The sequence below is a fragment of the Mesorhizobium sp. Cs1299R1N1 genome (assembly GCF_037179655.1).
Lineage (GTDB): Bacteria > Pseudomonadota > Alphaproteobacteria > Rhizobiales > Rhizobiaceae > Mesorhizobium > Mesorhizobium salmacidum.
In genome coordinates, this window is the sequence record NZ_JAPYKR010000006.1 from 55,410 (window position 1) to 419,355 (window position 363,946).

Sequence of the window (363,946 nt, forward strand, 5' to 3'; positions counted from 1 at the left end):
GCGACGGAAAGACTGAAAGCAGCCGGCGCCAACAGCGTGCACATGCATCTCGATCTCGACGTGCATGATCCCAAGGCGCTGCAGGCCAACCGCTACGTCACCCCTGGCGGGCCAAACCCGGAGCAGATGCGCGACGCGGCCTGCGCCGTGGCGCTTGCGGTGCCGGTCGTCGGCATCACCGTTTCCGCTTACGATCCGGCCTTCGATGCCCAGGCCGATGTGCCGCCGCTGGTCGGCCAACTGCTCAACGATCTGCTTGCCACGATAGAGGGCCGCTGATGCTGAAAGCCCGCGTCATCCCTTGCCTCGACGTCAAGGACGGCCGTGTCGTCAAGGGCGTCAATTTCGTCGATCTCATCGACGCCGGCGACCCGGTGGAGGCAGCCAAGGCCTATGATGCCGCCGGCGCCGACGAACTCTGCTTTCTCGACATCACCGCTTCGTCGGATAATCGCGAGACCATCTTCGACGTCATCGCCCGCACCGCCGAACAATGCTTCATGCCGCTGACCGTCGGCGGCGGCGTGCGCCAGGTCTCCGACATCAGGAAATTGCTGCTGGCCGGCGCCGACAAGGTGTCGATCAACACGGCCGCGGTGAAGAACCCGGATTTCGTCGCCGAAGCCGCCGACAAATTCGGCAACCAATGCATCGTCGTCGCCATCGATGCCAAGAGAGTGTCCGGCCCCGGTGAGGCCGAGCGCTGGGAGATCTTCACCCATGGCGGGCGCGAGAAGACCGGCATCGACGCCGTCGAATTCGCGCGCCAAATGGTCGATCGCGGCGCCGGCGAGATCCTGTTGACCTCGATGGACCGCGACGGCACCAAGGCCGGCTACGACATCGCGCTGACCCGCGCGGTATCGGACGCGGTGCGCGCGCCAGTCATCGCATCGGGGGGCGTCGGCACGCTCGACCACTTGGTCGAAGGCATTCGTGACGGCCATGCAAGTGCCGTGCTGGCGGCCTCCATCTTCCATTTCGGCACCTACACCATCGCGCAAGCCAAGGCGCATATGGCCGAGGCCGGCCTGCCGATGCGGCTGGACTGGCTCGGTAACAGGTCCTAGAGCATGTTCCCGAAGCCGGCTTCTAGGAAAAATCCGGCTTAAACAAGAAGATAGACTGATATGGCCGAGTTTTCGTTCTTCGACCTGGAAAAAATCGTCAGCGACCGCGCCCATTCCGGCGATCCGGACTCGTGGACGGCCAAACTGTTCGCGCGCGGCATGGACAAGGCGGCGCAGAAGCTCGGCGAGGAGGCGGTCGAGACGGTCATCGCCGCCGTCAAGGGCGACAAACAGGGCCTCGTTTCGGAAAGCGCCGATCTCATATATCATTGGCTCGTCGTCCTCAGCATAGCGGGCGTTCCGCTGGATGACGTGCTCAAGGAGCTCGAAGGCCGCACCGGGCGTTCGGGCATCGCCGAGAAGGCGTCACGGCCCAAGGGCTGACCGGGAGGGAGGGCAGGTATCTCGATGGATCAGCTCGCGCCAACCGAGAAATATTCCCCGTTTCGCTTCTTCTCGGCCGAGCAATGGTCGCGGTTCCGCGCCGATACGCCGCTGACGCTGAGCGAGGACGAGTTCCGCCGCCTGCGTTCGCTCAACGACCCGGTCGACCTCGAAGAGGTCAAGCGCATCTATCTGTCGCTGTCGCGGCTTTTGTCGGCGCATGTCGAGGCGAGCCAGCTTCTGTTCAGGCAGCGCCAGGCCTTCTTCAACGCCGTCGACGTGGCCAAGACGCCGTTCATCATCGGCATCGCCGGTTCGGTCGCGGTCGGTAAATCGACCACGGCGCGCGTGCTCAAGGAACTTCTGGCGCGCTGGCCGTCGAGCCCCAAGGTCGATCTCATCACCACGGATGGCTTCCTGCTGCCCAACGAGGTGCTGCGCCGCGAAAACCTGATGGAGCGCAAGGGTTTCCCCGACAGCTACGATGTCGGCGCGCTGCTGCGTTTCCTGTCGGGCATCAAGTCGGCATTGCCCGACGTCCGCGCGCCAGTCTATTCGCACCTGACCTATGACGTCATCCCCGGCGAGTTCGTAACCATCGACCGGCCCGACATCCTGATCTTCGAAGGCATCAACGTGCTGCAGCCGGGCAAGCTGCCGCAGGACGGCAAGATCGTCCCTTTCCTGTCGGACTTCTTCGACTTCGCCATCTATATCGATGCCGACGAGAAGCTGATCCACAATTGGTATATTTCCCGCTTCATGCGGCTGCGCGAGACCGCCTTCCGCAATCCGGACTCCTTCTTCCACCGCTATTCGCAGCTGTCGGAGGATGCGGCCAAGGCGATCGCCGAAGGCCTGTGGACCAACATCAACCTGAAGAACCTGCGCGAAAACATCCTGCCGACGCGCGCCCGCGCCGACTTGATCCTGCGCAAGGGCGCCGACCACCTGGTCCAGGAAGTGGCGCTGCGCAAATTATAGCCGGTAGAACCCGGCGTGGCGGGCTCGTCGACAAGCCCGCCACGCCGGTGTTACGTGTCAGCCATTGGCGAACGGCACGGCGACATAAATCTGCGTGTCGCCACGCTCCACCAGAAGCAGCACCGACTTGCGTCCGGATTTGCCGGCTTGGGAAATCGCTTGGGTCACCTGCTTCGCGCTCTTCACCGGGGCCTGGTTGACGGCGACGATGACATCGCCCGGCTGGATGCCGGCAGTCGCTGCCGGCTTGTCGGGATTGACGCTGGCAACCACCGCGCCGTGTTCGGTCTCGGGGAGGTTCATCTGCTGGCGGATGTCGGACGTGATGTCCATCAGGCCGAGGCCGATGGCCGGCGCGCGGGACCCCTGCTCGGTGCCCGGCGCGCTGGAGTTGCCAGTCGATGCCGTCTTCACATCGTCGCTGTTGCGTCCGACATCGACGGAAATCTGTGCGGCCTTGCCCTTGCGCCAGACATCCAGTGTCTCCCTGGCACCTGGCGCGACGTCGGCGACAGCCCGCGAAAGATCCTTGGGATCCTTGACATCCTGCCCGGCGAAGCCGGTGATGACATCGCCGCTTTCGATGCCGGCCTTGGCCGCGGGCGACCCGTCATTGACCTGCGAGACCAGGGCGCCGCCGGGATGATCGAGCCCGATGGCGTTGGCCACGTCCGGGGTGACGGGCTGGATCTCGACGCCGAGATAGCCGTATTCGATGTCGCCACCCTTCATCAGCTTGGCGACCACCTTCTCAGCCTGGTCCGACGGAATGGCGAAGCCGACCCCGACGCTGCCGCCGTTCGGCGAATAGATCGCGGTGTTGATGCCGACGACATTTCCGCTGACATCCACCAGCGGGCCACCGGAATTGCCGTGATTGATCGGCGCGTCGATCTGGATGAAATCGTCGAACGGCCCGCTATGCAGGTCGCGGCCACGCGCCGAGACGATACCGGCCGTTACCGTGGTGCCAATGCCGAACGGATTGCCGATCGCCAGCACCTGGTCGCCTGTCATGAGCTTGTCGGAGTCGCCCCACTTGATGGTCGGCAAGGCCTTGTTGGCCTTGATTTTCAGCACGGCGAGATCGTTCTTGGCATCGTGACCGACCAGCTTGGCCGGAAGCTCCGTGCCGTCGTCGAGCGTCACCTTGATCGAGGTCGCGCCGTCGACGACGTGGTTGTTGGTGACGATGGTGCCGTCGGCACTGACGATGAAGCCCGAGCCGAGCGCCTCGGCGCGCGGCGACTGCTGTTGCGGAGGCGTCTTGGGAGCAGGCATGCCCTGATCACCGAAGAACTGGTGGAAATAATCATCGAAAGGCGAGTTGCCGCCAAAGGGCGAACCGTCAGGCGAACCTTCGCTCATAACTTCCGGCTGCGCTTTCATGACTGTCGTGACGGTGACGACAGCGGGCTTGGTCGCGGCCACGGTTGGCGCGAACGATCCGTTCGGAGCCGTTATTCCGGCGACAGGCGTCTGGGTCGTCGCGACGACATTGCTCAAGCCGCCATTGCCGGCATTTTGAGCGAGGGAGACGACGGCGGGGGAGATGATCAGCGCGGCGCCCAGCAGGGCGGCGACGCGATGCCTACGAAGAATACCTAGGGGTGACATGGTCGTTCTGTCCGGGCGAGAGTTGATCCGGCGCCGCGGGCGGCTCGTGGGAGAAAGCACCCGTCAGCGTGTCGACGACCGGGTGGCCTGTCTCGCCGTACATGGCGGCCGGCCGGATCGACAACCAGGTATTTAGGGTCCGGAATGGCCCAATTTAGGTTTTTGCCCGACCTTACGAAGATTTAATTCAGAGCGCGCTTACGGACCGCAGATAGGCCGACGCGATTTCGCGCATGCGCTTGCCGTCGAAACTCGGGCCGTGGCCGCCATGGCCGACGCGGATCTGCAGGTCGAGCAGGCGCCGCATCGTGTTGCGATAGGCTTCCCGGTCGGAATCCGGCAAATCGTCGATCAACCTGTCGTCATAGATGGCGTCGCCGCTGAAGAACAGGCCGTCGGCCTCGTCGAACAGCGCGATCGAATCCGGCGAATGCCCGGGCAGATGCAGCACCCGAAACCGGCGATCGCCGAGATCGACCACGTCGCCTTCGTCGAGCGTGCGCGTCAACGGCGCCGGCGGTATCGCATAGTCGGCCGATTTCCAGCCTGGCACCGGCAGTTTCGAGACCGCGCCCTCGAGATCATGGAACATGTAGGCGTAGGTCGCGGCCTCATCCATGCTCTCGAATTGCGCCGCGCTCATCCTTGGCCCGGCCCGCAGCGGGAATTCGTGCAGCGAGCCGACATGGTCGAGGTGGATATGGGTGGCGACGACCAGAAGCGGCTTGCCTTCGGGCGTCCTTATTTGCGGCGCCAGCGGACAGATGCCCATGCCGGTATCAACCAGAAGGTCGGCATCGCGACCGGTCAGATGCCAGATGTTGGCGCGCACATAGTCGTGCACGAACGGCTCGGTCAGCATCGTCGTCCTGTCGTCGACGATGCGCCTGGAGAACCAGCCTGAGTTCACGTGAGAATCCGGATAATGTGCAGGCCGGGCATCAGGTATGAGCCAGGGCATCAGGTATGAGCCGGGGCATCAGGTATGAGCCGGGGCATCAGGTATGAGCCGGGGCATCAGACGAACGGCTTTCCGACCTTGTATTTTTCCGGCACCAGCCGCTTGAGATAGGCCATGCCGGTCTCGGAAAGCTGGTTGGCGTCGGGTTTCATGAAACCGTCGGGCATGTGGCGGGTCTTGCCGGCGACGTTTTTCAGCGGCACCTTCTTCAGCACTATCTTGCTGCCATCATATTGCAGCGCCACCGAGCCGCCGCCCTGTTCGGCGACGCCGACGGCGAAGGCGCCGGCATCGAAGGCCTCCTGCGCGTCGACCGCGCTGATGGCGCCGACATAGCCGCGTGGCATGTAGCCGAGCGCGTCGACGCGTGCCCGCTTGCCCGGCAGCCCCTCGGCCAATGCCCGTTCGAGCGCCGCCGGCAGGTCGCTGCCCGATAGTTTGACGTTGCCGTGCTGGTCGCGCTCGAGCTTATCCGCCGGCACCAGGCTTTCGACCAGCGCCTTGCCGTCGGCGGTGCTGACGCCTTCCGACACGGCGACGATGCAGCGCTTGTGGCGGTCGAGCGTGGCGCGCACGTCGTCGATGAAGCCGGCGGCGGAGAACGGCCGCTCCGGCACATAGACGAGATGCGGGCCGCTGTCGGGATCGAGTTGCCAGGCAGCCGCCGCCGCGGTCAGGAAACCGGCATGCCGGCCCATGACGATGCCGACATAGATGCCGGGCAGCGCGCGGAAATCGAGGTCGACGGACAGGAAGGCGCCGGCGACGAATTCGGCCGCCGAAATGAAGCCCGGCGTATGGTCGTTTTCCTCGAGATCGTTGTCGATGGTCTTCGGCGCATGGACGAAGGCGATCTTGCCGCCGGCGGCATCGGTCAGGATTTGCTGCGTGCCCGAGGTGTCGTTGCCGCCGATATAGATGAAGGCGTCGGCGCCAGCCTTCTGCAGGCCCTTCAGGATGACCTCGCAATAGGCGGCATCCGGCTTGTCGCGCGTCGAGCCGAGCGCGGCGCTCGGCGTTCCGGCGATCAGCCGCAGCCGGTCCTCCGGGATGGCGGAAAGGTCGACATAGTTGCCGTCACGGATGCCGCGCACGCCGTGGATGGAGCCCAGCACCTTGGCGCCGGGATGGCGCTTGCGTATCTCCAGCGTGGCGCCCACAACCGTCTGGTTGATGACGGCGGTCGGGCCGCCGCCCTGCGCGATGACGAAGGTTCCGGCCATGCTTGATTTCTCCCCGGGCGATGGTTTTCAGGTCACCTTCGCCTGTCTTGCGGCATCGTGCAACGGGGAGTGTCCGACGGATGGACGATCAGACGACGACGACCGGGTTTTTCTTCGACACCCGGCTGTAGAGGTCGATGATGTCCTGGTTGATCAGGCGCACGCAGCCCGACGACATCGCCTGGCCGATGCTCCACCATTCGGGCGAGCCATGGATGCGGTAGCCGGTGTCCTTGCCGTCCTGGTAGATATAGAGCGCGCGGGCGCCGAGCGGATTGGTGAGGCCGCCGGGCTGGCCGCCCTGCCACTTCACCAGTTCGGGCTTGCGCTGGATCATTTCGGGCGGCGGCGTCCAGGTCGGCCATTCCCGGCCGTACTGGATGTTGGCGCGACCGGACCAACGGAAGCCGTCCTTGCCGATGCCGACCCCGTAGCGGATGGCGTCGCCGCCCGGCTGGACGAGATAGAGCATGCGTTCCTTGAGATGCACGACGATGGTGCCGGGCGCCTCGCCGGTGGTGTCGACGACGATCTGGCGGCGGAATTCCGGCTTGACCTTGAGATAGGGCACCTCGGGCACGTTGAAGCCGTTGTCAGTCAAGGAGGCGTACATGACGTCGGGACCGGTGATGTTCTTGTCGACGCTGATCGAGGGCCGGATCGGCACCGAACCCGTGACCGTATCGTCGAGCTGGAGCGCCGGCAGGTCGCCACCACCCGAGGTCGAGCAGCCGGCGACACCGAGCAGCGCCAAAGCGCCCGCCCCGGACAGGACGGCGCGGCGGGAGAGAAGAAGATCGGTTTCGATTGCGTCGCCGTTTCGTGGCGGCGTCGGACCTTGCGGCAACTCACGCATATACCCAAACCCTACGCTTTCGGCGGGAAGCACGGTCCGGCCGGATAGCGGGCATTTTCATCATTCATGGTTGATAAAGCGTGAATGCCTTGTGCTGCTTGCGTTTGCTGAGCGGCGCGAACTGACACCGAGTTGCCGCTGGCGCAATTGTGCCGGTTGCCGGCCGGAATGCGCGAAAACAAAGATTCGGCCCTTTACATTCTTCGGGACCCAAGGATTTATCCTCTTCTTTAAGCTCAAGGGAGACGAGCATGTCCTTCGAAAACTGGGCCGCCTTCGCTGCCGCGTCGAGCATCCTTCTCATCATCCCGGGCCCGACCATCCTTCTGGTCGTGTCCTATGCGCTGGGCCAGGGCTGGCGCACCGCCTTGCCGATGGCCGTCGGCGTGGCGCTCGGCGACTTCACCGCCATGACCCTGTCGATGCTGGGCATCGGCGCGCTGCTTGCGGCTTCCGCCACTGTCTTCACCATCCTGAAGCTGATCGGCGCCGGCTATCTGATCTATCTCGGCGTGAAACTGTTCCGCGCCGGCGGTACGCTGAAGGCCGAACCGCGCACCGACACGGTGTCGTCGGCCAAGATGATGGCGCATGCCTGGCTGGTCACCGCGCTCAACCCGAAGAGCATCACCTTCTTCGTCGCCTTTCTGCCGCAGTTTCTCGACCGGCATGCCAATTTCTGGACGCAGATGCTGATTTTCGAGACGACTTTCCTGGCGCTCGCCTTCGCCAACGCCTTCGGTTACGCGCTGATCGCGGCACGCGCCCGCAACGTGGTGCGCAATCCCAAGGCGATCCGCATCTTCAACCGCACCGGCGGCACGCTGCTGGTCGGCGCCGGCATCGCCACGGTGGCGATGCGGTCCAGCAATTAACGCATCCAAGGGTTGAGATTCAGGTCAGGCCATTTGCAGGCAGGCTGAACCTCGTCACAGCTGCTTGCTTCACCATTTGACGCTGAAGCCCAGATTGCCCTCGAGGATGCGGCGTTTGTCGCCGCCGAGGTTGGTGGTGTAATCGCCGGTGGCGAAGATGCTGACCTTGTCGGTCACTTTGGCGACGATACCGCCGCCGAACTCGAACGAGGTCGACCTGCCCTCGGTCGAGATGTCGGTGGTGTCGAAGCTGACACGGTCGGTGCCGCCGAAATCATGCCAGATATTGGCCTTGAGGTAAGGCTGCAGCGCTATGCCGTTGACAGTGGTCTCGCCTTGCAGGCGAGCGCCCAGCCGGCCGGTGACGCTGCCGTCGCTGTCGAAGGAAACCGACGAGAAACGATCCTTGGTATCGTCGAGCGACAGATGCTGCCAGATCAGTTGCGCCTGCGGTTCGAGCGTCCAGCCCTGCGCCAGCGCTATGGGATAGCCGCCCTCCAGTGAGGCGGTGACACCTGTTCCGCCAATGTCGATGCCGACGTCGCGCGACGACGTGGCGTCGCCGCCGAAGAAGGTGGCCATGAGGACGCCGTCGAGGTACCAGCCGCCCTGGCCGATGCGGGTCCAGTAGCCGCCGACACTGGTGCCGTTGGCGTCGAGCTTGCCGACGGACAGATCATTCTGCCCCAGTGCCTGGCCGCGCACATCGCCCTTCATGCTGGCATAGGCGACGAACAGGCCGGCGCGATCGATCGCCCCCGACGCGGTTTCGCGTCCGAAGACGTCGAAGCCCGCCTGCAGGCCGAACAAGGTGCCGTCGAAGGACGGCGACACCGTTCCCGACCAGCCCATCTTGGCGTCCTGGCCGTAGATGCGGCCCCAGACCGGCGACAGCTCCGCGTTCGACAACAGGCTCTGTTCGCCGCGCCGCTCGTGGAAGGTACCGAGTGTCGTCATCGCCAGATGCTCGGCCACCGGCGGCAAGGCCGAGTAGGTGGGCACCTCGACGCGGTAGAGCAGGATCGTCTCGCCGGCTGCCGGCGTCGGCAGGTCCGGCACCGCGGTCGGCACCACCGGCGGCGGCGGTGGCGGATCCGCTGGCGGCGCTGGCGGCGGTGCCGGTGGCGCCTCGGGCTCGGGGTCGCTCGCCTGCACCGGCGGTGTCGGATCGACCGGCGGGTTGTTGATGTCGCCATCGGTCGGCACCGGCACCGGCGGCAGCTCGGACGGTGGTGGCGGCGGCTCGGTCCGCGGCGGCTCCGGCTCTGGCTGCGGCGGCGGTTCGAGCGCCGACGGCCCAGCGGCCGGTGTTGCCGGTGTGTTCAGGGTCGAGCGCAGATACCAGTTCTGCTCGCTCCCGGCGCTGACGCCGCCCTTGAAGAGATAATATTCGAAGGCGCCGGCAGCGACCGGCGCATCAAGGGCAAAGGCGCCGGCGCTCGACGTGGCGCCGTTGACCGCCTGGACCAGCATGATGCCGTCGGACGTGGTCTGCGCCCCGGCGCCGCCGACATTGACCACGGCAATGCCGGTCGAGCCCGAGGCCGTGCCGCCGGACAGCACCAGCCGGTCGGAAGCAGAGCTGTCGTCGCCAAGCTCGGTCTGGAGGAGGAGCAACCCGCCCATCCCGACATAATTGCCCGATATGGTCAGGCGATCGGTGGCGCCGGTGCTGCCGTTGGTCAGGTCGATGCGGCCGGCATTGACCACTTCGGCCAGCTGTCCCGCGGTAAAGGCCTGGATGGAGCTGTTGAAGCCGCCGCCATAGAGCGTGCTTGCCTGGTCGACGCTGAGCTTTCCGGTGCCCGTGCCGCTGTCGCCCAGCACGAGATTGCCGTCCAGGATCAACTGGGTGTCGTTGGTGGCGTCGATGGTTTCCCAGTTCTGGACCCTGGCGATGCCGTCCAGCTTGACGTTGTCGAAGGTGAGCGCATCGGTGCCCAGGCCGCCATTCAGCGCATCGGCTCCGCCAAGATTGGCCTTGGTGAGATTGCTGAGCTTGGCGGTATCGTTGTCGGCGCCGAGGTCGACCGAGCCATAGATGATGCCGCCGCCGTTCCAGACGAAATTGTCGGCGCCGAAGCTCATCAGCACATCGCCACCTACCGTGCCGCCTGTTATCGTCACGCTGTCGTTGCCGCCGCTGACGCTGATGTTGCCGCCGATCGTGCCCCCGGAGAGAATGATGGTGTCCTGATCGAAGCCGGTGACGAGGTTGCGGTCGATGATGCCGCCCGACATGTTGAAATAGTTCTTGTCGAGCTTCATGTTGACACGGCCGATGCGGCCGCCGGTCATCACGGCACGGTCGCCGTCGTCGAAGAAATCGATGATGCGCCCGCCGGTCATGGTGAAGGTGTCCAGCCCGTCGCCCTGGTTCAGCGAACCGATCAGGCCGCCGCTCATGTTGAAATCGTCGATGCCGGCGCCCTGCTGGACATTGCCGGTGATGGTGCCGCCGCCGATGGTGAAGAAATCCGTGCCGTCACCCTGATCGACCGTGCCGGTGATGGTGCCGGACTGCATGTCGATGCGGTCCGTGCCGGCGCCGAAAGTGACGTTGCCGCTCACCTGGCCGGTACCGCCGGCGGGAAAGGTCAGCGTGTTGTTGCCGTTGATATCGTTGAGGCTGCCGCCCGAATCGCCACTATCGCAAGTGAAGGTGTCATTGCCCGGAGACGGAACCAGCACGCATGCCGCGAAGGCCGCGGAACCAGGCAGCAACATCAGCGATGTAGTTGCAAGTAAGCTAATAAACCCAGGATTGATTCGCCTGGGCCTTCGCCGCGCCAAAGAAATAGCCTTGCCGATGTGCTCCGAGCCGCTGTTCGGAAGCTGTATTTCAAAGCACCGCATCGCGTCCCCTCTCAGATCGCGATTTTAAGCCCCTTACCCGCGCCGCAATGAAGCCACAATTCGTTCGCTTTTACAAAGCCTAATCTGCCTCTCATGGTTGATGAACTGCAAAAACAGCTGACATGGTGCGGATGTGCCCGTGATTTGGCGTCGCCGTGGCCCATGCTTTAAGATCATGTTGGACCGAGGGGCATCAAGCCCGTCGGGCGCCGACCAAGGACTCTCGCATGACTATCCGGGATGCATTCGGCTTGGCATTTTCGGGCGCGACGGACGCGGGATTCGCACCCTACGGCCAGGCCGTGCGCGAATTGCAGTGTTTCGTTGGCGATCCGGTGAACTCCGTCGACCGCGCCATCGCGCAGGATCCCGGTTTCGTCATGGCGCATGTCTTCAAGGGCTACCTTTTCGGCCTTGCCACCGAACCGGAGGCGACGGCCATGGCCAAGACCTGCCACGAGGCGGCGCTGCCGCTTGCCGCGACAACGCGCGAGCGGGCGCATGTCTCGGCCCTCGGCCACCTTGCCAACGGGCGCTGGCATCAGGCCTCCGGCATCCTGCAGGACATAGCGATCGACTTCCCGCTCGACGCCGTGGCGCTCCAGGTCGGACACCAGGTCGATTTCTTCACCGGCAACGCCCGCATGCTGCGCGACCGCATCGGCCGTGCCCTGTCATCATGGCGGACCGACATGCCGGGTTACCACGCCATCCTCGGCATGCAGGCTTTTGGGCTCGAAGAGATGGGCGAGTATACGCAGGCAGAAAGGCTCGGTCGTACAGCGGTCGATATCGAACCGCGCGACGGCTGGGCGCAACATGCGGTCGCCCATGTGATGGAGATGCAAAGCCGGCAAAGGGATGGCATCGCCTGGATGCGTGCCGATCCCGAAGCCTGGACGAAGGAGAGCTTCCTCCAGGTCCACAATTGGTGGCATCTGGCGCTGTTCCACTACGATCTCGGCGAGACCGGCGAGGTGCTGGAGATCTATGACGGGCCGATCTACGGCGCCAGATCGACGCTGGCGCTCAACATGGTCGATGCGTCGGCGATCCTGTGGCGGCTCCATCTTGGCGGCGTCGATGTCGGTGACCGCTGGGCAACACTGGCCGCCAATTGGGTGCCCAAGGCCCGCGCCGGCAATTATGCCTTCAACGACGCCCATGCGATGATGGCCTTCGTCGGCGCCGGGTTCGACGCCCCGGCCCGGATCTTGCTCGAAGCACAGCGCGAGGCGATGCGCGGCAATGACGACAATGCCGCATTCACCAGGGATGTCGGCCATCCCCTGACGCTTGCCATCAAGGCGTTCGGAGAGGGCAAACACGCCGAAACCATCCGTCTGATCGGTCCGATCCGGGCCATCGCCCATCGCTTTGGCGGCAGCCACGCGCAGCGCGACGTCATCGATCTCACGTTGATCGAGGCCGCCCTGCGCGACGGCGACGGCGCGCTCGCCCAGGCACTGACGACGGAGCGCTCGACGGCGCGGCCGGACAGTCCGCTGTCGGCGCTGTTTTCGCGACGTGCCGCCGATTTGTCAGAGAATTGACCCGGAGCGGATCTTGCCTTAAAAACTGCTCAAGCATATTTTTCGGGCTCCGAAAAAAATAAAGACGTGGGAGGAAACCATGTATCTCGGCCTCGACCTGGGCACATCGGGCGTCAAGGCGCTGCTGATCGATGCCGGACAGGGCGTCATCGGCTCCGGCCATGGCACGCTTGATGTCTCTCGGCCGCATCCCGGCTGGTCCGAACAGGATCCGCTGCATTGGATACGCGCCTGCGAGGACGCGATCGCCGAACTGAAGGCATCCTATCCCAAGCAGTTCGCCGCGGTGAAGGGCATCGGCCTGTCCGGCCAGATGCATGGCGCGACCTTGCTCGATGCGGCCGATCATGTGCTGCGCCCCTGCATCCTGTGGAACGATACGCGCAGCCATCTCGAGGCAGCGGCCCTCGATGCCGATCCACGCTTCCGCGCGCTCACCGGCAACATTGTATTTCCCGGTTTCACCGCGCCGAAACTCGCCTGGGTGAAGAGCAACGAGCCCGCTGTCTTCGCCAAGGTGGCAAAGGTGCTTTTGCCGAAGGATTTCCTGCGGCTTTGGCTGACCGGCGAACATATTTCCGAAATGTCCGACTCGGCCGGCACGTCCTGGCTCGACGTCGGCAAGCGCTGCTGGTCCGCGGACCTGCTCGCCGCGACATCGCTTGACGAGAGCCATATGCCAGCGCTGGTCGAGGGCACCGCGAAGGCTGGCGGTCTGCGCGCCGAACTCGCATCGCAATGGGGTATCCAGGCTGGCATCCCGATCGCCGGCGGCGCCGGCGACAATGCGGCTTCCGCCTGCGGCATGGGCACGGTCGGCGCCGGCCAGGCTTTTGTCTCGCTCGGCACGTCGGGCGTGCTGTTTGCCGCAAACGCGTCCTACCTGCCGAACCCGGCAAGCGCGGTGCACACCTTCTGCCATGCGCTGCCCGACACCTGGCACCAGATGGGCGTCATCCTGTCGGCAACCGATTCACTCAACTGGCTGTGCGAGATCACGGGCAAGGGCGCCGGCGAGCTGACATCGGAACTCGGCGAGGCGCTGAAGGCGCCGACCGGCGTGTCCTTCCTGCCCTATCTCTCAGGCGAGCGTACGCCACACAATGATTCGGCCGTTCGCGGTTCCTTCACTGGCCTCGCGCATGAATCGGGCCGCGCCGCGCTAACCCAGGCCGTGCTCGAAGGCGTCGCGTTTGCCTTCCGCGACAGCCTCGAAGCGTTGAAGACGGCCGGCACGACCTTGACGCGCGTGACCGCGATCGGCGGCGGCTCGCGCTCGCGCTACTGGCTGAAGGCGATCGCCACCGCGCTGCAACTGCCCGTCGATATTCCCGCCGACGGCGATTTCGGCGCCGCCTTTGGTGCCGCCCGGCTCGGCCTGATAGCCGCGACGGGCGCCGATCCGCTGGCTGTGTGCTCCGCGCCGAAGACCGACGCCACGATCGAGCCAGATTCCGGTCTGGCCGGTGCCTACGCGGATGCCTATAGCCGTTACCGGGCACTTTACCCGGCGATCAAGGGCTCTACGGCGTGAGTTGGCGCCAGGCACCCCCCTCTGCCCTGCCGGGCATCTCCCCCTCAAGGGGGGAGATCGGCAGCGTTGATGGCTATGCCAACCCTGGAATGCTGGTGAATGGCGAAGGCGGAAAAATCAGCCAATCTCTCCCCTTGAGGGGGAGATGGCCGGCAGGCCAGAGGGGGGCGCCTCGCATCCCCCTTTCCAGGTTGCCCTCACTGCGCCGGCACCTTGTCGAGGAAACCGGTGACGCTCTTCAGGCGGCCGTTCTCGATGATTCCGATATCGGTGCCTTCGATGACGGAAGGGGTTCCCTCGGGCCCGAGGTTCCAGGAGAAGCGGATTTTGTCGGCAAAGCCGTCCGGCGTGCCCTTCAGCGAGAAGCGGAAGCCGGCAAAGCGTTGCTGCACACCGTCGATCAGCGCCGCGACGCCTTTATGGCCGTCGCCCTGCATGAGCGGATCGCGATAGCTGACGTCTTCGGTGAAAGTCGTCTTGAGCAAGACCGCCCGGCGGTCGGCATCGGCTTCGTTCCAGGCGGTGATGTAGTTCTGGGCGATCGTGTTGAGGTCGGTCATGGTCTGTCTCCTTCGTTTGACGGTTTTGACATGACCGTTTTCGACCAGCGCCGGCGTGAAACCAATTACGCCTGAGGTAATCAGGCAAAACTATCGTGGAGAGGAAGAGAACATGAGCAGCGGCTTTTTCGGCGACATCCAGAAAATCAAATATGAAGGCCCGGATTCGACCAATCCGCTGGCCTATCGCTTCTACAATCGCGACGAAGTGGTGGCCGGCAAGCGGCTGGAAGACCATCTGCGCTTTGCCGTCGCCTATTGGCATTCCTTCGCCTGGCCCGGCGGCGACCCGTTCGGCGGCCAGACCTTCGACCGTCCCTGGTTCCCCAAGGCCGGCGGCGTCGACACGATGGAGCTGGCGAAACTGAAGGCGGATGTCGCCTTCGAGATGTTCTCGCTGCTCGGCGCGCCTTATTTCTGTTTCCACGACGCCGATGTGCGGCCCGAGGGCAAGGATTTCTCCGAAAGTGCGGCCCGCCTCGATGAAATCGCTGACTATTTCGCCACTAAGATGAAGCAGACCGGCGTCAAGCTTCTCTGGGGTACGGCGAACCTGTTTTCCAACCGCCGTTTCATGTCGGGTGCCGCGACCAATCCCGATCCGGATGTGTTCGCCTACGCCGCGGCGACGGTGAAGAGCTGCATCGACGTCACCAAGCGGCTGAAGGGCGAGAACTACGTGCTGTGGGGCGGGCGCGAGGGCTATGAGACGCTGCTCAACACCGACCTTGCCCGCGAGCAGGAACAGGCCGGCCGTTTCCTGAACCTCGTCGTCGACTACAAGCACAAGATCGGCTTCAAGGGCACCATCCTGATCGAGCCGAAGCCGCAGGAGCCGACAAAACACCAGTATGACTACGACGTCGCGACCGTCTACGGCTTCCTCAAGCGCTTCGGCCTGGAGAAGGAGGTCAAGCTCAACATTGAGCAGGGCCACGCTATCCTGGCCGGCCATTCCTTCGAGCATGAGCTGGCGCTGGCCAATGCGCTCGGCGTCTTCGGCTCGATCGACATGAACCGCAACGATTACCAGTCGGGCTGGGACACCGACCAGTTCCCCAACAATGTACCGGAGATGGCGCTCGCCTATTACCAGGTCCTCCAGGCCGGCGGCTTCAAGACCGGCGGCACCAATTTCGACGCCAAGCTGCGCCGCCAGTCGCTCGACCCGCAGGATCTGCTGATCGGTCATATCGGCGGCATGGATTCTTGTGCGCGCGGCCTGAAGGCGGCGGCCCGCATGGTCGAGGACAAGGCGCTGTCGGGTCCGCTCGCCGAACGTTACGCCGGCTGGAACGGCGCCGAGGCCAAGGCGATGCTGTCGGGCAAGCGCACGCTGGAAGAGATCGCCGAGCGCGTGGTGAAGAAGAAGATCGAACCGCAGCCGCGCTCCGGCCGCCAGGAACTGCTCGAAAACATCGTCAACCGCTACGTCTGACGCTGCCTGACCGCCGGCAATCCAAGCCGGCGCACTATGCGATTCGAAAGCTTGGCGCGCGGAAACCTTTTGCGCGCCATGCTGAAACCGACGACAAGGTTTTGCCCCTAAGCGCCCCTCAATCGCCCAGCTCTTGCCTTCAAACTGCCGTCACGAATCTCGTATAGATATTGCTCGTGGCGGGAGAGGAAGAAGGAGGCGAACCGATATGCAGAACGAACGTGAAATCGACGCCCTGCTCTCACCTGGCGAGGCCGGATCGATCATTGACCGGCTGATGGCAATGCCGCATCCAAAGCAGGGCGCACGCAGCACCAATGAATGGGATCGCGCCGTTGCCAGCCGCTTCGAGACCCATCTCGCGCGGCAGATGCGCTCGCAGATCGATGGCGGCAGCGACCGCCAGAATGCAGCATAAGCTCGTGCATGTCGTTGCCCCAAAACCGCTACACGGTTTTGGGCGACCTGCACTACCCCCGGCGAAGCCTGACAGGGGCTTCGCCAAAAGCTCTTGAAAAGGCCCTGGAAAAGGCCGCGGCAGACGAGAACCCCGTCCGCCCGGCGATATCCGCCATGGCTATCCGCGTGTCGACCACGAGCCGGCGCGCGGCACCCAGGCGCAGCCTGAGATAATAGGCGCCCGGCGTCTCGCCGATCGACTTGCGAAAGATGCTTTCCAGCGTCCGCGCCGTCACGCCGGCGCGCCTGGCAACCGCCTCTATGGTCAGCGGCTGATCGACATGCGATTCCATCAGCCGGATCGCCTGCGCCAGCCGCGGATCATAGCCGTCGAGCCGGCCAAGCGAGACCAGCGGTTGCGCATCGGTCGCGGCCCGGGCCTGGTCGTAGATGAAGACGCTGGCGACATCGAGCGCCACCGCCATGCCGAGGCGCGTGCGAATGAGATGCAGCATCAGGTCGAAGGTCGGCGAGGCTCCGCCCGACGTGAACACAGGCCCGTCGATGACGTAGCGGTCCGGCCGGACATCGACGCCGGGGAAGGCCGAGGCAAAATCTTCCATGTCCTCCCAGTGGGTGGTGGCGCTGCGGCCTTCCAGCAGGCCGGCGCGCGCCACCAGCCAGGTGCCGGCCTCGACGCCGCCGCACGCACGGGCCGCTCGCGCCGCCCGCCGCAAAGCTGAGAGGAGAGCCGATGTGGCATAGTTTTGGGTGCCGAAGCCGGCGACGACGACCAGCACGTCGGTTGCCTCATTGGCGTCGAAACGGCCGCTGACCGCCACCGGGAGGCCGCATGTGGTGACCGGCGCCTCGCCTGTCACCGAGACCAGCTTGAAATCGAACAGGGTCTCGCCGGAAATGCGATTGGCGGCGCGCAGCGGGTCGACGGCGGAGGCCACGCACATGATCGACGAGCCGGAAAACACCAGCAACGTCACCTTGAGCGGCGTGCGCTCGGCGCGAAAGATATCCGGTTTTTCGCTTTTGATCATATCGCCTTCGTAAAACGCAAAGCAGCTTTGATCAAGTCGAGCGATGCTAGCGGCTGTTTCGAATGGGAGGAGAGTTTCGATGCCGCTTGCAATGAACCGTGAGGTCTTCATTACCTGCGCCGTGACGGGTTCCGGCGGCTCGCAGGACCGCAGCCCGCATGTGCCGCGCTCGCCCAAGCAGATCGCCGATTCGGCGATCGACGCGGCCAAGGCAGGCGCTGCCATCGTCCACTGCCATGTTCGCGACCCCGAAACCGGCAAGCCCAGGCGCGATGTGCATCTCTACCGCGAAGTGACAGAGCGCATCCGCGCGGCGGACGTCGACGTCATCCTGAACCTGACCGCCGGCATGGGCGGCGACATGGTGTTCGGCTCGCCGGAAGCGCCGCTGCCGCTCAACGAAAAGGGCACCGACATGGGCGGCGCCACCAACCGCATGGAACATGTGCGCCAATGCCTGCCGGAAATCTGCACGCTCGACTGCGGCACCATGAATTTCGCCGAAGCCGACTATGTCATGACCAACACGCCCGGCATGCTGCGCGCCATGGGCGGCATGATGACGGCGCTCGGTGTCAAGCCCGAGATCGAAGCTTTCGACACCGGGCATCTCTGGTTCGCCAAGCAGCTGGTCGAGGAAAAGGTGCTCAATCCCGACGCGCTGGTGCAGCTCTGCATGGGCGTGCCATGGGGTGCGCCCGACGACCTCAACACCTTCATGGCGATGGTCAACAACGTGCCGTCGACATGGAACTGGTCGGCCTTCGCCATCGGCCGCAACCAGATGGCCTATGCAGCGGCGGCGGTGCTTGCCGGCGGCAATGTCCGCGTCGGGCTCGAGGACAATCTGTGGCTCGACAAGGGCGTTCTGGCGACCAATGCGCAGTTGGTCGAGCGCGCCGCCTCGATCGTCACCAATCTCGGCGCCAGGATCCTGGGACCGGAGGAAGTCCGCAAGAAGCTCAACCTGACCAAGCGAGCGCCGATAGCGGCATAAATTATTCGCAGGGAGGGTCGATATGGCTACCGTCAAATTCACCGCGATGAAGGATGGCGACAGGCAAGATTACGAGTTCCTGACCGCCCACGAGATCGATTATGCGGCCAAGACCGGCGAGCGGCTGCTCGACGCGCTGGTGCAGCTCGACGAGGGCCTTTCCGGCTACAAGATCACCCGGCTCGGCCATTCGTTGCAGGCGGCGACGCGCGCCCGGCGCGATGGCGCCGACACCGACTGGATCGCCTGCGCGCTGCTGCACGACATCGGCGACATCTACGCGCCCTACAATCACGACGAATACGCCGCTTCGATCCTGAAACCCTTCGTGCGCGAGCAATGCACCTGGGTGGTCGAGAAGCACGGCGATTTCCAGCGCCTCTATTACGCCCATCATCTCGGCGGCAATCGCCATGCGCGCGACCGCTTCGCCGGCCATGTCTATTTCGACGATTGCGATGCGTTTTGCGAGCGCTGGGACCAGTCGAGCTTCGACCCCGACTATGAGACGCTGCCGATCGAATTCTTCCGGCCCTTCGTGCTCGAAGTCTTTGCCCGCAAGGCCTACGACCCATCAGTCATTCGCGCTGGCGAGCGCGTGCCTCTCACCGATCCCGAAACCGCCAGGACAAGAACCGGAGCCTCTCAATGAGCATCATCAACAAGGCGGCCGCCATTGGCGGCGGCGTCATCGGCGCCGGCTGGGTGGCGCGCCTGCTGTTGAACGGCATCGACGTCTCAATCTTCGATCCTGATCCGGAGGCCTCGCGCAAGGTCTCGGAAGTGATGAAGGGCGCGCGTCGCGCCTACAAGCAGATGGTTCCCGGTGGCCTGCCCAAGGAAGGCAAGCTGACCTTCGCCAAGACGATTGCCGAAGCGGTAGCCGATGCCGATTTCATCCAGGAGAGCGTGCCGGAACGGCTCGACCTCAAGCATCGCGTGCTGGCCGAGATCGACACCCATGCGCCCGCCAACGCCATTGTCGGCTCCTCGACCTCCGGCATCAAGCCGACCGACATGCAGGTGGCGATGAAGAAGCATCCGGAGCGGCTGGTCGTCGGCCATCCGTTCAACCCGGTCTATCTGCTGCCGCTGGTCGAGATCGTCGGCGGCGACCAGACCTTCCCCGAAGCGATCGAAGTCGCCAAGGAAATTTACGCTTCGATCGGCATGAAGCCGGTCGTCATCCGCAAGGAGATCGAGGCTTTTGTCGGCGACCGCCTGCTCGAAGCCGCCTGGCGCGAGGCGCTGTGGCTGATCAAGGACGGTATTTGCACGGTCGAGGAACTCGACGACATCATGCGCTATGGCTTCGGCCTTCGCTGGGCGCAGATGGGCATGTTCCAGGTCTATCGCGTCGCCGGCGGCGAGGCCGGCATGCGCCACTTCATGGCGCAGTTCGGACCCTGCCTGAAATGGCCGTGGACCAAACTGATGGACGTGCCGGAATTCAACGACGAGCTGGTCGACTTGATCGCCACCCAGTCGGACGACCAGGCGCACGGCCTGTCGATCCGCGAGCTGGAAAAGATCCGCGACGACAATCTGGTCGCGATCATGGACGCGCTGTCGAAGCAGAACAAGGGCAAGGGCTGGGGCGCCGGCGCGCTGCACAAGGACTATACCAAGCAACTCGCCAAGCTGGCGGCGAAGAAGCCGACTGCCTCAAAGGCAGCGGAAAAGGCCAGGGCCGCCAAGCCGGTGAAGCGGGCTGAAAAGCCGAAGAAAAAGAAGAAGGGCTGAGACCATGGATTTCGGTCTTTCGGAAGAGCAGAAACTCATTGTCGAGACGACGCGCGCCTTCGTCGAGAACGAGCTTTATCCGCATGAACGCGAGGTCGAGCGCACCGGCGTGCTGCGCCGCGAGCTGATCGAGGAGATAAAGGCCAAGGCGATCGAGGCCGGGCTCTACGCCGCCAACATGCCGGCCGATGTCGGCGGCGCGGGGCTCGATACGGTGACCTGGCTGCTCTACGAGAAGGAGCTTGGCCGCGCCAATTACGCGCTGCACTGGACCTGCGTTGCGCGCCCCTCCAACATCCTGCTCGCCGGCACGCCGGAGCAGCGTGAAAAGTACCTTTTCCCCTGCATCCGCGGCGAGAAATGGGATTGCCTGGCGATGACGGAGCCCGGCGCCGGCTCCGACCTGCGCGGCATGAAGGCGACCGCGGTGCAGGATGGCGACGACTGGGTGCTGAACGGCACCAAGCATTTTATCTCGCACGCCGATCTCGCCGATTTCGCCATCGTCTTCATGGCCTCGGGCGAGGAGGATTCACCGCGTGGAAAACGCAAGAAGATCACCGCCTTCTTCGTCGACAAGGGGACCAAGGGTTTTACGGTGCGCGACGGTTATCGCAACGTCTCGCATCGTGGCTATACCAACGCCATCCTCGAATTCGACGACTGCCGCCTGCCGGCATCCCAGGTTCTGGGCGAGGTGCACAAGGGCTTCGATGTCGCCAATTCCTGGCTCGGCGCGACGCGCCTGCAGGTCGGCGCCACCTGCCTAGGCCGCGCCGAGCGGGCGCTTGGCCATGCGGTCGAATATGCCGCGCAGCGCCAGCAGTTCGGCCAGCAGATCGGCAAGTTCCAGGGCGTGTCGTTCAAGCTTGCCGACATGGCGACGGAACTGAAGGCCGCCGACCTGATGGTGTTCGAGGCCGGCTGGAAGTACGATCAGGGCACCGTCACCGACCAGGATATGGCCATGGCCAAGCTGAAGGCCACCGAAATGCTTGCCTTCGTCGCCGACGAGGCGATCCAGATCCATGGTGGCATGGGGTTGATGGACGACCTGCCGCTGGAACGCATCTGGCGTGACGCCCGCGTCGAACGCATCTGGGAAGGCACATCGGAGATTCAGCGACATATTATTTCGCGGGCGCTGCTGCGTCCCTTCGGCGCTTAGAGCATGATAGCCAAAACCGGCATTCGGTTTTGTCGGGCAAACGAGATCGCTTGTCCTGAGATCGCGCTCAAAACGAAAAGATGACCATGCATAAACTCGAACGCCTTCTGCGCCCGAAATCGATCGCCGTGTTCGGTGGCGTGCAGGCCGCCGCCGTCGTGGCGCAATCGATCAAGATGGGGTTTGCCGGCGAGATCTGGCCGGTGCATCCGACCAAGGACGAGGTCGCCGGCCGCAAGGCCTACCGGTCGGTCGCGGATCTGCCCGGCGCGCCGGACGCCGCCTTTGTCGGCGTCAACCGGCACCTGACCATCGAGGTGATCAAGGCACTCGCCGAGCGCGGCGCCGGCGGCGCCGTCTGCTTTGCCGCCGGTTTCCTCGAAACCGAAGCCTATGACGAGGATGGCGAGCGGCTGCAGGCCGAACTGGTCGCCGCCGCCGGCCAGATGCCGATCATAGGGCCGAATTGCTATGGCCTGATCAACTATGCCGATGGTGCGCTTTTGTGGCCCGACCAGCATGGCGGCATCAGGCTGGACGAGGGCGGCAAGGGTGTCGCCATCATCACCCAGTCCTCCAACATCGCCATCAACATGACGATGCAGAAGCGTGGCCTGCCGATCGCCTTCCTGATGACCGCCGGCAACCAGGCGCAGACCGGCCTGTCGGAAATGGCGCTTGGCCTGATCGAGGACGAGCGGGTGACGTCGCTCGGGCTGCACATCGAGGCTTTTGATTCGGTAGCCGGCTTCGAGCGGCTGGCGGCCAGGGCGAGAGAGCTCAAAAAACCGATCATCGCCATGAAGGTCGGCCGCTCCGAACAGGCGCGGCAGGCAACCGTCTCGCACACCGCCTCGCTTGCCGGCTCGGACGCTGCTTCCGGTGCCTTCCTGAAGCGGCTCGGCATCGCGCGTGTCGATTCCATCCCCGCCTTCATCGAGGCGCTGAAGCTGCTGCACATCACCGGCCCGTTGCCCGGGTACAGGCTCTCATCGATGAGCTGTTCGGGCGGCGAGGCGTCGGTCATGGCCGACAGCGCCGAAGGGCGCTGGGTCAACTTCCCGGTGCTGACCGACAGCCATCGCGCCCATGTCAAATCGACGCTCGGGCCGCTGGTCGCGGTGGCCAATCCGTTGGACTACCACACCTTCATCTGGAACAACGAGCCGGCGATGACGGCCACCTTCACCGCCATGGTGTCTGGCGGCTTCGACCTCAACATGCTGGTACTCGACTTCCCGCGCCCCGACCGCTGCTCGGTAACCGACTGGTGGGCGACGCTGCGCGCCTTCGAATCGGCGCTGAAGACCAACAAGGCGCATGGCGCCATCGTCTCCTCGCTGCCGGAGAACCTGCCGGAGGAATACACCGCCGAACTGATGGCGCGGGGCATGGTGCCGCTGTTCGGCATTTCCGAGGCAATGGACGCCGCGCAGGCGGCGGCTTTCATCGGTTGGGCCTGGCGCGAGCCGCAGGCACAGCCGGTCGACACGAGGGCTGCCGGCGCATCCGACGTGCCGCGCGTCACACCTGACGAAGCCGAAGCCAAGGCGCGGCTGATCAAGGCCGGCCTTTCCGTGCCCAAGGGCGAACGCGCCGGCAACGCGGTCGAGGCGGTGATCTCGTCCATGGCGCTTGGCTTTCCGGTTGCCCTGAAGGCTCTTGGCGTAACCCACAAGTCCGAGGTCGGCGCCGTCAGGCTCAACCTCAAGGACGCCGAATCGGTCAGCACGGCAGCGCATGACTTGCTGCCGCTCGGCACCGGGCTCTATGTCGAGCGCATGGTGCGCGACGGCGTCGCCGAACTGATCGTCGGCTTCACCCGGGATCCGATGTTCGGTGCTGTCATGACGCTGGGCACCGGCGGCGTGCTGGTCGAGTTGCTGCGCGACAGCGTCACGCTGATGCTGCCGGCGACCCGCGACGACATAGAAGCCGCGCTGCGCGGGCTGAAACTGTTCCCGCTGCTCGAAGGCTATCGCGGCCGGCCGAAGGCCGACGTCCAGGCCGCCATCGACGCCATCGCGGGCATTGCCGGCTTCGTGCAGGAGAATGCCGGCGAGATCGAGGAACTCGACATCAATCCGCTGATCGTCTGCACGGAAGGCAAGGGCGCCTGGATCGCCGACGCGCTGCTGGTGCTGGGAGAGAACAAGAATGTCTGACGTCATTTCGACCCGCCGCGAAGGCACCATCCTCGAGGTCACGCTCGACCGCCCCAAGGCCAACGCGATCGACCTGAAAACCTCGCGGCTGATGGGCGAGACGTTCAAGGCGTTCCGCGACGATCCGGAACTGCGCGTCGCCATCGTCAAGACCGCGGGCGACAAGTTCTTCTGTGCCGGCTGGGACTTGAAGGCCGCCGCCGGCGGCGACGCGGTCGACGGCGACTATGGGGTCGGCGGCTTTGCCGGCCTGCAGGAACTGCGCGACCTGAACAAGCCGGTCCTCGCTTGCGTCAACGGCATGGCGGTGGGCGGCGGCTTCGAGCTGGCGCTGTCCTGCGACCTCATCTATGCGTCCGATCATTCCTCCTTCGCCCTGCCCGAAATCCGCGCCGGGACGCTCGCCGACGCGGCGACCATCAAGCTGCCGAAGCGCATCCCCTATCATGTCGCCATGGACCTGCTGCTCACCGGCCGCTGGATGGATGTCGCCGAGGCGCATCGCTGGGGCCTGGTCAACGAGGTGCTGCCCAAGGAAAAGCTCGAGGACCGCGTCTGGGAGATCGCCCGCCTGCTCGCCAGCGGCCCACCGCTGGTCTTCGCAGCGATCAAGGAGACGGCGCGGGTGGCGGAATCGCTGACCTTCCAGGATGCGATGAACAAGGTGACGCGCCGGCAGTTGCCGACCGTCGACGCGCTCTATGGGTCGGAGGACGGTATGGAAGGGTTCCGTGCTTTCGCGGAGAAGCGCGAGCCTGTGTGGAAGGGGAAATAACTCGGAGATGATGGCGCCAGGCACCCCCCTCTGCCCTGCCGGGCATCTCCCCCTCAAGGGGGGAGATCGGCGGTCTTGCCAACAGCGCTCTTCCGGAAACGTTGGCGGTTGGCGAAAGCCGAGACGACATCCGATCTCCCCCCTTGAGGGGGAGATGGCCGGCAGGCCAGAGGGGGGCGCCTGGGCGCGTTCATTGCTGTCCGGTCTCCGTTCATGACCGATTACGCCAAACTCATCGACGCCGAGACCTGGGCCTTCATCGAGCGGACCAATTCCTATTATCCGCCCGATACGATCGACTACACGATCGCACGGCAGCGCGAGATCTATGACCGCATGTGCCGGGAGTTCTTTGCCGGCTATCCGCAAGGCGTGACGGCCGAGACGACCGCCATCGCCACACCTGCCAGCAACATCCCAATCCGCATCTATCGCAACGCGACGCCGGACCATGCCGCCATGGTGCTCTACATCCATGGCGGAGGCTTCATCCTCGGCGGGCTGGACAGCCACGACGATGTCTGCGCCGAGCTTTGCGGCCGCACCGGTTATGAGGTGGTCTCGGTCGATTACCGGCTGGCGCCGGAGCATCTGCATCCAGCCGCTTTCGACGATGCGATGACCACCTTCGAATGGGCCGCGGGGAGCTCCGACCGCCCGGTGGTGCTGTGCGGCGACAGCGCCGGCGGCAACCTTTGCGCCGCCGTCGCGCACGCGACGCGTGGCCATGCGAAAAAGCCGATCGGCCAGGTGCTGATCTATCCCGGTCTCGGCGGCGATCGCTCGCGCGGCTCTTATGTGACGCACGCCGAGGCGCCGATGCTGACGGTGCGCGACCTCGAATTCTACAAGCACATCCGCACCGGGGGCGTGGACCAGACCGGTGACATCACGCTGTCGCCGCTGGCCGATGCCGATTTCGCCAACCTGCCGCCGACCGTGCTGATGACCGCCGAGTGCGACCCGCTGTCATCCGATGGAGAGGCTTATCGCGACCGCATGGTCGCGGCAGGCGGGCGCGCCATCTGGTTCGAGGAACCCGGCCTGGTGCACGGCTATCTCAGGGCCCGGCACAGCGTCGGCCGTGCCCGCGCGAGCTTCACCCGCATCGTCGATGCGGTGGTCACGCTCGGAAATGGCGGCTGGACCTGGTAGGGCGCACTGGCTGTCCCGCTCAGGAGGCCTTGGCCAGGAAACTCTGATAGTCCGATTTCGCCTGCAGCAGGCGCAACACGTTCTCGCGCGAACCGCGTACATGGGCGCGCGCCAGCGTCCCGGCGCGGCGAGCGTCGTTTGCGCAGATCGCCTCGACGATCCCGGCATGCTCGTCGCGGGCGATCTTCCATTCGTCAAGCCACAAGAGTTCGGTCCAGACATAGTGCTGGCACTTGTCGAGGATGCCGCACAGCATGCCGTGCAGCATCGCGTTGCCGCTGATTTCGGCAATGACGCGGTGCAGATCGATGCCGACCTCCAGTTCCTGGAATTTTTCGCGCGTCGTGCGATCGGGAATAGCGGCCAGCCGCTCGCACTCAGCCAGCATGGCACGCAGCCGCGCCTTGTCCTTCTCCGTAGCAGCCGCCGCCGCCAGTTCGGTCGCATGGCCGTCGAGCAGTTCGCGGATGTCGAAGGCCTCGCGGAACATGTTGATGTCGAACTCGGTGACGGCATAGCCCTGGCGCGGCCGGCCGGTGACCAGTCCGTCGCGCTCCAAGCGGTTGAAGGCTTCGCGCACCGGAGTGCGGCTGACGTTGAGTTTGGCCGCGATGTCGCTTTCGGTGACGCGCGAGCCCGGCGGAATCTGGCCGGTCACGATCATCGCCTTGAGCGCGGAATAGACCGAGTCGCGCAGCGTGTTTTTTGTTTCCTTGGCCAAGGTCCGTTCCCAGTTCTCCGGCTGCTTTAGCCGGACATTGCCTCGTTTGTAGTCGCAGTCGGCGCAATTTGCCACGCCCTGCGGCACCGTCCCATCGCTTCGGATTGATCGTGCTCGCCGGAGTTGACAACACCGATCTCTCGGCTACATTTGAAATTGTATACAAAATCGCATGCCAAATCAAAAACAAATGGGAACACCGGTCGGAGAACCGAAATGAACAAGAACTTTAGAACTTTCGCGATAGCCGGCCTCATTGCCTCCGTGGCAGTGCCTGCCCTCGCCGCCGACACCATCACCGTCGCCTCATGGGGCGGCACCTATCAGGAGGCGGAGACCAAGGCCTTCTTCAAGCCGACCGCCGATGCGCTCGGCATCACCATCAAGGAAGACACCACCAACGGCCTCGACGACGTGCGCCTGCAGGTGACCGGCAATGCCGTCAAATGGGACATCACCGAGCTGGGCGCCGACGAATGCGCGCGCGGCTCCAAGGAAGGGCTGTTCGAAAAGCTGGATTACGGCATCATCGACAAGAGCGGCATCAACCCCAAGCTGGTGCATGACGACTGGGTCGGCATTTCCTACACCTCCGTCGTGCTGATCTATCGGACCGACGTCTTCGGCGACAAGGGCCCGAAGACCTGGGCCGACTTCTGGAACGTGGAAAAATTCCCGGGACGGCGCGCGCTGAGCAGCAGCCAGGCGACGGAGACGCTGAGCGTCGCCGCACTCGCCTCCGGCCTGCCAATCGACAAGGTCTATCCCGTCGACATCGACGGCGCGCTGAAATCGGTCGACAAGATCCGTGGCCATGTCGATGCCTGGTGGACCTCCGGCGCCCAGGCCATGCAACTGGTGAAGGATGGGGAAGTCGACATGGCGAGCATCTGGAACGGCCGTGCCGGCACCCTGAAGAAGGCAGGCGCGCCGGTCAGCTTCTCGTTCGACCAGGGCGTGCTCACCGCCGACTGCATGGTCATCCCCAAGGGCGCCAAGAACAAGGAAGCGGCGATGAAGGCGCTGGCGATGTTCGTCAGCCCGCAGCTGCAGGCCAATCTGCCGCTCTATGTCGACAATGGGCCGGTGAACGAGAAGGCGTTCGAGACCGGCAAGATCCCGCCCGAGCGGATCAAGGACATCAACTCGGCGCCCGAAAACGTCAAGAAGCAGGTGTTGCAGGATGCCGAGTTCTGGCGCGACACCCTCGTCGAGGCGACGGAAAAGTTCAACAATCTGATCCAGCAATAGGCCAGAACCCTGACATTGCGGGCGGCGCAAACGCCGCCCGCTCCTTCAGTCTCTGCCCAGGAGAAAACGATCTTGTCCATTGCACAATCCGCGCTGCCGATCAGCATGCGCCGGATCGAGAAACGATTTGGCAGCGTGCCGGTGCTGCGCGACCTGAACCTCGATGTCGAGGCCGGCGAGTTCCTGACGCTGCTCGGGCCTTCCGGATCGGGGAAGACGACGCTGCTGATGATCCTGGCCGGTTTCGTCAGAGCCAATGGCGGGAGCATCAAGGTCGGCGGCGACGAGATCATCACCACGCCGCCGCACAGGCGCAACATTGGCATGGTGTTCCAGAACTATGCGCTGTTTCCGCATATGAATGTCTTCCACAACATCGCCTTTCCACTGAAGCAGCGCGGCGTCGCGGCAGCCGAGACGGCGCAGCGGGTGGAGAAGGCGCTGGAGCTGGTGAAGCTGCAGGGCTTGGGCGAGCGCCGCGTCGACCAGCTCTCCGGCGGCCAGCGCCAGCGCGTGGCCCTGGCGCGCGCCATCGTCTTCGAGCCGCGCATCGTCTTGATGGACGAACCGCTGTCGGCGCTCGACAAGGGCCTGCGCGAGCATATGCAGCTCGAATTGCGCGCGCTTCATCGCCGTCTTGGCATGACGACGGTCTATGTCACGCACGACCAGCGCGAAGCCATCACCATGTCGGACCGTATCGCGGTGATGAACGCTGGCCGCATCGAACAGCTCGACAAGCCCGAAACCCTCTATGCGGCACCGAAGACGCAATTCGTGGCCGGCTTCATCGGCGAATCGAATTTCATTCCCGTCGAGTGCCGCAACGGATCGGTCTGGTATGAGGACAGGCGAATCCAGACCGGCGCACCGACACCGCCGGCGGGTCGGCATCTGATGGTGGTGCGACCGGAGAAGCTACGGCTGGTCACCACGGACGAGCCGTCGACCGGCATCAATGTGCTAGATGCGACGGTCAGCGACATCATCTACCAGGGCGACAGCTTCGTCTGCTATGCCAGCCTGAGCGACGGCCGCCAGCTGACGTTGCGCGATTATTGCCGCAGCGATGTGCTGGCCAGAATGCCGGCGCCCGGCCAGCCGATCACGCTCGGCCTCGATGCGAAGGACACGATCCTGGTGGCGGCCGAGGGATGAGCGCGCAATCCGCCCTGCTGAAAGAGATCGCCGGCCCGGCGGGGCAGGACCTGAACACGCAAGAGCTACGCGCCGATGCGCGGTGGGAGTCACTGCGGCTGCTGGCGCTGCTGGCGCCGAGCCTGTTCCTCGTCTGCGCCATCATCATCGTGCCGATCGGCTGGCTGTTCTGGCTGTCGCTGTTCGACGAGACCGGCGCCTTCAGCGCCGCCAATTACGCACGGTTTTTCGAGCAGGCCTCCTACATCAGGACCTTCATCACCACCTTCAAGGTCGCCTTCATCGTTACCGGCGCCTGCGTGCTGCTGGGCTATCCCCTGGCCTACATGCTGTCGCAGTTGCCGCGCCGGGCCGCCTCGATCTGCCTGATCTTCGTTATCCTGCCGTTCTGGACGTCAGTGCTGGTGCGCACCTATGCCTGGCTGGTGATCCTGCAGCGCAAGGGCCTGATCAATAGCTGGCTGATCGACCTCGGCGTGATCAGCCAGCCGCTGTCGCTGGCCAATAATTTTTCAGGCGTGGTCATCGGCATGACGCACATATTGCTGCCGTTTCTCGTTTTGCCGCTCTACGCCTCGATGAAGACCATCGACACCGACTGCCTGCGCGCCGGCATGAATCTCGGCGCCGGCCCGGCCGCGACCTTTAGGCAGATCTTCTTTCCGCTGTCGCTGCCCGGCCTCGCCTCGGGCGTGGTCATCGTCTTCGTGCTGTGCCTAGGCTTCTTCGTCACGCCGGCGCTGATGGGCGGCGGCAAGGTGGTGATGTGGGCGATGCGCATGGAACAGACCACCAGCCTCTATTCCAACTGGGGCGCGGGTGCGGCACTCGGCGTGGTGCTGCTGGTGGTCACGCTGGCGCTTCTCGGCCTATTCCAGTGGCTGCTCGGCGCGCGCGCCACCGGCGTATGGAGTTCACGATGAGCGGAGATATCGGCCTGCCGATCTCGCACCGGCAACGCCTGTGGCTCTACGGCCTCGGCGGCCTCGTGCTGTTGTTCCTGATCGCGCCGTCGGTCATCATCGTCATCATGTCGTTTTCGGATTCGACGCTGCTGCAATTCCCGCCGCAGCAATGGTCGCTGCGCTGGTACGAAAGCTATTTCCAGTCGCTGGAATGGCGTGACGCCACCATCGTGTCAGTGAAGGTCGCTGTCATGACCGCGCTGGTGGCGACGCCGCTCGGCACCGCGGCGGCCTACGCCATCAACAGGGGCACGCTGCGCTTCAACGGCACCATCAACGCGCTGCTCACGGCGTCGCTGATCATCCCGGTGATCCTGGTCGGCATCGGCACCTTCTTCCTCTATGCGCGCATCGGCCTCAACAACACGCTGACCGGCCTGGTCATCGCCCATACGGTGCAGGCGCTGCCGCTGGTGGTGCTGACGGTGCTGTCGGGCCTGCGCTCCTATGACATGAACCAGGAGCGCGTGGCGCGCAGCCTGGGCGCGGGACGCATCGCTGCCTTCTGGCAGGTGACGATGCCGCAGATCCGCTTCTCGATCGTCTCGGGGGCGCTGTTTGCCTTCATCACCTCCTTCGACGAAGTTGTCGTCTCGCTGTTCATCTCGGGCGGCGAGACCACCACCTTGACGCGCCGCATGTTCAACGCGCTGCGCGACCAGATCGACCCGACCATCGCCGCCATCTCGACTTGCCTGATCGTGCTCTCGGTCCTGCTGTTGTCGCTGGCGCAGATCTTCGGCCGCCGGCATTGATTTCATCGGACCCATTCGCTTCAAGTGACCCTAGGGATATCCAGACCAGATGCGTGATTTCCAGTTTCCCGGCCGCTCGCCGGTTCGTGCCACGGAAGCGATTGCCGCGACATCGCACCCGCTCTCGACGCTGGCGGCCATCGAGATGCTGCGCGCCGGCGGCAATGCCATGGATGCCGCCATCTGTGCGGCCGCCGTGCAGGGCGTGGTCGAGCCGCAATCGACCGGGATAGGCGGCGATTGCTTTGTCCTCTACTGCCCCAAGGGACAAAGCGAGGTGTTGGCTTTCAACGGCTCCGGCCGGGCGCCGGCGGCCGCGACCGTCGACTGGTTTCGCGACAAGGGTTTTAACGAGCTTCCGAAGCAGGGGCCGCACGCGGTGACGGTGCCAGGCGCCATCGACGCCTGGTGCCGGCTGCTCGAGGATCATGGCAGCAAGAGCCTGGCCGAAGTGCTGGCGCCGGCGATCCACTATGCCGAGAACGGCTATGTCGTGCACGACCGCGTCGCCTTCGACTGGGCCGACCCGGAGACCGATCTTTCCGCCGACGAGCATGCGGCGCGCATCTTCCTGCCCGGCGGCACCGCGCCGAAGGCCGGCGACGCGCACCGCCAGCCGGAACTCGGCGCCACTTTGCGGATAATCGCCAAACAGGGTCGCGCCGGGTTCTACGAAGGTGCGGTCGCCGACGACATGGTGCGCCGGCTCAAGGAATTGGGCGGACTGCACACGGCCGAAGATTTCGCCACGACCCGAGGCGACTATGTGGCGCCGGTCAGCGTTAGCTATGGCGGCCATGAGATTCACCAGATGCCGCCGAACAACCAGGGGCTGACGGCGCTTTTGATGCTGAACGTGCTGTCGGGCTTCAAGCTCGGCGGGCTCGACCCCAACGGCGCCGAGCGCCTGCACCTGGAGATCGAGGCCGGGCGGCTGGCCTATCGCGACCGCGACCGTTTCGTCGGCGACCAGGACCGTGTCCCGGTGCCCGTGAGGGAGCTTCTGTCGGCCGCTTATGCCGAGCGGCTGCGCGCCGAGATCGACCGCGAGCGCGCCATGACCCATCTGCCTGACGTCCAGTTGCCGGGCAGCGATACGGTCTACATCTCGATCGTCGACCGCGACCGCAACGCGGTCTCCTTCATCAACTCGACCTATTACTCCTTTGGCAGCGGCGTCGTCGGTCCGAAGACCGGCGTGGTGCTGCAGAACCGCGGCTCGAGCTTCCGCCTCGATCCGGCGCACCCCAACGCCATCGCGCCCGGCAAGCGGCCGATGCACACGATCATGCCCGGCATGGCGACGAGAAACGGCCGCGTGGTGATGCCGTTCGGCGTCATGGGCGGCGGCTACCAGCCGTTCGGCCATGTCCATCTTTTGACCAACATGATCGATTTCGGCATGGACCCGCAGCAGGCGCTCGATGCCCCCCGGGTGTTCTACAATGACGGCATGGTGGAAGCGGAGCGCAACGTGCCCACCGAGGCGATCGAAGGCCTGCGCCGGCGCGGCCACGCCATCACCGAGCCGCACCATCCGCTCGGCGGCGGCCAGGCGGTGCTGATCGACTGGGAAAAGGGAACGCTGACCGGCGCGTCGGATCCGCGCAAGGACGGGATGGCGCTGGGGTATTGAGGTTTACGGCAGGATGATTGGTCGCAACCTTTGAAAGCCGGGGTTTCCTCTCCCCCACAACGTGGGGGGTCCGAAGGACGGGCGAGACCCGTGGCTCGCCCCGGCATGGTGGCTCGGCGAAGCCGAGACGGAGCGGGGCGGCGCCAACGTCGACTGGACTTTCACAAGCACTCGTCTGAAACATAGCCGGTGACCATGACCCAGACCCACACAGACCTCTCCCGCCGCCTCGTGGCCGGCGCCGACGACGCGCCGGCCATCCTGGCACCCGACAGGCCCACGCTCACCCATGGCGGCCTGCGCGCGCTGATCAAAGCCACAGCCACACAGCTCCATGCCCTCGGCATCGGCCGGGGCGACAGGGTGGCGATCGTGCTGCCGAACGGGCCTGAGATGGCGACGGCCTTCGTCGCCGTGGCGGCCACCGCCTCGACGGCGCCGCTCAACCCCGCCTACCGGGCCGACGAGCTCGATTTCTACCTGACCGACATCGGTGCCAAGGCGATCCTTGTCGCCGAGAACGAGACTGGCCCTACCGTGACGGTGGCCGAGCGCCTCGGCATCGGCGTGCTGCGGCTCATCGTGCCGCCAGACGCGCCTGCCGGCAGTTTTGCCATCAAGGGCGCGGCGGTCGGCCAGCAAGCGGCGCCCGCCATGGCCGGGGACCAAGACATCGCACTGCTGCTGCATACGTCGGGCACCACCTCACGCCCCAAGCTGGTGCCGCTCAGCCATGCCAATGCCGCGGCCTCCGCCCGTCATATCGGCGCGACGCTTGGGCTGACGGCGGATGACCGCTGCCTCAACATCATGCCGCTGTTCCACATCCACGGCCTGATCGCGGCGGTGCTGTCGTCGCTGGCATCGGGCGGCAGCATCTACTGCACGCCGGGCTTCAACGCGCTGCGCTTCTTCCAGGGGCTGAGCGACGCGAAACCGAGCTGGTACACCGCCGTGCCGACCATGCACCAGGCGATCCTGGCGCGCGCGGCGCGCAATGCCGAAGCGCTGGCGGCGGCACGCCTGCGCTTCATTCGCTCGTCCTCGGCATCGCTGCCGGCGCAGGTGATGGCCGAACTCGAGGCGACCTTCGGCTGCCCTGTCATCGAATCCTACGGCATGACCGAGGCCGCGCACCAGATGGCGTCGAACCGGCTGCCGCCGGGCCTGCGCAAGCCGGGCAGCGTCGGTTCGGCCGGCGGACCGGAAGTGGCCGTCATGACGCCGGACGGCCGGCTGGTGCAAGCCGGCGAGACGGGCGAGATCGTCATTCGCGGCCCCAACGTCACCTCAGGCTATGAGAAGAACCCGGACGCCAACGCCACTGCCTTCGCGCATGGCTGGTTCCACACCGGCGACCAGGGCGTGCTCGACGATGACGGCTATCTCAGGGTCACCGGCCGGCTGAAGGAGATCATCAATCGCGGCGGCGAGAAGATCTCGCCGCTCGAGGTCGACGACGTGCTGATGGACCACCCGGCGGTGGCGCAAGTTGTCACCTTCGCCATGCCGCATGACAAGCTTGGCGAGGAGGTGGCGGCGGCCGTGGTGTTGCGCGAAGGCATGAGCGCAACCGAGGGCGATATCCGCGCCCACGCCGCGATGCGGCTCGCCGACTTCAAGGTGCCGCGCAAGGTGCTGATCCTGGACGAGATCCCCAAGGGCGCGACCGGCAAGCTGCAGCGAATTGGGCTGGCCGCCAAACTCGGACTCTAATGCATGTCGCTTGGAAGTGTCCTCGGTTCCGAGATAACGACACGCATAGAATTAAAGGCTCAGTACGATGAAGATTACCATATTCGGCGCCGGCGCCATCGGCGGCTATCTCGCCGCCAAGCTGGCGATCGCCGGCCGCACCGACCTGTCGATCGTCGCGCGCGGCGCCCATCTCGAAGCAATCAAGGCAGATGGCCTGCGCCTGATCGAGGACGGCAAGGAGACGACCGCCTCGGTCCGCGCCGCCGCCAAGGCGGAAGATCTTGGCGCGCAGGATTATGTCGTGCTGGCGCTGAAGGCGCATTCCGTTGCGCCCGCGCTCGACCAGATCGCACCGCTGCTTGGGGAGAACACATCGGTCGTCACCATGCAGAACGGCGTTCCCTGGTGGTATTTCTACAAGGCCGGCGGCGCGCTCGAAGGCACCAGGCTGCATCAGGTCGACCCCGGCGGCTCGATCTGGGAACGGCTCGGCCCGCAGCGCGTCATCGGCTCGGTGGTCTACCCCGCAGTCGAGGTCGACGCGCCCGGCCTGATCCGCCATGTCGAGGGCAAGCGCTTCTCGCTCGGCGAACCCTCGGGCGAGAAGAGCGAACGGGCCACACTCCTGGCCGGGGAGATGGTCAAGGCCGGGCTGCAGGCGCCGGTGCGCGACGACATCCGCAGCGAGATCTGGATAAAGCTGTGGGGCAATCTCTCCTTCAACCCGATCTCGGCGCTGACCGGCAGCACGCTGGCCGCGATCGTCGCCGACGAGGGCACCCGCCAGCTCGCCCGCACCATGATGCTGGAAGCGCAGGCAATCGGCGAAAGCCTGGGCGTGCGCTTCCCCATCGACGTCGACCGCCGCATCAAGGGCGCCGGCGACGTCGGCGAACACAAGACCTCGATGCTGCAGGATCTGGAACGCGGCCGCCCGATGGAAATCGACGCGCTGGCGGGCGCGGTGCAGGAGCTTGGGCGGCTGACGGGGAAGCCAACGCCGGCTATCGATGGGGTGCTGGCGCTGGTGAAGAGGTTGGCGGTGGAGCGGGGGTGTTACGGGTGAGGATAGTGATCCAGCATGGCCGGAGCGAGTGGTTAAGCCGGCACTACGGCTGAACGCTCCTATTCCGCGCTACGACTACCTCCGGCCGCCAGACCGCATCATTCCCTGCTGCAGACCATGGATAACCTAGCGGCGGCACCTCGATGCCGCCGCCGGCCTTCAGGCGGCCTGCTGTTCGTTCTGCGGAAACATTGCCTTGCGGGACTCGGCATCGAGCTCGTGCTTGAAAGTGAGAGCAGCCTTCATCTCGAGGGCGCGTTGAATGGCTGGGCGGGCCGCCATTTGAGACATGAAGCGCTCGACATTGGGGTACACCGCCAAGCCATCGGCGCCGAAGATGAAACCAGCCGAAGCGGCCCAGCCCCAGAGCGCCATGTCGGCAATGCTGTAGGCCTCACCCGCCAGATACCGGGATCGGCCCAAATGCTCGTCGAGCACAGCATAATGCCGTTCGACTTCCTTCCTATAGCGGTTGATCGCATAGGGAAGCGTCTCGGGCGCGTAGTGCATGAAGTGAATCGCCTGGCCCGAGAATGGCGAGAGGCCCGTCGCCACCAGTTGCAGCCAGGACAGCATGGTGGCGTATTCGGTGCGAACTTCCGGCAAGAAAGCGCCGTGCTTGCCGGCCAGATAGAGCAGGATTGCGTGCGAGTCGAACACGACGGTGCCGTCATCGACGATGGCCGGAACCTTGGCATTCGGGTTAATGGCCTTGAATGCCGCCATATGCTGTTCACCCTTGAAAATATCCACGGGCTTCAAGGCGAAGGGGAGTTCCAGTTCCTGGAGCAGCACGGCGACCTTCATCGAATTGGGCGTCGCATGAAAATAGAAATCGATCATCAGTTGTCCTCGGTTTTGCCTGTCGCGTGGCCGGATTTGGTTCGCGATCATGGCCTGCGCTGAACATGCCGGGGCCATGGCGGCAGCACAAATCGATCCTGAAACTTGGTGCAATCGATGCGATGAGTGCCTCGTTGCCGTGGACACGCGAGGCCCCGGGCGCAAGGTCGAAAGGTATCAAATCGATCGATGGGTCCTATCGGGCATCGGAATTTCCGCAGCGCGTGGAGACCCCCTAGATCACCGCCATTGATGATCGAAAGGAACTCGAAATGAACCATCGCAATCTTCTGGCCAGCGTGGCGACTGCCGTCATTGTCGCGCTCGCCTGCCCCGCCTTCGCACAGGATATCGCCTTCCGCTCGGACCAGTCCTATCCCGAGAGCTTCACCTACTCGGCCAAGCAGGACGTCTTCCTGGTTGGTTCGGTGACCCGGGGCCTCGTCGCCAAAGTCGACAAAGCCGGGGCCTATACGCCCTTCATCGCCGACGACCGCCTGGTCTCAACGGTCGGCCTTCTGGTGGACGACGCCAGAAACACGCTTTGGGTTACCAATTCCGATCCCGGCGCCGGCGACCGCACCGCCGCCGCCAGCCAAGGCACGCTGGCGGCCATTGCCACCTACGACGCCACCACGGGCAAATCGAAAGCCTACTACGACCTGGGAAGCCTCCGTGAAGGCAGCCACTTTGCCAATGACATTGCGCTCGACGCCGACGGCAATGCTTACATAACCGACAGCTTCGCCCCGTTGATCTACAAGATCGATACCAAAGGGAAGGCCTCGATCTTCGCCCAGAGCCCGCTTTTCCTGACCTCGCAGGGTTTCAACCTGAATGGCATTGCCTGGCACAGGGACGGCTACCTGCTGGTCGGCAAGTACAATAGCGGCGAACTGTTCCGGATCAGCACGACCGATCCGACCGATATCAAACCGGTCAGGCTGCCCGAAGCGCTCGTCGGCGCCGATGGCATCCACCTGATCGACGCAGAACACCTGCTGGTGGTACAAAACCTCGGTGCCGACCGCACGGTGGAACTGACCTCCACCGATGGCTGGCGGTCCGCGACCATTCTGCGCGAGAAAAACAGCGCGCTCTCCATGCCGACCGCGGCCACGACAGCGGGCGACGCCATCTATGTTCTCAACGCCCGGCTCGACACATTGTTCGATCCCAAGGCGGTCAAGGTCGGCGACTATCTGCTGCAGGAGTTTTAGGACAACAGGGGCGGGCACGTTGCCCAGCCTTTCCTGAGCATTTCCAGCGGAAGTGCGAACGCAAACCGCTTCGCAATTTTGCTGGAAATGCTCTAGCCGCGGCCGGATCTCGCGCTCCGCAGAACCTGCTTGCGCAGCCAGGCATGGGCGGCGTCAGCGCTCATGCGCGGGTGCCAGAACAGGTTCATCTCGAATGGTGCCAGCTCAAGCGGGGCTTCGATGAGGTCAAGGACCTTGTCGAACCGCTGCAAGAACCGACGCGGCAGGGTACAAATCAGATCTGTGCTGCCCAGGATCAGCGGCGCCAGCGCATAGCTTTGGACGGAGACGCTGACGTGGCGCGCACGCCCAAGATCGGCCAGGGCATTGTCGATCATGCCAGTGAAATGGCCGCCGCTGGTTGAAATCAAAAGGTGATCGAGCGCGCAAAACGCATCGAGGGTGAGCGGTCCACTGCCCCGTGGATGGCCGCGCCGCTGGGCTGTGACGAAATCCTCCTGGAACAGCTTGAGCGCAATCAACCCCTGCGCTCCATCCTCGGCAACGCCGATGAACACGTCAATCTCCCCTTGTTCCAGGTCCTCGGCGATCCTCGCCTTGTTAGGCATCGTGAAGGCCACTTTGACACCGGGCGCTTCGGATTTGACAAGCGGGATCAGGTCTGGCGCCAGGATCGACACCGGGTTGTCCGTGGCGGCGATGCGGAAGACGCGCTTGCTGGTCGCTGGCTCGAACACCCGGGCGGTACCGATAAAATCGTTCAGTTGTTCAAGCAGCCGCGCCAGTTCGGGTTGAAGCGCCAGCGCGTGTGGCGAGGCAACCATACCCCTGCCAGAGGTCGAGGGAATGAATAGCGGATCGCCCAACAACTGCCGCAGCCGCATCAGCCGTGCCGACAGCGCCGACTGCGTGATATTCAGGCGGGTCGCGGCATGGGTAACGTTCTTGTCCTTGAGCAAGGCATCAAAGGTCAGCAGCAGCCCAACATCAAATTCCGCAAGAAAGTGATTCAATCTCGGTCTCCGCCGCATATCAGCCGGCATGACATTATCTCGACCACCGTCGTATCATGCGAGATGAAGAGGTAGGCAACGCCGAATTCGAACTGAAACTGCTTCAACAGGTCGAGCAGGCGCGCCTGCACCGGGACGTCGAGCGCCGAGACGACTCGGCACCTATCAGCTTTGGAGCGCCGATCTGGAGCTGATCACCCCTTCCCCGCCCGCCCGAGCACCCGCGCGTAAACCTCCCCGACAATCCCGCGCCGAAACACCAGCACGCAGACCATGAAGATCAGGCCGGTGGCGATGGTCACCGGGAAACCTGATGTGGCGAGGGTGTTTTCCAGGCCGACGACGAGGCTGGCGCCGATGATCGGGCCGACCATGGTGCCGATGCCGCCGAGAAGCGTCATCAGGATGACCTCGCCCGACATCTGCCAGGTGACGTCGGTGAGCGTGGCGAACTGGAAGACGATCGCCTTGAGCGAGCCTGCGAGCCCGGCCAGTGCCGCCGACATGACGAAGGCGCCGAGTTTGTAGCTGGCTACGGAATAGCCGAGCGAAATGGCGCGGTTCTCGTTTTCGCGGATCGAGCGCAGGATCATGCCGAAGGGCGAATTGACGATGCGCCAGATGGCGAAGACGCCGAGCAGGACCACGGCAAGCACGAAATAATAGATGTTCATCGGGGCATTGAGGTCGAGGACGCCGAACAGGACGCCGCGCGGCACGCCCTGGATGCCGTCCTCGCCTTGCGTGAACGGCGCCTGCACGCAGAAGAAGAAGAACATCTGCGACAGCGCCAGCGTGATCATGGCGAAATAGATGCCTTGTCGGCGAATGGCGAAGAAGCCCATGACGAGGCCGAGCAGTGCGGCGCCCGCCATGCCGAGCAGGATGCCGGCTTCCGGCGGCCAGCCCCAGACCTTGACGGCATGCGCGGTGAAGTAGGCGGCGCCGCCGAAGAAGGTGGCGTGGCCGAAGGACAGGAGGCCGGTGTAGCCGAGCAGGAGGTTGAAGGCGCAGGCAAACAGCGCAAAACACAGCATCTTCATCAGGAAGATCGGATAGACGAAGAACGGGGCTGCCAGCAGCGCCAGTATGCCGAGCCCGACCAGCACCCATTCAAGCCGTGCCGAGGGGTTGGCCGATGCCTCGCGGAGCGAAAGCTCTGCCATGTCGGATGTTTCTTCCGCCATGTCAGGCGTCCCTTCCGAACAGGCCGGCCGGCCGGACCAAAAGCACGATCGCCATGATGACGAAGACCACCAAGTTGGAGGCCTCGGGGTAGAAGACCTTGGTCAGGCCTTCGGCGAGGCCAAGCATGTAGCCGGCGACGATGGCGCCGAGGATGGATCCCATGCCGCCGACCACAACGACCGCGAAGACGACGATGATGAGATCCGATCCCATCAGCGGGCTGACCTGATAGATGGGTGCTGCCAGGATGCCGGCGAGGCCGGCGAGCGCTGAGCCGAGGCCGTAGGTGAGGGTCAAAAGCAACGGCACGTTGACGCCGAAGGCCTGGACGAGGCGAGGGTTCTCGGTTGCTGCGCGCAGATAGGAACCGAGCCTGGTCTTCTCGATCAGCGCCCAGGTGCCAAAGCAGACGACCAGCGAGGCGACCACCACCCAGCCGCGATAAATGGGCAGGAACATGAATCCGAGATTGGTGCCGCCGGCCAGCAGCGGCGGCACGGCGTAGGGGTTTCCCGACACGCCGTAATAGTAGCGGAAGATGCCTTCGAGCACGAGCGCGAGGCCGAAGGTGAAGAGCAGGCCGTAGAGCGGATCGGTGTCGTAGAGCCGCGACAGCGCCAGGCGCTCGACCACGACGCCGAACAGGCCGACGATCAGCGGCGCCAGGATCAGCGCCGGCCAATAGCCGATGCCGAGATGGGTGAACAGGAGATAGCCGATGAAGGCGCCCAGCATGTATTGCGCGCCATGGGCGAAGTTGATGACGCGCAGCAGGCCGAAAATCACGGCCAGGCCGAGGCTCAGCATGGCGTAGAAGGAGCCGTTGATCAGGCCGACCAGCAACTGGCCAAGCAATGCCTGGACGGGGATGCCGAAGATCATCGTCATGGCGTCATCATACACCCAGAATTTCGTGGAGCAGCGCCATGCGGTCCGCCAGTTCGCCGGTGGGGAAACCGGCTACGACCTTGCCGTGCTCCATCAGGTAGAAACGGTCGGCGACACGGCTGGCGAAGCGGAAATTCTGCTCGACCAGCAGGATGGTCATGCCGCGCTGCTTCAGCGTCGCCAGCAGCTCGCCGATGCGCTGGACGATGACCGGCGCGAGACCCTCGGTCGGTTCGTCCAGGAGCAGCATCTTGACGCCGGTCCGCAGCATGCGCGCTATCGCCAGCATCTGCTGTTCGCCGCCGGACAGCCGCGTGCCCGGGCTGTTGCGCCGCTCCTTCAGATTGGGGAAGAGATCGAAGATTTCCTCGACGCTCATGCCGCCCGGGGCAACGACGGGCGGCAGCACCAGGTTCTCGTCGACGGTCAGCGTCGAGAAGATGCCGCGTTCCTCCGGCACGAAGCCGATGCCCTGGTGCGCGGTGCGGTGCAGCGGCAGCCGCATCAGGTCTGCGCCGTCGAAAACGACCTTCCCGGTTCGCCGGCGGACCAGGCCCATGATTGCGCGCAGCGTCGTCGTCTTGCCGACGCCGTTGCGGCCGAGCAAGGTGACCGTTTCGCCGGCAAACACTTCAAGGTCGACGCCGTGCAGCGCATGGCCCTCGCCATACCAGGCGTTGAGGCCGCGGACCGCGAGCAGGGGCGAAGCACTAGTCATCGGCTGTGCCCATATAGGCCACCTTCACGCGTTCGTCGCGGCTGACGGTGGCGTAATCGCCGGCCGCGAGCACCTCGCCGCGCTGCATGACGGTTATCCAGTCGCAGAGATCGGCCACCACGGTCAGATTGTGCTCGACCATCAATACCGCGCGGTCGCTCGCCACCGACCGGATGAGGGAGGACACCGTGGCGACGTCCTCATGGCCCATGCCGGCCATCGGCTCGTCCAGCAGCAGCACTTTCGGGTCCAGCGCCAAGGTGGTGGCAATCTCGAGCACGCGCTTCCTGCCGTAGGAAAGATCGCCTGCCAGCCTGTTCGCGGCATCGTCGAGGCCGACGGAACGCAGCAGCTCCATGGCGCGCGGCGTCAACCGGTCGAGCGCCGCCGGCGAGCGCCAGAACTGGACGCCAAGCCCGGCCGGCCGCTGCAGCGCGACGCGCACATTATCGAGCACGCTGAGGTGCGGAAAGATCGCCGATATCTGGAACGAGCGCACCAGCCCCATCCGCGCCACCCTGGCCGGCGAGGTGCGGGTGATGTCGTGCCCAAGCAGCTCGATCCTGCCGCTGGTCGGCGCCAGGAATTTGGTCAGCAGGTTGAAGACGGTGGTCTTGCCGGCGCCGTTGGGTCCGATCAGCGCATGGATGTTGCCATGGCGGACATCGAGGTCGACATTCTTGACGGCGACGAAGCCGGCGAAGTCACGCCGCAGGCCGCGGGCGGAAAGCACCACCCGCGGCTCTTCCGCGTTCAGATCGGGCGGCACCATGGCCGCGCCGGTCACTGGGCGGCCGTCGGACAGCCGCTGTCCTTCTCGCTCAGGAAGGCCTCCTTGCCGGGAATGGTGGCGAGGTATTTGTAATAATCCCAATCCTTGGTGCTCTCGCTGGGCGCCTTGACCTGGTAGAGATACATGTCGTGGACCATGTTGCCGTCGGCCTGGACCTTGCCGCCGGTGATGACGGCGTCGTCCACCGGCAGCGAATGGAGCTGCTTGGCGACCGCTTCGGTCTCGTCGGTGCCGGCCTTGTCGATCGCCTTCAAATACTGCGTCACCGCCGAATAGGTCGCGGCCTGGATCATGTTCGGCATGCGGTTGGTGCGCTTGAAGAAGCGCTGCCCGAATTCGCGGCTCTTGTCGTCGCGATCCCAGTAGTAGCCCTCGGTCAGCACGACGCCTTGCGCCGCCTGCAGGCCGAGCCCATGCACTTCGGCGAGCGTGAACAGGAGTGCTGCCAGGCGCTGGCCGCCCTGCACGATGCCGAATTCGGCCGCCTGCTTGATGGAATTGGAGGTGTCGAGGCCGGCATTGGCGAGCCCGATGACCTTGGCGCCCGACGATTGCGCCTGCAGCAGGAAGGATGAATAGTCGGTCGCGCCGAGCGGATAACGCACCTCGCCCAGCACCTTGCCGCCATGGCTCTCGACGAATTTGGCGGTCTGCTCCTTCAGCGAATAGCCGAACGCATAGTCGACGGTGACGAAGAACCAGCTGTCGCCGCCCTGCTGCACGAGTGAGCCGCCGGTGCCCACCGCCTGCGAATGGGTGTCATAGGCCCAGTGGAAGCCGTAGGGCGAGCACTGCTTGCCGGTGAGGTCGGTGGTCGCCGCACCGGTGACGATGTCGATCTTCTTCTTTTCCTTGGAAATCCCCTGCACGGCGAGCGCGACCGAAGAGGTCGTCAGCTCCATGATGGCATCGACCTGTTCGGTGTCGTACCACTGCCGTGCGATGTTGGAGGCGATATCGGGCTTGTTCTGGTGGTCGGCGCTGATGATCTCGACCGGCGCGCCCTGGACCTTGCCGCCGAAATCCTCGACCGCCATCTTGGCCGCCTCGACCGACCATTTGCCGCCGAAATCGGCGTAGACACCGGATTGGTCGTTGAGGATGCCGATCTTGACCTTGCCATCGGAAATCTCGGCGGCCGAGGCGGTGGTGGCCGCAAGGAGCGCGGCGGAAACGACATAGCATAGCTTCATGAGTCTACTTCCTCCCAGTGTGGATGAATCCGGCCGCCCCCTACGATCGTCATCCGCAAGCAGTATGAAACATTAGGAAAATCAGGCGGAAGGGCAAGGGGCGGCCGCGGATTTCATGACGGCAAGGCCGACCCGATCGCGTGTGACACGAATATGTGAAGTCGGCCGGCACACCAATCTTGTTGAAGTTGGACGGCTTCAGCCCTCGGCGGCGACGAGATGGCCGTTGCCGACATCGCTCAACGCCAGTTTCAGCGGTGCCTCGCCGATCCGGCGGGTGGCGCTGGGGATCTCCTGATCGAGGCGGGCAAAACGGCTTCTGCGCTGCGCGGGATCGGGCACCGGCACGGCTTCGATCAGGCGCTTCGTGTAGGGGTGGCGCGGGTTCGAAAAAACCTGGTCGCGCGTGCCCATCTCGACGATCTGGCCGAGATACATGACGGCGACACGGTCGGAGATGTTCTCGACCACGGCCATGTCGTGCGAAATGAAGAGATAGGCGACGCCGAACTCGCGCTGCAATTCCTTCAACAGGTCAAGCACGCGCGCCTGCACCGAGACGTCGAGGGCCGAGACGCTTTCATCGGCGATGATCAGTTTTGGCCTGAGCGCCAATGCCCGGGCGATGCAGACGCGCTGGCGCTGGCCGCCGGAGAATTCGTGCGGATAGAGCTCCATCTGGTCCGATGACAGGCCGACGCGGTCGAACAAGGCCGCCACCCGCTCGCGACGCTCTTCCTTCGAGGCGATGCCGTGGATGACCAGCGGTTCGGCGACGAGGTCGCCGACGCGCATGCGCGGGTCGAGCGAGGCGAAAGGATCCTGGAAGATCATCTGCACGTCGCGACGCACCGCCTTGCGCTCGTCGCGGCCGAGACCGGACAAATTACGGCCGCCGACAACGATGTCGCCGCTATACGGCACCAGCCCGGCCAGCGCCTTGGCGGTGGTCGACTTGCCGCAACCGGATTCGCCGACCAGCGCCAGCGTCTCGTTGGGCGCGATCGAGAAGCTGACGCCCTCGACGGCATGCACGCGGCGGGTGACCCGGCCGAGAATGCCGCCGCGCAGGTCGAAGCGGACGTGGAGGTCGTTGACCGTGGCAACGGAGCTCGAGTGCTCGGCGGAAAACCCCCTCATCCGGCCCTGCGGGCCACCTTCTCCCCGTGGGGGAGAAGAGAAAGTTGACGTCACGGCCGGTTCCTCATCTTTCCGTTGGGCAGAAGAGACTGGCGCGAACGTCGAAGAACTCCTCTCCCCTGGGGGAGAGGTCAGCCGAGCGGAGCGGAGGCTGGGTGAGGGGGCCAGCGCCGAGTCAGGACCCCGTCGCTTGCCGATGCGCGGCACGGCGGCCAGCAGCTCGCGTGTGTAGTCGGCTTGCGGGCGGGCGAAAATGTCCGACGTCTTGCCTTCCTCGACCATGCGCCCATGCCGCATGATGATGACGCGGTCGGCCATTTCGGCGACCACGCCCATGTCGTGGGTGATCAGGATAACGCTGGTGCCATGCTTTTGCTGCAGGTCGCGCAGCAGTTCCAGCACCTCGCCCTGTACGGTAACGTCGAGCGCCGTGGTCGGCTCGTCGGCGATCAGCACGTCCGGTTCCAGCGCCAGCGCCATGGCGATCATCACGCGCTGGCGCATGCCGCCCGACAGTTCATGCGGAAATTGCCTTAGCCGGCTTTCGGCTTCCGAAATGCGCACCGCCTTCAGCGCCTCGACGGCGCGCTGGCGGGCCTGGCTGGGCGACAGGCTGGTATGCGCCTCGATGGATTCGGTGAGCTGGCGGCCGATCGACAGCACCGGGTTGAGCGAGGTCATCGGTTCCTGGAAGATCATGGCGATGCGGTCGCCGCGAATGCGCCGCATCCGGCGTTCGTCGAGGGCGGTCAGCTCGGTCTCGCCCAAATGGACCGTGCCGGCGGAGATGCGCGCGGCGGGCTGCGGCAGAAGCTGCATGATGGCCAGCGCGGTCATGGATTTGCCGGAGCCGGACTCGCCGGCGATGCACAGCGTCTCGCCGCGGGAGAGCGTCAGGGAGAGGTTGGAGACGACCTCGCGGGAGCCCTCCTCGCCGCGCACGGAGACGGAGAGGTTGGTTATGGTGAGGATGGGATTGGTGGTCGAGGTCATTGCAGGCGCAGGGTTCCGAGAGGTTTGGTGCGGCACGCCCCCCTCTGTCCTGCCGGACATCTCCCCCTCAAGGGGCCTGTTGCGCAATCCTGGCATTGTGATTCACTTCGACTATTGCTCGGAGGGATTTGCGATGGCGGTGAAGCGGACGGGACAGATGAGCTTTGTCGAGGCGTTCCTTGGGAACAAGGCGGTTGGCTCGTCGGGAATCCTGGATCGGATCGAGTCGCTGGTGAAGTGGTACCGTTTCGAGAAGCTGCTTGGCGGGCTCAATCATGGTGGTCCGGGCCATCCCGGCTGGCCAGCGCTGGTTCTCTTCAAGGCCCTGCTCTTGCAGTCGCTTTACGGGCTGTCGGACCGCGAGTTGGAGGAAGCGCTCGCCGACCGGCTGTCGTTCCGCCGCTTCGTGGGGCTGGCCCTCGACGAGACGGTGCCCGACCACACGGTGCTCAACCGCTTCCGCAATCTTTTGATCGAGAAGGGACTTCTGGACAGGCTGTTTGGCGAACTCGACCGGCAGTTGGAGAAAGCCGGCGTGATGCTGAAGCGCGGCGCGATGCTGGACGCGACCCTGATCGAGGCGGCCTCGGCGCCGAGCTCCGGCAAGCGGGCCTCGCTCGATCCGGACGCTGCTTTTGGCGGGGCCAGGAAGAAGGGCGGCTTCACCTTCGGCTACAAGGCCCATGTCGGCGTGGACGAGGGTTCCGGCCTGATCAGGACTGTGATCACGACGCCGGCCAACGTCAACGACACCGAGCCAGCCGACGGCCTGATCGTCGGCGACGAGAAGGTGGTATGGGCGGATGCAGCCTACCACACCCACGCCCGCCAGGCGCGGCTCAAGGCGCGCGGCTCGCCCGCCGGCCCAACAAACACCATCCCGAACTGCCGCCCCGCCTCAAGCTCTACAACCGCTTGATCGCGCGGCGCAGGGCGGCGGTGGAAACCACATTCGCCACGCTCAAGAACCGCATGCGTCTCACCCGCATCCGCTATGTCGGCCTCGTCAAGGCAACGGCCCAGATCATGCTCGCCACCATCGCCTTCAACATGAGACGATGGGCGGCGATCACGCCATAGCTGCGCCCGAAATCCGCCAAACGCCGCAAAGGCGCGGCTCCCAAACCCCGAAAAGCCTCCAAAGCAACGAAAATGGCCGCCCTCAATCCTCACAACACGCCTCCCGCAATATTGCGCAACAGGCCCTCAAGTGGGGAGATTGGCAGCTTCGCCGACTCGCCTTCTTGATGACAATGATGGTTGGCGAAGACCGAGGTGACATCCGATCTCCCGCCTTGAGGGGGAGATGCCCGGCAGGGCAGAGGGGGGTGCCTTGGCGCTGACCCAACTTCATTCAAACACGCAACGGGGAAAATAGAACGACACCACCCAGTTCGGCATGTCGACAATCTCGCTGATCCTGAGATCGCCGCAGACCGAGGCCAGCATGTAGGCTTCGACCGGGTCGATCTGGTAGCGGCCGGCGAGCAGGTCGACCATCTGGGTAACCGCTTCCTTCGCGCCACTCATCAGGTCCGGACCGATCCCCGTCGTCACCTCATAACCCTTGGCATCGAGATGCCTGGTCACCGGTCCCGATGTGGTGAAGCGTGGCGTCTTCAGCCGCGCATCTTTCACCAAATCGAGTTTCAGCACGACATCCATCGGGCTTTCGATGGCCGTGCCGCAGACCTCGCCGTCGCCTTGCGCGGCGTGGGTGTCGCCGACCGAGAACAGCGCGCCCGCCACCTCCACCGGCAGATAGAGCGTGGTGCCGGCGGCGAGATCGCGGATGTCGAGATTGCCGCCGACGCGGCGCGGCGGCACCACCGAGTGGTGGCCCATCTCAGCCAGCGCATTGCCGATCGTGCCGGCGAATGGCTTCAGCGGCACACGGGCGTTTTTGCCGAACAATGCCGGCTCGAGCGAGACGGCGTCGTATTTCCAGATGTTCAGCGCCGGCTCCTTGAAGTCGTCGGCGAGCAGGCCAAAACCCGGAATGTTCGCCGTCCAGCCGAAACCGGACGGTTTGAACACCTCGATCGTCACCTTCAGCGCGTCGCCCGGCTCGGCACCCTCGACGAAGATCGGACCGGTGACCGGATTGATCTGGCCAAAGTCGAGCTTGGCAATGTCGGCGGCGGTGCTATCCGGCTTCAGCTGGCCACCGCCGGCATCCAGGCACTGGAACTCGATGGTCGAGCCGGGCGCCACACGCTCGGCCGGGACAAACGAATTATCCCAGCCGAAATGGTGATGGCGCCCGTGGATGGTGTAGTCGCAGTTATTGCACATCTTTTACGTACACATTGTCGTAGTTGATCGGGATATGGACCGGGTCGACATAGAGATTGTCGGCGCCGCCCATGCGGGCCGATTTCATGGTGAAGCGCTGCTCGTTGAAGACCGGCGCCCAGGGCGCGTCCTCCATCACCTTGTCGTAGATGGCGCTCCACATCTTGTCGCGCTCGGGGGCCTTGGCCGGGTCGACCACCGAGTCCGCCTCGGCCGCCTTGGCATCGAGATCCTTGTTGCAATACCACGACCAGTTCCAGCCGCCGGGAACCGCGCCGGCGCAGCCGAGGATCGGGCCGTAGAAGTTGGACGGATCGGGGAAGTCGGCGATCCAGGCCATGCCGCCCGACCAGATCATAGGCGCGCCGGCCTTGTCGCCGCCGGCGGCAATGACGTTGGCCTGCGCCAGCGACTGGATGCTGGCCTTGATGCCGATCGCCGCCAGGTCCTGCTGGATCGCCTGGGCGATGCGCGGGTTGGGGTCGGTGTTCATGGCGAACAATTGCGTCTCGAAGCCATCGGGATGGCCGGCCTCGGCCAGCAGCGCCTTGGCCTTGGCGACATCATAGGGATAGCCCTTGTACTCCGTGTCGTAGCCCGGCATCGACGGCGGCAGCGGCTGGTTGGCCGGCACGGCGCGACCGTTGATGATCTGGATGATGCGCGCCTTGTTGAGCGCCATGTTGACGGCCTGGCGCACCTTCACATTGTCGAACGGTGCCATGGTGGTGTTCATGGTGACGTAGCCGGTGTGCAGCTGGCCGCCTTCGACGACGCGCGCCTTCTGCTCGGGATCGGCCATCACCTCCTGGAATTTTGCCGGCGGAATGCCGTCGCCGGGCACGTCGATCTCGCCCTTCTGCAGGCGCAGCAGCGCCACGATCGGCTCCTGGCCGATCTCGAAGGTGATCTTGTCGAGATGCGGCAGGCCCTTGTGCCAGTAGTCCGGGTTGCGCTCGAAGACGATGCGCTGGCCGAGCGTCCACTCGGCCAGCTTGAAGGCGCCGGTGCCGACCGGGTGCTTGCCGAAATCGGCGCCGTATTTCTCGACCTCCTCCTTCGGCACGACATGCGAGAAGTTGATGGCCATGACATGCAGGAAGGTGGCGTCCGGGCGGGTCAGTTCGAACTTCACCGTGTAGGGGTCGACGACGGTGACACCGGCTAAGCTTTCGGCCTTGCCGGCGGCGACATCCTCATAGCCCTTGATCGAGCCGAAGAAGCCGGCGCCGGGGCTCTGCGTCTTCGGATTGGTGACGCGGTCGAGCGAATATTTGACATCGTCGGCGGTCATCTCGCGGCCATTGTGGAACTTCACGCCATGGCGCAGCTTGAAGGTGAAGGTCTTGCCGTCAGGCGAAATCTCGTAGCTCTCGGCGAGGTCGGGCTTGAGATTGGTGGTGCCGGGCTCGTACTCCATCAGCCCGTCGAACAGGCTCTTGATCATCGACCAGTTCTGCCAGTCATAGCCGATCGCCGGATCGAGGGTCGCGACGTCGTCCTTGTAGGTGATGGTGATGGCGCCGCCCTGCTTGGCGTTGGGATCGATCGTGTCCTCGGCCCGGGCGCTCGTCATGCCAAGCATCAGCGCCAGCGCCGATGCGGCCACGGTCGATGCGAGAAACTTTTTCATTGTTATGTTCCCTTTCTCTGTTTGTGTTCTTGGTTTCATCCGAGCTTGATGCTCATCTCAGTTTGATACGGGGGTCGATGAAGGGCGCGATGATGTCGGCCAGGAGGTTGCCGAGCACGATGGCGAAGGCCGAGACCAGGGTGACGCCCATGATGATCGGGATGTCGACGCGCTGGATGGCCTGCCATGCGAGCTGGCCGATGCCTGGCCAGCCGAACACGCTTTCGACGACGACGATGCCGCCCATGAAGATGCCGATGTCGATGCCGATCATGGCGATGACCGGCAGGATGGCGTTGGGCAGAGCGTGGCGGAAGATGATGGCGCCGCGCGCCAGACCTTTGGCACGCGCGGTGCGCACATAATCCTGGCGCAGCACGTCGATCATCGACGAGCGCATCATGCGCGCGTACCAGCCGGCACCGAGGATGCCCATGGTCAGCGAGGGCAGCACGAGGTGGCGCCAGGTGCCGTAGCCGCCGATCGGGAACCAGCTCAGCCTGACGGCAAAGACGTAGAGCAGCAGCAGACCGACGACGAATTGCGGCGCCGAGACGCCGACGAAGGAGGCGACCATCAAGGTCTGGTCGGTGGCGGTGCCGCGCTTGACGGCTGCGATCAGGCCCATGGAGAGACCGATCAGCAGTTCGCACAGGATGGCGCCGAGCATCAGAAGCAGGCTGGCCGGCAGCCGTGAGACGATGAGCTCGGTCACCTCGGAGCGCTGGATATAGGAGCGGCCGAGATCGCCGCTGACGAGCTTGGTCAGGTAGTGCCAGTACTGGACGACGAAGGGCTGGTCGAGGCCGAGCTGCTGGCGGATGTTCTCGACCGTCTGCGGCGTGGCGCTGCGGCCGGCGATCTGGCGCACCGGATCGGCGGGCAGGAGATAGAGCAGCGCGAAAGTGATCAGCGAGACGCCGAGCAGGATCAGCAGCGATTGGATCAGGCGGCGGCCGAGATAGGCGATCATGCCCGGCCCCTCTGCGTCGGGTCGAGGATGTCGCGCAGCGCATCGCCGATCAGGTTGAAGGCCAGCGCCAGCGCCAGGATCGCGGCGCCGGGGAAGAACACCAGCCAGGGCGCCGCCTGAAAGTAGGTCTGGTTCTCGAAGATGATGTTGCCCCAGGAGGCCGTCGGCGGCTGCACGCCGATGCCGAGGAAGGAGAGCGTGGCTTCGAGCAGCACGGTGGTCGAGATGCCGAGCGTGCCCCAGACGATGATGGTCGGCAGGAGATGCGGCAGGATGTGGCGAAACAGGATGCGCGGCGCGCTCGCCCCGATGGTGCGCTCGGCATCGATGAACTCGCGTTCGGCGAGCGAAGACGTCTCGGTGTAGATGACGCGAGCGGTCTGCACCCAGTTGACCAGCGCGATCACCATCGCCACGATCCACAGGCTGGGCTGGAATACCGCCGCCAGGCAGATGGCGAGCAGAAGCGCGGGAAAGGCCATCATCAGATCGGTGAAGCGCATCAGCGCGCTGCCGATCCAGCCGCGGAAATAGCCCGCGGTGACGCCGACAAGCGTGCCGATGAACAGCGCCACGCCATTGGCGACGATGCCGATGATCAGCGAGGTGCGGGCGCCATAGAGGATGCGGGTCAACAGGTCGCGCCCGAGCAGGTCGGTGCCCAGCCAGAATTTTGCGCTCGGCGGCAAAGGCGAGCCCTCGATGGTCAGGCCGTCGAACATCTGTTCGTTGGGATCATAGCCGGTCAGCCACGGCGCCAGGATCGCGCCCGCGACGACGACGCCGACGATGACCAGGCCGAGCAGCGCAAGGCGCCGCTTGACCAGCCGGCGCCAGACGCCGGCGCGCGGCTTGGCCGGCATGCGTCCGGCCGTGAGATCAGGCGCGATGGGACTGGTCATCGCCGCTCTCTTCTCCGGTCTTGGCATCTCCCGTTACGTCTTCGGTCATCGCCACGATACGTCGCGCGGCGTCCTCGACGCTGATCTGCCAGCTCATCGCCAGCGAGCGCAGCTGCGCATAGGCGCGGTCGTCGTCGCTGCCTTTCGACAAAGCCGAGACAGCCCGCACGATGGTCTGGCGTTCGGCGACGCGCTGGCGCAGCGCGGCGATCTCGCCGGCTAAATGTTTTCTCGCCTCGAATCCCTGGCGCGCGATGAGCAGCGCGCTGTAGACGCCGGCATTGCCGACCGGCTTCAGGAGCTGGGCGTCGGCCTTGTGCGACAGCGCCCATTCTATGCGGCCGGGCGCCTCGGAGCCGATCAATGCCACCAGTGGCATCGGCGCCTCGCCCGGCTTCCAGGGGAATTGCTCGTCGAAACCGAGATCGGCGTCGAAGAAGACGAAGTCCGCGGCCAGCGCCTCCGGCGCCAGTTCCGGCCAACAGTCGACGGTGACCAGGCCGATAGCCGACAATTGCCTGGTGATCGCCTGCACCGTCGGGTGCGGACGATGCAGGACAAAGGCCCTGGCGCCGCCAAGATTGGGGATGCGCGGGGTCCGGGTCACGACACCACCCGCAAGCGCGGCCGGCCGAATGTTTTTGCGGGGTCGTAGCGCGACAGATAGGGGTCCGGTGCGACCTCGTCCTCTCGGCTGACGACTTCGAAGTAGCCATCCGCGATCCGGCCGATGATGACAGGCAGCGTGGCGTGCTGGGAGTGCGCATCGATGGCGATCGGGCCGAGCCGGGTGGAGAAGCGCCGTTCGGCGAAGGCTTTTGAAAATTCCGCCGGACCGGCGTCGGGGTCGCGCGACAGCACGTCGGCCATCACTTGCACCGAGGCATAGGCGGAGGCTTCGAAGGAGGAGGCGAAGGCGGCCGGCCTTGGCGCGAAATAAGGCCCGACCGATAGATGGCCCTTGCCCGTTTCGCCGATCGCCGGCAACTCGCCTTCGGTTAGGTTGCAGGAGATCACCGGGCAAGAGTCAGGACTGAAAGCGGCATCCTCGCCCGCCAGATCACGATAGGCCGCCAGGAAGGCATAGGACGAGGTGCCGATCAGATTGTTGAGGATGAAATTCGGCCGCGTCGCCCGGATTTCGGCGATCAGCCGCGACACGTCGGTCTCGCCGATGCGCAGATAGCGCTCGCCCAAAACCTTGCCGCCGGCGTCGGCGATCAGGTCGCGTGCCACGCGGTTCATCTCCCAGCCCCAGATGTAGTTCGAGCCGAGCAGAAAACCGTCGGCACCGAAGCGCGGCACGGCATGGGCCAGCAGCGGCACCAGATGCTGGTTGGGACAGGCATGCATGTAGACGACATGCTCGTTGGCCTCGAAGCCCTCATAGGGGCAGGCATACCAGAGCATGCCGCCGGCCTTTTCCAGCACCGGAATCGTCTCCTTGCGGCTCCAGGAGGTGACGCAGCCGACGACGTGGCGCGCGCTGCTGGTCCTGAAAATGTCCTCGCACAGCATCGCGTAGCGATCGGCATTGCTTTGCGGATCGCGCTCAACCGGTACCAACTCGATGCCCGAGCTCCTGTCGGCATTGATGTCGGCGATGGCGCGCATGGCGCCGATGCGGCACGCATCGGAAACGAGCTGGTAGCTCCCGGAGCGAGAATAGAGGATGCCGATCTCGATGCGCCGTTTCAAACAGAACCCCAGAAATGACAATGCCCCGCAGCCAGCGCCGGGAAGGGCGAGGCATACGAGGCATGTTTGCCGCCCGGCGATCAAAGCCGGTATTTGCCTCAGCGTATTCGGTCCGGCGGCTCAGTCAAGCCCTCAACGCCATCCGCGTCAAACACCGAGTGTCCGGCCATCGCTGGTTCCCGAGAAATCCGCTGCCGCTATTTGGCCGCCGGCCTGTGTTGTCGGGCATAGGCCACGCAAGCATCCACGGTGGAGACACAAAGCGCGTCGCGCTTGTTCGGCAGGTTGTTGTCGCCGGCGTAGGCAACTTCAGCGACGCGGCCGCCGACCATGCGAACCTGCGTGTCGCAGTAGCCGCCGGGAGCGACATTGACGGAACCGCCGACCGTCGGGATGGCCCCCACGGCCAAGGCAGGAACGACGACGCTGAGATTGCCGCGCTGGACGACGCGCTTATAGGTCCAGATCTGCCCGGACTGGCCGACATCCGCGGTGGCGGTCGGAAACCCCGCGCACATTCGAACGTCGGCTTCGCTGAGGCCGACCATCTCCTTGCGAGCGGCCGCCGCGGTGGGATCGACCTTGGTCATGCGCGACGTGTCGTCGGGAACGACGCAGGAAGACTGGACGACGATGATGAGGCCAGAAAGGGCAAGCTTTCGAATATAGGAAAATGTCATACCGATTAGTTGGGATCGCGTGGCGCCCGGCCGCCCTCTCTACCTAGGCAAGCAGACCGCCGGATCAACCCGCACGCCTTCACGAAAAGGTGGCTGGGCAAGCCGCAGAGCTTTTGACTTCCGCTCGCCATGGATGAACCCGCCGGACGAAGGACGTCCATCATTTCCGGGCGATGTCCTCGAAGCGCGTCTTGTGCTCCCTTCCCCGGAATTTTTGAGAGAATATTCCCGGCTTTGCCGAGAACGGCGAAACATGTTCTTTGATAAAATCGATAGAATTTCTGACGATGTGACCTGGGCAATCCGCCTTGCTGCCATGACTTCACAACCGCAGAGATCAATCATGTCCGACCTCACCAACACTTCGTCTTTTTCCCCCAGGTCAACCCTGAACCGCCGCAGCGGCCTGGCTCTGCTGTTCGCCTCGGCTGTTGCTATCGGCAGCCTGATGGCACCGCATGTGTCGTTCGCCGAGGACAAGAAGGCGATCAAGGTCGGCATCATCAGCGGCGAGGACGAGGATGTCTGGCGCGTCGTGGTCGCTAAAGCCGCCGAGAAGGGCCTGAGCATCGAGACCGTGGTGTTCAACGACTACACCCAGCCCAACGAGGCGCTGGAGCGCGGCGAGATCGACGCCAACGCCTTCCAGCACCAGCCTTATCTCGACAACCAGATCAAGACGCAGGGCTATCACATCGTGCGCGTCGGCTATACCGGCGTGTGGCCAATCGGCCTCTACTCAAAGAAGTACAAGGAGGTCGCGGACCTGCCGGAGGGCGCGGTGATCGGCCTGCCGAACGACCCGTCCAACGAAGGCCGGGCGCTGCGCGTGCTGCAGAATGAGGGCGTGATCAAGCTCAGGGATGGCACCGGCATTCTCGCCACCACCGCCGACATCGCCGAAAATCCCAAGAAGGTCGAGATCAAGGAACTCGACGCCGGCATCGTCGGCCGTTCGGTCGAGGACCTCGACGCCGCCGTGGTCAACACCGACTGGGCGCTGAAAAGCGGCCTGACGCCGGAAAACCGCATCGCCCAGGAGCCTATCGCAGACAATCCCTACCGCAACTTCATCGCGGTGAAGGCCGGCAACGAAAACGAGGCCTGGGTGAAGACGCTGGTGGCGTCCTACCAGAACGACGCGGTCAAGGCCGAGTTCGACAAGGTCTACAAAGGCACAGGCCTCAGCGCCTATTAAGACCATCCGGGCACTGATGTGCCTTTGGCCGGGACAGCGGTCCGCGCAATGCGCGGGCCGCGATCGTATTTTCAGGATCCGCCTATGAACCAGCATTTCACCGCACCCACCGAGCCCGGGGATCAGGCCGCTACACAGGACGTGGTGCGGCTTGTCGACCTGAAGCGCCGTTTCGGCGCGACGGCGGCGCTCGACGGCATTTCCTTGACGGTGCGCCAGGGGGAGATCCTCGGCATCATCGGCCGCAGCGGCGCCGGCAAATCGACGCTGATCCGCTGCCTGAACGGGCTGGAGCGTCCCGATTCCGGCGAGGTCTTCATCGAGGGCCGCGAGATCAGCCGGCTTGGCGAACGCGACCTGCAGCCGCTGCGGCGGCGCATCGGCATGATCTTCCAGCATTTCAACCTGCTGTCGGCCAAGACGGTCGAGGACAATGTGGCGCTGCCGCTCAAGATCGAGGGCCGGCCGAAGGCGGTGCGGCTGAAGCGAGCAGCAGAACTGCTCGATCTCGTCGGCCTGTCGGAGAAGGCGAAAGCCTATCCGGCGTCGCTCTCCGGCGGCCAGAAGCAGCGTGTCGGCATTGCCAGGGCGCTTGCCGCGCGGCCAGCGCTGCTTCTGTCGGACGAGGCGACCTCGGCGCTCGACCCGGAGACGACCCGCTCCATCCTTGCCTTGCTGAAAGACATCAACCGGCGGCTCGGCCTGACCATCCTGCTGATCACCCATGAGATGGAGGTGATCCGCTCGATCGCCGACCGCGTGGCGGTGATCGACGCCGGGCGCATCGTCGAGGAAGGGCCAGTCTGGTCGGTGTTCGCCGATCCACGTTCCGAGATCACCCGCAGCCTGCTCGGCGCCATCCGCCCGCAGCTTCCGCCGGAGCTGGCGGCGCGGCTGCTGCCGGCGGGCGGCACCGAAACGATCTTGCGCGTCGACGTGGCGGGCGAAGCGGCGCGGGGGCCGCTGCTATCCGACCTCGCCGCCGCCGTGCCCGGTGCTTTTCGCCTCATCCATGGCGGCATCGACCATATCCAGCAACAGCCGGTCGGAACGCTGTTCCTCTCCATCTCCGGCAGCGACGCAAGCCACCTCGCAGAAGTGATCACATTCCTGAAGTCCCGCCAGGCGCGGGTGGAGGTACTTGGCCATGTCGCCGATCCTGTTTGAGCTTCTGTTGCGATCGATCTGGGAGACGGTGCTGATGACGGCCGCCTCCGGCCTGATCTCACTGGTGTTCGGCCTGCCGCTCGGGCTGGCCTTGATCGCCACCGAACGCGGCGGCATTGCCGAAAGCCCGTGGGTGAACCGCGTGCTCGGCGCCGTCATCAACGGCTTCCGCTCGGTGCCCTTCATCATCCTTCTGGTGGCGCTGATCCCGATTACACGGCTGATCGTCGGCACGTCGATCGGCACATGGGCGGCGATCGTGCCGCTGTCGATCGCCGCAACGCCCTACTATGCGCGTATCGCCGAAGTCTCGCTGCGCGAGGTCGACCACGGCCTGATCGAGGCGGCGCGCGCCATGGGCGGCAACCGTTGGACGATCATCCGCGAGGTGCTGGTGCCGGAAGCGTTGCCTGGCATCGTCGCCGGCTTCACGGTGACGCTGGTCACACTCATCGGCGCCTCGGCAATGGCGGGCGCCATCGGCGCCGGCGGCCTCGGCGACCTCGCCATCCGATACGGCTATCAGCGGTTCGAGACGTCGGTGATGGTCGCCGTGGTGATCGTGCTGATCATCCTGGTCTGCGGCATCCAGTGGGTGGGTGACCGGCTGGTGGCGAGACTGGATCGGCGGGGGTGATGAGCCGGCTGAATATTCGCGTTTGACCGGAGCCTCCCCAATTTTCGTCATACCAGGGCGGAGCAGCCGCGAAGCGGCGTCGCGGAGACCCTGGTATCCATGCCGGGACTTCGACCGAAAGTGCAGCGGATCAGGTTCTGCGGCGTCGCAACGCTCTGAGGTCGCGGCATGTATCTCGGGTCTGCGCCGCGTCGCTACGCTCCTTGCTCCGCCCGTGGATGACGAAGACGTTTCGGCTAATCGCCAAGGCAATCCATCGGCGCAACCGGGCTAGCCTCTCAATCTTATCCCTTCCGGGTCGAAGAATGGCATCGGCGCGACGACCGCGCGTACAGGCTTGCCGTCGATGTCGATGCTGAGCCCGGTTCCGACCGAGGTGAACGGCAACCGCAAATGCGCTGTCTTTCCGATCATCGTCGGAGACGGAAACGACATGTGCTGCGGCGATCACGGCGCGGTGAGGAACCGCACAATGACCGACAGTTTTAGCCGGCGCGTTGCTTTTCCGTTGCTTCGCGATCAACGACTCCTGCCGACAGCACGACGCCGAATTTTTCCCAGGCTTGCCGTGGGGTATAGTACCCCAGGGCCACATCGCGCAGCACCTGATCGGCATCGCGCTGACGCGGATCGCCATAGCCGCCACCACCCGGCGTGCCGACGCGCACGCGGTCGCCGGCCTTTAGCGAGATGTCCTGCTCCTTGGAGAGGTGCGGCGGTACGTGTTCCCCGCCATTGCGGAAGACGATCACGCTGTTGGGCTCGCCATCCCCACCGCCAAGGGCGCCCTGCGGGCCGAAGCGGCCATGGTCCATGACGAAGGAGGCACGCGCCTCGCCGCGCAGGATCTCGACCTCGTAGGCGAGGCCAAAACCGCCGCGATGCTTGCCGGCGCCGCCCGAGCCTTCGCGCAAGGCATAGTGCCGGTAAAGCACCGGAAAGGCCTGCTCCATGATCTCGACCGGCGGCGACTTGGAGATGCCGATGGTCGAGCAGCCATTGGTGAGGCCGTCATGGCCTGAATTGCCGCCATAGCCGCCGCCGGAGATCTGGTACATGACGTAGTCGCGGCCGCGCGCGGGGTCGTTGCCGCCGAGCGCGAAATTACCGCTGGAGCCGGCAGGTGCGGCCGTCACCTTGTCGGGCAGTGCCTGCACCATGGCCGCGAACACCGCCTCGGCAATGCGCTGCGACACTTCGGCCGCACAGCCCGATACGGGGCGCGGATACTTCGCGTCGAGGAAGGTGCCTTCCGGCCGCTTGACGATCAGGGGCTCGAAAGCGCCGGCGCTGATCGGCACATCGGGGAAGATGTGGCGCATGGCGAGATAGACCGAGGACAGGGTCGTCGCCAGCACGCTGTTCATCGGCCCCGCACAGGGCTTTGACGACCCCGAAAAATCGAAGGTCAGCGTGTCGCCCTTCTTCTCGACGGCGAGCGCGATGGTCAGCGGTTCGTTGACCACCCCGTCGGAATCGACAAAGGCCACGGAGCGGTAGGTGCCGTCGGGAATGGCCGCTATGTTGGCGCGCATCTGCTCGGCGGCACGGCGGCGCAGTTCGGCGATCGCTTCGACAACCGTTTCATCCCCGTAACGATCCAGGATTCCATCGAGCCTGTCCTGGCCGATCAACAGCGCGGCGGCCTGGGCCCGGATGTCGCCGATGCGCTGGTCGGCAACCCGGATGTTGGAGCAGATGATGGCGTAGATTTCGGGATCGAGCACGCCCTTCTTGAACAGCTTTACCGGCGGCAGCCGCAGGCCCTCCTGCTCGACCGCCGTTGCCGAGGCCGAAAAGCCGCCCGGCACCGAACCGCCAATGTCGGGCCAATGGCCTGTGTTCGACAACCAGCAGAAGATCTTTTCACCCCGATAGACCGGCATGACGAAGCGCACATCCATCAGATGCGTGCCGCCGAGATAGGGGTCGTTGACGATATAGATGTCGCCCGGCTCAGGCGGCAGGCAGCGGCCATCGGCGATCATCTCGATCACCGTCCTGGTCGAATATTGCATGACGCCGACAAACACGGGCAGGCCCTGGCTGCCTTGTGCGATCAGCGAGCCATCGACGGCCGAATAGATGCCGTCCGAGCGGTCATTGGCCTCGGCGATCACGGGCGAGAAAGCGGCGCGCGAAAAGGTCAGGTCCATCTCGTCGCAGACCTGCTGCAAGGCGGCCTGGAGAACCGAAAGGGTAATGGCGTCGAGCTTCATTTCAGGCCTCGCCAATGTCGATGATGATGTTCCCGTCGGCGTCCGATCGCGCGCGGTCGCCGGGTTCGAGCACGGTCGTCGCGTCCATCTGTTCGAGGATCGCCGGGCCTTCGATGACCGCGTCGAGCGGCAGCTTTTCCCTGATATACACCGGCGTGTCATGCCAGCGGCCGCCATACCAGACCGGCCTGATCTCGCGCCGCGCCTCGTCGAGCGTTTTTGCCCGCCCGGCCGGGTCGATCAGGCGTGACAAGTCGATCGCCGGACGCACGCCGGTGACCGAGGTGTTGAGGTTGACGAGGTTGGCGCGGATTTCCGGCAGCTCCACCTTGAAGCGGGCGAAATAGGCTTTTTCGAACAGGGACTGCAATTCGTGCCGGGTAACCGAGGAGGACGGCAACGGCACGTTGATGATGTGGGTCTGGCCGACGAACTGCATGTCGGCGGAGTGGGTGACGCGGATCGTTTCCGGCTTCACCGCTTCCTTGGCGATCAGCTCTTCGCCTTCGTTACGGTGCCGTTCCAATACTTGACGGACCCGGCTTTCATCAAGCACGGCCACGGGTTGGTTGATGGTGTTGACGAAGTCATGGCGCAGATCGGCGACGACGCAGCCGAGCGCATTGGTGATGCCCGGACGCGCTGGCACCAGCACTTTGGGCAGGCCGAGTTCACGCGCGAGCGCGGTGGCATGCAGCGGCCCGGCGCCGCCGAAGGCGAACAGCGCGAAATCGCGGGGATCATGGCCGCGCGATACCGAGACCATGCGAATGGCGCCGGCCATCTTCATGTTGCCGAGCCTGAGCACTGCGCCCGCGGCCTCGACGCCCGACAGGCCCGTTGCCTTGCCGATCCTGTCCTCGAAGATGCCGGTGACGCGCTCTGATGTGACCGGCTTGTCGACGGCGAGCAGCTTCTTCGGCGCCAGCCTGCCGAGCACCAGATTGGCGTCGGTGATCGTCGGCTCGGTCCCGCCGCGCCCGTAGCAGATCGGGCCGGGATTAGCGCCCGCACTTTCCGGACCGATCTGGATCAGGCCGGCCGCGTCGACGCGGGCGATCGAGCCGCCGCCGGCGCCTACCGTGTGCACCGCCACCATCGGCACATGGATCGGCATGGCATATTCGATCTCGATCTCGTTCGAGACCGCCGGCTCGGCGTTGCGGATCAGCGCCACGTCGGTCGAGGTGCCGCCCATGTCGTAGGTGACGAGGTTTTCGAAGCCGGCGCGCTTGCCCGTATAGGCGGCGGCGATGACGCCGGAGGCGGGGCCCGACATGACCGTCTTGGCCGATTCACGTGTGACGAAGCGGGCCGAGATCATGCCGCCATTGCCGTTCATGATGAGAAAATCGCGGGCATAGCCCTTGTCGGCCAATTCCCTGCGCAGCCGCTCGACATAGCGCTCCAGGATCGGCTGCACCGAGGCGTTGACCGAGGCGGTCACGCCGCGCTCGAATTCGCGCGCTTCCGACAGCAGCGCGTGGCCCGTGGTGATGTAGCCGTTCGGCCAGAATTCGGCGGCGATTTCGGCGGCGCGGCGCTCATGCGACGGGTTGGCGTAGGAATGCAGGAAATGGATGACGAGGGATTCGCAGCCGGCCGCGATCAGCGTCTTCACCGCCGCGCGCATCTCGTCCTCGTCAAGCGGCGTGCGGACGGCGCCTGATGCCTCGACGCGCTCGGACACTTCGAGGCGCAGATTGCGCGGGATGACCGGAACGAACGTGCCCGTCATGCCATAGGGCTGCGGCCGGGTCCGCCGCCCAAGCTCGATCACGTCGCGAAAACCGCTGGTGGTGATCATGCCGGTCTTGGCCAGCCGGCGCTCCAGCACCGCATTGGTGGTAGTGGTCGTGCCATGCACGATGAGGTCGATGCCGTCGATCGGAAAGCCGGTGGCGCCAAGCGCCGAAACCACGCCAAAGGCCTGGTTGTCGACCGTGGTCGGGGTCTTGGCCAGATACACCTTGCCACCGTCCTTGCCGTCGATCAGGAGCAGGTCGGTGAAGGTTCCGCCGACATCGATGCCGGCGACGACGCTGCCCAGGGAATCCGGTGGCTGCACCGAAAAATTCTCTTTCATTGTCGAAACCCGAAATGCTGGGACTACGGATATGCCACAGTTTGGAAAGGTGTTTTACGGCGGCATCTTGACGCAAATATCGTTTGTATACTAATAAATTCCCGACACAAGAGCTTACCGCTTCGGTAGCGTGCATGGCACGCCGGAACCTGAATGGTTCGGGCGCCCACGGGAAAGTTTGGCGCCCGCGTCTGTAATTGGGCGAGAAGGTTGGAATTGATGAACACCACGCCCGCGTTCAACACCGCTGAAGCCCGCCCGCTGCAGTTTCCGATTCCGGCCAATGTCTATGCCGAGACGGTCGTCTCGGTGAAGCACTACACCGACCGGCTGTTCTCGTTCCGCATCACGCGCCCGCAGTCGCTGCGCTTCCGCTCGGGCGAGTTCGTGATGATCGGCCTGCCCAATGCCGAGAAGCCGGTATATCGCGCCTACTCCGTCGCCAGCCCGGCCTGGGACGAAGAGCTGGAATTCTTCTCGATCAAGGTGCCGGACGGCCCGCTGACCTCGGAACTGCAGAAGATCCAGGTCGGCGACACCGTCATCATGCGCCAGAAGTCGACCGGCACGCTGGTTGTCGACGCGCTGACCCCGGCCAAGCGCCTGTTCATGATCTCGACCGGCACCGGCATCGCGCCCTTTGCCAGCCTGCTGCGCGACCCCGACACCTACGAGAAATTCGATCAGCTGGTCCTGACCCACACCTGCCGCGACAATGCCGAGCTGATCTACGGCCAGGAGTTGGTGGCGGCACTGGAAAGCGACCCGCTGATCGGCGAGCTGACCGCCGGCCGCGTCACGCTCTACAATTCGACGACCCGCGAGGGGTCGGCACGCATGGGCCGCATCACCGCGCTGATCGGCTCCGGCAAATTCTACAGTGATCTCGGCGTCGAGAAGCTCGATCCCAAGACCGACCGCATCATGATCTGCGGCTCGATGCACATGCTGAAGGATGTCAAGGAGCTGGCCGAAAGCCTCGGCTTCCAGGAAGGTTCGCTCAGCCACCCCGCGAGCTTCGTCGTCGAACGGGCCTTCGTCGGCTGAGGCCAGCGCGTCTCCCGGAAACCTGATTTTGACCTTCCGGTCAAAAATCAGCTGCTTTCGCGGCCTTTTTCAGCTATCCCTCGCCTGAGGACTCGTGAAGCGCGGCTTCGCGGGTTATCGTCGTGCGTGTCGCCCAAAAGTGTCGAGGCTTTGGGAGAACGATGCGCACCAAGAGCGCACGCCGCTGAACGAAAGGGCAGGAGATGAGCAGCACAATCCGCGAAGCCGATCTTGGCACCAAGGTGACGCCGCTGCCGGCACGCGCAGCCGCCAATACGCCGGTGCCGCTGGACCATCACATCGCGCGCAATCCAGGCCTGAAACTCGACCTCGGTTTTCTGGAATCGGTGCGCAGCGTCAACCGCTCGGCGCTGGAGCGCCGCGTCGCCAGCCTGACCAAGCGGCGCTCGATCAAGGCCGACAACCAGGCCGCCTGGCTGCTCCGGGCGATCGCCTGCATGGACCTGACGACGCTCAACTCCAACGACACCGAGGAGCGCGTGCGCCGGCTCTGCGCCAAGGCGATCAACCCGCTGCGCCGCGACATCATGGAAGGCCTCGGCATTGCGGGCGAAACCATCCGGCCGGCCGCGGTCTGCGTCTATCATCCCTTCGTCGCCACGGCGGTCGACGCCGTGCGCGGCTCCGGCGTCCATGTCGCCGCCGTCTCCACCGCCTTCCCGCATGGGCTGGCGCCGCTGTCGACCCGGCTGCAGGAGATCGAAGCCTCGGTGAAGGACGGAGCCGACGAGATCGATGTCGTCATTCCGCGCGGCCTGGTGTTCGGCGCCAAGTGGCGCGAGCTTTACAACGAAATCGTTTCGATGCGCGCCGCCTGCGGTGACGCGCATCTGAAGGTCATTTTGGGAACCGGCGATCTCGCCACGCTGCGCAACGTCATGCTTGCCTCGATGGTGGCGATGATGGCGGGCGCCGATTTCATCAAGACCTCGACCGGCAAGGAGAGCGTCAACGCCACGCTGCCCGTCGGGCTTGCCATGGTGCGTGCCATCAGGGCCTATTTCGAGGAAACCGGCTATCTCATCGGCTTCAAGCCGGCCGGCGGCATTTCCACCGCGAAAGTGTCGCTCGACTGGCTGGTGCTGATGAAGGAGGAACTCGGCAGGCCGTGGCTGGAACCGCAGCTGTTCCGCTTCGGCGCCTCGAGCCTTTTGACCGACATCGAGCGTCAGCTCGAGCACCATCTGACCGGGCATTATTCGGCCAATCATCGCCACGCGATGGCTTGAACTGATCGACGCGGTGATGGCTGGAACACCCCTCATTCGTCGCCTTCGGCGACACCTTCTCCCACAAGGGGAGAAGGAAAAGCTCTGCCCCGGCCTGTCGATAGAATACTATCGTGAGCAACTCGCTGGCCCGCAATCGTGCGCCTTCCCTTCTCCCCTTGTGGGAGAAGGTGGCCGAGCGAAGCTCGGTCGGATGAGGGGTGCTAGGCTTCGGATCAGCCTGCAAGGAACAAATCCATGAACATTCTCGAACGCTATCACGCCATGGAATACGGCCCGGCGCCGGAAGCTCGTAACGAGGCGGACGCCTGGCTCGCGGCGCGCGATTTCGGCAAGGCGCTGTTCATCGGCGGCGACTGGAAAGCGGCGGGCGGCGGCAAGACCTTCGACACCAGCGAACCATCTTCCGGCAAGCTGCTGGCCAAAGTCTCCGACGCCAATGCCGCCGACATCGACGCGGCGGTTGCCGCGGCGGCCAAGGCGCTGCCGAAATGGAGCGCCAGCACCGGCTACCAGCGCGCAAAGGTGCTCTACGCCATCGGCCGCGCCATGCAGCGCCACCAGCGGCTGTTCGCGGTGCTTGAGACAATCGACAACGGCAAGCCGATCCGCGAAAGCCGCGACATCGACGTGCCACTGGCCATCCGCCATTTCATTCATCATGCCGGCTGGGCGCAGGCGCTGGACCGGGATTTTCCCGGCCACAAGGGTGTCGGCGTCGTCGGCCAGATCATCCCGTGGAATTTTCCGCTGCTGATGCTGGCCTGGAAGATCGCACCGGCGCTTGCGGCGGGCTGTACCGTGGTGCTGAAGCCGGCCGAATTCACGCCACTCACCGCCATCTTGTTCGCCGAGATATGCGAACGCGCCGGTGTGCCGAAGGGCGTCGTCAATATCGTCCAGGGCGGTCCGGAAGCGGGTGCTGCGATCGTCAACCACCCCGGCATCCAGAAGATCGCCTTCACCGGCTCGTCCGAGGTCGGCAAGATCATCCGCAAGGCCACCGCCGGCTCGGGCAAAAAACTGTCGCTGGAGCTCGGCGGCAAGTCGGCCTTCATCGTCTTCGAGGATGCCGATCTCGACAGCGCCGTGGAAGGGCTGGTCGACGGCATCTGGTTCAATCAGGGCCAGGTCTGCTGCGCCGGTTCGCGCCTGCTGGTGCAGGAAGGCATCGCCGACGCCTTGATCGCCAAGGTCAAGGTCAGGATGAGCCGTCTGCGTGTCGGCAGCCCGCTCGACAAGAACACCGATATCGGCCCGCTGGTCGACCTGACCCAGCTCGAACGCGTCAAGGGACTGATCGCCGAGGGCGCCAGGCAGGGCGCCGTCTGCTGGCAGCCGGATGCGACGCTGCCGTCGTCGGGTTACTACCACCTGCCGACGCTCGCTACTGGCGTTTCGCCGGCTAATATCCTGGCGCAGGAAGAAGTGTTCGGGCCCGTGCTCGCCACCATGACCTTCCGCAACACCGAGGAAGCGATCGAGCTCGCCAACAACACGCGCTATGGCCTGGCGGCCTCGGTGTGGAGCGAGAACGTCAATCTTGCCCTCCATGTGGCGCCGCAGTTGAAGGCCGGCGTGGTCTGGGTCAACGGCACCAACATGTTCGACGCCGCCTGCGGCTTCGGCGGCTATCGCGAAAGCGGCTTCGGCCGCGAAGGCGGGCGCGAGGGCATGTTCGAATATCTCGCGGCGAAACTGCCGCTCGGCCCGGTGATCAAACCGGCGACATCCTCCGCGCAGCCCGTCGAGCAGGCCGATGGCGTGGCAATCGACCGCACGGCAAAGCTGTTCATCGGCGGCAAGCAGGTGCGGCCGGACGGCAATTACTCGATTGCGGTCGCGACGGCCAAGGGCAAACTCGCCGGCGAAGTCGGGCTCGGCAACCGCAAGGATATCCGCGATGCGGTTTCGGCTGCCCGCGCCTGCAAGAGCTGGCCGGAGGCGACCGCCTACAACAGGTCCCAGGTGCTTTATTACCTGGCCGAGAATCTTTCCGGCCGCGCAAGCGAGTTTGCCGCCCGCCTTACCGAACTGACCGGGGCCAATGCCAAGGCCGCGCGGGACGAGGTGGAGCTCTCGATCGAACGGCTGTTTCTCTATGCCGGCCTCGCCGACAAGTTCGAGGGGCGCGTCCATCAGCCGCCGGCCCGTGCCGTGACGCTGGCGCTGCATGAACCGGTCGGCGTCCTCGGCATCGTCGCGCCGGACAATCAGCCCCTGCTCGGCTTCATCTCGCTGGTCGCGCCGGCGCTGGCCATGGGCAACACGGTGATCGCCGTGCCTTCGGAGCGCTATCCGCTGCTCGCCACCGATCTCTATCAGGTCATCGAATATTCCGACGTGCCGGCCGGCGCCATCAACATCATAACCGGCCGCAGCGCCGAACTTGCCGGCGTGCTGGCCAAGCACGACGATGTCGACGGGCTCTGGCTGTTCACTGACGCCGAGACCTGCGCCAAAGCGGAAGCCGACTCCATCGGCAACCTCAAGCGCGTCTGGAGCGGCAATGGCCGCAGCCTCGACTGGGCCTCGGAAGAAGCCGCCGGCGATGCCTTGCTGCGCCGCGCGATCGAGGTGAAGAACGTCTGGGTGCCTTATGGGGACTAAGGCATGTCGCCCAAAAGTGCGCAGCGGTTTTGGGACAACGACATGCCTGGAGCTCTGTTGCGGTTGTTGATCGCGTTCGGGCTTGACGCCCGAACATATGTTCTTTAACGAGAAAAAACATCTTTATCAGTGAACTGGCACAGGCCGCACAATCGCGCCTGACTGGCACATGACGCCTTCGCCGGCCGCCGATAAAGGCAATTGACCCAAGCAGGCGAGGAAAAGATATGGCGGATCTGGCAGGCAAGGTCGTTGTCATCACGGCGGCGGCGCAAGGTATCGGCAAGGCAAGCGCGCTGGCCTTCGCCAAGGCCGGCGCCACCGTTCATGCCACCGACATCAACGAGACGCTGCTGGCGGAACTCGCCAAGGCCTCCGGCATCAAGACCGGCAAGGTCGATGTGCTGAACGACGAGGCGGTCAATGCCGCCTTCGCCGAGATCGGCGCCGTCGATGTGCTGTTCAACTGCGCCGGTTTCGTCCATTCGGGCTCGATCCTGGAGATGAAGGACGCCGATCTCGATTTCGCCTTCAATCTCAATGTACGCGCCATGATCCGCACCATCCGGGCGGTGCTGCCCGGCATGCTGGAGCGCGGCGACGGATCGATCATCAACATGGCTTCGCTCGCCAGCTCGACCAAGGGCGTGCCGAACCGCTTCGCCTATGGCGTTACCAAGGCGGCGGTCATCGGCCTGACCAAGTCGGTCGCGGCCGACTATGTCGGCAAGGGCATACGCTGCAACGCCATCTGCCCCGGCACCGTCGAAAGCCCGTCGCTGCAGGACCGCATGCATGCCCAGGGCGATTACGACGCCGCCCGCGCCGCCTTCATCGCCCGCCAGCCGATGGGCCGGCTCGGCACGCCAGAGGAGATCGCCGATCTCGCCGTCTACCTGGCCGGCGCCAGATACACATCGGGTCAGGCCTATAATATCGACGGCGGCTGGTCGATCTGAGCGCCGCCCGGGGGCAACGGGAAGATCGGGTTTGACGAAGGATCGCGAAGTCTGAAAATCCCGCTCGCCGGCCGCCAAAACAGGCTGTCCGCGCTTGTCGTGAAGCAGGCCGGTGGCTACGGTCCGCCCGGTTCCAGAAGGGCTGATGCCTCGGCGGAGAGTTTGTAGAACGGCCGCGAGGCCGCAATCAGGAGAAGATGCATGAAACTGCTGCGCTATGGCGAGATGGGGAGCGAACGTCCCGGCCTGCTCGATGCGGATGGAACGATCCGCGATCTCTCCGCCCATGTCGCCGATATTGCCGGCACCACGCTTCATCCGGCCTCGCTGGATATGCTGTCGAAGCTCGACGCGAAGTCGCTGCCGGTGGTTTCCGGCAAGCCGCGCCTTGGCGCCTGCGTTGCCGGCACCGGCAAGTTCATCTGCATCGGCCTCAACTATTCCGACCATGCCGCGGAAACCGGCGCCACCGTGCCGCCTGAGCCGATCATCTTCATGAAGGCAAGCTCGGCCATCGTCGGCCCGGACGACGACGTGCTGATCCCGCGTGGTTCCGAGAAGACCGACTGGGAAGTCGAGCTCGGCGTGGTCATCGGCAGAAAAGCCAAATATGTCAGCGAAGCCGATGCGCTCGACTACGTCGCCGGCTATTGCGTCGCGCACGACGTGTCGGAACGCGCCTTCCAGGCCGAGCGCCAGGGCCAGTGGACGAAGGGCAAGAGCTGCGACACGTTCGGCCCGACCGGCCCGTGGCTGGTGACCAAGGACGAAGTGGCCGACCCGCACAACCTCAAAATGTGGCTGACGGTCAACGGCGAGACGATGCAGAACGGCTCGACCAGGACCATGGTCTATGGCGTTGCCTATCTCGTCTCCTACCTCAGCCAGTTCATGTCGCTGCACCCCGGCGACATTATTTCGACAGGCACCCCGCCCGGCGTCGGCCTCGGCATGAAGCCGCCAGTGTTCCTGAAGGCGGGTGACGTGGTGGAGCTGGGTATCGAGGGCCTGGGACAGCAGAAGCAGACGTTTAGGGCTGACGTTTAAGCGCCTCTTCCTTCTCCCCCTGTGGGAGAAGGAAGAGGCGCGCAGCGCCGAGACGGTTGAAGGGTGGGTGACGGAATGCCGTCGGTGCCAAGCTGGAGCACCCCTCATCCGGCCGCTTCGCGGCCACCTTCTCCCACAGGGGGAGAAGGCAAGAAGCGTTGGCGCGCCCTACTTCAGCACCTTCCCATCCGCCCCGAACCGATACGTCTTCGCCGCATCCGGCGTCGCATAGAGCGTAGCGCCGGGTTCGGCGTCGTACACACCGAAAATCCGCACGGTGATCAGGCCGGCCTTCTCGCAATCCAGATAAAGATTGGTGTCGGCGCCGAGATGCTCGGCATGGACGACAGTGCCCTTCCAGGCGCCTGACTTGGGATCGACGGTCAGGTGCTCCGGCCGCACGCCGATGGTCTTGGCTGTCTCGCCGAGCCGGGCGCCGTCGACGAAATTCATCTTCGGCGAACCGATGAAGCCGGCGACGAATTCGTTTGCCGGCGAATTGTAGAGTTCCATCGGGCCGCCGATCTGCTCGATTTTTCCGGCGTTGAGCACGACGATCTTGTCGGCGAGCGTCATTGCCTCGACCTGGTCGTGGGTGACGTAGATCATCGTCGCCTTGAGCCGGCGATGCAGCTGCGCGATTTCCAGCCGCGTGTTGACGCGCAGTGCCGCGTCAAGGTTCGACAGCGGCTCGTCGAACAGGAACAGTTTTGGCTCGCGCACTACGGCGCGGCCGATGGCGACGCGCTGGCGCTGGCCGCCGGAGAGCTCCGCCGGCCGCCTTTCGAGATAGGGTTCCAGCGACAGCATGGACGAGGCGACGCCGATGCGGCGATCGATCTCCGCCGCCGGCGTGTTCGCCTGCTTGAGGCCGAGGCCCATATTGTTCTTCACCGTCAGATGCGGATAAAGCGCATAGGTCTGGAACACCATAGCGATGCCGCGTTTTGCCGGCGGCGTGACGGAGACGTCGTCACCATCGATCAGCACCCGGCCAGAGGTCGAATCCTCCAGCCCGGCGATGACGCGGAGCAAGGTCGACTTGCCGCAGCCCGAAGGCCCGACAAAGACGACGAACTCGCCATCCGTCACTTCGAGGTCGATGCCCTTCAGCACCTCGACCGGCCCAAAGGCCTTTTTCACGTTCTCGATCTTCAACGAGCCCACGGCAGTCCTCCAAATTGATGCGTGGGCGCGAAAGCACCCCCCTCTGGCCTGCCGGCCATCTCCCCCTCAAGGAGGGAGATTGGCAGCGTCGATCCAGGCTTTCTCCTTGCAATGTTGGTGATTGGCGAAGGCAACCGAGACAGTCGATCTCCCCCTTGAGGGGGAGATGTCCGGTAGGACAGAGGGGGGCGCCGTAGGGCGCTGACGACGACAGCCTGGTCACAGTCGCACCGCCTTGCCGCTGCGCACGCTCTCGTCGGCGGCAAGGCAGACGGCGAGCGACCGCACCGCGTCGTCCATGTGTCTGGTGAGATCGATATCCTCGCGGATTGCCTTGAGGACAAAAGCCTGTTCGAGATCGCAGAGGTCCTGATGGCCAGGTTCGCCTTCCATCGACAGCATCTCGTCCGGCCTGGCGAATTTGCCGTCCGGCCCGGTTTCAGCGCTGTGCAGGCGGATGGTCGAGGTCTTGGTGTGGGTGTCGATGTCGTCGGACTTCACGCCCTCCTTCATGACGATCGACACGCAGCCCTTGGGCGACATGACATCCTTCACGAAGAAGGCGGTTTCCGAAATCATCGGACCCCAGCCGGCTTCGTACCAGCCGACCGAACCGTCATCGAACAGCACTTGCAGATGGCCGTAGTTGTACATGGAGGGCGCCACCTCCTCGGTCAGCCGCACCCCCATGCCACGCACCTCGACCGGCTTGGCGTCGGTGATCTGCAGCATGACGTCGAGATAGTGCACGCCGCAATCGACGATCGGCGACGTCGTCCGCATCAACTGCTTGTGCGTCTCCCAGGTATGGCCCGAGGATTGCTGATTGAGGTTCATGCGGAACACGTAAGGACCGCCGAGCTTGCGCGCCTCGGCGATCAGCCTGATCCAGGACGGGTGATGACGCAGGATATAGCCGATCACCAGTTTTCGGCCATTGGCCTTGGCCGCCGCGACGACGCGTTCCGCGTCCGCCACCGTCGTTGCCAGAGGCTTTTCGACGAAGACATGGCAGCCGGCCTCGAACGCCTTCACCGCATAATCGGCGTGGCTGTCGGAATAGGTGGCGACGCAAGCGACGTCGGGTTTTTCCTCGCGCAGCGCGTCGTCGAAGGAGCGCCTGATGCCATAGTCGGCCAGCCCGCCAGGCAACGGCACGTCGGAGCGGTTGACCAGCGCCGCGATCTGAAAACCCGGATTGGTGTGATAGGCCAGCGCATGGCTGCGGCCCATATTGCCGAGACCGGCGACGATAACGCGAAGGGGATTTTGCGAACTCACTTGACGGCTCCGGAGGTAATGCCGCGGATCAGCTGCCGCGAGAAGATGACGTAGAGGATCAGCACCGGCAGGATCGCCAGCGACAGCGCGGCCAGGATGGCGTTCCAGTTGGTGACGAACTGGCCGAGGAAAAGCTGGGCGCCGAGCGTCACCGTCTTGGTCTCTTCCGACGGCGCCAGGATCAGCGGGAACCACAGATCGTTCCAGATCGGGATCATGGTGAAGACGGCGACGGTCGCCATCGACGGCCGCACCAGCGGCACCACCAGCCGGAAGAAGATGGTGTATTCCGACAGCCCGTCGATGCGGCCGGCGTTCTTCAGGTCGTCGGAGACCTGCTTCATGAATTCGGACAGGATGAAGACGGCAAGCGGCAGGCCTTGCGCGGTGTAGACCAGGATCAGCGCGGTCAGCGTGTTGACCAGCCCGCTCGCCACCATCAATTGCAGGATGGCGACGGTGGCGAGGCGGATCGGGATCATGATGCCGAGCGCCAGGTAAAGCCCCATCAGCGTGTTGCCGCGAAAGCGGTATTCCGACAGCGCGAAGGCAGCCATGGCGCCGAACAGCAGCACGAAGAACAGCGAGCCGACGGTGACGACGAGGCTGTTCTGGAAATAATGGATGAAGTCGCCCTGGCCGATCACCGTGGTGTAGCCGATCATGTCGAAGGTTTTCGGCGTCGGCGGCGTCAGCGGCGCGCCGAAGATGCCGGCGCGCGACTTGAACGAATTCATGATGACCAGAACCACCGGGAAAAGCGCGATCGCCGTGTAGGTCAGCAGAATCGCGTGGGCGCCGATGGTGCGGGGCAGTGAACGGGTGGCGATGCTCATTGGAAAAACTCCCAAGCGCGCAGAGAGGCTGGTTCCAAGGCGCCCCCCTCTGGCCTGCCGGCCATCTCCCCCTCAAGGGGGGAGATCGGCAGCGTTGGCCTTGCCGCCCACTTTGCAACGTTGGCGATTGGCGAAAGCAATAGTGACATCTGATCTCCCCCCCTGAGGGGGAGATGGCCGGCAGGCCAGAGGGGGGTGTTCAGCCGTGACATCTCTTGCCCTCAGAACTGGTAGCGACGCAGGCGCGTCTGGATGAGGAAGAGGTAGACGCAGACACCGCCGAGAATGATCAGGAACATGATCGTGGCAATGGTCGCGCCCATGTTGGGGTCACCGACCTGCAGCTGGAAGCCGAAGAAGGCGCGGTAGAGGAAGGTGCCGAGAATATCGGTCGAATAGTTCGGCCCGGCGAGCGCGCCTTGTGCGGTGTAGATCAAATCGAAGGCGTTGAAATTGCCGACGAAGGTGAGGATCGAGATAATGCCGATCGACGGCAGGATCAGCGGCAGCTTGATCTTCCAGAACTGCGACAGGCCGGTGATGCCATCGCATTCGGCGGCCTCGATCACCTCTTCGGGGATCGACAGCAGCGCGGCATAGATCAGCATCATCGGGATGCCGATGAACTGCCACACCGAGATCAGGCTGAGCGCGGTCAGCGCGTATTGCTCCTTGCCGAGCCATGGCGTGAACAGGCTTTTCAGGCCGACGAAGTCGAGCAGATGCGGCGCGACGCCCCACAGCGGCGACAGGATCAGCTTCCAGGCGAAGCCGACGATGACGAAGGACAGGATGGTCGGCACGAAGATGGCGGTGCGATAGAAGGCCGAGAATCGCAGCTTCGGGCTGGACAGGATGGCGGCCAAAAGCACGCCGACCGGGTTCTGCACCAGCATGTGGATGATGAAGAACCAGACATTGTTGCGCAGCGCGTTCCAGAAATTCGCCGACCAGTTGGGGTCGCCGAACAGGGTGCGGAAATTGTCGAGGCCAACGAAGACCTGGGACTGGTCGACGTTGCGGAACAGCGAGAGCTGCAGCGTGCCGGCCAGCGGCAGGATCATGATTGCCGTATAGACCAGCACCGCCGGCGCCAGGAAGACGGCGATATGCCAGCGGAACGGTCTTTTCGGTCGTGTTTGTGCGGCCATGAGTTCGGTTCCCGCCGTCTCTCGGTTCCAGACGATGTGATGCTAGATGATGCCTCGATGCATGGCCCAAACCTTGCCCGGCGCGGCAAGACAAAGGCCTGCGACTGATCAGCTAGCCTTCCCCAACAAGAGCAGGGTAAAGCCGTGAGGCAGAGCCGACAATCGCAATATGGAACAGGATAATCCGGAACCGGCCGGGCATGCGCCCAGCCGGCTCCGTTGCTGAGCCCTTACTTGGCCGGCTTATACCAGCTGTCGAGGCCGGTCTGCAGCTTCTTGGCCGCGGCTTCGGGCGTATCGGTGCCGTTGATGACGTTGGCCGATTCAACCCAGGTCTCGTTTTCGAGGTTCGGCGTGCCGCGCGACAGGATCTGGTAGGTCGAGCGGATCGTCGACTTGCACTTGCCGCGCCAGGAGACGAATTCCTGCGCCAGCGGGTCCTGCATCTTCACCGGTGCGGAGTTCAGGCTGAAGAAGCCCGGCAGCGCGTTGGCGTAGATGGTGGCGAAATCAGGCGAGGCCACCCAGGACAGGAAGGTCTTGGCCGCGTCCGCATGCTTGGAGGCTGCGTTCAGGCCCATGCCGATATCGGTATGGTCGGAGATGTAGCAGGTGTCGCCTGCCTTCTCGACCGGCGGCGGGAAGGCGCCCATCTTGAACTGGGCCTGCGTGTTGAACAGGCCGATTTCCCACGAGCCGGCCGGGTAGATGGCGGCGCGGCCGAGCGTGAACAGGTTCTGGCTGTCCGGATAGGTCTGGGCTTCGAAGCCGTCGCCGAGATAAGGCTTCCACTTGGCCAGTTCCTCGTAGGGAGCGACCCAGTCCTTGTCGGTCAGCTTCTGATCGCCCTTGATCAGCGCCGCGCGGCCGTCCTCGCCCTTCCAGTAGTTGGGGCCGATGTTCTGGTAGCCCATGGTCGCGGCTTCCCAGAGGTCCTTGGTGCCCATCGCCATCGGGATGTAGGTGCCGTCGGCCTTGATCTTGTCGAGCGCGGCGAAGAACTCGTCGCGGGTCTGAGGCACCTTGATGCCGAGCTTGTCGAAGGCGTCCTTGTTGTAGATGAAGCCGTGGATGACGGATGCCATCGGCACGCAGAAGCTCGCCTTGCCGTCATCGGTCTGCCAGGCGGACTTGGCGACGGGCGAGAAGTTTTCCATGCCGGGCAGTGCCGAGAGATCGGCAAGGTTACCCTTCTTGAACAGTTCGAGCGACTTGTCGAAGGGGCGGCAGGTGATCAGGTCGCCCGCCGAACCGGCAGCGAGCTTGGCGCCGAGCGCGGCGTCATATTCGGTCGGAGCCGACGGGGCGAACACCACCTTGATGCCGGGGTTCTTGGCTTCGAAGGCCGGGATCAGCTTGTCCTTCCAGATGGCAAGGTCGTCGCCGCGCCAGCTTTCGATGTTGAGCGTTACGTCCTCGGCGTGAGCCAACCCGGCGGAGCCGAGAATGCTGGTGCCCAAAAGCAGTGCCGTCAGTAGTTTCGTTGTCATGCTCAGTCTCCCTGTTGACCTTTTTCAGGTTCGGTTTTGATGAGAACCTAGGCTTTGGAGCCCTTGTTCCCCTCGATCGCGGAAAGGGCTGGCCGCAGCTTATGGCCTGTCCGTTCCAGTATCTTCTGCGCCGCGTCGACGCTGTCGGCGCCGGCGGCGAGCAGAATGGCGGTCTTGACCGCGCCGCCACTCTTTTCGAGCAGGCTGGCGGCCTCTTCGTGGCCGCGGCCGCTGACGGCGGCAACGATGCGCGCCGCGCGGTCGCGCAGCTTCATATTGTCGGCGTTGAGATTGACCATGTAGCCGTCATGGACATGGCCAAGATGAATGGCGGTCAGCGTCGACAGCATGTTGAGCGCGATTTTCTGCGCCGTGCCGGCGCCCATGCGGGTCGAGCCGGCGATGACTTCCGGCGGTGTTTCGAGCAGGATGGCGGTGTCGGCCAGCCGGAGCAGAGCCGAGTCCCTGTTGTTGGCGATGCCGATGGTGGCGGCACCCCGGCGCCGCGCGTCCTCGATGGCGCGCACCGCATAGGGCGTCGTGCCGCTGGCGGAAAGAGCGATCAGGCAATCGCCCGGGCCGATGCCGGCATTGACGACCGCGGTCGAGGCCTCCTCGGCATCATCCTCGGGTCCGCCAGCCAGCGTCCTGAAGGCTTCGTCGCCGCCGGCGATCAGGATGGCGATGCGGTCGCGCTGGATGCCGAACGTGCCGGGCAGTTCCAGCGCGTCGGCCAGCGCCATCAGGCCGGAGCTGCCGGCCGCGGCATAGGCAAGCTTGCCGCCGCTGCTCAGGCAGCCTGCAATGATCTCGGCTGCCTTGGCGATGGAGGGAATGGCGTTGCGGACGGCCTTCGCGGCCTCGACCTGCGCATCGGCCAGCGAGCCGAGGATCGCTTCGGGAGCCTGGATATCCAGCCCCTCGGCATTCCCATGCGGCGCTTCGGTGCGCGTTTCGGCCATCCCAGTTCCTCCAATCCACAAAACAATACCAAAAAAATACCACTTGTCCACACGCATTAACGAATTCGTGGACAGGAAATCGCTGAGCCGACAAATTGCCCAGTTTTCTCAATCAAATGAGGCGTAATCTTTTTGAAACGGAAATTAACCCTTGGCTATTGGTATTTTATTGGTATTATCCGCCCGGAGGAGAAATCGCGTGAAATTCGTGCTCGGAATCGATGGCGGCGGCACCAGCTGCAGGGCCGCGCTGGCTACGGTGGACGGCGTTGTCGTCGGCCGCGCCAAAAGCGGCGCCGCCAACATCCGCACCGACCTCACCGGCGCCCGCTCGAACATCGTCGATGCAGCGCGGCAGGCTTTCATCGCCGCCGGGCAAGATCCCGAGCTAATCCCGCAAACACCGGCCATTCTCGGGCTTGCCGGCGCCAATGTCGGCACTTACCGGCAGCAGCTCGAGGCGATCCTTCCGTTCAGCACCAGCCGTGTCGAGACCGATGCGGAGATCGCGCTCGAAGGCGCGGTCGGTTCGGGTGACGGCGCCATGGCGATCCTTGGCACCGGCACAGCCTATATGGCGCGCAAGAATGGCAAATCGCGCGCCATCGGCGGCTGGGGGTTCCAGGTCGGCGACCAGGGCAGCGGCGCCCGCATCGGCCGCGACCTCCTGGAACAGACATTGCTCGCGCATGATGGCGTGCGCCAAGCCTCGCCGCTGACCGACAGCATGATGGCCGTTTTCCGCAACAATCCCGAGGACGTGGTCGAATTCACCACCAACGCCAAACCAGGCGATTTCGGCGGCTTCGCGCCGAAAGTGTTCGAACACGCGCAGAAAGGCGACATCGTCGCCAACTGGATCCTCGACAGAGCGGTCGCCGATGTCGAGGCCTCGCTCGGCGCGCTCGACCTCGCGGCCGGAGCGCCGCTCTGCCTGCTCGGCGGGCTGGCGCCGCTCTATGCGCCGCGCCTGTCGGCGCGCTACCGCGCCCTGCTGAAGGAACCGCTCGACGACGCGCTTGGCGGCGCGGTGCAGATGGCGGCGCGTCTGTTCGCTGGACCTTTGGGGGCAGCGCGATGAGCGATGCCGCCGACCAGATCTTCGCCGCCCTCAAACAATCCTCGCAAAGCGGTGCGCCGCTTTATCTGCAGCTGCGCAAAAGCATCGAGGACGCCGTCAATCGCGGCCTGATCGGCCCGGGCGACGCGCTGCCTTCCGAGCGCGACATCGCCACCAAGGCCGACATTTCGCGCGTCACCGTGCGCAAGGCGGTGCAGGACCTGGTCAAGGGCGGCATATTGGTGCAGCGGCACGGCTCCGGCACCTTCGTGGCGCCGCGCATGGAACGCGTCGAGCAGTCGCTGTCGCGGCTGACCTCCTTCACCGAGGACATGGCGCGGCGCGGCATGGCCGTGCGTTCGGCCTGGCTCGACCGCGGCCTCTACGCGCCGTCGCCCGACGAGATGATGGTGCTCGGCCTGTCGTCGAACGAGCTGGTGGCGCGGGTGGCGCGCCTGCGCATCGCCAACGATACGCCGCTGGCGATCGAACGCGCCTCGCTCTCGGCCAGTGTACTGCCCGACCCGGCCGGCATTGGCTCCTCGCTCTACGCGGCACTGGAACTGACCGGCAACCGGCCGGTGCGCGCCGTGCAGCGCATCTCCGCCGCCAATCTCGGCGATGGCGATGCGCGCCTGCTCGAAGTGCCGCCGGGCATTGCCGGCCTGCACATCGAGCGTATTTCTTATCTGGCGAGCGGCAAGGTGATCGAGTTCACCCGCTCCATCTACCGGGGCGACGCCTATGATTTCGTCGCCGAACTGCGGCTGACAGGGCCAAGCGAAGAGGGCCGACCATGATTGCCAACACCACTCATATGCAGCGCGAGATCGAGGAGATCCCGCAGGCCATGGCCCGCCTGCTCGACGGCTCGGGAGCGGTGCTGGCCGAAGCCGGGCGCGGCATCCGGGAACGCGACCCGCATTTCGTCGTCACCGTGGCACGTGGCTCGTCCGACCACGCCGCCACCTTCATGAAATATGCCGTCGAGCTGACCGCGGGCCTTGCCGTCGCCTCGGTCGGGCCCTCCATCGCGTCGATCTATGGCCGCAAGCTGCGGCTCGGCGGCTCGGCCTGCCTGGCGATCTCGCAGTCGGGCAAGAGCCCCGACATCGTCGCCATGGCCGAAACCGCCCGGGCCGGCGGCGCGCTGACCATCGCCGTCACCAACACCGCCGATTCGCCACTCGCACGCGCCTCGGATTTCGCCATCGACATCCTGGCCGGCCCCGAGCGCAGCGTCGCGGCAACCAAGACCTTCATCAACTCCGCCGTTGCCGGGCTCGCCCTGATGGCGCATTCGACCGGCGACGAAGCGCTTCTCGCGGCACTGGCCCGCCTGCCCGAGCATTTCGGCAAGGCGATCGCCTGCGACTGGATGAGCGTGCTGGCCGAAACGATCGAGAAGCAGAAGTCGCTGTTCATTCTCGGCCGTGGCCCGTCGGCGGCAATGGCCAACGAGGCGGCGCTGAAGTTCAAGGAGACCTGCGGCATGCATGCCGAGGCCTATAGCGCGGCCGAAGTCATGCACGGCCCGCTGGCGCTGATCGGCCCCGACTTTCCGGTGCTGGCGCTGGCCGCGCGCGACGCGTCCGAGCCATCCGTCGCCGAAGCCGCCGACAGCCTGGCGGCCAAGGGCGCGCCGGTGTTCGTCACCTCGGCACTCGCCAATCGCGCCACGCGCCTGCCGCATGTCGCCACCGGCCACCCGCTGACCGATCCGCTGACGCTGATCGTCTCCTTCTACATGTTCGTCGAGGCCTTTGCCCGCCATCGCGGCCTCGATCCGGACGCGCCGCGCAACCTTCGCAAGGTGACGGAGACCATATGAGCGACCGTTTTGCCCTGACCGGCGCCCGCATTTTCGACGGCGACGACTGGCATGAAGGCGCAGCACTTGTCGTGCGCGACGGCCTCGTCGAAGCCATGCTGCCGCAAGGCGCGCTTCCCGGGGATATCCGCGTCATCGACACCGGTGGCGGCATGCTGGTGCCGGGCTTCGTCGACATCCAGGTCAATGGCGGCGGCGGGGTGATGCTCAACGACCATCCCGACGTCGCCTCGATCGAAACCATCTGCCGCGCGCATGCGCCGTTCGGCACGACGGCGCTGCTGCCGACGCTGATCACCGACACGCCCGCAATCACCGCCGCCGCGATCGCCGCCGGCGAAGCGGCAGCGCTGCAGAAAGTGCCGGGTTTTCTCGGCCTGCATCTGGAAGGTCCGCATCTGTCGATCGCCCGCAAGGGCGCGCACGATCCGGCGCTGATCCGGCCGATGAGGGACGCCGACCAGGCCATGCTGATCGCGGCACGCGACAAGTTGCCGGTGCTGCTGACCACGATCGCGCCGGAATCCGTCGACGCGGCCCGCGTCAGGGCGTTGGCCAAGGCCGGGATCATCGTCAGCCTCGGCCATTCGGACACGGGCCATGCCACGGCAAAAGCCTTCGCAGAGGCCGGCGCCAGCGTCGTTACCCACCTCTTCAACGCAATGAGCCAGATCGGCAATCGCGAGCCCGGACTGGCGGGCGCGGCCATCGACATCGGTACCTTGTCGGCCGGCCTGATCGCCGACGGCATCCATGTCCATCCGGCCACGATCAGGATCGCGCTCGATGCCAAGCGGGGGCCGGGCAGGATCGTGCTGGTCACCGACGCGATGGCGACCATCGGCACCGATATGAGCTCGTTCACGCTCAATGGCCGCACCATCTACCGCAAGGACGGGAGCCTCAGGCTTGCCGACGGCACGCTGGCTGGCGCCGACCTCGACATGATCTCAGCAATCCGGTTCATGCACCGCACCGTTGGGCTCGAGTTGTCCGAAGCCCTGCGCATGGCCTCGCTCTATCCGGCGCAGGCGATCGGCCAGTCGCACCGGCTCGGCCGCTTCGCCAATGGCACGGCGGCGGACATCGTTGCGTTGTCGGACGATCTTGGCATAGGAAGCGTCTGGATCGGCGGCGACAAGGTGTTCGAGGCTGTCGCTCCCCGCTGAGAGCGAGGCCATGCGGACAATCGATTGTGTCGTCGCCGGAGCAGGCGTCGTCGGCCTTGCAATCGCCAGGGCGCTTGCCTTGTCGGGCCGCGAGGTGGTGGTGATCGAAAAGGCCGACGCGATCGGCACCGTCACCAGTTCACGCAATTCGGAAGTCATCCATGCCGGGCTCCATTATGCGCCTGGCAGCCTGAAGGCCCGGCTCTGCGTCGAAGGCCGCCGGCTTCTCTACGCCTACTGCGCCGAACATGATATCGGCCATCGCCGCGCCGGCAAGCTGATCGTCGCCAGCGAGCCAGGCCAGGCGGACAGGTTGCGGGCGATCGAGGCCAATGCGAAGCGCTGCGGGGTCGACGATCTCCAGCTTTTGACGCGCGGCGAGGCCGAGCGCCTGGAACCGGCGCTGACCTGCGCTTCCGCGTTGCTGTCGCCGTCGACCGGCATCATAGACAGCCATGCGCTGATGCTGTCGCTGCGCGGCGACGCCGAAGCCGCCGGCGCGTCCTTCGCGTTCCTCACTTGCGTTGCCGGAGCGGCGATCGAAGCCGACGGGATCCGGATCGACACGCGCGATGCCAATGGCGAGACCTTCGCCTTGGAGGCCAGCGCTTTCGTCAACGCCACAGGCCTTGACGCGCAGGCGGTGGCCAGCCGGATCGAGGGTTTCCCGAGGATGCTCATCCCCCGGCAGTGGCTGGCTCGCGGCAATTATTTCGCGCTTCCGGGGCGCTCGCCGTTTTCGCGCCTGATCTATCCGGTTCCGGTCGAAGGCGGCCTCGGCATCCACCTGACGCTCGACCTCGCCGGCAATGCGCGCTTTGGCCCCGACGTCGAATGGATCGACGGCGTGGATTACACGGTCGACCCCGGCCGAAGCGCTGTCTTCTACGAGGCGATCCGCCGCTATTGGCCTGATCTTGCGGGTGACGCGCTGCAGCCGGCCTATGCCGGCATCAGGCCGAAGCTGTCCGGCCCGGGTCAAGCTTCAGCCGATTTCATGATCCAGGGTCCAGCCGATCATGGCGCGAGCCAGATCGTCAATCTGTTCGGCATCGAGAGCCCCGGCCTGACGGCGAGCCTGGCGATCGCCGACCATGTCGTCGAACTCTTGTACCCGACCTGAACCGGCACGTCGCGCCGGGCCGGAGCGGGATATCTGCTTAGCCGACTTTGGTTGAGGCGTAGAGGTCCTTGTAGCTGTCGCGCAGCAAGTTCTTCTGCACCTTGCCCATCGTGTTGCGCGGCAGTTCGTCGACGAAGATCACCCGTTTCGGGTGCTTGTACTTCGCCATGCGGCCGGTGATGGCGTCGAGGATTTCGGCCGCGGTGATCCGCGACGCGGGCGAGCGCACGACGACAGCGGTGACGCCTTCGCCGAAGTCCGGATGGGCAAGGCCGATGACGGCGCTTTCCAGGACGCCGTCGAGCGCGTCGATCTCGCTTTCGAGCTCCTTCGGATAGACGTTGTAACCGCCTGAGATAATCAGGTCCTTGCCGCGACCGACGATGTGGACATAGCCGTCGGCATCGATCATGCCGAGATCGCCGGTGATGAAGAAGCCGTCGGCGCGGAATTCCGCCCTGGTCTTTTCCGGCATGCGCCAGTAGCCGCCGAACACGTTGGGACCCTTGACCTCGATCATGCCGACCTCGCCCTGGCCAAGCGGCTTGCCGGAATCGGGATCGGCGATGCGCAGCGATACGCCAGGCAAGGGGAAGCCGACCGTGCCGGCGCGCCGCTCGCCCTCATAGGGGTTGGAAGTGTTCATGTTGGTCTCGGTCATGCCATAGCGCTCGAGGATGGCATGGCCGGTACGCTCGCTCCAGGCCTTGTGCGTTTCGGCCAGCAGCGGCGCGGAACCGGAAACGAACAGCCGGATGTTTTTCGCCGCCTCGCGATCCAGCCCCTCCTGTTGCAGCAGCCTGGTGTAGAATGTCGGTACGCCCATCAGTGCGGTGGCGCGCGGCAGCAGCGAGACGATGCGGCCCGCGTCGAATTTCTGCTCGAACAGCATCGAGGCGCCGGCCATCAGGACGACATTGGTGGCGACGAACAGGCCGTGCGTGTGGAAGATCGGCAGCGCGTGGATCAGCACGTCGTCCCTGGTGAAGCGCCATTGCTCGACCAGGACCCGCGCGTTCGAGGCGAGGTTCTCGTGGCTGAGCATGGCGCCTTTCGAGCGGCCGGTCGTTCCCGACGTGTAGAGGATCGCCGCAAGGTCGTCGCAGCCGCGCTCGACATCGTGGAAATCGGAGGACTGGCGCGACGCCTGGTCCGCAAGCGATCCCCGGCCATTGCGGTCGAGTGTGACCACGATGGCACCGGACGGGTCGACCATCCCGCGGATATCCGCCGACCGTGCCGGATCGCAGACGATGACCCGGGGTGCTGCATCGTCGAAGAAATAGCCGAGTTCGGCCAGCGTGTAGGCGGTGTTGAGCGGCAGGAAGACGGCGCCGGCGCGCACGCAGGCGAGATAGAGCAAAACCATCTCCGGGCTCTTCTCGACCTGCACGGCGATCCGGTCGCCGGGCGCGACATCCATTTGCAGAAGCGCATGCGCGAGCTGCGCCGACCGTGCCAGCATGTCGCCATAGGTGAGCGAGCGCCCATCATCGGTTTCCATCAACAGATGCCCAGGCGCCGGCATCCGGGACCGGAATGCATCGAACAGATGATTGCTCATGAAATCTTCCTGAATGACCGCAATTGGGGTGACGGCATTTGGGGGTGATAGCAATGTCGACGCCGACCGTGGGTCGGCACGCGGCGAAGCGTTCGCGTTTCCCGGCCCGGCCGTCAAGCCGCAAACGGCTGCCCGGCGTTTACCGAAAAAATTCGAGAGATGGGATAGCAGAGCGCGCCGATCAAACAGCTGTCAACGGTGGGCGCGCTGGCCCGGACCGGTGGCGACCTTTGGTGCCTCGCCTTGCTTGAAGCGTTCCATGCACATGGCGGCGGTCAGCTGGTAGTGATCGATCAGGGCCTGGACGGCGCCATCCGCGTTTCCGTCCAGCGCATTTTCGGCAATCAGCCGGTGTTCGGCGAAATCGTCGCGCTGGATGCTCTCGCCGTCATTGGCCATCTGGCGATAGCGATAGGCGTGATCGGAAAGCTGGTCGCAGAACCCCACCAGCCAGTGCGACCGGCAGGCCGAGATCAGCACCCGATGGAAAGTGCGATGCAATTTCTCCCAGTCCGGATTGAGCGACGAGGTACTTTGCGGCGAAAGCCGTGAGGCGCGCCCCAGGCGATGCAGCGCCAGCACCAATTGTTCTTCCCATTCGGCGGTGCGGTGGGCGATCGATTCGCGCAACGCCCGCTCCTCGAGCCAGCAGCGGGTGCGCGTCAGCTCCTCGAGTTCGGCCGCACTGACCGGCATGATGAAGAAGCCACGCTGGTCATGGCGGCCGAGGAGGCCTTCCGAGGCAAGGCGATTGAGAGCTTCGCGAACCGGAGAGGCACCGGCGCCATACTTGGAAACGACCCACTCGACGCGCAGCTTGCTTTCGGCTTCCAGAGCGCCGCCGAGAAGATCATCTCGCAATTGATGATAGACCGTGCTGGCAAGCGTGCTCTTGGCGCCCGTGCCGTCGTCGTTCAGATTGGCAGCTCCATATGTCAAAGCGACTCCTTGTCCCCAACTGTCGTGTTGGGCAATTCGAGTCAGAAAATTCCCCTTCTGTACATGTACCATACAGCGCCACGCTTCCGCCGCTCAAGCAGAAGATCGCGCTATTGTACTTTAGAACAAAGAAATATACCCAATCGGCGCGCCGATCGCCGGAATTCGAATATCTCTACAACCAGCAGAACCTTAAAGCGTTTGTATGCACGCATAGTCATCTGTTTCTTGTGTCCCCATGCGAGCATCTTTTCTGCCGCGCGCAAAGACAGTCGCGGTTTGGTCGGTTCAGGCCTTCTGCACGGATTTGATTCGGCCCGGACGCTGAGGGGCCACTCTCCGCACCACGTCCTTGGCCTACCGAAATTGAAAACCGGTCGATCGGGCCGCGTTAGCCGGCGGCCTTGTCGGCCGCGGTCCTGATCGCCTCGATGTTGGCGCGGTACGCTTCGACGCTGCCGCCCCTGAAGATGGCGGCACCGGCCACCAGCACGTCGGCGCCGGCAGATGTGACCAGCGGCGCGGTTTCCGGCGAGACGCCGCCGTCGATCTCGATGCGGATCGGCCGGTCGCCGATCAATGCCTTGACCCTTTTCACCTTGTCGACCATTGCCGGGATGAAGGCCTGCCCGCCGAAACCCGGATTGACGGTCATGATCAGGATCAGGTCGAGCCGGTCGAGCACATATTCGACGGCGCTTTCCGGCGTCGCCGGATTGAGCGAGACGCCGGCCTTCTTGCCGAGGTTCCTGATGGTCTGCAGGGAGCGGTCGAGATGCGGTCCGGCCTCGGCATGCACCGTCATTCCGTCGCAGCCGGCCTCGGCGAAGGCGGCGAGGTAGGGATCGGCGGGCGCGATCATCAGGTGGCAGTCGAAAAAGGCCTTGGTGCGGTTGCGGATCGCCTTGATGACAGGCGGGCCGAAGGTGATGTTCGGCACGAAATGTCCATCCATCACGTCGAGATGGATCCAGTCGGCACCGGCCGCCGCCACCGCCTCGACCTCGTCACCGAGCTTCGAGAAATCCGATGCCAGCACCGACGGTGCGATCAAGGTTTTTTTGCTCATCTCGCGGCCTTTCCGGGCGCCCTTTCCATACGGACGCCCCGAACCGACTGCCTAAAGCGCTCCCGGCGACTTGTCGAGGGCGCAAGTACAGCGGTTCCACAGGAGGATAACGTCGCGGCGCTCGCCGATCCTGTTGCCGTCACCCACCGCCTGACCTGGTCACAAAGAAAAACCCGCCGGATTGCTCCGGCGGGTGGTTCTCGTTTGGCGTCACGCGGATGGTTACTGCTGCTGGAGTTTCAGGACCCTGTTTGGAACCGGATCCTGTTGCTGGTCGATCTGTTGCCTGCGTCGCGGCAGCAATTGCAGCAGCTGACCCGGATCGATTTCCAGCGACGGCTGCCCGCGTATCGGCCTGCAGTTCGGATACCGCCCGATCGTACCCTCCGGGCAGTGTCGCCTGAAGATCGGCTGGCACTGGCCGTTGACCATCTGCGAGCCCGGCGCGCATTCGCTCTCTTGCCTGGGCTTGCGGCATGCGCCGTCGATCACCTCGGTCCCACGCGGACAGACGCATTCGCCGCGCTTGTTGTGGACCTGGCCGCGTATATCGCACTGCTGCATGTCAGGCTGCTTGCGCCGGCAAGCATTGCCTTGCACCTCGGTACCCCTCGGGCAGACGCAATTGCCATCGGAGTCATGGACCTGGCCACGGATGGTGCACTGGTCAGGCTGCGGCCGGATCGGACGGCAGGCCCGGTCTCGCACCTCGGTCCCTTGCGGGCAGACGCAGTCCCCGTCCGCGTTGTGGACCTGGCCACGGATGCTGCACTGCTCGGGCTTCGGCCTGATCGGGCGACAGGCGCCGTCGCGCACCTCGGTGCCTTGCGGGCAGACGCAGTCCCCGTCCGCATTGTGGACCTGGCCACGGATGCCGCACTGCTCGGGCTTCGGCCGAGTTGGGCGGCAGGCGCCGTTGCGCACCTCGGTGCCTTGCGGGCAGACACAGTCGCCGTCGGCATTGCGGAACTGGCCAGGGATGCGGCACTGCTGTGGTTTTGGCCGGATCTGACGGCAGGCGCCGTCTCGCACCTCGGTGCCGCGCGGGCAGACACAGTCGCCGTCGGCGTCGTGGACCTGACCACGGATGGTGCACTGCTCGGGCTTGTCGATCCTGACGCATTTTCCGTTCTCCAGCTCCGTGCCGCGCGGGCAGACGCAACGTCCGTCCTCGGTGCGGATCTGGCCTTCGAGCAGCACGCAGCGCGGCGGCGGTGGCAACGGCAGAACATTGGTGCCGCCGCCCGTGCACTGGCCGTTGCGGAAGGTGGTGCCTTCCGGGCACACGCAGCGGCCGGCGTCGTTCATGACAAAGCCCGGCGAGCACTCATTCTTCACCTCATGCGTGATGATGAACGGATGGCACGCATAGGCCTTGCCGCGATCGCCCTGGACGTTGGTCGCATCCTTGGACAGCACGTCGCCGCCGCCCTGCACCCGTGTGTCGGGAGAGAGCACGCCAACGCAGTTCTGGCCATTGACGTTACCCTGCAGGTTGGCAAGACGCCCGTCGTCGGGGATGACCACTGTCACACGGTGCGACTGGCTTTCGCCGGCGCCGAGGGTCAGGTTGGCGATGCAGGAGGCCGGCAAGGTCGTCGGTTCCGGCGAGCAGCCGAAGGGCGGGTCGATCGAGGTGATCGCAACGCCTTCCAGTCGGCCAAGCCCCTCCACGCCGATCGCATCGCCGATGCGGACCGGACCCGAGAAGGGGCTCGTCCCGTCATTTGTGATGGTGATGTCGAACGAGCAGGGCCGGCCGAGCCTGCATTCGCGGTCGCCGGTCTTCTCGACACGGATGGTCGAGGAGCCGCCGCCCTTGGCGCAAGCCTGGCCGATCGGATAGACGACGTCGTCGCCCTGCGCCGGGCCATAAGAGCCCCGTGCACAGTTCTCGAACTCGCCATTGGCCGAAACCGTCACGTCGAAGTGCCTGGAGGTTCCGGGCGTCATAACGGCGCCGGGAATCTGGCACGACAGCGTGTTGGCCGGAACCGGTCCGCACGCCCATTCCGCGCCGTCAGGGGTGACGGTCTGGATCTGCACAGGCGCTCCGCCCGACACCAGCGTGGCGGCATCGTTGACCCGCACCGGACCGGTGGGGGCAGCCGTGCCGACGCTGCTGACGGTGATGCGGCAGGAAACCAGCGCCGCACCAGCCAACGAGCCGTTGCACACCTTGGTGATGCGCAAGGTCGGCTGGCCGCCATTGGGATGGCGGATGCGTTCCTTGGCGCAGGCCCTGTTGTTGGTGAGATCGACCTCACCGGGGATGGCCCTCACCTCGGCGCAGTTCTCGACCATGTCCGACCGATAGCTGGCCGGCACGACCGCCTTGACGAAGATCGGCGTCGAGGCACCCGCGGGCAGCGAGATGCCGGCATTGTCGCAGCGGAACTGGCCGGGGCCGTTCGGGCCGCATATCCAGGGCGGGCTCGGCCCGAAGGTGGAGGATGTCGGCGCGCCGCTTGGGTAGTTGTCGATCACCGTCAGCGGTCCGTTATAGGTCGATGTGCCATTGTTGATGATGTCGATGATGAAGGTGCAGACGCCATCGGCGGTGCAGACTTCGGTGCGGGCACGCTTCTTGAGGATCAGGTCGACCTTCTTCTCGACCGGCGGCTGGCAATCCGGGTTGCGGTCGCCGCGGCGGCAGATCGGGATCGACGCGCAGCCCCGGTCATTGGCCTGGCTGCCGAAAAGCGACTTGCCGCTGGCGCCGTAATTATAGGTGGCGCAGTTGCGCAGCACGCTGCCTTGCCAGCCTCCGGCCGGCCTGAAGCCGAGCTTGAGGTCGACAAAGGCCCCCGGATTGAGCGTGGTCACCGGGTAGGTGCACGTCATCGGGGTGGTTCCCGGCGCGCAGACCCAGGGCGGATTGGGCCCTGAACTCAGCGTCGAGCCGGCCGGCAGCGTCACCTCGTCGAGCACGATCTTGCCGTTGTAGGGCCCCGTGCCGACATTGGTGACCCGGATGGTGAAGTCGCAGCCGCCGGCCATGGTGCAGCGTGTGACATCCGCATGCTTTTCAACCTTGAGATCCGGCTCCTTGTCCCTGGGCGGGCACCTCTGGTCACGCGGGATGACGATGTCGATGGTTTGCGTGCAGCACAGGCCCCAGCCCTCCTTCGGTCCGGCATAGGTCTCGATGCCGGTGACGATGAGGTGGATGACGTCGCCGGGTGACGCGCCGACGATCTTCCAGTTGAGCACCCCGCCGCCCGCCGGCACCTTCTGGGTGTCGGGGATGATGGTGATGCCTGATGAGGTCGTCGACACCTGCACCCACTTGCCGCCCATCTCCGGGCCGACAGGCATGTGATAGATGAAGGCACCACCGCCGGGCACGCAGTCGACCGTGCCGCGCTCGACCTTGAAGCATTCATGGTCGGTGGGAGGCGGAGGTTGCTTGTCGCATTTGGTGAGGTCGATCCGGATCGAGGTCTTTTCGCCGGTCGCGATGTTGCCATCGTCCGGCTTGCCCGGATCCTGCGAGGGGATGATGGTTCCCGTGCCGATGCCGCCGGTGACCTTGATCAGGCCCTGATTGTCGACATTGGCCGGCGCTGGAAACGCGGCCTGGTCGATCTTGGCCGTGATGCGGAAGGTGATGACGCGTTCGTTCAGTGCGCCCGAGCCATCGAGATCGCTGGCGGAAATCCGGAAATCGGAAACCGTTGCCGTATCGTTGGGTCCGGCCGAATTGCTGATGACGGCGGCAGGCAAAGGCCCGCCGGACGCATCGGTGCCGTCTCCGGAGACCGTCACGTTGACGATGGAAAGACCGTGCGGAAGCTGGTCCTTGAACTCGAGCTGGGCTTTCTTCAGCGCCGCCTCGAGGCCCGGATCGGCAAAGCCCTGCGGATTGCCGCGCAGGCCGAAGGTCAAGGTGTAGGAAACATAGTCGCAACTGCGCTGGCCGCCGGTTTTGGTGAAGAACGGCACGACACGTCCGGGCTCCGGATTGATGATGCGCGGATTGTCGAGCTGCAACGGCTGCACATCTGGGCTGGTGACAGCCTGGACGGTCTGGGCGGCTGATGCCGGCAGTGCGGGCGCAAGGGCGACCGCGATACCGGCCGCCATCAGCCAGCGCGCACCGCGCCTGGCATATGACAGGGGTTTCATGATCGTCTCCATGACGGTTTTTTGCGTTTGGGTCGCGAGCGGGGATGGGGCAAGACTGTTCATCTTCGCCTCCTCAACGTTCGCAGCTGACGGCTGGGGTCCGGAGCGGCAAGGTCATCTTGCAGCAAGGGTAGTAGCCACCCTTGTCCTTGTCGGACTTCCTGTAGAAGCAAAGTCCAACATCCACTCTGTCGCCCGGATAGTGGCCGGTGATGTCGATCGTGTACGGCTTGCCCGGCGCATGCGACATGGGTGAGGTCACCCCCACGCCTGGCGTCCTGGACTGGGCCTTGATCGAATCGCCGCCGAAGCCGGCATGGTCATGGAGATAGAGATCGGCCTCGAGGCCATGCGGCGTGCAGAAATACTGCACGTCTTCGACATCGAGACACGGAGGCAGATTGCCGGGCGGTGGGAAGTCCGGCGGGTAGAAGGGGGGCTCATAGCCGCCCGGTATTTCCTCATAATAGCCGGCACGGCCCTCGCAAGGGTGCCAGACGGCGACGTCGCCGACATGGCCTTCCACTTCAGGATCCTCGAAATAGCCGTCGAAATCGACGAACCAGGAGCCGAAGGGCGGCACGTTGGCCGGTTTGACGAGGTCCTTGGGCGTGATCTGCACGCCATGGACGGCAAGCGGCCCGCCGGCAGCGAGCTTTTCGGCGAGCTCGGGGTTGTCGCGCAATTTGTCGCCGGTGTTGACCAAGGTCTGGGTGCAGACCGAGGTGTCGAGATTGCCATCGGCGTCGTAGCCGTATTGCAGGTCGAGGCCGCCGGCCGACTGCCTGTTGCCTTGCGGGAAGCCGACCGCATATTCCTGCGGCGCTTCCACCCAGATCGATTCGGTCGAGGGCTCGTCGGGGTTTTCCCTGAAGTAGCGGACGACCTCGCCCTTGCCGGAATCGGCCAAGCGGCTGTAGTCGTAGCGGTTTTCGGTCGGGCCGCGTTGCGCAAGGTACATGAAGCCGCTGTTGTCGAAGGCGATGTCGGTGACGGCGTAGTCCTTGTCGGCCTTGACCGTCAGTTCCCAACGCGGATCGCCGGCGAAGGTGCCGTCGCGGGCAATGCCCACCGACCAGATTTCGGACTTTTCGCCGACCGAATAGTAGAGCCGGCCGCCATGATAGGAGACGGCCCAGACGCGGCGCTCGTCCTGGGTGTAGCCCCAGGTCTCGGTGTCTTCGGTGTCGAAGGCGGCGCCCTGTATGTCCATCACCGCGCCATCGTCGGCGACGGGAGCCAGCCCATGCGCCGGTCGCCCTGCGACGCCATGGTCGAAGGTGTCGATCGGTCCGCCGTCGGCGTCGATGCGATGGATCAGGCCGGTGTCGAGGTCGGAGGCGAAGAACTGGCGGTGGACGGGATCGAAGGTGAGGTTGCCGATGCCGGGACCGCTGTTGGTTTCGATGTCGGCGAATTTGGCGACCTGGCCGGTGATGCCGTCGATCTTCCAGATGGTGCCCGGTCCGCCGCCGTTTTCTGTGCCGAACTGGCCCTCCATGAAAGTGGCGCCCGCCGCGCCGCGGCGCTGCCGCTCCGGCCTGCCGTCCTTGTCGGCGTCCGGGGTGACGATCTCGACGCCATGCAGCGAGGTGGCGGCGGCATAGAGGTTGGGAATGCCCGATGGCACACCGCCGCGCACGCCGTCATCATAGGCGAGGCCGAATACCTCGCCGATCTGGCCTGATGTCACCTCGAAAGGCGGCGGCGTGAAGACGAGCTGGCCGGAGGCCGGGCCGCCCAGGTGCGAAACGTCGAACACGCGCAAGCTGGCGCGCGAAGTGTCGATGAAGGTCTCGTCGACCGGATCGACGCCGGGCGGCAAGCCCTCGTCGAAATTGGGGATGACGGTGCCGGGAAAGCCGGTGACCGCCATCGAGCCGGGATAAATGATCTGGGTTTCCTGCGCCTGGGCGCCGCCTCCAAGCCACAGGCTGGCGGCAAGCGCCAGGGCCAGCAAGCCGCTGCCTGCATGCGCGGCTCGTCGCAAACCGCCGGCAAAATGGAGAGAAGACACAAACGTGCCGTGGACGCGAGACATGAAGCTACCCCCGTTAGCCACGGGAGAAACGCCCGGCATCGCCGCGCAAATCAGGGCAAGGCGCGGTGGTCCGGCACGTTCTTCCCTGATCGAATTGTCTGCTTTCCTCACAGTCACGATACGCCTGCTCCTGCGCAGGGTCAACGGAATCAGCGGAAAGCCCAGCGCATCGACCCCGTCCCGAAGGCGGTGGTCGCGCCGAGCTCCTGTTGGTCCCGGAGACCATGGAGTCTCTGGGTTGCTGGTCATGGGGGCTTCCTTTCCGGGGCCGCACCATGCGGCACCTGGACATCAGTCGCGGGCGGAGGTGGAAAGGTTCATGGAAGCCTTGCGCAGAATGCTTGCGCGCGATGCCGCCTGTTCTTATATACGCGCCAAGCCGTGCGGCGCCGGAGAACCGGTGGCCGGACGGGATTTCTTGTGAACAGGGGCTTTCGTCGGAACGCCTTACCGGGTCCTGAGAGCCTGCTTAGCGGAGAGACTAGAAAAATGGCAAAAGTAATCGGTATCGATCTCGGCACCACCAACTCCTGTATCGCCATCATGGATGGCAAGGAGCCGAAGGTGATCGAGAATGCGGAAGGCGCGCGCACGACGCCTTCCATCGTGGCCATCTCGGGCGACGGCGAACGTCTCGTCGGCCAGCCGGCCAAGCGCCAGGCGGTCACCAATCCTGAAAACACCATCTTCGCGGTCAAGCGCCTGATCGGCCGCCGCTATGACGATCCGGTGACGGAGAAGGACAAGAAGCTCGTCCCCTACAAGATCGTCAAGGGCGACAATGGCGATGCCTGGGTCGAGGCCGGCGGCAAGAAGCAGTCGCCCTCGCAGATCTCGGCCATGATCCTGCAGAAGATGAAGGAAACGGCGGAGGCCTATCTCGGCGAGAAGGTCGAGAAGGCGGTCATCACCGTTCCGGCCTATTTCAACGACGCCCAGCGCCAGGCGACCAAGGACGCCGGCAAGATCGCCGGCCTCGAAGTGCTGCGCATCATCAACGAGCCGACCGCGGCAGCGCTTGCCTATGGCCTCGACAAGAAGGAAGGCAAGACCATTGCCGTCTATGACCTTGGCGGCGGCACGTTCGACATTTCGGTGCTCGAGATCGGCGACGGCGTGTTCGAGGTGAAGTCGACCAATGGCGACACCTTCCTCGGCGGCGAGGATTTCGACATGCGCCTGGTCGAGTATCTGGCGGCCGAGTTCAAGAAGGAACAGGGCATAGACCTGAAGAACGACAAGCTCGCCCTGCAGCGCCTCAAGGAGGCGGCCGAGAAGGCCAAGATCGAGCTGTCGTCGACGACGCAGACCGAAATCAACCTGCCCTTCATCACCGCCGACGCGACCGGACCGAAGCACCTGACGCTGAAGCTGACGCGCGCCAAGTTCGAAAGCCTGGTCGAGGATCTCGTCCAGCGCACCATCGAGCCGTGCAAGGCGGCGCTCAAGGATGCCGGCCTGAAGGCCGCTGAGATCGACGAAGTGGTCCTGGTCGGCGGCATGACCCGCATGCCCAAGATCCAGGAGATCGTGAAGCAGTTCTTCGGCAAGGAGCCGCACAAGGGCGTCAACCCGGATGAGGTCGTCGCACTCGGCGCCGCCATCCAGGCCGGCGTGCTGCAGGGCGACGTCAAGGACGTGCTGCTGCTCGACGTGACGCCGCTGTCGCTCGGTATCGAGACGCTGGGCGGCGTGTTCACCCGGCTGATCGAACGCAACACGACGATCCCGACCAAGAAGAGCCAGGTGTTCTCGACGGCCGAGGATTCGCAGTCGGCCGTGACCATCCGCGTCTTCCAGGGTGAGCGTGAAATGGCCGCCGACAACAAGGCGCTCGGCCAGTTCGACCTGGTCGGCATCCCGCCGGCGCCGCGCGGCGTGCCGCAGATCGAAGTCACGTTCGACATCGACGCCAACGGCATCGTCAACGTCTCGGCCAAGGACAAGGGCACCGGCAAGGAGCACCAGATCCGTATCCAAGCGTCGGGTGGTCTTTCGGACGCCGACATCGAGAAGATGGTCAAGGATGCCGAGGCCAATGCCGACACCGACAAGAAGCGTCGCGCCGTGGTCGAGGCCCGCAACCAGGCCGAAGCCCTGGTGCATTCGTCGGAGAAGTCGCTGAAGGAATATGGCGACAAGGTCTCCGAGGCCGAGCGCACCGCTATATCCGATGCGATCGCGGCGCTGAAGACCGCTGCCGAGGGCGACGATCCGGCCGACATCGAGGCCAAGAGCCAGGTGCTTGCCGAAGCCTCCATGAAGCTTGGCCAGGCCATGTACGAGGCCTCGCAGAAGGAAGCGGCGGAAGCCGATGCCAAGGCGGATGCCGCCAAGGACTCCGATGTGGTCGACGCCGATTTCGAGGAAATCGACGAGGACGACGACAAGAAGAAGTCGGCCTGAACGGTCTGACGGCAAGATAATGCGAAAAGCCCGGCGCAAGGCCGGGCTTTTTTGCAACCCTCGCTGAAAAAAATGCGAGCGCTGCCGAAAAAATCACCGAAAACCACGGACAAGTTCGCGCCGGCCCTAGCATACGGGCAGCACCGCTCCTAAATCGAACAACGTGCCGGCAAACGACGCACACCATGCATCAAGACGTTGATCCGGAACTGCGGGAAAAAATGAAAGCTGATTTCTACGAAACGCTGGGCGTGCAAAAGGGCGCCGACGACAAGGAGCTCAAGAGCGCTTTTCGCAAGCTCGCCATGCAGTTCCATCCCGACCGCAACCCCGGCGATCATTCCTGCGAGCACAAGTTCAAGGAAATCAATGAAGCCTACGAGACGCTGAAGGACCCGCAGAAGCGCGCGGCCTATGACCGTTTCGGCCACGCCGCCTTCGAGCAGGGCGGCATGAATGGCGCGCAGGGCTTTGGTGCGGGCGGCTTTGCCGATATCTTCGAGGATATTTTCGGCGACATGATGGGCGGCCGCCAGCGCCGCTCTTCCGGCGGCCGCGAGCGCGGCGCCGACCTGCGCTACAACATGGAAATCTCGCTGGAGGAAGCCTTCGCGGGCAAGACCGCGCAAATCCGCGTGCCAGCTTCGATATCCTGCACGGAATGCTCGGGCAGCGGCGCGAAGCCCGGCACCCAGCCGGTCACCTGCTCGATGTGCAACGGCCACGGCAAGGTGCGCGCCACGCAGGGCTTTTTCTCGATCGAGCGGACCTGCCCGCAATGCCAGGGGCGCGGCCAGACGATCAAGGATCCGTGCCCGAAATGCGCCGGCCAAGGCCGCGTCACCGAGGAACGCTCGCTGTCGGTCAACATCCCGGCCGGCATCGAGGACGGCACCCGCATCCGCCTTGCCAATGAGGGCGAGGCCGGGCTGCGCGGCGGGCCGTCGGGCGACCTCTATATCTTCCTGGCCGTCAAGCCACACGAATTCTTCCAGCGCGACGGCGCCGATCTCTATTGCAAGGTGCCGATCTCGATGACGACGGCAGCCCTTGGCGGCTCGTTCGAGGTGACGACGCTCGACGGTACCCAGACCAAGGTGAAGGTGACCGAAGGTACGCAGAACGGACGCCAGTTCCGCCTCAAGGGCAAGGGCATGCCGGTGTTGCGCCAACCCAATGTCGGCGACCTCTACATCCAGACCGCGGTCGAGACGCCGCAGAACCTGTCGCGCCGCCAGCGCGAATTGCTGGAGGAGTTCGAACAACTCTCCTCGCAGGACAATTCGCCCCAATCGAGCGGCTTTTTCGCCCGCATGAAGGACTTTTTCGAATCTTTCGGCGAGCGTTGAGACGCGACCAAAGCTATCTTATCCACGACACAGGCAGGGCAGCGCCTTGCCTTGCGTCACCCAGGTGTTAAGTAGCTTCCAAGGGGAGCGCTGAGGAGAGCTTGCATGGCACGTGGTCACGGACTGCGGAAGGCGTTTGCCGAGAAGTTCGACGACGAACTCAAATTCTTCAAGGGCTGGATCGACAAGCCGAAGACGGTCGGCTCCATCGTTCCGACCAGTTCGATCACCGCACGCAAGATGGCTTCGATCGTCAACCCGAAGTCCGGACTGCCGGTGCTCGAGGTCGGTCCCGGTACCGGGGTCATCACCCGCGCCATCCTCGCCCAGGGCGTGCGGCCTGAAAACCTCTACGCGGTCGAATATTCCACCGATTTCGTGCGCCACCTGCGCCAGCTCTATCCCGGCGTCAACGTCATCGAGGGCGATGCCTTCAACCTCAACGCCACGCTTGGCGAGAGAAGCGGGATGATCTTCGATAGCGTCGTTTCCGGCGTGCCGCTGCTCAACTTCCCGGTCGCCCAGCGCATCGCCTATATCGAAAGCCTGCTCGACCGCATCCCGGCCGGACGGCCGATCGTGCAGCTGACCTATGGTCCGATGTCGCCGATCCCGGCCGGCCGCGGCGACTACACGGTCAAGCATTTCGACTTCATCTTCCGCAACATCCCGCCGACGCAGCTGTGGATCTACAGGCGCGGCAGCGGCGATTGACGCGGATTCTCGCCCAGTATCCCGCCTGCTTCGCCGGGAAAACGAATTGGTGATTTATCGCCGTTCGATATCATTTGATATTTAATTGCAGGTATAGAGAAACTGCTGATCGGTATAGCGGGGCTCCGGATGCATAAGGAGCTACCCTTGCGCCTCGTATATTCCCTATTGTTGTTTTTTTCTGTATTTCTGGCAACGGCGCCATTGGCCGCCGAGCCCATCTCGCTTCGAGGACAGTGGCGACAAGTCGCCTCGAATGCCGGGGCTTGTGACAGTTGTCGTGTATCGATTGAGCAGCACGGTAATGCGCTTTTGGTGACAGCGAATAACGGATGGACGGCAACAGTTGTTCCAGACCAGGCTGGCGGTCGATTCGCGAGGGGAGAAGGGCGATGGGGTTCTGACTCTGGTGGTTCCTATAAAGGACAGCCTTTTCAGATTCTTGTTGCCTCGAAAGATGGCGGACGGATGTGGATGGCCATGTCCGTGAGATCGGCAAAAGGTAGGCAAGCAGTCATCCAAGCGGTCTTTGAACTAGAGTACCCCGCCGATACTGAACTTTGAAATCGCCGCGCCTCCGACGTCCATGATGCGCCTCCGTGTCTAGCGGCAACAATATGAGCTTGGCTATTTGATTCAGTCCGTGCATCGCCTATAGCTGCCGCGACAGCATGGGAGACTCGATGCCGATCATCCCGAAAATCCTCGTCTTCGCCGGCTCGGTGCGCAGCGGCGCCTATAGCGGCAGGACCGCCGACGTGGCGCAGAAGGAACTTGCGGTGCAAGGCGCCGAGGTGACCCGCATTTCGCTCGCCGATTATCCCTTGCCGATCCTCGACGAGGACCTGGAAAAGGAAAATGGCATCCCTGAAAACGCCCAGAAGCTGGCGCGATTGATCGCCGTCCATGATGGGCTGCTGATCGCGACGCCTGAATATAACGGCTCCATCCCGCCGTTGCTCAAGAACACGATCGACTGGGTGAGCCGGGTGCGACGGGATGGCGGCCAGACGGTCAGGCCGCTTGCCGGCAAGGTCGCCGGCCTCTGCTCGTCCTCCAAAGGCCATTTTGCCGGCATCCGCTGCATCAATCATCTGCGCGCCGTGCTGGTGCGTTGCCGGATGGAGGTGGTGACGCCGGAATGCTCGGTGCCGGAGGGTGGCGACGCCTTCGATGGGGACGGCCATTTCCGTGACGAAAGACTGCACAAATCGATGGAGCACCTATGCCGCACGCTGATCGAAACCTCACGCATGCTGTCGACCAGGGTCGAGGCGTGACTGCCGCTACCATGCAGGCTCACCCCATGCAGGCCAAATCCATGCAGGAAAGATTGATCGTCGGCCTCGACGTGCCGACCGTGACGGAGGCCGAGCAGGCGGTGCGCGAGCTCGACGGTGTCGTCTCCTTCTACAAGATTGGCTATCAGCTGGCCTTTGCCGGCGGGCTCGACTTCGCCAGGGAGCTGGCCAGCGGCGGAACGAAAATCTTCCTCGACATGAAGCTGCTCGACATCGACCACACGGTGGCCAAAGGCGTCGAGAACATCGTCAAGATGGGCATGACCATGCTGACCATACATGCTTATCCCAAGGCGATGCAGGCGGCGGTGGAGGCAGCGCGCGGCAGCGAGCTTTGCCTGCTTGCCGTCAGCGTCCTGACCTCGATGGATGAGCAGGACATGATCGATGCCGGTTATGAATATGACCCGCACACGCTGGTGCTGAGGCGCTCGGAACAGGCGCTGCATGCCGGCATGGGCGGCATCGTCTGCTCGGCCGCGGAGGCCGAAGCGGTGCGCCGCATCGTCGGCCCCGACATGGCGGTGGTGACACCCGGCATACGCCCCGTAGGCAGCGATCATGGCGACCAGAAGCGCGTGATGACACCTGCGCAAGCCATTCGCAGCGGCTCCAGCCACCTGGTCGTCGGGCGCCCGATCGTCGCTGCGGCGGACAGACGCGCGGCGGCTGAAGCCATCCTCGACGAAATGCGCTCGGCGTAAGGAATAGGGAGAAGAAGAATGCCCAAGGGATACTGGATCGCCCGCGTCGATGTGCGCGACGCGGAAGGCTACAAGGATTACGTCGCGGCGGCGAAGCCGGCTTTCGAGCGCTTCGGCGCGAAATTCCTGGCCCGTGGCGGCGAGCATGAGAAAGCCGAGGGCCCCGGCCGCGCGCGCAATGTGCTCATCGAGTTCGAATCGCTCGCCGCCGCGCATGACTGCTACCATTCGCCGGAATATCAACGCGCAGTGGCGATCCGCCAGAAGGTGGCCGACGGCGAGATCGTGCTGGTGGAAGGGGTCTAGCGAAAGAACCTGTTCGCCGCGGTTTCCGCCATCGCGTCGACGAGTTCCAGCCCCCATTGCTGGCGGCAATAAGCGCGGAAATCGAAGCACGGCAGGCCGGGGCAGACCTCGAACTCGATGAGATGAACCGTATCGTCGGCCTCGACGCGCAGGTCGACGGAAAACACGTCCCGCAGGCCGAGCCCGTCCATCAACCGTTTTGCAATCGCGCGGATTCCGGCATCGGCCACCGGCTGGCTGTCCGCGACCGGAGTGAGTTCGGGTTCGGCATAATGCCCGGCGGCCTTCGCGGCCTCGCCGGTGTCGCCATAAAGCGCCAGGCTGTCGGCCATGGTCTGGAAATCCGCGCCTGACTCGACAAAGGCGATGCCAAGCGCCTCGGCACCGGTTTGCGGCGTCAGCCCGAGGAAGCTGGCGCGCACATTGCGGCCCGCGACATAGGGCTGGACGACGACATCATCGCGATAGGCCGCGAAAACACGCCGGCTAAGCTCCAGCGCGTGACCGAGATCGGTTACGCGCGAATCCGGCCAGATACCGATCTTGGCGCCGAGCCTGTTGGGCTTGACGAACCAGCCGGCGGACGAGGCCGGCGGCTCGACCAGCCATTCGCCATTGCGCGCAAAACCCGCCGGCGGCACCGGCAGGCCGAGCGCGCCAAGCACGGCGCCGGAGCGGAACTTGTCCTGGCAGAGCGCGAACAGCGCATCGTCCGCTCCGATCGTCCTCATTCCGTTGAGCCGCGCCAGCGCGGGTGCGGCGCCGCCACGGAAATAGGCGATGCCGTCGGTCAGCGTCCAGACCAGCGTCGTGGAAGGATCGGCTTCGGGAAGCGCGCTCGCGGCATGGTCCAGTTCCACCGCCGCGAAGGCAATGCCACGCCTGCCACAGGCGGCGGCCAGCGCGTCGAATTCGGGGGCGAGGTCGGTCGATTGCGCCAGATAGGACGATATCTCGGCCGCGCGCTGCGGTGCGTGACCGTCGGCGGCCAGGCGGTCGAAGCAGGCCTTCTCCGGCTCGTGGACGAGGATCAGCTTTGGCTTGTGACTCGACATGAGACGAACATTCCCGGCGGTGCGATCACCCAGCATCGCACGGCCGACGCAAACGGCTTTCGCGAAACCGACTCAAGCCGGACGCCTGCGTGACAGCACCACGATAGATATGCGCGGAGCCAATCGCCCGGCCTGTTCAGGCGATCAGCACGCGTGGTTCGAAGCGGCCGTTGACCTTGATGTCGAGGACGAACGTCATGCCGGCCTGCGGGTCGAGCTGGCGCTGCTTGTCGTCCTTGCCCTTCCAGGCTGACGTCACCGCCAGCCGGTCGGCGTTCCTGCCGACAAAGGCCGGGCACGAGGGCTGCGTCACCGGCATCGCAACTTCGCGCAGCAATGTTCCGTCGGGCGAATAGGCCTTGACCGCCTTGCCGCTCCAGACGGCGTTCCACAGCACGCCGTCGCGGTCGACGACCGATCCGTCGACATAGCCCTTGGACGAGCGATGGTCGACGAACACTTTTGGTTCTCCAGAGGGCAGGCCGCTCGCGGGATCGCAGGCGACGCGCATCAGCAGGCCGGTCGAGGTGTCGGTGTAATAGGCGAGCGCGCCATCCCCGGAGAAACAAATCGAGTTCGACACGGTGATGCCGGAGAACAGCTTGCGCAGTTCACCCCTGAAGAACCAGTAGATCGCACCGGCGCCCTTTGCCTCGCTCTTGCCCATCGTCCCCATCCACAGGGCGCCGCAGGGATGGACACGGGAATCGTTGGACCGGGTAAGAGGGTTGTCCGCCTCGACAGGCGTATGCAGCGTCATCTGGCCGGTCGCGACGTCGCGGACGAAGAGGCCGGTCTCGGTGGCGATCAGCTGGCGCTTGTCATCGATTATGGCGATGGCGCTCGCCATCTGGCCAAGCTCGTGGATCTTCAGCGCACCACCGGCCACGGGCTTTTCCAGGAGCTGGCCGTTGACGATATCGAACCAGAACAGCGCGTCGGTGGCGGGATCGTAGCTTGGCCCTTCGCCGAGCTCGCAGACATGATCGGAAAAAACCGAAACCTCGTTCATCATGCGTCTCCGAATGCTACGTCCCAGGCAGCGACGGCGGCGTGAGCGCGCGCCGCCACGTCGTCGACGCTCATGCCTGGCTTGAACAGGCTGGAGCCAAGCCCGAAGACCGTCACACCAACCGCCTTGTAGCCGGCAAAGTCCTTGTCCGAAACGCCGCCGACCGCGCCGACCAGCGTCTGCGCCGGTAGCACGGCCCGGATCGCGGAAATGCCCGATGCGCCGAGCACGCTGGCGGGAAAGAATTTCAGCGCCGAGGCGCCGAGCCGGATCGCCTGGAACGCTTCCGTGGGGGTAAACACGCCGGGCATGGTGACCATGCCGTATGTCCTGGCGCGGCCCATCACCTCGGCATCGATGTTGGGGCTGACCAGCAATCGGCCGCCGGCCTGGTGAAGATTGTCGACGTCGGCGGCCGTAAGCACCGTGCCGGCGCCGACCAGGGCGGTTTTCGGCAGCACTTCGACAATCCTGGCGATCGACGAGAACGGCTCGGGCGAGTTCAGCGGCACCTCTATGGCCTCGATGCCGGCGTCGAACAGCGCCTGGCCCATGGCGATCGCCTCAGTGGGCTTGAGGCCGCGCAGGATAGCGACCAGGCCGCGCTTGAGTTTTGGAAAGGGTGCGGTCTGGCTCATATGGCGGCTCCACTTCTGGCAATCATGCCATTCTCCCGCGCGGCCTCGATCAGCCCGGCGCGTACTGCTTCGTCGGCGTCGACTGTCCGCACACCTAGCCCGGCAAGGCCGAGCGCAGTCTGGTAAAGTACCGCCAGCGCGCCCGAGGCAACCAGCACGACCGATGTCGCGCCGGCGCCATGACGGCGCCGGGCAGAGGCGATCTCGCCGCCGATCAGCAGGCCGGACAGGCAGGCGGCCGCATCATCGGCCTTGAGATCCTGGAGCAGGCCGGCAGCGCGGATGGCAAACAGCCGCGAGGTGACGTCACCACCCTCGCCCAGTGCTGTTTCGCACCAGCGGCGGAAGAACGGATTGTCCGGGGCAACCGGGCTGGGGTGTTCGCCCAGCGAATGGCGCAGGATCGAGTGCGCGGCAAGCACGGAAAACAGCTCGCCCGTCGGCCAGGTGCCGAAGCCGGCGACGGCGCCGTCCTCGACCTGCACCCATTTCGAATGGGTGCCGGGCATGCAGACCAGTTCGCGGCCCCTGGCCGGCAGGCCGGCGCCGGCAAGCTGCGTCTCCTCGCCGCGCATGACGTCGGGCGCGTCGGCCAGATGCTGGGCAAGGCCGGGAACGATGCGGATGTCGCGTTTCTGATCAGGCACCCGGGCGGCGCCGCCGAGAATGGCGCCGAGCGGCGACGGCACGCTGACATAGGGCGCCTCCAGCCAGCCCTGGCGGGAACCGGCCATGCCGCAGATGATGACGGGCAATGCCTCCGGCGCGCCCATCGCCGCCAGATGGCCCTCCAGGACGTTGGCGAAGCCCTTTTCGCGCGCGGTGATCAGGCCATCGTCGCCGCGACGCTCGGCAAGCACCTTGCCGCCGCCGTCGATCAGCCAGGCCCGAAGCCGGGTCGTGCCCCAATCGAGTGCGGCGACCGCCGGAACGTTGCTGGCTGGGCTCATAGGAAGCCTCCATCGACGATCAGCATTTGCGCGGTCAGCATGCGCGAGGCGTCCGAGGCCAGGAACAGCACCGTGCCGACCATGTCGTCCGGCCGCATGACGTCCCTGATGCATTGCTTGGCGACATGGGCGGCAAGCGCCTGTTCGGTCACCCAGCGCTCCTGCTGCCGCTCGGTGATCACCCAGCCGGGCGCGACGGCGTTGACGCGGATGCGGTCGGGACCAAGCTTGCCGGCCAACCCCTTGGTGAGGCCGAGTATGCCCGCCTTGGCGGCGGTATAGGCCGGCATGTCTGGATGGTTGATCAGGTAGGAGGTCGAGGTGAAATTGATGATCGAGCCGCCGCCGGCCCGCTTCATGCCTGGTGCCACGGCCTGCGCGGTGAAGAAATGCGGTCGCAGGTTGATGGCGAGGTTGTTGTCCCAGAACTCGACGGTAACGTCCTCGACGGCATGGCGTTCGTCCCAGGCGGCATTGTTGACCAGCACGGTGACGTCGCCATGCGCGTCGGCGGCCCTTGCCGCAGAGGCGCGCAGCGCCTCGACGTCGCGCAGATCGGTCTTGAGGTAGAGCGGTCGGTGGCCGAGCTCCTTCTCGATGCGGTCGGCGAGCGCGGTGCTCGGCGCGTCGGCGATATCGAGGAAGGCGACCTTGGCGCCCTGGCGCACGAACCCTTCGGTCAACGCCGCGCCGATGCCGGAGCCGCCGCCGGTGATCAGCACCGAAGCGCCTTCGAGGTCGGCAAAACGCGCCGATGGCATCATGAGTTTCGTCTCCCGGGTCAACCGGCGCGCATCCTAGCCAGACACGTCCGGCGGGCAAGGGCGAAAAGACGCTATTTCGGGCTTATGTCGGACAAAAAAGCCTGGCGATGGCGCGAGACCGGCCAGGCGGCATCGCCGCTTGGCCGGCAGCGCCGAATTTCGCCGCTCAGATCGCCTTGGCGCGCAAGGCGCCACGGAAGGAATCGCGGAGGTAGCCCAATGTAGCGTCGGCATCGGCCGGCTTGCCAAAGAGATAGCCCTGCCCGCCGGCGCAACCGAACTGGACCAGCCGGTCGGCCTGCGCTTCCTCTTCGATGCCTTCGGCGACCACGTCCATGCCGAGCCCTTCGCACATGGCGAGAATGGCCCGAATGATGTGTTCGGACGGCCGGTCGTCGAGAATGGAGGAGACGAAGGCGCGGTCGATCTTGAGCTTGTCGAAATGAAACTCGCGCAGGCGGCCGAGCGAGGACTGGCCGGTGCCGAAATCGTCGAGCGAGACACGGATGCCGACACGGCGCAGATCCTCGACGATCTGCGCGGCCGAGGCAGGGTCGTTCATCAGGCCGGTCTCGGTGATCTCGATTTCCAGCCGACGCGGATCGAAGCCGGTGCGGTCGAGGATCGCCAGTATGTGCAGGCCGGTGTTCTGGTCGACGAGCTGCGAGGGCGACAGGTTGAAGGACAGGAACAAGTCCTTCGGCCAGCTCCTGGCGGCTTCCGTCGCCTTGCGCAGCACCAGCTGCGACAGCGGGCCGATGATGCCGCGCTCCTCGGCGATCGGAATGAAGACGGTCGGCGGCACCGCGCCGAGGTCGCGGTCGGTCCAGCGCGCCAGCGTCTCGAAGCCGATGGTGCGGCGCGTGGTGAGGTCGACGATCGGCTGGAAATGCGGCTCCACCTCGCCGGCGGAGACGGCGCGGCGCAGCGCCTGCTCGATGCGGGTGACGCGCTTGGCGGCCTCTTCCATCTCGCGGGTGTAGACGACGACGCGGCCACGGCCGGAGCGCTTGGCATGGTAAAGAGCCGTTTCGGCCTTGTTGATGAGGATTTCGGTGGTCTCGTCGCCGGAATAGAACAGCGAGCAGCCGACCGAGGCGGAAAGCCTGGCGGTGCGTTCGCCGACATCATAGGGCGCCGACAGGATCTCGATCAGCATGCGGGATTTTTCCGCCGCCGCCTCTTCCGAGAATACCAGGGGATAGAGGAAGGCGAATTCGTCGGCGCCGATGCGGCAGACCGTCGAATGGCCGTCCATCGAGGCGCGCAGCCGCATGGCGACCTGGATCAGGATGTCGTCGCCGGCCTTGTGGCCGAACAGGTCGTTGATCGGCTTGAAGCCGTCGAGGTCGAGAATGCCGACGGTGAAGGGCGCGGGGTCCTCGGCACGGTCGCTGATCAGGCGATCGACCTTGTCGAAGAAGCGGCGATGATTGCCAAGCCCGGTCAACGGATCGGTGAACGCCAGATCCGTGCTTTCCCTGTTTGCCTGACCGGTGCCAAACACAGTTTGCATCGGTGTCCCTGCTCGTCCCTGCTTTTGTCGTCGGAATTTATTTCGAGACTGGCAGGAAACCCTTTAGGAAAAGTATCGCTTGAATCGATTTTTCGAGACTCGCGAACGATCCCATGACGCTATCTGAAGCGCTGCAGGTGATCGACAAGGGCGCGCAGCTTCGGCGCCAGGTTGCGACGACCCGGATAATAAAGATAGAAGCCGGCAAAGCGTGGGCAGTAGGTCTCCAGGATGGGCACCAGCTCGCCCCGGTCGAGCCAAGGGCGGAAGCTTTGTTCCATGCCGAAGGTGATGCCGGCGCCGGCGACAGCGAGCTTGATCATCAACGCCATGTCGTTTGTCGTAATCTCCGGGGCGACGGCGACGCTGAACTCCTTGCCATCGACCGCGAATTCCCACCGGTAGGGCGCAACCCCGGGAGCGGGACGCCAGCCAATGCAACGATGGGCCGCAAGCTCGCCCGGATGCGCAGGCTCTCCAAATCTATCGCGGTAGGCTGGTGCGCAGACAGCCAACTGCCGCTCCTCACCGGCAACGGGAACCGCGATCATGTCCTGCTCGATGACTTCGCCCAGTCTGACGCCGGCATCGTATCCCTGGGCAACGATATCGAATTCCTCATCCGTCACCGTGATGTCGATCTGAACCTCCGGATTGGCTTCGGCGAAGGCCGCCAGGAACGGCCCTGACAGGAAACCCTCGGCGATCGACGAAACGGCGAGCCGCAACTGCCCGCGCGGGCGCCCACGCAAGCTGCCGGTGGCCTCGACCGCGGCACGCATGTCCGCGATAGCGGGCGCAATTTCGGTGTGGAGCCGCTCCCCCGCCTCGGTGAGGCTGACGCTGCGCGTCGTGCGCCGCACAAGCGCTATGCCGATGGTCTCTTCCAGCCGCCTGATCGTCTGGCTGACGGCCGAGCGGGTGACGCCCAGCCGGTCGGCGGCGGCCCGAAAACTCCGCTCCTCAGCGACAAGCGCAAAAACGGAGAGCGCGTTGAAGTCCATTGGTTAGCGTGGCTTTCCATAGTGTCGAGAAATGGCTGTCTTAACACGACAATGGGGCATTTCTATCTTCCTGGCAACCGCCGCAACACTGCGGCCAATTCAGGAACAGGAGACAAGCATGCCCCTCGACAAGACCGTCCTCATTACCGGCGCATCCAGCGGAATCGGCGCGGGAATTGCCCGCGAACTCGGCGCCGCCGGGGCGAAAGTCATGCTTGGCGCGCGGCGCACCGACCGGCTGGAGGCGCTCGCCGAGGAGATCACCGCGCACGGTGGGGAGGCCAGGTTCCGCAGCCTCGATGTCACCAACCGTAACGATGTCGCTGCCTTTGCCGAGGCGGCGCGGCAAGCCTGGGGAGGCGTCGACGTGATCGTCAACAATGCCGGCGTGATGCCGCTTTCACTGATGGCCTCGCTCAAGGTCGACGAATGGGACCGCATGGTCGATGTCAACATCAAGGGTGTGCTCCATGGAATCGCTGCGGTGCTGCCGGAGATGACCGCTCGAGGCTCCGGCCACATCATCAACATCGCTTCGGTCGGCGCGCTCTCGGTATCGCCGACGGCAGCGGTCTATTGCGCGACCAAATACGCGGTGCGGGCGATTTCCGCTGGCCTCAGGCAGGAGAACGACGCCATTCGGGTGACCTGCATTCATCCGGGCGTGGTCGAGAGCGAACTGGCCCATTCCATCACCGATCCGGTGGCGGCCGAAGCCATGAAGACCTACCGGGCGATAGCCTTGCAGCCGGACGCGATCGGCCGCGCGGTGCGCTTCGCCATCGAGCAGCCGGACGATGTCGATGTCAACGAGATCGTCATTCGGCCGACAGCCACGAGGTAGCAGCCGTGACGCCGTTTTCCCTGCTTGCATCCCTCATGTTTCTCTTTGGTACGGCTCCCGTGCAGACAGGTCTCGCCCAGATGAACACCGACCAGAAAATCATAGCTCAACCAGCGCAAAGCCATCCCTATGCAGGCATGTGGGTGACAGCCGATGGCCATGTCCGTCACAAGCTGCTTCCAAATGGCCGCTACGACGAAGCGCGTGGGACCCGGGAAAGCGCGTATCGGGGGCGTTACGAAGTCCGGGGAAATCACATCGACTATTGGGACGATACCGGATTCACCGCCGATGGCACGTTCGTCAACCGCGTTCTGCATCACGGCGGCATGATCTTGTATCGGAAGGAGTAGCGGCTGCCGGTTGGATCAGCCGCCGAGCCGGACGCGGTAGAGTTCCAGGGGGCTGCCCCTGATCTGTGCCACCGGCTCCAGCCATTCCGGCACGTTGCCGCGCATCAGACCGGCCAGAAAACCGTCCGGCGCCCTGGCCGTGAACAGCCGGCTTTCCGGGTTGCCGCGGCAGAGCGCGACAAGGCCGACATGGTGGCTTTCGACGACGGCTTTCGCATCGGTGGCCGAGCCCAGCAAGGCGTCGAACACGAGCAGGTTTCCGGCGACGTTGCGATGATAAGGCCCGGCGAACACGCGATGACCGGTAAAGGCGAGGATCGGCGAGCCAAGATTGGAGATGGCAAGCACCGTGGTGGGGGCCATCGCGCCAAGCACGGCGAACGAAGCCTTGCTGTTGCAGGGCGCATCGATGCCGGCGTCCCTGGCGGGAGCAGCGGTTGCGAAGGCGCTCGATGCCGCTTGAGCTGCGCCCGACCAGATGGCGTTGACCGAGATCAGCCAGGCCGCGGCCATCCTGAGCACGGTACCGCTGGACGGGCTGACCTCCGCCCGCTGCCGCCATTTGGCGATCCAGGCCGAAAGCGGGATCACCGCGAAGGCGATGGAGAAGGTCGAGCCGCGCACTTCCCAGGCACTGACCAGAAGCGCCACCACCAGCAGCGCGGCGACGAGGCTGTCCTGCCGCCGCCAGCCGCCATGGCTGAAGCGGAGCGCCATCAGGACGATCGCCACCAATGGCGTGGCAAAACGCGCCACCGCCCTGGCCGGATCGCCGGCGACAAGCTGGACGATCGACTGCGCCTCCTCGATATAGCCGAGCCACATCTGCTGCAGGCGCGGATCGAGATGAGCATAGGGCGCCGCCAGGCATTGCGGAAACACGAGCCCCACGACGAGAGCGAGAGCGACGGCAAGCAGGCCAAACGACATCAGGCGCCGGGCGGCCGTCGCGTTCGCGGCCTTCCATGAAGCAATGATTGCCAAACCGGCGCCGGCAAACCCGGTGACGGTGAACTGCACGACCGAGAACGTGTCGCACTGGGCCTGGCCCCAGGACGAAACGGGGACTGTGGCGGCGAAGATGAGAGCCGAGGCGCCGGCGACGCCGAGGCCGAAGTCCCTGGCGATCAGCCTTTCACCCTCCCGATTGCCGAGAAACAACAGCGCGACGACGGCGCCGAGGGCTCCGGCATAGGGCGCGCTTTCCATGCCGATGGCGAGGGTCAGCGTGGCGCAAATGCCCGCGACGAGGGCAGCCGGCCGATGCGTTGGCGCCTCGAGCAGCAAGGCGAGGCTCGCCAGCGTCAGCATAAGCTGGACATTGTGATGATCGAGCGCGCCTGGAGAAAAAATCCCGATGTAATACAAGGCCGCCCCGCCGACGACGGCGGCGGGCAACACAGCGGACGGGCCGGCGAAAGCGCGCGCGGCGCGGATGGTCAGGAAGATCGCGAGCCAGAACTGCAGCGCGGGCCAAAGTATTTGCACGATTTGTTCGGCCAAGGCGGTGCTGCCCGTCAGGGCCGAAACGGCAAGGATGCTCAGCGCCAGAGGCGCGTCGAGCAGCCGCGACCAGTGCATGACGAAGCCGCCTTCGAGACCCATCCTGTACTGGTGCAGGTCGAACCAGCCCTGGCCCGCCAGCAGGTCGCGGACTTCGACCAATTGCAGCAGGCTGTCATTGTCGCCCGCCGGATTGGCCAGTTGCGGGAATCCCTGCTGGACCTCGAGCGCCAGCAGCAGCAAGGCGGCAAGCAACGCGAATCCGATATCGGACTTCCAGGTGGAAGTTCCCCTTGCCGTGCCCATCCCGATCGCCCTTGGCGTGAATGCCGGGCCTTTCCAAGCCAAGCGACACTCGTGAAGTCGGTCTTAAACCTAGCCTTAACGGCTTCAATAAATAGTAAAACCGCCTGAACGCGGCCGGTTTCCGGAGCGCGGCCGCATGGTCGACAAGGCATTCGGAGACGAAAATGCCGCAAGACATCAGCCGTGAACCCACCATCGCCGTGCTCCTGCCTTGCTACAATGAGGAGCTGACCATCGCCGAGGTGGTGCGGCGGTTCCGCGAGACGCTGCCTGCGGCAACCATCTATGTCTACGATAACAATTCGAAGGATCTGACGGCCCTGCGCGCCCGCGCGGCCGGCGCCATCGTGGTTCGCGAGCCGCGCCAGGGCAAGGGCAATGTGGTGCGGCGCATGTTCGCCGACATCGACGCCGACATCTATCTGATGGCCGACGGCGACGGCACCTACGCGCCCGAAGACGCGCCGCAACTGATCAACACGCTCTTGACCGAGCGCTGCGACATGGTGGTGGGCACTAGGCGCGGCGTCACCGACGATGCCGGCCGCGCCGGCCATGCCTTCGGCAACCGTGTCTTCAACAGCCTCTACAAATGGCTGTTCGGCGACGATTTCACCGACATCTTCTCCGGCTACCGCGTCTTCACCAGGCGTTTCGTCAAGAGCTTTCCCGCCGTGTCCGGCGGCTTCGAAATCGAGACCGAAATGTCGGTGCACGCCTCGCAGCTCAAATTGCCGGTCAGCGAAATCGCGCTCGACTACGGACGCCGGCCGGAAGGCTCGTCGTCGAAACTGTCGACCTTCCGCGACGGCGCCAGGATCCTGTGGATGTTCGCCATGCTGATGAAGGAGACGCAGCCGCTGCGCTTCTTCGGCGCCTTTTCGCTGTTCTTCCTGGCTTCGAGCCTGTTCCTGATGGCGCCGGTGCTGGTCGAATTCGCCGAAACCGGCCTTGTACCGCGCATGCCGACATGGGTGCTGTCGGTCGGGCTGCTGCTTCTGTCCATGCTTGCGGCGGTGACCGGACTGATCCTCGATTCGGTCTCGCGTGGGCGCGCCGAACAGAAACGGATCTTCTATCTCTCCATGCCTTCGGGCCGTGTCGAGCGGCGTACGGGCGATGTGGTTCGGAAGCCGGAACGGGGCAAGGCCTCGCGCGCGGCCTGAACGATGCAACGCGTCGTCCGCTTTGTCTTCGCAGGCGGCATCGGTTTCGTCGCCGACGCGGCGGCACTGTGGCTGCTGCTCGCCGTCACGCCGCTCGGGCCGTTCGTCAGCCGCATGCTCTCGATCGGCTTTGCGCTCTGCGTCACCTGGCAGATCAACCGGCATCTGACCTTCTCGCCGTCGAGCAGGGGAGTGACACAGGAGGGCGCCCGCTATTGCGGCGTCGGCGTCGCCACCAGCATCGTCAACTACGCCGTCTACTCGGCCATCCTGCTGGTGCTGCCGGCGGCGCCACCATTGGGAGCGCTTGCCATCGCTTCGCTGGTGGCCATGACGCTGTCCTTCGTGGGTTACTCGCGGCTGGTCTTCGACCGTTAGCGGCGTGGCCCGATTGGCAGAAGGCGCCGCGACCCTTATATCGCATGCGTTGACTGCGTTGGGGATCCGCCATGAAGCTGAAAATCGCCGTCCAGATGGACCATGTCTCCACCGTGTCGATCGCCGGCGACACCTCGTTCGCGCTGTCGCTGGAAGCGCAGCGGCGCGGCCATCAATTGTTCCACTACACCCCAGACCGGTTGTCGCTGCGCGACGGCAAGGTGTTTGCCCGCATCGAGGAGATGCAGGTGCGCGACGAGAAGGGCAGCCACTACTCGCTGGGCGAAAAGGTGCGCACCGACCTGTCGGAGATGGACGTCGTCCTGCTGCGCCAGGACCCGCCCTTCGACATGAACTACATCACCACGACCCATATCCTCGAGCGCATCCATCCGAAGACGCTGGTCGTCAACGACCCGGCCTGGGTGCGCAACAGCCCGGAAAAGATCTTCGTCACCGAGTTTCCCGATCTGATGCCGGACACGCTGATCACCAAGGATCCGCTCGAGGTGGCCGCCTTCCGCAAGGAGTTCGGCGACATCATCGTCAAGCCGCTTTACGGCAATGGCGGCGCCGGCATTTTCCATCTGCTGGAAGCCGACCGCAACCTCGCCTCGCTGCTCGAAATGTTCGGCCAGCTGTTCCGCGAGCCCTATATCGTGCAGCGCTACCTGAAGGATGTGCGCAAGGGTGACAAACGCATCATCCTGATCGACGGCGAGCCGGTCGGCGCCATCAACCGGGTGCCGGCCGAACACGATTCCCGCTCCAACATGCATGTCGGCGGCCGCGCGGAGAAGACCGAGCTGACCGAACGTGAACGCGAAATCTGCGCCCGCATCGGACCGTCGCTGAAAGAGCGCGGCTTCATCCTGGTCGGCATCGACGTCATCGGCGACTACATGACCGAAATCAACGTCACCTCGCCGACCGGCGTGCGCGAAGTGCAACGCTTCGGCGGCGCCGACATCGCCAGCCTGTTCTGGGACGCCGTCGAAGGCAAACGCGGGAAATAGCGCCTATATCCTACGATGGTCGGGCATACTGCTCGGCGCTCATGACTTCGATGCAGACGAAGCGTTCGTTGCCTTCCACCCAGGCATCGTGGCCCGGCGGAATCGTATAGGACGTGCCTTGCTCGAACGTTTTCTGGGTTCCGTCATTCATTTTGACGGTGATGGTTCCCGAGACGACGTAGCCGACATGCGAAACCTGACAACTGTCTGTCTTGACCACCGGCTTCACGCATTCGGACCATTTCCAGCCCGGCTCCATGTTGAGCCGGCCCAACGTATAGCCGGGAAGACGCACCACTTCGACGCGCGTCTTGTCCGGCGTGCGAACTTCATCCGGGCTGTTGTGAGACTTGGACGCTAATTTGGTGACTTCCACACCGGCCATGTCATCCTCCCTGTACTCGACGCGGAGCCTGACGTTGCGATTGTCGGAACCGCGACCGGATTCATATCCCATTTGGAGTCGGCATACAATTATAAGCAGTTTCTAAAATGCCCGTTGACTGTGCCCGCTCCTCTCCGGCGGCGCCGGGCCGAACAGCCTGTTTTCATTTTGTCTTAACCATGTTCCGCTTTCTGCAACCGCATACAAGCGCTGTGCAACCGGGGCGGTTACAGGTTCCGGAGGTGTTCCGGGTTTGATCGGGGGCTGTCGGTCAGCGATAGCAGGCGGTCGCCCCGCCTGCTCGACCAGCGTGGGCTGTCCGACCATCTCAAGCGCGATATCGGCATGCTCGACGGCCACGCGCCTTATGGCAGTATCCGCTGAGCGCAATCTGGCGGACAGGGACAGGAGGGAACGATGAATATACCGGCGAAAACCCTGGCGCAGAGCCGCCGGACGATCGAGTCGTACGAGGACTACGCCGTCCGTTATGACGAGATTGTCGGGCATATCCCGCATCCGAACGACCGGGCCGCGCTCGAGCGCGCCGCGGCGATCATCGGGCCGGGCGGCCAAGTCCTGGAGATCGGGTCCGGACCGGGCCGCGATGCGGACTTCCTGGAGGGCCTTGGCGTCAAGGTCCGCCGAACCGACGCCACGCGGCGCTTTCTCGACCTGCAGGCAGAGCGCGGCAAGACAGGCGAACTCCTCGACGTCATCACCGACGAGCTTGGCGGTCCCTACGACGCGGTGGTGGCGCTCGCCGTACTGATCCATGTGCCTCGCGACCAGATCGACCAGGTCCTGGCGAAGATTGCGCGTTCATTGCGGCCCGGCGGTGCCTTTGTCGTCTCGATGCGCGACGGCGACGGCGAAACCGGCGGCAGATACCTTACTGTCGACTGGCGCAAGGACGCCTTCGCCGCGCGCATCGAGGCCGCCGGCATGGAGCTTGTCAGCCACAGCTTCCGCATCGGCAGGAAGGAAAGGGGATGGAACACCTTCCTGGCGGTGAGGCCATCGTGATCCGGCGCGGGTTGCCGCGCGTTCGCCCTCATCCCGTGCCGCTCAATCCGGGGCGTTGCGAACACCGGAAGACCCGCGCACAAGGCAACGGCTGACACGGACGACAAGTGAGCCCATCCGACGGTATGCACCCGTTTGCCTTTGTTCTTGTATTGTTCTTGCCTAAGCCTGAAATCTGTGGTTGTCTTGAGCTGACGTCGCTCGCGGATTGTTCACAAGGGCTGGGGCGAGCCGGCATCCGGGGGCTTGAAACAAAATGGTGGCGCGGGTTCGTACGGTCGCTTTCCAGGGCATCGAGGCCGTGCCGGTCGACGTGCAGGTGATGATCGCGCCCGGCAAGGTCAACATGCACATCGTCGGCCTGCCGGACAAGGCGGTGGCCGAGAGCCGCGAGCGGGTCCAGGCGGCCCTTCATGCTTCCGGCCTGTCGATGCCGTCGAAAAAAGTGACGATCAATTTGGCCCCCGCCGACTTGCCCAAGGAAGGCAGCCACTACGATCTGCCGATCGCGCTCGGCCTGATGGCGGCCCTCGGCGCCATTCCGGGCGACATGCTGGCCGGCTATGTCGTGCTCGGCGAACTGTCGCTCGACGGCACGATCACCGCGGTCGCCGGTGCGCTGCCGGCGGCGATCGGTGCCAATGCCGAGGGCAAGGGCCTGATCTGCCCCTTCGCCTGCGGGCCGGAAGCGGCCTGGGCGGGGCGGGAATTCGACATTCTGGCGCCGCGCAGCCTGATTGCCATAGCCAACCATTTCCGCGGTACGCAGGTGCTGTCGCGCCCGGAGGCCGGCATCCACGCCTCGGCGCGCGACCTGCCAGACCTCGCCGACATCAAGGGCCAGGAGACGGCGAAGCGGGCGCTAGAAGTGGCGGCCGCCGGCGGCCACAATCTCTTGATGATCGGTCCGCCCGGCTCGGGAAAATCGATGCTGGCGCAGCGTCTGCCGTCGATCCTGCCGCCGCTGGCGCCGAAGGAATTGCTCGAAGTCTCGATGATCGCCTCGGTGGCCGGCGAGCTCGGCGAAGGCAAGCTGACCGACCGGCGACCATTCCGCGCCCCGCACCATTCGGCCTCGATGGCGGCGATGGTGGGCGGCGGCATACGCGCGCGGCCGGGCGAAGTGTCGCTCGCCCATCACGGCGTGCTGTTCCTCGACGAGTTCCCCGAATTCACGCCGCAGACGCTCGATGCTCTGCGCCAGCCGCTTGAGACCGGCGACTGCATGATCGCGCGCGCCAACCACCGCGTCACCTATCCGGCACGCATCCAGCTGGTGGCGGCGATGAACCCGTGCCGCTGCGGCATGGCCGGGGAACCCGGCTATCGCTGCCTGCGCGGCGAGCGCTGCCGCACCGACTACCAGGCGCGCATCTCAGGCCCGCTGCTCGACCGCATCGACCTTCGCATTGAAGTGCCGGCGGTTTCGGCCAGCGACCTGATCCGGCCCGACCGGGCGGAAAAGAGCGCCGATGTGGCGCTGCGCGTCGGCCGCGCGCGCACCCTCCAGCGCGAGCGCTTCGAACGGCTCGGCGTCAACAGCGCCACCACCAACGCGCATTGTTCTCCCGCGGTCATCGAAGCGATCGCCATGCCGGACGCCGCCGGCCTGTCGCTGCTCAAGGACGCCAGCGAAAAACTCGCCTTTTCCGCCCGCGCCTACCATCGCGTGCTGAAAGTAGCACGCACGCTCGCCGATCTCGACGCCAGCGAGGCCGTCGGCCGCATCCATCTGGCCGAAGCGATTTCTTATCGGATGAGTTCGGAGCGCATGGCGCAGGCGGCGTAGGCTCGATGCTCGCGACGCGCTTCGTGCGGTGGGCGAGCGCGGTTTGGAGCCAAGATCTGGCTATCTCCGTACAAATAAAAGGTTAATTATCGAACTTCTGTTAGCTGCTTGCTTCAGCGCTCGAAGCGTTCGGATCATGGCGCGGCCTTGACGGCTGGTTGGCGCCCAGCCGTCACTAAGTTGTCTCAGGTTTTGCAACATGCCCTCTTCGAGAAGCAGCATCGACGGACTTCGGACCGACCAGCTGGACGGCCTCAGATTTCTGGCGTTTGCAATGGTGTTCTTCAGCCATTTTTCGGCGCCTGCCGAATACAGCTCGGCTGTCATGGTTCAGAAACAGGGATGGGTCGGGGTCGAGATATTCTTTGCCCTATCCAGTTTTTTGCTCTTTCGGCTCTTCGAACAGGAGCGGGCCAGAACTGGAAGAATTTCCATCTCTCAATTCTTCGTGCGGAGGCTGTTACGCATCTACCCGCTGATGGTGCTCTTTCCGCTTGCGATGCTGCTTGCCTATGGTCCGCAGAACCCGGCTGCCTATGGATGGCTTCTTGGTCTGGTCTCGTTTGTCGGCAACTACATCGCCTGGTTTCCGGACAATTGGTCGTCGATCCGATACACAGCCCAGCTCTGGTCTCTGCCCTATGAGTTCCAAATCTACCTGCTGCTGCCGCTTCTGTTCCTCCTGTATCTCAGCGTTGGAAGGCACGCCCTTGCGACCGGTTTGCTTTGCGTTCTGCCATTGTGTCTGCTTGGGAGGGTGGCGTTCGCGTTGAGCGGAGTGGCAACTCAGGCGGTCTATATGACGCCGCTCTTGAGATCTGAATCGACAATCGTGGGAATCCTCGTCGCAATGGGCCTGACTAGAAGACTCCCGCTGCCGCTGGTCGCGGCTGTATTTCTCTTGAGCGGGATAGGGCTGGTTTTCCTGCCCTATATCCACACGCCCGTCGGATCGGTTCTGGCCTACCTCCCGGCCGGGCTTTTTGCCGGCTCGCTGCTTCACATCGCGCTTTACGCGCAAAACGTCGCCCACCTGCTACGCTGGCCACCGCTGGCCTATCTTGGAACGATTTCCTTCGGCCTTTACGTTTTCCATCCCTGGTCATTCGATCAAGGCAAGGCCCTGCTCCAGCTGGCCCACATTCCGGAAAACTACGCCACCACCTGCCTGGCTGGTCTGGCACACTGTGTTCTGGCGGCGACGCTAAGCTACCGTGTCCTGGAGCAGCCGCTTCTCCGGCTGAAGCCACGTCGCAGCCATCCTGAAACCGTCCAAGACGATGCGGTGGCGGCAAACGCGTGATCTTGCACAGCTACGGCGCGCATCTGCGGCGGACCAAGCCGAGATGGCGCGCCGGCTCAGCCTTGTTTCGCCTTCAGCTCCAGCCGCCGCTTATGTAGCACCGGCTCGGTATAGCCGTTCGGCTGGCTTGTCCCCTTGAACACTAGGTCGCAGGCGGCCTGGAAGGCGATCGAGCTGTCGAAATCCGGCGCCATCGGCCGGTAGAGCGGATCGCCGACATTCTGCAGATCGACGATCGCGGCCATGCGCTGCAGCGAATCCCTGACCTGGATTTCCGAGCAGACCTTGTGGCGCAGCCAGTTGGCGATGTGCTGCGAGGAGATGCGCAGCGTGGCGCGGTCTTCCATCAGGCCGACATCGTTGATGTCGGGAACCTTGGAGCAGCCGACGCCCTGGTCGATCCAGCGCACGACATAGCCCAGAATGCCTTGCGCGTTGTTGTCGAGCTCGCGCTGGATCTCGTCGGGCGTCCAGTTCGGCCGCACAGCCACCGGCACCGACAATATGTCGTCGAGCTTGGCCTTCGGACGACTCTTCAGAGCCGCCTGGACGGCATGCACATCGACCTTGTGATAGTGCGTGGCGTGCAGCGTCGCCGCCGTCGGCGACGGCACCCAGGCGGTGTTGGCGCCGGCCTTGGGGTGCGCGATCTTCTCGACCAGCATGGCCGCCATCAAATCGGGCATCGCCCACATGCCCTTGCCGATCTGGGCGTGGCCGGCGAGCCCGCATTCGAGACCGGTGTCGACATTCCAGGCCTCGTAGGCGGAAATCCAGGCGGCCTGCTTCATATCACCCTTGCGGATCATCGGGCCGGCTTCCATCGAGGTGTGGATCTCGTCGCCGGTGCGGTCGAGGAAGCCGGTGTTGATGAAGACAACGCGCTCCCTGGCGGCGCGGATCGCCTCCTTGAGGTTGATCGTGGTGCGCCGCTCCTCGTCCATGATGCCCATCTTGATGGTGTTTTGGGCCATACCGAGCAGGGCTTCGACACGGTCGAAGATTTCGACGGCGAAGGCGACCTCCTCCGGCCCGTGTATCTTCGGCTTCACCACATACATCGAGCCGGCGCGGGAGTTCATCCGCCGCCCCTTCGGCCCGACGTCGTGCAGCGCGATCAAGGCCGTCATCGATGCGTCCATGATGCCTTCCGGCACCTCGCTGCCGTCGCGGTCCAGGATCGCCGGATTGGTCATGAGGTGGCCGACATTGCGCACCAGCATCAACGAGCGGCCAGGCACGGTCAGCGTACCGCCGGCCGGCGCGGTGTAGACGCGGTCGGGATTGAGCTTGCGAATAAAACTCTTGCCGCCCTTGGTGATCTCCTCGGCCAGATCGCCCTTCATCAGGCCGAGCCAGTTGCGGTAGACGACGACCTTGTCCTGCGCATCCACAGCCGCGACCGAATCCTCGCAGTCCTGGATGGTGGTCAACGCCGATTCCAGGATGACGTCGGCGATGCCGGCCGGATCGGTGCGGCCGATCTGGTTGGCGCGGTCGATCAGGATCTCGACATGCAGTCCGTTTTTCAGCAGGAGCACGGCTTGCGGATTGGCGGCGTCACCGCGATAGCCGACGAATTGTTTGGGATCGGCCAGCGTCGTCGAGCCGGCGCCGGCGCTGAGCTTCAGGGCGCCATTGGCAACGGACAGGCCGTTCACCCCTGCCCATTTGCCAGAGGTGAGCGGCACCGACTGGTCGAGAAAGTCCTTGGCCCAGGCGATGACCTTGGCGCCGCGCGCCGGGTTGAACCCCTTGCCCTTCTCAGCGCCATCGGTTTCGGGGATGGCGTCGGTGCCGTAGAGCGCATCATAGAGCGAGCCCCAGCGCGCATTGGCGGCGTTGAGGGCATAGCGCGCGTTCATCACCGGCACGACGAGCTGCGGTCCGGCGACGACGGCGATTTCCGGGTCGACATTGTCGGTCGACACGCTGAAGGCCGGCCCTTCCGGAACGAGATAGCCGATCTCCTTCAGGAACGCCTTGTAGGCGTCCATGTCGATGGGCGCGCCATTGTCGCGGTACCAGCCGTCGAGCTTTTCCTGCATGGCGTCGCGTTTTGCGAGCAGCGCCCGGTTCTTGGGTGCGAGATCATGGACGATGGCCGAGAAGCCGTTCCAGAAGTGCGCCGCTTCGATGCCGGTGCCGGGTAGCGCTTCGTCGACGACGAAGTCATGCAGCTCGCGGGCAATGCGCAGTCCGGCGATCTCGATGCGATCGGTCATCAGGCTACTCCAGATGAAAGCTTTGCGGGGCGTTTGGCATGTTTGGGGTTGCGGGGTCAATTCAGCTTAGGGTGAAGGTGGGCGCGTCCTTCCCTTCTCCCACAACAAGGGGAGAAGGAAAGGATGCGCCCTCAAACCGCGATCCTTGGCCTGCCCGACGCCACCGCCACGACATGCGCTTCGATGAACATACGTTGGGCCTCCACCGTCGAGACCCGGAACTCGGTCGCCACGTCGATCTCGGCGCTGTCGGTGCCGGCATCAAGGGCCCGCTGGGCGACAATGGCGCGCACGTCGGCCTCGGCGGCCGCGATCGCCGCCGCCTCGTCGAGGAAATCGCGCACCGTTTCACCCGAAGCCAGGCGAAACAAACCCTCCTTGGGCTGGCTGACACGCGCCTCGGCCGAGACCCTGACCTGGCCGACGACGGCGCCGAGCGCGTTGGCGACATCGGTATCCCGGGGCACCACGCAATCGTTGCCGACCAACGGCGCCAGGCCGGCGTAATGCAGGGGAGCCGAAGCGCCGAGCCCGATGACCGGCCGGTCGAGCGCGACGCTGAGGCGGGCGATGCCGGGATGGGCGTCGACGGCGCGCTGCACCAGCGCGTGCGCCACGGTCGCCGCGCCATCGAGCCCGTCCTCGGCAAAGGCGGTTTCCAGGATATATTCGGCCGACCAGCGCGTCAGCGTCACCAGCACCCGATCCGAGATCGCTTCCGGGGAGGGCGCGATCGCCTGGCCACGGCCATCGCGCCTGCGGGCGAACAGTTCGGCGCCAAGGCGGGCAGCGGCGGTATCCCAGTTCGCCTGCTTGCCAAGCACATGCGCGGCGTCGGACGGGGTGAAGCCTGAGATGTGCACCAGCCCGCGCGAGACCAGCCGGTTCAGCGTGGCATTCTGGGCATTCGAGGTCAGCAGCCTGTCGAGGGCGAGCGGTGTCGCGCCGATCGCCTCGTAGAGCTTTGCCTCCGGGGCGGTCAGCCCCGCGGCGAGCCGGTCCGGCACGCCGGTGCGGACCGCGAAACGGCCATCCATGCGGCCGGTGTTGGGGGCGCGCAACTGGCGTTCGAGTTCCGCCGTCACCGCCTCGCCATGCGCCATGCCGGCCAGCGCCAGCGGCACCAGGCGGCGCGGCCCGAGCAGGATTTTCGGATTGAGCGCGCCGTCCTCCAGCGTCACCTCGGAATCGCCGCCGAGGCCGAAAGTGCGCATGGCCACCGCCTCGACCATGGTGCGGAAGCCGCCGACGGTGGCGCCTTCCGGATCGAGCCGCGGCCGGCCGCCATCGAGCACGGCGACATCCGTGGTGGTGCCGCCGATGTCGGAGACCACCGCATTGTCGAGACCGGTCATGTGGCGGGCGCCGACCAGGCTGGCGGCGGGACCGGAGAGGATTGTCTCGATCGGCCGCTGGCGGGCAAACGCCGCCGAAACCAACGCCCCATCGCCGCGCACCACCATCAGGGGCGCTGCAATGTTGCGCGCCTGAAGGAACCCCTCGGTCGCCGCCACCAGCCGGTCGATCATCGAGATCAGCCTGGCATTGAGCAGCGTGGTGAGCGCACGGCGTGGCCCGCCGAGCTTGGCCGACAATTCGTGGCTTGATGTGACCGGCAGGCCGGTCCTGTCGCGGATCAGCTCGCGGGCGGCGATCTCATGCGCGGGATTGCGGGTGGCGAAATAGGCGCAGACGGCAAAGCCGGACACCGACGCGCCGAGTTCCGGCAGCATCGCCTCCAGTCCGGACAGGTCGAGCTTTGCCGCGTTGCCGTGCACATCATGGCCGCCGGGACAAAACACCACCGGGTCGGTGCCGAGTGCCGTCTTCAGCCCATCGCGGGCAAGATCGGCCTCGGAAAAGCCGATCATGACCAGCGCCACCCGGCCGCCCTGGCCCTCGACCAGCGCGTTGGTGGCGAGCGTCGTCGACATCGAGACCAGCTTGATGTCAGCCGGATCGGTGCCCGCCTTTTCCAGCACCGCGTCGACGGCACCCGAAATGCCGACGGCCAGATCATGCCGCGTGGTCAGCGCCTTGGCCTTGGCCAGCACCTTGCCCTTGTTCGGCCCCTGCTGGGGACCTTCGGTCTCGGACCACAGCACGGCATCGGTGTAGGTGCCGCCGGTGTCGATGCCGAGGAAGAGAGGGGCGGGCTTGGTCTTGGCGGTCATTTTGGGGCGAAAGTCCGGGGAAATGGTTTGGTTGCCTGCCCTTAGCCGATACGGGCTCGCGGATAAAGCCGGGAGAGATGGGCCAAGGGACGCGGCACTGGCGCGGTGGAGATTTTATTGAAACGGTTGGCGTGAGGCGCCCCCCTCTGTCCTGCCGGACATCTCCCCCTCAAGGGGGGAGATTGGCAGTCTCAGTACCGGCTCTGGCCAGCAACGTTGGCGATAGGCGAAACCCGGCGTGGCAGCTGATCTCCCCACCTGAGGGGGAGATGCCCGGCAGGGCAGAGGGGGCGCCTCGAGCGAACCTCCGCAGCTATCCCACAAACCCAACCTTCTTATGACTGCCATCGCAGAACGGTTTGTTGGCCGAGTGGCCGCAGCGGCACAGGAAGACCTTCGTGGTGCGGTCGACCGTGTGGCCGGTGCCGGTGACGATCTCGACATTGCCTTCGAGCTTGAGCGGGCCGTTGGTGGTAGGCGTCGCCTTCAGCGGGCCGTCGCGGGCCTCCAGCGCGGGCGTGTCCTTCAGCGCCGGTTCGCCGGTGGCGGCAAAGCCCGCCTTGATATGGCTGTTGTCGCAGAACGGCTTGTTCTGCGAGGCGCCGCAGCGGCAGAGCGTGGCGCGCAAAAACGTCTCGTCGCCAAGCACGATCTCGGCATGCACCGCCAGCGGACCGTTTTCGCGCAGCCGCACGGTGTTGACCACAGGCGGTTTTTCCTGCGGGCCGCCATCCTTGCGCACATAGGTGATGGCGCCCGAGGGGCAATTCTCGGCCAGCGCGACGATTTTTTCGACGCTGGCCGCCTCGGGATGGATCCATTGTCCCGGCGCGTTGGGCACGAAGACATGCGGGTCGCCGAGCACGCAATTGCGCGAGTGGATGCAGCGTTTGCCGGAAAATCCGACGTCGATCTTGTCGCTTTCGACCATGCCGGCCATTGGCGTGCTCCCTGTGTGCCTGGAGCACACCGCGCCTGAATGCATGCGGCGTGCCTTGGGTGTTTGGGCTATGGTCCCCAGCGGGAAACCCGTCAAGCTGGCAAACCGGTCAGGGGACCAGATCGATCTCCTCGGTCTCGCCGCCGCTGCAGGTATAGCAGCAATCCTCGCATTTTTCCTTGTTGCCGGGGCCGACGCCCCAATAGGTGCCTTCGTCGCCGTCAACCCAGGCGCCGTAGCAGATCGATTCGCCTTCATTGCAGGATATCGGCAGCTGCTTGGTCTCGCCGTCGTCGAGATAGAAATCCTTGCCATCGCCCGGCCAGACATAGTCGCGGTCCTGGCTGTAGAGCTCGAGGCGCATGGCGTTGGGATGGCTGTTCTTGACGGCGAAGGTGACGTCGCCGGCATGGGCGGTTGATACAAACAGGACGGCAAGCGAAAACGCGGCGGCGAGCCGGCGCGCTGATGTGAAAGACATGGAAACCCCCGATGTAGAATCGGCCCCCACGGCCGATGGGGGATCATGGCATGACGCGGGCGGATGCTAAAGGGATGATGCCCGGCAATCCCGTCCAAATCATCGCGGCATTTCGCCTTATCGCTGCCAGAAGGGCAGCTTGGCGATTTCTTCCTCGGCCTGTGGCGTCGTCAAACCGATGTCGTCGATCAGATGCGGACTGACCTCCGACATTCGCTTGAGGTCCCAGCGAAAGCGTGTCCGCTCGCGCCAGGCCGCTATGGTGTTTCGCAAGACCGCCAGGCGCCGACGCGGCGCTTGCTTGGGACTTGCGGGCTGCCGCACTGCCGGCGGAACCGAAACAAGGATATGGTTCATGACAACCTCCGTGGGGCCGGACTTCTATGCCCTTAAGCTGAATGAGGTTGCATTCTGCGGGACGCGAACGCCGCCGTAATTAAGGCCGGCCAAATAGTTCTCAAAAGTTCCAAACGGGCGTCTAACTCTTTGTTTTCACGCAATTCCCCTGGGAAAGCGCTATGCGCTTCTCCGGGGCAAACCGCTTCGCACTTTTCCTGGAATTGCTCTATAGATGCGCCATGCAGGGAGAGCGCTTTGCCTTTGGCCCGTTCGTGCTCGATGCCGGTGCGGGAACGCTGCTCCGGAACGACGTCCCCGTGGCCATCGGCTATCGCGGGCTGAAGCTGCTCGCGGCGCTGGTCGCAAGGGCCGGCGAAATCCTTGAGAAGGCCGAACTGATGGACGCGGCGTGGCCCGGCACGGCCGTCGAGGAAGGCAATCTCACCGTCCAGATCGCGCAATTGCGCAAGCTGCTTGGTCCGCCCGGCATTGCGGGTGAAGGGGGCGGCGAATGGATCGCCACCGTTCCACGCGTCGGCTACCGCTTCACGGGAGCCGTCGAACAGCTCGCCGGCGCCAAGCGAAAACCGTTGCCGCTGCCTGACAAACCATCGATCGCGGTGCTGCCCTTCGTCAATTTCAGCAACGATGCCGGGCAGGACGCTTTCTGCGACGGCTTGACCGAAGACCTGATCACGGACCTGTCGAGGATCTCCGGCCTGTTCGTCATCGCGCGCAATTCGACCTTTGCCTACAAGGGAAGGGCGATGGACGTGCGCGAGATCGCCAGGGAACTTGGCGTCCGCTACCTGCTGGAGGGCAGCGCGCGGCGTGACGCGGGGCGCGTACGCATCAACGCGCAACTGGTCGACGCGGCGAGCGGCGATCATCTATGGGCGGAACGCTTCGACCGCGGCCTGGACGATATCTTTGCCGTCCAGGACGAGGTGACCACCAAGATCGTGGAGGCGTTGCTCGGCCGGCTGCGCGCGCCGCCGCCACGCAACCGGCCCACAAATCTCGACGCCTACGATCTGTGCGTGCGGGCGCGCAAGCTGATCGACGATTCGCCGCAGACGGCACGGGAAGCGCATCTGATGCTGACGCGCGCGGTTGCGCTCGACCCCGACTACGCCGAGGCCTATCGCTGGCTCGCCATGAACCACTGGATGGGATGGGTGCACTGGGGCGAGCCGATCGACCCTAACCGCCGCATTGCCCTGGACCTGGCGCGCAAGGCGGTCGCGATCGATCCCAACGATGCCGGCTGTCACTGGGTGCTCGGCAATTTGCTTGCCTATGAGCATGATTTCGCCGAAGCGGATGCCGAATTCGCCAGGGCGTTCGAACTCGACCCCAACGAGGCCGATGCCTGGGCGACATTGTCCGATATAACGACGCTCGCCGGGCGGGTGGAGGAGGGCCTGCAGCAGATCCGCAAGGCGTTCCGGCTGAACCCGTTTCCGGCAAGCTGGTACTATCTGACGCTCGGCCAGGCGCAATATGCGGCGCGCGACTACGCTGCCGCCGTCGAGACGCTGCGCCGGGACGAGACCTACCGCACCAGCTCACGCCGCTTCCTTGCGGCAAGCCTCGCGCAACTTGGCCGGCTCGACGAGGCGCGCGCGGAGGTCGAGCTGTTCCTCGTCGGCAACCCGCATTTCACGACCCGCCACTGGGTGATGACCGAACCGTTCCGCGACGACGCGACGCGTGAGCATTTCATCGAGGGCTTCCACAAGGCCGGCCTTCCAGACTGACGCGCCGGAATGACCGCCTGCACGGGATCCCCGATCACGGCACCAGGTCGATCGTCTCGGTCGTGTGCTCCACGCAAATGAAACAGCAGGTATCGCAGGGCTGGTCGTTGTCTGGTCCGACGCCGGCGGAAATCTTGTCGTTGCCTTCGACCCAGGCGCCATAGCAGATGCGTTCGCCCTGATTACAGGAGATCGGCACCGATTTCTGCGAGTCCGGATCGACAAGGAACACCTTGTCGTTGCCCGGCCAGACGGTCTCGCGGTCGCGGCTGAACAGCTCGACCGCGACCGCCTCCTTGCGCAGGTTCTTGACGAAAAAGGCCATATCGGCGGCATCGGCCGAACTGGCCAGGACCAGAGCCGCCAGCGCAACCATGCGAAACAGCGTCACCGCCGACCTCCCCCGAATCATCGGGGGTAGGTTCGCACGGCCGCCCGGAACTAGGAAGACACGCGGCCCTCCGCAGTGATCTCACGCCCCAGCCTCACCGCTTCACGCACCAGCAGATCGAGATCGTCGCGGCGGGTGCGATGATTGGTGATCGCCACACGCAGCCAGTGCTCGCCATGCACGGTGGTGTCGGAGAGTGCCGCGATGCCTTGCTCCTGCAGCCGCAGCATGATCTCGGTGTTGAGCGCCTTCAGCGCTTCGCCCGCCAAACCGGGTTGGTAGCGGAAGCAGACGATGTTGATGGTCGGCGCTGCCGCCAGCTCCAGCGAAGGCTCGGCCTCGATCAGCCCGGCCAGATAGGAGACCTGCGCGATGTTCTGGTCGATCAGGCGGCCGAATTTTTCGACGCCATGCTCCTTCAGCGCCATCCACACTTTCAGGGCGCGAAAGCCGCGCGAGGTCTGCAGGCCATAGTCGTGCAGCCATTCGCCGGATGCGAGGCCGCGCGGCGTCGATTCCAGGTATTCCGGCGTCACCGCGAAGGTCCGGCGGTGCGCTGTGGCATCCCTGACCAGGGCACAGCCGACCTCGAACGGCGCGTGCAGCCATTTGTGCGGATCGAGTGCGATCGAATCGGCCCATTCGATGCCGGCAATGCGGTGGGCGTTTTGCGGCGCGATCGCGATCAGCGCGCCGATACAGCCATCGACATGGAACCAGAGTCCTTCCTCGTGCGCGAGTTTGGCAAGCGCCCTGAGGTCGTCGATCGCGCCGGTGTTGACCGTACCGGCATTGCCGATGACGCAGGCCGGCGTGAAGCCGGTTGCCCGGTCCTCGGCGATCGCCGCGCGCAAGGCCGACATATCGATCCGCAGCCCGGCATCGGTCGCGATCCGGTGCAGCGCCCGGTTGCCGAGCCCGAGCGCTTCCATCGCCTTGCGATGGCAGGAATGGATCTGGTCCGAGCCATAGAAGCGCAGCGGTTTTTCGATGGCGGCGACGCCGTGTTCGCGCACATCGATGCCGGCCTTGACATTGCGCGCCACGGTCAGCCCAATGATATTGGCCATCGAGCCGCCGCTGACCAACGTGCCGGAGGCCGATGCCGGAAAGCCCAGCATCTGCTTGCACCAGTCCACCACCTGGTTGTCCATCAGCCCGGCGGCGTGGTTGCCGCCGCCGAGATTGGAGCCCTGGATCGCCGCCAGGAAATCGCCGAGCGCGCCGGTGAAGTTGCTCGACCCCATGTACCAGGACCAGAAGCGCGGATGGATGTTGCCCATGGGATAGGACATCACGGTGCGCGAGACCTCGCCGTAGACGGCGGCAAGCGGTGCAGGCGAGCGCGGCAACGGGGCGGTGAAGAAGTCCCGCACATCGGCCGGCATCTCCCGCCACACCGGGCGGTCGCGCATGTCGCGCAGATAATCGACGGCATCGTCGACGACCCGGTGCGACAAGGCCTGCACATCGGCCCAGTCGGCGGGGTCAAGCGTTTCCTCGGCCACCATGCCGAGGGTTTCTCGCGCGATGTCCATGACTGCCTCCGTCAAGCCGCCGGAAACTGGCAGCCGGGCGTCGAGCGCGACAGCGCCAGCTCGTCGGCATCCATTTCGGCCTCGATGCCGTCGAACAACGGTGTCGACATGTAGCGCTCGCCAGTGTCGGGCAACACGCACAGGATCACCGACCCGGCCGGCGCCTTCTCCGCGACCTGCCGCGCCACGGCGAAGGTGGCGCCGCCGGAAATGCCGGTGAAGATGCCTTCCTTCTGGGCTAGCGCCCGCGCCCATTTGATGCCCTCTGGCCCTGCGATCGGCATCACCTCGTCATAAAGGCTGGTTTCGATCGCCTCCTGCAGGACATTGGGGATGAAGTCCGGCGTCCAGCCCTGGATCGGGTGCGGCTCGAAGGCCGGGTGGCTGGCGGCGGGGGCGCCATCGGCAGCGCGCTGCTGCGCCTTGCCGCTGCCGATCAGTTGCGCGTTGGCCGGCTCGGAGAGCACGATGCGGGTATCGGGCCGTTCGCGGCGCAAGACCCGCGCCACGCCGACGACGGTGCCGCCGGTGCCATAGCCGGTGACGAAACAGTCGAGCCGCGAGCCGGCGAAATCGTTGATGATTTCGCGCGCGGTCGTCGCCTCGTGGATGGCCGCATTGGCGGCCGTCTCGAACTGGCGGGCGAGGAACCAGCCATTGGCCTCGGCCAGCTCGACCGCCTTCTTGTACATGCCAAAACCCTTTTCGGCGCGCGGCGTCAGCACCACCTTGGCGCCGAGCATGCGCATCAGCTTGCGGCGCTCGACCGAAAAGCTGTCGGCCATGGTGACGACCAGAGGATAGGCTTTTTGCGCACAGACCATGGCGAGGCCGATGCCGGTGTTGCCGCTGGTCGCCTCGACCACGGTCTGGCCCGGCTTCAGCGCGCCGCTGCGTTCCCCCTCCTCGATGATATTGAGGGCCAGCCGGTCCTTCACCGAGGCGCCCGGGTTGAAGAACTCGGCCTTGACGTAGATGGTCGCATGGGCCGGCGCGAGATTGTTGATGCGCACCGCCGGCGTGTCGCCGACAGTGTCGAGAATGCTGTCGAACAGGCGCCCGCGCCCGGCAGTGGTCCTGATTTTCTGTTTGTTCAACATCGTTGATCTCCTCGATCGTGTTCATCTTCACGAACCGGTTACGAAGCGGCGGCCCGGGCGGCGAGCTTTCGAGACCTTGCCGCGCTAGGACTGACGTTGCCGGCGATGCGGCAATGACCGCTGCCGGCGCGAAATTCGCCGCCGGATGCGCCAGATCGTGTTTGGTGATAAAGCAGGGGCCGACAGGCCAGCGTGGGAGCAGGCGTGGAAACGGACGTGGAATCCGCACCATCGAGCCAGGACGGCGGTATGCCGGGCCTGTCCGTGCGCCTGCTCGGCCAATTGGCGATCACGCGTAACGGTGTGCCGATGGCACTGCCGGCCTCGCGCAAGCTGCGGGCGCTGCTTGCCTATCTGGCGCTGGCGCCGCACCCGGTGGGGCGCAGCCGCCTGTGCGAACTTCTGTGGGACGTGCCCAACGATCCGCGAGGCGAGCTGCGCTGGTGCCTAAGCAAGTTGCGCGGCGCTCTCGACACGCCGGACCAGCGCCGTGTCCGCACGCAGGACGATATGGTCGCGCTCGATCTCGGCGGCTGCCTTGTCGATGCGTTGGAGATCAGCCATGCCGCCGCGCACGGGATCGACAAGCTCGATGCGGAGCGATTGCGCGCGCTGGCAGAACTCTTCGCCGGCGATTTTCTCGACGGGCTGGAGGTCGAACGCAATCCGCACTTCAACAGCTGGCTGATCGGCCAGCGCCGCCGCTTCCGGTCCGTCCACGCGGCGGTGCTGGAACGGCTCGTCGCGAGCCTGCCCACGGATTGCGACGAAGCGACCGCCCATCTCGACAAATGGGTGGAACTCGCGCCTTTCGATGGCCGCGCGCATACGGCGCTGCTGGCGAGCCTCGCCCGGCGCGGCGAGATCGCCGCGGCCGAGGAGCATCTGGCCGGGGCGGCACAGCTGTTCCAGTCGGAAGACCTGGATTTCGTCCCGCTGCGGACAGCCTGGCGGGTGATCCGCGACCAGCAGTCGGCTGCCTCGCCGCGGCCGCAGCCGGCCTGCCAGTCCACAGCATCGCAATTGATGACGCCTGGTCCGGCCGACTCCGGTCCACTCGACTCCGGTCCACTCGAGCCGAGCCATGCGTCGCTGGCGGTGATGCCGTTTATTGAGGAATCCGGCCTGCGCGGCGGGCTGGCCGACGGCCTTACCCACGACATCATCACCCGTCTCGCCAAGCTGCGGGATTTCTTCGTCATCGCGCGCGGATCGGTCTTCGCACTGGCCGACAAGGGCATCGCACCCGAGGAGGCCGGTCGCCGGCTGAAGGTCGACTATGTCGCCACCGGCACGGTGCGCAGCATGGCCGGCCGCCTGATCGTCGGCGTCGAACTCGTCGAGGTGCGTACCGCCAGGATCGTCTGGGCCGAGACCTTCGAGCACCGTCCGGACGACATTTTTGCCGTGCTCGACGACATCGGCGACAGCATCGTGTCGTCGATCTCGGTGGAGGTCGAGACGGTCGAGCGCAACCGAGCCCTGCTGAAGGCGCCCAACTCGCTCAACGCCTGGGAGGCCTATCACCGCGGCCTCTGGCACATGTATCGCTTCACCCAGGCCGAGAACGAAACGGCGCGGCATTTCTTTGCCAGGGCCTTGCAGCTCGATCCGACCTTCGCCCGCGCCTATGCCGGCCTGTCCTTCACCCATTGGCAGAACGCCTTCCAGCGCTGGGGCGACCGCGACCGGGAAAGCGCGCTGGCGTTCGAGAGCGCCGGCCAGAGCCTGCTGGTCGACGACCACAATCCGGCCGCACACTGGGCAATGGGGCGGGCGCTGTGGCTGCGCGGCGAACAGGAGGGCTCACTCGGCGAACTGGAACAGGCGGTGAAACTCAGCCCCAATTTCGCGCTCGGCCATTACGCGCTGTCCTTCGTCCATTCGCAGTCGGGCGACCCGAAGGCGGCAATAAGCTCCTCAGACCATTCGCGCCATCTCAGCCCGTTCGACCCGCTGCTGTTCGGCATGCTGGGAGCGCGGGCGATGTCGCATGTCCGGCTCGGCCAGTTCGAGGAGGCGGCCGTATGGGCGCTGAAGGCGGCGGCGCGGCCGAACGCGCACTCCATCATCCTGGCGATCGCGGCACATTGCCTGGCGCTGGCGGGGCGGCTCGACGAGGCGCGCGGCTTTGCAGCCGCGATCCGCAAGACGTTGCCGGATTACCGCGCCGACGATTTCATCGGCACGTTCCGCTTCGAGCCCGACGCCGAAGCGTTGTTCCGGCAAGGCGCCAGGCGGATCGGGCTCGGCTGATTTCAGGCTTGAACGCCTGCGTTAACGAAGGCGGAAGGAGTTGCTTAACCGTTCACGGCTATGTGACCTCCGGGGGGCCATGGCAAAGTGAGTATGATGAGCAACAGCCCCGACAAGCGCAGCGAATGGCGCGCCATTCTTCATATACAGGCCCGCGTCGCCGTGCTGTTCGTTCCGGTCGTGGCCAGCCTGCTGCTCATCGCCGCCCTTGCCGGGAACGATCGCAAGTCCGTTCCCGATGTCGACCGGACTATTACCGGGTCGGTGCGATAGATGAGGCCGAACCCGCTTTTCCCAGCTCGCTGAAGCACTCAGTAAAATCGCGGGATCGGGCCGTTCTGCGGCGTCGTGCGGTCGCCGAGGTCGAGAAAGATCTCGTCGACATAACACCAGCCCCAGCCTTCCGGCGGGTCATAGCCCTCTATGACGGGATGGCTGGTGGCATGAAAATGCTTGGTGGCATGGCGGTTGGGGGAATCGTCGCAGCAACCGACATGGCCGCAGGTGCGGCAGAGCCGCAGATGCACCCACCACGATCCGCTCTTCAGGCATTCCTCGCAGCCGAGCGCGCTCGGCGTCACGTCCTTGATCCCAGCCGCGTGTCTGCACTCGTCAGCCATCACACTCCCCCGACCAGTTGAGGCGCGTCGGCATGGCTGCCTTCCCGCGCAAGAAATGCATGCAATGCGGCCACCACCTGGGCGCCTTCGCCGACAGCCGCCGCGACGCGTTTGACGGAGCCGGAGCGCACGTCGCCGATGGCGAACACGCCGCTGCGGCTCGTCTCCATCAGCCCATGCGCCGATGCTATGTCCGATCCGGTGCGGATGAAACCCCTGGCATCCAGCGCCACGTCGGATTGGGCGAGCCAGTCGGTATTCGGGTCGGCGCCGATGAACAGGAAGAGATGGCGGATCGGCCGCGTCGTCGAGGCGCCGCTCGAGCGGTCGCGCCAGCGGATCGTGGCAAGATTGCCTTCCTCGCCGTCCAGCGCCTCGACCTCGGTGCCGGTCAGCACCTCGATGTTCGGCTGCGCCCTGATGCGCTCGACGAGGTAACGCGACATCGAGGCTTCGAGACTGCCGCCACGCGCCAGCAGCGCCACTTTCCTGACATGGCTGGCCAGGAAGACGGCCGCCTGGCCAGCCGAATTGCCGGCGCCGACCAGTGCCACTTCCTGGCCGCCGCAAAGCCGTGCCTCGATGGGCGAGGCCCAATAATGCACGCATGTGCCCTCGAACTCGGCGAGATTGGCGACATCGAGGCGGCGATAGCGCGCGCCGCTGGCGATCACCACCGAGCGCGTGCGCACCGTCTCGTCGTCGCCGACGGCAAGGTGGTAGCGCGCGCCGTCGGTGGCGGCACCGAGCAGCTTCACTTCGTCGGGAATGACCATCTCGACGCCGAATTTCTGCGCCTGGTTGTAGGCGCGCGCCATCAGCGCCATGCCGGTGATGCCCGTGGGGAAGCCGAGATAGTTCTCGATGCGCGCCGAGGCGCCCGCCTGCCCGCCGAAGGCTCGGCAATCGAGCACGATGGTCGACAGGCCTTCGGAGGCCGCGTAGACCGCCGCCGCCAGCCCGGCCGGCCCGGCGCCGACAATGGCGACGTCATAGACCTTGCTGGCGTCGACCGGCCGCAGCAGGCCGATGCAGCGGGCGAGGTCTTTCTCCGCGGGATTGAGCAGCAGCCTGCCGTTCGGGCACAGCACGACCGGCAAATGGTGGGGATCGACATGGAAGTGTTCGAACAGGGTCTTCGCGCAACGATCGGTTTTGGAATCGAGCACGCGGTGGGGCTGGCCGCTGCGGGCGAGAAAGCCCTGCAGGCGAAGGACATCGCCATTGTCGGCCGGCCCGACGATGATCGGACCGATCGTGCCGCTCTCGAGCAGCCCGACGCGGCGCAGGATCAACGCCCGCATGATGCGCTCGCCGAGATTGGCTTCCTGCACCATCAGGTCGCGCAGCCTCTGCGAGGAGATGACGAACGCCTCCACTGGCTCGGCCGCCTGCGCATTGACCAGCGAGGGACGGGCCGAAAGCTGCGCCAGTTCGCCGACGAAGCTGCCCGGGCCGTGTGTGACGATCGTCTCGCGCCGGCCGAGCTTGCCGTCCTGCGTGATGTCCACCTTGCCCGACAGGACGACGATCAGCCCCGGGGACACATCGCCGGCCTCGAAAATGTGTTCGCCGGCGGCATAGGCGCTCGCCTCACCGAACCGGCGCATGCGATCGATGTCCGCCTCGGCCAGCGTCGGGAAGGCCTGGTCGCGGCGGGCGCCGAAGATCGCGGTGGCGGATTGAGACATGACAGCGAGCGTAGCGAAGCAGGAGCGCGGTTTGAAGCGGTTTGTGTGGGGACTGGCCAGGAGGGGAGGTCATCGGGCAAGAAAAAAGCCCGGATGAACCGGGCTTTTCTCTTGAGCTTCTGAACCGATCGAATGGTTCGAAACGGGAATTTGGTGCCCAGAAGAGGACTCGAACCTCCACTCCTTGCGGAACACGGACCTGAACCGTGCGCGTCTACCAATTCCGCCATCTGGGCTGGTGCGGGCTCAATAAGCGGGCAAGCGATTGCTGTCAACGCGCTTTTTGGAACAGGACGCCAAAAGCTGGGAAGTCGCTTTAGCAAAGCTGGTGGAGCCCGCCGCCGCAACTCGCCAGCCGTCAGCCTTCCAGCACTTCCTTCGAAGCCACGGTCGAATCGGCGTTGAGCTGGTAGATCACAGGCACGCCGGTGCCGAGCTCCAGCTTGACGATCTCCTCGCCCGACTTGCCGTCCAGCGCCATGATCAGCGCGCGCAGCGAGTTGCCGTGGGCGGCGACCAGCACGGTGCCGCCGCGCAGCACGTGGGGCTGCAGATCGTGCAGGTAGTAGGGCCAGACGCGGGCGCCGGTGTCCTTCAGGCTTTCGCCGGCGGGCGGCGGTACGTCGTAGGAGCGGCGCCAGACATGCACCTGCTCCTCGCCCCATTTCTGGCGCGCGTCGTCCTTGTTGAGACCGGAGAGGTCGCCATAGTCGCGCTCGTTCAGCGCCTGGTCGCGAATGGTCTTCAGGTCGCTCTGGCCGACGGCGTCGAGAATGTGCTGGCAGGTCTTTTGCGCCCGGACCAGCGCCGAGGTAAAGGCGATGTCGAATTTCAGGCCGCGCGCCTTGAGCTTCTGGCCGGCGGCCTTGGCCTCGGCATGGCCCTGCTCGGTCAGGTCGACGTCACGCCAGCCGGTGAACAGGTTTTTCAAATTCCATTCGCTCTGGCCGTGGCGCACGAGCACGAGGGTTCTCGACATTGTTGCTCCTCTCGGGTCTGAGCAATTCCAGGAAAAGTGTGTAGCGGTTTTCCGTCCGGACTTTCATAAGAACGAAGATGGTTCTGGGTCGTTTCAGGCAAGCCCGAGCACGTCCCGCATTGAGTAAAGGCCCGGCTTTCTGCCCCGCGCCCAAAGTGCGGCCTTGACGGCGCCGCGGGCGAAGATGGCGCGATCCTCGGCATGGTGGGACAGCGTGATGCGCTCGCCGGTGCCGGCCAGGATCACGCTATGGTCGCCGACCACCGAGCCGCCGCGCAGCGCGGCGAAACCGATCGAGCCGGTTTGTCGCACACCCGTGTGGCCGTCGCGTGAACGCACGTCATTGCCGGCCAGTGCAATGCCGCGCCCGGCGGCGGCGGCCTCGCCGAGCAGAAGTGCGGTGCCCGACGGCGCGTCGACCTTGTGCCTGTGGTGCATTTCGAGGATCTCGATGTCGAAATCATCGGCATCGAGCGCGCGCGCCGCCTGTTCGACCAGCACCGCCAGCAGGTTGACACCGAGGCTCATATTGCCCGACTTGACAATGGTCGCGTGGCGCGCGGCGGCAGCAATTTTCGCATTGTCGTCAGCCGAACAGCCGGTCGTGCCGATGACATGGACGATGCGCGCCTGCGCGGCGTAGCCGGCGAACTCGACCGTCGAGGCCGGGGTGGTGAAATCGAGCACGCCATCGGCCCTGGCGAAGACCGGCAGCGGATCGCTGCCGATCGGCACATCGGTGCGGCCGACGCCTGCAAGTTCGCCTGCATCCTTGCCCAGATGAGGCGAATCCGCGCGTTCGACCGCGCCGATGACGCGGGCGCCCGGAATGGCATGGATGGCGCGGATCAGCGTCTGGCCCATGCGGCCGGCCGCGCCGACCACCACAAGTCCCATATCGCTTGCCGGCTCGCCTGATGTTGCCGATGTTTCGCTCATGCCGTGCTCCCGGCGATGTTCTCGGTCTCTAATTCCTGAACCGAAATCTCGGCCGGCACGCTGTCGTCGACAAGCCCCAGGCCCTTGACGCCCTGTATGCGGTGGAAACGGGCATAGACGCTGTGCGGGTCGGCCATCAGCGAGGCGTGCGTGCCCTCTTCGACCAGATGGCCCTGTTCCAGCACGATGATGTGGTCGGCATTGACCACGGTCGACAGGCGGTGCGCGATGACGATGGTGGTGCGCCCTTCCATGACCTTGGTGAGCGCCTGCTGGACACGGGCTTCGGCCTCGTTGTCGAGCGCCGATGTCGCCTCGTCGAGCAACAGGATCGGCGCCTGGCGCACGATGGCGCGGGCGATCGATACACGCTGGCGCTGGCCGCCGGAGAGTGTGGCGCCATTCTCGCCGACCGGCGTGTCATAGCCTTGCGGCTGCTGGCGGATGAACTCGTCGGCCGCGGCCAGGCGCGCGGCCTGTTCGATCTCGGCGTCGGTCGCCGAGGGGCGGCCGTAGCGGATGTTGTCGCGGATGGTGCCTTCGAACAGATAGGGCGCCTGCGAGACATAGGCGATCGAGCCGCGCAGCGACTGTTTGGTGACCTTGGAAATGTCCTGGCCGTCGATCTCGATCGTGCCGCTCTCGACGTCGTAGAAGCGCTGCAGCAGCGCCACCAGCGTCGTCTTGCCGGCGCCGGATGCACCGATGACGGCGGTCATCTTGCCGGCGGCGGCGACGAAGCTCAGACCCTGAAGGACAGGCGCCTCCTCGACATAGCGGAAGGACACGTTGTTGAAGCGTACTTCGCCGGTGGTGAAATGTGCCTGTGTGGCGCCTGGAGCGTCGCCCTGCTTCGGCTCGAGGTCGAGCAGTTCGTAGATCATGCGCGCGTTGACCAGCGCCCGTTCCATGCCGACCTGCATGCGCGCCAGGCGCCGCGCCGGATCATAGGCCAGGATCAGCGCGGTGATGAACGAGAAGACCGCGCCCGGCGGCTGGCCCAGAACCAGCGCCCGGTAACCGGAATAAGCGATGACGGAGGTGACGGCGAGACCAGCCAGCATGTCGGAGATCGGCGACAGCCGTTCGGAGACGCGGGCAATCTTGTTAGAGCGCTGTTCGGCGTCGTTGGCGAGCTTGCCGATGCGGCCCGACAGCTCGTCCTCCATGGTGAAGGCCTTGACGATGGCGATGCCTTGCGTGGCTTCCTGCACCGCGCCGATCAGCCGCGAATTGATGAGCACCGATTCCCGGGTTATGCGCCGCACGCGGCGGGTGAGGTAGACGACGGCCCAGATCAGCGGCGGCCCGATCAGCAGCGAGCTGAGCGACAGGACCGGATCCTGGTAGACCATGACGCCGAGAAGCCCGATCAGCGTCACGGCGTCACGGGTAATCGAGGTCAGCGTCAACGACAGCAGGTCGCGGATGCCGCCAACGTTTTCGTTGACCTGCGCCGCCAGCCGGCCGGAGCGTGTGTCGTTGAAGAAGCCGACGCCGAGCTTCATCAGGTGATCGAAGATGCGCTTCTGGTAGCGCGCCACCAGATTGTTGCCGATCTTGGCCAGCGCCACCGCCTGGCCATAGCCGGCGAAGCCGCGCAGCAGGAAGGCCGCCATGAAGCCGGCGCAGATCCACACGATCGCATCGCCACGCCGTTCGTAGAAGATCTGGTTGACCATCGGGGCCATGATCCAGGCCGTGAAGGCGGTCGTGCCCGAAACGATCAGCGAGCAGGTGATGACCATCACATAGGTCCAGCGATAGTCGTGGCTGTTCTCAGCGAGAATGCGGCGCAGCACCGCTGTGACCTCGCCGGGCCGGGCTTTCAGCTTGTTTGGAGTTTGAAGTGTCAAATCAGAGGGCTTTGTCGGTTTCCGCTTCCCGGTGGCCGGGCAATTCGGCACCCCTATTAACGCCAAGCAGCCGGCTTGCCTATGCCTTGGGGTGACTAACTTCGTCGCGCCAGCGCCGGCCCGATGTCTGGACGCCGAACAGAGAGGGGTTCCTGGCATAGGCCGCAAGGCCGAGGAGCGCCGCCAGCGGGTGGGTGATGACGTAGACCGGCATGGTGCGCATCAGCGCGCTGTGCGGCGCCTTGTCCTCGAAGGCGGCGCGGAAATTGCCTTCCTTCAGCGCCGGCACGATCTTTTGCGCGATGCCGCCGGTGAGGAACACGCCGCCCCTGCTCATGAACACCAAGGCAAGGTCGCCGGCGGTGCGGCCAAGGCAGGTGACGAAAGTCTCCAGCGCTTCCTGCGCCACGGGATCGGTCTTGGCCAGCGCCGCAGCGGTGACCTCGGCCGGCGTGGTGAAGGGCGACGGCTTGCCGTCCGCCCTGGCCACCGCCCGATAGACATTGACGAGGCCTCGCCCGGACAGGATCTGCTCGCCCGAAATGCGACCGTCGAGCTTCTCGATGTGCGGGAATACCTCGAAATCGCGGGCCGAACGCGGCCCGATGTCCATATGGCCGCCCTCGCCGGGCACCGGTATCCAGTGATGAAGCGCGTGGACCAGCCCGGCGACGCCGAGCCCGGTTCCCGGACCCAGCACGACGCGGCCGGCATTGGGCTCCGGCGTGCCGCCGCCGATCTTTTCCATCTGCTCTTCGCCGAGCGCGACGACGGCCAGCGCCTGCGCCTCGAAGTCGTTGAGCACGACAATGTCGCTCAGGCCGAGGCTGGCGAACATCTGCCGGGGCTTGACGATCCACGGACAGTTGGTGAGTTCGATCTCGTCGCCATCGACCGGACCGGCCACCGCCAGTACCGCCGAATTGGGCCGGACCGAGGAGCGATCGAGCACGGCCGACTGGATCGCCTCGTCGATGGTGCTGTAATTGGCGGTCTGGATGATGGTCGGCTCGCCGGCCTCGGAATTGGCGTCGAGCACGATCGAAAAGCGCGCATTGGTGCCGCCGATATCGCCGATCAGGATCGGAAACCGCAGCAAAGTCTCGTCATCGCCTGTGCCTGGCATGCTCTCGTCCGTCCCCCGGCGCCCTCGATGGCATTTCGCCGTTCTTCCGTTGACTAGCGCATGAGTTTGAAAAGGGAAACGGTTTTCGGACCCGGCGACGCGCAGGGAGAGGTTCTGCGGCCAAACGGCCACTGTTTCATGAAGCAGGCAGCTAAACCGATTGAGCTTGCCGGCGGCGCCCGACAATCACTTCGCGGGCGGGCGTGGACGCGGCACCGGCACGCCGACTTCGGGTGTCGCGGTGAAGGCGTTCAACACGCTTGGCAGGCCGGCCGTGCTGCTGGCCGTGACGGCGGGTAGCGACGACGCGTCGGGCTCGGGCGCGGGCGCCGCCACCGCGATCGGCACCGTGTCGCCGTGATAGGTCGCGGCCTCGGTCGAGGCAGGCCCCGGCGCGTCGAGCACCGCGCGGCATTCCTTGGGCAGGTTGGCCATCGTCATCAGGTCGCGGGCCTTGGGCGCATCCGGGTTCTTGTTGGGCCGCCACGGCTCCTGCGTGAACCACCAGGCCAGCGGCTTGCCGCAACCGTCATCATCCGGTGTGGCTTCCTGCGCCTTGCAATTGGGCGAGCCCGGCTGACAGCCGATGCGCATGTGGAAATGATAGTCGTGGCCCCAGAACGGCCTGATCTTGCGCAGCCAGCTACGGTCGCCCTTGACGGTGTCGCAGAGCTTTTTCTTGATGCCCGGATTGACCAGGATGCGCTCGACCTGCGGATAGCTCGCGGCGCGCTTCAGCAACGCCGTATGCCGCGGCGTCCACAGCGCATCCTTCACCAGATGCGTCTTGTCGTCGACCATCAGCGTGGCGCTCATGGTCTCGCGCTGCGCCCTGCTCATCGTACGTTCGGGCATCGGCGTCAGCCAGATGTCGGCGTCGAGCCCGATCTGGTGCGAGGCATGGCCGGTCAGCATCGGGCCGCCGCGCGGTTGCGCGATGTCGCCGATCAGCAGGCCGGGCCAACCGTCGGCGACGGCATCGCGCGACAATCTCTCGATCAGCGCGATCAGCGCCGGATGGCCCCAGCGGCGGTTGCGCGATGGCCGCATTACCTGCCACGTCGGACCATCCATGGGGATGGCGACGCCGCCGGAAAAGCAGCCCTTGGAATAGAAGCCGAAGGATTGCGCCGCGGTAGCCGTCGGCAGTTTCTCGGCGCCGAACAGGTCTTTTGCCCGTTCCTCGGCCGCTGCGGGCTGCGCGGCGAGACCTGCCAGGGCCAGCGCTGCCGCCAACACCGAATTTCTGGCGCCAGGCGATCGCGTCGATGATTTCATGAACCGCACCCCCGTGCCTCCAACGCCGAATCATACCACGCCAAGCGCCGCGCTTCGATCATCCTAACCCCTCGCGGCCTTCATCGGACTGCGCGGAGCGCCGTCGCGCCAGTCGCCGCTTGCCCACATGTGGTCGAAGGCGGCGCGATAGTCGGGAAAGCGAAACCGATAGCCCGCCGCCTTGATCGCCGCATTGGCGACCCGCTTGTTCTCGCCATAGAAGGACCGCGCCATGGGCGAAAGTTGGGCGGTCTCGAACGGAATTTCAGGCGGCGGCGCGACACCCATCAGCGAAGCGGCATAGGCGACGACATCCTGCGGCGGCGCCGGCTCATCGTCGGTGACGTTGAAGATGCCGCCCGTATTGCCGCCGATCAGGTGCCAGAGCGCGCCTGATATGTCGTCGCAATGGATGCGGTTGAAGACCTGGTCCGGCTTGACCAGCCGCCTGGCCGTGCCGTTTTCCAGATTGACCAGCGCGTTGCGGCCCGGACCGTAGATGCCCGACAGCCGCAGGATCGCCACCGGCCGGTCGATGTCCTCGCCAAGCTTCAACCAGTCCTGCTCGGCCTCGCCCCGCATCGTCGAGCGCTTCGAAACCGGCCGGCACGCGGCCGTTTCATCGACCCAGGCGCCGCCGTGATCGCCATAGACCCCGACGGTCGAGAGATAGCCGATCCATTTCAGGTCGGGCACCCCTGCGATCGCCTCGCGGGCGGCATTCAACACGGGATCGCCGGCTTCCTCCGGAGCGATCGAAATCACCAGATGGGTTGTTTTCTCCAGCGCTTCGCCGATGTCGCCCGTCAACTTGCCGTCGAACAGCAGCGGGTCGATGCCGGCTTGGCGCAGCGCTTCGAATTTTTCCTCGGAGCGGGTCGTGCCGAAGATCGTGACCGCTCCCGTATTGGGGCGGGCAAAGGCCTTGCCCGAATAGCCGGCGCCGAAAATGAAGATCCGCTTTTCGCTCATGCATGCGTCCTGTTTGGCCGCGCCAGGCGCCATTCCTCGCGGACGGCGCCATCGCTCTCGCTCTTCAGGCCGTTCGCGGCCCGTTCGGCATATTCGGTTTCCGGCACCAGCCGCGCCAGCGCCCATATTGCCGCGCCCCGCACCAGCGGCGAGGCGTCGCCGAGCAGGTCCCGAACGCTATCGGCAAGCGCGGCCTCGCCGGAATTGCCGGCGGCGATCAGCACGTTGCGGACAAAGCGGTCGCGGCCGATGCGTTTGATCGGCGAGCCGGAGAAGAAGGCGCGGAAGGCAGCATCGTCGAGGGCCAAAAGGTCGGCGAGTTCAGGTTCGCGCAAATCGTCGCGCGCGGCGAGCTTGGCCTCCGAAGCCGCACTTGCGAACTTGTTCCACGGGCAAGCCGCGAGGCAGTCGTCGCAGCCATAGATGCGGTTGCCGATCGCCTCGCGGAATTCATGCGGGATCGGCCCCTTGTTCTCGATGGTGAGATAGGAGATGCAGCGCCGCGCATCGAGCCGATAAGGCGCGGGGAAGGCGTCGGTCGGGCAGGCGTCGAGGCAGGCGCGGCAGGAGCCGCAATGGTCGATCTCGGCCTCGTCGGGTGCGAGCTCGGCCGTGGTGAAGATGGTGCCGAGGAACAGCCAGGAGCCGTGCTCGCGGCTGACCAGATTGGTGTGCTTGCCTTGCCAGCCCAGGCCCGCTGCTTCCGCCAGCGGCTTTTCCATCACAGGTGCGGTGTCGACGAATACTTTGACGTCGCCGCCGGCGCGCGCGACGATCTTGCCGGCGATTTCCTTCAGCCGACCCTTCATCACCTCGTGATAGTCGCGGTTTTTCGCGTAGACCGAGATCGCAGCCCGGTCGCGCCGGGCCAGCACGTCGCGCGGATCATGGTCAGGCCCATAATTCATCGCCAGCACGACGATCGAGCGCACGTCGGGCCACAGCGTGGAAGGCTCGCTACGGCGCGCAATCGTTTCGGCGATCCAGTCCATGGAGCCGTGAAAGCCGTCGGCGACGAATTCGGCCAGGCGGGCCGGCGCCAGGGGAATCGCATCGGGAGTGGTGACGGCAACGGCGTCAAAGCCGGCGCGCCGCGCCTCCGCGTCGATCAGCGCACGCAGTTTTGACGCGTCAGAAGTCGAGGTCCGCATAATGGGATACCGGCGACAAGCCGCGCACGCGGTCGGTCAGGAGCGGCCGGAACGAAGGCCGCGATTTCACCCGCGTGTACCATTCGCGCGCGGCGGGGTGTTCGCGCCAGTCGATCTCGCCGAGATAGTCGAGCACCGACAGCGTCGCTGCGGCCGCCAGATCGGCATAGGTGACCCTGCCGCCGGCCAGCCAATGACGGGTGCCGGCCAGCCAGTTGGTGTATTTCATGTGCTGGCGGATGTTGGCGCGCGCCGCGCGGATGGCGCCCGAATCGGGCGAGCCGCCGCCCGCCGTTTCCGGCATCACCGGCTTCAACACGCGTTCGCGCACCAGATGGCGCGTCACTTCGCTTTCGGCCTTGTTGAGATACCAGTCGATCAGCCTGCGGATTTCGGCGCGCTGCATCGGGTCCTCGGCGAACAGCCGCTTGTCGCGCTTGAGCACACCGCGCGTCTCATCGAGATATTCCGAGATCACCGTCGCCCCGATGATCGGCACGTCGCCCTCGGCCAGCAGGATCGGCAGCGTGCCGGCGGGGTTCAGCGCCAAGAATTCCTTGCGCCGCGTCCACGGCTTTTCCTCGATCAGCGCCAGCTCCTCGCCATACTCGCCAAAGGCGAGGCGGACGAAGCGGCAGGTGGCGAACATGGGATGGTGGAAAAGCGTCAGCATGGTTCCGCGATGATAAAGCGCACTAATGTGGTTTGGATTTGAAGTTCCTGCCCCTCAATGGCATCCGCGTTCAGGAACTTCAAATCCAAACCACATTAGAACTCAAAGTTGACAGTGGCTCAGAATCCGGAATTCGCGCATCGCGCTCGTCCCGGGTGTGGCGAATTCCGGATTGCCACACTGGCGAATCGCAGGGCGCACCGGTAAGTCTTGGCCGCCCGGTTAGCGGGCCGTCAGGGGTGTTGCGACCTATAGGGGGAGTTCGGCGCCATGACAAGCAAGCCATTCTGTTAGCCGTCACGCCAACGCCGAGGTAGAAATGGAAAGCCAGACCATCGTCGAAGCCCTGCTGCTTGGCCTGCTGGAAGGGTTGACAGAATTCATACCGGTGTCCTCGACCGGCCATATCCTGCTCGCCGGCCATTTCCTCGGCTTCCAGTCGACCGGCAAGGCCTTCGAGATTCTGATCCAGCTCGGCGCCATCCTGGCGATCCTCAGCGTCTATTTCCGGCGCCTGTGGCAGATGCTGCTCGACCTGCCGCATGACCGGCTGACGCGGCATTTCGTCATCGGCATCCTCATTGCCTTCCTGCCGGCCGCGGTCATCGGCGCGCTGGCGCACGACTTCATCAAGACAGTGCTGTTCGAATCGCCACGACTGATCTGCATCATGCTGATCATCGGCGGCGTGGTGCTGCTGGTCGTCGACCGCATGAATCTCAAGCCGGTCTATCGCGACGTCGAGCGCTTTCCGACCAGGCTTTACCTGCAGATCGGGCTTTTCCAGTGCCTGTCGCTGATCCCCGGCACATCGCGCTCGGGTTCGACCATCGTCGGCGCGCTGCTCCTGGGCGTCGACAAGCGGGCGGCAGCGGAATTTTCCTTCTTCCTCGCCATCCCGACCATGGTCGGCGCGTTCGCCTTCGACCTGTTCAAGAACCGCAACGTGCTGACCTCGGCCGACCTGCCGATCATCGCCATCGGCTTCGTCGCCGCCTTCGTCACCGCACTGTTCGTGGTGCGCTTCCTGCTCGATTACGTCTCGCGCAACGGCTACTCGCTGTTCGGCTGGTGGCGGCTGGTGGTGGGTGTTGTCGGGCTGGTGGTGCTGATGATCTGGGGGTGAGGAGCGGTCCGCACCTCCGCGCCCTCGTCATCCACGGGCGGAGCAAGGAATGCCCCGCCTCAACTCCTCCCATAAAACGCATTCGGGACATGCACGGGCCAGCGCCAGGGCAGCACGGCGACCATGTCGAAGCGCATCGACAGGCTGCCATAGTCCGGCTGGCGCGACAGCCAGATGTCGGCCGCACTCTCGATGCGGCGCTCCGATTCGTGGCCGATCGCATCCATCGCTTCGATCAGCGTGCGGCGCGCCTTGACCTCGACGAACAGCACCAGGTCGCCGCGCCGCGCGATCAGGTCGATCTCGCCAAAACGCGTGCGGTGGCGGCGGGCCAGGATGCGGTAGCCCTTCAGCATCAGCGCGACAGCCGCCAGCCATTCGCCGCGATGGCCGCGCCGGTAGGCTTTTTGGCGGCTGCCGCTCGGGCGTTCAGCCACCGCCGGCTCCGGAACTTTGCTCGACCATGGCCCCCGGACAAACGAAACCGTTTGTCCGAGAAAACCGGCTTCCACTTTTTGCATTCGCTGACCTTCGGTTCGGGATCATGGTCTGTCCTTGAGCTCGAGCAGCCGCCGATACAGCGCCTGCTTCTGGCCGCCGGTCATTTTCGCGGCTTCCGCCGCCGCCTTGGACGCCGGCATTTCGGCGGCGAGCGACAAAAGCAGGCGATCGATGTCTTCCGGTTCGTTGGCCTTGGCCTCAGCGGGGCCGATGCAGACGACGATCTCGCCTTTCGGCGTATCGGCCGCCGCATAATGGTCGGCCAGCGCTTGCAGTGTGCCGGTGCGCATTTCCTCGAACGTCTTGGTCAATTCCCGGCCGATGGCGGCTTTGCGTTCGCCGCCCAGCGCCTCGACCATGGCGCCGAGCGACTCGGCCAGCCGGCGCGGCGATTCGAAGAAGATCAGCGTCGCCGGCACCGCCTTCAGTGCCTCCAGCCGCGACAGCCGCTGGCCAACCTTGACCGGCAAAAAGCCGGCGAACAGGAAGGCGTCGGACGGCAGGCCGGATGCGGTGAGCGCGGCAAGCGGCGCCGACGGGCCGGGGATCGGCACGACGCGAATGCCCTGGCCGAGCGCCTCGCCGACCAGCCTGTAGCCGGGATCGGAGACCAGCGGCGTGCCGGCATCCGAAATCAGCGCCACGCTCTGGCCGGCTTCAAGTGCCGCGATCAGCTTCGGCCCGGCCTGGTCGGCATTGTGTTCGTGATAGGCGGTGGTGCGGCGGCGAATGCCGTAGCGGTCGAGCAGCACGCGCGACACACGCGTGTCCTCGCAGGCGACGATGTCGGCGGCGGCCAGCGTCTCCAGCGCGCGCAGCGTGATGTCGGCGAGGTTGCCGATCGGCGTCGCCACCAGATAGAGCGCCGGATCGAGCGGACGAGCCGCGATCTCGGCCTGCCCGACCACATAGCTACGCTTGCCCGTCTCGCCAGTCACCAATGCCGTCTCCGTTCAGGCCTGTTTGGCCTGCCAAATCTTGTTTGGCATGGCTGGCGCCGGCTTGCAAAACTCATACCGATGTAAGGCAATCGCCATTCCTTCGCCACAGTAGGGAACGAAACCGGGTTTGGCAGATTTAGCCCCTGATTCCCAAGGGAGGACAGGATGGACAGCCTGACGATACAGGACGCTTTCGAGCCTTACTATGCCGGCCGCAGCCGGAGTGCCGCACGCCAGGACAAACGGCTGACTGCCCGGAACGACACCAGCCTGACCAAGCAGGCCGCGAGTGCCTTGCCAACAGACGTCAGGCTTTCCGACAACAAACCCGACAGCACGACGGAGCACTGACCGGACGATGCCCAATCGCTTCGATATCTTCATCACCCGTCTTGAAACGAAAACCGCCCGCAACGGCGTACCGCAATCTCCGATAGGCGATCAGCACCGTGGCCGCCGCGACAAAGACGGCGCCAAGCCGGTCCGGAGCGGCGAGACGCATGCAGAGAAGGAGCGCGGAAAGCACCGCCACAAACACGACGCCTGATCTGGCTCAGATCGGCGAGGCGGCCGCCGAAGGCGGAGGGGCGAACGCCGGCCAGGCGCTCAGTCCAGATATCGTGAAACGCGCGCCTTCAGAAGCGCTACCAGCTCCGGGTCCATGAATTCGTAGTCGTCCGGGATGTCGAGGCAGATCACCTTGGCCGCCTTCAGGCTGGCCTTGAATTTCTTCTGCAGTTTCGTCCGGTGGATTTTCTCCATGACAAAGATGATGTCGGCCCAGGCGACAAGTTCGTGCGTCAGCGGCGTTTCGGCATCATGATTGGTTCCGGCCGAGGCGACTTCGATGTCGCGCCGCGTGGAAAACACCTGCTCGGCGGTAGGGCTGCGCAAGCGGTTCTGGCTGCAGACGAAGAGGACATTTTTCAAGGGTTTAGCGCGCCAGGTCCGCCACCACGGCGTCGAGCACGATCATGCCGGCCGGCGTGGCGCGCAGCCGCGCATTGCCGATCGGCGCCACCAGCCCTTCACCCTGCAGCACCGACAGCCGCGCGCTCGATAGGCCGCGTCCGGAAAACGCCTCGTAGCGGGAGAGGTCAATGCCTTCGGCGAGCCTGAGCCCCATCAAAAGAAACTCGTCGGCCTCTTCGGAGCGCGTCAGGAGTTCGCCGCCGGTGATGCCATGGCCCTTGGCCTCGACCAGATTGGCCCAGGTCTCCGGCATTCTCTCGGCAATCGTCACCACGCGATGGCCGTTCTCGACGAAGCGGCCATGCGCGCCAGGGCCGACGCCGACATATTCGCCGTAGCGCCAGTAGGTCAGATTGTGCCGGCTCTCGGCGCCCGGCCTGGCGTGGTTGGAAATCTCGTAAGCCGGCAGGCCGTGCGCCGATGTGATTTCCTGCGTCAACGCATAGAGATCGGCGGCGTGATCGTTGTCGGGAATGACGAATTTCTTCGCCGCGTGCAGCGCATGGAAGGGCGTGCCTTCCTCGATGGTCAGCTGGTAGAGCGACAGATGGTCGGCGGCATGGCCGATGGCCTGTTCGAGTTCCGCCTGCCAATCTTCCGGCGTCTGCCCGGGGCGCGCATAGATCAGGTCGAAGGACAGGCGCGGAAAGATTTCGCGCGCGAGCCCGATGGCGTGCAAGGCTTCCTCGACATTGTGCAGCCTGCCGAGAAAGCGCAAATCCTTGTCGTTCAGCGCCTGCACGCCGAGCGAGACGCGGTTGACCCCCGCCGCCCGGTAGCCACGGAAACGCTCCGCCTCGACCGAGGACGGGTTGGCCTCGAGCGTCACCTCGATGCCATCAGGCACCGTCCAGTTCCTGGCCACCGCGTCCAGAACCCTGGCCACCGTTTCCGGCTTCATCAGCGACGGCGTGCCGCCGCCGAGAAAGATGCTGGTCACGTCGCGCGGTCCAGTGCGCTGGCGCATGGTCGCCAACTCGGCCTCGAAGGCGGCGGCAAAGCGCTCCTGGTCGACCGGCTGGTGGCGGACATGGCTGTTGAAGTCGCAATAGGGGCACTTGGCCGCGCAGAATGGCCAATGCACGTAGACGCCGAAGCCGGGACTGCGGTCGAGCGCCATGGTGGTTGCGGGTCCGATCATGCGGAGCCAAGCCTGACCGAACCAAGCCGAGCTTGGGCGAATTTCTGGAAGGCGCGGGCGCGGTGCGACAGCGCCGTCGCCTGGCCTGGCTTCCAGCCGTGCTTTTCCTCGGCACTCATCTCGCCGAAGGTTTTGTCGAAGCCATTGGGCAAGAACACCGGATCGTAGCCGAAGCCGAGCTCGCCGCGCGGCGGCCAGACCAGCGTGCCCTCGGCCTCGCCGCGATAGTATTCGGCCTCGCCGTCGGGAAAGGCGAGGCAGATGACGGCGACGAAGCGGCCCGTGCGCCGTTCGGGCGTGGCGGCGCCGACTTCCTGCAACGCGACTTCGGTGCGCTGCATGGCCATGGCGAAATCGCGCGATCCCTCCGGCGTCTCGGCCCAGTTGGCGGTATAGACGCCGGGCGCGCCGTCGAGCGCGTCGACGCAGAGGCCGGAATCGTCCGACAGCGCCGGCAGGCCGGTCGCCTTTGCGGCGGCGAAGGCCTTGATGTAGGCGTTTTCCTCGAAGGTGGTGCCGGTTTCGTCCGGTTCGGGCAGGCCATACTCCTTGGCCGACTTCGCCTCGAAGCCGAATGGACCCATCAGGTCGGCGAATTCGCGCAGCTTGCCGGCGTTGTGGCTGGCAACGACGATCTTCTTGCCATCTAGCGTATGGAGGTTTGGTGAATGCATCAAAGGCCCCAGATTCTTGGCTCGGCGAACTCTATCGAATTGCCCGAGGGGTCGCGTATATAGATCGAACGGCCACCTTGCGGCCATTCGAATTGGCTTTCGATGGCGATTTTCTTCGCCTGAAGATGTGTTCTCCAGCTGTCGATTTCAGCGGCGCTGGCGGCAAAGCACAGATGACCCTCGCCGACCGCGCCATGCGGCGGCACTTTCAGCTTCGCATCCGGTGCGGGCGGAATTTTGGTCGCCTCGGCGTTGAAGACGAGCAGGACGCCCGGACCGCAGCGGAAGAAAAGGTGGCGGCCGTCGACCTTGCCGAGCAGGGTGAGGCCGAGGACGTCGGTGTAGAAGTGCTCAGCGGCATTGAGATCGGTGACGTAGAGGGCGGATTCCAGGATAGCGGAGGGTATCACGAGGCGCCCCCCTCTGCCCTGCTGGGCATCTCCCCCTCAAGGGGGAAGATTGGCAATTTCGATGTTGTCGCACACCCAGCAACGCTGAAAGCCAGCGAAGGCCGAGACCGTATCCGATCTCCTCCCTTGAAGGGGAGATGGCCGGCAGGCCAGAGGGGGGCGTTCAAGCTCGGCATTAAACCCTACGCCACCGCCATCTGCTGCAGGCTGACCAGCCGGGAAATGCCCTTCTTGGCCAGGCCCATAAGCGTCGCGAACTGGTCCTCGGAGAAAGGTTCGCCCTCGGCGGTGCCCTGGATCTCGACGATGCCGCCCTTGCCGGTCATGACGAAATTGGCGTCGGTGCCGGCCGAGGAATCCTCGACATAATCGAGGTCGATGACCGGCTGGCCGTCATGGATGCCGCAGGAAATCGCCGCGACATGGTCTTTCAGTACTTTCGAAACGCTGGCCATCTGCCGGGCTTCCATCCAGCGCAGGCAATCATAGAGCGCCACCCAGCCGCCGGTGATCGAAGCGGTGCGGGTGCCGCCGTCGGCCTGGATGACATCGCAGTCGACGGTGATCTGCTGTTCACCCAGCGCCTGCAGGTCGACCACGGCGCGCAAGGAGCGGCCGATCAGGCGCTGAATCTCCAGCGTGCGGCCGCCCTGCTTGCCGGCGGAGGCCTCGCGGCGCATGCGCTCGCCGGTCGAGCGCGGCAGCATGCCGTATTCCGCCGTGACCCAGCCCTTGCCGGAATTGCGCATCCAGCCCGGCACCTTTTCCTCGAGGCTGGCGGTGCACAGGACGTGCGTGTCGCCGAACTTCACCAGGCAGGAGCCTTCGGCGTGTTTGGAGACGCCGCGCTCGAAGGAGATGGCGCGCATTTCGTCGAATTGGCGTTTGGAGGGGCGCATTCGGCCTGCTTTCTTGTCAGTTTCTTGAAATCGTGGCCGGCTTTTAGACGCAAGGGGGGCAGTGCGCAAAGGAAAACGGACCGGCGATCTGACACAGGCACCCGGGGTGATCTGGCACAGACACCGGTTGCGCGCGGCCCACCGAAGTCTATATCCTTGAACCGGAGGTTTTTGGCCAAATGACCAAGCCAGTCGATCCCGCGTCGCAGTCGCCCGCGCTTCAATCGCTCGACATGCGCTCGCGCGACATCTTCCGGCGCATCGTCGATTCCTACCTGAGGGACGGCGAGCCCGTGGGCTCGCGCAGCTTGTCGCGCATCCTGCCGTCCTCGCTGTCGCCGGCTACCATCCGCAACGTGATGAGCGACCTCGAACATCTCGGGCTGATCTACGCGCCGCATATTTCTGCCGGCCGTCTGCCGACGCAGGCTGGCCTGCGTTTCTTCGTCGATGCCTTCATGGAGCTTGGCGACCTCTCCGACGAGGAGCGCCGCGCCATCGAGGCGCAGGTGCGGGCCTCCGGCTCGGGGGCGACGCTGGAGCACATGCTGACCGAGGCCAGCCAGATGCTGTCGGGCATGTCGCGCGGCGCCGGCCTGGTGCTGGCCGCCAAGAACGAGGTGGCGCTGAAGCATATCGAGTTCATCCAGCTCGAGCCGACCAAGGCGCTTGCCGTGCTGGTGTCGCAGAATGGCGATGTCGAGAACCGCGTCGTCGAGCTGCCCGCCGGCATCACCGTCTCGCAGCTGCACGAAGCCTCGAATTTCCTCAACGCACATATTCGCGGCCGCACACTGGCCGAGGCGCGCACCGAGATCGCCCGCATCAAGGAAGAGACGAGGGCGGCGCTCGACACGCTGTCGCAGGACCTCGTCGAGAAGGGACTGGCGGTGTGGGCGGGCGCCGAAAGCGGCCTGCCGGCCCGGCTCATCGTGCGCGGCCGCGCCAATCTGCTCGAAAACGTCACCGCCCAGGCCGACATCGAATTGCTGCGCCACCTGTTCGAGGACATGGAGACGCAGGATGGTTTGATCCAGTTGCTCGACCTTGCCGAGGAGGGATCGGGCGTGCGCATCTTCATCGGTTCGGAAAACAAGCTGTTCTCGCTGTCGGGCTCGTCGCTGGTGGTGGCGCCCTATCGCGACAAGGACGCCCGCGTCGTCGGCGCGCTCGGCGTCATCGGCCCGACCCGGCTCAACTATGCCCGCATCGTGCCGATGGTTGATTATACGGCGCAGCTGATTTCCCGTATGCTGCGCTAAGGCATCGATATTCAGGTGATGCCGGCCTGCAAACGGCTGATACCTGCGCTTCCGGTGCCACCGTTTTCGACTCGGCCTGACCCGAATCTCGACATACCTTTGGTGCGACACCGAAGGACCGGCTGCAAAGGAGAAAAAGAATGGCGCTGGAATCATTCAAGGCCCAGATCAGCCTGCTGCTCGAAGAGATGGTCAACCAGCCGGAGGACCAGCACGAAATTCAGGAACAGCTGCGCGAAAAGCTGCGGGAAATGCGCGCCATGGGCCTGCCGTTGCCGGCCGATCTCGTGGAACTGGAAAAGCGCCTGGACGACGATTTTTACGCTGCCGGGACCTGATTCCGGAAGTTTGCTCACCGTGCGTGACGGAACCCACGGGCAAACCGATCGTTAATTTCCTTCACGACCGAGCGGAGGAAGTGATGCGATTGGCCGGACTGGCGATGTCGGCACTGTTTCTCACGACCGCGGCTCTCGCCCAACAAGCCGACCAGCCCGTGCTCAAAGGCCCGGCGGCCTTCGGTGACTGGCGGGCCGATAAACCGGGCGTGCGCCGGCTGATCAAGCCGGAAGACCTGCCGAGGCCCTATGTCACCAAATCCGCCTCGAACGGCGCCGGCCTGACGGAGAGGCCGCAAGGCGCCAAGCCACAACTGCCGCCCGGCTTTTCGGCGGAACTCGTTGCGTCCGGCATCGACAATCCGCGTGTCGTGCGTGTCGCGCCGAACGGTGACCTGTTCGTCGCCGACAGCGAAGCCAACCAGGTCCGTGTCTACCGGCTGACGAACGGAAGCGCGAAAGCCGCGGAGAAAAGCATCTTCGCCGGCGGCCTCAACCAGCCCTATGGCATCGCCTTCTATCCACCCGGCAATGACCCGCAATGGGTCTATGTCGCCAACAGCGACAGCATCGTGCGCTTTGCCTACCGCAATGGCGATCCGAAGGCCTCGGGCGAACCGCAAACCATTGTCGACAACATCCCCTCTAGCCACCACTGGACCCGCGACATCGCCTTTTCGACCGACGGCAAGACACTTTACCTCTCCGTCGGCTCCGGCTCGAATATCGCCGAGGACATGGGCAAAAGACCCAGAGGCGGGCTCGACGCCTGGGTCAAGTCGAAGCCGCTCGGCGCCAGTTGGGGTTCCGAGGCGGGCCGGGCCGAGGTGCGGGCTTTCGACCCCGACGGCAAGAATGGACGCATCGTCGCCACCGGGCTGCGCAATTGTTCGGGCATGACCGTGCAGCCGGCGACCGGCGCGCTGTGGTGCGTCGTCAACGAGCGCGACGCACTTGGCGACAATACGCCGGCCGAATACGCGACGACGGTCAGGGAAGGTGCCTTCTATGGCTGGCCCTGGTATTACATCGGCAACAATGAGGACCCGCGCCACAAGGGCGAGCGTCCCGACCTTGCCGGCAAGGCGACGACTCCCGACGTGCTGATGCAGGCGCATTCGGCGCCGCTCAACATCGCTTTCTACGATGGCAAAAGCTTTCCGGTGGAATATCAAGGCGACGCCTTCGTGGCCCTGCATGGCTCGTGGAACCGCGGCAACAGGACCGGCTACAAGGTGGTGCGGCTCAAGTTCAAGGACGGCAAGCCGACCGGCGAATATGAGGACTTCATGACCGGCTTCGTCGTCTCCAACGGCGAGGTCTGGGGCCGGCCGGTTGGCGTGGCAGTGGCCAAGGACGGATCGCTTGTCGTGACCGAGGACGGCAACGGCACGATCTGGCGCGTGACTTATAGTGACGGCCGGTCCTGATCCTTTGCGAACCGGAGATTGCTGCCTGGTGCAAGCGAATCCCGCGCTCAGGGCGTTTTCCCGGAGGCCGCCTCGTGCGACAAGGGCGTGACCGCCCTTGGACGCCAACGCCATGACCCTCACCGGCTTTCTCGCCTACAGCGCCGCTCTCGGCGTCGCCGCCGCCATCCCAGGCCCCGGCGTCACTGCGCTCGTCGCACGTGCGCTGGGCTCCGGCTTTCGCTCGTCGCTCGCCATGTCCTTCGGACTGATGCTTGGCGACCTCACTTATCTGACCGCCGTGGTGCTGGGCCTGGCCTTCGTCGCGCAGGAGTTCGGCATGATTTTCCTGGCGATCAAATGGGCCGGCGTCGCCTATCTCGCTTTCCTCGGCTGGCGCTTCTGGACCGCCGGCATCACGCCCGAAACCATCGAAGCCAGGAAGGGCAAGGGCGGCTTGCTGTCGAGCTTCATCGCCGGCCTCACCGTGACGCTCGGCAATCCCAAGACGATGATCTTCTATCTCGCCATCACGCCGACCATCGTCGACCTGAAGACCATCACGCTTGCCAGCTACGGCATTCTCGTCGCGCTGACGGTCGTCGTCCTGTTCGTCGTGCTGGTGCCTTACCTGGCGCTGGCGGCCAAGGCGCGTTGGTTCCTGAAGTCGCCGCGCGCGCTGAAGGTGCTGAACCGCACCGCCGGCGCCTTCTTGGTCGGCGCGGCGGCGGCGATCGCTGCTCGCCAGTAGGGCGTTTCTGCCAAACCATTCCCTGGCCCGGCTGTTTCGAGAAATGCTTTTCCGGGGGCCAGGCGTTTTCAGCACGCGCCCCACTCGGATATTTTCCAGCCGCAGCCTATCTTGCGCGGCTGAAAGCCCTATTCTGTCGGCTACTGCCAATTGCCTGAAATCCAGGGAGCGAAACCAATGAACAAGCCCGTCACTTCAGCCCGCGTGCCCGGTCGCGGCCGTATCTACGATTCCATCACCGACACGATCGGCGATACGCCCCTGGTACGGCTCGACAAGTTCGCCAAGGAGAAGGGCGTCGTTGCCAATCTGGTCGCCAAGCTCGAATTCTTCAATCCGATCGCCTCGGTCAAGGACCGTATCGGCGTGTCGATGATCGAGGCGCTGGAGGCAGCCGGCAAGATTACCCCCGGCAAGACCACGCTGATCGAACCGACATCCGGCAACACCGGCATCGCGCTTGCCTTCGCCGCCGCCGCCAAGGGCTACAAGCTGATCCTGACCATGCCGGAGACGATGTCGGTCGAGCGCCGCAAGATGCTGGCGCTGCTCGGCGCCGAGCTGGTGCTGACCGAAGGCCCGAAAGGCATGAAGGGCGCCATCGCCAAGGCCGATGAACTGGCCGCGACGATCCCCAACGCCATCATTCCGCAGCAGTTCGAAAACCCGGCCAATCCGGAAATCCACCGCAAGACGACAGCGGAGGAAATCTGGAACGATACCCAGGGCGAGATCGACATTTTCGTCGCAGGCATCGGCACTGGCGGCACGATCACCGGCGTCGGCCAGGTCTTGAAGAAGCGCAAGCCCGCGCTGCATGTCGTCGCCGTCGAGCCGGATGCCTCACCGGTGCTGTCGGGCGGCCAGCCCGGCCCGCACAAGATCCAGGGCATTGGCGCCGGCTTCGCGCCCAAGATCCTCGACACCACGGTCTATGACGAGATCGTCAAAGTCTCCAACGAGGATTCCGTCGCCAATGCGCGCCTGATTGCCCGCCTCGAGGGCGTGCCGGTCGGCATCTCGTCGGGCGCGGCCCTGCAGGCGGCAATCGTCGTCGGCTCGCGGCCCGAAAACAAGGGCAAGACGCTGGTGGTGGTCATCCCCGATTTCGCGGAGCGGTATCTGTCGACGATCCTGTTCGAGGGGCTGGGGGCTTAGGTTTTCGATACCCAGGAATAACATGCGTCGGCGGGCCGGCGCCCCCCTCTGTCCTGCCGGACATCTCCCCCTCGAGGGGGGAGATTGGCAGTTTCAGCCCCGTGCCCTTTCCTTCAACGTCGAAAATTGGCGAAAGCGTTTCATGACATCCGATCTCCCCCCTTGAGGGGGGAGATGTCCGGCAGGACAGAGGGGGGTGCTGTCCCGCTACCGTTGCTTGTTTTGCGTCGTGAGCTTGGCCCGCAGAAAAACCTGCCGTGGCGTCCCTTACCTGCTTGAATCGACCCCTGCTTCCAGTGCAAATCTCCAGCGGCCCTGGTTCGGCCGGGGGAAGGATTCCAATGTACAAGCTCTATACACGTCCCGGCAGCGGCGGCTTCGTCGTCGAGGCGGCGCTGGCGCTGATCGATGCGCATTTCGAACAGATCGACGTGCCGAAGACCGAGGCGTCCGATCCGGCCTTCCTCGCCATCAGCCCGTTGAACCAGGTGCCGGTGCTGACCTTGCCGGACGGACGCTCGATCACCGAATCGGCGGCGATCTGCATCCTGCTCGCCGAGCGCCACCCGCGGGCCGGTCTGGCGCCGGCGGCCGATGAACCGGCGCGCGCCGAGTTCCTGCGCTGGATGGCGTTCATGTCGTCGGCCCTCTATCCGGCGATCCTGCGGTTCTACTATGCCCATCGCTACACGGATGCCGAAGGTACCAAGGCGGTGAAACAGGCGGCGGTCGCCGAGATGGACCGCGGTTTTGCCGTCGTCGATGCCGCCTTGCGCGGCCGTGACTGGCTCGCCGGCGACAAGATGTCGGTGGCCGACATCTATCTCGTCATGCTGGTGGCCTGGCATCCCGACATCGACAGGGCGCGGGCGGCCTGGCCTGATATCGAGCGCCTCTGGGCGCGATTGCGGGAGCATCCGCTTATGAAGACGCTCAACACATCGCACGAGATGTGGCCGGCCTGAACGGACGGACCGAAAAGCCGGCCGCGCTCCGGGATCTCACTGCACGAGCGCGGTGCGTTTTTCCTGCAGGAAGCGGCGCACCGCCGGATCGCGCTCCAAGCCGATCGCGCGATCATAGGCTTCGACAGCCTGCGGTCCCTGGCCGAGCCTGGCCAGCAGGCCGGCACGCGCGGCCCAGTAGGGCTGGTAGTCATCGAGCCGCTTGTCGTCACCGAGCACGTAAAGGGCCGCCAATCCCGCCACCGCGCCCTCGGTCTCGGCGATCGCCACCGCGCGGTTGATCGCCACCACCGGCGACCCCGCGATCGAAAACAGCGCGTCGTAGAGCTCGCGGATCGCGATCCAGTCGGTGCGGCCGGTCAGCCGCCGCGCCGCATGGACGGACTGTACGGCCGCCTCCAGCTGGTAGCGGCCGATGACGCCCTTGGTCGCGGCGCCGCGAAGACATGCTTCGGCCTCGTCGACCAGGGCATGGTCCCACAATGCATGATCCTGCTCGGCAAGCGGCACATAATCTCCGGCCGGGTCGCGCCGCGCCGCGCGGCGCGCCTCCGCGAACAGCATCAGCGACAGCAGGCCCAGCGCCTCCGGTTCGTCCGGCAGCAGCGAGGCCACCAGCCGGCCGAGCCAGATCCCTTCGGTGGCGAGGTTGCGGCGCCGCGTCTCGGTACCGGCCGGGTCGGACCAGCCCTCCGCGAAAGCGGCGTAGATCGCCTCCAGCACCGCGTCCAGCCTTTCACCGAGTTCGGTCCGCTCCGGCACGCGGAACGGAATGCCGGTCTCGCGGATGCGGCTCTTGGCGCGCACCAGGCGCTGGCCCATCGTGGCCGGCGAGAGCAGGAAGGCGGAAGCGATCGTCGCGGCATCGAAGCCGAGGATGGTCTGCAGGATCAGCGGCGCCCGCACGCCGGATTCGATCGCCGGATGGGCGCAGGCGAACATCAGCCGCAATCGTTCGTCCGGCAGGTCCTCGTCGGTCATGCGTGCCTCCGCTTCCTCGGCAATCAGCTTGAGATGGTCACGGCCGGCTTCGCTGGTCAGCCGCCGCCGCACCGCATCGACACGCCGCCGCCTGGCTACGGCGAGCAACCAGGCTTCCGGCTTTTCCGGCACGCCGGTGCGCGGCCAGCGTTCGAGCGCCGCCGCAAAGGCGTCGGCCAGCGCATCCTCCGCGGCGGCCACGTCGCGCGTGCGCGCGGCGAGCCAGGCGACCAGCTTGCCATAGCTTTCCCGGGCGGCGGCCTCGGCGGCCGCCCGGGCGATATCCGGGCGACTGTCCATCACGCCGTCATTTCTTGGGCATATAGTCGGCCATTTCCCAGATCGGCCGCAACTCGACCGTGCCGGTGCTGGCCGCCGGACAGCGCGCCGCCCAGTCGATGGCGGTATCGATATCGGCCGCCTCGATCATGTAGAAGCCGGCAAGCTGCTCCTTGGTGTCGGCATAGGGACCGTCGATCACGTTGGTTTTGCCGTCGGCGATCCGCACCGAGGTCGTCGCCTGGGTCGGGCGCAGCCTTTCGCCGGCCAGCCACGCGCCGGACTTCTTCAACGCTTCGGTATAGGCGGCATAGGCCGCGCTCATCTGCTGGGCTTTATCGACCGGCGTGTTCGCCAGCGCGGCCTCATCGTTGTTGATCAAAAGCATGTATCGCATGGGTCTTCTCCCCTGGTTTGGAAGGCCGCTTCGTTGCGGGCCGAACGTATGTCGCGCGTCGGCGACCGATTTCGACAGGTTGCGGAAAAAACTTTCGGCTCCGGCGGCGCCTTGCGCAAGCGGGCATGTGTTTGGCGACCTCTCAACCATTCGTCTAACGCGTGGAATTGCGGGTTGGCATTTCCCTTTCGCTGTCTAAACTCGCCTCTGTCCGTGTCAGGGAGGTGATGCGGCCACTATTTCAGGGAGGAACCCAGATGTTGAATTTCAGAACGAAATTCGTTGCTGCCGGCGCGATGGCGCTTTCTCTTGGCCTTGGTGCGGCGTCGGCCAAGGCGCAGGAATTCATCAATGTGCTGACCGGCGGCACTTCGGGCGTCTATTATCCGCTCGGCGTGGCGCTGTCGGAAATCTACGGCAAGGGCATCGAGGGTGCCCGCACGCAGGTGCAGGCGACCAAGGCCTCGGTCGAGAACCTCAACCTCCTGCAGCAAGGCAAGGGCGAGATCGCATTCGCGCTCGGCGATTCCGTCAAGATGGCCGCCGATGGCAATGCCGAGGCCGGCTTCCCCGGCAAGCTCGACAAGCTGCGCGGCATCGCCGCCATCTATCCCAACTATATCCAGATCGTCGCCAGCCAGGAGTCCGGCATCAAGACGCTCGCCGACCTCAAGGGCAAGAGCCTGTCGGTCGGTGCGCCGGCCTCCGGCACCGAGCTCAACGCGCGCGCCATCTTCGCCGCCGCCGGGCTGAAATATGAGGACCTCGGCCGCGTCGAATACCTGCCCTTCGCCGAATCGGTGGAGCTGATCAAGAACCGCCAGCTTGATGCCACGCTGCAATCGGCCGGGCTGGGCGTCGCCTCGATCCGCGACCTCGCTACCTCTGTGCCGATCAATGTCGTTGCCGTGCCGCCCGAAGACGTCGCCAAGATCGGCTCGCCCTATCTGTCGGTGGTCATCCCCAAGGGCACCTATGAAGGCCAAAGCGAGGATGTCGCCACGGCCGCCGTCGGCAATTTCCTCATCACCCGTGCCGATGTCTCGGATGAGACCGCCTACCAGATGACCAAGCAGCTGTTCGAGCATCTTGACCAGCTCGCCGCCGCGCACGCCGCCGCCAAGGCGATCGATCCGGCCAAGGCGCTCGACGGCATGCCGGTGCCGCTGCATCCGGGAGCCGAGCGCTATTACAAGGAAAAGGGGCTGTTGAAGTAAGGTATCGCGGCAATCCGACATGTCTTCGCGAGGCATTGAAATTCGCCTGCTTGGGGAGCGCATCCAATGAGCGAAACACCGTCTGGAGCGATAGCCGACGGCAAATCGTCCCTCGCCCATCTCCCCCCGGGCGAAGAGCAGGTCGAAGGGTTGCCGCCGGGCTTCGGCGACGGCATCGCCGGCAAGGGGGCCTTCGCCATCGCGGTCGCCTTTTCCGCCTTCCAGATCTACATCGCCGCCTATGGCAGCCTTCCGAGCCAGGTGGTGCGGGCCATGCATGTCGGCTTCCTGCTGCTGCTCGGCTTCGCCCTGATCGCCAATCTGCGCGCCATCAGCCTGCCGGCAAAAGCCTTCTTCTGGGCACTCGGCCTGCTCGGCTTCGGCACCGGCCTCTACAACTGGGTGTTCTATACCGACCTCATCCGGCGCTCCGGCTTTCTGACCACGCCGGACCTGATCGTCGGCGCGGTGCTGGTGGTGCTGGTGTTCGAGGCCGCCAGGCGGCTGATGGGCCTGCCGCTGGCGGTCATCGCCTTCATCTTCCTTGCCTATTGCTTCGTCGGCAACCATCTGCCGCCACCCTTCATCCATCGCGGCTATGATTTCGCCCAGCTCGTCGACACCTTCGCCTACGGCACCGAAGGCATTTACGGCACGCCGATCTATGTCTCGGCCGCCTATATCTTCATCTTCGTGGTATTCGCCGCCTTCCTCGAACGCGCCGGCATGATCGCGCTGTTCAACGATTTCGCTCTCGGCCTGGTCGGCACCTGGCGCGGCGGCCCGGCGCAGGTCTGCGTGCTGTCTTCGGCGCTGATGGGCACCATTTCCGGCTCCGGCGTCGCCAATGTGGTGGCGAGCGGCCAGTTCACCATCCCGCTGATGAAGCGCTTCGGCTTCCGCTCGGCCTTCGCCGGCGCCGTCGAGGCGACGTCCTCGATGGGCGGCCAGATCATGCCGCCGGTGATGGGCGCGGTCGCCTTCATCATGGCCGAGACGCTGAACATCCCCTATGCCGACGTGGTCAAGGCGGCGATCATCCCGGCGCTGCTCTATTTCGGCGCCTGCTTCTGGCAGGTGCATCTGGAGGCCGGCAAGGCAGGCCTGCGCGGCATGGCCAAGGCGGACCTGCCAAACCCCTGGGACGCGGTGCGACAACACTGGCCGCTGGTGCTGCCGCTCGCGGCACTGATCTACCTGCTGTTCGCCGGCTACACGCCGGTCTTCGCCGGCACGATGGGCCTCGCGCTGACCATCGTGCTGATCCTCGGTACGCCGCTGGCGGCGCTGATCGGACCGCTCGCCTTCCGCGTCGTCTTCTGGCTGGCGCTCGGGCTTGCCGCCGCCTCCTTCATGAAATTCGGCGTCAACATCCTCAGCCTTGTCATCGCGGCACTCGTCATTGCCTGCCTTGCCTTCAAGGGCGGCCGCGAGACGCTGCAAATCTGCATCGACTCTCTTGCGGAAGGCGCAAGGAACGCGCTGCCGGTGGGCATCGCCTGCGCCATCGTCGGCATCGTCATCGGTACGCTGACGCTGACCGGCGTGGCCTCCACCTTCATCGGCTGGATCATCTCGATCGGCGAGAACAATCTGTTTCTGTCCCTGGTGTTGACCATGTTGACCTGCCTGGTGCTGGGCATGGGCATCCCGACCATCCCCAACTACATCATCACCTCGTCGCTGGCCGGGCCGGCGCTGCTGTCGCTCGGCGTGCCGCTGGTGGTCAGCCACATGTTCGTCTTCTATTTCGGCATCATGGCCGACCTGACGCCGCCGGTGGCGCTGGCCGCCTTCGCCGCAGCGCCGATGGCCAAGGAGAGCGGCCTCAAGATCGGCATCCAGGCGACCAAGCTTGCCATTGCAGGCTTCGTCGTGCCGTTCATGGCGGTCTACACGCCGGCTTTGATGCTGCAGGACGCCGGACCGATCGCCGCGCAGTTCGGCTATCCCGTCGAGGTCGCCTACATCGTTCTCAAGGCGTGCATGGGCATCGTGCTGTGGGGCGCCGCCGCCGTCGGCTTCCTTGCCACGCGCATGGCTTGGTGGGAGCGGCTCGTCGCCTTCGCCGCCGGCGTGCTGCTGGTGGCGGCGGTGCCGTTGACCGACGAGACCGGCTGGGCGCTGTCGCTGGCCTGGGTCGGCTGGCATGTCTGGCGTGCGCGGCAGGCGCCGGCCAGCGCATGATCCCGAACCGAAGGTCAGCGAACGCAAAAAACGGGGCCCGGTTTTCGCAGGAGATCCTGCTCAAGCGAGGAACCGCATGAGCCTGTGCATCCTCGCCGCCGGCAAGACGGTGACGCTTGGCGTTGCCGCCTTCACGCTGGCCTGGACCCATTCGGTGGAACGGACGCGCTGGGAGGAGGACTGGACGGTGCAGCCCTCCGGCCTGCAGGTGATAGAAGCCCGCATCAAGGGCTCGGGGGCCGGCATGGAGCCGCCGGAAGGTGCCGAACTGCGCGACGGCTGGTGGGTCTATGCGCCCAAGGTGGGCGCGCAGCGTCGCATCCTGCTCGCCGCCTCCGGCGCGACCGGCGATGGCTGGACGCTGTGCACGGTTCAAGGCTGCCTGGCACTCGGCAAGACGGCGGGCGACATGATCTCGCTCGAGCCTTGCGAACCCACAGGCTTCAGCCAGCCGCGATAGCGCACGATCAGGCCGGTGAGCGGATGCGATATCTCGACATGGAAGCGGAATTTTCCGTCCTCGACGGTCTCGAAGGAGGTCGAGCGCGGGCAGAGCCACATCGGCAATGGCAGGTCGAGAATGCTCCAGCGCCGCAGGATCAGCTTCAGCTTGTCGCCTTCGGCCACCAGCGCCATGGCGAAGGTCAGCGGGCCGAAGCGCTCGCATAACAGGCGCTCAGCAAGCCCACGTCCCGCGAACTGGCGGCTGGAGAAGCTGCGCGCGCCGAATGTCCGTGTCCAGGTTGCTCCATCCGGGTCGACGTCGAAACAGACACGAACCGGGATGTCGGCGGCAGGCCCGGGGAACCCGACCAGCCATGCCGTTAGCCGGCCAAGAATGTTGCGTCCGCGCTCGACGCGGGCACGGCCTTCGGCCATTCCAGCCCGGTCATGCATGGCCTGGATTTCGCCGGGCAAACCTTGCCAGGCGTCGCCGAGCAGATCGGCGTAGAGCGGCCTGTCGGTATCGCCGCTGTCATCGCGAAAGCCGGGATAGATCGCCCTGCCGGCGAACAGGGCCTCGTAGTCGGCAAGCTCGAGGTGGTTGACGGCGGCCCTTGCTCCGGGCGCCGGTGGATGACCGTCGAGCGCCTTGCGAACCAGCGCCTCGACAGCCATTGACGGGATCAGCGGCCCGTCATCGCCTTCCGCCAGCAGATGCCAGGAGCGCTTGACCAACGCGCCGGTCGGGTCGGCACCCTCGACGGCCACGAACATGCCGCCGCGATGCTCGCCCCAGCGCAGGCGATTGGACGCCCAATGCATCAGCGGGGCGAGCGGCGACAGCGAGCGGACCAAGCCGATGCGCGCCAGCCAGGCAAGGCCGATCAGGGCGCGGTGCAGGGTTTCGGGAACCGGGCCGGCGCCCATCCAGATGGTTTTGGTCTGCGGCCACAATTCGCCCAGCGCGCGCAGGTCCGGCACGTCGACCAGCGAGAACAGCGTATTCCCCAGCGGCACGCGTCCCGGCGGCGCGATGGTGGTGCGCATCTGTTCGGTCAGCGGATGGCCCCGCGCCTTGACGCCGCCGCGCAGCAGCGTGACCGGCTGTCCGGCGTAACCCGCGATGGCGCGGATGACGTTTTCGCCGACGCCGGCATAGGGCGACGGCGCGATGCCGCCCCTGATCGTGTCGACCCGCGCCATGCCGGATGAGAGCCGGCGCACCACCGCGGCCGTCAGCACCGGGAAGCTGGAGACGCCGGACAGCACGAACAGCCCTGCTCGTCTGGCGGCCGCGTCGAAGGCCGGCATGCCGGCGACGAAGTCCGACCCGTCGGCGAGATCGAGATAATTGACGCCTTGTTCGATACAGGCCTCGACCAGCCGGTAGCAGCCCGCGCCATAGGCCTGGAACGGGCCGCTGGCGTCGACCAGCGTGTCGGGGCGCAGCAACGCCAGTTGTGCGGCGAGGTCGCCATCGCGATCGAACACGGCCGGCACCAAGCGCGCGGCGACTGAACCGCGGTGTCCGCACCAGGCCGCAGCCTTCGCCAGCGAACGGCCGGCGACCATGATGGTCAGCCGGGGCTCATTCTCCAGGAGCTGGACGATGCGGCCGCCGAAGGTGCCATAGCCGCCGACGATGAGAAGCTTCATGCGCTTGCCCCCCAAGCCAGTCTTACAGCTTCTGATTTCATGCATGTCGTTGTCCCGGAACCGAAGACGCTTCCGGGCGACATGCATTAGCCGATCAACCGCCCGCGCAGTTCGGCCGGCGGGACGTCGCAACTGTCCTTCCTGCCGAACAGGGCATGGCGATTCCTGGCGATGCGATCGTAGAGCCAGTCGCGCAGCGGGCGCGGCAACAGCAACAAAGCCCTAGCCGCCCGCCAAGGCCAGCCAAGCTCGGCCATCACGGCGACAAAACTATCGAGACGGGTGAAGGGAACGCCGCCGACAAGGACGAGATTGGTTTCGTAGCTGTTGGTCGGCAGGTTGTATTTGCGGAACAATGCCTCGCCGAGCGGCGATTGCGCGGTGGCGAAACGGAAGCGCGCCTTGCGGTCGAGGCGCACCACCATGCGCACGAAGCCTGAACAGAACACGCAGGCGCCGTCGAAGACGATCAGCGGATGGCTTGCATCAAAGGCTAGGGAAGGCGGCTTGGGACGGTCGGTCACGCTGGCCTCGGCTGCTTATGTCCCCAGGACACTAAGCCAGCCGATGGCGACATCAAAGACGCGGCGATGTCGCACGCCGTCTGTCGGTGAAAGTCGGGCGATAGGCGGTGGCGCGGGTCTCGATGCCCGGCCTGCAGATGCGGCTGTTGTGGCGGCTTTCGAAGGTCATGGTCAGTGCGCGCCCAGCGACGTGCCGCGACGGGCGCAGGCCGGACCGGGGCCGCGCATGTAATAGCGCTCGGGCCGATAGGTCGGCGCGACGAATTCGCGGATGGCGGCGACATAGCCGATGAGGTGCGTGAGGAAGTTCATTTTACCTGGTCCCTGTCCCGATTTTCGGATGTCCCTTCCGAATTGCGAGAACGATAGCATCGAGGCGTGAATACTCAGTGAACGTGATGTTAATTTCTGGTCGAAAACCCGTCGCTTCGTGGCCGGAATGCGGCTGATTCGGGGTGTTTCGGTGCCTTTTGTCGCCATTTCGTCCGGTGTGACTTTTGCGTCACATATGTTTCGTTTGAATGTCGCCTTGGCGCGCTTGTGTTTCAGCTTTCGTGCCGCCCTTGGAATTTCCTTGCCGGTTGGCCGGCAGGCCCGGAACCGCCCCGCGCAGCGGACGTTGGGATCATAGGACCGGCATTGCCGGCATGGAGGCACTGCCATTGGCGGGCCGCAACTCTCGACACAAGCAAGAGCAATGGAAAGGCTGAAATCATGGGTTTCTTTTCGAAGGACATCAAAACGCTTGACGATCTCTTCGTGCACACGCTGCGCGACATCTATTATGCCGAGAAGCAGATCGAGAAGGCGCTGCCGAAGATGGTCGGCAAGGCAACCGATCCGCAATTGAAGGCCGGCTTCGAAAAACACCTCGAACAAACCAAGGGCCATATCGAACGCGTCGAAGAAGTGTTCGAGCTGCATGGCGTAAAGGCCAAGCAGGTGAACTGCCCGGCCATTGACGGCATTCTCGAGGAGGCCGACGACGTCAGTGGCGATGTCGACGACAAGGATGTTCTCGACGCCGCGCTGATCGCCTCCGCTCAGGCCGTCGAGCACTATGAGATGACCCGCTACGGCACCCTGATCGCCTGGGCCAAGCAACTCGGCCGCAGCGACTGCGCCAATGTGCTGGCCAAGAACCTTAGGGAAGAGCAGGCGACGGATCGCAAGCTGACCGAAATCGCGGAAAGCAAGATCAACGTGCAAGCCGCCGAATAGGGGCTGACAGCCGGGGCCGGCGGCAACCGCGCCGGCTCCAGCCGGGCAGGATTGGAACCCATCGGGGTGGTCGTCCGTTGCAGCTGATCTTTCTCAAGGGAAATCATCATGGCGCCGCGCCCGGCCTGGAAAGGCTATCTGAAGCTCTCGCTGGTCACCTGCGCCATCGAACTGACCAATGTCGTCACCCATGCCGATAAGGTCTCGTTCCACATCCTGAACCGCAAGACCGGCAACACGGTGAAGCGTATCTATGTCGACGCCGAGACCGGCAAGCCGATCGAGGAGGGCGACGAGATCAAGGGGTACGAGATCGACAAGGGCGATTTCGTCCATATAGAGGAGGACGAGATCGAGGCGGTGCAGATCGAAACCTCGCACACGATGAGCCTTGACGGCTTCGTCGACAAATCCTCGATCCGGCAGATCTATCTCGACACGCCCTACTATGTCGCGCCGGCCGACAAGGTTTCGGAAGATGCCTTCGCCGTCATCCGCGACGCCATGGCGGGCAAGAAGATGGCCGGGCTGGCGCGCATCGTCCTCTACCGCCGTGAGCGTCCGGTGGTCATCGAGCCGCTCGGCAAGGGCATGGTGCTGACCACGCTGCGCTACGACAATACGGTGCGCCAGCCAGAGACGGTCTTCGGCGACATCGAGGCGGTGAAGACCGATCAGGAGATGACCGACCTTGCCGAGCTCATCATCGACAAGAAGAAGACGAAGTTCGATCCCTCGAAGTTCGACGACAAATATGAGGAAGCCCTGCTCGAACTGATCCGCGCCAAGAAGGCGGGGCACAAGGCGCCGAAAGCCAAGGCGGCGCCCAAACCCTCCAATGTCGTCAACCTGTTCGACGCGCTGAAGAAGAGCCTGTCGTCGGATTCAGGATCAACGAAGCCATCCTCGGCGAAAGCCAAGCCGGCGGCCAAACGCGCCAAGGCGAAAAGCGCTGCGCCCAAGCGCAAATCGGCCTGAGGATACGAGATGGCCAGCAGCCTCGAACAGTACCATTCGAAGCGCGACTTCAAGAAGACGGCCGAGCCGGCCGGCAAGGTTGCGCGCGGGAAGAAGCACGGCGGCATCTTCGTCATCCAGAAGCATGCCGCCACAAGGCTGCATTACGATTTTCGCCTTGAGCATGACGGCGTGCTGTGGAGCTGGGCGGTGACGCGCGGTCCCAGCCTCGACCCGCACGAAAAGCGGCTGGCCGTGCATGTCGAGGATCACCCCATCGACTATGCCGGCTTCGAAGGCACCATCCCCAAGGGCGAATATGGCGGCGGCTCGGTCCTCGTCTGGGACGAGGGCACCTGGACTCCTGAGGGCGATCCGGCGCAGGCGATGAAAAAGGGCCATATCAATTTCGAGCTCGATGGCCATAAGCTGCGTGGCAAATGGCATCTGGTGCGGCTGCGGCCGCGCCCCGGCGAGAAACGGGACAACTGGCTGCTGATCAAGTCCGACGATGCCGCCGCACGCCCCGGCGAGGACATTCTGAAGGACGAGCCGAAGTCGGTGAAATCAGGCTTGACGATCGAGGAGGTCGGCGAAGGCAAGGCGGCCAAGGGCGAGAAACCAAAGGTCTGGCACTCGAATAAACCGGCCGCCAGCAAGGCGAAAGGCCCTGCCAGGAAACTCGACTTCATCGAGCCGCAGCTGGCCACGCTGGAGCGGGACGCGCCGCCCGGCCAGGACTGGCTGCATGAGGTGAAATTCGACGGCTATCGCATGCAGGCGCAGATCGCCGGCACCGAGGTGCGGCTCTTGACCCGCACCGGCCTCGACTGGACGGAAAAATTCGGCGGCGAGATCGCGGCCGAGCTCGCTGGGCTGAAATGCAGCGATGCCATCATCGACGGCGAGATCGTCGTGCTGGCCGACAGCGGCGTGTCGTCCTTCGCGCTGTTGCAGCAGGATTTGTCGGCGAAGCGGACAAACCGCTTCCTCTACTACGTCTTCGACCTGATGCGGCTCGACGGCAAGGATTTGCGCCGTGAACCCCTGGTCGAGCGCAAGCACGCCTTGCAGGACCTGCTCGGCGAGCAGGCCGACAACGCGGCGGTGCGTTTCTCCGACCATTTTACCGAACCCGGCAAGATCATGCTGGAACATGCCTGCCGCATGGGGCTGGAAGGCGTCGTCTCGAAACGCGCCGATGCGCCCTACCGCAGCGGACGCGGTCCGACATGGGTCAAATCGAAATGCACGGCACGGCAGGAATTCGTCATCGGCGGCTATCTGCCGTCGGACAAAACCGGACGCGGCCTGCGCTCGCTGCTGGTCGGCTATTTCGAAGACGGCAGCTTGCACTATGCCGGCCGTGTCGGCACCGGCTTCTCCACCAAGGGCGCCAACGACCTGAAGAAGAAGCTCGATGCGCTGAAGACAGACGCCTCGCCCTTCGATGCGGCCGTGCCGAAGGGCAAGGGCCTGGTCTGGGTCAAGCCGGAATTGGTCGGCGAAGTGGAATTTCGCAGCTGGACGTCGGACCGTATAATACGCCATGCTTCGTTCCAGGGGCTGCGCGAGGACAAGCCGGCGGAGGAAGTCGTGCAGGAAAAGCCGAAGCCAGCGACAGATAAGGCAGCGACAGGCAAGGGCCCAGCCAAGGCCAAGCCGGCGGCAAACGCCAATACGGCAGGAACGGCGGCGAAAACCACGGTGAAGCTGTCCCACCCGGACAAGCTTCTGTGGCCCGACGAAAAGATCTCGAAGCAGGCCCTGCTCGATCATTACGCGCTGGTATGGCCACGCATGAAGCAGTTCGTGGTCGAGCGCCCGCTCAGCCTGGTCAGGGCGCCGGATGGCGTCGGCGGCCAGCGCTTCTTCCAGAAGCATGCCTCGGCCGGCATGCATGCGAAGATCGAGAAGACCAGGGATCCCACGGATGGTGAGGAAATCCTGTTCATCCGCGATTTCGACGGCATCGCGGCGCTGGTCCAGCTCGGCGTGGTCGAGATCCACATCTGGGGCTGCACGATCGACAAGCTTGAACAGCCGGACCAGATCGTCTTCGATCTCGACCCCGACGAGGGCGTCGATGTGAAAGCGGTCCGCGAGGCGGCGCTCGACATCAGGGGCAAGCTCGACGAGCTGTCGCTGCCCAATTTCGTCAAGACATCGGGCGGCAAGGGCTTTCATGTCGTCGTGCCGCTGAAACCGGCGGCGGATTGGGCCGAAGTCAAAGGCTTCGCTCATGATTTCGCCAGGGCGCTTGAGCAAGGCGCGCCGGACCGCTACACGGCGACGCTGTCAAAGAAGGCGCGCACCGGAAAGATCTTCGTCGACTATCTGCGCAACGGCAGCGGCGCGACCACCGTCGCACCATACTCGTCGCGGGCCAAGAAGGGCGCGACGGTGTCGATGCCGGTGACCTGGGCCGAGATCGAGGCCGGCCTGCCGCCAAACGCCTTTCCGATCGGCGACAAGACGACGCTGAAGCGGCTTTCGGAAGCCGATCCGTGGGCGGATTTCTTCAAGAAGGGCAAGGTGTTGAAGCGGGGCTAACTCGACTTTCGACGCCGTGGGGCACCACCCCCCTCTGGCCTGCCGGCCATCTCCCCCTCAAGGGGGGAGATCGATGTCACGACGGCTTTCGCTATTTTCCAACATCGGAAAGAAGGTGCCGGGCATCGAACTGCCGATCTCCCCCCTTGAGGGGGAGATGCCCGGCAGGGCAGAGGGGGGCGCTGTCCCGCCGAGGTCTCCGCAATCCGTCACGCCAGAAACACCCTCTCGAACGCCTGCTTGCCGGGCGGCGAAAACACCACGGCGCGGCTGTCCTTCTCGCGGCGCGCCCATTTCTCGGCAAGGATCTTGTCGAGGATGGCGGCGCCCAGCGTCCCGGCGAGGTGCGAGCGCCGAACGCTCCAGTCGAGGCAGGCGCGGCACACCGGCCGCCGCGGCTTGGTGTAGACATCGATGCCTATCGCCGCGAAGTGCGATGCGGCGGAGGGCCCGAGCCTGATCTCCTTGTCGTCACGGACCAGGATGTTTTTCTCGACAAGGCGATCCAGCATCGCAACGGCCTGCTCGCCGGCAAGGTGATCGTAGCAGACGCGCGCGATGCGCATCGCGCCGTCGCGAGGACCCGGCCGCACGCGCTTGGGGCCAACGGCTTCGGCCACGCCGGTGATGGCTTCGATCATGCCGGCCACTTGCGGGCCGGCCAGCCCGTAATAACGATGCCGGCCCTGGCTGGCCAAGGTCAGCAACCCGCCCTCCATCAGTTTGGACAGATGCGAGGAGGCGGTCGGCAGCGACACGCCGGCCTCCAGCGCGAGTTCGCTCGCGGTCAATGCCGTGCCGCCCATCAGGGCGTTCAGCATGTTGGCGCGGGCCGGATCGCCGACCAGGCTGGCGATGCGGGCAATGTCGGGTCCTTCACGCATGGTTTGATCCTCATCGAAGCATTCTTGTCAGGTAAACATTATTCTCCGACCAGATCAAGGAGACGACGATGGCCGCACGAACCGCTTTCACCCCCGCACCGTTGCCCCGCCGCCAATCGTTCCCGTTCATCAACTGGGTCCGCTCGCGGCTGCCGGCCCGCTGGTATGACCGCCATTTGCAGCGCCGCGACCTCCGCGAGATCGACGACCATCTGCTGCGCGACCTTGGCCTGACACGGGAAGATGTGCGCCGCGAATGCGCGAAGTCCTTCTGGCAGGCTTGAGGTCAGGACATTTGCCTAGCAGATCGGACGATACAACGGTTCGACGCCGCTCGAATTGTCGACGCGAAAACACTCTTCAAGGAGAGACCGAGATGACCATCACCTGCTTTATCCGCTATGAGATCGACCCGTTCGGCAAGGCCGCCTTCGAGGAATATGCCCGCAACTGGGGCCAGGCCATTCCGCGCTGCGGCGCCGATCTGATCGGTTATTTCGCGCCGCATGAGGGCTCGGCCACGACGGCCTATGCCGCCTACAACATCGAGAACCTGGCCGCCTACGAAGCCTATCGGGCCCGGCTTGCCGCCGACCCCGCCGGCAAGGCAAACTACGAGTTCGCCCGCCGTGAACGCTTCATCCTCAGGGAGGACCGCATGTTCCTGAAACTGGCTTCCGGCCCGCACGCGCCACTGGTGAAGCTATGATCGCCGTCATCTTCGAGGTGCAGCCCGCACAGGGCCGGCGCGAGGCTTATCTGAGCATCGCCGCCGATCTGCGGCCGCTGCTCGACGGCATCGATGGGTTCATCTCCATCGAGCGCTTCCAGAGCCTGGCCGACCCGAACCGGATCCTGTCGCTGTCGTTCTGGCGTGACGAGGAGGCGGTCAAGGCCTGGCGCAATACCGAAGAACACCGACAGGCGCAGAAGGCAGGGCGGGGCGGCATCTTTGCCGGCTATAGATTGCGGATCGCGCATGTGGTGCGGGATTACGGGCTGACGGAAAGAGACGAGGCGCCGGCGGACAGCCGGGCGGTGAATGGGTAGCGCGACGCTTCTTCCTTCTCCCCTTGTGGGAGAAGGTGGCCTCGCGAAGCGAGGTCGGATGAGGGGTGTTCCAGCTTGGCTCGTAAATTTCGTCCAGCACGGACGCATAGCGAGAACTTCACAAGCGTCTCACTCCGCTGGAACACCCCTCATCCGTCTCGGCGCTACGCGCCGATCCACCTTCCCCCACAAGGGGGGAAGGGAGGCAAGGGCAGCGCTCAAGCATTCCCGATCAGCACACCCGCCGCGAACACCAAGGCACCGCCGAGAACCACCTGGAAGGCGGCGCGCAGGAACGGGGTCTGCATGTAGCGGTTCTGGACGAAGGCGATGGCCCACAATTCGAAGAACACCACCACCGCGGCAACGCCGGTCGCTGTCCAGAAATGCGGGATGAGGTAGGGCAGCGCGTGGCCGAGGCCGCCCAGCGTCGTCATGACGCCGACGGTCAGGCCGCGCTTGATCGGCGAGCCCCTGCCCGACAGTTTGCCGTCGTCGGAGGCCACTTCGGTGAAGCCCATCGAGATGCCGGCGCCGATCGAGGCGGCGAGACCGACCAGAAGCGTCTGCCACGTGTCATGCGTGGCAAAGGCGGCGGCGAAGATCGGCGCCAGCGTCGACACCGATCCGTCCATCAGCCCGGCCAGACCCGGCTGCACATAGGTGAGAATGAACTGGCGCTGCTCGGCGGTCGCCTCCTCGACCCTGACTTCGCCCGGGACATGTTTCTGCTCCAGCGCATGCGCCGAGCTTTCATGGCCCTGTTCGGCCGCGGCCAGGTCGTTGAGCAGTTTTCGCGTCGAGGCATCGCTGGTGCGCTTGGCCGCCTCGACATAGAACAGATAGGCTTGCCGCTCCATCGCCTCGACCTGGCCGCGCACGGCCTCGATGCCGAGCGGCCGCACCAGCCAGTCGGGCTTGCGCTCATAGTAGCCCTTCACATGGTCACGGCGGATCAGCGGAATGCGCTCGCCGAAGCGCTTGCGATGGAGCTCGATCAACGAGTCGCGATGGCCGTCCTCCTCCTTGGCCATCGCCTCGAACAGTTTGGCCGATTGCGGGAAAGTCTCGGCCAGTCCGTCCGCATAGGCCCGGTAGATGCGCCCATCATCTTCCTCCGATGAAATGGCCAACGCCAGGATCTCTTGTTCGGAGAGCGATTCGAAGGAGCGGCGGCCGAAGCCGAAAACACGGGAAAGCATGAGGAAATCACCCTAGTTTAGAATCGTTCTAAACTAAGGTTTACGGCGCCCGTGGTCAATCACGCGCTTGGCCACGGTCAAGAATAGTTGAAGCCCGGCCTTGGGCATCGCCCTTCAGTATTGCCGAATGTTCACCTATATATGGCACCAAGCCAAAGAAAAGGAAGAGCTGATGACGGCCAAGAAGCCTCCGCACGCCTATGACCCGAAACCGGTCCTCGATCTCATCGCCAGCATCGAGGCCGACCTTCAGCGCCTGAAGGGGCTGGTCGAGCAGCAGGTCGAGAAATTCGACCCCGCCAATCCGCACAACAAGGCGCCCGACGGCAAGCTGACCGAGGAAGGCGTCGAGTGCTGCTACCGCATGTTCGATGAAGGCAAGTCGCGCTATTCGGTGGCCCAGCAGATGAAGATCTCGTTTGCCGCCGCCACGCATCGGTTCAACAGCTGGCGCAAGGCGGGTGGGGCCAAGCGGCAGCGGACGTTGCTTGGCTAGGATGGGCAGAACGGCCCGGCAGGCAGGTGAGGGGCAGCGCCGCCCGTGGGGTTATGGCCCGTCAACTTGTAATGGTCACATTTTTCCATTGGTGCGCCACGTGTCTTTACGGGCATTATAAGAGGATATCGCCCCTCTTGCTGGACCTCGCATGACCGCTACCACCCCTCCCGGCATCGCCGATATCCACGCCGCCGCCGCGCGCCTCTCGGGGCTGATCGTCGAGACACCGCTGATCGAATCGCAGGAGCTGAACAGGCGCTTCGGCGGCCGCATCCTGTTCAAGCCGGAGACGCTGCAGCGCACCGGCTCGTTCAAGTTCCGCGGCGCCTACAACAAGCTGTCCTCGCTGAGCGAGGCGGAACGCAGCCGTGGCGTCGTCGCTTTCTCCTCGGGCAACCATGCGCAAGGCGTGGCGGCTTCCGCCGCCATGTTCGGCGTCAAGGCCGTCATCGCCATGCCGGCGGATGCGCCCGACATGAAGATCGCCAATGTCCGCAGGATGGGCGCCGAGGTGGTGCCCTTCGACCGTTTCAAGGACGACCGCATGACGGTGGTTCGCCCGTATCTCGACAAGGGCATGGCGTTGGTGCCGCCCTTCGACGACCCGGCCATCATCGCCGGCCAGGGCACCATCGGACTGGAGCTGGTGAAGCAGGCGCGGGCGCTGGGTGTATCGCTCGATGCGGTCGTCGTCCCCTGTGGCGGCGGCGGCCTGACCAGCGGCATTTCCGTCGCGGTCAAGGATGCCTCGCCCGCCACCGCGATCTGGGCGGTCGAACCCGAGCATTTCGACGACACGCGCCGTTCGCTGGCGGCGGGCGCCAGGGTTTCGAACGAGCCGGGCCACAGTTCGATCTGCGACGCCATCCTGACCGCCGAGCCGGGCGCCATCACTTTCGAGATCAACCGCCGCAACCTTGCCGGCGCCATCGCGGTTTCCGACAAGGCGACCGCGCAGGCGATGCGCGACGCCATGGCCCATCTGAAGCTGGTGGTCGAGCCTGGCGGCTGCGTTGCGCTGGCGGCGCTTTCATCGGGCGAGATCGAGCTGTCAGGCAAATGCGTTGCCGTGGTGCTGTCCGGCGGCAATGTCGATTTCGGCACTTATGCCGGGATCATGGCCGCCGCCTGATCGCTCGAAATGCCAGCGCATTTTTCGAGCAGGAATAGAGCAATCGAACGCTATGGCCACGCTTGATCTATTGCAAAGTTTGTGAGCGCCAGTACCTTAGTTTGAGTGAAAACTTGGGTACGCTATGGGCTCGTCGATTTACCAGATTACGAGGAATAAACTGTTCGGGCATGGCGTGAGAAACACGAGCGATGGCTGCCTTACCCTAATCGACAAGAGACTATTTCTTTTATTTGTCAAACTCGAGCGGGCACAGAGGCTTAAATACTTTGATGCCGTTAAAGCAGCGGTTCATGCCATTGAAGCATACGCAAAATCCATTGGAAAGCCGCAGTTGGCGCTCTTTGCCTACATGTATGTGTATTTTTCCGATGGCACTCCGAAAATGACCAAAAGCGACGAAGTCCTTGAGGGGGGCGGCGTGAGAAAAATAAAGGAATATCGACGACCGGTTACGGATGAGGAGATCGCCATCGCTGCATGGGCTGGTGTCAAATTCGACAGGTACCGAGATAGCTTCTTTCACGCGTTGTATATCAATCAGCAGTGAGCAGTGGCTCGGCGCAGTCCGGCGGGCTGCCATCTGCCGTACGGGAGATGCGGGCGATCGGATGCCGTTTTATGATCCAGCTGTCGTCATCGGTGATGATGGGACGGGGGACAGCATGAGGAAGACCTACGAAAAACCAAGGCTGTTCAAGCGCGAAAGACTTTCCGAGGTGGCCGCCGCCATTATATGCACGGTCTCCAGCCCTTGTGTGCCATAGCCGCTGATCTCCGTGGAGCGCAGCTTGGCTGCTGCGCGCGGGGTTTGAACCGGCTGCGTGCGGCGCAGGTCAGTCCAGAGTGCGCCTGAACCGTACCAGCGCCACGCCGGCGAACAGCGCCACGAACGCCACCAGCCAGCCGATCTCGGTCGCCACCGCCGGCAGCTGGGCGCCCTTCAGCATCACCGCGCGGGTGATGCGCAGGAAATGCGTCAGCGGGAAGATTTCGCCGAAGGTCTGCGCCCAGTCCGGCATGCCGCGATAGGGAAACATGAAGCCCGACAGCATGATTGAGGGCAGGAAGAAGAAGAAGGTGAGCTGAAGCGCCTGCATCTGCGTGCGCGCGATCGTCGAGATGGTGTAGCCGAGCAGCACCAGGGAGAGCACGAACACCAGCACCGCCGACAGAAGCAGCGTCATCAAGCCGGTGAAGGGGATGGCGAACAGAAGCTTCGACGCCGCCAGCACCACCACCACCTGCACCGCGCCGACCGCCAGATAGGGCAGCACCTTGCCCATCATGATCTCCAGCGGGCTCGACGGCATCGCCAGGAGATTCTCCATCGTGCCACGCTCGGTCTCGCGCGTCAGCGCGATCGAGGTCATCATCACCATGGTCATCTGCAGGATGACGCCGAGCAGGCCGGGCACGATGTTGTATTGCGAGATGCCTTCGGGATTGTAACGCCGGTGCACGACGACATCGAGCTGTCCCCTGGCGGCCTCGGCGGCGGCTTCCTGCATGCCCTGCGCCCTCAGCAGCGCCTGGCCGGCGATGGTGCCGAGTGTCGAGATGGCGCCGCTGGCGACCGCCGGATCGGTGGCGTCGGCCTCGATCAGGATCTGCGGCTTGTCGCCGCGCTCGACGCGCCGGGCGAAATCGGCGGGGATGGTGACGACGAAGGCGACGTCGCCGCGCGCCATCAGGAACTCGGCCTCGTCAGCGCTTTGCGCGACATTGTCGAAGCGGTAGTAGCCGGTGGTCTGCAGCGCCGAGACCATGGCGCGGGTGTAGGGATCGCTGCTGGTCGCCACCAGCGCCGCCGGCAGGCTTTTCGGGTCGTTGTTGATGGCGTAGCCGAACAGGACGAGCTGTATCAGCGGCACGCCCAGCATCATGGCGAAGGTGATGCGGTCGCGCCGCATCTGGATGAACTCCTTGATCAGCAGGGCGCCGAGCCTGGCGAAGGAAAAGACGCTGTTCATGCCATATTGTCCTTCGATCCCGACATGAACTGGATGAAGACGTCCTCCAGGCTGGTTTCGCCCGGCGTCACCGTCACGCCCTTGTGCTCTCTCTCGACATCGCCAAGCGCTGCTTCGAGCTGCTTGCGGTCGGAACCGACGACATGCAGCGTGGCGCCGAACGGCGCCACCTGGTCGACGCCGGGACGGCCTTGCAGCGCTTGCGCCACCTCGTCGAGCCGCGGACCCTGCAGCACGAAAGTGGTCAGGCCCGCATTCTTCACCACCTCGGCGACGGTACCGGTGGCCAGCATCTTGCCGTAGGAGATATAGCTGATGCGGTGGCAGCGCTCGGCCTCGTCCATGTAATGGGTGGAAACCAGCACGGTGAGCCCGCCGCTGGCCAGGCGATGGATCTCGTCCCAGAACTCGCGCCGCGCCTTCGGGTCGACGCCGGCCGTCGGTTCGTCGAGCAGCAGCAGTTTCGGCTTGTGCATGATGCAGGCGGCCAGCGCCAGACGCTGCTTCCAGCCGCCGGACAAGGTGCCGGCCAGCTGGTTGCGGCGCGTCGCCAGGCCGAGATCCTCCAGCGTGCGCGAGACATATTCCTCGACCGGCTTCAGCCGATAGAGCCGCGCCACGAATTCCAGGTTCTCGCCGATCGTCAGATCCTCGTAGAACGAGAATTTCTGCGTCATGTAGCCGACTTCACGCTTGATCCTGAGCGCATCGGTGCGGATGTTGAAGCCCAGCACCGTGCCTTCGCCCTCGTCCGGCGTCAACAGGCCGCACATGATGCGGATGGTGGTGGTCTTGCCCGAGCCGTTGGGGCCGAGGAAGCCGACGATCTCGCCCTCGGCGACCGACATCGTCACATGGTCGACGACGGTCTTGTCGCCGAAGCGCTTGACCAGGCCGTGAACGTCGATGGCGTTCATTTTCCCATATCCGCGAGATCGACATCGACGATCTGGCCGGGCTGAAGCGGCCCCGCATCGCCCTCCGGCCGCGCCTCGACGAGGTAGACCAGCTTCTGCCGGTTCTCGAGCGAATAGATCACCGGCGGGGTGAATTCGGGATCGGGCGAAACGTAACTGACGCGCGCCTTCACGTCCGGGCCGCAGCCGTCGCAACGGACGCTGAGCAGGCTGCCGACCTTGACCGAGGAGAACGCGCTTTCCGGAATATAGACGCTGAGCTTCACCGCGCCGTCGGGAAGCACCGAGATGACAGGCGCGGTCGGGCCTGCCGTGTCGCCGGGATTGCGGATGACGTCGTTGACGCGGCCGGGCGAAGGGGCTGCGAGCGTGCGCTTGGACAGGCGCCATTGCGCCTGTTCCAGTTCCGCCTGGGCCTGCTTGACCTGGTTGTCGGCGGCCTTGATCGTCTCGGGCCGCGCCGGCAGGCCGCCGACGGCGAGATTGGCCTCGGCCTGGCCAACCTGGGCATTGGCGGTTTCCAGCGTCGCCGAGGCGGTGTCATAGTCCGCCTGGGTGCCGGTACCGCGCTTGAACAGATCGGAGGCGCGGTCGTTCTTTCGCTTGGCGTCGGCGGCCTGTGCCTTGGCCATGTCGACCTCGGCCTTCAGCACGGCGATCTCTTCCGCCCGTTTGCCGACCTGGAGGTCGGCAAACTGTGCCTGCGCCTGTGCAAGGGCCGCCTGCGCTTGCGCCACCGCGATCTTGGCGTCGGCATTTTCGAGTGTCACCACGGTGGCTCCCGGCGTGACGCGATCGCCGCGCTTCACGGTCACCGTCTCGACCTGCGCCACCTCGATCGGCGCCAGGAGCACATAATCGCCCTCGACATAGCCGACGGCGAGCGGTGCCGCCGGGGCGCAGGCAGCGAACAGTTGGGCAGCGAGCGGCAGCGAACACAAAATGCTCATTGTCTTGATCCCTTCATCCCTGCCTCTTTCGGGCGGCCAGTATGGCGCCGAGATTGTCCGCTGTGACCGCCACCACCTTGGCGGCCTCGGCGGCACCGATGTCGTGCCAGCCCATGCGGCGCATCACCGCCTCGCGGCCGATGCGGAAATAGATGACCTGGCCGATCAACGTGAACACGGTGAGCCGGGTCCGTTCGCTCTCGGCCGGCTCGCCGGTGGCCTGCTCCCAGAGCAAACACAAACGACGATGCGCCGGATCGAAGACGCCTTCATAGATGCGGTCGAGCGCCGCCGTCGGATGCGACAGTTCGCGCAGAACGAACTGCACGATCTCTCCGGCCTGCGGACTGGCAACGACAAAGCCGACCATCCGTTCCAGGGCCGCGAAGAGCTGCGCGCGCGCCGCCTCCGGATCGCCAGCCGTCGCGACCTGTTCATTGAGCGCCTGACCGGCGACGGCCTGAATGGTCTCGACGATAAAGTCGGCGGCAGCTGCGCGAAGACCTTCCTTACCTCCGAAATGATAGGCGATCGAGCCGATATTGGCCCCCGCCTCGGCCGCGATCTCGCGCGTCGAGGTGCCGTCGAAGCCCTGCCGCCCGAACAGTTTCAGCGCCGCCCGGACGAGCGCGGCGCGCGTCAGCTCTGCCGGGGATGTCTCGCGGCGGGGCGTCTTGGCATCTGGCAGTTTGGTCATGCCGAATACTTTAATCAATCGATTGATTAAAGTCAACTTCCGCGCGGCTCCGTCTTGCCATCGCGCGCGGCAAACGCTTTAGTGCGCGGCCATGGGCAAGGAAGTCGAGCGTAAATTCCTGGTCTCCAGCACCGCATGGCGGGATCTGGTGGAAGCGGACATCCGCATCCTCCAGTTCTATCTCGCCATGGCACCCGGACGAACCGTCCGCATCCGCATCAGCGACGGAGCCTCGGCCAAGCTGACGCTCAAATTCGGCGGCAGCGCGCGCGAGCGCGACGAATTCGAATATCCGATCCCGCTGGCGGAGGCGGTGGAGATGCTGGACTTCGCCATCGGACGTGTCATCGAGAAGACACGTCACCATGTTAGGCATCGCGGCTATCTCTATGAAGTCGATGTCTTTGGCGGTGCACTGGCGGGACTTGTGGTGGCCGAACTCGAGACTCCGGAAGACGTTCCGGATGAAATGCTGCCGGACTGGCTCGGCCATGAAGTCACCGGCGATCAGAAGTTCTACAACGCGTCGCTCGCCCTCGGGGGGATACCGGAGATCGCCGCATGAGCTTTCGCATAGACCCGCGCATGCCGCTGACCGGCGAGGTCAGACGCATCCTTGCCGAGGAGATCGGCAAGGCCCTGCTGCATCTGGATGCGGCGCGCACACGGCCGGACCAGGGGCTGCACAAATGCCGCAAGCGGCTGAAGAGCGCGCGTGCCTTGCTGCGCCTCGTTCGTTCCGGCGACGAAACATTCTGCGCGACCGAGAATCAGTGCTACCGCAACGTGGCGGCGCTGCTAGCCGGCCCGCGTGAGGCGACGGCGCTGATCGAGACCATCGATCGGCTGGCGGTGTGTTTCGCGAAGGAGAGCGCCGATGGCGGGCTCGATGCCGTGCGCGACAGGCTGATAGCGCGCCAGCATGATTTGCACGAAGGCGCCGGGCTGCAGGCGGCGATCGGCGCGGCGACCGCCGCGTGCGAAGACGGCATGAAGCGCATCGAAGCCCTTTCCCTGCCCGACCAGCCGGAACAGGCCGCAGACGTGCTCGCCGAAGGCGCCCGCGTCACCTTGCGCCGTGCCAGGAAGGCGCTCGACAAGGCCGGTGCGCACGGCAAGGCCGACGATTTCCACGACCTGCGCAAGGCGGCCAAGACGCATGGCATGCACCTGTCGCTGCTGGGCAGACTGTGGCCGACCCCGATCAAGGCGCGACGCAAGGCCGTCGATGAACTGGGCGAGCAGCTCGGCGAACTGCATGACGTGTTCGTCATGCGCGCGCTGCTCGAGGCGGACAGCGAGCCGCTTGGACTGCCCGAGGACACGAAACTTCTCGGCAAGCTGCTCAAGCGCTCGGAAAAGAGCCTGAGGAAGGCGTGCCTTGCCGATGCGGCCGAACTGTTCGGCGACAGCCCGAAGCGCTCGACGAAGAGGCTTGCCCGCAAGGCCCGCGACGATCTTGCCGGCTCGGCCGAAGACGCCGGCGCACTTGCGGCCACCGGCTGATCCGGACCGAGCATGCTTTGCCCTCGGGCACCGGCCTGTGGTAATCGCCATAGCCGATTGCTGCAGGAAGAATGCTCGGGATACGAGCCCTACACGCCTTCCGACGCCGAAACACTGCGCCGCACGCTGGGGCGAGCGGCCTGGCGCCCGAAGACCGCGACAAGGTCGTCCCCTTCATGATCGGCAAACTCGGCCTGAGATACGATCTCAAGAACATCTTCGACATGCTGCGCTATTTCATGCCGACGCCGTCGGTGCCGGTGCGCTGGCGCCGCCGCATGCTGGCCTTCGGCTCCGGTGACCTGACGCGGGCGATCTGCTCGACGCTTATTGCCGAGGCTTACGGCCAGATCCGCTACCCGATCCTGCCCGAGATCACCCGCGCCCCCGGCCGTGCTTCGGGCAGTCGACCTATATGCCCAAGGAAATCCTGCACATTCGTCACCACTCGCTCTACACGCCGCGCGATTTCGACCTGTCGCCATCGTCAAGCCGACGCTGGAATATGGTTTCGGCTACCGGCAAATGATCTGGGACGACAAGGCAAGCACAGACGCCGCAGCCGCAAAGGCTGGCGCAACCGCGACGGACACGTGATGGCATTCAGCCTAGGTCAGGACATGCCCCTATGGCGCGGCCTACCGCTATCCCGCCGAGGTGCGGGCGTTTCACATGGCGGCCTACATCACGCCGGAACCGCAATAGCACCCTGGTTTTCGGCTCTGTGTTCGACCCAGACATGGACCGGTTCGTCCCGGCCGCGGATGCTCATCGGTCCATGATCGCGCGCATTCAACGGTGTCGTGGGCGATTCCGCCTTCGCGGCCTCAATCAGTCGTGACCCAAAGCAAATATTCGCCTGAAGCTCACGGCAGAGCGATTGCAAACGGCTGGCGACGTTGACGGTGTCGCCCACCACCGCGAAGGACAGATTGCGCTCGCTGCCGACCGCGCCGATGACCACTGCACCATATTGTGCACCGATCCGAACGTCCAGCGGCGGGTATCCCCTGGACACCCGCTGTACATTCCAGTCTTCGAGAGCGGCGATCATCGCTTCAGCGCATTGGATGGCCCGAGTCGCGTCGTCATGGCTGGCTTGCGGAACCCCGAATGTCGCCATGATGCAATCGCCGATATAGTTATCGACGGTGCCATGGTGGTCGAAAACGACTTGTTCCATGCGACGGTGGAACTGACGCAGAAGTTCGAACACTGCTTCGGCCGGATGATCCTCGGAATAGTGTGTGAAGCCGACGATGTCGGCGAACAGCACCGCGATATCCTGCCGGCGGACCGGGCCGAAGGGCTCGTCATCGGTGGCGAGCTGGTCGACGACATTGGGCGAAAAATGCCGGGCGAGATTGGCGCGGGCGCGCTCTGCCTTGACATAGTCTTCCGACAGATGTCGGGAGCGAAAGACGACCAGCGCCATGATCGCGCCGATAATCAGCACAACCAACACGTTGGTCGCCTGCGCAAATGTATCGACGAAATTGGGGTTGAGATAGAGGTTCAATCGCTCTGTCATTGGCAGCGAATAGAGGTTCGTCGCCGGAATTACGGTTCCCGGATGAGAAATCACCCAACCCACCCCGATCGCCCATGTCAGGGCCGCGAGCGCGCCAAGATAGAGTGCCAATCGTGTTGAAAGGGTCAGAGCGCCAAGGCATACGAAAATCAGCAGGAATTTAAAGCTGCCCTCGCGCAGTTGCATCGCGGCCGGCGTGACCTCCAGGGAAAACGGGTTGGGCGTTACCAGCAGAACGGTCAACAGAATGATGTCCAGCGTACCGGCGAGGTAACCGATCCACCATCGCGCTGTGCGACGGCGAGCAAAGAGAAACTGGATCAGGCCGACGAGCTGAAACAGCACGAGGCCCCCCAGCACGAAGAGCAGCGAAGCATCCCAGCGGCTGGTCAATGAAAAAAAGCAAGAGATCACGGCGAGCGATGCCGTACGCGCCCAGAACTGTAATGCAGCCCCCTGGCGTTCTGCGCGCGCCCGCAAATTTTTCAGGCGCGAGTAACGGCGAAGTTCAAGTGTTGGCGCGGTCGGCATAGGATCACTTCGATTTCACGGGGACGTGTCACGCATTCGGCAAACCCGCCTTCTCAATCTGGCAAATCAGTGCGCGAACTATATCATGAATGTGATTTCATTTTTGAAACGCGGCCGCAAAGAGCAAAAATGTCCGGACAAAAGATCATGGTGAAAACCGAAGCAGGACAGGCGGAGGCTTCTCTCTTCAGGTCACCAAAAACCGCACGCCCGGGGTCATTCTCCACATGGATGCGTTCGGCCCGGCCGGCGCTGGGCGGCATGGCGGAAGCTTGGCTGCAGAGGGCTATACCGTGTTGGGGCCGGATCTGTTCTATCCCAACGCGCCCTATCCTGGTCGGGATGATTGGCCGTGTCAGGCCGGTAACGGGCGGCGTCCCTTTGCAGGAGCGGCGGGCCGATCGAACGCGCCGGCGTCGCGCGGATGCGGGCCGATCGGCATGATCGCCTCGAACGGCGTCGCGCCAAAAGCAAACGTCCATTTGTAGCCGACCAGTCCGTCCTCGGGCGTGGTGTGCTGGTCGTGATGGGCCAGCAGTTTCGCGCGGTCGGCAAGCTCCTCGGCCTCGCGCCGCACCATCTCCGCCGTTTCCGGCCGCATCCGCCTGGAGAAGCTGACGAAGGTCGCCTCCCGCTCGAGATGGGTGATCGCCCAGCCGATGAAATTCTTGTTGGTCATCTCGAACAGCGGCCTGAGCGGCCCCTCGAAATTCCACTGGATGGGCGTTTCGACCAGCAATTTCGCCGACAGGCCACGACCGAGCGCGATCAGACCGAGTTCCTCGAGGTCGCGCAGATAGAGGAACATCGAGGCCTCGCTCAGTCCCTGCGAGCGCATGATGCCTTGCGGCGTGAATTTTTCCGACAGCATGACGAAGACGAAGAGCAGCGCCGGCCGGCCGGCGAGCCTGCGCTCGATCCCGGGCGCGATGTGGTTGACCGGCCCCGGCCCCCGGTTCATCGAGCCGAGCACGTTTTCCAGCTCGACGCCGGCGGCAGCGCAGATCTCCACCAGCCGGTCGAGCTTGCAGTTCTTCTCGTGGAAGATGCGCTTCACCGTCGGCTCGGAAACGCCCATCCGCTCGCCAAGCTCGCGATAGGTGACCCCCTTCGCCTTAAGTGTCCGTTTCAGCGCCTCGAAGATCGGGCCGTTCATGGCATGCACCTCATTCCGGCAGGTTCGTATCGATATTCGATACTAGCGCCAATCACTCTTTCCGAAAAGTATCGAAAACCATAGGTCTCCGTCGTCATCACAGGAGACCGGACATGAAACGCATCATCACCTCAGCCTTCATCGCCGCCATCGGCATCGCGGCTCCCGCCCAGGCCGGCGAGCTCTGGCGCGCAAGCGGCCTCGAACAGCCGGAATCGGCGCTGTTCGACGCCGCCAACAACCGCATCATCGTTTCCAACATCGTCGGCAATCCGGGCGACGCCGACGGCAATGGTTATCTCAGCGTGCTGTCCCTCGACGGCAAGACCGTAACGCAACACTGGACCGACGGCATGGACGCGCCCAAGGGCATGGCGATATCGGGCGGCAAGCTCTATGTCGCCGACATCACCAAGGTCCGCGTCGTCGACCTCGCCAGCGGCAAGCTCATCGCCAGCATCGCCGTACCGAACGCGGTCTTCCTGAACGACATGACATCGGACCAGTCCGGCAAGGTCTATGTCACCGACATGCTGGCCGACACGATCTACCGGATCAATGGCGACAGGCCGGAACTGTTCGTGAGGGATGCGTTGCTGGCTTCGCCCAACGGCGTCTTCGCCGACGGCGACAGGCTGATCGTGGCCTCCTGGGGTAAGGGCATCAAGAGCGACTTCAGCACCGCCGAGCCGGGCGGGCTGCTGGCGGTCGACCTCGCCAGCAAGACGGTGACGCCGCTGTCGGGCGCCCAAAGGTTCGCCGACCTCGATGGCGTCGTCGCCATTGGCGGCACCCTCTATGCCACCGCCTACATGACCGGCACGCTCTACCGATACAGGACCGGCGGCACGCCGGAAGCGGTTGCGCAGTTCAAGCCCGGCAGCGCCGACATCGGCACCGACGGCGAGTCGATCCTCTATGTGCCGCTGATGAACGAGGGCGAAGTGGCGGCGCTGAAGCTCGACTGAGAGCCGGCGTCCCGAGGCCGATCCGCGCGACCTTCGCTGACAGCCGTGGATGGACCGTGGTAGGACGGCCCATCCACGGCGATGGTCGAGGAGGTTTGCCATGGAAGACCGGGAGATCAGAGCGGCCCTGGATCGCCATTGGGCCGCCTCCGACCGTCACCGGTGCCGGTGATGCGGCGCACGGTGAAGCGCCTGACCGATGACGGGCAGCCGTCCTACACCGTCAGCATCGTGGCGTTTCTCGACGGCAAGGTGGCCCACGAGACCCAGTATGTCGGCGCGCCGTTCGAACCCGGACCTTGGCGCGCGCAACGGGTCGAGCGGATATCGTGAGCCACAGCGACAATCATCCGCCGCTCGCGCGAGAAGAACTGCCCGACGATACGGCCGCCCTCGCCCGCCATCTCATCGGCAAGCTGGTGGTGCGCGACTTGCCTGAAGGCAGGGTCAGCGGCCGCATCGTCGAGACCGAGGCCTATGTCGTCGGCGATGCCGCCGGGCATGGCTTTCGGGGAATGACGCCGCGCAACCGGTCACTGTTTCTCGAGCGCGGGCACGCCTATGTCTATCTCGCCTATGGCATCTCGTTCATGCTGAACGTTTCGAGCGAGACGCAAGGCACCGGGACCGGCGTGCTGATCCGGGCGCTGGAGCCGCTGGAAGGCATCGCGATCATGCGGCTGAACCGGGGCGTCGAGCGCCTGCGCGACCTGGCGCGCGGGCCGGGAAGGCTGGCCGCGGCATTGCGGATCGATCGTTCGCTCGACGGGCTCGACCTTTGCCGGGAAGGCCCGCTATGGCTCGCTCGGGATGGCACTGAAACCGGCGCGATCGGGCAGAGCATCAGGATCGGCATTTCGAAGGATGCCGAGCGCCCGCTGCGATTTTATCTCGTGGGAAGCCCGTTCGTCAGCGGCCCGGGATCGCTCAATCGATGATTGACGGCTGTTCCACCTCCTGTTTTCCCGCCAGCTGCGCCCGCGCATCGCGAATCGAAGCGGCATAGGTCACCAGCGGCCGCTTGACGCCGTGGTTGATCAGCATGCGCCGTATCCGCGGCGAGGCGCCCGAAATGATGAAGCGCGCGCCAGCGCGCCTCGCCTTGCGGGCCGCGCTTTCGATGACATTGGCCGCCGTCGAATCAAAAAGCGGCACGGCCGAACAGTCGAGGATGAAGTTGCGGCGCTGGTCGGCGATGCGGTCGAGCACGCTGCCGACGGTGGAGGCGGCGCCGAAGAAGAAGGCGCCCGAGATGCGATAGACGACGGTTTCGGCGTCAGCGGCCTCGCTGGAATCATAGGCGCCGGCGCCGCTGTCGGCAACATCCTCCTGCGCCAGATCCGCCTCGACGGCGACGGACTTCGCCATGCGATCGATGAACAGGATCGAGCCGAGCGCGAAGCCGACGACGATGCCTTCGGTCAGGTCGCGGAAGACGACGATCAGGAAGGTCGCCAGCAGCACCAGCGCATCGCCGCGCGATGCCCTGAGCAGCGTGGCGAACGCCTGTTTCTCGAACATGTTCCAGCAGACCACCGCCAGCACGCCGGCAAGGGCCGAGAGCGGGATGTAGCTGGCTAGCGGCGCCGCCACCAGCATCAGCACCAGCAGGATAGCCGAATGGACGATGCCCGAAACCGGGCCGTGCGCGCCGGCCCGCACGTTGGTGGCGGTGCGGGCGATGGTGCCGGTGGCGCAGATGCCGCCAAACAGGGCGGATCCGATGTTGGCGAAGCCTTGCGCCACCAGCTCGCAATTCGAGCGGTGCCGCCGGCCAGTCATGCCGTCGGCAACGACGGCCGACAGCAGTGATTCGATCGCGCCAAGCAGCGCGAAGGCGGTCGCGTCCGGCAGGACGTCGAGCATCCTGCCGAGACTGACCGGGGGCAGGCCAGGCCATTGCAGGCTGCGCGGGATGCCGCCATAGCGCGTGCCGATCGTCTCGGCCGGCAGCGCAAACAGCGCCACGACGAGCGAGGCAAGCCCGATGGCGATCAGCATGGAAGGCCATTTCGGCCGCCAGCGCTTCAGGAAAACGATGGTTGCGATGGTCAACACCGCCACCAAGGTCGCGGCGGGGTTGAGCGTGCGGGCCGCTTCGCCAAGCGCGATCAACTTGGGCACGAACGGTCCGGGTTCCCTGGCCGGCAGGGTCAGCCCGAACAGTTCGACGATCTGGCCGGAGAAGATGATGACGGCAATGCCGGCGGTGAAGCCGACGGTGACCGGATAGGGAATGAATTTGATGTAGGTGCCGAGGCGGAGGTACCCGATCGCAAGCAGGAACACACCGGCCATCATCGTCGCCAGCAGCAGGCCGTCGACGCCGACGCGGGCGACCGTCGCCGCCACCAGCACGATGAAGGCGCCGGCCGGGCCGCCGATCTGGAAGCGGCTGCCGCCCAAGGCCGAGATGATGAAGCCGCCGACGATGGAGGTGTAGAGGCCGCGTTCCGGCGTCACGCCCGACGCGATCGCGATTGCCATCGACAGCGGCAGCGCGACGATGGCGACGGTCAGGCCGGACATGAAGTCGGCCTTGAATTGCGGCAGGTGGTAGCCCTCGCGCCAGACTGTCACCAGCTTCGGCGTGAACAATTCGGAAAATGTCGGCTTCACCGGCTGGTGGGCCGGTTGATACACTGCCTGACGCGCTTGATCCATGGGCTGCCTTCCGCACCTGCAAAGGCGGCGGGATCGTCGGCAGGACTGTCGGCGGTCGCCGTCGCGACTTATGCTGGCTCAGCCTAGGGATCCGGCGGCACGGCGGGCTTGAGGCGCACGCCCCTGCCGCCGCGCTCGCTGGGCTGGTTCTCGCCGATCAGTTCCACCCCGGCACCATCGAGAGCCTGGATGACCTTCATCAGCGTATCGACCACGCCCCTGACCACGCCGTCGCTCGCTTCCATGCGCTGGATGGTCGGAAGCGAGACGCCGGCGCGCTCGGCGAGCGTCTTCTGGTCGATGCCGGCCAAGGCCCTTGCGGCACGCATTTGCGCGGCAGTGATCATCGACCGGAACCCATGTCTGAGTCTGCGGAGATAATGTGTAAGACCATCATTGTGATGTTTCAAGCATCATTGTAAATGCGTTAGACATAATCGTTGTCGCCTGATTGCCCATTTTCTTCGATACTCCGCGAGAATTTCAAGCTAGGGTGGCGTGCATCCGGGGCAGGGGTATACGCGGTTGAGAATTTTCAAGACCTTGACGATATCGGCAGGTTTGCTGTCGCTGGTTTTGGCGCTGGCGGGCTGTGGTGGGCACCTCATCAACAGATTGATCTGACGGCGAGGTCAGGTGTCGTCGCTCACCGCCTGGCGCCGTTGCAGAAGCCTCGCCACCAACCAGCATAGCATCGCCCAGGCAAAGCCGGCGCACCAGCCCGCCAGCACGTCCGACGGCCAGTGGACGCCGAGATAGACGCGGCTGACGCCGACCAGCACCGCCGTCAGCACCGCCAGGAACAACACGTAGACCTGGGTGGTGCGGCCCGGCAGGAAGCGTGCCGCCAGCGAACCGAGCGTGAGATAGGTCACCGCCGACAGCATGGCATGGCCGCTCGGGAAGGAAAGCGAGGTCTCGTTGACCAGATGCGAAACCAGTTCCGGGCGGGGCCGGTCGACGCCGACTTTCAGCAAGCTCGACAGCAGCTGGCCGCCCGCCACCGCAACGAAGATGAGAAGCGCCGTCGCCGGGCGGCGGATCAACAGCAGATAGATGATCGTCGCCGTGGTGATCAGCACCAGCACGCTGGTGCTGCCAAGGCTGGTGATGTCGCGCATCGCCCCTTCGAGCCATGGCGGGCCGATGGGAACGCCGGGCTGGCCCGGCTGGCGGAAGGCAAGCAGGATTTCGGTATCGAAGGCGTGCGGCGTGGTGGCCCGTGCCACCTCCATCAATTCCTCGAACGCCCACAGCCCACCGGCGATGACCAGGCCGGCCAGCAGCACCGGGAATTCGACCCGGTTGAGCAGAGCTTTCGCAGCGTTCTTCATCGGCACCGTTACAACCGCCCTTGCAGATAGGGTCCAAGCGTGATCAGCGCCACGGCGGCGATCGCCAGCGCGATGCCGGCGGCCTGCAGCGCGTTGACGCGCTCGCCGAAGAACACCAGCGCCACGACGTTGACCGAGACCAGCTGGATGACCGCCGAGAGGCTGAAAGACACCGACATGCCGAATTCGCGGATCAGCCGCAGCATGATCAGATTGCCCAGCGAATAGAGCGCCAGCGTCAGCAGGATCCTGCCCAGGCTCGGTGCCAGCCCCCATTGCTTGGCGGCGGTCGCCGCCAGCAGGAAGATCACCGTCGAAAGGCCAAGCTGCAGCAGTCCCGAAAAACTCAACGTCCGTCCCCCTCGAAGCGGCTTTCGCCTGATGTCGCGGACCATGTTTCCGAAGCGCGCCGAGACGTCAAGCGACGTCGTTTCCAACGAAGGTCTTGGCAACGGCGAGACTGAAGCTCAATGTGCTGGAATCGCCCGGCATGTCGATAGAAGGGCGGTCAGGGGACCATGATTCGTATTCTTCAGAACTTGGCGCGGCGCTGGAGCGAGCTTTCCCTTGCCCTGCAATTCGTCGTTGCCGGCGGCTTTGGGCTTCTGGTCGTCATGCTGGTCGTAGGGACCTGGGTGACGACGCAGATCCGGGACGGCATCATTCGCAATTCGGCCGCCACGACGGCGCTTTATGTCGACAGCGTGATTGCGCCGCTGCTGCCCGACCTGCGCAAGAGCGAGGAACTCAGCGATTCCGTCAAACAGGCGCTCGACGAGACGCTCGGCCAGGGCGCGCTCGGCAAACGCCTGGCATCGTTCAGGCTCTGGCGCCGCGACGGCACGGTGCTCTACGCGAAGGACGCGGATTTGATCGGCCGCCGCTTCGACCTGAACAAAAATCTGCGTTCCGCCTTCCAGGGCAGTGTCGTTGCCCAGTTCGATACGTTCGACGAGAACGAAGACAAGGAGCGGGCCGCGGGCGTGCCGTTGCTCGAGATCTACAATCCCGTGCGCGAACCCTGGTCCGGCGACGTGGTCGCCGTCACCGAATTCTACGAGATCGCCAGCGATTTCAAAGCCACCCTGGCTTCCGCCCTGCTGTCGAGCTGGCTGGTGGTGGCCGGCACCACCTTGACGGCATTCCTGCTTCTGTCGAGCATCGTCCTGCGCGCCAGCCGCACCATCGACGACCAGCGCGGGGCGCTGCGCCGCCAGGTGTCGGAGCTGCAAGGGCTGGTGACGCAGAACAGCGCGTTGCGGCAACGCGTGCAGCGGGCGTCCCGCCGCGCCACCGCACTCAACGAAAGATACCTGCGCCGGATCGGCGCCGACCTGCATGACGGCCCGGCCCAGCTCGTGGCCCTGGCGGCGCTGCGCATGGACAGTCCGGTGTTCACCGGCGACGGCCATGGCAGCGAAGGCCGCTCGACCGAGGTCGCCATGATCCGCAAGACGCTGGAGGACGCGATGCGCGAAATACGCGGCATCTGCACCGGCCTGGTGCTGCCGCAGATAGAAACGGCGGCGGCCGCGGACGTGTTGCGGCTGGCCGTCGAGGAACATGAGCACCGGACGGGCACGTCGGTGAGGCTCACCCTGCCCGGACATTTGCCCGAACCCGGCGCTTCTGAGAAGATCAGCATCTATCGCTTCGTGCAGGAGGGGCTGAACAATGCCTACCGCCACGGGCGGGGCAAGGATCAGGCGGTGCATGCAGGAATGAAAAACGGCAGGCTTTTCGTTGAAGTTTCGGATGGCGGGCCGGGCTTCGATCCGGCGCGGGCCGAGGGGTTGGGGCTGGCCGGCCTCAGGGAGCGCGTTGAAAGCATCGGCGGACAGTTCGAAACCCTGACCGGGCCGAAAGGCACGAAGCTGGTGATCCGTCTTTCAGTCGAGGAGCAAGCATAATGGACGCCATTCGCATCGCCATTGTCGACGACCATCCGCTGTTCCGCGAAGGCGTGACCCGCAGCCTGTCGGAGATCGGAGGCTTCGAGATGGCCGGAGAAGGTGCGACCGCGCAGGACGCGGAACGCATCGTCTCGACCATGCAGCCCGACATATTGCTGCTCGATATTTCGATGCCGGGCGGCGGCCTGGCCGCGGTTGCAAGCATCCTTGCCGACCATCCCGCCCAGAAGATCGTCCTATTGACCGTTTCAGAAGCCAATGGCGATGTGACCAAGGCCCTGAACGCGGGCGTGCGCGGCTATGTCCTCAAAGGCGTCGGGTCGCGCTCGCTTGCCGATATCCTGCGCAACGTGGCGGCTGGCGAAAGCTATCTTTCGCCGATGTTGTCGGCCCGGCTGCTTTCCGATGTGCAGTCCCTGCAGCCTGCCAACGGCGTGGCGGACCGGCTGCGGCAACTCACCGGCCGGCAGACCGAAATCCTGCGGCTGGTGGCGGAGGGACTGAGCAACAAGGAAGTTGCCTTGCGCCTGGAGCTGCAGGAGAAGACCGTGAAGCACCACATGACGGGGGTGCTGTCGAAACTCAGCGTGCGAAACCGCACGGAAGCAGCCCTCATGATGCGCGAGTTTCGCGACCGCGAGACGGACCGCTCATAGAGCGGTTCAGCGTCTGCGTAATTCCGCCAGGAGAAAGCGCCGCGCGCTTTTCGCGGGAAGCCGTTTTTCCTGGAATAAGCGCCTCGGGGCATTTGGAACGCCGCGCAAAGGAGGTCACCTCCGCCGGGGGGCGGCGGAGGTGACGTGTGAAACTGGTCGTTGCCTGTTGACCAGCTTCACAAGGCCGAATTCACAGGGCCGAAATTCACAAGGCCGAATTCACAGGGCCGAAATTCACAGCGCCTTGAGCCGGCTGACATCGGCCGGTGTGGCCGGGCGGTCGATGATGGTGCGCCCGAGCGCATCCTTCATCCTGAAACGGCCGTTCTCGATGTTTTCCGTCATACCGTCGGGGTGCTGAACTGTAATCTTGTTGCCGTCCACGTCGACCTCGTCGCCGGTGGTGGCGTTGACATGGCTGCTCTTGTCGCGCTGGCCCTTGCCATTTCCGTTGTTCCCGCCGCCGCTATTCCCGTTACTGTTCCCGCTATTCCCGTTGCCGCCACTGTTACCGCCGCCGTTGCCGCCATTACCGCCATTGCCACCGCCACCACCGCCACCGCCGCCATTGCCACCACCCCTGTCGGCATGTGCGGTCGCGGCATCGATTCCAGGCACGAATCCATGGAAGGCAATTCCATAGGGAGCGACGGTCAGCGCCAGAAGCGCCGCCGATCTCAGAGCCAGGCGACAACAACGGGCCGTAATCGATCCGCGCATACTGATCTCCGTCGATTGAGCCGGCGCGCTCACCCCAACGTTGCAGTGCAACGAACATCGCCGAAAGACGTGGTGACCGAAAGCGGCCTCCGACCGTTGCGTTTGTCCCCCAGGACCTTTGCAGGCGCAAGATTGGACTAAAGTCCCAGGCCCCGGTGTGAAAACCGGTATCGTGAGGGAGCGGCAGCGCGGTTACGATGTCACGAAAATGTGATCAGTCGACTGTAAGGCGGTCGAACAGGCAACAAAATCCAGCCAAATCCAAGCCAGAGGCTCCCATGACCGAACATCGCTCCACCGATGCCCGATTCCGCACCAGCCTGCTCGAGGAAAACGAAGGCCCGGCCAACAATCCCAGCGAAAACCGCACGATGGGCGAGATTATCGCCGCGCGGTTCTCGCGCCGTGGCTTCCTCAAGGGTTCGCTTGCCGTCTCGGCGATCGCCGCCACCGTCAGCCCGCTGGCGATGATCGCCGCCGACGATGCTCGCGCCGCGGAAGGCTCCGCCTTCACATTCGACGAGCTGGAGGCCGGTATCGACGACAAGCACCATGTCGCGCCGGGCTACGACGCCGACGTGTTGTTGCGCTGGGGCGATCCGCTGTTTGCCGATTCGCCGGCATTCGACCCGACCAGGCAGTCGGCGCAAGCCCATGCCAGGCAGTTCGGCTACAACAACGACTATGTCGGCTATATCGCGATCGACGGCTCGGCGGAACACGGCCTGCTGGTCATCAACCACGAATACACCAACCCGCATCTGATGTTCCCGGGCATCGTCAAGATCGTCGAGAAGGACGGCAAGAAGTCGGCCGAGGTGGCGCCGCTCTCGAAGGAGCAGGTCGATGTCGAGATGGCCGCCCATGGCGGCACGATCGTCGAGATCCGCAAGGACGGCGGCAAATGGCAGGTGGTGCGTGACGGCAAGCTCAACCGCCGCATCACCTCCAACACCGAGATGGCGCTGTCCGGCCCGGTCGCCGGCCATGACCGCGTCAAGACCAATGCCGATCCGTCCGGAACGAAAGTCTTCGGCACGATCAACAACTGCGCCGGCGGCGTCACGCCCTGGGGCACCTATGTGATGGCCGAGGAGAACATCCACGGCTATTTCTCCGGCGAGCTGCCGGAGGGCCACAAGGAAGCCGCCAACTACAAGCGCCTCGGCATACCCGAAGGCGCCTATGAATGGGGCGCGCATTACGACCGCTTCAACCTCGCCAAGGAGCCGAACGAGCCCAACCGCTTCGGCTGGATCGTCGAGGTCGATGTCAACGACCCGAATTCGGTACCGCGCAAACGTACCGCCATGGGCCGTTTCAAGCATGAGGGCGCCGAATCGATCGTCGCCAAGGACGGCCGCGTCGTCTTCTATCTCGGCGACGACGAGCGCTTCGACTACGTCTACAAGTTCGTCACCAAGGACATGTTCAACGCCGGCGACCGCGCGGCCAACAAGGACCTGCTCGACGACGGCACATTGCATGTCGCCAAATTCGCCGAGGACGGCTCGGTCGAATGGATGCCGATCGTGTTCGGGCAGGGTCCGCTGACGGCGGAAAACGGTTTTGCCGGCCAAGCCGACGTGCTGATCGAGACGCGCCGCGCCGCCGACCTGCTTGGCGCCACCAAGATGGACCGGCCCGAAGACATCCAGCCCAATGCCGGCAACGGCAAGGTCTATGTCATGCTGACCAACAATTCCAAGCGCAAGGCCGATCAGGTCGACGCCGCCAACCCGCGCGCCGGGAATGCCTTCGGCCACATCATCGAGATCGTCGAGGACGGCGGCGATTTCGCCGCCACGAAGGGCAAGTGGGAAGTGCTGCTGAAATGCGGCGATCCGGCGGTGGCCGATGTCGGCGCCACCTTCTCCACCGCGACGACGGCCCATGGCTGGTTCGGCATGCCCGACAATTGCGCGGTCGATTCGGCCGGGCGCCTGTGGGTCGCCACCGACGGCCAGGGCCCGAAGGCCACCGGCCGCACCGACGGCCTGTGGGCGGTGGACACGGAAGGATCGGCGCGGGCGACCTCGAAACTGTTCTTCCGGGTGCCGATCGGCGCCGAAATGTGCGGCCCGCTGTTCGCGCCGGACGACCAGACCGCCTTCGTCGCCGTCCAGCATCCGGGCGACGGCGGCGAGGACTGGGATGCGTTCGGCCGGCCCTCCTACTACGAGGACCCGTCGACCCGCTGGCCCGATTTCAAGCCGGACATGCCGGTGCGGCCGGCGGTCGTGGCGATCACCAAACAGGGCGGCGGCAAGATCGCCGTCTGACGTAGGGCTAATGCATGTCACCCGGAACTGTGCTCGGTTCCGGGACGACGACATGCATAAAATCAGAAGCTTACAGCAGGTCGGGCGAATCCTATTCGCCGCGACATGCTGTAGACAAAACAAGAGGGGCTCCGGGAATCCGAAGCCCCTCTTTTTGTGCGCTGCCTGCATTCAAGCCTTGGGAAAGATCGGCAATTCACACATGGCGCCCTAGATCGCGATCAGGAGATCATCGCCATGCCCAAGTCGATCTACGACCGTGGCCGGCTCAAACCTGACGAAGTCGCCACCTTCCAACGTGTCTTCGATGAGGCCTGCCGCCGACGCGAAGCACATCCCGAATCCGCCAAGGCGCGTGAATTGGCGCTCACCTTGCTCGCCCTCTACAATGCCAGCATGGTCGACGAGGAGATGCTGACCGAGGCTGTCGGTTTCCGGCGGCTGGAACCGAAATCAGCGTGAGGTGCCCGGCCGACCGGGACCAGCGATCCGCCCAGCTATCGCCCTGGCCAATATGGCGGCATTGGCGAAGCAGCCGCGGATGCTCGGCCGCATGCCGGTGAACCACAGGCCGGGCAGTTTCGGATCGGCCTGGCCGCCGTTGAAGAGCGGAACGCCCTTTTCGTCGAGCACGCCGAGATCGCCGACCATGCGCTCCAGCCCGGTACGGTAGCCCGTCGCTGCTATGACGATGTCGGGAGCAACCATCCTGCCATCGGCCAGGATGACGCCATCGCGGGTGAACTCCCGTATCGCCGGCACGACCACGATCCTGCCCGATTTGATGGCATCGACGGCGCCGTCGTCCGCGGCGATCGCGGTATAGTCCGAAGTCAGGCGGCTGGCGCCACCGGCGGGTGCCGGCGGCATGCCGAATTTGGTGAGATCGCCGAAAACCAGGCGCTGCGTCACCGCCATAACCGCATCGGCGACGCGCAGCGGCAAGCGCGCCATGAGCGGCGAGAGCCGGTGCACGGCGATCTTGCCGACGCGCTTGGGCAAAAGAGCGGGACCGTTGCGAGCCGACAGCCAGACAGCGGCGGTGTCGACGCCCGCCAGGTGATTGAGGGCGTCGAAGCCCGAATTGCCGGCGCCGACAACCAGCACCTTCTTGCCCGCATAGGCCCGGGCGTCGCCGAAATCGGCCGAATGGATGATCCGGCCCGCGAACGCCTGCATGCCCTTCCATTGCGGCGTGTAGGGTTCCCTGTCGCGGCCGGTGGCGACAATGACGTGACGCGCCAGGCGCGAGCCGGCGCTGGTGCGCACGATCCAGTGATCACCCCCGAAAATGATGGCCTCGGCGGAAACGCCAAACTCCACCGGCAAACGGTTCGCCTCATGGAAATCGTCCATATGGCGGATGACGACATCCCGGTGCGGAAAGGCGGGGGTCCCCTTGGGATAGGCAAGGCCGGGCAGCGCCGAGAGATCGCGGTGGGTGTTGAGGTGCAGCTGCTCGTGGCGCCGGCGCCAGGGCTCGGCCAGCCGGCTTTCCTTCTCGAGGACCGCCGTCGCCACGCCGGCCTTCATCAAAGCCCGCGCGACAGCCAGCCCGGCGACGCCAGCGCCAATGACGATCGCCGGCTCGATCGCCACCATCTGCTCCATCATCGTCCCAGGTGTCGTATCAGCCATTCACTCTCGAATCCCATTCGCCCTTACGGCAGCCCCGAAAGGCTCGCAGGCCGTTGTAACAGTTTGATCGCGTGCAGGACCCGAACGGCAACTCGATGCCGATCTTCGAAGGCCCCGCGCCGAGGCGCGATCTCGCTCCGGAGCATTCCACCGCCCGGTGGAAACTGCCGGTCGCGGCACCGCGGCCAAAACAACGACATGGAGCGGATTACCCGCTTCTGTCCGAATACATCCAGCCCTATATGGCATATCGGCGGCATCGGCGATAATCAGGTCGCGGCAAAGTGATTGATTCGAGGTCCGGGGGCTGGGGATCTCGTCACAGACGTGGGCATTCGAAACCGGCAATCGATTTCGGCTACCCGCGAGAAATCAAGACGCCGTGGCGCGTCTTGCGTGTCGACCGGCACGTCGCGCCACAAACGGCACGCGGAATCTCGACCATGCCCTCCTTGCGGATCTATTTCGACAACATCCTCGAGGGGGCCTCGCCCAAGGTCGAGCGCCAGGCGCTGGCGCATGTCGAGCGGCTGGCGCTGGTGCGCCGCCATGGCGACTTCTCGCTCGCCTATTCCACCGCCGTGCAGCACAAGCTTTCCTATTTTGGCGACGCCGACGGCTACATCGCCTTCGGCACCAAGATGAAGCATCATTTCGCGCTCGGCGATCCGGTGGCGGCGCCGGCGCAGCGGCCCGATTATATCAGACGCTTCGTCGAGAGTGCCGGCGGCCCATGGTTCGTGCAGATCGGCGAACAGACCGCCCAGGTCCTTGCCGGCCTCGGCTACAAGATCAACCGGCTGGGCATCGATACCCGCCTGCCGCTGCCCGACCATGATTTTTCCGGCAAGCGAAACGAGACGGTGCGCTATTCCGAGCGCTGGCTGCTGAAGAAAGGCTTTTCGTTCGAGGAGGACAAACGCACGATCAACCTCGACGAGATCTCCCGGCTCTCGCAAAATTGGCGCGGCGACCGCATCGTCAAGCGCTGGGAGATGGGTTTCCTCAACCGTCCGTTTTATGATCAGCTCGGCAGCGACATGCGCCGTTTCGTGCTGCACGGTCCCGATGGCGACCTGGTCGCCCTGCTCGACTTCGATCCGATGTTCGCCGGCGGCAAGGTGATCGGCTACACCACCGCCTTCAAGCGCAAGCATATCGATGCCTCGCCGCATGCCGAGATCGGCCTGACCAAATTCGCCGTCGACCGGTTTCGCGAGGAAGGTATCTCGGTGGTGACGCTCGGCCTGTCGCCGCTCGTCGATGTGGGTCCCAGCGGATTTGCCGAAAGCGAATTCTGGCGCAACACCTTCCAGCGCGCCTACGACTCGTCCTGGGTCAACCGCCGCAGGTTCAACCTGCAGGGCCAGGCGGCATTCAAGCGCCGCTTCCACGGCGCCGAGGAGCCGGTCTACATCGCCTTTCGCGATGGGACCTACATCGAGATGCTGGGGTTGCTGCGGCTGGTCAAGGCGATTTGAGATCTGCCCTTTCCTCGCCCCCGCGGAGCGGGGAGAGGAACCAAGTCCCAGCCGATCAGTTCCGCAGCCGGTAGCCGGTCCGGAATATCCAGGCGACGATCGCGATGCAGACGGCCAGGAACACCAGCGTCATGCCGAGGCTGATGCCGACCGAGACGTCGGCCTTGCCGTAGAAACTCCAGCGGAAACCGCTGATCAGGTAGACCACCGGGTTGAACAGCGTGATCGTTTTCCAGATGCCGGGCAGCATGTGGATCGAATAGAAGCTGCCGCCGAGGAAGGTCAGCGGGGTGACGATCAGCAGCGGCACCAGCTGCAGCTGCTCGAAGCTTTTCGCCCAGATGCCGATGATGAAGCCGAACAGGCTGAAGGTCACCGCCGTCAGGATCAGGAAGGCGAGCATCCAGAACGGATGTTCGATGTGCAGCGGCACGAACAGCGAGGCCGTGGCCAGGATGATCAGGCCGAGGATGATCGACTTGGTGGCCGCGCCGCCGACATAGGCGATGACGATCTCCAGATAGGAGACCGGCGCCGACAGAAGCTCGTAGATCGAGCCGACGAATTTCGGGAAATAGATGGCGAAGGAGGCGTTGGAGATCGACTGCGTCAAGAGCGACAACATGATCAGTCCCGGCACGATGAAGGCGCCGTAGCTGATGCCGTCGATCTCGGTGATGCGCGAGCCGATGGCCGAGCCGAAAACGACGAAATAGAGCGATGTCGAGATGACCGGCGAGATGATGCTCTGCAGCACGGTGCGGAACGCACGCGCCATCTCGACCCGATAGATTGCCCACACCGCACGTAGATTCATGGCCGCGCGCGGGTTCATGGCTCTTGCCTCAGGAGATTGACGAAGATCTCTTCGAGCGAACTGTTCTTGGTGTCGAGATCGCGGAACTGGATGCCGGCCGCCTCGAGATCGCGGATCAGCGAGGCGACGCCCGGCCGGTCGCTCTGGTTGGCATAGGTGTAGGTGAGCTGGTTGCCGTCCGGCGACAGTTCGAGCGCGTAGTTCGAGAGCCCGTTGGGCACGCTGCCGAGCGGCGCGCGCAGCTCCAGCCTCATCTCCTTGCGGCCGAGCTTGAGCATCAGTTCGGCCTTGTCCTCGACCAGGATGATCTCGCCGCGGTTGATGACGCCGACGCGGTCGGCCATGGCCTCGGCTTCCTCGATATAGTGCGTGGTGAGGATGATGGTGACGCCATCCTCGCGCAGCCGGCGCACCATCGCCCACATGTCCTGGCGCAGTTCGACGTCGACGCCGGCGGTCGGCTCGTCGAGGAACAGGACGCGCGGCTCGTGCGACAGCGCCTTGGCGATCATCAGCCGCCGCTTCATGCCGCCCGACAGGGTGATCGCCTTGGCGTCCTTCTTGTCCCACAGCGACAGATCGCGCAGCACCTTCTCGACAAAGGCCGGATTGGCCGGCCTGCCGAACAGGCCGCGGCTGTAATTGACGGTTGCCCAGACGCTCTCGAAGGCGTCGATGGTGAGTTCCTGCGGCACCAGCCCGATCAGGCTGCGCGCGGCGCGATAGTTCTTGCTGATGTCGTGGCCGTCGACGGTGACGGTGCCCGACGAGCGGTTGACGATGCCGCAGACGATCGAGATCAGTGTCGTCTTGCCGGCGCCGTTGGGACCGAGCAGCGCGAAGATCTCGCCGCGCTCTATGTCGAGGCTGACTTCCTTGAGCGCGGTGAAGCCGGTGGCGTAGGTCTTGGAGACCCCGGAAATGGAAAGAATGGAGGGCATGGCTGAAAACGGCTGCTTGAAAGAGGTGACTTGATATAGGCCTGTTGTCGCCCAGTGCAACTGCAAGTCAACGCCCTGCTGCCAGTTCTCGACATAGAAGCCGGGGGCCGGTTGGAAATGGGTGGCTTCTATTCGGTAAAATTGTCCTGTGGCGTTCAGCCTCGCGGCGGGACGTCGCTTTGACCTGACCCGGCTTCGGGCCTATCCTTCGCCAGTATTGGAGCAATTCCAGGAAAAGTGTGAAGCGGTTTTCCCGGGAAAGGCGCATAACGCTTTCCCTAGGGAATTGCGTCAAAATAAATAATAAGCAGCCGGAGCCCGCCATGGACCCGCTTATTCTCTCGCGCATGCAGTTCGGCGCGAATATCTCGTTCCATATCCTGTTTCCGACGATCACCATTGCCCTTGGCTGGGTGCTGCTGTTCTTCAAGCTGCGCTACAACGCGACCAATGATTCCGCCTGGATGCGCGCCTATTTCACCTGGGTGAAGGTGTTCGCGCTGTCCTTTGCCATGGGCGTGGTTTCGGGCGTCACCATGAGCTTCCAGTTCGGCACCAACTGGCCGGGCTACATGCAGCATGTCGGCAACATCGCGGGACCGCTGCTCGCCTACGAGATCCTCACCGCCTTCTTCCTTGAAGCGGCCTTCCTCGGCATCATGCTGTTCGGCTTCCGCCGCGTTTCCAACCGCGTCCACACGCTGGCGACGGTGCTGGTCGCCGGCGGCACCACGCTATCGGCCTTCTGGATCGTCGCGCTCAATTCCTGGATGCAGACCCCGGCTGGCTTCGAGATGCGCGATGGCGTCGCGCATGCCGTCGACTGGTGGGCCATCGTCTTCAACCCGTCCATGCCCTACCGGCTGGTGCACATGCTGCTCGCCTCGGGGCTGACGGTGTCGTTCCTGATCGCTGGCCTGTCGGCGCTGCGCTACCTCAAGGGTGACCGTTCGGAATCGATGTGGAAGGCGCTGCGCACCGGCGTCTTCACCGCCGCGATCCTGATCCCGATCCAGATCCTGGCCGGCGACCAGCATGGGCTGAACACGCTGGAGCACCAGCCGCAGAAAATCGCCGCCATGGAGGCCAATTGGAACACCGGCCCCAACGTGCCGCTGGTGCTGTTCGCGCTGCCCGACGAGGCAGCCAGGGAAAACAAGTTCGAGGTCGCGATTCCCGACGGCGCCAGCCTTATCCTGCGGCACAGCATCGACGGTGTCGTGCCGGGGCTGAACGATTTTCCGGGCAACCACCCGCCGGTCTTTCCGCTCTTCTGGAGTTTCCGCATCATGGTCGGCACCGGGCTCTTGATGCTCGCCGTCTCGTGGTCGGCCGCCTTCTTTCTCAAGCGCCGGCATTCGCTGCCCAAGCCGCTCGCGCTGCTGATGGTGCCGATGGCGCTGTCGGGCTGGCTGGCGACACTGGCCGGCTGGTACACGACCGAGATCGGCCGCCAGCCCTGGCTGGTGACCGGCGTGCTGAAGACCGCCGATGCCGTCGGTCCGGTGGCCGGCAGCCATGTCGCGCTGACGCTCGCCGTCTACCTTCTCCTCTACGTGCTTTTGCTGATCGCCTATCTCGGCGTGCTGGTGCACCTGGCGCTGAAGGCGGCCAAGGATGGCGACACCTCGCCGCTGCCGGGTGTGATGAAGACGGCCATGTCGCAACCGGCGGCGGGGGAGTGAAGAGATGAGCTACGACTGGCCAACCCTGCTCCCCCTCATCTTCGCCGGCCTGATGGGCCTTGCCATTCTGATCTACGTCATTCTCGACGGCTTCGACCTCGGCATCGGCATGCTGTTCGCCGCCGCCGAGGACGCCGAGCAGGATACGATGATCGCGGCGATCGGCCCGTTCTGGGACGCCAACGAGACCTGGCTGGTGCTGGCCGTCGGCCTGCTGCTGGTCGCCTTTCCGCTGGCGCATGGCGTCATCCTCACCGCGCTCTACATTCCGGTCTTCGTGCTGCTGGTCGGACTGATCCTGCGCGGCGTCGCCTTCGATTTCCGCGCCAAGGTGCCGGCCGGCCGCAAGCACCGCTGGAACCGTATCTTCTTCCTGGGCTCGCTCACCGCCTCGCTGGCGCAAGGCTACATGCTGGGCGTCTATGTGCTCGGCCTCGATGTCGGGCCGGGCGGCATGGCGTTCGGCGTGCTGGTGGCGTTCTGCCTTGCTGCAGCTTATGCCGCGATGGGCGCTGCCTGGGTGATCTACAAGACCGAGGGCGAGTTGCAGAAGAAGGCGGTGCTCTGGCTGCGCACGGCGCTGGTGCTGACCGCGCTCGGTATGGCCGCCGTGTCGCTGGCGACACCCTTCGCCAGCCCGCGCATCTTCGCCAAATGGTTCGACTGGCCGTGGATGCTCTATCTGTCGCCGCTGCCGATCCTGTCGGCGCTGCTGTTTCTCTGGCTGTGGCGGCAGACCTTCCACCTGCCCCGGCCCGGCGACCGCCATGCGCTGACGCCGTTCCTGACGCTGGCCGCCATCTTCGCGCTCGGCTTTGCCGGCCTTGCCTGGTCGTTCTATCCCTATGTGGTGCCCGATCGCCTGACCATCTGGCAGGCGGCGTCGGCGACCGAAAGCCTGGCCATCATCCTGGCCGGCACCGTGGTGGTGCTGCCGGTGATCATCTTCTATTCGTTCTACGCCTACCGCGTGTTCGGCGGCAAGGCGACGGATTTGACGTACGATTGAGGCTCTGACCTACGAGTAGGACGGGCGGCGGATCAAACTGCCGGCTCAGATCAGCCCGCTGTCTCGCGCGGCGGCGGTGGCCTCACCGCGCGACACGGCCTCGAGCTTGCCCAGCACCGCCGAGACATGGTGGTCGACCGTTTTGGGCGAAATGGCGAGATGCTCGGCGATGCGCTTGTTGGACAAGCCGCGCTCGATCAGCTGCAGCACTTCCATCTGGCGCTCTGTCAGGCCGGCGCGATTGGCGCGCGTGGAGCGGCGCGGGCCACGGGCGATGTGAATGACGCCGCTTCGGCGCATGATGTCGCGCACGTGCTGGGCGACCGGCCGGGCACCGAGCGCCTCGAATGTCTCCAGCGCCACCCGCTGCGCGGCCTCGTCGCCCCGGGCAAGCGCCAATGCCCGTTCGTAAGGTGCGTCGAGCTCGGCCCAGGCCGAGGCCGCGCCATGCCAGTCACCGGTGAGCAGCATCTTGTACGGCAAGGCCATGCCGGCCGTGTCTCCGGGATCGACATCCGGTGCCAGCATCTGCCGCCAGACGGCCAGTTCGGCAAAGACCGCCCGCGTCGGTGACAGACCTTCGGCAAGCCCGATGAGCCGCAGCGCCTCCTCCTTGTCCGCCTGCCCGAGCCAGGCTTGTTCGGCAACCACCGCCGCGTAGGGCAGCAGCCGCTGCAGCTCGATCCCCTTTTCCAGGAACCGCTTCATCTCCGCCAGAAGCGGCTCGGCCGACGGGTCGCCGCGCCGAAGGCGCAGTTTGGCCAGCGCAACCAAGGCGGGATAGCGCACCAGGGCCGTGGCCTGATCGTTGCCGATCACGTCCAGCGCCTCGGACGCCGCCTCATCCCAGCATCCCTGACGCAGCCGCAACTGTGCGCGCACGCCGAGCATGTAGTCGCGCCATGTCGCCAGATCGTTCTCGACGCAATAGTCGATGCCGCGATCGAGGAAGGATTGAGCCTCGCGATAGTCGAGCTGGTTCATGCCGCCACAAGCGCAATTGGTGAAGGCGCGTGCCGCGTGCTCCTGAAAATTCTCCCGCAGCGCGATTTCGAGGCTGCGGGCAAGATGCCGCCGGCTGCTGGCCAGATCCAGCCACTGCTCGGCGGCGCCGACATTGTTGAGCGCGTGGCAGACGACATCCGGCCGGTTCAACCGTTCGGCGAGCTCTATCGCCCTGGAGCCCAGCGACAATGCCTCGTGCAGTCTTTCGGCCAGCATCGCCAGCTGCGAAAGGTTAGAATAGGCCATGGCAAGTTCGGCACTGGGCCCAACGGCCTCCAGCAACGCGACCGCCTGGGCGCCGAACCGGTCGGCGGCCTGTCGGTCGCCCAGGAGATAGGCGAAGCGGGACAGCCATCTGAGGCTGTCGCCTTCCTTCAGACTATTGCCGAGCGCCTGCTGCAGTGCGCGCGCCTGCTCCTGCGCCTCGATGGCCTCGTCGATGCGCGCGATCAAATGGCACTCGAAGGCATATTGCTCGTAAAGCCCGGCGCGCTCTTGCGCGGGCAAGGTGTCGGCCTGGCGCAAGGCGACCTCATAATAGCCGGCGGCGTCACGGTGGGCGCCAACCCGGGAGGCCTCGCGTGCGGCGACCGGTGCCAGTTCGCGCACCGTCTCCAGATTGTGTGCCTCCACCGCGTGATGGACCAGCCGCGCGGTGGCGACGTCGCCCCTTTCGAGCAGCGCCGACAGAGCGCGCTGGTTGAATGCCCGCCGGTGGCTGGTCGTCAGCATGGTCTCGATGGCGTGGCGGGCGATCTCGTGGCGAAACGCAAAGGCGTCGCCCAGATCGTCCAGCAAACCGTTGGATACGCATTCCGCCAGCTGGCCGGCGCTGGCTACGCCGCACAGGCCCGCCAGGGCCCAGGCGTCGGCGCGCCGGGGAAATACCGAGACGGCGTCGAGCATCGAACGGGCACCGGCCGACAGACGTTCGGCGCGCGCGAGCACCGCGTCGCGCACGCTGGCCGGCAGCGCCGTTTCGCATTCGCAGCTCAACAGTTCGGTGACGAAAAAGGCGTTGCCGGCGGTCGCCCGGTAGATGGCATCGCCGTCTCGGCCGGCGGCACCGGCGAGCGACAGCACCGCCGCTTCGCTCAAAAGCGGCACGTCGATGCGTGCAACGCTTGCGGCCGGGATTTCACCCAGCGCGCGGCGCACGCGCATCTGGCCCTCGCTGCGGTCGGTGCGCGCCGTCAGCAGCAGCAGGATGTGGGTGTTGGCGATGCGGCGGCCGAGAAAGCGGACGAAGTCGAGCGTCGCGTCATCGGCCCAGTGCAGGTCCTCGATCACCAGAAGGGTCGCGCCCGTTCTCGCCTCGAAGACATCCAGTGCATCGGAAAACAGCGGCAGCCGCTCTCCCCGCCGCGCGTCGACCGCCTGCGGCATTGCCCATTGCGCCTCGCGTGCAAGGTCGTAGAGCGGCCCGAGCGGATCGGGAATCGACAGGTCTTCGCAGGCGCTGCGGAAGATGCGGGCCCGCGCACCGGTTTCGCCGATGAAGGCCTCGACAAGGGCCGACTTGCCGGCGCCCGCTTCGCCCGACAACGCCGCCACGTGACCGCGGCCGCGACCTGCCTGTGCCAGCAAGCCGTCCAATTGCGCCAGCTGTGTCTGCCGTTCCAGAAGCAAGGTCATTGGCTCATGTGATCCTGGCTGCGGCCGCCGCACCCCAGCCCGACCGCCAGGGTAGCCGGGCCCGGTATCTGCTGTGTGGCTCCTGGGGTAAACGCCGTTAACATGGGGAATCGTCCCGCCAAACATAGGGAAAGGTTCCGATGCGCGCCGTTGACGGGCGTGATCATGTCCGGCCGCGCTCAATTCGAGCGTGTCCAATGGAAAAGGGAACCTCGATATGCCCCGCTATGTGGTTGAACGTACATTTCCCGACGGCCTCAGCGTGCCGATGAACGATGCCGGCGCCGATGCACTGGCCGGAGTGATCATGCGCAATGCGGAGAAGGGCGTCACCTGGGTGCAGTCCTTCGTGTCGCCCGACAAGAAGCAGAGCTTCTGCATCTATGACGCGCCTTCGCCGGAGGCGATCCGCAGCACTGCCCAGAAGAACGCCCTTCCTGTCGACAAGATCACGGAGGTGCGGGTTCTTGACCCTTACTTTTACCGCCCATGAAAATCCGATCGCCCAGCGCAACGGCGACATGTCCGACATGCCGGCCAACGACACGATACCTGCCATGGGAGATGGCCGCCGGGCATGGAGCGTGCCCCGCCGCCTGTGGCGGATCGTGTCGGCGCTTTCCGCGCAATTGCCGGGCAGGCGCCGGCCACCGGAAGGCGACTATCTGAGGCGCGACATCGGCCTGCCGGAGCGCGAAGAGCTGCCCCACTACTGGGACTTCACCCGGCTGTAACCCCTGATACGTCCGGCCGTCCGGCTTCGCTGCGAGGAGCGGCTGCTCCCGCGCACATCAAAAACGAGGAGAGAATATGAACATCCATATATGGACCAAACATCTCATCAACCTGTCGATCCTGTCGATCGCGGCCACGGCGGCGAATGCCCATGATACCGGCGCACTGGACGAGAAGGTGCGGGCAGCCAATGGCCGCTTCGAGAATGTGGCGATGGCGACCGCCGAAGGCTATGCGCCGATCCCGTGCGCCAGCGGCATAACCGGAGGCGCCATGGGCATCCACTACGTCAATGCCGCCTATCTGAAAGACGACGCGGTCGATGTCGGCAAGCCGGAGGCGGTGATGTACGAACCTACGGCCGACGGCAAGCTCAGGCTTGTTGCCGTCGAATACATCACCTCGAAAGGTCCGGCCTCGCTGGCAGGGCAGCTGTTCAACTTCAACAGCGCTCCCAACCGTTATGGTTTGGGGGCTTTCTACGAACTGCATGTCTGGGCGTGGAAGAAGAACCCGACCGGGACCTTTGCCGACATGAACCCCGATGTGTCGTGCGATGCAATGAAGGCCGACGGCATGTAACCCACCCCGGGCCAACGCATCCATTGCCCACCCAGGCGGGGGCGGGCCGGAGACGAGTGGTCCCGGGGGACACTCGCCCCGGGATGTCTCGGCAACGTCAGTTCGAGGCCGACAGCACCAGCACCGGCTTTTCGCTGTAGAGCGACGGGAACAGCGTCTTCAAATTCGCCACCTTGGGCAAGTCGTTGTAGACGATGTAGGGGTAGGTCGGGTTCAGCGTCAGGAAATCCTGGTGGTAGTTTTCGGCCGGGTAGAAGGTCTTGCCGGTCTCCAGCGTGGTGACGATGGGTTCGGAAAACACCTTGGCCTTGTCGAGCTGGGCGATATAGCTCTGCGCGATCTTCTTCTGGGCGTCGTTTTCGGCAAAGATCGTCGAGCGGTACTGCGTGCCCGAGTCCGGACCCTGGTAGTTGAGCTGGGTCGGATTGTGGGCGACCGAGAAATAGACCTGCAGCAGCTGGCCGTAGGTCACCTTGGACGGATCATAGGTGATCTCGACGGATTCGGCGTGGCCGGTGCGGCCGGTGCCGACCGTCTCGTAGACGGCGTCGTCCTTGGCGCCGCCGGTATAGCCCGAGACCGCCTTGCTGACGCCCTTGACGTGCTGGAACACGCCCTGGACGCCCCAGAAACAGCCGCCGGCGAAGATGGCCTTTTCGCTGCCGGGGGACGCCTTTTCGTCGATTGCCGGCGGCGGGATTTTCACCGCGTCCTCGGCGGAGACGGCGGGCGTCAGCCAGAAGGCGGCGCCCACGACGGCAAGGGCGAGTGCGGCAAGCCCGCCCCGGACAAAGCCGGTCGAACGATTGTTGATATTGGTCATGGTGCACTCCTCATGGCTTCCCCGGGGATCAGTCCATTGGGGGATCAGTCTATTGGATCGGCTGCCGTGGCGCGATGCGCGAGTTGCGGCGGGGGCTCACATTCGCGTGCGGCCCGGACTTTTTGCTTTGAAGTCATTCCCGACGCATAACTGCTTCAAGCCTTTCCGGGATTGCTCCGGCAACTGTCCCCGGCTGGACAGGGAGCCCGCCAGGGACAGAAGGCCACGCACCAATATCAATTGGCGGTGGCATCCGTTGCCGGCTTCATGGCGTCGGTCGCCGGCTTCATGGCATCGGTCACCGGTTTCATCGCATCCGTCGCAGGCTTCATCGCATCGGCGGCGGGCTTCATGGAGTTGGTGGCCATCGGGTCGGCCGGCTTCATGGCATCGGTTGCCGGTTTCATGGCGTCCGCGGCAGGCGCCATGGCGTTGGCGGCGGGCTTCATCGCATTGGTGGCGTCGTCGGCGCGCGCGATGCCGCCGGCAAACAGCGCCGTCGAGCAGAGAGCAAGCGCGAGCGCCGGCAGCGTCAGGCGGGAGAAATTGGTCATGATAGGCTTCCTTGCGGGGTTGATGGCACGCCCTTTCTGGGCGGCCGGGCTCTTGCGCCGCCGCCCGTGCGGCGGCGCAAATCTCTGCTTGGCAAATCTCTGCTCGGCAAATCTCTACTTGGACGCGATCTAGTTGGCGGCGGCGGCCAGGATCGGCCCGCCGCCGGGCGACTGCACCAGCACGGCGGTGCTGAGGCCGCCCGAGGCTGCCGGCAGACCGAACGTCTTGGCCTCGCCGGTCCAGCTGCCGAGTTTTGTCAGCGCGTGCACGACATTGGCGTGCGGCAAGGTGCGGCCGGTGTTTTCGCCACGCGCCACCGGCACCTCGACGACACCGTTGGTGTAGCGCACCAGCCAGACATCGGCCTTGCCGCCAGGCGCCGAGCCGGCGCCGATCGCGACCTTGCCGCCCTCGAGCGACAGCGAGGGACCGCCGGTCTTGGCCGTCGCGGCGATCAGATGTTCGATCTCGCCGGGCGCGGCGCCGACGACGTCGGCATGGCCGTTGACCACCACTTGCGGCGTGAACGGTCCGTCATGGCCGAGCGGGCGCTCGTAGGAAACCTGGCGCTGGGTGAACTCCTGCTTTCCGAACGTGTCCTTCCAGCCGAGATAGTCCCAATAGGTGACGTTGAAGGACAGCGCCAGCACGCCGGGCCGGTCCTTGACCTTGATGAGGTTGGCATTGGCCGGCGGGCAGGACGAGCAGCCCTGGCTGGTGAACAGCTCGACCACGGTGAGCGGCTGGGCGGCTGCCGCGCCGAGCGAGGCGGCGAGCGCCAGCGCAGCGAGGCCGGACAGTGCGAGGAACCTGCTTGATATGACTGGCGACATCGGCGTGCTCCGTGGGGACGGCGCCACGATGCGCCCGTCATGTCCCCACTTCGCCGCCACCACGAGCTTCGTTACAGCGCTCACCGCTTTGTGATTGAAGAGCGTCTCTTCCTTGCGGGTGTCAGAGATTGGCGAAAACGGTCGCGCATCCAATCTCCCCCCTCGTGGGGGAGATGTCCGGCAGGACAGAGGGGGGCGCCGTAGAGCGGCTACGCCGGCGCGTTTAAACAGATATCGGTGCTCGGGAAAAATTGCCGGGAAAAGCCGGGCGGATATCGTGGATCTGGCAAGGCCGGCGGGTCAGCGCCCCCCTATGGCCTGCCGGCCATCTCCCCCACAAGGGGGGAGATCGCAAGCATCACTGCGTCAGCGCCGTGTCCGAGGGGCGCTTGTTGAAATCGCATTTGCCGGTGACGTTGTAGAAGAAGTCGGCATTTGAGGACGGAGTCGGCACCGTTGTGCCACCGTCCTCCCAGGCTTGATAGCTGGTGACGCCACAAGGCACGATGGAGAAGATGTCGACCTTCGTCCCGGTCGTGGTCTCGACCAGGGAGTTCGCACCCACCCCGCTATAGAGTCGGTTGGAGGTGCTCGCATCGTCCGATTTGAGATATTGCGGGTTGCCCGATGGCACGTACATCTGCACAGAGAGGCCACCCATCTGGCTGACATCGACCGACGCGCCAGCGCCGGTGGCCGGATACATGGTGTTGACGCAGGTTGTCGAATATTTCCTGGTGCCACTGGTCTGGAGGATCGCATCGGCGGGCAGACCGGTAAAAGTGGTCACGCTGGCGGTTGTGCAAACTTGCGACTGGACGAGCGTCTTGATGTCTGGGCCACCATTGTTGGTGATCGTATACACGTTCGTGGTGCCGTAGCCCTTCGGATCTCCGAAGCCGTTATAGGTATACTCGATAGACATCAGCGGCTTGGCCGCCGTTGCTCCAAATTGGGTGCCGTAGAGCGTCATCGTCTTGTTCCACCAGCCCGACACCTTGGTGATCTTGAAGGTGGCCTGGACCAGCGCCGGCGGCTTGCTGACAGCCGAGGCCACGGCGATCGGTACGGTGTTGATCCTGGCGATGGTCATGAAGACGGTCGGCATGGCGAAACTTGCCGTGCCCCGCGCGGTGGTGGCGGTGGTGGCGGTGCCGCCCACGAAATTGGTCAGCGTCGCGGTGCCTTGTCCGCCGTTGGCGACGAAGGAATCCTGCAGCATCGTCTGGCGCTGCGAAAGTGTCGCCGTGGTGTCCATGGTGGTGATCGTCAGGATCGCGGCATCCAGCGCCTGCTGCTGGTTGGACTTGGTCTGGACCGCGCTGGTATAGTCGACCGAGAAGCCGACGGCCGCGATCAGCGGCATCAGCATCACCAGGAAGAGCGGCATCATCGACCCGCTGCGGGAGCGGGCAAAGCCGCGCAAAATCCTGAACATTTCCAACCCCAACAGACATTAGCGTTCGTGCATTTACCACACAGCCGTCAAACCAAGGTCTAATGTGATCGATCAAAGTTTACGCATTCTTCGCCCGCGGGCCGGTTTTCCCGGTTTTTCGGCCGATCTCACCGCTTTGTGACCCGCAAGGCAGCCCTTGCGCCGCAAGCCTTGCCGCCGATTGCCGCCCCTGCTAAAGCGCGCGGCATGAGCACGCCCCTCGACCACATCCGCAATTTTTCCATCGTCGCCCATATCGACCATGGCAAATCCACGCTTGCCGACCGCCTGATCCAGTCCACCGGCGGGCTGGAGCTGCGCGACATGAAGGAGCAGGTGCTGGACTCGATGGACATCGAGCGCGAGCGCGGCATCACCATCAAGGCGCAGACGGTGCGGCTGAAATACCGCGCCAACAATGGCGAGGACTATATCCTCAACCTGATCGACACGCCCGGCCATGTCGACTTCGCCTATGAAGTGTCGCGGTCGCTGGCCGCCTGCGAGGGCTCGCTGCTGGTCGTCGACGCCTCCCAGGGCGTCGAGGCGCAGACGCTCGCCAATGTCTACCAGGCGATCGACAACAACCACGAGATCGTCGTGGTGCTGAACAAGGTCGACCTGCCGGCCGCCGAGCCCGAGCGCATCCGCGAGCAGGTCGAGGAGGTGATCGGCATCGACGCCTCGGGCGCCGTGCTGATCTCGGCCAAGACAGGCCTCGGCATTCCCGACGTGCTCGAAGCCATCGTCCACCAATTGCCGCCGCCGCGCGAGGGCGATGCCGCAGCCCCGCTGAAGGCGATGCTGGTCGACAGCTGGTACGACGCCTATCTCGGCGTCATCGTGCTGGTGCGCATCATCGACGGTGTGCTGAAGAAGGGCCAGACCATCCGCATGATGGGCACCGGCGCCAAATATCTGGTCGAGCGCACCGGCGTGTTCACGCCCGCCCGCATCAATGTCGAGGAGCTCGGCCCCGGCGAGTTCGGCTTCTTCACCGGCTCGATCAAGGAAGTGGCCGACACCCGCGTCGGCGACACCATCACCGAGGACAAGCGCCAGACCGCGCACGCTTTGCCCGGCTTCAAGCCGGCGCAGCCGGTGGTGTTCTGCGGCCTGTTCCCGGTCGACGCCGCCGATTTCGAGGATCTGCGCGCCGCCGTCGGCAAGCTGCGCCTCAACGACGCTTCTTTCTCCTATGAAATGGAAACCAGTGCGGCGCTCGGCTTCGGCTATCGCTGCGGCTTCCTTGGCCTCTTGCATCTGGAAATCATCCAGGAGCGGCTGGAGCGCGAGTTCAACCTCGACCTGATCGCCACCGCGCCATCAGTCGTCTACCGGCTGCTGCTCAATGACGGCTCGGTGAAGGAACTGCACAACCCGGCCGACATGCCCGACGTGGTGAAAATCTCGGCCATCGAGGAGCCATGGATCCGCGCCACCATCCTGACTCCTGATGACTATCTCGGCGGCATATTGAAACTCTGCCAGGACCGGCGCGGCATCCAGGCCGACCTCTCCTATGTCGGCAAACGCGCCATGCTGACCTACGACCTGCCGCTCAATGAAGTCGTCTTCGATTTCTACGACCGGCTGAAGTCGATCTCAAAAGGCTACGCCTCCTTCGACTATCACCTGACCGACTACCGCGAGGGCGACCTGGTGAAGATGTCGATCCTGGTCAACGAGGAGCCGGTCGACGCGCTGTCGATGCTGGTGCACCGCACGGCGGCCGAAAAGCGCGGCCGGCAGATGTGCGAGAAGCTCAAGGAGCTGATCCCGCACCACCTCTTCAAGATCCCGATCCAGGCCGCGATCGGCGGCAAGGTCATCGCGCGGGAAACCATCTCGGCGCTGCGCAAGGACGTCACGGCGAAATGCTACGGCGGCGACGTGAGCCGCAAGCGCAAGCTGCTCGACAAGCAGAAAGAGGGCAAGAAGCGGATGCGGCAGTTCGGGAAGGTGGATATCCCGCAGGAGGCGTTTATCCAGGCGCTGAAGATGGGGGATTGAGAAGCCGGTTGGCGCGTAGCGCCAAGACATCGATCCGGTGGATCGATGGCAGGCTTCGAAAGCGGGGGAGCTGCCGGAGGCAGCGGGCCCCCCGCCAGCGCGGCGGTGAAGCTACGCGGTGGGATTGTCCGCTCTCTGAGAGGCGATATTCGGGCGCAGCATCGGAGCAATAATCTACATGTTGCCTCATGCTGCTGCCGCGGCGATCCTGAACCCCCCCTTGTGCATCTTTCCGCCTTCGTGGAATCCGCGACAGCAAGTTCAGCAGTGCTTTCTAGGCAATCGCACCGTTTGTCGGCGTGGCCCGTTACCGTCGTGCAAGCGGTCTGGGACCATTCGCATCACGCCGCCGGGCGGGCTAGGGCTAAGGCACCCTTTGAGAACGTCCTTTACCGGCGTATCCTCCTCCTAACTTTGGGGCATCAAATGCGCACCTCTCTCGACACCACCGCCGCCCTCGGCCTCGCCATCGGCGGCATCTTTGGGCTTGCCGGCACCTTCGTGGCGAGCGATGCGCTGCGCGAGACGCTGTGGGCGATCGATGGCGTGGCGCTGGTGATGGCGACGGCACTTCTGACGATGAAATACCAGCGGCTCGGCAATGATTGCGTGGCTGCGGGCTTCCTGACCTTCCTTGCCGGCGAGAGCCTGCTTCTGGCCGGCAATGCGGCGGGCTTGCCAGCCAGCGTGCCTTCCTATGTCGGCGGCATCTCGCTTTGGGCGGCGGCGCTGATCATGGTCAGCGTGCCGAACACTTTCGCGCTGTGGATGCGGCTGACCGCGCTCGTCGCCGCCGTGCTGTTCCTGGTGTCGGTGGGCATGGTGCTGTGGGGCGCCCCCTTGCTGCCGACCTCGGCGCCGCTACCGGCGGCCGGCTATCCCTTCCTGGTGCTGACCTTCGCCGGCTGGATCTGGACGCTGCTGAGGCCGGCACGGTGAGCGGGGTCGAGCGCGGCGCCTCTTCCTTCCCCCCTTGTGGGGGAAGGTGGATCGGCGCGTCAGCGCCGAGACGGATGAGGGGTGCTGCACGGAGTGAGAGGGTGGTGTTTTCGCGCCGATCTGGCGCGGTTTTTTGATGATGCCGCCAAGCTGGAACACCCCTCATCCGTCTTGCCGCTTCGCGGCAATCCACCTTCTCCCACAAGGGGAGAAGGAAAGGCCAGCGCCGCTCCCGGCGGCAGGCTATCCCTTCCTGGTGCTGACCTTCGCCGGCTGGATCTGGAGGCTGGTGAGGCCGGCACGGTGAGGGCGGAGGGGCGCGACGCCTCTTCCTTCCCCCCTTGTGGGGGAAGGTGGATCGGCGCGTCAGCGCCGAGACGGATGAGGGGTGCGTACAGAGTGGGGCGGTGACATATGTCGTGCCGATTTGGTGCGGTCTTTGATGGTGCCGCCAAGCTGGAACACCCCTCATCCGTCTTGCCGCTTTGCGGCAATCCACCTTCTCCCACAAGGGGAGAAGGAAAGGCCAGCGCCACTGCCGGCGGCAGGCTATCCCTTCCTGGTGCTGACCTTCGCCGGCTGGATCTGGACGCTGCTGAGGCCTGCACGGTGAGGGCGGAGGGGCGCGGCGCCTCTTCCTTCCCCCCTTGTGGGGGAAGGTGGATCGGCGCGTAGCGCCGAGACGGATGAGGGGTGCTGCACAGAGTGAGAGCGTGGTCTTTTCGCGCCGATTTGGTGCGGTCTTTGATGGTGCCGCCAAGCTGGAACACCCCTCATCCGTCTTGCCGCCTTGCGGCAATCCACCTTCTCCCACAAGGGGAGAAGGAAGGCCAGCGCCGCTGCCGGCGGCCGGCTATCCGTTCCTGGTGCTTACCTTCGCCGGCTGGATCTGGACGCTGCTGAGGCCTGCACGGTGAGAGCGGAGGGGCGCGGCGCCTCTTCCTTCCCCCCTTGTGGGGGAAGGTGGATCGGCGCGTAGCGCCGAGACGGATGAGGGGTGCTGCACAGAGTGAGAGCGTGGTGTTTTCGCGCCGATTTCGTGCGGTTTTTGATGGTGCCGCCAAGCTGGAACACCCCTCATCCGTCTTGCCGCCTTGCGGCAATCCACCTTCTCCCACAAGGGGAGAAGGAAAGGCCAGCGCCACTGCCGGCATGAAAAAGATCTATGCAGGGCCAACGCTGAGCAAGCGCGAGAAGCTTTCGGCCGTGTCGCGTGTCCGGTGTCGGTCTGCCCGCACTAGAGACGTTCACCGTTTCCCGGAAACGGGTAAGCCTGTCGCCGCCGGTCGCGCGATGCATCCCGGATTGGTACGAATTCATACCAACTGCCCGGCTCGGTTGATCGCGCGCCATAGGCCCGGTACATAAATCGGGCGGCGGACCTTCATCAGGTCGCTAGTGGCCGGCGCGGGGCTCAGGCAATTGTCTCACCGGCATGCGCGCCGGCCATCTTCCCCAAATGATATGAGTGTGGGCCAAAGGCGCTCCACATTGTTCGAGGCTTCCGGCGATGACCTTCGCAGGCTGAATCCGGACGCCGAACGCATGTTGCCAAGCTGGAACACCCCTCATCCGACCTCGCTTCGCGAGGCCACCTTCCCCCGCAAGGGGGGAAGGAAGAGGCGCCGCATTCGCCTTAACTTTCGATCCAAACCTTCTCGAAATGCTGTTCGAGCGCCTGGTGCTGTTCGCAGCCTTCGATGCCTTTGCGGTAGGTGCGGTAGACCGAGCGCCAGTAGGGCTGGATGATGATGCCTGAATCGCGCAAATTCTGCTCGATCTGAGCCATGATCTCCTTGCGGGCCTTGGGGTCGGGCATGGCCAAGGCCTTGTCGAGCAGCTCGTCGAATTCTTTGCTGGCATAGGCGCTTTCGTTCCAGGCGGCGCCGGATTTGTACGCCAGCGCCAGCACCTGGACGCCGAGCGGGCGGCCGAGCCATTCGGTGCAGGAATAGGGGAACTTGCTCCAGTCGTTCCAGAAGGTGGCGGCGGGCAGCACGGTGCGCTTGATCTTGAGGCCGGCCTCGCGGATCTGCGCGGCGATGGCGTCCCCCGTGTTTTTCTGCCATTCGACGTCGACCGAGATCAGTTCGTATTCATGGTCCGCCTTGCCGGATTCGGCGAGCAGTTTCCTGGCCTCATCCACATCGCGTTTGGCCGGGCCGATATCGGCGAATTCGGGGTGCATGGGGCCGACATGGTGGTTGTCGGCGGGTTTGCCGCGGCCGTCGAGGCCGAGCTTCAGCACGGCCGAATTGTCGACGGCGAGCTGGGCGGCGCGGCGCACCTTGACGTCGTCATAGGGCGGATTGCCGACATTGAAGCGGGCGACGATCGTGGACCCCGTGGCGATCTCGGAATTTTTCAACCCCATCTTGTCGGTCTGCGAGACGGCATCGGAAGCGGTCTCGTGGTCGGTGTCGATCTCGCCGGATTCGAACGCCGACAGCATGGCGTTGGGGTCGGAGCCGTAGTCGATCCACTGGATGCCGTCGAGGTAGAACTCGCCCTTCCACCACGGCTTGTCCTTGCGCTTGACCTCCGCGCCGGTCTCGGCGTCCCATTTGACGAGCTCGCAGGGGCCCGTGGTGATCGCCAGAGCCTTCATCGGGTCGCCATCGCCATCATAGGAGCGATGCATGATCAGCGCGGGATAGTCGGCCATGCCGGCGATCAGCGAGATGTCGGGTTTTGGCAAATTGAGTTTTATCGTGAAGTCGTCGACCTTCTCGATGCCGCCATCGACCACCTTCTTGGTGTCGGCTTTGACCAGCGCGCCCATGCGCGCGGCGACCGAATTGCCGGCAACGCCGGCCTCGCACCAGCGGGTGAGGTTGTGGACGACATCGTCGGCGTTGAAGGCGTCGCCGTTCGACCAGGTGATGCCCTTGCGCACATGCAAGGTCAGCGTCCTGGCGTCGTCGCTCATCTCCCATTTTTCCAGCAGCCAGGGCTCGAACGAAAAATCGGTGTTCCAGCGCACCAGATATTCGTTGCAGTGGCGCGCGACGTTGGACATTTCGACACCGTCGAAGGTGCGCGGGTCCTTGAAACCCTTGACGTTCATGGCGACACGCAAGGTTCCGCCCTTCTTCGGCTCGGCGGCGCGGGTCGGCGTCGCGGCTATGCCGCCCAGGGAAAAAGCGCCGGCGGCGCTGACGCCGAGCCCGGCCATGAGCGCCAGATATTCGCGGCGGCTGATGCCGCCCGTCCTGAACTCGTCGGCGACGGGCTTGGCGCGTGGGTGAAGCTTGCGGTCGGTCAGCATGAATTTCATCGTCGTTCCCTCTTTTGTTGGTGCATGCCGCCCAAAGTGCCCGGCGATCATGCACAGGCTCGCCAACGCGGGGGCGGCTGCGACCGCCGGGGCGCCATTGCTGAGAGGGAATGATAAAGCGGGGTAACTGGGGGAAATGTTCTGGAATCCGCAGGAGTTGTGCGGCGCTCCGCAGGGGTGAGCGGGGCGGGTCCGGACTGGCCGACGTCGAATTCCTTCACACCCCCCTCTGGCCTGCCGGCCATCTCCCCCGCAAGGGGGGAGATTGGCAGCTTCAGCGCTCCGCCGACTTTGAGACGTTGGAGATTGGCGAAGGCAAAACACGACATCCGATCTCCCCCCTTGCGGGGGAGATGGCCGGCAGGCCAGAGGGGGGTGCTGTCCCGCTGGCGTTGCCGAGGAAAGGGGATAACACCAACAAAAAACCCGGCGCGAGGCCGGGTTTCTCAAGCTATTCCATTCAGCCGAGCCTCAGCTCACCTTGGTCTGCGACGCGGCCTGGTCTTCGGCGATCTTCTGCTGGAACATCTGCGCGAAATCGATCGGGTCGAGCATCAGCGGCGGGAAGCCGCCATTGCGCGTCGCCTCGGCGATGATCTGGCGGGCGAAGGGGAACAAAAGGCGCGGGCATTCGATGAACAGGATCGGCAGCATGTGCTCCTGCGGGAAGCCCGAAATGGCGAAGACGCCGCCATAGACCAGCTCGACATTGAACAGCACTTCCTGGTCGAAAGAGGCCTTGGCGTTCAGCGTCAGGTTGACGTCGAACTGCTTGTCGGACAGCGGGTTGGCATTGACGTTGACGTTGATGGCGATGCCGGGCGCCTTGTCGCGGCCGCGCAGCGAGTTGGGCGCGCCGGGGCTTTCGAAGGACAGGTCCTTGACATACTGGGCCAGGACGTTGAGCGAGGGCTGCGTCGCGTTGCCGTTGCCGTTGGCGCCGACCGGCGCGTCATCATTGCTGGCCATGAGCCGATATCCTTTTCCCCTGGGCAGTCTCGCTCACCGAATGATCGGGGCTGACCGAATTGAAATCGGGCGTTCGCTACCATGGCCGGCATGACAAGACAAGGTTTGCCGCCTTGCTTGTCGCGTCGTCATCCCAGGGCGAAGCAGGCGCGCAGCGGCGTCGCGGAGACCATGGGATCCATGCCGCGACACCGGCCAAGGAATGCAGCGGCTCGAAGCAGCCGAATGGCCGACGCACAACTTGCCGGTGACTTCGCCGCGACGGACTTCGAGTTGAAGCAGAGCAAAAATTCTGCACCGTCGCAGCGCGTCCATGTCACGGCATGGATCCTGGGGTCTACGCCGCGTCGCTCCGCTCCTTGCTCCGCCCCAGGATGACGAAGGGAAGCCTCAGTCGTCCTTCAGCCGCCGCCACGGCGAATTGTGGTCCGGGCCGCGCTTCAGGTCGTCCTCGCGCGAATAGTCGCCGTCTTCGAGGTCGATGACCTTGTCGCGCTGGCGGCGGAAGCCGCCGGTGGAGAAATCGGTGGCCACGACGATGCGGCCCTTCAGCCTACTCCAGGCAAGGTCGCGCACCGGCGGCAGGAACAGGAGCAGGCCGATGATGTCGGTGATGAAGCCGGGGATGATCAAAAGGATCGCCGCGACGACGATCATGGCGCCATGGGCGAGCTGGCCGCTGGGGTCGCGGCCGGCGGCCATCTCGGCGCGGATGCGGGTCATGACGCCGAAACCCTGGTGGCGCAGCAAAAGCACGCCGGCGAAGCTCGAGGCCAGCACCAGGCCGACCGTGGCCAGCGCGCCGACCTCGCGGCCGACGACGACGAAACCGGCGATTTCCAGCAGCGGCAGCGCGAGGAGAAAGAAGGGAAGCAGCGAAATGCGCAAGTCTTTACCGACCATTCGATTGTTTTGTCCCGCCGGCGACCAATCGCCGCTGGCACGGAGGCTGTTAGATAGGTATGCCTGCCTTTGATTTGAATGATTGCGCCTTGCGTTCTATATGCTTTGAATGGTGAACGCTATGCGACCGCGGCCTGTCGGCTGGGACGGTCCGGCCTAGAGGCAGGGATTGATTGGCGGAAAATATGGGCTTCTTCGACTTCGGCACGATTTTCTTCCTGATCGCGGCGGTGGTGATCTTCTTCCAGCTGCGCAACGTGCTGGGCCGTCGGACCGGTAGCGAACGGCCGCCCTTCGATCCCTATACGGCGGCGCGCACCGACAAGGACGCCACGCAGAAGCCCGAAAACGTGGTTTCGCTGCCGCGCAAGCGGGGGCCCGGCGAGCCGGCGCCGGCCGACACCTATACGGCCATCGACGCCTTCGCCAAGCCAGACACCGATCTCAACAAGGGCCTGCGCGCGATCAAGGACAATGACCCGTCCTTCGACCCGAAGGGGTTCGTCGACGGTGCCAAGATGGCCTATGAGATGATCGTCATGGCCTATGCCGACGGCGACCGCAAAACGCTGAAGAACCTTCTGTCGCGCGAGGTCTATGACGGCTTCGTCGCGGCGATCGGCGAGCGCGAGGCCAAGTCGGAAAAGATCCAGTCCTCCTTCGTCGGCATCGACAAGGCCGATATCGTCTCGGCCGAGATGAAGGGCGGCGAGGCGCATGTGACGCTGCGCATCATCAGCGAGCTGATCTCGGCGACGCGCGATCAGGCCGGCACGGTCATCGACGGCGACCCCGAAACGGTGGCCGAGGTCAAGGATGTCTGGACATTCGCCCGCGACACGCGCTCGCGCGATCCGAACTGGAAGCTCGTCGCCACCGAAGAAGAAGACTGAGTCCGGAACAGGCGGGCTCCGGTGTCGCTGTCGCCTCTCCTTGTTGAAAGGTCTTTCGGCGATCTCCCCGGCTGGGGTGACGACGACCATCTGCCGGCCTTCGAGGCCTTTGCCCGCTCCGCCTTCCATGTGCCGGTAAAACCCTATCGCAGCGGTGCGCTGGGCGTCGATTTCGGCGCCTTCGCCGAGGCCTATGCGCACGCGCGCGGCGCCGCGCCGGCGAACCGATCCGAGGCCCGCGCCTTCTTCGAGCGCCATTTCGTGCCAATGCTGGTCCGGCCGGAGACCGGCGCCGGCCTCGTCACCGGCTTCTACGAGCCGCAAGTCGAGGCCTCGCCGGTGCGGAGCGAGCATTTTGCCGTGCCGCTGCTGTCGCGTCCGGCCGACCTCGTCGATGTCGACGATGCCAATCGGCCCGCCGGGATGGATCCTTATCTTGCCTTCGCCCGTCGGACCGCCGACGGGCTGACCGAATATCCCGACCGTGGCGCGATCGAGCGCGGCGTGCTCGCCGGCCAGGGGCTGGAGATCGCCTGGCTGGCCGACAAGGTCGACGCCTTTTTCATCCATGTGCAAGGCGCGGCGCGGCTTGCCATGACCGATGGCCGGCTTTGCCGCGTCACCTACGCCGCCAAATCCGGCCAGCGTTTCACCGGGCCGGGCAAAATCCTGAGCGAGCTGGGGGAAATCCCGCTCGCCGACGTGACGATGCAGTCGATCCGCGGCTGGTTCAAGGCGCATCCGGAGCGCGTCGACGAGATCCTGTGGCAGAACCGCTCCTATATCTTCTTTCGCGAGGCCGCGGTGGATGACGTGGCGCTGGGGCCGATCGCGGCCGCCAAGGTGCCGCTGACGCCGGGCCGCTCGATGGCCGTCGACCGCCTGCTGCATACATTCGGCACGCCTTTTTACATCGACGCGCCGACGCTTACCGCCTTCGACAAAAGACCGTTCCGGCGGCTGATGATCGCGCAGGACACTGGCTCGGCCATCACCGGGTCGGCGCGCGGCGACCTGTTCGCCGGCTCGGGCGATGCCGCCGGCGAGATCGCCGGGGTGGTGCGCAACGCCGCCGATTTTTACGCGCTGGTGCCACGCGCGCTGGCCGGGGGCGCAAAATGAGCAGGCGCCCGGATAAACTCAGCGAGGATGACCGGGTGCTGTGGAACCTGGTGGCGCGTACCGCCAAGCCGCTCAAGGGCCGCGCCGCCGTCGACATTCCAGACATGGCCGTCGATGCCAGGCCAACGCCCTCGCAACCGGCCCAGCCCGTTGCCAACGCGTCGAGCGCGGCAAAGCCGAAGGTCCAGCACGTCACGCACCGGCTCGACGAGCCGACACTGGACAAGTTGCAAAAAGGCCGGCTGCCGATCGAGGGCCGCGTCGACCTGCATGGCATGACGCAGGACGAGGCCTATTCGCTGCTGTTCTCGTTCCTGCACCGGGCGCATGCCGGCGGCGTCCGCTATGTGCTGGTCATCACCGGCAAGGGGTCGTCCTCCGGCGGCGATGGCGTCCTGCGGCGCGCCGTGCCGGCCTGGCTGTCGACACCGGCGTTCCGGCCGCTGGTCTCCAGCCACGACCATGCCGCCCGCAACCATGGCGGCTCGGGCGCGCTCTACATCAGGCTGCGGCGGGCACGCTCATGAGGGCTCTCAGGATGCCGGGCGCATGACGCCGTTCGGCGAGAAGCTGCGGACGCTGAGGGCCGAACGCGGCGTCAGCCAGAAAGACATGGCGGCGGCGATCGGCGTCAGCGCCGCCTATCTGTCGGCGCTCGAGCATGGCAGGCGCGGCGCGCCGACCTGGACGCTGATCCAGAAGATCATCGGCTATTTCAACATCATCTGGGACGACGCCGAGGAACTGGCGCGGCTGGCCGAAACCTCGCATCCGCGCGTGAAACTCGATACGTCGGGTCTTTCCCCCGCCGCCACCGAACTTGCCAATCTTCTGGCCGAGAACATCGAAAAGCTGGATGAGGCCGCGCTTCTGCGCATCACCGCGTCGATCCGCGCGGCACTCGGCCGGCGATCCTAGACTCGGGTTTCCGCCCGGACTTTGCGGCGGCCGGGCGATCGCCCGATCGCAAAACAGCGCCCGCCGGCGAGCAGCCGGCGGGCAGCCGTGGTGAGATCATTTCTTGCCGGCCGTGCTGCCACCATTGCCGCCGCGACCATGGTCGCCATGATTCTGGCCGCCATGTCCGCCGCCCAGGCAGTCCGACGCGCCGGCGGCGCCGCAACAGCGGCCGGCCCACAGGTCGTTGAGGTTGGTGTTGGCGCAGCTTGGAATGGTCTGGCCGGCCAGAGCGGATCCGGTCAGGGCCGAAACGGCAGCGGCGGCGAGAAGGGTGTTGCGCAGAAAAGCAGTCATTTGAAGTCTCCATGATTTGGGTTTCTATCGTCCACGGCTGTGTGTCGCCGGGCGAACGGAAATGGTTCATGGAGGGATGAAAGATTTTCGGAATGGCTATGCGAGACGCACGATCGGCAATGTTGGCGCCGGCCGACCTTCGCTAGGGATAAGGGCGGCGCTCTTTGCTACTGTACCGAGCCGACCAGAACCTGCTGGCCGCCGCGGATCGAGACCCAGCGGCCGGTGTTGTCGATCGCCTGGCGTTTGAGGAAGCGGTAGCCGGTCTCGTCCCAGGGCTTGACCTTGTCGGTCAGATTGTCGAGCACATAGTCGCCGCCGTCCGTGCGCACGGTCAGCACGGCGTGGCCTTCCCCGTCGGGCTTGCGCACCACGGTCATCAAGAGATCGGCGAGCGACATGCCCATGCGGGACAACTGGCGCCGCTTCTCCAGCACGTAATCCTCGCAGTCGCCGACGCCCTTGTCGGGATAGGCCCAGACCTCGTCCTTGCCATAGATGTCCATGTCGCTCATCGGCTTGACGGCGGCATTGACCCTGGCGGTGACGTTGACCAGCTTGCGCATCAATCCGTCGGTCAGGACCGCCGGCGCGAGGTTGGCCGGGCGGATCGAGCATTCGCCCGGACGCTGCTTGCAGAAATCATAGTGACCGATCGGCTGCGAGGTGAGGCCCCCGGTCGCCATCGCGTCCGAAGCCCAGGCCGGTGTCATCCAGCCCCCCGTTAACGCCAGCCCGGCTGCCGCGCATACGCGCAGCCTTCGCGTGATTGAGGAATTCATTGTCCCCGCTCGCCCTGTTGTTAACGAAACGTTAAGGGCGATTTACACTCCGTGTCAATTAAGACATCGAGTTGATTTGCGGCATGGTTACCCGCGAGGAGGGACAGCGGCACTTGCGCAACAGAATCGGACCCGCGGCCGGCTCTGTTTCAAAACCGCCTACCGCTTGGCGGTGCGGACCAGTTTCGGCTTCACCGCCACCCGGGTCTGGCGGCCATAGCTGGTGATGAAGTCGACGATGCGCGGCACGATCTCGGAGCGGAAGCGCGAGCCGTTGAAGACGCCGTAATGGCCGACCGCCGGCTGCACATAGTGCGCCTTCTTGTCGGCGGGGATGTTGACGCACAGGTCCTGCGCCGCCTTGGTCTGGCCAAGGCCCGAAATGTCGTCGTTCTCGCCCTCGACCGTGAACAGGGCGACGTTGCGGATACCGGACGGATCGATCCTGGTGCCGCGATGCGTCATCTCGCCCTTGGGCAGGGCATGGCGCACGAAGACGGTGTCGACGGTCTGCAGGTAGAACTCCGCCGTCAGGTCCATCACCGCCAGATATTCGTCATAGAAGTCACGGTGCTTTTCGGCGTTGTCGCCATCGTGCTTCACAAGGTGCATGAAGAACTCCTTGTGAGCGATGATGTGGCGGTCGAGGTTCATGCTCATGAAACCCGAAAGCTGCAGGAAACCGGGATAAACCTCACGGCCGAAGCCCGGCACCGGCCAGGGCGCGCGCATGACGACGTTGTCGCGGAACCAGTCGATGCCCTTTTCCTTGGCCAGCAGATTGACGGCTGTCGGGTTGCGGCGGGTGTCGATCGGCCCGCCCATCAGGGTCATCGTCGAAGGGACGAAGGGGTCGCCCTTGGCCTCCATCAGCGCCACGGCCGCAAGCACCGGCACGGAAGGCTGGCACACGGCCATCACATGCGTGTCCGGACCCAGCGTGTGCAGCATGTCGATGACGTAGTCGATGTAGTCGTCGAGATCGAAGCTGCCATCGGCCAGCGGCACCATGCGGGCATCGACCCAGTCGGTGATATGGACATCGGCATAGGGCAGCATCGCCTCGACCGTGCCGCGCAGCAGCGTCGCGTAATGGCCCGACATCGGCGCCACGATCAAAAGCTTCGGGTCGGCCTTGCGTCCGGCTGGAACGGCGCGCTCGAAACGGACGAGATTGCAGAACGGCTTCGACCAGACTGTCTTTTCGGTGACCGCGACGCTCTTCCAGTCGACCACGGTCTTGTCCAGGCCAAATTGCGGCTTGCTGTAGCGGCGCGTGGTGCGCTCGAACAGTTCGGCGCCCGCCGCGACCGAACGGCCCCAGTGCGTATGCGAAACCGGGTTGAGCGGATTGGAGTAGAACAACCGGACCGCGTCGGCATAGAGCCGTGCCGGCTGCAGGGCGGCGTGGTTCATTTCGTAGAGCTGGTAGAACATCCGTTACCCCGCGACCGAAGAGACGACGAACAGCGCCGATCCCTAGGTGTCTCGCGGGGAAGTTAACAACTAATTGCTGCGATGCAATACGTCACGTGGCGTGACTAATGCTAATTTCGTCCAAAGCCTTGAAAACCGGCGCCGGACGGCACAGCCGGCTCAATGTGCAGTGCCGAAATGTGTAGGATATGTGTCAGGCCTTCGCGCCGGACACCCGACCATGATCCCGAAAGTTCCCGTTCTGCTCCGCTGGCCCGCGGTGCGGGAGAGATCATGGCCAGGAGACGATCAGATCAGACGCGCGCCATGCAGACGGAAGTCTGACCGGAGCCGATGAAGCCGAGCTGGCCGGCGGCGCCCTTCGACAGGTCGAGCACGCGGCCCTTGATGAAGGGACCACGATCGTTGATGCGCACGACGACGCTGCGGCCGTTGTTCTTGTTGGTGACCCGCAATTTGGTGCCGAAAGGCAGCGTGCGGTGGGCGGCGGTCAGCGCCGAGGGGTTCATACGCTCGCCCGATGCGGTTTTCGAGTGCAGCGCGTACCAGGAAGCGCGGCCACACTGGCCGGCGGCGGCGGTTGCCGAAGTGGCGGAGACGCCGACCATCAGGCCAGCAGCGATCGTTACCGCGACAAGCGCAGTCTGTTTTGGGGTCTTCATATTTGGGGGATGGCTCCGTTTTTTGACAGACCCCAGCCGTTAGGAAAGGAATAAGGCAGGAAATGCGGCAGTGATCTGGCGGTTCCATGGCAAGATCACACGTTTGGAGTCATCGGGTAACAGTCTGTCAGGGACTTTTTGGCGCGCCGAAACCAATTTCGATCATGTTTTTATCGGCACGGAGGACTTTTATGACAAGATCCAGCGTTGATCTTCAAATAAAAGTCTGCACGATCTGGCCACTTCCTTCAGCTCTTTCATCACGGCGATAGCGCCGCAATCGATCGACTTGAAAAACGGGATCAGACAATGAGACTGACAAAAAATCTGCTGGCCCTGATCGTTCTGGCCATGGGTGCCCTGTGGTCGCTGCAAGGCATCGGCGTGGTCGGCGGCAGCTTCATGACCGGCCAGTCGCAATGGCTCTATATCGGTCTCGCCGCCATGCTGGCCGGCCTGGCCGGGCTGGTGTGGGCGAACCGTTCGCCCTGAAACTCTTGTTTGGCGCGATCCCGGACGGAAAAGTCGTTTCATACTTTTCCGAAATGATCTTAGCCGAACAGCTGGTCGAGAATCCTGCCTTCGAGACGGGCAAGCTCGGCGGAACCGCGGCGGCGCGGCCGTTCCACCGGCACATCCAGATCGAGCGCGATCTTGCCGCCGCTGATCACCACCACCCGGTCGGCGAGCGCAACCGCTTCGGCGACATCATGCGTGACCAGCACGGCGGTGAATTTCTGGGCAATCCAGATACGCTCCAGCAATTGCTGCATCTCGATGCGGGTCAGCGCGTCGAGCGCCCCGAGCGGCTCGTCTAGCGCCAGGACCTGCGGGTGACCGACCAGCGCGCGAGCCAACGCCACGCGCTGCTTCTGGCCGCCGGACAGCACCGAGGGCCACTCATCGGCTCGGTCGGCGAGGCCAACCTCGCCGAGAATGCCGAGCGCGCGTTGCCTTGCTTCCGTGCCGGAGGCGATGCCGGTCAACCCGACCTCGACATTTTTCACCACGCTGGCCCAGGGCAGCAGGCGCGGCTCCTGGAACATGAAGCGCGTGCGGCTGTGGCCCTCTTCCTCGGCTCCCAGCGTCAGCGAACCCGATGTCGGCCGGTCGAGCCCCGCGAGCAACCTGAGCAGCGTGCTCTTGCCGCAGCCGCTTTTGCCGATGACGGCGACGAACTGCCCGACCGGCACGTCGAGGTCGATCCCGTCGAGAACGGTCTTGTCGCCAAAGCGTTTCCCCACGCCCTTGAACGCGAAGGCGCGCCCGCCTTCGACCGATCTCGCCGGGCGCGCGGGCGCCGGCGCGGTGACAAAGGAGCGGACGGAGGTCAGACTGGCGGCTGGCATCGAATACTCATCCGTTCTGAAAGGCGGGATGCCAGCCGAGCGACAGGCGCTCGAGCAGGCGGGCGAGACTGTCGGCGAGCTTGCCGAGCAGCGCGTAGATCAGGATCGACAGCACGACGACATCGATCAGCAGGAATTCGCGCGCCTGCATCGCCATGTAGCCGAGCCCGGAGCTGGCCGAGATGGTTTCGGCGACGATCAGCGTCAGCCACATGATGCCCAAGGCGTAGCGCAGGCCGACGAAGATCGCCGGCAGCGCGCCGGGCAGGATGACGCGGAAGAACAGCGCGCGCCGGTCCATGCCGTAGACGCGGCCCATCTCGACGAGTTGCGGGTCGACGCTCTGGATGCCGAGCAGCGTGTTGACGTAGATCGGAAAGAACACGCCGAGCGCCACCAGGAACAGTTTTGCTTCTTCGTCGATGCCGAACCAGAGGATGACCAGCGGGATCAGCGCCAGGTGCGGAATGTTGCGGATCATCTGCAGCGTGGTATCGGTCAGGCCGCGGCTGAGCGTCGACAGCCCGTTGGCAAGGCCGAGCGCAAAGCCGATCGAGCCGCCGACGGCGAAGCCGGCAAGGGCGCGCGCCGTCGAGACGCCGATATTCCGGATCAGTTCACCCGACAGCGTCAACCGCCAGAAGGCCTCGGCGACGGCACTTGGTGCCGGAAGCACGTTGGCTGGCATGACGCCGGCGCGGGAAGCCACCTCCCAGCCGGCAATCACCAGCACCGGCAATAGCCAGCCGATGCCATTCCCGCGCAGGCGTGCGGAAAAGCTCATGACGCCGCCTGCAGGCGGGCCGCGCCATGGAAGCCGACCGAGAATTCGTTGGCGATGTCGTCGCGCGGCTTGAGCCGCCTGGTGCCGAGCCCGAGCTTGGGGAAGAGCAGTTCGGCGACGCGATAAGCTTCCTCGAGATGCGGATAGCCGGAGCCGATGATCGTATCGATGCCGATCGCCTGGTACTCGCGGATGCGGTCGGCGACCTGCTCCGGCGTGCCGACCAGCGCGGTGCCGGCGCCGCCGCGCACCAGCCCTACGCCGGCCCACAGATTGGGCGAGACGACCAGCCTGTCGCGGCGGCCGCCATGCAGTTCGGCCATGCGGCGCTGGCCGACCGAGTCCATCTGGTTGAGGAACCGCGCCTGTGCGTTCTCGATCTGGGCATCCGTGACGTGGCTGATCAACCGGTCGGCGGCACGCCAGGCTTCGTCCTCGGTTTCGCGAACAATGAAATGCAGCCGGATGCCGAAACGCAATTCGCGGCCGCGCGATGCCGCTTTCGCGCGCGCCGATGCCAGCTTCTCGGCGACCTGCGCCGGTGGCTCGCCCCAGGTGAGATACATATCAACCAGATCGGCGGCGAGATCCTGCCCGGCATCGGACGAACCGCCGAAATAAAGGGGCGGCCGTTCCTGCGATGGCAGAAGGTCGAGGCGACCATTCTCGACGCGGTAATATTTGCCGTCGAAATTGACACGCTCGCCGGACACCAGGCCGCGCCAGATGGTCAGGAACTCCTGCGCCTGCGCATAGCGCTCGTCATGCGGCAGGAAGACGCCATCGCCGGCAAGCTCGGCCGGATTGCCGCCGACCACGACATTGAGCAGCAGGCGGCCGTTGCTCAGACGGTCGAGTGCCGCCGTCTGCCGCGCCGCGAAGGTCGGCAATGTCACGCCCGGCCGCAACGCGACGAGGAATTTGAGCCTTTCGGTCAGCGTCGCCAGTCCAGTTGCGGTGATCCAGGAATCCTCGCAGTTCTGCCCGGTCGGCAACAGCACACCGGGGAAGCCGAGGCGGTCGACTGCCTGCGCGATCTCCTTGAAATATCCGAACTCCGGCGGCCGCTGCTGCTGCTCGGAACCGAGATAGGAACCGTCGCCATGAGTCGGGATGAACCAGAAGAAATCGAGTGGCTTGGCTGGCGTGGTCAAGGCGGGCCTCCTGGAGGTCAAGGCATGAACGGCAACGGCGCCGGGCGTTTCTCCACGCGGCGCCGCGTGACGAAAAATCAATTGCCCGGCGCTGTCCAAACCGCGTCGGAAATTCGCACCGCATTGGGGATCAGGCCGAGCTTGTAGAAGCGGTCGGCGGTAGCCTGCTGGCCGGCAGCGATCTCGCCGGTGATCGGAAAGACGCCGAACTTGGTCCGATTGGCGGCGATGGTCTGTGCGTCGAGCGGCACCCCGGTCACCTCATGCAGCGCTTGCGCCACCTTGTCGCGATTCTGGTCCGCCCATTTCGCCGCCTCGCCAAGCGCGGCGATGGTCGTGGTGACGATTTCGGGATGCGCCTTGGCGAAATCCTTGTTGGCGAGGAAATAGGTGTTGACCTTGAGCACCTCGCTGGAGCGGGCCAGCACACGCGGCTGGTAGCGGGTTTCGGCGATGGCAAAGAACGGATCCCAGACCGCCCAGGCATCGATCTGGTCGCTGGCGAAGGCGGCGGCCGCATCCGCCGGGCTGAGATAGACCGGCGTGATCTGGTCGAAGGCAACGCCTGCCTTTTCCAGCGCGGCGACGAGAAGATTGTGCGCACTGGTGCCCTTTCCGACGCCGACGCGCTTGCCCTTGAGATCGGCGACCGACTGGACCGGCGAGGCCGGCTTGACGAAGATCGCCTCGCCATCGCCATTGGACGGCAGTGCCGCGGCATAGACGATGTTGGCACCCGCCGATTGACCAAAGATCGGCGGCGCGTCGCCGGTCCAGCCGGCATCGATGGCGCCGACATTGAGCGCTTCGACCAATGGCGGCCCCGCGGTGAACTCGACCCACTTCACGGTGACGCCCTTGTCCCCGAGCGCCTTCTCGATCACCTGCTGCTGCCTGGCGATCACCGGCAGGCCGGTCTTCTGGTAACCGATGCTGAACTGCTTCAGGTCCTGCGCGGCGGCGCCGAACGACAGCACGACTGTCGCGGCCAGGAGGCCGATGCCGAAAACGCGTCTCGTCAGATTGAACATGATCCCTCTCCTTCAATGCGCGGGCAGCGCCGAGAAACTTCCGATCGATCGAAGTGGGACTAGGCTAGGTATGTCTATAAATTTAGTAGAGAAAGAATTTTGCGAGATGAATCGGCAAGCGGAAATTGTTTTCTACGTCTCGATCGAGCGGCAAGGCCGTTGCAACTCTCTCTTCCCTACACGGGAAGGGACCTGTCATCGACGGTTCGCCACCCGTCAGCCACTCACTGCGACCAGTACTGCCAGGCCCAGTAAAAACTCTCGTCGCGCGGTGGAAGGCGATCGCGCCCGGCCAGGAACTGGACCGGCGCCGGCGATCGCGGGCGGTCGTCTCTTGCCGCTTTCTCGTCGGAGGCAAGGCCGAGCAGCCAAGAGCCGACATGGGCAAACAACACGGCGGTGGAATGGGTCATCGTCATTCTCCTTTTCCGATCATTCTCGTCCGGCCCACGGGACGAGCACGCGCTCGATCCGGCGGATGGTGAATTCGAGCACGAAGGCGATGGCCGCGATCACCAATATGCCCATCACCACCACGTCGGTGACGAGGAACTGGGCCGCGGACTGGATCATGAAGCCAAGTCCGCGCGTCGCCGCCACCAGTTCGGCCGCGACCAGTGTCGACCAGCCGGCGCCGAGCGCGATGCGCAAGCCGGTCAGGATCGAGGGCAGGGCGCTGGGCAGGATCACATGGCGGACCACTTGCACTCGCGTCGCGCCAAGCGAACGCGCGGCGTTGATGCGCTCCCGCGAGACGCCGCGAACACCGGAGGCGGTGGACAGGGCGACCGGCGCCAGCATGGCGATGGCGATCACCAGGATTTTCGACGGCTCGCCGATGCCGAACCAGATGATGACCAGCGGCAGATAGGCCAAAGGCGGTATCGGCCGCAGGAATTCGAGCAGCGGATCGAAGATGCCGCGCCCCACCGTGCTGATGCCGATGGCCAGCCCCACCGGCACGCCGACCAGGATGGCGGCGACCAGTGCCGCGAACACGCGGCCCAGGCTGGCGACGACGTGCTGCAGCAGCGTCGCGTCGACGAAGCCGTCGCTGATAACCACGACGAACTTGTTCCACACGGCGAGCGGCGAGGGCAGGAACACCGGAGACACCAGCTGCAGGCGGGCCGACAGCGTCCAGAGCGCCAGCACCGCCAGGATGGTGACGGCGCTGACCATGCGCGCCGAAACGCCGGTCCGTCTCGCCCGTGGCCCGGACCATGGCACCGACAGGCCGTCGGTTTCATCTGTCCTTGAAACGGGCCGTTCCGTGTAGGACGAAATGGTCATGCCGCCTCTCCCTCGAAGATCGCGTCGGTCAGTTCGCCGCGCGCCGCCGCGAAGGCCGGATCGGCCTTGATGGCGCGGATGGCTTCGCCCGACGCGTAGCGCCGGGAGAAACCCGGCTCGAAGGTTCGCACCACGCGGCCAGGGCCGGGCGCCAGCACGACGATACGGGTGGCGAGCACCAGCGCCTCCTCGATGCCGTGCGTCACCATCAGCACGCCGGCATGGCTTGCCGTCCAAAGGTCGAGCAGCGTCGTCTGCATGCGTTCGCGCGTCAGCGCGTCGAGCGCGCCGAGCGGCTCGTCGAGCAGCAGGAATTCGGGTTCGGCGGCGAGCGCGCGGGCAAGGCCGACACGCTGGCGCATGCCGCCGGAAAGCTCCCAGATGCGCTTGTCGCCGGCATCGCCGAGCTTGACCAGCGCCAGCAGTTCATCGGCGCGCCGGGCCCGCTCGGCTGGCCTGACACCGCGCAGCCTGAGCGCGAAAGCGACGTTCTCGCGCGCCGTCAGCCAGGGAAACAGAGCATCGTTCTGGAACACCACCGCCCGATCCGAACCGGGCCCGCTGATCGGCTGGCCGTTCACTGAAGCCGTGCCGCGCGCAGGCACGACAAGGCCGGCGGCGACATTGAGCAGTGAGGTCTTGCCGCAGCCCGAGCGGCCGACAAGAACGACGAAATCGTCCTTGTCGACACCGATCGAGACGTGCTCGACGGCGGGTGCCGGCTGGCCGTCATAGTGGATGGAGATCTTGTCGAGCACGAGATGCGGCATGGGCCCTCGCCGATTAGAGGGAAATCCGCCTGCCCCGAAACCGCGCCTCGTCGGCGGCTTCGGGGCAGGCAACACACGGCTTCAGGGAGGGTGAGCCGCGTGTGCGAGACGTCAGTTCGAGGCCAGCGCCTCGGTGACGTATTTCGATGTCACGTATTTCGAATAGTCCGGCAGCACGGCATCGACCTTGCCTTGCTCCTTGAGGAAGGCGGATGCCGCCGCGATCGCCTTGACCGTGCCGCCGCCGAGGAATTTCTCGGAGGCCTGTTCTTCCAGGGTGGGGAAGGCATAACCTTTCAGCAGCTCCGGCACCTCTCCGAGCTTGGCGCCGGTCAGCCTGGCGATCTCAGCGGCCTGCGGCGACGACACCGACCAGGCGTCGGGCCTGGCGAGATACCCTGCATAGGCCGCACCCGTCACCTTGACGAAGTCGCGTACGGCTTCCGGGTTCTTTTCGGCGAAGTCGGTGCGCACGATCCAGGCGTCGAAGGTCGGCGCGCCCCAGGCGGCGACTTGCGCGGAATCCAGCACCACCTTGCCCGACGTCTTGATCTGGCCCAGCGCCGGGTCCCAGACATAGGCGGCGTCGATGTCGCCACGCGTGAAGGCAGCGGCGATTTCCGGCGGCCTTAGATTGAGGATCTCGACCGATTTCGGGTCGACATTCTCATGCTTGAGCGCGGCAAGCAGGCTGTAATGCGTCGTCGACACGAAGGGCACGGCGACCTTCTTGCCGGCGAGGTCGGCGACCTTCCCGATGCCGGCGCCGTCGCGGGCGACCAACGCTTCCGACGGTCCGATCAGGCCAACCACGAAGATGGCCTGGATCGGCAGTTCGCGGCTGGCGGCGGCCGCCAGCGGGCTCGATCCGACATAGCCGATATCGACCGAGCCGGAGGCGACGGCGGCGATGACATCGGCCCCGGAATCGAACTTGCGCCAGTCGATGCTGGCCTTGGTGGCCTTTTCATAAGCACCGTCGGCCTGCGGCACTTTCGAGGGCTCGACCACCGTCTGGTAGCCGATGGTGATCTTGAGGTCGTCGGCCATGGCCGGGCCGAGGAAGGCGGCGCCGGCAAGGGCAGCGGAAGACAGGAGAATGACGCGGCGTGAAATGCTGGACATGAAAGGCTCCTTGAAAAACCGGATTGCCTGTTCATAGTCAGCTAATTCTATGGTTCTTGTAGAGTTAAATCCTTCCAAGGAAGAACGGCATGTTGGAAAAAAGCCACTGGCGGCGGGCCGCCGTGGCGGACAGGGCGGCTGCCCTGGCTCAGGAGCGGCGAGGCCACCAGCTTTGCCCCGGGCTCGATACCTCGACCGTTCCAGATACCGACAGGTTTGAACGAGAATTCCGATTTGGCACCTCCTCCGGCAAATCGATGCTTCAAATGGGGAAGAATTTAAAATCACGTTCCGCGCGCCGATGGTTAAGTATAGTAACCTTATCGACATAGGAGTGAGCGCCGATGACAGGCCATACCCCGCCTATCGGGCAATCGCCGGCGTCGTCGGATCCCGGCTGCAAGCCTCCGTCTAGGCAAGCCACGCTTCTGTGTCCCTGGCGTCACAAGGCGGGCCTAAAATCGCCGCAACGGCTTGAAAACCAAGCAAGATCAACCGCAATGGCTTGTATATCATGTCACTAGAATTTACGTGTCATGGATGCTTCGGCGCGGCGGGGAGGCACGCCAGGCGTTTCGCAACGGATGGCCTAGGGCCATCGCATGACAGAGAAACGTTCGGTTCATGCTCACCAAAAAAGGCAAGTACGGCCTCAAGGCGCTCGTCCATCTCGCGCGGATGCCGGCCGGACAGCTCGCCTTCGTCGGCGATATCGCGACCGGCAACAACATCCCGAAGAAGTTTCTCGACGCCATTCTCGGCGAGCTGCGCAATGCCGGCTTCGTCCAGAGCCGCAAGGGCAAGGAAGGCGGGTACCGCCTGGCGCGGCCCGCCGACGAGATCAAGGTCGGCCACGTCGTGCGCGTCCTCGACGGGCCGCTGGCCCCGATCCCCTGCGCCAGTCGCACACAATATCAGCGCTGTGAAGACTGCAACGAGGCGACATGCCAAGTCCGACATCTGATGCTCGAGGTCCGGCAGGCGATCGCCGAGGTGCTCGACCAGCGCAAGCCTCGCCGAGATGCGCGACATCGCCGACGATCTTACGATCGCGAGGGACGCCGACGATCTTACGATCGCGTCGGGCATGAGCGACCTCCCGGTCGCGCGGGACGACCTGCCGGTCGTGGTGAAGGTCCAGGCCTGAAACCGGCGCCTGGCACGGGGCTCGCTTGCGCATGACCGGGCGGACCGATTCCATCACCCCCAGTTCCATCATCATCGTCGGCGGCGGCGCCAGCGGCGTCGTGCTGGCCGCGCATCTGCTCAAATCGCCCAATCCGGACCTGCGCGTCACACTGATCGAAAAGCGCCCGCATTTCGGCCAGGGCATCGCCTATTCGACGCTGCTGTCGGCGCATGTGCTGAATGTCAGCGCGGCCGGCATGAGCGCCTATGCCGACGATCCCGGCAATTTCTGGCGCTGGCTGCTGGAACGGGGGCTGGCGACAGCGGAGCAGGCTCCGGTCTACGCGCCGCGCAGCCTCTATGCGCGTTATCTCAAGGAATTGCTCGACGATCTGGAGACGCGCGAGCGCGAGACCGGCCGGCTGCGCCTGATCCGCGAGGAGAGCCTGTCGATTTCGCCCACCGGATCCGGGGTCGAGGTGGCGCTCGCCAACGGCACCAGCGTGGTTGCCCATCTTGCCGTGCTGGCCACCGGCCATGACGAACAGCCCGCGCAGGGCCATGCGATCCGGATGGGTTCGGAGGCCGATACCGTGCTCGATCAGGACAACCGGATCCTGGTGCTGGGCACCGGGCTCAGCATGGTCGATGCCTTCCTTTCCCTGGAGCAGCGCGGCCATCGCGGCGACATCATCGCGGTGTCGCGGCGCGGCCTGCTGCCCTCGCCGCACCGCAAGGGCAATCCGATCAAGCTCGACGTCGCCGATATCCCGCTCGGCACCCAGCTCTCCTATTTCGTCGGCTGGTTCCGCGATCTCATCCGCGAGAACCAGAAGGCCGGCGTCGACTGGCGCGACGTCGTCGACGGCCTGCGCCCCTTCAACCAGAAGATCTGGCAGAACTGGCCCGCCTCGGCCAAGCGCCGCTTCGTCGAACACACCAAGGCGTGGTGGGACATCCATCGCCATCGCATGGCACCCGAGGTCTACGCCAGGGTGACGGAGGCCGTGCAATCGGGACGCATCCGGCCGATCGCCGGGCGCGTCGTCGGCGTCACGCCGGGCGACGGCTTCGCGGTTGAGGTCCAGTCGCGCCACACACAGCGTCTCGAAACATTCGACGTCGCCCGCATCTATGATTGCTCCGGCATCGTGCGCGACATCTCGACCTCGTCGAACAGCGTGGTGCGCTCGCTGGTCGACCGCGGCCTGGCGCGGCCCGATCCGCTGCGCATCGGCCTCGACGTCTCGGCCAATTGCGAGATCATCGCCGCCGACGGCACCGTCTCGCGAAAAATCCTCGCCGTCGGGCCGCTGACGCGCGGCACCTTCTTCGAGATCGACGCCATTCCCGATATCCGCGTCCAGTGCGCCAGGCTGAGCAAGCTGTTGCTGGGATAAAGCAATTCCGGCGGCGATCGTATATTTGGCAGACCCGCATCCGGCTCAACCCGAAAGCGTCTTCCGTGATCGCACCATGGTCGGCTGAGTGCAGTCTGGTATCTAGCCCAGGTGGCCCTATCTGGGGCCGAACAACTTCCGTTCTTAGCTATAAGACGGCAGGACTAAAGTCTTGCGCACCGGTAGGCCTTGGTCCGAGGGGCCTTCAAACGTTCCGGACTTGTCCATTGGACGTTCCGCACTTTAGCCAATTAAGATATTCACGGCTTGACGCAGACCTCTTGCGAGGGGAGCGCGATGCTCCCGCCTTCGACTGGATTTCCTCCCCGAAGTGGCGACATCGCGCCCCCAGGTTGCGATTTCAAGCTGGCCATCGGCTACCCGACGGGGAAAAGAATGGCCGGTGCGGGGATGCTTGGGTTGGAAGCGGGTCGCACCGGCCATTGCGGGTTAGGTTTCGATTTGGGATCGTCTCCCGCATGACCAAGCTATAGGTATATTAGCTATTGCTCAACTAAGACTGAAGTCCCTCCCGCTGCCAGCCGGACGATAGGGTTCAGCCGCCCAATGCCTCACACACGGCGCGCGCGGTCTCGGCGCCGGAAAAGTTCTGCTGGCCGGTGATCAGGTTGCCGTCGCGCACCGCAAAGCCCCGCCACAGGCCGGCCTGGATGTAGTTGGCGCCGATCGCCTTGAGCTCATCCTCGATCCGCCATGGCATCAAATGTTTTCCGCGCTCCAGCGCGCCCATCCGCCAGGTCGCATTGTCGGCAATATCCTCCTCGATATTGGCGAACCCGGTCACCGTCTTGCCGGCGGCGAGCAGCGATCCGTCGGCGCGCCTGGCATAGCGCAGCAGCGCCGTGCCATGGCAGAGAGCTGCCGCCACCTTGCCCGCTTCATGGAAGGCAACGAAGGTCCGCTGCAGCGTTTCCGCCCGGTCATAGGTGAACATCGGCGCCTGGCCGCCGGCGACGACGATCGCGTCGAAACTGTCGAGCTCGATCTCCGCCACCGGCCTTGTGTTGTCGACCAGGCTCGCCAGTTTCGGGCTCGAGATGAAGCCGAGCGAGATGAGGTCGATTTCGGAATAGCCCGAGGGATCACGCGGATCGCTCAGCGCGTCGGCCTCGCATCTGCCGCCATCGGGCGAGAATATCTCGACATCATAACCACGCTCGGTGAAAGCGAACCACGGGTGCGTCAGCTCGCTCCACCAAAAGCCGACCGGCCAGCCGGTCGTGGTCGAGACGGCCGGATTGGCGATGACGATCGCCACGCGTTTCGGCTTGCGCGCATTGACCGGATTGGCGTCCCGTACACTCATCGTTAGCTCTCCTCTATGAAGCTGTCGCCGATAAAGCCTCATGCTGCAATCTGGCCATATGGCCGGGCAAAATATGCTTCCGTCGCCGCCGGGCGTTGCCTACGATGGCGGCATGGCACAACGCGGAAGACTTTACGGCTGTCCGGTCGAGTTCGCGCTCGACGCACTCGGCGGCAAATGGAAGACGGTGATCCTGGCCCGAATCAAGCAAGGACCGCTGCGCTATTCCGAGTTGCGCCGATCGATCCCTTCGCTTTCCGACAAGATGCTGACGCAGCGCCTTGCCGATCTCGTCGAGATCGGGTTCGTCGCGCTGGAAGCGTCGCCGGACGGAAAGGGACGCTATGTCTTGACCGAGCGTGGCCGCGATCTGGCCGCGGCGCTTGAGGCGCTCTACGACTGGGGCAATGTGCACGGGCGCGCGGACGGCGTCCGCTTCCGCGCCGATATCGAGACCCGACAAGGCGCCTAGCTCCCTGCGGCAAGCGCGCCGCGGAAACCCGCGACATCGGTGATGACAGCCTCGCCGAGGAAGCCAAGCGTGGCCATCGAGCGGTCGCGGGCCTGCCGGTTGCCGAAGCCGCAGGCATCCTCGATCACCACGGCGACAAAACCATTGTCGGTCGCCTGGCGAACGGTCGGCTCGATGCCGATCTCCATCGCCACGCCGGCGAGCGCGACGGCGCGCACACCGCAATCGCGCAAGGCAAAGCTCAGCGCCGTGGAATCGAAGGCCGACATGGTCAGCTTGTCGAACACCGCCTCGTCGGCGTGTGGCGCGAGTTCGGGAACGATCGCCGTTGCCTCGGCATCGCGCGGGAACCAGGGCTCGACCGTGTCGGGACTGTCGCGCCGCTGCCAGGCCATTGCGGTGCGCAGCTGGGTGGCGCCCATCCACTTGCGCGGCAAGGAGAGATGGCGCGTGAACGCCACCCGCATGCCGGCCGAGCGGGCAGCTTCGAGGACGCTGCCGGTGGCCTCGACAATGTCGGCCGCGCCGGCGATCTGGCGGCAGATGCCGACCTGCATGTCGTAGACCACCAGCGCCATGCGGCGCGGATTGCACCACTCCGCCAGGCTGGCCGGTATCTCGATCCCTTCGCTCGACCGGATCATGCCGCTGTCCGGTCCCAGGGTTTTGCGAGATCGACCGTTGGATCGAAGAGGTATTCGAGCGGCAACGGCGCGGAATCAAAGGCAAGGAAATGCCATTCCAGCAACCCGGCCTTCGACAGCGGGAAGTCGTCGGTGTAGTTCCTGGCTTCCTCGACAGTGTCGAGCTCGAAAACGATGATGACGCCGCCGACATCGGCGCGCGCATAGTTTTCGCGCACGATGCCTGCCTTCCACAGCCGCCAGACATTCGAGACTTCATCGCGCAGATAGGGCTTCAAGTCGGCGAGGGTGACGCCGGGTTTGAAGTTGTCATAGGCGAGGATCTTCATCGGCCGTCTCCTTGTGCTGGTATGGGTATGTTCGGCTAGCATGGCCAAATCGGCGGCTTCAACGAACGAGATGGTTCGTTGAACGGGCCTGAGGGCGCGGCGCTTGGGCGTTAAGGTCGGCGCTCTTCGGCGCCCCCCTCTGGCCTGCCGGCCATCTCCCCCTCAAGTGGGGAGATTGCTGTTCCGCCGCCTTCGCCAATACTCGACGTTGTAAAAATGGCGCGGCCGGCGAAGCTGCCAATCTCCCCACTTGAGGGGGAGATGCCCGGCAGGGCAGAGGGGGGCGCTGTCCCGCCGGCGTCTCGATCCGGCACCGCACTGCTTCGCCCAATGGGCCGCTGGAATTTCATTCCCCGTCTGGCCGCCGGATTGGCACGATCTATCTTCTTTCCAACTGCGATCGGCTGGAAAAGACGCTAGGTTGATCCATGGAGGCTCCGACATGAGCGAGCACAGAAAAGCCACTGCCGACAGCGCCCCGTCGGACACCGCAACATCCCGCCTGCGTCCGCCCTATGCGTCGGTTCTCGATCTCATTGGCCAGACGCCCATCGTCGAGCTGACCAAATTCGACACCGGCAAATGCCGGCTGTTCATCAAGCTCGAGAGCCAGAACCCGGGCGGCTCGATCAAGGACCGCATCGCGCTGTCTATGATCGCGGCGGCCGAGAAGGATGGCAGGCTGAAGCCCGGCGGCACCATCGTCGAAGCGACCGCCGGCAACACCGGCCTTGGCCTCGCCCAGGTCGGCATCCCCAAGGGCTACCGCATCATCCTGGTGGTTCCCGACAAGATGTCGCGCGAAAAGATCCAGCATTTGCGCGCACTCGGCGCCGAAGTGCACATGACGCGCTCCGATGTCGGCAAGGGCCATGCCGAATATTACCAGGACATGGCGGAGAAGATTGCCGCCGAACTGCCCGGCGCCTTCTATGCCAACCAGTTCGCCAACCCGGCCAACCCGCTGGCGCATGAGACGACGACCGGCCCGGAGATCTTCGCGCAACTTGACGGTGATGTCGACGCGGTGGTGGTCGGCGTCGGCTCGGGCGGCACGCTGACCGGGCTTGGCCGCTTTTTCGCCAAGGCGTCGCCGAAGACGGAGATGGTATTGGCCGATCCGGTCGGCTCGGTGCTGGCGCCGCTGATCAAGACCGGCAAGATGGAAGAGGCGGGAAGCTGGACCGTCGAAGGCATCGGCGAGGACTTCGTGCCGCCCAACGCCGATTTGTCGCTGGTCAGGAAAGCCTATTCCATCACGGACAAGCAGAGCATGCTGGCCGTGCGGGATCTCCTGTCACGCGAAGGCATCCTGGCCGGTTCTTCCTCCGGCACGCTGCTGTCGACGGCCCTGCGCTACTGCCGCGAACAGACGGTGCCCAAGCGCGTCGTTACCTTCGTCTGCGACAGCGGCAACAAGTACCTGTCGAAAGTGTTCGACGATTTCTGGCTGGCCGAGCAGGGGCTGGCCGAACACGAGCAGCATGGCGATCTGCGCGACCTCGTCATGCGCACCCACCGCACCGGCGACACTGTTTATGTCGGGCCGGACGAAAGCCTGCTCAACGCCTATGGCCGCATGCGCCGCTCCGACGTGTCGCAGCTGCCGGTGCTCGACAATGGCAAGCTGGTCGGCATCGTCGACGAAAGCGACATCCTGGCCCATGTCGACGGTCCCTATGACGGACGCTGGGAGCGCTTCAGCGGCCCGGTGAGAACGGCCATGACCTCCAACCTGCACACGCTGCAGGCCAGCCAGACGCTGGACGCGCTGCTGCCGGTGTTCGACCGCAACGAGGTCGCCATCATCTTCGACGGCGACGAGTTCGTCGGCCTGATTACCCGCATCGACCTGATCAACCATCTGAGGCGCCGCGCAAAATGACATCCACCGGCAAGAACCGCCTGGCCTTTTCCACCCGCACCATCCATGGCGGCCAGGGCCACGATCCGCTGACAGGTGCTGTGATGGTGCCGATCTACGCCACCTCGACCTATGGCCAGCAGTCGCCCGGCGTGCACAAGGGCTTCGAATATGCCCGCAGCCAGAACCCGACCCGCTTCGCCTTCGAGCGCGCCGTGGCCGACCTGGAAAGCGGCTCGGCAGCCTTCGCTTTTGCTTCCGGCCTGGCGTCGATCGCCACCGTGCTGGAACTGCTCGATTCCGGCGCCCATATCGTCGCCACCGACGACATCTATGGCGGCTCGTTCCGGCTGATGGAGCGGGTGCGCAAGCGCTCGGCCAATCTGCAGGTGAGCTTCGTCGACTTCACTGATCTTGCGGCGGTCGAGGCGGCGATCCGGCCGGAGACCAAGATGCTGTGGGTCGAGACGCCGACCAATCCGCTGCTGCGCATCATCGACCTCGAGGGCGTCGCGGCGCTGGCCAGGCGCAAAGGGATCCTCTCGGTCGCCGACAACACCTTCTCCAGCCCCTATATCCAACGACCGCTGGAGCTCGGCATCGACATCGTGGTCCACTCGACGACCAAATATCTGAACGGCCATTCCGACATGGTCGGCGGCGTCGCTGTCGTCGGCGACAACAAGGATCTCGCCGACCGGCTGAAATTCCTGCAGAACGCCATCGGCGCCATATCGGGTCCGTTCGACAGTTTCCTGGCGCTGCGCGGGCTGAAGACCCTGGCGCTCAGGATGGAGCGCCATTCCGCCAACGGCCTGAAAATCGCGCAATGGCTGGAAGCCCGCAGGGACGTGCGCCGCGTCATCTATCCCGGCCTCGCCAGCCATCCCCAGCACGCCATAGCAGTCCAGCAGATGCATGCCTTCGGCGGCATGATATCAGCCGTGCTCGATCGCGACCTTGCCGGCACGAAACGCTTTCTCGAACGCACGCAGCTGTTCACGCTGGCCGAAAGCCTCGGCGGGGTGGAGAGCCTGATCGAACACCCGGCGCTGATGACGCATGGCTCCATTCCCGCCGGGAAGCGGGCGGAGATCGGCATTTCGGATTCGCTGGTGAGACTGTCGGCGGGCATCGAGGACGGCGACGATCTGATCGCCGACCTGGATCAGGCGCTGGGGGGCTGAGTGGCTCTCGGCACGACCGAGAAGCGTCGGTGGTAGCCTGCACCGCGAGGTTGGGGTTCTTTCACGGACGTCGCGGCATGGATCCTGGGGCGGAGCAGGAGCGAAGCGACGTCGCGGAGACCCTAGGACCCATGCCGCGACATCGACACGCGCCTCAAGGGTGAAGATCAGCAGCCGCATCGAGCAGCGGTCGGCCAAACACCGTTGACCCCAAGCGCCATTCGCCCGAGATGTAGCGCCCATGGCCACGCGCGAACCACCCACAGACGCACCCCTCACCTTCGCGGTGCTGGTGTTTCCCGGCTTTCCGATGATGGCGTTCAGTTCCGTCATCGAGCCGCTGCGCGCCGCCAACATACTGGCGAAGCGGGAATGCTACCGCTGGATCATCGTCGGGGCGACCCAGGGTCCGGTCGAGGCCTCCAACGGCGTCGTCATCCAGCCGGGGTTTTACGCCGAGGCCGCACCCAAGGTCGACCGCATCGTCGTCTGCTCGGGCGGCGATGCCGATCATCTTGTCGCCGAGGACGCGGCGAGCTGGATCCGCCGCAGCCTGCGCGCCGGCGCTCATATCGGCGCAGTGGCGGACGCGGCGTTCTTCCTGGCGCGCGCGGGCCTGCTCGACGGCCATGCCTGCACCTTGCACTGGACCAGCCAGGCCGCCTTCACCGAAGCCTTCCCCAACATCGAGCTTAGACGCGACCTCTATGTCATCGACCGCAAGCGTTTCACTTCGGCCGGCGGCATCGGCAGCCTCGACATGATGCTGGAGATCATCACCCGCGACTACGGCGCCGAGCTTGCCGCCGGGGTCGCCGAGTGGTTCGTGCACAGTCCGTTGCGATCGAGCGTTGACCGCAAGCTGATGCCCTTGCGCCTGCGCACCGGGGTGCGGAACGAGCTGGTGCTGTCGGCCATCGCCATCATGGAGGATGCGGTGGAGGAGCGGCTCGGCATGGCCGAGCTGACCGCGAAGCTCGGCGTGTCGTCCGACAAGCTCGAACGATCCTTCCGCTCCGAACTCGCCATTTCACCCAACGGCTACTACCGGCGGCTGCGGCTGAAGCGCGCCGCCGATCTCTTGGCGCACTCCACGCTCGCGGTACGCGACGTGGCGCTGGCCTGCGGCTTCGCCTCGATGTCGAGCTTTGCCCGGGCTTTTCGCGAGGAGCATGGTCATGCACCGAAGATGGCGCGACGGCATTAGGTTCCTCAGCGCACTTTCAAATGCTGGCGGGACAGCGCCCCCCTCTGTCCTGCCGGACATCTCCCCCTCAAGGGGGGAGATCGGATGTTGTCCGGGCTTTCGCCAATCCTCCGACGTTGAACAAGAAGGCGAGGTTGGCGAAGCTGCCAATCTCCCCACTTGAGGGGGAGATGGCCGGCAGGCCAGAGGGGGGCGCTGTCCCGCCAGCGCTCCATCTTCAGCGGCATCGCGCACAACACACGCGGTTTTCCGCACAATTCCCGCGCCCCGCATGCGCCATGGTCACACCTTGCAACCCACCCAAGGCCGGGCACCCCATGAGCATCGTCGTATTCGACCCCGACAGCACCGAGGACGTCGACTTCAAGGATCGCATGCGCCACCCCGCCGCCGCCGATCCGGCGGGCGGCATGTGGCTGTCTGACACGGAGCCGTCCTTCATCGATGCCGACGCCTTGCGCAAAGGCCGGCTCAACAAACTGCGCGGCTGGATGCGTGAGGCCGGTTATGGCGGCGTGGTGCTGTTCGACCCCTATAACCAGCGTTACGCCACCGGCTCGCGCAACATGTTCGGCTACTTCCTGCGCAACTCGACCCGCTATTTCTTCATTCCGACCGACGGGCCGATCGTGCTGTTCGAATATCCGCAGAGCTACCATGTCTCCATGGTGCTCGACACGATCGACGAGGCGCGTCCGTCCAAGCTTGTCTGGTCTTCCGTGTCGGGCCGCGACGACGAAACCGCCGGCCCGTTCGCCGACGAGATCGCCGAGCTGTTGAAGAAGCATGGCGGTGGCTCGATGAAGCTCGGGCTCGACCGCTGCAGCCACCTGCAGGCGCTGGCGCTGGAAAAGCGCGGCTGCGAGGTCCGGGATTGCCAGGGCGAGATTTTAGCGGTGCGCGCGGTGAAGACGCCTGAAGAGGTGAAATGCCTGCAGGTGTCGATGGCCGGCGCCGAGGCGGCGGTCTATGCGGTGCGCGAGGCGATCAAGCCCGGCGTATCTGAAAACGAGCTGTTCGCCATCATGTATGGCGAGGTCATCCGCCAGGGCGGCGAGTTCATCGAAACCCGGCTGCTGACCTCGGGCCAGCGCACCAACCCGTGGTTCAACGAAGCCAGCGGCCGCAAGATCAGGCCCGGCGAGTTGCTGGCGCTCGATACCGACACGATCGGCTGCTATGGCTACTACTCGGACTTCTCGCGTACCTTCCGCTGCGGGCCGGGCAAGCCGACCCGTTATCAGAAGTCACTCTACCGCATGGCGCACGACCAGGTTCAGCACAACATTTCGATTGTCAAACCCGGCATGGCCTTCCGCGAAATCGCCGAGAAGGCGTGGAAGATTCCGGACCGTTTCGTCGACCAGCGCTACACCTCGGTCATGCACGGTGTCGGCATGCATGGCGAGACACCGTTCATCGCGCATGCCATGGATTACGAGACCTATGGCCGCGACGGCCATATCGTGCCAGGCATGGTGGTGAGCGTGGAAAGCTATATTGGCGAGAAGGGTGGCCGCGAGGGCGTCAAGCTGGAGGACGAGATCCTGATCACCGACACCGGCACCGAGCTTCTGTCGCGCTTTCCCTACGAGGACGAGTTTTTGGAGAAAGAGGTTTGATGCTGGTTGCTCACCTCAGCGACGTATCGCAGCTGAAGAACGAGCGCCTCAGTTGGCGCCCCCCTCTGTCCTGCCGGACATCTCCCCCTCTAGGGGGGAGATCGGCCGCTTCGCTTGCAGCGCTTTTTCCTGCAACGCTGGTGATTGGCGAAAGCACTCCCAACCGCCAATCTCCCCCCTCGAGGGGGAGATGCCCGGCAGGGCAGAGGGGGGCACTGTCCCTCCAGCGTTTGGAAATATCTTGGGGCCCAGGCGCATCCGCATGAAAGCCCCTATCTCGATCAAGCGCGGCACGGTGGCCGCCATCTTCATCGACCTGCAGGAAGAGCACCGGCAGGACCCGCGCTATCTCGTCGAGGGCTACGAAAAAATCCTCGCCAATGTGCAGCGCCTGCAGGCGGCGGCGCGGCAAAACCAAGTGCCGCTCCATCACTGGGCCTATATTGTCGATCTCGACAGCCAGGACCGGCCCTTTCATCCGGTCGGCGAAGACGGCAAGTCGGCCTTTTCCGACAAGAGCGACCCGCTGATCGAAATCTGCCGCGAGGTGGCGCCGGCGGATGGCGAGGCGCTGCTGATCAAGGCGGAGGCCAGCGCCTTCCGCTCCGGTCCGGCTGGCGACCGGCTCAAGGCTTCCGGCATCGAATGGCTGGTCGTCGCTGGCGTGTGGACCGAGGCCTGCATCGACGCGTCGGTCAAGGACGCGGTGGCGAAGGGCTTTCGCGTGCTTTTGGTCAAGGATGCCTGCGGCAGCGGCAGCGCGGCCATGCACCAGACCGCCATTCTCAACCTTGCCAACCGGCTCTATGGCGGCGCGGTCACCGATACGGAAGGCGCCTGCCGGCTGCTGGCCGGCGAGACGGTCACCGTCTGGCAGGTCGAGGGCTCGGTGCCGCTGCGCTTCACCTTTGAAAACGCCGCCCTTCTCTATGCCGAGCTTTGACGTGCCCCTCGGACCGAGATGACCAGCCGCGGCAAATACGGACCTTGGCTCGACCCGGCGCTCTGGGCCTATATCGACAGCGTCAACGCCTGGTACCCGCCCGAGATCGCCGGCCTGCCGGTCGACAAGCAGCGCGCGGTCTATGCCAGGATGTGCCGGGCTTTCGACCAGGGCCGTCCGCCCGGGGTCAAGGCCAGCGACAGCCTGATCGCCGCTTCGAAGCATGGCATCCCGGTCCGCCGCTACCGGCTCGCAGGCGCGGCGCCGCGTGCGACGGTGCTCTATTTCCACGGCGGCGGTTTCATCCTCGGCGGGCTCGAAAGCCATGACGACATCTGCGCCGAAATCTGCGCCGGCACCGGCTTCGACGTGCTGTCGATCGACTACCGGCTGGCACCCGAGCACCTTCACCCCGCCGCCTTCGACGATACGCTGGCGGCTTTCGAATGGGCGGCTGCAAGCAGCAACCTGCCGCTCGTGCTCTGCGGCGAAAGTGCTGGCGGCAGCCTGGCGGCGGCGGTGGCACAGGCCACGCGTCACCATCCGCGCGCCGCGATCGGCCAGGTGCTGATCTATCCCGATCTCGGCGGCAACGAGACAATGGGCTCCTATGTCGAACACGCTGACGCGCCGCTGCTGTCGACAAGCGACGCCGCCTTCTACCGCGACGTCAGGTCAGCCAGGAAGCAATCGCCCGACGATCCGACCTTCTCGCCCTTGCGCGACCGCGATTTTTCCGGCCTGCCGCCGACGGTGATCATCACGGCCGAATGCGACCCGCTGTCGTCGGATGGCGAGGCCTATCGCGACCGTATCCTGGAGGCCGGCGGCAAGGCCTGGTGGCATGAGGAGCCGCGCCTCGTGCACAGTTTCCTGCGCGCCCGCACGACCGTGCCGGCCGCGGCGGAAGCCTTTGCACGCATCATCGCGGCGGTCGCCGCGCTGGGCCGGGGAGAGTGGCCCTACTGAGGCCGCTTCTCGGATGGCTCTATGAGGACAGCGCCTGGGCTGCTTCCTGGGGAGAGGCTTTCAGCCATAGCGCCTTTTCGCCGAGCGTGGCGACCATGGCTGCATGCGCCGCGCGCTCTGCTTCGGTCAGCCGTGGCACGAGCGGAGCCGGTCGTTCGGCGACAATGATTTCGATCTGGCGGACATTGTCGCCGCCTTGGGCCGGTGCGCTTGCGCTGTCGAGGATCAGCGCCGCCTGCTTGCCGCCGATCAGCTCGATATAGACCTCGGCCAGCAATTCGGAATCGAGCAGGGCGCCGTGCTTGGTGCGCTTCGTGTTGTCGATGCCGTAGCGCCGGCACAGCGCGTCGAGCGAATTGGGACCCATCGGGTGCTTGCGGCGCGCCAGGGCCAGCGTGTCGACGACAAGCCCGTTATCAACGGGGGGGTGGCCGAGCCGGCCGAATTCGACATTGAGGAAGCCGATATCGAACGTGGCGTTGTGGGCAACCAGCTTGGCGCCTTCCGTGAACTTCAGCCATTCCTCGGCGATTTCGGCGAAGCTCGGCTTGCCCGCGAGGTCGGCCGCGCTGATGCCGTGCACGGACTGCGCCTCGGCGTGGATCGCACGGCCTTGCGGGTTGATATAGTGATGGAAGGTCCTGCCGGTCGGAAAACGATTGACCAGCTCGACGCCGCCAAGCTCGATCACGCGGTCGTCGCGCGAATCGAGGCCGGTGGTTTCCGTATCGAAAATGATCTCACGCATCGAATCAGGTCGCTCCTGGAAGCAGAATCGTCAGACCGGAACAAAATGGCAATGGGCAATGCCTCTTTTTCCTTCTCCCCTTGTGGGAGAAGGTGGATCGGCGCGCAGCGTCGAGACGGTTGAGGGGTGGGTGACGGAGTGCCGTCGGTGCCAAGCTGGAGCACCCCTCATCCGACCTCGCTTCGCGAGGCCACCTTCTCCCACAAGGGGAGAAGGGAAGGGATCAGCGGCCAGACCCCCCCTTGATTTCGGCAACAATCGCCGCGACCGCGGCACGCGCGGCCTCCAGCCCCTGGCCGGTGTCGATGACGAAATCGGCCAGCCTTCGCTTTTCGGCATCCGGCACCTGCTTGGCCAGGATAGACGCCAGTTTTTCCTCGCTCATGCCTGGCCGCGCCAGCACGCGCTGGCGCTGGACTTCGGCCGGCGCGGTGACGACGACGACCTTGTCGACCCGGCCACGGCCGCCGGTTTCGAACAGCAGCGGGATGTCGAGGACCGCGATCGATTCGCCCGCGTTACGATGCCCGGCCAGAAAGGCATCGGCATCGGCGCGGACCAGCGGATGGATGATGGCCTCGAGCTTTTTCAAGGCCGCCGCATCGCTGAACACACGGGCGGCGAGTTTTGCGCGGTCGACGCTTCCGCCAACGGTGGTGCCGGGAAAGGCGGCCTCGACCAAGGAGGCCGCCTTGCCGGCATAGAGGCGATGCACCGTCTCGTCGGAATCATGCACCGGCACGCCGGCCTCGGCGAACATCTTGGCCGTCGTCGACTTGCCCATGCCGATCGAGCCGGTGAGGCCGAGCACGATCATTTCGACACCGGAGATTTGGGCACCAGATCGGCAACGATGAGCGCGCGGAGCTCAGCGGTAACCTTCGGCCTGACGCCGAACCAGCGCTCGAAGCCGGGCACCGCCTGGTTGAGCAGCATGCCGAGCCCGTCGACCGTCTTCAGCCCCCGTGCCCGTGCGGCGGCGAGCAGCGGGGTCTCGAGTGGCACGTAGACGATGTCGTTGACCACGGCATGGTCGGGCAGCAGCGTGGGGTCGGCGGGCAGACCCTCATTGCCCTGCATGCCCAACGCGGTGGTGTTGACCAGCAGTCCGGCGTCGCCCAACAATTCGGCGGTCGCGGCCATTTCGTGCGCCGAAACGCCGGCGCCAAAGCGGTCGCGCAATTCAATTGCCCGGGCAAGCGTACGGTTGACGATGCGGATATCACCGACGCCGCGCTCTTTCAACGCGTGGACAACGGCACGGGAAGCGCCGCCGGCACCCAGCACCACGGCCGGGCCATTGGCCGCCCAGCCCGCGGCGTAATCGTCGAGATTGGCGGCAAAGCCATGGCCGTCGGTGTTGCCGCCCCACAAAGTGCCGTCCTCGAGCCATAGCGTATTGACGGCGCCGATCTCGTCCGCCGCATGGTCGCGGCGCGCGACCCGGGCAAAGGCCGCCTCCTTGTGCGGGATGGTGACGTTGCCGCCGCGATAGCCGTTGGCCTGCATGCTCGCCAGGAAATCGGCGAAATCCCTCGGCGCCACGTCGATCGCCTGGTAGCTGCCGTCAATGCCGTGCTTGGCCAGCCAGTGGCCGTGGATCATCGGCGAGCGCGAATGTTTAATCGGATGGCCGGTGACGAAGGCCTTTATCATTGCCTCAGCCATCGATGGCTCCCAAGGTACGGAGTTCCGCCAGCAACGGCAGCAGTGGCAGGCCGACAATGGTAAAATGGTCGCCTTCGATTTTTTCGAACAGCTGGACGCCTTCGCCTTCGATTTGATACGCGCCGACGCTCGACAAGGCCTTGGCGCCCACCCTGGCGAGATGCCGGCCGATGAAGGCGGGGTCGAGCTTGCGCATGGTCATCGAGGCGATGCCGACATGGCGCCACAGCACCTTGCCGTCGCGCACCAGCACTGCGGCGCTGTTGAGCTGATGGGTCCTGCCCGACAGCGCCAGGAGATGGCGGCGCGCGCCCTCCATGTCGGCGGGCTTGTGGAACACCTCGTCGCCCAAGGACAGCGTCTGGTCGCAGCCGAGCACCAGCGCGCCGGGCCGGCGCTCGCTGACTTCGGTGGCCTTGGCTTCGGCGAGCACCAGGGCGACGTCCACGGGCGAGGCGCCGCTGTCCTGCAAAGGGGCTTCCAGCGCCCGCTCGTCCAGCGTCGCGGGAACCGCCTCGATGTCGACGCCGGCATCGACCAGCATAGCCTTGCGGAACGGGCTGCCCGAAGCGAGGATGATTTTTTCTGTCATGCTGACTCACCAGGGTTGGTGTTCCGTCGCGCACCCCTCATCCGTCCGAGCTGCGCTCGGCCACCTTCTCCCACAAGAGGAGAAGGGAAGTCCTGCGCGGGCGCCGCTGCAAATCGCCACCTGGCGGTATTTGCGGATACGATGGCGCCGCGTTCTTCCTTCTCCCCTTGTGGGAGAAGGTGGCCTCGCGAAGCGAGGTCGGATGAGGGGTGCGCTACGGGATGCTCACTGCTCTCGTCTGCCCTAGCGCGTCTTTCCCCGCAGGGCAACGATCGCCGCCGCCGTCTCCTCGATCGAACGGCGGCTGACGTCGATCATCGGCCAGCCATGGCGGATGCAGATCTGGCGGGCATAGGCGAGCTCCTCGTTGATGGCGGCGCGGTCGACATAGTCGGTCGGCACGTAGCTGCTCGAATTGCCAAGGATGCGGTTCTGGCGCACATGCGATATGCGCTCTGCAGTGGCGATCAATCCGACGATCAGCGGCGTCCTGGCGTTGACCAGGCTTTCGGGCACCGGCACGCCGAGCACGATCGGGATGTTGGCGGTCTTGATGCCGCGGTTGGCGAGATAGATGCTGGTCGGCGTCTTCGAGGTGCGCGAAATGCCGATCAGCACGACATCGGCGTCATCCATGTTTCCCGGCAGCTGGCCGTCATCATGGTCCATGGTGAAGTTGAGCGCATCGATGCGCCGGAAGTATTCGGCGTCGAGAACATGCTGGGCGCCGACGCGGCGGCCGGCCGGCGTTCCGAGATAGGACTGGAAGACGGTCAGCACGGGCTCCAGCACGGACACGCAAGGCAGGCCCATGGCCGCGCAGCGTTCGTCGATGCCGTGCGCCAGCTTCTGGTCGACCACCGTATAGAGGATGATGCCCGGCTCCTCCTCTATGTCCTCGAACACCTTGGCTATCTGCTTTTCGGTGCGGATGAGCGGGTAGATGTGTTCGATGGCGCGCGCATCCTTGTACTGCGCCGAAGCGGCGCGGCCGGCGGCGAGCAGCGTTTCCCCCGTGGCGTCGGAAATCAGATGCAGGTGGAAGAAGCTCTGGGGTTTGTTCACAGGGGTCACCTGGGGCTGTGGGCGGATGTGGATAAGATCGAACGGGCAGGCATGCCGGCGAACGGCGACTGTATCAGATGCCGGTTTGTCCACAATTCGATGCGCTGTCAGCTTCGCCGGACGGTTGGGGACAAGTCCGTGGACGAAGCGCTTTGCCTTTCGTTCGTCCACAGTGCAGGTCTCGAGGGCGGTCGATCTAGCGCATTGACTCCCCTGCGAGATTCCTGATTGTCCCCAGAACCCTGCAAACCGCGATCGGCAGTGCGCGACAATATGCTTGCTGGCGTTTTGGCGGCCAAAGCGGGACAGGTGACAACCACCACAACCAACAGACTCTTAGAATCAGAAGACTCTTTTAAAATAAGATATTTGATTAAGAGGAAGCCGGGAGAGGCGAGCGCTCGATGCCTGCAAGACGGATCATGCTGGATGTCCTGAAGGGCAAGACGGTGTTTCCTCCTCCGCTCTGGATGATGCGCCAGGCCGGGCGCTATCTGCCGGAATATCGTGAGACGCGAAGGCGTGCCGGTTCGTTCCTTGATCTCTGCTACGACCCCGACCTTGCCGTCGAAGTGACGCTGCAGCCGATCGAGCGTTTCGGCTTCGACGCTTCGATCGTGTTCTCGGACATCCTTGTCGTTCCCCATGCGCTTGGCCGCGACGTGCGCTTCGAGGAAGGGCGCGGACCGCTGCTGACACCAATTTCAGCGGCGGAGATACCGGCGCTGGGAAGCGACATGTTTCACGTGAATCTCGAACCGGTCTACGAGACGCTTCGCCGGCTGCGGGCGAAATTGCCCGACGAGACGACGCTGATCGGCTTTTGCGGCGCGCCTTGGACGGTGGCGACCTATATGATCGCCGGCCACGGTACGCCGGACCAGGCGCCGGCGCGGCTGTTCGCCTACCGCGAGCCGGCGGCGTTTCGACAGCTGCTGAAAGTGCTCGCCGACCATTCGGCTTCCTACCTGATCCGCCAGATCGAGGCCGGCGCGGACGTCGTGCAGATATTCGATTCCTGGTCGGGGGTGCTCGACGATGCTACATTCGAACAGTTCTGCGTCGAGCCGGTCGCAGAGGTCGTCAGGCAAGTTCGGGCCGTCCATCCCGACGTGCCGATCATCGGGTTTCCCAAGGGCGCCGGAGCCCGCTACCAGAGTTATCGCTCGAAGACCGGGGTGACGGGGCTGGGCATCGACTGGACGGTGCCGCTCGAGGCAGCGAAGGCGTTGCAGCGGCAGGGAGCCGTCCAGGGCAATCTCGATCCGTTGCGGCTGGTCGCCGGTGGCCAGGCGCTGTCCGACGGCGTCGCGGCGATCCTTCGGGCGTTGGGAGACGGGCCGCTGATCTTTAATCTCGGCCACGGCATCACGCCCGACACGCCGGTGGCGCATGTCGAGGCGATGGTGAAACAGGTGCGGAGCGCGGCACGCTGATGACTGACAGAGGCAACACCAATAGCACCGGCCAGGCGATGAAGCGCATGGTCATTGGTATCGCTGTCATGATCGTTCTCACCGCGCTTTTGTTTTTCTTCGCACCGGAAAGCTTCTACCCCTGGGCAAAGGCGATCCATATCCTCGCCGTCATCTCCTGGATGGCCGGAATGCTTTATCTGCCGCGCCTGTTTGTCTATCACGTCGACGCGGAGAAGGGCTCCGTTCAATCCGAGACGTTCAAGGTGATGGAGCGGCGTCTGCTGCGCGGCATCATCAATCCGGCGATGATCCTCACCTGGGTGTTCGGGCTGTGGCTGGCCTGGAAAATCTTTGCGTTCCAGGGCGGCTGGCTGCATGCCAAGATCGGCCTGGTGCTGATCTTGTCTGGCATTCACGGCTATCTGGCCGCCGCGGTGCGCAAATTCGCCGAGGACCGCAACGAAAAACCGGCAAGGCACTGGCGGATCGTCAACGAGATCCCCACATTGCTGATGATCGCAATCGTGATCCTGGTCGTCGTGAAGCCCTTCTGAGGCTTCATCGGACCCGCTCAAAAGGCGGCTTGCTCTTTCAGCCGACCGACGATACAAGACGGGTCTTCCTTCCCGTCATGCGCCGCCCGTCATTGCTTTCGGCCGCGCCCGGCATTTGTCGCATCCCGCCGATCTTTTCCCCAAAGCCTACCCAGAGTCCGTCTAATGCAAGAAATGAAACTCACCGAGTTCAAGAACAAGAAGCCGCCAGAGCTGATCGCTTATGCCGAATCGCTCGAGGTCGAGAACGCCAGCGTCATGCGCAAGCAGGAGCTGATGTTCGCGATCCTGAAGAAGCTCGCCGCCCAGGACATCGAAATCATCGGTGACGGTGTGGTCGAGGTGCTGCAGGACGGCTTCGGCTTCCTGCGCTCCGCCAATGCCAACTATCTGCCGGGTCCCGACGACATCTACATCTCGCCGTCGCAGATCCGGCGCTTTTCGCTGAAGACCGGCGATACGGTCGAAGGACCGATCCGCAGCCCGAAGGAGGGCGAGCGCTATTTCGCACTGCTCAAGGTCAACACGATCAATTTCGACGATCCCGAAAAGATCCGCCACAAGATCCACTTCGACAATCTGACGCCGCTCTATCCGACCTCGCGGCTGAAGATGGAGGTCGACAATCCGCCCAGCAAGGACATATCGCCTCGCGTGATCGACCTGGTGGCGCCGATCGGCAAGGGTCAGCGCGCGCTGATCAACGCACAGCCGCGTACCGGCAAGACGGTGCTTTTGCAGAACATCGCGCACTCGATCACGGCCAATCATCCGGAATGCTATCTGATCGTGCTTCTGATCGACGAGCGTCCGGAAGAAGTGACCGACATGCAGCGCTCGGTGAAGGGCGAAGTGATCTCCTCGACCTTCGACGAACCGGCGGTGCGCCACGTCCAGGTCGCCGAAATGGTCATCGAGAAGGCCAAGCGCCTTGTCGAGCACGGCCGTGATGTGGTGATCCTGCTGGATTCCATCACGCGCCTCGGCCGCGCCTACAACACCGTCGTGCCGTCATCCGGCAAGGTGCTGACCGGCGGTGTCGACGCCAACGCGCTGCAGCGCCCGAAGCGCTTCTTCGGCGCGGCCCGCAACATCGAGGAAGGCGGCTCGCTCACCATCATCGCCACGGCGCTGATCGACACCGGCAGCCGCATGGACGAAGTCATCTTCGAAGAGTTCAAGGGCACCGGTAACTGCGAAATCCAGCTCGACCGCAAGGTGGCCGACAAGCGCATCTATCCGGCCATCGACATCCTCAAGTCCGGCACCCGCAAGGAAGACCTGCTGGTGTCGCGTCAGGACCTGCAGAAGATCTTCGTACTGCGCCGTATCCTGGCGCCGATGGGAACCACCGACGCGATCGAGTTCCTGATCGACAAGCTGAAGCAGACCAAGACCAACGGCGATTTCTTCGATTCGATGAATACATAATCGAAGCGAGGCGGGCTTTCTCTTCGTCATCCTCGGGCTTGACCCGAGGATCCAGCCCGTGACGTTCTATGGTCCGCGGTGCGTCGCGTCGCTGCTTGCTGCGCCATAGGATGACGAACTGCGCAACAACCCATCCAGCTCATCGGGATCCGCAACCACCGGCAGGCAGACCTGGCCGGTGCACAGCCAGGCGCCGCGCCGGTTGGTCGGCGGCAGAATTCCGCCGGGCAACAAGGGTCGATTCGCCGCCGTACCGATCGGCACGACAATGTCGACGCGGCGGGGATCAGGGTTTCGATTAACGACCGGAACGAGTTTTTGATCTTCCGGGTCGTCGACGACGACCAGTTTCAGCGGTTCGATGGCAAGCGCGCAGGCATTGACGATGCCCGCCTGGCCATAGGCCTGGTGCGCGGCTCGGCCGGCGGCGTGCTCGGCGGTTTTCCACGCCTTCTCCTGCAAATCGAGATTGCCGGTGACGGAGGCGAGCCGCACCTGCGCCTCGATGATCTGGCTCGTGGCTGACGGAATGGCCTCGTCGACGTCGCCCCTGATGTGGATCGGCACATCGGTGCTGTCCGAGGCGGTCAGATAGTAGCCGGTGCCTTGCGCGTCGGCGTGCCAATGGTCGAGCTGTTCGAGGAACCGGCTGGCCTTGTCGACATAGTTCCAATCGCCCGTGGCTTCGAACAGCGAGATGGCCGCGTTGGTCATGGCGGCATAGTCGCTCGACAAAGCGGGAAACAATTTCCGGATACCAAGCATGGAATGCGGCAAGCGATTGTCGCGGCTGGCGACGCTGATATGGGCAAAGGCCTTTGCCGCGGCCTCGATCCAATCCGGCCGTGCCAGCGAGCGGCCGGCCTCGGCGAGTGCCGCGATCATCAGGCCGTTCCAGTCGGTAAGGGTCTTCGCGTCCAGGCCAGGCCTGACGCGTTCTTCCCGGGCGGCAAGAAGCCTTGCCTTGAGCGGCACCAGTTGTTCGCGGTCGGTCACACCAAGCGCTTGCTGGGAGAGGGTTTGATGGACAACCGGCTTGCCCTCCCAGCCGGGTGGGCTGGAAAGCGTGAAGTACTTGAAAAACAACGCTGAATCATCGCCAAGGACAGATTCGATCTCTTCCCTGCTCCAGGTGTAGAACAGGCCCTCCTCGCCCTCGCTGTCGGCGTCGAGACTGGCGGCAAAGGCGCCGCCATCGACGCGCATTTCGCGCAGCAGCCAGTCGACCGTGTCTTCGATTCGTACCCGGAACAAATCATTGCCGGTCACCGCAAGCGCCCAATTGCAGAAGCGGATGAGCTGGGCGTTGTCGTAGAGCATCTTCTCGAAATGCGGCACCAGCCATTCGGCGTCCGTCGAGTAGCGGCTGAGGCCGCCGCCGATGTGATCTTGGATGCCGCCGCTCAGCATATGTTCGAGGCCGATGAGCACGTCGTCGCGATGCGCGGCATTGCCGTCGCGCAGCCAGGACAGCCACAGCGTTTGCATGAACGGCGCGTTCGGGAATTTCGGCGCGCCGGCGAGGCCGCCGCGATCGCGGTCGATCATGCCGCTGACGCGGCCGGCGAGGTCGGACAGCGTATCGCGATCGAGAAGCGCCTTGGAATGCGTGGCGGAGAGCCGCGCCTCGACGTGGGAGGTCAGGCCGTCGGCGCTCTGGTGCAGGCTCGCCCTCTTCTCGCGCCAGGCCTTGTCGACCGCTTCCATCACCTGGATGAACCCCGGCCGGCCATAGCGCGGCTCGCGCGGGAAATAGGTGCCGCCCCAGAACGGTTTGCCATCGGGCGTCAGGAACATGGTCAGCGGCCAGCCGCCTTGCTCGCCCATCGAGGACAGTGCGGCCATATAGATCTGGTCGATGTCGGGGCGCTCCTCGCGGTCGACCTTGATATTGACGAACAGACGGTTCATGACGGCGGCAACGTCGTCGTTCTCGAAGCTTTCATGGGCCATGACATGGCACCAATGACAGGCGGCGTAACCGACGGAGAGCAGGATAGGCCTGTCCAGCGCCTTTGCCTCTTCCAGCGATGCCGGTGACCATCCCCGCCAATGTACGGGATTGCCGCTGTGCTGCTGCAGATAGGGGCTGGCCTCGTCGGCAAGCAGGTTTTGCGCGGGCAATGTCACAATGGCCAACTTTCGAGGCACTCGGGATGGGTGATGACACGATAGCTAGGGCGGTTCGGTAGAGCGGGCAAATGATTTCAGGCGATTCGATCGTGGCGTTGTCGAGCGGCCGGCTTCCGGCCGGGGTCGCCGTGCTGCGGATATCCGGCCCACGGACTCGATTCGTTCTCGAAACGATCGCCGGTGGCATGGTTAAGGAGCGCACGGCGGTGCTGCGCAAGCTCAAGGCTCCGGATGGAACGGTTCTCGACACCGGGCTGGTTGTCTTCTTCTCCGGGCCGGCCAGCTTCACCGGCGAGGACGTCGCCGAGTTCCATGTTCATGGCGGCCGCGCCGTGGTGGCCAGAATGTTGGAGACAATTGCTGGATTTGACGGCGTCAGGCACGCGGAACCCGGAGAATTCACGCGCCGCGCCTTTCTCAACGGCAAGGTCGACCTCGTCGAGACCGAGGCGCTGGCGGATCTCGTCAACGCCGAGACCGAAGCGCAACGGCGCTTCGCCGTCCAGAATGCCGAGGGCGCGCAGAGTGAGCTTTATCTCGGCTGGCGTCGGCGCCTGATCCATGCGCGGGCGATGATCGAAGCCGAGATCGATTTTGCCGACGAGGATGATGTGCCGGGTTCCGTTTCGGATGCGGTCTGGTCCGACGTTCGGTCGATGACATCGGAGATCGCCCGGCACATTGCCGGATTCCACGCCGCCGAAGTCATCCGCGACGGCTTCGAAGTCGTCATTCTCGGCGCGCCCAATGCCGGCAAGTCCAGCCTGTTCAACGCCTTGGCGCGCCGCGATGCGGCTATTGTAACGGATGAACCCGGCACCACCCGCGACCTGCTGGAGGTCGTTCTCGATCTCCAAGGTCTGCGTGTCAGGTTGACCGACACGGCGGGGTTGCGGGAAGCGCCCGGCAAAATCGAGGCGATCGGCATCGAGAAGGCGAAAGCCAAGGCGGATCGCGCCGATCTCTTGCTGTTGCTCGAGGACGCCGCGGACCCCAAGGACGCCGGTACGATGCCGATGTCGACGCCGGCATTGCGCGTCGGCACCAAGCTCGACTTGCTTAATGGGGCTTACGATGCGGCCCGGCGCTACGAGTTTGGCATATCGGTGGTGGAAGGGACGGGTGTGGATGAATTGCTGGCGGAGATCGGGCACCGCGCCACTCAGGCGGCCGGCGGTGCCGGCGATGTGCTGCCGTCACGGCTGCGTCATGTCGAGTTGCTCGGCGCGGCGAACCGGCATCTGCATCGCGCCGCCGATGACGAGACGCCACAGGAGCTACGCGCTGAAGAGCTGCGTCTGGCAGCGGACCACCTGGGTCGTATCGTGGGCGCGGTCGACGTCGAAGACTTGCTCGACGTGATCTTTTCCCAGTTCTGCATCGGGAAATGACTCACGTGAAACACGCATGGTCACTGGCAGGGGCTCCGATTGACTCACGTGAAACATCGTGGGGCGTGATTCACGTGAAACGCGGACAGAAGCAGGGTTTCCCTGTTTCACGTGAAACGTCGCGCGGAAGTTTTCTTGACAGTCCCGTCTCGCGGGGACATGTGTCGCTGATCTCTTTTGAGTCCGGGACTTATGTAAGATGACCGATCACTATGATGTGGTTGTGGTGGGCGGCGGCCATGCGGGTTGCGAGGCGGCCAGCGCCGCGGCGCGCGCCGGCGCCAGCACCGCGCTGGTGACGCTCCGTTTCGACACGATCGGTGTAATGTCGTGTAACCCTGCCATCGGCGGGCTGGGCAAAGGGCACCTTGTGCGCGAGATCGACGCCATGGACGGGCTGATGGGCCGCGTGGCGGACGCCGCCGGCATCCAGTTTCGGCTGCTCAACCGTCGCAAGGGCCCTGCGGTGCGCGGGCCACGCACACAGGCCGACAGGAAACTCTATCGCCTTGCCATGCAGGAAGCGATTCGGCAGCAGAACGATCTCAGGGTTGTCGAGGGCGAAGTTCTCGACTTTGAGATTTCCGATGGGAAGATAGCAGCGGTTCTCCTGGCGGACGGCCGCCGGCTTGCCTGCGGCGCGGTGGTGCTGACCACAGGAACCTTCCTGCGCGGGCTCATTCACATCGGCGAAAAGAAGATTGTCGCCGGCCGCATGAACGAGAAGGCCAGCATGGGACTGTCGGCGACAATGGACCGCGCTGGTTTCAGGCTCGGGCGGCTCAAGACAGGCACGCCGCCGCGCCTGGACGGGCGGACGATCGACTGGGCTTCGCTGGAAAGCCAGGCGGCGGACGAGAACCCGGTGCCGTTCTCGCTGATGACCGACCGCATCGTGACGCCGCAGATCGATTGCGGCATTACGCGCACGACCACGGCCACGCATGAGTTGATTCGCGCCAATCTTGGCCGTTCGGCGATGTATTCCGGCTCGATCGAAGGCGTTGGGCCGCGTTATTGCCCGTCGATCGAGGACAAGATCGTCAAGTTCGGCGACCGCGACGGGCACCAAATCTTTCTCGAACCGGAAGGGCTCGACGACTACACGGTCTATCCCAATGGTATTTCGACCTCGCTGCCGGAAGATGTTCAGCTGGAAATCCTGAAGACCATTCCGGGGCTGGAGCGCGCCGTCATGCTGCAGCCGGGCTATGCCATCGAATATGATCATGTCGATCCGCGCGAACTGCATCAGACGCTGGAGACCAAGCGCGTTGCCGGGCTTTTTCTCGCCGGGCAGATCAACGGCACGACCGGCTATGAAGAGGCCGCCGGGCAGGGCCTGCTCGCCGGCCTCAACGCAGCGCGCCGCGCCGCGGGCGGCGAACAGGTCGTGCTCAGCCGCACCCAGGCCTATATCGGCGTAATGGTCGACGATTTGACCAGTCGCGGCATCAGCGAGCCTTACCGGATGTTCACCTCGCGGGCCGAGTTCCGGCTGTCGCTGCGCGCCGACAACGCCGATGAGCGGCTGACGCCATTGGCGCAGACGCTGGGGATCGCTTCGGCGCGGCGGCTGCAGCGCTATGGCGATGTCGCGCGGCGGCTCGATCAGGCGCGCCAACTGGCGCTTTCGCTGACCATGACGCCGAACGAGGCGGCGCGGCACGGCCTTGAGATCAATCGTGACGGCGTGCGCCGGTCCGGCTTTGAATTGCTGGCTTATCCCGGTGTCGATATTGCCTGGCTAAGCCGGGTCGAGCCTAGATTTGGCGACATCGACGCCAGGACCGCGGAGCGCCTCGAAACGGAAGCGAAATATTCGGTCTATCTTGACCGCCAGAGCACGGATGTCGCGCAGATACGGCATGAGGAGAGCCGGCTGATCCCGGACGCCATTGATTTCGCCGGCGTGCCCGGCCTGTCCAATGAATTGAAGCAGAAGATGCAGGCGCGGCGGCCGCGCTCCGTCGCGGATGCACAGCGCATGGAGGGCATGACGCCCGCGGCGCTGGCGATCATTGTCGCGCATGTCCGTCATTGGGAAACCGCGCAGAGGGGGGAAACCGCGCAGAAGGGGGAAACCGCACAGAAGGGGGAAACCGCTGAAAAGGCCGAGCAGAGGGACGTTGCGTGAGGTCTTTCTCCCGCGAGCGTCTGCAGGAGGTCGCCGGTCCGGTTTCACGTGAAACATTCGATCGCCTGGTGGCGTTCGAAGAAATGTTCCAGAAATGGAACCGCAGCATCAATCTCGTCGCGCAATCGACCTCCGGTGATGTCTGGCAACGCCACATCCTGGACAGTGCGCAGCTCGCACGGATAGAGCCCGAAGCCACGCATTGGGTCGATATTGGTTCCGGCGGCGGATTTCCCGGGCTTGTCATGGCCTTTCTGCTCGCCGAGCGCCCGGGGGCCAGCATCGATTTGGTCGAAAGCAACCGCAAGAAGGCCTCGTTCCTGCAGACCGTCATCGGTCAGTTCGGCTTGCCGGCGCGGGTCGTGGCGCGCCGCATCGAGGACAGCCATGTGCTTGTTTCGAAGCCGCAAATCGTCACGGCGCGGGCGCTGGCCCCGCTTTCGGTCCTGCTGGACCTGACCGCGCCATGGCTGACCTCGGGGGCGCGCGCGCTGTTCCACAAAGGCCGGGATTACCGCGCCGAAGTGCAAGAAAGCGTTAACCGGTGGACTTTCGATCTGGTAGAACATCCAAGCGTGACCGACGCCAGCGGCGTCATCCTCGAATTGTCCAATGTGCGACCTGTCTGAACCGAGACCGGTCTGATTATTCGGCGACCCAAAGATGAATTTCTGGCATAAACCCATGATGAAGAACGGCCCTCGAATCATCACCGTAGCCAACCAGAAGGGCGGTGTCGGCAAGACCACGACCGCCATCAACCTGGCCACCGCGCTGGCGGCAATCGGCGAAAAAGTGCTGATCGTCGATCTCGATCCGCAAGGCAATGCCAGCACCGGCCTCGGCATCGACCGCAAGGACCGGACGGTCTCCTCCTATGATGTGCTGACCGGCGAACTGGAGCTGGAGGCCGCCGCCATTCCGACCGCGGTGCCCGGCCTGTCGATCGTGCCCTCGACGCTCGACCTGCTCGGCATCGAGATGGAGATCGCCTCGGCGCCGGACCGGGTGCTCAAACTGCGCAATGCACTGCGCGCGGCGACCGAGCGCGGAGCGCCCTTCGGCTATGTGCTGATCGATTGCCCGCCCTCGCTCAATCTTCTGACTTTGAATTCAATGGCGGCAGCCGATTCCGTTCTCGTGCCGCTGCAATGCGAGTTCTTCGCGTTGGAGGGTCTCAGCCAGCTGCTTGAAACGGTCGAGCAGGTGCGTCGCTCGATCAATCCGGATCTCACCATCCAGGGCATCGTGCTGACCATGTATGACGGCCGCAACAATCTCGCCAACCAGGTGGTGCAGGATGTGCGCGAGCATATGGGCGACAAGGTCTATGAGACCATCATTCCGCGCAATGTGCGGGTGTCGGAGGCGCCGTCCTATGGCAAGCCGGCGATCCTCTACGACCTGAAATGCTCCGGCAGCCAGGCCTATCTGCAACTGGCCTCCGAAGTGATCCGCCGCGAGCGTAAATTGCGCGCCGCTTGATTAGGTCGGCCGCATAATCAACAGCCGATTCGATACCGAAACGATCTGAAATAGACGTGGAATAAAGATGAGCGAAGATCTCTCGAGGAAAAGACTGGGACGCGGACTGGCGGCACTGATCGGCGAGATCGATCGTCCGGCCGCACCGGAAAAGCCCGGCATGAGCGCCGACGGCAAGGTGCCGATCGAGTTTCTCAGCCCAAACCCGAGAAATCCGCGCCGGCATTTTGGCGATGCCGAATTGACCGACCTCGCCCAGTCGATCCGCGAGCATGGCGTGGTACAGCCGGTCGTGGCGCGGCCGTCGCCGACGCAGGCGGGCCGCTACGAGCTCATCGCCGGCGAGCGGCGCTGGCGTGCGGCGCAGCGTGCCGGGCTGACCGAGATCCCGGTCATCATCCGCGAAGTCAACGACCGCACGGCGCTGGAACTGGCGATCATCGAGAACGTCCAGCGCGCCGACCTCAATCCGGTCGAAGAGGCACAGGGTTACCAGCAGCTCATCGACGACCATGGCTACACTCAAGCCGATCTCGGCCAGGTGATCGGCAAGAGCCGCAGTCATGTCGCCAACACCTTGAGATTGTTGAAGCTGCCCGACGTGATCCGCGACATGCTGGTCGACGGCGCACTGTCGGCCGGGCATGCCCGCACGCTGGTCACGGCGGAGGATCCGGCCGGCCTTGCCAAGCGCATTGTCGAGGAGGGTCTTTCCGTGCGCCAGGCCGAGGCGCTGGCGCAGATGCCGGCCGGCACCAGTTCCAACGGCACCAAACCTGCCGCGCCGGCCGTCGAAAAGGACGCCGATACGCTGGCCCTGGAGAAGCTGCTGACCGATACGACCGGCATGATCGTCACTGTCGACCACAAGGGCAAGGGTGGTGTGCTGCGGGTTGCGTATCGAAGCCTGGAACAGCTGGACGAGCTGTGCAGGCGGTTGAAGCAGGATTAGAGCAGTCCAGCGATTGATAGGCTGGTATTTAGCCGGCGAATGTTTCGCGCAATCTTCCCTTCTCCCCTTGTGGGAGAAGGTGGATCGGCGCGCAGCGCCGAGACGGATGAGGGGTGTTCCAGCGGAGTGCGACGCTGGTTTTGATGCAGCCGATTGGTATGAGGACGCGCCAAGCTGGAGCACCCCTCATCCGACCTCGCTTCGCGAGGCCACCTTCTCCCACAAGGGGAGAAGGAAGAGGCGCCTACCTTTGCGCCAGCCGCGCGCTCTCCACGGCGATCCCAAGCAGCGCCTGCCTTGCCAGCGCCACCGACAGGTCCGGCCGGCGCCGCGTCTGCAGCACGGCTGACTGCAGGCGGGTCAGCGCGCGGCCGAGCGCTTCGCTGTTCCAGCGCTCCAGCGTTCTCTCCACCAGCTTGCGGCGGGCGAAAAAGACCGGCGGGCGCGCGGCGGCAACGACGGAAGCGGCATTGCGGCCGCCGGAGTCCATCTGGCCGCGCATGACCTGGATCTGCTGTATCTGCCGCATCGCCGAGGACAGCACCAGGAAGGGCTGGCCGCCGCCCTGGCAGTGGCGCGTGAAGGCGGTGTCGAAGTGGCCGATCCTGCCTTCGAGCAGCGCGTCGACGGCATCGTCATAAGAGGCGCCGGACACGTCGCCGGACATGGCTCTCACCTCTTCCAGCCCGATTTCCTTCTGGCCGTGGGCGTAGAGGACGAGTTTTTCGATCTCGCCACGCGAGGCCAGCCGATCGCCGCCGAGGTTGCGGCGCAGCGCCTGTCGGGCCTCCAGCGTCATCGACATCCCGGCCTTGCGCAGCTCGTCGTCGATGACCGTGTCGATGTCCCTGGCCTCGTCGGCATAGCAAGGCAGCGCCATGGCGTTGTCGGCGCCCTCGACCACGGCGCGTAATCCAACGCCTTTCTTCAAGTCGCCGGCCTCGATCAGGATGATGGCGTCCCGTACCGGCTCCGCCGTCAGCGCCTTGATGTCGTCGGCCAGTGCCTTCTGGCCGCTGGCGTTGCGCACCCAGAGCAGCCGCCGGTCGGAAAACATCGGCACGGTGCGGGCTTCGTCGAGCAGCCGGCCCTCGTCGCGGTCGACCTCCGAACCCTCGAGCCTGACCACGGAGAACGGATCGTCGAGCGGCAGACCGGTCTTTCCGGCAAAGGCCTTCGCCCGCTCCGAGACAAGGCCGCGATCGGGGCCATAAAGCAGGACGATCGAGATGCGCGGATCAGGCCGCGCGAGCCAGGAATCGACCTCGAAAGCTTTCTTCTGTGCCATGGAGGGTGGTTAGCATGATGCGCGGGTGGAGTGAACGTTTTCCGGTTCGAGTTCCTCTCTCGGAGGGATCCGATCGCGGACAGGGGAAAAGCGTCGGGTTTGCCAACCCTGGCGCCCTTCCTCTCCCTCTGGAGGGGGGAGAGGTGGCGCTGCGAAGCAGCGACGGAGTGGGGGAAGCCGGTCCTCAAATCCGCCGCCGCTGGCATTTATCACAGAGCCTCAATCAGGGCGAGACGTCGTCCCGGCTCGAGATAACAACGCCCGAGCAAGGTCGACCCCCGCTCCGTCGAGCTTCGCTCGCCACCTCTCCCCCGATCGACGGGGGAGAGGAAGGCGCCAAGGTTGGCGAACTCCACTTTTCCTCGCTTTGCGGAGGCGCAAAAGGAGGCGAGGAACCAAGTCATGCCCCCAATCACCTTATCTGGCGACAAACACGGCGCAACCTTGCGCCAAATTGCGTGCCGCTGCTCAACATCGACAAGAAATTTCGCGGACATATCTTCATCTTGAGCGCGGGAGGCTGGGATCGGCCGGCGCGGCCGGAACCAATGCCCGGATGACTTGCCTGGCGAATTCGCACTGGTCTGGACGCGCGGATGTGCAAATATCCGCACCCAGGCAACATTGGAGGAGTTTTGGTCATGGCCGATGCTGGGATGTTGCGTTTTCACGTTCCGGAGCCGGAAGTGCGGCCGGGCGGCACGCCTGATTTCTCCAACGTGACCATCGCCCAGGCCGGCTCGGTGCCGCGTCCCGACATCGATGTCGATCCGCGCACCATCCGCGACATGGCCTTCTCGATCATCCGCGTGCTGAACCGCAATGGCGAAGCCGTCGGGCCATGGGCCGGGCTGCTTTCCAGCGAGGAATTGCTGGAGGGCCTGCGCAACATGATGACGCTGCGGACCTTCGATGCGCGCATGCAGATGGCGCAAAGGCAAGGCAAGACCTCTTTCTACATGCAGCATCTGGGCGAAGAAGCAGTGAGCTGCGCCTTTCGCAAGGCGCTTGCCCCGGGCGACATGAACTTCCCGACCTATCGGCAGGCCGGCCTGCTGATCGCCGACGGCTATCCGATGGTCACCATGATGAACCAGATCTATTCCAACGAGGCCGATCCGCTGAAGGGCCGGCAGTTGCCGATCATGTATTCGTCGAAAGAGCACGGCTTCTTCTCGATCTCGGGCAATCTGGCGACGCAGTATATCCAGGCGGTCGGCTGGGCGATGGCCTCGGCGATTTCGAACGATTCACGCATCGCCGCCGCCTGGATCGGCGACGGCTCGACGGCCGAATCCGATTTCCATTCGGCGCTTGTGTTCGCTTCCACCTACAAGGCACCCGTGGTGCTCAACGTCGTCAACAACCAGTGGGCGATCTCGACTTTTCAGGGCATTGCGCGCGGCGGCTCGGGCACCTTCGCGGCACGTGGCCTCGGCTTCGGCATTCCGTCGCTGCGCGTCGACGGCAATGACTATCTGGCGGTCCATGCGGTGGCCAAGTGGGCAGCCGAGCGGGCCCGCAACAATCTCGGGCCGACGCTGGTCGAATATGTCACCTACCGCGCCGGCGCCCATTCGAGCTCGGACGATCCCTCCGCCTACCGGCCAAAGACCGAGTCCGACGCCTGGCCGCTCGGCGATCCGGTCGTGCGGCTGAAGAACCATCTGATCAGGCTCGGCGTCTGGTCGGACGAGCGGCACGCGCAGGCCGAGGCGGAAATCCTCGACACGGTGATCGCGGCGCAGAAGGAGGCGGAAAGCCACGGCACGCTGCATGCCGGCGGCAAGCCGTCGACGCGCGACATGTTCGAGGGCCTCTATGCCGAGATGCCGCCGCATCTCAGGCGCCAGCGCCAGCAGGCGGGAGTCTGAGCCATGCCAAGGCGGACCATGATCGAGGCCATCCGGGATGCCATGGACGTTTCGATGGAGCGCGACAGCAAAGTCGTCGTGTTCGGCGAGGATGTCGGCTTCTTCGGCGGTGTTTTTCGCGTCACCCACGGCCTGCAGGCCAAATACGGCAAGAGCCGCTGCTTCGATGCGCCGATCAACGAATCCGGCATTGTCGGCTCGGCAATCGGCATGGCCGCCTACGGCCTGAAGCCGTGCGTGGAGATTCAGTTTGCCGACTACATGTATCCGGCCTACGACCAGCTGACGCAGGAAGCCGCAAGGCTGCGCTACCGGTCGAACGGTGATTTCACCTGCCCGATCGTGGTGCGCATGCCGACCGGCGGCGGCATCTTCGGCGGCCAGACACACAGCCAGAGCCCGGAAGCGCTGTTCACCCATGTGTCGGGCCTGAAGACGGTGGTGCCATCCAACCCGCATGACGCCAAGGGGCTTTTGATAGCGGCGATCGAGGATCCCGACCCAGTGATCTTCTTGGAGCCGAAGCGGCTCTATAATGGCCCTTTCGACGGCCATCACGACCGGCCGGTGACGCCGTGGTCGAAGCACGAGCTCGGCGAGGTCGCCGACGGCCACTATACCGTGCCGCTCGGCAAGGCGGCGATCCGCAGAGCGGGTTCCGCCGTCACGGTGCTCGCCTACGGCACCATGGTCTATGTCGCCCAGGCCGCGGCCGAGGAGACCGGCATCGATGCCGAGATCATCGACCTCAGGACGCTGCTGCCGCTCGACCTCGACACGATCGTGGCCTCGGTGAAGAAGACCGGGCGCTGCGTCGTCGTGCACGAGGCGACGCTGACGTCGGGCTTCGGCGCCGAACTGTCGGCGCTGGTGCAGGAAAACTGCTTCTACCATCTGGAAGCGCCGGTGGTCCGCGTCGCCGGCTGGGACACGCCCTATCCGCACGCGCAGGAGTGGGACTATTTTCCCGGCCCGGCCCGTGTCGGCCGTGCGCTTATCGAAACATTGGAAGCTTAGAGAGGCCTGAAATGGGCGAACACATCATCAAGCTGCCCGATGTCGGCGAGGGCGTCGCCGAGGCCGAACTCGTCGAATGGCATGTGAAGATCGGCGACATCGTGCGCGAGGACACGTTGCTGGCCGCCGTGATGACCGACAAGGCGACGGTCGAAATCCCGTCGCCCGTCGATGGCGAGATCCTGTGGCTGGGCGCCGAGATCGGCGACACGGTGGCGATCGGGTCGCCCATCGTGCGGCTAAAAGTGGCGGGCGAGGGCAATGTGAAGGCCGCCGGGCAAGGGACGGCACCGGCCGCCGAAGCCGAAGCGCCCGCCAAGCCGGCGAGCCCAAAGCCCGAAACCGCACCGGCCCCCAAGGCAAAGCCCGCCGCGGCACCGGCGAAACCCGCTCCATCGCCGGCCGCCGCCAAGACCATGGCACAGGCCTCGGCCGGCGCACCACGCCCGGAAGGCGAAAAGCCGCTGGCCTCGCCAGCTGTCCGCTTGCGCGCCAAGGAGGCCGGCATCGATCTCAGGCAAGTGGCAGGCAGCGGCTCGGCCGGCCGCATCGGCCATGAAGACATCGAGGCCTTCCTGGCGCGCGGGCCGCAAGTGGCCAAGGCATCGGGCCTCGCCCGCAACGATGCCATCGAGGACATCAAACTGGTCGGCCTGCGGCGCAAGATCGCCGAGAAGATGACGCTGTCGAAATCGCGCATCCCGCACATCACCTATGTCGAGGAGATCGACGTGACGGCGCTCGAGGAATTGCGCGCCGCGCTCAACAAGGAAGAGCGCGCCGCCAAGGGAGGCGCGGAGAGGCCGAAGCTGACGCTGCTGCCGTTCCTGATGCGGGCGATGGTCAAGGCAATCGCGGACCAGCCCCAGCTCAATTCGCTGTTCGACGACGAGGCCGGCATCATCCACCAGCATGGCGGCATCCATATCGGCATCGCCGCGCAGACCGCGTCGGGGCTGGTGGTGCCTGTCGTCAAGCATGCCGAGGCGCGCGACATCTGGGAGTGCGGCGCCGAGATCGCCAGGCTGGCCGAGGGGGCCAAGTCGGGCACGGCGACGCGTGACGAGCTGTCGGGCTCGACCATCACCATCACCTCGCTCGGCGCCATGGGCGGCGTCGCGACCACACCGGTCATCAACCATCCGGAAGTGGCGATCATCGGCGTCAACAAGATGATGGTGCGGCCGCTGTGGGACGGCACGCAGTTCATCCCGCGCAAGATGATGAACCTGTCGTCGAGCTTCGACCATCGCGTCATCGACGGCTGGGACGCCGCGGTGTTCATCCAGCGGATAAAAGCGCTGCTGGAGATGCCGGCGCTGATTTTCGTGGATTAGAGGGGATGATGGGGTCGGTCTCGAACGGAAATCAATGCGCGGCGGGCGGATGTAAGCTCCCCCTTCTCCCCTTGTTGTGGGAGAAGGTGTCGCCGCAGGCGACGGATGAGGGGTGTTCCAGGGAACGCCGACGTTTCACTCCGCTGGAACACCCCTCATCCGTCTCGTCGCTGGCGCGCCGATCCACGGCCCTGGGGCGAGCCACTGGTCTCGCCCCGTCCTTCGGACCCCACAAGGGGAGAAGGCAAAAGCGCGCGGCGGCCTTCGTCCAAGGGAAGCCGACGCCATGAAAGAAATCTCCTGCAAGCTGCTCGTCATCGGCGCCGGGCCCGGGGGGTATGTCTGCGCCATTCGTGCCGGGCAGCTCGGCGTCGATACGGTTATCGTCGAGGCGGGCAAGCCCGGCGGCACCTGCCTCAATGTCGGCTGCATCCCCTCAAAAGCGCTGATCCATGCGGCGGAGGAATTCGAGAAGGTGTCTGATATGGCCGGCGGCAAGAGCCCGCTCGGCATCTCGGTCACGGCACCGGTGCTCGATCTGGCCAGGACCATCGCCTGGAAGGACGGGATCGTCAGCCGGCTCAACAGTGGCGTCGCCGGCCTGCTCAAGAAGGCCGGGGTGAAGACCGTGCATGGCTGGGCGAGGTTTCGCGACGGCAAGACCGTCGAGGTCGAGACCGAGACCGGAAGCCAGGTGATCCGCGCGGAAACGATCGTGATCGCGACGGGCTCGGCACCGGTCGAACTCCTGCCCTTCGGCGGACCGGTGATTTCTTCCACTGAAGCCCTGGCACTGAGCGAAGTGCCGAAGAGGCTTGCGGTCGTCGGCGGCGGCTATATCGGCCTCGAGCTCGGCATGGCCTTCGCCAAGATGGGCGCCAAGGTGACCGTGGTCGAGGCCTTGCCGCGCGTGCTGGCGCAATATGATGCGGAGTTGACCCGGCCGGTGGTCAAGCGGCTCGCCGCACTTGGCGTCGAGGTGATGACAGGCGCCAAGGCCAAGGGACTGTCGACGAAAGGCGATGCGCTGCTGGTCGAGACATCCGACGGCAAGAGCGGCAAGGTCGCGGCGGACAAGATCCTGGTGACGGTCGGCCGCAAGCCGGTGACCGAGGGTTGGGGGCTCGAGCAGATCGATCTCGACAGGGCCGGAAAGTTCATCAGGATCGACGACCAGTGCCGTACCTCGATGCGCGGCGTCTTCGCCATCGGCGACGTCACCGGTGAGCCGATGCTGGCGCACCGGGCGATGGCGCAAGGCGAAATGGTCGCCGAGATCGTCGCCGGCCACAAGCGCAGCTGGGACAAGCGCTCGATCCCCGCCGTTTGCTTCACCGATCCCGAGCTGGTGACGGCGGGTCTGTCGCCTGAAGAGGCCAAGGCGCTCGGCGAGATCAAGATCGGCCTGTTCCCCTTCGCCGCCAATGGTCGCGCCATGACCAAGCTCGGCGAGGATGGCTTCGTTCGCGTCGTGGCGCGTGCGGACAATCATCTGGTGCTCGGCATCCAGGCGGTCGGTCAGGGCGTGTCGGAGCTGTCGGCGGCGTTTGGGCTGGCGCTGGAGATGGGGGGAAGGCTGGAGGACATCGCAGGCACGATCCATTCGCATCCGACGCAAGGCGAAGGGTTCCAGGAAGCCGCGCTGAAGGCGCTGGGCCACGCGCTGCATATTTGAGGTGGCGCGCCGATGCAGAACGGAAATGCCGGCGGGACAGCGCCCCCCTCTGCCCTGCCGGGCATCTCCCCCTCAAGTGGGGAGATCGGCAGTTCGGCGCCGCCAGTTACTTCGCCACCGAAAATTGGCGAAGGCCGCAGTGAAGTCCAATCTCCCCCCTCGAGGGGGAGATGTCCGGCAGGACAGAGGGGGGCGCTGTCCCGCCAGCGTGTCCGGAAGGGCTCACCCCGCCAGCCGGCTTACCATCTCATGTTGGGCATAGGCGCGGCCGAAACGGTTGGCGAGGAAGGCTTCGAGCGCGATCTCCTCCTGCTTGACGAAGCCGGTCGCCGCCAAGCTGCCATCGGCCAGCATGTCGAGCACGGCGCAGATGCCGGAGGCGGTGGTGATCTGGATGGCGCTGCGCACGGTCTGGCCGACGCGCCTGGAATAGATCTTGTTGGCGTAGGTCTCCTGCAGCAGGCGGCCGTTCTTGCGGCCGGAGACGGTGACGAAGACGATGACCACGTCCTGCAGCGTCGCCGGCAGGGCGCTTTCGAAAATGTCCTTCAGCACGTCGCGGCGGTGGCGCAGGCCAAGGTCGTTGAGCAGCGCCTTCATGATCGCGGCATGGCCGGGATAGCGGATCGTGCGGTAGTTCAGCGTGCGCACCTTGCCCTTCAGCGTCTCGGCCAAGGTGCCCAACCCGCCCGAGGTGTTGAACGCCTCGTAGGTGACGCCGTCGAGCGAGAATTCCTCGCGCTCTTCCAGCGGCGGCACTTCGACCAGCTCACCCTCGACGATCGCCTCGCAGGGCTCGCAATATTCGTTGATGACGCCGTCGGTGCTCCAGGTCAGATTGTAGTTCAGCGCGTTGGACGGGTATTGCGGCAGCGCGCCGACGCGCATGCGCACGCTTTCCAGCGTGTCGAAGCGGCTGGCGAGATCGTTGGCGACGATCGAGATGAAGCCCGGCGCCAGTCCGCATTGCGGGATGAAGGCGCTCTTGGCGGAACGTGCCAGCTCCTTGACGCGCCTGGTCGAGACGACATCCTCGGTGAGATCGAGATAATGCACGCCCGCGCTGGCCGCCGCTTCGGCGATGCGCGTGGTGAGATGGAAGGGGGCGGCGCTCAGCACCGCGAACTTGCCGGCGAGTGCGGCTTCAAGCGCACCGACCGCCGCGATGTCGAGTTCGAGCGTCTCGACGCCATCGGACACTTCGGCGGCAGTGAGTTGCGCGGCCGAGCGGTCGACGAGGGTGACATGGTAGTCACCCGTTGCGGCGAGCATTTCGGCGATGGTCGAGCCGATCTTGCCGGCCCCGACGATAACGATGTTGTTCATGGTCAAATACCCCTGCCATCTGCGTTCGCCGGAATCATCGCAGCTTGCCTGTCGAAAGGAAGCGTGAGATCTTGCAAACCGCACCCTATCTTTAGCTAAATTGCCGAAGAGTTTCGTCGAAATGCTCAGTGATGCCGAACAGGCCCTGCTTTCCCTGCTGCGCGCCAACGGGCGCGCCTCGACGGCCGAACTGGCGCGGCAGCTCGGCGTTTCGCGCACCACGGTGCAAAGCCGGATCGAGCGGCTGGAGCAGCGCGGCATTATTAGAGGCTATGGCGTCAGGCTGGCGCCGGACTATGAGCAGGGGCTGGTCAGGGCGCATGTGCTGCTCACCGTCACGCCCAAGCTGGCCGACAGGGTGGTGCGCAGCCTGCAGGCGTTGCCGCCGGTCAGGACGCTGCACTCCGTCAGCGGCAATTTCGACATGATCGTCATCGTCGACGCACCGTCGATCCGCGACCTCGACACGCTGCTCGACCAGATCGGCGCCATGGACGGGGTGGAGCGGACCGCGTCGTCGATCATCCTGTCGACACGGATCGACAGGTGAGATTGATACAGCCGATCTCCCCCGCAAGAGGGGAGATTGGCCGTTACACCGGCTTTCGCCAACTTCCGAAGTTAATCCGTCGCCAAGGGAAAACTCACCACCACGGCCAGCCCAGGCCGGCAGTCCTCGAGCGTGATGGTCGCGCCGTGCAGGTCGGCGATGGCCCGGACGAGACTGAGGCCGAGACCGCTGCCCGGCGTCGATCGGCTGTGGTCCAGCCGGTAGAGCCGCTGAAACACTTTTTCGCGCTCGCCGGCGGGAATGCCGGGGCCGTTGTCGGCGACGCTGGCAAGGACGCGGTCACCCTGGCGCCTCACCGACAGTTCGATCGAGGTGCCGGGCGGGCAATGGCGCAGCGTGTTCTCCACCAGATTGGCGACCATCTGGGTCAACAGTTCGCGATCGCCATGGATCCGGCCTGTCGTCTCTTCCAGAAGCGGCGGCAACAGCGACTTGCCGTCGTCCTCGGCCACGTCGGTATAGATCTCGGCGATGGTCCGCAGGATCTCGCCGGGATCGACATCGGTGAAGCGCGCCTTGCGCGCGCCGGCCTCGATCTGCGCTATCCGCAGCAACGCGTCGAAGGTTTCGTTGATCTGATGGCCTTCCGTGCGCGCGTCGGCCAGATCGTCGGAGACGTCCTGGTGCCGCGCGGCCTTGTCGGCGGCGCCCTCCAGGATCATCTGCAGGCGGTTGAGCGGCGTCTTCAGATCGTGCGCGATGTCGGCGCTGACCTGCTTCATGCCTTCGACCAGCGCCGACAGGCGATCGAGCGCGGCGTTGACCTGGCTGGAGACGATGTCGATGTCGTCGCCCTTGCCGGTCAGCGGGATGCGGGTATCGAGCCTGCCATGCGAAACGTCGACCATCGTGGCGGCAATGCCGTCGAGACGGCGCTGGACGCGCGAGGCGAGCAGGGCGCCGCCGGTGACGGCCAGGCCGGTGATGATCAGGGTTGCCCAGCCGAAGCTCATCAGCATGATCGTCTCCAGCTCCTCCGTCTCGGAGAGGCTGAAGGCGATGGTCAAAGTGTTGGCGCCCAACGAACCGGAATAGGCGCGGTATTCGGTGCCCGGCGGCAGGCTAGGCATCTCGGCGCCGAACATCGAGAAACCGTCGGGAAGCCCAGCGGCGGTGAAGTTGCCGGCGATACGGTTGCCGGTTGCGTCGGTCAGCGAAAAGAGCTGGGCCTTCTTCAGGCTGCGCGCGGAGTGGCTTTCGACGGTCTCCACCAGCTCCTTGAGATCCTTGTCGGCATAGGTCGCGGCGATGACGGAATAGGTTTCCCTGATGGTGTCGTCGAGCTGCTCGGCAAGGTCGGCGCTCATCATCTGGTAGACGATGGCGCCCGCCAGCACGAAGGCCAGCATGAACAGGAAGGCGAACGTCAGGGCAAGCCGGAACGGTGTGCTGCGCAGCAGGCGGGTCCACGTTGCGGTCATGGGAAAGTCGCGGTCATCGGGATGTCGCGATCACTGGGAGAGCGGCGCGTGCAGGCTGTAGCCGGTGTTGCGGATGGTGTGGATGAGCTGGGTTTCGAACGGCTTGTCGACCTTGGCCCGCAACCGGCTGATATGGGTCTCGACGACGCTGGTCTTGGGATCGAAATGAAAATCCCAGACGCGTTCCAGAAGCATGGTGCGGGTTATGACGCGACCCTCGCCGCGCATCAGCACCTCGAGCAGGCTGAACTCCCTCGGCTGCAGGTCGATCGGCTGGCCGTGCCTGACGACGCGCCGCATGATCAGGTCCATCTCGAGATCGGCAACCCTGAGCACGGTCTTCTGCTCCTGTGCGGCCGGCCGCCGGCCAAGCGCGTTGATGCGGGCAAGCAATTCGGAAAAGGCGAAGGGCTTGACCAGATAGTCGTCGCCGCCGGCCTCGAGCCCCTCTACGCGGTCGTCTATGCCGCCGACGGAGGTGAGGAAGATCGCCGGTGTGCGCACGCCCGCGGCGCGGACAGCCTTGACCATCGACAGGCCGTCGAGGCCCGGGATCATCCGGTCGGCGACGATCACGTCGTAGCCGCCGCTGGTCGCGGCGAAAAGTCCCTCATGCCCGTTGCGCAAGAGGTCGCAGACATGGCCGGCCTCGGTCAATCCTTTGACGATGTAGTCCGCCGTCCTATGGTCGTCCTCGACGAGAAGTAGCCGCATCGCTGTTCCGGTTGATTGCCGATATCGGGGACAGGTTATCACCGGCACGGGTCCGTTCCTAGGATGGGCGCAAGGCCGGTTGCCGCCGCAGCGCCCGGCGGCGGCTCAGTCCGATTCCAGCAGGATCTCGTCGGCATCGCCGGCGATTTGCTTCAGTGTCATGGAGAGGACCAGGGCGATGATGCAGCCGAGGAAGATCAGGCTGGTGAAAATGGTGCCGAAACCCAAACCGCCATATTCGGCCGGCCGCGACAGCCAATCGCCGAAGGAGGCACCCAGCGGACGCGTCAGTATATAGGCGAGCCAAAAGGCCAGGACGGCGTTCAGGTGGATGAGATAATAGGCGAGCGCGATGAGCGCGATGACGCCGCCGAACAGCAGGCCCGTGGCCAGATAGCCCATGTCGAAACTCTCGGCGACAAGATCGCCGGCGGCGGTGCCGAGCGAGAAGGTGAACAGGATCGCCAGCCAGTAGAAAATCTCTCGGCGGGTGGTGAAGATGGTGTGGATAGAGAGCGTCCGCTCGCTCGCGTACCAGACCGCGAACGTTGCCGCGAGCACCACCGAGAAGGCAATCGTGGTGGTCTGCAGGCGCACGCCGAACGTGTCGACGAGGTTATCGGTGACCAGCGTGCCGACGACGCTGATCAGCACCACCGCCAGCCAGTAGGCCCAGGGCACGTAGCGTTTCCGCGCGAACTGCAGGACGAGAGCGACGATTAGGACGCCGGTCATGATCAGCGAGGTGACGGTCAGCCCGAGACCGAGGTTGACGGCGAGATAGTCGGCCGCCGTTTCGCCCATCGTCACCGCCATCAGCTTGATCAGCCAGAAGTCGAGGGCGACGTCGGGAACCCGGTTGGGGCTTGGTGCGGCGGGGGGTGTGTTGGGCGCGAGCATGGCTGGTGTCCCGATGTCGATGGTTGCGGCGGCGATCCGGCATCCGGACAATAGGCAAGCGACTTCACTCCAGCCTGTCTGGCGGCATACAAATTCGTAAGGATGGCTTTGCCTGGCGCAAAAGGCCTTTACGAATGCCGCGAGGTGCGCTGACCGCCTTGTATCCGCCATCAATGGCGTGCCCCACTGGCCGGGCTCGTAGAGAGCACCCCAGGAAAACACGAATGACCTACGCCTCCCTCAAGCCGGTTTCGAAGGCTTTCGTCCAGCGCAAGCGGCTGATTTTCACCCGCGTCGCGGCAGTGCTGGCGGTGCTGCTGCTGTTCCTGACCAAGCCGGCGCTTAGCGAAGGCTCGAACGGCCACGAGACGCTTGAATTCCTCGGCTTCTGCCTGGTGCTCGCCTGCGTCGCCGGCCGGCTGTGGAGCATTCTCTATGTCGGCGGCAAGAAGAATGAGGAGCTGGTTTCTGCGGGCCCGTTCTCGATGACCCAGAACCCGCTCTACTTCTTCTCGACGGTCGGAGCGGTCGGCATCGGTCTGCTCTATGGCTCGCTGGTGGCGGCCGCCGTCCTCGGCGTTGCCAGCTTCCTGATCTTCCGCGTCACGGCGCGCAAGGAAGCCGAATATCTCCTGGGCAAGTTCGGCCCGGCCTATACCGCCTATATCAAGGCCACGCCCCGGTTCTGGCCGAACCCGCTGCTCTACCGCGACAGTGACGAGCTGCAGTTCTCGACGCGCGCGCTGAAGCGCACTTTTTTCGACGGGCTCTATTTCCTCGCCATCTTCCCGATCATCGAACTCGTCGAATATCTCCGGGAAAGCGGACTGCTGCCGGCTTTAATCACGCTGTACTGAGCGCCGAGCGCCAGCATGGCAAATATCAGCCTAACGCTCAGCCGGCGCCTCGGCTAGCCGCCCAGTGGATACGGCATGTAGCCGACGAAGCCGGCTATCTTCCAGTTCGCCCCGACCTTCCGGCAGAAATACAGTGTCTGCCATTTCAGCCGGTCGACGCTGCCATCCGCCTTGGCGACGCTGCCGTCGAACTTCTTGTGCAGCACGGCGCGGTCGGCGTCGACATCGATGTCGCGCAGGTTGGTGACGCGAAACAGCGCCTCGCGCAGCGGCTCGGCGAATTTGGTCGCCGCCGTCTCCTTGGCCTGGCGCAGCCACTCGTCGCGATAGATCTCCAGCCGGGGGAACTGCAATCGCCAGGCATCGGCGTTGCTGAGGAAATGCGCGTGCATGCCGAAGAAGCTTTCGGCGGCGAAGTCGTTCTCGACCATGGACCAGTCCTGGCCGATGAAGGCGTCGATGTCGCGCCGCACCAGCATCTCCCACAGCGCGTGGCGGTCGGCGTCACCGGAAGGAAACGGGTTCTTGTCGAAGGTCATCGTCGGGGCTCCGGTCTCGCAAGGGCGTCTCTCCGTCGTGGCGTCGAGCCCGTCCGGCAGCGCGCACGATGCAAGCGCTTCTGTAATAAAGCAACACGGATTTCGAAGAATGTTGCTTTCCAACAAGGGCCCTATCGGGATCACCCCGATCGCGGTAAATCTCGTCCCGAAGCGGGCGCCGCCTCGGTGCCTTGCCATGTCACCGGAGGAGGCCATCCCTTGCCCAAGCAGACTTTTGGAACATCCCACGTGCCGCTGTCGCCCGCCGTGCGGGCCGGCGACTTCGTCTTTGTCTCGGGCCAGGTTCCGGTCGGCGGCGACGGCATCGTGGTCAAGGGCGGCATTACGGAACAGACCGAGCAGGTGCTCGCCAATGTGAAGGCAGCACTGGCGCTGGCCGGCTGCACGATGGACGACGTGGTCAAGACCACCGTCTGGCTGGAGGACGCGCGCGACTTCGGCGGCTTCAACGCGGTCTATGCCAGGCACTTCCCGAAGAACCCGCCGGCGCGCACCACGGTCGAATCGCGGCTGATGATCGACATCAAGATCGAAGTCGAAGCCGTCGCGTACAGGCCGGCCTGAAAGGCAAAGTAACAAGGCGGAGGGCATCCCCATGCAATTCGACCTCCTGCTGAAGGGCGGACGGCTGATCGATCCGGCGTCCGGCATCGACGCGCCACGCGATGTCGCCATCGCCAATCGCCGTGTCGCCGCTGTCGACGCCGATATCCCCGTGACCAGCGCCGCGCAGGTGGTCGACGCGACCGGCTGCATCGTCGCGCCCGGTCTGGTCGACCTGCACAGCCACGTCTATTGGGGCGGCACCTCGCTCGGCGTCGATGCCGACAGGCTCGCCGCCAAGAGCGGTACCACCACCTTTATCGATGCCGGCAGCGCGGGTGCGGGCAATTTCCTCGGCTTCCGCCGCCATGTCATGGAGCGCTCCAAGGTGCGCATCCTGGCCTATGTCAACATTTCCTTTGCCGGCATTTTCGGCTTTGCGCAGACGGTGTCGGTCGGCGAATGCGGCGATCTCCGGCTTTGCGAACCGCGCGAGGTGGTGGCGGCGGTGCGCGAGCACGCCGACGTCGTCGTCGGCGTCAAGGTGCGCTCCGGCAAGCATGCCGGCGGCACCAGCGGCATCGCCCCGGTCGATCTGGCGCTGGAAGCCGCAGACAAGGCCGGGCTGCCGCTGATGGCGCATATAGACGAGCCGCCGCCCGGCCGCTCCGAAGTGCTGCCGCGCCTGCGCCGGGGCGACATCCTCACCCATTGCTTCCGGCCGTTCCCCAATGCGCCGGTGTTCGCCTCCGGCATGGTGCGGCCCGACATGCGGCTGGCGCGTGAGCGCGGCGTCATCTTCGATCTCGGCCACGGCATGGGCTCGTTCGATTTCGACGTCGCCCGCGCCATGCTGGCCGAAGGGCTGGCGCCCGACGTCATTTCGAGCGACGTGCATCTCTACTGCGTCGACGGGCCGGCCTTCGACATATTGGTGTGCATGTCGAAGCTGATGGCGCTCGGCATGCCGCTGGTCGAGGTTTTGCGCGCCGCGACGCAAGCGCCGGCGCGGGCGATCGCGCGGCCCGATCTCGGCACACTGGCGGTCGGCACGGCGGGGGATGTCGCCGTGCTGCGGCAGCGTCCGGGCCGCTTCACCTTCGTCGACGCGGTCGGCGCCTCGCTGGTCGCCGACCAGCGGCTGATGTCGGAAGGCATCGTCATCGGCGGCGCCTGGTGGCCGAACGAAGCGGCGAATGACCTTGGCGAAACCGAGCGTTTCGAAGCGCATGCCGCGCATAGCCATGTCGAGGTGGCGACCCGGCATTTCGGGCATAGGCATGATTAGCCGATCTCCCCCCTCGTGGGGGAGATGCCCGGCAGGGCAGAGGGGGGCGCGACGGAACGCAAACCCTCGTAATCCTGCGACGGCAAGAACCTGCCCGAAGCGCGCTATCGCAAATTGATTGAGAGGATGGCAGGACAGCGCCCCCCTCTGGCCTGCCGGCCATCTCCCCCACGCGGGGGGAGATCGGCAGCTTCACGGTGGCGCGTTACTGACCGCCCCGTACACCGGCGTCTCGATCCCCTCCATCCGCGCCTTGATCTGCAGCGCTACATATTTCGAATAGAACCGCGACAGGGCCAGGTTGCCGCCGTGGAACCACAGTGCTTCCTGCGCCGTCGGTTTCCACATGTTGCGCAATTCGCCTTGCCAGGGGCCGGGGTCGCCCTTGACGCCGGAGCCGAGGCCCCAGCACGGGCCGACCTTGTCGGCGACCTCGCGCGAGACGAGAGCGGCCACGTTCTCGTTCATCGACTGGTAGCCGGTGCAGGCGATGATGGCATCGGCCTCGATCTCGCTGCCGTCCTCGAACAGGATGCCTTTCGCTGCCAGCGATTTTACCGCGATGCCGCTGCGGATGCCGATCTTGCCGTCGATGATGAGGTCGGACGCGCCGACATCGATGTAATAGCCCGAGCCGGTGCGGTAGGCCTTCATCAAAAGGCCGGTCTCGTCGTCGCCGAAATCCAGCGCGAAGCCGGACGCGGCGAGACGCTCGTAGAAAGCGGCGTCGAGCGCGCGGATGACGTCATAGAGCGCGCGCTGGCCCTTGGGCACCAGCGCGAACGGCGTCGAGGCGACGATCATGTCGGCCTTTTCCGTGGTGATGCCGCGCGCCAGCGCATCCTCGGAGAAGATCTCGAAGCCGATCTGCATCAGCGTGTCCGACTTCACCACGGTGGTCGGCGAGCGCTGGACCATGGTGACGTCGGCGCCGCTTTCCCAGAGGTCGACGCAGACATCGTGCCCGGAACTGGCCGCGCCGATGACGGCGACCTTTTTGCCGCGGAATTTCTCGCCGCTGGCATACTGGCTGGAATGCAGCAGCTCGCCCTTGAACTGGTCCGCGCCGGGCAGCTCGATCTTGCGCGGCGGACCATAGGCGCCGGTGGCGAAGACGATGTGCTTCGGCTTCAGCGTTATGCGCTGGCCGACGCGGTCGACCACCACGGTCCATTCTTTCTCCGCCTCGTCGTAACTGGCGCTGAGGCACTTGGTGGCGCCCCAGTAATTCAGCTCCATGACGCGCGTGTACATTTCCAGCCAGTCGCCCATCTTGTCCTTGGGCGTGAAGACGGGCCAATTGTCGGGGAACGGAATGTAGGGCAGATGATCGTACCAGACCGGATCGTGCAGCACGAGCGTGCGGTAGCGGTTGCGCCAGGAATCGCCGGGCCGCGCGTTCTTCTCGATGACGATGGTGGGCACGCCGAGCTGACGCAGCCGTGCGCCGAGCATGATGCCGCCCTGGCCGCCGCCGATGACCAGGCAATAGGGTTGCTCGGAGACGCCAAGCTCGCGCGTCTCGCGCGCCCGCGCTTCCGACCAGGTTTCGCGTTCCGGGTCGGCCTTGTGGCGCACGCCGAGCGGCCGCGCCGCGCCCTTGCGCTCCTCGAACCCTTTCAGGTCGGTCATCGCCGTGAACAGCGTGCGGCAGCGGCTATCGCGCAGGCGCACGATGCCTTGTCCCGTGGCCACCGCCGTTTCGAAGGTGAACCAGGCCTCGATCGTGCCTTCATCGGAGGTCGCCTCGCCGGTGATCTGCCACGCGGCCGGCCTGGTCGTCGCCAGCGTCGACTTCAGCATATCGGCGATGGCGTCGCGGCCTTCCATGGTGGTGATGTTCCAGGTGAAGGTCAGCAGGTCGCGCCAGTAGCAATCCTCGACGAACAGGTTGGCCGCCGCTGACACGTCGCTGGATTGAAGCGCGTGCGCCAGGGATTCGAGCCATGCGCCCGCCTGTTTGGATGGTGACATTTCGAGCATCTGTCTTCCCTCTTTCTTCTTCCTTCTCCCCTTGTGGGAGAAGGTGTCGCCGAAGGCGACGGATGAGGGGTGTTCCAGGGAACACCAGCGTCTCACTCCGCTGGAACACCCCTCATCCGTCTCGGCGCTGTCGCGCCGATCCACCTTCCCCCACAAGGGGGGAAGGAAGAGGCGCCGCGCCCGCCTCTCTGGCAGCTCCGGTCATGAAGTCGATCTTCCTTAGCCCGCTTTCGACCCGATTTCTTATCATGTCTGTACGCTGTCGTTCCATGCACCAGGCACCGTTGCAGCCGATGCGTGCCCAGGCATCACCGCCGAGTTCCGTGGCGCCCCCCTCTGTCCTGCCGGACATCTCCCCCTCAAGGGGGGAGATTGCTTGTCACGACCGCCTTCGCCAATTTTCGACGCTGCAAGAAGAGAAGCCGGCGCCGAAACCGCCAATCTCCCCCCTTGAGGGGGAGATGCCCGGCAGAGGGGGGCGCCGTAGAGTGCTGCCTCGCAATGGGCAACGCAAGCGCGCCAACCCTGCCGCCCTATCCAATCACCTCCAGCCGCCTCGGCAGCCGGTTCATCACTACCGGTCCATCCGGCGTGATCAGGAACTGGTCCTCGAGATTGAAGCTGGCGAGGCCGTCGATGTAGAGCGGGATCTCGAAGGCCAGCACCATGCCGGCCTCGATCGCGATATCGCTGTCGGCGGCGATGAACGGCCATTGTTCGGAAAAGACCGACTGGCCGACGCCGTGGCCGAAATGGCCGCGACGGTAGGAGCGCAGGCCTTGCCGCGCCAGGCTTTCGGTGGCGACGCGGTGGACATGGGCGAGCGTGTTTCCGGGGACAAGCTCGGCCAGGCCATCCTCGAAGGCGCGCTCGGCAATGGCGTGCAGCTCCGCTTGATCCGCCGGGGGCGGGCCGAAGGTGAAGTTGCGCGACATGTCGGAGGCGTAGCCGCCGACCGTGCAGACCATGTCGCATTTCAGCGGATCGCCAGCCACGGCCCTGGCGCCGGCGCCTTTGGCCCGGGCGCCGAGCGTCACATATTCGGCCGTGATGACCGGATGAGACAAGCCGGCCGCCGCCGTGGCGACGCCTTGCCGGTAGAGCGCGACGAGGTCTCCCTGGCGCATGCCGGCCATGGCGTCGACCTGCAGCCGCTCCAGCCCGGCCTCGGACAAGATGATGCCTTGCCGCAGGAGGTCGATCTCGCGCTGCGACTTGACGGCGCGCAGCCGGTCCAGCACGGACGAGCCGTCGACAACAGGGCAGGCCGGCAGCAGCGCCTGGATGGCGGCAAAATCGGCGGCGGGAATGAAGTCGAGGTCGAGGCCGAGCGTGGCGCGCTCCAGCCCGAAATCGATGAGCATGGCTTGCAGCTGGCGCACCGCGCCGGCGAGGTCGAAGGTGGCGGGACGCGAAAAATCCGGCGCGCGGTCGAGTGAGGCCAGACCGGCCTCGATGCGCTCCGCCAGCCCGGCGGGTCCTGTCCCGACCGGCGCGGACTCGATCCAGATCGGGTGCGAAAGCACAACCATCTCGGGCGCGGCGGTCCGCAGTTGCGCGGCGTTGAAGTCCGCGACCACGACGCCGATCGGCAGGTCCTGTCTGGCCGGGATGACGACGAAGCCGGCGCCGGCGCGCCGGAACAGGCCGGCCGGGCCGATCGACGCGCCGGTCGCATAGTGGAAGGCCTCGGGCGCGCAGAGCACCAGCGCCGCCATGCCGGCGCGCTGCATCAAATGCGTGGCGCGCTGGCGGTCGACAAAACCCGTCATGAAACGTCTCCGTATGCCCCAATCGGCAACGGAGCACCGCGGGTGCGGACAATCAAGCTGGTTGCTTGATGATATTGATCCCCTCGCACGGCCTGTTTTCGCCGCGCGAGAGCAAAGTGACGCTGGAAGGCGGCGAAGTGCTCAACCTCACCGACTCCCAGGTGATCGACGAGGCGGCCTTCAACACATCGAGCGAATTGTTCGACTTGGCCGAGGTTGACGACATCCGGATGGAACATTTCAGACGCTGTCCGGTTGCTTCCTCAGGAAATCCAGAGGAACACGGCCATGGTGATCAGCCAAGAAGAACGTGTCGCGCATATCAGGAAGCGGGCCCACGAACTTTGGGAACGGGAAGGCCTGATGCCCGACCGTGAAAAGGCCTGCTGGGACAAGGCGGTCGAGGAGTTCGAGTCCGGTAAACTGGTCGCCGGACGACAGCAGGCTGGTGCGGATGCCGCCGGCGACACGTCGGGTGCCAAACACTGACACGCCGGTAGACGTTAGAGCGGTTCAGCACCCGATTGAGAGCGGCGACCGCTCTAACTCTTTGTTTATACGCAATTCCGGACGGAAGTCGTTAAACACGTTTCCTGGAATTGCTCACTTTTCCTGGAATTGCTCTAGGCGGCCGCCCGCCTGTCATGCCGGCCTTCCCTGATTTCCTCGGCGAGCTTGTCGCAGAATGCATCGAGGTCGCCGGGGTTGCGGCTGGTGACGAGCCCCTGATCGGTCACGACCGCGCTGTCTTCCCAAAGACCGCCGGCATTGATTACGTCGGTCTTGACCGACTTGTAGGAGGTGATGCGGCGGCCCTTGGCGATCCCGGTCTCGACGAGAAGCCAGGGCGCATGGCAGATCGCGCCGACGACCTTCTTGGCGGACCAGAAGGACGTGATGAAGTCCAGAGCCTTCTGCTCGACCCGCAGCAGGTCCGGATTGATGACGCCGCCGGGCAGGACGATCGCATCGTAGTCATCCGCCCGTGCTTCGGCCAAAATCTTGTCGACGGGGACGGTCCGGCCCCAATCCTTGTGATCCCAGCCCTTGATCTCGCCGCCTTCGAGCGAAACGACGTCCACTTGCGCGCCCGCCGCGCGCAGTTTCTTCAACGGGATTTCCAACTCGGACTGCTCGAAGCCGTTGGTTGCCAGAATGGCGACACGCTTGCCGGAAATGTCTTGTACGGAAATGTTTGGCATCGTCTTCTCCATCTGTCGGTTAATGGAGGCTAACGAGGCCTGGCGGGAAGCGTTCCTCGTGTAATTTTATGTGATTTTCCGGGAGATGTTGGGCAGGTTTCGTATCACGCGCCCAGGCTGTTGGCCGCCAGAAAGCGAAAAAGCCGCGGCGAACCGCGGCTTTTCGATGCTTGATTCCCTGGGAGGAAATTGGAGCGGGTGAAGCGATTCGAACGCTCGACCCCAACCTTGGCAAGGTTGTGCTCTACCCCTGAGCTACACCCGCTCACACGGCGTCTTGGCCGCAAGCCGGGCCTATATGGCTGAAGAGCGCGGCGATTGCAACAGGGAAATAGCAGGCTTTTTGCAACTCTCGAACGATGCCGGCAAACCGTCCGCGACGCGCCAATTTCATCGCCCCTTGCGCGACGGTCTTGTGTCGGCGGCCGCATTGGCCGTAAACGGCAAGGCCAAGAAACGGACGAGAAGACGACCAATGCCGAAGACAGAAGCTGAACTGATGGCCTTTCTTGCCGAACTCGGCATCGTCGTTTCGACGATACGCCATCCGCCGCTCTATACGGTGGCCGATTCGCAGGCGCTGCGTGGCGAAATCGCCGGCGGGCACACCAAGAACCTGTTCCTGAAGGACAAGAAGGACAATTTCTTCCTGGTCACCGTCGGCGAGGAGGCGGTCGTCGATCTCAAGCAGATCCACCAGTCGATCGGCGCCGCCGGCCGGGTTTCCTTCGGCAAGCCGGAGATGCTGATGGAGCTTTTGGGCGTCACGCCGGGCGCGGTCACCGTCTTCGGTGTCATCAACGACAGGGAAAACAGGGTCAAGCTGGTACTCGACAAGGATTTGATGGACCATGCCGTAATCAACGCGCATCCGCTGACCAACGAGGCGACGACATCGATCGCGGCGGCCGACCTCATCAGATTCGTCGAGGCAACCGGGCACGATGCTGCTATCTTGAAAGTCTCGGCATGATCGCCACATGGATGGCGAAGCCGATTTCCAATTGAGACATGGCGCCGAGCCGCGGGCCGGGGGGCGACCGAAAGGGTGACGAGATGAGCGACAACAATCCGTTTGGCGGATCATTCGGAAACACTGGCGGCCAGTATGCCACCACGGTGCAGTATGGCGGAACGGCGCCGGCGCCGGCGAAGGCCGCGCTTGGCGATGCGCCCGCGGGCCCTGCCGGCGGCGATGTCATCAAGGACACGACGACCGCCGCCTTCGCCGCCGACGTCATCCAGGAATCGCGCCGTCAGCCGGTGCTGGTCGATTTCTGGGCGCCATGGTGCGGACCTTGCAAGCAGCTCACCCCGCAGCTGGAAAAAGCGGTCAAGGCCGCCGGCGGCCGGGTCAAACTGGTCAAGATGAACATCGACGATCATCCCTCGATCGCCGGCCAGCTCGGCATTCAGTCGATTCCGGCGGTCATTGCCTTCAAGGACGGCCAGCCGGTCGACGGCTTCATGGGCGCCATCCCCGAGAGCCAGATCAACGAATTCATCACCAAGGTCGGCGGCAAGGGCAATGGCGCGCCGCCGGTGGCCGAGGCCCTGGCCGCGGCAACCGAAGCCCGCGATGCCGGCGACATGCAGGCAGCCGCCGACATCTATGACGCCATCCTGGCGCAGGCTCCGGAGACGGTCGAGGCGATTGGCGGGCTGGGCGACCTGTTGTTCGAGACCGGCGACACAGAGGGTGCCGAGGCGCTCCTGGCAACGGCGCCGGAGGCCAAGAAGGATGCACCGCCGCTGGCTGCCCTGCGTGCCAAGATCGCGCTGGCCGCGCAGGCGGCGGCGTTGGGCAATCCGGCCGAATTCGAACGGCGCTTGGCCGAAAACCCCAAGGACCATCAGGCGCGTTTCGATCTGGCCATGATCCAGAACGCCGAGGGCGACCGCACGGCAGCCGCCGACAACCTGCTGGCCATCATCAAGGCCGACCGGAGTTGGAACGAGGATGGCGCCAGGACGCAGTTGCTGCAGCTGTTCGAGGCCTGGGGCATGACCGACGAGGCGACGCTTGCCGCGCGCCGCAAATTGTCGGCGTTGCTGTTTTCCTGAGCCGGTTATCGGTTGTTTTGTCGCACGGGCTTGTGGCGTCGGGCCTGCGCGCCAGATAGGACAGGGCAGGTTGACGCTTCGCAAAGGAAGCGATCGGGAGGAACGAGGTGCAAGCGGGAAACGCCCATTACCGGCTCGCCAAGGATTTGCCGTCGACGATCCCGCTTTTTCCGCTCGAGGGCGCGCTCCTGCTGCCGGGCGGCCGCATGCCGCTCAACATCTTCGAGCCGCGCTACCTGCAGATGGTGGACGAGGCGGTCGCCGGCTCGCGCGTCATCGGCATCATCCAGCCCGGCCTCAATGGCGCCTTGCGCGAGGATGGCGAGCCGGAACTTTGCAATGTCGGCTGCATCGGCCGCATCATCGCTTTTTCAGAAACCGGCGACGGCCGCTACCTGATCTCGCTGCAAGGCGTGTGCCGGTTCCGCATCGCCCACGAGCTGACGGTCAAGACGCCGTTCCGCCAGTGCAAACCGGCGCCCTTCCTGGCCGATCTCGACGAGGAGCAGGCGGCTGATGAAATCGACCGGCCGGCGCTGCTGCGGGCTTTTCGAGCCTATCTGCAGGCCAATGATCTGGAAGCCGACTGGGAAAGCGTCAGCCGCGCCGAAAACGCCATGCTGGTCAACGCGCTGTCGATGATGGCGCCCTACGGACCAGCCGAGAAGCAGGCATTGCTCGAGGCCGCGGACCTGAAGACGCGGGCCGAGACGCTGATCGCCATCACCGAGATGACGCTGGCGCGCGAGAATGAGGATTTTGGCTCGAGCCTGCAGTGAGGTGAACGCAGGCCTGAAGCTGGAAAGGGGACGCAATGGCGGATGGGCGTGATGGAAAGAAAACCAATGTCGACCCGAAGCTGCTGGAACTCCTGGCCTGCCCGCTGACCAAGGGGCCGCTGGCCTGGGACCCCGAACGTGGCGAGCTGATCTCGCGGGTCGCCAAGCTCGCTTATCCCGTGCGCGACGGCATCCCGATCATGCTGCCCTCGGAAGCGCGGACCATCTCGGCCGAAGATGTGCTGTCGCCGCCAAAGCCGGGCGGGCCGGGCAATTCAGCGTCATAGAGTGTGGCCGGACATTGAGGTTGGCGTTCTACGGCGCCCCCCTCTGTCCTGCCGGACATCTCCCCCACGAGGGGGGAGATCAGCTATCGCGACCGCCTTCGCCAATTTTCAACATTGCAAGAAGAAGGCCGGCGCCGAAGCTGCCAATCTCCCCCCTCGTGGGGGAGATGCCCGGCAGGGCAGAGGGGGGCGCTGGCCCGCCAGCGCTTGATGGTGAGGGGCCCGGCCCGCGCCTACTGAAAATTACGCCCCTTGGGCATGACCCTTTCCGTCTCTTCCGACAGCATAGCGAGGTCCTGTCCGACTTTCGGTATTGCGGATTGGCTGGAGCGATCCGGGTCGTTGGCGGTGCGGTCCGAGGGATCGGCATTTGGCAGTGCGGCCGCACTGACCTTTTCCAAGAGCACGGTCAGCCAGGGCGTCAGGTCCTCGATCTTCTCGGCGACGATGTGGACGACACCTGATTCCGACTGAAGTTTCCCGCTGACCTTGACGAAGCGCGCGCCCATGACGATGGGCCGGAAGCGGGTAAAAGTTCTTTCCCAGAAGATGACATTGGCGACGGCCTTGTCGTCTTCCAGCGTGAGAAAGATCGCGTTGCCCTTGCCGGGGCGCTGGCGCACCAGCACCAGACCGGCAACGGAGACCCGCCTGCCGTCGCGCACGGACGGCAGGCTGGCATTGGGGGTGACGCCGGCGCGGTCGAGCCGTTCGCGCAGGAAGGCGACCGGATGCGCCTTCAGCGACAGGCCGAGCGAGCGGTAATCGTGGATGACATGCTCGCCGAGCGGCATTTTCGGCAGCTTCGTCCGCGGCTCCAGCTCGCGCAGGCCGAGCGCCGGCTGGTCGAACAGCGGCAGCTTCTCGGCGGCACTCTTGCCGTCGAGCGCGCGGACCTCCCAAAGTGCCGCGCGGCGGTCGAGGCCGATGGACCGAAAGGCGTCGGCCTGCGCCAGCTTCTCGATCTCGTCGACATTGAGGCCGGAGCGCAGCCAGACATCCCGGACGGTCGAGTAGCCGGCGCCGCGCCGCTCGACGAAAGCCTCCATGCGTTCCTTGGAAAGTCCCTTGACCTGCCTGAAGCCGAGCCGCAGCGCATGGCTTGTCTCGATGACACCGCGCATGTCGGCATGGCGCGGCAGGATACGGGCCGGGTCGAAAGGCGCCTTTTCCAAAGTGCAGTCCCAGACGGAGAAATTGACGTCGACCTCGCGGATGTCGACGCCATGGTCGCGGGCGTCGCGCACCAGCTGCGCCGGCTGATAGAAGCCCATCGGCTGCGAGTTCAGGATAGCGGCGCAGAACACGTCGGGATAAAAGGTCTTGAACCAGCAGGAGGCGTAGACGAGCAGCGCGAAGGAGGCGGCGTGGCTTTCGGGAAAACCGTATTCGCCAAAACCCTCGATCTGCTTGAAGCAGCGCTCGGCGAAATCCTTCGTGTAGCCCTTGCCGACCATGCCCTCGATCATGCGCTGGCGGTAATTGCCGATGGTGCCGGTGCGCTTGAAGGTAGCCATGGCGCGGCGCAATTCGTCGGCCTCGCCCGGTTTGAAACCGCCGGCGACGATCGCGATATTCATCGCCTGTTCCTGAAACAGGGGCACGCCAAGCGTCTTGCCGAGGATCGCTTCCAGCTCCGGTTTTTGATACTCGGCCGCTTCCTTGCCTTGCCGGCGGCGCAGATAAGGGTGGACCATGTCGCCCTGGATAGGGCCGGGGCGTACGATCGCCACCTCGATGACGAGGTCGTAGAATTCGCGTGGCTTGAGACGCGGCAGCATCGACATCTGCGCGCGCGATTCGATCTGGAAGACGCCGAGCGTATCGGCACGGCAGATCATGTCATAGACACGTTGGTTCTCCGCCGGGAGAGTGGCCAGCACATAGGGCCGGCCAAATTCATCCCGTGCCTTCGGATAATGGTCCGTGAGCAGGGTGAAGGCGCGTTGCAGGCAGGTCAGCATACCGAGCGCCAGAACATCCACTTTCAGGATCTTCACCGAGTCCAGATCGTCCTTGTCCCATTCGACCATCTTGCGCTCGTCCATCGCCGTCTTGACGATGGGCACGATCTCGTCGAGCCGGTCCCTGGTGATGACGAAGCCACCGACATGCTGAGAGAGATGGCGGGGAAAACCCATGATCTCGTTGGCGCGTTCCATCACATGCCGCGATATGGGGTCGCCGCGGTCGAGGCCGCCGGCCCTCGCCTCCTTCTCGCCGAGTTCCGAGGTCGACCAGCCCCAGATCGAGCCGGAAAGCGATGCCCGGACATCCTCCGACAGGCCCATCGCCTTCAACACTTCGCGCAGCGCCGAACGGCCGCGATAGCTGATGACGGCGGCGGCAAGGGCGGTACGCTTGGAGCTGTATTTCTCGTAGATGTACTGGATGACGGTTTCGCGCTTTTCGTGCTCGAAATCGACGTCGATATCAGGCGGTTCGTTCCTTTCCTCGGAAATGAAGCGCTCGAAAAGCGAATTGATTTTTTCCGGCCCCACTTCGGTGATGCCGATGCAGAAACACACGACCGAGTTGGCGGCTGACCCACGCCCCTGGCAGAGAATATCCTTGCTGCGCGCGAACTTGACGATGTCGTAGACGGTCAGGAAGTAACGGGCATAGTTGAGGCGCTCGATCAGAGCGAGCTCTTCCTCGATGCGCTTGGTCACGGATTCAGGCACACCTGCCGGGTAGCGGTTGACCGCTCCCTCCCTTGCCAACCTTTCCAGCTCCGCCTGCGGGCCGAGGCCCGATTCCGTCGGCTCGTCCGGATAATTGTACTGGAGGTCGCTGAGCGAGAAGGTCAGCTCTTCGCCGAAACGCAGCGTCTCCGCCAGCGCTTGCGGGTGCCGGCGGAACAGGCGCGCCATTTCCAGCGGCGGCTTCAAATGGCGTTCGGCATTGGCGGTCAGTTCCAGCCCCACCTCGGCGACCGGAACATTGAGGCGGATCGCGGTCAGCACGTCCTGCAGCGGGCGGCGTTCGGCCGTGTGATAGAGCACATCGTTGGTCGCCATCAGCGGGATGCCGGCACTCTCGGCAAACGCCGCCGCCTGCTCGATCCGGAAGCGATCATGGCCGGCATAACAGGGTGAGACGCCGAGCCGCAGGGCCCTGCCGAAGCGGTCCTGGAGTTGGCGCAGCAAAGCCAGGTTGTCCTGCGCGCCGGCCGCCAGATCGGGCAGGACCGCCAGCGACATCCGGTCGCCCCATTCGAGCAGGTCGTCGCGCCGGAGCAGGGTGGCGCCCTTTTCGGTCTCGTCGCGCAGATTGGCCTGGGTGAGCATGCGGCACAGATGTCCCCAGCCCTTGCGGTCCCTGGGATAGGCGAGAATGTCCGGCGTGCCGTCGCCAAAAACCAGCCGGCAGCCGGGGTGATAGGCAAGCTTTTCGACCCTGGCCTGCTGCCAGGCGCGCACCACGCCGGCCACGCTGTTGCGGTCGGCGAGCCCGATCGCGGAGAAGCCCATGAGCTTGGCCGCGACCACCAGTTCCTCGGGTTTGGAGGCGCCGCGCAGGAAGGAGAAGTTCGACTGGATGCCGAACTCGGCATAGGGGATGACGGTCAGCGCGTTCATGCGAAGACCCCGTGCATGAACCAGCGCGGCGGGATCTGCGAGACGCCGCCATACAGGCCTTGCCGGTAGAGCCAGTAGCGGCGGCCATCGGCATCCTCGATGCGGAAATAGTCGCGTGTCGATGCCGCCGGATCGCCTGGCGCCTCGCGCCACCATTCGGCGGCGATGCGCTCCGGACCTTCGGCACGGGTAACGCGGTAAAGCGCGCGGCGCCAACGGAAATGCAGCGGCGGTCCCTCCGGCATTTCGGTGGCCGGCACATCGATGGGCTCGGGCGCGCGGAACAGCCGGATCGGCCGTTCCGGCGGGAAGATGGTCATCGGCGCCTGCATCCTGTCCGGCTTCTTCGGCGGCGTGGTCCGGCGCGGCGCCTCGCTGAAGGGGACGATGGCGACGGCGCGTTCGGGCAGATGGCTTTCCACGGGAGCCGGCTGCAGAACCGCGCCCTCGCCGAGGCGGGCGCGGATACGGTCGGCGAACAGGGCGATGTCGGCGCCATCATCCACCGCTTCACCGGTCAGATCGGTCTGCTGCGTGTCGAAAGCGGCGACCGCCAGCACCGAGAGGCGCACCAGATCGAAGCCATAGCCGGCATCGATATGCTGCTCGAGCGCGGCCAGCCTTTCATGGAACAATTTCCGGATCAGCAAGGGTTCGCGCATCGGCCGCGAGGTGCCGAGCGCGATGCGGCTAACGGCGCCGTCGACGCGAAAGAGCAGCAGCGCCAGCGTCCGGGCGCCTTCGCCGCGGCGTTCGAGGTCGGTCTTCAAGGTCGTCGCCAGCATGCCCACCAGCCGTTCTATTTCCTCCGTCAGCGTGACGGGCTCGGCGAGATGGCGTTCGACCGAAAGCGGCGCGACGGGAAGGCGCGGCGAGATCGCTTCGTCGAGACGGCCGAGCGCCTGGTCGAGGCGCTGGAGCAGCAAAGCGCCGAAACGGCGGGCGAGCGGCGCGCGCGGCGCGGCCATGACGGCGCCCGCCGTGCGCAGCCCCACACTTTCCAGGCTGGTCCGGGTTTCCGGCGCTATGCGGAGGGCGGCCAGCGGCAAGGGGGCAAGCAAGGCTTCCTCCTCGCCCGATACAACGATGCGGTCGCCGCAAAAGCGTGCCGCCGCCCAGGCCGCCCCGGGCGTATGGGCAAGCCCGGCGCGGACGTCGAAACCCTGGTGAAAAAAGCGCGAGAGTATTTCGTCCAGCATGGCGCGTTCGCCGCCGAACAGATGGGTGCAGCCGGTGACGTCGAGGAACAGGCCGTCGATGCTGTCCAGCGCCACCAGAGGCGTGTAGCGGTCGCACCAGTCGGCAAGGCCCTCGAGCAGGCGCCGGTCGGCCTCCGGATCGGCTTCGACGATGTCGATCGACGGATGCATGGCGCGCGCATCGGCAATCCCCATGTCGCGCTTCAGGTGCAGCGCCTCAGCCCGCTCGTCGAGGGCCGAGATGCGCTGCGCGTTGCCCTGGCGGTGGCTGATCACGAGCGGTGGGTGAGATGGCCGCGGATGATCCGACGGCCGGGAACGCCAGGATTTCCCCAGACGCTGCCGCAGGATCCTTTCGGTCGCCAGATAGGGAAACCACAGGGACAGGATTCTCTGCCCATTCGCTGCCTCCACCGTGTCTTTCCTCGCCCCGTCTTTCCTCGAATCTGCGTTCATCGGGGTTCCACTCCAGTGTGAATTGTCCAGGCAGGGCCGTGCGGCTCTTGCCGATGCTGATGGTGAAGGCGGGGTGGCCGATCGAGCCGGCGAGCGGCCCGGCGACCGTGGCGCGCGGCACGGCCGGCGCCGACGCGGCGATCAGACGAAGAGGCGCCGCCGTCGGTTCCGGCTCGGCCGCCTGCCGCAGCAGGAACACCGGCCGGCCGGCACCTTGCGCCCGCGCATGCAGGCGGCGTGTCGCGGTCAGGTCCAGCCGCTGCGGATTGCCACGGATTTCCAGGATAACGGCGGCAAGCGCGGTCATCCTGGCCGCCTCCTCGGCGATCCACAGCGCATCGACAAGCCTGGGCGCCTCGGAAAACAGCAATTGCCCGGGCTCGATGCCGAAGCAGCCATGCAGCCCCCTGGCGTAGGGAAAGCCGGCCTCGTGGAAAATTTCCGATGTCCCGATCCATAAGATGGGCAGCCCCTGCGCCCGGTTGAGGATCAGGCTAACGAGTGACAGAGCGAAGCCGGCCACGGCTCCCGCATCGCGGGTTTCCAGGCCATGGATTTCGGTCAGGGCGGCTTTCGGCAGGCCGCCGCTGAGCGCGGCATCGAGCCGCTCGATGCCGATGGGCAGGAAAGCATCCGGCAAGGCCGCGGCAAGGCCGCGACGGACGATCGTCAGATCACTGCCGGGGCCAGTGCCGATATCAAGGGCCGCCGCCGCCGGCGCCTGCAGGCGCTCGGGCAGCGTTCCCTCTATTTTCGCGATCTGGCGGCGCAGGGAAAAAACAGTCTCCCGCGCCACGGCGGTCATCGCCATGACGGTCAGCTTCCACTCACAATTGTTCCTGTTATGTTCCCTAGGATTCCAGAGGCGATCCGAAGAGTCAAGCAGAGTCATGAGGAATTTATTCCTGCGCGTATCGGCACATGAGTCCGACATTCACATGTCCGCACGTCACCATGAGGCCGTCATCCCTGGGCGAAGCAGCCGCGCAGCGGCGTCGCGGAGACCTTGGGATCCATGCCGCGACCTTGGCCGTGAAGTGCAGCGGAGCAAATTCTGCACCGTGGCAGCGCACCGGAGTCCCGGCATGGATTCCGGGGTCTGCGCCGCGTCGCTGCGCTCCTTGCTCCGCCCCAGAATGACGAAGTGATGGGCGTTTCTTCGTCAATCGCCAACGTATTCGTCAACGAGGCTTCCTAGCCGCGAGACTAACGCGGCCACCAAATGAGACGCCCTGGCCGGCGCTGCGCGATGGTGGAAGGTCCGGCATGAGTTCTCCTGATACATGGCCGGACGCGATTCCCCGGCAGCGGCAAAAGCGCCGGCAGAAATTGCCGCGCCATTTGCCTGGACCAGCACGAAAGCCTATATGCCGGGATCAAAGGACAAAGCATGGCCCGCATCTACAAGACCCGCACCTGGCATGGCGAACTTGCGCCCTCGATGGAGGAACTGGAGTTCCTGGCGCTGGAGGCCTATGCCCATCTGCCGGAGGAATTTCGCAAGCTGACCGGCGAGATCATCATCCAGATCGCCGAATTCCCGACCGACGAGATCATGGACGATTTGTCGCTGGAGACGCCGTTCGACCTGCTCGGCCTGTTCGAGGGGCGCGGCATCGCCGAACGCTGGAACCCGCAAACCGGCGAAGGCCCGAACCGCATCACCCTCTATCGCCGCGCCATGCTCGACTATTGGGCCGAGAACGAGGAATCGCTGGGCGACATCGTCACCCACGTGCTGATCCACGAGATCGGCCACCATTTCGGCCTGTCGGACGATGATATGGAAAAGATCGAAGAGGCTGCTGAGTAGGCCGTACCTTCGTCCCCCTAGGGGTCTGCGCCGCCTCGCGACTGGAAGCCGATGACGACGGTCGGCCCGGGTGTGCGGGAAATCCGCGTCCGCGACGACGCCGGCGCGTTCCGGGTGCTTTACGTTGCGAGCATAGGCGATGCCGTCTATGTGCTGCACGCCTTCCAGAAGAAGACGCAACAGACGGCGAAACGAGACTTGGATCTTGCCGCATCGCGGCTCAAGCAAATCTAGTGGAGATCCGACGATGGAACGTCAGAGTTTTGAAAACATGTGGGACGCACTGGAAGGCACTCCGGCCGAATCCGCCAACATGACCATGCGCTCCAACTTGCTGATCGCGATCGAACAGCGGGTGCGGAGCTGGGACGTTACCCAGGCCGAAGCAGCCAACCGGCTCGGGATTACCCAGCCACGCCTTAGCGACCTCCTGCGGGGCAGGATCACGAATTTCAGTCTGGACACGTTGATCAATCTTGCCGCACTGGCCGGACTTACCGTGCGTCTTGATATTGTCGAGGCCGCCTGATGCTCTCCTTGCCTTCCCCTACCACTCGCTGAGCTTGGTATCCGGCCCGTATTCCTGGCCGTCGACATCCTTCACCACGGCCTGGCCGCAGCGCATGGTCTTGGCTTTCTTGTCATAGGCGTAGGTCGGCGAGCCGAACAGATGCCAGCCCTTGTTCAGCGCCGCCGTCACCTTATGGCAGAAGCTGGCGTCGTCCGGGGCGGTGAGAAAGCGGTAGAGTTTCATCGTCCAATTCCTGTCATGTATCCCAAGTCGACGAATATCATGCGCCGATGGCGGCGGCCTTCGCCAGCAGTTTTTCGGCCTGCGCCAGGTGCAGCCGCTCGACCATCCTGCCATTCAGCGCGATGACGCCCTTGCCGCTGTTTTGCGCCAGCGCGAAGGCGTCCTTCACCGCGCGCGCCTCGGCCAGCGCCTGCGCCGACGGCGCGAAGGCATGGTTGGCGGCCTCGATCTGCGATGGATGGATCAGCGTCTTGCCGTCAAAGCCCATGGCGGCGGCCTGCGTGCATTCGCGCGCAAACGCGTCCGGGTCGCGAAAATCGTTGAACACCCCGTCGAGCATGTCGAGGCCGCCGGCGCGCGCCGCCAGCAGCATCTGCATCAGCCATGGCAGGAGATAGGCGCGGTCCGGCGTCGCCAGCACGCCGGTATCCTTGATCAGGTCATTCGTTCCGGCAATGAAACAATCCAGCCGCGAGGCGGGGTCACGGCCGAGTTCGGCGATGGCGCCGATGTTGAGCATGGCCTTGGGCGTCTCGATCATCGCCCATAGTTTCACGCTGTCGGGAGCAAAATTGTCGTCCAGCACATCGCCGACCTCGAGCACGTCGCGCGGTGTGTCGACCTTGGGCAGCAGGATGCCGTCCGGTTCCGCCTTGGCCACGGCCGCAAGATCGTCGGCGCCCCATTCGCTGGACAGCGCATTGACGCGCACCACCATCTCGCAGCGCCGGCCATTGTGGTCGGCATCAGGGCGGTTGGCGAAAATGCCGGCCAGTTTTTCGCGCGCGGCGATCTTGTCGACGGGGGCAACGGCGTCCTCCAGATCGATGATGACGGCGTCGCAGGCAAGCTGGGCGATCTTGGCCAGCGCCTTCTCGTTGGAGGCCGGGACATAGAGCACGGAGCGGCGCGGGCGGTAGGGTTCCATGTCCGATCTATGCCGCGTGTGGTTGGTCGAGGCAAGCGTCCGCCCGGTACCTGACACGAGCCAACCGCGAACGCTTGCGCTGCCCCTTGCCTGTCCGTCCTCTGCAGCAGTTGCGGAAGGGGGCCCTTCCTCTCCCCCGTCGGTCGCCTGACCTCCGGAGGGAGAGGAAAGGAGCCTGGCTGGGGCGGCGCCAATGTCCGGAACGGATGGCGGGCAGCGCACCAGCCCTGCACGAAAACTGCACACGCCTGCGGAAAACCTCCTCCGATCCGCCGCATCGCTTCCCTGCCAGCCTGCGAGACAGGCGGCATGCACAAGCGAGCAAAACCCCGTCTGCCCTATCGGCTGCGCAGCGAAGGCTGGTGGCTGGTCGACCCGCCTCGCACGAAGCCCGCCGCAATTGTCATCCCCTTTGTCCGCCCGCATCGCGCTCGGAAAATCCAATTAATGGCCGCGGTCCGCCAATCTTCCGACGTTATCCCTAGCGCTTGATGCCTGCTGTTTCATCAACTTCGCCGTGCTGAGCGCCAATTACAATGTCGACCCTTCCCTTGAAATGACCGGCCAGGGCATTCCCCTCGACGCCTGGTATCCGCGCTCGCTCGGTCCGGGCGCGTTTCCGGCACTCGATCGCTTCTTCGATCATCAGAACAAGACCCCGGACGCGGGCGCTGTCCGCGAACTTGAAGGATTGCGGGCCAGCGACGAAGACTGGTATCGCAGCGTCCAGCGGAACTGGCGTGGCTGGAGCTTTCGTGACTGGCGCCTGCTTCGATATCTCGACAGCAAGGGGTCGCTCGTGCTTCCTCAGCCTTCGCAACCTTCCTTGCCGGACCGCTGACCGATGCCGCATCACATCCTCGTCGCCGACGATGACCCGCATATCCGCGAAGTGATCTGTTTCGCGCTGGAAAGGGCCGGCATGAAAACGGCTGCCGTGTCCGATGGCGCCGCCGCCCTGCAGGCGATCGAACGGCACACGCCCGACCTTGTCGTGCTCGACATCGGCATGCCGGAGATGGACGGGCTGGAGGTCTGCCGGCGGCTGCGCCACACATCAGACGTGCCGGTGCTGTTTCTGTCCGCGCGCGACGAAGAGATCGACCGCATCCTCGGGCTCGAAATGGGCGGCGACGACTATGTGACAAAGCCGTTCAGCCCGCGCGAACTGGTCGCCCGCGTCAACGTCATCCTGCGGCGCGCCCGCCCGGCAGGGCCCGACCCGGTTGACGACAGGCAGTTTACCCATGGCAAGCTCACGCTAGTGCCGGCCAGCCATAGCGCCGGCTTCGACGGCCGGCCGCTTACCCTGACCGGAATAGAATTCTCGATCCTGAAAGGGTTTCTGGCGCGGCCCACCCATGTGCTCGATCGCGACGCGGTGATGGCCAGTGCCTATGCCGGCAAGATCCATGTCGCCGACCGCACCGTCGACAGCCATATCCGCAACATCCGCGCCAAGCTGGCGGCGGTCGGATGCCTGGATGCCATCGAGACGGTGCATGGCGTCGGCTTCCGGCTCGGCCGATGCGGCTGACGACCTCAAGCAAGTGGAGCGGCCGCAAATGGCGGCCGCGCCTCGCCACGGTCGTCGTCGCCATCCTGATCCTGGTGATGGCCTTGCCGCTGGTCGGCCTGTTCTTCTTCCGCCTCTACGAAAACCAGTTGATCCGCCAGACCGAGGCGGAGCTGATCGCGCAGGGTGCGGCCATCGCGGCCATCTATGCGCAGGAGGTGCGCGACGCCGGCATTTCCGGAGACAAGCTCGGTGTGCCGATGCCTGGGGCCAATGGCACCGCGAACCGAGGCGCCAGTCCCGATTCGCCTTATCGGCCGATCGAGCCGCAGCTCGATCTCGCCTCGGATTACGTGCTTGCGACCCGGCCGGCGGGGACGCCCGCCACGGCCGATCCAGCCTTCGCCGCGATCGGCGCGCGACTGACCGGCATTCTCGACGCGACGCAGAAAACCACGCTGGCCGGCTTCCGGCTGCTTGATCCCACAGGTGTCGTCATTGCCGGGCGCGACGAGATCGGGCAGTCGCTTGCCGGGGTCGAGGAGGTGCGTGAGGCGCTCGCCGGGCGCTATGCCAGTGCGCTCAGGCTGCGCATCCCCAACCAGCCGCCGCCGTCGCTCTATTCGGTCAGCCGCGGCACCAGGGTGCGCGTCTTCGTCGCGCTGCCGGTTGCCGTCGACGGCAAGGTCGCCGGCGTGGTCTATGTTTCGCGGACGCCCAACAACATCATAAAACATCTCTATGGCGAACGCGGCAAGGTGACAGCGGCGGCGATCGCCATCCTCGGCGGCACGCTGCTCATCGGCCTCGTCTTCCTGCGCACCGTCAGCCGGCCGATCTATGCGCTGATCGACCGCACCCAGCGCATCGCCGCCGGCGAGCGCGGCGCGATCCGGCCGCTCGACCATCATGGCACGCGCGAAATGGCCGAATTGTCCGCCGCCTTCCTCGACATGGCCGAAAAACTGCAGGCGCGCTCGGACTCGATCCAGACCTTCGCCACCCACGTCTCGCATGAACTCAAATCGCCGCTGACGGCGATCCAGGGCGCGGCCGAACTGTTGCGCGATTCCGGCTCGGCGATGGACGATGACGAGCGGCGGCGCTTCTCCAACAATATCGTCACCGATGCCGGGCGGCTCAATTTGCTGGTCCGGCGGCTGCTTGACCTGGCGCGCGCCGAAAACCTTGCTCCGAGCGGCGAAAGCACCTCGGTCGGTGCGGCGCTGGCGCTGCTTCCCGTCGACACCAGGCTGGCGGTTCGCGTCGAGGCCGGCGGCGATCTGGCCTTGCGCATCTCGGCCGAGAACGGAGCAATCGTATTTGGCAATCTCATCGACAATTCGGCCAGGCACGGCGCGACGCAAGTTTCGATCACTGCGGCAAGCGCCGGCGGCAAGGCGACGCTGCTGGTCAGCGACGATGGCGCCGGCATTTCGCCAAGCAATCGGGCGCGCATCTTCGAGCCGTTCTTCACCACGCGCCGCTCTACCGGCGGCACCGGCATGGGGCTGGGCATCGTGCTGGCCCTCCTGAAAGCGCATGATGGTACGATCCGGCTGGTTGACACCGAGCGCGGCACGCGCTTCGAGATCACGTTGCCGGTCGCGTAAGACGGACGGCGGATCGGAGAAAAAAGTGCGCTACGACATCGTCATCATCGGCGGAGCCATCGTCGGGTCCTCGGTCGCCTACTATCTGCGCGAGGAAGGGTTTTCCGGCTCGATCGCGCTGATCGAGCGCGATCCGCAATTCGCCCATGCGGCGACGACGCTGTCCATGGCCTCGATCCGCCAGCAATTCTCCATTCCGGAAAATATCCGCCTGTCGCAATTCACGCTGAAACTGTTCCGGCGGCTGAAGGAAGAATTCGGCGCCGAGGCCGATATCGGTTTTCGCGAGGGTGGCTATCTCATTCTTGCCGGCGAGGCCGGGCTGCCGATCCTGAAGGCCAACCACGCGGCGCAGGTCGCCGAGGGCGCAGACATCCTGCTCGAGAACGCCGACCAGTTGACGCGCCGCTTCCCCTGGCTGTCGGCCGAAGGCATCACCGCCGGCGCCTATGGCCGAAGCGGCGAAGGCTGGTTCGACGCCCATGCCATGCTGATGCTGTTCCGCAAGGCGTTGCGGGAGAAGAAGATCGACTTCATCAGCGCTTCGGTTACCGGCATCGAGCGGCAGGGCGACCGCGTCACCGGCGTCAGCCTCGACAATGGCGATCGGCTGGAGGCCGGCACCGTCATCAATGCCGCCGGGCCGAACGCCGGCAAGGTCGCCGCCCTTGCAGGGCTGGCGCTGCCGGTCGAGCCGCGCAAGCGCAATGTCTTCGTCTTCGAGGCGCGCGAGAAATATGCCGACATGCCGCTGCTGGTCGATCCCTCCGGCATCTATGTCAGGCCGGAAGGCTCGGTCTACCTCACCGGCGGCGCCGAGCCGGAAGAGGGTGACGGCCCCGCCGATGCCGGAGATTTCGAGGTCGACTGGCCGCTGTTCGAAGAGGTGATCTGGCCGGTGCTGGCGACCCGCATCCCGGCCTTCGAGGCCATCAAACCGACGCGCGCCTGGGCCGGGCACTATGACTACAACACGCTCGACCAGAACGCGGTGATCGGCCCGCACCCCGAGGTGACGAATTTCCTCTTCGCCAACGGATTCTCCGGCCACGGCCTGCAGCAGGCGCCGGCGGTCGGCAAGGCGCTGGCCGAGTTGATCGTGCATGGCGGGTATCGGACGATCGACTGCTCGGCGTTTGGGTATAGCAGGGTTGCCGAAGGGCGGGCGTTCCGGGAATTGAATGTGATTTGAGGCGGGGCGGGCATGCCTCTCCCTTCTCCCCTTGTGGGAGAAGGTGGCCGCGAAGCGGCCGGATGAGGGGTGTTCCAGCTTGGCAAGGACGGCGATCCGTCACCCACTCCTCAACCGTCTCGGCGCTGCGCGCCGATCCACCGCCCTGGGGCGAGCCACTGGTCTCGCCCCGTCCTTCGGACCCCACAAGGGGAGAAGGAAGAAGCGTCTACGCCATCATCGCATCAACCTTAAGTGCATCGCCAAGCGCATTGCCTCCGGCCGTGTTGTCGAAGATGCCCCAGACCTCGGCACCAGAAGCGGCCGCTGCCTGCAGTTGCCGGCTAAATCGGGCGAGGCTTTCGGCGCCCGTTGGCGACTGGATGCGGTCACAGAGAGAAATCAGCGCTTGCGCGAGATCCAGAAGGCGTCGGGCATACGCTTCATGCCGATGCGTTCGTAGAAGCCGACAGCGTCGGGCATCGAGACCAGGCTGATGGCGACCGACGGTCCGAGCTGCCGGGCAACCTCATCCATCAGCCCCTTGCCGATGCCGAGGCCTTGCGCCTTGGCCGAGACGGCGAGATCGGAAATGTAGCAGACCCAGGAAAAGTCGGTCAGGCAGCGGGCAACGCCGATCAGCGGCTTGGCTTCCATTTCGAGAGGGGCCATGTCGAGAGAGGCCATCTCGAGACGGGCGGTCACGATCAGGTTGGCGCCTTCCAGCATCGCCTTCAGCCTTGCCTCGTCATCGACGGGCCTGACTTCGCCGAGACCGGATTCCACCAGCACGCGGCGGAATTCGGGAATGCCGAGCGTCGGTTCGCGCGCGTAGAGGACGTGGGAGTTTTCTGCCATGGGACCAGACTGCACCATCGGGCGGCGATTTCGAAGCCGTTTTTGTGCGGCACCCTCTTGCCGGCACCGACAAACAGTTGCCTTTTATTTGCGCGCGGCTTTGTGTAAACCGGGCCTCAGCAAATCCCCCGCAACGAAAAACACGGGCCAAAGCCATGGAAAAATTCACCAAGCTCACCGGCGTCGCCGCTCCCATGCCGATCGTCAATGTCGACACCGACATGATCATCCCGAAGGATTATCTCAAGACGATCAAGCGCACCGGGCTTGGCACCGGCCTGTTCGCCGAGATGCGCTACAATGACGACGGTTCGGAAAATCCGGATTTCGTGCTCAACAAGCCGGCCTACCGCAAGGCGCAGATCCTGGTCGCCGGCGACAATTTCGGCTGCGGCTCGAGCCGGGAACACGCGCCATGGGCGCTGCTCGATTTCGGCATACGCTGCGTCATCTCGACCTCGTTCGCCGACATTTTCTACAACAACTGCTTCAAGAACGGCGTGCTGCCGATCACCGTCAGCCCCGAGGACCTGGAGAAGCTGATGGACGACGCCTCGCGCGGCTCCAACGCCACTCTGTCGGTCGATCTCGAAGCCAAGGAAATCCGCGGTCCGGACGGCGGCGTGGTCACATTCGACCTCGACGATTTCAAGCGGCACTGCCTGCTCAACGGGCTCGACGATATCGGCCTGACCATGGAAAAGGCCGGCGCCATCGCCTCGTTCGAGAAGAAGAACGCCGAACTGCGCCCCTGGGCCTGAAGCCCTGAACAGATAAGCCCGGCCGCGCGCGGTCGGGTTCGTGGCTGCTGAATGGAGGGACAGTCATGACACGTTTGCTTCTGGCCGGCGTTTGCGCTTCGGCGGTGATGTTTCTGACGATCGCGGGCGCGCATGCACAGACCGGCATTGACGATGCGTCCGGCGCCGCCGACCAGGGCGCGTCAAGCACGGGCAAGGTGGCGCTGGCCGAGGATGACAAGCAGGCGCCGATCCCGTTCGAGGGCGGTCAGCTGACCATCACGCAGCCGGAGCAGGACGGCGAAAAGGTGCTGGCCTATGACGGCAAGCAACTGGCCAGCAACTATGATGTCTTCTTCGACAAGATCGTGGAGGTCGGCGGCATCAAGGTGGCGCTGTTCAATGTCGGCGATGGCGGCAATCAATGCGGCCCGGCGACGGTGATCGTCTGGAAGCCGGAAGGCGGCGAGATTCAGGGCACCACGGTCGAGCAGGACGAGTGCGGCGCGCCGTCCTCGGCGGTGTCCGACAACGCCATCTATTTCGTGCCGTATCTCCTGCCGGGTGACCAGAAGCCGGCGCTGCAGTGGTCGCCGACGGATGGGCTGACGATTTCGGGCAATCTCACCTACATGCCCGAACCCGGCACCGACTGGAAAGACATTGATCCGGAAAAGTACCAGAACATCATCGACGCCTTCCACAATGAAGCCGTCTACAAGGAAGCCGAAAATCTGCTCGGCAAGGACATGCCCGACATGGCGACCAGCCTGCTGGTCGGCGGCGGCACGGAAAAGACCGCGTCCGGCGCCTTTTACGCCAGCGGCTGCGTGCCGCATGATTGCGGCGGCAATGACGGCTTCATGGCGGTCGACCCGGCCAAGCACCAACTCTATTTCGCCCGCCGCGGCGACAATGGCCAACCGAACGCGTGGCCGGCGCTGGCGACATGGCCGGCCGACGTGAAGGAGGCGCTGGACAAGGCGCTGGGGTCGGCGAATTAGCCAGAGCATTTCCGGCGAAAACGGGGCGAGGCGAATTTCCTCCGGCCTGCGCGCGACAACCGTCCATTGTTGCCGACGGGCGCAGGACTGCGGTTTATACGCCGTTCTTCCTTTGAGTGCCGCCGGTCGCCGGCGCGGAGATCGAGGATCGCCTTCTGCCCCAACCCGCGTCAACGGCGATATTCGCTCGGACAAATGGAACCAGATCGGCCGCGCGGCGTCATAGAAGCAGCTTCGCGCGGCAGTGCCTGGAGTAACATTGATGGTCAGGCTCGTTCTTCTGGCGTTTGTTTTGTTGGCCTTCACAGCTGGCGCCACGGAGGCGGCAAAGCTGGACGCAGCCGCCGTCAACGATGCTCAATTCGGCGAAGCCGCAACGAAGGGCGTCGATGCGACCGCGCTGAAGGCGCAGATCCTTTTGGATCGCGCGCGGTTCTCGCCTGGCCTCATTGACGGCCACCAGGCGGAGAACTTCACCAAGGCGGTTCGGGCATTTCAGGCGGCCAACGCGCTGCCCGCCGATGGCAAGCTCAACCGGGAGACCTGGGACAAGCTGGTCGCAACCTCACCAGGCCCGGTTCTTGTGAATTACGAGCTGACGCGCAAGGACGTGCGTGGACCGTTTACCAAGCGCATTCCGGCCAGTATGGAAAGAATGGCTCGCCTGCGCAGGCTCGGCTACCGCAGTTCGCTGGAACGGATCGCGGAGCACTTCCACATCAGCGAACAATTGCTGCGAAGGCTCAACCCGGGCATCAGCTTCAGGAGGGCGGGCGCAAAGCTGCTGGTGCCGGCTATCGCCCGAGGCGATCCGCCCTCAGCCGTTGCCAACGTCGAAGTCGACAAGGCCGCGCGCCAAGTTCGCGTTCTCGACAATTCCGGCAAAGTGGTTTCGGTCTACCCCGCCTCGATTGGAAGCGAAGAGAAGCCGGCGCCGAGCGGCGAGGCACAAGTCACACGCGTGGTCCACAATCCCACCTATCACTATGATCCCAACTTCGCCTTCAAGGGGGTAAGAACCAAAAGGCCCTTCACCATCGCTGCCGGGCCTAACAATCCTGTCGGATCGGTCTGGATCGATCTGTCCATTGAAAGTTACGGGATTCACGGCACGCCCGAACCAGGCAAGATCGGGAAGACCTTCTCGCATGGTTGCATCAGACTGACCAATTGGGACGCCGAAGACCTGGCCCTTGAGGTGCACAAAGGCACAAGGGTTGTCTTCACCGGAGAAACGGCTGAATCGGCCAACGACCAACCCGGCTGACGCATGGTGGGCAATGCGGACCCCTGAGCCGGTGCCGGGGCCGCACGGAGAGCACCTCACGGTAGCCGGTGCACGAGCTGGCACATCGACGTCACAGGTCCTGCACCGCCGATCCATTCGTATTGGCCCTTGGCCGGATCGGCGTTTTCCCCACAGAGTAGCCGCAACCACACGAGGTGCTTCATGCGCAAGCTCATCTCCACCGGTTCGCCCTTCGAGAAGACCGCCGGCTATTCGCGTGCGGTGGTGCAGGGCGACTGGTGTTTCGTCTCCGGCACGACCGGCTACGACTATGCGACCATGACGATGCCGGAGACGGTCGAGGCGCAGACGCGCAACTGCCTGGCGACGATCGGCAAGGCGCTGAAGGACGGCGGCTTTGACATGGCCGATGTGGTGCGGGCGCATTACTACGTCACCGACCAGGCTTTCGTGGACGTGGTCTTCCCGATCCTCGGCGAGACGTTCGGCGACATCAGGCCGGCGGCGACGATGATCGTGTGCCAGCTCAACAAGCCGGAAATGAAGATCGAGATCGAGGTGACGGCGCTGCGGCGTACGGCCTGAGGAGACCTGCGCCATGAAGGTCAGGCGCATCGTGGCCAATATCGAGACACCGAACGCGGCGGCGGCGAACCGTTTCTACCATGGCGTGCTTGGCCTCGACATCCTGATGGATCAGGGCTGGATCGTAACCTACGGTTCCGGGGAAACGATGCAGGTGCAGGTCAGCTTCATGGCGCAAGGCGGGTCCGGTACGCCGGTGCCGGACCTGTCGATCGAGGTCGATGACGTCGATGCGACGCTCGAGGCCATGAAGGCCGCCGGTTTCGCCATCGAATATGGGCCGGCCGACGAGCCTTGGGGCGTCCGGCGCTTCTATGTGCGCGATCCCTTCGGGCGGCTGGTCAACATTCTCACGCATCGGTGAGGGTCCCTCTGCGGGTCAGCGCGCGTGAAGACCCTGAGATGCCGGCGGGACAGCGCCCCCCTCTGGCCTGCCGGCCATCTCCCCCTCAAGTGGGGAGATTGACGTCACCTCGGCTTTCGCCAATCTCCAACAACGAACGAGGAGGCGAGGCGGCGAAGCTGCCAATCTCCCCATTAGAGGGGGAGATGCCCGGCAGGGCAGAGGGGGGCGCGAAGGATCGCGGCGAAAGGTCGTTCGTCCCAGCATTCATCCTCCCCTTGCGCTGCAACCGCTTGGCGTTTAGCAAGGCCGCGGTTCAAATTCTTTTCTGGGACGGCTCTCCATGGCAACGAAGCACCTTTTCCTGCTCCCCGGCGACGGCATCGGCCCCGAGGCCATGGCCGAGGTCAAGAAGCTGATAGCTGCCATGAACGCAAAGCTCGGCAGCGGCTTCGTCACCAATGAGGGCCTGGTCGGCGGCTGTGCCTACGATGCGCATGGCGCGGCGATTTCCGATGCCGACATGGAAAAGGCGATGGCCGCGGACGCTGTGCTGTTCGGCGCCGTCGGCGGGCCGAAGTGGGACGCCGTGCCTTACGAGGTACGGCCCGAGGCCGGCTTGCTGCGCCTGCGCAAGGACATGGAGCTGTTCGCCAATCTGCGCCCGGCAATCTGCTACCCGGCGCTGGCCGCATCGTCCTCGCTCAAGCAGGAAGTCGTCGAAGGCCTCGACATCCTCATCGTGCGCGAGCTGACCGGTGGCGTCTATTTCGGCGAGCCCAAGCAGATCATCGATCTCGGCAACGGCCAGAAGCGCGGCATCGACACCCAGGTCTACGACACCTTCGAAATCGAGCGCATTTCGGGCGTCGCTTTCGAGCTGGCGCGGACCCGCAAGAACCACGTCACCTCGATGGAAAAGCGCAACGTCATGAAGTCTGGCGTGCTGTGGAACGAGGTCGTCACCCAGACCCACAAGGCGCGCTATTCCGACGTCAAGCTCGACCACATGCTGGCAGACGCCGGCGGCATGCAGCTGGTGCGCTGGCCAAAACAGTTCGACGTCATCGTCACCGACAATCTGTTCGGCGACATGCTGTCCGACATCGCCGCCATGCTGACCGGCTCGATCGGCATGCTGCCGTCGGCCTCGCTCGGCGCGCCCGACGTGAAGACCAAGAAGCGCAAGGCGCTCTACGAGCCGGTACACGGCTCGGCCCCCGACATTGCCGGCAAGGGCATCGCCAACCCGATCGCCATGATCGCCTCCTTCGCCATGTGCCTGCGCTATTCCTTCGGCATGGTCGATGAAGCCGACAAGCTCGAAGCTTCAATCGCCGCCGTGCTCGACCAGGGCTGGCGCACCAAGGATATTTTCTCCCCCGGCATGACCGAGGTTGGCACCGTCGAGATGGGCGACGCGATTATCGCAAAATTCCTGGCCTAGCCGCAGGGCGGCTCGGCCTCAGCGGATCTCGCCGGCAAGCTGCTGCAGCAGGCCGACGAGCTGCGCCTCGTCCACAGGTTCGAAGAAGGCTGCGTCGGCGGCCTCGACGGCGACGATCGCTTGCTGTGCCGCGGCCACCCCGGCGGCGGTGACGCGGATCACCTTGGCCCGGGAATCCCGGGGGTCGGCCTCGCGTGCGATCAATCCTTTCGCCTCCAGCCGGGCGACGACGTCCGAGGTCATCTTCACCTCCGTGCCGGCCTGGGCGGCGAGCTGCACCTGGTTGGGCGGCTCGCCATTGCGTGCGAGCCACATCGCCGAGGCGAGCAGCACGAACTGGACATGTGTCAGGTCGAGCGGCGCCAGCGCCGCCGTCATGACACGCTGCCAGCGCATCGTGGTCCGCCAGAGCAGCAATCCGGCGCTCTCCGATGGTCCACCCTTGAAGCGCGTGTCCAGTTCAGCCACGGTTCGCCAACGCCTCCGCCTGCTCGAACAGCCTGGCCATCGAGACGTCGAAATCGCCACTGATCTGCGGCCCGAGTTCCGGGCCGACCTCGGCGGCCGAAGGGCCCGAGATATCAAGCCGGTGCGTCACCTGCGTGCCGCCTTCGACGGGCACCAGCGTGTGCCGGAACAGCAGCGTGGTGTCACCGAACGAAGTTTCATCGGCATAGGTCAAATTGTCGACGAGATCGACGATGGTCGATTCGAACGTGTCCTGTCCGACCGGTGTCACCGAGACGCGGGTGCCCTTGGCGAACGGCCCGTGCAGCACGAAAATGTCGGACCCCTCATAGGTCAGGCGGCCTTCATGCAAGGCCTTGAGCGCGTTCCAGATGGCTCGCGCCGGAAGCGGGGAAGTCGCGGTGTATTCATTGGTCCACATCGTCTTGGCTCCGTCTTGTCCGATCGACCATTCGATCCGCGCACAGACTATCTGTGCGCGGATTAAATTGCAAGCGGAATTTTCGGCCGCAGCGTCCTGCTGGGCGAGAGCTCGCCTAGATGGTTTAGCCCTATGTCTTCATGTCGCTCGAGCCGAAAACCGTTTCCAGTCTTTGGGACTCGCTTCTAACCCTGACTCCTGCCGGCACCGGTCCCCAGGGGTTATCGCCTACCTGGGACGGCATAAGTCCGAGGACCAGCAAGGCAGCTTCGCCGATGACCGGGATGAAGCAGACCAAGACAAACCAGCCACTCAGGCCGACGTCATGTAGGCGTCGCACGACCAGCGCAATCCACGAGAGGCCGAACGCCAGCGTGTAGATGGCGGCGGGTAAGAAGCCTATCGAGCTGCTGCCCGCATTCGCGCCGAAGCCATTGACGGCGAGATTGACAAGGATCCCGAAGCCGACAAGCGCTAGCTGAACAAGGAGAAAGCATAGCCAAAAAGCCCAGAATTCCTTGCGGCGGGCGCGTCCGTTGAAATTGAAATAGTTCACGCTCACCGTGCGCCCGAAATAGGCCCAAAGTCCTGTGGAACCAGCAGACCGCTTTTCGGCAGGCAGGCCTCGCCGCGGTGGCTGACCCACGCCTGAAGACGGCGAGGGCGAACTCACGGCGACTACATCATGCGCCGCGCCGTCATCTGGCTGGAACTCGACGACAGCGCCCCGGACGAGCGCCACCCCCTGGTTCAGATCTTTGCGTGCAAATAAATAGCGGGTGCCGTCGACCCCGTTGATGTAGCCGAAGTCCTGATCCTCGTCGTAGTGATAGACCGTGCCGCGCATGTTCCCCCCTTTTTGCGATACGATGAGCGGATGCTATCCAGGGTTGTTCGTGATTGCAATATGCACGCTATGTCATATGCTGACGCCAGCCGGCACCGGTCCCCACTGGTTTTCACGCGCCTGGGTCGGGATCAGCGCGAAGACCAGGATGATCAGGCTGCCGATGCTGGGGATGAGGATCAGCAGATAGAGCCAGCCCGACAGGCCGATATCGTGCAGCCGGCGCACGGTCATGCCGAGGCCGGGCAGGAGCGTCGCCAGGAGGAAGGTGCCGCAGAGGCCGACCGTCACCACCGCGGAGGCGTCGGTGTCGAAATTGCCCATTTCGATATCGGTGAAGATGCCGATGCCGCCGATGATGAGCAGGCAGACCACCCAGAACAGGCAGTAGCCCCAATATTCCTTGCGGCGGGCGCGGCCGGCGAAGTTGAAGTAGTTCCGCGTCAGGCCACGCCAGAAATAGCCCCAGAGATCACTGGGTTCGGCGGTTGCGCTCTCGCTGGATCGGCCGAAATGCCGCGCCTGCGGTGCGCGGGCCGTGGGTGCGGTGCCGACTGGAGCCGGAGCGGCGTTCATGCCGGCGGCCACGGTCGGGCTCGCGGTGGTTTGGCCGGCGATCGAAAAAACGTCGCGAGCCTGGCCGCCGCTCGTCTGGAACTCGACCACCGTCCCGTTGGGCATCGCGGTTTGCCGGCGCAGGTTCTCGCGGGTGAAGGTGTAGCGGTTGCCGTCGGCGCCGGTGATGAAGCCGAAGCCCTGGTCCTCTTCATAGTGAAGCACTTCGCCGCGCATCGCCCACCCCCTTGTCGCCACGTCCCTGCAAAGATGTGGCACAGGGCCGAGCCGATGGGCAAGCCGCCCATAAGCTACCGCCTTCGCCGCAAATGACGCAAAAATCAGCGGCGAGGCTTTCGCGTCGGTCTTACGACGGCCGCTTCTTCGTCTTCTTGTGCTTCGGCGCGCCGGTGTTTTCGAATTTCGGCTTGCCCGGCTTTTTCGCCCACGGCTTTGCATCATGCGCGGCTTGCGGGCGCTGGTCGGCGGAAGCCGGTGCACGTTTCTCGAACTTGCGCTTCGGCGCGTTCGGGTCGAACGGCGCCTTGCCGCGATGCGGTTTCTTGTCCGGGCTGGGCGGCTGGTAGCCGGCCCGCGACAGGTCAGGCGTGCCGTCCAGCCGCTTCACCACGATGTTGCCCTGCAATTTGCGGTCGGGACCGATCGCGGCGAGAAAACGCTCGGCCCAGTCGGCGGCGATCTGCACGAACGTCTCTTCCGGCTGCATCTTGATGGCGCCGATCTCACGCTTGCTGATGCTGCCGGCACGGCACAACATCGGGATCAGCCAGCGCGGCTCGGCATTCTGCCGGCGTCCGACCGACAGCGAGAACCAGACGCTGGCGCCGAAATCGTCGCGGCGGCTGGGCGCCTCGTCGCGGTGCGCAAACTTCTCGCCCGCCGGCCTTTCGCGCGATGGGGTGAAAGGCGCGACGTCCATCAGATCCTCGGGCGCCGAGCGGCTGGCGCGGCACTGGCGCACAAAGGCAGCCGCCACCTGTTCGGCTCCATGCCGGGCGAGAAGCGCGTCGATGAATGCACGCTCGTCGTCCTTCACCGGTTCGTCGAAAGCCGGATCGGCAAGGATGCGCTCGTCGTCGCGCCGCATCACGTCGTCGGCCGAGGGCGGGCTCGCCCATGTCGCCGTCAGCTTGGCGCTTTGCAGCAGCCGCTCGGTGCGCCTGCGGGCGCTGTTGGGCACGATCAGCGCGCTGACGCCCTTGCGTCCCGCACGTCCGGTGCGGCCGCTGCGGTGCAGCAGCGTTTCCGGATTGGTCGGCAGGTCGGCGTGGATCACCAGTTCGAGGTTGGGCAGGTCGATGCCGCGCGCCGCCACGTCGGTGGCGATGCAGACTTTCGCGCGGCCGTCGCGCATCGCCTGCAGCGCATGGCTGCGCTCGTTCTGGCTGAGCTCGCCCGAGAGCGCGACGACGGAAAAATTGCGGTTGTTGAAGCGGGCCGTGAGATGATTGACGGCGGCACGCGTGTTGCAGAACACCAGCGCGTTCTTGGCCTCATAGAAACGCAGCACGTTGATGATGGCGTTCTCGCGATCGGCCTGGGCGACATTCAGCGCCCTGTACTCGATGTCGAGATGCTGCTTTTCCTCGCCGGCGGCCGAGATGCGCACGGCGTCGCGCTGATAGCCCTGGGCGAGCGTGGCGATGGAGCGCGGCACGGTGGCGGAGAACATCAGCGTGCGACGGTCGGCCGGTGCGGCATCGAGGATGAATTCGAGGTCCTCGCGAAAGCCGAGATCGAGCATCTCGTCGGCCTCGTCCAGCACCACGGCCTTGAGCGTCGACATGTCGAGCGAATTACGGGTGATGTGGTCGCGCAGCCGGCCGGGCGTGCCGACGACGATGTGGGCGCCGCGCTCCAGCGCGCGCCGTTCGGTGCGCATGTCCATGCCGCCGACGCAGGATGCCACCGTGGCGCCGGTCGGCTCATAGAGCCATTCGAGCTCGCGGGTCACCTGCAGCGCCAGTTCACGCGTCGGCGCCACCGCCAATGCCAGCGGCGCCGCTGCCGGGCCGAAACGTTCCGCGCCGTCGAGCAGCGTCGGCGCCATGGCAAGGCCGAAGGCGACGGTCTTGCCCGAGCCGGTCTGGGCCGACACCAGAGCGTCGGCCTGGCCGAGCTCCAGCACCGCCTTCTGCACCGGGGTCAGGTCGGAATAACCGCGTTTCTCCAGCGCTTGTGCCAGCGCGGGAACAATACCATCGAAGTTGGACATCTCATTCTTTCGGAATTCAGAGGATTGCTCTTACGAAGCACATCCGGGACCGGCACGCGTGCCGGTCAGACAATCTTTGGGTGTTCGTACTTCTTGCGGTGACCATTGTACAGTGCAGCCCGCCGCGCTTCTTCCCTTCTCCCCTTGTGGGAGAAGGTGGCCTCGCGATCCGAGGTCGGATGAGGGGTGCTCCAGCTTGGCGCCGACGGCACTCCGTCACCCACCCCTCAACCGTCTCGGCGCTGCGCGCCGATCCACCGCCCTGGGCGAGTCACGGGCCTCGCCCGCCCTTCGGGCCCCACAAGGGGAGAAGGAAAAGAGGCGCCAATTGACTCCTGCGGCAAACCGCGTAAAAGCCGGCATCGAACGGGATCAATCTCGATGCGCGGCCTTTTGATGGCTCTTCTTGCCTTCGACGTCCCCGGCCACATCAGTGGGGCCGGACGCGTTGGTGCATCTTACCGTTCGACCAAAACCATGGCCAAAACCACCACCAAAACGGTGTGATTCCCTTGGCCTAACCACCCTCTCCCGGGTCCGGCCCGGGGGACGGAACCCGCACTTGGCCGGCGGGTTTTCTCCAAGAACCAAGCGGAGAGGGACAGGAGATTTCTATGAGTTTCAAGGTTGCAGTCGTCGGCGCCACGGGCAATGTGGGCCGGGAAATGCTCAACATTCTGGAAGAGCGCGGCTTTCCGGTCAGCGAAGTCGTGGCGCTCGCCTCGCGGCGCAGCATGGGCACGGAAGTGTCGTTCGGCGACCGCACGCTGAAGGTCAGGCCGCTCGACCAGTATGATTTTTCCGACACCGACATCTGCATCATGTCGGCCGGCGGCAACGTCTCCAAGGAGTGGTCGCCGAAGATCGGCAAGCAGGGCTGCGTCGTCATCGATAATTCATCGGCCTTCCGCTACGACCAGGACGTGCCGCTGATCGTGCCCGAGGTGAACCCGGACGCGATCTCGCTGTTCACGCGCAAGAACATCATCGCCAACCCGAATTGCTCGACGGCGCAGCTCGTCGTGGCGTTGAAGCCGCTGCATGATGCCGCCACCATCAAGCGCGTCGTCGTCGCCACCTACCAGTCTGTATCCGGCGCCGGCAAGGAAGGCATGGACGAGCTCTTTACCCAGACCCGCGCGGTGTTCGTCGCCGACCAGGTCGACGTCAAGAAGTTCACCAAACGCATCGCCTTCAACGTCATCCCGCATATCGATGTCTTCCTCGACGACGGCTTCACCAAGGAAGAGTGGAAGATGGTCGCCGAGACCAAGAAGATGCTCGACCCCAAGATCAAGCTGACGGCGACCTGCGTGCGCGTGCCGGTGTTCATCGGCCATTCGGAAGCGGTCAACATCGAGTTCGAGAAGCCGATCACCGCCGACGAGGCGCGCGACATCCTGCGTGAAGCGCCTGGCTGCCAGGTCTTGGACAAGCGCGAGGATGGCGGCTACATCACGCCGCTGGAATCGGCCGGCGAGGACGCCACCTTCATCTCGCGCATCCGCGAGGATTCGACCGTCGACAACGGCTTGTCGATGTGGATCGTCTCCGACAACCTGCGCAAGGGCGCGGCGTTGAACGCGGTGCAGATCGCCGAACTCCTGATCGAGCGCGGGCTCATCCAGCCGAAGAAGAAGGCGGCTTAGTTTTCGCTCACGGGCCGTATCGCCGCTGCCGCGGCTGGCCCTCCGCGAGGGCGCCGGACGACCGGCGGCCCGCCGTCGCGGGCCCGGCCTTCGGCCGTTAGCTCCCTTCTCCCCGTCATTACGGGGAGAAGGTGCCGGCAGGCGGATGAGGGGCAGCGCCGGCCATGCCGATTTGGCGCTGCCGGGTCATGAGATTAGCCGTCAAAGTCGCTCCGCGCCGATTTCAGCTCGCGCTATCCATACTCAGTTCGCGCAGCACCGCCATCGCCTCCTCCGCCCGCCCGGCCGGCACAAACAGGTGGTCGTGATAAAAACCCGAGACTGGATTGACGCCCATGCCGGCGGCGGCGAGGCGTGCGGTGATGGCGGCGAGGAAGCCGACGGCTTCGAGCGATGAGTGGATGTTCAGCGTGATCATCCGGCAGCGGAACGAAGCCTCCAGCCCCGTGGTCCGGGCGGCTTCCTCGGTCACGATCAGCGTCGTGCCTTCGCGCTCGCGAAACACCATCACCGGCTCCAGGCCTTCGGGCTGCGGCACGTGCGGCGCCAGCGTGGCAAAGACATAGGCGCCATCAAGCAATTCCGGCGTCATCGACGCCAACAATGTCCTCAGATCGGTCTCGCCGGTCATTTGTCGTCTCGCCTGGTGCACTGCCCGCTCCTCAATAGCCGCCATGGACGAATGCCGATAGCTCTGCTGGCAGCAGAGTCCGCAGCATGGTGGAAATCGGCGCCAAGACAAATCCAGACACGTGTCGGATCGCCGCCTCACGGCACGTCCTTGGTTCGACCCCGCTGAAAACGGGGCTAACCATCAGGAGGGACCACCAATGAGCATTTCTCAAACCGCGCCTGTCTCGTCCGGCGCCCTGTGGACCGGCCGCGTGCTCAGTGGCCTCATCGTCCTGTTCATGATCTTCGACGGCGCCATCAAGCTGCCGCCGCTCGATATCGTCACCCGGACGATGGCGCCGCTCGGCTGGCCGGCCGACGCCAATGTCGCGCGCATGCTGGGCATCATCGGCCTGGTCTCGACCGCGCTCTACGCACTGCCGCGCACCTCCGTGCTCGGCGCCATCCTGCTCACCGCCTATATGGGCGGCGCCATCGCCACCAATGCGCGTATCGGCAATCCGCTGTTTTCGCACACGCTGTTCGGCGTCTATCTCGGCATCGTCCTTTGGGGCGGCCTCTATCTGCGTGATCCCAAAGTGCGCGCTCTGATCCCGTTCGGCCGGTAGCCGTTCCGCGCCAATCGCTGCCAGGTGTCGTCGCGATCTTCATTCTTCTTGGGATCAAATTAGCCGTCTGAGAGTTAGGGACTTGGCGGCGAGACGGCGATCCGCATGTGAGAGGAACGACAAATGAAGAGAATCCTGACCATTCTGGTGCTGACGATGGCGCTCGGCGCCTGTTCGCAGACGGAAAAAGGCGCGGCTGTCGGTGGCCTCGGCGGTGCCGCGGTTGGCGCGGCAGTCGCCAATAATCCGGTGCAAGGCGCGGTTGTCGGCGGTGCCGTCGGGGCCGTGGCCGGTGCGCTGATCGGCCGGGCCAGCGAACCGGGCCGTTGCCGCTATCGCGACCGCAATGGCCATACCTATGTCGATCGCTGCCCAAGCGGTTATTGAACGACCGCATGCCAAAAATGAAGAGCAAACGGCGGGCTTTTGACCCGCCGTTTTCGATCGATGAATTGGCTGCAACTCGTTTGAGGCACTATCACGGCGCGCGCTACAGGAGCTCCCGGACGTATTGCCAGGCGTCGCGCCCCAAACCCGCATCGGCGCGGTCATTGCCGCCATGGGCATGCGAGCTTGAGCGCGGCGTGGTTTCACCCGGCAGGAGAATGCGGTGGCCGGCGTCGGGAGCCGAAACGAGGCGCGTGGCCTTTCCGGCGTCTTTTCGACGCCGGACGATCGATCGAGCGAAATCCAGGGATGGCCACAGCGCGTCGCCGCCGCCCGCGACCAGCACGATCTCCGCCGAAATAACCTCGACGGGAATGGCGGCCCTGTCCGCTTCCTGCTTGAATCTTGCCAGGCAGTGTTCGAAAAGCCCTCGATAGGACACAAGGCCATCGAGGTAGCTTGCCCTCCAATCCGGGTCTGTTGGAACAAACGGGCATGGAACCCCCTTCAGCGTCCATGAGGACCGCTCGGGCCAGCTGATGCCGTCGCGGCCCGGCCCGATGTTGCCCCAGACCACCGATGTCGGGCTGATCGCGACCACGGCATCGATGCGCGGGTCATGCGCCGCCGCGAGCAAGGATGCCTCGGCGCCCTTGGATGTGCCGACATAGATGATGCGCTGGCACCCCAATCCGACCAGCCGGTCGGTCGCGGCGAAAAACGTCTCCAGGGGGATTTCGCATATGCCTGGGATCTGGCCTTGGCCGCCGAACCAGCGGAGGGCAAGGGCAGAGACGCCCATATCGGCAAACAGTCGTGCGCGCTCGACATCGACGCGGCCGCTCGATCCGCCCAGCACCACGACACCTGTCGTGGCATCGACGCATCGCAACAGGGTTCCGGCGACGCCGCCGGACAGGATTTCCTCCGCGACTGCTCGTTCGCCCATTGGATCCTCCGGAAATCAGAAGCTTTCCAATGAAACAGCAAAGGGCAGGTGAGTGACAATTGCAAACAGCAAAACGGCGGGCACAGGCCCGCCGTTCTGTTTGCGCAAGGAATAGGAAGCGATTACTCGGCGGTGGCGGCTTCCGCTTCGGCTGGTGCGGCAGCGGCCGCGGCGACGGCGGCAGCGGCGTCGTCCTGGGCCTTCTTCAGCAGGGCGGCGCGTTCCTGCGCCTTCTTGCCGGGCTCGGCCTTCTTCGGGTTGGAGCGGGCTTCGCGCTTGGCAAGGCCGGCTTCATCGAGGAAGCGCAGCACGCGGTCGGTCGGCTGGGCGCCGTGCGACAGCCAATGCTTGACGCGGTCGGCGTCGACCTTGATGCGCTCACCGTCCTTCGGCAGCAGCGGGTTCCACGAGCCGAGCGACTCGATGAAACGGCCGTCGCGGGGCGAACGGGCGTCGGCGACGACGACGTGGTAGTAAGGACGCTTCTTCGAGCCCGCACGGGCCAGTCTGATCTTCAGTGCCATTTTCTTTTCTCCTAAAAGCTCTGATTTCGTTGATTGTTCAGGCTGGTTGTCAGCCGGTTTTCGTCACGCCGTTGGCTGCGGCGATCTGTTCGTGGTGCCGGATCACTTCGCGGACGACGAAGTTGAGGAATTTTTCCGCGAAATCCGGGTCGAGATGCGCATCTTTCGCAAGCTGGCGAAGACGGGCGATCTGCTGCTGCTCGCGCGCCGGGTCGGCCGGCGGCAGGCCATGCTCGGCCTTGAGCATGCCGACCGCCTTGGTGCAGCGGAAGCGCTCGGCCAGCATATGGATGAGGGCGGCATCGATGTTGTCGATCGAGGCGCGGTAGCCGGCCAGGATGGTGCGGGCGTCGGCCATGTCCTTTTCTTCGTTCATAGCGTCCTCACTTTTTCTTGCCGAGACCGGGCAGGCCGCCACCACCGCCAAGGCCGGGAAGCTTCATGCCGCCAGGCAGGCCGGGCAAGCCGCCGCCTGGGGCGGGCAAGCCCTTCATGCCACCGAGGCCGGCGGCCTGCGCCTGTTTCTGCAAGGCTTCGAGCTGCTTGGGATCCATCTTCGACAGGTCGGGCATGCCGCCGCCCATCATGCCGCCCCCGGGCACCATGCCGCCAAGGCCCATCTTGGAGGCGAGGCCGCCCATCATGCCGCGCATCAGGCCGCCGCCTTTGCCCTTGCCGCCCATCGCCTTCATCATGTCGGCCATGCCGCGATGCATCTTCAAGAGCTTGTTGATCTCGGCCGCATCGGTGCCGGAGCCGGCGGCGATGCGCTTCTTGCGCGAGTGTTTCAGTATATCGGGATTGGCGCGCTCGGCCTTGGTCATCGAGGAGATGATGGCGAGCTGGCGGCCGAACATCTTGTCGTCGAGGCCGGCGGCGGCCATCTGGTCCTTCATCTTGCCCATGCCCGGCATCATGCCCATGATGCCGCCCATGCCGCCCATCTTCGACATCTGCTGAAGCTGCTGGGCGAGGTCGTTCAGGTCGAACTTGCCCGACTGCATCTTCTTGGCCATCGCCGCCGCCTGCTCGGCGTCGATGTTTTCGGCCGCCTTCTCGACGAGCGAGACGATGTCGCCCATGCCCAGGATACGGTCGGCGATGCGCTTGGGGTGGAATTCCTCCAGCCCGTCCATTTTTTCGCCGGTGCCGATCAGCTTGATCGGCTTGCCAGTAACGGCGCGCATCGAAAGCGCGGCACCGCCACGGCCATCGCCGTCCATGCGGGTCAGCACAAGGCCGGTGATGCCGACGCGCTCGTCGAAGCTTTTCGCCAGGTTGACGGCGTCCTGACCGGTCAGGGAGTCGGCGACCAGCAGGATCTCGTGCGGCGACGACACCTTTTTGATGTCGGCCATCTCGACCATCAGCGGCTCGTCGATATGGGTGCGGCCGGCGGTGTCGAGGATGACGACGTCATGGCCGCCGAGCTTGGCCGCCTGCACGGCGCGCCTGGCGATATCGACCGGGTTCTGGCCTGCTATCACAGGCAGCGTCGCGACCTTGACCTGCTCGCCGAGCTGGCGCAACTGCTCCTGCGCGGCGGGGCGCCGCGTGTCGAGCGAGGCCATCAGGACCTTCTTGTTCTGCCGTTCGGTCAGGCGCTTGGCGATCTTGGCCGAAGTCGTCGTCTTTCCGGAGCCCTGCAGGCCGACCATCATGACGACGACCGGAGCAGGCGCGTTGAGGTCGATGGCGACGCCCTCGGCGCCCAGCATGTCGACCAGCTCGTCATGGACGATCTTGACGACCATCTGTCCGGGCTTGATCGACTTCAGCACGGCGGCGCCGACGGCCTTCTCGCGCACCTTGTCGGTGAAGGAACGTACCACTTCCAGCGCCACGTCGGCCTCGAGCAGCGCACGGCGCACCTCGCGCAACGCCGCCGAGACATCAGCCTCGGAAAGCGCGCCGCGGCCGGTCAGGCCGTTCAGGATGGAGCCAAGGCGCTCTTGTAGGGACTCAAACATTGATCAACCCACCGCGCGAGAGCGCCTTGGAGTCACAGTGATCCCTGTCGGGCCGATGGCCCTCCACGCCTCTTGTGCGCTCCTGCAGCGATTCAAACATTCGTTTTCCTTTTCCCTGGCACCCGGATGGTGCCCGAGAGGTAATGCGTTCGCGCCCAGTCTCCAAGCCAGTCCAAGCAAAAGCCCAAAACCAAAAAGCACCCGGGGGCGCACAGCGCTGCCGGGTGTTGGCCTCCAGGATCTGTTTACAGCACTTGGCCTCAAAGAGGCTTCGGCGTCCTGGTCGGCTTGCTCGGAGGGATACTCGTCGCGGAATTGGTGGGCTGTAGACAGGAAATCGGCGCAAGAGTCAAGGCAAAGCCGGTGTCGCGCCGTTTCCCGGACCGCGATCAGGCCGCACCCACGGCGTTCGGAACCTCGGCCGAGACCCTGAGCGGCGAGCGTGGGTGCAGCAATAGAGCAATCGTCAGCAAGCTGCAGGCGATGCCGATGAGGGCGATGAGAATTGCATCCGACATCATCCATCCCGGTCCTTCGAGCGGCTTGGCGGTGAACAAGGCGAAGGAATTGTAGCTCTGCTGATGCGAGATCAGCAGGAAGCCGGTCAAATTGTTGCCGAGATGGGCGCCAAGTGCTGCACCGAGATTGCCGGTGGCATAGACCATGAGTGTCAGAAGCAGCGCGAAAGCGGCGATCGAGACCAGCACGCAGGCATTGATGGCGGCCGACGAACCGCCGCTCCAGTGCAGCGAGGTGAACAGCAGGCCGGGCAGCAGCGCCCAGATGAAAGGGCTGCGGAACCGGCTGGCGAGGCCGCGCAGCAGATAGCCGCGAAACAGCACCTCTTCCGACGACGTCTGCAGCAAGGTGAGCGCGACGATCGGGATCGCGAACAGCAGCCAGGACGACAGGCTGATCGTGCCGCGAGCGAGCCCCGGCGCCAGCAAATAGAGCAGGATTTCGGACAGAGCCGAGGTGATCAGCACCGCTATCAGCCCCTTGAGGAAGTCCGGTCGCGATACGCGGCGGCCAGTGCCGAGGAGGGCCGACAGCGGCTCGCCATGCACCCAGCGCATCGCGATCCACAGACCGATCCAGATCCCGGCGAAGGAGGTGAGCGCGCTGAGGATGCCAATGGGCGAGGCGAGAAAACCCTCCATGTCGTATGGCGAAGCCGTCGCCTGCCAGGCGAAGTAGACATGTGTGCCACCCAACAGCACGGCCGCGGTGGTGGCGCCCCAGAACAGGACTACGATCAGCGTCCCCAGCAATAGACGCAACAAAGTCGTCCTGGCGTTCGGCGTGTTGCGATAGCGCTCGAAGGCAGTGTCGTCGATTGTCACGCTTGTCCTCGATCCGAATCCATCGCTGCTTGATCCAGCTGTCCTTGATCTAGCCGATGGCCTCGGGAATCGGAATCGATATCACCAGGGATACGCGCAAACGGATCGCGCGGCACCCAAGCGCCGCCTGGGTACCGGCAGGTTCTTTCCAATGTCGCAAGCGGCCGCTTCGGCGACCTCTGGCCTCTGTCAACGCACCACGTACATGATGCGCCTTGTCTGCGGGTCGACCAGCGTCGGCTGACCGTTCACATAGACATAGCGATACTTGTAGTCCGGAATTTCGCGCAACTCGACGGTGTCGGGCAGGGTTGCGCCGGTCACCACCTCGCCTTCGAGATAGACGGGGTCGAGGCGATGGGTGTCGACATAGGTCCTGACCTCGGCCGGAGGCCGGACGACGGTGTCGATCGGCTCGCCGGCGACGATCGCTCCGGTGTACTCGGTGGAATAATTGCCGATGTCGTCCGGCGGCGAGACGACGGCAACGGCGGAGCGGCGCTGCGTCAGCACCACGCGGCTGCCGCCGAAATCGGCGGTGACGTAGTCGGAATAGACCCAGCCCTGGCCGCCGGCTTCGGCGATCGTGCACCATTTGCTGTTTTCGATGCAGCCATTGAGCGTCGCCGACTGGCCGGCGGCCAGCACGCCGATCACTGGATATTGCGGACCCGGGCCAGCGCGCACGTTGAGATCGGTGACCGCCGACACGGCGGTGTCCGCCAAGGCGGCACCCGACATCATGGTGAACACTCCGGCGATTGCGGGAAACAATACGGATTTCATGGTTTCTCTCCGTTTTCGTGGTCCCTCGCCAGCGAAAACGGGGCAGCGGCGCATGCGTTCCGGTTAAAACGCGCGAGCCAACTCACGATTTCCCGCGTCTTTCGGCAAGCTGGTCACAAGATCGTGAACAAAAGCCAGTTTCTGCGCCGTCACGTCCGAAATGACGAAGGGGTAGAGGTCGGGCAGGCCCATGCAGCGGTTGATCGAATTGGAGGCTTCCGACAGCACCAGCCAGCGGGCAAGAATTTTGTCGAAGGGCTCGGGCGTCTTTGCAGGCTCCGAGGGCGCTGCCTGCAGCCCGCCACCGGTATCGCCCCGCGGCAGCTCGGCCGCCTCCACGGTCTCCAGCCGGCCGAGCGGGAAGTTGAGCGCATGGACCATCTCCAGCGTGTCGGTGATGTGCAGATGGTGGGCCCAGGTCTCGGCCCAGTCTTCCCATGGATGCGAGGTGGCGTAGGCCGAGATGTGGTCTTGCTGCCAGTCGGGCGCGGCGCCATTGGCGTAGTAGGCCTTCAGCGCCTGTTCGTAGTCGGCGCGTTCGTCGCCGAACAAAGCGCGGAACGCTTCCAGGCCTCGCGGATCGTCGCGGATCAGGCGGTCCCAGTAATAATGGCCGAGCTCGTGCCGGAAATGGCCGAGCAGCGTGCGGTAGTTCTCGCCCATCTCGACGCGACGTTTTTCGCGCTCGGCTGAATCGGCCTCGGCGACGTTGAGCGTGATCAGGCCATTGTCGTGGCCGGTTAGAATCCGTTCGCCGCCCGGGCCGCCGCCGATCGGATCGGCGAGGAAGTCGAAGGCCAGCCCGATCTCGTCCGTCGGGCTTTGCTTGGGCGCCACCGGCAGGCCGAAGGCGAGCAGCGAATAGATGGCGCGCTTCTTCGCCGCCTCGACGCGGATCCAGCGGCGGCGGTTGCCGTCGACCGAGAGGTCGGGGATCAGCTGGTTCAGCACGCAGGCACGGCAGAAGACCTGCCCCGGCTCGGCCATCCAGTTGCAGGCGCATTCGTCGGCATTGGTGCACTGGATTGCGCCGTCGACGCCGGACAGGACAAAGCGCGCGCGCTCGGGATCATAGAGCACAAGACTGCTGCAGTTCAGGCACTGGGCGTTCTCGAAATAGAGACGGTGGCCGCAATGCGGGCAGTCGAAAAGTTTCATCTCGGTCTCAATTCATCAGAAGGGCACAGGATACATGGCGGCCCGTGCCCAAACGCGAGCCACCGGCCGGCGTTCCGCGGTCCGGCCAGACTATTTTGCTTCGCTGGTCCAGGCGCACCGATGCGGTCCATGGCCGGCATCAACGTCTTTCATGCATGGCCTCGCCACAATAATCACTTGATCGTAGGCAAATTCCCCGGCATTCGCCAGCATCGCGCCACAGACGGTGACAAATGCGCGTTTCGCTGGCAAATTCGCAATCGGGACGTGAATCAATCAGGCAACCAGGAGAACAACATGGCATTTCTTGCCAAGGGTAGGATTTTAGCAGCCGCGGTGGTGGCGGTGCTGGGGCTGGCGACAGGCGCGCAGGCGGCGGCCAGCTGCGGCAAGACCGGCGCCGGCTTCGACGCCTGGAAACAGGATTTCGCCGCTGAGGCCAAGTCCGAAGGTGTCGGGTCGAGGGGCCTGGCTGCTCTGGCCGGCGCGACCTATGCAACAAGGACCATCTCCGCCGACCGCGCCATCCACAAGGCGTTCAGCGGCTCGGTGGACGATTTCATGAAGCGCCGTGGCGGGTCCGCGATCATTTCCAAGGGCCGTTCGCTGAAGAAGTCGAACGCGGCGCTGTTCAACCAGATCGACCAGAACTACGGCGTGTCGCCGGGCGTGCTGCTCGCTATCTGGGGCATGGAGACCGGCTTCGGCGCCTCCATGGGCAACCAGAACACGGTTTCCGCCATCTTGACGCTTGCCTATGATTGCCGCCGCCCCGACTATTTTCACCCGCACGCCATCGCGGCCCTGAAGCTGGTTGATCGCGGAGCGTTGACCGCCTCGTCGGTCGGCGCCATGCATGGCGAGATCGGCCACACGCAGTTCCTGCCCGGAAATGTCCTGAAGTATGCGGTCGGCAGCGGAAACCTGCGCGACAAGGCCACCGCTTTGGCCTCCACCGCCAACTTCCTCAAGGGTCACGGCTGGCGGGCTGGCGCCAGCGCGCAGTCGAATATGGGCGCGATCGCCGGCTGGAATTCCGCAAGCGTCTATCAGCAGGCCATCGCCCGCATCGCCACCGCGATCGACGCCGACTGATCGAACCGCACGGCATTGAACGAAGAACCCGGCCTTCGCGCCGGGTTTTCATTTCACGTCGAGCGCATAGGAGCAGCCGGCCAGCGTCTTGCCGGGATGGGACTCGACCGTCGAGACGTTGAGCGTGATGCGCGTGGCAAGGCTCACGCCGCCGGCCTCCTCGGTGCTTTCGGCCACGACCTTCTCACCGAGGAACTTGTCCGGCGTCGAGACCGTCGCCGGGACGTCGAGCTGGCGGGCGAGGTCCGGCGCGGCGATGCCATCAAGCACGGCCATCGGCCCTGTCGCGGTAAAGACGATTGTCTCGGTCTCGCGCCCGAAGACATGGACCGGGGCGGGCAAGTCATACTGCCGCAGGAAGGGATTGCCTGACGAAACTTCGTTCCAGCTCAGCGCCTTCGCAGCGCCGGGTTCGCCTGCCAGCCAGAGGGCAAAGCCGTTATAGCTGGGCACGTCGGCCCGGCACTCGATCAGGCGGCAAGGTCGAGCGAGGCAGGGTTGAAATCCCCGGCCATGGCCGGGGCCGCCAGAAGGACCAGCGGCACCAGGCATCGGCCGGGACAACGCATTCCGTCTATTTGTTACGGTTACGTGCGGCCAATGTCCGCAGCCTCAGCGCATTGAGGCGGATGAAGCCGGCGGCGTCCTTCTGGTCGTAGGCGCCACGGTCGTCTTCGAAGGTGACCAGAGCGTCGGAATAGAGCGTCTTCTTCGATTTGCGACCGGTGACCATGACATTGCCCTTGTAGAGCTTCAGCCGCACCGTGCCTTCGACGTCTTCCTGGCTCTTGTCGATCATCGCCTGCAGCATCAGGCGCTCGGGCGAGAACCAGAAGCCGTTATAGATGAGCTCGGCATAGCGCGGCATGAACTCGTCCTTGAGGTGCGCGGCACCGCGGTCGAGCGTGATCGATTCGATGGCGCGATGGGCCACGATCAGGATGGCGCCGCCGGGCGTCTCATACACGCCCCGCGATTTCATGCCGACGAAACGGTTCTCGACCAGATCGAGCCGGCCGATGCCATTGTCGCGGCCGAGATCGTTGAGGGCGGCCAGCATGGTCGCCGGCGACAGTTTCTTGCCGTTGAGAGCGACCGGGTCGCCCTTCAGGAACTCAATCTCGATCTCGGTGACGGCATCCGGCGCGTCCATCGGCGACACGGTGCGCTGATGCACGAATTCCGGCGGCTCGCTCCATGGATCCTCCAGCACCTTGCCCTCGGAGGACGAGTGCAGCAGGTTTGCGTCGACCGAGAACGGTGCGTCGCCCTTCTTGTCCTTCGGCACCGGGATCTGGTGCTGTTCGGCGAAGTTCATCAGGTCGGTGCGCGACTTGAACGACCAGTCGCGCCACGGCGCGATGACCTTGATGTCGGGGTTGAGCGCGTAGGCGGAAAGCTCGAAGCGAACCTGGTCGTTGCCCTTGCCGGTGGCGCCATGGGCAATCGCATCGGCGCCGGTTTCCCTGGCGATCTCGACCAGGTGCTTGGAAATCAGCGGCCGTGCGATCGAGGTCCCAAGCAGATAGGTGCCTTCATAGACGGTGTTGGCGCGGAACATCGGGAAGACGAAGTCGGATACGAATTCCTCGCGCACGTCGACGACGCGGATGTCCTTGATGCCCATCATCTCGGCCTTGCGGCGCGCCGGCTCCAGCTCGCCGCCCTGGCCGAGATCGGCGGTGAAGGTGACGACTTCGGCGCCGAGTTCGGTCTGCAGCCATTTCAGGATGATGGATGTGTCGAGGCCGCCGGAATAAGCGAGCACGACCTTCTTGACGTCTTTGATCTTGGACATTTGGCAGTTCCACGACAGGAGTTCTCGGCGCGCGAGGTATCACGCCGCTTCCGGGCTGCGCAAGAGATGAACACCAGGCAGGTGGTGACACCAGGATCGAGCAGGGCTGGATCAGCACTCTTGCCGTCCGGCCGCTGGCAAGAAGGGGCGGCATCCTCTATAGCCTGACGTCCCCAACCCAAAGGCCTGCCCATGTCCTTCATTCCCGACACCGCCACGCTGGTCCAGTTCGCCATCGCCACCGTGATCCTGGCGATCACGCCAGGCCCTGATATGACGCTGTTCGTCTCGCGCACGCTAAGCCAGGGGCGAGCCACCGGCTTTGCCTCGATGGCCGGCGCGCTGTGCGGCACGCTGATCCACACCACGCTGGTGGTGGTCGGCGTCTCGGCGCTGATCGTCGCCTCGCCGATGGCTTTCTTCGTGCTGAAGATCTTTGGCGCCGGCTATCTCGTCTTCCTGGCCTGGCAGGCGATCGCCAAGGGCTCGGCCTTTTCGCCGGAGAAGAAGACGGGCCCGCAGATCTCGCTGCTGCGCAGCTGGGCCGCGGGGCTCGGCGTCAATTTGCTCAACCCGAAGATCATCCTGTTCTTCATGACCTTCCTGCCGCAATTCGTCTCGGCGCACGATCCGAACGCGCCCGGGAAGCTGTTCTTCCTTGGCTCCATGTTCATCGTGCTGTCGATCCCGGTGACGGCACCCATGGTGCTGGCGGCGGAAAAATTCTCGGCGGCGATGAAGGCCAGCCCGCGCGTGACGCGGGTGGTCGACTATCTCTTCGCCGGCGTGTTCTCGGCCTTCGCGCTCAAGATCCTGACGGCCCAGGCGAAGTAGGAGCTTTCTCGTCCTTCCACCAGCTCCCGGCCCAGCGGCCGGCGCTCAGCCAATAGAAGATGCCGCCGACCATGCCACCACCGAGCACCGCCATGATCGCGCTGGTCTCGGTGACCGCGAAAACGGAATCGCGGATATTGTCGACCAGGCCGAGGAAAACTCCCGCCACCAGCGCGCCCGCCAGCGCGTAGAACAGCCAGTCGCGCCGGCCGAGGATTTCGGCAATCAAAATGATGATCGCGGCCGGCGCGAAGCCGAAATAAGCGACAAACAGGGCGACGAAAGGAATTGAAAAATAGAGCGATGCGGTCGCCGCCGGATCGGCTTGCGCCGGCGTGTAGCCGAGCGAGGCCAGGAACAGGATGTTGAGGAAGGCGCTCGCCGCCAGCGAGGCGATAGCGTAGCCGAACAGGATGACGGCGAAGCGCACGATATAGGCGACGAGACGGTTCATCGGGGATCACGGCCCGTGAGATGACCGGACTTGTGTCCAGCCAGAAGCCAGTAGACCCAGCCGGCGGCAATGCCGGCCGCGGCCAGAAAACCGAGGAAGCCCGGATTGAAAACGAAGCCTCCGGCGGAGCCTGGGACAAAAACACCGAAGACGATCGACGTGACCGCGCCCGTGACGGCAAAGTAGAACCATCCTCGCAGCGCCAGCCGTTCGGCGACGAAGATCGCCGGGCCGACGATCAGCAGCGCGCAGATCGCCACGGTCAACACGGCGAGCGGGAAGGAGGCCAGCCAGTCGAATGTGAAAATGATCGACCAGTTGCCGTCCTCGATCCCGGCCAGAAGAACGATCAGCAGCACCGGCACCAGGATCGAGGTCAGCACAGCGGCGACGTAGCCGACTGTTATGATGGCGAAGCGCTTGAGGCCGGAGACGAGACGGCTCACACCTCGCCGTGCCCCGCGATCATCATGGCTTCGAGCGCCAGCCGGTCGACCTTGCGCATGCGCTCCGATTCCGACTTCAGCTGGCCGCAGGCGGCCAGGATGTCGCGGCCGCGCGGCGTGCGGATCGGCGAGGCATAGCCGGCATTGTTGATGTAGTCGGCGAACTTCTCGATCGTCTCCCAGTCCGAGCACTGGTAGTTGGTGCCAGGCCACGGGTTGAACGGGATCAGGTTGATCTTGGCCGGAATGCCCTTGAGCAGCTTGATCAGGCCCTTGGCGTCCTCGATGGAATCGTTGACGTCCTTCAGCATCACATATTCGAAGGTGATACGCCTGGCGTTGGACAGGCCGGGATAGGCGCGGCAGGCGGCGATCAACTCCTTGAGCGGATACTTCTTGTTGATCGGCACCAAGAGGTCGCGCAGATCGTCATTGGTAGCATGCAGCGAGATCGCCAGCATGACGCCGATCTCCTCGCCGGTGCGGAAAATCTCGGGAACGACGCCGGAGGTCGACAGCGTGATGCGGCGCTTCGACAGGGAAAGTCCGTCGCCGTCGGAGGCGATCAGCAGCGCCTTCTTGACCGCCTCGAAATTATAGAGCGGCTCGCCCATGCCCATCATGACGACGTTGGACACTTTCCGGCCCTCGGCGGGCACGATGGCGCCATCCGGCGTGTCGCGGTCGGGGAAGTCGCCGAGCCGGTCGCGGGCGGTGAGCAACTGGGCGAGGATTTCCTCAGCCGTCAAATTGCGCACCAGCTTCTGCGTGCCGGTGTGGCAGAACGAGCATGTCAGGGTGCAGCCGACCTGCGAGGAGATGCAGAGCGTGCCGCGGCCTTCCTCGGGGATATAGACGGTTTCGATCTCGACCGGCCGGCCGGCGCCGCGCGGCGGAAAGCGGAACAGCCACTTTCGCGTGCCGTCGGCGGAAATCTGCTCCTCTACGATCTCGGGCCGGGCGACGGTGAAATGCCTGTCGAGTTCGGCGCGCAGGTCCTTGGAGATGTTGAACATGCCGGCGAAGTCGGAAACGCCGCGTACATACATCCAGTGCCAGAGCTGCTGGGCGCGCATTTTTGCCTGACGCTCCGGCACGATGCCTGCAGCGACGAGGGCCTCCGCGAGCTCGGCCCGTGTCAGGCCAATCAGCGACGGTTTTTCGGCCGGCATGGCGCGGGTACGCAAGGCGTCACGGGCACCTTCGGCGGTGAGGTCGAGTGAAAGGGTCATGGTTGCACTGATATAAGCGGTTTACGGCCGATTTCATCCATCGTGCCTTATCTCAAGCGGGGCGCATAGCACAGCTTGGCGGCAGAGTCATGCCGCGGGCGATCGGGCAGCCTGTCCCGCCGCCTGGCCGCGGTGTTCCCCGGCGCGCGATCGATCACATATTCGTGTCAGCGTAACGGCCGGCGCGCCATCCGCGAACCCAGAATGGGGCAACTGTGCCCCTGCACAATGGGAGTATGCGGAATGAAATCGATCAAGCTCGCCGTCATTGCCGGCCTCGCCGCTCTTTGCGCCTCGCAGGCGTTCGCCGAGGACACGATGGGCACCATGACCATGATGAAAGGTGGGCAAGTGACGGCGATCATGCCGGACGGGCACATGGGCACAATGATGCCGGACGCGAAGATGGGCGCCGATATGATGAAGATGGCCAAGCCGATCAAGCATTGCATGATGATAATGACCGACGCCAAGGGCAAGGCCTATATGATCGACACGTCGACCAAGAAGGCCCAGGCCGAATGTGAAAAAATGGCCATGTGACGATCTCGCAAGGATTGCCCGCCGGCGTGGAGGCCGGCGGGTCGCGCAGCTTTCACTTCGATTGAAGGAGGCGCTCTCTGGATCATGCTCACGAGCGGAACACCGCGGCCCGTTGATCCCGGCCGATCGTCAGACTCTTGCTTGATCGGCGTCATGCCTGTGTTAGGGCTGGGTTTTCCCCGCGAGGACAGACATGGCCGGCCAATCGCGAAGACATCCCATGCTGCGGCGTTCGCGCGCCATGTGGGCCTCGCGCCGCGTCTGGCAGCCGCGCCTGGTGTTCTGGGCCGGTGCGATCTCGATCGGCCTGATCAGCGTGTTGTTTGCCGTGCTGGCCGACAAGGCACAGGCGCTGTTTCATGTGGTGATCGGCAATGATGGCGGTTGGCGCTTCTATCTGCCGCTGGCGATCACCCCGCTCGGCTTTGTCCTGTGCGCATGGCTGGCGCACGCCTTCTTTCCGGGCTCGCAAGGCAGCGGCATTCCGCAAGCGATCGCCGCCCGGCATCTGCGCGACGACGACGACCGCAGCCATATCCTGTCGCTCCGGCTGGTGGCGGGCAAGATAGCGCTCACTCTTGTCGGCCTGTTCTGCGGCGCTTCCATCGGCCGCGAGGGGCCGACCGTGCAGGTCGGCGCGTCGCTGATGCTGCAGGCGGCGCGCTGGGGCGGCATGGCGCAGGCGCGCGGCCTGATCCTGGCGGGATCGGCCGCCGGCATTGCCGCCGCCTTCAACACGCCGCTTGCCGGCATCGTCTTTGCCATCGAGGAAATGGGCCGCACCTATGAGGCGCGCACCAACGGGCTGGTGCTGACGGCAGTCATCCTGGCCGGCCTCGCCTCGCTCGGCGTGCTCGGCAACTACACCTATTTCGGCGAGTCCAAGGAGACGATCTCGTTTGCCGTCGACTGGCCGCTGGTGATCGCCTGCGGCGTCATCGGCGGCGGCTTTGGCGCCTTGTTCTCGTTGCTGGCGTTGAAGGCGACGCGGCGTATCCGGCGCTGGAACGCACTGCAGCCGCTATGGCGCGCGCTGCTGGTGGCGGCGGTCTCCGGGCTGGCGGTGGCGGTGATCGGCATCGCGTCGGGCGGGCTGACCTTCGGCACCGGCTACGCGCAGGCGCGCAGCGCGGTCGAAGGCACGCCGCTGCCCTGGTTCTTCTTTGCCGAGAAATTCGCGGCCGGCCTGCTGTCGATGATTTCAGGGATACCCGGTGGCATCTTCGCGCCCTCGCTGGCGGTCGGCGCCGGTATCGGCAGTTCGCTCGGCCTGGTGTTCGGCAGCGGCGCCGGCGTCGCGGCGCTGCTCGGCATGGCCGGCTATTTCGCCGGCGTGGTGCAGGCGCCAATGACGGCCTTCGTCATCATCCTCGAAATGACGGGCAATCACGACAATGTCATCGGCCTGATGCTGGCTTCGATGCTGGGTTACGGCACGGCACGCCTGGTCTCGCACGAGCCGCTCTATCACGCCCTGTCGCGGGTCTTCATCGCCGAGGCGATCCGGCGGCGGCGGGCCGAAGCCGCACCGGAATCAGGCCACGACTGAAAAAGCAAAAGGCCGGGGTTGCGGCCCGGCCTTTGGTTCAAAAACGAAGATAGCCTATTTGCACTTGGCGATCGAGGACAGCGCCGCCGAGATGCCCTTCAGCGAAAAGACATAATTCGTGGGATTGCCGCGGCCCGACTTCGCCGACACTTTCATGTCGGTGCCGGTCTTCATCGCCGCGATCAGCACCGGTTCCTCGGCGGCGTTCTCGACCCAGGCCGATTTTCCGCGCGTGAACATCGAGAAGCTCTTCTTGTCGATGGTGACGGTGGCCTTGGAGCCTTCCTGGAAATTGTAGCCGGCGATGAACTGCGGCTCATAGGATACCTGCTGGCCGGGCCGCTGGCTGACGAAGAAGAACATGTCGCCATGGTCGAGCGTCGGCGGCTGCTTGTCGGTCGGCACGGTCAGCACGTAGCAGACCTTGCCGCCCGACGCCTGGTAACTGTAGGTGCCCCAGGCATTGTGCTGGCCGATCTTGGTCGCCTGCTGCGCCAGCGCCGGCGCTGCCGAGGCCGCCAGGACCAGGCTCGAAACTAGTGCAATCAATCCGCGCATCGTTTTTCCCGTATTCCAAATGGTGCGGAGGCGGGGCCGCGTGGCGTCCTGCCGTCGCTTCATTTTGATTTAATCTGGGTTACCAAACGGTGAAGTTCCCAAGAGAAAAGGACCTTCACCCCAGGAAACCGCCGCCATTCCCGCGCCGCCGCCTTGTCAGCGGCCGGCACGGCGTCCCTTTGGCGACTTGGAGGCCACGAAAACGGCAAGAGTTTGACTTTTGACCGGCCGCTGAATGCCCCTGTCCAGGGGCTGAGCCGACGTGGCGATTTCGGCGGCGGGCTTTAGCCCCTGTCGGCGATGGCGTCCTTGGCGGCCTGCCGGTGCGCCGGCGTGATATGGGCGCTGACGGCGGTGATCGCGGCGGTCAGCACGGCGATGTCGTCGGTGAAGCCGAGGCCGAAGATGAAGTCGGGGATGAGGTCGACCGGCAGGACGAAATAGCCGAGCGCGGCCACCAATATGCCCTTGGCGCGCAGCGGCGTTTTCTTGTCCATGGCGCAGTAATAGGCGGCGACGACGTCTTCCATGAACGGGATTTGCCGCGCGGCCTTCTTGGCCGTGCGCCAGAACTTTTCGCGCACTTCGCCCTCGCCGCCCAGTCTGTCGCCAAAGCCGAAGAAGTCAAAACCGGATTCTTGCGCCATCAATCTCTCCTGGCGGGTCCCATGGCCGTACTGGCGCATGCCCGCGGATCAAAATGTGGTGAAAGCCGAACCCGGCTGCAAGATGCGGGCGCCGATTTGGCGGGTCCGCGCCCGCCCGCGAGCATGGCCGGTCCGCGTTCAGCCGCCGAAATAGCGGTTCATCTTCCTGGCCAGTTCGATATCGAGCGCCGTGACGCCCCCGGCATCATGCGTGTTCAACGTCACGTCGACGGTCTTGTAGACATTCGACCAGTCGGGATGATGGTCCATCTTCTCGGCGGCCAGCGCGACACGGGTCATGAAGGCGAAGGCTTCGGAGAAATTCTTGAAGGTGAAGGTGCGGGCGATCGAGGCGCCGTCCTTTGCCAGCGTCCAGCCGTCAAGCGCCGTCAGTGCTGCTTCGGCGGCTTCCCTGCCCAGTTTCTCTCTCGTCATGTCCGCCTCCCGTGCTATTGCGCTGGAGTAGCCAGCATAGCGCCGGATCCATGATCGCGAAGCCCATAAATTCCATTCTTTTCGTCTGTCTCGGCAACATCTGTCGATCGCCGCTGGCGGAAGGCGTCCTTCGCGCCGTGCTTTCGGAGCGCGGATATGGCGGGGATATCGTGCTCGATTCGGCCGCGACCGGCGGCTGGGAGGTCGGCTCCGCTCCCGATCCGCGCTCGATTGCCGTCGCGTCGCGCCACGGCATCGACATCTCGCGGCAGCGGGCGCGCAAGATCGTGCCGGAGGATTTTCACCGCTTCGATCTGATCTTCGGCATGGACCGGTCCAACGTCCGCGACCTGAAGGCGCTGGCGCCGGCGGCAGTGCGCGATCGCATCCACCTGTTCCTGGACTTCGCCGAGGGAAAGCCGCGCGATGTACCGGATCCCTATTATGAGGACCAGGAAGCGTTTGCTTCGGTCTATCGCATGATCCGCGAGGCGTCGGAGACGCTGGCGACACGGCTTGCGGCGCGCGTATCGACGCCGGACAGCGGCCAAGCTTCCTCGACGACATAAGGGCCGCCGCCGACCGAATCACGCGACGACATCAGGACGAAGCGGCCGATGCGGAACGGCAGCGTCGAGAAATTGCCGCGCGCCGACAGATATTGGGCGACGTCGAGCGGGCTCGAATTGCGCAGGCGCGCCAGTGTCACATGCGGCATGAACTTGCGCGGATCGGCGGGAATGCCGAGCCGTTGGCAGATGCGCTCGATCTCGGCCTGAAGGGCGGCCAGATCGGGCGAGGGGGAAGCGCCCGCCCATACCGCATGCGGCTTCTTCTGGCCGAAAGCGCCGACACCCGACAGTGCCAGCGAGAAGGACGGGCGCTGCACCCGGTCGAGCGCATTGGCGATCTCGTCGGCGACATGGCCTTCGACATCGCCGATGAAGCGCAGCGTCAGATGGTAATTTTCGACGTCGATCCAGCGGGCCCCGGGCAGGCCGCCCCGGAGCAGGGACAGCGAAAGGGCGGCATCACGCGGAATTTCGAGGGCGGTGAAAAGACGCGGCATGAAGAGCCTCCCTTCCTCGAATCGAACTGTCATCCCTAGCGAATCATCGATAATCAAATGGAGCAAGTGGTTTGTTGGTCGCAGGCCTTCGCTAAACGTTTCCCCAACGGAAAGCGGCTTTATCGGACATCATGAATCTCCCGGCACCGCCGCGATGGCCTTCTCCACCGTCGGCAGCATGCGCTCGACCATCTGATCGACCCCTTTGGCGTTCGGATGCAGGCCGTCTCCGAGTTGCAAACTGGACTGGCCGGCGACGCCGTCGAGAAAGAACGGATACAGCGTAACGCCGTATTTCGCGGCGAGTTCCGGAAAGACGGCGTCGAAGGCGCTCTGGTAGTCGGCGCCGAGATTCGGCGCGGCGCGCATGCCGGCCAGGAGCACGGCGATCTTGCGCCCTTTGAGCTTGCCCAGAATCGCGTCAAGGTTCTTCCGGGTGATGTCGGGTGAAACGCCGCGCAGCATGTCGTTGGCGCCGAGTTCGAGGATCACGAGCTGCGTCCCGTCCGGCACCGACCAGTCGAGCCGCGCCAGGCCGCCGCTGGAGGTATCGCCGGAGACGCCGGCATCGGCGACGGCGACGTCATGGCCCCTGGCGCGAAGGGCGGCCTGCAATTTGTCGGTAAAGCCCTCGCCCGGCCCAAGGCCGAACCCCGCCATCAGGCTGTCACCGAAGCCGACGATCTTGAATGGCTCAGCGCGCGCCGACGAAATGGCGCCGCAAATGGCGAGGAGAACGATCAGGCCTGCGGCAAAGCGGCGTTTGAAAGACATGCGGCAGGCCCCATATGACAGAGAATTCTTCCGGCGATGGCTTCCGACAGGCAGAGCCTCCCTTTCCATATAGGACGCTTTCATTTTGACAGAAGCCGTCATCGCGCTGAAAGACGTATCCCTGACACTCGGCGAAGGGGCCTCGTCCGTCCATGTGCTGAAGGGCGTCAGCCTCGAAGTGGCGCGCGGCGAGGCGACGGGCATCGTTGGTCCGTCGGGGTCCGGCAAGTCGACATTGCTGATGGTGCTGGCCGGACTGGAAGGGGTCGATTCGGGTACGGTACGAATCGCCGGCGAGCTGCTCAACGGCAAAACCGAGGATCAGATCGCTTCGTTTCGTGGCCGAAACATCGGCATCGTGTTCCAGTCCTTCCACCTGATCCCCAACATGACCGCGCTCGAAAATGTCGCGGTGCCGCTGGAACTGGCCGGCCACGCCGATCCGTTTTCGGTGGCGGAGCGGGAACTCGCGGCCGTGGGCCTCAGCGACCGCGTCACTCATTACCCCGGCGAACTCTCAGGTGGCGAGCAGCAGCGCGTGGCGATCGCCCGGGCGCTGGCACCGTCGCCGCGCATCCTGATCGCCGACGAGCCGACCGGCAATCTCGACCAGGCGACGGGGCGGCAGGTCGCCGATCTTCTGTTCGCCAAGGCCGCCGAGCGCGGCATGACGCTGGTGCTGGTCACCCATGATCCGGCGCTCGCGGCGCGCTGCTCGCGCCAGGTGTCGATGCGCTCCGGCCGGATCGAAGCGCCGGCGCCGGTCAAGGTCACCGCCTGATGCCGGTGGCGCGGACCTTGAAGCTTGCCATCCGCTTCTCTGTGCGCGAGATGCGTGGCGGCCTGTCCGGCTTCCTTATTTTCCTCGCCTGCATCGCGCTCGGCGTGGCGGCGATCGGCGGCGTCAATTCGGTGGCCCGCTCCATTACCGCCGGTGTCGCCGATCAGGGCCAGACGCTGCTCGGCGGCGACCTTCGCTTCCAGATCAACCAGCGCGACGCCAATCAGGCTGAGCTTGGCTTTCTCGACAGGCTGGGCGTCGTTTCGCATACCGCAGGCATGCGCTCGATGGCGCGCCTGGCCGACGGATCCGACCAGGCGCTGGTCGAGGCCAAGGCGGTCGACGAGGCCTATCCGCTCTTTGGCACGCTGGAAACCGAACCGGCGCTGTCGAAGCAGGAACTGTTCGGCGGGCAGTTCGGCGTTTTCGGCGCCGCTGCACCCGACCTTTTGTTCGAGCGGCTGCATCTCAAGATCGGTGACCGGCTGAAGCTCGGCACCGCCATCTTCGAACTGCGCGCCAGGCTGGTGAGCGAGCCCGACGCGGTTTCCGACGGGTTCGGCTTCGCGCCAAGGCTGATGATCTCGACGGAGGGCCTGACCGCCACCGGGCTGATCCAGCCGGGCAGCCTAGTCGAGAACGCCTACAAGGTCCGGCTGCCCGCCGGTGCCGACGACGCGCGGCTCAAGGCCATCCAGGACCAGGCGGCCAAGGATTTCCCGGAGGCCGGCTGGTCGATCCGCACGCGCAGCAACGCAGCACCGGCGCTGTCTTCCAACATCGAACGCTTCTCGCAATTCCTGACGCTGGTCGGGCTCACCGCGCTGGTGGTCGGCGGCGTCGGCGTCGCCAATGCGGTGCGGGCCTATCTCGACGGCAAGCGCGGCGTCATCGCCACCTTCAAGAGCCTGGGGGCGTCCGGCGGCTTCGTCTTTGCCGTCTACCTCGTGCAGATCCTGATCATCGCCCTGCTCGGCATCGGCGCCGGGTTGGTGCTGGGCGCGCTGATGCCCTTTGTCGCAAGTGCCGCCCTGCAGTCCGTCATTCCGGTGCCGGCGCAAGGCGGCTTCTATCCCGGCGCGCTCGCCATGGCGGCGCTGTTCGGCCTGCTGGTGACGCTCGCCTTCGCGCTGCTGCCGCTCGGCCGCGCCCGTGACGTGCCGGCGACCGCGCTGTTCCGGGAGATGGGGCTGGAAGGCCGCGGCTTGCCGCGCCCCGTCTATGTCGTTTGCGCGCTCGGCATCGCGCTTTTCCTGGCGGCGCTGGCGATCCTGTTTTCGGGCGACCAGCGCATCGCCTCGATCTTCGTCGGCGCCACGATTTTTGCTTTCCTGGTGCTGCGTCTCGTTGGCGGACTGGTGCAATGGGCAGCCAGGAAAAGTCCGCGCGTGCGCTTTGTCGCGCTCAGGCTCGCCATCGCCAACATCCACCGGCCCGGCGCGCTGACGCCGTCGGTGGTGCTGTCGCTGGGGCTTGGACTGACTCTCCTGGTGACGCTGGCACTGATTGACGGGAATCTCCGGCGCCAGATCTCCGGCAACCTGTCGGAGCGGGCGCCGAACTTCTTCTTCGTCGACATCCAGGGCAGCGAAGTCGATGCCTTCTCATCGCTGATCGCAAAGGAGGCGCCGCAGGGAACGCTGGGCAAGGTGCCGATGCTGCGGGGCCGGGTGATGGCGCTCAACGGCGTCGATGTCGACAAGGTCGACGTGCCGGCCGAAGGCGCCTGGGTGCTGAAGGGAGATCGCGGCCTGACCTATGATGTCAGGCAGCCGGAAAACGCGACGCTGACCGAGGGCAAATGGTGGCCGGACAATTATGCCGGCGAGCCGCTGGTTTCGTTTTCCGACAAGGAGGGCAAGGAAATCGGGCTGAAGCTCGGCGACACCGTCACCGTCAATGTGCTCGGCCGCAACGTCACGGCGCGGATCGCCAATTTCCGCCAGGTCGAATGGGAGACGATGGGCATCAATTTCGTCATGGTGTTCTCGCCCAACACATTCGCGGGCGCCCCGCATGGCTGGATCGCGACTCTCACCGAAAAGAGTGCTTCGAGCGCCGAAGACGCGCGCGTCCTCAATGCCGTCACCCGCGCTTTCCCGGCGGTGACGACGGTGCGGGTCAAGGACGCGCTCGACATCGTCAACCGGTTGGTCGGCCAGCTCGGCACGGCGATCCGGGCGGCGGCCGGCGTGGCGCTGATCGCCTCGGTCCTGGTGCTTGCCGGCGCGCTTGCCGCCGGCAATCGGGCGCGCATCCACGACGCGGTGGTGCTGAAGACGCTGGGCGCGACGCGCACCACGCTGATAACGGCCTTCTCGCTGGAATACATGCTGATCGGGCTCGCCACCGCGATCTTCGCGCTCGCCGCAGGCAGCGCCGCAGCCTGGTTCGTCGTCGCGCGCATCATGACCTTGCCGTCGCATTTCATGCCGGAAGTCGCGGTCGCCACGATTGCCTTTTCGCTGGTGATCACGGTCGGCATCGGCCTTGCCGGCACCTGGCGGGTGCTTGGCCACAAAGCGGCGCCCGTGCTGCGAAACCTCTGATTCGCCGCCCTGCGCCGCCTGCCTGGGTTAAATCTTTGTAAGAATGCCATCCAAAACGGCCGGCGGAGCGGCATTTTTAGCCTGTCACGAACCGTTACAACAGGTTACGGTCTTGTTCTCGACGCGAATAACCATCATATTTCGGCGCAGGCATGCTGGAGCCCCGCCAGCGGCGCCTGGGTCCGCAAGAGGCCCGACACCGGACGGGGCAGAAGCAACAGAGGATTTCCAATGGCTGATCCCATTCGCAATTATCAGACGTCGGCGGTGCCCGGCGTCCGCGCCGACATCGACCAGGGTCTGCGCGCGTACATGATCAAGGTCTACAACCTGATGGGGCTTGGCTTGCTCATCACCGGCCTTGCCGCCATCGGCACGATCATGCTGGCCACCACCGCCGACCCGGCCTCGGCCGTCGCGACACTGCCGAGCGGCGAGATGCTGACCTCGTTCGGCTATGCGATCTTCGGTTCGCCGCTGCGCTGGGTTGTCATGCTGGCGCCGCTGGCCGCCGTGTTCTTCCTGTCGTTCAGGATTCAGTCGATGAGCGTCGCCGCCGCGCAGACGACCTTCTGGGTCTATGCCGGCCTGGTCGGCCTGTCGCTGTCGTCGATCTTCCTGGTCTACACCACGGCAAGCATCTCGCAGACCTTCTTCGCCACCGCCGCCGCTTTCGGCGCGCTGTCGCTGTTCGGCTACACCACCAAGCGCGACCTGTCGGCGATGGGCTCGTTCCTGATCATGGGCGTGTTCGGCATCATCATCGCGTCGGTGATCAACATCTTCCTGCAGTCGTCGGCGCTGACCTTCGCCGTCTCGGCGATCGGCGTTCTGGTGTTCGCCGGCCTCACCGCTTACGACACGCAGAAGATCAAGGAGATGTATTTCGAGGGCGACGCATCCGATGTCGCCGGCCGCAAGGCCATCATGGGCGCGCTGTCGCTCTACCTCGACTTCATCAACCTGTTCATGTTCCTGCTCCAGTTCATGGGCGACCGCCGCTAAGCGGTATTGGACCATCAACTCTTGAAAGGGCGGCCCAATGGCCGCCCTTTTCTTTTGTGCGGGCCTCTGCTGTTGTCGAGGGCACATAAGAGGCTTGCATAGAGAATGAGCAATATCCTGATCAGGCCGGCAACCCCGGTCGACCTCGACACCATCACCGGAATCTATGCCGACGCGGTCGCCAACGGCACGGCGAGCTATGAACTGGAGCCGCCCAGCCGCGCCGAGATGGGCGCGCGATTCGCCACGCTCGCTGCCGGCGGCTTTCCCTATCTGGTGGCCGAGAAGGACGACGCCGTACTCGGCTATGCCTATGCCGGCCCCTTCCGGCCGCGCCCGGCCTATCGCTTCATCGTCGAGGATTCGGTCTATGTCGCGCCTGATGCGAAGGGCCAGGGCGTCGGCCTCAAGCTGATGCAAAGCCTGGTTGCGGCGGCGAAGGCTGCAGGCTTTCGCCAGATCGTCGCGGTGATCGGCGATGGCCATGCCGACAGCGCCTCGGTCAGGCTGCACGAGAAGCTCGGCTTTCGCCATTCCGGCCGCCTCGAAGGCTCCGGCTACAAGCACGGGCGCTGGCTGGACACGGTGTTCATGCAGCTATCGCTGAACGGCGGGGCGTCGGTCCCACCTGATCCGGACTCGTTGCCGGAGCGGAAGTTCCGGAAGGGGAATTGAAGAATTAATTCCTCAATTCCCCAATTCCTCAATTCCCCAATTCCCGGTTCAAACCTGAACCAGCTTCAGCTTGCTGTCGAAGACGCCAAGCACGCGGCCAAGCTCCTGGCCGCGTTTGAGGATGCGCCCACCCGCCGCGATGACGGCGAAGGCGCCCTGCTTGCGCGCCAGTTTCGGATCCTTGACGATCTGGAACAGCGGTACTTCGCTGGCGCGACGAAAAACCGAAAAGACAGCGCGGTCGGTGAGATGATCGATGGCGTAGTCGCGCCATTCATTGGCGGCGACCATGCGTCCGTAGAGCCTCAGGATCTGGTCCAGTTCACGCCGGTCGAAGCGGACCGGCTGGTCGAGGCGTTCACGTCGCGCCTCGTGTAGCGGGATCAATATTGCGGATGCGTCTCCATCCCCCATCCCGCCGCCGTCATCAGTCATGCCTCGATCCTTCAAAATGAATCTTTGCCAACCAAAGTTGGCCCCTTCGCAAGCCAATTGCAAGAGCCGGCGAAGCGAAGCCGGCGGCTAGCCGTTTCCCTCGCGTCCAGTCACGTTTGTGAAACGCGTGTTGGAATTGGTGATGCTTCGCCACATTTCTGCCTTTTTTTATCCGCGCTCATGCCCCAATGTCCGACGAATTTACCGGCGTTGCCTGAGACGGTTCGGTCCGGCACCGGCTCGTAAACCCCAAGCCCCCCGCCCACGGGTCTGCGTCGGATCGAACCAACCTCGGCCTTTTCCATGGAAAAGCGCCAGGTGCGACGATCCCAAAACCTAAATGACCGGCGTCAGAAGCAAGCTGACGTCGGTTTTTTCGTTTTTGCACCTTTTTTACGCAACTAAGGCGACCCGTGGAACTCGGCGTAGAGCCCGAGACGGCCATATCGACTCAATTCCGCCGACCGTGCTTGCCATTTGCCGCCTCACTTAATAGGGTGTTAAGTGAAACGGAGACGGCAATGCCAGGCGCATCGGACTCCACGGCAAAACAGGTGAATGGTGGGACGGCCGCGCCAGAGGCCGGCGGCGTCGGCCCTCGCATCAAGGCATTGCGCACGGCCCGGCGCGTCTCGCTGCGCCAGCTCGCCGACATGACCGGCACGACGGCGAGCTTCATCAGCCAGCTCGAGCGCAATCTGTGCGGCGCCAACACCGGCACGCTGCTCAAGATCGCCGCCGCTCTCGACCTCGGCATCAACGATCTGTTCGAGGACAATGCCCGCCCCCTGCACAAGGTGCTGCGGCGCGAGGAGCGGCCGGTCGTTCCGGTCGGCGTGCAAGGCCGCAAGATGCTCCTGTCGCGGCGGCCGATCCACCAGTTCGAGGTCTATGCCGGACATTTCGAGGTCGGCGGGTCGACCGGCGACGAGACCTATGTCCATAGCGGCGAACACGAAATGTTCATGGTGCTCAAGGGGACGGTGGAGCTGACGCTTGCCGACGAGCGCCATGTGATGCGCGAAGGCGACAGCGTCGAATACGCAACGTCGGTGCCGCATCGCACGGTCAATGTCGGCGACACGCCGGCGGAGGTGCTGTGGATCATCGCGCCGCCAACCGCCGGCGCGCTCGAACTCGATCAATACAGGCCCGGAAACCGCTCGCATCCGGGTGAATGAAAACAAATGCGAGTTCTGCAATGGGAGAGTTGATCATGAGACTGAGATTTGGACATGCGGCGTGCGTCGCCATGCTTATGGCTGCTACCGCCGCGCTCGCACAATCCAAGCCGGTGGCGGGAGAGGTGGCTGAAGGCTCGCTGAAGGGCAAGACGCTGACCTTCGTGTCCTATGGCGGAATCTACCAGGACGGCCAGGTGGCCGCGCTCAAGGAGTTCGTCGACAAATCCGGCGTCAAGCTGCTCAATGACGGCCCGACGGAGATCGCCAAACTGCAGGCGCAGGTCGAGTCCGGCAATGTTACCTGGGACGTCGTAGATACCGACGACCTGCCGCCCTATGTCTATTGCGGCAAGCTGTTCCAGAAGCTCGATCTGACGAAGCTCGACGTCTCGAAAATCCCGGAAGGTCAAGTCGGCGAATGCTCGGTGCCGGCGATGAACTACGGTGTCGTGCTGATGTACAACAAGGAAAAGTACGGGGATAATCCGCCCAAGAGCTGGGCCGACTTCTTCGATACCCAAAAATTCCCCGGCGTGCGTGGGATCGACGGCTCCGGTAGCCCGACCGGCGGCCTGCTGGAACAGGCGTTCAAGGTCGCCGGCGGCGACCCGAAGGCGATGACGGTGGCCGACATCGACAAGGCCATCGATGTGGTCCGCAAGCTCGGCCCCGACACCATTTTCTGGAAGACGGGCGCCGAATCGCAGCAGCTCGCCGAATCCGGCGAGGCCGACATGCTGATGATGTGGACGGGCCGCGCCATGACGGCAGTCAAGAATGGTGCCAAATATGCACCTGCCTGGCAGGACTGGCTGGTGGTGATGGACCAGATGACGATCCCGGTAGGCGTCAAGGATACGGATGCATCCTACGCGCTGCTCAATGCCTATCTCGGCAAGCATGCCCAGGAAATATTGGCGGAGAAGACCTCCTACACGCCGATCAACAACGACGCGCAGCCCAAGGTCGACGCTTCCGTGTCCGCCTACCTGACCAACACGCCTGAACGCCAGAAGCAGGGCTACAAACAGAATTTCAAGTTCTGGGTGCCGAACTTCGCGGTGGCGCAGGAGAAGTGGTCGGCGCTGATGGCCGGCAACTGACCGGCTGACGGGAACACAGACCGTGAGCGCGTCCAAGCCAACCATTCCTGCTGCCGAAAGGCGCTGGGCATGGCGGCCGTACGCGCTCGCGCTGCCGGCGCTGGTCCTGCTCCTGGCGGTGATCGGCTATCCGCTCCTCACCATCATCCTGCGCAGCCTGTCGGAGCCGGAGTGGGGCCTGCAGAACTATATCTGGTTCTTCAGCATGCCCATCAATCTCACCGTGCTCCAGCGGACCTTCGTCATTTCGACGTGGGTCACGCTGGTGTGCGTGGTCTCGGCCTATCCCTACGCTTATCTGATGACCGCGGTCGGGCCGCGCGTTCGGCTGGTGCTGATGCTGTGTGTGCTGATCCCGTTTTGGGTGAGCGGCGTGGTGCGCACTTTATCCTGGGTGATCCTGCTCCAGGATTCGGGCGTCATCAACTCGATCCTGCGGTCGCTCGGGCTCGGCGGCGTCAGGCTGATCCGTACCCAGACGGGCGTGGTCATCGGCATGGCGCAGGTTCTTTTGCCCTTCATGATCCTGCCGCTCTATTCGGTCATGAAAGGCATCGACCTCAGGCTGATGCGCGCGGCGCAAAGTCTTGGCGCCCGACCGTCCCGCGCCTTCTTCACCATCTACCTGCCGCTGTCGCTGCCGGGCGTCTATGCCGGGGCGATCATCGTCTTCATCCTGGCGCTCGGCTTCTACATCACACCGGCTCTGCTCGGCGGTCCGCGCTCGACCATGCTGTCCACCCTGGTGCAGACGCAGGTGCTCAGTCTGCTGCAATGGGGCAGGGGCGGCGCGATGGGCGTGGTGCTGCTGGTCACGACCTTCGTGCTGCTGGCGCTTGCCGCGCCGGTGATGCGATCCCGGCACCGGGAAGCGGAGCGGCGCTGATGGAGATGAAGCCGCTCACGCGCGTCATCCTGGGTCTTGTCTGCCTGCTGGTGGCCATATGGCTGGTGGCGCCGACGCTGGTCGTGGTGCCGATGTCGTTCAACGAGAACAAGTCGCTGGCGTTTCCGCCGCAGGGCTTCTCCTGGCAGTGGTACCAGAATTTTGTCACCAACCCGGATTGGTCGAACAGCTTCCTCAATTCGCTGAAGGTCGCCTCGATCGTCGCGGCGCTGGCAACGGTGCTCGGCACGCTTGCAGCCTTCGGCCTCGACCGCATGAAAGCGCGGCCGGCAAACCTGCTGCGCATGCTGATGTTGACACCGATGGTGGTGCCCGGCGTGGTGCTGGCCATCGGCATCTACGCTGTCTATCTCGATACGCGGCTCGTCGGCACGCTGCTCGGCTTCGTGCTCGCCCACACCATCCTTGCGCTGCCCTTCGTGCTGATTGCCGTCTCGGCCAATCTCGAAGTGTTCGACAGGCGCCTCGAGACAGCCGCGGCGAGCCTGGGCGCGAACGCGCTCACCACGTTCCGCACGGTGACGCTGCCGTTGATTGCGCCCGGCGTGCTGTCAGGGCTGCTGTTCGCCTTCGCCACCTCCTTCGACGAGATTGTCGTGTCGCTGTTCATCACCAATCCCTACCTCAAGACATTGCCGGTGCAGATCTTCGCTTCCATCACGCGCGACGCCGACCCCACGGTAGCGGCCGTCGGCACGATCCTGTTGTTTGCCACCACGATCCTGATCGGCAGCGGCATGCTTCTTCTTGGCCGTGAGCGGAAAGGACGCCAATGAATCCGGGGCAAGAGAGCAGGGGGAACCCGGGGCAAGAGAGCAGGGGCGCGGCGATCGATCTCAAGTCGATCAGCAAGGCCTATGGCAGCTTCAAGGCGCTGGACGGCGTATCGCTGCACATCAAGGCCGGCGAGTTCATGACGCTGCTCGGGCCGAGCGGCTCCGGCAAGACGACGACGCTCAATGTCGTTGCCGGTTTCACCGAGGCCAGTTCGGGCGCGCTGGAAGTGGGCGGCAAGAGTGTCGTCGGCGTGCCGGCGCACAAGCGCAACATCGGCGTGGTGTTCCAGCATTACGCGCTGTTCCCGCACATGACTGTGAGCCGCAACGTCGCCTATCCGCTCGCCCTGCGCGGTGTGGCCGGAGCCGAGCGCGAACGCCGCGTGCGCCAAGCGCTCGACATGGTCAAGATGGCGGATTTCGGTCACCGCTTTCCCAGCGAACTTTCCGGCGGCCAGCAGCAGCGCGTGGCGCTGGCGCGCGCCATCGTCTTCGATCCGCCGCTGCTGTTGATGGACGAGCCGCTCGGCGCGCTCGACAAGAAGCTGCGCGAATGGCTGCAGCTCGAAATCAAGCGCATCCACCGCGAACTCGGCACCACCTTCGTCTATGTGACGCACGACCAGGAAGAGGCTCTGGTGCTGTCGGACCGCATAGCCGTGTTCAACCGGGGCCGCATCGAACAGATCGGCACCGGGCGCGAGCTGTATGACGAGCCGGCGACGCTGTTCGTCGGCAAGTTCATCGGCGATTCCACCGTGCTGCGCGGGGCCGCCGCCACCTCCGGCGGGGAGACGGCGATCGACATTGCGGGCCAGAAGGTCGCGACAGCCAAACGTCTCGCCAATGGCGGCAGGCCGGTCATGCTGCTGCGGCCCGAAAAGCTGGCGCTCGCCCGCCGTGGTGTCGGCGGCGATGGCCGCAACCGGCTCCCGGGGCGCATAGGCGAAGCGATCTATCTCGGCTCCGGCTCCAAATACGAGGTCGATCTGGCCGACGGCTCCAAAGCCATCGTGCGCTCGACCCTGGAAGCAGACAGTTTTGCCATCGGAGACGAGGTCGACGTGCTGTTCGCCGGCGCCGACGTCAAGCTGCTCGCCGACGACGACAAGGCCGACCTGACGCTTACCTGAACTTCGGAACGGATTTCAAAAAATGCAAGCCAAGCATAATGGCGACGTGTCGTTCTGGTATGCCGATATCGGCGGCGTTCCCGCTTATCGGCCGCCCTTGCCCGGCGACATCGAGGCCGATGTCTGCGTCGTCGGCGCCGGCTACACCGGCCTGTGGACCGCCTATTATCTGAAGAAGGCGCGGCCTGCGCTGCGCATCGCCATCGTCGAAAAGGAGTTCGCCGGCTTCGGCGCCTCGGGCCGCAATGGCGGCTGGCTGTCGGGCGGTTTCAGCTGGTCGCGCGAGAAATACGCAAAAACATCGTCGCGCGGCGCCGTGATCGACATGCAACGCGCCATGTTCGGCACGGTGGATGAGGTGATCGCGGTGACGGAAGCCGAGGGCATCGATGCCGATATCCGCCGTGTCGACAACATCACCGTCGCCACCAACGCCGGGCAATTGCAGCGCGCCAAGGCAGAATACGAGGAGCTGCTGGGCTGGGGGATGCCGCCGGAGCGGCTGGCCTTCCTCGACGCGCGGGAGGCGCGCCAGCGCATCGCCATCGACAAGGTGCTGGGCGCCCTCGTCGTGCGCAACGTCGCGCGTGTACAGCCGGCCAAGCTGGTCCAGGGCTTGGCGGCCGCGGTCGCGCGGCTCGGCGTGCCGATCTACGAGCAGACGCAGGTGCTGGCGATCGAGAAGGGCAAGGTCACCACCACCAGAGGCATCGTGCGGGCGCAAAAGATCATCCGCGCCACCGAAGGCTTCACGGCTGGCATTCCCGGCTACGAGCGTCTCTGGCTGCCGCTGAACAGCGCCATCGTGGTGACCGAGAAGCTGCCGCAAGAACTCTGGGACGCGATCGGCTGGAACGGTTACGAGGTGCTGGGGGATGCCGCGCACACCTATTGCTACGCTCAGCGCACGCGCGAAGGCCGCATCGCCATGGGTGGCCGCGGCGTGCCCTACCGCTTCGGCTCGCGCACCGATGTGCGCGGCCGGACCCAGCAAGCAACCATCGACCAGTTGCACGAGGTGCTGACCAGGCTGTTGCCGCAGACCAAAGGCGTGCGCCTCGACCATGCCTGGTGCGGCACGCTCGGTGTGCCGCGCGACTGGTGCACGACTTCGGGTTTCGACCGTGAGAGCGGCATCGGCTGGGCCGGCGGCTATGTCGGGCTCGGCGTGTCGAGTTCCAACCTGTCGGGCCGCACCTTGCGCGACCTGGTGCTCGGCCACGAGACCGAACTGACCCGGCTGCCCTGGGTCAACCGCACGGTCAAGAAATGGGAACCGGAACCGCTGCGCTGGCTCGGCGTGCACACCATGTACCAGCTCTATCGCATCGCCGACCGGCGTGAAGCAAACGGCTTGGGCCGTACCTCACGCCTTGCGGCCTTTGCCGGTCGCCTGACCGGACACTGAAACCATTCGAAGACGATGTGTAACGGTTTGCGTCTGGAATTGCGCCGAACCCGTGACGTTACAGGTTTCGATCGATGGAGGTCTCGGATCCGGGCTTGTGGATGAACGCCGCACCCAGGATGGGACCCGGGAGGCCATCCTTGCCGACCGATTGCAAAAGCACGGCGCAGCCGCCCTTCTTGGTGATCTCGCTCAGCGGCAATTCATAGCGCTGCGCCTTGCCGTGCCACATGCCGGCGGTCTGGATCCCGGTGACCGCGTTCCAATAGGTCATCTTGCGGCCGGAGTTCTCGCCCTGGCCGATCTTGACCGTCTGCGGTGCGTCGAAATAGACGATGACGACATGGGCGTCGTTCGGGCCGGTGCCGGCATCGCCGGTGTCGATGATCACACGGTCGCCGGCGCGGCTGACCTTGATGGGCACACGCATGCCTTCGCCGGCACGGGCCATGCGGGCAAGCGCGCCGTCGACCTCGGCGCGATTGGCGCCGTTGACATGCATGCGGCCGTTCAGGACGGCCTGCGGCGTATAGACGGAACGGCTGCTGAAATAGCGCATATAGTCATATTGCCGCTCGGTGTTTTCCTTGTGGCTCAGCGTGTCCTTCCAGCCGAGATAATCCCAGTAGTCGACGTGGTAAGCGAGCGCGACAAGGTCTTGCCTGGTGGCGAGTTCGGCGAAGAACGCGTCCGCCGGCGGGCAGGAACTGCAGCCCTGGCTGGTGAACAGTTCGACCACGCCAAGCGGCCGGTCGGGCTGGGATTTTTCGGCCTGGACCGTTTCGGGCTCGCTGCCTTGGCCAGCACCGGCAAAAACCGAGAAGGCCAGCGCGAAGGCTGCCAGCCATAATGATCGTCGCGAGGCCATGACCATTCCAATTCCCGCCGGTGATGCCGGCTTTGTTCTGCTTTGCCGAAATATGTGGCAGAACGGGAAGTCAACGGGAAGTCACGTTGCGGTGAAATTTTATCGCTGCAATCGTGAGGTAAGGCCGCAATAGGAGAAGCCACTGCATTTCACGGTGTGGTTCGATCCGGCGGCGGCATCATCCCCATGTGGCAGGTTCTCCTCACCCCCGCCGATCTCTATTGCGAGCGAACCGGCCCTGGACTTTGGTCCGGGCCGGTCAATGCTTTGACGAAGCGTGCCTTCATCGCTGCAGGACTGTAGGGGAGTAGGGGAGTAGGGGAGTAGGGGAGTAGGTTACCCGTTCCGGGCTTAGTGTCCTTGTTCCTACTCCCTTACTCCCTGCTTTCTACGCTGCCAGATCGCGCAGCACGTATTGCAGGATGCCGCCGTTCTTGAAGTAGTCGAGCTCATCCAGCGTATCGATGCGGCAGATGATCGGCACGTTCTTCACCGTGCCGTCGCCATAGATGATCTTGGCGACCATCGTCTGGCGCGGCTTGATGGCGCTCAATCCGTCGATCTCGACCATCTCGTCGCCCTTGAGGTTGAGCGAAGCCCATGAGGTGCCGTCCTCGAAGACGAAGGGGATGACGCCCATGCCGACCAGGTTCGAGCGATGGATGCGTTCGAAGGACTGGGCGATGACGGCGCGGACACCCAAGAGGTTGGTGCCCTTGGCCGCCCAGTCGCGCGACGAGCCGTTGCCGTATTCGACGCCGGCGAAGATGACCAGCGGCACGCCTTCCTTCTTGTATTCCATCGCCGCGTCGTAGATCGATTCCTCTTCCTTCGTGGGATAATGGATGGTGTAGCCGCCCTCGCGGCCGTTCTCGCCCAGCATGTGGTTGCGGATGCGGATGTTGGCGAAGGTGCCGCGCATCATCACCTCATGGTTGCCGCGCCGGGTGCCGTACTGGTTGAAGTCGGCGACGCCGACGCCATGGTCGGTGAGGTATTTGCCGGCCGGCGAGGCAGCCTTGATCGAACCCGCCGGCGAGATGTGGTCGGTGGTGATCTTGTCGCCGAACAGGCCGAGCACGCGGGCGCCCTTGATGTCGCCGATCTTGCCGAAACCTGATGTCATGCCGGCGAAGTAGGGCGGGTTCTGCACATAGGTCGAATCGTTGTCCCAGGCATAGGTCTGGCCTTCCGGCGCCTTGACGTTCTGCCAGTACTCGTCGCCCTTGAAGACGTCGGCATATTTGCGGGCGAACAGCTCGCGGGTGACGTTCTTCTCGATGAACTCCTGGATCTCGGCCGAGCTCGGCCAGATGTCCTTGAGATAGACCGGATTGCCGTTCCTGTCGTCGCCGAGCGGCTCCGTGGTCAGGTCCTTGGTGACTGTGCCGGCCAGCGCGTGCGCCACGACCAGCGGCGGCGACGCCAGGTAATTCGCCTGCACGTCGGGCGAGACGCGGCCCTCGAAGTTGCGGTTGCCGGAGAGTACCGCGGCAGCGATCAAACCTTTGTCATTGATGGTCTTGGAGATCGGCGCCGGCAGCGGGCCGGAATTGCCGATGCAGGTGGTGCAGCCGAAGCCGACCAGGTTGAAGCCGATCTGGTCGAGCTCCTTCTGCAGACCCGACTTTTCCAGATATTCCGCCACCACCTGGCTGCCGGGGGCCAGCGAGGTTTTTACCCACGGCTTCTGCTTCAGGCCGAGGCGGTTGGCGTTGCGGGCAAGCAAGCCGGCGCCGATCAGCACTGACGGGTTCGAGGTGTTGGTGCACGAGGTGATGGCTGCGATGACAACGTCGCCATGGCCAAGGTCATGGTCGGTGCCCTCGACGGCGTAGCGCTTGGAGATTTCCGCCGCCTTCTTGTACTCGGTCTCCATCGCCTTGGCGAAGCCGGCCGGAATGCCTTCGAGCGCGACGCGGCCTTCGGGCCGCTTGGGGCCAGCCATCGACGGCACGACGCTGTCCAACTCCAGTTCGAGCAGATCGGTGAAGACCGGGTCGGCGGAGCCGGCCTCGCGCCACATGCCCTGCGCCTTGGAATAGGCCTCGACCAGGGCGATGCGGTCCTCGCTGCGGCCGGACATTGTGAGATAGCGGATGGTTTCGGAGTCGACCGGGAAGAAACCGCAGGTGGCGCCATATTCGGGCGCCATGTTGCCGATGGTGGCGCGGTCGGCCAGCGTCATGTTGGACAGACCTGGGCCGAAGAACTCGACGAACTTGCCGACGACACCCTTCTTGCGCAGCATCTGGGTGACGGTGAGCACGAGGTCGGTGGCGGTGACGCCCTCCTTGAGCTTGCCGGTAAGGCGGAAGCCGATAACTTCGGGCAGCAGCATGGAAACCGGCTGGCCGAGCATGGCCGCCTCGGCCTCGATGCCGCCGACGCCCCAGCCGAGCACGCCAAGGCCGTTGATCATGGTTGTGTGCGAATCGGTGCCGACACAGGTGTCGGGATAGGCTGTCGTTTCGCCGTCCTCGGTGTTGGTCCACACGACCTGGCCGAGATATTCGAGGTTGACCTGGTGACAGATGCCGGTGCCGGGCGGCACGACGCGGAAGTTGCGGAACGCCTGCTGGCCCCATTTCAGGAACTTGTAGCGCTCTTCGTTGCGCTCATATTCGAGCTCGACGTTGCGGGCGAAAGCCATCGGCGTGCCGAACTCGTCGACGATGACGGAATGGTCGATGACGAGGTCGACCGGCACCAGCGGGTTGATCTTCTGCGGATCGCCGCCGAGCGAGGCCATGGCGTCGCGCATGGCGGCGAGGTCGACCACAGCCGGAACGCCGGTGAAATCCTGCATCAGCACGCGGGCCGGGCGATAGGCGATCTCGACGCCGGCGGTGCCCTTGTCGGTCAGCCAGCCGGCCACCGCCTGGATGCTCTCCTTGGTGACGGAGCGGCCGTCCTCGTTGCGCAGCAGGTTTTCCAGCAGCACCTTCATCGAGTAGGGCAGCTGGGCAATGCCGGTGAGGCCGTTCTTCTCGGCCTCGACGAGGTCGAAATAGGCATACTCGGCGTCGCCCGCTTTCAGCGTGCGGCGGCAATTGAAACTGTCGAGGGATTTTGACACGTGCGATCCGTCCTTGTCTGTTCAGCCTGAAAGGGAACGGACGCCGATGGCATGCAATCACGCGCAAAGGTGCGGGTACGGCCATTTCCGCTGTCCGTTCCCAAGCAACCCGAGCCGTTCAAGGCGGCGCGTGCGCTGGTTCGGCGCTAATTCTGTTCCCGCGCCGACCGCTGGCACGGATGACCCGGATATAGAGAATTTTCTGGAATAGTTCTAGACAGTTGCAAAGCAAATTTGTGCGATGCGGCAGCGACCGTGCCGCTTCGTTCGAGAGACAGGTACGGGATGCGGCTGATCGCCGAAAATCTGGGCGGCGAGCGCGGCGGCGCGGCGGTGTTCTCCGGCATCGGGTTTGCGCTGGAGGCCGGGCAGGCGCTGGTCGTCACCGGGCCAAACGGTTCGGGCAAATCGACCTTGCTCAGGGTGGTCGCCGGGCTGCTGCCGAAAGCCGAAGGCCGTGTGCTGCTCGAAGGCGGCGGCGACGAATTCCCCTCTATCGCCTCCGCCTGTCACTATCTCGGCCATCAGAATGCGATGAAGACGGCGCTGAGCGTGACGGAGAATTTACGTTTCTGGCGGGAGTTCCATGGCGAAGGCCGGCTCGATGTCGAGGAGGCGCTGGAAACAGTCGGGCTGGGCGGCATCGGCCATCTGCCGTTCGGCTATCTCTCGACCGGACAGCGACGACGCGCGGCGATAGCGAAGCTGTTGGTCAGCCACCGGCCGCTGTGGTTGCTGGATGAGCCGACGGCAGGGCTGGACAGGGCTTCTGAGGGGCGGCTTGCGGAGTTGATGCGCGGGCATTGCACGGATGGCGGGATGATCGTGGCTGCGACACATCTGCCGCTGGGATTGGAGGGCGCGAAGGCGTTGGCAATGGGGGAGGCCGGATAATGCAGGCCGCGTTCCGTCATCGTTGGAGAAAGTGTCGCAAAGCCGCGGAGGCGTCGCGCCCATGCTAGCCCTCCTCCTCCGCGACATCCGCCTCTCGATCCGCGCCGGCGGAGGCGCGCTGACCGGCGTCATCTTCTTCCTTGCCGTCATCGCCACCATCCCGTTCGGCGTCGGGCCGGACCTCAAGCTTTTGGCCCGCATCGGTCCGGCGATCCTGTGGATCGGCGCGCTGCTTGCTTGCCTGCTTGGCCTCGACCGGCTGTTCCAGGCCGACCGCGAGGACGGCTCGCTCGATCTGCTGGTGCTCGGCAACGACGGGCACATGCTGGCGCTGACGGTGTTGGTGAAATGCGTGGCGCACTGGGCGGGAAGCGTGTTGCCGCTGGTGGTCGCCGCACCCCTGCTCGGCCTGTTCATGAACATGGAGCCGTTGGCCATCGGCGCCACGGCGCTGACGCTTCTGGTCGGCACGCCGGCCATCACCTTCATCGGTGCCGTGGGTGCGGCGGTGGCGGTGGCGCTGCCGCGCGGGGGGCTCCTGATCTCGGTGCTGGTGCTGCCGCTGACCATCCCGGTGCTGATCTTCGGCGTTTCGGCAAGCTATGGCGCGACGGCCAATCCGGATCCGTTCCTGCAGCCCTTCCTCATTCTTGCCGCGCTGACCTTGTTTCTTGCCGTGCTGGGCCCCGTGGCCGCGGCGCTTGCATTGCGTCACGGCACGGATTGAGGTGGCCACGAGCGGCACAGGCTGCGGCGTGGCGGCCGATTGCGCGGGCCGTGGCGCGAGGTTAAGGGAAGGCATGATCGAGCGCAGCGAACGGACCGGGTTGGCGGGCGGCATGCCAAGGAGGCGGCCGGCATGAGCCCGCACGTCCTCTACGTCACCGCCGCCTATGCCATCACCGCAGTGGTGCTGGCCGGACTGATCGGCTGGATTCTCATCGACCAGCGGGCACGCAAGCGCGAACTCGCCGAACTCGAGGCGGCCGGCGTGCGCCGCCGTTCCGACAAGACCGGGGCGGGAAAGCCGTGAGCAGCGAAATCGAAACGCCGCCGCCGGCCCGCCGCCGCCTGTTGGTATTCTTGCCGTTGCTGGTCTTCCTCGGCCTGGCCGGACTGTTCCTGTCGCAGCTCTTGTCTGGACGCGATGTCTCGGAAGTGCCGTCGGCTTTGATCGGCCTGCCGGCACCGCAAACCAACCTGCCGCCCTTGGAGGGCAGCACTCTGCCGGGGCTCGATTCGAAGGCCTTCGCCGGCAAGGTCACGCTGGTCAACGTCTTTGCATCGTGGTGCGCCCCATGCCGGGAAGAGCACCCGGTGCTTCTGGCGTTGGCGCAGGACAAGCGGTTCGTGATGGCGGCGCTGAATTACAAGGACCGGCCGGAAAACGCCCGCCGCTTCCTCGGCGACCTCGGCAATCCGTTCCAGGCGATCGGCGTCGACGAAGCCGGCCGCACGGCGATCGATTGGGGCGTCTATGGCGTGCCGGAAACCTTCGTCATCGGCAAGGATGGCAAAATAGCCTACAAGCACGTCGGCCCGCTGACTGCTGAGTCCGCCAAGGAGCTTCTGCTGCCGCAGATCGACAAGGCGCTCGCGGCGCCCGGTTGATGCAGCGGCGCCCCCTCATCCGGCCGCTACGCGGCCACCTTCTCCCCGTGGGGAGAAGAGACAGGGGCGTTGATGCAAGTTAGCTCCTCTCCCCTTGGGGAGAGGTCGGATTGCCCGAATTGCTTTTGCAATTCGGTTTGGCAATCCGGGTGAGGGGGCGGTGCCCGCCTCCGTCTGAAAAACTCAGCCGTAGATCTGCATGTGGATCTGGTAGAGCATTTCCGAGCGGTCGGCGCGCATGTCGGCCAGATCGCGGCTGGAGAAGCTGTCGATTTCGGCGACGAGGCGGTTGTAGTGCTTGCGCTTGGCGATGCTGCTGCGAGCGCGGGTCATGAGGTCATTGAAGATCATAGCAAGGTTCCTTCTGTGCCGCATTCTCGCGGCTGGTTCTTCCTCCCTTGATCGATACGGAACATGACATAGTAATGGTGCATTGCAAAAAGAAGATGTTGCAATGCACCATTGCACGCAACGCATAGCCGGTTAATGGCGTCCTAAGGCACGTCCTGTCCGTTTTGTCTTACAAATTGCTGATAGCCCGTCTTGCCAGATCGGTCGCGGGCTGGCTTGATCCGGCGTCACGTGATGCCGGGAGGAAATGCATGGCGGCCGCAGACTATTACGAAATTCTCGATCCGCGTTTCGCGCGCCTGTTCAACGGCAGCGCGCAAGTGGAGAAACTGTTCACCGGCTGCCGCTGGGCGGAAGGGCCGGCCTGGTTCGCAGCCGGCCGCTATGTCGTGTGGTCGGACATTCCGAATAACCGCATGCTGCGCTTTGACGAAACCGATGGCAGCGTCAGCGTGTTCCGCCAGCCGTCGGGCAACTCCAACGGCAACACCGTCGACCGGCAGGGCCGGCTGGTCACCTGCGAGCATTCGGGTCGCCGCGTCAGCCGCACCGAGCATGACGGCTCGGTCACCACCGTCGCCGCCAAGTGGAAGGGCAAAAGGCTCAACTCGCCCAACGACGCGGTGGTGAAGTCCGACGGCTCGATCTGGTTCACCGACCCGACCTATGGCATCGACACCGACTATGAGGGTGACAAGGCCGACAGCGAGATCGGCGCCTGCCATGTCTACCGCGTCGATCCCGACAGCGGTGAGGTCGAAGCCGTGATCACCGATATGGTCAGGCCGAACGGGCTTGCCTTCTCGCTCGATGAAAGCCTGCTCTATGTCGTCGACACCGGCCGCACGCATGGCGCGCAGAATCCGGCGCATATGCGGGTGTTCAATGTCGGCAAGCACGGCAAGAAGGTTTCGGGCGGCAAGGTGTTCGCCGACTGCACCGCCGGCCTGTTCGATGGCTTTCGGCTCGATGCCGACGGGCGTATCTGGACCAGCGCCTTCGACGGCATCCATTGCTACGATCCGGACGGCACGCTGATCGGCAAGGTCAAGGTGCCGGAGGTGACCGCCAATTGCGTGTTCGGCGGCGCCAAGCTGAACTGCCTCTACATCGCCGGCACCACCTCGCTTTATTCGGTGCGGCTGATGGTGAATGGGGCCAAGACGTACTGATCAGGAATGAAGGGGAGGACGTCATGCCATTCGTCAACATCCGCATCGTCAAGGAAGTGATCGCCGCCGATCCGGCAGGCAAGAAGGCTGACATCGCCAGGAAAGTCACGGCGGCGATCATGGACGCCACCGGACTTGGCAATGACGATGTCTGGGTGGTCTTCGAGGAAGTCAACGCCCGCGACTGGTATGTCGGCAAGACCGATGTCGAGACGTTGCGGGCGAAGAAGTAGGGCAGCGGTTTTTCCTTCTCCCCTTGTAGGCCGCGAAGGGCGGGCGAGGCCGGTGACCAGGGCGGTGGATCGGCGCGCAGCGCCGAGACGGTTGAGGGGTGGGTGACGGATCGCCGTCCTTGCCAAGCTGGAGCACCCCTCATCCGACCTCGCTTCGCGAGGCCACCTTCTCCCACAAGGGGAGAAGGAAGTGAGGTCGTCGCTCAACGCGAGCGAATGAAATCCGCGAAGGCAGCCAGCGCGTCGCGCATGGCCAGCACGTTCGCCGGCTCCGCCAGAATGCTCGCCACCTCCGGCGGCTTCTTGCCGAGCAGGGCAATCTCCGGTCCGCCATCATAAAGCGCGAACGACATGGTGCGCATGATCTCGGCCAAAGCCGAGCGGGCATAGAGCGAGCGGGGCGAGGCGTGCGCCAGCATGGCCGGCTTGGCCACGGCGGCGTCGCGCGAGACCAGCCAGTCGAGCGCGTTCTTCAGTCCGCCCGGCACGCCATGGGCATATTCGGGGCAGGAGACGACGATGCCGTCGGCGCCGGTGACGGCATCGATCAGATCGGAAGCATCGCGTGGCGTCCGCTCGCCCTCGTCGTCGGGGTTGAAGATCGGCAGGCGGCCAAGTCCGTCATAGACGGTGACGCGACAGCCCTCGGGCGCGTTCAGCGCCAATGCCGCGACCAGGGCCGAATTGGTGGAGGCCGCCCGCAGGCTGCCTGAGATGGCAAGAAGATTGATCAAGATGGACAGGTCCGGGCGAATCGTGGGCCGAAAACCCTACCACATCGTCTGCTTGTACTCGTCGTCCAGCCAACGGTCGGTCGCCTCGGCCGAATCGGCCAATGCCAGTTGGTCGCGCAGGATCTGGCCGAGCGTCGGCAGCGTCGCGCGGTCGTACCAGCTCTCCGGCTTCCACAAATCGGAGCGCATGAAGGCCTTGGCGCAATGCATGTAGGCGGCCTTGACGGCGACCACGATGACGCTTTGCGGCGCCTTGCCGTCGACCGCGAGGCGCTCGCGCAAAGTGGCATCCACGGTGATGCGGGCTTCGCCGTTGACGCGCAGCGTCTCGTTCATGCCCGGGATGAGGAAGAGCAGCCCGACCGAGGGAGTGCGCAGGATGTTCTCCAGCGTATCCAGCCGGTTGTTGCCGGGCCGGTCGGGGATGGCGATCGTCTTCTCGTCGAGAATGGCGGTGAAGCCGGGCTTGTCGCCTTTCGGGGTGACGTCGGCATTGCCTTCGCCATCGGACGACCCGATCAGCACGAACGGGCTCTTGCCGATGAAGGAGCGGCAATGGCCGTCGAGCGCCTGCAGCTCCTTGCGGATCGAGCCATCGGTCGGGCGCGGGGTCTTGTAGATCGTCCGCAGCTCTTCCCGGGTGGTGACGAATTCCATGGCTCTCCCCTTTAGTCCCTGCCTTATTTGCCGGCTTTCTCTTCCCCGCCGGCCTTGTCGTCGAGCGAATGGCGCAGGATCAGCGGCATCTGGCTGAAGGTGAACAGAAGCGTGATCGGCATGATGCCCCAGACCTTGAAGGTAACCCAGGCGTCGGTGGAAAAATTGCGCCAGACGACTTCGTTGACGACGGCCAGGAACAGGAAGAACAGGCCCCAGCGGAAGGTGAGCTTGCGCCAGCCTTCGGCATCGAGTTTGAAGGCGGACTCGAAGACATAGCCGAGCAGCGAGCGGCCGAAGTACAAGCCGCCGAGCAGCACGCCGCCGAACAGCGTGTTGACGATGGTCGGCTTCATCTTGATGAAGATGTCGTCCTGCAGATAGAGCGTGAGCGCGCCGAAGATGAAGACGACGACGCCCGACACCATAGGCATGATCGGCAAGGTGCGGGTGAGCAGCCATGAGGCGATCAACGCGATCGCGGTCGCGGCCATGAACAGGCCGGTGGCGACGAAGATCGGGCCACCGAATTCAGCCAGAACGGGTAATTTCTGCGTCAGCCACTCGCCGCGCGCATTGGCGAAGAAGAAGACCATCAAGGGCCCGAGCTCCAGCACCAGCTTGAGCACGGGATTGACGCCTTCCTTCTTCTCTTTCTGCGGGTCGGACGGATCGCGTTCGAGAATGGGTGGGTTCATGGTATCCTTCTAACGCACGATCCAATCCGGAAGCCTCACTTCCGGCATCGTGCTTGTTCAAGCCACTCCAGCGATCGCCCTGGCGAATTCGCTTGCCGAGAAAGGTTCGAGGTCGTCGACCTGTTCGCCGACACCGATGAAATAGACCGGCAATCTGTGCTTTGCCGCGATCGCCACCAGAATACCGCCGCGCGCCGTGCCGTCCAGCTTGGTCATCACCAGGCCGTTGACGCCGGCGACGTTGCGGAAGATCTCAACCTGGTTGAGCGCGTTCTGGCCGGTGGTGGCGTCGACGGTCTGCAGCACCGTGTGCGGCGCATCCGGATCGAGCTTGCCCAGCACACGGACGATCTTTTCCAGCTCCGCCATCAGTTCGGTCTTGTTCTGCAGCCGGCCGGCGGTGTCGATGATCAGCACGTCCGAACCTGCCTCCTTAGCCCTCTCGAAGGCATCGTAGGCGAGACCGGCGGCATCGGCGCCGAGCTTTGAGGCAATGACGGGCGATTTCGTGCGTTCGCCCCAGATCTTCAGCTGTTCGATGGCGGCGGCGCGAAACGTGTCGCCGGCGGCCAGCATCACCGACAGGCCGCCATCGGTCAGCTTGGCGGCGAGCTTGCCGATCGTCGTGGTCTTGCCGGTGCCGTTGACGCCGACGACCAGGATGACATGCGGCTTGTGCGAGAGGTCGAGCTCGAGCGATTTCGCGACCGGGGCGAGCACCTTCTCCACCTCGGCCGCCATGACCGCGCGCACCTCTGTATCGGAGACGTCCTTGCCGTAGCGGCTGGAGGCCAGTGAATCAGTGACGCGCAGCGCCGTTTCCACGCCAAGATCGGCGCGGATCAGCACGTCCTCCAGGTCCTGCAGCGTCTCCTCGTCCAGCTTGCGCTTGGTGAAGACGCCGGCAATGTTGCCGGTCAGCTCGCGCGATGACCGGGCAAGCCCGTCCCGCATACGCTGGAACCAGGATCGCCTCGGCGCCGGCTCGGGCGCCTTCCGCGGCTCGGCCTTCTGCTCGACCTTCCTGGCGACCGTCACCTTGCCGGGCGCGGGTTTTGCCTCCGGTTGCGGAACCGATTGAGGCTCGGGCGCGATCTCGGCGATGACCGGTTGTGTTTCGACCGGCGCCGGCTGGCGGATGGGTGGCGCGATTTCCGCTGGTGGAATGCCTGGCTCGGTTTTGGCCGCTGGCGGTGGAAGAACCTCTTCCTTCTCTTCGTCACCATACGAGGAGAAGGTGCCGGCAGGCGGATGAGGGGCAGCCCCGGCCTCTGAAACTGGCTGCTCGACGCCGGCCGACGGAGGCACTTCAACCGGCGCCGCCGGTGGCACCTCGACCGGTGCGGGCACCTCGGCCGGCACTTCCACGGGCGGCGTCGGCACTTCGACGGGCGCGGGTTCCGGTTGCCTCTCGGGACGCGAGGGAACGATCTCCGGCTCGGATGGCGCGGGCGGGGGCACCTCTTGCGGCCGCGGTTCGGGCGCTGGCTCCGGAACGGCGGGCCGCGCCGGAATTTCCTCGGGCGCAGGCGGCTCGGCAGGGGTTTCCGGAGCAGGCTTTGGCACTTCCGCGGGCTTGGGTTCAGGCAAAGGCTCCGGGGTCGACGGAACGATCGGCTCCGGCGCGGGCGGAATGGTAGGGGCAGGCTCCGGTGTTGGCTCCTCGGCGGGCGCTGGCCTTACGTCCTCCTCCTCAACGGGAGGACGGGGCGCGGCCGCCGGAGCGGCTTCCGCCGCAGGCTCCTCGCGCTTCAAAAACTCCGGCAGGGCCTGCTCGGCCGCCGGCTTCAGCGCGTCGAACTGGTCCCAATTGATCGGCGGCAGCGGGGCGGTCTCGTCGATCCGCTCCTCGACGACCTCCTTCTTGCCGAACGAAAATATCTTCTTGAAAAAACCAGCCATGCTTTTGCGTTCTCAGGCGGCGTGGGCGGCAAGCGGCGTCGCCATCAGCCGAGCGCCATCGTGGCCGGTTATATCAGCTTCGACGATCTCTCCCGGCGCGCCGGTGCCGAGTGCGGCAAGCGTGAACCCTTCGGTGCGGCCAAGGCCGTCGCGCTCGATCAGGATCGACTGGCGGCTTCCGGCGAGCGAACACAGATGCCTGATATAGGCTGCTTCGCCGGCGGCGCGCAGCCGGGCGGCGCGCTGCTTGACCAGCTCGCGGCGAACCTGCGGCATGCGCGCGGCGGGTGTGCCTTCGCGCGGTGAAAACGGAAAGACGTGGAGATGGGTCAGGCCGCATTCCTCGACGATCTCCAGCGAATTCTCGAACATGGCGTCGGTCTCGGTCGGGAAGCCCGCGATGATGTCGGCGCCGAAAACAATACCCGGACGCAGCTTGCGCACATCCTCGCAAAAGCGGATCGACTGATCGCGCAGGTGCCGGCGCTTCATGCGCTTTAGGATCATGTCATCGCCCGACTGCAGCGACAGATGCAGATGCGGCATCAGCCGCGGCTCGGTGGCGATGGCGTCGAGCAAGTCCTCGTCGGCCTCGATCGAATCGATGGAGGACAGCCTGAGCCGCCTCACGTCGGGCACCTGCCTGAGGATGGTCTTCACAAGCTTGCCGAGCTTCGGCGCACCCGGCAGGTCGGCTCCGAAAGAAGTCATGTCGACGCCGGTCAGTACGATCTCGGCATAACCGTTGCCCGCCAGCCGCTTGACCTGCTCGACCACGGCGCCCATCGGCACCGAGCGCGAATTGCCGCGGCCATAGGGGATTATGCAGAAGGTGCAGCGATGGTCGCAGCCGTTCTGCACCTGCACGAAGGCACGTGCCCGGCCCTCGATGGCGTCGACCATGTGGCCGGCGGTCTCGCGCACCGAGAAGATGTCGTTGACGCGCGCCTTCTCGGTGTCGTTGACGCCGAAATCCGGCAGCGCGCGATAGGAGTTGGCCTTGAGCTTCTCCTCATTGCCAAGGACCAGATCGACCTCGTCCATGGCGGCGAATTTTTCTGGCTCGGTCTGCGCGGCGCAGCCAGTGACGATGATGCGCGCGGCCGGGTTGTCGCGGCGCGCCTTGCGGATCGCCTGCCTGGCCTGGCGCACCGCTTCGCCAGTGACGGCGCAGGTGTTGAAGATCACGGCGCCACCTGCCAGCGCGGCGAGGCCCGCAGTTTCGGCCTCGCGCCGCATCACTTCGGACTCGTAGGTGTTGAGGCGGCAGCCGAAGGTCACCACGTCGATGCTGCCGGGCTGCTTCGCCACGTCGACGCCTTTGGCAAGAGCGGACATCAGGCCGCGCTTTCGGTATCGCGGGCCCATTGTCCGGTCGACGGATCGAAGCTGCCGGAAAATTCCCATTCGGCCGCGCCGGTCAGGATGACGTGGTCGTCATCGCGCCACTCAACATGCAGCGTGCCGCCGCCCGGGGTCAAAAGGTTGACGCTGCGGCCGGTGCGCCTGGTGCGGGCCGCTGCAACGACAGCCGCGCAGGAGGCGGTGCCGCAAGCCTTGGTCAGGCCGGCGCCGCGCTCCCAGGTGCGGATGATCATGCTGTCGGGTGAGGTCACCTGCGCGATGGTTATGTTGGCGCGCTCGGGAAAGATCGGATGATTTTCCAGCAGCGGGCCGAAACGGTCGAGTTCATAAGTCCAGACGTCGGCGTCGACCCAGAAGATGGCGTGCGGATTGCCCATCGAGACGGCGGAGGGCGAATGCAGCACCGGCGCCTCGATCGGGCCGACCTGCAATTCGATCATGCGGGTGTCGCGGAACTCCTCGGCCAGCGGAATATCCCGCCAGCCGAAGCGCGGCGTGCCCATGTCGACCGAAATCGAGCCGTCGGCATGTTCGCGGGCATTGAGGACGCCGGCCACGGTCTCGAAGGTGAAGGTCTTCTCGCCGGTCTCGGCGGCCAGTGCCTGGACGACGCAGCGCATGCCGTTGCCGCAAGCCTGCGCGCCGGACCCGTCTGAATTCAGGATGTCGACGAAATAGGCGGTGCCCGGCGTCCTGGCGTCATGGATCGCCATGATTTGGTCGAACCGCGTCGCCGCGTCGCCATTGAGCGCGATGGCAGCCGCGGCCGTCACCCGATCCGCACGGCCGCGCATGTCGGCAACGATGATCTCGTTGCCGATGCCGTTCATCTTGGCGAAAGGGGCCGTGCCTGCCATTGCTCCGAAAATTCCATGTCCGTTCGGCGCTATATGGCGGAAACGGGCAGGAATTACCAGTGCGCAGCCGCTTTCACGGCGAAGGCGCCGGACCGACATCACGGCAAGGCGCCGGACCGAAGTCACGGCGAAGCCGGACTTACGTCACCGCGAAGACCCCGAACAAGATCAACAGGAAGATGATGAGCACGATGCCGATGAGAATACGCGCGCCGGTGGCGGCGGCGCCGGCCAGCGCCGGCATGCCGAGCAGGCTCGCCGCGGCGGCGATGATCAGGAGAATGATGATCCATCTAAGCATGGGAACGCCTCGCAAGCGGAACACATTGAAACCGGTTGAAAAACGCGGCTGTCGAGCTTGGGTTCCCGAGGCCATCAAATCCGGGGCACTTCCCAGACTTCGCCGGGCCGCAAGGCACGGAAATGCTCTCGCGGCAGGCCTTCGGCGTCCAGCGCTTCGACCAGTTTCCGGACCGGCTCGTCGAACGGCTCGTCGGTGAGCTGGAAGGTGCCCCAATGGCAGCCGGCGGCGAAGGCGGCGTTGCACAATAACATGCCCCGGACCGCTTCCTCGGGGTTCTGGTGCTGAGGCGCCATGAACCAGCGTGGCTCGTAGGCACCGATCGGCAGGATGGCGAAGCGGAACCCGCCATGTTTTTCCGCCATCAGCCGGTAGTTGATGCCATCGTGGAAGCCGGTATCGCCGGCAAAATAGATCTTTCCGCCCGGCGTCTCGATGACGAAGCCCGCCCACAATGCCATGCGCCGGTCGCGCGCCCCGCGCGCCGACCAGTGATGCGCGGGCTCGACGTGGATGGCGGTGCCTTCGCCGGCATCGACCCTGTCGCCCCAGTCATGCGCGGAAAGCCGCATGCCGGGCACGGCGGCGGCGATGATGGCATCGTTGCCGAGCGGCGTCACCACCAGCGGATCGTGCGTCTCCTTCAACTGCCTCAGCGTTGCAAGGTCGAGATGATCGTAATGGTTGTGGCTGACCAGCACGAGGTCGACCGCCGGGAGATCGCCAAAAGCGATACCCGGCGGATTGACGCGTCTGGGTCCCACAAAGGAGAACGGCGAGGTGCGTCGCGACCAGACCGGATCGGTGAGGATGTTCAGCCCGGCGGTCTGGATCAGCAAGGTGGCATGGCCGACCATGGTCACGGTCAGATCGGCGCCTTGAACCGTTGCGACCGGCTTTGCCTGCGCAAAGGGGCTCGGGCTGGCAGCCGGCCATTTCGCGCGTTGGCCGCCGAACTGCCATTTCAACAGGTCCGTGAAGGGGCCGGGCATCCGGCCGCCGGGATTGAAGAACAGGGTGCCGTCGAAATGATCGCTGGGCGGGCCGCTGTAGTAGCGGTTGGCGGCTTTCTGTCTCGCGGCCAAGGTCTGCGCTCCAGCGGGTTTCGGTGAACTCTTTTTTCACGCACTCCCTGGGGAAAGCGCTACGCATTTTTCCCGGGAAAACCACTGCGCACTTTTCCTGGAACTGCTCTTAGACATAAGCCCCGCCGCGGCTGGCGCAAGCGTTTGCCGGCCGAAGGCCAAGGGCGGCGAAGCGGTCTCGGCTAGGATCAGACCGGGAGGAAGACGCCATGGCGATGAAGCGGACCAAGACGCCCTGGATGAAAGCCGAGGATTTCGGCCGTTCGCTGCCGCGCGGCATCGGCGTCAATCTGCTGGTATCGGACATGGCGGCGATGGAAGCCTTCTGCCGCGACGTGCTTGGCGCCCGCATCGTCTATGCTGACGAGGATTTCGCCGCGATCGAGCTTCTGGGGTCGGTGTTCATGCTGCATGCCGACCATTCCTATCTCGACAATCCGATGACGGGCTCCATCACCGGCGCCGAGACGCGCGGCGCCGGCATCGAACTGCGCCTTTATGGCGCCGATCCCGACGCGGTCGAGGCGGCGGCGCTGGACCATGGCCACATCGTGCTGGCCGGCGCGATCGACAAACCGCATGGTCTGCGCGAGTGCTTTATCGTTGGACCGGACGGATATGTGTTCGTGCCGAGCGCGCCGCTCGCCGGATGAGTGCGATAAATTTGCAACAATTCGTTCCGCAAACCCTATTTTAACCATATCGGGTTGAAATTTCGCCACCTTCTCCATCTTGGTGGAGGTGAGATTGCGCGGACGGCGTCCCCCCAGCCGAATCCGACGGAGGTTGTAATGAATTTTTCGAAAGGCGGCCTGGTGGCCGTATCCCTGGCGGCACTCGTTGCGAGCGGCTGCTCAACCTCACGCTTCTCGTCGATGGACGACCAGCAACCAGCACCGTTGCAGCCGGCGCCTGCCGGCCAGGTGAGCTCGAATCAGCTTCCGCCGCCGGCCTCGCCCGGCACCACCGACCCGTCGCAATTCCCGACCGCGCCGGCGAACACGCAGGTTGCCTCGCTGCCGCCGGATGGCGCGGCGCCGGCAGGCGCCGCGGATCTCAACGCGGCAAGCGTCGCCGGTGTCTGGAACGTCAGCGTCTCCGGCCAGAGCTGCAAGGTGGCGACGCCGCAGACCAAATTCGGCGCCGGCTTCCGCGCCGGACCGCTGCATTGCCCGGCGCCGATCGATGGCATCAAGTCTTGGAACGTCGCCGGCAAGCAGCTGACGCTCTATGACGAGAACGGCGGCTCGCTGGCGCGGCTCTATTCGTCGGGCGGTTCGAAATTCGACGGCCAGACTTCCAACGGACAACCGATCTCGCTTACAAGATAGGCTGGGGTATGCTGATATTCAGGTGATGCCGGCTTGCGAATGGCGGCTCGGCCTGACCCGAATCCCAACATGCGCCCTCTCGCTCTCTCTGGGGCGTCCTGCTTTGAACAACGACGTGACCGATGCATCTGCGTGACGGCCTCCAGACCCATGCGACCGTCAGGCAACGCTACGATCATCTGGTGGAAACCGGCGCGATCGGGCGCGATGCCGCGCAGGAAGGGATCGCCGCCGCGCTCGACCGGCTGACCGTGGAGATCTCGGCCAAGCGGCTGGCGCACAAGTCCAGTGCGCTGGGCTGGCTCTTTGCCCGCAGGCGCGAGACGCATGAGGCGGTCAAGGGCCTCTACATCCATGGCGGCGTCGGCCGCGGCAAGACCATGCTGATGGACATGTTCTTCGAGCTCTTGCCGGTCAGGCGCAAGCGCCGCGTCCATTTCAACGACTTCATGGCCGACGTTCAGGACCGCATCCAGAAGCACCGGCAGGCGCGCAAGGAGGGCACGGCCAGGGAAGACGATCCGATCCCGCCGGTGGCCAAGGCGCTCGCCGAGCAGGCCTGGGTGCTGTGCTTCGACGAGTTCTCGGTCACCGACATCGCCGACGCCATGATCCTGTCCAGACTGTTCTCGGCACTGTTCGCCAATGGGGTCGTGCTGGTCGCCACCTCGAACGTGGCGCCGCAAAACCTCTACCGTGACGGGTTGAACCGCCAGCTTTTCCTGCCGTTCATCGCCATATTGGAACGCCACACGCAGGTGTTGTCGCTGGACAGCGACAAGGACTACAGGCTGGAAAAGCTCGCCCGCACGCCAGTCTATGTCACGCCTGCCGATGCGGCGGCCGACCAGGCGCTCGACGAGGCCTGGCAGGCGATGACGCGCGGGGCGGCGACGGCCGAGACGTCGCTGACGCTGAAGGGCCGCAAGGTCGCGGTGCCGGCCGCCGCCGGCGATGCCGCGCGTTTCTCCTTCGCCGATCTCTGCGAAAAGCCACTCGGCGCGCGCGATTATTTGGCCATCGCCGGCCGGTTTTCGACCGTCTTCATCGACCATGTGCCGGCGCTGGGTGAAGGCAAGCGCAACGAGGCAAAACGCTTCATCCTGTTGATCGACACGCTCTACGACCATCATACGCGCCTTGTGGTGAGCGCCGAGGCGCCGCCGCACGAGCTTTATGTGGCCAAGCGCGGCGTCGAGGTGTTCGAATTCGAGCGCACGGCCTCACGACTGATCGAGATGCAGAGCCACGATTGGCTGGAGGATTGGGCGGAGCGGCGGAAGGCGAAGGCGGCCCCAGCGGAAGCGCGGGCGCAGGCCTGAAATATCCGGAAGCCGCGTTCCTTCGCGCCAGCTTAGAAAATCTACAGCCCGTACACATACATCACAAAGCTCTTCGCCTCGTCATGCGGTTCCTTGCGTGCTTCATAAAGCGCCCGGGCGGGCAGATTGTCTGGCTCGGTGCCGACCCAGGCCTCCTCGCAGCCGTGCTCGCGGCCGAGCGCGAACATGGCGTCCAGCATTTTGCGCGCAATGCCCCGGCGCTGAAAGGCCGGCGAGACCCCGACTTCGTCGATATAAAGTTCGGTCGGCTTGTCCGGGTGGCGGTGGATGACCGCCGCGCATTGGCCGACGACAACGTCCCCGGCCAGGGCGACGATCATGAAATGGCCTGATTGCGCGAGATAGCTGGCAAGGCGATCGAGCCGCACCGGCTCGTCGAACACATCGTCGGCAACCCGCATCACAAGGGTGTCATCGCCGGGATTGAGCCTTCTGATCTCGACCGTCATTGTGTAAATTCTCCCAAGTCGGCTTACAAATTTTGACGTTTACGTAAACCCCAAACACTCTAACCGATTGAAAATGCAGGGGTCGAAATAATCGTTTGAATTTATTCTGCACCGGAGCTATTGGGTGCGGCGAAATTCGCGGTCCCCGCAGCATTCCGGCCTCTTCCTCGACGCCGTGTTGGCGCGTCACAGACAAAGGGAAATCATCCTCACATGGCACGCAACAAGATAGCGCTTATCGGCTCTGGCATGATCGGCGGCACGCTCGCCCACATGATCGGCCTCAAGGATCTCGGTGACGTGGTCCTGTTCGATATCGCCGAGGGTATCCCGCAAGGCAAGGGGCTCGATATAGCGCAGTCGTCGCCGGTCGATGGCTTCGATTCCCGGCTGACCGGCGTCAATGACTATGCCGGCATCGAGGGTGCGGACGTGTGCATCGTCACCGCCGGCGTGCCGCGCAAGCCGGGCATGAGCCGCGACGACCTGCTGGGCATCAATTTGAAGGTCATGGAGCAGGTCGGCGCCGGGCTGAAGAAGTACGCGCCGAAGGCCTTCGTCATCTGCATCACCAACCCGCTCGACGCCATGGTGTGGGCGCTGCAGAAGTTTTCGGGCCTGCCCAAGACTCATGTGGTGGGCATGGCCGGCGTGCTCGACAGCGCGCGTTTCCGTTACTTCCTGGCCGAGGAATTCAAGGTCTCGGTCGAGGACGTCACCGCCTTCGTGCTCGGCGGCCACGGCGATTCCATGGTGCCGATGATCCGTTATTCGACGGTGTCGGGCATTCCGCTTCCCGACCTGATCAAGATGGGCTGGACTTCGAAGGAAAAACTCGACCAGATCGTGCAGCGCACCCGTGATGGCGGCGCCGAGATCGTCGGCCTGCTCAAGACCGGCTCGGCCTATTACGCACCGGCGGCTTCGGCGATCCAGATGGCCGAATCCTATCTCAAGGACAAGAAGCGCGTGCTGCCTTGCGCGGCGCACCTCTCGGGCCAGTATGGCGTCAAGGGCACCTATGTCGGCGTGCCCGTGGTCATCGGTGCCGGCGGTGTCGAGCGCGTCATCGAGATCGACCTCAACAAGGCCGAGCAGAAGATGTTCGAGGCTTCGGTGGCGACCGTGCAGGGCCTGACCGAGGCCTGTGTCAAGATCGCGCCGCAGCTCGCCTCGAAGTAACCCCGCCCAAACATCACCCCGGCAAACGACCTGGAGATAGTTCCCGATGAACATCCATGAATATCAAGGCAAGGCGCTGCTGAAGAGCTTTGGCGCGCCGGTGGCCGAAGGCGTGCCGGTGTTCAAGGCAAGCGAGGCGGAAGCCGCGGCACAAGCGCTGCCCGGCCCGCTCTACGTGGTGAAGAGCCAGATCCATGCCGGCGGCCGCGGCAAGGGCAAATTCAAGGAGCTCGGCCCCGACGCCAAGGGCGGCGTGCGGCTGGCGAAGTCGGTCGCCGAGGTGGTGGCCAACGCCAACGAGATGCTCGGCCACACGCTGGTCACCAAGCAGACCGGCCCGGCCGGCAAGCAGGTCAATCGCCTCTATATCGAGGACGGTGCCGACATCGAGCGCGAGCTCTATCTCTCGATCCTGGTCGACCGCTCGGTCGGCCGCATCGCCTTCGTCGTCTCGACCGAGGGCGGCATGGACATCGAGGCGGTCGCGCACGACACGCCGGAAAAGATCATCACCGTCGCCATCGACCCGGAGAAGGGCGTTACGGCGGACGACGTGAAGGCGCTCAATGGCGCGCTGAAGCTCGACGGCGACGCGGCCAGGGATGGCGGCACGCTGTTCCCGATCCTCTACAAGGCGTTTGTCGAGAAGGACATGAGCCTGCTCGAGGTCAACCCGCTGATCGTGATGAAGAGCGGCCGCCTGCGCGTGCTCGACGCGAAAGTGTCCTTCGACAACAACGCGCTGTTCCGCCACCCCGATCTGATGGAACTGCGCGACACCACCGAAGAGGACGAGAAGGAGATCGAGGCGTCGAAATACGACCTCGCCTATGTCGCGCTCGACGGCAATATCGGCTGCATGGTCAACGGCGCCGGCCTTGCCATGGCGACGATGGACATCATCAAGCTCTATGGCGCCGAGCCCGCCAACTTCCTCGATGTCGGCGGTGGCGCTTCGAAGGAGAAGGTGACGGCGGCGTTCAAGATCATCACCAGGGACCCGGCCGTCAAAGGCATCTTGATCAACATCTTCGGCGGCATCATGAAGTGCGACATCATCGCCGAGGGCGTGATTGCAGCGGTCAAGGAAGTCGGGCTGAAAGTGCCGCTGGTCGTGCGCCTGGAAGGCACCAATGCCGAGCTCGGCAAGAAGATCATCAACGACAGCGGTTTGAACGTCGTGTCCGCCGATGATCTTGATGACGCGGCCAAGAAGATCGTTGCGGCGGTGCAGGGCTGAGACGGTGCCTCCGCGCAAGATAAATCTGGTCGAGGCGGCGGATCAAAAGATCACCGAGGTCTTTGATCCGCATATCGCCGGCGACGTCAATGACAGCCAGGCCAAGGTCGCCAAGTTCGGCGAGGCCTTCGACTGGCACGCGCATGACAATGAGGACGAAGCTTTCCTCGTGCTGCGCGGCAGGATCGCGATCGATTTCCGCGATGGTCCGGTCGAGCTCGGCGAGGGCGATTTCATCGTCGTGCCGCGCGGTGTCGAGCACCGGCCACGCTCGCTCACCGCAGAGCCCGTGGTGCTGATGTTCGAGCCGGCTACGACGCTCAACACCGGCAATGCCAAGAGCGATCTCACCGTCACCGATCTGAAGCGGCTCTGATCCATGAACGCGGCGTCCTTCTCTTCGCTCTCGGCCGACCATCAGCGCCTGCAGGCGCTGGTCGGCGCGTGGCGCGGCGAGGAAGAGGTGGCGGACACGCAATGGGCCGATGGCGGCATAGCGACCAGCGAAGTTTCGGCGGAAGCGGAGTTCGGCGGCCAGTTCGTGGTGCAGCGTTATCGTCAGCGTCGCGACGGCACGATTTCCTTCGGTTCGCACACCGTATTCGGCGTCGACCACCAGAACGGCGTCGTGACCATGCACCAGTTCGATTCGATGGGCTTCGTGCCGTTGTCGCCTGCCACGGGCACGTGGAACGGCAACGAACTGGTGCTGGAGCGGTCGTCGCCGCGCGGCTTTGCGCGTGTGACCTATATTTTCGACGATGCCGACACCTACCGCATGCGATTGCATTTCAAACCCGCCGGCAACGATGACTGGCAAGACATGGTGAGTGGCGCCTACCGGCGCGTCTCACCTTCCTCGATCAACGGTTTTTAGAAAAGGGCTCCGATGTCCATTCTCGTCGACAAGAACACCAAGGTGCTGGTGCAGGGCCTGACCGGCAAGACCGGCACGTTCCACACAGAGCAGGCGCTGGCCTATCACGGGACAAAGATGGTCGGCGGCATCCACCCGAAGAAGGGCGGCGAGACCTGGACCGGCGCGAAGGGCGAGAGCCTGCCGATCTTTGCCACGGTCGCCGAAGGCAAGGAAAGGACAGGCGCCAACGCCTCCGTCATCTACGTGCCGCCGGCGGGCGCGGGCGAAGCCATCATCGAGGCGATCGAGGCGGAGATCCCGCTGATCGTCTGCATCACCGAAGGCATTCCGGTGATGGACATGGTCAAGGTCAAGGCGCGGCTCGACCGCTCGACTTCGCGGCTGATCGGACCGAACTGTCCGGGTGTACTCACCCCCGACGAATGCAAGATCGGCATCATGCCCGGAAACATCTTCCGCAAGGGTTCGGTCGGCGTTGTTTCGCGCTCGGGAACACTTACCTATGAGGCCGTGTTCCAGACCACCAATGTCGGCCTCGGCCAGACCACCGCCGTCGGTATCGGCGGCGATCCTGTCAAGGGCACCGAGTTCATCGACATGCTCGAGATGTTCCTCGCCGACGATGAGACCAAGTCGATCATCATGATCGGCGAGATCGGCGGTTCGGCCGAAGAAGACGCCGCGCAGTTCCTCAAGGACGAGGCCAAGCGCGGCCGCAGGAAACCGATGGCGGGCTTCATCGCCGGGCGCACCGCGCCGGCCGGCCGCACCATGGGTCATGCGGGCGCGGTCATCTCCGGCGGCAAGGGCGGCGCCGAAGACAAGATCGCGGCGATGGAATCGGCCGGCATCAAGGTTTCGCCCTCGCCGGCGCGGCTGGGCACGACCTTGGTCGAGGCGATCAAGGGTTAAGTGAGTAGTGAATAGCGAATAGGGGAAACAGAGTAACGGCGCGGCTCAGGGAAGATCCCTACTCGCTATTCGCTACTCCCTATTCGCTCCAAACAGGAGACGGAGCCAGGCTCCGCGGACAAAAATGGCACGACAAGATCAGGCCAACGACCAATTCTCGCTTACCTCTTTCCTCTATGGCGGCAATGCTGACTATATCGACGCGCTCTACGCGGCGTATGAGGACGATCCCGCCTCGGTCAATCCCGAGTGGCAGGAGTTCTTCGCCGGACTGAAGGACGATGCCGGCGATGTGCGCAAGAACGCCAAGGGCGCCTCATGGGCCAAACCCTCCTGGCCGTTGCAGGCCAATGGCGAATTGGTGTCGGCGCTCGACGGCAATTGGGGCATCGTCGAAAAGCACCTGGAAAAGAAGGTCAAGGACAAGGCCGTCACCAACGGTGTCGTGCTGTCCGACGCCGATGTGCACCAGGCGACGCGCGATTCGGTGCGCGCCATCATGATGATCCGCGCCTTCCGCATGCGCGGCCATCTGCACGCCAATCTCGACCCGCTCGGCATTGCAAAGCTCGAAGACTATAACGAGCTTTCGCCGGAGAATTACGGCTTCACCGAAGCCGACTACGACCGGCCGATCTTCCTCGACAATGTGCTCGGGCTTGAATTCGGCAGCATCCGGCAGATGCTGGAAATCCTCAACCGCACCTATTGCTCGACGCTCGGCGTCGAGTTCATGCATATTTCCGATCCCGAGGAAAAGGCCTGGATCCAGGCGCGCATCGAGGGCGCCGACAAGGAGATTTCGTTCACCGCCACCGGCAAGAAGGCGATCCTGCAGAAGCTGGTCGAGGCGGAAGGCTTCGAGCAGTTCATCGACGTCAAGTACAAGGGCACAAAGCGCTTCGGTCTCGACGGCAGTGAATCGCTGATCCCGGCGCTGGAGCAGATCGTCAAGCGCGGCGGCCAGTTGGGCTTGAAGGAAATCGTGCTCGGCATGGCCCATCGCGGCCGCCTCAACGTGCTTTCCCAAGTGATGGCCAAGCCGCACCGCGCCATCTTCCACGAGTTCAAGGGCGGCTCCGCAGCCCCCGACGAGGTCGAAGGCTCGGGCGACGTCAAGTACCATCTCGGCGCCTCGTCGGACCGCGAGTTCGACGGCAACAAGGTGCACCTGTCGCTGACCGCCAACCCCTCGCATCTGGAGATCGTCGATCCCGTGGTGATGGGCAAGGCGCGCGCCAAGCAGGATTCCCTGTTCGGCCGTGGCCGCGAGGAAATCGTGCCACTGGAAGAGCGAGCCAAGGTGTTGCCGCTCTTGCTGCACGGCGACGCCGCCTTCGCCGGCCAGGGCGTGATCGCCGAAATCCTCGGCCTGTCGGGCCTGCGCGGCCACCGCGTCGCCGGCACGCTGCATTTCATCATCAACAACCAGATCGGCTTCACCACCAATCCGCGCTTCTCGCGCTCGTCGCCCTATCCGTCCGACGTCGCCAAGATGATCGAGGCGCCGATCTTCCACGTCAATGGCGACGACCCGGAAGCCGTGGTGCACGCCACCAAGGTGGCGATCGAGTTCCGCATGAAGTTCCACAAGCCGGTGGTCGTGGACATGTTCTGCTACCGCCGCTTCGGCCACAATGAAGGCGACGAACCGGCCTTCACCCAGCCGCTCATGTACCGCAACATCCGCACCCACAAGACGACGGTGCAGATCTATGGCGAGCGCCTGATCGCGGAAGGCCACATTACCCAGGCCGAGCTCGACCAGCTCAAGGCCGACTGGCGCGCGCATCTGGAAGCCGAATGGGAAGTCGGCCAGCACTACAAGCCCAACAAGGCCGACTGGCTCGACGGCGCCTGGTCGGGCCTGCGCACGGCCGACAACCAGGACGAGACAAGGCGCGGCAAGACCGCCGTGCCAGTCAAGACGCTGAAGGAAATCGGCAAGAAGCTGACCGAGGTGCCGAAGGATTTCGAGGCGCACAAGACGATTATCCGCTTCCTCGAGAACCGGCGCCAGGCGATCGAGTCCGGCGAAGGCATCGACTGGTCGACGGCGGAGGCGCTGGCCTTCGGCGCCATCCTGCTCGACGGCAATCCGATCCGGCTGTCGGGGCAAGATTCCGAGCGCGGCACCTTCTCGCAGCGCCATTCCGTGCTTTACGACCAGCGCGACGAGACCCGCTACATCCCGCTCAACAATCTGTCGGCGGCGCAGGCCGGTTACGAAGTCATCAACTCGATGCTGTCGGAAGAGGCGGTGCTGGGCTTCGAATATGGCTACAGCCTGGCCGAGCCGAAGGCGCTGACCCTGTGGGAAGCGCAGTTCGGCGACTTCGCCAACGGCGCCCAGGTGGTGTTCGACCAGTTCATCTCCTCGGGCGAGCGCAAATGGCTCAGAATGTCGGGCCTCGTCTGCCTGCTGCCGCATGGCTATGAAGGCCAGGGCCCGGAACATTCTTCGGCCCGGCTGGAGCGCTTCCTGCAGCTTTGCGCCGAAGACAATATGCAGGTCGCCAACTGCACGACGCCGGCCAACTACTTTCACATCTTGCGCCGGCAGCTGAAGCGCGACTTCCGCAAGCCGCTGATCCTGATGACGCCGAAATCGCTGCTGCGTCACAAGCGGGCGGTGTCGACGCTGCCGGAAATCTCGGGCGAAAGCTCGTTCCACCGGCTGCTGTGGGACGATGCCCAGCTGTTGCCAAACCAGGCGATCAAGCTCACCAAGGATTCCAAGATCCGCCGCGTCGTGCTGTGCTCGGGCAAGGTCTATTACGACCTCTATGAAGAGCGCGAGAAGCGCGGCATCAACGACATCTACCTGCTGCGCGTCGAACAGCTCTACCCGTTCCCGGCCAAGGCGCTGATCACCGAGCTGTCACGCTTCCGCAACGCCGAGATGGTGTGGTGCCAGGAGGAGCCCAAGAACATGGGCGCCTGGTCGTTCATCGATCCATATCTGGAATGGGTACTGGCGCATATCGACGCCAAGCATCAGCGGGTGCGCTACACCGGCCGGCCAGCGGCCGCATCGCCGGCGACCGGACTGATGTCGAAGCACCTTGCCCAGCTCGCCGCCTTGCTCGAAGACGCGCTCGGCGAATAAAGCAGACCTGGGCGAATAGAACTGAAGCGAAAGAACGGACAGGCACAATGGCTACCGAAATCCGCGTTCCCACCCTTGGCGAATCCGTCACCGAAGCGACCGTCGGCAAATGGTTCAAGAAGGTTGGCGATGCCATTGCCGCCGACGAGCCGCTGGTCGAGCTCGAGACCGACAAGGTGACGGTGGAGGTGCCTGCCGCCGCCGCAGGCACGCTCGGGGAAATCACTGTAAAAGAAGGCGAGACGGTCGGCGTCGGCGCGCTGCTCGGGTCGATTTCGGGCGGTGGGGCGGCTGCTCCCGCGACCAAGCCGCAAGCGGTGGCGCAGGCTTCGAGCCCCGACGCGGCGCAGACCACCAAGCAGGCCGCGGCAGAGACCGCCAAGGTTGCAGGCGACGCCGGCCCGGTCGAGCCGCGCACCATGCCGCCGGCGCCGGCAGCGGCAAAACTGATCGCCGAGAACAATCTGTCGGTCGACCAGCTTTCCGGCTCGGGCAAGCGCGGCCAGGTGCTGAAGGGCGATGTGCTCGACGCCATCTCCAAGGGCGCGCCGTCGCAGCCGGCCGAAACGCCAAAAGCGGCGCCAGCCCCGGTTGCGGTTCGGGCGCCGTCTTCGGGCGACGATGCTTCGCGTGAAGAGCGCGTGCGCATGACCAAGCTGCGCCAGACCATCGCGCGCCGGCTGAAGGAAGCGCAGTCGACCGCAGCCATGCTGACCACCTTCAACGAGGTCGACATGTCGGCGGTGATGGCGCTCAGGGCCAAATACAAGGACGTGTTCGAGAAGAAGCACGGCGTGAAGCTCGGCTTCATGGGCTTCTTCACCAAGGCCGTCACGCACGCGCTGAAGGAAATCCCTTCGGTCAATGCCGAGATCGACGGCACCGACATCATCTTCAAGAATTATGCCCATATCGGCGTCGCGGTCGGCACCGAAAAGGGTCTGGTGGTTCCGGTCGTACGCGATGCCGACCAGATGTCGATTGCCGAGATCGAGAAGGATATCGGCCGGCTGGGCATTGCCGCGCGTGACGGCAAGCTGTCGGTGGCGGATATGCAGGGCGGCACCTTCACCATCTCCAATGGTGGCGTCTACGGCTCGCTGATGTCGACGCCGATCCTCAACGCGCCGCAATCTGGCATTCTCGGCATGCACAAGATCCAGGACCGGCCGGTCGTGGTCGGCGGCCAGATCGTGATCCGGCCGATGATGTACCTGGCGCTCAGCTACGATCACCGCATCGTCGACGGCAAGGAAGCCGTAACCTTCCTGGTGCGCGTCAAGGAAAGCCTGGAGGATCCCGAGCGGCTGGTACTCGATTTGTGAGGGATCCGGGATGGCTGAGCCCACCGAGCCGATCGACCTGTTCGAGCTTGTAACGACAGGCCGGGCGGGGCCGATTGAACTTGGCAAAAGTAGCCGTGAAACGGTTCGAGGATTGATCGAGCCGGAGGATTTGCGGGCGGATAACCATTATCGCCACGGAGACACCGATTCGGCGTGGTGCATCTATGGTCGAAATTGCGAGTTCTTCTTCAGTCCCGATTTTCGCTTGCGGTCGATCAGCGTCGAACCTGTCTTCGGAAGGGTGCAATCGGGTGGGACGATGCCGATCTGGCACGGTCATCTCGATGTTGATGTGGGGCGGCATCCAGCAATTTTTGCAGGCACAAGGCCGATAGCCATACATACTTTACCCAAGGCACTGCAGTTCCTGAACGAGCGCGAATTCAAGTGGGCAATCGGCAGCAGTGGTGAGCGCGATATTAATATCGAGATTGCGGAGAGTTCTCGCATCTTGACCCTCAAATACGAGGTGAACACCATTCCGGTCGACGGCGATAAAAACGTTGTCTTCGAGATCGATTATTTCTTGTCTGCGATTTTCATCCTCGATCGCGATGTTCAAGGCGGGTAGATAACAGTGAGGGTCCGTTCCTTCCTGTTCGAAAGCTTGTCGACTGCGTCGATGGCAGTCGCTGCGGCGGCCCTTCCAGCAGCGGCGTTCGGCGCCTGTCCGGTCGAGCTTGCCGTGTATGGCGACAGCCAAAGCGGCGCCGAGATCGACTTTACCCCGACAGGCACGTCGGCCACCGTCACCAACACGTTGCGGATGATCCTCGACAACAATGTGGTGCTGAACGGCATCGTCATGTGGAACGAGGGCGTGTCGCGGCCGAATGGCGCTCTGATGCACAAATGCCCCGAGGGCGATGTCACGGGCGAGGAGCTTGCCGCCTGCACGCTGTGGAACGGCGTCATCTACACGTCCGACGACAAGGGCACTGTCGGGCTTTTGCCGGCCGAGGGCGTCGAGGCGCCGAAGACGCTGATCCTGCCCGATCTCGGGCCGGCGTTGCGGCAATCCCGGGCCTATGGCGGCAGCGGTTTTTCGAAAGTGCCGTCGGATGTGTTCGCGATGAAGGGATGCCAGGAATGAGCGCGACGCAAAAAGTGCTGCTGGTCACCGGCGGCAGCCGTGGCATCGGCGCTGCCATCTGCCGGCTGGGAGCCAAGGCTGGCTATCGCGTCGCGGTCAATTACGCCTCCAGCAAGGCTGCGGCAGATGCGCTGGTTGCCGAGATCAAGGCCGGCGGCGGCGAAGCTGTTGCCGTCAGGGGCGATGTCGGCAAGGAAACCGATATCGTGGCCATGTTCGGCGCTGTCGACCACGCCTTTGGCCGGCTCGACGCCTTCGTCAACAATGCCGGCATCGTCGACGTCAAGGCGCGCGTCGACGAGATGGATGTGTCGCGGCTGGAACGCATGATGCGCATCAATGTGGTGGGCTCGTTCCTGTGCGCCCGCGAGGCCGTCAAGCGCATGTCGACGCGGCATGGCGGGTCGGGCGGATCGATCGTCAACATCTCGTCGGCGGCAGCGACGCTGGGCTCGCCGGGCGAATATGTCGACTATGCAGCCTCCAAGGGCGCCATCGACACCTTCACCATCGGTCTCGCCCGCGAGGTGGCGCTGGAAGGCATCCGCGTCAATGCGGTGCGGCCGGGCATCATCGACACCGACATCCATGCCTCCGGCGGCCAGCCCGACCGGATAGAACGGTTCCGCGACCTGCTGCCGATGAAGAGAGCAGGCACGGCGGATGAAGTCGCCGGCGCGGTCCTCTATCTTTTATCCGATGCCGCGTCCTATACGACGGGCGCGATCCTGAATGTCAGCGGCGGCCGCTGAGCCCCAAGCAAAAGGGAAATAAACATGGCTTATGACGTGGTTATCATCGGCTCGGGACCGGGCGGCTATGTCTGCGCCATCAAGGCGGCGCAGCTCGGGCTGAAGGTCGCGGTGGTCGAGAAGAACGCGACCTTCGGCGGCACCTGCCTCAACATCGGCTGCATCCCGTCCAAGGCGCTGCTTCATGCCTCCGAGATGTTCGCCGAGGCCGGTCATTCCTTCGACACGCTCGGTGTCGAAATCCCGGCACCCAAGCTGAACCTGAAGAAGATGATGGCGCACAAGGACGCGACGGTGTTGTCCAACGTCAATGGCGTCGCCTTCCTGTTCAAGAAGAACAAGATCGACAGCTTCCGCGGCACCGGCAAGGTGGTCGCCGCCGGCAAGGTCTCGGTGACCGGCGAGGACGGCAAGGTCGAGGAGATCGAGACCAAAAACATCGTCATCGCCACCGGGTCCGATGTCGCCGGCATTCCCGGCGTCAAGGTCGATTTCGACGAGAAGATCATCGTGTCGTCGACCGGCGCGCTGTCGCTGGAAAAGGTGCCTGGTCATCTGGTGGTGGTCGGCGGCGGCGTCATCGGGCTCGAGCTCGGCTCGGTCTGGGCACGGCTCGGCGCCAAGGTCACGGTGGTCGAGTTCTTCGACACCATTTTGGGCGGCATGGACGGCGAGGTGTCGAAACAGTTCCAGCGGCTGCTCTCCAAACAAGGTTTTGAGTTCAAGCTCGGCGCCAAGGTCACCGGTGTCGCCAAGGCCAAGAAGGGCGCGACCGTTACCTTCGAGCCGGTCAAGGGTGGTGCCGCCGAAACGATCGATGCCGACGTGGTGCTGATCTCGACCGGACGCCGCGCCTTTTCGGATAGCCTCGGTCTCAAGGACGCTGGCGTCGACGTCGACGAGCGCGGCCGGGTCAAGACCGACGGGCATCTCAGGACCAATGTTCCCGGCGTCTATGCCATCGGCGATGTCATCGCCGGGCCGATGCTGGCGCACAAGGCCGAGGACGAGGGCGTGGCGGTGGCCGAGACCATCGCCGGACAGGCCGGGCATGTGAACTATGAGGTCATTCCGAGCGTGGTCTACACCACTCCGGAGATCGCCTCGGTCGGCAAGACCGAGGAAGAGCTGAAGAAGGCCGGCATCGACTACAAGGTCGGCAAGTTTCCCTTCACCGCCAATGGCCGCGCGCGCGCCATGCTGCACACCGACGGGTTCGTGAAGATCCTGGCCGACAAGCAGAGCGACCGCGTGCTCGGCGTCCATATCGTCGGCTTCGGCGCCGGCGAGATGATCCACGAGGCGGCGGTGCTGATGGAGTTCGGCGGCTCGTCGGAAGACCTGGCCCGCACCTGCCACGCGCATCCGACGATGTCGGAAGCGGTGAAGGAAGCGGCGCTGGCCTCGTTCTTCAAGCCGATCCACATTTAGATCGCCTTGATATTCAGGTGATGCCGGCCTGCCAACGGCGGGTTCCTGCGCTTCCCCGTTCTACTGCGTCGCAGTAGAACTGTACTCATATGTGGACGGCCCCCTGCTTGCAAGGTTTTGGCTGAAGATGATTTGATCGGATCGCTTGCGCTCATATGTCCGGCCTTTTGCGCGCGGATATGTGAGCGCTGGCCTAGATGGGCTTCACGGA

At 64.6% G+C, this 363,946-nt stretch carries 348 protein-coding genes, 2 tRNA genes and 5 pseudogenes (1 of these 355 running past the window's edge); 181 read left to right on the forward strand and 174 right to left on the reverse strand.

Annotated elements, in window-relative coordinates:
• The 4 genes in view from O7A70_RS14500 to coaA are tightly spaced (at most 60 nt apart) and all read left to right on the forward strand, a layout consistent with a single transcriptional unit that may run on beyond the window.
• Positions 1-279, forward strand: the final stretch of a protein-coding gene (locus O7A70_RS14500; RefSeq protein ID WP_337140963.1) for an arginase family protein. 558 nt of this gene lie to the left of the window's left edge; 279 of the gene's 837 nt are visible here — the last part of the coding sequence; the start codon falls outside the window, past its left edge; the stop codon is at positions 277-279.
• A complete protein-coding gene (hisF, locus tag O7A70_RS14505; RefSeq protein ID WP_337141249.1) occupies positions 276-1,070 on the forward strand; it encodes an imidazole glycerol phosphate synthase subunit HisF in 795 nt (264 codons plus the stop codon). The genes O7A70_RS14500 and hisF overlap by 4 nt, the downstream gene beginning before the upstream one ends.
• A 60-nt stretch (positions 1,071-1,130) precedes the next feature.
• The gene (locus O7A70_RS14510) at positions 1,131-1,454 is read left to right on the forward strand and encodes a phosphoribosyl-ATP diphosphatase (protein WP_337140964.1); all 324 of its coding nucleotides are present in this window, start codon (positions 1,131-1,133) and stop codon (positions 1,452-1,454) included.
• A gap of 24 nt (positions 1,455-1,478) precedes the next feature.
• Entirely contained in the window at positions 1,479-2,438 is a 960-nt protein-coding gene (gene coaA / locus O7A70_RS14515; protein WP_027142439.1) for a type I pantothenate kinase, read from the forward strand.
• A gap of 57 nt (positions 2,439-2,495) precedes the next feature.
• On the opposite strand, the gene O7A70_RS14520 is transcribed toward coaA, so the two are convergent.
• The 4 genes from O7A70_RS14520 to O7A70_RS14535 all read right to left on the reverse strand — a co-directional run bounded on the left by O7A70_RS14520 (position 2,496) and on the right by O7A70_RS14535 (position 7,095).
• The gene (locus tag O7A70_RS14520) at positions 2,496-4,055 is read right to left on the reverse strand and encodes a DegQ family serine endoprotease (RefSeq protein ID WP_337140965.1); all 1,560 of its coding nucleotides are present in this window, start codon (positions 4,053-4,055) and stop codon (positions 2,496-2,498) included.
• 187 nt (positions 4,056-4,242) lie between these two features.
• Positions 4,243-4,917, reverse strand: a complete 675-nt coding sequence (locus tag O7A70_RS14525) for an MBL fold metallo-hydrolase (RefSeq protein ID WP_337141250.1) — start codon at positions 4,915-4,917, stop codon at positions 4,243-4,245.
• Between the two features lie 155 nt (positions 4,918-5,072).
• Positions 5,073-6,239, reverse strand: a complete 1,167-nt coding sequence (locus O7A70_RS14530) for a diphosphate--fructose-6-phosphate 1-phosphotransferase (RefSeq protein WP_337140966.1) — start codon at positions 6,237-6,239, stop codon at positions 5,073-5,075.
• Between the two features lie 88 nt (positions 6,240-6,327).
• The gene (locus O7A70_RS14535) at positions 6,328-7,095 is read right to left on the reverse strand and encodes a L,D-transpeptidase (RefSeq protein ID WP_337140967.1); all 768 of its coding nucleotides are present in this window, start codon (positions 7,093-7,095) and stop codon (positions 6,328-6,330) included.
• 251 nt (positions 7,096-7,346) lie between these two features.
• Between O7A70_RS14535 and O7A70_RS14540 the strand changes: the two genes are divergently transcribed.
• Positions 7,347-7,970: a LysE family translocator gene (locus O7A70_RS14540; protein ID WP_140752627.1), complete on the forward strand. Its 624-nt coding sequence runs from the start codon at positions 7,347-7,349 to the stop codon at positions 7,968-7,970.
• A 69-nt stretch (positions 7,971-8,039) separates the two neighbouring features.
• Here O7A70_RS14540 and O7A70_RS14545 read toward each other — a convergent pair whose 3' ends face one another.
• A complete protein-coding gene (locus O7A70_RS14545; RefSeq protein ID WP_442921186.1) occupies positions 8,040-10,697 on the reverse strand; it encodes an autotransporter family protein in 2,658 nt (885 codons plus the stop codon).
• Positions 10,698-11,053: 356 nt separating this feature from the next.
• Here O7A70_RS14545 and O7A70_RS14550 point away from each other — a divergent pair, with 356 nt between their 5' ends.
• Both O7A70_RS14550 and xylB read left to right on the forward strand, forming a co-directional pair.
• A complete protein-coding gene (locus O7A70_RS14550) occupies positions 11,054-12,379 on the forward strand; it encodes a tetratricopeptide repeat protein (RefSeq protein WP_337140969.1) in 1,326 nt (441 codons plus the stop codon).
• A gap of 79 nt (positions 12,380-12,458) precedes the next feature.
• The gene (xylB, locus tag O7A70_RS14555; RefSeq protein WP_337140970.1) at positions 12,459-13,913 is read left to right on the forward strand and encodes a xylulokinase; all 1,455 of its coding nucleotides are present in this window, start codon (positions 12,459-12,461) and stop codon (positions 13,911-13,913) included.
• A gap of 197 nt (positions 13,914-14,110) precedes the next feature.
• Here xylB and O7A70_RS14560 read toward each other — a convergent pair whose 3' ends face one another.
• Complete coding sequence (locus O7A70_RS14560) at positions 14,111-14,473, reverse strand: nuclear transport factor 2 family protein (protein ID WP_337140971.1); 363 nt, start codon at positions 14,471-14,473, stop codon at positions 14,111-14,113.
• Positions 14,474-14,585: 112 nt separating this feature from the next.
• On the opposite strand from O7A70_RS14560, the gene xylA reads away from it, so the two are divergent.
• Entirely contained in the window at positions 14,586-15,911 is a 1,326-nt protein-coding gene (xylA, locus tag O7A70_RS14565; RefSeq protein WP_337140972.1) for a xylose isomerase, read from the forward strand.
• A gap of 208 nt (positions 15,912-16,119) precedes the next feature.
• Positions 16,120-16,329: a hypothetical protein gene (locus tag O7A70_RS14570; RefSeq protein ID WP_027142450.1), complete on the forward strand. Its 210-nt coding sequence runs from the start codon at positions 16,120-16,122 to the stop codon at positions 16,327-16,329.
• 52 nt (positions 16,330-16,381) lie between these two features.
• Here O7A70_RS14570 and O7A70_RS14575 read toward each other — a convergent pair whose 3' ends face one another.
• Positions 16,382-17,362: a GlxA family transcriptional regulator gene (locus tag O7A70_RS14575; protein ID WP_337140973.1), complete on the reverse strand. Its 981-nt coding sequence runs from the start codon at positions 17,360-17,362 to the stop codon at positions 16,382-16,384.
• A gap of 79 nt (positions 17,363-17,441) precedes the next feature.
• Between O7A70_RS14575 and O7A70_RS14580 the strand changes: the two genes are divergently transcribed.
• The 7 genes from O7A70_RS14580 (at position 17,442) to O7A70_RS14610 (ending at position 25,365) form a co-directional block, all read left to right on the forward strand.
• Positions 17,442-18,359, forward strand: coding sequence for a 3-keto-5-aminohexanoate cleavage protein (locus O7A70_RS14580; RefSeq protein WP_091586279.1), 918 nt, complete (start codon positions 17,442-17,444; stop codon positions 18,357-18,359).
• A gap of 22 nt (positions 18,360-18,381) precedes the next feature.
• Positions 18,382-19,011, forward strand: a complete 630-nt coding sequence (locus O7A70_RS14585) for an HD domain-containing protein (RefSeq protein WP_337140974.1) — start codon at positions 18,382-18,384, stop codon at positions 19,009-19,011.
• Positions 19,008-20,102: a carnitine 3-dehydrogenase gene (locus O7A70_RS14590; protein ID WP_337140975.1), complete on the forward strand. Its 1,095-nt coding sequence runs from the start codon at positions 19,008-19,010 to the stop codon at positions 20,100-20,102. The genes O7A70_RS14585 and O7A70_RS14590 overlap by 4 nt, the downstream gene beginning before the upstream one ends.
• A gap of 4 nt (positions 20,103-20,106) precedes the next feature.
• Entirely contained in the window at positions 20,107-21,270 is a 1,164-nt protein-coding gene (locus O7A70_RS14595) for an acyl-CoA dehydrogenase family protein (protein WP_023772121.1), read from the forward strand.
• Between the two features lie 86 nt (positions 21,271-21,356).
• A complete protein-coding gene (locus O7A70_RS14600; RefSeq protein WP_337140976.1) occupies positions 21,357-23,435 on the forward strand; it encodes an acetate--CoA ligase family protein in 2,079 nt (692 codons plus the stop codon).
• The gene (locus O7A70_RS14605) at positions 23,428-24,210 is read left to right on the forward strand and encodes a carnitinyl-CoA dehydratase (protein WP_027142457.1); all 783 of its coding nucleotides are present in this window, start codon (positions 23,428-23,430) and stop codon (positions 24,208-24,210) included. Before O7A70_RS14600 ends, O7A70_RS14605 begins: the two co-directional genes overlap by 8 nt.
• A gap of 213 nt (positions 24,211-24,423) precedes the next feature.
• Positions 24,424-25,365, forward strand: coding sequence for an alpha/beta hydrolase (locus O7A70_RS14610; RefSeq protein ID WP_337140977.1), 942 nt, complete (start codon positions 24,424-24,426; stop codon positions 25,363-25,365).
• Between the two features lie 19 nt (positions 25,366-25,384).
• On the opposite strand, the gene O7A70_RS14615 is transcribed toward O7A70_RS14610, so the two are convergent.
• Complete coding sequence (locus O7A70_RS14615) at positions 25,385-26,086, reverse strand: GntR family transcriptional regulator (RefSeq protein ID WP_337140978.1); 702 nt, start codon at positions 26,084-26,086, stop codon at positions 25,385-25,387.
• Positions 26,087-26,302: 216 nt separating this feature from the next.
• Between O7A70_RS14615 and O7A70_RS14620 the strand changes: the two genes are divergently transcribed.
• The 7 genes from O7A70_RS14620 to O7A70_RS14650 all read left to right on the forward strand — a co-directional run bounded on the left by O7A70_RS14620 (position 26,303) and on the right by O7A70_RS14650 (position 34,615).
• Entirely contained in the window at positions 26,303-27,337 is a 1,035-nt protein-coding gene (locus O7A70_RS14620; protein ID WP_337140979.1) for an ABC transporter substrate-binding protein, read from the forward strand.
• 72 nt (positions 27,338-27,409) lie between these two features.
• Positions 27,410-28,495: an ABC transporter ATP-binding protein gene (locus tag O7A70_RS14625; protein WP_337140980.1), complete on the forward strand. Its 1,086-nt coding sequence runs from the start codon at positions 27,410-27,412 to the stop codon at positions 28,493-28,495.
• On the forward strand, positions 28,492-29,418 hold the full coding sequence (locus O7A70_RS14630; RefSeq protein ID WP_337140981.1) for an ABC transporter permease: 927 nt from the start codon (positions 28,492-28,494) through the stop codon (positions 29,416-29,418). The genes O7A70_RS14625 and O7A70_RS14630 overlap by 4 nt, the downstream gene beginning before the upstream one ends.
• Positions 29,415-30,215 carry an ABC transporter permease gene (locus O7A70_RS14635; protein ID WP_337140982.1) on the forward strand — a complete coding sequence of 267 codons (801 nt, stop codon included), beginning with the start codon at positions 29,415-29,417 and terminating at the stop codon, positions 30,213-30,215. Before O7A70_RS14630 ends, O7A70_RS14635 begins: the two co-directional genes overlap by 4 nt.
• Positions 30,216-30,264: 49 nt before the next feature.
• The gene (gene ggt, locus O7A70_RS14640; RefSeq protein WP_337140983.1) at positions 30,265-31,851 is read left to right on the forward strand and encodes a gamma-glutamyltransferase; all 1,587 of its coding nucleotides are present in this window, start codon (positions 30,265-30,267) and stop codon (positions 31,849-31,851) included.
• Between the two features lie 195 nt (positions 31,852-32,046).
• Positions 32,047-33,567 carry an acyl--CoA ligase gene (locus O7A70_RS14645; protein ID WP_337140984.1) on the forward strand — a complete coding sequence of 507 codons (1,521 nt, stop codon included), beginning with the start codon at positions 32,047-32,049 and terminating at the stop codon, positions 33,565-33,567.
• 67 nt (positions 33,568-33,634) lie between these two features.
• Positions 33,635-34,615, forward strand: coding sequence for a 2-dehydropantoate 2-reductase (locus O7A70_RS14650; protein WP_337140985.1), 981 nt, complete (start codon positions 33,635-33,637; stop codon positions 34,613-34,615).
• A gap of 159 nt (positions 34,616-34,774) precedes the next feature.
• On the opposite strand, the gene O7A70_RS14655 is transcribed toward O7A70_RS14650, so the two are convergent.
• Positions 34,775-35,458 (reverse strand): glutathione S-transferase family protein, encoded by a 684-nt coding sequence (locus O7A70_RS14655; protein ID WP_337140987.1) that lies wholly within the window; start codon positions 35,456-35,458, stop codon positions 34,775-34,777.
• 272 nt (positions 35,459-35,730) lie between these two features.
• Between O7A70_RS14655 and O7A70_RS14660 the strand changes: the two genes are divergently transcribed.
• Positions 35,731-36,678 carry a hypothetical protein gene (locus O7A70_RS14660; RefSeq protein WP_337140988.1) on the forward strand — a complete coding sequence of 316 codons (948 nt, stop codon included), beginning with the start codon at positions 35,731-35,733 and terminating at the stop codon, positions 36,676-36,678.
• A gap of 92 nt (positions 36,679-36,770) precedes the next feature.
• Here the strand turns inward: O7A70_RS14660 and O7A70_RS14665 are convergent, their stop codons facing one another.
• The 7 genes from O7A70_RS14665 to O7A70_RS14695 form a co-directional block, all read right to left on the reverse strand.
• Positions 36,771-37,691 carry a LysR family transcriptional regulator gene (locus O7A70_RS14665; RefSeq protein WP_337140989.1) on the reverse strand — a complete coding sequence of 307 codons (921 nt, stop codon included), beginning with the start codon at positions 37,689-37,691 and terminating at the stop codon, positions 36,771-36,773.
• 194 nt (positions 37,692-37,885) lie between these two features.
• Positions 37,886-38,857 carry a branched-chain amino acid ABC transporter permease gene (locus O7A70_RS14670; RefSeq protein WP_337141251.1) on the reverse strand — a complete coding sequence of 324 codons (972 nt, stop codon included), beginning with the start codon at positions 38,855-38,857 and terminating at the stop codon, positions 37,886-37,888.
• A 22-nt stretch (positions 38,858-38,879) separates the two neighbouring features.
• Complete coding sequence (locus tag O7A70_RS14675; RefSeq protein ID WP_337140990.1) at positions 38,880-39,767, reverse strand: branched-chain amino acid ABC transporter permease; 888 nt, start codon at positions 39,765-39,767, stop codon at positions 38,880-38,882.
• Between the two features lie 7 nt (positions 39,768-39,774).
• Positions 39,775-40,485, reverse strand: a complete 711-nt coding sequence (locus O7A70_RS14680; RefSeq protein WP_337140991.1) for an ABC transporter ATP-binding protein — start codon at positions 40,483-40,485, stop codon at positions 39,775-39,777.
• On the reverse strand, positions 40,478-41,257 hold the full coding sequence (locus tag O7A70_RS14685; RefSeq protein ID WP_337140992.1) for an ABC transporter ATP-binding protein: 780 nt from the start codon (positions 41,255-41,257) through the stop codon (positions 40,478-40,480). The genes O7A70_RS14680 and O7A70_RS14685 overlap by 8 nt, the downstream gene beginning before the upstream one ends.
• Positions 41,258-41,268: 11 nt before the next feature.
• Positions 41,269-42,471: an ABC transporter substrate-binding protein gene (locus O7A70_RS14690; protein ID WP_027142472.1), complete on the reverse strand. Its 1,203-nt coding sequence runs from the start codon at positions 42,469-42,471 to the stop codon at positions 41,269-41,271.
• Positions 42,472-42,669: 198 nt separating this feature from the next.
• On the reverse strand, positions 42,670-44,604 hold the full coding sequence (locus tag O7A70_RS14695; protein ID WP_337140993.1) for an ABC transporter ATP-binding protein: 1,935 nt from the start codon (positions 44,602-44,604) through the stop codon (positions 42,670-42,672).
• A gap of 133 nt (positions 44,605-44,737) precedes the next feature.
• Here O7A70_RS14695 and O7A70_RS14700 point away from each other — a divergent pair.
• Positions 44,738-45,684 (forward strand): annotated as a pseudogene (locus O7A70_RS14700) (IS5 family transposase).
• A 270-nt stretch (positions 45,685-45,954) separates the two neighbouring features.
• Here the strand turns inward: O7A70_RS14700 and O7A70_RS14705 are convergent.
• From O7A70_RS14705 to O7A70_RS14735, 7 genes are all read right to left on the reverse strand, one after another.
• Complete coding sequence (locus O7A70_RS14705) at positions 45,955-46,899, reverse strand: acetamidase/formamidase family protein (protein ID WP_337140994.1); 945 nt, start codon at positions 46,897-46,899, stop codon at positions 45,955-45,957.
• Complete coding sequence (locus tag O7A70_RS14710; RefSeq protein WP_337140995.1) at positions 46,889-48,532, reverse strand: ABC transporter substrate-binding protein; 1,644 nt, start codon at positions 48,530-48,532, stop codon at positions 46,889-46,891. The genes O7A70_RS14705 and O7A70_RS14710 overlap by 11 nt, the downstream gene beginning before the upstream one ends.
• A gap of 52 nt (positions 48,533-48,584) precedes the next feature.
• Positions 48,585-49,505: an ABC transporter permease gene (locus tag O7A70_RS14715; RefSeq protein WP_337140996.1), complete on the reverse strand. Its 921-nt coding sequence runs from the start codon at positions 49,503-49,505 to the stop codon at positions 48,585-48,587.
• Positions 49,502-50,407: an ABC transporter permease gene (locus tag O7A70_RS14720; RefSeq protein WP_337140997.1), complete on the reverse strand. Its 906-nt coding sequence runs from the start codon at positions 50,405-50,407 to the stop codon at positions 49,502-49,504. Before O7A70_RS14720 ends, O7A70_RS14715 begins: the two co-directional genes overlap by 4 nt.
• Positions 50,385-51,014: an ANTAR domain-containing response regulator gene (locus O7A70_RS14725; protein ID WP_337140998.1), complete on the reverse strand. Its 630-nt coding sequence runs from the start codon at positions 51,012-51,014 to the stop codon at positions 50,385-50,387. Before O7A70_RS14725 ends, O7A70_RS14720 begins: the two co-directional genes overlap by 23 nt.
• Positions 51,011-52,105, reverse strand: coding sequence for a transporter substrate-binding protein (locus O7A70_RS14730; protein ID WP_337140999.1), 1,095 nt, complete (start codon positions 52,103-52,105; stop codon positions 51,011-51,013). Before O7A70_RS14730 ends, O7A70_RS14725 begins: the two co-directional genes overlap by 4 nt.
• A 197-nt stretch (positions 52,106-52,302) precedes the next feature.
• A complete protein-coding gene (locus O7A70_RS14735) occupies positions 52,303-52,785 on the reverse strand; it encodes a hypothetical protein (RefSeq protein WP_337141001.1) in 483 nt (160 codons plus the stop codon).
• 343 nt (positions 52,786-53,128) lie between these two features.
• On the opposite strand from O7A70_RS14735, the gene O7A70_RS14740 reads away from it, so the two are divergent.
• From O7A70_RS14740 to O7A70_RS14750, 3 genes are all read left to right on the forward strand, one after another.
• Positions 53,129-53,983, forward strand: coding sequence for a MetQ/NlpA family lipoprotein (locus O7A70_RS14740; protein ID WP_337141002.1), 855 nt, complete (start codon positions 53,129-53,131; stop codon positions 53,981-53,983).
• An 84-nt stretch (positions 53,984-54,067) separates the two neighbouring features.
• Positions 54,068-55,150 carry a methionine ABC transporter ATP-binding protein gene (locus O7A70_RS14745; RefSeq protein ID WP_337141003.1) on the forward strand — a complete coding sequence of 361 codons (1,083 nt, stop codon included), beginning with the start codon at positions 54,068-54,070 and terminating at the stop codon, positions 55,148-55,150.
• Positions 55,131-55,787: a methionine ABC transporter permease gene (locus O7A70_RS14750; RefSeq protein WP_337141004.1), complete on the forward strand. Its 657-nt coding sequence runs from the start codon at positions 55,131-55,133 to the stop codon at positions 55,785-55,787. Before O7A70_RS14745 ends, O7A70_RS14750 begins: the two co-directional genes overlap by 20 nt.
• Before the next feature lie 485 nt (positions 55,788-56,272).
• On the opposite strand, the gene O7A70_RS14755 is transcribed toward O7A70_RS14750, so the two are convergent.
• Positions 56,273-58,006, reverse strand: coding sequence for a hydantoinase B/oxoprolinase family protein (locus tag O7A70_RS14755; RefSeq protein WP_337141005.1), 1,734 nt, complete (start codon positions 58,004-58,006; stop codon positions 56,273-56,275).
• A gap of 1 nt (position 58,007) precedes the next feature.
• Entirely contained in the window at positions 58,008-60,092 is a 2,085-nt protein-coding gene (locus O7A70_RS14760; RefSeq protein WP_337141006.1) for a hydantoinase/oxoprolinase family protein, read from the reverse strand.
• Positions 60,093-60,311: 219 nt separating this feature from the next.
• On the opposite strand from O7A70_RS14760, the gene O7A70_RS14765 reads away from it, so the two are divergent.
• The 5 genes from O7A70_RS14765 (at position 60,312) to O7A70_RS14785 (ending at position 67,005) form a co-directional block, all read left to right on the forward strand.
• Positions 60,312-61,139: a ferredoxin--NADP reductase gene (locus O7A70_RS14765; RefSeq protein ID WP_337141007.1), complete on the forward strand. Its 828-nt coding sequence runs from the start codon at positions 60,312-60,314 to the stop codon at positions 61,137-61,139.
• 203 nt (positions 61,140-61,342) lie between these two features.
• Positions 61,343-62,389 (forward strand): deoxyribose-phosphate aldolase, encoded by a 1,047-nt coding sequence (gene deoC, locus O7A70_RS14770; protein ID WP_337141008.1) that lies wholly within the window; start codon positions 61,343-61,345, stop codon positions 62,387-62,389.
• 237 nt (positions 62,390-62,626) lie between these two features.
• On the forward strand, positions 62,627-64,999 hold the full coding sequence (locus O7A70_RS14775) for an aldehyde dehydrogenase family protein (protein WP_337141009.1): 2,373 nt from the start codon (positions 62,627-62,629) through the stop codon (positions 64,997-64,999).
• 227 nt (positions 65,000-65,226) lie between these two features.
• Positions 65,227-65,958, forward strand: coding sequence for an SDR family oxidoreductase (locus O7A70_RS14780; RefSeq protein WP_337141010.1), 732 nt, complete (start codon positions 65,227-65,229; stop codon positions 65,956-65,958).
• 201 nt (positions 65,959-66,159) lie between these two features.
• Entirely contained in the window at positions 66,160-67,005 is an 846-nt protein-coding gene (locus O7A70_RS14785) for a fumarylacetoacetate hydrolase family protein (RefSeq protein ID WP_337141011.1), read from the forward strand.
• Positions 67,006-67,173: 168 nt separating this feature from the next.
• Here O7A70_RS14785 and O7A70_RS14790 read toward each other — a convergent pair whose 3' ends face one another.
• The 6 genes from O7A70_RS14790 to O7A70_RS14815 all read right to left on the reverse strand — a co-directional run bounded on the left by O7A70_RS14790 (position 67,174) and on the right by O7A70_RS14815 (position 73,892).
• A complete protein-coding gene (locus O7A70_RS14790; RefSeq protein ID WP_337141012.1) occupies positions 67,174-68,172 on the reverse strand; it encodes an ABC transporter ATP-binding protein in 999 nt (332 codons plus the stop codon).
• 219 nt (positions 68,173-68,391) lie between these two features.
• A complete protein-coding gene (locus O7A70_RS14795) occupies positions 68,392-69,453 on the reverse strand; it encodes a Gfo/Idh/MocA family protein (protein ID WP_337141013.1) in 1,062 nt (353 codons plus the stop codon).
• Positions 69,450-70,289, reverse strand: coding sequence for a carbohydrate ABC transporter permease (locus O7A70_RS14800; RefSeq protein ID WP_027142496.1), 840 nt, complete (start codon positions 70,287-70,289; stop codon positions 69,450-69,452). Before O7A70_RS14800 ends, O7A70_RS14795 begins: the two co-directional genes overlap by 4 nt.
• A 221-nt stretch (positions 70,290-70,510) precedes the next feature.
• On the reverse strand, positions 70,511-71,440 hold the full coding sequence (locus O7A70_RS14805) for a carbohydrate ABC transporter permease (protein ID WP_337141014.1): 930 nt from the start codon (positions 71,438-71,440) through the stop codon (positions 70,511-70,513).
• Between the two features lie 230 nt (positions 71,441-71,670).
• Entirely contained in the window at positions 71,671-72,930 is a 1,260-nt protein-coding gene (locus O7A70_RS14810; protein WP_337131682.1) for an ABC transporter substrate-binding protein, read from the reverse strand.
• A gap of 47 nt (positions 72,931-72,977) precedes the next feature.
• Positions 72,978-73,892, reverse strand: a complete 915-nt coding sequence (locus O7A70_RS14815) for an N-acetylmuramic acid 6-phosphate etherase (RefSeq protein ID WP_337141016.1) — start codon at positions 73,890-73,892, stop codon at positions 72,978-72,980.
• Positions 73,893-74,091: 199 nt separating this feature from the next.
• On the opposite strand from O7A70_RS14815, the gene O7A70_RS14820 reads away from it, so the two are divergent.
• From O7A70_RS14820 to O7A70_RS14840, 5 genes are read left to right on the forward strand one after another with little or no spacing between them, the layout of a single operon-like run.
• Complete coding sequence (locus tag O7A70_RS14820; protein WP_337141017.1) at positions 74,092-74,973, forward strand: N-acetylglucosamine kinase; 882 nt, start codon at positions 74,092-74,094, stop codon at positions 74,971-74,973.
• On the forward strand, positions 74,970-75,752 hold the full coding sequence (locus O7A70_RS14825; protein ID WP_027142499.1) for a GntR family transcriptional regulator: 783 nt from the start codon (positions 74,970-74,972) through the stop codon (positions 75,750-75,752). Before O7A70_RS14820 ends, O7A70_RS14825 begins: the two co-directional genes overlap by 4 nt.
• Positions 75,749-76,783 (forward strand): SIS domain-containing protein, encoded by a 1,035-nt coding sequence (locus O7A70_RS14830; RefSeq protein ID WP_337141018.1) that lies wholly within the window; start codon positions 75,749-75,751, stop codon positions 76,781-76,783. Before O7A70_RS14825 ends, O7A70_RS14830 begins: the two co-directional genes overlap by 4 nt.
• The gene (gene nagA / locus O7A70_RS14835) at positions 76,780-77,952 is read left to right on the forward strand and encodes an N-acetylglucosamine-6-phosphate deacetylase (protein WP_337141019.1); all 1,173 of its coding nucleotides are present in this window, start codon (positions 76,780-76,782) and stop codon (positions 77,950-77,952) included. Before O7A70_RS14830 ends, nagA begins: the two co-directional genes overlap by 4 nt.
• A 10-nt stretch (positions 77,953-77,962) precedes the next feature.
• Positions 77,963-79,075 (forward strand): NAD(P)/FAD-dependent oxidoreductase, encoded by a 1,113-nt coding sequence (locus O7A70_RS14840; RefSeq protein WP_337141020.1) that lies wholly within the window; start codon positions 77,963-77,965, stop codon positions 79,073-79,075.
• A 37-nt stretch (positions 79,076-79,112) separates the two neighbouring features.
• On the opposite strand, the gene O7A70_RS14845 is transcribed toward O7A70_RS14840, so the two are convergent.
• From O7A70_RS14845 to O7A70_RS14865, 5 genes are all read right to left on the reverse strand, one after another.
• On the reverse strand, positions 79,113-80,639 hold the full coding sequence (locus O7A70_RS14845; protein ID WP_337141021.1) for a malonate--CoA ligase: 1,527 nt from the start codon (positions 80,637-80,639) through the stop codon (positions 79,113-79,115).
• A 192-nt stretch (positions 80,640-80,831) separates the two neighbouring features.
• The gene (locus tag O7A70_RS14850) at positions 80,832-81,578 is read right to left on the reverse strand and encodes a GntR family transcriptional regulator (RefSeq protein ID WP_337141022.1); all 747 of its coding nucleotides are present in this window, start codon (positions 81,576-81,578) and stop codon (positions 80,832-80,834) included.
• Between the two features lie 391 nt (positions 81,579-81,969).
• Positions 81,970-82,647, reverse strand: coding sequence for a ribulose-phosphate 3-epimerase (gene rpe / locus O7A70_RS14855; protein ID WP_027142504.1), 678 nt, complete (start codon positions 82,645-82,647; stop codon positions 81,970-81,972).
• A 222-nt stretch (positions 82,648-82,869) separates the two neighbouring features.
• Positions 82,870-86,649 (reverse strand): DUF7929 domain-containing protein, encoded by a 3,780-nt coding sequence (locus tag O7A70_RS14860; RefSeq protein ID WP_442921189.1) that lies wholly within the window; start codon positions 86,647-86,649, stop codon positions 82,870-82,872.
• A 199-nt stretch (positions 86,650-86,848) separates the two neighbouring features.
• Complete coding sequence (locus O7A70_RS14865; protein WP_337141024.1) at positions 86,849-88,816, reverse strand: hypothetical protein; 1,968 nt, start codon at positions 88,814-88,816, stop codon at positions 86,849-86,851.
• 489 nt (positions 88,817-89,305) lie between these two features.
• Between O7A70_RS14865 and dnaK the strand changes: the two genes are divergently transcribed.
• The 6 genes from dnaK to O7A70_RS14895 all read left to right on the forward strand — a co-directional run bounded on the left by dnaK (position 89,306) and on the right by O7A70_RS14895 (position 95,596).
• On the forward strand, positions 89,306-91,222 hold the full coding sequence (gene dnaK / locus O7A70_RS14870; protein ID WP_140506953.1) for a molecular chaperone DnaK: 1,917 nt from the start codon (positions 89,306-89,308) through the stop codon (positions 91,220-91,222).
• A gap of 221 nt (positions 91,223-91,443) precedes the next feature.
• Positions 91,444-92,571 (forward strand): molecular chaperone DnaJ, encoded by a 1,128-nt coding sequence (dnaJ, locus tag O7A70_RS14875; RefSeq protein ID WP_140715790.1) that lies wholly within the window; start codon positions 91,444-91,446, stop codon positions 92,569-92,571.
• 105 nt (positions 92,572-92,676) lie between these two features.
• On the forward strand, positions 92,677-93,285 hold the full coding sequence (gene pmtA, locus O7A70_RS14880; RefSeq protein ID WP_027142509.1) for a phospholipid N-methyltransferase PmtA: 609 nt from the start codon (positions 92,677-92,679) through the stop codon (positions 93,283-93,285).
• A gap of 683 nt (positions 93,286-93,968) precedes the next feature.
• Positions 93,969-94,565 carry an NADPH-dependent FMN reductase gene (locus O7A70_RS14885; RefSeq protein ID WP_337141025.1) on the forward strand — a complete coding sequence of 199 codons (597 nt, stop codon included), beginning with the start codon at positions 93,969-93,971 and terminating at the stop codon, positions 94,563-94,565.
• A gap of 11 nt (positions 94,566-94,576) precedes the next feature.
• On the forward strand, positions 94,577-95,290 hold the full coding sequence (gene pyrF / locus O7A70_RS14890; RefSeq protein WP_337141252.1) for an orotidine-5'-phosphate decarboxylase: 714 nt from the start codon (positions 94,577-94,579) through the stop codon (positions 95,288-95,290).
• Between the two features lie 18 nt (positions 95,291-95,308).
• A complete protein-coding gene (locus tag O7A70_RS14895; RefSeq protein WP_337141026.1) occupies positions 95,309-95,596 on the forward strand; it encodes a DUF1330 domain-containing protein in 288 nt (95 codons plus the stop codon).
• On the opposite strand, the gene O7A70_RS14900 is transcribed toward O7A70_RS14895, so the two are convergent.
• The 7 genes from O7A70_RS14900 to O7A70_RS14930 form a co-directional block, all read right to left on the reverse strand.
• Positions 95,593-96,651: a D-alanine:D-lactate ligase-like protein gene (locus O7A70_RS14900; protein WP_337141027.1), complete on the reverse strand. Its 1,059-nt coding sequence runs from the start codon at positions 96,649-96,651 to the stop codon at positions 95,593-95,595. The two genes, O7A70_RS14895 and O7A70_RS14900, sit on opposite strands and share 4 nt — an antisense overlap.
• Positions 96,652-96,787: 136 nt before the next feature.
• Positions 96,788-97,663 (reverse strand): SMP-30/gluconolactonase/LRE family protein, encoded by an 876-nt coding sequence (locus O7A70_RS14905; RefSeq protein ID WP_337141028.1) that lies wholly within the window; start codon positions 97,661-97,663, stop codon positions 96,788-96,790.
• Positions 97,663-98,301 carry a 2-dehydro-3-deoxy-6-phosphogalactonate aldolase gene (locus O7A70_RS14910; RefSeq protein ID WP_337141029.1) on the reverse strand — a complete coding sequence of 213 codons (639 nt, stop codon included), beginning with the start codon at positions 98,299-98,301 and terminating at the stop codon, positions 97,663-97,665. The genes O7A70_RS14905 and O7A70_RS14910 overlap by 1 nt, the downstream gene beginning before the upstream one ends.
• Positions 98,298-99,251: a 2-dehydro-3-deoxygalactonokinase gene (locus O7A70_RS14915; RefSeq protein WP_337141030.1), complete on the reverse strand. Its 954-nt coding sequence runs from the start codon at positions 99,249-99,251 to the stop codon at positions 98,298-98,300. The genes O7A70_RS14910 and O7A70_RS14915 overlap by 4 nt, the downstream gene beginning before the upstream one ends.
• Positions 99,248-100,015, reverse strand: a complete 768-nt coding sequence (locus O7A70_RS14920) for an SDR family NAD(P)-dependent oxidoreductase (RefSeq protein WP_337141031.1) — start codon at positions 100,013-100,015, stop codon at positions 99,248-99,250. The genes O7A70_RS14915 and O7A70_RS14920 overlap by 4 nt, the downstream gene beginning before the upstream one ends.
• Before the next feature lie 166 nt (positions 100,016-100,181).
• Positions 100,182-101,531 carry a putative bifunctional diguanylate cyclase/phosphodiesterase gene (locus O7A70_RS14925; RefSeq protein ID WP_337141032.1) on the reverse strand — a complete coding sequence of 450 codons (1,350 nt, stop codon included), beginning with the start codon at positions 101,529-101,531 and terminating at the stop codon, positions 100,182-100,184.
• Between the two features lie 119 nt (positions 101,532-101,650).
• A complete protein-coding gene (locus tag O7A70_RS14930) occupies positions 101,651-102,535 on the reverse strand; it encodes a LysR family transcriptional regulator (RefSeq protein WP_337141033.1) in 885 nt (294 codons plus the stop codon).
• A 118-nt stretch (positions 102,536-102,653) separates the two neighbouring features.
• On the opposite strand from O7A70_RS14930, the gene O7A70_RS14935 reads away from it, so the two are divergent.
• Both O7A70_RS14935 and O7A70_RS14940 read left to right on the forward strand, forming a co-directional pair.
• Complete coding sequence (locus O7A70_RS14935; protein WP_337141034.1) at positions 102,654-103,379, forward strand: SDR family oxidoreductase; 726 nt, start codon at positions 102,654-102,656, stop codon at positions 103,377-103,379.
• A gap of 35 nt (positions 103,380-103,414) precedes the next feature.
• Positions 103,415-103,732 (forward strand): Atu4866 domain-containing protein, encoded by a 318-nt coding sequence (locus tag O7A70_RS14940; RefSeq protein WP_337141254.1) that lies wholly within the window; start codon positions 103,415-103,417, stop codon positions 103,730-103,732.
• 15 nt (positions 103,733-103,747) lie between these two features.
• Here the strand turns inward: O7A70_RS14940 and O7A70_RS14945 are convergent, their stop codons facing one another.
• A complete protein-coding gene (locus O7A70_RS14945; protein WP_337141035.1) occupies positions 103,748-105,583 on the reverse strand; it encodes a GtrA family protein in 1,836 nt (611 codons plus the stop codon).
• 122 nt (positions 105,584-105,705) lie between these two features.
• Here O7A70_RS14945 and O7A70_RS14950 point away from each other — a divergent pair, with 122 nt between their 5' ends.
• The 3 genes from O7A70_RS14950 (at position 105,706) to gshB (ending at position 108,101) form a co-directional block, all read left to right on the forward strand.
• Positions 105,706-106,707 (forward strand): glycosyltransferase, encoded by a 1,002-nt coding sequence (locus tag O7A70_RS14950; RefSeq protein ID WP_337141036.1) that lies wholly within the window; start codon positions 105,706-105,708, stop codon positions 106,705-106,707.
• A 3-nt stretch (positions 106,708-106,710) separates the two neighbouring features.
• On the forward strand, positions 106,711-107,085 hold the full coding sequence (locus O7A70_RS14955) for a GtrA family protein (protein ID WP_337141037.1): 375 nt from the start codon (positions 106,711-106,713) through the stop codon (positions 107,083-107,085).
• A 71-nt stretch (positions 107,086-107,156) separates the two neighbouring features.
• Complete coding sequence (gene gshB / locus O7A70_RS14960) at positions 107,157-108,101, forward strand: glutathione synthase (protein WP_337141038.1); 945 nt, start codon at positions 107,157-107,159, stop codon at positions 108,099-108,101.
• A 10-nt stretch (positions 108,102-108,111) separates the two neighbouring features.
• Here gshB and O7A70_RS14965 read toward each other — a convergent pair whose 3' ends face one another.
• On the reverse strand, positions 108,112-108,486 hold the full coding sequence (locus O7A70_RS14965) for a cupin domain-containing protein (RefSeq protein ID WP_027142523.1): 375 nt from the start codon (positions 108,484-108,486) through the stop codon (positions 108,112-108,114).
• A gap of 417 nt (positions 108,487-108,903) precedes the next feature.
• On the opposite strand from O7A70_RS14965, the gene O7A70_RS14970 reads away from it, so the two are divergent.
• The 3 genes from O7A70_RS14970 (at position 108,904) to O7A70_RS14980 (ending at position 112,604) form a co-directional block, all read left to right on the forward strand.
• Positions 108,904-109,512, forward strand: a complete 609-nt coding sequence (locus O7A70_RS14970) for a class I SAM-dependent DNA methyltransferase (RefSeq protein ID WP_337141039.1) — start codon at positions 108,904-108,906, stop codon at positions 109,510-109,512.
• Positions 109,513-109,768: 256 nt separating this feature from the next.
• Complete coding sequence (locus tag O7A70_RS14975; protein ID WP_337141040.1) at positions 109,769-111,301, forward strand: YifB family Mg chelatase-like AAA ATPase; 1,533 nt, start codon at positions 109,769-109,771, stop codon at positions 111,299-111,301.
• 199 nt (positions 111,302-111,500) lie between these two features.
• Positions 111,501-112,604, forward strand: coding sequence for an acyltransferase family protein (locus tag O7A70_RS14980; RefSeq protein WP_337141041.1), 1,104 nt, complete (start codon positions 111,501-111,503; stop codon positions 112,602-112,604).
• Between the two features lie 56 nt (positions 112,605-112,660).
• Here O7A70_RS14980 and O7A70_RS14985 read toward each other — a convergent pair whose 3' ends face one another.
• The 5 genes from O7A70_RS14985 to O7A70_RS15005 form a co-directional block, all read right to left on the reverse strand.
• Entirely contained in the window at positions 112,661-114,829 is a 2,169-nt protein-coding gene (locus tag O7A70_RS14985) for a malate synthase G (RefSeq protein ID WP_337141042.1), read from the reverse strand.
• A gap of 131 nt (positions 114,830-114,960) precedes the next feature.
• Complete coding sequence (locus tag O7A70_RS14990; RefSeq protein WP_337141043.1) at positions 114,961-117,003, reverse strand: hydantoinase/oxoprolinase family protein; 2,043 nt, start codon at positions 117,001-117,003, stop codon at positions 114,961-114,963.
• A gap of 313 nt (positions 117,004-117,316) precedes the next feature.
• Complete coding sequence (locus O7A70_RS14995) at positions 117,317-117,943, reverse strand: CDGSH iron-sulfur domain-containing protein (protein ID WP_337141045.1); 627 nt, start codon at positions 117,941-117,943, stop codon at positions 117,317-117,319.
• A 109-nt stretch (positions 117,944-118,052) separates the two neighbouring features.
• Complete coding sequence (locus O7A70_RS15000; protein ID WP_027142530.1) at positions 118,053-118,424, reverse strand: hypothetical protein; 372 nt, start codon at positions 118,422-118,424, stop codon at positions 118,053-118,055.
• Between the two features lie 117 nt (positions 118,425-118,541).
• Positions 118,542-118,781 (reverse strand): DUF1127 domain-containing protein, encoded by a 240-nt coding sequence (locus O7A70_RS15005; protein ID WP_337141046.1) that lies wholly within the window; start codon positions 118,779-118,781, stop codon positions 118,542-118,544.
• A gap of 221 nt (positions 118,782-119,002) precedes the next feature.
• Here O7A70_RS15005 and O7A70_RS15010 point away from each other — a divergent pair, with 221 nt between their 5' ends.
• A complete protein-coding gene (locus O7A70_RS15010) occupies positions 119,003-120,523 on the forward strand; it encodes a winged helix-turn-helix domain-containing tetratricopeptide repeat protein (RefSeq protein WP_337141255.1) in 1,521 nt (506 codons plus the stop codon).
• A 34-nt stretch (positions 120,524-120,557) separates the two neighbouring features.
• On the opposite strand, the gene O7A70_RS15015 is transcribed toward O7A70_RS15010, so the two are convergent.
• The 3 genes from O7A70_RS15015 to O7A70_RS15025 are packed head-to-tail and all read right to left on the reverse strand — an operon-like array spanning position 120,558 to position 123,552.
• Positions 120,558-120,914, reverse strand: a complete 357-nt coding sequence (locus tag O7A70_RS15015) for a hypothetical protein (protein WP_337141047.1) — start codon at positions 120,912-120,914, stop codon at positions 120,558-120,560.
• A 50-nt stretch (positions 120,915-120,964) separates the two neighbouring features.
• Positions 120,965-122,452 carry a pyridoxal phosphate-dependent decarboxylase family protein gene (locus O7A70_RS15020; protein ID WP_337141048.1) on the reverse strand — a complete coding sequence of 496 codons (1,488 nt, stop codon included), beginning with the start codon at positions 122,450-122,452 and terminating at the stop codon, positions 120,965-120,967.
• Between the two features lie 11 nt (positions 122,453-122,463).
• Positions 122,464-123,552, reverse strand: coding sequence for a PLP-dependent cysteine synthase family protein (locus O7A70_RS15025; protein WP_337141049.1), 1,089 nt, complete (start codon positions 123,550-123,552; stop codon positions 122,464-122,466).
• 249 nt (positions 123,553-123,801) lie between these two features.
• Here O7A70_RS15025 and O7A70_RS15030 point away from each other — a divergent pair, with 249 nt between their 5' ends.
• Both O7A70_RS15030 and O7A70_RS15035 read left to right on the forward strand, forming a co-directional pair.
• Complete coding sequence (locus O7A70_RS15030) at positions 123,802-125,808, forward strand: BTAD domain-containing putative transcriptional regulator (protein ID WP_337141257.1); 2,007 nt, start codon at positions 123,802-123,804, stop codon at positions 125,806-125,808.
• 93 nt (positions 125,809-125,901) lie between these two features.
• Positions 125,902-126,081: a hypothetical protein gene (locus O7A70_RS15035; protein ID WP_032935038.1), complete on the forward strand. Its 180-nt coding sequence runs from the start codon at positions 125,902-125,904 to the stop codon at positions 126,079-126,081.
• A 38-nt stretch (positions 126,082-126,119) separates the two neighbouring features.
• Here O7A70_RS15035 and O7A70_RS15040 read toward each other — a convergent pair whose 3' ends face one another.
• From O7A70_RS15040 to O7A70_RS15090, 11 genes are all read right to left on the reverse strand, one after another.
• Positions 126,120-126,428, reverse strand: coding sequence for a UBP-type zinc finger domain-containing protein (locus O7A70_RS15040; protein WP_140507000.1), 309 nt, complete (start codon positions 126,426-126,428; stop codon positions 126,120-126,122).
• A complete protein-coding gene (locus O7A70_RS15045; RefSeq protein WP_337141050.1) occupies positions 126,428-128,119 on the reverse strand; it encodes an FAD-dependent oxidoreductase in 1,692 nt (563 codons plus the stop codon). The genes O7A70_RS15040 and O7A70_RS15045 overlap by 1 nt, the downstream gene beginning before the upstream one ends.
• Before the next feature lie 151 nt (positions 128,120-128,270).
• Positions 128,271-128,355: transfer RNA gene (locus tag O7A70_RS15050), tRNA-Leu, on the reverse strand.
• Positions 128,356-128,477: 122 nt separating this feature from the next.
• The gene (locus tag O7A70_RS15055; RefSeq protein WP_149908284.1) at positions 128,478-129,098 is read right to left on the reverse strand and encodes a 2,3-bisphosphoglycerate-dependent phosphoglycerate mutase; all 621 of its coding nucleotides are present in this window, start codon (positions 129,096-129,098) and stop codon (positions 128,478-128,480) included.
• Positions 129,099-129,191: 93 nt separating this feature from the next.
• Entirely contained in the window at positions 129,192-130,037 is an 846-nt protein-coding gene (dapB, locus tag O7A70_RS15060) for a 4-hydroxy-tetrahydrodipicolinate reductase (protein WP_337141051.1), read from the reverse strand.
• Entirely contained in the window at positions 130,034-131,893 is a 1,860-nt protein-coding gene (locus O7A70_RS15065; protein WP_337141052.1) for an ABC transporter ATP-binding protein, read from the reverse strand. The genes dapB and O7A70_RS15065 overlap by 4 nt, the downstream gene beginning before the upstream one ends.
• A gap of 79 nt (positions 131,894-131,972) precedes the next feature.
• On the reverse strand, positions 131,973-133,019 hold the full coding sequence (locus O7A70_RS15070) for a glucokinase (RefSeq protein WP_337141053.1): 1,047 nt from the start codon (positions 133,017-133,019) through the stop codon (positions 131,973-131,975).
• Positions 133,020-133,205: 186 nt separating this feature from the next.
• Positions 133,206-134,297, reverse strand: coding sequence for a penicillin-insensitive murein endopeptidase (gene mepA, locus O7A70_RS15075; RefSeq protein ID WP_337141054.1), 1,092 nt, complete (start codon positions 134,295-134,297; stop codon positions 133,206-133,208).
• Positions 134,298-134,360: 63 nt separating this feature from the next.
• Positions 134,361-135,269 (reverse strand): SDR family oxidoreductase, encoded by a 909-nt coding sequence (locus tag O7A70_RS15080; RefSeq protein WP_337141055.1) that lies wholly within the window; start codon positions 135,267-135,269, stop codon positions 134,361-134,363.
• Positions 135,266-136,420, reverse strand: coding sequence for a tRNA epoxyqueuosine(34) reductase QueG (gene queG / locus O7A70_RS15085; protein WP_337141056.1), 1,155 nt, complete (start codon positions 136,418-136,420; stop codon positions 135,266-135,268). The genes O7A70_RS15080 and queG overlap by 4 nt, the downstream gene beginning before the upstream one ends.
• The gene (locus O7A70_RS15090) at positions 136,401-137,093 is read right to left on the reverse strand and encodes a glutathione S-transferase family protein (protein WP_015314714.1); all 693 of its coding nucleotides are present in this window, start codon (positions 137,091-137,093) and stop codon (positions 136,401-136,403) included. Before O7A70_RS15090 ends, queG begins: the two co-directional genes overlap by 20 nt.
• A 319-nt stretch (positions 137,094-137,412) precedes the next feature.
• Between O7A70_RS15090 and O7A70_RS15095 the strand changes: the two genes are divergently transcribed.
• Positions 137,413-138,219, forward strand: coding sequence for an undecaprenyl-diphosphate phosphatase (locus O7A70_RS15095; RefSeq protein WP_337141057.1), 807 nt, complete (start codon positions 137,413-137,415; stop codon positions 138,217-138,219).
• A gap of 59 nt (positions 138,220-138,278) precedes the next feature.
• Here O7A70_RS15095 and O7A70_RS15100 read toward each other — a convergent pair whose 3' ends face one another.
• Together O7A70_RS15100 and rsmI are read right to left on the reverse strand one after the other, a co-directional pair.
• Positions 138,279-138,656: a YraN family protein gene (locus tag O7A70_RS15100; protein WP_337141058.1), complete on the reverse strand. Its 378-nt coding sequence runs from the start codon at positions 138,654-138,656 to the stop codon at positions 138,279-138,281.
• A gap of 105 nt (positions 138,657-138,761) precedes the next feature.
• Positions 138,762-139,658: a 16S rRNA (cytidine(1402)-2'-O)-methyltransferase gene (rsmI, locus tag O7A70_RS15105; protein ID WP_337141059.1), complete on the reverse strand. Its 897-nt coding sequence runs from the start codon at positions 139,656-139,658 to the stop codon at positions 138,762-138,764.
• A gap of 168 nt (positions 139,659-139,826) precedes the next feature.
• On the opposite strand from rsmI, the gene O7A70_RS15110 reads away from it, so the two are divergent.
• On the forward strand, positions 139,827-140,012 hold the full coding sequence (locus O7A70_RS15110; RefSeq protein ID WP_337141060.1) for a hypothetical protein: 186 nt from the start codon (positions 139,827-139,829) through the stop codon (positions 140,010-140,012).
• A 7-nt stretch (positions 140,013-140,019) separates the two neighbouring features.
• The gene (locus O7A70_RS15115; protein WP_027142553.1) at positions 140,020-140,208 is read left to right on the forward strand and encodes a hypothetical protein; all 189 of its coding nucleotides are present in this window, start codon (positions 140,020-140,022) and stop codon (positions 140,206-140,208) included.
• 59 nt (positions 140,209-140,267) lie between these two features.
• On the opposite strand, the gene O7A70_RS15120 is transcribed toward O7A70_RS15115, so the two are convergent.
• The 5 genes from O7A70_RS15120 to rph form a co-directional block, all read right to left on the reverse strand.
• The gene (locus O7A70_RS15120) at positions 140,268-140,591 is read right to left on the reverse strand and encodes a low molecular weight protein tyrosine phosphatase family protein (protein ID WP_337141061.1); all 324 of its coding nucleotides are present in this window, start codon (positions 140,589-140,591) and stop codon (positions 140,268-140,270) included.
• 4 nt (positions 140,592-140,595) lie between these two features.
• The gene (hemW, locus tag O7A70_RS15125; RefSeq protein ID WP_337141062.1) at positions 140,596-141,774 is read right to left on the reverse strand and encodes a radical SAM family heme chaperone HemW; all 1,179 of its coding nucleotides are present in this window, start codon (positions 141,772-141,774) and stop codon (positions 140,596-140,598) included.
• Positions 141,771-142,448 carry an RdgB/HAM1 family non-canonical purine NTP pyrophosphatase gene (gene rdgB / locus O7A70_RS15130; RefSeq protein WP_337141063.1) on the reverse strand — a complete coding sequence of 226 codons (678 nt, stop codon included), beginning with the start codon at positions 142,446-142,448 and terminating at the stop codon, positions 141,771-141,773. Before rdgB ends, hemW begins: the two co-directional genes overlap by 4 nt.
• A complete protein-coding gene (locus tag O7A70_RS15135) occupies positions 142,448-142,858 on the reverse strand; it encodes a VOC family protein (RefSeq protein WP_337141064.1) in 411 nt (136 codons plus the stop codon). Before O7A70_RS15135 ends, rdgB begins: the two co-directional genes overlap by 1 nt.
• Positions 142,859-143,040: 182 nt before the next feature.
• Entirely contained in the window at positions 143,041-143,757 is a 717-nt protein-coding gene (gene rph / locus O7A70_RS15140) for a ribonuclease PH (RefSeq protein WP_027142558.1), read from the reverse strand.
• A 179-nt stretch (positions 143,758-143,936) separates the two neighbouring features.
• Here rph and hrcA point away from each other — a divergent pair, with 179 nt between their 5' ends.
• The 6 genes from hrcA (at position 143,937) to O7A70_RS15170 (ending at position 149,640) form a co-directional block, all read left to right on the forward strand.
• On the forward strand, positions 143,937-145,019 hold the full coding sequence (hrcA, locus tag O7A70_RS15145) for a heat-inducible transcriptional repressor HrcA (RefSeq protein ID WP_027142559.1): 1,083 nt from the start codon (positions 143,937-143,939) through the stop codon (positions 145,017-145,019).
• 140 nt (positions 145,020-145,159) lie between these two features.
• A complete protein-coding gene (locus tag O7A70_RS15150; RefSeq protein ID WP_015314792.1) occupies positions 145,160-145,357 on the forward strand; it encodes a hypothetical protein in 198 nt (65 codons plus the stop codon).
• Positions 145,358-145,440: 83 nt separating this feature from the next.
• Positions 145,441-146,787 carry a PQQ-dependent sugar dehydrogenase gene (locus O7A70_RS15155; protein WP_337141065.1) on the forward strand — a complete coding sequence of 449 codons (1,347 nt, stop codon included), beginning with the start codon at positions 145,441-145,443 and terminating at the stop codon, positions 146,785-146,787.
• 112 nt (positions 146,788-146,899) lie between these two features.
• A complete protein-coding gene (locus O7A70_RS15160; RefSeq protein WP_337141066.1) occupies positions 146,900-147,517 on the forward strand; it encodes a LysE family translocator in 618 nt (205 codons plus the stop codon).
• 177 nt (positions 147,518-147,694) lie between these two features.
• Entirely contained in the window at positions 147,695-148,675 is a 981-nt protein-coding gene (cysK, locus tag O7A70_RS15165) for a cysteine synthase A (RefSeq protein ID WP_337141067.1), read from the forward strand.
• A 341-nt stretch (positions 148,676-149,016) separates the two neighbouring features.
• Positions 149,017-149,640: a glutathione S-transferase family protein gene (locus O7A70_RS15170; RefSeq protein ID WP_337141068.1), complete on the forward strand. Its 624-nt coding sequence runs from the start codon at positions 149,017-149,019 to the stop codon at positions 149,638-149,640.
• 36 nt (positions 149,641-149,676) lie between these two features.
• On the opposite strand, the gene O7A70_RS15175 is transcribed toward O7A70_RS15170, so the two are convergent.
• The gene (locus O7A70_RS15175) at positions 149,677-150,921 is read right to left on the reverse strand and encodes an RNA polymerase sigma factor (protein WP_337141069.1); all 1,245 of its coding nucleotides are present in this window, start codon (positions 150,919-150,921) and stop codon (positions 149,677-149,679) included.
• A gap of 7 nt (positions 150,922-150,928) precedes the next feature.
• Positions 150,929-151,297 carry a YciI family protein gene (locus tag O7A70_RS15180; RefSeq protein ID WP_337141070.1) on the reverse strand — a complete coding sequence of 123 codons (369 nt, stop codon included), beginning with the start codon at positions 151,295-151,297 and terminating at the stop codon, positions 150,929-150,931.
• Positions 151,298-151,554: 257 nt separating this feature from the next.
• Between O7A70_RS15180 and O7A70_RS15185 the strand changes: the two genes are divergently transcribed.
• From O7A70_RS15185 to O7A70_RS15195, 3 genes are all read left to right on the forward strand, one after another.
• Positions 151,555-152,514, forward strand: a complete 960-nt coding sequence (locus O7A70_RS15185; protein ID WP_337141071.1) for a TAXI family TRAP transporter solute-binding subunit — start codon at positions 151,555-151,557, stop codon at positions 152,512-152,514.
• Positions 152,515-152,580: 66 nt separating this feature from the next.
• Entirely contained in the window at positions 152,581-154,701 is a 2,121-nt protein-coding gene (locus O7A70_RS15190; protein ID WP_337141072.1) for a TRAP transporter permease, read from the forward strand.
• A gap of 76 nt (positions 154,702-154,777) precedes the next feature.
• Positions 154,778-155,161 (forward strand): DUF1850 domain-containing protein, encoded by a 384-nt coding sequence (locus tag O7A70_RS15195; RefSeq protein ID WP_337141073.1) that lies wholly within the window; start codon positions 154,778-154,780, stop codon positions 155,159-155,161.
• On the opposite strand, the gene O7A70_RS15200 is transcribed toward O7A70_RS15195, so the two are convergent.
• The 3 genes from O7A70_RS15200 to O7A70_RS15210 all read right to left on the reverse strand — a co-directional run bounded on the left by O7A70_RS15200 (position 155,074) and on the right by O7A70_RS15210 (position 157,637).
• Positions 155,074-156,801, reverse strand: coding sequence for an SDR family oxidoreductase (locus O7A70_RS15200; protein WP_337141074.1), 1,728 nt, complete (start codon positions 156,799-156,801; stop codon positions 155,074-155,076). The two genes, O7A70_RS15195 and O7A70_RS15200, sit on opposite strands and share 88 nt — an antisense overlap.
• A gap of 86 nt (positions 156,802-156,887) precedes the next feature.
• The gene (locus tag O7A70_RS15205; RefSeq protein WP_337141075.1) at positions 156,888-157,325 is read right to left on the reverse strand and encodes a thiol-disulfide oxidoreductase DCC family protein; all 438 of its coding nucleotides are present in this window, start codon (positions 157,323-157,325) and stop codon (positions 156,888-156,890) included.
• 171 nt (positions 157,326-157,496) lie between these two features.
• Positions 157,497-157,637: a hypothetical protein gene (locus tag O7A70_RS15210; protein WP_084636462.1), complete on the reverse strand. Its 141-nt coding sequence runs from the start codon at positions 157,635-157,637 to the stop codon at positions 157,497-157,499.
• Between the two features lie 402 nt (positions 157,638-158,039).
• On the opposite strand from O7A70_RS15210, the gene O7A70_RS15215 reads away from it, so the two are divergent.
• The 3 genes from O7A70_RS15215 (at position 158,040) to ligD (ending at position 162,056) form a co-directional block, all read left to right on the forward strand.
• Entirely contained in the window at positions 158,040-158,546 is a 507-nt protein-coding gene (locus tag O7A70_RS15215; protein WP_337141076.1) for a YciE/YciF ferroxidase family protein, read from the forward strand.
• A gap of 108 nt (positions 158,547-158,654) precedes the next feature.
• On the forward strand, positions 158,655-159,524 hold the full coding sequence (gene ku, locus O7A70_RS15220) for a non-homologous end joining protein Ku (protein WP_337141077.1): 870 nt from the start codon (positions 158,655-158,657) through the stop codon (positions 159,522-159,524).
• Positions 159,525-159,533: 9 nt separating this feature from the next.
• Complete coding sequence (ligD, locus tag O7A70_RS15225; RefSeq protein WP_337141078.1) at positions 159,534-162,056, forward strand: DNA ligase D; 2,523 nt, start codon at positions 159,534-159,536, stop codon at positions 162,054-162,056.
• A 209-nt stretch (positions 162,057-162,265) separates the two neighbouring features.
• Here the strand turns inward: ligD and O7A70_RS15230 are convergent, their stop codons facing one another.
• Positions 162,266-162,940, reverse strand: coding sequence for an ArsR/SmtB family transcription factor (locus tag O7A70_RS15230; protein WP_337132771.1), 675 nt, complete (start codon positions 162,938-162,940; stop codon positions 162,266-162,268).
• A 68-nt stretch (positions 162,941-163,008) separates the two neighbouring features.
• Between O7A70_RS15230 and O7A70_RS15235 the strand changes: the two genes are divergently transcribed.
• The 3 genes from O7A70_RS15235 (at position 163,009) to O7A70_RS15245 (ending at position 163,990) form a co-directional block, all read left to right on the forward strand.
• Positions 163,009-163,224: a DUF1127 domain-containing protein gene (locus O7A70_RS15235; protein ID WP_337141079.1), complete on the forward strand. Its 216-nt coding sequence runs from the start codon at positions 163,009-163,011 to the stop codon at positions 163,222-163,224.
• Between the two features lie 92 nt (positions 163,225-163,316).
• On the forward strand, positions 163,317-163,649 hold the full coding sequence (locus O7A70_RS15240; RefSeq protein WP_140749876.1) for an NIPSNAP family protein: 333 nt from the start codon (positions 163,317-163,319) through the stop codon (positions 163,647-163,649).
• A complete protein-coding gene (locus O7A70_RS15245) occupies positions 163,646-163,990 on the forward strand; it encodes an antibiotic biosynthesis monooxygenase family protein (RefSeq protein ID WP_337141080.1) in 345 nt (114 codons plus the stop codon). The genes O7A70_RS15240 and O7A70_RS15245 overlap by 4 nt, the downstream gene beginning before the upstream one ends.
• A 218-nt stretch (positions 163,991-164,208) precedes the next feature.
• On the opposite strand, the gene mbfA is transcribed toward O7A70_RS15245, so the two are convergent.
• Entirely contained in the window at positions 164,209-165,192 is a 984-nt protein-coding gene (mbfA, locus tag O7A70_RS15250) for an iron exporter MbfA (protein WP_337141081.1), read from the reverse strand.
• 172 nt (positions 165,193-165,364) lie between these two features.
• Between mbfA and O7A70_RS15255 the strand changes: the two genes are divergently transcribed.
• From O7A70_RS15255 to O7A70_RS15265, 3 genes are all read left to right on the forward strand, one after another.
• Positions 165,365-165,688 carry a hypothetical protein gene (locus tag O7A70_RS15255; RefSeq protein ID WP_337141082.1) on the forward strand — a complete coding sequence of 108 codons (324 nt, stop codon included), beginning with the start codon at positions 165,365-165,367 and terminating at the stop codon, positions 165,686-165,688.
• Positions 165,689-165,839: 151 nt separating this feature from the next.
• Positions 165,840-166,823 (forward strand): threonine/serine dehydratase, encoded by a 984-nt coding sequence (locus tag O7A70_RS15260; protein WP_337141083.1) that lies wholly within the window; start codon positions 165,840-165,842, stop codon positions 166,821-166,823.
• A 124-nt stretch (positions 166,824-166,947) separates the two neighbouring features.
• Complete coding sequence (locus tag O7A70_RS15265) at positions 166,948-167,373, forward strand: hypothetical protein (protein WP_337141084.1); 426 nt, start codon at positions 166,948-166,950, stop codon at positions 167,371-167,373.
• A gap of 286 nt (positions 167,374-167,659) precedes the next feature.
• Here O7A70_RS15265 and O7A70_RS15270 read toward each other — a convergent pair whose 3' ends face one another.
• From O7A70_RS15270 to O7A70_RS15285, 4 genes are read right to left on the reverse strand one after another with little or no spacing between them, the layout of a single operon-like run.
• Positions 167,660-168,796, reverse strand: a complete 1,137-nt coding sequence (locus O7A70_RS15270; RefSeq protein ID WP_337141085.1) for an ABC transporter permease — start codon at positions 168,794-168,796, stop codon at positions 167,660-167,662.
• Complete coding sequence (locus tag O7A70_RS15275) at positions 168,793-169,713, reverse strand: ABC transporter ATP-binding protein (RefSeq protein WP_337141086.1); 921 nt, start codon at positions 169,711-169,713, stop codon at positions 168,793-168,795. Before O7A70_RS15275 ends, O7A70_RS15270 begins: the two co-directional genes overlap by 4 nt.
• Positions 169,710-170,663 carry an HlyD family secretion protein gene (locus O7A70_RS15280; protein ID WP_337141087.1) on the reverse strand — a complete coding sequence of 318 codons (954 nt, stop codon included), beginning with the start codon at positions 170,661-170,663 and terminating at the stop codon, positions 169,710-169,712. Before O7A70_RS15280 ends, O7A70_RS15275 begins: the two co-directional genes overlap by 4 nt.
• Before the next feature lie 13 nt (positions 170,664-170,676).
• A complete protein-coding gene (locus O7A70_RS15285; RefSeq protein WP_337141088.1) occupies positions 170,677-171,360 on the reverse strand; it encodes a CerR family C-terminal domain-containing protein in 684 nt (227 codons plus the stop codon).
• Positions 171,361-171,451: 91 nt separating this feature from the next.
• Between O7A70_RS15285 and O7A70_RS15290 the strand changes: the two genes are divergently transcribed.
• The 3 genes and pseudogenes from O7A70_RS15290 to O7A70_RS15300 all read left to right on the forward strand — a co-directional run bounded on the left by O7A70_RS15290 (position 171,452) and on the right by O7A70_RS15300 (position 173,463).
• Positions 171,452-171,925, forward strand: a complete 474-nt coding sequence (locus O7A70_RS15290) for a CYTH domain-containing protein (RefSeq protein WP_337141089.1) — start codon at positions 171,452-171,454, stop codon at positions 171,923-171,925.
• Positions 171,922-172,866 (forward strand): CHAD domain-containing protein, encoded by a 945-nt coding sequence (locus O7A70_RS15295; RefSeq protein WP_337141090.1) that lies wholly within the window; start codon positions 171,922-171,924, stop codon positions 172,864-172,866. Before O7A70_RS15290 ends, O7A70_RS15295 begins: the two co-directional genes overlap by 4 nt.
• A 12-nt stretch (positions 172,867-172,878) precedes the next feature.
• A pseudogene (locus O7A70_RS15300) lies at positions 172,879-173,463 on the forward strand (hypothetical protein).
• Between the two features lie 88 nt (positions 173,464-173,551).
• Here O7A70_RS15300 and O7A70_RS15305 read toward each other — a convergent pair.
• Together O7A70_RS15305 and O7A70_RS15310 are read right to left on the reverse strand one after the other, a co-directional pair.
• Positions 173,552-174,928, reverse strand: coding sequence for an adenylate/guanylate cyclase domain-containing protein (locus O7A70_RS15305; RefSeq protein WP_337141091.1), 1,377 nt, complete (start codon positions 174,926-174,928; stop codon positions 173,552-173,554).
• 355 nt (positions 174,929-175,283) lie between these two features.
• Positions 175,284-176,084: a helix-turn-helix domain-containing protein gene (locus tag O7A70_RS15310; RefSeq protein ID WP_337141092.1), complete on the reverse strand. Its 801-nt coding sequence runs from the start codon at positions 176,082-176,084 to the stop codon at positions 175,284-175,286.
• Positions 176,085-176,197: 113 nt separating this feature from the next.
• Between O7A70_RS15310 and O7A70_RS15315 the strand changes: the two genes are divergently transcribed.
• The 3 genes from O7A70_RS15315 to O7A70_RS15325 all read left to right on the forward strand — a co-directional run bounded on the left by O7A70_RS15315 (position 176,198) and on the right by O7A70_RS15325 (position 177,990).
• Entirely contained in the window at positions 176,198-177,052 is an 855-nt protein-coding gene (locus tag O7A70_RS15315; RefSeq protein WP_337141093.1) for an SMP-30/gluconolactonase/LRE family protein, read from the forward strand.
• A 138-nt stretch (positions 177,053-177,190) separates the two neighbouring features.
• On the forward strand, positions 177,191-177,385 hold the full coding sequence (locus O7A70_RS15320; RefSeq protein WP_442921187.1) for a hypothetical protein: 195 nt from the start codon (positions 177,191-177,193) through the stop codon (positions 177,383-177,385).
• Entirely contained in the window at positions 177,382-177,990 is a 609-nt protein-coding gene (locus O7A70_RS15325; RefSeq protein WP_337141094.1) for a DNA-3-methyladenine glycosylase, read from the forward strand. Before O7A70_RS15320 ends, O7A70_RS15325 begins: the two co-directional genes overlap by 4 nt.
• Here the strand turns inward: O7A70_RS15325 and O7A70_RS15330 are convergent.
• The 4 genes from O7A70_RS15330 to O7A70_RS15345 form a co-directional block, all read right to left on the reverse strand.
• Positions 177,980-179,716 (reverse strand): SulP family inorganic anion transporter, encoded by a 1,737-nt coding sequence (locus O7A70_RS15330; protein WP_337141095.1) that lies wholly within the window; start codon positions 179,714-179,716, stop codon positions 177,980-177,982. The two genes, O7A70_RS15325 and O7A70_RS15330, sit on opposite strands and share 11 nt — an antisense overlap.
• An 83-nt stretch (positions 179,717-179,799) precedes the next feature.
• Complete coding sequence (locus tag O7A70_RS15335) at positions 179,800-180,063, reverse strand: helix-turn-helix domain-containing protein (protein WP_140715716.1); 264 nt, start codon at positions 180,061-180,063, stop codon at positions 179,800-179,802.
• A 285-nt stretch (positions 180,064-180,348) separates the two neighbouring features.
• Complete coding sequence (locus O7A70_RS15340; RefSeq protein ID WP_337141096.1) at positions 180,349-181,050, reverse strand: phosphatase PAP2 family protein; 702 nt, start codon at positions 181,048-181,050, stop codon at positions 180,349-180,351.
• Between the two features lie 8 nt (positions 181,051-181,058).
• On the reverse strand, positions 181,059-181,400 hold the full coding sequence (locus tag O7A70_RS15345; RefSeq protein ID WP_337108543.1) for a hypothetical protein: 342 nt from the start codon (positions 181,398-181,400) through the stop codon (positions 181,059-181,061).
• A gap of 168 nt (positions 181,401-181,568) precedes the next feature.
• Here O7A70_RS15345 and O7A70_RS15350 point away from each other — a divergent pair, with 168 nt between their 5' ends.
• Together O7A70_RS15350 and O7A70_RS15355 are read left to right on the forward strand one after the other, a co-directional pair.
• Positions 181,569-182,960 carry a sensor histidine kinase gene (locus O7A70_RS15350; protein WP_337141097.1) on the forward strand — a complete coding sequence of 464 codons (1,392 nt, stop codon included), beginning with the start codon at positions 181,569-181,571 and terminating at the stop codon, positions 182,958-182,960.
• Positions 182,957-183,619, forward strand: coding sequence for a response regulator transcription factor (locus tag O7A70_RS15355; RefSeq protein WP_337108603.1), 663 nt, complete (start codon positions 182,957-182,959; stop codon positions 183,617-183,619). The genes O7A70_RS15350 and O7A70_RS15355 overlap by 4 nt, the downstream gene beginning before the upstream one ends.
• A gap of 234 nt (positions 183,620-183,853) precedes the next feature.
• On the opposite strand, the gene O7A70_RS15360 is transcribed toward O7A70_RS15355, so the two are convergent.
• The gene (locus O7A70_RS15360; RefSeq protein ID WP_337141098.1) at positions 183,854-184,339 is read right to left on the reverse strand and encodes a hypothetical protein; all 486 of its coding nucleotides are present in this window, start codon (positions 184,337-184,339) and stop codon (positions 183,854-183,856) included.
• A 278-nt stretch (positions 184,340-184,617) separates the two neighbouring features.
• Between O7A70_RS15360 and O7A70_RS15365 the strand changes: the two genes are divergently transcribed.
• Both O7A70_RS15365 and O7A70_RS15370 read left to right on the forward strand, forming a co-directional pair.
• On the forward strand, positions 184,618-186,621 hold the full coding sequence (locus tag O7A70_RS15365; RefSeq protein ID WP_337141099.1) for a PhoX family protein: 2,004 nt from the start codon (positions 184,618-184,620) through the stop codon (positions 186,619-186,621).
• Between the two features lie 237 nt (positions 186,622-186,858).
• Entirely contained in the window at positions 186,859-187,083 is a 225-nt protein-coding gene (locus tag O7A70_RS15370; RefSeq protein WP_337141100.1) for a hypothetical protein, read from the forward strand.
• On the opposite strand, the gene O7A70_RS15375 is transcribed toward O7A70_RS15370, so the two are convergent.
• The gene (locus O7A70_RS15375) at positions 187,075-188,259 is read right to left on the reverse strand and encodes a flavin-containing monooxygenase (protein WP_337141101.1); all 1,185 of its coding nucleotides are present in this window, start codon (positions 188,257-188,259) and stop codon (positions 187,075-187,077) included. The two genes, O7A70_RS15370 and O7A70_RS15375, sit on opposite strands and share 9 nt — an antisense overlap.
• A 443-nt stretch (positions 188,260-188,702) precedes the next feature.
• On the opposite strand from O7A70_RS15375, the gene O7A70_RS15380 reads away from it, so the two are divergent.
• Complete coding sequence (locus tag O7A70_RS15380) at positions 188,703-189,740, forward strand: phosphatidylglycerol lysyltransferase domain-containing protein (RefSeq protein ID WP_337141103.1); 1,038 nt, start codon at positions 188,703-188,705, stop codon at positions 189,738-189,740.
• Between the two features lie 55 nt (positions 189,741-189,795).
• On the opposite strand, the gene O7A70_RS15385 is transcribed toward O7A70_RS15380, so the two are convergent.
• Positions 189,796-190,557, reverse strand: a complete 762-nt coding sequence (locus O7A70_RS15385; RefSeq protein WP_027146438.1) for an ABC transporter permease — start codon at positions 190,555-190,557, stop codon at positions 189,796-189,798.
• Positions 190,558-190,571: 14 nt separating this feature from the next.
• A complete protein-coding gene (locus O7A70_RS15390) occupies positions 190,572-191,498 on the reverse strand; it encodes an ABC transporter ATP-binding protein (RefSeq protein WP_337141104.1) in 927 nt (308 codons plus the stop codon).
• A 323-nt stretch (positions 191,499-191,821) separates the two neighbouring features.
• On the opposite strand from O7A70_RS15390, the gene O7A70_RS15395 reads away from it, so the two are divergent.
• A complete protein-coding gene (locus O7A70_RS15395) occupies positions 191,822-193,183 on the forward strand; it encodes a cytochrome ubiquinol oxidase subunit I (RefSeq protein ID WP_337141105.1) in 1,362 nt (453 codons plus the stop codon).
• 4 nt (positions 193,184-193,187) lie between these two features.
• Complete coding sequence (locus O7A70_RS15400) at positions 193,188-194,192, forward strand: cytochrome d ubiquinol oxidase subunit II (RefSeq protein WP_337141106.1); 1,005 nt, start codon at positions 193,188-193,190, stop codon at positions 194,190-194,192.
• 45 nt (positions 194,193-194,237) lie between these two features.
• On the opposite strand, the gene O7A70_RS15405 is transcribed toward O7A70_RS15400, so the two are convergent.
• Positions 194,238-196,832: an ATP-binding protein gene (locus tag O7A70_RS15405; protein WP_337141107.1), complete on the reverse strand. Its 2,595-nt coding sequence runs from the start codon at positions 196,830-196,832 to the stop codon at positions 194,238-194,240.
• Between the two features lie 217 nt (positions 196,833-197,049).
• Between O7A70_RS15405 and O7A70_RS15410 the strand changes: the two genes are divergently transcribed.
• The 3 genes from O7A70_RS15410 (at position 197,050) to O7A70_RS15420 (ending at position 198,149) form a co-directional block, all read left to right on the forward strand.
• The gene (locus O7A70_RS15410) at positions 197,050-197,325 is read left to right on the forward strand and encodes a DUF4242 domain-containing protein (protein WP_337141108.1); all 276 of its coding nucleotides are present in this window, start codon (positions 197,050-197,052) and stop codon (positions 197,323-197,325) included.
• Complete coding sequence (locus O7A70_RS15415) at positions 197,300-197,566, forward strand: hypothetical protein (RefSeq protein ID WP_337141109.1); 267 nt, start codon at positions 197,300-197,302, stop codon at positions 197,564-197,566. Before O7A70_RS15410 ends, O7A70_RS15415 begins: the two co-directional genes overlap by 26 nt.
• A 76-nt stretch (positions 197,567-197,642) precedes the next feature.
• Positions 197,643-198,149, forward strand: a complete 507-nt coding sequence (locus tag O7A70_RS15420; protein WP_337141110.1) for a hypothetical protein — start codon at positions 197,643-197,645, stop codon at positions 198,147-198,149.
• A 97-nt stretch (positions 198,150-198,246) separates the two neighbouring features.
• Here O7A70_RS15420 and msrA read toward each other — a convergent pair whose 3' ends face one another.
• The 4 genes from msrA to O7A70_RS15440 form a co-directional block, all read right to left on the reverse strand.
• On the reverse strand, positions 198,247-198,972 hold the full coding sequence (gene msrA / locus O7A70_RS15425; RefSeq protein ID WP_337141111.1) for a peptide-methionine (S)-S-oxide reductase MsrA: 726 nt from the start codon (positions 198,970-198,972) through the stop codon (positions 198,247-198,249).
• 236 nt (positions 198,973-199,208) lie between these two features.
• Entirely contained in the window at positions 199,209-199,526 is a 318-nt protein-coding gene (locus O7A70_RS15430) for a hypothetical protein (protein WP_337141112.1), read from the reverse strand.
• Positions 199,527-199,655: 129 nt separating this feature from the next.
• Complete coding sequence (locus tag O7A70_RS15435; protein ID WP_337141113.1) at positions 199,656-200,360, reverse strand: DUF1223 domain-containing protein; 705 nt, start codon at positions 200,358-200,360, stop codon at positions 199,656-199,658.
• A gap of 358 nt (positions 200,361-200,718) precedes the next feature.
• The gene (locus tag O7A70_RS15440) at positions 200,719-201,798 is read right to left on the reverse strand and encodes a TadE/TadG family type IV pilus assembly protein (protein WP_337141114.1); all 1,080 of its coding nucleotides are present in this window, start codon (positions 201,796-201,798) and stop codon (positions 200,719-200,721) included.
• A 207-nt stretch (positions 201,799-202,005) separates the two neighbouring features.
• Here O7A70_RS15440 and lepA point away from each other — a divergent pair, with 207 nt between their 5' ends.
• Both lepA and O7A70_RS15450 read left to right on the forward strand, forming a co-directional pair.
• Positions 202,006-203,811, forward strand: a complete 1,806-nt coding sequence (gene lepA / locus O7A70_RS15445) for a translation elongation factor 4 (RefSeq protein ID WP_140507126.1) — start codon at positions 202,006-202,008, stop codon at positions 203,809-203,811.
• Positions 203,812-204,237: 426 nt separating this feature from the next.
• On the forward strand, positions 204,238-204,750 hold the full coding sequence (locus tag O7A70_RS15450) for a hypothetical protein (protein ID WP_337141115.1): 513 nt from the start codon (positions 204,238-204,240) through the stop codon (positions 204,748-204,750).
• A gap of 1,636 nt (positions 204,751-206,386) precedes the next feature.
• On the opposite strand, the gene O7A70_RS15455 is transcribed toward O7A70_RS15450, so the two are convergent.
• From O7A70_RS15455 to O7A70_RS15465, 3 genes are all read right to left on the reverse strand, one after another.
• Positions 206,387-208,027: an ABC transporter substrate-binding protein gene (locus O7A70_RS15455; RefSeq protein WP_337141116.1), complete on the reverse strand. Its 1,641-nt coding sequence runs from the start codon at positions 208,025-208,027 to the stop codon at positions 206,387-206,389.
• 471 nt (positions 208,028-208,498) lie between these two features.
• Entirely contained in the window at positions 208,499-208,996 is a 498-nt protein-coding gene (gene secB / locus O7A70_RS15460; RefSeq protein ID WP_027145705.1) for a protein-export chaperone SecB, read from the reverse strand.
• 390 nt (positions 208,997-209,386) lie between these two features.
• Positions 209,387-209,884, reverse strand: coding sequence for an FxsA family protein (locus tag O7A70_RS15465; protein WP_027145706.1), 498 nt, complete (start codon positions 209,882-209,884; stop codon positions 209,387-209,389).
• Positions 209,885-210,084: 200 nt separating this feature from the next.
• Between O7A70_RS15465 and O7A70_RS15470 the strand changes: the two genes are divergently transcribed.
• The 4 genes from O7A70_RS15470 to O7A70_RS15485 are packed head-to-tail and all read left to right on the forward strand — an operon-like array spanning position 210,085 to position 212,832.
• On the forward strand, positions 210,085-210,792 hold the full coding sequence (locus O7A70_RS15470) for a Tim44/TimA family putative adaptor protein (protein WP_337141258.1): 708 nt from the start codon (positions 210,085-210,087) through the stop codon (positions 210,790-210,792).
• A gap of 21 nt (positions 210,793-210,813) precedes the next feature.
• Positions 210,814-211,914 carry a murein transglycosylase A gene (gene mltA / locus O7A70_RS15475; RefSeq protein WP_337141117.1) on the forward strand — a complete coding sequence of 367 codons (1,101 nt, stop codon included), beginning with the start codon at positions 210,814-210,816 and terminating at the stop codon, positions 211,912-211,914.
• Positions 211,911-212,441: a Smr/MutS family protein gene (locus O7A70_RS15480; protein ID WP_337141118.1), complete on the forward strand. Its 531-nt coding sequence runs from the start codon at positions 211,911-211,913 to the stop codon at positions 212,439-212,441. Before mltA ends, O7A70_RS15480 begins: the two co-directional genes overlap by 4 nt.
• A gap of 22 nt (positions 212,442-212,463) precedes the next feature.
• Positions 212,464-212,832, forward strand: a complete 369-nt coding sequence (locus O7A70_RS15485) for a helix-turn-helix domain-containing protein (protein WP_027145710.1) — start codon at positions 212,464-212,466, stop codon at positions 212,830-212,832.
• Between the two features lie 96 nt (positions 212,833-212,928).
• Here O7A70_RS15485 and O7A70_RS15490 read toward each other — a convergent pair whose 3' ends face one another.
• From O7A70_RS15490 to O7A70_RS15505, 4 genes are all read right to left on the reverse strand, one after another.
• Positions 212,929-213,168: a hypothetical protein gene (locus O7A70_RS15490; protein ID WP_337141119.1), complete on the reverse strand. Its 240-nt coding sequence runs from the start codon at positions 213,166-213,168 to the stop codon at positions 212,929-212,931.
• 167 nt (positions 213,169-213,335) lie between these two features.
• On the reverse strand, positions 213,336-213,950 hold the full coding sequence (locus O7A70_RS15495) for a transglutaminase-like cysteine peptidase (protein ID WP_140749787.1): 615 nt from the start codon (positions 213,948-213,950) through the stop codon (positions 213,336-213,338).
• Between the two features lie 159 nt (positions 213,951-214,109).
• A complete protein-coding gene (locus O7A70_RS15500) occupies positions 214,110-215,387 on the reverse strand; it encodes a polyhydroxyalkanoate depolymerase (RefSeq protein ID WP_337141120.1) in 1,278 nt (425 codons plus the stop codon).
• Positions 215,388-215,680: 293 nt separating this feature from the next.
• A complete protein-coding gene (locus tag O7A70_RS15505; RefSeq protein WP_337141121.1) occupies positions 215,681-216,049 on the reverse strand; it encodes a septal ring lytic transglycosylase RlpA family protein in 369 nt (122 codons plus the stop codon).
• Positions 216,050-216,358: 309 nt separating this feature from the next.
• Here O7A70_RS15505 and O7A70_RS15510 point away from each other — a divergent pair, with 309 nt between their 5' ends.
• Positions 216,359-216,541: a hypothetical protein gene (locus tag O7A70_RS15510; RefSeq protein WP_337141122.1), complete on the forward strand. Its 183-nt coding sequence runs from the start codon at positions 216,359-216,361 to the stop codon at positions 216,539-216,541.
• 59 nt (positions 216,542-216,600) lie between these two features.
• Here O7A70_RS15510 and O7A70_RS15515 read toward each other — a convergent pair whose 3' ends face one another.
• From O7A70_RS15515 to tauA, 8 genes are all read right to left on the reverse strand, one after another.
• Positions 216,601-217,398, reverse strand: a complete 798-nt coding sequence (locus tag O7A70_RS15515; protein WP_337141123.1) for an ATP-binding cassette domain-containing protein — start codon at positions 217,396-217,398, stop codon at positions 216,601-216,603.
• Between the two features lie 7 nt (positions 217,399-217,405).
• Complete coding sequence (locus O7A70_RS15520) at positions 217,406-218,182, reverse strand: ABC transporter permease subunit (RefSeq protein WP_337141124.1); 777 nt, start codon at positions 218,180-218,182, stop codon at positions 217,406-217,408.
• Positions 218,179-219,336 carry an FMNH2-dependent alkanesulfonate monooxygenase gene (gene ssuD / locus O7A70_RS15525; RefSeq protein ID WP_337141125.1) on the reverse strand — a complete coding sequence of 386 codons (1,158 nt, stop codon included), beginning with the start codon at positions 219,334-219,336 and terminating at the stop codon, positions 218,179-218,181. The genes O7A70_RS15520 and ssuD overlap by 4 nt, the downstream gene beginning before the upstream one ends.
• Positions 219,337-219,413: 77 nt before the next feature.
• Positions 219,414-220,367 carry a sulfonate ABC transporter substrate-binding protein gene (locus O7A70_RS15530; RefSeq protein WP_337141126.1) on the reverse strand — a complete coding sequence of 318 codons (954 nt, stop codon included), beginning with the start codon at positions 220,365-220,367 and terminating at the stop codon, positions 219,414-219,416.
• Positions 220,368-220,591: 224 nt separating this feature from the next.
• Positions 220,592-220,780: a hypothetical protein gene (locus tag O7A70_RS15535; protein ID WP_337141127.1), complete on the reverse strand. Its 189-nt coding sequence runs from the start codon at positions 220,778-220,780 to the stop codon at positions 220,592-220,594.
• A 19-nt stretch (positions 220,781-220,799) separates the two neighbouring features.
• Positions 220,800-221,660 (reverse strand): ABC transporter permease subunit, encoded by an 861-nt coding sequence (locus O7A70_RS15540; RefSeq protein ID WP_337141128.1) that lies wholly within the window; start codon positions 221,658-221,660, stop codon positions 220,800-220,802.
• The gene (locus O7A70_RS15545; protein WP_337141129.1) at positions 221,657-222,430 is read right to left on the reverse strand and encodes a taurine ABC transporter ATP-binding protein; all 774 of its coding nucleotides are present in this window, start codon (positions 222,428-222,430) and stop codon (positions 221,657-221,659) included. Before O7A70_RS15545 ends, O7A70_RS15540 begins: the two co-directional genes overlap by 4 nt.
• 111 nt (positions 222,431-222,541) lie before the next feature.
• Positions 222,542-223,555, reverse strand: coding sequence for a taurine ABC transporter substrate-binding protein (gene tauA, locus O7A70_RS15550; protein WP_337141130.1), 1,014 nt, complete (start codon positions 223,553-223,555; stop codon positions 222,542-222,544).
• Positions 223,556-224,179: 624 nt separating this feature from the next.
• Between tauA and O7A70_RS15555 the strand changes: the two are divergent.
• Both O7A70_RS15555 and O7A70_RS15565 read left to right on the forward strand, forming a co-directional pair.
• A pseudogene (locus tag O7A70_RS15555) lies at positions 224,180-224,702 on the forward strand (RrF2 family transcriptional regulator).
• A gap of 31 nt (positions 224,703-224,733) precedes the next feature.
• Positions 224,734-226,083 (forward strand): FAD/NAD(P)-binding protein, encoded by a 1,350-nt coding sequence (locus tag O7A70_RS15565; protein ID WP_337141131.1) that lies wholly within the window; start codon positions 224,734-224,736, stop codon positions 226,081-226,083.
• 556 nt (positions 226,084-226,639) lie between these two features.
• Here O7A70_RS15565 and O7A70_RS15570 read toward each other — a convergent pair.
• Positions 226,640-227,410, reverse strand: a complete 771-nt coding sequence (locus O7A70_RS15570) for a type 1 glutamine amidotransferase domain-containing protein (RefSeq protein ID WP_337141132.1) — start codon at positions 227,408-227,410, stop codon at positions 226,640-226,642.
• A 112-nt stretch (positions 227,411-227,522) separates the two neighbouring features.
• Here O7A70_RS15570 and O7A70_RS15575 point away from each other — a divergent pair, with 112 nt between their 5' ends.
• Positions 227,523-227,882: a winged helix-turn-helix transcriptional regulator gene (locus tag O7A70_RS15575; RefSeq protein ID WP_337141133.1), complete on the forward strand. Its 360-nt coding sequence runs from the start codon at positions 227,523-227,525 to the stop codon at positions 227,880-227,882.
• Here O7A70_RS15575 and O7A70_RS15580 read toward each other — a convergent pair.
• Entirely contained in the window at positions 227,879-228,526 is a 648-nt protein-coding gene (locus O7A70_RS15580; RefSeq protein ID WP_337141134.1) for a cysteine hydrolase, read from the reverse strand. The genes O7A70_RS15575 and O7A70_RS15580 overlap by 4 nt on opposite strands.
• Entirely contained in the window at positions 228,523-228,855 is a 333-nt protein-coding gene (locus O7A70_RS15585) for a hypothetical protein (RefSeq protein WP_337141135.1), read from the reverse strand. Before O7A70_RS15585 ends, O7A70_RS15580 begins: the two co-directional genes overlap by 4 nt.
• A 442-nt stretch (positions 228,856-229,297) precedes the next feature.
• Between O7A70_RS15585 and O7A70_RS15590 the strand changes: the two genes are divergently transcribed.
• The 6 genes from O7A70_RS15590 to O7A70_RS15615 all read left to right on the forward strand — a co-directional run bounded on the left by O7A70_RS15590 (position 229,298) and on the right by O7A70_RS15615 (position 236,647).
• A complete protein-coding gene (locus O7A70_RS15590; RefSeq protein ID WP_337141136.1) occupies positions 229,298-230,740 on the forward strand; it encodes a pyridoxal-phosphate dependent enzyme in 1,443 nt (480 codons plus the stop codon).
• Positions 230,737-231,906, forward strand: a complete 1,170-nt coding sequence (locus tag O7A70_RS15595; RefSeq protein ID WP_337141137.1) for a trans-sulfuration enzyme family protein — start codon at positions 230,737-230,739, stop codon at positions 231,904-231,906. Before O7A70_RS15590 ends, O7A70_RS15595 begins: the two co-directional genes overlap by 4 nt.
• Before the next feature lie 241 nt (positions 231,907-232,147).
• On the forward strand, positions 232,148-233,113 hold the full coding sequence (locus O7A70_RS15600) for a GlxA family transcriptional regulator (protein WP_337141138.1): 966 nt from the start codon (positions 232,148-232,150) through the stop codon (positions 233,111-233,113).
• Between the two features lie 317 nt (positions 233,114-233,430).
• Positions 233,431-234,735 carry a M24 family metallopeptidase gene (locus O7A70_RS15605; RefSeq protein ID WP_337141139.1) on the forward strand — a complete coding sequence of 435 codons (1,305 nt, stop codon included), beginning with the start codon at positions 233,431-233,433 and terminating at the stop codon, positions 234,733-234,735.
• Positions 234,736-234,997: 262 nt separating this feature from the next.
• The gene (locus O7A70_RS15610; RefSeq protein WP_337141140.1) at positions 234,998-235,678 is read left to right on the forward strand and encodes an isochorismatase family protein; all 681 of its coding nucleotides are present in this window, start codon (positions 234,998-235,000) and stop codon (positions 235,676-235,678) included.
• Positions 235,679-235,696: 18 nt separating this feature from the next.
• Entirely contained in the window at positions 235,697-236,647 is a 951-nt protein-coding gene (locus O7A70_RS15615) for an alpha/beta hydrolase (RefSeq protein ID WP_337141141.1), read from the forward strand.
• A gap of 19 nt (positions 236,648-236,666) precedes the next feature.
• On the opposite strand, the gene dnaQ is transcribed toward O7A70_RS15615, so the two are convergent.
• The 5 genes from dnaQ to O7A70_RS15640 form a co-directional block, all read right to left on the reverse strand.
• Complete coding sequence (gene dnaQ, locus O7A70_RS15620; RefSeq protein WP_337141142.1) at positions 236,667-237,395, reverse strand: DNA polymerase III subunit epsilon; 729 nt, start codon at positions 237,393-237,395, stop codon at positions 236,667-236,669.
• A gap of 223 nt (positions 237,396-237,618) precedes the next feature.
• A complete protein-coding gene (gene coaE / locus O7A70_RS15625; RefSeq protein ID WP_337141143.1) occupies positions 237,619-238,212 on the reverse strand; it encodes a dephospho-CoA kinase in 594 nt (197 codons plus the stop codon).
• Positions 238,209-239,063 (reverse strand): shikimate dehydrogenase, encoded by an 855-nt coding sequence (locus tag O7A70_RS15630; RefSeq protein WP_337141144.1) that lies wholly within the window; start codon positions 239,061-239,063, stop codon positions 238,209-238,211. Before O7A70_RS15630 ends, coaE begins: the two co-directional genes overlap by 4 nt.
• Positions 239,056-239,655, reverse strand: coding sequence for a Maf-like protein (locus O7A70_RS15635; protein ID WP_337141145.1), 600 nt, complete (start codon positions 239,653-239,655; stop codon positions 239,056-239,058). The genes O7A70_RS15630 and O7A70_RS15635 overlap by 8 nt, the downstream gene beginning before the upstream one ends.
• A gap of 243 nt (positions 239,656-239,898) precedes the next feature.
• Positions 239,899-240,720, reverse strand: a complete 822-nt coding sequence (locus O7A70_RS15640) for a pyruvate, water dikinase regulatory protein (protein ID WP_337141146.1) — start codon at positions 240,718-240,720, stop codon at positions 239,899-239,901.
• A gap of 404 nt (positions 240,721-241,124) precedes the next feature.
• Here O7A70_RS15640 and hemE point away from each other — a divergent pair, with 404 nt between their 5' ends.
• The 3 genes from hemE to rho all read left to right on the forward strand — a co-directional run bounded on the left by hemE (position 241,125) and on the right by rho (position 244,123).
• Positions 241,125-242,156, forward strand: coding sequence for a uroporphyrinogen decarboxylase (gene hemE, locus O7A70_RS15645; RefSeq protein ID WP_337141147.1), 1,032 nt, complete (start codon positions 241,125-241,127; stop codon positions 242,154-242,156).
• On the forward strand, positions 242,156-242,692 hold the full coding sequence (gene hemJ / locus O7A70_RS15650; RefSeq protein ID WP_337141148.1) for a protoporphyrinogen oxidase HemJ: 537 nt from the start codon (positions 242,156-242,158) through the stop codon (positions 242,690-242,692). The genes hemE and hemJ overlap by 1 nt, the downstream gene beginning before the upstream one ends.
• Positions 242,693-242,857: 165 nt before the next feature.
• Complete coding sequence (gene rho / locus O7A70_RS15655) at positions 242,858-244,123, forward strand: transcription termination factor Rho (protein WP_027145740.1); 1,266 nt, start codon at positions 242,858-242,860, stop codon at positions 244,121-244,123.
• A 66-nt stretch (positions 244,124-244,189) separates the two neighbouring features.
• Here rho and O7A70_RS15660 read toward each other — a convergent pair whose 3' ends face one another.
• Positions 244,190-246,253 (reverse strand): thioredoxin domain-containing protein, encoded by a 2,064-nt coding sequence (locus O7A70_RS15660; protein WP_337141260.1) that lies wholly within the window; start codon positions 246,251-246,253, stop codon positions 244,190-244,192.
• A 71-nt stretch (positions 246,254-246,324) separates the two neighbouring features.
• On the opposite strand from O7A70_RS15660, the gene mnmE reads away from it, so the two are divergent.
• From mnmE to O7A70_RS15685, 5 genes are all read left to right on the forward strand, one after another.
• On the forward strand, positions 246,325-247,647 hold the full coding sequence (mnmE, locus tag O7A70_RS15665) for a tRNA uridine-5-carboxymethylaminomethyl(34) synthesis GTPase MnmE (RefSeq protein WP_337141150.1): 1,323 nt from the start codon (positions 246,325-246,327) through the stop codon (positions 247,645-247,647).
• A gap of 199 nt (positions 247,648-247,846) precedes the next feature.
• Positions 247,847-249,784 carry a tRNA uridine-5-carboxymethylaminomethyl(34) synthesis enzyme MnmG gene (mnmG, locus tag O7A70_RS15670; RefSeq protein WP_337141151.1) on the forward strand — a complete coding sequence of 646 codons (1,938 nt, stop codon included), beginning with the start codon at positions 247,847-247,849 and terminating at the stop codon, positions 249,782-249,784.
• On the forward strand, positions 249,781-250,413 hold the full coding sequence (rsmG, locus tag O7A70_RS15675) for a 16S rRNA (guanine(527)-N(7))-methyltransferase RsmG (RefSeq protein WP_337141152.1): 633 nt from the start codon (positions 249,781-249,783) through the stop codon (positions 250,411-250,413). The genes mnmG and rsmG overlap by 4 nt, the downstream gene beginning before the upstream one ends.
• A gap of 55 nt (positions 250,414-250,468) precedes the next feature.
• On the forward strand, positions 250,469-251,269 hold the full coding sequence (locus O7A70_RS15680) for a ParA family protein (protein ID WP_031240355.1): 801 nt from the start codon (positions 250,469-250,471) through the stop codon (positions 251,267-251,269).
• Between the two features lie 67 nt (positions 251,270-251,336).
• The gene (locus O7A70_RS15685; RefSeq protein WP_337141153.1) at positions 251,337-252,221 is read left to right on the forward strand and encodes a ParB/RepB/Spo0J family partition protein; all 885 of its coding nucleotides are present in this window, start codon (positions 251,337-251,339) and stop codon (positions 252,219-252,221) included.
• A gap of 244 nt (positions 252,222-252,465) precedes the next feature.
• Here the strand turns inward: O7A70_RS15685 and holA are convergent, their stop codons facing one another.
• A complete protein-coding gene (holA, locus tag O7A70_RS15690; RefSeq protein ID WP_337141154.1) occupies positions 252,466-253,509 on the reverse strand; it encodes a DNA polymerase III subunit delta in 1,044 nt (347 codons plus the stop codon).
• 641 nt (positions 253,510-254,150) lie between these two features.
• Here holA and O7A70_RS15695 point away from each other — a divergent pair.
• The 4 genes from O7A70_RS15695 (at position 254,151) to lpdA (O7A70_RS15710) (ending at position 259,412) form a co-directional block, all read left to right on the forward strand.
• Complete coding sequence (locus O7A70_RS15695; RefSeq protein ID WP_337141155.1) at positions 254,151-255,383, forward strand: 3-methyl-2-oxobutanoate dehydrogenase (2-methylpropanoyl-transferring) subunit alpha; 1,233 nt, start codon at positions 254,151-254,153, stop codon at positions 255,381-255,383.
• A gap of 3 nt (positions 255,384-255,386) precedes the next feature.
• Entirely contained in the window at positions 255,387-256,400 is a 1,014-nt protein-coding gene (locus tag O7A70_RS15700; protein WP_337141156.1) for an alpha-ketoacid dehydrogenase subunit beta, read from the forward strand.
• An 11-nt stretch (positions 256,401-256,411) separates the two neighbouring features.
• The gene (locus O7A70_RS15705) at positions 256,412-257,737 is read left to right on the forward strand and encodes a dihydrolipoamide acetyltransferase family protein (RefSeq protein ID WP_337141157.1); all 1,326 of its coding nucleotides are present in this window, start codon (positions 256,412-256,414) and stop codon (positions 257,735-257,737) included.
• A gap of 286 nt (positions 257,738-258,023) precedes the next feature.
• A complete protein-coding gene (gene lpdA / locus O7A70_RS15710) occupies positions 258,024-259,412 on the forward strand; it encodes a dihydrolipoyl dehydrogenase (RefSeq protein ID WP_337141158.1) in 1,389 nt (462 codons plus the stop codon).
• A gap of 222 nt (positions 259,413-259,634) precedes the next feature.
• On the opposite strand, the gene O7A70_RS15715 is transcribed toward lpdA (O7A70_RS15710), so the two are convergent.
• Positions 259,635-260,738 (reverse strand): saccharopine dehydrogenase family protein, encoded by a 1,104-nt coding sequence (locus tag O7A70_RS15715; RefSeq protein WP_337141159.1) that lies wholly within the window; start codon positions 260,736-260,738, stop codon positions 259,635-259,637.
• Between the two features lie 100 nt (positions 260,739-260,838).
• Here O7A70_RS15715 and O7A70_RS15720 point away from each other — a divergent pair, with 100 nt between their 5' ends.
• Positions 260,839-261,288 (forward strand): Lrp/AsnC family transcriptional regulator, encoded by a 450-nt coding sequence (locus O7A70_RS15720; RefSeq protein ID WP_442921188.1) that lies wholly within the window; start codon positions 260,839-260,841, stop codon positions 261,286-261,288.
• Between the two features lie 71 nt (positions 261,289-261,359).
• On the opposite strand, the gene O7A70_RS15725 is transcribed toward O7A70_RS15720, so the two are convergent.
• The 3 genes from O7A70_RS15725 to O7A70_RS15735 all read right to left on the reverse strand — a co-directional run bounded on the left by O7A70_RS15725 (position 261,360) and on the right by O7A70_RS15735 (position 264,344).
• Entirely contained in the window at positions 261,360-262,730 is a 1,371-nt protein-coding gene (locus O7A70_RS15725) for a sensor histidine kinase (RefSeq protein ID WP_337141161.1), read from the reverse strand.
• A gap of 30 nt (positions 262,731-262,760) precedes the next feature.
• Positions 262,761-263,444, reverse strand: coding sequence for a winged helix-turn-helix domain-containing protein (locus tag O7A70_RS15730; RefSeq protein WP_337141162.1), 684 nt, complete (start codon positions 263,442-263,444; stop codon positions 262,761-262,763).
• Between the two features lie 105 nt (positions 263,445-263,549).
• Positions 263,550-264,344: a COG4705 family protein gene (locus O7A70_RS15735; protein ID WP_337141163.1), complete on the reverse strand. Its 795-nt coding sequence runs from the start codon at positions 264,342-264,344 to the stop codon at positions 263,550-263,552.
• Positions 264,345-264,568: 224 nt separating this feature from the next.
• Between O7A70_RS15735 and O7A70_RS15740 the strand changes: the two genes are divergently transcribed.
• On the forward strand, positions 264,569-265,201 hold the full coding sequence (locus tag O7A70_RS15740) for a methyltransferase family protein (RefSeq protein WP_337141164.1): 633 nt from the start codon (positions 264,569-264,571) through the stop codon (positions 265,199-265,201).
• Positions 265,202-265,254: 53 nt separating this feature from the next.
• Here O7A70_RS15740 and O7A70_RS15745 read toward each other — a convergent pair whose 3' ends face one another.
• A complete protein-coding gene (locus O7A70_RS15745; RefSeq protein WP_337141165.1) occupies positions 265,255-265,740 on the reverse strand; it encodes a hypothetical protein in 486 nt (161 codons plus the stop codon).
• Positions 265,741-265,959: 219 nt separating this feature from the next.
• Between O7A70_RS15745 and O7A70_RS15750 the strand changes: the two genes are divergently transcribed.
• Both O7A70_RS15750 and O7A70_RS15755 read left to right on the forward strand, forming a co-directional pair.
• Entirely contained in the window at positions 265,960-266,325 is a 366-nt protein-coding gene (locus O7A70_RS15750; RefSeq protein ID WP_140813467.1) for a RidA family protein, read from the forward strand.
• A gap of 31 nt (positions 266,326-266,356) precedes the next feature.
• Entirely contained in the window at positions 266,357-267,592 is a 1,236-nt protein-coding gene (locus O7A70_RS15755) for an amidohydrolase/deacetylase family metallohydrolase (protein WP_337141166.1), read from the forward strand.
• Between the two features lie 192 nt (positions 267,593-267,784).
• Here the strand turns inward: O7A70_RS15755 and O7A70_RS15760 are convergent, their stop codons facing one another.
• Positions 267,785-269,575, reverse strand: coding sequence for an NAD(P)/FAD-dependent oxidoreductase (locus tag O7A70_RS15760; RefSeq protein ID WP_337141167.1), 1,791 nt, complete (start codon positions 269,573-269,575; stop codon positions 267,785-267,787).
• 533 nt (positions 269,576-270,108) lie between these two features.
• Positions 270,109-271,347, reverse strand: a complete 1,239-nt coding sequence (locus O7A70_RS15765; protein ID WP_337141168.1) for a Xaa-Pro peptidase family protein — start codon at positions 271,345-271,347, stop codon at positions 270,109-270,111.
• Between the two features lie 288 nt (positions 271,348-271,635).
• On the opposite strand from O7A70_RS15765, the gene O7A70_RS15770 reads away from it, so the two are divergent.
• Positions 271,636-271,836, forward strand: a complete 201-nt coding sequence (locus O7A70_RS15770) for a DUF2934 domain-containing protein (protein WP_337141170.1) — start codon at positions 271,636-271,638, stop codon at positions 271,834-271,836.
• 134 nt (positions 271,837-271,970) lie between these two features.
• Here the strand turns inward: O7A70_RS15770 and O7A70_RS15775 are convergent, their stop codons facing one another.
• Together O7A70_RS15775 and O7A70_RS15780 are read right to left on the reverse strand one after the other, a co-directional pair.
• The gene (locus O7A70_RS15775) at positions 271,971-272,549 is read right to left on the reverse strand and encodes a type 1 glutamine amidotransferase domain-containing protein (protein WP_337141171.1); all 579 of its coding nucleotides are present in this window, start codon (positions 272,547-272,549) and stop codon (positions 271,971-271,973) included.
• Positions 272,550-272,739: 190 nt separating this feature from the next.
• Positions 272,740-272,814 (reverse strand) — tRNA-Gly (locus tag O7A70_RS15780).
• A gap of 210 nt (positions 272,815-273,024) precedes the next feature.
• Between O7A70_RS15780 and O7A70_RS15785 the strand changes: the two genes are divergently transcribed.
• The 4 genes from O7A70_RS15785 to O7A70_RS15800 all read left to right on the forward strand — a co-directional run bounded on the left by O7A70_RS15785 (position 273,025) and on the right by O7A70_RS15800 (position 275,679).
• Entirely contained in the window at positions 273,025-273,522 is a 498-nt protein-coding gene (locus O7A70_RS15785; RefSeq protein WP_337141172.1) for a prolyl-tRNA synthetase associated domain-containing protein, read from the forward strand.
• A gap of 83 nt (positions 273,523-273,605) precedes the next feature.
• Positions 273,606-274,613: a thioredoxin gene (trxA, locus tag O7A70_RS15790; RefSeq protein ID WP_337141173.1), complete on the forward strand. Its 1,008-nt coding sequence runs from the start codon at positions 273,606-273,608 to the stop codon at positions 274,611-274,613.
• A 107-nt stretch (positions 274,614-274,720) separates the two neighbouring features.
• Positions 274,721-275,392, forward strand: a complete 672-nt coding sequence (locus O7A70_RS15795) for an LON peptidase substrate-binding domain-containing protein (protein WP_337141174.1) — start codon at positions 274,721-274,723, stop codon at positions 275,390-275,392.
• Between the two features lie 35 nt (positions 275,393-275,427).
• On the forward strand, positions 275,428-275,679 hold the full coding sequence (locus O7A70_RS15800) for a Trm112 family protein (RefSeq protein ID WP_337141175.1): 252 nt from the start codon (positions 275,428-275,430) through the stop codon (positions 275,677-275,679).
• Positions 275,680-275,912: 233 nt separating this feature from the next.
• On the opposite strand, the gene O7A70_RS15805 is transcribed toward O7A70_RS15800, so the two are convergent.
• The 3 genes from O7A70_RS15805 to O7A70_RS15815 are packed head-to-tail and all read right to left on the reverse strand — an operon-like array spanning position 275,913 to position 281,726.
• Positions 275,913-279,260, reverse strand: a complete 3,348-nt coding sequence (locus O7A70_RS15805) for an error-prone DNA polymerase (protein ID WP_337141176.1) — start codon at positions 279,258-279,260, stop codon at positions 275,913-275,915.
• Entirely contained in the window at positions 279,257-280,735 is a 1,479-nt protein-coding gene (locus tag O7A70_RS15810) for a DUF6504 family protein (RefSeq protein ID WP_337141177.1), read from the reverse strand. The genes O7A70_RS15805 and O7A70_RS15810 overlap by 4 nt, the downstream gene beginning before the upstream one ends.
• Positions 280,677-281,726, reverse strand: coding sequence for an ImuA family protein (locus O7A70_RS15815; RefSeq protein WP_337141178.1), 1,050 nt, complete (start codon positions 281,724-281,726; stop codon positions 280,677-280,679). Before O7A70_RS15815 ends, O7A70_RS15810 begins: the two co-directional genes overlap by 59 nt.
• Positions 281,727-282,305: 579 nt before the next feature.
• Between O7A70_RS15815 and O7A70_RS15820 the strand changes: the two genes are divergently transcribed.
• The 3 genes and pseudogenes from O7A70_RS15820 (at position 282,306) to O7A70_RS15830 (ending at position 283,257) form a co-directional block, all read left to right on the forward strand.
• The gene (locus O7A70_RS15820; RefSeq protein WP_140510548.1) at positions 282,306-282,728 is read left to right on the forward strand and encodes a metallopeptidase family protein; all 423 of its coding nucleotides are present in this window, start codon (positions 282,306-282,308) and stop codon (positions 282,726-282,728) included.
• Between the two features lie 33 nt (positions 282,729-282,761).
• Positions 282,762-282,962 (forward strand): annotated as a pseudogene (locus O7A70_RS15825) (type II toxin-antitoxin system RelE/ParE family toxin); the annotation flags it as partial.
• Between the two features lie 13 nt (positions 282,963-282,975).
• Complete coding sequence (locus O7A70_RS15830) at positions 282,976-283,257, forward strand: helix-turn-helix domain-containing protein (protein WP_337141179.1); 282 nt, start codon at positions 282,976-282,978, stop codon at positions 283,255-283,257.
• Between the two features lie 18 nt (positions 283,258-283,275).
• Here the strand turns inward: O7A70_RS15830 and O7A70_RS15835 are convergent, their stop codons facing one another.
• Together O7A70_RS15835 and O7A70_RS15840 are read right to left on the reverse strand one after the other, a co-directional pair.
• A complete protein-coding gene (locus O7A70_RS15835; protein ID WP_337141180.1) occupies positions 283,276-283,482 on the reverse strand; it encodes a DUF1737 domain-containing protein in 207 nt (68 codons plus the stop codon).
• A gap of 37 nt (positions 283,483-283,519) precedes the next feature.
• Positions 283,520-284,410, reverse strand: a complete 891-nt coding sequence (locus tag O7A70_RS15840; RefSeq protein WP_337141181.1) for an HpcH/HpaI aldolase/citrate lyase family protein — start codon at positions 284,408-284,410, stop codon at positions 283,520-283,522.
• 556 nt (positions 284,411-284,966) lie between these two features.
• Here O7A70_RS15840 and O7A70_RS15845 point away from each other — a divergent pair.
• From O7A70_RS15845 to O7A70_RS15860, 4 genes are read left to right on the forward strand one after another with little or no spacing between them, the layout of a single operon-like run.
• Entirely contained in the window at positions 284,967-285,251 is a 285-nt protein-coding gene (locus O7A70_RS15845; protein WP_337141182.1) for a hypothetical protein, read from the forward strand.
• A gap of 3 nt (positions 285,252-285,254) precedes the next feature.
• A complete protein-coding gene (locus O7A70_RS15850) occupies positions 285,255-285,947 on the forward strand; it encodes a response regulator transcription factor (RefSeq protein ID WP_337141183.1) in 693 nt (230 codons plus the stop codon).
• Positions 285,938-287,539: an ATP-binding protein gene (locus O7A70_RS15855; RefSeq protein ID WP_337141184.1), complete on the forward strand. Its 1,602-nt coding sequence runs from the start codon at positions 285,938-285,940 to the stop codon at positions 287,537-287,539. The genes O7A70_RS15850 and O7A70_RS15855 overlap by 10 nt, the downstream gene beginning before the upstream one ends.
• Positions 287,540-287,564: 25 nt before the next feature.
• A complete protein-coding gene (locus O7A70_RS15860) occupies positions 287,565-288,731 on the forward strand; it encodes an NAD(P)/FAD-dependent oxidoreductase (protein WP_337141185.1) in 1,167 nt (388 codons plus the stop codon).
• Positions 288,732-289,112: 381 nt separating this feature from the next.
• On the opposite strand, the gene O7A70_RS15865 is transcribed toward O7A70_RS15860, so the two are convergent.
• Positions 289,113-289,568 (reverse strand): GNAT family N-acetyltransferase, encoded by a 456-nt coding sequence (locus tag O7A70_RS15865; RefSeq protein ID WP_337141186.1) that lies wholly within the window; start codon positions 289,566-289,568, stop codon positions 289,113-289,115.
• 155 nt (positions 289,569-289,723) lie between these two features.
• Here O7A70_RS15865 and leuD point away from each other — a divergent pair, with 155 nt between their 5' ends.
• The 6 genes from leuD to leuB all read left to right on the forward strand — a co-directional run bounded on the left by leuD (position 289,724) and on the right by leuB (position 294,936).
• Positions 289,724-290,329, forward strand: coding sequence for a 3-isopropylmalate dehydratase small subunit (leuD, locus tag O7A70_RS15870; protein ID WP_027145969.1), 606 nt, complete (start codon positions 289,724-289,726; stop codon positions 290,327-290,329).
• 65 nt (positions 290,330-290,394) lie between these two features.
• Positions 290,395-291,312, forward strand: a complete 918-nt coding sequence (locus O7A70_RS15875; RefSeq protein WP_337141188.1) for a hypothetical protein — start codon at positions 290,395-290,397, stop codon at positions 291,310-291,312.
• 262 nt (positions 291,313-291,574) lie between these two features.
• On the forward strand, positions 291,575-292,579 hold the full coding sequence (locus O7A70_RS15880) for a L,D-transpeptidase family protein (protein ID WP_337141189.1): 1,005 nt from the start codon (positions 291,575-291,577) through the stop codon (positions 292,577-292,579).
• Positions 292,580-292,762: 183 nt separating this feature from the next.
• Entirely contained in the window at positions 292,763-293,146 is a 384-nt protein-coding gene (locus O7A70_RS15885; RefSeq protein ID WP_027145972.1) for a RidA family protein, read from the forward strand.
• Positions 293,147-293,159: 13 nt separating this feature from the next.
• On the forward strand, positions 293,160-293,510 hold the full coding sequence (locus O7A70_RS15890) for a VOC family protein (protein WP_337141190.1): 351 nt from the start codon (positions 293,160-293,162) through the stop codon (positions 293,508-293,510).
• 322 nt (positions 293,511-293,832) lie between these two features.
• Positions 293,833-294,936, forward strand: coding sequence for a 3-isopropylmalate dehydrogenase (leuB, locus tag O7A70_RS15895; RefSeq protein WP_337141191.1), 1,104 nt, complete (start codon positions 293,833-293,835; stop codon positions 294,934-294,936).
• Positions 294,937-294,954: 18 nt separating this feature from the next.
• Here the strand turns inward: leuB and O7A70_RS15900 are convergent, their stop codons facing one another.
• From O7A70_RS15900 to O7A70_RS15920, 5 genes are all read right to left on the reverse strand, one after another.
• Complete coding sequence (locus O7A70_RS15900; RefSeq protein ID WP_337141192.1) at positions 294,955-295,404, reverse strand: MarR family winged helix-turn-helix transcriptional regulator; 450 nt, start codon at positions 295,402-295,404, stop codon at positions 294,955-294,957.
• Entirely contained in the window at positions 295,397-295,825 is a 429-nt protein-coding gene (locus O7A70_RS15905; protein WP_337141193.1) for a polyketide cyclase, read from the reverse strand. The genes O7A70_RS15900 and O7A70_RS15905 overlap by 8 nt, the downstream gene beginning before the upstream one ends.
• A 130-nt stretch (positions 295,826-295,955) precedes the next feature.
• On the reverse strand, positions 295,956-296,672 hold the full coding sequence (locus O7A70_RS15910) for a DUF805 domain-containing protein (RefSeq protein WP_337141194.1): 717 nt from the start codon (positions 296,670-296,672) through the stop codon (positions 295,956-295,958).
• 72 nt (positions 296,673-296,744) lie between these two features.
• Positions 296,745-297,464, reverse strand: a complete 720-nt coding sequence (locus O7A70_RS15915; RefSeq protein WP_337141195.1) for a DUF805 domain-containing protein — start codon at positions 297,462-297,464, stop codon at positions 296,745-296,747.
• A 130-nt stretch (positions 297,465-297,594) separates the two neighbouring features.
• Positions 297,595-299,463 (reverse strand): DEAD/DEAH box helicase, encoded by a 1,869-nt coding sequence (locus tag O7A70_RS15920; RefSeq protein ID WP_337141196.1) that lies wholly within the window; start codon positions 299,461-299,463, stop codon positions 297,595-297,597.
• Between the two features lie 614 nt (positions 299,464-300,077).
• Between O7A70_RS15920 and O7A70_RS15925 the strand changes: the two genes are divergently transcribed.
• Complete coding sequence (locus O7A70_RS15925; RefSeq protein WP_337141198.1) at positions 300,078-301,112, forward strand: aspartate-semialdehyde dehydrogenase; 1,035 nt, start codon at positions 300,078-300,080, stop codon at positions 301,110-301,112.
• Positions 301,113-301,335: 223 nt separating this feature from the next.
• Here the strand turns inward: O7A70_RS15925 and O7A70_RS15930 are convergent, their stop codons facing one another.
• Positions 301,336-301,743: an ACT domain-containing protein gene (locus O7A70_RS15930; protein ID WP_337141199.1), complete on the reverse strand. Its 408-nt coding sequence runs from the start codon at positions 301,741-301,743 to the stop codon at positions 301,336-301,338.
• Positions 301,744-301,942: 199 nt separating this feature from the next.
• On the opposite strand from O7A70_RS15930, the gene O7A70_RS15935 reads away from it, so the two are divergent.
• Together O7A70_RS15935 and O7A70_RS15940 are read left to right on the forward strand one after the other, a co-directional pair.
• On the forward strand, positions 301,943-302,353 hold the full coding sequence (locus O7A70_RS15935; protein WP_337141200.1) for a DoxX family protein: 411 nt from the start codon (positions 301,943-301,945) through the stop codon (positions 302,351-302,353).
• Between the two features lie 123 nt (positions 302,354-302,476).
• A complete protein-coding gene (locus tag O7A70_RS15940; protein WP_337141201.1) occupies positions 302,477-302,740 on the forward strand; it encodes a glycine zipper domain-containing protein in 264 nt (87 codons plus the stop codon).
• A gap of 103 nt (positions 302,741-302,843) precedes the next feature.
• On the opposite strand, the gene O7A70_RS15945 is transcribed toward O7A70_RS15940, so the two are convergent.
• The 7 genes from O7A70_RS15945 to O7A70_RS15975 form a co-directional block, all read right to left on the reverse strand.
• Positions 302,844-303,689, reverse strand: coding sequence for an acyl-CoA thioester hydrolase/BAAT C-terminal domain-containing protein (locus tag O7A70_RS15945; protein ID WP_337141202.1), 846 nt, complete (start codon positions 303,687-303,689; stop codon positions 302,844-302,846).
• Positions 303,690-303,811: 122 nt separating this feature from the next.
• A complete protein-coding gene (gene rpsP, locus O7A70_RS15950; RefSeq protein ID WP_027146222.1) occupies positions 303,812-304,213 on the reverse strand; it encodes a 30S ribosomal protein S16 in 402 nt (133 codons plus the stop codon).
• A 49-nt stretch (positions 304,214-304,262) separates the two neighbouring features.
• Complete coding sequence (locus O7A70_RS15955) at positions 304,263-304,589, reverse strand: chorismate mutase (RefSeq protein WP_027146221.1); 327 nt, start codon at positions 304,587-304,589, stop codon at positions 304,263-304,265.
• 7 nt (positions 304,590-304,596) lie between these two features.
• Positions 304,597-306,183 carry a signal recognition particle protein gene (gene ffh, locus O7A70_RS15960; protein WP_140751939.1) on the reverse strand — a complete coding sequence of 529 codons (1,587 nt, stop codon included), beginning with the start codon at positions 306,181-306,183 and terminating at the stop codon, positions 304,597-304,599.
• A 389-nt stretch (positions 306,184-306,572) separates the two neighbouring features.
• Positions 306,573-307,526 (reverse strand): CPBP family intramembrane glutamic endopeptidase, encoded by a 954-nt coding sequence (locus O7A70_RS15965; RefSeq protein WP_337141203.1) that lies wholly within the window; start codon positions 307,524-307,526, stop codon positions 306,573-306,575.
• Between the two features lie 189 nt (positions 307,527-307,715).
• Complete coding sequence (locus tag O7A70_RS15970; RefSeq protein WP_027146218.1) at positions 307,716-308,312, reverse strand: DUF1236 domain-containing protein; 597 nt, start codon at positions 308,310-308,312, stop codon at positions 307,716-307,718.
• A 63-nt stretch (positions 308,313-308,375) separates the two neighbouring features.
• Positions 308,376-309,470 (reverse strand): zinc-binding metallopeptidase family protein, encoded by a 1,095-nt coding sequence (locus tag O7A70_RS15975; RefSeq protein ID WP_337141204.1) that lies wholly within the window; start codon positions 309,468-309,470, stop codon positions 308,376-308,378.
• Between the two features lie 297 nt (positions 309,471-309,767).
• Here O7A70_RS15975 and O7A70_RS15980 point away from each other — a divergent pair, with 297 nt between their 5' ends.
• Positions 309,768-310,565 carry a lytic murein transglycosylase gene (locus tag O7A70_RS15980; RefSeq protein WP_337141205.1) on the forward strand — a complete coding sequence of 266 codons (798 nt, stop codon included), beginning with the start codon at positions 309,768-309,770 and terminating at the stop codon, positions 310,563-310,565.
• A 48-nt stretch (positions 310,566-310,613) separates the two neighbouring features.
• Here O7A70_RS15980 and O7A70_RS15985 read toward each other — a convergent pair whose 3' ends face one another.
• Together O7A70_RS15985 and O7A70_RS15990 are read right to left on the reverse strand one after the other, a co-directional pair.
• Positions 310,614-311,018 carry a hypothetical protein gene (locus tag O7A70_RS15985; RefSeq protein ID WP_337141206.1) on the reverse strand — a complete coding sequence of 135 codons (405 nt, stop codon included), beginning with the start codon at positions 311,016-311,018 and terminating at the stop codon, positions 310,614-310,616.
• A 121-nt stretch (positions 311,019-311,139) separates the two neighbouring features.
• A complete protein-coding gene (locus O7A70_RS15990; protein ID WP_337141207.1) occupies positions 311,140-312,363 on the reverse strand; it encodes an argininosuccinate synthase in 1,224 nt (407 codons plus the stop codon).
• Positions 312,364-312,555: 192 nt separating this feature from the next.
• Between O7A70_RS15990 and O7A70_RS15995 the strand changes: the two genes are divergently transcribed.
• The gene (locus tag O7A70_RS15995; RefSeq protein WP_140718501.1) at positions 312,556-313,197 is read left to right on the forward strand and encodes a LysE family translocator; all 642 of its coding nucleotides are present in this window, start codon (positions 312,556-312,558) and stop codon (positions 313,195-313,197) included.
• On the opposite strand, the gene O7A70_RS16000 is transcribed toward O7A70_RS15995, so the two are convergent.
• Genes O7A70_RS16000 through rlmN form a run of 3 tightly spaced genes read right to left on the reverse strand, consistent with a single transcriptional unit; the run spans position 313,169 to position 315,329 of the window.
• A complete protein-coding gene (locus O7A70_RS16000) occupies positions 313,169-313,651 on the reverse strand; it encodes a hypothetical protein (RefSeq protein WP_337141208.1) in 483 nt (160 codons plus the stop codon). The two genes, O7A70_RS15995 and O7A70_RS16000, sit on opposite strands and share 29 nt — an antisense overlap.
• Positions 313,648-314,097, reverse strand: coding sequence for a hypothetical protein (locus tag O7A70_RS16005; protein ID WP_337141209.1), 450 nt, complete (start codon positions 314,095-314,097; stop codon positions 313,648-313,650). The genes O7A70_RS16000 and O7A70_RS16005 overlap by 4 nt, the downstream gene beginning before the upstream one ends.
• The gene (gene rlmN / locus O7A70_RS16010) at positions 314,094-315,329 is read right to left on the reverse strand and encodes a 23S rRNA (adenine(2503)-C(2))-methyltransferase RlmN (protein ID WP_337141210.1); all 1,236 of its coding nucleotides are present in this window, start codon (positions 315,327-315,329) and stop codon (positions 314,094-314,096) included. The genes O7A70_RS16005 and rlmN overlap by 4 nt, the downstream gene beginning before the upstream one ends.
• 243 nt (positions 315,330-315,572) lie before the next feature.
• On the opposite strand from rlmN, the gene O7A70_RS16015 reads away from it, so the two are divergent.
• The gene (locus tag O7A70_RS16015) at positions 315,573-315,872 is read left to right on the forward strand and encodes a hypothetical protein (protein ID WP_140510494.1); all 300 of its coding nucleotides are present in this window, start codon (positions 315,573-315,575) and stop codon (positions 315,870-315,872) included.
• Positions 315,873-316,065: 193 nt separating this feature from the next.
• Positions 316,066-317,421: a chloride channel protein gene (locus O7A70_RS16020; protein ID WP_337141211.1), complete on the forward strand. Its 1,356-nt coding sequence runs from the start codon at positions 316,066-316,068 to the stop codon at positions 317,419-317,421.
• A 54-nt stretch (positions 317,422-317,475) separates the two neighbouring features.
• On the opposite strand, the gene O7A70_RS16025 is transcribed toward O7A70_RS16020, so the two are convergent.
• From O7A70_RS16025 to O7A70_RS16035, 3 genes are all read right to left on the reverse strand, one after another.
• The gene (locus O7A70_RS16025; protein ID WP_015314944.1) at positions 317,476-317,979 is read right to left on the reverse strand and encodes an invasion associated locus B family protein; all 504 of its coding nucleotides are present in this window, start codon (positions 317,977-317,979) and stop codon (positions 317,476-317,478) included.
• A 284-nt stretch (positions 317,980-318,263) separates the two neighbouring features.
• On the reverse strand, positions 318,264-318,626 hold the full coding sequence (locus tag O7A70_RS16030; RefSeq protein WP_337141212.1) for a YkvA family protein: 363 nt from the start codon (positions 318,624-318,626) through the stop codon (positions 318,264-318,266).
• A gap of 138 nt (positions 318,627-318,764) precedes the next feature.
• Entirely contained in the window at positions 318,765-319,061 is a 297-nt protein-coding gene (locus tag O7A70_RS16035) for a 4a-hydroxytetrahydrobiopterin dehydratase (RefSeq protein ID WP_337141213.1), read from the reverse strand.
• Positions 319,062-319,111: 50 nt separating this feature from the next.
• On the opposite strand from O7A70_RS16035, the gene O7A70_RS16040 reads away from it, so the two are divergent.
• The gene (locus O7A70_RS16040; RefSeq protein ID WP_337141214.1) at positions 319,112-319,630 is read left to right on the forward strand and encodes a low molecular weight protein-tyrosine-phosphatase; all 519 of its coding nucleotides are present in this window, start codon (positions 319,112-319,114) and stop codon (positions 319,628-319,630) included.
• Here O7A70_RS16040 and thpR read toward each other — a convergent pair.
• Together thpR and O7A70_RS16050 are read right to left on the reverse strand one after the other, a co-directional pair.
• Positions 319,534-320,130 carry an RNA 2',3'-cyclic phosphodiesterase gene (gene thpR / locus O7A70_RS16045; protein WP_337141215.1) on the reverse strand — a complete coding sequence of 199 codons (597 nt, stop codon included), beginning with the start codon at positions 320,128-320,130 and terminating at the stop codon, positions 319,534-319,536. The genes O7A70_RS16040 and thpR overlap by 97 nt on opposite strands.
• Positions 320,131-320,259: 129 nt before the next feature.
• Entirely contained in the window at positions 320,260-320,904 is a 645-nt protein-coding gene (locus tag O7A70_RS16050; protein WP_337141216.1) for an arylesterase, read from the reverse strand.
• A gap of 85 nt (positions 320,905-320,989) precedes the next feature.
• Here O7A70_RS16050 and O7A70_RS16055 point away from each other — a divergent pair, with 85 nt between their 5' ends.
• The 4 genes from O7A70_RS16055 (at position 320,990) to O7A70_RS16070 (ending at position 325,914) form a co-directional block, all read left to right on the forward strand.
• Positions 320,990-321,685, forward strand: coding sequence for an ABC transporter ATP-binding protein (locus O7A70_RS16055; protein WP_337141217.1), 696 nt, complete (start codon positions 320,990-320,992; stop codon positions 321,683-321,685).
• Positions 321,685-324,234 (forward strand): ABC transporter permease, encoded by a 2,550-nt coding sequence (locus O7A70_RS16060; RefSeq protein ID WP_337141218.1) that lies wholly within the window; start codon positions 321,685-321,687, stop codon positions 324,232-324,234. The genes O7A70_RS16055 and O7A70_RS16060 overlap by 1 nt, the downstream gene beginning before the upstream one ends.
• A 231-nt stretch (positions 324,235-324,465) precedes the next feature.
• Positions 324,466-325,239, forward strand: a complete 774-nt coding sequence (locus O7A70_RS16065; protein ID WP_140510906.1) for a Bax inhibitor-1/YccA family protein — start codon at positions 324,466-324,468, stop codon at positions 325,237-325,239.
• Positions 325,240-325,344: 105 nt separating this feature from the next.
• Positions 325,345-325,914 (forward strand): GNAT family N-acetyltransferase, encoded by a 570-nt coding sequence (locus O7A70_RS16070; protein WP_337141219.1) that lies wholly within the window; start codon positions 325,345-325,347, stop codon positions 325,912-325,914.
• Between the two features lie 48 nt (positions 325,915-325,962).
• On the opposite strand, the gene O7A70_RS16075 is transcribed toward O7A70_RS16070, so the two are convergent.
• Positions 325,963-326,349 carry a DUF2794 domain-containing protein gene (locus O7A70_RS16075; RefSeq protein WP_027146198.1) on the reverse strand — a complete coding sequence of 129 codons (387 nt, stop codon included), beginning with the start codon at positions 326,347-326,349 and terminating at the stop codon, positions 325,963-325,965.
• Between the two features lie 521 nt (positions 326,350-326,870).
• On the opposite strand from O7A70_RS16075, the gene O7A70_RS16080 reads away from it, so the two are divergent.
• The 6 genes from O7A70_RS16080 to O7A70_RS16105 are packed head-to-tail and all read left to right on the forward strand — an operon-like array spanning position 326,871 to position 332,860.
• A complete protein-coding gene (locus tag O7A70_RS16080) occupies positions 326,871-327,530 on the forward strand; it encodes a helix-turn-helix domain-containing protein (RefSeq protein WP_337141220.1) in 660 nt (219 codons plus the stop codon).
• A gap of 35 nt (positions 327,531-327,565) precedes the next feature.
• The gene (locus O7A70_RS16085) at positions 327,566-328,636 is read left to right on the forward strand and encodes an extracellular solute-binding protein (protein ID WP_337141221.1); all 1,071 of its coding nucleotides are present in this window, start codon (positions 327,566-327,568) and stop codon (positions 328,634-328,636) included.
• A gap of 22 nt (positions 328,637-328,658) precedes the next feature.
• Entirely contained in the window at positions 328,659-329,522 is an 864-nt protein-coding gene (locus tag O7A70_RS16090; RefSeq protein WP_337141222.1) for an ABC transporter permease, read from the forward strand.
• Positions 329,522-330,319, forward strand: a complete 798-nt coding sequence (locus tag O7A70_RS16095) for an ABC transporter permease (protein ID WP_337141223.1) — start codon at positions 329,522-329,524, stop codon at positions 330,317-330,319. Before O7A70_RS16090 ends, O7A70_RS16095 begins: the two co-directional genes overlap by 1 nt.
• A complete protein-coding gene (locus O7A70_RS16100) occupies positions 330,316-331,452 on the forward strand; it encodes an ABC transporter ATP-binding protein (RefSeq protein ID WP_337141224.1) in 1,137 nt (378 codons plus the stop codon). Before O7A70_RS16095 ends, O7A70_RS16100 begins: the two co-directional genes overlap by 4 nt.
• A gap of 22 nt (positions 331,453-331,474) precedes the next feature.
• Positions 331,475-332,860 (forward strand): NAD(P)/FAD-dependent oxidoreductase, encoded by a 1,386-nt coding sequence (locus tag O7A70_RS16105; RefSeq protein WP_337141225.1) that lies wholly within the window; start codon positions 331,475-331,477, stop codon positions 332,858-332,860.
• A 58-nt stretch (positions 332,861-332,918) separates the two neighbouring features.
• Here O7A70_RS16105 and O7A70_RS16110 read toward each other — a convergent pair whose 3' ends face one another.
• The gene (locus O7A70_RS16110) at positions 332,919-333,734 is read right to left on the reverse strand and encodes a DUF1223 domain-containing protein (RefSeq protein WP_337107653.1); all 816 of its coding nucleotides are present in this window, start codon (positions 333,732-333,734) and stop codon (positions 332,919-332,921) included.
• A gap of 180 nt (positions 333,735-333,914) precedes the next feature.
• On the opposite strand from O7A70_RS16110, the pseudogene O7A70_RS34200 reads away from it, so the two are divergent.
• Positions 333,915-334,028, forward strand: a pseudogene (locus tag O7A70_RS34200) (ceramidase domain-containing protein); the annotation flags it as partial.
• Between the two features lie 88 nt (positions 334,029-334,116).
• On the opposite strand, the gene acnA reads toward O7A70_RS34200, so the two are convergent.
• Entirely contained in the window at positions 334,117-336,807 is a 2,691-nt protein-coding gene (gene acnA / locus O7A70_RS16115; RefSeq protein ID WP_337141226.1) for an aconitate hydratase AcnA, read from the reverse strand.
• A 285-nt stretch (positions 336,808-337,092) separates the two neighbouring features.
• On the opposite strand from acnA, the gene ccmA reads away from it, so the two are divergent.
• The 4 genes from ccmA to O7A70_RS16135 all read left to right on the forward strand — a co-directional run bounded on the left by ccmA (position 337,093) and on the right by O7A70_RS16135 (position 339,312).
• Complete coding sequence (gene ccmA, locus O7A70_RS16120; RefSeq protein WP_337141227.1) at positions 337,093-337,701, forward strand: heme ABC exporter ATP-binding protein CcmA; 609 nt, start codon at positions 337,093-337,095, stop codon at positions 337,699-337,701.
• Positions 337,702-337,762: 61 nt separating this feature from the next.
• Entirely contained in the window at positions 337,763-338,428 is a 666-nt protein-coding gene (gene ccmB, locus O7A70_RS16125) for a heme exporter protein CcmB (RefSeq protein ID WP_337141228.1), read from the forward strand.
• A gap of 132 nt (positions 338,429-338,560) precedes the next feature.
• Entirely contained in the window at positions 338,561-338,734 is a 174-nt protein-coding gene (ccmD, locus tag O7A70_RS16130; RefSeq protein ID WP_337141229.1) for a heme exporter protein CcmD, read from the forward strand.
• Positions 338,731-339,312: a DsbE family thiol:disulfide interchange protein gene (locus O7A70_RS16135; protein WP_337141230.1), complete on the forward strand. Its 582-nt coding sequence runs from the start codon at positions 338,731-338,733 to the stop codon at positions 339,310-339,312. Before ccmD ends, O7A70_RS16135 begins: the two co-directional genes overlap by 4 nt.
• Before the next feature lie 183 nt (positions 339,313-339,495).
• Here O7A70_RS16135 and O7A70_RS16140 read toward each other — a convergent pair whose 3' ends face one another.
• Positions 339,496-339,663 (reverse strand): hypothetical protein, encoded by a 168-nt coding sequence (locus tag O7A70_RS16140; RefSeq protein WP_337141232.1) that lies wholly within the window; start codon positions 339,661-339,663, stop codon positions 339,496-339,498.
• A 251-nt stretch (positions 339,664-339,914) separates the two neighbouring features.
• Between O7A70_RS16140 and O7A70_RS16145 the strand changes: the two genes are divergently transcribed.
• On the forward strand, positions 339,915-340,835 hold the full coding sequence (locus tag O7A70_RS16145; protein ID WP_337141233.1) for an SMP-30/gluconolactonase/LRE family protein: 921 nt from the start codon (positions 339,915-339,917) through the stop codon (positions 340,833-340,835).
• 23 nt (positions 340,836-340,858) lie between these two features.
• Positions 340,859-341,068 carry a tautomerase family protein gene (locus O7A70_RS16150; RefSeq protein WP_023774508.1) on the forward strand — a complete coding sequence of 70 codons (210 nt, stop codon included), beginning with the start codon at positions 340,859-340,861 and terminating at the stop codon, positions 341,066-341,068.
• Between the two features lie 203 nt (positions 341,069-341,271).
• Here O7A70_RS16150 and O7A70_RS16155 read toward each other — a convergent pair whose 3' ends face one another.
• The 8 genes from O7A70_RS16155 to O7A70_RS16190 form a co-directional block, all read right to left on the reverse strand.
• Complete coding sequence (locus O7A70_RS16155) at positions 341,272-341,802, reverse strand: NADPH-dependent FMN reductase (RefSeq protein WP_337141234.1); 531 nt, start codon at positions 341,800-341,802, stop codon at positions 341,272-341,274.
• A 36-nt stretch (positions 341,803-341,838) separates the two neighbouring features.
• A complete protein-coding gene (locus tag O7A70_RS16160) occupies positions 341,839-342,459 on the reverse strand; it encodes a pyridoxamine 5'-phosphate oxidase family protein (protein ID WP_337141235.1) in 621 nt (206 codons plus the stop codon).
• A 23-nt stretch (positions 342,460-342,482) separates the two neighbouring features.
• A complete protein-coding gene (locus O7A70_RS16165) occupies positions 342,483-343,157 on the reverse strand; it encodes a septation protein A (RefSeq protein WP_140510351.1) in 675 nt (224 codons plus the stop codon).
• A gap of 57 nt (positions 343,158-343,214) precedes the next feature.
• Positions 343,215-345,059, reverse strand: a complete 1,845-nt coding sequence (gene ftsY, locus O7A70_RS16170) for a signal recognition particle-docking protein FtsY (RefSeq protein WP_337141236.1) — start codon at positions 345,057-345,059, stop codon at positions 343,215-343,217.
• Between the two features lie 12 nt (positions 345,060-345,071).
• Positions 345,072-346,397: a tRNA (N(6)-L-threonylcarbamoyladenosine(37)-C(2))-methylthiotransferase MtaB gene (gene mtaB / locus O7A70_RS16175; RefSeq protein ID WP_337141237.1), complete on the reverse strand. Its 1,326-nt coding sequence runs from the start codon at positions 346,395-346,397 to the stop codon at positions 345,072-345,074.
• Positions 346,397-347,281, reverse strand: coding sequence for a diaminopimelate epimerase (gene dapF / locus O7A70_RS16180; RefSeq protein ID WP_337141238.1), 885 nt, complete (start codon positions 347,279-347,281; stop codon positions 346,397-346,399). Before dapF ends, mtaB begins: the two co-directional genes overlap by 1 nt.
• Before the next feature lie 139 nt (positions 347,282-347,420).
• A complete protein-coding gene (locus tag O7A70_RS16185) occupies positions 347,421-347,582 on the reverse strand; it encodes a DUF1328 family protein (protein WP_013892243.1) in 162 nt (53 codons plus the stop codon).
• Between the two features lie 74 nt (positions 347,583-347,656).
• The gene (locus O7A70_RS16190) at positions 347,657-348,667 is read right to left on the reverse strand and encodes an MBL fold metallo-hydrolase (RefSeq protein WP_032935900.1); all 1,011 of its coding nucleotides are present in this window, start codon (positions 348,665-348,667) and stop codon (positions 347,657-347,659) included.
• A 209-nt stretch (positions 348,668-348,876) separates the two neighbouring features.
• On the opposite strand from O7A70_RS16190, the gene O7A70_RS16195 reads away from it, so the two are divergent.
• The 3 genes from O7A70_RS16195 (at position 348,877) to zapE (ending at position 351,320) form a co-directional block, all read left to right on the forward strand.
• Positions 348,877-349,320, forward strand: coding sequence for a VOC family protein (locus O7A70_RS16195; RefSeq protein WP_027145561.1), 444 nt, complete (start codon positions 348,877-348,879; stop codon positions 349,318-349,320).
• 138 nt (positions 349,321-349,458) lie between these two features.
• Positions 349,459-349,998: a protease inhibitor Inh/omp19 family protein gene (locus tag O7A70_RS16200; protein ID WP_140510339.1), complete on the forward strand. Its 540-nt coding sequence runs from the start codon at positions 349,459-349,461 to the stop codon at positions 349,996-349,998.
• 122 nt (positions 349,999-350,120) lie between these two features.
• Positions 350,121-351,320, forward strand: a complete 1,200-nt coding sequence (gene zapE / locus O7A70_RS16205) for a cell division protein ZapE (RefSeq protein ID WP_337141239.1) — start codon at positions 350,121-350,123, stop codon at positions 351,318-351,320.
• Positions 351,321-351,361: 41 nt separating this feature from the next.
• Here zapE and O7A70_RS16210 read toward each other — a convergent pair whose 3' ends face one another.
• Positions 351,362-351,790: a GNAT family N-acetyltransferase gene (locus O7A70_RS16210; RefSeq protein ID WP_337141240.1), complete on the reverse strand. Its 429-nt coding sequence runs from the start codon at positions 351,788-351,790 to the stop codon at positions 351,362-351,364.
• A gap of 213 nt (positions 351,791-352,003) precedes the next feature.
• On the opposite strand from O7A70_RS16210, the gene mdh reads away from it, so the two are divergent.
• From mdh to lpdA (O7A70_RS16265), 11 genes are all read left to right on the forward strand, one after another.
• Positions 352,004-352,972 carry a malate dehydrogenase gene (mdh, locus tag O7A70_RS16215; protein ID WP_015315009.1) on the forward strand — a complete coding sequence of 323 codons (969 nt, stop codon included), beginning with the start codon at positions 352,004-352,006 and terminating at the stop codon, positions 352,970-352,972.
• Positions 352,973-353,018: 46 nt separating this feature from the next.
• Complete coding sequence (sucC, locus tag O7A70_RS16220; RefSeq protein WP_140510330.1) at positions 353,019-354,212, forward strand: ADP-forming succinate--CoA ligase subunit beta; 1,194 nt, start codon at positions 353,019-353,021, stop codon at positions 354,210-354,212.
• Between the two features lie 4 nt (positions 354,213-354,216).
• Complete coding sequence (locus tag O7A70_RS16225) at positions 354,217-354,588, forward strand: cupin domain-containing protein (RefSeq protein WP_337141241.1); 372 nt, start codon at positions 354,217-354,219, stop codon at positions 354,586-354,588.
• Positions 354,589-354,591: 3 nt separating this feature from the next.
• Positions 354,592-355,089, forward strand: a complete 498-nt coding sequence (locus tag O7A70_RS16230; RefSeq protein ID WP_337141242.1) for a DUF1579 family protein — start codon at positions 354,592-354,594, stop codon at positions 355,087-355,089.
• 12 nt (positions 355,090-355,101) lie between these two features.
• Positions 355,102-356,004, forward strand: a complete 903-nt coding sequence (gene sucD / locus O7A70_RS16235) for a succinate--CoA ligase subunit alpha (RefSeq protein WP_027145554.1) — start codon at positions 355,102-355,104, stop codon at positions 356,002-356,004.
• Positions 356,005-356,128: 124 nt separating this feature from the next.
• On the forward strand, positions 356,129-359,113 hold the full coding sequence (locus O7A70_RS16240) for a 2-oxoglutarate dehydrogenase E1 component (protein WP_027145553.1): 2,985 nt from the start codon (positions 356,129-356,131) through the stop codon (positions 359,111-359,113).
• A gap of 47 nt (positions 359,114-359,160) precedes the next feature.
• Positions 359,161-360,438 (forward strand): 2-oxoglutarate dehydrogenase complex dihydrolipoyllysine-residue succinyltransferase, encoded by a 1,278-nt coding sequence (gene odhB / locus O7A70_RS16245; RefSeq protein ID WP_337141243.1) that lies wholly within the window; start codon positions 359,161-359,163, stop codon positions 360,436-360,438.
• A 10-nt stretch (positions 360,439-360,448) separates the two neighbouring features.
• On the forward strand, positions 360,449-361,030 hold the full coding sequence (locus tag O7A70_RS16250; RefSeq protein ID WP_337141244.1) for a hypothetical protein: 582 nt from the start codon (positions 360,449-360,451) through the stop codon (positions 361,028-361,030).
• A 51-nt stretch (positions 361,031-361,081) separates the two neighbouring features.
• Positions 361,082-361,552 (forward strand): hypothetical protein, encoded by a 471-nt coding sequence (locus tag O7A70_RS16255; RefSeq protein WP_337141245.1) that lies wholly within the window; start codon positions 361,082-361,084, stop codon positions 361,550-361,552.
• Positions 361,549-362,304, forward strand: coding sequence for an SDR family oxidoreductase (locus O7A70_RS16260; RefSeq protein ID WP_337141246.1), 756 nt, complete (start codon positions 361,549-361,551; stop codon positions 362,302-362,304). The genes O7A70_RS16255 and O7A70_RS16260 overlap by 4 nt, the downstream gene beginning before the upstream one ends.
• A gap of 24 nt (positions 362,305-362,328) precedes the next feature.
• A complete protein-coding gene (lpdA, locus tag O7A70_RS16265; RefSeq protein ID WP_337141247.1) occupies positions 362,329-363,735 on the forward strand; it encodes a dihydrolipoyl dehydrogenase in 1,407 nt (468 codons plus the stop codon).
• Here lpdA (O7A70_RS16265) and O7A70_RS16270 read toward each other — a convergent pair.
• Positions 363,732-363,946 (reverse strand): hypothetical protein (locus O7A70_RS16270; RefSeq protein ID WP_337141248.1); only part of this gene is annotated, 215 nt, incomplete at its 5' end. The genes lpdA (O7A70_RS16265) and O7A70_RS16270 overlap by 4 nt on opposite strands.

Excerpts from the sequence above, each read along its gene's own strand:
- O7A70_RS14510 (WP_337140964.1), top strand. The coding sequence starts at position 1,131 with ATGGCCGAGTTTTCGTTCTTCGACCTGGAAAAAATCGTCAGCGACCGC.
- coaA (WP_027142439.1), top strand. The coding sequence starts at position 1,479 with ATGGATCAGCTCGCGCCAACCGAGAAATATTCCCCGTTTCGCTTCTTC.
- O7A70_RS14520 (WP_337140965.1), bottom strand. The coding sequence starts at position 4,055 with ATGTCACCCCTAGGTATTCTTCGTAGGCATCGCGTCGCCGCCCTGCTG.
- O7A70_RS14525 (WP_337141250.1), bottom strand. The coding sequence starts at position 4,917 with ATGCTGACCGAGCCGTTCGTGCACGACTATGTGCGCGCCAACATCTGG.
- O7A70_RS14530 (WP_337140966.1), bottom strand. The coding sequence starts at position 6,239 with ATGGCCGGAACCTTCGTCATCGCGCAGGGCGGCGGCCCGACCGCCGTC.
- O7A70_RS14535 (WP_337140967.1), bottom strand. The coding sequence starts at position 7,095 with ATGCGTGAGTTGCCGCAAGGTCCGACGCCGCCACGAAACGGCGACGCA.
- O7A70_RS14540 (WP_140752627.1), top strand. The coding sequence starts at position 7,347 with ATGTCCTTCGAAAACTGGGCCGCCTTCGCTGCCGCGTCGAGCATCCTT.
- O7A70_RS14545 (WP_442921186.1), bottom strand. The coding sequence starts at position 10,697 with ATGTTGCTGCCTGGTTCCGCGGCCTTCGCGGCATGCGTGCTGGTTCCG.
- O7A70_RS14550 (WP_337140969.1), top strand. The coding sequence starts at position 11,054 with ATGACTATCCGGGATGCATTCGGCTTGGCATTTTCGGGCGCGACGGAC.
- xylB (WP_337140970.1), top strand. The coding sequence starts at position 12,459 with ATGTATCTCGGCCTCGACCTGGGCACATCGGGCGTCAAGGCGCTGCTG.
- O7A70_RS14560 (WP_337140971.1), bottom strand. The coding sequence starts at position 14,473 with ATGACCGACCTCAACACGATCGCCCAGAACTACATCACCGCCTGGAAC.
- xylA (WP_337140972.1), top strand. The coding sequence starts at position 14,586 with ATGAGCAGCGGCTTTTTCGGCGACATCCAGAAAATCAAATATGAAGGC.
- O7A70_RS14570 (WP_027142450.1), top strand. The coding sequence starts at position 16,120 with ATGCAGAACGAACGTGAAATCGACGCCCTGCTCTCACCTGGCGAGGCC.
- O7A70_RS14575 (WP_337140973.1), bottom strand. The coding sequence starts at position 17,362 with ATGATCAAAAGCGAAAAACCGGATATCTTTCGCGCCGAGCGCACGCCG.
- O7A70_RS14580 (WP_091586279.1), top strand. The coding sequence starts at position 17,442 with ATGCCGCTTGCAATGAACCGTGAGGTCTTCATTACCTGCGCCGTGACG.
- O7A70_RS14585 (WP_337140974.1), top strand. The coding sequence starts at position 18,382 with ATGGCTACCGTCAAATTCACCGCGATGAAGGATGGCGACAGGCAAGAT.
- O7A70_RS14590 (WP_337140975.1), top strand. The coding sequence starts at position 19,008 with ATGAGCATCATCAACAAGGCGGCCGCCATTGGCGGCGGCGTCATCGGC.
- O7A70_RS14595 (WP_023772121.1), top strand. The coding sequence starts at position 20,107 with ATGGATTTCGGTCTTTCGGAAGAGCAGAAACTCATTGTCGAGACGACG.
- O7A70_RS14600 (WP_337140976.1), top strand. The coding sequence starts at position 21,357 with ATGCATAAACTCGAACGCCTTCTGCGCCCGAAATCGATCGCCGTGTTC.
- O7A70_RS14605 (WP_027142457.1), top strand. The coding sequence starts at position 23,428 with ATGTCTGACGTCATTTCGACCCGCCGCGAAGGCACCATCCTCGAGGTC.
- O7A70_RS14610 (WP_337140977.1), top strand. The coding sequence starts at position 24,424 with ATGACCGATTACGCCAAACTCATCGACGCCGAGACCTGGGCCTTCATC.
- O7A70_RS14620 (WP_337140979.1), top strand. The coding sequence starts at position 26,303 with ATGAACAAGAACTTTAGAACTTTCGCGATAGCCGGCCTCATTGCCTCC.
- O7A70_RS14630 (WP_337140981.1), top strand. The coding sequence starts at position 28,492 with ATGAGCGCGCAATCCGCCCTGCTGAAAGAGATCGCCGGCCCGGCGGGG.
- O7A70_RS14635 (WP_337140982.1), top strand. The coding sequence starts at position 29,415 with ATGAGCGGAGATATCGGCCTGCCGATCTCGCACCGGCAACGCCTGTGG.
- ggt (WP_337140983.1), top strand. The coding sequence starts at position 30,265 with ATGCGTGATTTCCAGTTTCCCGGCCGCTCGCCGGTTCGTGCCACGGAA.
- O7A70_RS14645 (WP_337140984.1), top strand. The coding sequence starts at position 32,047 with ATGACCCAGACCCACACAGACCTCTCCCGCCGCCTCGTGGCCGGCGCC.
- O7A70_RS14650 (WP_337140985.1), top strand. The coding sequence starts at position 33,635 with ATGAAGATTACCATATTCGGCGCCGGCGCCATCGGCGGCTATCTCGCC.
- O7A70_RS14655 (WP_337140987.1), bottom strand. The coding sequence starts at position 35,458 with ATGATCGATTTCTATTTTCATGCGACGCCCAATTCGATGAAGGTCGCC.
- O7A70_RS14660 (WP_337140988.1), top strand. The coding sequence starts at position 35,731 with ATGAACCATCGCAATCTTCTGGCCAGCGTGGCGACTGCCGTCATTGTC.
- O7A70_RS14670 (WP_337141251.1), bottom strand. The coding sequence starts at position 38,857 with ATGGCAGAGCTTTCGCTCCGCGAGGCATCGGCCAACCCCTCGGCACGG.
- O7A70_RS14675 (WP_337140990.1), bottom strand. The coding sequence starts at position 39,767 with ATGACGATGATCTTCGGCATCCCCGTCCAGGCATTGCTTGGCCAGTTG.
- O7A70_RS14680 (WP_337140991.1), bottom strand. The coding sequence starts at position 40,485 with ATGACTAGTGCTTCGCCCCTGCTCGCGGTCCGCGGCCTCAACGCCTGG.
- O7A70_RS14685 (WP_337140992.1), bottom strand. The coding sequence starts at position 41,257 with ATGGTGCCGCCCGATCTGAACGCGGAAGAGCCGCGGGTGGTGCTTTCC.
- O7A70_RS14690 (WP_027142472.1), bottom strand. The coding sequence starts at position 42,471 with ATGAAGCTATGCTATGTCGTTTCCGCCGCGCTCCTTGCGGCCACCACC.
- O7A70_RS14695 (WP_337140993.1), bottom strand. The coding sequence starts at position 44,604 with ATGACCTCGACCACCAATCCCATCCTCACCATAACCAACCTCTCCGTC.
- O7A70_RS14705 (WP_337140994.1), bottom strand. The coding sequence starts at position 46,899 with ATGTGCAATAACTGCGACTACACCATCCACGGGCGCCATCACCATTTC.
- O7A70_RS14710 (WP_337140995.1), bottom strand. The coding sequence starts at position 48,532 with ATGAAAAAGTTTCTCGCATCGACCGTGGCCGCATCGGCGCTGGCGCTG.
- O7A70_RS14715 (WP_337140996.1), bottom strand. The coding sequence starts at position 49,505 with ATGATCGCCTATCTCGGCCGCCGCCTGATCCAATCGCTGCTGATCCTG.
- O7A70_RS14720 (WP_337140997.1), bottom strand. The coding sequence starts at position 50,407 with ATGACCAGTCCCATCGCGCCTGATCTCACGGCCGGACGCATGCCGGCC.
- O7A70_RS14735 (WP_337141001.1), bottom strand. The coding sequence starts at position 52,785 with ATGACATTTTCCTATATTCGAAAGCTTGCCCTTTCTGGCCTCATCATC.
- O7A70_RS14740 (WP_337141002.1), top strand. The coding sequence starts at position 53,129 with ATGTCCGACCTCACCAACACTTCGTCTTTTTCCCCCAGGTCAACCCTG.
- O7A70_RS14745 (WP_337141003.1), top strand. The coding sequence starts at position 54,068 with ATGAACCAGCATTTCACCGCACCCACCGAGCCCGGGGATCAGGCCGCT.
- O7A70_RS14750 (WP_337141004.1), top strand. The coding sequence starts at position 55,131 with ATGTCGCCGATCCTGTTTGAGCTTCTGTTGCGATCGATCTGGGAGACG.
- O7A70_RS14755 (WP_337141005.1), bottom strand. The coding sequence starts at position 58,006 with ATGAAGCTCGACGCCATTACCCTTTCGGTTCTCCAGGCCGCCTTGCAG.
- O7A70_RS14760 (WP_337141006.1), bottom strand. The coding sequence starts at position 60,092 with ATGAAAGAGAATTTTTCGGTGCAGCCACCGGATTCCCTGGGCAGCGTC.
- O7A70_RS14765 (WP_337141007.1), top strand. The coding sequence starts at position 60,312 with ATGAACACCACGCCCGCGTTCAACACCGCTGAAGCCCGCCCGCTGCAG.
- deoC (WP_337141008.1), top strand. The coding sequence starts at position 61,343 with ATGAGCAGCACAATCCGCGAAGCCGATCTTGGCACCAAGGTGACGCCG.
- O7A70_RS14775 (WP_337141009.1), top strand. The coding sequence starts at position 62,627 with ATGAACATTCTCGAACGCTATCACGCCATGGAATACGGCCCGGCGCCG.
- O7A70_RS14780 (WP_337141010.1), top strand. The coding sequence starts at position 65,227 with ATGGCGGATCTGGCAGGCAAGGTCGTTGTCATCACGGCGGCGGCGCAA.
- O7A70_RS14785 (WP_337141011.1), top strand. The coding sequence starts at position 66,160 with ATGAAACTGCTGCGCTATGGCGAGATGGGGAGCGAACGTCCCGGCCTG.
- O7A70_RS14800 (WP_027142496.1), bottom strand. The coding sequence starts at position 70,289 with ATGAGCATCGCCACCCGTTCACTGCCCCGCACCATCGGCGCCCACGCG.
- O7A70_RS14805 (WP_337141014.1), bottom strand. The coding sequence starts at position 71,440 with ATGGCCGCACAAACACGACCGAAAAGACCGTTCCGCTGGCATATCGCC.
- O7A70_RS14810 (WP_337131682.1), bottom strand. The coding sequence starts at position 72,930 with ATGACAACGAAACTACTGACGGCACTGCTTTTGGGCACCAGCATTCTC.
- O7A70_RS14815 (WP_337141016.1), bottom strand. The coding sequence starts at position 73,892 with ATGGCCGAAACGCGCACCGAAGCGCCGCATGGGAATGCCGAGGGGCTG.
- O7A70_RS14825 (WP_027142499.1), top strand. The coding sequence starts at position 74,970 with ATGAGCGATGCCGCCGACCAGATCTTCGCCGCCCTCAAACAATCCTCG.
- O7A70_RS14830 (WP_337141018.1), top strand. The coding sequence starts at position 75,749 with ATGATTGCCAACACCACTCATATGCAGCGCGAGATCGAGGAGATCCCG.
- nagA (WP_337141019.1), top strand. The coding sequence starts at position 76,780 with ATGAGCGACCGTTTTGCCCTGACCGGCGCCCGCATTTTCGACGGCGAC.
- O7A70_RS14840 (WP_337141020.1), top strand. The coding sequence starts at position 77,963 with ATGCGGACAATCGATTGTGTCGTCGCCGGAGCAGGCGTCGTCGGCCTT.
- O7A70_RS14845 (WP_337141021.1), bottom strand. The coding sequence starts at position 80,639 with ATGAGCAATCATCTGTTCGATGCATTCCGGTCCCGGATGCCGGCGCCT.
- rpe (WP_027142504.1), bottom strand. The coding sequence starts at position 82,647 with ATGAGCAAAAAAACCTTGATCGCACCGTCGGTGCTGGCATCGGATTTC.
- O7A70_RS14865 (WP_337141024.1), bottom strand. The coding sequence starts at position 88,816 with ATGTCTCGCGTCCACGGCACGTTTGTGTCTTCTCTCCATTTTGCCGGC.
- dnaK (WP_140506953.1), top strand. The coding sequence starts at position 89,306 with ATGGCAAAAGTAATCGGTATCGATCTCGGCACCACCAACTCCTGTATC.
- dnaJ (WP_140715790.1), top strand. The coding sequence starts at position 91,444 with ATGAAAGCTGATTTCTACGAAACGCTGGGCGTGCAAAAGGGCGCCGAC.
- pmtA (WP_027142509.1), top strand. The coding sequence starts at position 92,677 with ATGGCACGTGGTCACGGACTGCGGAAGGCGTTTGCCGAGAAGTTCGAC.
- O7A70_RS14885 (WP_337141025.1), top strand. The coding sequence starts at position 93,969 with ATGCCGATCATCCCGAAAATCCTCGTCTTCGCCGGCTCGGTGCGCAGC.
- pyrF (WP_337141252.1), top strand. The coding sequence starts at position 94,577 with ATGCAGGCTCACCCCATGCAGGCCAAATCCATGCAGGAAAGATTGATC.
- O7A70_RS14895 (WP_337141026.1), top strand. The coding sequence starts at position 95,309 with ATGCCCAAGGGATACTGGATCGCCCGCGTCGATGTGCGCGACGCGGAA.
- O7A70_RS14900 (WP_337141027.1), bottom strand. The coding sequence starts at position 96,651 with ATGTCGAGTCACAAGCCAAAGCTGATCCTCGTCCACGAGCCGGAGAAG.
- O7A70_RS14905 (WP_337141028.1), bottom strand. The coding sequence starts at position 97,663 with ATGAACGAGGTTTCGGTTTTTTCCGATCATGTCTGCGAGCTCGGCGAA.
- O7A70_RS14910 (WP_337141029.1), bottom strand. The coding sequence starts at position 98,301 with ATGAGCCAGACCGCACCCTTTCCAAAACTCAAGCGCGGCCTGGTCGCT.
- O7A70_RS14915 (WP_337141030.1), bottom strand. The coding sequence starts at position 99,251 with ATGAGCCCAGCCAGCAACGTTCCGGCGGTCGCCGCACTCGATTGGGGC.
- O7A70_RS14920 (WP_337141031.1), bottom strand. The coding sequence starts at position 100,015 with ATGATGCCATCGGCGCGTTTTGCCGACCTCGAAGGCGCTTCGGTGCTG.
- O7A70_RS14925 (WP_337141032.1), bottom strand. The coding sequence starts at position 101,531 with ATGCAAACTGTGTTTGGCACCGGTCAGGCAAACAGGGAAAGCACGGAT.
- O7A70_RS14930 (WP_337141033.1), bottom strand. The coding sequence starts at position 102,535 with ATGGACTTCAACGCGCTCTCCGTTTTTGCGCTTGTCGCTGAGGAGCGG.
- O7A70_RS14935 (WP_337141034.1), top strand. The coding sequence starts at position 102,654 with ATGCCCCTCGACAAGACCGTCCTCATTACCGGCGCATCCAGCGGAATC.
- O7A70_RS14940 (WP_337141254.1), top strand. The coding sequence starts at position 103,415 with ATGTTTCTCTTTGGTACGGCTCCCGTGCAGACAGGTCTCGCCCAGATG.
- O7A70_RS14950 (WP_337141036.1), top strand. The coding sequence starts at position 105,706 with ATGCCGCAAGACATCAGCCGTGAACCCACCATCGCCGTGCTCCTGCCT.
- O7A70_RS14955 (WP_337141037.1), top strand. The coding sequence starts at position 106,711 with ATGCAACGCGTCGTCCGCTTTGTCTTCGCAGGCGGCATCGGTTTCGTC.
- gshB (WP_337141038.1), top strand. The coding sequence starts at position 107,157 with ATGAAGCTGAAAATCGCCGTCCAGATGGACCATGTCTCCACCGTGTCG.
- O7A70_RS14965 (WP_027142523.1), bottom strand. The coding sequence starts at position 108,486 with ATGGCCGGTGTGGAAGTCACCAAATTAGCGTCCAAGTCTCACAACAGC.
- O7A70_RS14970 (WP_337141039.1), top strand. The coding sequence starts at position 108,904 with ATGAATATACCGGCGAAAACCCTGGCGCAGAGCCGCCGGACGATCGAG.
- O7A70_RS14975 (WP_337141040.1), top strand. The coding sequence starts at position 109,769 with ATGGTGGCGCGGGTTCGTACGGTCGCTTTCCAGGGCATCGAGGCCGTG.
- O7A70_RS14980 (WP_337141041.1), top strand. The coding sequence starts at position 111,501 with ATGCCCTCTTCGAGAAGCAGCATCGACGGACTTCGGACCGACCAGCTG.
- O7A70_RS14985 (WP_337141042.1), bottom strand. The coding sequence starts at position 114,829 with ATGACCGATCGCATCGAGATCGCCGGACTGCGCATTGCCCGCGAGCTG.
- O7A70_RS14990 (WP_337141043.1), bottom strand. The coding sequence starts at position 117,003 with ATGACCGCCAAGACCAAGCCCGCCCCTCTCTTCCTCGGCATCGACACC.
- O7A70_RS14995 (WP_337141045.1), bottom strand. The coding sequence starts at position 117,943 with ATGGCCGGCATGGTCGAAAGCGACAAGATCGACGTCGGATTTTCCGGC.
- O7A70_RS15000 (WP_027142530.1), bottom strand. The coding sequence starts at position 118,424 with ATGTCTTTCACATCAGCGCGCCGGCTCGCCGCCGCGTTTTCGCTTGCC.
- O7A70_RS15005 (WP_337141046.1), bottom strand. The coding sequence starts at position 118,781 with ATGAACCATATCCTTGTTTCGGTTCCGCCGGCAGTGCGGCAGCCCGCA.
- O7A70_RS15010 (WP_337141255.1), top strand. The coding sequence starts at position 119,003 with ATGCAGGGAGAGCGCTTTGCCTTTGGCCCGTTCGTGCTCGATGCCGGT.
- O7A70_RS15020 (WP_337141048.1), bottom strand. The coding sequence starts at position 122,452 with ATGGACATCGCGCGAGAAACCCTCGGCATGGTGGCCGAGGAAACGCTT.
- O7A70_RS15025 (WP_337141049.1), bottom strand. The coding sequence starts at position 123,552 with ATGTTGAACAAACAGAAAATCAGGACCACTGCCGGGCGCGGGCGCCTG.
- O7A70_RS15030 (WP_337141257.1), top strand. The coding sequence starts at position 123,802 with ATGCCGGGCCTGTCCGTGCGCCTGCTCGGCCAATTGGCGATCACGCGT.
- O7A70_RS15035 (WP_032935038.1), top strand. The coding sequence starts at position 125,902 with ATGATGAGCAACAGCCCCGACAAGCGCAGCGAATGGCGCGCCATTCTT.
- O7A70_RS15040 (WP_140507000.1), bottom strand. The coding sequence starts at position 126,428 with ATGGCTGACGAGTGCAGACACGCGGCTGGGATCAAGGACGTGACGCCG.
- O7A70_RS15045 (WP_337141050.1), bottom strand. The coding sequence starts at position 128,119 with ATGTCTCAATCCGCCACCGCGATCTTCGGCGCCCGCCGCGACCAGGCC.
- O7A70_RS15055 (WP_149908284.1), bottom strand. The coding sequence starts at position 129,098 with ATGTCGAGAACCCTCGTGCTCGTGCGCCACGGCCAGAGCGAATGGAAT.
- dapB (WP_337141051.1), bottom strand. The coding sequence starts at position 130,037 with ATGAGCGAAACATCGGCAACATCAGGCGAGCCGGCAAGCGATATGGGA.
- O7A70_RS15070 (WP_337141053.1), bottom strand. The coding sequence starts at position 133,019 with ATGCCAGGCACAGGCGATGACGAGACTTTGCTGCGGTTTCCGATCCTG.
- mepA (WP_337141054.1), bottom strand. The coding sequence starts at position 134,297 with ATGAAATCATCGACGCGATCGCCTGGCGCCAGAAATTCGGTGTTGGCG.
- O7A70_RS15080 (WP_337141055.1), bottom strand. The coding sequence starts at position 135,269 with ATGAGCGAAAAGCGGATCTTCATTTTCGGCGCCGGCTATTCGGGCAAG.
- queG (WP_337141056.1), bottom strand. The coding sequence starts at position 136,420 with ATGCGGACCTCGACTTCTGACGCGTCAAAACTGCGTGCGCTGATCGAC.
- O7A70_RS15090 (WP_015314714.1), bottom strand. The coding sequence starts at position 137,093 with ATGCTGACGCTTTTCCACCATCCCATGTTCGCCACCTGCCGCTTCGTC.
- O7A70_RS15095 (WP_337141057.1), top strand. The coding sequence starts at position 137,413 with ATGGAAAGCCAGACCATCGTCGAAGCCCTGCTGCTTGGCCTGCTGGAA.
- O7A70_RS15110 (WP_337141060.1), top strand. The coding sequence starts at position 139,827 with ATGGACAGCCTGACGATACAGGACGCTTTCGAGCCTTACTATGCCGGC.
- O7A70_RS15115 (WP_027142553.1), top strand. The coding sequence starts at position 140,020 with ATGCCCAATCGCTTCGATATCTTCATCACCCGTCTTGAAACGAAAACC.
- hemW (WP_337141062.1), bottom strand. The coding sequence starts at position 141,774 with ATGATCGGACCCGCAACCACCATGGCGCTCGACCGCAGTCCCGGCTTC.
- rdgB (WP_337141063.1), bottom strand. The coding sequence starts at position 142,448 with ATGCATTCACCAAACCTCCATACGCTAGATGGCAAGAAGATCGTCGTT.
- rph (WP_027142558.1), bottom strand. The coding sequence starts at position 143,757 with ATGCGCCCCTCCAAACGCCAATTCGACGAAATGCGCGCCATCTCCTTC.
- hrcA (WP_027142559.1), top strand. The coding sequence starts at position 143,937 with ATGACCAAGCCAGTCGATCCCGCGTCGCAGTCGCCCGCGCTTCAATCG.
- O7A70_RS15150 (WP_015314792.1), top strand. The coding sequence starts at position 145,160 with ATGGCGCTGGAATCATTCAAGGCCCAGATCAGCCTGCTGCTCGAAGAG.
- O7A70_RS15155 (WP_337141065.1), top strand. The coding sequence starts at position 145,441 with ATGCGATTGGCCGGACTGGCGATGTCGGCACTGTTTCTCACGACCGCG.
- O7A70_RS15160 (WP_337141066.1), top strand. The coding sequence starts at position 146,900 with ATGACCCTCACCGGCTTTCTCGCCTACAGCGCCGCTCTCGGCGTCGCC.
- cysK (WP_337141067.1), top strand. The coding sequence starts at position 147,695 with ATGAACAAGCCCGTCACTTCAGCCCGCGTGCCCGGTCGCGGCCGTATC.
- O7A70_RS15170 (WP_337141068.1), top strand. The coding sequence starts at position 149,017 with ATGTACAAGCTCTATACACGTCCCGGCAGCGGCGGCTTCGTCGTCGAG.
- O7A70_RS15175 (WP_337141069.1), bottom strand. The coding sequence starts at position 150,921 with ATGGACAGTCGCCCGGATATCGCCCGGGCGGCCGCCGAGGCCGCCGCC.
- O7A70_RS15180 (WP_337141070.1), bottom strand. The coding sequence starts at position 151,297 with ATGCGATACATGCTTTTGATCAACAACGATGAGGCCGCGCTGGCGAAC.
- O7A70_RS15185 (WP_337141071.1), top strand. The coding sequence starts at position 151,555 with ATGTTGAATTTCAGAACGAAATTCGTTGCTGCCGGCGCGATGGCGCTT.
- O7A70_RS15190 (WP_337141072.1), top strand. The coding sequence starts at position 152,581 with ATGAGCGAAACACCGTCTGGAGCGATAGCCGACGGCAAATCGTCCCTC.
- O7A70_RS15195 (WP_337141073.1), top strand. The coding sequence starts at position 154,778 with ATGAGCCTGTGCATCCTCGCCGCCGGCAAGACGGTGACGCTTGGCGTT.
- O7A70_RS15200 (WP_337141074.1), bottom strand. The coding sequence starts at position 156,801 with ATGAAGCTTCTCATCGTCGGCGGCTATGGCACCTTCGGCGGCCGCATC.
- O7A70_RS15210 (WP_084636462.1), bottom strand. The coding sequence starts at position 157,637 with ATGAACTTCCTCACGCACCTCATCGGCTATGTCGCCGCCATCCGCGAA.
- O7A70_RS15215 (WP_337141076.1), top strand. The coding sequence starts at position 158,040 with ATGGGTTTCTTTTCGAAGGACATCAAAACGCTTGACGATCTCTTCGTG.
- ku (WP_337141077.1), top strand. The coding sequence starts at position 158,655 with ATGGCGCCGCGCCCGGCCTGGAAAGGCTATCTGAAGCTCTCGCTGGTC.
- ligD (WP_337141078.1), top strand. The coding sequence starts at position 159,534 with ATGGCCAGCAGCCTCGAACAGTACCATTCGAAGCGCGACTTCAAGAAG.
- O7A70_RS15230 (WP_337132771.1), bottom strand. The coding sequence starts at position 162,940 with ATGCGTGAAGGACCCGACATTGCCCGCATCGCCAGCCTGGTCGGCGAT.
- O7A70_RS15235 (WP_337141079.1), top strand. The coding sequence starts at position 163,009 with ATGGCCGCACGAACCGCTTTCACCCCCGCACCGTTGCCCCGCCGCCAA.
- O7A70_RS15240 (WP_140749876.1), top strand. The coding sequence starts at position 163,317 with ATGACCATCACCTGCTTTATCCGCTATGAGATCGACCCGTTCGGCAAG.
- O7A70_RS15245 (WP_337141080.1), top strand. The coding sequence starts at position 163,646 with ATGATCGCCGTCATCTTCGAGGTGCAGCCCGCACAGGGCCGGCGCGAG.
- mbfA (WP_337141081.1), bottom strand. The coding sequence starts at position 165,192 with ATGCTTTCCCGTGTTTTCGGCTTCGGCCGCCGCTCCTTCGAATCGCTC.
- O7A70_RS15255 (WP_337141082.1), top strand. The coding sequence starts at position 165,365 with ATGACGGCCAAGAAGCCTCCGCACGCCTATGACCCGAAACCGGTCCTC.
- O7A70_RS15260 (WP_337141083.1), top strand. The coding sequence starts at position 165,840 with ATGACCGCTACCACCCCTCCCGGCATCGCCGATATCCACGCCGCCGCC.
- O7A70_RS15265 (WP_337141084.1), top strand. The coding sequence starts at position 166,948 with ATGGGCTCGTCGATTTACCAGATTACGAGGAATAAACTGTTCGGGCAT.
- O7A70_RS15270 (WP_337141085.1), bottom strand. The coding sequence starts at position 168,796 with ATGAACAGCGTCTTTTCCTTCGCCAGGCTCGGCGCCCTGCTGATCAAG.
- O7A70_RS15275 (WP_337141086.1), bottom strand. The coding sequence starts at position 169,713 with ATGAACGCCATCGACGTTCACGGCCTGGTCAAGCGCTTCGGCGACAAG.
- O7A70_RS15280 (WP_337141087.1), bottom strand. The coding sequence starts at position 170,663 with ATGAGCATTTTGTGTTCGCTGCCGCTCGCTGCCCAACTGTTCGCTGCC.
- O7A70_RS15285 (WP_337141088.1), bottom strand. The coding sequence starts at position 171,360 with ATGACCAAACTGCCAGATGCCAAGACGCCCCGCCGCGAGACATCCCCG.
- O7A70_RS15290 (WP_337141089.1), top strand. The coding sequence starts at position 171,452 with ATGGGCAAGGAAGTCGAGCGTAAATTCCTGGTCTCCAGCACCGCATGG.
- O7A70_RS15295 (WP_337141090.1), top strand. The coding sequence starts at position 171,922 with ATGAGCTTTCGCATAGACCCGCGCATGCCGCTGACCGGCGAGGTCAGA.
- O7A70_RS15305 (WP_337141091.1), bottom strand. The coding sequence starts at position 174,928 with ATGCCGACCGCGCCAACACTTGAACTTCGCCGTTACTCGCGCCTGAAA.
- O7A70_RS15310 (WP_337141092.1), bottom strand. The coding sequence starts at position 176,084 with ATGAACGGCCCGATCTTCGAGGCGCTGAAACGGACACTTAAGGCGAAG.
- O7A70_RS15315 (WP_337141093.1), top strand. The coding sequence starts at position 176,198 with ATGAAACGCATCATCACCTCAGCCTTCATCGCCGCCATCGGCATCGCG.
- O7A70_RS15330 (WP_337141095.1), bottom strand. The coding sequence starts at position 179,716 with ATGGATCAAGCGCGTCAGGCAGTGTATCAACCGGCCCACCAGCCGGTG.
- O7A70_RS15335 (WP_140715716.1), bottom strand. The coding sequence starts at position 180,063 with ATGATCACTGCCGCGCAAATGCGTGCCGCAAGGGCCTTGGCCGGCATC.
- O7A70_RS15340 (WP_337141096.1), bottom strand. The coding sequence starts at position 181,050 with ATGAAGAACGCTGCGAAAGCTCTGCTCAACCGGGTCGAATTCCCGGTG.
- O7A70_RS15350 (WP_337141097.1), top strand. The coding sequence starts at position 181,569 with ATGATTCGTATTCTTCAGAACTTGGCGCGGCGCTGGAGCGAGCTTTCC.
- O7A70_RS15360 (WP_337141098.1), bottom strand. The coding sequence starts at position 184,339 with ATGCGCGGATCGATTACGGCCCGTTGTTGTCGCCTGGCTCTGAGATCG.
- O7A70_RS15365 (WP_337141099.1), top strand. The coding sequence starts at position 184,618 with ATGACCGAACATCGCTCCACCGATGCCCGATTCCGCACCAGCCTGCTC.
- O7A70_RS15370 (WP_337141100.1), top strand. The coding sequence starts at position 186,859 with ATGCCCAAGTCGATCTACGACCGTGGCCGGCTCAAACCTGACGAAGTC.
- O7A70_RS15375 (WP_337141101.1), bottom strand. The coding sequence starts at position 188,259 with ATGGCTGATACGACACCTGGGACGATGATGGAGCAGATGGTGGCGATC.
- O7A70_RS15380 (WP_337141103.1), top strand. The coding sequence starts at position 188,703 with ATGCCCTCCTTGCGGATCTATTTCGACAACATCCTCGAGGGGGCCTCG.
- O7A70_RS15385 (WP_027146438.1), bottom strand. The coding sequence starts at position 190,557 with ATGAATCTACGTGCGGTGTGGGCAATCTATCGGGTCGAGATGGCGCGT.
- O7A70_RS15390 (WP_337141104.1), bottom strand. The coding sequence starts at position 191,498 with ATGCCCTCCATTCTTTCCATTTCCGGGGTCTCCAAGACCTACGCCACC.
- O7A70_RS15395 (WP_337141105.1), top strand. The coding sequence starts at position 191,822 with ATGGACCCGCTTATTCTCTCGCGCATGCAGTTCGGCGCGAATATCTCG.
- O7A70_RS15400 (WP_337141106.1), top strand. The coding sequence starts at position 193,188 with ATGAGCTACGACTGGCCAACCCTGCTCCCCCTCATCTTCGCCGGCCTG.
- O7A70_RS15405 (WP_337141107.1), bottom strand. The coding sequence starts at position 196,832 with ATGACCTTGCTTCTGGAACGGCAGACACAGCTGGCGCAATTGGACGGC.
- O7A70_RS15410 (WP_337141108.1), top strand. The coding sequence starts at position 197,050 with ATGCCCCGCTATGTGGTTGAACGTACATTTCCCGACGGCCTCAGCGTG.
- O7A70_RS15420 (WP_337141110.1), top strand. The coding sequence starts at position 197,643 with ATGAACATCCATATATGGACCAAACATCTCATCAACCTGTCGATCCTG.
- msrA (WP_337141111.1), bottom strand. The coding sequence starts at position 198,972 with ATGACCAATATCAACAATCGTTCGACCGGCTTTGTCCGGGGCGGGCTT.
- O7A70_RS15430 (WP_337141112.1), bottom strand. The coding sequence starts at position 199,526 with ATGACCAATTTCTCCCGCCTGACGCTGCCGGCGCTCGCGCTTGCTCTC.
- O7A70_RS15435 (WP_337141113.1), bottom strand. The coding sequence starts at position 200,360 with ATGTCGCCAGTCATATCAAGCAGGTTCCTCGCACTGTCCGGCCTCGCT.
- O7A70_RS15440 (WP_337141114.1), bottom strand. The coding sequence starts at position 201,798 with ATGTTCAGGATTTTGCGCGGCTTTGCCCGCTCCCGCAGCGGGTCGATG.
- lepA (WP_140507126.1), top strand. The coding sequence starts at position 202,006 with ATGAGCACGCCCCTCGACCACATCCGCAATTTTTCCATCGTCGCCCAT.
- O7A70_RS15450 (WP_337141115.1), top strand. The coding sequence starts at position 204,238 with ATGCGCACCTCTCTCGACACCACCGCCGCCCTCGGCCTCGCCATCGGC.
- O7A70_RS15455 (WP_337141116.1), bottom strand. The coding sequence starts at position 208,027 with ATGAAATTCATGCTGACCGACCGCAAGCTTCACCCACGCGCCAAGCCC.
- secB (WP_027145705.1), bottom strand. The coding sequence starts at position 208,996 with ATGGCCAGCAATGATGACGCGCCGGTCGGCGCCAACGGCAACGGCAAC.
- O7A70_RS15470 (WP_337141258.1), top strand. The coding sequence starts at position 210,085 with ATGGGCTTCTTCGACTTCGGCACGATTTTCTTCCTGATCGCGGCGGTG.
- O7A70_RS15480 (WP_337141118.1), top strand. The coding sequence starts at position 211,911 with ATGAGCAGGCGCCCGGATAAACTCAGCGAGGATGACCGGGTGCTGTGG.
- O7A70_RS15485 (WP_027145710.1), top strand. The coding sequence starts at position 212,464 with ATGACGCCGTTCGGCGAGAAGCTGCGGACGCTGAGGGCCGAACGCGGC.
- O7A70_RS15490 (WP_337141119.1), bottom strand. The coding sequence starts at position 213,168 with ATGACTGCTTTTCTGCGCAACACCCTTCTCGCCGCCGCTGCCGTTTCG.
- O7A70_RS15495 (WP_140749787.1), bottom strand. The coding sequence starts at position 213,950 with ATGAATTCCTCAATCACGCGAAGGCTGCGCGTATGCGCGGCAGCCGGG.
- O7A70_RS15500 (WP_337141120.1), bottom strand. The coding sequence starts at position 215,387 with ATGTTCTACCAGCTCTACGAAATGAACCACGCCGCCCTGCAGCCGGCA.
- O7A70_RS15505 (WP_337141121.1), bottom strand. The coding sequence starts at position 216,049 with ATGAAGACCCCAAAACAGACTGCGCTTGTCGCGGTAACGATCGCTGCT.
- O7A70_RS15510 (WP_337141122.1), top strand. The coding sequence starts at position 216,359 with ATGAGACTGACAAAAAATCTGCTGGCCCTGATCGTTCTGGCCATGGGT.
- O7A70_RS15515 (WP_337141123.1), bottom strand. The coding sequence starts at position 217,398 with ATGCCAGCCGCCAGTCTGACCTCCGTCCGCTCCTTTGTCACCGCGCCG.
- O7A70_RS15520 (WP_337141124.1), bottom strand. The coding sequence starts at position 218,182 with ATGAGCTTTTCCGCACGCCTGCGCGGGAATGGCATCGGCTGGCTATTG.
- O7A70_RS15530 (WP_337141126.1), bottom strand. The coding sequence starts at position 220,367 with ATGTTCAATCTGACGAGACGCGTTTTCGGCATCGGCCTCCTGGCCGCG.
- O7A70_RS15535 (WP_337141127.1), bottom strand. The coding sequence starts at position 220,780 with ATGACCCATTCCACCGCCGTGTTGTTTGCCCATGTCGGCTCTTGGCTG.
- O7A70_RS15540 (WP_337141128.1), bottom strand. The coding sequence starts at position 221,660 with ATGACCATTTCGTCCTACACGGAACGGCCCGTTTCAAGGACAGATGAA.
- O7A70_RS15545 (WP_337141129.1), bottom strand. The coding sequence starts at position 222,430 with ATGCCGCATCTCGTGCTCGACAAGATCTCCATCCACTATGACGGCCAG.
- tauA (WP_337141130.1), bottom strand. The coding sequence starts at position 223,555 with ATGTCCAGCATTTCACGCCGCGTCATTCTCCTGTCTTCCGCTGCCCTT.
- O7A70_RS15565 (WP_337141131.1), top strand. The coding sequence starts at position 224,734 with ATGACCGGGCGGACCGATTCCATCACCCCCAGTTCCATCATCATCGTC.
- O7A70_RS15570 (WP_337141132.1), bottom strand. The coding sequence starts at position 227,410 with ATGAGTGTACGGGACGCCAATCCGGTCAATGCGCGCAAGCCGAAACGC.
- O7A70_RS15575 (WP_337141133.1), top strand. The coding sequence starts at position 227,523 with ATGGCACAACGCGGAAGACTTTACGGCTGTCCGGTCGAGTTCGCGCTC.
- O7A70_RS15580 (WP_337141134.1), bottom strand. The coding sequence starts at position 228,526 with ATGATCCGGTCGAGCGAAGGGATCGAGATACCGGCCAGCCTGGCGGAG.
- O7A70_RS15585 (WP_337141135.1), bottom strand. The coding sequence starts at position 228,855 with ATGAAGATCCTCGCCTATGACAACTTCAAACCCGGCGTCACCCTCGCC.
- O7A70_RS15590 (WP_337141136.1), top strand. The coding sequence starts at position 229,298 with ATGAGCGAGCACAGAAAAGCCACTGCCGACAGCGCCCCGTCGGACACC.
- O7A70_RS15595 (WP_337141137.1), top strand. The coding sequence starts at position 230,737 with ATGACATCCACCGGCAAGAACCGCCTGGCCTTTTCCACCCGCACCATC.
- O7A70_RS15600 (WP_337141138.1), top strand. The coding sequence starts at position 232,148 with ATGGCCACGCGCGAACCACCCACAGACGCACCCCTCACCTTCGCGGTG.
- O7A70_RS15605 (WP_337141139.1), top strand. The coding sequence starts at position 233,431 with ATGAGCATCGTCGTATTCGACCCCGACAGCACCGAGGACGTCGACTTC.
- O7A70_RS15610 (WP_337141140.1), top strand. The coding sequence starts at position 234,998 with ATGAAAGCCCCTATCTCGATCAAGCGCGGCACGGTGGCCGCCATCTTC.
- O7A70_RS15615 (WP_337141141.1), top strand. The coding sequence starts at position 235,697 with ATGACCAGCCGCGGCAAATACGGACCTTGGCTCGACCCGGCGCTCTGG.
- dnaQ (WP_337141142.1), bottom strand. The coding sequence starts at position 237,395 with ATGCGTGAGATCATTTTCGATACGGAAACCACCGGCCTCGATTCGCGC.
- coaE (WP_337141143.1), bottom strand. The coding sequence starts at position 238,212 with ATGATCGTGCTCGGCCTCACCGGCTCGATCGGCATGGGCAAGTCGACG.
- O7A70_RS15630 (WP_337141144.1), bottom strand. The coding sequence starts at position 239,063 with ATGGCTGAGGCAATGATAAAGGCCTTCGTCACCGGCCATCCGATTAAA.
- O7A70_RS15635 (WP_337141145.1), bottom strand. The coding sequence starts at position 239,655 with ATGACAGAAAAAATCATCCTCGCTTCGGGCAGCCCGTTCCGCAAGGCT.
- hemE (WP_337141147.1), top strand. The coding sequence starts at position 241,125 with ATGCCTGCAAGACGGATCATGCTGGATGTCCTGAAGGGCAAGACGGTG.
- hemJ (WP_337141148.1), top strand. The coding sequence starts at position 242,156 with ATGACTGACAGAGGCAACACCAATAGCACCGGCCAGGCGATGAAGCGC.
- rho (WP_027145740.1), top strand. The coding sequence starts at position 242,858 with ATGCAAGAAATGAAACTCACCGAGTTCAAGAACAAGAAGCCGCCAGAG.
- mnmE (WP_337141150.1), top strand. The coding sequence starts at position 246,325 with ATGATTTCAGGCGATTCGATCGTGGCGTTGTCGAGCGGCCGGCTTCCG.
- mnmG (WP_337141151.1), top strand. The coding sequence starts at position 247,847 with ATGACCGATCACTATGATGTGGTTGTGGTGGGCGGCGGCCATGCGGGT.
- O7A70_RS15680 (WP_031240355.1), top strand. The coding sequence starts at position 250,469 with ATGATGAAGAACGGCCCTCGAATCATCACCGTAGCCAACCAGAAGGGC.
- O7A70_RS15685 (WP_337141153.1), top strand. The coding sequence starts at position 251,337 with ATGAGCGAAGATCTCTCGAGGAAAAGACTGGGACGCGGACTGGCGGCA.
- holA (WP_337141154.1), bottom strand. The coding sequence starts at position 253,509 with ATGGCACAGAAGAAAGCTTTCGAGGTCGATTCCTGGCTCGCGCGGCCT.
- O7A70_RS15695 (WP_337141155.1), top strand. The coding sequence starts at position 254,151 with ATGGCCGATGCTGGGATGTTGCGTTTTCACGTTCCGGAGCCGGAAGTG.
- O7A70_RS15700 (WP_337141156.1), top strand. The coding sequence starts at position 255,387 with ATGCCAAGGCGGACCATGATCGAGGCCATCCGGGATGCCATGGACGTT.
- O7A70_RS15705 (WP_337141157.1), top strand. The coding sequence starts at position 256,412 with ATGGGCGAACACATCATCAAGCTGCCCGATGTCGGCGAGGGCGTCGCC.
- lpdA (WP_337141158.1), top strand. The coding sequence starts at position 258,024 with ATGAAAGAAATCTCCTGCAAGCTGCTCGTCATCGGCGCCGGGCCCGGG.
- O7A70_RS15715 (WP_337141159.1), bottom strand. The coding sequence starts at position 260,738 with ATGAACAACATCGTTATCGTCGGGGCCGGCAAGATCGGCTCGACCATC.
- O7A70_RS15725 (WP_337141161.1), bottom strand. The coding sequence starts at position 262,730 with ATGACCGCAACGTGGACCCGCCTGCTGCGCAGCACACCGTTCCGGCTT.
- O7A70_RS15730 (WP_337141162.1), bottom strand. The coding sequence starts at position 263,444 with ATGCGGCTACTTCTCGTCGAGGACGACCATAGGACGGCGGACTACATC.
- O7A70_RS15735 (WP_337141163.1), bottom strand. The coding sequence starts at position 264,344 with ATGCTCGCGCCCAACACACCCCCCGCCGCACCAAGCCCCAACCGGGTT.
- O7A70_RS15740 (WP_337141164.1), top strand. The coding sequence starts at position 264,569 with ATGACCTACGCCTCCCTCAAGCCGGTTTCGAAGGCTTTCGTCCAGCGC.
- O7A70_RS15745 (WP_337141165.1), bottom strand. The coding sequence starts at position 265,740 with ATGACCTTCGACAAGAACCCGTTTCCTTCCGGTGACGCCGACCGCCAC.
- O7A70_RS15755 (WP_337141166.1), top strand. The coding sequence starts at position 266,357 with ATGCAATTCGACCTCCTGCTGAAGGGCGGACGGCTGATCGATCCGGCG.
- O7A70_RS15760 (WP_337141167.1), bottom strand. The coding sequence starts at position 269,575 with ATGCTCGAAATGTCACCATCCAAACAGGCGGGCGCATGGCTCGAATCC.
- O7A70_RS15765 (WP_337141168.1), bottom strand. The coding sequence starts at position 271,347 with ATGACGGGTTTTGTCGACCGCCAGCGCGCCACGCATTTGATGCAGCGC.
- O7A70_RS15770 (WP_337141170.1), top strand. The coding sequence starts at position 271,636 with ATGGTGATCAGCCAAGAAGAACGTGTCGCGCATATCAGGAAGCGGGCC.
- O7A70_RS15775 (WP_337141171.1), bottom strand. The coding sequence starts at position 272,549 with ATGCCAAACATTTCCGTACAAGACATTTCCGGCAAGCGTGTCGCCATT.
- O7A70_RS15785 (WP_337141172.1), top strand. The coding sequence starts at position 273,025 with ATGCCGAAGACAGAAGCTGAACTGATGGCCTTTCTTGCCGAACTCGGC.
- trxA (WP_337141173.1), top strand. The coding sequence starts at position 273,606 with ATGAGCGACAACAATCCGTTTGGCGGATCATTCGGAAACACTGGCGGC.
- O7A70_RS15800 (WP_337141175.1), top strand. The coding sequence starts at position 275,428 with ATGGCGGATGGGCGTGATGGAAAGAAAACCAATGTCGACCCGAAGCTG.
- O7A70_RS15805 (WP_337141176.1), bottom strand. The coding sequence starts at position 279,260 with ATGAACGCGCTGACCGTCATCCCCTATGCCGAGTTCGGCATCCAGTCG.
- O7A70_RS15815 (WP_337141178.1), bottom strand. The coding sequence starts at position 281,726 with ATGGCGATGACCGCCGTGGCGCGGGAGACTGTTTTTTCCCTGCGCCGC.
- O7A70_RS15820 (WP_140510548.1), top strand. The coding sequence starts at position 282,306 with ATGGCCCGCATCTACAAGACCCGCACCTGGCATGGCGAACTTGCGCCC.
- O7A70_RS15830 (WP_337141179.1), top strand. The coding sequence starts at position 282,976 with ATGGAACGTCAGAGTTTTGAAAACATGTGGGACGCACTGGAAGGCACT.
- O7A70_RS15835 (WP_337141180.1), bottom strand. The coding sequence starts at position 283,482 with ATGAAACTCTACCGCTTTCTCACCGCCCCGGACGACGCCAGCTTCTGC.
- O7A70_RS15840 (WP_337141181.1), bottom strand. The coding sequence starts at position 284,410 with ATGGAACCCTACCGCCCGCGCCGCTCCGTGCTCTATGTCCCGGCCTCC.
- O7A70_RS15845 (WP_337141182.1), top strand. The coding sequence starts at position 284,967 with ATGACCGGCCAGGGCATTCCCCTCGACGCCTGGTATCCGCGCTCGCTC.
- O7A70_RS15850 (WP_337141183.1), top strand. The coding sequence starts at position 285,255 with ATGCCGCATCACATCCTCGTCGCCGACGATGACCCGCATATCCGCGAA.
- O7A70_RS15855 (WP_337141184.1), top strand. The coding sequence starts at position 285,938 with ATGCGGCTGACGACCTCAAGCAAGTGGAGCGGCCGCAAATGGCGGCCG.
- O7A70_RS15865 (WP_337141186.1), bottom strand. The coding sequence starts at position 289,568 with ATGGCAGAAAACTCCCACGTCCTCTACGCGCGCGAACCGACGCTCGGC.
- leuD (WP_027145969.1), top strand. The coding sequence starts at position 289,724 with ATGGAAAAATTCACCAAGCTCACCGGCGTCGCCGCTCCCATGCCGATC.
- O7A70_RS15875 (WP_337141188.1), top strand. The coding sequence starts at position 290,395 with ATGACACGTTTGCTTCTGGCCGGCGTTTGCGCTTCGGCGGTGATGTTT.
- O7A70_RS15880 (WP_337141189.1), top strand. The coding sequence starts at position 291,575 with ATGGTCAGGCTCGTTCTTCTGGCGTTTGTTTTGTTGGCCTTCACAGCT.
- O7A70_RS15885 (WP_027145972.1), top strand. The coding sequence starts at position 292,763 with ATGCGCAAGCTCATCTCCACCGGTTCGCCCTTCGAGAAGACCGCCGGC.
- O7A70_RS15890 (WP_337141190.1), top strand. The coding sequence starts at position 293,160 with ATGAAGGTCAGGCGCATCGTGGCCAATATCGAGACACCGAACGCGGCG.
- leuB (WP_337141191.1), top strand. The coding sequence starts at position 293,833 with ATGGCAACGAAGCACCTTTTCCTGCTCCCCGGCGACGGCATCGGCCCC.
- O7A70_RS15905 (WP_337141193.1), bottom strand. The coding sequence starts at position 295,825 with ATGTGGACCAATGAATACACCGCGACTTCCCCGCTTCCGGCGCGAGCC.
- O7A70_RS15910 (WP_337141194.1), bottom strand. The coding sequence starts at position 296,672 with ATGCGCGGCACGGTCTATCACTACGACGAGGATCAGGACTTCGGCTAC.
- O7A70_RS15915 (WP_337141195.1), bottom strand. The coding sequence starts at position 297,464 with ATGCGCGGCGAAGTGCTTCACTATGAAGAGGACCAGGGCTTCGGCTTC.
- O7A70_RS15920 (WP_337141196.1), bottom strand. The coding sequence starts at position 299,463 with ATGTCCAACTTCGATGGTATTGTTCCCGCGCTGGCACAAGCGCTGGAG.
- O7A70_RS15925 (WP_337141198.1), top strand. The coding sequence starts at position 300,078 with ATGAGTTTCAAGGTTGCAGTCGTCGGCGCCACGGGCAATGTGGGCCGG.
- O7A70_RS15930 (WP_337141199.1), bottom strand. The coding sequence starts at position 301,743 with ATGACCGGCGAGACCGATCTGAGGACATTGTTGGCGTCGATGACGCCG.
- O7A70_RS15935 (WP_337141200.1), top strand. The coding sequence starts at position 301,943 with ATGAGCATTTCTCAAACCGCGCCTGTCTCGTCCGGCGCCCTGTGGACC.
- O7A70_RS15940 (WP_337141201.1), top strand. The coding sequence starts at position 302,477 with ATGAAGAGAATCCTGACCATTCTGGTGCTGACGATGGCGCTCGGCGCC.
- O7A70_RS15945 (WP_337141202.1), bottom strand. The coding sequence starts at position 303,689 with ATGGGCGAACGAGCAGTCGCGGAGGAAATCCTGTCCGGCGGCGTCGCC.
- rpsP (WP_027146222.1), bottom strand. The coding sequence starts at position 304,213 with ATGGCACTGAAGATCAGACTGGCCCGTGCGGGCTCGAAGAAGCGTCCT.
- O7A70_RS15955 (WP_027146221.1), bottom strand. The coding sequence starts at position 304,589 with ATGAACGAAGAAAAGGACATGGCCGACGCCCGCACCATCCTGGCCGGC.
- ffh (WP_140751939.1), bottom strand. The coding sequence starts at position 306,183 with ATGTTTGAGTCCCTACAAGAGCGCCTTGGCTCCATCCTGAACGGCCTG.
- O7A70_RS15970 (WP_027146218.1), bottom strand. The coding sequence starts at position 308,312 with ATGAAATCCGTATTGTTTCCCGCAATCGCCGGAGTGTTCACCATGATG.
- O7A70_RS15975 (WP_337141204.1), bottom strand. The coding sequence starts at position 309,470 with ATGAAACTTTTCGACTGCCCGCATTGCGGCCACCGTCTCTATTTCGAG.
- O7A70_RS15980 (WP_337141205.1), top strand. The coding sequence starts at position 309,768 with ATGGCATTTCTTGCCAAGGGTAGGATTTTAGCAGCCGCGGTGGTGGCG.
- O7A70_RS15990 (WP_337141207.1), bottom strand. The coding sequence starts at position 312,363 with ATGTCCAAGATCAAAGACGTCAAGAAGGTCGTGCTCGCTTATTCCGGC.
- O7A70_RS15995 (WP_140718501.1), top strand. The coding sequence starts at position 312,556 with ATGTCCTTCATTCCCGACACCGCCACGCTGGTCCAGTTCGCCATCGCC.
- O7A70_RS16000 (WP_337141208.1), bottom strand. The coding sequence starts at position 313,651 with ATGAACCGTCTCGTCGCCTATATCGTGCGCTTCGCCGTCATCCTGTTC.
- rlmN (WP_337141210.1), bottom strand. The coding sequence starts at position 315,329 with ATGACCCTTTCACTCGACCTCACCGCCGAAGGTGCCCGTGACGCCTTG.
- O7A70_RS16015 (WP_140510494.1), top strand. The coding sequence starts at position 315,573 with ATGAAATCGATCAAGCTCGCCGTCATTGCCGGCCTCGCCGCTCTTTGC.
- O7A70_RS16020 (WP_337141211.1), top strand. The coding sequence starts at position 316,066 with ATGGCCGGCCAATCGCGAAGACATCCCATGCTGCGGCGTTCGCGCGCC.
- O7A70_RS16025 (WP_015314944.1), bottom strand. The coding sequence starts at position 317,979 with ATGCGCGGATTGATTGCACTAGTTTCGAGCCTGGTCCTGGCGGCCTCG.
- O7A70_RS16030 (WP_337141212.1), bottom strand. The coding sequence starts at position 318,626 with ATGGCGCAAGAATCCGGTTTTGACTTCTTCGGCTTTGGCGACAGACTG.
- O7A70_RS16035 (WP_337141213.1), bottom strand. The coding sequence starts at position 319,061 with ATGACGAGAGAGAAACTGGGCAGGGAAGCCGCCGAAGCAGCACTGACG.
- O7A70_RS16040 (WP_337141214.1), top strand. The coding sequence starts at position 319,112 with ATGATCGCGAAGCCCATAAATTCCATTCTTTTCGTCTGTCTCGGCAAC.
- thpR (WP_337141215.1), bottom strand. The coding sequence starts at position 320,130 with ATGCCGCGTCTTTTCACCGCCCTCGAAATTCCGCGTGATGCCGCCCTT.
- O7A70_RS16050 (WP_337141216.1), bottom strand. The coding sequence starts at position 320,904 with ATGTCTTTCAAACGCCGCTTTGCCGCAGGCCTGATCGTTCTCCTCGCC.
- O7A70_RS16060 (WP_337141218.1), top strand. The coding sequence starts at position 321,685 with ATGCCGGTGGCGCGGACCTTGAAGCTTGCCATCCGCTTCTCTGTGCGC.
- O7A70_RS16065 (WP_140510906.1), top strand. The coding sequence starts at position 324,466 with ATGGCTGATCCCATTCGCAATTATCAGACGTCGGCGGTGCCCGGCGTC.
- O7A70_RS16070 (WP_337141219.1), top strand. The coding sequence starts at position 325,345 with ATGAGCAATATCCTGATCAGGCCGGCAACCCCGGTCGACCTCGACACC.
- O7A70_RS16075 (WP_027146198.1), bottom strand. The coding sequence starts at position 326,349 with ATGACTGATGACGGCGGCGGGATGGGGGATGGAGACGCATCCGCAATA.
- O7A70_RS16080 (WP_337141220.1), top strand. The coding sequence starts at position 326,871 with ATGCCAGGCGCATCGGACTCCACGGCAAAACAGGTGAATGGTGGGACG.
- O7A70_RS16085 (WP_337141221.1), top strand. The coding sequence starts at position 327,566 with ATGAGACTGAGATTTGGACATGCGGCGTGCGTCGCCATGCTTATGGCT.
- O7A70_RS16095 (WP_337141223.1), top strand. The coding sequence starts at position 329,522 with ATGGAGATGAAGCCGCTCACGCGCGTCATCCTGGGTCTTGTCTGCCTG.
- O7A70_RS16100 (WP_337141224.1), top strand. The coding sequence starts at position 330,316 with ATGAATCCGGGGCAAGAGAGCAGGGGGAACCCGGGGCAAGAGAGCAGG.
- O7A70_RS16105 (WP_337141225.1), top strand. The coding sequence starts at position 331,475 with ATGCAAGCCAAGCATAATGGCGACGTGTCGTTCTGGTATGCCGATATC.
- O7A70_RS16110 (WP_337107653.1), bottom strand. The coding sequence starts at position 333,734 with ATGGTCATGGCCTCGCGACGATCATTATGGCTGGCAGCCTTCGCGCTG.
- ccmA (WP_337141227.1), top strand. The coding sequence starts at position 337,093 with ATGCGGCTGATCGCCGAAAATCTGGGCGGCGAGCGCGGCGGCGCGGCG.
- ccmB (WP_337141228.1), top strand. The coding sequence starts at position 337,763 with ATGCTAGCCCTCCTCCTCCGCGACATCCGCCTCTCGATCCGCGCCGGC.
- ccmD (WP_337141229.1), top strand. The coding sequence starts at position 338,561 with ATGAGCCCGCACGTCCTCTACGTCACCGCCGCCTATGCCATCACCGCA.
- O7A70_RS16140 (WP_337141232.1), bottom strand. The coding sequence starts at position 339,663 with ATGATCTTCAATGACCTCATGACCCGCGCTCGCAGCAGCATCGCCAAG.
- O7A70_RS16145 (WP_337141233.1), top strand. The coding sequence starts at position 339,915 with ATGGCGGCCGCAGACTATTACGAAATTCTCGATCCGCGTTTCGCGCGC.
- O7A70_RS16150 (WP_023774508.1), top strand. The coding sequence starts at position 340,859 with ATGCCATTCGTCAACATCCGCATCGTCAAGGAAGTGATCGCCGCCGAT.
- O7A70_RS16160 (WP_337141235.1), bottom strand. The coding sequence starts at position 342,459 with ATGGAATTCGTCACCACCCGGGAAGAGCTGCGGACGATCTACAAGACC.
- O7A70_RS16165 (WP_140510351.1), bottom strand. The coding sequence starts at position 343,157 with ATGAACCCACCCATTCTCGAACGCGATCCGTCCGACCCGCAGAAAGAG.
- ftsY (WP_337141236.1), bottom strand. The coding sequence starts at position 345,059 with ATGGCTGGTTTTTTCAAGAAGATATTTTCGTTCGGCAAGAAGGAGGTC.
- mtaB (WP_337141237.1), bottom strand. The coding sequence starts at position 346,397 with ATGTCCGCTCTTGCCAAAGGCGTCGACGTGGCGAAGCAGCCCGGCAGC.
- dapF (WP_337141238.1), bottom strand. The coding sequence starts at position 347,281 with ATGGCAGGCACGGCCCCTTTCGCCAAGATGAACGGCATCGGCAACGAG.
- O7A70_RS16185 (WP_013892243.1), bottom strand. The coding sequence starts at position 347,582 with ATGCTTAGATGGATCATCATTCTCCTGATCATCGCCGCCGCGGCGAGC.
- O7A70_RS16195 (WP_027145561.1), top strand. The coding sequence starts at position 348,877 with ATGGCGATGAAGCGGACCAAGACGCCCTGGATGAAAGCCGAGGATTTC.
- O7A70_RS16200 (WP_140510339.1), top strand. The coding sequence starts at position 349,459 with ATGAATTTTTCGAAAGGCGGCCTGGTGGCCGTATCCCTGGCGGCACTC.
- zapE (WP_337141239.1), top strand. The coding sequence starts at position 350,121 with ATGCATCTGCGTGACGGCCTCCAGACCCATGCGACCGTCAGGCAACGC.
- O7A70_RS16210 (WP_337141240.1), bottom strand. The coding sequence starts at position 351,790 with ATGACGGTCGAGATCAGAAGGCTCAATCCCGGCGATGACACCCTTGTG.
- mdh (WP_015315009.1), top strand. The coding sequence starts at position 352,004 with ATGGCACGCAACAAGATAGCGCTTATCGGCTCTGGCATGATCGGCGGC.
- sucC (WP_140510330.1), top strand. The coding sequence starts at position 353,019 with ATGAACATCCATGAATATCAAGGCAAGGCGCTGCTGAAGAGCTTTGGC.
- O7A70_RS16230 (WP_337141242.1), top strand. The coding sequence starts at position 354,592 with ATGAACGCGGCGTCCTTCTCTTCGCTCTCGGCCGACCATCAGCGCCTG.
- sucD (WP_027145554.1), top strand. The coding sequence starts at position 355,102 with ATGTCCATTCTCGTCGACAAGAACACCAAGGTGCTGGTGCAGGGCCTG.
- O7A70_RS16240 (WP_027145553.1), top strand. The coding sequence starts at position 356,129 with ATGGCACGACAAGATCAGGCCAACGACCAATTCTCGCTTACCTCTTTC.
- odhB (WP_337141243.1), top strand. The coding sequence starts at position 359,161 with ATGGCTACCGAAATCCGCGTTCCCACCCTTGGCGAATCCGTCACCGAA.
- O7A70_RS16250 (WP_337141244.1), top strand. The coding sequence starts at position 360,449 with ATGGCTGAGCCCACCGAGCCGATCGACCTGTTCGAGCTTGTAACGACA.
- O7A70_RS16255 (WP_337141245.1), top strand. The coding sequence starts at position 361,082 with ATGGCAGTCGCTGCGGCGGCCCTTCCAGCAGCGGCGTTCGGCGCCTGT.
- O7A70_RS16260 (WP_337141246.1), top strand. The coding sequence starts at position 361,549 with ATGAGCGCGACGCAAAAAGTGCTGCTGGTCACCGGCGGCAGCCGTGGC.
- lpdA (WP_337141247.1), top strand. The coding sequence starts at position 362,329 with ATGGCTTATGACGTGGTTATCATCGGCTCGGGACCGGGCGGCTATGTC.